At 47.2% G+C, this 337,566-nt stretch carries 314 protein-coding genes, 2 tRNA genes, 1 pseudogene and 1 riboswitch (1 of these 318 cut by a window edge); of the genes and pseudogenes, 187 read left to right on the top strand and 130 right to left on the bottom strand.

From position 1 onward, the window contains the following. The 20 genes from HPS53_RS01850 to HPS53_RS01755 all read right to left on the bottom strand — a co-directional run. Positions 1–323: hypothetical protein (locus HPS53_RS01850; RefSeq protein WP_172203981.1), on the bottom strand; the 323-nt coding region annotated here is incomplete at its 3' end. Between the two features lie 120 nt (positions 324–443). Further along, the gene (locus HPS53_RS12745) at positions 444–818 is read right to left on the bottom strand and encodes a hypothetical protein (protein ID WP_168355477.1); all 375 of its coding nucleotides are present in this window, start codon (positions 816–818) and stop codon (positions 444–446) included. A 64-nt stretch (positions 819–882) separates the two neighbouring features. Continuing rightward, on the bottom strand, positions 883–1,410 hold the full coding sequence (locus HPS53_RS01840; protein WP_004291526.1) for a glycoside hydrolase family protein: 528 nt from the start codon (positions 1,408–1,410) through the stop codon (positions 883–885). Further along, positions 1,407–1,910 carry a DUF3872 domain-containing protein gene (locus tag HPS53_RS01835; RefSeq protein ID WP_004291525.1) on the bottom strand — a complete coding sequence of 168 codons (504 nt, stop codon included), beginning with the start codon at positions 1,908–1,910 and terminating at the stop codon, positions 1,407–1,409. The genes HPS53_RS01840 and HPS53_RS01835 overlap by 4 nt, the downstream gene beginning before the upstream one ends. Further along, entirely contained in the window at positions 1,907–2,809 is a 903-nt protein-coding gene (locus HPS53_RS01830) for a toprim domain-containing protein (RefSeq protein ID WP_004291524.1), read from the bottom strand. Before HPS53_RS01830 ends, HPS53_RS01835 begins: the two co-directional genes overlap by 4 nt. 7 nt (positions 2,810–2,816) lie before the next feature. Further along, positions 2,817–3,392 (bottom strand): conjugal transfer protein TraO, encoded by a 576-nt coding sequence (locus HPS53_RS01825; protein WP_004291523.1) that lies wholly within the window; start codon positions 3,390–3,392, stop codon positions 2,817–2,819. A gap of 2 nt (positions 3,393–3,394) precedes the next feature. Continuing rightward, on the bottom strand, positions 3,395–4,381 hold the full coding sequence (gene traN, locus HPS53_RS01820; RefSeq protein ID WP_004291522.1) for a conjugative transposon protein TraN: 987 nt from the start codon (positions 4,379–4,381) through the stop codon (positions 3,395–3,397). Positions 4,382–4,415: 34 nt separating this feature from the next. Next, positions 4,416–5,768 (bottom strand): conjugative transposon protein TraM, encoded by a 1,353-nt coding sequence (traM, locus tag HPS53_RS01815; RefSeq protein ID WP_004291521.1) that lies wholly within the window; start codon positions 5,766–5,768, stop codon positions 4,416–4,418. Next, positions 5,749–6,057 carry a TraL conjugative transposon family protein gene (locus HPS53_RS01810; protein ID WP_004291520.1) on the bottom strand — a complete coding sequence of 103 codons (309 nt, stop codon included), beginning with the start codon at positions 6,055–6,057 and terminating at the stop codon, positions 5,749–5,751. Before HPS53_RS01810 ends, traM (HPS53_RS01815) begins: the two co-directional genes overlap by 20 nt. A gap of 6 nt (positions 6,058–6,063) precedes the next feature. Then, a complete protein-coding gene (traK, locus tag HPS53_RS01805) occupies positions 6,064–6,687 on the bottom strand; it encodes a conjugative transposon protein TraK (RefSeq protein WP_004291519.1) in 624 nt (207 codons plus the stop codon). 31 nt (positions 6,688–6,718) lie between these two features. Further along, positions 6,719–7,723 (bottom strand): conjugative transposon protein TraJ, encoded by a 1,005-nt coding sequence (gene traJ, locus HPS53_RS01800; RefSeq protein ID WP_004291518.1) that lies wholly within the window; start codon positions 7,721–7,723, stop codon positions 6,719–6,721. Between the two features lie 3 nt (positions 7,724–7,726). Next, entirely contained in the window at positions 7,727–8,356 is a 630-nt protein-coding gene (locus HPS53_RS01795) for a DUF4141 domain-containing protein (protein ID WP_004304283.1), read from the bottom strand. 23 nt (positions 8,357–8,379) lie between these two features. Then, a complete protein-coding gene (locus HPS53_RS01790) occupies positions 8,380–8,760 on the bottom strand; it encodes a DUF3876 domain-containing protein (RefSeq protein WP_004291516.1) in 381 nt (126 codons plus the stop codon). A gap of 40 nt (positions 8,761–8,800) precedes the next feature. Beyond that, positions 8,801–11,305 (bottom strand): TraG family conjugative transposon ATPase, encoded by a 2,505-nt coding sequence (locus HPS53_RS01785; protein ID WP_172203979.1) that lies wholly within the window; start codon positions 11,303–11,305, stop codon positions 8,801–8,803. Beyond that, positions 11,302–11,634 (bottom strand): DUF4133 domain-containing protein, encoded by a 333-nt coding sequence (locus HPS53_RS01780; RefSeq protein WP_004291514.1) that lies wholly within the window; start codon positions 11,632–11,634, stop codon positions 11,302–11,304. Before HPS53_RS01780 ends, HPS53_RS01785 begins: the two co-directional genes overlap by 4 nt. 10 nt (positions 11,635–11,644) lie before the next feature. Beyond that, positions 11,645–11,962 (bottom strand): DUF4134 domain-containing protein, encoded by a 318-nt coding sequence (locus HPS53_RS01775; RefSeq protein WP_002560983.1) that lies wholly within the window; start codon positions 11,960–11,962, stop codon positions 11,645–11,647. Positions 11,963–12,163: 201 nt separating this feature from the next. Beyond that, a complete protein-coding gene (locus tag HPS53_RS01770) occupies positions 12,164–12,892 on the bottom strand; it encodes a hypothetical protein (protein WP_004304280.1) in 729 nt (242 codons plus the stop codon). Between the two features lie 16 nt (positions 12,893–12,908). Continuing rightward, entirely contained in the window at positions 12,909–13,262 is a 354-nt protein-coding gene (locus HPS53_RS01765; RefSeq protein ID WP_004291505.1) for a DUF3408 domain-containing protein, read from the bottom strand. A 2-nt stretch (positions 13,263–13,264) separates the two neighbouring features. After that, a complete protein-coding gene (locus tag HPS53_RS01760; protein WP_004291503.1) occupies positions 13,265–13,705 on the bottom strand; it encodes a DUF3408 domain-containing protein in 441 nt (146 codons plus the stop codon). Positions 13,706–13,707: 2 nt separating this feature from the next. Then, entirely contained in the window at positions 13,708–14,757 is a 1,050-nt protein-coding gene (locus HPS53_RS01755) for a ParA family protein (RefSeq protein ID WP_004291492.1), read from the bottom strand. A gap of 421 nt (positions 14,758–15,178) precedes the next feature. Between HPS53_RS01755 and mobA the strand changes: the two genes are divergently transcribed. From mobA to mobC, 3 genes are read left to right on the top strand one after another with little or no spacing between them, the layout of a single operon-like run. Further along, entirely contained in the window at positions 15,179–15,607 is a 429-nt protein-coding gene (gene mobA / locus HPS53_RS01750) for a conjugal transfer protein MobA (protein ID WP_004291488.1), read from the top strand. Beyond that, positions 15,586–16,833 (top strand): conjugal transfer protein MobB, encoded by a 1,248-nt coding sequence (gene mobB / locus HPS53_RS01745; RefSeq protein WP_004291483.1) that lies wholly within the window; start codon positions 15,586–15,588, stop codon positions 16,831–16,833. The genes mobA and mobB overlap by 22 nt, the downstream gene beginning before the upstream one ends. 30 nt (positions 16,834–16,863) lie before the next feature. Next, a complete protein-coding gene (mobC, locus tag HPS53_RS01740) occupies positions 16,864–18,882 on the top strand; it encodes a conjugal transfer protein MobC (protein WP_004291482.1) in 2,019 nt (672 codons plus the stop codon). A 131-nt stretch (positions 18,883–19,013) separates the two neighbouring features. On the opposite strand, the gene HPS53_RS01735 is transcribed toward mobC, so the two are convergent. The 4 genes from HPS53_RS01735 to HPS53_RS01720 form a co-directional block, all read right to left on the bottom strand. Beyond that, positions 19,014–22,268, bottom strand: coding sequence for a P-loop NTPase fold protein (locus HPS53_RS01735; protein WP_004291481.1), 3,255 nt, complete (start codon positions 22,266–22,268; stop codon positions 19,014–19,016). A 16-nt stretch (positions 22,269–22,284) separates the two neighbouring features. Further along, on the bottom strand, positions 22,285–23,415 hold the full coding sequence (locus HPS53_RS01730) for an ATP-binding protein (protein ID WP_004291480.1): 1,131 nt from the start codon (positions 23,413–23,415) through the stop codon (positions 22,285–22,287). Positions 23,416–23,716: 301 nt separating this feature from the next. Continuing rightward, complete coding sequence (locus HPS53_RS01725; protein WP_004304269.1) at positions 23,717–24,322, bottom strand: RteC domain-containing protein; 606 nt, start codon at positions 24,320–24,322, stop codon at positions 23,717–23,719. A 238-nt stretch (positions 24,323–24,560) separates the two neighbouring features. Beyond that, a complete protein-coding gene (locus HPS53_RS01720; RefSeq protein ID WP_004291474.1) occupies positions 24,561–24,983 on the bottom strand; it encodes a dihydrofolate reductase family protein in 423 nt (140 codons plus the stop codon). A 382-nt stretch (positions 24,984–25,365) separates the two neighbouring features. Here HPS53_RS01720 and HPS53_RS01715 point away from each other — a divergent pair, with 382 nt between their 5' ends. The 47 genes from HPS53_RS01715 to HPS53_RS01490 all read left to right on the top strand — a co-directional run bounded on the left by HPS53_RS01715 (position 25,366) and on the right by HPS53_RS01490 (position 63,778). After that, positions 25,366–26,499, top strand: a complete 1,134-nt coding sequence (locus tag HPS53_RS01715; RefSeq protein WP_107031784.1) for a site-specific integrase — start codon at positions 25,366–25,368, stop codon at positions 26,497–26,499. 295 nt (positions 26,500–26,794) lie between these two features. Beyond that, entirely contained in the window at positions 26,795–27,166 is a 372-nt protein-coding gene (locus HPS53_RS01710) for a BlaI/MecI/CopY family transcriptional regulator (RefSeq protein ID WP_107031783.1), read from the top strand. A gap of 12 nt (positions 27,167–27,178) precedes the next feature. Beyond that, on the top strand, positions 27,179–27,847 hold the full coding sequence (locus tag HPS53_RS01705) for a phage head-tail adapter protein (protein WP_107031760.1): 669 nt from the start codon (positions 27,179–27,181) through the stop codon (positions 27,845–27,847). 10 nt (positions 27,848–27,857) lie between these two features. Further along, positions 27,858–28,127 (top strand): zinc ribbon domain-containing protein, encoded by a 270-nt coding sequence (locus tag HPS53_RS01700; RefSeq protein ID WP_107031782.1) that lies wholly within the window; start codon positions 27,858–27,860, stop codon positions 28,125–28,127. A gap of 2 nt (positions 28,128–28,129) precedes the next feature. Beyond that, positions 28,130–28,591, top strand: a complete 462-nt coding sequence (locus HPS53_RS01695; protein ID WP_107031759.1) for a VOC family protein — start codon at positions 28,130–28,132, stop codon at positions 28,589–28,591. An 11-nt stretch (positions 28,592–28,602) separates the two neighbouring features. Further along, positions 28,603–29,355: an inositol monophosphatase family protein gene (locus HPS53_RS01690; RefSeq protein ID WP_107031758.1), complete on the top strand. Its 753-nt coding sequence runs from the start codon at positions 28,603–28,605 to the stop codon at positions 29,353–29,355. A 23-nt stretch (positions 29,356–29,378) separates the two neighbouring features. Continuing rightward, positions 29,379–29,924, top strand: a complete 546-nt coding sequence (locus HPS53_RS01685) for a GNAT family N-acetyltransferase (RefSeq protein ID WP_216651860.1) — start codon at positions 29,379–29,381, stop codon at positions 29,922–29,924. Continuing rightward, the gene (dmpI, locus tag HPS53_RS01680) at positions 29,905–30,105 is read left to right on the top strand and encodes a 4-oxalocrotonate tautomerase DmpI (RefSeq protein ID WP_107031756.1); all 201 of its coding nucleotides are present in this window, start codon (positions 29,905–29,907) and stop codon (positions 30,103–30,105) included. Before HPS53_RS01685 ends, dmpI begins: the two co-directional genes overlap by 20 nt. Before the next feature lie 4 nt (positions 30,106–30,109). Continuing rightward, positions 30,110–30,706, top strand: coding sequence for a uracil-DNA glycosylase family protein (locus HPS53_RS01675; RefSeq protein WP_107031755.1), 597 nt, complete (start codon positions 30,110–30,112; stop codon positions 30,704–30,706). A 25-nt stretch (positions 30,707–30,731) separates the two neighbouring features. Beyond that, positions 30,732–31,412: a zinc ribbon domain-containing protein gene (locus HPS53_RS01670; RefSeq protein WP_107031754.1), complete on the top strand. Its 681-nt coding sequence runs from the start codon at positions 30,732–30,734 to the stop codon at positions 31,410–31,412. A gap of 67 nt (positions 31,413–31,479) precedes the next feature. Continuing rightward, complete coding sequence (locus HPS53_RS01665) at positions 31,480–32,280, top strand: helix-turn-helix domain-containing protein (RefSeq protein WP_107031753.1); 801 nt, start codon at positions 31,480–31,482, stop codon at positions 32,278–32,280. 81 nt (positions 32,281–32,361) lie between these two features. Further along, a complete protein-coding gene (locus HPS53_RS01660) occupies positions 32,362–32,964 on the top strand; it encodes a TetR/AcrR family transcriptional regulator (RefSeq protein ID WP_107031781.1) in 603 nt (200 codons plus the stop codon). Then, positions 32,961–33,590, top strand: a complete 630-nt coding sequence (locus tag HPS53_RS01655) for a hypothetical protein (protein ID WP_107031752.1) — start codon at positions 32,961–32,963, stop codon at positions 33,588–33,590. The genes HPS53_RS01660 and HPS53_RS01655 overlap by 4 nt, the downstream gene beginning before the upstream one ends. Beyond that, positions 33,587–34,393 (top strand): flavodoxin domain-containing protein, encoded by an 807-nt coding sequence (locus HPS53_RS01650; protein WP_107031751.1) that lies wholly within the window; start codon positions 33,587–33,589, stop codon positions 34,391–34,393. The genes HPS53_RS01655 and HPS53_RS01650 overlap by 4 nt, the downstream gene beginning before the upstream one ends. Before the next feature lie 92 nt (positions 34,394–34,485). Next, positions 34,486–34,851 carry a VOC family protein gene (locus tag HPS53_RS01645; RefSeq protein WP_107031750.1) on the top strand — a complete coding sequence of 122 codons (366 nt, stop codon included), beginning with the start codon at positions 34,486–34,488 and terminating at the stop codon, positions 34,849–34,851. A gap of 161 nt (positions 34,852–35,012) precedes the next feature. After that, positions 35,013–36,362, top strand: a complete 1,350-nt coding sequence (locus tag HPS53_RS01640) for an MATE family efflux transporter (protein WP_107031749.1) — start codon at positions 35,013–35,015, stop codon at positions 36,360–36,362. 28 nt (positions 36,363–36,390) lie between these two features. Next, on the top strand, positions 36,391–37,242 hold the full coding sequence (locus HPS53_RS01635) for a helix-turn-helix domain-containing protein (RefSeq protein WP_107031748.1): 852 nt from the start codon (positions 36,391–36,393) through the stop codon (positions 37,240–37,242). Beyond that, positions 37,226–37,801: a Crp/Fnr family transcriptional regulator gene (locus tag HPS53_RS01630; RefSeq protein WP_107031747.1), complete on the top strand. Its 576-nt coding sequence runs from the start codon at positions 37,226–37,228 to the stop codon at positions 37,799–37,801. Before HPS53_RS01635 ends, HPS53_RS01630 begins: the two co-directional genes overlap by 17 nt. A 135-nt stretch (positions 37,802–37,936) precedes the next feature. Further along, complete coding sequence (locus HPS53_RS01625; RefSeq protein WP_240597659.1) at positions 37,937–39,190, top strand: condensation domain-containing protein; 1,254 nt, start codon at positions 37,937–37,939, stop codon at positions 39,188–39,190. Positions 39,191–39,371: 181 nt separating this feature from the next. Beyond that, positions 39,372–39,737, top strand: a complete 366-nt coding sequence (locus tag HPS53_RS01620; RefSeq protein ID WP_107031780.1) for a BlaI/MecI/CopY family transcriptional regulator — start codon at positions 39,372–39,374, stop codon at positions 39,735–39,737. A gap of 2 nt (positions 39,738–39,739) precedes the next feature. Continuing rightward, positions 39,740–41,098, top strand: a complete 1,359-nt coding sequence (locus tag HPS53_RS01615) for a M56 family metallopeptidase (RefSeq protein ID WP_107031745.1) — start codon at positions 39,740–39,742, stop codon at positions 41,096–41,098. Between the two features lie 106 nt (positions 41,099–41,204). Beyond that, positions 41,205–41,537 (top strand): hypothetical protein, encoded by a 333-nt coding sequence (locus tag HPS53_RS01610; RefSeq protein ID WP_107031744.1) that lies wholly within the window; start codon positions 41,205–41,207, stop codon positions 41,535–41,537. Next, positions 41,534–41,878, top strand: a complete 345-nt coding sequence (locus HPS53_RS12555; RefSeq protein ID WP_107031743.1) for a DUF3795 domain-containing protein — start codon at positions 41,534–41,536, stop codon at positions 41,876–41,878. The genes HPS53_RS01610 and HPS53_RS12555 overlap by 4 nt, the downstream gene beginning before the upstream one ends. Before the next feature lies 1 nt (position 41,879). Beyond that, positions 41,880–42,299, top strand: coding sequence for an META domain-containing protein (locus tag HPS53_RS01605; RefSeq protein ID WP_107031742.1), 420 nt, complete (start codon positions 41,880–41,882; stop codon positions 42,297–42,299). 210 nt (positions 42,300–42,509) lie between these two features. Continuing rightward, a complete protein-coding gene (locus HPS53_RS01600) occupies positions 42,510–43,241 on the top strand; it encodes a hypothetical protein (RefSeq protein ID WP_107031741.1) in 732 nt (243 codons plus the stop codon). 150 nt (positions 43,242–43,391) lie between these two features. Continuing rightward, positions 43,392–43,787: a helix-turn-helix domain-containing protein gene (locus HPS53_RS01595; protein ID WP_107031740.1), complete on the top strand. Its 396-nt coding sequence runs from the start codon at positions 43,392–43,394 to the stop codon at positions 43,785–43,787. Beyond that, positions 43,765–44,865, top strand: a complete 1,101-nt coding sequence (locus tag HPS53_RS01590; RefSeq protein ID WP_107031739.1) for an AAA family ATPase — start codon at positions 43,765–43,767, stop codon at positions 44,863–44,865. Before HPS53_RS01595 ends, HPS53_RS01590 begins: the two co-directional genes overlap by 23 nt. A 39-nt stretch (positions 44,866–44,904) precedes the next feature. After that, positions 44,905–45,792: a toprim domain-containing protein gene (locus HPS53_RS01585; protein ID WP_107031738.1), complete on the top strand. Its 888-nt coding sequence runs from the start codon at positions 44,905–44,907 to the stop codon at positions 45,790–45,792. Positions 45,793–46,035: 243 nt separating this feature from the next. Next, positions 46,036–46,482, top strand: coding sequence for a hypothetical protein (locus HPS53_RS01580; RefSeq protein ID WP_107031737.1), 447 nt, complete (start codon positions 46,036–46,038; stop codon positions 46,480–46,482). A gap of 1 nt (position 46,483) precedes the next feature. After that, positions 46,484–46,810 carry a DUF4134 domain-containing protein gene (locus HPS53_RS01575; protein ID WP_107031736.1) on the top strand — a complete coding sequence of 109 codons (327 nt, stop codon included), beginning with the start codon at positions 46,484–46,486 and terminating at the stop codon, positions 46,808–46,810. Positions 46,811–46,864: 54 nt separating this feature from the next. Beyond that, positions 46,865–47,242 (top strand): DUF4134 domain-containing protein, encoded by a 378-nt coding sequence (locus HPS53_RS01570; RefSeq protein ID WP_008669756.1) that lies wholly within the window; start codon positions 46,865–46,867, stop codon positions 47,240–47,242. 15 nt (positions 47,243–47,257) lie between these two features. Beyond that, positions 47,258–47,554, top strand: coding sequence for a DUF4133 domain-containing protein (locus tag HPS53_RS01565; protein WP_004320446.1), 297 nt, complete (start codon positions 47,258–47,260; stop codon positions 47,552–47,554). A 111-nt stretch (positions 47,555–47,665) separates the two neighbouring features. Next, complete coding sequence (locus HPS53_RS01560) at positions 47,666–50,374, top strand: conjugal transfer protein TraG (RefSeq protein WP_107031735.1); 2,709 nt, start codon at positions 47,666–47,668, stop codon at positions 50,372–50,374. Positions 50,375–50,385: 11 nt separating this feature from the next. Continuing rightward, on the top strand, positions 50,386–52,932 hold the full coding sequence (locus tag HPS53_RS01555; RefSeq protein ID WP_107031734.1) for a hypothetical protein: 2,547 nt from the start codon (positions 50,386–50,388) through the stop codon (positions 52,930–52,932). Then, a complete protein-coding gene (locus HPS53_RS01550) occupies positions 52,929–53,654 on the top strand; it encodes a hypothetical protein (protein WP_107031733.1) in 726 nt (241 codons plus the stop codon). The genes HPS53_RS01555 and HPS53_RS01550 overlap by 4 nt, the downstream gene beginning before the upstream one ends. Before the next feature lie 18 nt (positions 53,655–53,672). Further along, a complete protein-coding gene (locus HPS53_RS01545; protein ID WP_107031732.1) occupies positions 53,673–54,440 on the top strand; it encodes a DUF5045 domain-containing protein in 768 nt (255 codons plus the stop codon). A gap of 12 nt (positions 54,441–54,452) precedes the next feature. Next, positions 54,453–55,586: a membrane protein gene (locus HPS53_RS01540; RefSeq protein WP_008645383.1), complete on the top strand. Its 1,134-nt coding sequence runs from the start codon at positions 54,453–54,455 to the stop codon at positions 55,584–55,586. A 41-nt stretch (positions 55,587–55,627) separates the two neighbouring features. Further along, entirely contained in the window at positions 55,628–56,023 is a 396-nt protein-coding gene (locus HPS53_RS01535) for a hypothetical protein (RefSeq protein WP_107031731.1), read from the top strand. Positions 56,024–56,026: 3 nt separating this feature from the next. Further along, on the top strand, positions 56,027–56,641 hold the full coding sequence (gene traK, locus HPS53_RS01530) for a conjugative transposon protein TraK (protein ID WP_107031730.1): 615 nt from the start codon (positions 56,027–56,029) through the stop codon (positions 56,639–56,641). A 12-nt stretch (positions 56,642–56,653) separates the two neighbouring features. Next, positions 56,654–57,034 (top strand): hypothetical protein, encoded by a 381-nt coding sequence (locus HPS53_RS01525; RefSeq protein ID WP_004301338.1) that lies wholly within the window; start codon positions 56,654–56,656, stop codon positions 57,032–57,034. 10 nt (positions 57,035–57,044) lie between these two features. Then, positions 57,045–57,527, top strand: a complete 483-nt coding sequence (locus HPS53_RS01520; protein WP_008669741.1) for a DNA N-6-adenine-methyltransferase — start codon at positions 57,045–57,047, stop codon at positions 57,525–57,527. A gap of 7 nt (positions 57,528–57,534) precedes the next feature. Next, complete coding sequence (traM, locus tag HPS53_RS01515) at positions 57,535–58,686, top strand: conjugative transposon protein TraM (protein ID WP_005680011.1); 1,152 nt, start codon at positions 57,535–57,537, stop codon at positions 58,684–58,686. Between the two features lie 11 nt (positions 58,687–58,697). After that, a complete protein-coding gene (locus tag HPS53_RS01510) occupies positions 58,698–59,483 on the top strand; it encodes a site-specific DNA-methyltransferase (protein ID WP_107031729.1) in 786 nt (261 codons plus the stop codon). A 37-nt stretch (positions 59,484–59,520) separates the two neighbouring features. After that, on the top strand, positions 59,521–60,372 hold the full coding sequence (traN, locus tag HPS53_RS01505; protein ID WP_107031728.1) for a conjugative transposon protein TraN: 852 nt from the start codon (positions 59,521–59,523) through the stop codon (positions 60,370–60,372). Next, positions 60,369–60,881, top strand: coding sequence for a hypothetical protein (locus HPS53_RS01500; RefSeq protein WP_107031727.1), 513 nt, complete (start codon positions 60,369–60,371; stop codon positions 60,879–60,881). Before traN (HPS53_RS01505) ends, HPS53_RS01500 begins: the two co-directional genes overlap by 4 nt. Positions 60,882–60,906: 25 nt before the next feature. Then, positions 60,907–61,563 (top strand): hypothetical protein, encoded by a 657-nt coding sequence (locus tag HPS53_RS01495; protein WP_004320488.1) that lies wholly within the window; start codon positions 60,907–60,909, stop codon positions 61,561–61,563. Positions 61,564–61,591: 28 nt separating this feature from the next. Then, positions 61,592–63,778, top strand: a complete 2,187-nt coding sequence (locus tag HPS53_RS01490; protein WP_107031726.1) for a type IV secretory system conjugative DNA transfer family protein — start codon at positions 61,592–61,594, stop codon at positions 63,776–63,778. A gap of 107 nt (positions 63,779–63,885) precedes the next feature. On the opposite strand, the gene HPS53_RS01485 is transcribed toward HPS53_RS01490, so the two are convergent. Further along, positions 63,886–65,100 (bottom strand): PDDEXK nuclease domain-containing protein, encoded by a 1,215-nt coding sequence (locus tag HPS53_RS01485; protein WP_107031779.1) that lies wholly within the window; start codon positions 65,098–65,100, stop codon positions 63,886–63,888. A 148-nt stretch (positions 65,101–65,248) separates the two neighbouring features. Between HPS53_RS01485 and HPS53_RS12485 the strand changes: the two genes are divergently transcribed. After that, positions 65,249–65,656 carry a Fic family protein gene (locus HPS53_RS12485; protein ID WP_244964576.1) on the top strand — a complete coding sequence of 136 codons (408 nt, stop codon included), beginning with the start codon at positions 65,249–65,251 and terminating at the stop codon, positions 65,654–65,656. 102 nt (positions 65,657–65,758) lie between these two features. On the opposite strand, the gene HPS53_RS01475 is transcribed toward HPS53_RS12485, so the two are convergent. The 10 genes from HPS53_RS01475 to HPS53_RS01425 all read right to left on the bottom strand — a co-directional run bounded on the left by HPS53_RS01475 (position 65,759) and on the right by HPS53_RS01425 (position 72,880). After that, a complete protein-coding gene (locus tag HPS53_RS01475) occupies positions 65,759–66,139 on the bottom strand; it encodes a hypothetical protein (RefSeq protein WP_004320499.1) in 381 nt (126 codons plus the stop codon). 33 nt (positions 66,140–66,172) lie between these two features. After that, a complete protein-coding gene (locus HPS53_RS01470) occupies positions 66,173–66,445 on the bottom strand; it encodes a hypothetical protein (RefSeq protein WP_107031725.1) in 273 nt (90 codons plus the stop codon). Between the two features lie 7 nt (positions 66,446–66,452). Then, positions 66,453–66,728: a hypothetical protein gene (locus HPS53_RS01465; RefSeq protein ID WP_005944231.1), complete on the bottom strand. Its 276-nt coding sequence runs from the start codon at positions 66,726–66,728 to the stop codon at positions 66,453–66,455. A 443-nt stretch (positions 66,729–67,171) separates the two neighbouring features. After that, positions 67,172–68,911 carry a ParB/RepB/Spo0J family partition protein gene (locus HPS53_RS01460; protein ID WP_162496190.1) on the bottom strand — a complete coding sequence of 580 codons (1,740 nt, stop codon included), beginning with the start codon at positions 68,909–68,911 and terminating at the stop codon, positions 67,172–67,174. A 417-nt stretch (positions 68,912–69,328) separates the two neighbouring features. Then, on the bottom strand, positions 69,329–69,583 hold the full coding sequence (locus HPS53_RS01455; protein ID WP_107031723.1) for a plasmid partition protein ParG: 255 nt from the start codon (positions 69,581–69,583) through the stop codon (positions 69,329–69,331). A 7-nt stretch (positions 69,584–69,590) separates the two neighbouring features. Further along, a complete protein-coding gene (locus HPS53_RS01450; RefSeq protein WP_004320508.1) occupies positions 69,591–70,346 on the bottom strand; it encodes a ParA family protein in 756 nt (251 codons plus the stop codon). A gap of 277 nt (positions 70,347–70,623) precedes the next feature. Beyond that, a complete protein-coding gene (locus HPS53_RS01445; protein WP_004320510.1) occupies positions 70,624–70,986 on the bottom strand; it encodes a hypothetical protein in 363 nt (120 codons plus the stop codon). 48 nt (positions 70,987–71,034) lie between these two features. After that, positions 71,035–71,367, bottom strand: a complete 333-nt coding sequence (locus HPS53_RS01440; RefSeq protein ID WP_107031778.1) for a hypothetical protein — start codon at positions 71,365–71,367, stop codon at positions 71,035–71,037. A 608-nt stretch (positions 71,368–71,975) separates the two neighbouring features. Continuing rightward, positions 71,976–72,608 carry a hypothetical protein gene (locus HPS53_RS01430; RefSeq protein ID WP_107031722.1) on the bottom strand — a complete coding sequence of 211 codons (633 nt, stop codon included), beginning with the start codon at positions 72,606–72,608 and terminating at the stop codon, positions 71,976–71,978. A 47-nt stretch (positions 72,609–72,655) separates the two neighbouring features. Further along, positions 72,656–72,880, bottom strand: a complete 225-nt coding sequence (locus HPS53_RS01425; RefSeq protein ID WP_004320520.1) for a hypothetical protein — start codon at positions 72,878–72,880, stop codon at positions 72,656–72,658. 284 nt (positions 72,881–73,164) lie between these two features. On the opposite strand from HPS53_RS01425, the gene HPS53_RS01420 reads away from it, so the two are divergent. After that, a complete protein-coding gene (locus HPS53_RS01420) occupies positions 73,165–74,439 on the top strand; it encodes an ATP-binding protein (protein ID WP_107031721.1) in 1,275 nt (424 codons plus the stop codon). Between the two features lie 5 nt (positions 74,440–74,444). Here the strand turns inward: HPS53_RS01420 and HPS53_RS01415 are convergent, their stop codons facing one another. Beyond that, positions 74,445–75,098 (bottom strand): M23 family metallopeptidase, encoded by a 654-nt coding sequence (locus HPS53_RS01415; protein ID WP_107031720.1) that lies wholly within the window; start codon positions 75,096–75,098, stop codon positions 74,445–74,447. 220 nt (positions 75,099–75,318) lie between these two features. Here HPS53_RS01415 and HPS53_RS01410 point away from each other — a divergent pair, with 220 nt between their 5' ends. The 16 genes from HPS53_RS01410 (at position 75,319) to HPS53_RS01335 (ending at position 91,254) form a co-directional block, all read left to right on the top strand. After that, a complete protein-coding gene (locus HPS53_RS01410; protein WP_107031719.1) occupies positions 75,319–76,077 on the top strand; it encodes a DUF4099 domain-containing protein in 759 nt (252 codons plus the stop codon). A gap of 20 nt (positions 76,078–76,097) precedes the next feature. Continuing rightward, on the top strand, positions 76,098–76,322 hold the full coding sequence (locus tag HPS53_RS01405) for a hypothetical protein (protein WP_107031718.1): 225 nt from the start codon (positions 76,098–76,100) through the stop codon (positions 76,320–76,322). A 16-nt stretch (positions 76,323–76,338) separates the two neighbouring features. Continuing rightward, the gene (locus HPS53_RS01400) at positions 76,339–77,916 is read left to right on the top strand and encodes a hypothetical protein (RefSeq protein ID WP_107031717.1); all 1,578 of its coding nucleotides are present in this window, start codon (positions 76,339–76,341) and stop codon (positions 77,914–77,916) included. 3 nt (positions 77,917–77,919) lie between these two features. Further along, positions 77,920–79,308: a toprim domain-containing protein gene (locus HPS53_RS01395; RefSeq protein ID WP_107031716.1), complete on the top strand. Its 1,389-nt coding sequence runs from the start codon at positions 77,920–77,922 to the stop codon at positions 79,306–79,308. Continuing rightward, a complete protein-coding gene (locus tag HPS53_RS01390; RefSeq protein ID WP_107031715.1) occupies positions 79,305–79,802 on the top strand; it encodes a PH domain-containing protein in 498 nt (165 codons plus the stop codon). The genes HPS53_RS01395 and HPS53_RS01390 overlap by 4 nt, the downstream gene beginning before the upstream one ends. After that, positions 79,783–80,472, top strand: a complete 690-nt coding sequence (locus HPS53_RS01385; RefSeq protein ID WP_107031714.1) for a hypothetical protein — start codon at positions 79,783–79,785, stop codon at positions 80,470–80,472. Before HPS53_RS01390 ends, HPS53_RS01385 begins: the two co-directional genes overlap by 20 nt. Positions 80,473–80,486: 14 nt before the next feature. Beyond that, positions 80,487–81,170: a hypothetical protein gene (locus tag HPS53_RS01380; protein WP_107031713.1), complete on the top strand. Its 684-nt coding sequence runs from the start codon at positions 80,487–80,489 to the stop codon at positions 81,168–81,170. A gap of 14 nt (positions 81,171–81,184) precedes the next feature. Beyond that, positions 81,185–81,850: a hypothetical protein gene (locus tag HPS53_RS01375; protein WP_107031712.1), complete on the top strand. Its 666-nt coding sequence runs from the start codon at positions 81,185–81,187 to the stop codon at positions 81,848–81,850. Between the two features lie 25 nt (positions 81,851–81,875). Continuing rightward, positions 81,876–82,700: a M23 family metallopeptidase gene (locus HPS53_RS01370; RefSeq protein ID WP_172203977.1), complete on the top strand. Its 825-nt coding sequence runs from the start codon at positions 81,876–81,878 to the stop codon at positions 82,698–82,700. 23 nt (positions 82,701–82,723) lie between these two features. Next, a complete protein-coding gene (locus tag HPS53_RS01365) occupies positions 82,724–83,005 on the top strand; it encodes a hypothetical protein (protein ID WP_004301295.1) in 282 nt (93 codons plus the stop codon). Between the two features lie 8 nt (positions 83,006–83,013). Next, positions 83,014–84,813 carry a hypothetical protein gene (locus HPS53_RS01360; protein ID WP_008782473.1) on the top strand — a complete coding sequence of 600 codons (1,800 nt, stop codon included), beginning with the start codon at positions 83,014–83,016 and terminating at the stop codon, positions 84,811–84,813. 27 nt (positions 84,814–84,840) lie between these two features. Beyond that, positions 84,841–87,111, top strand: a complete 2,271-nt coding sequence (locus tag HPS53_RS01355; protein ID WP_008782472.1) for a zincin-like metallopeptidase domain-containing protein — start codon at positions 84,841–84,843, stop codon at positions 87,109–87,111. 11 nt (positions 87,112–87,122) lie between these two features. Then, entirely contained in the window at positions 87,123–88,679 is a 1,557-nt protein-coding gene (locus HPS53_RS01350) for a glucosaminidase domain-containing protein (RefSeq protein WP_008782471.1), read from the top strand. 12 nt (positions 88,680–88,691) lie between these two features. After that, on the top strand, positions 88,692–88,868 hold the full coding sequence (locus HPS53_RS01345) for a hypothetical protein (RefSeq protein ID WP_016278614.1): 177 nt from the start codon (positions 88,692–88,694) through the stop codon (positions 88,866–88,868). 83 nt (positions 88,869–88,951) lie between these two features. Further along, positions 88,952–89,560 (top strand): hypothetical protein, encoded by a 609-nt coding sequence (locus tag HPS53_RS01340; RefSeq protein ID WP_016278615.1) that lies wholly within the window; start codon positions 88,952–88,954, stop codon positions 89,558–89,560. Between the two features lie 5 nt (positions 89,561–89,565). After that, positions 89,566–91,254: a zincin-like metallopeptidase domain-containing protein gene (locus tag HPS53_RS01335; protein ID WP_008782469.1), complete on the top strand. Its 1,689-nt coding sequence runs from the start codon at positions 89,566–89,568 to the stop codon at positions 91,252–91,254. Between the two features lie 59 nt (positions 91,255–91,313). On the opposite strand, the gene HPS53_RS01330 is transcribed toward HPS53_RS01335, so the two are convergent. From HPS53_RS01330 to HPS53_RS01315, 4 genes are all read right to left on the bottom strand, one after another. Next, the gene (locus tag HPS53_RS01330; protein WP_008782468.1) at positions 91,314–91,688 is read right to left on the bottom strand and encodes a hypothetical protein; all 375 of its coding nucleotides are present in this window, start codon (positions 91,686–91,688) and stop codon (positions 91,314–91,316) included. Between the two features lie 14 nt (positions 91,689–91,702). Beyond that, on the bottom strand, positions 91,703–91,957 hold the full coding sequence (locus HPS53_RS01325) for a hypothetical protein (RefSeq protein ID WP_008782467.1): 255 nt from the start codon (positions 91,955–91,957) through the stop codon (positions 91,703–91,705). Continuing rightward, complete coding sequence (locus tag HPS53_RS01320) at positions 91,954–92,421, bottom strand: hypothetical protein (protein ID WP_008782466.1); 468 nt, start codon at positions 92,419–92,421, stop codon at positions 91,954–91,956. The genes HPS53_RS01325 and HPS53_RS01320 overlap by 4 nt, the downstream gene beginning before the upstream one ends. 425 nt (positions 92,422–92,846) lie before the next feature. After that, positions 92,847–93,329, bottom strand: coding sequence for a hypothetical protein (locus HPS53_RS01315; protein ID WP_016278616.1), 483 nt, complete (start codon positions 93,327–93,329; stop codon positions 92,847–92,849). Positions 93,330–93,843: 514 nt separating this feature from the next. After that, positions 93,844–94,036, top strand: a riboswitch (cobalamin riboswitch). Positions 94,037–94,195: 159 nt separating this feature from the next. On the opposite strand from HPS53_RS01315, the gene HPS53_RS01310 reads away from it, so the two are divergent. From HPS53_RS01310 to HPS53_RS01255, 13 genes and pseudogenes are all read left to right on the top strand, one after another. Continuing rightward, positions 94,196–95,164, top strand: a complete 969-nt coding sequence (locus tag HPS53_RS01310; RefSeq protein ID WP_016278618.1) for a DUF4465 domain-containing protein — start codon at positions 94,196–94,198, stop codon at positions 95,162–95,164. A 127-nt stretch (positions 95,165–95,291) separates the two neighbouring features. Continuing rightward, the gene (locus HPS53_RS01305) at positions 95,292–97,067 is read left to right on the top strand and encodes a PKD-like domain-containing protein (protein WP_016278619.1); all 1,776 of its coding nucleotides are present in this window, start codon (positions 95,292–95,294) and stop codon (positions 97,065–97,067) included. Between the two features lie 8 nt (positions 97,068–97,075). Beyond that, the gene (locus tag HPS53_RS01300) at positions 97,076–99,130 is read left to right on the top strand and encodes a DUF4971 domain-containing protein (protein ID WP_016278620.1); all 2,055 of its coding nucleotides are present in this window, start codon (positions 97,076–97,078) and stop codon (positions 99,128–99,130) included. Positions 99,131–99,215: 85 nt separating this feature from the next. Then, the gene (locus HPS53_RS01295; RefSeq protein ID WP_004320571.1) at positions 99,216–100,295 is read left to right on the top strand and encodes a glutaminyl-peptide cyclotransferase; all 1,080 of its coding nucleotides are present in this window, start codon (positions 99,216–99,218) and stop codon (positions 100,293–100,295) included. A gap of 13 nt (positions 100,296–100,308) precedes the next feature. Then, a complete protein-coding gene (locus HPS53_RS01290) occupies positions 100,309–102,399 on the top strand; it encodes a TonB-dependent receptor (RefSeq protein ID WP_016278621.1) in 2,091 nt (696 codons plus the stop codon). Between the two features lie 4 nt (positions 102,400–102,403). After that, the gene (locus tag HPS53_RS01285) at positions 102,404–103,543 is read left to right on the top strand and encodes an ABC transporter substrate-binding protein (RefSeq protein ID WP_016278622.1); all 1,140 of its coding nucleotides are present in this window, start codon (positions 102,404–102,406) and stop codon (positions 103,541–103,543) included. Beyond that, on the top strand, positions 103,544–104,524 hold the full coding sequence (locus HPS53_RS01280) for an iron ABC transporter permease (protein WP_008782459.1): 981 nt from the start codon (positions 103,544–103,546) through the stop codon (positions 104,522–104,524). It abuts the gene before it with no gap. Then, on the top strand, positions 104,521–105,276 hold the full coding sequence (locus HPS53_RS01275; protein WP_008782458.1) for an ABC transporter ATP-binding protein: 756 nt from the start codon (positions 104,521–104,523) through the stop codon (positions 105,274–105,276). Before HPS53_RS01280 ends, HPS53_RS01275 begins: the two co-directional genes overlap by 4 nt. A gap of 14 nt (positions 105,277–105,290) precedes the next feature. Continuing rightward, complete coding sequence (locus HPS53_RS01270; RefSeq protein ID WP_016278623.1) at positions 105,291–106,058, top strand: threonine/serine exporter family protein; 768 nt, start codon at positions 105,291–105,293, stop codon at positions 106,056–106,058. Continuing rightward, positions 106,055–106,555 carry a threonine/serine exporter family protein gene (locus HPS53_RS01265; protein WP_008782454.1) on the top strand — a complete coding sequence of 167 codons (501 nt, stop codon included), beginning with the start codon at positions 106,055–106,057 and terminating at the stop codon, positions 106,553–106,555. The genes HPS53_RS01270 and HPS53_RS01265 overlap by 4 nt, the downstream gene beginning before the upstream one ends. A gap of 3 nt (positions 106,556–106,558) precedes the next feature. After that, the gene (locus HPS53_RS01260) at positions 106,559–107,296 is read left to right on the top strand and encodes a DUF6064 family protein (RefSeq protein WP_016278624.1); all 738 of its coding nucleotides are present in this window, start codon (positions 106,559–106,561) and stop codon (positions 107,294–107,296) included. Positions 107,297–107,412: 116 nt separating this feature from the next. After that, positions 107,413–107,511, top strand: a pseudogene (locus HPS53_RS12740) (ABC transporter ATP-binding protein); the annotation flags it as partial. After that, positions 107,508–108,104 carry a DUF2284 domain-containing protein gene (locus HPS53_RS01255; RefSeq protein ID WP_016278625.1) on the top strand — a complete coding sequence of 199 codons (597 nt, stop codon included), beginning with the start codon at positions 107,508–107,510 and terminating at the stop codon, positions 108,102–108,104. The pseudogene HPS53_RS12740 and the gene HPS53_RS01255, both read left to right, overlap by 4 nt. 100 nt (positions 108,105–108,204) lie before the next feature. On the opposite strand, the gene HPS53_RS01250 is transcribed toward HPS53_RS01255, so the two are convergent. From HPS53_RS01250 to HPS53_RS01220, 7 genes are all read right to left on the bottom strand, one after another. After that, positions 108,205–109,605 (bottom strand): OmpA family protein, encoded by a 1,401-nt coding sequence (locus tag HPS53_RS01250; RefSeq protein WP_016278626.1) that lies wholly within the window; start codon positions 109,603–109,605, stop codon positions 108,205–108,207. Positions 109,606–109,659: 54 nt separating this feature from the next. Further along, positions 109,660–111,117 (bottom strand): MobV family relaxase, encoded by a 1,458-nt coding sequence (gene mobV / locus HPS53_RS01245; RefSeq protein ID WP_016278627.1) that lies wholly within the window; start codon positions 111,115–111,117, stop codon positions 109,660–109,662. Between the two features lie 218 nt (positions 111,118–111,335). After that, on the bottom strand, positions 111,336–112,181 hold the full coding sequence (locus HPS53_RS01240) for a hypothetical protein (protein ID WP_016278628.1): 846 nt from the start codon (positions 112,179–112,181) through the stop codon (positions 111,336–111,338). Then, positions 112,171–112,761, bottom strand: coding sequence for a hypothetical protein (locus tag HPS53_RS01235; protein WP_008669452.1), 591 nt, complete (start codon positions 112,759–112,761; stop codon positions 112,171–112,173). Before HPS53_RS01235 ends, HPS53_RS01240 begins: the two co-directional genes overlap by 11 nt. Then, the gene (locus tag HPS53_RS01230; RefSeq protein ID WP_008669454.1) at positions 112,752–113,153 is read right to left on the bottom strand and encodes a hypothetical protein; all 402 of its coding nucleotides are present in this window, start codon (positions 113,151–113,153) and stop codon (positions 112,752–112,754) included. Before HPS53_RS01230 ends, HPS53_RS01235 begins: the two co-directional genes overlap by 10 nt. After that, positions 113,150–113,596 carry a hypothetical protein gene (locus HPS53_RS01225; protein WP_008669455.1) on the bottom strand — a complete coding sequence of 149 codons (447 nt, stop codon included), beginning with the start codon at positions 113,594–113,596 and terminating at the stop codon, positions 113,150–113,152. Before HPS53_RS01225 ends, HPS53_RS01230 begins: the two co-directional genes overlap by 4 nt. A 27-nt stretch (positions 113,597–113,623) precedes the next feature. Continuing rightward, on the bottom strand, positions 113,624–114,673 hold the full coding sequence (locus HPS53_RS01220) for a hypothetical protein (RefSeq protein WP_032939452.1): 1,050 nt from the start codon (positions 114,671–114,673) through the stop codon (positions 113,624–113,626). 239 nt (positions 114,674–114,912) lie between these two features. Here HPS53_RS01220 and HPS53_RS01215 point away from each other — a divergent pair, with 239 nt between their 5' ends. Together HPS53_RS01215 and HPS53_RS01210 are read left to right on the top strand one after the other, a co-directional pair. Beyond that, entirely contained in the window at positions 114,913–115,524 is a 612-nt protein-coding gene (locus tag HPS53_RS01215; RefSeq protein WP_008669457.1) for a recombinase family protein, read from the top strand. Between the two features lie 263 nt (positions 115,525–115,787). After that, positions 115,788–116,081 carry an HU family DNA-binding protein gene (locus HPS53_RS01210; RefSeq protein ID WP_257205083.1) on the top strand — a complete coding sequence of 98 codons (294 nt, stop codon included), beginning with the start codon at positions 115,788–115,790 and terminating at the stop codon, positions 116,079–116,081. An 86-nt stretch (positions 116,082–116,167) separates the two neighbouring features. On the opposite strand, the gene HPS53_RS01205 is transcribed toward HPS53_RS01210, so the two are convergent. The 5 genes from HPS53_RS01205 to HPS53_RS01185 all read right to left on the bottom strand — a co-directional run bounded on the left by HPS53_RS01205 (position 116,168) and on the right by HPS53_RS01185 (position 118,333). Then, positions 116,168–116,548 (bottom strand): single-stranded DNA-binding protein, encoded by a 381-nt coding sequence (locus HPS53_RS01205; RefSeq protein WP_005680031.1) that lies wholly within the window; start codon positions 116,546–116,548, stop codon positions 116,168–116,170. Positions 116,549–117,229: 681 nt separating this feature from the next. Next, positions 117,230–117,487: a hypothetical protein gene (locus HPS53_RS01200; RefSeq protein ID WP_005680032.1), complete on the bottom strand. Its 258-nt coding sequence runs from the start codon at positions 117,485–117,487 to the stop codon at positions 117,230–117,232. A 16-nt stretch (positions 117,488–117,503) separates the two neighbouring features. Further along, complete coding sequence (locus HPS53_RS01195) at positions 117,504–117,830, bottom strand: molybdenum ABC transporter ATP-binding protein (protein ID WP_008669459.1); 327 nt, start codon at positions 117,828–117,830, stop codon at positions 117,504–117,506. Positions 117,831–117,841: 11 nt separating this feature from the next. Next, positions 117,842–118,018 carry a hypothetical protein gene (locus HPS53_RS01190; protein ID WP_008669460.1) on the bottom strand — a complete coding sequence of 59 codons (177 nt, stop codon included), beginning with the start codon at positions 118,016–118,018 and terminating at the stop codon, positions 117,842–117,844. Between the two features lie 18 nt (positions 118,019–118,036). Beyond that, positions 118,037–118,333: a hypothetical protein gene (locus tag HPS53_RS01185; protein WP_008669461.1), complete on the bottom strand. Its 297-nt coding sequence runs from the start codon at positions 118,331–118,333 to the stop codon at positions 118,037–118,039. Between the two features lie 1,075 nt (positions 118,334–119,408). Between HPS53_RS01185 and HPS53_RS01180 the strand changes: the two genes are divergently transcribed. The 20 genes from HPS53_RS01180 (at position 119,409) to HPS53_RS01090 (ending at position 138,138) form a co-directional block, all read left to right on the top strand. After that, positions 119,409–120,644, top strand: a complete 1,236-nt coding sequence (locus HPS53_RS01180; RefSeq protein WP_172203975.1) for a Coenzyme F420 hydrogenase/dehydrogenase, beta subunit C-terminal domain — start codon at positions 119,409–119,411, stop codon at positions 120,642–120,644. Then, a complete protein-coding gene (locus HPS53_RS01175) occupies positions 120,637–121,749 on the top strand; it encodes a polysaccharide pyruvyl transferase family protein (RefSeq protein ID WP_172203973.1) in 1,113 nt (370 codons plus the stop codon). Before HPS53_RS01180 ends, HPS53_RS01175 begins: the two co-directional genes overlap by 8 nt. Positions 121,750–121,759: 10 nt before the next feature. After that, positions 121,760–123,070: a glycosyltransferase gene (locus HPS53_RS01170; protein ID WP_172203971.1), complete on the top strand. Its 1,311-nt coding sequence runs from the start codon at positions 121,760–121,762 to the stop codon at positions 123,068–123,070. A 6-nt stretch (positions 123,071–123,076) separates the two neighbouring features. Next, positions 123,077–124,255, top strand: coding sequence for a hypothetical protein (locus HPS53_RS01165; protein WP_172203969.1), 1,179 nt, complete (start codon positions 123,077–123,079; stop codon positions 124,253–124,255). Beyond that, complete coding sequence (locus tag HPS53_RS01160; RefSeq protein ID WP_172203967.1) at positions 124,212–125,081, top strand: glycosyltransferase; 870 nt, start codon at positions 124,212–124,214, stop codon at positions 125,079–125,081. Before HPS53_RS01165 ends, HPS53_RS01160 begins: the two co-directional genes overlap by 44 nt. After that, positions 125,078–125,524, top strand: coding sequence for an acyltransferase family protein (locus HPS53_RS01155; protein ID WP_172203965.1), 447 nt, complete (start codon positions 125,078–125,080; stop codon positions 125,522–125,524). The genes HPS53_RS01160 and HPS53_RS01155 overlap by 4 nt, the downstream gene beginning before the upstream one ends. 35 nt (positions 125,525–125,559) lie before the next feature. Continuing rightward, positions 125,560–126,036, top strand: coding sequence for a hypothetical protein (locus HPS53_RS12735; protein ID WP_371741728.1), 477 nt, complete (start codon positions 125,560–125,562; stop codon positions 126,034–126,036). Then, positions 126,033–126,653, top strand: coding sequence for a DapH/DapD/GlmU-related protein (locus HPS53_RS01150; protein WP_172203963.1), 621 nt, complete (start codon positions 126,033–126,035; stop codon positions 126,651–126,653). Before HPS53_RS12735 ends, HPS53_RS01150 begins: the two co-directional genes overlap by 4 nt. 137 nt (positions 126,654–126,790) lie before the next feature. Beyond that, positions 126,791–127,495, top strand: coding sequence for an alpha-1,2-fucosyltransferase (locus tag HPS53_RS01145; RefSeq protein WP_253942791.1), 705 nt, complete (start codon positions 126,791–126,793; stop codon positions 127,493–127,495). 18 nt (positions 127,496–127,513) lie between these two features. Further along, positions 127,514–128,014, top strand: coding sequence for a glycosyltransferase family A protein (locus HPS53_RS01140; protein WP_172203959.1), 501 nt, complete (start codon positions 127,514–127,516; stop codon positions 128,012–128,014). 188 nt (positions 128,015–128,202) lie between these two features. Then, positions 128,203–128,544, top strand: a complete 342-nt coding sequence (locus HPS53_RS01135) for a hypothetical protein (protein ID WP_172203957.1) — start codon at positions 128,203–128,205, stop codon at positions 128,542–128,544. Positions 128,545–128,553: 9 nt separating this feature from the next. Further along, positions 128,554–129,090: a DapH/DapD/GlmU-related protein gene (locus HPS53_RS01130; protein ID WP_172203955.1), complete on the top strand. Its 537-nt coding sequence runs from the start codon at positions 128,554–128,556 to the stop codon at positions 129,088–129,090. A 4-nt stretch (positions 129,091–129,094) separates the two neighbouring features. Further along, positions 129,095–130,285 (top strand): glycosyltransferase, encoded by a 1,191-nt coding sequence (locus tag HPS53_RS01125; RefSeq protein WP_172203953.1) that lies wholly within the window; start codon positions 129,095–129,097, stop codon positions 130,283–130,285. A 48-nt stretch (positions 130,286–130,333) separates the two neighbouring features. Continuing rightward, complete coding sequence (locus tag HPS53_RS12550) at positions 130,334–130,795, top strand: acyltransferase (protein WP_371741727.1); 462 nt, start codon at positions 130,334–130,336, stop codon at positions 130,793–130,795. A 511-nt stretch (positions 130,796–131,306) separates the two neighbouring features. Continuing rightward, complete coding sequence (locus HPS53_RS01115; RefSeq protein WP_172203951.1) at positions 131,307–132,065, top strand: WecB/TagA/CpsF family glycosyltransferase; 759 nt, start codon at positions 131,307–131,309, stop codon at positions 132,063–132,065. A 330-nt stretch (positions 132,066–132,395) separates the two neighbouring features. Further along, a complete protein-coding gene (locus HPS53_RS01110; protein WP_172203949.1) occupies positions 132,396–133,550 on the top strand; it encodes a nucleotidyltransferase family protein in 1,155 nt (384 codons plus the stop codon). A 131-nt stretch (positions 133,551–133,681) separates the two neighbouring features. Beyond that, positions 133,682–135,964, top strand: a complete 2,283-nt coding sequence (locus HPS53_RS01105; RefSeq protein WP_172203947.1) for a DEAD/DEAH box helicase — start codon at positions 133,682–133,684, stop codon at positions 135,962–135,964. A 358-nt stretch (positions 135,965–136,322) separates the two neighbouring features. After that, positions 136,323–136,787, top strand: coding sequence for a peroxiredoxin (locus HPS53_RS01100; protein ID WP_172203945.1), 465 nt, complete (start codon positions 136,323–136,325; stop codon positions 136,785–136,787). A gap of 118 nt (positions 136,788–136,905) precedes the next feature. Next, positions 136,906–137,664, top strand: a complete 759-nt coding sequence (locus HPS53_RS01095) for a ZIP family metal transporter (RefSeq protein ID WP_172203943.1) — start codon at positions 136,906–136,908, stop codon at positions 137,662–137,664. 69 nt (positions 137,665–137,733) lie between these two features. Then, a complete protein-coding gene (locus HPS53_RS01090; RefSeq protein WP_172203941.1) occupies positions 137,734–138,138 on the top strand; it encodes a C-GCAxxG-C-C family protein in 405 nt (134 codons plus the stop codon). Between the two features lie 63 nt (positions 138,139–138,201). Here HPS53_RS01090 and HPS53_RS01085 read toward each other — a convergent pair whose 3' ends face one another. After that, the gene (locus HPS53_RS01085; RefSeq protein ID WP_172203939.1) at positions 138,202–139,218 is read right to left on the bottom strand and encodes a hypothetical protein; all 1,017 of its coding nucleotides are present in this window, start codon (positions 139,216–139,218) and stop codon (positions 138,202–138,204) included. Between the two features lie 1,000 nt (positions 139,219–140,218). Between HPS53_RS01085 and HPS53_RS01080 the strand changes: the two genes are divergently transcribed. The 4 genes from HPS53_RS01080 (at position 140,219) to HPS53_RS01065 (ending at position 144,400) form a co-directional block, all read left to right on the top strand. Then, positions 140,219–141,088 (top strand): electron transfer flavoprotein subunit beta/FixA family protein, encoded by an 870-nt coding sequence (locus HPS53_RS01080; RefSeq protein ID WP_104369666.1) that lies wholly within the window; start codon positions 140,219–140,221, stop codon positions 141,086–141,088. A gap of 24 nt (positions 141,089–141,112) precedes the next feature. After that, positions 141,113–142,135, top strand: a complete 1,023-nt coding sequence (locus tag HPS53_RS01075) for an electron transfer flavoprotein subunit alpha/FixB family protein (protein WP_172203937.1) — start codon at positions 141,113–141,115, stop codon at positions 142,133–142,135. A gap of 82 nt (positions 142,136–142,217) precedes the next feature. Then, positions 142,218–142,604 (top strand): four helix bundle protein, encoded by a 387-nt coding sequence (locus HPS53_RS01070; RefSeq protein ID WP_104369667.1) that lies wholly within the window; start codon positions 142,218–142,220, stop codon positions 142,602–142,604. A gap of 68 nt (positions 142,605–142,672) precedes the next feature. Further along, positions 142,673–144,400, top strand: coding sequence for an acyl-CoA dehydrogenase family protein (locus HPS53_RS01065; RefSeq protein WP_104369668.1), 1,728 nt, complete (start codon positions 142,673–142,675; stop codon positions 144,398–144,400). Between the two features lie 125 nt (positions 144,401–144,525). Here the strand turns inward: HPS53_RS01065 and HPS53_RS01060 are convergent, their stop codons facing one another. Both HPS53_RS01060 and dacB read right to left on the bottom strand, forming a co-directional pair. After that, complete coding sequence (locus tag HPS53_RS01060) at positions 144,526–145,698, bottom strand: mechanosensitive ion channel family protein (RefSeq protein WP_172203935.1); 1,173 nt, start codon at positions 145,696–145,698, stop codon at positions 144,526–144,528. Between the two features lie 78 nt (positions 145,699–145,776). After that, positions 145,777–147,042, bottom strand: coding sequence for a D-alanyl-D-alanine carboxypeptidase/D-alanyl-D-alanine-endopeptidase (gene dacB, locus HPS53_RS01055; protein ID WP_172203933.1), 1,266 nt, complete (start codon positions 147,040–147,042; stop codon positions 145,777–145,779). Between the two features lie 423 nt (positions 147,043–147,465). Between dacB and nadB the strand changes: the two genes are divergently transcribed. Next, entirely contained in the window at positions 147,466–149,055 is a 1,590-nt protein-coding gene (gene nadB, locus HPS53_RS01050) for an L-aspartate oxidase (RefSeq protein WP_172203931.1), read from the top strand. Between the two features lie 105 nt (positions 149,056–149,160). On the opposite strand, the gene HPS53_RS01045 is transcribed toward nadB, so the two are convergent. Beyond that, positions 149,161–150,171 (bottom strand): hypothetical protein, encoded by a 1,011-nt coding sequence (locus HPS53_RS01045; protein WP_172203929.1) that lies wholly within the window; start codon positions 150,169–150,171, stop codon positions 149,161–149,163. Positions 150,172–151,094: 923 nt separating this feature from the next. Here HPS53_RS01045 and HPS53_RS01040 point away from each other — a divergent pair. The 5 genes from HPS53_RS01040 (at position 151,095) to cls (ending at position 157,424) form a co-directional block, all read left to right on the top strand. Further along, a complete protein-coding gene (locus HPS53_RS01040) occupies positions 151,095–152,714 on the top strand; it encodes a rhamnogalacturonan acetylesterase (protein WP_172203927.1) in 1,620 nt (539 codons plus the stop codon). Positions 152,715–152,791: 77 nt separating this feature from the next. Next, positions 152,792–154,768 carry a DNA primase gene (dnaG, locus tag HPS53_RS01035; protein WP_172203925.1) on the top strand — a complete coding sequence of 659 codons (1,977 nt, stop codon included), beginning with the start codon at positions 152,792–152,794 and terminating at the stop codon, positions 154,766–154,768. A gap of 113 nt (positions 154,769–154,881) precedes the next feature. Further along, positions 154,882–155,214: a 6-carboxytetrahydropterin synthase gene (locus tag HPS53_RS01030; RefSeq protein ID WP_104369708.1), complete on the top strand. Its 333-nt coding sequence runs from the start codon at positions 154,882–154,884 to the stop codon at positions 155,212–155,214. 62 nt (positions 155,215–155,276) lie between these two features. Further along, entirely contained in the window at positions 155,277–155,903 is a 627-nt protein-coding gene (locus HPS53_RS01025; RefSeq protein ID WP_172204004.1) for a radical SAM protein, read from the top strand. Positions 155,904–155,999: 96 nt separating this feature from the next. Next, on the top strand, positions 156,000–157,424 hold the full coding sequence (gene cls, locus HPS53_RS01020) for a cardiolipin synthase (protein WP_172203923.1): 1,425 nt from the start codon (positions 156,000–156,002) through the stop codon (positions 157,422–157,424). Here cls and rsmD read toward each other — a convergent pair. Genes rsmD through HPS53_RS01000 form a run of 4 tightly spaced genes read right to left on the bottom strand, consistent with a single transcriptional unit; the run spans position 157,396 to position 159,842 of the window. Then, the gene (rsmD, locus tag HPS53_RS01015) at positions 157,396–157,947 is read right to left on the bottom strand and encodes a 16S rRNA (guanine(966)-N(2))-methyltransferase RsmD (protein WP_172203921.1); all 552 of its coding nucleotides are present in this window, start codon (positions 157,945–157,947) and stop codon (positions 157,396–157,398) included. The two genes, cls and rsmD, sit on opposite strands and share 29 nt — an antisense overlap. A gap of 27 nt (positions 157,948–157,974) precedes the next feature. Continuing rightward, positions 157,975–158,796 (bottom strand): DUF3822 family protein, encoded by an 822-nt coding sequence (locus HPS53_RS01010; protein WP_104369679.1) that lies wholly within the window; start codon positions 158,794–158,796, stop codon positions 157,975–157,977. Positions 158,797–158,827: 31 nt separating this feature from the next. After that, positions 158,828–159,322, bottom strand: a complete 495-nt coding sequence (locus tag HPS53_RS01005; protein WP_172203919.1) for a hypothetical protein — start codon at positions 159,320–159,322, stop codon at positions 158,828–158,830. A gap of 37 nt (positions 159,323–159,359) precedes the next feature. Continuing rightward, complete coding sequence (locus tag HPS53_RS01000) at positions 159,360–159,842, bottom strand: hypothetical protein (protein ID WP_172203917.1); 483 nt, start codon at positions 159,840–159,842, stop codon at positions 159,360–159,362. 870 nt (positions 159,843–160,712) lie between these two features. On the opposite strand from HPS53_RS01000, the gene HPS53_RS00995 reads away from it, so the two are divergent. The 4 genes from HPS53_RS00995 to dinB all read left to right on the top strand — a co-directional run bounded on the left by HPS53_RS00995 (position 160,713) and on the right by dinB (position 165,523). Then, complete coding sequence (locus HPS53_RS00995) at positions 160,713–162,137, top strand: ATP-dependent RecD-like DNA helicase (RefSeq protein WP_172203915.1); 1,425 nt, start codon at positions 160,713–160,715, stop codon at positions 162,135–162,137. Positions 162,138–162,221: 84 nt separating this feature from the next. Then, positions 162,222–162,827, top strand: a complete 606-nt coding sequence (locus HPS53_RS00990; protein WP_172203913.1) for a 4'-phosphopantetheinyl transferase superfamily protein — start codon at positions 162,222–162,224, stop codon at positions 162,825–162,827. Between the two features lie 60 nt (positions 162,828–162,887). Further along, a complete protein-coding gene (gene rmuC / locus HPS53_RS00985) occupies positions 162,888–164,249 on the top strand; it encodes a DNA recombination protein RmuC (protein ID WP_253942790.1) in 1,362 nt (453 codons plus the stop codon). Between the two features lie 149 nt (positions 164,250–164,398). Then, positions 164,399–165,523: a DNA polymerase IV gene (gene dinB / locus HPS53_RS00980; protein WP_172204001.1), complete on the top strand. Its 1,125-nt coding sequence runs from the start codon at positions 164,399–164,401 to the stop codon at positions 165,521–165,523. Between the two features lie 308 nt (positions 165,524–165,831). On the opposite strand, the gene HPS53_RS00975 is transcribed toward dinB, so the two are convergent. From HPS53_RS00975 to HPS53_RS00915, 13 genes are all read right to left on the bottom strand, one after another. Continuing rightward, positions 165,832–166,323 (bottom strand): hypothetical protein, encoded by a 492-nt coding sequence (locus HPS53_RS00975; RefSeq protein ID WP_104369686.1) that lies wholly within the window; start codon positions 166,321–166,323, stop codon positions 165,832–165,834. A 391-nt stretch (positions 166,324–166,714) separates the two neighbouring features. Beyond that, positions 166,715–167,884 (bottom strand): ATP-binding protein, encoded by a 1,170-nt coding sequence (locus HPS53_RS00970; RefSeq protein WP_172203911.1) that lies wholly within the window; start codon positions 167,882–167,884, stop codon positions 166,715–166,717. Positions 167,885–168,090: 206 nt separating this feature from the next. Continuing rightward, positions 168,091–169,059 (bottom strand): hypothetical protein, encoded by a 969-nt coding sequence (locus tag HPS53_RS00965; RefSeq protein WP_104369688.1) that lies wholly within the window; start codon positions 169,057–169,059, stop codon positions 168,091–168,093. Positions 169,060–169,277: 218 nt separating this feature from the next. Continuing rightward, positions 169,278–169,802 carry a hypothetical protein gene (locus HPS53_RS00960; protein WP_146078696.1) on the bottom strand — a complete coding sequence of 175 codons (525 nt, stop codon included), beginning with the start codon at positions 169,800–169,802 and terminating at the stop codon, positions 169,278–169,280. Next, positions 169,789–170,148 (bottom strand): hypothetical protein, encoded by a 360-nt coding sequence (locus HPS53_RS00955; protein WP_104369690.1) that lies wholly within the window; start codon positions 170,146–170,148, stop codon positions 169,789–169,791. Before HPS53_RS00955 ends, HPS53_RS00960 begins: the two co-directional genes overlap by 14 nt. Before the next feature lie 42 nt (positions 170,149–170,190). Next, positions 170,191–171,411: a hypothetical protein gene (locus HPS53_RS00950; protein ID WP_172203909.1), complete on the bottom strand. Its 1,221-nt coding sequence runs from the start codon at positions 171,409–171,411 to the stop codon at positions 170,191–170,193. A 57-nt stretch (positions 171,412–171,468) separates the two neighbouring features. Further along, entirely contained in the window at positions 171,469–171,768 is a 300-nt protein-coding gene (locus HPS53_RS00945) for a DUF6804 family protein (protein WP_199181779.1), read from the bottom strand. A 1,065-nt stretch (positions 171,769–172,833) separates the two neighbouring features. Continuing rightward, positions 172,834–175,455: an alanine--tRNA ligase gene (gene alaS / locus HPS53_RS00940; protein WP_172203907.1), complete on the bottom strand. Its 2,622-nt coding sequence runs from the start codon at positions 175,453–175,455 to the stop codon at positions 172,834–172,836. A 424-nt stretch (positions 175,456–175,879) separates the two neighbouring features. Continuing rightward, entirely contained in the window at positions 175,880–177,061 is a 1,182-nt protein-coding gene (locus HPS53_RS00935) for a hypothetical protein (RefSeq protein WP_172203905.1), read from the bottom strand. Between the two features lie 68 nt (positions 177,062–177,129). After that, on the bottom strand, positions 177,130–177,339 hold the full coding sequence (locus HPS53_RS00930) for a hypothetical protein (RefSeq protein WP_104369694.1): 210 nt from the start codon (positions 177,337–177,339) through the stop codon (positions 177,130–177,132). A gap of 42 nt (positions 177,340–177,381) precedes the next feature. Beyond that, complete coding sequence (locus HPS53_RS00925; RefSeq protein ID WP_172203903.1) at positions 177,382–177,672, bottom strand: DUF6804 family protein; 291 nt, start codon at positions 177,670–177,672, stop codon at positions 177,382–177,384. Next, positions 177,669–178,103: a hypothetical protein gene (locus HPS53_RS00920; RefSeq protein ID WP_172203901.1), complete on the bottom strand. Its 435-nt coding sequence runs from the start codon at positions 178,101–178,103 to the stop codon at positions 177,669–177,671. The genes HPS53_RS00925 and HPS53_RS00920 overlap by 4 nt, the downstream gene beginning before the upstream one ends. 313 nt (positions 178,104–178,416) lie before the next feature. Then, positions 178,417–178,713, bottom strand: coding sequence for a hypothetical protein (locus tag HPS53_RS00915; protein WP_172203900.1), 297 nt, complete (start codon positions 178,711–178,713; stop codon positions 178,417–178,419). Positions 178,714–179,146: 433 nt separating this feature from the next. Here HPS53_RS00915 and HPS53_RS00910 point away from each other — a divergent pair, with 433 nt between their 5' ends. From HPS53_RS00910 to HPS53_RS00900, 3 genes are all read left to right on the top strand, one after another. After that, the gene (locus HPS53_RS00910; RefSeq protein ID WP_104369713.1) at positions 179,147–179,497 is read left to right on the top strand and encodes a MerR family transcriptional regulator; all 351 of its coding nucleotides are present in this window, start codon (positions 179,147–179,149) and stop codon (positions 179,495–179,497) included. Between the two features lie 42 nt (positions 179,498–179,539). Continuing rightward, the gene (locus HPS53_RS00905) at positions 179,540–180,484 is read left to right on the top strand and encodes a DMT family transporter (RefSeq protein WP_172203898.1); all 945 of its coding nucleotides are present in this window, start codon (positions 179,540–179,542) and stop codon (positions 180,482–180,484) included. 95 nt (positions 180,485–180,579) lie between these two features. Then, a complete protein-coding gene (locus HPS53_RS00900) occupies positions 180,580–182,820 on the top strand; it encodes a S9 family peptidase (protein WP_172203896.1) in 2,241 nt (746 codons plus the stop codon). Positions 182,821–182,972: 152 nt separating this feature from the next. Here the strand turns inward: HPS53_RS00900 and HPS53_RS00895 are convergent, their stop codons facing one another. The 6 genes from HPS53_RS00895 to HPS53_RS00870 form a co-directional block, all read right to left on the bottom strand. Beyond that, positions 182,973–183,953, bottom strand: a complete 981-nt coding sequence (locus HPS53_RS00895) for a pectinesterase family protein (RefSeq protein WP_172203894.1) — start codon at positions 183,951–183,953, stop codon at positions 182,973–182,975. A 202-nt stretch (positions 183,954–184,155) separates the two neighbouring features. Further along, a complete protein-coding gene (locus tag HPS53_RS00890; RefSeq protein ID WP_172203892.1) occupies positions 184,156–186,426 on the bottom strand; it encodes a bifunctional (p)ppGpp synthetase/guanosine-3',5'-bis(diphosphate) 3'-pyrophosphohydrolase in 2,271 nt (756 codons plus the stop codon). Positions 186,427–186,453: 27 nt separating this feature from the next. Beyond that, positions 186,454–187,818, bottom strand: coding sequence for a lytic transglycosylase domain-containing protein (locus tag HPS53_RS00885; protein WP_172203890.1), 1,365 nt, complete (start codon positions 187,816–187,818; stop codon positions 186,454–186,456). Positions 187,819–188,022: 204 nt separating this feature from the next. Continuing rightward, positions 188,023–188,787, bottom strand: coding sequence for a DUF5683 domain-containing protein (locus tag HPS53_RS00880; RefSeq protein ID WP_104369700.1), 765 nt, complete (start codon positions 188,785–188,787; stop codon positions 188,023–188,025). A gap of 16 nt (positions 188,788–188,803) precedes the next feature. Continuing rightward, complete coding sequence (locus HPS53_RS00875; RefSeq protein WP_104369701.1) at positions 188,804–189,733, bottom strand: ParB/RepB/Spo0J family partition protein; 930 nt, start codon at positions 189,731–189,733, stop codon at positions 188,804–188,806. A gap of 79 nt (positions 189,734–189,812) precedes the next feature. Beyond that, positions 189,813–190,577 (bottom strand): ParA family protein, encoded by a 765-nt coding sequence (locus tag HPS53_RS00870; protein WP_104369716.1) that lies wholly within the window; start codon positions 190,575–190,577, stop codon positions 189,813–189,815. Positions 190,578–190,699: 122 nt separating this feature from the next. Between HPS53_RS00870 and surE the strand changes: the two genes are divergently transcribed. The 5 genes from surE to HPS53_RS00845 all read left to right on the top strand — a co-directional run bounded on the left by surE (position 190,700) and on the right by HPS53_RS00845 (position 196,250). Further along, positions 190,700–191,473, top strand: coding sequence for a 5'/3'-nucleotidase SurE (gene surE / locus HPS53_RS00865; protein ID WP_172203888.1), 774 nt, complete (start codon positions 190,700–190,702; stop codon positions 191,471–191,473). Beyond that, a complete protein-coding gene (gene lpxB, locus HPS53_RS00860) occupies positions 191,470–192,597 on the top strand; it encodes a lipid-A-disaccharide synthase (RefSeq protein ID WP_172203886.1) in 1,128 nt (375 codons plus the stop codon). Before surE ends, lpxB begins: the two co-directional genes overlap by 4 nt. Before the next feature lie 1,246 nt (positions 192,598–193,843). After that, entirely contained in the window at positions 193,844–194,521 is a 678-nt protein-coding gene (locus HPS53_RS00855) for a hypothetical protein (protein ID WP_172203884.1), read from the top strand. Next, a complete protein-coding gene (locus HPS53_RS00850; protein ID WP_172203882.1) occupies positions 194,518–195,072 on the top strand; it encodes an outer membrane beta-barrel protein in 555 nt (184 codons plus the stop codon). The genes HPS53_RS00855 and HPS53_RS00850 overlap by 4 nt, the downstream gene beginning before the upstream one ends. Positions 195,073–195,239: 167 nt before the next feature. After that, complete coding sequence (locus tag HPS53_RS00845; protein WP_172203880.1) at positions 195,240–196,250, top strand: YitT family protein; 1,011 nt, start codon at positions 195,240–195,242, stop codon at positions 196,248–196,250. A gap of 191 nt (positions 196,251–196,441) precedes the next feature. Here HPS53_RS00845 and HPS53_RS00840 read toward each other — a convergent pair whose 3' ends face one another. From HPS53_RS00840 to rsfS, 3 genes are read right to left on the bottom strand one after another with little or no spacing between them, the layout of a single operon-like run. Beyond that, on the bottom strand, positions 196,442–197,293 hold the full coding sequence (locus tag HPS53_RS00840) for a phosphatidate cytidylyltransferase (protein WP_172203879.1): 852 nt from the start codon (positions 197,291–197,293) through the stop codon (positions 196,442–196,444). A gap of 29 nt (positions 197,294–197,322) precedes the next feature. After that, a complete protein-coding gene (ftsH, locus tag HPS53_RS00835; RefSeq protein WP_104368654.1) occupies positions 197,323–199,374 on the bottom strand; it encodes an ATP-dependent zinc metalloprotease FtsH in 2,052 nt (683 codons plus the stop codon). A gap of 23 nt (positions 199,375–199,397) precedes the next feature. Beyond that, a complete protein-coding gene (rsfS, locus tag HPS53_RS00830) occupies positions 199,398–199,757 on the bottom strand; it encodes a ribosome silencing factor (protein WP_104368653.1) in 360 nt (119 codons plus the stop codon). A 14-nt stretch (positions 199,758–199,771) separates the two neighbouring features. On the opposite strand from rsfS, the gene HPS53_RS00825 reads away from it, so the two are divergent. Further along, positions 199,772–199,942: a hypothetical protein gene (locus HPS53_RS00825; protein ID WP_172203877.1), complete on the top strand. Its 171-nt coding sequence runs from the start codon at positions 199,772–199,774 to the stop codon at positions 199,940–199,942. A 134-nt stretch (positions 199,943–200,076) separates the two neighbouring features. After that, a tRNA-Gln gene (locus HPS53_RS00820) sits at positions 200,077–200,147 on the top strand. Between the two features lie 416 nt (positions 200,148–200,563). Here HPS53_RS00820 and HPS53_RS00815 read toward each other — a convergent pair. Both HPS53_RS00815 and HPS53_RS00810 read right to left on the bottom strand, forming a co-directional pair. Beyond that, positions 200,564–202,366 (bottom strand): DUF349 domain-containing protein, encoded by a 1,803-nt coding sequence (locus HPS53_RS00815; protein WP_172203875.1) that lies wholly within the window; start codon positions 202,364–202,366, stop codon positions 200,564–200,566. Between the two features lie 143 nt (positions 202,367–202,509). Next, entirely contained in the window at positions 202,510–203,436 is a 927-nt protein-coding gene (locus HPS53_RS00810; RefSeq protein WP_104369362.1) for a magnesium transporter CorA family protein, read from the bottom strand. 1,107 nt (positions 203,437–204,543) lie between these two features. Here HPS53_RS00810 and HPS53_RS00805 point away from each other — a divergent pair. Next, positions 204,544–205,233: a DUF4468 domain-containing protein gene (locus HPS53_RS00805; protein ID WP_172203873.1), complete on the top strand. Its 690-nt coding sequence runs from the start codon at positions 204,544–204,546 to the stop codon at positions 205,231–205,233. A 111-nt stretch (positions 205,234–205,344) separates the two neighbouring features. On the opposite strand, the gene HPS53_RS00800 is transcribed toward HPS53_RS00805, so the two are convergent. Both HPS53_RS00800 and HPS53_RS00795 read right to left on the bottom strand, forming a co-directional pair. Next, entirely contained in the window at positions 205,345–206,802 is a 1,458-nt protein-coding gene (locus HPS53_RS00800) for an aminoacyl-histidine dipeptidase (protein ID WP_172203871.1), read from the bottom strand. Positions 206,803–207,219: 417 nt separating this feature from the next. Next, entirely contained in the window at positions 207,220–208,218 is a 999-nt protein-coding gene (locus tag HPS53_RS00795; RefSeq protein WP_172203869.1) for a lysylphosphatidylglycerol synthase transmembrane domain-containing protein, read from the bottom strand. A 143-nt stretch (positions 208,219–208,361) separates the two neighbouring features. Here HPS53_RS00795 and rsmA point away from each other — a divergent pair, with 143 nt between their 5' ends. From rsmA to HPS53_RS00730, 13 genes are all read left to right on the top strand, one after another. Then, positions 208,362–209,171: a 16S rRNA (adenine(1518)-N(6)/adenine(1519)-N(6))-dimethyltransferase RsmA gene (rsmA, locus tag HPS53_RS00790; protein ID WP_172203867.1), complete on the top strand. Its 810-nt coding sequence runs from the start codon at positions 208,362–208,364 to the stop codon at positions 209,169–209,171. A gap of 931 nt (positions 209,172–210,102) precedes the next feature. After that, positions 210,103–211,182 (top strand): transcriptional regulator, encoded by a 1,080-nt coding sequence (locus HPS53_RS00785; protein ID WP_253942789.1) that lies wholly within the window; start codon positions 210,103–210,105, stop codon positions 211,180–211,182. A 207-nt stretch (positions 211,183–211,389) separates the two neighbouring features. Beyond that, on the top strand, positions 211,390–212,754 hold the full coding sequence (locus HPS53_RS00780; RefSeq protein ID WP_104369358.1) for a lipopolysaccharide biosynthesis protein: 1,365 nt from the start codon (positions 211,390–211,392) through the stop codon (positions 212,752–212,754). A gap of 128 nt (positions 212,755–212,882) precedes the next feature. Next, complete coding sequence (locus HPS53_RS12720; RefSeq protein WP_275936841.1) at positions 212,883–213,440, top strand: CatB-related O-acetyltransferase; 558 nt, start codon at positions 212,883–212,885, stop codon at positions 213,438–213,440. Positions 213,441–213,487: 47 nt separating this feature from the next. Beyond that, entirely contained in the window at positions 213,488–214,768 is a 1,281-nt protein-coding gene (locus HPS53_RS00770; protein ID WP_172203865.1) for an O-antigen ligase family protein, read from the top strand. A gap of 148 nt (positions 214,769–214,916) precedes the next feature. Further along, a complete protein-coding gene (locus tag HPS53_RS00765) occupies positions 214,917–215,657 on the top strand; it encodes a glycosyltransferase family 2 protein (protein ID WP_104369356.1) in 741 nt (246 codons plus the stop codon). Continuing rightward, complete coding sequence (locus tag HPS53_RS00760) at positions 215,654–216,373, top strand: 2-C-methyl-D-erythritol 4-phosphate cytidylyltransferase (RefSeq protein WP_104369355.1); 720 nt, start codon at positions 215,654–215,656, stop codon at positions 216,371–216,373. Before HPS53_RS00765 ends, HPS53_RS00760 begins: the two co-directional genes overlap by 4 nt. Next, positions 216,373–217,422: an NAD(P)-dependent oxidoreductase gene (locus HPS53_RS00755; protein ID WP_172203863.1), complete on the top strand. Its 1,050-nt coding sequence runs from the start codon at positions 216,373–216,375 to the stop codon at positions 217,420–217,422. Before HPS53_RS00760 ends, HPS53_RS00755 begins: the two co-directional genes overlap by 1 nt. Position 217,423: 1 nt before the next feature. Then, positions 217,424–218,245 carry a phosphorylcholine transferase LicD gene (locus HPS53_RS00750; protein WP_172203861.1) on the top strand — a complete coding sequence of 274 codons (822 nt, stop codon included), beginning with the start codon at positions 217,424–217,426 and terminating at the stop codon, positions 218,243–218,245. 115 nt (positions 218,246–218,360) lie between these two features. Further along, entirely contained in the window at positions 218,361–219,572 is a 1,212-nt protein-coding gene (locus tag HPS53_RS00745) for a radical SAM protein (protein ID WP_172203859.1), read from the top strand. Positions 219,573–219,699: 127 nt separating this feature from the next. Continuing rightward, positions 219,700–220,764: an acyltransferase gene (locus tag HPS53_RS00740; protein ID WP_172203857.1), complete on the top strand. Its 1,065-nt coding sequence runs from the start codon at positions 219,700–219,702 to the stop codon at positions 220,762–220,764. Positions 220,765–220,942: 178 nt separating this feature from the next. Further along, on the top strand, positions 220,943–222,055 hold the full coding sequence (locus tag HPS53_RS00735) for a glycosyltransferase family 4 protein (protein ID WP_172203855.1): 1,113 nt from the start codon (positions 220,943–220,945) through the stop codon (positions 222,053–222,055). Between the two features lie 22 nt (positions 222,056–222,077). Further along, a complete protein-coding gene (locus HPS53_RS00730; protein WP_172203853.1) occupies positions 222,078–223,145 on the top strand; it encodes a nucleotidyltransferase family protein in 1,068 nt (355 codons plus the stop codon). On the opposite strand, the gene HPS53_RS00725 is transcribed toward HPS53_RS00730, so the two are convergent. The 5 genes from HPS53_RS00725 to HPS53_RS00705 form a co-directional block, all read right to left on the bottom strand. After that, complete coding sequence (locus tag HPS53_RS00725) at positions 223,142–224,497, bottom strand: MATE family efflux transporter (protein WP_172203997.1); 1,356 nt, start codon at positions 224,495–224,497, stop codon at positions 223,142–223,144. The genes HPS53_RS00730 and HPS53_RS00725 overlap by 4 nt on opposite strands. 408 nt (positions 224,498–224,905) lie before the next feature. Next, on the bottom strand, positions 224,906–226,207 hold the full coding sequence (locus HPS53_RS00720) for a hypothetical protein (RefSeq protein WP_172203851.1): 1,302 nt from the start codon (positions 226,205–226,207) through the stop codon (positions 224,906–224,908). Between the two features lie 565 nt (positions 226,208–226,772). Further along, on the bottom strand, positions 226,773–227,984 hold the full coding sequence (locus HPS53_RS00715) for a S9 family peptidase (RefSeq protein ID WP_172203849.1): 1,212 nt from the start codon (positions 227,982–227,984) through the stop codon (positions 226,773–226,775). Between the two features lie 46 nt (positions 227,985–228,030). After that, a complete protein-coding gene (locus HPS53_RS00710) occupies positions 228,031–228,240 on the bottom strand; it encodes an Arc family DNA-binding protein (protein ID WP_104369346.1) in 210 nt (69 codons plus the stop codon). Positions 228,241–228,338: 98 nt separating this feature from the next. After that, entirely contained in the window at positions 228,339–229,310 is a 972-nt protein-coding gene (locus tag HPS53_RS00705) for an SPFH domain-containing protein (protein WP_104369345.1), read from the bottom strand. 167 nt (positions 229,311–229,477) lie between these two features. Here HPS53_RS00705 and mnmA point away from each other — a divergent pair, with 167 nt between their 5' ends. Beyond that, entirely contained in the window at positions 229,478–230,548 is a 1,071-nt protein-coding gene (mnmA, locus tag HPS53_RS00700) for a tRNA 2-thiouridine(34) synthase MnmA (RefSeq protein WP_172203847.1), read from the top strand. 220 nt (positions 230,549–230,768) lie between these two features. Here the strand turns inward: mnmA and HPS53_RS00695 are convergent, their stop codons facing one another. Beyond that, positions 230,769–232,055, bottom strand: coding sequence for an acetylxylan esterase (locus HPS53_RS00695; protein WP_172203845.1), 1,287 nt, complete (start codon positions 232,053–232,055; stop codon positions 230,769–230,771). Positions 232,056–232,193: 138 nt separating this feature from the next. Then, positions 232,194–232,937 carry a hypothetical protein gene (locus HPS53_RS00690; protein ID WP_172203843.1) on the bottom strand — a complete coding sequence of 248 codons (744 nt, stop codon included), beginning with the start codon at positions 232,935–232,937 and terminating at the stop codon, positions 232,194–232,196. A 174-nt stretch (positions 232,938–233,111) separates the two neighbouring features. Between HPS53_RS00690 and HPS53_RS00685 the strand changes: the two genes are divergently transcribed. Beyond that, the gene (locus tag HPS53_RS00685) at positions 233,112–233,528 is read left to right on the top strand and encodes a Fur family transcriptional regulator (RefSeq protein WP_104369370.1); all 417 of its coding nucleotides are present in this window, start codon (positions 233,112–233,114) and stop codon (positions 233,526–233,528) included. Between the two features lie 197 nt (positions 233,529–233,725). On the opposite strand, the gene HPS53_RS00680 is transcribed toward HPS53_RS00685, so the two are convergent. From HPS53_RS00680 to HPS53_RS00655, 6 genes are all read right to left on the bottom strand, one after another. Beyond that, the gene (locus HPS53_RS00680) at positions 233,726–234,181 is read right to left on the bottom strand and encodes a hypothetical protein (protein WP_172203841.1); all 456 of its coding nucleotides are present in this window, start codon (positions 234,179–234,181) and stop codon (positions 233,726–233,728) included. A 584-nt stretch (positions 234,182–234,765) separates the two neighbouring features. Beyond that, complete coding sequence (locus HPS53_RS00675; protein ID WP_172203839.1) at positions 234,766–235,758, bottom strand: calcium/sodium antiporter; 993 nt, start codon at positions 235,756–235,758, stop codon at positions 234,766–234,768. A gap of 110 nt (positions 235,759–235,868) precedes the next feature. Then, positions 235,869–236,951 carry a BACON domain-containing protein gene (locus HPS53_RS00670; protein ID WP_146078676.1) on the bottom strand — a complete coding sequence of 361 codons (1,083 nt, stop codon included), beginning with the start codon at positions 236,949–236,951 and terminating at the stop codon, positions 235,869–235,871. Between the two features lie 71 nt (positions 236,952–237,022). Further along, complete coding sequence (locus HPS53_RS00665; RefSeq protein WP_172203837.1) at positions 237,023–237,487, bottom strand: RNA-binding S4 domain-containing protein; 465 nt, start codon at positions 237,485–237,487, stop codon at positions 237,023–237,025. Positions 237,488–237,552: 65 nt separating this feature from the next. Further along, positions 237,553–238,122 (bottom strand): aminoacyl-tRNA hydrolase, encoded by a 570-nt coding sequence (gene pth, locus HPS53_RS00660; RefSeq protein ID WP_104369338.1) that lies wholly within the window; start codon positions 238,120–238,122, stop codon positions 237,553–237,555. Next, positions 238,122–238,721: a 50S ribosomal protein L25/general stress protein Ctc gene (locus HPS53_RS00655; RefSeq protein ID WP_104369337.1), complete on the bottom strand. Its 600-nt coding sequence runs from the start codon at positions 238,719–238,721 to the stop codon at positions 238,122–238,124. Before HPS53_RS00655 ends, pth begins: the two co-directional genes overlap by 1 nt. A gap of 271 nt (positions 238,722–238,992) precedes the next feature. Here HPS53_RS00655 and nusB point away from each other — a divergent pair, with 271 nt between their 5' ends. The 6 genes from nusB (at position 238,993) to HPS53_RS00625 (ending at position 243,444) form a co-directional block, all read left to right on the top strand. Next, entirely contained in the window at positions 238,993–239,970 is a 978-nt protein-coding gene (gene nusB, locus HPS53_RS00650; protein WP_104369336.1) for a transcription antitermination factor NusB, read from the top strand. Positions 239,971–239,989: 19 nt separating this feature from the next. Further along, complete coding sequence (yajC, locus tag HPS53_RS00645; protein WP_104369335.1) at positions 239,990–240,316, top strand: preprotein translocase subunit YajC; 327 nt, start codon at positions 239,990–239,992, stop codon at positions 240,314–240,316. A gap of 147 nt (positions 240,317–240,463) precedes the next feature. Beyond that, entirely contained in the window at positions 240,464–241,294 is an 831-nt protein-coding gene (locus HPS53_RS00640; RefSeq protein ID WP_233210193.1) for a YbbR-like domain-containing protein, read from the top strand. Between the two features lie 106 nt (positions 241,295–241,400). Continuing rightward, complete coding sequence (coaE, locus tag HPS53_RS00635) at positions 241,401–241,955, top strand: dephospho-CoA kinase (protein WP_172203835.1); 555 nt, start codon at positions 241,401–241,403, stop codon at positions 241,953–241,955. A gap of 8 nt (positions 241,956–241,963) precedes the next feature. Further along, a complete protein-coding gene (locus HPS53_RS00630; protein WP_172203833.1) occupies positions 241,964–242,404 on the top strand; it encodes a DUF5606 domain-containing protein in 441 nt (146 codons plus the stop codon). 20 nt (positions 242,405–242,424) lie between these two features. After that, on the top strand, positions 242,425–243,444 hold the full coding sequence (locus HPS53_RS00625) for a LacI family DNA-binding transcriptional regulator (RefSeq protein ID WP_172203832.1): 1,020 nt from the start codon (positions 242,425–242,427) through the stop codon (positions 243,442–243,444). Between the two features lie 226 nt (positions 243,445–243,670). Here HPS53_RS00625 and HPS53_RS00620 read toward each other — a convergent pair whose 3' ends face one another. Continuing rightward, a complete protein-coding gene (locus HPS53_RS00620) occupies positions 243,671–246,616 on the bottom strand; it encodes an outer membrane beta-barrel protein (RefSeq protein ID WP_172203830.1) in 2,946 nt (981 codons plus the stop codon). A gap of 222 nt (positions 246,617–246,838) precedes the next feature. On the opposite strand from HPS53_RS00620, the gene HPS53_RS00615 reads away from it, so the two are divergent. Beyond that, positions 246,839–247,123 (top strand): hypothetical protein, encoded by a 285-nt coding sequence (locus HPS53_RS00615; RefSeq protein ID WP_172203828.1) that lies wholly within the window; start codon positions 246,839–246,841, stop codon positions 247,121–247,123. Here the strand turns inward: HPS53_RS00615 and HPS53_RS00610 are convergent. Continuing rightward, a complete protein-coding gene (locus tag HPS53_RS00610; RefSeq protein WP_172203826.1) occupies positions 247,089–247,829 on the bottom strand; it encodes an HNH endonuclease in 741 nt (246 codons plus the stop codon). The genes HPS53_RS00615 and HPS53_RS00610 overlap by 35 nt on opposite strands. A 1,066-nt stretch (positions 247,830–248,895) precedes the next feature. Between HPS53_RS00610 and HPS53_RS00605 the strand changes: the two genes are divergently transcribed. From HPS53_RS00605 to tsaA, 5 genes are all read left to right on the top strand, one after another. Next, a complete protein-coding gene (locus HPS53_RS00605) occupies positions 248,896–249,432 on the top strand; it encodes a Spi family protease inhibitor (protein ID WP_172203824.1) in 537 nt (178 codons plus the stop codon). Positions 249,433–249,608: 176 nt separating this feature from the next. Next, positions 249,609–250,352 carry a C10 family peptidase gene (locus HPS53_RS00600; protein WP_172203995.1) on the top strand — a complete coding sequence of 248 codons (744 nt, stop codon included), beginning with the start codon at positions 249,609–249,611 and terminating at the stop codon, positions 250,350–250,352. Then, positions 250,349–251,185, top strand: a complete 837-nt coding sequence (locus tag HPS53_RS00595) for a hypothetical protein (RefSeq protein WP_104369327.1) — start codon at positions 250,349–250,351, stop codon at positions 251,183–251,185. The genes HPS53_RS00600 and HPS53_RS00595 overlap by 4 nt, the downstream gene beginning before the upstream one ends. Before the next feature lie 181 nt (positions 251,186–251,366). Next, positions 251,367–252,425: a 3-dehydroquinate synthase gene (gene aroB / locus HPS53_RS00590; protein ID WP_172203822.1), complete on the top strand. Its 1,059-nt coding sequence runs from the start codon at positions 251,367–251,369 to the stop codon at positions 252,423–252,425. A gap of 66 nt (positions 252,426–252,491) precedes the next feature. Next, complete coding sequence (gene tsaA, locus HPS53_RS00585) at positions 252,492–253,169, top strand: tRNA (N6-threonylcarbamoyladenosine(37)-N6)-methyltransferase TrmO (RefSeq protein WP_104369325.1); 678 nt, start codon at positions 252,492–252,494, stop codon at positions 253,167–253,169. 20 nt (positions 253,170–253,189) lie between these two features. Here the strand turns inward: tsaA and HPS53_RS00580 are convergent, their stop codons facing one another. After that, positions 253,190–253,798, bottom strand: a complete 609-nt coding sequence (locus HPS53_RS00580; protein ID WP_158249567.1) for a DUF4230 domain-containing protein — start codon at positions 253,796–253,798, stop codon at positions 253,190–253,192. 26 nt (positions 253,799–253,824) lie between these two features. Further along, entirely contained in the window at positions 253,825–254,505 is a 681-nt protein-coding gene (locus tag HPS53_RS00575) for a DUF4230 domain-containing protein (RefSeq protein WP_104369323.1), read from the bottom strand. A gap of 185 nt (positions 254,506–254,690) precedes the next feature. Between HPS53_RS00575 and HPS53_RS00570 the strand changes: the two genes are divergently transcribed. Next, positions 254,691–255,149 (top strand): DUF4890 domain-containing protein, encoded by a 459-nt coding sequence (locus HPS53_RS00570; RefSeq protein WP_172203820.1) that lies wholly within the window; start codon positions 254,691–254,693, stop codon positions 255,147–255,149. A 335-nt stretch (positions 255,150–255,484) separates the two neighbouring features. Here the strand turns inward: HPS53_RS00570 and HPS53_RS00565 are convergent, their stop codons facing one another. The 8 genes from HPS53_RS00565 to HPS53_RS00530 form a co-directional block, all read right to left on the bottom strand. Further along, positions 255,485–256,096: a polysaccharide deacetylase family protein gene (locus HPS53_RS00565; protein ID WP_104369321.1), complete on the bottom strand. Its 612-nt coding sequence runs from the start codon at positions 256,094–256,096 to the stop codon at positions 255,485–255,487. A gap of 12 nt (positions 256,097–256,108) precedes the next feature. Further along, positions 256,109–259,492, bottom strand: a complete 3,384-nt coding sequence (locus HPS53_RS00560) for a DUF2723 domain-containing protein (RefSeq protein ID WP_172203993.1) — start codon at positions 259,490–259,492, stop codon at positions 256,109–256,111. Positions 259,493–259,773: 281 nt separating this feature from the next. Then, entirely contained in the window at positions 259,774–260,226 is a 453-nt protein-coding gene (locus tag HPS53_RS00555) for a YqaA family protein (protein WP_104369320.1), read from the bottom strand. Further along, a complete protein-coding gene (locus tag HPS53_RS00550; protein ID WP_216651856.1) occupies positions 260,202–261,140 on the bottom strand; it encodes a hypothetical protein in 939 nt (312 codons plus the stop codon). Before HPS53_RS00550 ends, HPS53_RS00555 begins: the two co-directional genes overlap by 25 nt. 13 nt (positions 261,141–261,153) lie before the next feature. Beyond that, the gene (gene purD, locus HPS53_RS00545) at positions 261,154–262,422 is read right to left on the bottom strand and encodes a phosphoribosylamine--glycine ligase (RefSeq protein ID WP_172203816.1); all 1,269 of its coding nucleotides are present in this window, start codon (positions 262,420–262,422) and stop codon (positions 261,154–261,156) included. A gap of 108 nt (positions 262,423–262,530) precedes the next feature. Then, positions 262,531–264,732, bottom strand: a complete 2,202-nt coding sequence (locus tag HPS53_RS00540) for a DPP IV N-terminal domain-containing protein (RefSeq protein WP_371741720.1) — start codon at positions 264,730–264,732, stop codon at positions 262,531–262,533. Beyond that, entirely contained in the window at positions 264,722–266,344 is a 1,623-nt protein-coding gene (locus HPS53_RS00535) for a THUMP domain-containing protein (RefSeq protein WP_172203814.1), read from the bottom strand. The genes HPS53_RS00540 and HPS53_RS00535 overlap by 11 nt, the downstream gene beginning before the upstream one ends. Before the next feature lie 155 nt (positions 266,345–266,499). Then, positions 266,500–267,390, bottom strand: coding sequence for a serine O-acetyltransferase (locus tag HPS53_RS00530; RefSeq protein WP_172203812.1), 891 nt, complete (start codon positions 267,388–267,390; stop codon positions 266,500–266,502). A gap of 941 nt (positions 267,391–268,331) precedes the next feature. Between HPS53_RS00530 and HPS53_RS00525 the strand changes: the two genes are divergently transcribed. From HPS53_RS00525 to HPS53_RS00485, 9 genes are all read left to right on the top strand, one after another. After that, positions 268,332–269,141, top strand: coding sequence for a hypothetical protein (locus tag HPS53_RS00525; RefSeq protein WP_253942787.1), 810 nt, complete (start codon positions 268,332–268,334; stop codon positions 269,139–269,141). A gap of 38 nt (positions 269,142–269,179) precedes the next feature. Continuing rightward, a complete protein-coding gene (locus tag HPS53_RS00520; protein WP_172203987.1) occupies positions 269,180–269,869 on the top strand; it encodes an HAD family hydrolase in 690 nt (229 codons plus the stop codon). A gap of 21 nt (positions 269,870–269,890) precedes the next feature. Next, the gene (locus HPS53_RS00515; RefSeq protein WP_172203810.1) at positions 269,891–271,219 is read left to right on the top strand and encodes an inositol-3-phosphate synthase; all 1,329 of its coding nucleotides are present in this window, start codon (positions 269,891–269,893) and stop codon (positions 271,217–271,219) included. A 443-nt stretch (positions 271,220–271,662) separates the two neighbouring features. Beyond that, positions 271,663–274,173: a DUF5686 family protein gene (locus HPS53_RS00510; protein ID WP_371741737.1), complete on the top strand. Its 2,511-nt coding sequence runs from the start codon at positions 271,663–271,665 to the stop codon at positions 274,171–274,173. A 130-nt stretch (positions 274,174–274,303) separates the two neighbouring features. Beyond that, a complete protein-coding gene (locus HPS53_RS00505; protein WP_172203808.1) occupies positions 274,304–275,116 on the top strand; it encodes a head GIN domain-containing protein in 813 nt (270 codons plus the stop codon). Between the two features lie 117 nt (positions 275,117–275,233). Further along, positions 275,234–275,956, top strand: a complete 723-nt coding sequence (locus HPS53_RS00500) for a sugar phosphate nucleotidyltransferase (RefSeq protein WP_104369311.1) — start codon at positions 275,234–275,236, stop codon at positions 275,954–275,956. 5 nt (positions 275,957–275,961) lie between these two features. Continuing rightward, complete coding sequence (locus HPS53_RS00495; protein WP_172203806.1) at positions 275,962–276,903, top strand: CDP-alcohol phosphatidyltransferase family protein; 942 nt, start codon at positions 275,962–275,964, stop codon at positions 276,901–276,903. Positions 276,904–276,997: 94 nt separating this feature from the next. Further along, complete coding sequence (locus HPS53_RS00490) at positions 276,998–279,379, top strand: DUF5686 family protein (RefSeq protein ID WP_172203804.1); 2,382 nt, start codon at positions 276,998–277,000, stop codon at positions 279,377–279,379. A 19-nt stretch (positions 279,380–279,398) separates the two neighbouring features. Then, the gene (locus HPS53_RS00485) at positions 279,399–279,884 is read left to right on the top strand and encodes a PaaI family thioesterase (RefSeq protein WP_172203802.1); all 486 of its coding nucleotides are present in this window, start codon (positions 279,399–279,401) and stop codon (positions 279,882–279,884) included. 3 nt (positions 279,885–279,887) lie between these two features. Here the strand turns inward: HPS53_RS00485 and HPS53_RS00480 are convergent, their stop codons facing one another. The 6 genes from HPS53_RS00480 to lysS all read right to left on the bottom strand — a co-directional run bounded on the left by HPS53_RS00480 (position 279,888) and on the right by lysS (position 287,861). Beyond that, a complete protein-coding gene (locus HPS53_RS00480; RefSeq protein ID WP_172203800.1) occupies positions 279,888–280,439 on the bottom strand; it encodes a DUF4738 domain-containing protein in 552 nt (183 codons plus the stop codon). An 853-nt stretch (positions 280,440–281,292) separates the two neighbouring features. After that, complete coding sequence (locus HPS53_RS00475) at positions 281,293–282,321, bottom strand: LacI family DNA-binding transcriptional regulator (protein ID WP_104369307.1); 1,029 nt, start codon at positions 282,319–282,321, stop codon at positions 281,293–281,295. Positions 282,322–282,772: 451 nt separating this feature from the next. Further along, on the bottom strand, positions 282,773–283,507 hold the full coding sequence (locus HPS53_RS00470) for an HAD family phosphatase (RefSeq protein ID WP_172203798.1): 735 nt from the start codon (positions 283,505–283,507) through the stop codon (positions 282,773–282,775). A 9-nt stretch (positions 283,508–283,516) separates the two neighbouring features. Beyond that, a complete protein-coding gene (locus HPS53_RS00465; protein WP_172203796.1) occupies positions 283,517–284,875 on the bottom strand; it encodes a glucose-6-phosphate isomerase in 1,359 nt (452 codons plus the stop codon). 267 nt (positions 284,876–285,142) lie between these two features. Continuing rightward, a complete protein-coding gene (locus HPS53_RS00460) occupies positions 285,143–286,138 on the bottom strand; it encodes an NAD(P)H-dependent glycerol-3-phosphate dehydrogenase (RefSeq protein ID WP_104368937.1) in 996 nt (331 codons plus the stop codon). Beyond that, the gene (gene lysS, locus HPS53_RS00455) at positions 286,131–287,861 is read right to left on the bottom strand and encodes a lysine--tRNA ligase (RefSeq protein ID WP_172203794.1); all 1,731 of its coding nucleotides are present in this window, start codon (positions 287,859–287,861) and stop codon (positions 286,131–286,133) included. Before lysS ends, HPS53_RS00460 begins: the two co-directional genes overlap by 8 nt. Positions 287,862–288,597: 736 nt before the next feature. Here lysS and HPS53_RS00450 point away from each other — a divergent pair. The 9 genes from HPS53_RS00450 (at position 288,598) to queF (ending at position 297,563) form a co-directional block, all read left to right on the top strand. Further along, on the top strand, positions 288,598–289,578 hold the full coding sequence (locus tag HPS53_RS00450) for an ROK family protein (RefSeq protein WP_172203792.1): 981 nt from the start codon (positions 288,598–288,600) through the stop codon (positions 289,576–289,578). An 89-nt stretch (positions 289,579–289,667) separates the two neighbouring features. Further along, the gene (locus tag HPS53_RS00445; protein ID WP_104368934.1) at positions 289,668–290,099 is read left to right on the top strand and encodes a PaaI family thioesterase; all 432 of its coding nucleotides are present in this window, start codon (positions 289,668–289,670) and stop codon (positions 290,097–290,099) included. 84 nt (positions 290,100–290,183) lie between these two features. Then, positions 290,184–291,251 carry a chorismate-binding protein gene (locus HPS53_RS00440; protein WP_172203790.1) on the top strand — a complete coding sequence of 356 codons (1,068 nt, stop codon included), beginning with the start codon at positions 290,184–290,186 and terminating at the stop codon, positions 291,249–291,251. Positions 291,252–291,366: 115 nt separating this feature from the next. Continuing rightward, on the top strand, positions 291,367–293,025 hold the full coding sequence (gene menD / locus HPS53_RS00435) for a 2-succinyl-5-enolpyruvyl-6-hydroxy-3-cyclohexene-1-carboxylic-acid synthase (RefSeq protein WP_172203788.1): 1,659 nt from the start codon (positions 291,367–291,369) through the stop codon (positions 293,023–293,025). A gap of 56 nt (positions 293,026–293,081) precedes the next feature. Further along, complete coding sequence (gene menB / locus HPS53_RS00430; protein ID WP_172203786.1) at positions 293,082–293,903, top strand: 1,4-dihydroxy-2-naphthoyl-CoA synthase; 822 nt, start codon at positions 293,082–293,084, stop codon at positions 293,901–293,903. Positions 293,904–294,189: 286 nt separating this feature from the next. Continuing rightward, on the top strand, positions 294,190–295,230 hold the full coding sequence (gene menC / locus HPS53_RS00425) for an o-succinylbenzoate synthase (protein WP_104368930.1): 1,041 nt from the start codon (positions 294,190–294,192) through the stop codon (positions 295,228–295,230). Continuing rightward, positions 295,209–296,156 (top strand): AMP-binding protein, encoded by a 948-nt coding sequence (locus HPS53_RS00420; protein ID WP_104368929.1) that lies wholly within the window; start codon positions 295,209–295,211, stop codon positions 296,154–296,156. Before menC ends, HPS53_RS00420 begins: the two co-directional genes overlap by 22 nt. A gap of 96 nt (positions 296,157–296,252) precedes the next feature. Further along, positions 296,253–296,933, top strand: coding sequence for a queuosine precursor transporter (locus HPS53_RS00415; RefSeq protein WP_104368928.1), 681 nt, complete (start codon positions 296,253–296,255; stop codon positions 296,931–296,933). 144 nt (positions 296,934–297,077) lie between these two features. Continuing rightward, positions 297,078–297,563 carry a preQ(1) synthase gene (queF, locus tag HPS53_RS00410; RefSeq protein WP_172203784.1) on the top strand — a complete coding sequence of 162 codons (486 nt, stop codon included), beginning with the start codon at positions 297,078–297,080 and terminating at the stop codon, positions 297,561–297,563. 171 nt (positions 297,564–297,734) lie between these two features. Here queF and HPS53_RS00405 read toward each other — a convergent pair whose 3' ends face one another. Beyond that, the gene (locus HPS53_RS00405; protein WP_172203782.1) at positions 297,735–298,283 is read right to left on the bottom strand and encodes an HD domain-containing protein; all 549 of its coding nucleotides are present in this window, start codon (positions 298,281–298,283) and stop codon (positions 297,735–297,737) included. Positions 298,284–298,619: 336 nt separating this feature from the next. Here HPS53_RS00405 and HPS53_RS00400 point away from each other — a divergent pair, with 336 nt between their 5' ends. After that, positions 298,620–299,720 carry a site-specific integrase gene (locus HPS53_RS00400; protein ID WP_172203781.1) on the top strand — a complete coding sequence of 367 codons (1,101 nt, stop codon included), beginning with the start codon at positions 298,620–298,622 and terminating at the stop codon, positions 299,718–299,720. A 63-nt stretch (positions 299,721–299,783) separates the two neighbouring features. Here HPS53_RS00400 and istB read toward each other — a convergent pair whose 3' ends face one another. The 4 genes from istB to HPS53_RS00380 form a co-directional block, all read right to left on the bottom strand. Further along, the gene (gene istB / locus HPS53_RS00395; protein ID WP_172203779.1) at positions 299,784–300,563 is read right to left on the bottom strand and encodes an IS21-like element helper ATPase IstB; all 780 of its coding nucleotides are present in this window, start codon (positions 300,561–300,563) and stop codon (positions 299,784–299,786) included. Then, complete coding sequence (istA, locus tag HPS53_RS00390; RefSeq protein WP_172203777.1) at positions 300,550–302,151, bottom strand: IS21 family transposase; 1,602 nt, start codon at positions 302,149–302,151, stop codon at positions 300,550–300,552. Before istA ends, istB begins: the two co-directional genes overlap by 14 nt. A gap of 503 nt (positions 302,152–302,654) precedes the next feature. Next, a complete protein-coding gene (locus HPS53_RS00385) occupies positions 302,655–303,503 on the bottom strand; it encodes a hypothetical protein (protein ID WP_172203775.1) in 849 nt (282 codons plus the stop codon). Between the two features lie 2 nt (positions 303,504–303,505). After that, positions 303,506–307,174 carry an N-6 DNA methylase gene (locus HPS53_RS00380; RefSeq protein WP_172203773.1) on the bottom strand — a complete coding sequence of 1,223 codons (3,669 nt, stop codon included), beginning with the start codon at positions 307,172–307,174 and terminating at the stop codon, positions 303,506–303,508. A 1,229-nt stretch (positions 307,175–308,403) separates the two neighbouring features. Between HPS53_RS00380 and HPS53_RS00375 the strand changes: the two genes are divergently transcribed. The 5 genes from HPS53_RS00375 to HPS53_RS00355 all read left to right on the top strand — a co-directional run bounded on the left by HPS53_RS00375 (position 308,404) and on the right by HPS53_RS00355 (position 315,738). Next, the gene (locus tag HPS53_RS00375; protein WP_172203771.1) at positions 308,404–309,396 is read left to right on the top strand and encodes a polysaccharide deacetylase family protein; all 993 of its coding nucleotides are present in this window, start codon (positions 308,404–308,406) and stop codon (positions 309,394–309,396) included. Positions 309,397–309,514: 118 nt separating this feature from the next. Then, on the top strand, positions 309,515–312,397 hold the full coding sequence (locus HPS53_RS00370) for a putative LPS assembly protein LptD (protein WP_216651861.1): 2,883 nt from the start codon (positions 309,515–309,517) through the stop codon (positions 312,395–312,397). Positions 312,398–312,480: 83 nt separating this feature from the next. Further along, positions 312,481–314,736: a cation:proton antiporter gene (locus HPS53_RS00365; protein ID WP_172203767.1), complete on the top strand. Its 2,256-nt coding sequence runs from the start codon at positions 312,481–312,483 to the stop codon at positions 314,734–314,736. A 35-nt stretch (positions 314,737–314,771) separates the two neighbouring features. After that, positions 314,772–315,179: a sigma factor gene (locus tag HPS53_RS00360; RefSeq protein WP_172203765.1), complete on the top strand. Its 408-nt coding sequence runs from the start codon at positions 314,772–314,774 to the stop codon at positions 315,177–315,179. Then, a complete protein-coding gene (locus tag HPS53_RS00355) occupies positions 315,151–315,738 on the top strand; it encodes a FecR domain-containing protein (RefSeq protein ID WP_216651854.1) in 588 nt (195 codons plus the stop codon). Before HPS53_RS00360 ends, HPS53_RS00355 begins: the two co-directional genes overlap by 29 nt. Before the next feature lie 452 nt (positions 315,739–316,190). Here HPS53_RS00355 and HPS53_RS00350 read toward each other — a convergent pair whose 3' ends face one another. The 6 genes from HPS53_RS00350 to HPS53_RS00325 form a co-directional block, all read right to left on the bottom strand. Then, the gene (locus tag HPS53_RS00350; protein WP_172203761.1) at positions 316,191–316,394 is read right to left on the bottom strand and encodes a hypothetical protein; all 204 of its coding nucleotides are present in this window, start codon (positions 316,392–316,394) and stop codon (positions 316,191–316,193) included. Positions 316,395–316,789: 395 nt separating this feature from the next. Continuing rightward, on the bottom strand, positions 316,790–318,013 hold the full coding sequence (gene pepT, locus HPS53_RS00345) for a peptidase T (protein ID WP_172203759.1): 1,224 nt from the start codon (positions 318,011–318,013) through the stop codon (positions 316,790–316,792). Between the two features lie 383 nt (positions 318,014–318,396). Beyond that, positions 318,397–318,471, bottom strand: a tRNA-Arg gene (locus HPS53_RS00340). A gap of 224 nt (positions 318,472–318,695) precedes the next feature. Further along, positions 318,696–320,114 carry an undecaprenyl-phosphate glucose phosphotransferase gene (locus HPS53_RS00335; protein WP_172203757.1) on the bottom strand — a complete coding sequence of 473 codons (1,419 nt, stop codon included), beginning with the start codon at positions 320,112–320,114 and terminating at the stop codon, positions 318,696–318,698. Between the two features lie 156 nt (positions 320,115–320,270). After that, positions 320,271–322,682, bottom strand: coding sequence for a glycoside hydrolase family 2 TIM barrel-domain containing protein (locus HPS53_RS00330; RefSeq protein WP_172203755.1), 2,412 nt, complete (start codon positions 322,680–322,682; stop codon positions 320,271–320,273). Positions 322,683–322,749: 67 nt separating this feature from the next. After that, positions 322,750–323,838 carry a UDP-N-acetyl glucosamine 2-epimerase gene (locus HPS53_RS00325; RefSeq protein ID WP_172203753.1) on the bottom strand — a complete coding sequence of 363 codons (1,089 nt, stop codon included), beginning with the start codon at positions 323,836–323,838 and terminating at the stop codon, positions 322,750–322,752. Between the two features lie 449 nt (positions 323,839–324,287). Between HPS53_RS00325 and HPS53_RS00315 the strand changes: the two genes are divergently transcribed. Further along, positions 324,288–324,971: an RNA polymerase sigma factor RpoD/SigA gene (locus HPS53_RS00315; RefSeq protein ID WP_172203749.1), complete on the top strand. Its 684-nt coding sequence runs from the start codon at positions 324,288–324,290 to the stop codon at positions 324,969–324,971. A gap of 257 nt (positions 324,972–325,228) precedes the next feature. Here the strand turns inward: HPS53_RS00315 and rpsA are convergent, their stop codons facing one another. Beyond that, positions 325,229–327,004: a 30S ribosomal protein S1 gene (rpsA, locus tag HPS53_RS00310; protein WP_104368913.1), complete on the bottom strand. Its 1,776-nt coding sequence runs from the start codon at positions 327,002–327,004 to the stop codon at positions 325,229–325,231. A 159-nt stretch (positions 327,005–327,163) separates the two neighbouring features. Next, positions 327,164–331,609: a translocation/assembly module TamB domain-containing protein gene (locus HPS53_RS12730; RefSeq protein WP_216651853.1), complete on the bottom strand. Its 4,446-nt coding sequence runs from the start codon at positions 331,607–331,609 to the stop codon at positions 327,164–327,166. A 195-nt stretch (positions 331,610–331,804) separates the two neighbouring features. On the opposite strand from HPS53_RS12730, the gene HPS53_RS00300 reads away from it, so the two are divergent. The 6 genes in view from HPS53_RS00300 to nqrF are tightly spaced (at most 18 nt apart) and all read left to right on the top strand, a layout consistent with a single transcriptional unit that may run on beyond the window. Next, on the top strand, positions 331,805–333,154 hold the full coding sequence (locus tag HPS53_RS00300) for a Na(+)-translocating NADH-quinone reductase subunit A (protein WP_172203745.1): 1,350 nt from the start codon (positions 331,805–331,807) through the stop codon (positions 333,152–333,154). A 13-nt stretch (positions 333,155–333,167) separates the two neighbouring features. Beyond that, the gene (locus tag HPS53_RS00295; protein ID WP_172203743.1) at positions 333,168–334,331 is read left to right on the top strand and encodes an NADH:ubiquinone reductase (Na(+)-transporting) subunit B; all 1,164 of its coding nucleotides are present in this window, start codon (positions 333,168–333,170) and stop codon (positions 334,329–334,331) included. A 6-nt stretch (positions 334,332–334,337) separates the two neighbouring features. After that, entirely contained in the window at positions 334,338–335,075 is a 738-nt protein-coding gene (gene nqrC, locus HPS53_RS00290; protein ID WP_104368910.1) for an NADH:ubiquinone reductase (Na(+)-transporting) subunit C, read from the top strand. Between the two features lie 18 nt (positions 335,076–335,093). Beyond that, positions 335,094–335,720: an NADH:ubiquinone reductase (Na(+)-transporting) subunit D gene (locus HPS53_RS00285; RefSeq protein ID WP_104368909.1), complete on the top strand. Its 627-nt coding sequence runs from the start codon at positions 335,094–335,096 to the stop codon at positions 335,718–335,720. A gap of 2 nt (positions 335,721–335,722) precedes the next feature. Then, a complete protein-coding gene (gene nqrE, locus HPS53_RS00280; protein WP_104368908.1) occupies positions 335,723–336,349 on the top strand; it encodes an NADH:ubiquinone reductase (Na(+)-transporting) subunit E in 627 nt (208 codons plus the stop codon). Between the two features lie 16 nt (positions 336,350–336,365). After that, positions 336,366–337,566, top strand: partial view of an NADH:ubiquinone reductase (Na(+)-transporting) subunit F gene (nqrF, locus tag HPS53_RS00275; RefSeq protein ID WP_172203741.1) — the 5' portion only. It continues 71 nt past the right edge of the window; 1,201 of the gene's 1,272 nt are visible here — the first part of the coding sequence; the start codon lies at positions 336,366–336,368; its stop codon lies beyond the right edge, outside the window.

Genomic DNA, 337,566 nt, shown 5'->3' with positions numbered 1-337,566 from the left:
GGGAAATTGTATGTCTTGAGTTTTTTTCGCTGTGCGGCATACGGCAAACCTTGAATGAACCTGTCTATAAGACTTAACGCACAAGAATACTCCCTTGATTTTCGCTGATTTGGAGAATTATCAGCTTTTGCTATCTTTTCTTGAAAAGCAGAACTGAAATTCAAATCGTAAGAATCAACACCCATATCCTCCATGTATTGGGATATGTATTCTATGTAACGTAAATACCTGTCGGTCATGTAGGTGGACAGTTTGAAACTCTCAAAGGCTCTTTTGCAGTAAATGAAGAACTCACTGCGTGGAATGGATTTGCAATTATTCATTGTGTATGATTTTTTGAGTTCGGCGATATTGCCATATAATCAAAATGAACAATATACAATAATATTATTAAAAGTCTGATTGATTTTCAGATAAATAAAATGTGTTCTTGTAATAATCATTTAGTTTTGATAAGTAGCAAAGAAACCTTTGTCCAATCTGCGATAACTAAAAAATCCGCAAGTAAAACTTGCGGAGGCTATATATTGGGTCGTTATTTTTTGGTGGAGGGGAATGATAATCTCGAACCGTTGAACTACACATTTCTGCTTCGTCTCCATTTCCCCCAACGATTTGATACGTTCAATCATTTTTGTTGTTCCTTTCTGAATTTTCCTAAATACTTTCTTCATAATTTCGCTATACTTTTTATGGTTAATAACTATGTTTTGTATTGCTCTCACAACACTTACAACTTGAAGTGTTATTTGGAAACCGATAGGCAAAAATGGCTCAACGATGTCAATTAACGAGAAAATCCTACGATAATCTATCAAGTGATAGAGCAAAAGACGTGCCAAGTTAAATATGGCACGTCTTTTGCCAGTTTTGTCAGTCCTTTTATGGGATATACAACAGCGCAAACTCCGCCTTTCTCCGTTTGAGCAGCATGGCGTGGCGTTTTCCTTTGTAGTTGCAGAAGGCTATATACTCACGGTAGATGTTCCTGTCACCAGCTTCCAGCTTCTTGATTAAGGTGCTTTTGGGGATTGTTTTGCTGCCTAACAGCTTCGCCGGTCCCACATTGTAAGCTAACGTGCCAAGCAAAATCGAATCAACCCCGAATTTACGGAACATGGCGACAAATTTGCGCAGGTCTTTCCGCAAAAGTTCATCCGCATCCCGTTTTGTCATGGTTCGTGCCGAATACTTCTCGTTTGGCAAAAGTTTGTGACCCCAACCGACGTATGGGTAGTGTTTTTCTGAGTGCCAGCCTTCAAAGTAGCGGCAGCATAAAAAAGCACGTTCCATAAGCGGCAGTCGGTAGATTGCCGCCTGCCCGTCCGTTCCCTCTTGGCGGCTGATCTGCGCGGACACAGAACAGACCGTCAGAAGTGAACAGAGCATTGTCATGAATACACGCATCATTTCAACAAGGGGCTGAAGTTGCCGATGGGAACGATGGTAAGATCGTCGTCCTTTACATTCCTGTTGTTGAAGTCAAATTCCAGTTCGTAGGAGTTGCTAAAGTTATCCTCCACCACCACGATGAAATTATGCGCCTCATCACCCGCCGCCGTGTAGTACAGGCGGAATTTTTCGTTCTCCAGCAGGTAGCGGTCGTTAGGCAGGAAGGTGATGCCGTTATCCATTTTGAGCGAGCCTTCCCCCTCGAACTGGAAATAGCGGATGGTATAGAGCGTACCCGAAAAGTCGCCCTCCTTTTTCAGTTCACAGCGGATTTCCACTGTCTGCCCCTTTACTACCTTGTTCGGCACGGGCATGACCTCCACCGTGAAGGGATAGGACTGCTGGATGTCCATGTCATCGTCACATGACACGAGGGTGAATGACATGGCGGCTATCAGGCATAACGCCACTGCCTTGAATATTGATGTTCTCTTGTTTCTGTTGTTCAGTATGTTCATTGTTCTTCGATTTTTAGATGGTTGTTTTTCTGTTTTTTCGTTGTCAGTTGCAGGTACTCGTTCAAGTCCTTGCAACCGTCATAGAGGGAGGAACGGTCGGTGACACGTTCCCCGTATCGCATGGTAAGTGCGGCAAGCGTCCGCCGTCCGGCTTCGTCACGGTCGAGGAAGCAGCCGATGCGCCCGTATCCGTCCAGCAATCCCGCCGCCTTCTCCACGTTGGCGACTGAGTTCAGCACAAGACAGTCAGCGTTACCGGTTACACCAAGCGTCACGGCAGAGAGAAAGTCCATGAAGCCCTCGAACACGAGGCACTCGTCAGCCGGGATGTCATTCGCCTTTACCAGTGATACAGACTTCGGAGGTATGCAACCCTTGAAATATCGGCTTCTGACTTCATAGCCACCTGCCATGTTCGGAAAGCCAACGGCAAAATACCGTTTCCCACGCACACCGTAGTTCAAGCGGCAGCAGTGACGGGATGCGATGGCGTAAGGGATGCCCCGTTCCTCTAAATACTCCGTCAGCAGTGAGCGGAGCAGCGGAGCGACCTCCACATCCTCAAAAACGGATTCGGTCGGCTTCGAGAGATAGACGGGCTTTTCCCATCCGGCAACCGTCATATTGGCGGCTTCCGCTATGAACTTCGCTTGCTTCATGAAGTCATCGCTTTGCAGAAACTCCCCGGCAAGCGTGAAGATGTCGCCGCCCTTGCCCAAACCGAAGTCGTACCAGAGCTGTTTCGCCACGTTCACACGGAAAGAGGATGTGCGCTCGCCCCTGTACGGGGCAAGATACCACAGCTCGTTACCGCTCCTTCTGACAGGCTCATGCCCCAGCCGTGCGAGAAAATCCGCAAGCGGCATCCTTCTGACAGCATCTATTTCCGTCCTTTCCATGCCCGTGTCAGTTGATGATGAACTTGATACCGACCCCGAACTGCGTGTGGAACTTCCGTGTGTCGCCACCCCAAAGGCAACGCTCCCGCAGGTTGGCAAGCAGGGCGATACGGTCTGCCACGTAACACTCCACATCGAGCGTCAGCGCACCGCCGTAGATGAAGGCGTCCCGGTCGTGCAGCGTGGAGCCGTCATGCAGCACCTTCTTCCCCCAATTTACCGCCTCATATCCGGCGAGAGCCGAAGCCCCGGCATAGACGAAAACAATCTTTCGGGCGTCCGACAGTATCTTGAAGTAATAGCCGCCCTCCGCCGTGAACTGCGCCACGGGTATCTTGGTGTCCTTGTAGGGATTGTTCTTCAACAGGTATTCGCCACCGAACACCCACTTGTTCCCCTTCTTCGTGTAGGTGGAGAGAGCCGCCCCGAAGCTGTACCCGCCGTCCTTGCCGCCGAGATTGAAGCCGTCCGCCATGTCCGCCCTCACCTCGATGCCCTGCATCTTCGGCAGACACCGCTGGGCGTGCGCCTGCCCTGTAAAAAGGGCAAGCGACGCGATGATTATTGCGATGTACTTTCTCATGGTCAGCGTACTTGAAGTTCGTTGATGGTACCCGCGCGTACCAAATCCTCGTTCTCAATCACGAAGGACTGGTGACGGCCGCCGTTCTTCTCGTTCAATTCCACCACGAGGCACTTGTCATCGGGGATGGTGAACTTCGCCATCGTGAAGACCGTGCGCTCGCTCTTTTTGCCCGGCACGAGGGTGGCGTAGTTCTGCGCGCGGAGCGGCAGAATAATCTGCTCCTGCACGGCAGTACGCTTCGCAACCTTCTTGTCCACGATTTTCCAAGTGATGTAGTCCACATCGAAAGGCACGTTGCTCTGGTTCTTTATCTCCGTGTGGAAATAAAGCAAGCCGTTGTGCGTGTAGATGCCTTTCAACAGGTATTGGATGCCGAAACGCTTGCAGCCGATATGCTTCACCTCGCGCTTGTTCTGTTTGTGGATGGACTTCATGATAAGGCGCACCAGCATCGGGCTTTCGCTGCCCAGCTCTTTCAGATAGATTTCCTGCGCGTTGTTCGGGCGGTTCACCGTGCTGCCGTCATGGATGAAGTCGCACATCTCCACGTTGAGCAACAGCGGTTCGGCGGCGTACTTCACGTTGAAGGTGTAGAAACTGCCGTCCTCCGTGATGACGGACATATTCGTTTCGTTGGGAAAATTCCTTACGGTAGCCTTCACACGGATGATGTTCTCCGCTCCGTCGGCTTTCCCGGCAATCAGGTCGGGCGAGCCTAAATCGACATAGCGCACCTCCGCCGGAAAAATGACGTGGACGGTCTTGTCGTAGGTCACTTCCAGACCGTGCGGCGGTATCATGCGGTCGAAGGTCAGCTTGCGTGACAGCCCGTGATATAGGTCGCCGTCCGCCTCCTTCTGCGGATAGACCTCCTTCGTCAAGGTCGGTTGTTCACTTCCGTTGGTCGTTTCAACGGTTACATTCTCCTGCGCGTTGGCAGTTATGATGCCCATAGCGAGGGCAAACATGATGATTACTTTTCTCATTACTTTTGGATTTTAGTGGTAATTTTTATTGTTTTCAATATTTTTCTTGGTAAAGCATGACCCTGTACCCGGCTTTCAGATGCACCTTGACGGTTCGCATCTTTTTGGCGATGTACTGGCTCGTGCCTTGTATCAGCCCCTTGCCCAAGTCGGAGGCGAGCTGCGCCCCGGCATTGGTGGAGATGTTGATGCTGCTTCCCAGCGAGCCGCCCATGTTGGCGGCGACCTCCCGGACGGCGTTCATCTCCATCGAGTTCGGGATGAAGATGCCGGGCTGTCCGTCCGTGTCATAGACCGCAAGCTCCACGGGGATAATCGTGCCGTCGTATTCCAGCGAGGTAATCTCGATGTCGAGCCGCTCACCCTGTATCTTGCCCGTGCCGACCACCACCGCACCCCGGGGTATTGTCCTGCCTGCCACCGCCATAGGCTCCAGCAGGCGCAGCCTTACCGTCTGCCCGTCCGTCACGCTCTGCGCCCCATGCACGCACGCCGGTATGGTGTTCCTGTCCAATACCTCCGCCGTGCCGACAGCCGTGTTGAAACCCCGGTTGCGTTCCTGCGATAAGGCGGCGACAAACTCCGCGTTACTCATAGGCTGTGAGAGTGAAGAAACTACTTGATGCTCCACCTGTCTGATAGGCATTGCCTTGTTCTTCTTCCCTTTCTGCACGGTAGTTGGCTCTGCCCTCTGTTCCGCCGATGGCTGTCCTCCGTTCTGACCGCCCATGTACTTTGCCGCCAGCTCGTAGGACTTCTCCATAAGAGCCACCTGCTCGTCCATAGAGGAAGCCTTGCCCCTCTCGCTTTCCAGTTCCGACTCCAGCGATGCGATGCGCTCCAACAATTCGTCCATCTCCGCATTGTCGTTTTTCGGCTGGTCGTAGAAGTTTCCGAGCGTGGCGTTCAGGTCACGGTAGGCGGCTGCGGAGGACTGGATGGTCTGCGGCGTGGCTGGCTTTGCCCTTTCTTCCTTGCCGCCCGGATTGGCGAGGTCGAAGTCCACTCCGTTCTCCGTTCCCGCTATCTCGCGGTCGAACATGTCGCCCAGCTGCCCGATGGCACGGTTGCGGCTCTCCTGACGCTCTTCCATCTCCCCATGCTCGTAGGCTTTCAGCTTGTCGCCGATAATCTGCCGGTTCGCCTTGTCAGCGTCGGGCATCTCGGTGTTGTATCCGTCCGTTCCCGGCGGTTGCTCCTTGCCGGAGGACGGGGCGAATATCAGCCACATCGCCCCGATGAACACCAACACCATAGCGGGCAGCACGATCATCTTCTGCCGTTTCAGCCGTTGCGCCTCTGTCAGCGGTTCGCGCTCCTTTTTCGGTTTCCCCGTTTCGGGAGCAGCTTTGTTCTCTTTCGTCGGTTCATTCTTTGTCTGTTCCATATAAATAAGGTGTTAAGTGATTGCCTGTTTCCGCCGGGGTCGGCAGTTCCACCCGTCCGGCGTGTCCCGTTTCCATATGTGAGCCGTCGTTCCTGCCGATGTCATAGACGGCTCTGCCGAAGGTGTAAAGGGCAAGCACCGCGAAGGCGGCGAACATCCCCAGCACGATGCGGCGGCGTGTTTCCGGCGGCAAGCCGTCCAGATACCCTTTGAGACTTGCCGCCAAGCGTTTCCGTTTGTCGTGGAGTTTCCAATACATGCCCCACATTGATTTTCTGATACTTTTCATGTCCTGTTACCGTTTGATAGTCTGTAAATCCTTGTTCTCAATGATGGTGAAACCCTCGATGGTAAAACCGTTCGGGTTGTCATCCGACCGCGATGCGTTCAGCAGGCGGCAGGTGGTCACGAGGCTGCGCTCGGTGACGTTGCTCTGCCGGATGATTTTCTGTGTGGCGTAGGTCACGGCACGGTAGGGATAGGCGTTGAAGTCGCACACCACGCTGTCCACCTTCAGCACTTGGTTGATGTTCCCGGCGATGATGCGGTTGTAGTACCCCTTCTCCGCGAAGTCCGAATAATAGTGGTACACGCTCTTGTCCGCCAGCAGCAAGGCACGTTTCACGTTGTGTTCAATCGCGCTTTTTTCAGGTGATAGCGTGAAGAACATCTCGTGGAAACGGCGCACATGTTCCCGTGCCTCCGCCGGGCGGTTCTGCGACAAATCCTGAGACAAGGCGAGCATCAGGCTCTTGCCGTTGTCCAGCACATAGATTTTCTCCCGTTGCTTCTCTGCGAAACGGTAGGAGTTCCACACGCTCCACACCGTCACCACGGCGCACAGCGAGAGGAAGACGATACCGAACAGGCGTATCTGCCTGAACGACGATTCGATGTTTCTAAGTGATTTGAATTCCATTTATATTTTCCAATTTATGATTGCACATTGATTATTTCAGCAATTTGCCGACACGTCCGACTGCGTTTCCTGCGGCTGCACCCGCCACGCTGCCCGCCATGCTTCCGGCTCGTCCCGCCATCTGGTTCACGTTGCGACCGTAACCGCCCATGCCTCCGGCTTGGATAATCCAGCCCGCAACGGTGGGAATGGTAAAGTAGCCGATGATGCCGATGCAGAGGAATACGATATACACCCCGTCGCTCGAATCCAGCGAGAAGTTCGGGTCTGCCTGCATCCGCTCGATGTCGTTTTGCAGCATCAGAACCTGTATCTTCGCCAGTATGGTGCTGAACATGTCCGATACCGGTAGCCACAGATAGACCTGTATATAGCGGCATATCCACTGCGTGAGCGTGTTTTGGAAACCGTCCCATACCGACAGGGCGAAGGCTATCGGACCGAGAATCGCCAGCACCACGAGAAAGAAGGTGCGGACGGTGTCTATCACGAGGGCGGCGGCTTGGAACAGCAGTTCGAGTATCTCGCGGAAGAAGTCGCGGATGCTCTTCTTCATGTTGTACATTCCCCGGTCGATATACATTCCCGCCATCGTCACCATGTCGGAGGGCGACCAGCCGAGTTCCTCCAGTTGCTTGTCAAATTCCTCGTTGGACACGAGGTAGGCGGTTTCGGGGTTGCGTACCATCGCCTCGTATTCCAGTTTGTCCTTCTGCTCCCGGTATCGGTTCATGTCCAGCGTTTCCGCCTCCAGCATCTTTGCCGTGCCCTGTACGACGGGTGAGAGGATGCTGTTTATCGTGCCCAGCACCACAGTCGGGAAGAACATGATGCACAGACCGATGGCAAAAGGACGGAGCATCGGGAATACGTCTATCGGTTCAGCTCTCGCCAGCGACTGCCATACCCGGTAGGCGACGTAGAACAGCGCACCCAGCCCGGCGATGCCTTTCGCCACACCAGCCATGTCCCCACACAGCGGCATCATCTGCTCATAAAGTGAACGTAAAATCTGATGAAGGTTGTCGAACTTCATAGGCTACCAGTATCTTTCGTTCATGTTCCCGTACAGCCCCATGATGCGGTCGAGGTCGTTCTTCTTTTTCGCACGCAGGTAACTCACGGAGATGTTCTTGTTCGTGTAGTAGCTCACGAGGTTGCGGTAACGCTTCATCTTCGAGTGGCAGCGTTCCACCACGTCCATGCGCTCCTTGTCGGTCATGGAGAGCGTGGTGATGTTCACCACGTTCCTGAGTTCCGTCAACACTTCGTTGCTTTCCTCCAGCAGTTTCGTGTAGCCGAAAGCGATTGCGGAAAGCTCTTCGGGTCTGAAATTCCCGTCACGGAGCATCCGTTGGAAACTGTTCACATAGATGTCTGTGATGTCGCCCACCATCAGGATGGTCTGCTGCACCTTGCGGGCGTCCTTGACCAGATTGTTCACCGATTTGAGGGCATCGTAATACTTCTTGCCCTGCTGATAGATTTTCACCGTCTCCTGAAAGTTGCTCACCATGTTCGTGGCGGTCTTGGAGGTATGGATGATGTTTTTGGAGGCATTGATGATGCCCTGCGCTAGATTGCCCGGATCGCTTACGACCCACTGTGCGCTTGCCCTGCCCGCGAAAAGCAGGCACAGGCAGATAATCATTGTTATTCTTGTTCTCATGTTACTTTGGATTTTAGTGGTTGTTATTCTTCGGTCGGATGTCCCGGCTGCGGCTTCACCCGCACATAGTCCCCGTTTGGCGAGAAAGTCAGCACATCCGTGGCCTCGTTGTAGGACACGTCGATGCGGAAGCCGGTGTTCATGAACAGGTTGCCGTTCTCCTCCTGCAAGAGATAGGTTTCCGGCTTGAGCTTGCGGCGCAGACCGCTACGACGGAACACCGTCACTTTGTAGGCTTCGCCCTCCTTGTAGATAAGCACGTCAGGTTTTCCCTCCACGCTCTCCCAGTTCCCGCACAGCATGTCGCGGCGGTTGTCGGCCACGTCGCAGGATTGCAGCATCATGACCGCCAATCCGATAAGGCACTTGCTGACTTGCAGCATTTTCACTTTTGGTAAATTCATACGCGTTTTTCTTTTTTGGTTGATACATTCTGTTTTTTAGTTATTCCTTGTTTCTCCGCCTTTCGGCAAGCTGCCGGATGGCGGCTTCGATGTCGTCGCCCAGCTTCTCCGCCAGACGGTAAACCTCCACTTTTTCCGTTTCCTCGGTGGTGTACGCCAGATACTCTTCCGCGCTGACCTCCGTGGCATAGACCGCCGACTGCGTGCCGCCCAAGCCTATCCACACCTCCTTGTAGAGCCGTGAAGGGTTGTTCGCCATGTTGATGGAGAGTATCTGCGACTTCTCCTTTTCCGTCAGTCCGAGCAACGCCTGTATCTGGTCGAACTTGTTCATATATTTCCTTTGGTCAAGCAGGATTTTACAATCCGAGTTGTTGATAATGCTCTCTTTGACCACCGGAGAACTGATAATGTCGTCCACCTCCTGCGTCACCACGATTGCCTCGCCGTAATATTTTCTGACCGTCTTATACATATAGCGCAGATATTCAGCCATGTTCGCCGATGAGAGGGCCTTCCAAGCCTCTTCCACGATAAGCTGTTTCCGCACGCCTTTCAGCCGCCGCATCTTGTTGATGAAGGCTTCCATGATGATGATGGTCACGACGGGGAACAGTTCGCGGTTTTCTTTAATCGAATCTATCTCGAAGACGATGAACCGCTTGCCGAGCAGGTCGATGTTCTCCGTGGAGTTGAGCAGGAAATCGTAACGCCCGCCCCGGTAATACTGCCGCATGGTGGTGAGCATGTTGTCGATGTTGAAGTCGGACTTCTCCACCTTGATGTCACGCTGTGCCAGTTCCTTGCGGTAGTCGTCACGCATATACTCGTAGAAGGTGTTGAACGACGGCACGATGCTACGGTCGGATTGGATGCGCTCAATATAGGCACTCACGGCACTGCCCAGCTCGCCGCTCTCCGTCTTTGTCACCTTGTCGTCCTCCGACTTCCAGAGCGTCAGCAACAGGGTCTTGATGCTGTCCTTCTTCTCCACGTCGAAGATGTAATCGTCGGTGTAGAACGGGTTGAAGCTGATGGGCTTATCTTCCGTGTAGGTGAAATACACACCGTCCGCTCCGCCTGTCTTGCGTCGGATCATGCCGCACAAGCCCTGATAGGAGTTTCCCGTGTCCACCAATACCACATGTGCGCCTTGCTCATAATATTGGCGCACGAGGTGGTTCATGAAGAAAGACTTGCCGCTGCCCGAAGGACCCAGCACGAACTTGTTGCGGTTGGTCGTGATACCTCGCTTCATGGGCAGGTCGGAGATGTCAAGGTGCAGCGGTTTTCCCGTGAGCCTGTCCACCATCTTGATGCCGAAGGGCGAGAGCGAGCTGCGGTAGTTGGTTTCCTCTGTGAACAGGCACACCGCCTGTTCGATGAAGGTGTGGAAACTCTCTTCCGCCGGGAAGTCCGCCGCATTGCCGGGCATCGCCGCCCAGTAGAGTGTCGGGCAGTCGATGGTGTTGTGGCGCGGCACGCATTCCATGCTTGCCAACTGGCTGCCCACGTCGTTCTTGATATGCTTCAGTTCCTCCGCATCGTCGCTCCACGCCATGACGTTGAAGTGTGCCCGTACCGAGGTCAGTCCGTAGGAATGGGCTTCGTTCAGGTATTGGTCTATCCACTCGCGGTTGATGCTGTTGCTCCTTGAATAGCGAGATAGCGACTGCATGTTACGGGCGGACTTCTCGAACTTCTGCAAGGTTTCCTCACTGTTGTCTATCAGCACATACTGGTTGTAGATATGGTTGCAGGAGAGCAGAAGCCCCACCGGGGAGGCGAATGACAGTCGGCAGTCACTCCGGTCGGTGGAGAGCTTCTCGTAACGGGTGTCGGTAGCCACCTTGCCCGGCAGGTCTTCCGCGTCGGAGAGGGTGTGCAGACACAGGCGGTTGTCGCCGATGCGCATCTCCCTTGCCGAAAGCTCGATGTCCTGCAAGGTGGTGTCACCTTCCGGCATGAGCGAGAAGTAGCGTTCAATAAGTCCCGTCTTTCCCTCAGTACCCACAATCTCATCGGTGGAGAGGCGGCGCAGCCTGACAAGCCCGCTGTCGTTCATGATGCGCTCGAACTGTTCGCAGGCTTCCAAGAACTTGGTCGTGGTTTCCCTGTCCAGCTCCTTCGGGATGATATGTCCCCGGCACAGCGTGCTGAAATTGCTCTGCATCCGGTTACGCTCCTTTGTTGTCTTGGTCAGGTAGAGGTAGCAGGTGTGTTTCAGGTACGGACGCTCGTTGAAGTGACGCTCGAAAGAGCGGCTTAAAAAGCTCATGTCGTCCTTCTGAAGCTCCGGTTTGTAGCGTTCCTTGATGAACCAGTCCTGTTTGTGGACGACGGAGTAGTCCGGCAGCACCTTGATAGCCTTGCACCAGCAACTGTGTATCGCCTCGTACTCCGCACCCGTCACGGTGTAAAGTTCCGGTAGTTCCACCTCGAAAGCCACCGTGATGTCGGCGTCCTTTGAGATGATGCAGCCATGCTCCACCGCTAAAAGTGGGAACCTGTTTTCCAGTGTTGTCATTTTCGATGTATTCCTCATTGTCTTTCTTCCTTTCGTTGTCGTTTGAACAGACGGGTTATCCGCCGCCGGTTGATAAGGTATCGGGGATGGCTCCGTGCCGCTCCTAATTTCATCAGCCCGTGTTCACCGTACCGGGCGTTCAGCGCGAAGGTCTGCCATACAAGGAGGGAGGACGATGCCGCGCCGAAGCCGATACATATCCACTGGTCGATACCGACCATGTAGAGGATGACGAACAGGACGAAGAGAGCCAGCAGACCTCCGCAGAAGATGAAGAGGTACTGTGCCTTCAAGCCCTTGAACTCTACCGGACGGCCGATACCCTTGTTGATTGGGTATTCAGCCATACATTATTTATTAAAGGAAGAATGAGCGCAGGATGGTGGCGGCAACAATCAGGAAGATGCACGCGCCGAACCACGAGGCGGCTGTCTTGCTGGTGTCGGGGTCGCCCGATGAAAACTTGCCGTACACTTTTACGCCCCCGATAAGCCCGACGACTGCACCGATGGCGTATATCAGTTTAGTTCCGGGGTCGAAATAAGAACTCACCATAGAGGTGGCTTCGTTGATGCCCGCGATGCCGTTTCCCTGCGCGAAAGCGGAGGCGGTTGCGGCGATGACAAGTGCCGCGGAGAGGATTGCTTTTCTGTTTTTCAAGATGTTCTTGTTCATAAACTGTTCTTGTTTTTTGCCGTCAAAAGGGTGGATGGTCCTTTGTCGGGCGGTTGATACTTTGTTTCTTTACTTTGGTTTTAGTGGATGCCCGTTTGTTTCCACGGACGTGGGCGTGTCCGTTGCGGATGGGGATGCGCCTTGCGTTTCCTCGCCGCGTGGGTTGATGTCATTCTTTCATGTTCATTTCTTTTATTGTTGTCATACATAGTTGCGAATGTCGAACTCCTCGATGTTGTCCGGCACGACGAACTCCTTTTCAGATTTCTTCAGCCGAATCTCGATAAGCCCCTTGATGCGGATGCCTATCTCCGAAGAGCCTTCCATCATTTTCTCGTACAACTCCGTGCCCTCCATGTCGGTGAACACCTTAGCCGCCTTTTCACGTTCCGCCTGTGTCGCGTCCGGGTTTTTGGCGGTCTTGCAGGCGTCGTCAATCTCGTCAAAGCTGCTGCCCGAAGCCCGTGGCGTGTCCGAGGCGTCCTCTTCCGGTTCGTCGTCCCCGTATCCCAGTTCCTCCGGCGGTATGCTCGTGAAGGTCTCATCGAGTTTTTCCTCCGGGACTTGTGCCGGGCGGGATGCGTTTCCCGTTTTTCCGTCGTCAAAAGTAGCCTCTTCCTCCGACAGCTCAATGCCTTTTTCAATAGTGGCGGCTTCTTGCGTCGGTATGGCAGCGGTTGTCCGGGTGGATGCCATCCTGAAACGGCTCTTGCCGATGATGTCCGCCTTTTCCGCAGGGACTTCCTCGTGTGCCGCTATGCGTTTAGCCTCATTCCCGTCCAGTGACCGCCATAATCCGACAATGCCCTTGAAGAAGCGGACAATCCGCGTGTCCATGATGCGCTCGTAAAGGAGCAGGAACAGGAACCAGAGGTTGCAGCCGACCGATACCGCCAGCAGAATGTCTGTCATGCTGATTGTGTAATTCATATCCTTCCGTTTTTGGTTAGAATACTGAATTGTAATTTCGGGCATAAAGGCTCTTTATCGCATCTTCGCACTGGTTGAAGTGGTGCGTCAGCACATGGTCGATGTAAGCGGACAGCGTAAGCCGGTCATGCCCGATTACACGGGTGATACGCATGATACGCTCGTGGTACTCCGGGCGCACATACGCCATCTTCCCCTCACGTGCCTTTACTTCCGGGTCGCGGATGAACAGGCGTTCATAGTCCTTCTCACTGCATTTGCCGCTTACCGGGACAGGCGACAGTATTTCCACACTCGCCTGCACTTGGGTAAACATACCTCCGCAGTCTTGCTGTGGTCTTTTTTCATTCGGTGTCATTTCTTTTTCCATTTTCAAATCAGATCTTCACGTTGTTTCTTGTACAGTTCGTTGATTCTCTCCTTGTGCTGTTCCAGATGCTGGCGCAGCACGGTATCCACATATCCGCCTACTGAGATTTCCCCTCCGGCGATGTCGTTCACGATTCTGAGGATCTTGCCGTGGACGTCACGGCTGATATAGACACATTGGCGGGTCTTTATCTCGTTGCGGCGCAGGAATAGCTCGTTGTAGTCCTCGTCCTGCCTTTTCCGGCGTCCACTTTCCCTCTGCGCTTTTTCCCGTGTTACGGGTTGCACAGGAGATGGTTCCGGTGCGGCGGTGTCCTCTTCGGTCGGTGCAGCTGCGGGTACTTCCTGTGCGGGGCGCAGTGTCCCGTCCTGTGTGCGCCGCCCGATGGAGGCTAACAGCAGTTCCTCGTCGATGCCTTCCGTGTTCACTTTCCTGCTGCCCATGCTCACTGCGGTCTGATGATGTCGCTTATCTCTTCGGAAAACTCCCGGATGCCACTCCCTTTCAGCAGTGCCGTGTCCATCGGGAAGATGGTGGAGCGGAAAACGCTCTTGCGCTCTTCCGAAAGGTCACGGCGGAACTTCTTGCTGTCGGGCAAGCGGGTGGAAAGTACCGGAAAGCCCATTTCGGCTATCACTTCCTCGTAGATGCCGTACAAGTCGTTCCTCTCCCTGCCGTCCACCATCGTCCAGAACAGATGCAGCCCCTTTGTTTTCGCCTGTCCGGTAGTCATCAGCCTGTCGCGGAACATCGTGACGAATTTCAGGGTACTCTCCACGACAAAGCGGTCGGCACTCAGCGGAGTGAAAATGTAGTCCATCTGCGAGAGCGTCTTTATCACGCCGTTGCTTCGGAGTGTGCCGGGCATGTCGAAGAACACCACGTCGGGTTTCACGTCCTCAGTGGCAATCATCCTCTCGGCATCGTCGAGGGCGTTCACCGCATTGCTTTTGACGATGGTGTAGGCGTTCTTTTTGATCCGGCGGAAATGGTCGCAAGCGAGAGCCTTGAAGTAGGTGCTGCTGTCGATAAGCCCCATTTCGTGTTCGCGCAGCCCGTGGATGCTGTGCTGCGGGTCGTCGCAGTCCACGACGGCGACATTGTAGCCTTTCACGTTGTGCAGGTAGCTGGCGGCAAGTGCCGTGACAGTGGATTTGCCGATGCCACCTTTCTGTGTTGCGAATGCAACGAAGATTTCCTTACTCATAGTTCCATTTATTTTAATTGTTGATGATTTGTTTTTCTGTTTCCATACGGATTTGGCTGTCGCACCATCCGCTTCCGTGACTACACACGCAGGCGGGTCGTCGCGTATCCGGTTCTGTGGTGAAGCGGTGCGTCGGACAAATGGTGATTGACGACATTGCGTCATGAAGTCATTGAATCCATACGTCACCGAATTGTCGGAGAACCGGGTTTCCGACGGTTCGGGTATCCGTTTCGGCAAGTATCCGAAGAAGCGGATTTCCGGGTATTTGAATGTTCCGTTTATCATATCTTCAAATCGTTCGTTTCTTGAATCATGCTGCAAATAAACAAGTATATTTTGGAACCTGTATCACTTCTCCGGCAAGTGGCGGCACGTTGCGCCGGTTGGCAGTCATTGACCGGGTCAAGCATCTGTCCGATACCGCTTTAAGGGCGTAACTTTGCACCCGGACAGCAGGGTTCGCCGATGACGCGCGGCCCGGAGTCCTGAAAGGTATTTTCCCAATCCGTCCCCTGACGGATTTTTATGTTCACCTGAACATAGCAAGATGTCTTTTCAGCCGCTCAAAATATTTTGAGCAGCCACGAAAAGCACTTGCCCTTGCAGGGGGCGGGCTTTCCCTCCGAAGTCGGGAAGCCTTTCAGAACTGCGGTGCTGTAATCCGAAGCGGCGGCTTATGCCGTCAATCCGCTAAATCCAAAGTAATATGAAAGAGAAAAGGAAAAGCAAATCAGGGAGAAATCCCAAACTTGATCCGGCGGTGTACCGGTACACCGTCCGTTTCAACGAGGAGGAACACAACCGTTTCCTCGCCATGTTCGGAAAATCGGGTGTCTATGCACGGTCTGTTTTCCTCAAAGCGCACTTCTTCGGGCAACCGTTCAAGGTGCTGAAGGTGGACAAGACGTTGGTGGACTATTACACCAAACTGTCGGATTTTCATGCACAATTCCGTGCCGTGGGTACGAATTACAACCAAGTCGTGAAGGAACTGAGGCTGCATTTTTCAGAGAAAAAGGCGATGGCGTTGCTCTACAAATTAGAGCAACACACCGTCGAACTCGTGAAACTGAGCCGCCGGATTGTGGAACTTTCAAGGGAAATGGAGGCAAAATGGTCGCAAAAATCAGTGTAGGAAGTTCGTTGTACGGCGCGATTGCCTACAACGGGGAGAAGATTAACGAGGCGCAGGGGCGGCTTCTCACCACCAACCGCATCTACAATGACGGTTCGGGAACGGTGGACATAGGCAAGGCGATGGAGGGTTTTCTCACCTTCCTGCCACCGCAGATGAAGATCGAGAAGCCGGTGGTGCATATCTCTCTCAACCCGCACCCGGAGGATGTGCTGACCGATATTGAGTTGCAGAATATCGCCCGCGAGTATCTGGAAAAACTCGGTTTCGGAAACCAGCCTTATCTTGTATTCAAGCACGAGGACATCGACCGCCACCACCTGCACATCGTGACGGTCAACGTGGACGAGAACGGGAAAAGGCTCAACCGGGATTTTCTCTACCGCCGCAGCGACCGTATCCGCAGGGAACTGGAACAGAAGTACGGATTGCATCCGGCAGAACGTAAAAATCAGAGATTGGATAATCCGTTGCGCAAGGTGGCCGCATCGGCAGGTGATGTGAAGAAGCAGGTAGGCAACACCGTGAAGGCTCTGAATGGGCAGTACCGTTTCCAGACGATGGGCGAATACCGTGCGCTCCTTTCCTTATATAATATGACGGTGGAGGAAGCGAGGGGCAACGTGCGCGGACGGGAGTATCACGGGCTGGTCTATTCCGTCACGGACGACAAGGGTAACAAGGTGGGCAACCCGTTCAAATCCTCGCTTTTCGGGAAGTCCGCAGGCTATGAAGCCGTACAGAAGAAGTTTGTCCGTTCCAAATCGGAAATCAAGGATAGGAAACTGGCAGACATGACGAAACGCACCGTCCTTTCCGTGCTGCAAGGCACTTATGACAAGGACAAATTTGTATCCCAACTCAAAGAGAAGGGCATCGACACCGTACTGCGCTACACAGAGGAAGGGCGCATCTATGGGGCTACCTTCATCGACCACCGCACGGGATGCGTGCTGAACGGTTCGCGCATGGGTAAGGAGCTTTCGGCGAATGCCTTGCAGGAACACTTCACCCTGCCATACGCCGGACAACCGCCGATACCGCTATCCATCCCTGTGGATGCTGCGGACAAGGCACACGGGCAGACCGCCTACGACAGTGAAGATATATCGGGCGGTATGGGCTTGCTCACTCCCGAAGGTCCGGCGGTAGATGCCGAGGAAGAGGCTTTCATCCGGGCGATGAAGCGCAAAAAGAAGAAAAAACGCAAGGGCTTGGGTATGTAATCAGAGTATCAACAATTAAAAAATCAATGTATGTCACAACAAGAAGACGATTTGAGGGCATTGGCGAAAATCATGGATTTTCTGCGTGCCGTGAGTATCATTTTAGTGGTCATGAACGTGTACTGGTTCTGCTACGAAGCCATCCGGCTGTGGGGCGTGAACATCGGCGTGGTGGACAAAATCCTTCTGAACTTCGACCGCACGGCGGGGCTGTTCCATTCCATTCTCTACACGAAGCTGTTTTCCGTCCTTTTGCTTGCCTTGTCCTGTCTGGGTACGAAGGGTGTCAAGGGTGAGAAAATCACTTGGGGGAGAATCTGGACAGCATTTGCCGTCGGGTTCGTGCTGTTTTTCCTGAACTGGTGGTTGCTGCCCCTGCCGCTGCCGCTTGAAGCGGTGACGGGACTGTATGTCCTTACCATTGGAACGGGCTATGTCTGCCTGTTGATGGGTGGTCTGTGGATGAGCCGCCTGTTGAAACACAATTTGATGGAGGATGTTTTCAACAACGAGAACGAGAGTTTCATGCAGGAAACGAGGCTTATCGAAAGCGAGTATTCGGTCAATCTGCCGACACGTTTCTATTACAGGAAACGCTGGAACAACGGTTGGATCAATGTAGTTAATCCCTTCCGTGCGTCCATCGTGTTGGGTACGCCGGGCAGCGGCAAGTCCTATGCCGTGGTAAACAATTTTATCAAGCAACAGATTGAAAAGGGCTTTAGTCAATACATCTACGATTTCAAGTATCCCGACCTATCTACTATTGCCTACAACCATTTGCTGAACCACCCGGACGGCTACAAGGTAAAGCCGAAGTTCTATGTGATCAACTTCGACGACCCGCGACGCTCTCATCGGTGCAATCCCATTCACCCGGATTTTATGGAAGATATTACGGATGCCTATGAGAGTGCCTACACAATAATGCTCAACCTCAATAAAACGTGGGTGCAAAAGCAGGGCGACTTCTTCGTGGAGTCACCTATCATTCTGTTTGCCAGTATTATCTGGTATCTCAAAATCTATCAGAACGGGAAGTTTTGCACGTTTCCCCATGCTATCGAGTTTCTGAACCGCCGTTACGAGGATATATTTCCGATACTGACCTCTTATCCGGAGCTGGAGAACTACCTTTCGCCGTTCATGGATGCGTGGCTTGGAGGGGCTGCGGAGCAGCTCATGGGTCAGATAGCGTCGGCAAAAATCCCGCTTTCGAGGATGATTTCACCGCAGCTCTACTGGGTGATGTCAGACAGCGAGTTTACGCTGGACATCAACAATCCCGAAGAGCCGAAAATCCTCTGCGTGGGTAACAATCCCGACCGTCAGAATATCTACGGTGCGGCACTCGGTCTGTATAATTCCCGTATCGTGAAGCTCATCAACAAGAAGGGGATGCTGAAGTCATCGGTCATCATCGACGAGTTGCCCACAATATACTTCAAAGGGTTGGACAATCTTATAGCTACCGCCCGAAGCAACAAGGTTGCCGTGTGTCTGGGCTTTCAGGATTTCAGCCAGTTAGTGCGTGACTACGGGGACAAAGAGGCGAAAGTGGTGATGAACACTGTCGGCAATATTTTCTCCGGTCAGGTGGTGGGGGAAACAGCCAAGACGCTCTCCGAGCGGTTCGGTAAGGTGTTGCAGAAACGGCAGTCCATCTCCATCAACCGGCAGGATGTTTCCACCTCCATCAACACGCAGATGGACGCGCTCATTCCACCGAGTAAGATTTCCGGGCTTACGCAGGGAATGTTTGTCGGTTCTGTATCCGACAACTTCAACGAGCGTATCGAGCAGAAGATTTTTCATTGCGAGATTGTGGTGGATGCCGAAAAGGTGAAACGGGAAGAAAGTGCCTACAAGAAAATTCCCGTCATTACAAACTTCACGGACGAGGACGGCAACGACCGCATGAAGGAAACGGTGCAGGCGAACTACCGGCGCATCAAGGAAGAGGTGAAGCAGATTGTGCAGGAGGAACTGGAGCGTATCAAAAACGATCCGGTGCTGTGTAAACTGCTACCAGATAATGAGACTGTCTAACAAGTCCCCAAAATTGAAAATTATCCCTATCGAAGTTTGAAGTGACCCCCAAAAGTTGGATACAATTTTTTTGGGGGGCACTTCAGTTCTGACGGGTAAAATCGTAAAATTCGGACTTGTTAGACAAATACTTACGCGGTTTCAACCTCAGGTACTGAATCTATCGAATTGACAAATTTAACCAATTGCGGATCTGAATCTTTTTGTATGAGGTTTCGGAGACTCTTTTTCAATTCATAAGCATCATCCCCTGCTGTATTTATTAAATCCATATAAAAATCTTTGTTTTGCAGAATCAATGAACGGCATGCCCCATCGGAAATTACAGGTTTCACTATTTTATCAATAACGTCTCCAGCTTGACTTTTCAAATTACCATGCGATCTAAGCCATGTTTCGAAAAATTGAAACTTTATTGCATTGATAGTCTTTTTACCGATGCAGAAATCATTTCTTATATCGGTAACTGTCGATTTAATTTTTCGTTTATCCAATCTTTCAACTATATTCTTGAAACAATTAGGGAAAGGATTCAAACTTTGAGTTCCAGAAGCAATATCCATCAGAATCTTTTTGCCAAATTCAGTCAAGTTATCTGGCAAGGATTTGATTTTAGCCAGTAAATGTTTTATTGCGACAAACCAATAATATGATGTATGTGCTGTTCTTTGGGCGTATAATGTATCAACACTTATTTCAGACAACGCTTCGAACGCTATTTTATTGATATGATCGGTCAGGACATTGCTTATTTTAGTGGTCAAATCGTAAAAAGATGCGTCAGGAATTACATCTTTAATATTGTTCTTAGTGATATACTTATCCAAATCGGTATTCCACTCTGCTAAATGCTCGATAAATACCTCATCCGTTACACCTATTCTGTTCTTAATATCTTCAAATTGGGGCAATATGTCTGAGAGCAATAATTTATAGCCAAGTTTATGATTTACCATGTATTGTAGTGTTTCATTTAATAGCGGTATATTCCATCCCACACTATTTACTAATAAGTCTCCATGATCCACATAATAGTCCATGAGTTCTGCAACATATTTTATATCTCCACCCTCTATTAAGGAAACGGAATGACCATGTGCCAATTGCATGGCGACTAAATCGTAATATCCAGACTCTTTAATGTTTCGGCCATCAGTTTCTAATTCAGAATGCAACTGATTTATGTAGGTTGAATCTAACGTTACAGGTAAAGGTCTTTCTTCGTCAGATGCCAATAAACGATAGGTTGTAAATATAGCCCCTATATTATCTTTATTTACATTCTGTTCATCAATGCAATTCGTGATCGCTTGCAAAAGCGTTGGAAACGTATAGGTAGAATTATCTTTTAACGTTTTTACAATATCTGCATGGTCGAAATTATCGGGTAGTAAGTTTGCCAAATAATTATCGAGCGCCTCCGAATTTGTTGCTACTTGATAATATTTATATGCTTTAGTTGTCGCGTTATCCCGATAGGCAGCATCTGTTGCATTTGCAGCTTGAATATAATCGATAAATGTATTTGGCTTGACTGTTTTTGCTTCAATCAATGACGTAAAATCGCACGCCAACTTATTTTGCGCAATAAACCTGTCTATTGCATCTAACGTTTTGAAATAGTCGCCGCCATTGAAGTCATTGAACCGAACTATCTTCTTATATAATTGAGCAATCACATGGTTTTGGCTTTCCGTGTCTAAATGCAACAGCAGTTCTTGGTATTCGACAGGGAACACCTGCTTCTCTATGGATTCTTTTAATTTCAATTGTGCTATTCTTTGCCATACACGCAGAATAACATCGCTCTTTCGAGTTAATTTATGCAAACAATGTATAATCTTATCGATAAGCGCATTGTCCATACATTGTATAACTTCTTCTAATACAGTGTCAAATTGTTTATTAGTCTCTGCATATTGATTTATGTCGTGGTCTTCTTCTCCGTTGATGCAGCCTTCAATATATTTTTTCAATGGAATTTGTCGAGCATCTTCAACATCGACACCATATACCAAAGCTGCAATTTCGCGTTGTGTTTGCAGATCATTGTTAATTATTGTTTGAATGCCATTCAGATAGTCGCCGGACAATATTTGTTCTACTGGATTTGCCAGAATATCCGTCTTCTTCAAACAGAACAATGCTATGTTTATCATCAAAATTTCGTTACACCACTCTTGTTTAAGAGCGACCATCTCATTGATATATGATATAATTTCCCTAACATTGGCATTAGGATTTACCAATCTGAATATCCGATTTATAGTTTCTTTCGCTTCATTTTCTGTTTCTCCAAATGCTTCAACAAACAGTTTGTTGAATATACTTCGATAGTCGGTAATAACAGGAGGAGCAACACGATAAACAATAGGGAAAGTTTTATTGATAAAATACTTGGTCAGTTGTTTCGTTTGTTCGTCGGTCTCATCTCCGAATGCACAAGCTAAATGTGTTTCATCGAAAGGAATAACAGCCCAAACATTTTCAAAACCGCTATCGGCGAAGAACGTATGGATAGAAGACCATAATTCTTTTACTTTTTCAGCGGGGAGACGATCCATGTTGTCAAAAACAAGGACTAATTTACGTTGTCCTTTTTCCTTGATAAAATCAGAAATGTCTTGCATCCATGTTTTGAACTCGTAAACCGTTGGTTCGTCTTCGCTCAAAGTCTCATAGCAAACGTCCTTTTCGACTTTATCTTGATAAATAGCTAACATATAACTCCATCCATATTTATGATCTTTGCTATATGCCCATTTCCAAACGCACAATGCAATAAGAACTGGCAGTGCAGCTATGATAATAGACAATAAAGAAAACCACCATGTTGTGGGTGTAGGTTTTACTGCATACGCAATAAATGTAAATATCGGAGTTAAAACTGCAACCAAAAATGCCGCAACCATACCATTACTGATAAGGGGATATTTTTCGGTTACGGTCTCCGTTTTACGGGCTAATAAATATTTCAGCTTTTCAGACCATGATACGGTTTTCGTACCTCCACCTTTGACTTTTATTGTTGCATTTCCAGATAGGATACCATCATCAATAAGTTTGCTTGTAAGCAATTCCAATATAGAGCGGCGTTGCAAGTCCTCTTGATGTCCCCATGCGTCATACTCAAAAAAGTAATAGTCGTCTGATAATTCACGTTCCAACATTTTAACCACGTTGGATTTTCCAGATCCCCAAATACCTTCGATGCCGATAATTCGAGGTAAAGTACATTCCTCATCCAATGAATCATTCTGACAAAAATGGCGAGCAATAGTTTTTGCCAACCTTTCTTGCGAACCTCCATCGAATTTGTCAATACCACACGGTTTATTTTGGATAAACCGCGGATATTGCTGTTTGGATTGTAGTTTTGTTTCCATATACGTAATTTATTGATTATACGAACTCCAAATAATTCTCCCGATTTACCACATGAAACTCGGCATAGGGATAGGCTTCTTGGAAGGCTTTCGGTGCGGCCGGCATTTTATTTCCCCACTTGAACTCCAAGGCGGTAAGACTGTCGGCACTCTCCTCAATCAGGTCGATTTCCTGTTTGTCGTAGGTGCGCCAGAAATAGAACTCCCTGTGCAGTCCCTCATTGAAGTTCGCTTTGCGCCGCTCTCCGATGATGTAGTTCTCCCACAGCGCACCGACATCCTGCCGAATGGCCAGCGGTGAGAAAGCCCCGATAATGGCATTGCGAATGCCGTTGTCGTAGAAGTACCACTTGCCAGCTTTTGTAACCTCCTTGCGTAGGTTACGCGAATAAGCCCCCAGACGATAGATAACGAAGACCTTTTCCAATAGGTCGAGGTATTTTTCAACGGTCGTCTTGCTCATGCCGAGTTGTTTACCTAACTCTTCGTAAGAAACTTCGCTGCCCAACTGAAAAGCTATCAATCGCAGTAGATCGCGCATCTTGCTCGAATTTTTTAAGCCGTCAATTGCTAAGATATCTTTAAGCAGGTATGCACCGACAATATCACGTAGGTAGTCTGTTTTACGTTCATAGTTCTCCATCATTACTACTTCGGGATAGGAACCGTAAATCAAGCGCGCTTCGAGGTTCTGGCGGGTTTCAAGTGCCGTTTCCGTCTGTGCGATTTCCCGTTGCGAGAATGGTGTAAGGAGAAATTGCGTACTGCGGCCGACCAACGGTTCACCAGTCTTATTCAGCAAATCGAATGACGAAGAACCACTTGCCAAGACACTTATTCCCGGTATTTCATCAACTATCAACTTCAGAATACTACCGATTTGTGGTATGTTCTGTGCCTCATCAATAGCCAGCAAATCAATACCATCCAATAAATGCCGATAATTGGCTATTGAGCGATTCTCCAATAGTGCTAATGTGTCGTAGTCTTCGCCGTTGAGCATCATCGTCCTACCTGAATAGTTGTCCACAATTTTACGCATCATTACCGTTTTACCAACACGGCGAGCACCAAAAATCAGTACTGCTTTATTGGGCGCGATTCGTGCTGTAATCTTCTCTTGAAGTATTCTATTTACTGTTTCCATACCTTATAAAATATAATGCAAAGATAATCATATTTTTTTAATTGGCGAATTTTACAAAAAAAACGGGCTATTAAATGGCGATTTTTACAACCACAATCTTATGGAAGTTGTTTCATTGTTTTTAGTAATGATATATGTTCATACTATGATGACTCAATAATTTACCAGACATACGTTTCTGAAATTTGTCCTTATAGGAATGAAAAACTCACATATATTGTGCTAATTAATATATAATTAAATGAAAATAAAAAGACAGGATACGAGTATTCCTGTCTTCTCATATGTAATGGATATTTTTTTATTTTCTCATCCGCTCCAACTCCTCATCACGCAACATTCTCTCGTTCAGTTTTTCCTGCATCCTGTCAATGAAATAGGTGCGGCTTTCGTTCTTCCGGCGTTTGATATCAGTGTAGAAGCGGTAGCAGTCTTTAGAATCAACCCCGAATATCTTATAGAGAAGTGGGGCGAGCTGTTTGAGCGGCATATTGCCGTTGTTGATGCAGCCCATCACGTCTATGCCGTAGATAAGTTCCACGAGGTCGATGGCATTGCCCGTCCATTGAAGAAGGCTGGCGGTGGTTTCTGTTGCGTTGTTGGCGGATATTAGTGGTGGCACTTGGGGCGTGGCAAGGAATTTCTGCATCTTTCTTACGAAAGACAGAGCCTTGCTGACGTAGGCGGCAATCTCTCTTTTTTCTTCTGACAGATTACGTACGGGATGGTGCTGCAACTCGATTTCGATGTAGGCAAGCGCGATGACGGTAAGGTTCATGTCCATGCCGCCGTTGCACAGTTCGATCACTTGGGTGGCGAAAGCCGTGTATGCCGTTTCCATATTGCAGTCGCCGGCTTCGTTTATCAGGCGGAAAAAGTCGGTTTCCGCCAGCAAGAAATAATTCATGGTTCTGTCAATTTTGAAAATTACACTTTGTTTTCTGCGTGCGCACATGAATATAATTGGCAAAAAACGCGGCAGAAAATAAAAAATCCAACACTCAATTTTACAAAGTGCTGGATTTCAGAGGTATAAAATTCAGTATTTTTTCACAAGGACAAATTATCTCCGACTTAAATTGTTTGTAATCGGAACATTTATTCTATTCCTGAAAATAGAAATGTATGCTTGCCGCACATTTTGGCTATCTTGCTTTTTTATCAAGGATATAGATAATGCGACATACACCGTTGGGATAGCTTTTCAAAGAGGAAAGCGTCCAGTGTTGCTCTGGCAGAGCCGACTTAAAAAAATGTCGTCCGCTTCCGGATATGAAAGGAACGGTGTATAGTATGATTTCATCCACAGCGTGCATCCGCAGCAGTCCGTTTATATAGTCTGCCGTGTCCGGTGTGGCTTCCGCGAGGTAACGGATGTTTGTGCAGTCTTTTCTCCATTCGTGCAGCATTGAAATGGAATAGTCCGGTGTCACACGGTAAAAGGCTTTCTTCCTGATTTCATCAAGACCGCAACGGTCAAGGCACAAATCCTGATGTGCTTTATCATATAACTCTGAAGAAAGACATCCGTCCATCGTCAGTACGGCGAGAATCTGAACTTTACCCATAATCGTTTCCTTTCGTTAGGCAAGGGTAAAAAAGTAGCGTGCAATTCACACTACCTTCAAGCGATGGCTCTGGTAAAGCCTTTACGGAGAGTACGTGAATGCACGCTATGCGTAAGCATAGCATAAGCATCACGCAATCGTCTCCGTAGTTCCAATTTACCAGATTTATAGAATACATATCTAAAATGAAAACAACAACCAAACAAATGAAAATAAATGTGCTGTTTTATAGCTATTTATAAGTGTGCATTTCTTTTCAGTTGCTTTCATTGTTTTCGGTTGTTTGGCTCTTATTCGGTACATTTTTGTTTCTTATTTGTTCCTTGTTTTGGATTATTATTTCTACCTTTGCAACAGAAATAACGAAAAAAAGGAATTGCTTATGCCACGAGTAAAGAAACCGACGAAGGTCAAAGAACCAATCCGTCTTCGGATGAAACCGCTGAGTGACGGAAGTAAGAGTCTGTATCTGGATATATACCGCGACGGAAAGCGAACATACGAGTACCTCAAAATGTATATCATCCCGGAAACTGATAATAATGCCCGGAAACGAAATCAGGTTACGATGGACGCAGCCAATGCCATCAAGTCGAAACGCATCATTGAATTGACGAATGGGGAAGCTGGCATCGAGAACAGGGAAAAGGTGTTCTTGCTCGATTGGATGAATACGTATAAAGAGAATCAGGCAAAACGTGGGAAGAAAGACGGAAACCAAATCTCAGTTACTATTCGCATCTTGAAAGATTATGCAGGAGAGCGGATGACAATGGATCGGATAGACAAGGCATTCTGTCAGGATTACCTCGATTATCTGATGACGGAATATCGTCCCAAAGGGAAGCGTGTATCGAACTTTACACTCCACACCTACTACCGCATCCTGAACGGAGCTTTGAATGCAGCCGTTCGTGCGGAGATTATCAAGGTCAATCCGTTTACCAAAATCAATAATTCGGATAAGATTCGCCTGCCGGAGAGTAAACGGTCATATATGACTATCGAGGAAGTGCGGGCATTGATTACCACTCCGATGAATAATGAGGCTGTAAAGTCCGCTTATTTGTTCTCCTGCTTCTGCGGATTGCGTGTGAGCGATATTGTCGGATTGAAGTGGAAAGACGTCTTCGTCGATAGAGGACAATATCGGTTGGCAGTGTCCATGCAGAAGACCAAAGAACCGATTTATCTACCGCTTTCTCCCGAAGCCTTGAAGTGGATGCCGGAACGAGGAGAAAAGACAGCAGACGACCATGTGTTCGATTTACCAAGCCCGTCAATGATGAACCTGCTTATCAAACCTTGGGCAAAAGCTGCGGGAATCGACAAGCGATTTACATTTCACACCGCCCGGCACACTTTTGCCACGATGATGCTGACCCTTGGAGCAGACCTCTATACAACCTCGAAATTGCTCGGCCATGCCGATGTGAAGATGACGCAGGTATACGCCAAAATCATCAATCAGAAGAAGGATGATGCGGTCAATCTGGTAAACGGATTGTTTGATTGACCCATGCAAATCGAAGTATAAAGTAGGATTGTTTTTACATCTACATATAATCGGATTGCAAATAGAATTAGGTTTACTTTAATCCGGGTGCCTATAAGGGAAAAACCAAAGTAAACTTGTCGTTGGAGGCATTTATTGCAAGAAATGCTAAACAGGGAAATTTAGCCCAACTGATAAATATCCACCAACGGCTTGAAATACGAGGTTGGAATAATATGTTATATAATTATTCTCAAAGTGCTTGGTTGACTAATTTATTTAGACTAACTTTGCATATACTAAATTTCATTTGATGATGGAACAACTTACTAAGCGTGAAGAAGAGGTGATGAACAAGTTTTGGGAGAAGGGCGAAGCTACCGTTAAGGAGATTATAGCCACTTATCCCGAACCTCGTCCAAGCCGGACAGCCATATCTACATTTGTGAAGTTTCTTGTCGAGAAAGGCTTTTTAGGGCATAAGCCGGCAGGGAACAACGGTTTCATATACTACCCACTCATAGAACGGGATGAGTATTGTGGCAACAACCTGAAGAATGTCGTACAGAGATATTTTAATAACTCTATTCGTGGTGTGATAAGCACTCTTGTAAGAGATAGGAAAATGTCGGATGATGAAGTTCGGGAGTTGATAAATCAGGTAATTGAAGGAAATCGCCAACAATAAGATTGAAAAGGTATGGGTAATAATTTATTAGAGCAATGCCATAAGATTAAGGAAGAAATTTCCAATGAAACCACATTTCATTTGGGAATTGAAAACTTATTGTCTTTGCGTACCCAGTTATTCGATATCTTAGTGCAGTTCAAAGTGGAATTATGCCGTGCTGATTTCAATGCTATCCCATTCATTGAAGAGGACGGTTTTCACAGCAAGACAATTGCCTATTCCATCTGGCATATATTCCGTATCGAGGATATTGTTATCCATACTTTAATCAACAAGGACGATCAGATATTCTTTTCAGGGGATTATAAAAGATCAATTGGCTCTCCAATTATCACGACTGGTAACGAGCTTGAAAAACAGGAAATATCAGATTTCTCTAAAACATTGAATTTAGATGCGCTATATGAATATGCTGAATCTGTAAAAGACAATACCAACCTATTGTTGAAAAAGCTTTCTTTTTGCGATTTGGAACGCAGAATGACTGATGAAGATAGGGAAAACCTCAAATCACTTCATGTTGTGAGCGACTCTGAAAATGCCCGGTGGTTGATAGATTACTGGTGTGGTGAAAATATCCGAGGTCTTATAATGATGCCGTTCTCCGAACATTGGTTGGCTCATATTTATGCGAGTTGGAAAATTAAATGCGCATTAAAAGGAATATCAAACAACTAAATATATGAATATGGAACAAAAATTTTGTCAAAGTTGCGGTATGCCATTAACTGACAACGATAAGGGAATAAATGCCGATGGCAGCCGCAATGATGATTACTGCAACTATTGTTACATGAATGGCCGGTTCACGCAGGACTTTACAATGGAGCAGATGATTGAGCATTGCGCCCGGTTCACTGATGATATAAACAAGTGGTCCGGAGAAAATATGACCGTGGAACAGGCTAAAGAGATGATGCGTCAATTCTATCCCAACCTCAAACGCTGGAAAAAATAAATATGAGATATTGTTGTACGGTTTTATCCGTGTCAGATATAAGCAAAGCCCGAAGTTTCTACGAAAGCATATTCGGGTTGGAAGTCTGTCAGGATTATGGACGAAATATCCTGTTCTCCTGCGGTCTGGCTTTACAGCAGGATTTCGATTGGCTTATTGGCGTACCAAAAGAAAAAGTCCATAAAAAGTCAAACAATGTTGAAATAGCCTTTGAGGAATATGATTTTGACGGCTTTTTGCAAAAGCTGAAAGGCAATCCGTCAATCGCATTCTTAGACGAAGTCGTTGAGCATGATTGGGGACAACGAGTAATCCGCTTTTACGATTTGGATGGACATCTCATAGAAGTCGGTGAGGAAATGAAAATGGTCATAGAGAGATTCATTTCTAATGGAATGACTTTGGAAGAAGTTTCCAAGAGAATGGATGTTTCTATCGATGACTTGCAAAAACTATTGAATTAAACCCTATAAAGATGGATATACAACGTATAATCAGCTTGGTTAAAGAGACTAAGGGAATAATCACAAACAGGGAAATGGCAGCCCATGTGAAAGAAAAAGGAGTAGCCGATTACGTTACTCAAGTGGATGTCGCCGTTCAGGATTTCTTGAAGAAGGCATTATATACACTTGCACCGGACATACAGTTTCTCGGAGAGGAAACCGGCTTACAGCGTATGGATACAGACAGCTACTGGATTCTTGACCCTGTTGATGGCACTACCAACCTCATGCACGACTATCAGCATAGTGTGGTGTCGTTAGCTCTTTGTAGTCAGAAAGAGATAGTAATGGGCATTGTCTATGATCCATTTCACGATGAACTTTTTTCTGCTGTCAAGGGAGAAGGAAGTTTCTTGAACGGCAAGCCCATACACGTTTCCTCTGCCACAAAACTATCGGAAACCATTATAGGCATCGGTACAGCGAAAAGAGAGTTGGCGATAGAAAACTTTGCCCGATTTCTGAAAGTTTACGAAAATTCCCAAGATGTCCGAAGACTTGGCTCTGCCGCTTTGGAGTTGGCATATACAGCCTGCGGCAGACAAGGCGGATATTTCGAGATATATTTGAATCCGTGGGATTATGCGGCAGGAATGCTTTTGATACAAGAGGCCGGAGGAAAAGTGACTGATTGGAACGGGAATGCGCTTGACCCGGCTCAGGGAAATTCTGTTATTGGAAGCAATGGACAAGTACATAAAGAATTATTCAATCTTTTATAAGGGAAATATAATCAAATTTAATTATGGTTGAAACAGAAAGATTGATACTGAGACCTTGGAGCGAAAGCGAAGCAGAAGAACTGTTCAAATATGCGAGTGACCCAGACATCGGACCGATTGCAGGTTGGAATCCTCATTCATCGGTTGATGAAAGCCTTGAGATTATAAGAACGGTGTTCACTGCTCCGGAAACTTACGCTGTGGTTTTGAAATCAACAGGTAAGCCTGTCGGCAGTTGTGGCATTATGTTTTCCAACGGATTGCATAGTGCGGAAATGGGTATGGAAGAGGGAGAAATAGGTTATTGGATTGGCAAACCTTTCTGGGGGCAAGGTCTCATCCCGGAAGCAGTCATGGCATTGCTTCACAGAAGTTTTGATGAGCTGAAACTTAATGCCGTTTGGTGCGGATATTATGAAGGGAATGACAAATCGAGGCGTGTATGTGAAAAATGCGGATTCATTTATCATCACACAAATCAAGATATTACGTCTCCGCTTGGAGATATACGAACTGAGCATTTCTATAAATTAACGAAAGAAAATTACAATGCCATACATATCCATTGAAAGCGGTAGATTGACCGCAGAGCAAAAGAAAGAGTTGATTGAACGGCTCACAGCAACAGCTTCCGAAATAACACATATTCCTGCTCAGTTCTTCACTGTCACAATCAAGGAGTTGTCTGATGAGAATTTCGGCATTGGCGGCAAATCAATCAATGAAATCAAGCAGAACTATAAAGGTTAGGATTATGAATATTCAAAAAGAACTGGAACACTTCTCTACGGGTAAAACTGATTTACGTTTTAATAACGTGGAGGTTATCCCCGAAGCGATACGTGCAATTATGATAAATGAGGTTGTCCCGTCACATTCGGAAGATGACTTCTATGGGAAGCAAGACGCTGCGTATATGTCAACGACAATACAGTTGTTCCGAAAAGCAGGGATAGAGGTAGATTCTGTGCAGGATATTCTCAACAAGGGGATTTATATTACCAATGCTGTTAAAATACCCAAAACCGAATATGCCGTTTCAAAGGAAAGTATAGAGGAGAGTCTGCCATATCTGGAAAGAGAGCTTGCATTGTTTCCCAACGTCAAGGTTATAATGCTGATGGGGGATGTGGCAAAGAAAGCCTTTAACTTGATTAGCAAGAAGGCGACCAAGAAGAACGCTGTTCCAAGCATTTCCACATACAAATTACGCAATACCGAGATTTCATATAACAGTATTCGCATCCTCCCCTCCTATATAATGACGGGGCAAAACATACTCATAGAGAAAACTAAGTTTGAAATGGCTTCTGAAGATATTTCCTTAATGTACCAGTTGATAATGAAGTAGTAAAAATGTTTTAATAAATTGATATATGGAACAAAAAATTTGTCAGAGTTGCGGGATGCCTCTTAATCCTGCTAACCCCGGAACTAATGCTGACTGCAACATAAGTGAGGATTATTGTGGCTATTGTTACAAGGATGGAGTATTTCTCCAAGACTTCAATATGAGCCAGATGATTGAATTTTGTGTGCAGTTTACTGACCAGATAAACAAAGAAACAGGTTGGGATCTCACTCCGGAACAGGCAAAGGCACAAATGCGTAAGATTTTCCCAACGCTTAAACGCTGGAAAGAAAAAGACAAAAGAAGCCTTGTAGAAAAAGCTGTCAACTTACTTGCGCAATGCAATGAGGTCACACTTGCCACTATAAATGAGGATGGTTTTCCACGCCCTGTACCAATTAAGAAAATTAAAACCAACGGGTGTAACGAGATTTGGATGGCAACTGATGCCGCATCCGTGAAAATAAATGACCTCAAGACTAATTCCAAAGCAGGAGTAAGCTATTATTTTTATGGTGATAGTGTCGCTCTGCGTGGCATAGCGGAAATTGTCAGCGATGATAAAATCCGAAAAGAGATGTGGCAGGAGTGGCTGATAAATCATTTCCCCGGAGGTGCTACCGATCCGAACTATACTCTAATCAAGTTTGTAGGCGAGGACGCAACCATATATATTGATGGCGATTTTGCGCACGAGAAAATATAAATATTCCGTAGGCTTTAATGTCCATTTTTTACTATCGGAATAAATAGCCCTGTTATAATTTTGCAGGATGCAAACATTCAAGATCATACATCCCTCTCCTGCGCTGAAACCGTTTGTGCGGTATTATTGGGTATTGCAGGATAGTTCACCCGGCATGGTGTCGCAGCGCACTTTGCCGACGGGGTGTATGTCGCTTGTATTTCATTGTGGTGAAAGACTGAAAGTTGTAAGTCAGAATGACTTACAGCCACGCTGTTTTATAAGCGGACAAGAAACCAGCTTTACAGATGTCATTTCCACGGGAAACATCGAAATGATAGTGACTGTGTTTCAACCACACACGGCAAAGATGTTTTTTCATATCCCCGTCAGTCTGTTTTGCAATAGGAACATTTCCATATATGATATGGAGGACATTGAGTTGCAGGATTTGGCAGGGAAAATGGGTGATGCCGACAATCTTGAAAAAGCCGTTACTTTAATTGAAAATTTCCTATTAAACCGCGCACTACTGGGGAATAGCTACAATATACCGAGGCTTTCCAACGTGGTGCGTCACATAAGCAATTCTGTCCAGACAAACATCAAGGGACTTGCTGACATAGCGTGCCTGAGTGAAAAGCAATTTTGCCGTGTCTTTTCAGAACATATCGGGACTACCCCAAAGGATTTCCTGCGCATCATCAGATTGCAACGCACCTTATCCATATTACAGCATAATCCGAAAATCGGTTTTGCCCAGCTATCATACGAATGTGGTTATACGGACCAATCACACATGATAAAGGAATTTAGGCTATTCACCGGTTACACCCCAAAGGAGTACATATCCCGTTGCGCTCCTGTTTCCGACTATTTTACGTTCTGAAAATTACACTGATATAGATTTCGATTTGGTTGTCACCGATTATTTTTATAATTTTGTCACCATTTAGTGACATTAACCAAAATAAAATTGAAAGAAACAGAGAAAAGGCTGCTTGATGCAGTGAGCCATATCATAGAGAATGACGGATTTACCAAAATCGGGGTAAACCGCATCGCCAGTCAAGCCGGATGCGATAAAGTTTTGATTTATCGCTATTTTGGCGGATTGGATGGTCTGCTCGTCGAATGGGCAAAACGGCACGACTATTATTCATTTGCCTATTCGGAGTTTATAGATTCCATCAAACAGTCCGAAAAGTGGGATATAAGGCAGATTGTCAAAGACGTGCTTTTCCGGCAACTTCATTATCTGAAAGAGAATGTTCTCATGCAGCAACTTCTGGTATGGGAATTATCCGGTCATTCATCGTTCAAGGGAATCCTCGAAGAAAGGGAACGCATCGGCTATAAATTGCAGGAAGAATTAAACAAAAGTCTGGATATAGGTAACGACAACGATATGTCCGTTGCCATAATCATATCCGCAATCAATTACATTGTACTTTTCACAAGACAGTACCCCAAACTGAACGGCATAGATTTCAGCCGGCCGGAAGCGTGGAGCAGAATGGAAGCAATGATTTCCAAGTATGTTGATTTCATCTTTGACGACAGCAAGCTATGAAGCATATAATCGTAATAGCACTGACGCTGTTTCTTGCAGTCTTTGTTATGGCGCAGGAAAGGAATTACATTTCTACTTGCGGCAAGACAAAAACGTCTGTCAAATGGTCGGAGGAACACAAAGACGGGAAGATATATCTGAATACAGTTCAAGGCAACGAAAGGCATGAGTATATTTTGGACAATGCGTATAAGACCGAAAGTTGGAAAATAATCAACCCTGTTTCAAATACTAACTTAACTGTCAGCTTAAAAAACGGCAAATATTCTATATCGGGTAAGTTCAACGGCAAACCAATCTCTAAGACAGTTAAAAGCAACGGCAAACCGTGGTATCAAAATATCGCATACAATGCGGGGCTGACCTTAAAAAATGGTAATTCGTTGGAATACGAGTGTTTTCGCCCTGACAACATCAAGCTCTACACCATGTCGGCTACCAAGAAGGGTGTTGAGAAATTAGACGGTAGGAACACCGTCAAAATCGAAGTCTGTCTAACCGGTTTCATGTCAGTTTTCTGGAGCTGTGACTATTATTTTGATACTACTACCTTGATGTTTGTTGGCTACAAGGGTGTGAATGGTGGTCCCGGAACCCCCGAAACAAAAATATCCATTTCAAGATGAGAACGATAATATTATATCGCTCGTCATACAAAGGCAATACGCTGAAGATTGCACAAAGTATGGCTGACGCACTGTCCGCCGAACTGGTATCAGTGGACAACACTCCGACAATAGACCTGTCGGGATACGATTTGATTGGCTTCGGCTCCGCAATAAACTTTGCAGCTCACGATATCCGGCTTCAAAGATTTGTTTCGCAGCAAAATCTTGATAGGAAAAATGTTTTCATATTTTCCACCCGCTGCCGTCCATTCTTGGGGGCATATCATAAACCCCTGAAGAAAATCATCGAAAGAAAAGGCGGAATTATAGCCGGTGAGTTTTCTTGCCGTGGTTTTGACCGTACAGGCCCTTGGGTGCTGATGAATGGATACAATAAAGCCAGACCGAATGAGCTGGATATGTTCAAGGCACGGCTGTTTGCAAAAGGACTCCACTGGAAACTGCACCCATTGGCTTCCGTTCACAGAAATCCGGTTATCGGGTATTCGGACGGCATCCCGATACGCCATAATGTGGCCGATTTGGTTTTCGGTGACAAGGTAGTGTTTCTCAATGCCTCCTCATGCGTGAATTGTGGAAAATGTGTCAAAGTATGCCCGATGCACATCTTCACAAAAACGGATAAAGTATTGCCAACGGATGAACTAAACTGTATCCAATGCCGGTTATGCGCTGACAAATGTCCGACTTCATCAATATACATCAACGAGTCTTTCCTGAACGGATTACGGATTGCATTCAGAGAATCTTTTAGTGACAAGTTGCAGAAAAGTTATAATTCAGACGATAAAGGGCATTAAAATGTACCCAAGGAATAGAATGTCCGGTTTTTACTATCATAGGCTGTCGTGTCGCTGTAACTTTGCAGCGTACTAATAAAATAACAATAAGTATGATTGCATTTTTTGAAATTCCCACCAATGACTTCGACAAGTCGGTGGCATTTTATCAGGCACTCTTTGGTGAGGAGCTGGAGGTGTCGCAATTCGGCGACGAGAGAATGGCGTGTCTAATGAAAGACGGAAAAAGCGTGTGTTCTATCTCATCCGCGCCTTCGTTCCCCGGTTTTGGACCGTCCGAAGGAGGCGTACTGGTATATCTCAAAGCAAAGGACTTGGATGCCGATGTGAAAACGGCGATTGACAACGACGCAACACTCGTCACTCCCAAGACCAAGATTCAAGTGGATGGCTGGGGCTATTTCGCCATCATTGCAGATCCTGTCGGCAACCGCATCGGACTTTACGGCGATAAGTAAGTCATTGTAAATCGGGTCATTTTAGTTGGGATCGCCATTGGGTTATCCCAACTATTGAAAAATGCTGTATTGTAAGATGTCATGTAAAAAGCAGCAATGTCGTTTTTATACAATTTAATATAGGTCAAGTGAAGTAACTTTGCCGGATAAATGAAGTTAGTATGAATATTTCCTATATATCAATTTATAAAACCAGCTTACCTGTATTTGTTAGTTTATTAATGGAATACTTGATAGGTTTTACTGATACAGCTTATTTAGGTAGGGTTGGAGAAACCGAATTGGCGGCATCGGCTATCGCCAGCACTTATTACCTGATTATATATATGATTGGATTTGGGTTCAGCATCGGAACTCAAATCTTGATAGCTCAATATAATGGAAACAGGCAGTATAAGGAAGCAGGGAAAATTCTTTCTCAAGGAACACTTTTTTTGTTAATGTTAGCGATAATGATAATATTGATTACTTCTATAATTTCGCCTATTATATTAAGGTCGATTATAGATTCTGAATCCGTATTCCAAACAGTTATGCTCTATCTTGACTGGAGAATCTATGGTTTCTTGTTTTCTTTTACAATTATCATGTTTAGAGCCTTTTATATCGGAATAATACACACATCTGCACTAATGCTCAATTCCATAACGATGGTAGCAGTCAATGTTATTCTAAATTATATCTTAATATTTGGAGCATTAGGTTTTCCAGCATTAGGAATTTCCGGAGCAGCCATTGCATCTGTCATTTCCGAAGCTGTCGCAGCAATTTATTTCATGATATATACCCAAAAGAATGCAAGCACGTGCAAATATAGAGTCAAATGGCGATTTGCCATAGATTGTAGAGTATTAAAAAAGATACTCTCTGTTTCTGTTTTGATGATGCTGCAAAATGGGTTAGTATTTGGCAGTTGGTTCGTTTTTTTTATCACAATAGAGCATTTCGGGGAAAGGTCACTGGCGATTACTAATGTTGTTAGAAACATTTCGTCTTTCCTTTTTCTTTTCGTACAAGCATCTGCATCTGTTGTCAGTTCATTAGTTGGGAATCTCATAGGAGAAGATAAAAGCAGCCCTTTCCTATATGTATGCAAAAAAGTAATGCTTTTATGTTACATGATTATTTTGCCAATAATAGTGCTGTTCGCTCTTTTCCCAGAATCTATTTTACGGATTTATAGTGACAATACTGCATTGGTGTTTGATGCGATACCTACATTAAAGGTTATGCTCACCTCTTACTTGATAGCTGTACCTACATTCGTATTTTTTAGTGCAGTCTCTGGAATAGGCCATGCTAAGGCATCTCTATTGATAGCATTTATGTCTTTATCTATATACATAGCGTATGTGGGAATAATTAGTCATTTTAGTTCAAGTGTTCCACTATTGTGGACATCGGAACATATTTACTTTTTGAGTGTGTTTATACTTTCTATCTATCATATTCATCATTGGTTTATCGGAATTAACAGTCAAGGCAAAAAAATAATCACTAATATTCCTTAGAATCATAGTTTATACCGACATTTGTAATATGTATAAAGAATATTCGCCATGTAGCTTATTAGCTCCTTTTATAGATCGCTATTGGGAATATAAAGGAGAAACAAGAAGTGGAATGAAATTCAACATTCCACCTCATGGTTGTTCCGACTTTGTTTTCAACGTGGGGAATGCCACAGACTGCACCAGTAGTGACCTGATAATGAGACCGTATCATTCCTATTTTTTCGGTCCAATGAATACATTTACGGAATTGGTCACTCAGAAAAACTTCATTCATATTATAGGGGTACGTTTTCAGCCGTGCGGACTTTCTCGATTCATAAAGATCCCACTTTCCCAATTTATGAATCAAGGATTAGACAGTCACGAGTTCCCTGCTCTGTTTAGTCAATCTTTTATATATCAACTCTCTGAAAATCAAAATCCGATTGGTTGTATTGAACATGAATTGGTTAGACAACTGTACAAAAACAGCATGGGCACAGAAAAGCAAATATCTCATGTTGTTTCCTTGATTCGCAGACAGAAAGGAATTGTTTCGATTAAGGAATTGGCAACAGAAGTATGCTTATGCCTAAGACAATTTGAGCGCAAGTTTAAGTTTTATACAGGTTATTCCCCAAAAGAATATAGTCGAATTGTTCAGTTTTGGAATGCTATACATCTTTTGAAACCTAATACTTCATTCAATAATCTTTTGTTTGTTGCTATCCAAGCGGGATATTATGATGCTTCTCATTTATATAGAGAGGTAAAAAGGTTTTCTGGTCATACTCCTAAGGCATTTCTTACACTCCCTATGAAGGAAAAAGTAGAAGTGCTACATTTTGAATGTATAGAAATAAACAGAAAAGATAAAGTATATGAACGGATTAATTAATCTTCTATGTAGTTTGAATATAAACAATGCAGATGTGCTCGAATACACCAAGCGTCTGAAAAACATCCAAATCAAGAAAGGTGAACATTTTCAGATGCAGGGCTGTCCGGTCAGATACATGGGATATGTAGATTCCGGGAAATTTAGATATTACAAAATAGACAAAGAAGGTAATGAACGTACCCTTTGGTTCAATAAATCTTTTCCGTTTATCGGAGATTACCATTCGTTCTTGAAAAGAACAAATGCTGAACTTTGTATTCAAGCAATGGAGGATTATGAGATTGTTTTGTTTAATTACGAACAGATGATGGAATTATTCGACACGAATATAGATACGCAAAAGTTAAGGACGACCATTGCGGAGCGTTCTATGTTTGGTTGGCGTAATATTGCTTTAGCACTGTATTTCGATACCGCTGAGGAAAGATACATTGAATTATTAAACGATTATCCAGACATAGAAAAAGAGATTCCCTTAAAACACATCGCATCCACTTTGGGCATTTCTCCCGAAACGCTAAGTAGAATAAGAAAAAAGTTAGATAAAAATCCATAGGATTGACATAAGTCAAGAATTGATAGTTTCGGTCTCTTTACCTTTGCAGGATTAATCAAGATAAAGAGCATGCAAACTAATATTCGAATATTTACGGAACGTCACCTTCTGCGTAATCCGTCACTTACGGTTCTGATGAAACTAAGCGTTGACGGTCACTTGGATGAATTACGTTTTAAAAATACATTGCTTAAATTAAGAAGCGTTCACTCGCTACTTTATTCATCCATTTGCATGAATAATGAGGGAGAGGCATTTTATCAGGAAAACACTGTTCATCAGCTCGAATTGCATTTTATTAAAAGTGAACATTCAAATCAATGGCTGGAAATTGCCGAGTCCGAGAATAAAAAGCCTTTTAATTGCGAAACAGGTCCACTCATACGTTTTTTTGTATTCTACACTGAGACTGGTTTTGATATTCTGGCTGTATGTCATCATCTATTAGGTGACGGTAACGCTATTGCAAGATTATTGAGGGATGTAGTGTTTGTTTATGCTGGAAATAATTTGCCCTTAAAAGAACAACAGCTCATCTCAAAACAAAGTGATTTTCCACAAAAAGCTAAACTTTCTTTTCCTGTAAAATTGCTTCTGCGTTCACTAAATTCAAAGTGGTCTAAAGGTCAGCAGCAACGTTTTGGTGAAGCGGAATACCGGGAGATGTTCAATAAGTACCATCAGTTAACAGATATTGCTTTGTCGTACTCAACCATAAACAAAGTTGATATGAACTCTTTGTACAATGCTTGTAAAATACACGGCATAACAATAAATGATGCAATTGTTACGGCATTTATTGGAGCTATGCAAGAAACATTCATCAATAACAAAAAAATGGTAGTCGGGATTCCGATAGATATACGGAAACAACTTTCGTTTTCAGCAGACAGCAGCTTAGGCAATTTTGCTTCGGCCATTACAATTGCATATAAGTATAATCCTAAAAAAGACTTTTGGCAAAATGCTATTCATATAAAGAAGAAAATCAAATCTAAAATGGATTCAACCAGAGCGCAATGGCTTATACTAAATGCCTATGCATCTATGAATCCTTTACTTATTGATGCGATGTATTTTGCTGCTTATGGGGAGTGTGATGATAAAGTCGCGAAAAAGGTTGCTTCAATGTTTTCAATTGACAATCCTTCATCTACGGCTGTATCTAACCTGGGACGATTGAACTTTGATACTCAGATAGGTTCTTATAGCATTCGTGATTTGGTATTCTTTGCGCCCAAAGCTCCGGGCAGTTACATTGTTCTTGGAGTTGCCACATTAAATGGCACTATGCAAATTGGATATAGTTATGACCGAAAAATAATATCTTCTGAAATTGTGAATGATCTAAAATCAAATATGTTGGCTCTACTTTTAAGGCCTAAATAAGACCTTGAGTCTAATATTGGTAGCTTGTTCATCAGTGACTTAATAGTCGCACGCAATTCGCTTTTTGGAAAAATCACAGCATTTTCGACTGAAATTATTTTGTTGTCTAAAATATTTAGACTATTTTTGCGTTATCAATACGTCTAATTTATTTAGACCACTAATAAAAATGAATATTGATATGAAACCATTAACAGAACGAGAGGAATATGTGATGAACTACTTCTGGGACAGAGGTGCACTTTCTGTCAGGGAGGTTGTTGAACTTCATGATGAGCCGCGTCCAAGTCGGACCACGGTTGCAACCTTTGTAAAGTTCCTTGAACAAAAGGGGTATCTTGAACATCGGGCTGAAAATAATGGATTTGTATATATTCCAATAATACAACGTAATGAGTATTGCGGTCACAATCTGCGCAATGTTATAAGGAGATATTTTGATAATTCTATACATAATGTTGTAAATTTCCTTATTAACAATGAATATTGCAGTGATGAAGACGCAAAGGAACTCATTGCACAAATTACTAATCGCAAAAATAAATAGCTATGACAGGCAGTTTATTGGCATATTCCCTTTTGGCAAGCACACTATTAACTGTGGTGTGGGTGGTATATAAATGTACTATTGCCAATGCGGGATGTTTTCGCTTCAACAGGATATTTCTCTTGTTGAGCATAATCATAGCCTTTATTTTGCCTCCTTTTATTCTTAAACCCGAACGCATAGTTGATATAGATTCTAAGAATATAGTATTAGATCTAAATACTACTGAAATTGTAAATGTAACTCAGACTGTAACGGAACATATAATGCCCGTCTGGAATTATATTGTCACGTTGTATTTGATTGGAATTGGTGCGATGATTATCTATTTCTTAGTATCGTTAGTGCGATTATTGCTTTTCATTATACAGGGAGAACATATCAAAAGTGATGGAAATCATATCGTATTGCATCGACATAATAGCGTTGCTCCTTTTGCGTGGGGCGGATACATAATGATGCCACGAAAAGACTGGTATGAATATGGTGCAATGATAGTTCGGCATGAGAAAGCACATGTGGAATGTCACCATTGGATTGATCTATTGATGATACAAGCTGCTATTATCATAACATGGTATTGTCCTGCAATATGGCTTTTACGCAATGAACTTCATACCCTCCACGAATATGAAGCTGACAGCCGTGTGCTCGCTTCAGGTATTAAACGAGAGGAATATCAAATGTTTTTAATAAAAAAGACAGTTGGAGCAAGGTTCGCAACTCTTTCCAACTGTCTGAATCACAGTTCACTTAAAAAACGTATAACTATGATGTTATCAAGCAAACCGACAGGCATAGCCCGTGTGCGTGCTTTTGTCATGGTGCCAGCATTGGCACTTGCAGTAGCAGGTCTGACAACCCCCGCGGTGTCAGCAGTGATTAACGATGCGTCTTCCGCTACACCGGTGGACAATATCCACTACAAAGTTACGGAAAAATCTGATGAATCAATCCAAATCACGGAAAGAAACTCAGATGTTGTGGTAACCGAAAAGGCTGATGCACCCGGAACCCTTCAGTTCATCAAGACTGAAACCGCGCCTAACTTTCCCGGCGGCAAGGACAAATTGAGAGCTTTCATCAACAAAAACATAAAATTCCCTGAAACTGCCTATAAAGACGGTGTTCTTAACATGGATGCAGTTGTGCAACTCACTATTGCTAAAGACGGAATGGTGAAAGATGCCAAAATAGTGAAAAGCTCCGGAAAGACACTTGATGGCGAAGCCCTTCGTGTGGCGCGTATGCTTCCACAATTCCACCCTGGACTCAATAAGGGTCTGCCCGCAGAATCGAGCTACACTTTGGAGTTTAATTACTATATCTGCAATGAATATTGGTCTTCCAACGGTAAATAAGTTCAAGGAAATAAATACCAATAGTACAATTGGATCTTAATCTGATGCAGGAGTATGTCGCATTACATAAAATGCGACATCTCCTGTATCATAAAATATAATAACAATGGAATTAGTATTTACAATCTTTGTCGGAGTAGTTATCGGAGCCGTTGATGCACTCCCGATGTTTCTCAAAAAAATGGATAAGGCAAACTGTTGGTCTGCTTTCGTCCAGTATGTGGTGGTAACTTTCATTATATTCAACACCACACTTCCACAGTTGAATGTCAGCAACTTTTTATCTGGTCCGATTGTATCAGTCTTAATGGCTCTGCCTATGGTGGTTATGATTGCCAAGAACGAAAAGAAAGCTGTTCCGATTGTGCTTGTCAATGCGGTTGTTTTAGGGTTGCTCATAGCGGTAATCAAGCATTTCAGTGCATCGTGGTTTGTATGAAACAGATAATAGCGACTTCTGATAGCATCGCTGCTTGTGGTTTATACTGTGGTGCTTGTCGCAAATTCTTGTCCGGAAAATGTCCCGGATGCAAGAATAACGAGAAAGCATCGTGGTGTAAAATCCGCCAATGTTGCATAAGCAAAGGTTATCATACCTGTGCCGAATGTGAGCGTGACGTAAGAGAATGTAAAATCTATTCCAACTTTATAAGCAAAGTGTTTGCGTTGCTCTTCAATTCTGACCGTCCGGCATGTATTAGCTATATAAGGGCACATGGAGAGATTGCGTATGCAAAAGAAATGAGCATAAGAAAATGTCAAACCATAAAACGCAAATAATATGAAATTAGTGTATTTGATAATTTTGTCATTATCTATAATGCTGTTCTCCTGCGATAAGCATTCCTGTTTTGAACTCTATGGCAAATGGCGGATTATAGAGTATAAATGTATCGCTACTTCTTGTCCAATAGGTCTTTCACAAGTCGCAGATGGGGGTGATTATTCACTTGAATTTGGTAATCAAGGAATCATAACCTGCAATACCGGCTGCAATTTGGGGTCCAGTAGATATACCGTTAATGGTAGTAAATTGACATTCTCGGAAACAACATTTACGGAAAAGGCTTGTGAAGATATACTTATGGAAGAAAGTGTGAAGCACATTCTTCCCGTAATAAAAGCTTTTGAGATCAAGAATGATTCTGTCTTGTTTCTGAAAGACGCAGACAGTCATATATTGATGAAACTTACAAAATAATTGATGTATCCTAATATAGCCATCAGTGTTGATACGTCGTCATTCGATTATACGACATGGTTTTATTTTCAATCGTAAAAATAATGGTTCACTACGCTTTTTTAATATAGTAATCATAAACAAGTAAATTAACATGAAAGAACAAAGTAAAAAGTCTTCTCTTTTTTTGAAGGGAAGCAACACCTAACCCACTTTGCTACTGAACAGGATGTGGCAGAAGAATTATTTGAGTTACTCTCCGAAGCGAGAGAACTCTATCTTCAGGATGTAATTGCAGATGGCAAGCGGTATAGCCGCTATGTGGATGACTTCATCAACAGCCACCGTTACATAAACTGCAATAGTGTGGTTTGCCGAAATTGCCACGAGATGAACATCCACATCGCCAAAGGGCTTCTGACCGAATGTGCTCATCTTATCCAGTCTCTTTTTGTTGCCGCCGACTTTTCCTTTGAGAAGTGCATGGAGCTGCGGTGGCACTATAATCGGTCGGAACCGTTGCCGCCACCAGTCAAGCATCGTGCCGATGGGGAGACAAAAGCCCCGCCGCTTTCTTTCGGCTGCAATTTCACCCAAGAACAGATGACAGGTATTGTGTCTTGTGCCAATACTTATCATCTGTTTTGCGTTTCAGAGGTTTGCATCGAGGATATGGAAGCTCTCTTTTCCTGTAAAGAAGGCTTTCATATCCGAGTGAACAACCTCCGTCATGTAGTTATCCTTTTCGATGCACTTCTCGAAAATTCCTTCATCCAATCCCGCTGGCAGTCTGTTCTGGACAAAGGGCGGTTCCTGCAATCCAAGGACGGCACACGGTTCATTACCGCTTCCAATCTTTCATCGGCACTCTCCGCTGTCAGAAACAACAAGACAGCGGTCATCTACAGTATCAGACGAGCCATCAGCCAGTTGAAAGAAAGTGTGAATAAATCCACCATGTGAAAGATAAAAGAGTGAGAGTTAGAATGATACTTGCATAGTATCACGCCGATAATTCTCACTCCTTTATCGGCATATCATACCTTTGTCCTCCGTTATCAGCACGTCGATAACGGAGGCACAATCCTATTGTCAAACTTTAATTAAAAACATATGCCGAACAGACTAACTTTCATGGAGCGGATGAGCGAACGGATCACCGCCCTTGAATCGGTTCTTAAAAAGCTGGAACCGGTTGAAAATATCTTGGAACGGATGGATTTGTTGGAGAAAAGCATTTATTCGACAAAACGGGTCTTTACGTTTCAGGATGCCTGTATGTATATCGGGGTTTCCGACAGTATGCTGTACAAACTCACGGCGAACAAAGAGATTCCGCATTACAAGCCGCGTGGCAAAATGATTTACTTTGCCAAGGAAGAACTGGATGAATGGCTTTTACAGAACCATGAACCGACTGCAGACGATGCCATACGCATGGCGACCGAAACTGCAACGACACAACCATTCTTAAAACAAAGACGCTATGGAAAACGAAAGAAGGACTGATTATAACACAGGTGCAGGACTTGAGGAACATAAGTTGCTGGATATTCTTGCCGCTTCCCAGATCAGGGCGACCGATACCTACGAAACGCCCCCGCAAATCATCTGGATAGACAATTCAACGATAGCCACGCTTGGCAATTTCAGTGCTTCGACCGGTAAGGCCAAGTCGAAAAAGACATTCAATGTCTCGGCACTTGTCGCCGCATCGTTGGCAGGGCGACAGGTATTGAATTACCGGGCGCATCTGCCCGAAGGAAAGCGCAGAATCTTGTACGTTGATACGGAACAAAGCCGTTTTCACTGTCATACGGTCTTGGAACGCATCTTACGACTGGCAGGACTGCCCACGAAAACCGATAACGAGAACCTCGACTTCATTTGTCTAAGAGAATATACTCCGGCGGTACGTATTGAAGTCATTGACTATGCCCTACGTCAGAACAAAGGCTACGGTCTGGTCATCATCGACGGCATCCGCGACCTGATGCTCGACATCAATAATGCCGGTGAATCGGTGGAAGTCATCAACAAGATGATGGAGTGGTCTTCCCTGTATGATCTGCATATCCATTGTGTGCTCCATCTTAACAAAGGGGACAACAATGTACGGGGGCATATCGGCACGGAGATGAGCAATAAGGCGGAAACCGTATTGGTCATCAGCAAAAGCAATGACAACCCAAACATCAGCGAGGTCCACGCATTGCATATCCGCGAAAAAGAGTTCAAGCCCTTTGCTTTTACCGTTGATGACAACGGATTGCCTGTCATGGCTGAAAACCATTCGTTCAACGGGGAAATCAAACATAAATCCCGGATGAGTTTCATGGACTTATCCATAGAGCAGCACCGGGAAGCCCTTGCCGCCGCTTTTGGAGACAAGCCCATCAAAGGATTCGAGAATGTATTGGAAGCTCTCATGGCTTCCTATGCCGCTATCGGGTTCAAACGGGGTCGAAGTGTCATGGTAAAGTTGCTGCAATACCTGACCGACAATCTTAAACTTATTATCAAGCGGGATAAGCTATTTTATAATGACATGACACCTACCGAGGTCATGCTTTTCGATGAAGAATGAGACTGCGGCAAATCTGTCTCGGATATAACTGAAAGAAAAATGACCATAGCAGAAGCAAAACAAGTGCGTATCGTGGATTTTCTGGCACAGCTCGGCCACCATGCACAGCATATAAAGTCGGAACAATACTGGTACTTCTCACCGTTACGGAACGAGCGTACCCCGTCGTTCAAGGTAAATGACCGAATCAATGAATGGTACGATTTCGGTGAGGCGACCGGCGGCGACCTGGTGGAACTGGTAAAATACATTTGCCGGACGGACAGCGTAAGCGAGGCATTGGCGTATATCGAGAGGCTTGTAAATGGCGCATCACTACCGAGAACCCGTATGCCGACCGCTCCTCCCCGACCGGTGGAGGCTGAAATGAAAGACGTGATTGTGATTCCACTCCGTCATCACGCCCTGTTCTCTTACCTCCAATCCCGGCTTATAGATTCGGACATCAGCCGTATGTATTGCAAGGAGGTGCATTACGAACTGCGAGGCCATCATTACTTTGCTCTCGCATTCGGCAATATCTCAGGCGGTTACGAGGTGCGCAACGCCTATTACAAGGGATGCCTGAACAACAAGGACATCTCATTGATAAGACATCTAACAGAAGAGACACAGGAAAACGTCTGTGTCTTCGAGGGATTCATGGATTTTCTTTCTTATATGACACTGAAACTGGCAGGCGACCGGACGGTCTGTCTTGCCATACCATGCGACTACCTCGTGATGAACTCGGTAAACAATTTGAAAAAGACGCTGGCACGTTTACAGGAGTATTCGGACATTCACTGTTATCTCGACAATGACCTTGCCGGGCAGAGAACCACAGAGACCATTGCCGGGATGTATGGCGGACGTGTCAGCGATGAATCCTGCCACTATGCGGAATACAAAGACCTGAACGACTACCTGCGCGGAAAGAAACGCTGATATTCAATGTTCTCTTTTGCCACCTAAAGCTCTCCACCACGAGGGCTTTTTTTATGCCCCGATTTCTCCATTTCCCTCCATGGAGACTGCAATATAGTACGATTTAATAGTTCGATTTTTGAAACTTACACAAATCTCATTAACGAAATAGATGTTTAATGCTCAATTATTTTATGGTTTTATATTTCGTGCGTTTCTTTGCAAAATCATACTAATACAAATTTTAATATTCATACTAAATACATGAACTCATATTTCATTTTTGCCATTGTCCTGACGGTTGCCTACATCATTTACTACGCCGTCATCATAGCGCATGATCTCTACGGGAAAAAGGGAACGGACAAACCGGACGAGGAGGTTTTCGACCTCGGCGCACCGGACGAGGAAGAGAGTGTGGCTGTCACGGAAAGCGAGACCGGCTTCAGTATCGGTAGCGAGAACTACGATACGGAAAGTACGGCTACCTCTTCCGAAACATCCCCTGAGGAGGACGTCAAGGACAAACAGGGAACGGCGCAGGAGAAGCTGGAACGCCTGAAGGCCGAGGCGGAGGAACAGATGGAAGATACCACGCCTTACCTGTCGGACGCACGCACGTCGGAGGAGATGTACAAGGCTATGATTTCCAAGGGACGGTTAGACAACCGACCGGAAATAAAGTGGAACCCAATTCAAGACCGGTTGTGAGATGTCGAAAGCTAAAAAGATTCTATGTGCGCTGTGCCTCCCGTTCCCCTACACGACTTTTGCCAAAAGCGGCAGCGTGAACTATAGCTGGGGAGCGGACGCGTTGGCCACGATGCACGACTTCGTGGTGACGATGATGCTCTATGTCCAGTATATCTGTTGCGCTATCGCCGGAGTTTACGTCATCGTGTCCGTCTGTCAGATATACATCAAGATGAACACGGGCGAGGACGGCATCACCAAGTCGATAATGACGCTTGTAGGTGCGTGCCTGTTCCTGATCGGGGCATTCTATGTTTTCCCGGCTTTCTTCGGCTACCGCATATAACCTTACTTGTATCAGGTCGCAGACAAATAAAGTATTCACTAAAAAAGTAAACGTATGTTTCAGAAAACCAAACAACTGTGCCGCAAGGCATTCGGATTCGTCAACAGAATCCCCACCAAAGTAATGATGTTCTCTTTCATGCTGCTGTCCGGCATGGTGGCGAAAGCGCAGAACTCCGCAGGCGACTATTCCGCCGGTACGAGCGCATTATCCACTGTCGCGGAGGAGATTGCCAAGTATGTGCCTATTATGGTGAAATTGTGCTACGCCATTGCCGGCGTTGTGGCCATCGTGGGTGCAATCTCGGTATATATCGCCATGAACAACGAGGAGCAGGACGTCAAGAAGAAGATCATGATGGTCGTGGGAGCCTGTATCTTCCTCATTGCGGCGGCCAAGGCGTTGCCTCTGTTCTTCGGTATTGCCGCTTAAACATCAAGGATAAGTATGAAAGGCAAGGACGAACGCTATCCGGACTACCCGCTGTTCAAGGGACTGCAACGGCCTCTTGAGTTTTTGGGCATCCAAGGCCGGTATATATATTGGGCGGCGGTGACGACGTGCGGAGCCATTGTCGGCTTTGTCGCCGCCTACTGCCTGCTCGGTTTCATTGCCGGGCTTGTCGTGCTGGCAGCCGTCGTATCGGCCGGTATCGTGCTCATCCTCCTCAAACAGCGGAAAGGACTGCATAGCAAGAAGGTCGTTCCGGGTGTGTATGTGTATGCCCACTCGCGCAAGATCTGACGAAAGAAAAACCATCACGGCAATGTGCATGGCTTTATTGATTGTTGAACGCGGGTGGGTTTGTCTTGAAGCAAGGCGAACCTGCCCCTATTTAATTACACGTATATCGAAATGACCCTATACATCATTTTATGTTTTGTCGCTTTGTGCGCGGGTATGGCCTTGTCGGTCTATGCGTTCGGTACGGGCGGCAAGCGCAAGCGAATCTTTCAGGACATCTATTTCTCGGCGGAGGAAACGGACGGTGTGGGTGTGCTGTACACCAAGACCGGCGAATATTCCGCCGTACTTAAGATAGAGAATCCGGTACAGAAATATTCGGCGGACATTGACAGTTACTACGACTTCACACACTTGTTCACCGCCCTTGCGCAGACGTTGGGCGAAGGGTACGCCATCCACAAGCAGGACATCTTCGTCAGGAAACAGTTTGCGAGCGAACCGACTGACGGTCAGGAGTTCCTGTCTTCATCCTATTTTCGTTATTTCAAGGGACGTCCTTACACGGACAGCCTTTGCTACCTGACCATCACGCAAGAGGCGAAGAAAAGCCGTCTGTTCTCGTTCGATAGCAAAAAGTGGCGCGACTTCCTTGTGAAAATCCGTAAAGTGCACGACCAGTTACGTGACGGCGGCGTACAGGCCAGATTCCTGAACAAAGCCGAAGCGAGCGAGTACGTCGATCGTTACTTCGCCATGAACTTCAAAGACCGCACCGTGTCGATGACGAACTTCAAGGCGGACGATGAAACCGTGTCGATGGGCGACAAACGCTGCAAGGTGTACAGCCTTGTGGATGTGGACTGCGCCGCACTGCCCTCGATGATACGTCCGTACACGAATATCGAGGTCAACAACACGGAAATGCCCGTCGATTTGGTGTCGGTGGTGGACAGCATCCCGAACGCCGAGACAGTGGTCTATAACCAAATCATCTTCCTGCCCAACCAGAAGCGTGAGCTGTCGCTGCTCGACAAAAAGAAGAACCGCCACGCGAGCATTCCCAATCCGAACAACCAGATGGCGGTCGAGGACATCAAGCGTGTGCAGGAAGTCATCGCCCGTGAGAGCAAGCAACTGGTATATACACACTTCAACATGGTGGTGGCCGTGTCTGCCGGTGCAGACCTGCAAAAGTGTACGAACCACTTGGAAAACGCTTTCGGGCGTATGGGTATCCATATCAGCAAGCGGGCATACAACCAACTGGAACTGTTCGTCGGTTCGTTTCCGGGCAACTGCTACACGCTCAATGAGGAATACGACCGTTTCCTGACCCTTTCCGATGCGGCGATGTGCCTGATGTACAAGGAGCGTGTGCTGCACAGCGAGGAAACGCCGCTGAAGATTTACTACACCGACCGTCAGGGCGTGCCGGTGGCTATCGACATCACGGGAAAAGAGGGAAAGAATAAACTGACTGATAATTCCAATTTTTTCTGTTTGGGGCCTTCGGGCAGCGGCAAGAGTTTTCATATGAACTCGGTCGTGCGCCAGCTCCATGAGCAGGGAACGGATGTGGTGATGGTCGATACGGGGAACTCATACGAGGGACTGTGCGAGTATCTGGGCGGCAAGTATATCTCCTATACCGAGGAACGGCCTATTACGATGAATCCGTTTCGCATCAACCGGGAGGAATACAATATCGAGAAGATAGACTTCCTCAAGAACCTTATCCTGATGATTTGGAAAGGGTCGGACAGCCAGATTCCCGAAATCGAGTTCCGCATTGTCGAGCAGATAATCATAGACTACTATGATGCCTATTTCAACGGATTTACAAGATACACCGACGAGCAACGGGAGGTACTGCTGAAAAACCTGTTTGCGGCGGCCAGCCGAAAGAACCCAAACAAACCACCCAGAGAGGTGGATGAGATGGTGCGCAAACAGATAGAGGTGCTTGAGGCACGGCGGGCGGCTCTCAAAGTGTCGGAACTGAACTTCAACTCATTCTTTGACTACTCATTCGACCGTCTGGAGCAGATCTGCACCGAAAATGACATCACGACAATCAGCTACTCGACCTATTCGACCATGCTGCAGCCGTTCTACAAGGGAGGCGCGTATGAGAAGATTCTCAATGAGAATGTGGATTCGGCACTGTTTGACGAGACATTCATCGTCTTTGAAGTGGATGCAATCAAGGAAAACAAGAAACTGTTTCCCATTGTCACACTGATTATCATGGACGTGTTCCTGCAGAAAATGCGCATCAAGAAGAACCGTAAAGTCCTTGTCATCGAAGAGGCGTGGAAGGCCATTGCCAGCCCGCTCATGGCGGAATACATCAAGTTCATGTACAAGACCGCCCGTAAGTTTTGGGCTTCTGTCGGCGTGGTGACGCAGGAGATACAGGACATCATCGGCAGCGAAATCGTGAAGGAGGCCATCATCAACAACTCGGACGTGGTGATGCTGCTTGACCAGAGCAAGTTCAAGGAACGCTTTGACGAAATCCGAAAGATTCTTGGTCTGACCGAGGTGGATTGCAAGAAGATATTTACCATCAACCGCTTGGAGAACAAGGATGGGCGCAGCTTCTTCCGCGAAGTGTTTATCCGTCGGGGGACGACCAGCGGCGTGTACGGCGTGGAAGAGCCGCACGAGTGCTACATGACCTACACGACCGAACGGGCGGAAAAGGAGGCACTGAAGCTTTACAAGAAGGAACTTCGGTGCAGCCATCAGGAAGCTATCGAGGCATATTGCCGGGACTGGGATGCCAGCGGTATCGGGAAGTCCCTGCCTTTTGCACAAAAAGTAAACGAGACGGGGCGTGTGCTCAACCTCCGTCCCGTGCATGAATCCAAATAAACATTGCAGCCATGAAACGACTACTCCTTATCCTGACCATCGCCTCGGTCACACTCTGCCAGACGGTTCACGCCCAGTATTACAGCGTGAACTACGACACCCGTACCGTTGCGGCGATGGTGGCCGCCTTCGGTACGGAAGCGGTCGCCGAAGGGTACTACCGGGAGCAGGTCGATGACGTCCTCAAGCACTACACGGCAGCGGAGGTCGCTACCGCCGGGATATTCGCGGCCAAGTTCTTGGAGCATAAAGCCCTGAGCGACCTCGGCATCTGGAACAGCCGTACGGAAAACTACTACTACCGGCGCATCTACCGGATGGTGGCGGAGAAAATCATGCCCAAGATATGGGTGGTGGCGAAGCAGATGCTCCATTCGCCGCAAACGGCTATCTATTGGGGCAGTTACCTGATGAAAGTCTGCGATGATACCAAAAGTCTGTGTATGCAGTTCGAGAGCGTGGTGACCAACAGCACGCTGACCTTTTCGGACATCGCCTTTCTCGAAATCAATCCGGAAATTGCCCCCTTGCTGAAACTCTCCGAAACGGGAAACATCGACTGGCAGCGGATGATGGACAACTTCGCCCGCATACCGGGCAACTTCACCCACGAGAACCTGAAAAGCGACCTCGACAACCTTTATAACATGGGGGTCGGCCTTGCAACGGCAGGCATTGCCAATCTTGGTGACGCCCTGTTGCAAAGCAGCTCGTTCCATGACCTGCTGGGTGGAAAGGTTGAAGAAATCGGCAACCTGTATGAACACTACGGGAGTCTATTCGAGCAGGCGGAACATGACATCGGCGGCTTGCTGATTGACATGGTGGGTGGTCCGGACAACGTGGCCGGTCTGTTCAACTTCAGCAACTACAACCTCACGGCATGGATGACCGACTACCTGGACGAAGCGATGGGGAACTATTACACGCAGCGGTGGTACATTGCCCGGCGTGACCAAGGGAGCGTATCGCTGTGCGACTACTATCCTCCGACGGACGACAACAGCATCCTGAACGGGGGCGCATGGGTGCGGTTCAACACGAGCGACCCGAATTTCTATCCTGATGCCTCGCAACGGGAACAGGTACTTGCCAACTCGGAAGGATATGCCGGTTGGTCAAGAAACCGCGTGCAGCAGTTGAACAACCAGAACGACGGGTTCAGCTACAGCATCAACTATTGGATGAGTGCCTATATCATCAGCAAGAAAAACAAGCAGACCAAAAAGGCATACGCATACGAAATCCATGTGAGCAAAAACTGGAACAAAGAAGAGGTCGTCTATGAGGAAGTCTTCGATTCCTACTCGATGGACTTGAACACGTTTCGGGCGCAACTGAATGTCCGGCTTGCGGAGTTCAACGAGAACGAGGACGGCTACACCTATTATATATCTTCCGGTGCGCGAAACTATTACCAAGCAACGGACGCAGCCAAATTGAAGGGATGCGAGAGCGTGACCATCAGCGTGACCTGTTCCGACGGGGTTACGCTCGGACAAGGCTCGACACAGTACAAGTGCCGCAAGTGCGGCAGCTCGTTGAATGCCCACACCAAGGAGTGCGCCATGCAGACCTCGGTGACGGAAAACGACCTCGACCTTTCGGAACTGGACGCGCTATTGAACGAGGCGAACAGCCAAGCGGCCAATATTGAAGCGCAAATCGGGGCATTGGAAAACGAGAACGCTGTCCTGCTGAAGAAAATCAGTACGGCGAGCATTGAGGATGCGACGACGTACCGGCAGCAGTACAACGCGAACAAGACACGGATAGACCGTCTGAAAGGCGAACTCGCGGAGTGGAAGAAGAAACAGTCCGACTATGCCCAAGCAAAGTCGGATGCCGCAGACGACAACAGCGTGGCGACGGATGACTATTACCGCATCCCTGCCATCATGCAGGACTGCAAGGCGGCATACGGTCTTACTTGGCAGGACGGCGGAGCATGGAACGGCTACTCGTATGTACGCAAGGCGACCATGCCGAATATCAACGGTATCATCACATTCAGGGCTACGGTCTCCATTGCCCGCAAGCCGAAATATTTTCTCGGCATAAAAATACACCGTACCATTATCCAAATCAAGTGGGAACTCACTTCGGAATATACGGACACACACGTCGCTGACGTGCTGACCCTTGATCCGGGACTTTCGGATGCGGAAAAGGCTAAACTGGTAAACGACCGGATAGCCGAAATCGCCCGTGAACATCCGTCCTGTAAAATCACGACGGAATACGCCCGCAGCGCACCGACGGAAGAAACACCATCAGGCGACGTGTACCATCTGCTGTGGTCAAGCGACCGCCTTGAGATAGCGCGAGAGGTGGACAGCAGAATCACCAAGATATATGCCGACTTGGTATCGCTGGAAAAGATGATGCACTACAAGCGGAGCATCCTTGACGTGATGAAGGATGTGCTGCCCGGACTGGACACGGACGAAGGCCGTAGGCTGACACTCGTGGAGGAATGCCATGACCGCTGGGTGGAGAATGCACGGACGCTTCGGAGCGGCAACAGCAGGAATAGCAGAAAGGAGGTACGGCCATGAAACGTACCATACAGATTGCCGTCGTGCTGTTCGCCCTGCTGCCCGGTATCGCCAAGGCGCAGTGGACTTTCGATATAGTCTCCGTCGAAGCCTACATCAACGACCACAAGAAGCAGCGCAGCCTGCTGTTGGCTCGTAGCACCTTGGAGTACAGCAACAAGCTGTTGCACGAGTACAGCTGTAAAGAAGTTGGGGACTATAAAGAGTTGAATATTGACCTTGACAAATACACCCGTGCGTTCGATGCCATCGACGTCATGTACCAGTCGTTGCGCACGGTGCTGAACGTCAAGAATACCTATACATCGGTCAGCGACCGTATCGGCGACTATAAATCGTTGTTGGAGGATTTCAATGCGAAGATCTTGAAACGTGGACGCATCGAATCCGCAGATACCCTGATTATCTCCATCAATGCGAGGGGGCTGAGGGCGATTGCCCGTGAGGGGGAACAGCTCTACAAGTCCGTGAGCGACCTCGTGCTGTATGCCACCGGAGCGGCCGCCTGCTCGACCTCCGACCTGCTGATGGTGTTGGAGGCCATCAACCGCTCATTGGACAACATCGAGCGGCATCTGAACCGGGCCTATTTCGAGACATGGCGGTACATTCAAGTGCGCATCGGCTATTGGAAAGCAAAGGTATATCGCTCCCGCACCATGCGGGAGATTCTCGATGACGCCTTCGGGCGTTGGCGCGGAGCCGGAAGACTGGATTATTAACGACAAAAAGAGAAGAATATGAACAGAAAACTATTACTCATGGCAGTGGCGGTCACCGTAACGACAGCCGTACACGCACAGTATGTAACGTACAACCATGATTCGCCGAAACAGAATCAGGTAACGGTCATGGAAACCGGTACGGGCGCACTCTCGCCCGACCTCTATTATTCCGTGCTGCACAACAAATACAAGAAGTCGGCGGCGGCCAAAAACAAGCTCTCGTTCCGCACACTTGCCGGTATCAATCTCTACAACCAGGTGGACGAAGCGGAAGCCATTGATTCGGCTTTGGTCAAGCGGGCGAAGGTCGAGGCGTTGAACGTTGCCGACCGGCAGGTGGACATCGCGTGGCTTGCCGAGGGCGATAAGGTCAGCAGACAGATGGAACGGTTCCGGCGCAACATCGACCGTATTCTCCTGTCCGGCGGTACTCCGGCCGACAAGGAACGGTGGACGGAATACTACCACGTCTATCAGTGCGCCATCAACGCCACGAAAGACGCCTATATGCCAAACGCCCAGCGAAAGAAGGAGTATCTGCGCATCTACGAGGATGTGGCACGGCAGAACGAGATTTTAGTGAGCTACCTCGCCAAGCGTCAGAACGCAACGGCAACAAGCACACTGCTGAACGCAACGGACAACCGTACCCTGCATAAGGGCGGCATTGTCCGCAATGCCATGAGCCGGTGGCAGGAATCACGCCTTGCGGTGTGTGGCTCGCAATCGGGCGGCAACGGAAACGGCGAAGATGACAACGAGAGTGTAAACAGAGGGAAATAAAAAGACAGGGCTATGGCAAACGGAGATATACTTTCGGATTTCGGCATCAACCTGTTGGAGGAGGAAATAGATGATGTCATCTTTCAGACCAACGAGTTTCTGACGGACGCGACTTTTACCGGTGCGCAGGGTCCTTTTTGGTGGATATTGCAGATGTGCATGGCACTCGCGGCACTGTTCTCCATCGTCATGGCGGCAGGTATCGCCTACAAGATGATGGTAAAGCACGAGCCGTTGGACGTTATGAAGCTGTTTAGGCCGCTTGCCGTGTCGATTATCATCTGCTGGTGGTATCCGCCTGCGGACACGGGTATGGCGGGGAGCCGGAACAACTGGTGTTTTCTGGACTTTCTGTCCTACATCCCGAATTGCATCGGGTCGTACACCCATGACTTGTACGAAGCTGAAGCTTCACAGATATCGGACAGGTTCGAGGAAGTTCAACAGCTCATCCATGTGCGTGACACGATGTACACGAACCTGCAGGCGCAGGCGGATGTCGCCCACACGGGCACATCCGATCCCAATCTGATAGAGGCGACAATGGAGCAGACCGGCGTGGACGAAGTGACGAGCATGGAAAAGGATGCGGCGAAGTTGTGGTTCACGTCTTTGACGGCAGGAGTCATCGTGGGGATAGACAAAATCATCATGTTGATTGCCCTCGTGGTGTTCCGAATCGGTTGGTGGGCAACGATTTACTGCCAACAAATCCTGTTGGGAATGCTGACGATTTTCGGACCGATACAGTGGGCGTTCAGCATCCTGCCGAAATGGGAAGGTGCTTGGGCGAAGTGGCTGACACGCTATCTGACGGTGCATTTCTACGGGGCGATGCTCTACTTCGTGGGCTTCTATGTGCTGCTGCTCTTTGACATTGTATTGTGCATCCAAATCGAGAACCTGACGGCGATAACCGCCAGCGAGCAGACGATGGCTGCCTACCTGCAAAACTCGTTCTTCTCGGCAGGCTACCTGATGGCGGCTTCGATTGTAGCCCTCAAGTGCCTGAACCTTGTTCCGGACTTGGCGGCATGGATGATACCGGAGGGCGACACGGCATTCTCTACCCGAAACTTCGGCGAGGGCGTGGCACAGCAGGCGAAGATGACGGCAACCGGAGGGTTGGGCGGCATCATGAGATAATCCGCAAAAGATAATATAAACCCAATAAAAATCATAATAACATGAAATTGCAAGAGAAAATCAAAAGTTGGTGCAAGGATGAGAAATTCATGTCCTTTGCGCAGGAACGAGCGAGAAAAGAGGTTTGCGAGGTGGCGGAAAACCACCGCATCGACCCGCAGTATGAAGAACTGGACGAAGCCTTCGAGTACGACGACCGGTACATCGCCCCCTTGGTGACGTACCTGACGTACAAGCTGCGTCTTGCCCTGCTGCAGCGGAACGCAGGTAAGCGCAAAAGAGGAATCTGGTGGGTGCTTGTCCACGTGGAGATGCAGGGCTATTACGTGGAGATATTCTCGGCGGAGTTCGAGAATCTTTTGACGGAACTTCTGGATGCGGTCATACCCATGCTGCACACGGAATATGTACAGATGTTGAACGGTAAAAGGGAATAACCGATGGTCATCAAGAATTTGGAAAACAAAATAAGACTGGTGGGCATCATCTGTACCGCTTTTCTCGTGGGATGTGTCATCATCAGCTTGTCAAGTATCTGGACAGCCCGGACGATGGTCTCGGATGCGCAGAAGAAGGTGTATGTGCTGGACGGCAACGTGCCTATCCTCGTGAACCGCACGACAATAGACGAAACGCTTGACGTGGAAGCCAAAAGCCATGTGGAAATGTTCCACCATTATTTTTTCACGTTACCGCCGGATGACAAATACATCCGCTATACGATGGAAAAAGCGATGTATCTGGTGGATGAGACGGGGTTGGCACAATACAACACGCTCAAGGAAAAGGGTTTCTACTCCAACATTTTGGGTACGAGTTCGGTGTTCTCCATCTATTGCGACAGCGTGGCTTTCAACAAGGAGAAGATGGAGTTCACTTACTACGGACGGCAACGCATTGAGCGGCGGAGCAACATCCTCATGCGGGAACTGGTCACGGCGGGGCAACTCAAGCGTGTGCCCCGAACAGAAAACAACCCGCACGGATTGCTTATCGTGAACTGGCGAACCCTGCTGAACAAGGACATCGAACAGAAAACGAAGATCAACTACTAAACAATGGAGTTTATGAATATCAAGGGATTCAGGCGGATGCTCTTCGGTGAAAAGATGCCGGACAAGAACGATCCGAAATACAAAGACCGTTACGAGCGGGAGGTGTCCGCCGGACGAAAGTTCGCCCAAGCGACACGCATTGACAAGGCTGCCGCCAAGGTGCAGGGATTCGCCAACGCACACCGGATACTTTTTCTGGTCATCGTCTTTGGTTTCGCTATCGGAGGGTTCACTTGGAACATCTATCGCATTACAATGGCATACCGCAACAGCCGGCCGACACGCACGGCGACGGAAATGCAGGATTCGGTGCTACGGGAAAGACACAAGAGGCTGCAAGGGGGTGAAATAAGGGAAAATCGGAACGAGAACAAGAAATATGAACCGCAATAAAGGAGTGCTTATGAATACACGATTTGAAAAATCAGTCCGCTCGTCGGACGAATGGTACACCCCGAAGGAGGTGTTGAAAGCGTTAGGCAGGTTCGACCTTGACCCTTGCGCCCCTGTCCGTCCGTTGTGGCCGACCGCCGAAGTCATGTATGACCGGAACATGGACGGATTGTCCCTGAAATGGGAAGGGCGTGTATGGCTCAATCCTCCGTACTCGCGTCCCCTTATCGAACAGTTTGTCCGAAAGCTGGCGGAACACGGCAACGGCATCGCGCTGTTGTTCAACCGTTGCGATTCCAAAATGTTTCAGGACGTCATTTTCGAGAAAGCGACGGGCATGAAATTCCTGCGCCACCGCATCCGGTTTTACCGCCCGGACGGAACACGCGGCGATTCTCCCGGTTGCGGCAGCATCCTGATCGCATTCGGAGTGGAAAACGCAGAAGTGCTGAAAAACTGCAGCATTGAAGGCAAGTATGTACAACTCAATTAAAAGATGTATGATGAAGATATTTGATAAAATCAATTTCAGGGAGCCGAAGTATATGCTTCCGGCTGTCCTGTATATCCCGCTTCTGGTTGCATCGTACTTCATCTTCGACCTGTTTCATACCGAAACGGCGGAGATTCCGGACAAGACGCTGCAGACAACGGAGTTTTTGAACCCCGATTTGCCGGATGCCCGGCTTAAAGGCGGTGACGGCATAGGCAGCAAGTACGAGAACATGGCCAAATCATGGGGTAAGATACAGGATTACTCCGCAGTGGATAACATAGAACGAGATGAACCCGATGACAACAAGGAAGAATATGAATCGCAATACACGGTGGACGACATCGCCTTGCTCGATGAGCAACAGCAGGAAAAGGCTGCGGCAGCGCAAATTGCCGATGCCAAGACACGCGAGCAAGAAGCTCTCGCGGAACTGGAGAAAGCCCTTGCCGAAGCAAGGTTGAGAGGACGCAATGAGGTATTACCAGCGACCGATACGGACAGTACCGCATCGGCGCAACCCCCGACGGCAACCATAGAGGTCAAGGGAAAAATAGAGGAAGAGAGCCGTTCGGTAAAAGCGCCGTCAGAGAACGAACCGCCCAGCGAAGTGGTACGCAAGGTAAAGACGGCTTCGGATTACTTCAATACGCTTGCGGTCAATGCCCGTGAACCGAAACTGATAAAGGCCATTATCGACGAGGACATCAAGGCGGTGGACGGCTCGCGTGTGCGGTTGCGTCTGCTCGACGACGTGGAGATCAACGAGTGCGTGGTCAAACGAGGGTCGTATCTGTATGCCACCATGAGCGGCTTCTCGTCGGGGCGTGTGAAGGGGAACATCACCAGCATTCTCATCGAGGACGAACTGGTGAAGGTCAGCCTGTCCCTTTACGACACGGACGGCATGGAAGGACTTTATGTACCGAACAGCCAGTTCCGGGAAACGAGCAAGGATGTGGCAAGCGGTGCGGTGTCGGGGAATCTGAACATGAATACCGGCAGTTACGGCAACAGTCTCTCGCAATGGGGAATGCAAGCCGCTACGAATGCCTATCAGAAAACGAGCAATGCCATCGGCAAAGCTATCAAAAAAAATAAGGTAAAGCTGAAATACGGCACTTTCGTCTATCTGGTGAACGGACGTGAGAAACAGTAAAAACGGAAGCCATGATAGAGATTGACAACATATATAATATGGACTGTATCGAGGGTATGAAGCTCATGGCGAACGGCAGTGTCGATGCCGTGATAGCGGATTTGCCTTACGGCGTGTTGAACCGTAGCAACAAGGCGGCACACTGGGACAGGCAGATACCGCTCGAAGCGTTGTGGAAACAGTACCGCAGGATCACCAAGCCGGGAAGCCCCGTTATCCTCTTTGCGCAGGGCATTTTCTCGGCGCAACTCATGCTCTCGCAACCCCGGATGTGGCGGTATAACCTCGTGTGGCGGAAAGACCGGGTAACGGGTCACCTGAATGCCAACCGGATGCCGCTACGCCAGCATGAGGACATCATCGTGTTCTACGACCGTCAGCCGGTATATCATCCTCAAATGACGCCGTGTCCACTGGAACGGAGGAATCATGGACGCCGCAAGACGGACGGTTTCACGAACCGCTGTTACGGTGAAATGAAACTGGCTCCGGTGCGTGTTGCCGAAGACAAGTACCCGACCTCTGTCATTTCCATACCCAAGGAACACAAGACAGGAGCATTCTATCATCCGACACAGAAGCCGGTAGCCTTGATAGAGTACCTGATACGTACCTATACCAACGAGGGCAATGTGGTGCTGGACAACTGCATCGGTTCGGGTACGACCGCCATTGCCGCCATCCGTACGGGGCGGCATTACATCGGATTCGAGATTGAACCGACGTATTGCGAAATTGCAGGACGACGGATTCGGGAGGAACTGGAACGTGGTCATGGATTAAAGAAAGCGAAATAAGGGAAATAAAGAAATAAACAATATCAACAGAAACGATATGAACAAGAAAATAATTGTAACTGCATTTCTTCTGGCGGCAGGACTTTTTGCCACACGTAACGCACAGGCTCAGCGTACATACGAAGAGATGGAACGGCTGACTGTCAATGAACAGGTAACGACCGTCATCACAGCCACGGAACCGGTCCGCTTCGTGGATATTTCCACAGACAAGGTGGCGGGCGACCAACCCATTGAGAACATCATCCGGTTGAAGCCCAAAGAGACGGGACACGAGGACGGTGAAGTGCTGGCCATCGTCACCATCGTAACGGAACGCTATCGCACGCAGTATGCACTCATCTACACCACGCGGATAAGCGAGGCGGTGGCAGACAAGGAAATTCAGCTACAGGAACGGGATGCCTACAACAATCCTACGGTCTCGATGTCCACAGCCGACATGGTGCGTTTTGCAAGACGGGTGTGGAACTCGCCCGCGAAAATCCGCAACGTGGCGACCAAGGCGCACCGAATGGAAATGCGCCTAAACAATATTTACTCGGTGGGCGACTATTTCTTCATCGACTTTTCCATCGAGAACAAAACGAACATCCGTTTCGACATTGACGAGATACGGGTGAAACTGTCGGACAAGAAACTTTCGAAGGCAACCAACGCGCAGACCATCGAACTGACGCCTGCCCTGGTATTGGAACACGGCAAGACGTTCAAGCACGGCTACCGGAACGTGATTGTCGTGAAAAAGATGACCTTTCCGAACGACAAGCTGCTGACCATCGAAATGACGGAACAACAAATCAGCGGGCGCAATATCAGCCTGAACATTGACTACGAGGATGTGCTGTCGGCCGATTCATTTAACACCGCTTTATTGGAGGAGGAATGACGATGAAAAAGACGATAATACTGATGCTTGCCTGCATGTGCGTCTTCATGAATGCAAGTGCGCAGCGCAACAGCGGCCGCCTCTCGCTTGGCGTGGGGTTGCTGTATGAGAACGGCATGGACGTAACGCTTGCTTACGAGCATGAAATGAACTACCGCCATGCGTGGGAGTTCTTTGCCAACGGCTACCTGAAATGGGCGGAATGCGGCTCGTGCGGCCATGTCTGCCCGGAATCCTTCTGGCGCAACTATCGCACTTACGGTTTCGGTGTGGCGTACAAACCTTGTGTGGTGCGTGGACGCAACCATTACGGCAACTTGCGTATCGGAGCTTCGGCAGGAAGCGACACGAACAAGTTTCTTGCCGGAATCCATGTGGGTTACGAACACAATTATGTGCTGCGGTCGGGATGCACACTGTTCTGGCAGGTAAAGAGTGACATGATGATAAAAGGGGCGGATTTGCTGCGGACAGGTATCGTGCTGGGGGTGAAACTGCCGATAAAATAAAGGAAAAACAAAAAACGAAAATAACATGATACGAAAGATTCAATGGTTTGCAATGGCAGTGACGGCGGTATTGTGCGCTGCCTGTGACGCCCATATCGACGTACCTGATACGGCGGTACGTCCGGGACATATTCTCTGCGAGGACGGTACGGCTTTATCCTACGTACAGTATGAACAGTCGGGAAAACGGGCAATAGCGGTTGTCTTCGATACCGAACACCGTGAAGGTACGGAAGGGAACGGCTATGCGGTTTACCTGTGGGACATTGCTCCGGCAGCTTTTGCCGACAGCCTCGGTGTCGCACAAGGGACGTCGGCCGACATCGAGGCTTTGGACGGGAACATGAACACCTTTGCACTGTACGACACACGGGAGACGGCTTCGCCTATGGCGGAAGCGGTCTTTGACCTGTGGCGGTACGGACAGAGTGCCTATATCCCGTCGGTGGCACAGATGCGGCTGCTGTATGCCGTCCGGGAAACCGTCAATCCTGTCATCGAACGGTGTGGCGGCCATCCGCTGCCGTTGGATGAAAACGACTGCTGGTACTGGACATCGACGGAGGTAACCGGACAGGAAACGGCGAAAGCGTGGCTTTACTCGACAGGAAGCGGTGCGATGCAGGAGACCCCGAAGACACAGGCGCACAAGGTGCGGCCGATTATCACACTGAACAGGTAGGAACGAAAAGAGGGAAAGGACAAAGACAATGGAAGAAAGCAAGGAACTACAAGGATTTTACAAGATATTCCGTGCAGTCATCTATATCTCCGTGCTGATGGAGTTCTTCGAGTATGCCATAGACCCTGCCATGCTCGACCACTGGGGCGGCATATTGATTGATATACACGGGCGCATCAAGCGATGGATGATCTATAACGACGGCAACCTCGTGTATAGTAAGATAGCGACCTTCCTACTCATCTGCATCACTTGTATCGGCACACGCAACAAAAAACACTTGGAGTTTGACGCACGCAGGCAAGTGTTATATCCACTTATCTGCGGATTGTTCTTGATTGTGTTCTCCGTGTGGCTGTACCATCATACGATGGAAACGAGGCTCTACACCTTGCCGCTGAACATCATCTTCTATATGGCGGCTACGCTGGTCGGTGTGATATTGGTGCATATCGCATTGGATAACATCTCGAAGTTCATCAAGGAGGGACTGGGTAAAGACCGGTTTAACTTCGAGAATGAAAGTTTCGAGCAGAGCGAAGAGAAGGTTGAGAACCAGTATAGCGTGAATATACCGATGCGGTACTATTACAAAGGTAAATTTCGCAAGGGATGGGTGTCGATAAGCAACTGTTTCAGAGGAACATGGGTGGTTGGAACTCCAGGTAGCGGTAAGACGTTCAGTATCATAGAACCGTTCATCCGCCAACATAGTGCCAAGGGCTTTGCGATGGTGGTCTATGACTACAAATTTCCGACACTTGCCACTAAACTTTACTATCATTACAAGAAAAACCAGAAGCTCGGCAAAGTGCCAAAAGGATGCAAGTTCAACATCATCAACTTCGTGGATGTGGAGTACAGCAAACGGGTGAACCCCATTCAGGCAAAGTACATCAATAATCTTGCGGCGGCGAGCGAAACGGCGGAAACCCTGTTGGAATCCCTGCAGAAAGGCAAGAAAGAGGGAGGCGGAGGCAGTGACCAGTTCTTTCAGACTTCTGCCGTGAACTTTCTTGCCGCCTGTATCTACTTTTTCGTGAACTACGAGCGGGAACCCTACGATGCAAACGGAAAGAAACTGTATGCGGAGAAACGGCAAGATCCGCAGACGAAGTTCTGGAAGCCGACGGGTGTCGTTCGTGACCGTGAGGGTGGCAGCATCGTGGAACCTGCCTATTGGCTTGGAAAATACTCGGATATGCCGCATATCCTTTCATTTCTCAATGAGAGCTACCAGACTATTTTTGAGGTACTTGAGACGGACAACGAGGTCGCGCCGTTGCTCGGCCCGTTCCAGACGGCCTTCAAAAACAAGGCGATGGAACAGTTGGAAGGTATGATAGGTACGCTGCGTGTCTATACCAGCCGTTTGGCTACAAAGGAATCTTACTGGATATTCCACAAGGATGGGGACGATTTCGACCTGAAAGTTAGTGACCCCAAGTCACCCAGTTATCTGCTGATAGCCAACGATCCGGAAATGGAAAGTATCATCGGAGCGTTGAACGCTCTGATATTGAACCGTCTCGTTACCCGTGTGAACACCGGGCAGGGGAAAAATATTCCGGTCAGCATCATCGTGGATGAGCTACCGACACTGTATTTCCACAAGATAGACCGACTGATAGGTACGGCGAGAAGCAACAAGGTAAGCGTAACGCTGGGTTTTCAGGAGTTGCCGCAGTTGGAGGCTGACTACGGAAAAGTGGGAATGCAAAAAATCATCACGACAGTGGGCAACGTGGTAAGCGGTTCAGCTCGCGCAAAAGAGACACTGGAATGGTTGTCGAATGACATTTTCGGCAAGGTGGTACAGGTCAAAAAGGGCGTGACGATCGACCGGGACAAAACGAGTATCAATCTCAATGAGAACATGGACAGTCTTGTACCCGCCTCGAAAATTTCGGATATGGCGACGGGATGGATTTGCGGACAGACGGCACGTGATTTCGTGAAGACGAAAACCGGTACGGGAGGCTCGATGAACATTCAGGAGTCGGAAGAGTTCAAGACTACAAAGTTCTTCTGCAAGACGGATTTCGATATGAGGGAGATAAAAGCGGAGGAAGCGGCCTATGTACCGCTACCGAAGTTCTACACTTTCAAGTCGAGGGAGGAACGGGAACGCATCTTGTATAAAAATTTCATACAAGTCGGACAGGATGTAAAAGACATGATAGCGGATGTACTGAACAAGCGTGGGGCGAAATAAGTCAAAATCCCTGCAATAACCACGAAATTATTGCAGGGATTTTTATATTCAATTTCAGTTACCCAAAATCTTGTGGGCATAAAGCCGGTTTTACGGACGTAAATGAATTATCTGATAGTTTCCGATTTGGAATCGTTTTCCGACAGCAGATTTTGTAATTTGTCGATGTCCGGTAGAGTCTTGCGCAAATTTTCCGGCATTTCTTGGGCTGTGCGGTATGTCGCCACGCCCATAGGCTTATCATAGTCGCGCACCATGATTTCGACAAACTGGCGGTTGGCATCCTGACATAGGACAATACCGATTGAAGGGTTCTCGTGCGGTTTCTTGTCGGTCATATCATATACAGTCAGATAACCGCTAAGCTGTCCGAGATAATTCGGGCGGAACTTGCCCCGTTTCAATTCCACGATTACGCTGGCATTCAGTTCTCTGTTGAAGAATACAAGGTCAGCAAACATTTCTTCTCCGGCAACTATCAGGCGATGCTGACTGTCGATAAAAGTGAAGTCGTTTCCAAAACGGAGAATGAACTGCTTGATATTGGTTACGATTTGGTTTTCGATGACCTTTTCGTTCCAGTCCTGTTCGCGTTCTCCCACATTCTCCAGATTAACCATTTCGAGCATATACTCATCCTTGAACGCCAATGTCGCTTTTACGGCATAAATGGCTTCGGGCAGCACTTGAAGGAAGTTGCTCGGCAAAGATCCGCGATTTGAATAGATGTCTTCTTTCAAGTAATTTTTGAGAGAGGATAGCGACCACGCATTTTGAGCGGCACAATGGATATAGAACAATCGTTCTGCGATGTCTTTTGAACGAGTCAGGATTTCAATATGATGTGAAAAGCTAATCTTGACAAAATCGTCCCAGGTAAATTCGGTATTGACCGGTTGCCCGATAAGTTGCAGCAGTAGATGCTCGTCAATATCCAATTCGCCCAACGCTGTTGGATGAATTAAAGCCGTACCCTTTTCCGACGAATGGTTTTCCAATTCGCCCAACACTGTTGGACGAATTAAAAACGTCCTCCATTCCTCATAGAATGAGCGCATCCGTTTCAACCCCGATTCAGAAAAGCCGTGCAGACCGGGCAACTCCCGTTGAAGGAGCTTTGATATGGTAGGCAATGCTTTAGTACCCCAACAGCCGATGCGGGAATTTTCAGACACGAATTTCCCCACTCCAAAATACAACGAGAGAGTTTCTTTGTTGACCGCAGCCGCACTTCTATACCGGCAGCGTTCGATGGCATGTTTGATTATCTCTACTGCCTCTGCATATTGTGTATAATCCGATGGGATAACTTGTTGTTCCATATACATACGTTTTTGTGCCGCAAAGGTACGAAAAATACGGGATATACAGGGCAGAATGCCAACATATTATAGTGCCGTGTGGGTCTTATTCGGTATTTTTAGCGTTCCGGTTTCCTGCACTCGCTTTGCTGCCAATCTACTCACTTAGATGTTCATGTGTCTGGGGCGTGCCGAGAAAGCCGGTAGCGGTGTGGATAAGATTGTGAGCGGTTGGCAGTCTTTGGGTTGGCCGCTTCCTACTGTAGCCGAGGAAACACGTCCGGACTATGTTGTGCTGACCTTGCAGTTAGGGATGAAAACCCGACAAGAAAACCCGACAAGAAAACCTCGCAAGCAGGATTTGAGAAAAGAGCAAATCTTGGAGTTCTGTGTTGAGCCGCAATCCCTATCTGATATTTTGCAACATTTAGGATTGAAAGATAGGGAAAATCTTATGGAGGTCTATATCAATCCGATGATTGGTGCAGGGGTATTGGAAATGACGGAGCCGGACAATCCCACAAGCCGTAACCAGATGTATGTAACGGTAAAAGTGGAACAAGAATTTCAAAAGTAAGTTTATAATAGGATATTGCGGCTTGGACGCATCCAACCTCATACAAATAACACTGCCCGCGTGAAAATGGGGGCAGTGTTATTTATATGGTAGTTCGCTTATTTAAGCTCGTGTACCGCTTAAAAGTTCGGCAAGTTGCCGGTCGCAGAATTTATCGTATTCCTCCTTGTCTGTACCGCTTTCGATAGCCCGGTCGATAACATCGCCCAGTTCGTCGAAGCAGACTTCTTCATTGACACACTTTGCATTGCTATCATCTTCTTTCAGTAGATAGACCTCGTAGTAATCAGAGCCGTTGAGAGCGATAACGACATATCCGGCGTGTAACCGTCCGTTTACTTTCAGCCGCAGTGCCGGTAATTCTTGGAATACCGTAGCGACAAATTCGCTGACTCCCCACGACATAAAGACGGGTATGGGGGTAAATGACAGTAATTGTTCTTTGATGGTCTGTGCGATGTGCATTACATACTCTTTATCCATAACTTTGATTTTTAATATGATTATTGATTTATGTTAGTTGAACCATTCGGGGTTATCCTCTTTTAATTCCGTGATGAGTTCGCCGTCCGGTAATTTGAGGGTCTTCGTATCGGCGAAAAAGAAAACCTCGTCATATATTTGTTCGGCTTCCTTACTTGCAAAGCCTTCGTTCTCGTCCTCGAAACTGCCCGGATGAAGTGCATCGAGCAGAGCGGTAGAACCGATAATGAGTTCTTCACCTTCGTTGGATTTCACGATACGGCAGATGTAGGTATTGCCGTCAAATTGTAATTCTTTCGTTTTCATACATCTGTTATCTTAATGGGATGTGTTTTCCGTGAGCCTTGAGGTATTCCATGATGCACTTCGCTTCCTCGTGCGATGCACGGTTGCGGTCGTCGTAGTTGCGTGTCTCGTCTGCCATGACCACGATACACTCCTTTACCAACCTGTAAAGGCTTTGCTGCAGCGTGGGGTGCATTTCGGGGATAGCGGCTGCAAACCGTTTGGGATTGAAGCCGTAATCGTTCACTGCTCTTTCCCAGTCTTTGGCGAGTTGGTACTCCTTGCTTTCCTTGATGTTGTCCATAATCTTAAATTTTAATGATTTGTTTTTATTTTCCCTTCGTTCGATTCCTTTCTGTCGGAACCGCTTTGGGATTTTATGGATGCGGTACACGGCTGTCGGTACAGCTTCATACGGAAGGCTTTTCCTGCCAATTACTCTTTCAGGGAAAGGAAGAATTTGCAGGAAATACATTTCAAGCCGCCGGATCAAGCGCGACGGCCGACCTTTGCATCTGATAAAACCAAACCGGGGCTGACAGGGAATGAAGCCGGGGAAACGCTATAAAAGGGAAGTTGAAAATGGTAAAAAAGAAATGGAACGGAAGCTATGAATGGAGAACGGGCGGGTGGTGACGGGTTCGTCAGAAAGTTAAAAGAGGTATTTGGGGCTTCTTTATCCGAGGGCATACAAAAATAAATAGAGGGCGGATTTCTCCGTCCCCCTATCCGTTATGATAACATTTGTCAAGCAGCTATTTCTTCCGTTTGCGGTTCGGTCTGTGTCTCCGCTTCGGGTTGCGGTTCTTCGGGCTGTTCCGCTTCCTCCTGTTTGGCTTGTTCCTGCACGAGCAAAACGGCTTTCTTTTCCTCAATACGATGGTGTCGCTTCTCGTAAATCTCGTTATATCCGTTTTGGATGTCTGCCAATCGGTCGGGCATATGTTTTTTGGCAAAATCAAGCAAAAGGGTGGCGATGGCGTTGCTACCAAATGCGTCCTTGAAGTTGGCTATCAAGAAGTCCCTGCGGATAACGGCTTTCTGCTTGGCGGTAAGGTTCTCGATGATGCGCATTTTGTCCTCGTTCGTAAGGTAGTAATAGGAGCCTTTATCCTCAATGCCTACCGCCTCGAAATGTTCTTTTCGGAGTGAGGACAGCATGAAGAAATAAATCATCTTATCCTCGTCCGCACCAAATTTGGTTTCCGTCATATCAACTTCCAGAATCTGCTTTTTGGTGTCTTCTACGGTCTTTTCAAGGGCAATCTCCTTGTTGCGCTTGTCCTGCTTCTCCAATTTCTCAATCGGGGAAACAACCGTTTCTTGGGTCTCTCCTGCCTCCGTTTGCATTTCGGTATTTTCTACATAACATAGCGATACATCGTTGCGCTCAATCGTCACATACAACGTGATTTCTCCTGCTTCGCCCCTGCGGTTCACTTCCTCGCATTCTTCGTTATAATCCGACAGCTCTTTTTCATACTCTTTATATGCTTCCGCATATTCCTCGGTATTTTCGTAATCCTCTACTTGGGGAGCTTCGGGTTCTTCGGGATAGTCGTTAGGACGCATTGATAGGTTTTCGACCTCAAAACCCGATGCGACAAGGCATTCAACTACTTTTTCATTGCTACCGTAAGATCCTCGGCAAAGTAAAGCGAGAGGTCGCTGTCCCATGATTTGTACGGCTTTCTCCATAAGATATGACGTTTGCATTTCATCAAGGCAGGAACGGTTGGCACAATTACCGCAACCTCCCTCGCAGAATAACATCATGTTATTGGTGTTGTGGGGACACGAAAGGCATAGGGTCTTGTCAAACGAATAACGATTGAGGTCAGTCGTATAGCTTCGTTCGATGTTTTTTGCTACCTCGGAGGCTTTCATTCCTCGCCAACTATTAAACGTCAAACCCTCTCTCAAATGCTTGTCGTAGATGTCGTGCTGTATATCTTCCCCATAACGGCAGATTTCCGTTGCCACACTGATTGTAAGCTCGTCCTGCTCCAACAACAAGGCGATTTCAGGTATTAAGGACACGAATTTGAGGCGTGTACGAATATATGCCTCGGTCTTGCCGAACTGCACGGTCAAGGATTGCACATCGTGGCGACCGCTGTCTATGAGCTTTTGATAAGCATTTGCTTCCTCAATGGGTGTAACATCCTTGCGTTGCAGGTTCTCGGTAATCGCCATTTCCTCGGCTGTCTCGTCTGAAATTTCCATGACGATAGCCGGAATTTCCGTCAATTCAGCCATGAGGGAGGCTCGGTATCTCCGTTCTCCAAATACAATCTCGAAGCGGTTGTCCTCAATGGGGCGCACTCCGATAGGCTGAAGCACTCCCTGCCGACGGATGCTCTCGGCAAGCTCCGCAAGGCTTGTCTCGTCAAAATTCTTACGAGGGTTGTAATTGCTCGGCTGAATGTCTGCCAATGCTACCGATGTGATGTTCTTCTCTACTGCTTGAACTGCTGTTGTTGCCATAATCATAAAATTTAATTGTCATTGAATTGATTTTCTTTTTTATCCCTCTTTTCGGTTCTTTTTTCTGCCTGAACCGCTTGGGATTTACAGATGCTTCAAGGGACTGACGAACAAGCTATTTTCAACGCTTTTTCCGGAAAATTACTCTTTCACGGAAAGGAAGAATTTTACGAGAAATGCACTTCAAAGCGGTGAAATCAAGCGCGGCAGTCCAAATTTGCGTCTGGAAAACCAACCGGCGATGGCAGGAATGAAGCCGGACGAGCGATAAGAGGAATCGATAGAATGGGGAAATGCAGCCTTGCAATAGAACAAGAGAACTGCAGGGGATATAAACGGGAAAACCGCTACCTTGTGGACGTGAGCCATAAGATAGCGGTATGGTATAAAAGTCGATTGGGAGGATTGCCGCCCCGGTTATTTCTCGTGCTTCTCCAGATATTCTTTCATCGCCTCGTTCACAATATTCCTGAGCGACATATTCTTCTCGATAGCGAGGTATTTCATCCGGATATGAATACTCTTGTCGATAACAAAATTGCAATGCACGGCAGGCTCTTTTCCCGTTTTGACCGGTGCAGGCTCTTTCTTTTGCGTGGACTTCCCGGTAGATGACAGCAAGCCGTCCAGTCCGCTTCTCATGCCGCTTTTCAATGAATCACTTTTGCCCATATCGTTTTTACTTTAATTTCAACACTTCCTTTGCCAACTCCATGTAGTCCTTTGCCCCGTTGCTGTTCTTGTTATACTCAAAGATATTCATGCCTTTTATCGGAGCTTCGGCCAATGATACATTGTCCCGGATGACGGTCTTGAATACCTTGTCGCAGAACGATTCGCTGATTAGTTCCGCCACACTTTTGTTGAGCGTCTTGCGCTTGTCAAACTGGGTGATGACAATGCCGCCGATATTTAGGTTTGGGTTCAAACGTTCCTTGACAATCCCGACCACATTTGTAATCTTTGCCATTCCGCGCATGGCGAGGAACTGCGCCTGTACCGGGATAATCAGGAAATCCGCCGATGTGAGGGCGTTGAGCGTCAGCAAACCCAGCGAGGGCGGACAGTCAATCAGGATATAGTCGAATTTACGGGTTTCAAGCAATTTTGCAATCAGCCCTTTTAGTATTAATTCCCGCCCCGGCTCGTTGATAAGCTCGGATTCTGTCGCCGACAAATCGAGGCAGGACGGTACAACGGAAAGACCGTTTTCCAACTCGAATACCGGTAAGGTATATTCGCCTTTCATCGCTCCGTACACCGTCCGTTCCTCTTCGATGGAGAGACCGCAGGATTCCGTGAGGTTTGCCTGACCGTCCATGTCGATGAGCAGTACACGCTTTTTCTTCTGCTGCAATGCGGCAGCAAGATTGATGGTGGTAGTTGTCTTTCCGACACCGCCCTTGTGGTTCAAAACTGCGATTATTTTTGTCATAATTTCGTGTCTTTATATCTGATACAAAGATAATACTATTTTTAGTATTTACTATTATTAGTGCATACTATTTTACTACTTTTGTATATTTTAGTATTATAGTATCTACTACTATACTAAAATACTGATTGACTAAATGTAGTGCATTCTATCATTTCTGATGGGATATTTCCTAATATCCTACTTTACTAACCTTAGTATATACTACATTTAGTATCGGTTGTATAACAGTAAAATAAGCTCCTTTTGGAATTAGTCTTATAAATCATCATGCGCATTAGATAAATTCTGTCTCAAGTGCTTCCAACAAGTCGTGTATTTGTTTTTCCGCTTCCTCCATATCCGATACAATGTCCTTGATGTGGTAAGGTGCGCCATTTTTACCGTGCCCATCATTTCCAATCCATAGATAGGCTTCGTAATCCGGGTCAAAACCCTCGAAATATTGTTCCATGTCAGCAATGAGGGTATCAATGTCCTCGCATTTCATTTCGGCACTGAAATTAAAATCCTGCCCATAGTTGGTATAGCGTTGGAAGTCGAACTGAATATTTGATTTATTTTTGTCATCCACACTTATGCTCCAGCCTTTGCTTTGGGATATTTCCGTTACTTTTTGTATCTTTTCTTGAGCGGTCATAGTTTTGAGTTTATAGTGGGGAGATTTCACACCTTCCCAACGATTGCTTTAATCCGTTATTTGAAAGTAATACTCCTGCTGCTCGTCTGGCCATTCGGCGGTCATTCCGTCTGCTTCTTTCCAAAGGCGGTCATAGAGCGTGGCTTTCTGGTTGTCCCGCTCGTGCCATTGCCAAATTTTGTGATTAAGCACAAGGCACAGCTCTGTCCAGTGCTTGTAGTTATCTTTCCATTCTGCCTTAACCCTTCTGTATGTGTCAGCTATGGCTTCATTCCCGAACTTGTCTGCTATAGAGAAGTCCTGCCAAAAGGTTGTCATCGGGTCATAGCCAGTAATTTCCGCTATATTCCACTTGGGAATTACGATTTTCAATATTTCCATACTTATTATTGTTTTTGTAATACTCATGAATCAAGATTCTTATTTCCCTTTGTTCGGTCTGTTTGCGACCGCCGGGAAGATTTTTCTGCTTTCAGAAGGTGGCAAGAGACAATTGGGCAAGGCTGATCCGAAAAAATACGCTCGACAGACGGAGAGGAAGATTTTTACGTGTCACTCGCGGCGGCACGCCGGCCTTGGCAAGATTGGAGCGGCCGGTTACCTTTGCGGAAAATTCTTTCCCGTAGGTCGCACGGCAGCGGACTTGGGTTTAATGGAAATCTTTTAGAAAAGGAAAGACTATGGATAAAAGGGCAATGCGGTCAGCCGGGACGGACTTCCCGATGGACGGTCTTGGAACTGCGGAGGGCAGGATTCATCCCGCCCCCTGTAATGCCAAGTCTGTCCGTGTCCGTCCTTTTGCAAAAGGGGCTTCACGCACTTTATGTAACGTGTCACACAAATGCGTGAAGCGGCTTATGGCAAACTGACCGCAGGATATAAGGCTATAAGAGGAAGAAAGGATTTTTATAAAAGGCCGTCAGTTGATCGGAACAACAAACCGTACCGAGACTTTGCCCGATACGGTCTGTCCTTACCCTGCATATAACTCAGTCTATGTCATAGCCTATCATGTATTCATCGTTGATAAGCAGATAATAGTAGCCGTTGCCGCAATTCCGGAACTCTTTGCTGAATCCAGCCGCCATATCGCCGTTTTCGCGTGGTTCGCACCATAACGTACCGTCATAGCCGCAAAAGTCGAAGCGTCCGGTGGAAAACTTTTCGCCTTGCTTCAGTGCCGTTCTGAAACGAGCCATATCCCAACTGCCGCAATACTTCTCGATGGTGGCAAGTCCGATACACTTGCCGTCGATGCGTGTGCCGGTCGTGATGCGGTTCTCGTAGAGGGATTTATCCAAATCGGCATTAGCGATTTTGCGAAGCCAATCATTCGTATGCGTGGCAAGTCGGGCAAGTTTCTGGTATTTCAAGACCTGTTTCTTTTCTATGTCCGCTGCATCTTCGGGAGAGGATGACGGATAGTATATCTTCTCAATGCTTACCCAATCCGTGAAGATGTACCCGCTTTTTCGTTTTCTTGGCGCAATAATGCCGATGACGTTTTCATTGCGGTTGATGAATAATCGCCTACGTTGTCCTTCAATCCTTACATATAAAGAGGTGGGATTCTGCTCGTTTCGGAGATAGGCTTCTGCCGGATGAATAGTTGTTGTTTCCATATTTGTATAAATTTTGATTTTTACTGTTCCTATTTTGGTTTACCTGTTCAAAGTTCCGGGATTGTGCCGTTCTTATATAGAACACCGTCCCGATAATGGGACACGATGCCCGGCTTAAGTCCCATTTCCTCAAAGGCTATATGCCTGATATAGTCCTTGTATTCTTTGCCAATGAAATTCTTTCCACAAAGGTTGTTGAAAATCATAGGGACGGAAAAACCGTCTTCGCTCGACAATATCACTTTGTCGTCTTGTCTAATTTCTTCTACCATACTTGTTTACTTTTAATTGGTTGAACTATCATGCTGATTTTTATTTTTCCCTGCTTTCGTTTGCCGTGCAGGTTTGTTTTCAGCTTTTTGAGGCAGCCAGAGGATGAAGTTGTGGCATCATAAGCCAAACCCGGATAGAAAACCGACCGTGCAACAGTCTGTTTTCGTCATCCGAATGCAATGCGGCTTGGCGATTATGCGCTTCGTCCTACATTCGCCGACGAAAAGAGTAAAGAATGACCTGCCGGTAAAAGCAAGGATTTCGTAAAAAAGAAGAGTCGTATATGATAAAAAAAACGGCTTGGGATGTGAGAAAATACCCTGAAAAATTTGCGGCGCATCGTATTTTATGTAATTTTGCAGTTGTATTTCAAAATTGCATAAACAGTATGGAGGCAAAATATATCCACAGGGAGCTATCCGCCGTGATAGAAGAGGCTTACCGCTATTTTTCGGTCATCACGATAACAGGACCTCGCCAGTCCGGAAAGACGACGCTGCTCCGCAACTTGTTCTCACACCTGCCGTATTACTCGTTGGAAAACCTCGATGTACGGAGTTTCGCCGAAAACGACCCGGTCGCTTTTCTGAACCAGCACACGGAGGGCATGATTCTCGACGAGGTACACAACGCCCCGAACCTGCTGTCGTATATTCAGGGTATGGTGGACGATGATGCCGACCGGCGGTTTATCCTTTCGGGCAGTTCGCAGTTTGCCATGCTGAAAAAGGTTACGCAGTCGTTGGCAGGACGTACCGCTGTTTTCGAGTTGCTCCCCCTGTCATACTCCGAAATACGGGAACAGGCTGCTGATACACCACTTGACAACCTGCTGTTTAACGGGTTTTACCCTGCCATTTATTCGGGTCGTAACATACCCAAATTTCTCTATCCGGCGTACATGAAAACATATTTGGACAAAGACGTGCGGGATCTGCTGCAAATTAAGGACATGATGCAGTTCCATACGTTTATCCGGCTTTGCGCCGGACGTATCGGTTCGCTGTTCAAAGCCTCTGAATTGGCCAACGAAATCGGTGTCAGTTCACATACCGTTACGGCATGGCTGTCCGTCTTACAGGCATCCTATATTGTCTTCCTGCTACCTCCCTATTTCGAGAACACACGCAAACGGCTGACTAAAACTCCCAAGCTCTATTTTACGGATACAGGGCTTGCCTGTCACCTGCTCGGCATCGAATCGCCGGAACAGCTCGCACGGGACAAGATGCGTGGGGCGTTGTTCGAGAACTTCATCGTAACGGAAGCCTTGAAGCGGCGGTATAACCAAGGCAAGGAAAGCAACCTCTATTTTTACAGGGATTCGAACCAGAACGAGGTCGATTTGCTGTTGAAAAAACATTCGGGGCTATACGGTATTGAAATCAAGTCGGCGATGACCTACCATGCGGACTTCGAGAAGGCGTTGAAACAGATGGACGGCTGGGTCAAAGAAACCATACTGGGTAAGGCGGTGGCCTATGCGGGTGCACTCGAAAATACTGCCGGAGAAATCAAACTTCTGAATTACAGTCACCTGGACGAGGTGTTGGCTTAACAGCCCTATAACAGTCCAGCTAATGCCGACACACACTCCTGCTGCATGGATTTGATGTAATCGAAGAGAACCGAGGGATTGATATTCTTGCCATTTAGCTTACAGGTGATATGCAGATGCTCGCCTGTACTTCGTCCGGTCGAGCCGGTAATACCGACGGCATCGCGGGGACGGACTACCGTACCCTTGGCGGTCAGCACCCGTGAAAGGTGGCAATAGCTGACGGTGTAATTTCCGTGCCGCAGGGTCACATACTTGCCGGACGTCTTGTCCTGTCCCACTTTGACGACTACCCCCTCCATCATGGCCAATACCTGCTCGCCTCGTGCGTGCAGGTCGATACCACCGTGAAACTTCCTCTTCCCGGTAAACGGGTCTTTCCGGTAGCCGTATGGCGATGTAATTCTGATGCGCTGCAATGGATAAGACACGCTGAGATAACGGTCAATCCACAACTTCTTACTTTCATCGGCAGGTTTTGTTGAAGCCTCCTGTGCAGGAGCCATGCTTTCGGGTGTCGGCTCCTGCTTTTTCATACCCTCCTGCAAGGCTTCTACCTTGTATCTTTCTGGTGTCTTGGCAATCGTGTTGAACTGCGCCTGAACGGGCATCGTGCAGAATGAAATACCCGATATTGCTATCAGTAAAATTTTTCTCATTCGGCAAAGTTATAACGGGAGTTTTCATGTCGGAAACAAACAGCCGTCATTTCTTGTATTGGTTTGATATTTTGCGTCTATTAGTACGATTTGAATTGAACAATCGTACTAATGAAGATAAAAACAGCATATTACAACCATTTATATAGCTGTATTTTTTGTCCGTCATAATAAGATGTCTCTATCTTTGTATAGTACAATTTTATAATATGAATATAGTATGAAAAAAGTTCAGATTGAATTTGATGAATTACCTTTTCCGGCACTGGAACGATTCGGTCTCACACGGGAGATGATCGAGGATTTGCCGATGCGTGTGTTGGACGACATCTGCAATGGTCGGCATTCTCCCGTGCTTCCCGTGCGTGTCACGGACGAGCATGGCGGGCAAATAGAGAGCCGTAGCCGCTTTGCCTTTATCCGCATGGACAACGGTCAGGTGGATGTGGTCTTCTATCCGGCACTGAAATCCTCTCCGCTGGAACGGTATGACGAAGTGCAACAGAAACAGTTGCTCGACGGCAAGACGATTGTCGCCGACGTGGAAATGGCGGACGGCCGGAGCAGCAAGGCTTTCGTGCAGATTGATGCCGAGACGAAACAGGTGATGTATGTCCCCACGCCCATCATCGCACGCAACCTGAAAGTGCTGGCCGAGGTCATGCGTCTCGGTGCGGTGGAGGTAAACGGGATGCAGCACGGCGAGCCGCTGACAGTCGTTGTGGACGGCGAGCCTGCCACGGTGGGCATAGACCTTCATGCCAAGACCGGCATCCGCATCTGTTCGGGCGACGCGCAGCAATGGCGCAACCAGCCCAAGCGCGAGTGGGACAAATACACCTTCGGGTGCTACGGTTGCTGGGTCATGGACGATGACGGCAACCTTGACTACGTTTCGGAAGAGGACTATACCGAAGAGTTGTGGAACGAACAGAAGAAGAGCGGCGAGCGCAACCGTGCGGCAGCCCTTCACAAGTAAAAACAATCAATCCGTAGATTATGGCACAAAACGAATATTATCCCGAAGAGGTGCTTGTCGGGAAGATGCAGAGCGGCGAATACGGCTGGCTCGATTACGTCAATCATTTCTCCGCCGACTGGCAGGAGGAATACGCCCGTTACTGCGAGGAAAAGGGGCTTGCTGTCGGCAACGAATCCGCTGCCGAGTTTGTCCGCTTCAAGGACGAAGAGTTAGAGGTGGCAATGGAACGCGGCGACGCATAACGAAAACAATCCGACTATGGCGATACGAACGAATACCAATCCCCGGCAGATGGACTTGCAGCCCGAAATGCGCAATATGCTGATGCGTAACGGCCTGCAAGCCCATATTGCGCTTGATGGTTCAGGGTATCGGCTGATTGTGCAGGGGCATGATTCTCCGCTGCTGGTCTATCCGATAAGCGAACGTCAGATGTTGGCACTCACGGACTGGGGAACCAATACGGCCAACAAGAAAGCCTACAACGTGCTCACGAGCATCGTGGGCAAAGACTTCTATATGCCCAAGAACTTCGTCCATGCCCGAAATGCCAACGGGCGTGTGGCTATGGGGCTGCATGGCTACCGCATCGGCATCGGCGAGTACGGTCGCATGGGACGGATGGGAATGCCCCCGCCGTTCCTCGGCTGGACGCCACGCAACCAGTGGGGCTTCCACCTGCGCAGGGTCGGCGGCCAACTGTTCTTTCCGGGGCCGTCCATCGTACCCGAACGTCCCGACGGGCGCATGAAGCCCGGCGAGTTGCAATCGGGCGGTTACGGATTCTATTACAAGGGGCATCAACAGGCGCAACCAGTACAGCAACGGGACGTTCTGCAGGACTTGCAGGCGGTCATCACGCCGATGGTCAGTCGTCCGCGCAGCGGGGAACCGGCACGGCCGTACAAGGAGCTTATAGCCTCTCCGGTCTATTTTTCCAACGAGAAATGGGCGGAGTGCCTTGCCTCGCACGGTCTTGTCGTGGACGCGGACAGGCGGACGCTGACCGTGCAGTCGGAAAGCGTCCAAGCCGATATGGTCTATGACCTGACGGAAGAGGAAGTGAGGACACTGGTTGCCGCACCCATCGAGGAACAACCCGTAGAAAAACGCCTGGAACTGCTGAACGGCATTATCGGAGCTGACTTTTCCGACAAAATGACGATGGAGGCTCTCAACAGCGATCAACGCATCGCTATCGGTCTGCATCCCGAAGTACAGCAGGATTTGGAACAACGCCAACGGCAGGAGCAGGAGGCTTTCATGCCGGTGGAAACCTCGCTGCAACAGCAAGAGGAATCCGTGCAGGGCTATGTCGGTGCGGCTGTTGACGGGCGTGACCTCCAGTTTCTGAATGAAAACAAGGGATGGTATCGGGAAGAGAAGCACGGGCGGGAAGTTGAAGTGAGCCAGATAGCCGTTCAACCGGCACAAACCGAGGGGAAATACAGGATGACCGCCGTTATCGACGGTCAGGCTATCAGCCATGAGATAACCCAACGGGACTACGACAAGTTCCTTGCTGTGGATGACTATCACCGGATGAAGCTCTTTTCCAAGATTTTCAGCGAAGTGGACATGAAGACACGCCCGGAAGCACAACGGGGGCTCGGTACGAAAATCTTTGCCGCCCTCACCGCAGGTACGGTAGTCGCGGCGGGTGTCGCGCACGGCATCCACCATCACTGCCAAGCCCCGGAGTTCTACGGCGAGCGTTTCGGCGGTCCGCCACGCCCGTACTTCAAGCCGGGTGTCGATACGCCGAGGGATGTGGCCATCCGTTGTTTCGAGGCAGAGATGAACCGTGAAATCAATGATATGAGAATGGGGAGGTAAACCATGAGAGAGGGCGAACTGACTTACGACGATTTTCTGCGCAGGCTGAACATTCAGGACGTGCTTATTGACGCGGGCTATCACCTGAACCGGCGCGACGGCCTGCGTTATCCCTCGTATGTCCGGTTGGACAGCGAGGGGCGGCGCATCCGCAACGACAAGTTCATTGTCACGCAGCAAGGGAAATGCTGTTTCAAACCGCAACAGCAGAAGTCGTATAACATCATTTCCTTTATCAAGGAGCATCCGCATTTTTTTGCGGAATACCGTGCAGGCGTGTCTCCCGACCGACTGGTAAACCTTGTCTGTAACCGGTTGCTGAACCATCCCGTCGCTGACCGGGACATCCGGATTATCCAGCCTAAACGGGATGTGAAGCCGTTTGACATGGCGGATTACGACATTCACCACTTCAATCCGCAGGATCGGGCGACACAAAAGAAGTTCTATCCGTTCTTCAAGCATCGGGGCATCGACCTTTACACGCAGTATGCCTTTCACCGGAACTTCTGTCTGGCGACGAAACACCGTGAGAACGGCATAAAATACACCAACCTCGCCTTTCCGCTGACCGTTCCGAAAGATACGGGACAGGTTGTCGGACTGGAAGAGCGAGGCCGCCCTCGCATGGATGGCAGCGGCAGTTATAAAGGGAAGGCGGAAGGGAGCAATTCGAGCCAAGGGCTATGGATTGCCAGCCCAGCCAAAACTACGCTTACCGAAGCCAGGCATATCTACTGGTTCGAGAGTGCCTACGACGCGATGGCCTATTACCAGCTTCATCAGGCAAACGACAAGGATTTGCGGAAAGCGGTCTTCATATCTACCGGCGGCAACCCGACGGTGGAACAGATGCGGGGTGTCCTTACGCTCACGCTTCCTGCCAAGCAACACATCTGTTTCGATACCGACCTTGCGGGAATCGAGTTTGCCAAGAACCTGCAACAGGAGATGTACCGGGCTGTCCGTTCCACCATCGAGGAGACACCGGAGCGGAAGCCTTATTTAGATTCCGTCTCTGATGGCAAAAACCTCGATGAAGGTGACATAGACCTGCTGCCCGACGCTTTGCGGTCGAGCTACGGGAAATATGAATCCGCGTGGGAAGAAGCCATGTCGATGCGTTCGAGCGGCCTGTGCCATCCGGACGACATACGGGAACAGACGGATATCATGAACGGACATTACAAGGAGTTCCGTGAAGGATTGCGGGAGTTCCTCGGTTTGGACAAGGCGAATGACGCCTCTTTTGTCCGTGAACAGCCTACCTATCCCAACAAGGACTGGAACGAACAGCTTTTGGCCGGGCAGAAACAGGAAGAGACGGTCGATGAGACACAGGCGAGAGAACAGTCACCGGAAGAGGAACAACAAACACACTTTCGCCGATGATGACCGATGCACCCACAGGACATTTCCAAAGTATCGTGCTGCGACCGCACGCCGGACAATTCGTTATCGACGAGTTGCCCGCAATCGTATTGTGCTGTGCGGCATGGGTGTACGGTGGCATGGAGGGACTGCCTCTGACAGCTCTTGCCGTACCGGTCGCCGCATTGCTTTCTTTGGCATTGCTGTACCGTTTCATCTATCTGCGCCGGACACGCTACCACATCGGCAGCGAGCAGCTTATCAGCAGGCATGGGGTGCTGTCCCGGAAGACGGACTACATGGAACAATACCGTATCGTGGACTTTGTGGAACACCAAAGCCTCATGCAGCAGCTTTGCGGATTGAAGACGGTACGCATCTTCTCGATGGACAGGAATACGCCCCGGCTTGATTTGGTAGGTATCAGACACAACTTCGATGTGGTAACGCTTATCCGGGAACGGGTCGAGTATAACAAACGAAAAAAGGGAATATATGAAATCACGAATCATTAGTCTGGTCATTTTTGCCGTCTGCCTGATGCCACACTGGGCGAAAGCACAAATCACGGCGTCCAATCCCTTGGAATGGATGGCGTTGGCCGAGGGCAACGAGGTCGTCAATGACCAGATAGAGAAACAGATAAACGGTCAGACGAAGACAGCGATGCTGCAGAACAGCATCGCCGCCGAGTTCAACCGCATTCACAAATGGGAGAAGCAATATAACAGCTATCTCAAGACGGCAAGCGGCTACGCTTCGTCGCTGAAAGCCTGCACCCACCTCTACAACGACGGCGTGAGAATCTTTCTCACGTTAGGGAAACTTGGCAACGCCATCAGGAACAACCCGCAGGGCATCATTGCCTCCATGAGCATGAACAACCTCTATATCGAGACGGCAACGGAACTGGTATCGGTCTTCACACTCCTGAATGACGCAGTGGCCAAGGGCGGAAAAGAGAATATGCTCACGGGAGCGGAACGCAGCAAGACCCTGTGGGCGTTGAACGACAAACTTTCGGCTTTCAGCCGGAAGCTGCACCTGCTCTACTTGAGCATGCGGTACTATACCCTCAATGATGTGTGGAACAATGTGACGGCCGGGATGCTCGACCGCAACAACGGGGAGGCGGCTCGGATGGCCATGACCCGTTGGCGCAGGGCTGCCGTCCTCGCACGATAAAAACGGAACTGACAATGAAACGGACGATTTGGATAGGCATCTTATTGTTGTGCATCGGTATCGGCAAGGCACAGGCACAAAACGACCCCGTACTGGCCGGAATGATCCTGCTCTATACCAACAAGGCGGAAAAGGAGCTGAAGAATCAGGAGAAAGTCATGCTGCTGCAGACCACCGGCCACCTGTGGACGAAAGAGGAAGTGAAAGCCACGACCGACCTGCAACGGGAGTTCAACAGCTATCTGGACTCTTTCCGGTCGATAGTCTGCTACGCGGCGCAGATATACGGTTTCTATCACGAAATATCGAAGCTGACGGATAACATGGGTGACTTTACCAGACAGGTGAGCCGGAACAGCTCCCATGCGTTGGCCGTCGCCCTCTCCACGCAACGGAACCGAATTTACAGGGAACTGATCATGAACAGCGTGGAGATTGTGAATGACATCCGCATGGCGTGCCTGTCGGACAACAAAATGACGGAAAAGGAGCGCATGGAAATCGTTTTCGGCATCCGTCCGAAACTCAAGATGATGAACAAGAAACTGCAACGGCTGACCAAGGCGGTGAAGTACACGACGATGGGCGACATCTGGCGTGAAATCGACGAGGGAGCACGTCCGGCGGCCGACAAACGTGACATAGTGGAAGCTGCCAAGCGACGCTGGCGGCAGATAGGAAAAAATGTAAGACCTTAAAAAACAGACAACGTATGGGCGTTTGGAGTACACTATTGAAATATGGCGGCAAGGCCGCAAAAGGTGTCGGTACGGCAACGGCGGCCACCGGCAAAAGTATGGGTAAGGCAGTGCTGCACCCTTCGCAGACCTTGCGTGGCGCGGGTCAGGCCGTCAAGACGGCGACCATCGGCGGCGCGGTCGGTTATGTGGGTTGGGAGAAGCTGACCACCGACAAAAGCGTGGTGCGTATCGTGAGCGATGCGGTCATCGGCGAACCGGCGACGAATACCCTCGCGGAGACAGCGGACGGGGTGCGTGAACTGACGGGCAAGGCCGGGGAAGCCGTCAGTTCGGTCAGCGGTGCGGTAACCGGCATTGACAACAAGCTGAACGGCGTGTCGAACTTTTTGCGCCAAGCCTCCGGTGGCGGAGGCCTTGATATGTTCGGCAACTTTTTCCGTAACCTCGGCAGCGGCAACGTGTCGGGGCTGAGTATTGCCGGGCTGGTTGCGGCGGCGTTCCTCATATTCGGACGCTTCGGCTGGCTGGGCAAGATTGCCGGCGCATTCCTCGGCATGATGCTCATTGGCAACAATGCGGGTGTCTTCCGAACGCCGGAGACAGAAAACGTGCAGCGCACCCGGACGCCCGAACTTCCGGCAGAGGAACAGACGCATGGCGGAGGGATGAGAAGATAGGAATATGAATCAATAGGTAAACAGCATGAAATATACAGAAGAAATGATCCTGCAATCCGATAGCGGTTATTGTATGCCTTTCGAGGAACAGCAGGGCAAAGACGTGGAGCTGTCGCTCGGCTACGGCGAACAGACCGACCCGGCGACGGGCGAGAAATTCTTTCATCACGGCATTGACTTCAACGTGCGGTGCTATATGCTTTCTGCCCTTGCCAGCGGCATCGTGTCGGGCGTGGGCAACGATAGCGGACACGGCATCTGCCAGACCATCCGCTACGGGGAGTATGAGGTGACCTACGGAAACCTGTCCAATGTGTTCGCCCAATTCGGCCAGCGTGTCAAGGCCGGGCAGACGGTAGCCCTGAGCGGCGACAAGCTGCATATCGCCGTCCGCTTCAAGGGAGAGGAACTGAACCCGCTGGAGTTCCTGACGATGCTGTACGGGAATATTCAGGCGATGCGTCAGGCTGGCGGACACGAGACTGACTATTTCTCCGGTCTGGAACTGAAAACCGATTACGAACACGACAAGAGGGAGATAGAGGAACTGATGCTGCGCTTCCTGCCGCATTACATGGAGGATTTGCGGCATGGGACATACACCTTGCCCCGAAATACGGAGCAGTCGCTACGCCACATCTTCACGGTGGGCGCGATGAAGGAGTATTTCTACGAGAATATGCCGAGCATGGCCAATCCGCTCGGACTGGGACACAAAGCCCTGCCGCTGGCCTGCAAGGTACAGAACCTCCTGATTGCGGATTTCCTGCATTACCTCGCCCTGCGGCATGACGTGTACCTCTCCACAGCGGACGGCGACGTAAAAAAAAACTCCATGACGAAGCCCTGACATATAACGGTGTCATCGACCCGTTGGCGGAACTGGACATCGACATCCAGAGCTTCGACATACCGAGGCTTGTCACGGTCTATCCCGACCGGGCGGGTGTGCGCTGGTGGACGAAGGCATGGTTCAACAACCGGGAAGAGGGCGAGACATCCGTCGAAATCGAACGGGAGCAGGCGATACGGTTCATGCAGGACAACATCGAGAAGGACGCATGGCTGGAAGAGTTCTTTCCCCGGCAGATGGAGGTTTACCACAACGCCATCGAGCAGACGAAAGAACAGTTATTGAAACAGATAAATATATAGTACACAATATGGATGGAATCAAACATAGCCGGCAATTCGCGGAAATGGAACGCCTCGTGAGCGACTATTTCCATTGCCACCTTGCGCCCGTCATGTCAAAAACGCAGGCTTACCTCACGAAGAAACAGGGCGAGGAAATGAGGGAATATTCCACCTCCTTGGGCGGCATACTCAGCGCGATGGCGTCTGCGGCACAACCGATGGGCGACCCATACCAGGTACTCAAGGTCACGGGCGAATGGAACTCGAAGACAACGGAGGACTATATCGGAATGTGCAAGGCGGAGATTACCGGCTCCAAGGAGATACAGCAAGACCTCGCATACATGGCCGGGCAGTGGCGTGATACCGTCGTGCAGGAAATCGGACGCAAGCGTTACGATGAACTGTCGGAACAATTAGGCGGTGACCTTGCCTATGCCTATATGGACTACCGGGTGGAGGAACTGATGATTGACCGGCTGGTCAAGGAGCGTATGCCGAAATCGTCAGCCGACTACATCATCCGCAAGGCCGCCGAATCGAGCCTGCTCGGACTCTCGCAGACCTTGAACCGCTCGCCGCTTGCCGAGGAAATCGAGGCACGGGGCGAAGCGGCCTACCGTCCGAAAGGATGGGAAAAAGGCGCGGGTCGGGTACTGGGCGCAACGGCAGATACCGTGATGATGGGCGGCGTGGGTTCGTGGGCAACACTGGCGAAGTTTGTCGGGGCAGATGTGGCTATCTCGGCAGTCGCCTCCCGTTTCGAGCCGAAAAAGCCTGATACGCTTTCTGTGGAACAGTGCATCAGCAAAGGGGTGTTCGGCAGCGAACGGAACGTGTTTGCGGACTTCCGCAAAGAGGCTGCAACGGTACAGACCGGCGAGAGTCCGCTTATCATGGCGGCCAACGAGCGATTGAAAAAGAAAATACCGGTGATGGACTTTAATTTTTTGAAGTGGATGCAGACGCCGAAGTTTACCCCTTTCCAAATGCCCGAACTGCCCGGACACCCTGAAAAGAAGAATGAACGTGCCGAACGGTACAAGGATGTGCCGCTGGTCGTCGCTCCCGGACAGGAAGAAGCCTATCTGAAGCATTTGGAGAAATATAAGAATGCAACGGCTGTAACTGCCAAAAAGGAGTCAGCGCAGCCGGAGACGGAACAGAGGGAAAAAGAAGAAAAAGAGGAACGGCAGGCGGTTGTTCCCCACAAGGAAGAAATGCAAGAGGAACAGGCCGTACAGAACAACACGAACGGTTGGAACGGATTGCTCGGTATGCTGGGGCTGGACGGTATGGGAGACGTCACGGGCAACCTCGGATATGTCATGGCCATGCTGCCCGACATCCTGCTGGGGGCGTTTACCGGCAAGACACAATCGTTGCGCCTGGGGGACAACCTGCTGCCGATAGCGAGTATCGTGGCCGGTCTGTTCGTGCGTAACCCGTTGCTGAAGATGCTCCTTGTCGGTCTGGGCGGCGCGAACCTGCTGAACAAGGCTGGACACGAGGCTTTGGGGCGACCCATGCCGTCCGCTGCCGAACAGACGGAGAAACAGTACCGCCGTTATCCCGACGAGCCGCTCAATCCCCGTATCGTGAACCCGGTACTGCAAGGCAGCACGCTCATCGCCACGATAGACCGTGTTCCCTGTACTATCCAGCTCACGCCGACTGTCGGAGAGGCTTACCGTGCAGGGGCATTGCCGCTGAACACGCTGGCGAACGCCGTGCTTGCCAAAAGCGACCAGTTGCGCCATATCGCCTCGCAGAATTACGACGACGGACAGCGGGAGACGGTCGTGCGCACACGGGGCATCCAATAATTCCATGAACAATAAAAGCATGATGATATGAAAGAAAAGTCGCAAATCGAAAAGAAAGCCGAAGCAAGGCAGGCGGAGCTGCTGTCTGCCGCACTGGGCGGGGCATCGAACGCCGGCGGCCATTGGCTCAACGTATCGGGCAAGGGATTTCCCCGGCTCTATCCGCAGGGTGTCTCGGCCAGTCCGTTCAATGCCCTCTTTATGGCCTTGCATTCGGACAATAACGGATGCAAGACCAACCTGTTCACGCTTTACAGCGAGACCAAGGCACGGGGTGCTGCGGTACGGGAGCATGAGCAGGGCGTACCGTTCCTGTTCTATAACTGGAACAAGTATGTCAACCGGAACAACCCGAATGAAACCATCGACCGCACCGCCTATCTCCAGTTGGACGAAGGGCAGAAGGCACAGTTCAAGGGTGTCCACAACCGGGAGATACGCACTATCTTCAACATCGACCAGACGACGCTGCCCTACGTGGACAAGCCGGCTTACGAGGATGCGGTAAGACAGGACGGCGGTGTTCAGGAGAAAGGATATACCGAAGCGGACAACCGCAAGTTGCGCACCCGGTTCAACGATTTCCTGCTGAAAATGCGGGACAACCTCGTCCCCGTGCGTTCGGACGGCTGCGGATTACCCCATTACGAGACGGACAAGGATGCGGTCTATATGCCGCGTCAAAAGGACTTTGAGCATTACCACGACTATGTGCAGGAAACCTTGCGGCAGATTGTGAGTGCCACAGGACACCAACAGCGGCTTGCCCGTGAGGGCATGGTCATGAAGAACGGCGTGGCCCCGTCGGAGGATGCGGTAAAATATGAACGGCTGATTGTGGAACTGGCTTCGGGAATCAAGATGCTGGAACTGGGGCTGCCTGCGCGTCTGTCCGATGAAAGTCTGAAGACGGTGGATTACTGGTGTCGGGAGTTCAAGGAGAATCCTTGCATGATGGATGCACTCGAAAGCGACGTGAACAATGCGCTTGACGTTATCCGCAAGGCGGAACGGGGCGAGAAAATAGAGTACGCCACCCTGCGCAACAGGCGGCAGACCACGACCATGCAGGAGCAGATGCCCAAGCATTACTTCGTGGCGAACGAAATCCGCCAACACCCGGACAAGGCGGCGAAAAGTATTGTCCTCGTTATTGACCGGGAAGCGAAATCGGCGGATGTCATTTTGCCGGCTGGGGCTTCGACCGAAGTGAACAACGAGATTCCCGGCATGAACAAGGGGCGTATCGAACGTGCCTTGAATAAGGAGGGCATCGAACAGGTACGCTTCTATAATACCGACGGTGCGCTGGGCTACAGACCTGACGACAGCTATTTCAACGAGAAACTGGTGACATTGGCCAGGCTAAGGAACTACACATTGGAAAGGCTTTCCACACTGGACGTGTCGGATGCGGTCAGGCGGGCGAACGAGGTCGGGTTCGATGCCGTACAGATGATTCAGGATGACAAGAACCGATGGGCACTCTATATCAAGCCGGAGAACAAGGAGGGGTACAGTGTCTATCCCGACAAGGAGGATGTGAACCGCTTTTTCTCCACGCTCAAGCAGGCGATGGACAACATCGACAAGGTACGCATGGAGCTGGCGCACAAATATTATACACTGGCGGAAGTCAAGCCTGACCTGAAAGTGGATTTGTTCAGCAGCGAGACGCCGGAGATTGACCTGAACCGTATTCAGCGTGTGTCTGTCTTCAAGACCAGGCAGGACGGCATTCAGTGCGTGGCGACCATCGACGGGCAAAAATTGCAGCCCCGGAGCGTCACGCCGCAACAATGGCAACGGATGTGGGTGGCGGAAGACCGTGAAGGCTACAAGCGGCATCTGGCGGCCACGCTGTTTGCCGATGTGCTGCAAAAGGGGCAATCCGTCGGGGAACAGAAGCAGGAAGAACAGGTGCGGCAACAGAACGAGGCGGTGGCAAAGAACCGGCCGGAAGCGAAAAATGATGAAAATGTTTCCCCACAACGGCAGTTTTGGGACAAGGTCAAGGAAAAGTACCCCGATGCCTTGCACCTGATCCGTACCGGAGAGGTGTATCGGCTCTATGACGAGGACGCCGTAAAGAGTGCGAAAATACTGGGTATCGGACTGAATGAGTATGCGGGGAACCGGGAACGGGGCTTCACATCTTATGCGGAGTTCCCGATGAATCAGCTTGACAGCTACCTGCCGAAACTTGTCCGTGCCGGTGAGCGGGTTGCTATCAGTGACATGGAGGCGCAAGAGAAGCAGCAGGCCGAACAGGAAACGCACAGTGGTATTCACAGATAAGGAGGAAGATTATGGGCAAGAATCAGGAATATGCACAACAGTACGCGGAGTATGCGATGGAACAGATGCGCAGGTATGGCATTCCGGCTTCCGTCACATTGGCGCAAGGCATACTGGAAAGCAGCAACGGACAAAGCCGTCTGGCAAGAAACGAGAACAACCATTTCGGTATCAAGGCAACCCCCTCGTGGATTGCCGGGGGCGGCAGGTACGGAACCTATACGGACGACAAGCCGAATGAAAAGTTCTGCAGCTATGACAGCGTGGGTGATTCATACGAGCATCACTCCCGCTTTTTGAAGGAGAACAGCCGCTATGCCAGTTGCTTCAAGCTCTCCCCGGACGATTACAAGGGCTGGGCACAAAGTATTGAGAAAGCCGGTTACGCCACAGGAGGCAAGTATGCCGAGAACCTGCAAAGAATCATCGAACAGAACGGCTTGCAGCAGTATGACAGGCAGGTGATGCAGGAGATGGCGGCACAGGGCAGGCAGTTCGGGGTGGAACACAATCCGCTCCAAACATCCGAGGGTGCGGAACATGGAACGGGGTATTCGTTTCCGGTGGAACGGGAGGAATTTCTATTCGTCACCTCGCCGTTCGGAACACGGCAAGACCCGATGGACGGCACAAAGCAGCAGATGCACAAGGGGGTGGATATCCGTTGTAAAGGCGACGCGGTACTGGCTACGGAAAACGGCGGCAAGGTCGTGGCGGTAAACCAAAACAGGAACACGCCCGGCGGCAGGTCGCTGACGGTGGAATATGCCCGGACGGACGGCAGCAAGGTACAATGTACCTATATGCACCTCAAGGAGATTTCCGTCAAGGTCGGCGATACGGTACAGGCCGGCGGACGGCTCGGCACATCGGGCAATACGGGGACACGGACGACCGGGGAGCATCTGCATTTCGGTGTGAAGAATATCTATGCCGACGGAACGATGCGGGACATAGACCCTGCGGCGTATCTGGCTGAAATCGCACAGAAAGGACATATCAAGCTGCAAATGCTGCACAACGGTAATGACCTGCTCGCCAAATACAAGGTGGCGGAAGAGACCGTGCCTGAAAAGAACCTTTCGCCTGACGGATGGATGAAGAAGCTCCTTTCGTCGGAGGACAGCGGTGTGGGAATGTCGGGTTGCAACGACCCGATTGTGGAGATGGCGATGACCGCTTTCGCCTCCCTGATGCTGCTGGCCACACAGATTGACAACCGGAACGAAGAGGAACAGAAGGCGGCCATATCTGCTATGATGGATCTTCGTGCCATTGACCTGAAGCCGTTGTTGCCGAATATGAAGAACTGCGACCTGACTATCGGCGAGAACGGCAAGGCTGTCTTGAATGCGGACAATGGCGAACTGCGTGTCTCACGGGAGCTGACCGCTTCCGAGCTGAGCCGGTTGTCTGCCACGTTGAACAACGGCACACTCACGGAAGAGGCCAAGCGGATGCGTGTAACCGGTATGCTGAATACGGTTATCCTGTCGGAAGCGGCCTCTCAGAATTTCGAGCAAGGGATGTCCCGGCAACAGGGACAGACGGAAAACCTGCGAAGATAAAAGCATGGCGATATGATAAAATGCGTGATGATACAGCTATGCAAGTGTCTGGCGGGAGTTTCCATCCTTGCTTTGCACGTCCGGTTCTGCTACCTGCTGTTGGGGTGGATCGGGACGTTCGTTGTCGTGGGCGTGCAATTAGTCATCGCCGGATGGATTGTCTGGGCGATGATACGCGCACCTGACTGACTGTACCCTCCAACAGTTCAACATCAATCAACCCATGTATCACTTGTCGGATGATCCATGTATCATTAAAGACAGAAAAACAAATGATTAAATGTAATGTTACGGTATGCGGCGTTATCGGCCGCGATGCGTCGGTTCGCAAGAACAAAGAAGATAAAGAGTTTCTGGCATTTCCACTCCGGGTACAGATTCCGGCGACTGGTGGCCAGCACACTATCGAGGTGGATGTCCGCAGGGAGGGCAACCAGGAAGAAGCCGCCGGTTATCGGAACGGCTCCCGTGTGGAAGTGAGGGGTACGATGTATCTCAAACGTCGGGGCGACAAGCTCTATTTCAACCTGTTCGCCGATGAAATCTGCCATGCCGCTACGGATAATGCGGATTCCGTCAAGGGCGAACTGGTGTTTCGTGGCAAGACCGGCCAGAACATCGAAGAAAAAAGGGATAAGAAAGACCAGCCGTACACGGTATTCTCGGCGTTCAGCGCGGAGAAGGTCGATGACGGCTTCGAGTACCAGTGGGTGCGCTTCTTCTGTTTCGGCAAGGAGCGCGATGAGTGGCTGCAGCCGGGTGTAAAGGTGGATGCCAGAGGTGAAATGAACCTGTCGGCGCACAACGGGAAGGTCAACCTCTCCTGCAAGGTGGAGGAACTGGCGCAATATGTGGCGGATTCGTCTAACTATAATCAGTAAGGGTTATGGCCGGTTACAGAAAAAGAAATGCCGACGGGCCGAACAGCGAGGACAAGGCACTCGACCTGTTCGCCGAAATGATGATCGAGAAAATCGAGGGCATCCACAAGGACTGGAAAAAGCCTTGGTTTACGGAGGGTGCGTTGCAGTGGCCCCGCAACCTTCACGGGCGCGAGTACAACGGGATGAATGCCTTTATGTTGCTCCTTCACTGTGAGAAAGAGGGGTACAAGATTCCCCGTTTCTGTACGTTCGACTGTGTGCAGCGGCTCAACAAGCCCGGCAAGGATGGGGAGGAACTGCCCCGTGTCTCCGTGCTTCGTGGCGAGAAGTCCTTTCCGGTCATGCTCACCACGTTCACTTGCATCCATAAGGAAACCAGGGAGAAAATCAAGTATGACGATTACAAGAAGTTGTCCGATGAAGAAAAGAATCAGTACAATGTCTATCCGAAGATGCAGGTGTTCCGTGTCTTCAATGTCGCGCAGACCAATTTGCAGGAAGCGAGGCCGGAGCTATGGGAAAAGCTGGAGCGGGAAAACTCGCGTCCGGCCATTGAGAACGGCGAGCATTTCAGTTTCGCACCTGTCGATACGATGATACGGGACAATCTGTGGATTTGCCCGATTACACCGCAATATCAGGATAAAGCCTACTATTCAATCTCGAACAATGAAATCATCGTGCCGGAAAAGGAACAATTCAAATCGGGAGAGTCGTTCTATGGGACGCTGTTCCACGAAATGACACACTCGACCGGTGCGGAGGGTGTTCTCGACCGATTCAAGCCGACTGCCTTCGGTTCCCCGGAGTATGCCCGTGAGGAACTGGTGGCGGAATTGGGCAGCGCATTGGTCGCACAGCGTTATGGCATGACCAAGCATATCAAGGAGGACAGTTGCGCGTATCTCAAAAGTTGGCTTGATGAGCTGAAGGAATCGCCGCAGTTCATTAAGACGACGCTTCTGGATGTAAAGAAAGCGACTTCAATGATTACCCAAAGGGTGGATAAGATAGCGCAGGAGTTGGAACAGAATGTCGGTGAGAAGCAGGAGAATGGAGTGGCGGCAAAGGAGAAGATTTATTATTCCTCTGTCGTTTATCTCCAGTCCTCGGATGATACGAGGCAGCTTGACGAACTTAGGGACAAAGGTGATTATGAGGGGTTGCTTACGCTTGCCAAGGAGTATTATGACGGCAACGGTATCAACGAGAAATATACTTATCCGTCGGCTACGAACAACAAGGGTGACAGCCTTATTGTCGATGACGGGAATTTTGCTGTCGTGTACAACGGGAGTGTCGGGGGAACCTACGAGGTGATGTTGAAATTCACGGAGCAGGAAATCCGAGACCATATCCGGCGTTACGGTGTCGATATTGCCGGAGAGACGATAAAAGAGGTTGCCAGGGAGATGGCGGTGGAACAGTTCTCCGCTTTGGCGCATCAAAAGATTCCGACCTTCGAGATGCCGAACGGCGACGTGCTGTATGTCGAATATAACAAGGAATCCGATACGCTTGATGTCGGGCAGCCCACCAATGCCGGGCTGGTCGCGCAGCATCGTTTCCCTTACGACCACAATATCGGGTTGGATGCTAACTTGCAAGCCGTGAACGAGAAGCTGAACGAACTGGAAGAGTATCGGGCAGAACTACAAGAGGCTGAATACGGTGGCGGTATGCGCCGGTAAGGAAAACAAGAAAAGATGCGGAACCGGTTGGCTCCGCATCTTTTCTTGTTTTCGTTTTTTTATTCTTTCAGTAAATCATCCATCATGGACTGCAAATTTGCCATGTCACAATATTGGTTATATCCTCCTCTGTAGTCTTTTGCGTGTTGGGCTGTCCGTATCAGAAACGAATCAAGTTCAACTCTTACGCCGCCGCCCATTCGGGCCAACGTGGAAGAGTGCCTGATGTAAACGAACTTGCCGTTGCGCTCGATGAAACATGAGGTATCATAATGTCCTTTTAAGTTGGATGCCACCTGTGCACCGACCGCCGTTGCATATTTGGAAATCTCACGTACCAATGCTGTCTGGAAACTGCGATACTCTTTTGAAACATAGCCTCCTGCATCTGCAAGGATAGCGTTCTGCCATTTGGTATAAAAATTCTGTGCCATATTGATATTTATTATTATTCGTTCCACAAATAACTTTTCCACTTCTCGCCGTCAATGGTCAGTTTGCCCATTTCCCAATCGTATTCCACTTCCGGTATATTGGTATAAGGGAAATTAACGGTATAGCCTATCTGTCCGTATGAGCAATGCAGAGGGGTAACACAAATCTCCCACCCGAAGTAAAGTTGTGGCGTGCAGTATTTTTGCCAGTTGAAACGACCTGCGGCAATATTGCCGCAAAGTCGTTTGAGTATGCCGGTTGTTGTCATTCCGCACCTCCTTTGCTTAGGATAGTAAGCTGTCCGGGACGGTCTGGAAACCAATAGGCATCACTGTCGATATATACGCATCTACCGCCATTCCACGGCTTTCTGAAAGCTAATACTTCTTTGGGGCCAAACACCACCCCATAGTCGTTTGTAAACGCCACCATATCGCCTACAGCCAAACCGCTGTCTGTTTCCATGACTTCGGACAACCGGCTGAAAAACTCCATGCCCTCGGCTTCACGCTCTTTCTTCCAGCGCAGAAATTCCTCTTTGTGGCTTCTCGATGAGCCAATGGGTGATAGCTCCGATGCCAAAACTTCAATCTCAGAAGAACCTGTTGCGACTAAAATAATACTGTCGCTATCCACTTTTTCGGGAGTTGAGATAATTCGACATTCTACATCGTTATCGGCAGTGTGCCGATAAAGGAGGTTGCCTTGCTTGATGAAATCGTACTTGTTCATTGTCTTTTGATTTAGTGATTTTTTTTATTTCCCTTTTCTTGAAGTCTTCTGACTTCGCCCAAAGAGGTTGTTTTCATGTGCGTTCCAAACGGGGGATACAAGAACGACGGACAAGGAACCTGCGATGAAATTTTATGAAATACCGTTATCTCCGATTACGGAAAGTTGTCGTCAAATTTTATTTCAGGTAGCGATAGCGGTACTTGAACCATGTTCGTCCACCGTACCTTTGCACACGAAAACAGATCTGCGGCGTATGTCGGGGCTGTGAAGGGATTATACCCTTAAAACAGGAATATACCGGCAGGGAAGCCGATGGCGGAAACTCGGCAGAGTATGTTATAAAAGTAATCGGGGAGCCTGTGCAAAAAAGAGAGCAACCACCCGCTTTTGAGGCGGGTGATTGCCAATGTTTCGGACAATCATCAGAAGTGATAATCAACAACTCCTCCGATGTAGAGTATCGTTCCCGGTTCAAGCCTACAAACAAACTCCATAAACGCAAAGGACTGTTCGGCAAAAGACTGGCAGCCGTCGCCATCCAAATAGAAATGATAGGCGACATCCAACGGATTTTCTACTGCCTGTTTGAGATAATAGGTCGAACCCCATTCCAACATATTATCTACCGTAAGAGCATCCGCTCTCTTTTTGATATTGGCGACATACTCCTCTTTCCATTGCTCTATTCCACCATTATAGCGCATGGTGTCATCGGATATAAGCTCGAACATTCCGTTGGGTAAGGCATGATTGACCAAATTGGCAATATCCTCTTTACGGTTTTCCTCGTCTATTTCTGAACAATAGTCATAGAAGCTCCCGTCTCCTTGCTGGAGTGTGTCCTCATTCAGATAGTTTTCTTTGTCTATCGGCTCTGTTGAAATTTGAAAAATCCTGCTGTGCATAATTGTAAATTTTAGATTGTCAAACATTTTCTTGTTTCCCTTTTCTTGAAGCTCTTCGGCTTCTCGTCGGGGAATGATTTTTATGCAGGACTGACAGCGGAAAAAGGACGGATAAGGCAAGTAAACAGTGTACGGGATGGAACGGAATACCCAACCGCCGAGTGCAAGGGCAAAACCCGGCTCGACCGGCTTTGTTCTGCAACGAGACGGGGGCTAAAAGCCCATCTTCGATTTGCGGAAGGCTGCCGTGAAGAATATCCGGGAACCGTTAGCGAAAGCGGTACTTGACGACCGGACGCACGCTGTACCTTTGCATAGAAAACCTCTCCGAAGAGAATTGCTGACGTGAGATGAGAAAAAGCCATAATTGAGAAATGTTATTATTCATAAAGGGGAAGGACTATTCATAGTTGTTATAAATGTTTAGTTGGCATGAAAATACAATTCGCACTATAAAATAATCTTTTCTTGAAATAAAAATTAGGGAAAAAGAAACGAGATTAAAAAATAACCATTAACTTTGCACCAGTCAAGTTTCCAATCGAAGCGTCGAATGGAATTAAAAGGGAATCCCGGTGAAAATCCGGAGCTGTACTCGCAGCTGTAAGTCCTATTAAAGTTTATCGCACTCTTTGCCACTGGTGAAAGCTGGGAAGGCGCGATAAGCGGGATGAGCCAGAAGACCTGCTTGATGAGATATGATTTAGTGACCACGGGATAATTGGCATTAGATTAAAATGAACAGAGGCTCGTCCAAAGACACCTAATATTCTTTTTGATAACCGATTTCTCATTCGTTGCAAATCTATCGCAAGGAAAACGAATGTGTAATTAAACTTTTTTGTTTAACTTTTAATAATTGAGTTATGAAAAAGAATCTTAAATTCTTGGCAATGGCTGTTGTAGCAATGGCCGCCGCAGTGTTCACAGGATGTTCGTCCGATGATGACTTCCTTGCTCCGTATGAGGAGAGTGCGATTCAAACCCGCGCGATAAGTTCTACCAATGCGCTTATCAATTTTGATAACGTACCTTCCAGCGTAATGGCTTCTGACCAGTATGGAAACAATCTCTATTCTGCCACGGCCAACGGCAAGCAGGTAACGACCGGCTACATCACTCAAATCGGGCAAACCGGTACGTACATTCAGTTCCCGATTAACTATTTGGAACAAGAATGGGTAAGCGGACAGCCTTGGGAATATGAGTTTTGGAATGGTGGTTTTGCCATCTCTAATTTCCATAATCTGACACAGGGGGATTATCAAAACCAATGTAGCGTGTACTGGCCCAACGGCGGTCATAGCGGTAAAAATTTTGCTGTAGCTTTCGGTTATAGCGATTCATACAATGATTCACAAGCAACCTATGACAAATGTGCGAAGATTTACCTGACCGATGCAACCGGCTACAGAGTCGTTACCACAAACACTCCTGTCAAGGGTACACCGAAATATGGCAAATTCAACAGTGTATGGGTCTGCAATACAACTTATACCTACTTGGTCATGAAGGATGGCAACTCGTTTACACAAGGCTCTTTGTCGGCACAAAAAGGATGGTTTAAGGTGGTATTTGTTGCGTTGGATGCGACGGGTAAACCTACAGGTAAGGAAGTAGAATACTATTTGGCAAACTTCGATTCCAGTAAGGATGCAGAATCAGGCTTGGCCAATCAAATCCGTACTGGTTGGAGCCAAGTGGACTTAAGCGGTTTAGGTGACAGCGTATGTACTGTAGCTATCAATTTTAAAGGAAGCGATTCAAGCGCATACGGATTGAACACTCCTGCTTACGTTGCCATAGACGATATTGATGTAACCGTAAACGAATAACATGAATTTGGGGCAAATGCTTTTTAACGACAAATGCTAAGTATTTGCCTCTTTTTATTATATCCCAATGGAGATTGAAATTAAATACTTTCTTCAAGGGAATTTCAGCGTTAAAATTATAAATATAATGAAGAAGTATTTGCTTTTATTCTCCTTGACGATATTTCTATTTGCATGCAACAAAGACGAAGAAATATCGCAGGACGTGACCGTGCCTCCTGTCATTGAATTGGACAGCGAAGACGGAATCTATGTTGTAAAGATAGGAAAAGAGGTCGTTATTGAGCCGACCTATCAGAATGTCGATTACGCCGTTTATTCATGGAAATGCAACGGTCGTATCATTTCCGATGAGCCTCAATTGAAATACATTTTCAACGAATGCGGTTCGTATTACGTTACCCTGCGTGTGGATACGAGGGATGCCAGCACAGAGGAAGAAATTCGTGTGGATGTCAATGAATTGGCTCCGCCCGTCATTTCATTGGTAACCCCCTCTATAGGGCTTAAAGTTGTCGCAGGACGTGAATATATCCTTACTCCCGACATTCAAAATGCAGAAGGAGCTACTTATTTGTGGACTCTTAACGGGAACGAAGTCGGAACTGAAAATACTTATACATTCAAGCAAGATGAGTTGGGAACTTATGAACTGACTTTAACTGTAGCGAATGAAGACGGACAATCAGAGAAGACAGTTTCTATTGAGGTTGTCGATAAACTTCCAATTGAAATCGTAGTTCCGTCATCTTTATATTTCACCGAGGATAATACCAAATACGTAGAATTAGGACGTACTTTGTTTGTCCGCCCCTTTGTATCAATAAGTGCCGAGCCTTCTTATCAATGGATTTTGGACGGGCAACCGATTGAGGGAGCCAATTCCTTGGTTTACGGTTTCAAACCCTCTAAAACCGGAGAACACACGCTTACTTTTACCGTGAAATACGATAATCAAATAACAAAAGCAACCCTCACTCGTAATATTGCTGTTTCCGGTGTCGATGAAGTCAGTGTCAATATTCCGGTGAAATGTTGTGAAGCGGCCGGAAAAAGACCTTTTGCTGCCGGAAATTCCATTTACAGCAATAAAGTATATGAATTTGTTCCGGCTCCGGGACAATTCGTAAACGAAACGAATACAGCAGGTTTCAATGGGGAAAGCACGCACGAAGCAGCCTGTGCTTACGCACAAAAACGTCTTGATAATGAACAATATGTTTCTCTTGGAGGTTGGGGAGGATATATCGTAGTAGGATTCGACCACAGTATCGAAAACAAAGGCGGTTATGATTTTTCCATCAAAGGAAATGCCTTTGATTCGTCAAATGAACCGGGCATTGTATGGGTAATGCAAGATGTCAATGGAGACGGCTTGCCCAACGATGAATGGTATGAACTGAAGGGTTCTGAATATGGAAAACCCGAAACCATTCAGGACTATGCCGTAACTTATTTCCGTCCCGGTCCCAACATGGATACTCAATGGCAGGACAACAAGGGAAATAAAGGAGCGATTGACCGTCTCGGCAACTATCACCCGCAAGAGTTTTATTATCCTTTGTGGATTGAAGCGGATTCCTATACGTTATACGGCACATGCCTGAAAGCACGTACCGAACAAAGCCCGTCGACAGGCATGTGGTCCAATAATCCGTTCGGATGGGGATATGCCGATAATATTGGTGATGATATGCCCAATAAAGACAATCCTAACGCGGGAGCACTTGGAAACTATTTTAAGATTTCCGATGCAGTCAATATCGACGGTACACCTGCAAACCTTTCCCATATCGACTTTATCAAGGTGCAGACCGGAGTCAATGTAAAAGCCGGATGGTTAGGGGAAAATTCCACGGAAGTTTTCAAGTTCTGTGATGAAAACAACAATAACGACAAATAAAATTCATTATGAACAAAATATATCATTTCATCCTATTCTGTTTCGCTACGCTCTGCCTTGCTGCATGTAGTGATGACGACCCTGAAGTAAGCGGAATAGACGGCAAGGATCACTTCATCTCCGAGTTTGCTCTAACTGTAGATGGCATTACCTATCAAGCCATGATAGTCGGGGACAAGATTACAGTTGAGATACCTTATAATACCAGTCTGAAAGGGGCTACCGTAGAGTATGCCCTTTGCGAGGGAGCCTCTATTAACCCGAATCCATCAACCATAGAGGATTGGGAAAATGAATGGAAATTCGTAGTCACCTCCAGAATGCAGGAGAGCAAAGTATATTCCTATACTTATCAATATGCAGACATCGAACAGAGCGGCAGCGTGGTACTTGCCACGCAATCCGAGGTGGATAATTTTGCCAAGACAGGAATAAACAAAATCGAAGGCAGCCTGACCATCGGAACGGCAGACGGAGAAGAAATCACCAATCTGGACGGACTTGCCAACCTGAAACAAATCAGTAACTCTCTTGTTATCAATCCGTCTTACAAAGGAGCGGATTTGACGGGGTTGGATAATCTGGAACAACTCGGAAGTTTCAAATTAGGATCGACAACTTCTACCAGTAAAAACATAACGCTCAAAACGGTTAATCTGCCCTCTTTGCTTGGAGTGACCGGCGATTTTGTCGTTAACAGTTCTGTCATTGAAAAAATATCCATACCCAAAGTCGAGTTCATTGGTGAGGATATGTATATAACCTCCGATGCTTTGCTTGATTTGGATGCAAATGCCGTTGAATCTGTCGGAGCTTCCTTAATTGTCAAAGGTTCGGTAGCACAAAAAGAATCAGCGACAACCGAAGCCATTGTTTTCTCAGCGCTCAAACGGGTCGGGAATGAACTTACAGTCCAATATTTTCCCAAACTGCAAGGAATTTATCTACCGGCATTGGAAAGTGTGGCCGGTACTGCCTCATTCTCCGATATGTCCTCCATCGGAAGTCTTGCAATGACCGAATTACATTCGGTTGGAGGACTGACTATAAAAAATTGCAAAGAGATTTCCATTGTTGAACTTCCCGGTCTTATTTCCTGCGGAGAGACCAGTGTGGATGCGAATAAAGTCAATAAGTTTAATATATCTTCTTTGAAAGATGTACTCGGTGATATGACTTTAAGTAATCTGCTCATAGAAGAACTGGATTTGTCCCAGATAAATTTTAACGGGAATACACTTACCCTACAATGTAAGCAACTAAATAAAATCGTAGGTTCGGAAACATTTAACGGTAGCCTTCTTCTGCTTCCTAAAAATTGTCGATTGACCGAATTGACTCTTGAGGGAATCTCAAATATAGAGGGCGACTTCCAATGCAAAGATTATTTTTATGTAAAAGAATTTGTTATGCCATTTATTCGTGTGGCAGGAAATATGACTATTGCATTGAATTCGGGAAGTGTTGATACGGGTGCGGAAATTGAATTTCCTAAATTGCAGGAAATAGGAGGTACTTTAACATTAGAAAATAATACGAATGCAAATAATATTACCTTCCCGTCATTGAAAAAAATTCTCGGTTCATGTTCGGTTACGACTGATTTTCTTAAGAATGATATTGAGTTTACCAGTTTGGAAAGCATTGGGACGGATGGAGCAAATACACAAATTGAGTTTAAGATTGATGTTACTAATATTTTATGTCCCAAATTAAAAACGATAAACGGACTGTTTAATATTGTAACATCTACTGTTGTATGGGGTATGACGGCTGATGAGGTGTCTTATCCTACCGTTGAATCAATATCCGAAAATCTTTCAATAACATGCCCGTATTCTGATTTTGGTTCTAATGGTATTTTGTCCATTGATTTTTCAGGTCTCAAATCAGTAAAAGGGATTAGTATAAGCGGGCAAGGAGATGTTAGCGATTTCAGTTCTTTCAAATACCTGTTTGAAAACAATGTTCTAACAGGAGAATCTCAATGGTCTGTCAGAGAATGTGCTTATAACCCCACATACCAAGATATGAAAGACGGGAAGTACAAGCCTGCCGAATAGATAACCAAACAATAAGTTTTCTGCCAATCCTCGGTATGCTTACCGTAAGGTAAGACTACCGGGGATTAACTATAAAAATAACGGTATGACCTATCACCAATTGAAATATCTGCTATGGAGCGTAGTTGTCGGAGTGACACTATCCTTGACATCCTGCATGAAGTGGGACTACGGCGATGCCGTAGAAGACTTCAATGCCACGGGAGCCGGACTGTTCATCACCAACGAGGGCAACTTCCAGTACGGCAATGCTACCTTGTCCTATTACGACCCTGCGACCAAACAGGTACAGAACGAAATCTTCTTCCGTGCCAACGGCATGAAACTCGGCGACGTGGCGCAGTCGATGACCATCTACGACAACAAGGGCTGGGTCGTGGTGAACAACTCCCACGTGATTTTCGCCATCGACCTGAACACCTTCAAGGAGGTGGGACGCATCGAGAACCTGACCTCGCCGCGCTACATTCATTTCCTAAGCGACGAAAAAGCCTACGTCACCCAACTGTGGGACAACCGCATCTTCATCATCAACCCGAAGAAATATGAAATTACCGGCTACATTCAAGTGCCGGACATGACGATGGAAAGCGGCTCGACGGAGCAGATGGTGCAGTACGGCAAATACGTCTATTGCAACTGCTGGTCGTATCAGAACCGCATCATCAAAATCGACACCGAAACCGACCAAGTGGTCGATGAACTGAAGGTCGGCATACAACCGACATCGCTGGTCATGGACAAGTACAACAAGATGTGGACGGTGACCGACGGCGGTTACGAAGGCAGCCCCTACGGTTACGAAGCCCCGTCGCTCTACCGCATCGACGCCGAGACATTCACGGTGGAGAAGCAGTTCAAGTTCAAGTTGGGCGACTGGCCCTCGGAGGTACAGCTCAATGGCGACAGGGACAAACTCTACTGGATCAACAAGGCCATTTGGAGCATGGACGTGACAGCCAGCCATGTGCCGGTGCGTCCGTTCCTCGAATACAGCGGCACGATTTATTACGGACTGACGGTAAACCCCGCCAACGGGGAAGTATACATCGCCGATGCCATCGACTACCAGCAGCAGGGCATGATTTACCGCTACTCGCCCGAAGGGAAATTGATAGATGAATTTTATGTCGGGATTATCCCCGGTGCATTTTGTTGGAAATAAGAAAGGAGGCAATATGAAAAGACTATATCTGTTCTTCGCTTTGGCAGCATGTCTCCCCACGACACTCTTCGCGCAGCAGACGGAAAGCAAAAAGCGGTCGGACTGGCATCTTACCATACCGGAAGTCACGGTCATCGGACATCGGCCGATGAAAGAAATCGGTGTGCAGAAGACGAAGTTCGATTCACTCGCACTGAAAGAGAACATCGCCCTCTCGATGGCCGACATCCTGACGTTCAACTCGTCCGTATTCGTCAAGAGCTACGGACGCGCCACGCTCTCGACCGTCGCGTTCCGAGGAACGTCGCCTTCACACACGCAAGTGACATGGAACGGCATGCGCATCAACAACCCCATGCTCGGCATGACAGACTTCTCCACCATTCCGTCCTACTTCATAGACAACGCATCGCTGCTGCACGGTACTTCATCGGTGAACGAGACTGGCGGTGGACTGGGCGGTCTGGTTAAGCTTGGTACCACCCCCACCGTTGCCGAAGGGTTCAACGCCCAGTACGTGCAGGGCATCGGATCGTTCCGGACATTCGACGAGTTCGCCCGCTTCACCTACGGAAGCGAGCGGTGGCACATCTCCACCCGTGCGGTCTATTCTTCCTCGCCCAACGATTACAAGTACACCAACCACGACAAGAAGATAAACATCTACGACGAGGACAAGAACATCATCGGGCAGTATCACCCTAAAGAGCGCAACCGCTCCGGGGCGTTCAAGGACCTGCACCTGCTTCAAGAGGTCTATTACAACACCCGCAAAGGCGACAAATTAGGCCTGAACGCATGGTATATCAACTCCAACCGGGAACTTCCGATGTTGACGACCGACTACGGAGATGCAACCGACTTCGAGAACCGCCAGCGGGAACAGACTTTCCGCAGTGTCCTTTCGTGGGATCATATCAAAAGCAACTGGAAACTCGGCGTGAAAGGCGGTTACATACACACATGGATGGCCTACGACTACAAGCGTGAGGTCGCACCTGATAACTGGGCGTCGATGACCCGTTCCCGTAGCAAGGTAAATACGTTCTACGGGCAGGCTGAAGGTGAATACAGTCCGACAAAACGTTGGTTTTTCACCGCTAACGTATCGGCTCACCAGCATTTGGTACGCAGTGAGGACAAGAATATCATCTTGCAGGACGGAGGCAAAGCCATCGTGGGCTATGACAAAGGACGCGTGGAACTTTCCGGCTCCGTATCTGCCAAGTGGCAACCGATAGACCGGCTTGGCATGTCGGTTGTGTTGCGAGAAGAAATGTACGGTTCCGAGTGGGCTCCGCTTATACCGGCTTTTTTTATTGACGGCATCATTTCTCCGAAAGGGAATGTGATGCTCAAAGCTTCTGTTTCACGCAATTACCGTTTCCCGACGCTGAATGACCTCTATTTTCTGCCCGGTGGCAATCCCAATCTGAGAAACGAGCATGGTTTCAGCTACGATGCAGGTGTAAGTTTCGAGGTCGGCAAAGAAAATGTCTATAAGTTGAGCGGCGGCGTGAACTGGTTCGATTCCTACATCGACGATTGGATTATCTGGCTGCCCACCACCAAAGGCTTCTTTTCGCCCCGCAACGTGAAGAAGGTACACGCCTACGGCATCGAGGTCAAGGCGAACCTGGCCGTGCAGCCGGCAAAGGATTGGCTCATTGACCTGAACGGTTCCTATTCGTGGACACCCTCTATCAACGAGGGCGAGAAAATGTCACCTGCTGACCAGTCGGTGGGCAAACAGTTACCCTACGTGCCGGAGCATTCCGCCTCGCTGACAGGACGGTTGTCGTGGCGGTCGTGGGCGTTCCTTTACAAGTGGGCGTTCTACTCGGAGCGTTTCACCATGTCGAGCAACGACTATACGCTGACAGGACACCTGCCCGAATATTTCATGAGCAACGTCTCCTTGGAGAAAAACCTCTTTTTCAAACCGGTGGACGTGCAGTTGAAATTCGCCGTCAACAACCTTTTCAATGAAGATTACCTCTCGGTACTCTCGCGCCCCATGCCCGGCATCAACTTCGAGCTGTTCATCGGTATCACCCCGAAGTTCGGGAAAAACAAGAAAAAGTCCGTAAACACAAATTTGTAACGATATGAAAGCATTGAAAAATCTGAGCCTGATATTGCTGCTTGTACTGACATTCACAGGCTGCCATGATAAGAGTTCCAAACTTGCCGATTTCAACCGAGCGGTCTATACACCCGAATACGCTTCGGGGTTTGACATAAAAGGTGCAGACGGCAAAAAGAGCGTATTGGTTACCATCACGAACCCTTGGCAGGGAGCTGACAGCATTACCACATACCTGTTCATCGCCCGTGACGGAGAAAGCGTACCCGAAGATTTCACCGGTCAGGTGCTCGGAAAAGATGCCGAGCGCATCATCTGCATGTCCTCTACCCATATCGCCATGCTCGACGCAATCGGTGAAACGGGACGCGTAGTCGGCGTGTCAGGCATCGACTACATCTCCAATCCCGACATTCAGGCACGGCGGGACAGCGTTGGAGATGTAGGCTACGAAGGGAATATCAACTACGAATTGCTGCTCTCGCTCGACCCTGACCTCGTGCTGCTCTACGGCGTGAACGGGGCAAGCTCGATGGAGGGCAAGCTCAAAGAACTGGATATTCCGTTCATGTACGTCGGCGATTACCTCGAAGAATCGCCGCTGGGCAAAGCCGAATGGCTGTTGGCACTTTCGGAGATCATCGGAAAACGGGCGGAGGGCGAAAAAGTATTCGCGGAAATCCCCGTCAGATACAATGTCCTGAGAAAGAAAGTAGCGGACAATGTTCTCGATGCCCCGTCGGTGATGCTCAACACCCCTTACGGCGACAGCTGGTTCATGCCCTCGACCGAAAGCTATGTCGCCCGAATGGTCAAAGATGCCGGAGGCGATTACATCTACAAAAAGAACACGGGCAATGCCTCGGTGCCCATAGACCTGGAGGAAGCCTACCTGCTGGCCTCGCAAGCCGATATGTGGCTGCATGTGGGTATGGCGAACACGCTCGACGAGCTGCGAGCCGCCTGCCCGAAGTTCATCGACACCCGCTGTTTCCGTGGTGGACAGGTCTATAACAACAACGCCCGCACCAATGCTGCTGGCGGCAACGACTACTATGAGTCTGCAGTCGTAAATCCCGACCTCGTGCTGCGAGACCTCGTGAAGATATTCCACCCCGAACTGGTCGAGGAAGATTTCGTCTATTACAAGCAACTGAAATAGATGCGCTCCCGTTCCGTCCTATTGTTTACCGCACTGGCTGCCCTCACCCTTTTCCTGTTTTTGCTGGATTTGGCGGTGGGGGCTGTCGCCGTACCGCTCGGTGATGTTTGGGCGGCCCTGACGGGCGGCGATTGTCCGCGAGCGACGGCGAAAATCATACTGAATATCCGACTGATTAAGGCGGTGGTCGCGTTGCTGGCCGGAGCCGCCCTGTCGGTCAGCGGACTCCAGATGCAAACCCTCTTCCGCAATCCGCTTGCCGGCCCCTACGTGCTCGGCATCAGTTCGGGCGCGAGCCTCGGCGTGGCACTCGTCGTACTCGCCGGTGTCGGCTCGTCGATAGGCATCGCTGGGGCGGCATGGCTCGGAGCGGCAATCGTGCTGGTCGTCATCGCCGCCGTCGGACACCGCATCAAGGATATCATGGTAATTCTGATTCTCGGCATGATGTTCTCGTCGGGAATCGGTGCGATTGTCCAAATATTGCAGTATGTTGCCAACGATGAATCCTTGAAAATGTTCGTCGTCTGGACGATGGGGTCGCTCGGCGATGTGACCTTCAACCAGCTTGCAGTGCTTATCCCGTCGATTGCCACCGGACTGTTGTTGGCGGTGGTGACGATCAAGCCGCTCAACCTGTTGCTGTTCGGCGAGGAGTATGCCGTGACGATGGGGCTGAACGTTCGTCGCTCACGCGGACTGCTGTTCCTCTCCACGACGTTGCTGGCCGGCACTGTGACCGCCTTTTGCGGTCCGATAGGTTTCATCGGGCTGGCCATGCCCCACGTCACGCGGATGCTGTTCCGCAACAGTGACCATCGGGTGCTCGTGCCGGGAACCGTTCTTTCGGGTGCTTCCGTGCTGCTGCTTTGCGACCTTGTTTCCAAACTGTTCACCCTGCCGATCAACGCCATCACCGCATTGCTGGGAATCCCCATTGTGGTGTGGGTGGTCTTGCGCAACAAATCCGTTACAGCATGATAGAGTTACACGATTTTTCCATAGGCTACGGCGAGCGAACTTTGCTCTGCGAGGTGGAAGCCACCATAGAAAAAGGCAAACTGACAGCCCTTATCGGGCGCAACGGCACGGGCAAATCGACGCTGCTCCGCGCCATCGCCGGACTGAACCGCCGTTATGCCGGTCGAATCCTGCTCGACGGGCATAACGCCGCCGATATGCGGGTTGCAGAGAGGGCAAGAACACTGGCATTCGTCACGACCGAGCGCACACGCATCGCCAACCTCAAATGCGAGGACGTCGTGGCTATCGGCCGCGCACCCTATACCAATTGGATAGGAAGGATGCAGAAGGCCGACACGGAGATCGTTATGCGGTCGCTCGCCTCGGTAGGCATGGAGGACTATGCGGAACGCACGATGGACAGGATGTCGGACGGCGAGTGCCAGCGCATCATGATTGCACGGGCATTGGCGCAGGATACGCCGATTATCCTACTTGACGAACCCACCTCGTTTCTCGATATGCCCAACCGCTACGAATTGTGTACGCTACTGGCACGGCTGGCGCATGAAGAAAACAAGTGCATCCTTTTTTCCACTCACGAGCTGGATATCGCCCTGTCGCTCACCGATGCGATAGCCCTTATCGACCCGCCCTGCCTGTCGTGCCTGCCGACCGAAGAGATGCGCCGGAGCGGTTGCATCGAACGGCTGTTCCGTAATAATTCCGTGACGTTCGATACCGCGACAGGTATGGTAAAAGCCCGATAAATAATGATCCGCATATGAAAACGCAGCAGGAACTTTGCGATATACTCGGTTTCATCGCCGAATATGCGACCTATCAACTCGGTTCGGGTGTGCACACCTCTCGGGTAATACGCAATGCGCAACGGATCGGCGAGGCGCTGGGTGTGGACGTTCAGTTATCGAGTTTCCAAAAGAGTACGATACTGACGGTGCTCGACACCGTAAGCGGCGAGTCCGCAACCCGTGTTGTGGCAATCCCGTCGCTCCCCATCAGTTTCGAGCGTAACTCCGATCTGAGTGCCCTGAGCTGGGACGCATTGGACGAGGGCCTCTCGCTCGACGAGATCCGCAGCCGTTACCGGACGCTGGTTGACAAACCGCGCATGGACCCAATCTTCACGCTCGTGGTCGTCGGGCTGGCCAACGCCTCATTCTGCAAGCTCTTCGGCGGCGACTGGACGGCCGTGGGCATCGTCTTCACGGCGACACTCGTGGGCTTCGCCGTCAAACAGCGCATGCAGGCCCACGCTGTCAATCACTTCCTCGTCTTCGCCTGCTCGGCTTTCGTCGCCTCGCTCTGCGCCACGGCAGCCTTGCGGTTCGACTGCACGGCCGAGATAGCGCTGGCAACAAGTCCGCTCTTCCTCGTGCCGGGCGTGCCGCTCATCAACGGGGTCATCGACATCATGGAAGGACACGTCCTCATGGGGGGCAGCCGGCTGGTTAACGCTCTGCTGCAGATTGTCTGCATCGCCGTCGGTTTGTCGGCCACTTTGTTAATGGTTAAAGATTCGCTGCTATGATCGTGACGGATATTCTGCTCGACGGCCTCTTCGCCGCTGTCGCCGCCATCGGATTCGGGGCCATCTCCGACCCGCCGATGCGGGCCTTTCCACGCATCGCCCTGCTTGCCGCCATAGGCCACGCCTTGCGTTTCACGCTGATACACTGTGCCGCACTGGATATCGCCACCGCATCGCTTTTCGCGGCCTTTGCAATCGGCATGGGCAGCCTGTGGCTCGGCCGCGGCGTCCGCTGCCCGATGACCTGCCTCTACATTCCGGCTCTGCTGCCGATGGTGCCGGGCATCTACGCCTACAAGACGGTCTTCTCGCTCATCATGTTCCTCCAGTCGCTCGATCGGGCCGACGAGGGTATGCGCTACATGCAACAGTTCTTTCTCAATGCCACCGTATCGCTGAGTGTCATTGCGCTGCTTGCCGCCGGTGCCACGCTGCCGATATTCATCTTCAAACGCCGGGCTTTCTCGATGACCCGACGCACACGAAAAAATAGTTAGGTTATGGAAATCTTTTGGAACACGATCGCGGCCTACAATGCCGCAACCTGGCCTGCGCAGATCGGTTTCACGCTCGTGGCGGCCATGCTGCTTGTGCTACTCTACCTCCGTCCGACGCCCGCAGTACGGATCGCCATGAAACTCTTCATGGCGTTTCTCAACTTCTGGATCGCCGGAGTCTATTACATGATCTATTGCCGTCCGCGCGAATATCACGGCATGCTGGCGCTTTTCTGGGCCATAATGGGTGGAATATGGATCTATGAGCTGCTGGTGAAGCACGCCTCGCTCGAACGCACCGGCCAGCACAACGCATTCGCTATCCTGCTCCTTGTCATGCCGTTGATATATCCACTCTGCTCGCTGGCGCTGGGCCACGAATTCCCCATAATGACCTCGCCCGTCATGCCCTGTTCGGTGGCGGTCTTCACCATCGGACTGATGCTCGCCTTCTCGGAGCGGGTCAATATCGTGCTGGCGATGTTCCTCTGCCACTGGGCACTCATCGGTCTGTCGAAAGTCTACTTCTTCGGCATCCCCGAAGACTACCTGCTGGCGTGCAGCACCATACCTGCACTCTACATCTTCTTTCGGGAGTATGTCCGAAGCAACGCCGACCGGCCGATGAAACCCTCGGCCCATGTGCTCGATGCGTTGCTCATTACGCTGTGCCTGGTCATCGGCATCTTCTTTACTTTCACGTTATTGCACCAGCTTGACCTATTCACTCGAATCATCTGATTTATATGCGCATGCTCAAACAAATATTTTACCGTTGCAATGGACTCGAGCCGATAAACCGGCACATCACTCGATATAGCCTTTATAGTCCTTTTCCCGGACAACCGGTTCTGTTGACCGAGGAGATGCGTCGGAGCGACTGCATTGAACGGCTCTTCCGAAATAATTGCGTGACGTTCGATATCATAACAGGTTTCATTAAAGTAAAGCAATGAAAAAAGGATATGTAACAGAGAATTTCACGGCAAATATAAGCGTGGACGAATACATTTCACGCTTCCGAGACGAAAAACGTTTTGTCGAATTTTGCAAACAATGCCCCAACTACGGTAATAGTTGGGGATGTCCGCCGTTCGATTTCGATACCGGAGAATTTCTGCGCCAATACAAGTATGCCTATCTTATAGCTACCAAAATTGTTCCTATCGAAAAAGGCATCCCGATAGACAAATCACAAGAGTTAATCAGGCCTGAACGAATCAGGGTAGAAAAAGAACTGTTGAAACTGGAACTCAGATTCGGAGGTCGGGCATTCGCCTATGTCGGCAAGTGTTTATATTGTCACGGTGCGGAATGTGCCCGCAAGTGCAACCGTCCTTGTCTGCATCCGGACAAAGTACGTCCCTCGCTTGAAGCATTCGGGTTCGATATAGCACGTACTCTCTCGGAACTTTTCGGGATAGAACTGCTCTGGGGAAAGAATGGAATTCTACCGGAATATCTTGTACTCGTAAGCGGATTTTTCCATAATTCGACAAAAAATATTATCAGTCATACGAATCGTAATCAGAATTCAGTAAACCTATAATCTTATTACTCTCATTGATAATGTCATGACAGCTATTTACCAGAAAGTCCCTGCAATCCGAATTATGGATTGAGGGACTTGATAACAATGAATGTAAGAACTAAAAGAACAGCTCTACTTTCGTATGCCTGTTGGCTTCGACCGGCACATGGTCGGCTATGCCCCCCCTGCTTACCTTGACGATGCGTTCGATTGGTATGCCACGCTTTTCTAATTCTGCAACGATATGATCCGCTCTCAATGTGCTTAATGAACCATTAAGCACGGGAGTTCCAGTCGAACTGTCGGCCGCACCAGTTACTTTCACGGATAATCCGTATTTCTTGGCCACGCGAGCCAGTTCATCAAGGTTAAGCATTTGGGAAGCATCCGTCAGGTGCGCCGTGTTGAGATTGAAAAAGAAATAGACAGGCGACCCGATGCAATTTCCGGCTTGTATGAGTTCCGTCCTTTCAGAGACGATTATGCCCCGTTTTTCGGAATCATCTCCGTTGTTGCCATATACAATACTTGCAGAATCAAGTGGCGATATTCCATCCCAATGCCGGTTTTTCAATCTTGCCCGAAGTGAGTTCAATCCGCTGTAATTATTTCTGGGATAACCTTGACGGCGGTCGGTCTCATCGTCATTAACCAGATGACCGTACTTGTCAAGCAAGCCTTCTATTTCCAGAATTTTCTGCAATTCTGCGAGCGTCCGTCGGTTGCGGTCGTACCAGTCTTTATAACGCTTGTTTTCTCCGGACAAGACATTGGCATAATCCACGAGCCACTCATTCTGACGAATGTAAGATGTCGCATCAACCGCGCGTTTCCAACCGACCTTTCCGAGATGAAACGTGAAACCGGCGGTCAGCGATACCATGTGGTCGCCGAGGCGGTTCGGGCGTCCGTAACCATCGAAGTCCTGAAAGGTGGTCGTGCCGGAGAGTTCCAATATGGCACTTACTCGTTTGGATATCCGATATTCTCCCTGTACGCCATACGAAACGGCAAAGGGATTATTCCCGTTAGAGGCGTTGTGCAGCAGGCCGACACCGGCAAAGGGAGCAAGATTCCAGCGTACCTGTTCTTGCCGGGCATATCTGCGGCCAAGGACATTCCACAGCAGATCCGCATGGATATGGTGGTAGTCCTGATTGGACAATGTGCCATCTTTGAACTGCACACCGCTGTAATTGATACGTGCGCCGACGGACGGAGTGAACCATTTTCCGACTGCGAAGCTGTACGAGGGTTTCAAGCGTCCGAAGAGGTCTTCGCAGCCGAGAGGTGTGCCGAGAAAGGCGGACGTACCCCCGGCAATGCTGACAAACCAGTTGCCAGTCCGGGATGCCGGAAGTACCACTCCATCAAGATAGACGGGCTGTATCGGTTGCAGTTTCTCCGAGACATCATAGTACGGTGTATGTTGTACAGTATCCACCTGTATGGGTCGTACACTTGCCTGTGCCTGCAACGTGCAAAGCACGGCCAATATAAAAAAGATTTGTTTCGTCATATTCCAATGATATTATTCGTTATACTTTTTGATTTGTAGTAAGGCGTATGCCACTTACCGTTTAGGTTTCTTGCCAATGGCCGGACGCATCATGCGGCTCGCCATCCTCATGCAGCGGAGTGCCCATGCACGGTTGTCCTCGTCCTCGTCGCGCCCCCATTTCAGGTCGCTGCCGCCACCTCCGCCGCCACGAGTTTCGGCAAAAGTGGTGGCATCATCGACCATACCGAGAAACAGCATCGTCGCGCAGTGCATCACGTCCGTACCTTGTTCCGCTATGGACTGGACGAGCGAGCCGTCGAACAGTTGCCGTTCCGCCACGTCCATCTGTGCCGATACGTTCTTATACTCGCCGACCACATTTTCCAGCAGGACATCCTTGAGCAACGTGTCCACTTTGGAATGTACATCATGGGAGTATTTGTAGGCTTCCTCCTTGAGTTCCCCGGTACGTTCCTCAATGGCATACATGTTCTCTTTCAGCTCGGCAAGCTGCCGGTCAGCCGTCTGCAATTTCTCCTGCTTGTCTGCCAGTTGCCAGTTGATTCCAGCCAGTTCTTTTTCCAGACTTTTCACTTGTGCGGCTAATTGTTCCGCATCGCCCTTGTTCGCTTTCAAATCCTGTTCGGCTGCCGATAGCAGGACCTCTTTTTCGGCTTTCGACTTCTCAAGGTTATCGACCATTGTCGTAAGCCCCTTGACCCTGCGCTCTGCCAGACGGATGTCCGATTGGAGGTCAGCCAAAATTTTTTGATGACGGCTGATATTTTCCTCGATGGTCGTACATTCTTCCGATAGCATACGGCGGTATTCTTCGGTAGTCCTGTGCCGTGCGCCTGTTTCGGATATGCTTGTTCCTCTCGACATTCCCCACCTTGTATTGACTTCGGTGAAAAAGTCGGTATGAAGCTGTTTCATCCTTGCGCTGTATTCAAACTTGTCCTTACCGGCGAATATTTCCTTGTACGCAAAACGGCCGTCTTTGATTGGCAACAAAGTACAATGCACATGAGGGTTCAATTCGTCAAGGTGTACGATGAATGCGGCGATGTTCTGCTCGCCATATTTGCCACTCACGAATGAATAGACGTCTTTCGCCCAGCGTTCAATATCGCTCATTCTTTTGATACGGGTATTGTCCGCACCTTCATCAAAATCCACGTTCTGCGTGCCGAACGCGAGTTCGTGCATCCGCTTACGGGAACCGCCGAAAATGAAGTTCACCACCGTGCGGTACTTCGGTTCTGCCAGTCCTTCGTTGGGGTCTTTAATCCCGCGCCTGTTCAATATGTCCGCCATCCGTTCGGGAATGTTGCGGCTCGTGTCGATGGGACGTACCTTGCCTCCGGGTGCAATCTCGAAGTTCAGGTGTTTGCGTGTGGGGTCGTAATTCCCCTTATCCATAGCGTACTTTTCCGCCCTTTCACTGCGATCGCGCAAATGTTCGTTGCTCTGGGCTGCGGTGATGCCTTTCGACACCTTCACATCAAGTACCTGTTTTTGATCTGCCATACTCTTTTCGTGTTGTTTCGGACAATCCGCCCTGTCCCAGCTTGCTGCTTGAACGGACAGCCTTCCGACGGTCGATAGACGGTCGGGGTATTAGGCTCCCCCTTCCCTTTGTTTCGTGGCAGACGGGCAAGCCCGTGTGCCTCTTATAACCGGCAGGATAACCGTTAAGGGATGGAGGTGGATTGTTCGCGTTATACAATCTGTTTTCGACTCCCGGTTCAATCCACCATCGCCTGTGCCTTCGCCAGAAGCGATAAAAAGGGTTTGCAAAGCGATTTGAAGCGTTCTTTGTCCTCGTCCATGTCGAAGTCCGTCACTGATGCCTCGGTGTCGAGAATCAGCCCGGCGAGGTCTTTGGCAGACTCGATGAAAGCAGCCCATTCTTCACCGAGGTCAAACCGGAAGAAATCCACAAGCGGCGAACTGTCATCGAATCTCGACTTGTGCAGGATTTTTTGCAGGGCGGCGTGGGCAATGCAGCACAAGGCTGTTTCACGATGTTCCGTGACCAAAGTGCCGGAATGTGCGGAGGTCGTGTTGGAATGGGTGTCCGAACAGAGTCCGGTGTCACGGTCGGCAGTTTCGGACATCGCCTGACTTACGAGTTGTCCACACGCTGTGCCGGTTTCGGCAGCGGTCGTTTTGCCGATTACCCAATCGGACAATACCTCACGGAGCTGTCCGGTAAAGTCCGGCTGCTCCTGTGCATTGCGGGGCTGTGCTGCCTGACCGGATTGTACGGTCATGGTAATGACCACGCTTTTGGGAAGCTGGATGCGGGTCAGCAAGCCGAATGCCTCCATTGCACTCAAAAAAGAACGGACAGTAGCCCTGTGCCAATGCCACTCCGATGCGAGGTCGGAAACGGTCAGGTGGCACTGGTTGGGTTGCAGCACGTAGTCCTTCTTTCTTAAAAACGGGGAGACGAAACCTACCAGTGATTTGTCCAACAGGTCACAGTACGCTTCGGTGCGTGTTTTGCGTTCATCCCCTTTCTCCTTGAGATATTCGAATACCTCCCTGTCTGCCAATATGGAAACAGGTATCTTTTGGTTATTTTTCATTTTCATTCGGTTTTAATGATTCATATTGTGCGGATATATCAGTGTTGCCGCTGTACGCTTCATGCGGCAGATTTGCGTGATGATTGTCGTGATAGGATTCTGACAACATTCCGGGATGCTTTGCCCATCCGGAAAGTGTGCCCGTATCCTTGCATTCGGACATGACCCGAACGGAGGGATAGAACAGGGCTGCCAGAAGAAGATAGGCAATGGTTATTGCCAAGGTGTACAGATGCGGCACAAAGCCGATGACCAGTGCGACCGACGCGAGTGTGACAAATGCACGGGGGCGGTCAAGCAACCTGCGTAACCAGTTGTCCGTCCGTCGGAACGAGAACATCGCGGCACAGACACCGGTAGAGAGTAGGATTCCAAACTCGCCCATGTGTCCACAGGCATATACATAATGGAAAAGAAGCAGGCATATCAGCCATACTTGCACATATAGTTTACGGGCGTTGCCGCTTCGTGCCATTGCCATGTAAAAGGTTGCCATGAACCGCTTGTTGTTCTTGTACAATGACATGGATACCCCGAAAGGTATCACGCAGAAAATGAGTAGCAGGATATTCAGTAACATAAGTAATAGGGCTTTTCGGGTATGGGAGCGGGACACACAATGAGTTCCAATTGGATAATGCCGTATGTTGCCAGCCGGATAAGGGTTTCGGCATCCTTGGGCGAAAAGTACATGGCCGCTTTCTTGATGCGCTGCTTGAATGTACTGTCTTGCTTTCGGTAGATGGCCAAAGCCTTGTCCAGTTCGTGTTCGGGAATAGTCCATGTCATACCCTCGGCGTGTATGCCGTTCGTCTTGAAGGCACGCAGTACCAATGTACGGGAAACGAGGTAGTCGGTGCGGTCGGTTCTTGAGATGATATGCTCCTTGTAGAGATTGTCATCGGCAACCTCTATCCACGTCCGGTAGGTGTTGATGCAATAGACCATCTGTCGGTATAAAGTTTCTCTCATATGAAATTCATCAGCACGTCGGACTTGTCTTTCTTGTATTTCAGGAACCCGCTTTTGGAGTGAAGTTCCAAATCGAGGCATAGGTCCCCGTACATCTGCTCCAAAGAATCATAGATGGTAACAAGGATGCTGTTTACATTGCCCTCGGCATCCGTCTTGGCGTTCATCTTGAACATCTGTCCGAAAGCGGGATTGGAGTATGCACAAGTGCTATGACCGAATTTTTCCGTCCGCATCGGGATATGGTGGTAAAGCGTGATCAACTCCATGTCGTCCTCAAACATATCCATTACTTCGTCCAGTTCGTAAGGGGTGCGCAACGGAAACGTAAGCAGCACATAGTCGCCGTAGAACTGCGGTTCTTCCATCGTCGTCACATCGAGCAACTGCGGAAGTTGCAGGGGGACGAATGCCATGAAGTCATTATAAAAATGTCGTAACATATTCATATATTTTTCTGTTGTTATATTTTACAGCGTGTGTATGAATGCTTCCATCAGCATTCCGGGCAGCTCGTCCAAGCGGTTGTCTCCGGGGTGCAGCATCCTGCCCAACTCCCTGAAAGCGTCGGGTGTCTGCGAGGCAAGCATATCGAGTTGCTCTCTTTCTTCGGCTGAAAGCAACGCCAGGCAGAAACCGTCCAACGACGAATAAGGCTGGAGAAGCATCCAGATGTAAGCTTGTGCCTGTGCCGGTGTCTTGACTTTTTTATTGCAGATGTCGTCGATACAGGTTCGGACATTCTGAATCAGCCTGCGGTTGGTGCGCATGGCCAAATAAATCATGGCATTGCGATAGGTGATGTCGTTCCGTTCGGCGGCAAGGAATACCTGTGCGCAGCATCGTTCCGTGTCATGCGTGATGTCGGAAAGATTCTCGCCGTCGAAATCAGGCAGACGTGAAAGGAATGCCCGGTACACAGCATCCTCCTTTTCGATAAAGGTCGTCAGGTCTGCCATACAATGAATACCGTAATCAATCGTTTCAGCAAGGGTAGTTCGATAAGTGGCAAGAATGTGTTGTCGGTTTCTCTGACTGACGGGCTGGTTATCCAATGAGGCAAAGAACGGCCGGATTGTTTCAGCCGCACGGTGCAACTCTTTGTCTTCAAGATGCGGCGAGATTTGTTCTTTTACCCACAGTATATCCTTATAAGTGCGTGTCTGAGACAGCACCATCCGTGAAAATTCCATGCGGATGGAATCATGTACCTGTTCACACTCTTCTCTTACAGTGGAATGAAGTCGGCCAAGCGTATCACATTCGAGATACAGGAATACGGAATCCCTCAATGTTTGCCATTGCTTGAGGTGTCCGGTCAATTCTTTAATGGAGAGTTTTTTCTGCCTGCGTATGTCGGACAGGTATTCCCTGTATGTTCCGGCAGGATCATTCTTGGCTTTCGCCAATCGTTTGCCATTGCCGTTGTCGCATGACGCGCATAGGAATATGGCAATCGAAACGGCAATTATTTTGGCAAAGATTATCGGCTGTTTTAAGTTCGATTTTGATGTTTTCATACTATATTGTTTCGTACTATTTAGTGCAAAACTATATATTATTTTTGATACTTCGTATCCAGAAAACCGTATTTTGTGCATTTTTTAATATCGTACTTAATGATATGATTACCAATGAAAACAAGTGAAGATAAAAACATGAAAAAATGTACGATTTTCGTTTTTTAATATAGTATGATTCATATACTCGAATAAAACTTGTATATTTGCACTTGTTATCATGAATATTGTATATTGATATGGCAAAAGTCGGTTATATATTCGAGGCGAATTCCTACGATGCGTTTGATGCGGATAAGGAATGGATGCGCCAGTACGGGTGTGTACAAGTGGTTGAAGAATCGGTCGGACACGAGACGCTCAGACCGAGATGGAAACAACTGATGTCGAATCTTGAAAGAGGCGACGAATTGGTGGTGTCAAAATTCAGCAATGCCGTGCGTGGTTTACGGGAACTATCGGCATTGATCGAGCTATGCCGCATCAAGGTCGTGCGTATTATCTCCATTCACGATAAAATTGACACCGGCAACAAATTGTTTCCGGACACGACACTGGCGGAAGTATTGGCCATGTTCGGGGCATTACCGGAGGAAGTGGCTGTTTTGCGGAAGTCGTCGGATAAGATTATACGCCTGCAGCAGAGTATCAGTATTCCGATTACCAAAAAAAGTATGAGTAAAACTGAACGGGACAAAAAAATCGTGGATATGTATAACAATGGGTATTCAATCCGTGATATTTGGAAAGAGAGCGGTGTCCGGAGTAAAAGCACCGTGTACAGCATTCTCAATAAATACAAGGTTCAGCTTAACCGGACACCGGGACGCGTGCCGGGCATCCGGAAATAGAACTTATAAATCAAATATGGATATTGAAAATCAGTAGTTTACTTGCGTAATTCATTATTTTTTCGTATCTTTAAGTTGAATATAACTATAAAAAATAAGACCTATGGGAGATATTATAATTTTATTGCTGGTGTTTTTGGTAGTGGGCAGGCTCTTGAGGGGCGTCTTCGGCGGATTCAGTAAAAGCAGCTTTCGGGATGACAAATAAGTTTGGATTGTTATAACAGGCGGATATTTGTTAATTTTGCACCGTATTCATTAAAATCAAGAACAATATGACAAAAGCGGAAATTGTCGCTCAGATCTCACGGCAGAGCGGAATAGAGAAAACGGTTGTGATGACTGTGGTGGAATCATTCATGGAAAATGTAAAAGAGTCGATGGTTGCGGGAAACGAGGTGTTCTTGCGTGGGTTCGGCAGCTTTATCATCAAACGGAGAGCTGAAAAGATGGCCCGGAACATTTCGAAGAATACGACAATTAAAATTCCCGCTCACAATATCCCTGCATTCAAACCTGCCAAAGCATTTCTGAATGCGGTAAAAGAGAACAAGTAGAGTATAAAATACAGATGGTGCAACAACACTGTAATGAGTAAAACAAAAGCGACCCGAAGGCCGCTTTTGTCGTGATAAGGCAAGGATTATTTCTTGCCTTTTTTCGCTGGTTTGGCCGGCTTTTCAGGAGTTTCCTCCTTCTCGACGGGCGGATAGAACTTGACGGCGACCATCACGATACGGTTGTGTTTCACGCCGCTTTGGTCGCTCCATTCTTCGGGCTTGAAATACCCCTCGACGGTCAGCATCGTACCCTTGGTCAGTTGGTCGAACGACCCGGTGTTCTCGTTTTTACGCCACGCCTCAAAATTCATAAAGGCGGAAACGCGTTTGGATTCCTCGCCATTATTCTCCAGTCGGCTTACTGCCAGAGGGAAACGTGCTACACTTGCGTTGGTGAACTGACGGATTTCTGCATCCTTTCCTACGAAACCGGTTACTACGAAATTGTTTTCAATCTTTTTCATAATGAATTGTTTTTAGAAGTTATTAAATCAATTTTACGCTGCCTCAAAAAGTAGGTGCAGTTAAGGGGATGCACCAAGGCCGGACGCATCAATACTCTTTATTTTTGTCCGTAGGCAAAACCGGAAGGCTCGATAAAGGAAGATTGTACGGCTGTGCCATTGGTCAAGACTTCCAAAGTCGTTCCCGTCTGCATACTATCTTTGCATCGGAAAATGATGATGACTTCGACGGAAAACTATTCTGAAAATGAGCGGGAAACCGTAGTTGCAGGGGAAGTGAAAGTGCAATCCATCCACCGGCACAATGGTGCGCGTTTCGGCTGTAAGTCCGCAGAATCGGCAGGGATTTTCGTGTAATTCGGTCGGACTGAATTGAGGTGGCTACAAACAGAACACTGAACTGACAACAGGTTGCGGTACCGCAGAAGGGAATATCAACGAAGTGGCGACAAAAGGCGGAACGGGGTATCGGGGTGCTGCCATGTTCCCGTCCGGCAGAAAGAAAAGGGGACAAAAGGGAAAAAGGAAAGAACCCGGCTTATCGGAAAAAGCGGACGGCAGCTTTTCACGAATGGCTGGTTTTTACAAAAGGATATGGCGCAGCCAAAAGAGAGAGATAAATGTAAAAAAGGGAATGCGGCATGGCAGGAATGGAAGATTATCCCGTTCCTGCCTGTATCATCAAAATTCTGCCATGATTACCCGATGCTCGAAAATCTTTTTTTGATTACTGGGACGTCTTTGGCAAACCCATAGATGATGCTTGCCATAGCCGAAGACGAAATAATCATCAAGGCGTGTTTTTTCTTGTAGGCGTTCCATGCCGGTACGCAGTTCCGCTTCATCGGTGGAGAAAAGAATCGTGTTGATGATACGGAAGTAGAGTTCTGTTACCTCGTCACAATAAGGACAAAAGCTATGCTCAATCGTTGCTTTCATGTTTCTTTGATTTTAATTATACTTCTACTATGTCTTCTATTCGACCATACAGGACAGAGCGCAACGCTGTTTTGTCAATGGCGTAATACTCGGCGATATGTCCGTGCTGTTTTACGAAATATCGTTTGAGAACATCGGAGAAATCAAAGAAGTAGCCCATCAATGCGATACCTCTTTTGAAATGGATGCACTCTTTCACGTTTCGGGTAATCCAGTTCTTGTCTTCACGGCTCAACTTGTCTCCGTTATCAAGTTGTTCCCGTAATTGGTAAACCCTGCTGTCTTTCAGCTTCTCTAATTCGGGTACGTCCCATTGGACGAATTTCATTGCTACCTGTTGCATCGCTCTTGTATTTAATCGTAAATAATCACTTCATCACGGTACTCGACCACCTCCTTGCCACTGTTCAGACGTACCACTATTTTATTGCCGAAGTCGCCGACAACTGTTCCCTCGGTATAGCCTTTATAGGGGGTAAGCAGGGTGCAGTGCGCACCGATAATTTCGCTATCTTCTTCGTATTCGTACATAGTCATGTCATTTTACAGTCATAACCTGATATGCCATTTGCCTTGTGAGTATGTCCGAAAGCTAACATATTCGCATCCCATTTCATATGTCAGAACTCGAATATAGATACTATCTTTAGTCTCTAAAGATGCTACCAATTCGTCTATCAATTCCTCTGGATAAGCCCAACGAGAAGAAAACTCGCCCTCCAAAGCGTCATCAGCACGTTCAAGATAACAGTCACCAAAATTGTCGTTCAAGAAAACCTCTATTTTATCAAGGTCTTGTTCATTCTCTGTAGTTGCGAAGAAAAGGTTTGTTGCGTAATTTGCCATAATCCTAAGTTTTAAGTTTTTTATTTTTCCCTCTTTTAGCATTTCAGCTACTTTCGGGCTTGATTGAAAATTATGTCGCCTCAAAAGGTGTTATGGCTCTTTATGCAGGGTTTCACGACCAAATACGACCTCTGCAAAGCGGAGCGTGGAGATTTTGTCGGGAACCGTCAGGCTGTGACCTTGAATACAAGAAAGCCATGACAAGTACCTTTGCGACACAATTCTCATCAGGCAGCCTGAAAGTCGATATGCAAGAATGTGGGAGTACACCTGCAATGGGTAATCTGTAAATGGGACTATGGAATAAAAGGGGATTGCAGCGAAAAGAGAAAATATCGGTGTGACTATCTTCTCTTTTGACTGCAAATATAAAAGTATGGGGAGGTCGTTTGGGAAAGGTTTAGTTTAGTCTATTAGCCTATATATATGCTAAACTAAAGTAAACTAAATATAGGCAGATATATTGGGCTGCCTGTATATGTGTTTCGAGGGAAATAGCTACCTTTGCAAAAAACAATGTTCCTTGAAAAAAAGATTAGCTCCTTTTTTCTTTTGGCTGCGATTTTTCGCTAATGAATACAGAAACAATAACTCTTCGCGAAAGAATGAAAATCGAGCAAAAAGGTTTGGAAAAATGCTCAAAGTACGAACAAGTGAAGAGAAAGAAAGGTAGTGCAAACAAAAAAACAGGAAAATGCGATAATTTGTGTTTCTGTTCCTAATTTGTTCCTTAATAAAAACATGTCGGAATATAAATCATTGGTTTACAAAATATTACAGTGTGGACTTTTGAGATATAACTAAATTTACCAGATGTGTAGTATTTAGAAGTCTTTTAGTAGCCATAGTTGCAATGCCAATTCCCCTTTTTCTCCATTTTTACCTTTCAGACCAAATTGATAAAAAACTACTAATTGTAATTATGACTATCTTATGTGCTGTGTTATCAAGTTTTTATATTGGACTTGACCGACATGAAAAAGATGTCGTCTTGCAGAAAATAAAGTACTTGTCGCATAAATTTAGAAGTAGATAACCAAACTGAAGACTGGAATAATTAAGATTTTTAAAAGAAATGGAGAATATAAGTATAGTTCCATTTGAGGAGTGTACGGGTTGTAATGCTTGTTTACAAATATGTTCCAAGCATTGCATTCAACATGAAAGAAAGGCCGGTTTTTGGTATCCTAAAGTTAATGAAGATGTTTGTATCGGTTGTGGTAAATGTATGAAGGTATGTCCGGTAATCAAACCTTTACCACAAAGAGTTCCTTTGGAATGTTTTGCTGGATACAATAAGAATGAAGATACGCGTTTAAAGAGTTCTTCAGGTGGAGTTTTTATGGTGTTGGCAGAATATGTTCTTAATCATGATGGTATTGTGTTTGGAGCTGTGTTTGATGAAAGTTGGAATGTGAAGCATGTTTATTCAATGACAGCAGAGGGAGTAAGGCCAATGTTGGGTAGTAAGTATCTTCAGAGTGACACTATAAATACTTTTATTCAATGCAAAAGTTTTTTGAAATCTAATAAATTGGTGCTATATTCCGGAACTCCTTGTCAAATTGAGGGATTACATAAGTTTTTAGGAAAGAACTATGACAATTTGTTGACAATGGATTTTATCTGTCACGGAGTGCCCAGTCCAGGTATATGGCAACAATATCTTAAAGAGACATTTGGATATGATGCCGCCGTAAAGGCGGCCGATGGGAAAAATACCGTTTTGAATTCATCTCTAAACACAACGTCCCCTATTGGGGACATTAGGTTTAGAGATAAAACTGATGGATGGGAAAAATACCGTTTTGTTGTCAGTAAAGAGTCCGCCTTTAAGGCGGACAAAAATTCCGTTTTGTTGTCAGATACATATAGTAATAATCCTTATATGAGAGGATTTTTGAATGATTTGTATTTACGAGAGTCATGTTATCATTGTCCAGCAAGATGTTTCTCTTCTCAAAGTGATATAACCATTGGAGATTTTTGGGGTGTTCACAAATTGAATATGGATGACATGAACGATCAAAAAGGATTGAGTGTGATTACATTAAATTCAGAGAAAGGAAAGGGCGTTTTCAATAAAGTTATTCAGAATTTTGTCCTACGTGAGTTGACTTTAGGGCAAGTTGTCGAGAGTAATTCCAATTTGGTGCATATAGCTAAAAAAGACATAGAAAAAGTCGAGAAATTCAATGAAAATGTAAAAACAATGACTTTGATAGATGCGATAGACAAAACTCTTCATGTTAGTTTAACAAAGAGAATAATACTAAAAATCAAATATAAATTAGGTTTTGTCAATGAATAGGATTATAGGATTACAAACACCGCATTATGCACCTAATTATGGTGCTAAGCTGCAAGCTTTTGCGGTAGCAGAAACCTTACGACACCTCGGTTTTGATATAGAATACATAAATCGTCGTCCCATAAAAGCAAGTATGTATGATAAGTTTATAAATAGATGGTTGGCTGGTATTGAAGAAAAAAGATTGGAGCAACTTATTCAATTTGAAAACAAATGGTTACAGCCTCAAACAAAGCCGATATTCAATAATGATGACTTTAAGGAACTTGATATAGATAAGTATTATGCTATTGTTGTGGGTAGTGACCAAATGTGGCGAGATGATTATTTCCATGCTGGTTTTGAACTGTCACCTTATTTATTTTATGTAAATAACCCTCAAATACTAAGGGTTGCTTATGCGGTATCATTTGGAAAGAATACTTGTGAGCATCCAGAAAGTAGAAGACGTGAGATTGAAAATCTAATACGTAAATTTAAAGTGGTTTCAGTGCGAGAAAAGTCTGGTATTGATATATTAAAAGAGAAATTTCATACAGAGGGAATATGGGTTTGTGACCCTACGTTGTTCCATAAAGCTGAAAAATATATCCAAAAGTTTAAACTTGATAAATCAATGAAAAAGGATCAAGTAATAACATCTTATATACTTGATCAATCAACTTGTTTCTTTGAAAAAAGTAAACAAATAGCTCAAAGATTGGGTTTACCGCTTTTTCCTTTGGTTGAAGAGAGAGCGATAGAGTTATTATATAAAAGGTACTTTAATCGTATACCTCGATTCTCAAAACTTCCTTCTGTTATTGACTGGCTAAATCAAATACGTAATTCAGAGTATATTGTTACCGATTCATATCATGGTCTTTTATTTTCGATTATTTTTAAGAAACAATTTGTAATTTATGATAGAGTAGCGGGAGGTTCTGAGAGATATAAGTCTATATTGGAATACCTTGGGTTAAGCGACCGTTTATTTCATAAGGAAGATAATATAGATGTCGTAGTCAATAAATTGAAAGAAAAAATAGATTACATATCTGTAGAGCAAAAGTTGGAAACTTTTAGAAGTTTATCTTTAGATTATCTCCGTTCTGCTTTATCTTAAACTGAAAAATATGCAGAAAGTAGCATTTTATCTTAATAACTCTTCTTTATCAGGAAGAGATTATACTTCTATCCTGGATGGAAATCCAGGAGTTGGCGGTTCTGAATATGAATTTATGCTTGTTCCGTTCCTTTTGCAGGATAGGAAAAACAATATTATTCCATATCTTATAACAAATTGTGAAGCAATTTTTCCTCATAAGAATACAGTTTTGATTAAGAACCTTTATGAGTGTTGTGATTATTGTGTTCACAATGGTATTGATGAAGTTGTAGTTGACATTAAGCATTTTGACAAAAATGTTTTAGACATATTTGCAGGTAAGTTGAACATTATTATATGGGCACATAACAATGTTCCATATTCACGTCTTAAACTATTTTGGAAACTTGACTATATAAAGAAAATAGTCAATTGTGGTCGTGAGGAATTGGAACTTTATCGTGATCATATTACTACATTGAAGTCAACATATATTTATAATATATTCCCATTTAAAAACAAGCAATATTATTCATCCCGAATTGATTGTGGAAACAATCATAATGTCGTATATATGGGAAGCCTTGTTGAAACAAAAGGCTTCCATGTGTTGGCAAAAGCTTGGAAAAATATTTTGCGGGTTGTTCCAGATGCACAGCTTTATGTTATTGGAAGTGGAAGATTATATAATCAAAAAGCAAAATTAGGAAAGTATGGCATAGCAGAGAAAAAATACGAAGACTTATTCATGCGTAATCTTTTGGATACAGATGGTAATATCTTAGAATCTGTTCATTTTTTAGGTCTTTTGGGTATTGAGAAATATGAAATCATGGGGAAATGTAAAGTTGCGGTTCCAAATCCAACAGGATTTTCAGAATGCTTACCTATAACATCTATAGAGATGCAATTGATGGGATGTAATATTGTAACAATAGAACATCCTGCGTACTTGGATACGGTTAAGAACAAAAAGTATCTTTACGAAAGAACTTCTATGTTGGCAGAATATGTGGCTTCCAGACTGACATCAGACCGGGATGATATAAATGAACTATATGATTTTGTATCCTCAAGGTTTGGAATAGAAAGCAATATTCAACGTTGGGAGCACTTAATTCTGAATATAAATGAACCATCTGTTGAAGTGATAAGTGAATTTGATTATCAGCATAAAAAAGTGAAAGATGCTTTGTTGAAATATAAGATTAATCACAGATGGAGCAATAATCTGCCATGTATTGAACAATGGTATTTATTGTTGCAGAAGATAAACGGTAAATTTCATCAGGTTTACGATTTGTTGATTAGACATTATTATAGTATATTCAAACGATAGGTTAAAATGCTTTACATTGTATTTTTATTTTTAATAATCAATACTTTTTTTGGAGCGGTTCCGATACCGAACAATGTTACAGTAATAATATTATTTATTTGTTGGGCAGTTGGACATAAAAAAACTTTTATATATAAGAAATCGTTTAATCTAATATTTATTGGACTTGTATGCTCTTCTATATCTTGCTGGTATTATAGAGGGCAAACACTACTGGAGTCATTTCAAGGACTGTTTTATTATTATGGCATTTTATTTTATTTCTTCTTAAAGTACAAGCATTTTAATTTAATTACTGTAGAAAAGGCATTGACAGTATTAATTTTTGCTTTTGATGTTTGCTATATTGTTCAGTTTCACTTGATTGATTATGGTATTAATTTTCTAAACATTCAAGATTGGATGCTTAATGATAAAGAAATAGAAGGAAACAGATTGCGCATTATGAGCTCGGGATTGTATAATCTTGGCATTTTCTTTGGACTCGTAAAGTTTAATAAAACAAAAAAAACACTTTATGCAATAATGATATTATTGGGTTTGTATGTGATGTTTCTTTCTGGTTTTAGGCAACTTTTGGCTTCAACAGCTATAGTTTTTGTATTTAATATATATAAAATGAGAATCAGATTTAAACCAAAGCAAATAGCTTTTATGGCTATCATTGGATTTGCTGTTTATTATATATATCAGTTGCCCGAGGTTCAAGCAAAGATAGAAGGAATGATTTACAGAAATGAGATTGGTGCGTCATTGAATAATAAAAGTTATGTACGTGTATTACAATTGAAATTTTATCTTAATGATTTTTTTCATGACCCTATCGAATGGTTTTTCGGTGGTGGATTGCCTTATTATAAATCTGCTTATGGTGCATGGGCAGATAGAAATTATCAGGTTGTTGATTGGGGGTTATTGGGACAATCTTGGGCTTTGGGAATCTTGACAGTAGTCGGTTTTTTAATGTTTTCAATAAAAGCCATTCGTTTAAAGGTTGCCAATGAATACATGTATATATCGTTATGGTATATATTTTTGTTGCTTTCATCTGTTACTAATTATGAATTTATGAGAAATGGAAATTTCTTAGTACATGGCATTGCTTTATATATAGTAGAACTTGCAGCAAAAGAATACAAAAATGAACGGAAGAATATTATTCTCAATAATCATCCCTCTTTATAATAAAGAGAAAACCGTCAAACGGACACTTCAATCAATATTGACTCAAAGTTATCGTGATTTTGAAGTGGTAGTGGTTGATGATGGTTCTAAAGATAAGAGTTATGAAGTAGTGAAATCCATCGCAGACAATCGTGTTAAGTTATTTTCAAAAACTAATGGAGGCGTATCTTCTGCTCGAAATTTTGGCCTTCAAAAGGCACAAGGAAAGTGGACAATGTTTTTTGATGCAGATGATGAAATGGAATCGATGGCCTTAGAGAATTTTTATAATGCGATAAAAAAATATACGAACATAAAAATTTTTGTTTCTAATTTTTATGTTGTGGATGACCAAATGCGAATAACGTCATACTCAAAGAAGAAAAAGCCTTACTTGATACAAAATCCAATAAAGGCAATATGGTATAGAGATATTTATATCCGACCGGGCAATACGATTTTTCATGCACATTTACTTGAATTGCAAGGTGGCTATGATGAAGATTTATCATATAATGAAGACTATGAATTCTCTTTGCGTATTTTGTCGTATAGAAAAGTGATGTATTTACCTTTCATTTCTATGCGATATATAAAAAATATTGATGGTGCCAGCAGTTTTGTACATCCGCTTATTAAAGATTTTATTAGTAAGGTAGATACATTGGCATTAGATTCTTTGTATAAGAAATTGATTGTTTTTGGATTGGTTAAGTTTGCTAAAAAACAGAGACCTCAAGAAGATGTAGTATTTTTGAACAGGTTGCTTCATTCTAATTTTTCTTCTTGGTTTTGGAACTGTTATTTATATAATTTAATTAAAAGGAAGATAAGGAGGTTCTTATGAATAGAATATCATGGTTAGATGATGCAAAATGTTTTGGTATTATATGCGTAATTTTGGGACATATTATTGGCTTCTTGAATGAAGATAGTGCATTGGGTTCTAAAATTGTTCAAGGAATAATAGTCTCGTTTAATATGCCTCTTTTCTTTATGTTGTCTGGATACACACTCAAAAAAAGGAAGTGGAAAAATGTTGCTTGCACCTTTGAATACTGTATAAAAATTACCATGCGACTTTTTCTTCCAGCATTGGTATGGGGAGTACTTTTATATATAGTTGGATTTGTATCTGATGTACTAAATACCTTTTGGTTTTTAAATATATTGTGGCGTTTATTGGTTTGTTATGCAGTGTCGTTGTGTTTAGGTCAATTGTTGTTCTCTAACTCGACACTGGCATTCTGGGGGGGGAAATCGTCTTTATTTTATTATGCCTTTTTTTAGGCAATAGAACCAGTGAGTTTTGTTGGTATTTTTTAGTGGGCGTATTAATTAACCAAAAAGAAGTTATTGGAAAAATTGGTAAGTTATACATCATTTTTTTTAGTCTTTATATAGTCTTGCTTTTTTTTACTATAACACATAATTTCTATGAAGAGAGTTTTCGTTATTTGATAAGTAATGGAATGTTGTATATGGTAATCTTACGATTGTTATGTGGTATTATGGCATGTCTTTTTTTGTTGGACTTATTCAAAAAAATAAGTAAGAAATATTCGCTTTTCAGTAAGGTTGGTACTATGACACTGGGTATTTACATCATACATAGTATATTTGTTATTTTTTTAGGTAAAAATGTGCTTGGCTTATCAATAATGACTGGTAACTCAATGTTTGATTGGTTATTGATGGTTATGTCCGCATTTTTTGTGTTGTTCATCTCCATATTTACGATTCGATTGATGCAAAAAAATAGAATCATTAAAATGCTATTTTTGGGAGAGTATAAAAAATGAGAAAAATATATAATATAACACGGAATATCCATTATTTATGGAAAAGGTTGACTAATCAGTATTATGCACTAATAAATAAAATGAAGTTTATACTGCTTGGTGTTAATTATGGTAGTCGATGTATCGTTCATGGTCACCTTTATTTAAAGATTGGTAAGAATGCTTTTATTGAAATTGGAGACAATCTATGTTTTTTGTGCGGAAGGGCTTTAAATCCCTTGTCTCGTAATTCTGGGGGGGTGATTTGTGTGAATGAAAATGGACTTCTGAAGATAGGCTGTGACGTTGGTATAAGTAGTGCGGTCATTTGGGTTCATGAATCTATAACTATTGGGAACAATGTGAATGTCGGTGCTAATTCCATATTGATGGATAGTGATGCCCATTCATTGGAATATCTTGATAGAAGAGTCCTTGCAAAAGATGTTATTGCAAAAAAAAATAAGCCAATAGTTATAGAAGATGATGTTCTTATCGGGGTAAACTGTATCATTTTGAAAGGTGTGACAATAGGGTCACATAGTGTTATCGGTGCAGGCTCTGTTGTGGTACATTCAATACCGCCAGATTGTATAGCCGCAGGTAACCCGGCAAAAGTTATTAAGTATTTAAAATAAATTCATCAAGATAAATCAAAATGCGAATATTAGTCTTTACTGGTGGATTAGGTAATCAGATATTTGAGTATGCTTTTTGCTGCCATCTGAGAACTTGTTTCCCTAATGAGAGGTTATATGGTCATTATGGCAGGAAATTGACAGAACATTATGGGTTGGAGATAGACCGATGGTTTGATGTGGATTTGCCACCCGAGAAATGGTGGACATTGCCAATGGTGGGCTTGTTTTATATCTACAAGCAGATGGTTCCAACCTCCAAGTGGCTCGACCTAAACCAGCATGAGTGGCGACACCGGGATGCCAAAGTTTTTTTCCCATTCAAGTTTAGCAAATGTTATTTTCCTGATGGAAAAGATTGGCTTAGATGGAAAGTGAACGAAGAAGAATTGTCTGATAAGAATATGGAAGTGTTGCAGGCTATTCGAGGCAATAATACTTGTTTTGTTCATGTAAGGCGTGCCGATTATCTCACTGATAAGTACAAGGCTATTTTTGAGGGATGTTGTACACTCGACTATTACAAGAATGCTATTACCTATATGCAAGATAAGCATCCAGACTTGAAATACTTTTGTTTCTCTGACGATTTGATATGGATGCGTGAGAATTTACCATTGGGTGACAATGTCACATATGTGGATTGGAATACCGGAAAAGATTCGCCATTGGATATGTATTTGATGTCACAATGCGAGAATGGTATCATAGCTAATAGCTCTTTCAGTTATTGGGGGGCTTTCCTTGGTCGAAAGAAAGAAACTGTGATATATCCACAGAGATGGTGGAATAGCAAAGTTGGTAGTCCTAAAATATTTCCAGACAATTGGATAGGAATATAAATAAGAAAAGAAAATTGTATGAATCCAAAGATAAGTGTTATAATTCCATGTTTTAATGTAGAGAAGCATTTGAAAAACATATTCGAAGATTTGTCTATGCAAACATTTACCGATGCAGAATTTATATTTATAAATGATGGTGGAAGTGAAACAATCGATAACATTACGGCAGATTTTGCTCGCATGGATTCGAGGGTTGTTTCTGTTCGTCAACGGAATGAAGGAGTTTCGTCTGCAAGAAATCATGGAATCGAGTTGGCAAAAGGAGAATGGATTGTATTTGTGGATCCAGATGATAGGTTGGAAAACTACTATTTGGAATCGCTTATATTATCAGTAGAGAATACAAGTATAAATATTGGTATTGGCGGATTCAAGCAAATTTTTGTAAGGAAAGGGAGTATGGTGGATTATACAATTAAGCAGCACTGCGGACCAATGTCATTGTCGGAAGCGTTAGCTGTTGCCCCCCCCCCCTACAAGTGCCATGGAATAAAATATACAGACTGTCATTTCTGAAAGATAACCATTTGGTTTTTCCTTTGGGAGTTACATATTTGGAAGATGAACATTTTAATCTGAGGCTTTATCAGAAAGTCAATTTTGTGAGTGTAGTACCAGATTGTGGGTATCGTTATATGATGTACGACGAGAATTCTGCATTGAGTAAATATCATGTAAACCTCAAAAAGAATATGTATATATCAATGGAATTAAGAAACTCTCTGTATAAATCTTTCGGTCTGTCTGAAAAAGAAATTCATCAAATGAAAGTGGAAAAAGTAACACTTAATATATACATTCTCATTATTAATTTATTTAAAATAGGTTCTCCACTTACTTTTAGTGAGATTATAAATTATATAAGATATGAAATATTTGGTGATAAAACATTGATGAGCCTGTTTAATGAACATCATTGGTCGGGGGATAAAGGGCTGGTAAAAATATGTAATGTTTTGGTTATGAGCAAAAGTCCATTGTTAATATCTACGGTATTTAAAATCATGTTTTTCATAAAGTATTATATGAGAAGGATTGAAAAATAGTAATTAAGAATGAGAAAAATAATTCTGTTGCAATGTAAATTTTTGTTAGTACAGTGGTTGAATTTTACATATCAACTGGTTCCTAACCCTTTGCGTAACGGATATTTACGTATGTTTGGTTTGAAATTTTCGGGGGTAATACACCGAGGTTGTAAATTTTTTCATTTGGGTAAATTTATAATTGGAAAAAACTCAGTAATTAATTTTGGATGTTATCTTGATAACAGACGTGGCATTATTATTGGTAGTAATGTGGGAATAGCTCATAATACAAAGATATACACCTTAGGTCACGACGTTAACGATCCTTATTTTAGAACCAAAGGTGCACCTGTAATAATAAAAGACAATGCTTTTATTTTTTCGAATGTGCTTATTATGCCGGGAGTGACCATTGGTGAGGGAGCAGTAGTGTTGTCTGGTAGCGTTGTGACAAAGGATGTTGAGTCTCGGACAATAGTGGGTGGCAATCCAGCAAGATTGATAAGGCGGCGTAGTTGTGATATAAATTATAAGTTAGCATATAAATATTGGTTTGCATTATAAAGGTATGAATATACTTTTTTTATTGAAAAGATATGAGGTCGGTGGCGTTGAGATAGTGACTTCTACTCTTGCAAGTTGTTTTATTCGACATGGGCACCATGTGGTGTTGGTTTCATTTCATGATCCGAATGTTATGGCTTTGACACGTGTAGATGAGAATGTCAAGATATATGCTTTGGGAAAGTATGAATATTCGACCAAGAATGTTGTGGCACTTCGTAAGATCCTGATAGACCACAATATAGACATTGTTATCAATCAATGGGGGTTGCCATATATACCTATTAAGACTCTCTGTAAAGCCAAGGTGGGGTTGAGTGTGAAAGTAATCTCGGTGCATCATAATCAAGTGAATACCAATGCCAGGTTGAAAGCTGTGGAACAAGCTGAAGAGCGTTGTAATAATCCTTTGATGAAAAGAGTGTTGAGACTGAAATATGCTGTATTTAAGTGGGTAACTAGCCGTTCTATGCGGTATGTTTATGCACATAGTGATGTTTATGAGGTGCTTTCCCCTAGTTTTATTGAGCTATTCAAGAAATTTACAGGAATCAAGAATCCTACAAAACTAATATCACAAACCAATCCTATTACCATTGAAAATCAACATGAAGAAAATGCACTGCAACTTTCTGATTTGAACAAGGAAAAAGAAATTATTTATGTAGGTAGATTGGATAACATACAAAAAAAAGTATATCGTGTAATAGATACATGGAGCCATCTTGAAGAGCATTATCCTGATTGGCGGTTGACAATAGTAGGAGATGGTGATGATAGGAAATCTCTGGAAGATAAGGTAAAAGAAATGGGATTGCGGCGTGTGGCGTTTGAAGGATTTCAAAATCCTTTGGAATATTACAAGCGTGCATCAATGCTATTGCTTACTTCTGATTTTGAGGGCTTTGGACTGGTTATAGTAGAGGGTATGTCATATGGTGTGGTACCATTTGTATATGGTACGTATCCTGCTATTTATGATATTGTAGAGGATGGCAAGGATGGAGTCATCCTGCCGATGAATAAGCATGGTTATGACAGTAAGGCTATGGCAGATAAGTTGGCTGTATATATGTCTGATTATGCAGAATGGAAACGAATGGCAAGGATGGCAATGGTTAAAAGCCGGAAGTTTACGCTCGAAAATATCTATCAGCAATGGTATAATGAGTTTATGAAACTTAATATGGAGTAATTTGCTTCCTATTATATTTGTGTATGGTCAAATTATATATAATATTTTATGCCCTCAAAACAGCTTGACATAGTGAATTTCCTTCGTGGATTTTCTATTACAACTATCGTGATAATGCACCTGTTACAGGGATTTGAATTATCCGACTTCATGATGAAAGCAACATCTTTTGGTGGTGCAGGCGTACATGTATTCATTCTTTGTTCCGGGTTTGGGCTGTATTTGTCATATCTTCATAAACCGTCGGGATATAAAGAATTCTTGAAGCGTAGGTTCGGACGTATTTATTGGCCAATGGCTATTATTTGTATTCTCACCGCATTTTGGATGACATTCCAAGGCAAGGATGTTATGATGCCATTGCTTGGTAATCTGTTACTATTTAAGATGTTTGTGCCTGAGCTTGAGAATTCTATGGGTTGCCAAATGTGGTTTGTATCCACAATCATTCAGTTTTATATGGCATGGCCGTTGATAATCAGGCTGGTACGAATTCGGGGGGTATTATAAGGCTCTTGTTATCAGCTTGTTATGGTCTTCTCTTGTTGGGGTTATGGGTTATGTTGACGAGCGGGTTTGGAATAGTTTCTTCTTACAATATTTGTGGGAGTTTTGTCTCGGCATGAAGTTGGCGGAAGTGTATGTCAATCGCGGTGCGGATTTAAGTATTCCTAAATACAAGTATTTGTTGCTTGCATGTATTGTGGGAATGGCTGTAACCGGTGTCATGGGGTGGATGGGATTTCCGTGGAAATTATACAATGACATTCCGTCATTGTTCGGCTATTGCTCATTTGCGCTGATAATATATAAAATAGGTATAAATTGGCTCAACAGTTTTTTGTGTTATACAAACAGGCTCTCATACGAATGGTATTTGGTGCATATCCTTGTTTTTCAGATAGTCATGTTTTTATTAAAGAGCATGATCCCTACCATAATTTTAATCATCATCTGCCTTACGATGTCATATTTTGTGGCGATGGGGTATGCCCGACTATGGAATAAGAAAAAATAAAAAATGGAACGAATTAAGATTCTTAATGCTGAGATACAGAACATAACCTCTTCCGAACTGCTTATGTCGTTAGAGCGCGGTGTACTTATAACACCGAATGTAGATCAATTGATAAAATTACAGAACGACAGAGCCTTTTACGATATAATCAAAAAAGCCGATTGGGTGGTTTGTGACAGCAAAATACTCTATCTCTTCTCCAAGATGTTGAAGCGTCCGTTGAGAGAGGCAATTCCTGGCAGCGGTTTCTTTCCTGATTTCTACATGTATCATAAGGATGATGAGAATTGCCGGATATTTCTGCTCGGGGCAATGGACGGTGTTGCCGTGAAGGCGATGGAGAATATAAATCGTAAGGCAGGCAGGGAGATTGTCGTAGGAGCATATTCTCCTACATACGGTTTCGAGAAGAAACAGGAAGAGAATGAAGCTATCCATAAGATGATAAATGATAGCGGAGCCAACGTCGTGTTGGTAGGTGTAGGATGTCCCAAGCAGGAGAAGTGGATATTCGGCCATAAGGACAATATGCCGAATGTCGACATTTGGATGGCTCTTGGCGCTACAATTGATTTTGAGGCAGGTAATGTTAAACGTGCTCCCATGATATTTCAGAAATTGGCTATGGAGTGGTTTTATCGTTTTCTTATGGAACCGAAAAGGATGTTCCGGCGTTATTTTGTTGACGATGTAAGGTTCTTTTGGTATTTCGGTAAGCAGTTACTCGGACTTTATAAAAATCCGTTTGAGGAAACTGTATAAAAGATTTAAGATTAGCAGGGGGATACTGACAAGTAATGTGAGTATCCATACAATGGCATTGATTGAAAGAAGTAAATATCCTTTGAGACGGTTCATGATGGCAAAGGTACATTTTTTTTAATGAAAGACACGAAAAACAACTGTTTTACTTTGTGATATTGAAGTGACAGCGCCATTTCTGGTAAAGGTAATAAAGATAGTTCCGTATCATTGATATTGTCGGATATCAATTTATTTTGTCGGTATCATTACGTATGGATATACAATGTGGTGTGGTAAAAATCATGATATATAGTACGTCTGATGCCAAAAACATCCGATCGGTGAAGTATGCCGGACAGTCGTTTCTTTGATTTTTTACAATTGGCGGTGGGTCAAACCGACATCTTCACGTACTCCCTCATAGAGGAAGATTGGCAAAATCTGTTTGATCTGTGTAGAAAGCATGCTTTAATCGGTATAGGCTTTTGTGCCGTTGAGAGACTGCATGGCCTCGGGGTTGAGTGTCCTTATGCGTTAAAGATACGGTGGATGTCGCTTGTGATACAGATCGAGCGAAAGAACGGATACATGAATGCCGCTTGCGGGAAAGTATCTGCGAGATTTGTCAGGGACGGTTTTGATTGCTGTGTGCTGAAAGGTCAGGGTAATCTGTTGAATTATCCTAAGTGTTTGGCATGCAGGAGGCAGGCCGGTGATATTGATTTATGGGTAATGCCACATTGCGGTCGTAATAGCGTAAAACCGGTAATATCCTATGTCCGTAAGTGTTCGAATCAATACCAAAGGGCGGTCTGGCATCATATAGACATGGCTTTTCCGGATATGGATATTGATTTGGAGATACATTATCGGCCGGGTTATCTCAGGTCTTTTATCCGTGACATGCGTATGCGGCGTTGGTTCCGTAAGAGATCGGATGAGTGTATGGGTAATAATACATCGTTGGGATTTGCCGTTCCTACTTCTTCTGTGAATGTTGTGTATCAAATGTCACATATCTTCTCCCATGTTTTTGAAGAGGGAGTAGGCCTGCGGCAACTCATGGACTATTACTTCGTCTTGCTGTCATGGGATAATGCGCGCAAGGAGAAATGTATTATGCTTCATGGTGACGGTGATGAGAACACAGACTGCCACATTCTCCCGGCAGATGAAATAATGCGTGTTGTAAGCAGCCTCGGCATGGCCAAATTCGCCGCTGCGGTGATGTATGTATTGCAACAAGTGTTTGCCATGCCCGACGACCGGCTCTTATGTGCTCCCGATGAGAAGAGGGGCAAGCATTTGCTTGACGAAATAATGCTTGCCGGCAATTTCGGACAATACGACCGTCGTGATGAGAAAATGAGATATGGCGGAACTGTCTCGCACGGAATGTGGAAGTTGAAACGGGTAATGCGGTTGTTGAAATACTATCCTGAAGAAGCTTTGTGTGAGCCGTTTTTCCGTGTGTGGCATTTGGGCTGGCGGTGTTTCCATTGACGGTATCGGCGCTTTCGCCGGCGGTATATAAAAGAATTTTGTAGATATATCCGGTCGTCGGCTTTTGATGACAAATGGGCGGCATGTAGCCTTTGTCTTAAGTCATATATAATTTCCCAAATACGATTGGTATGGCGGTTCCTGTTCGTCTGCACGACTATCAGAAAGATATTAAGTCGCGTCTTTTTGAGGCGTGGCGTGCTCATCGCAGCGTGATGATTCAGATGCCGACAGGCACGGGCAAGACGCATGTGCTGGCTGCCGTTGTGCGTGATTTTATCACAGCCGGTAATGGTACGGTATGGATTATAGCCCATCGCCGCGAGTTGGTGGCGCAAGCCGAGGAGACCATTGCGCGCTATGGGATAGATAAGACCGACGGCCGTGTGAGGGTGTTGGCAATCCAGTGGCTATCACGGCATTGGGATGATGAGATTTCACGGCCGTCGCTGGTGGTCATTGACGAGGCGCATCATGCGCGGGCGAAAACCTATCGTGTGCTTTGGGACAGATGCCCCGGAGCTAAGTTCCTCGGTCTTACGGCCACTCCATGCCGCATGGGCCGCGACGGGTTTACCGACCTGTTCGATACCTTAATCACGTCGTGGGGCATCGCCGGGTTTATAGGGAAAGGCTTCCTGTCTTCTTTCGATTACATATCCATACGTCAGGACAGTAGCGAACAGCTGTTGATTGACAGTCTGGAGAAACGCGGTGCCGACGGTGATTACCAGATAAAGGAGATGAACGATGTTCTCAACAGGCGTCCGAGTATAGAACGGCTTTATGCAAGCATACGGAAATTCGCCGCCAATAAGAAAGGCATAGTCTATGCCATAAGCATCGGCCATGCAAGGGCGATAGCCGAGTATTACGGCATGCAAGGGATGAATGCCGTGGCTATTGACAGTAAGACACCGATGGCCGTGCGTAAGCGGTTGGTTGAGGCTTTCAAGGCTGGTGAGATACAGGTCCTTGTGAATGTCGATGTGTTCAGCGAGGGATTCGACTGTCCTGATGTCGAGTTCGTTCAGATGGCTCGTCCCACGCTGTCTTTGTCCAAATATTTGCAGCAGGCGGGGCGTGGACTGCGGAAGTCGGAAGGCAAGAGCGCTTGCATTCTTATAGACAATGTCGGCCTTTACCGTGTGTTCGGTCTTCCTACCGTGTCGTGGGATTGGGAGTCGATGTTCCGCGGATATGAGACCGGCAGGGGGTACCGTGCAGGCCGTATTCAGGGCGAGGCGCGTTCTGTCGCTTCTTCATCGGAAATCACTGTGCGTGACAGCGATATGGAGGTGGTTGTGTCTCACGATAATCTCCTTTCCGCTCTTTCGGAGCAGAAAATATCGCAACCTCAACCTATGCACGCTTCGGTTAAAACCGAATTAAAGGCATGGCAGGATGTGGGCACCGGTCTTTGGGGGCTTAGGCGGGGGCGCCGACATATTACCGGGGCACAGTATATCACGGTGTTCGATATTCGTAATGATATGGCGGCTGTCAGGTTTGCGGATAACAGTTGCGGATTGATAGACGACAGCGGCGGGACAATCTGGAAGAGGAGACATTGTAAAGCGATGAAATTCGGCAGAAATCATTTTCTTACCGTTACATCCTCTACCGGACATGCTTCTTATCTGGATCTGCACAGTTTGCGGACGTATGACTGTAAGCCTGAGATTAAGCGCTTTGGAGATATCGAATTGTTGAAGTCCGGCAACGTTTATTACAGCCGGACAAGGGTGGTATATACAAACAACAGTAATATGACCGCGGATTGCATCTTCAATTGTAAGTCTTATATCGTGATTTTCGATTATCATGCCCATGCTCCTTTCTTCGGAGAAGCAACGGACATGCGTGACAGTACATCCGGATATGTCTGCATTCTCCGTGATGATTACGATAGTTTCTATCATATTTATAAACGACTTGCTGACAGAAGCCTCATAGTATATGATGGCGACAAGCGGTTTTACCATGTCGCGGAGGGATGTGGGAAAAGGTATATAGGCAGTCGCTCTACGGATTCCGATGCGTCCGATGTCGAAAATGAGATAGACCTGCTGGACCGGGACGCTTCGAGGCAATACTTGGTGTCTCAGGCGGAGGCGGAGCGGAAGAGGCAGTTGATGCTTGATGATTTCAGGAACGCCATGCCGTTCAAGGCCGGGCGGAAATGGGGACTGAAAAAAGGAGACCGCGTCACCATACCGCCGATATACAGAAACGTGATGCCTCCGGTCGGCAAATATTGTGCCGTTGAGAAAAATTACAGCCAGTGGGGAGTGTTTGCCGTTGACGGTACGGTGTTGGTGGAGCCTCTGTATCCTAATGTGGAGATTGGCGAGCACGGTGTGGTTACGGTCACAAAGGTTACCGGAAACAAGGAATACATGAAGTTGCCGTGACGTATTGCCGACAGCGTCGCACGGTCTCCTGTGCGGCTCGCAGTCAGAATAGCCGGTATGCAGGAACTTCTTTTTTAGATAAAAAAACGGGACATGTATGTTGAATCAACTGCATGTCCCGTTTTTTTGTATAGGCATTTGTGTCTTGTATATAGTTTAAAGGCTTTCGGGCGGTTTGTGTGTTTGTTATTTTCATATCAATATCCACTTAAACCGCGGCATCCTTCGCTATTTTTTCGTAAATGCGGCTAATAATCGTAAAAAAATATCCGATGAATATACATAAATAAGTAACTTTGTCTGCCGTAGGTAAAAAACGGAAAATAACTATAAACCGAATATAAAATAAATTACGATTATGACAGTAGGAGACAGAATTCCCGATGTTCTCGGCACAGACCAGAACGGTAATGAGATAAAGAGCGGCGACTATCGCGGTCGCAAACTGGTGCTTTACAGCTATCCGCGCGCCAATACTTCAGGATGCACGGCTGAGGCCTGTTCGTTGCAGGACCACAAGTCGGAACTTGAGGCGGCCGGCTACGCTGTTGTCGGAGTGAGCAAAGACAAGCAGGCGGCGCAGAAAAAGTTTGCCGACGCACATGGCCTCGACTTCCCGTTGATTGCCGATACAGAGACCACGTTGCAGCAGGCTCTCGGCTGCTGGGGCGAGAAGGTGGCCTGCGGGCGCCGTACCATAGGTACGCTCCGCACCACATATCTGGTTAACGAGGATGGTGTTATCGAAAAGATATTCGCTCCAAAAGAGATAAAGACCAAGATACATGCCGAGCAGATACTCGACTATATCAACGGTAAGTAAGGCTCATGCCGGGTGGCCGTGACGTAATGGTATTTAAAAGTGCGTGCTGTGTGGTATCGTAAAGCTAGTATCGGGGATACAGGCGGCTTGTAGACAACATTAAAATAAGGATAACGGGATGACACAAGTATGGATAAGTGCCGCCGGACTGTGCGGTGCGTCGATTTTCGGAGCCGTATTGGGCTTCTTGTTCAAGGAGCTGCCCCGCAGATGGAACGACACCGTGCTGGGCTATTGCGCAGGCGTGATGCTTGCCGCCTCCACGCTCGGGCTGATAGTGCCGGCGTTCGATATGTGCGGTGCGGGCAGTTGCTGGGTGGTGGTTGCCGGTGTCATGGGCGGGGCGTTGTTTCTCAACGTGCTCGACCTCGTCACCCCTCACATGCACCATATCACGGGGCTTTCGCCCGAGGAGCATACCAGCAACAAGCGGCTTAAAAACATATTGCTATTCGTAATGGCCATCGCCATACACAAGCTGCCCGAGGGAATAGCGGCGGGAGTGAGTCTCAGCGACATGTCAGACGGCACGTCGTGGACCGTGTCGTTCGGAATTGCCTTACAGAACGTGCCCGAGGGCATGGTCATCATAGCCCCGTTGCTCGTGGCCGGCGTTACCCGGTGGCGCACTTTCGCCATATCCGTTGCCATCGGTCTGCTCGAAGTGGCGGGTGTGTGGCTCGGGTTTGCTCTCGGTAGCGTGTCTGAGGTTTTTCTGCCGGTCATGCTCGGTTTTGCGGGTGGTGCCATGCTGTATGTCACTTCCGACGAGATGATACCGGAGGTACACGCCAACGGTTGCCAGAAGCAGGCCACATACGCTTTGCTTCTCGGTTTCATGACTATGATTGTGCTTGAAAAGATTTTCGATTTATAATCTCTTTAACGTTATGGTGACAGTTTTTTCCGGGCGGTATGCTCCCGGGAATTTTTTAATAAAAGACAGATGAAAACAAAGATAGGACAGGCCGTGGAGCGAAAGGCTTCCGGAAAGTACAATTGTGCGCAGGCTGTGGCCTGCACTTATTGTGGGGAGGCCGGCATGGATGAGGTTGTCATGCGGGATGTCACAAACGCTTTCGGCGTGGGTATGGGCAATATGGAAGGCACTTGCGGCGCTATTGTGGGTGCGGGTGTGGTTCTGGGGTTGAGATATGGCGATCGTGCGAAGTCGATGAAAGCCATGAAGCGGATCATGAACAGGTTTCAGCACCGTAACGGCTCTACCGTCTGCAAGATGTTGAAAGGAACGGAAAACAAGTGCGTGCTCCGTGAATGCAATGACTGCGTGGCTGATGCCGCTGAGTTTTTGGAGGAGGCTCTCGAAGCGAGTGAACGGCCGCAGGCCTGATGCCGGTGTGATAGACGGATCCGATGCCTTTATGGCTGTATGCCACCATGATGTCGGCCGGTGTCAGAAAGGTATGGAATAACCTATGCCTGCGTCAATACGTTTTTCCGTTTCGCATCCCGATAAGTGCCTCAGGCCGTATTCGGCCTTTATAGTCAGGTTGCTTATCGGCGATATGTTTATTCCGAATGTCCATTTTGCCATATCCGGTTCGGCGGTGTGGGCAGTCCTGTCGTGGCGCACAAACGGTATTGCCGATATCCGTTCCGCTGTCAGCCGGCTGCCGATGTCGTAACCTATTTCCGCTCCAAACGAGCGTCCGCCGTCAGCACTGCGGTATATCAGCGATCCGTCGGCCGTGATGCCGTTCTTTTCGTAGTCGGCAGACAGGGCGCAATAGAATGTCGCGCCGCTCTGCTGGTCGAAACAGTCGGCAAAGGCGTGTATCATGCCGTGGTGCGGTTTTCCCGCAAATCCTCCGATGCCTATGCGCAAACCGTCGGCCGGCCGTAAGTCAGCCGTGACGGCCGAACCTAACATTGTGGTGTTGCTCAACGTGAAGTCGGAGTATGCCAGCAGGGCCACCGACCATGACACGTTCTTATACTGTCCGTGTAGAGCCGCTCCTGCCTCATGCCATGTCATGGGCATTATCCTTGATTCGCTTTCCGGATCGTATATGGTCAGCGCCGGACCGCCGGCGTTCGTTATTCCTATTGGAATGTCCACTATTCCGAACTTGATGTTCAGCGCGTCGCTCCATCTCTTATTGACATACAGTTTGTTGGACGAGAAATTGTCTTTCAGGTCGTTGCACCATTCTCCGTCTTCATGGATGCGCTCGTATTCCAGCTCAACCTCAATGCTCCACCCGCGGCCAAACTCAGCCGTGGCCGCACCCACGATGTGCGGAAAGTCCCATATCGTGCGTTCGTTTCCGTAGTATCTGTGGCCGTGGTTCACCTCGGTATATATTTCTCCCGATAACCTTTTGCTGTCTGTGATGTCTTGTCCGGTCGCTGTTGTCGCGACGGCCATGTTCATGACGCAACTTGCAATGATGGATGCTATTCTTTTCATCTGTAACTGCCGAAATCTTGTTTGGGCATGCAAAGATAGTAAATTTATTTCTATTTCCATTTTATCCGGGTTCGTAGTCTGTCTGTCCAAGGGTATATGACAGTTTGCGGATGTATTTGATTTTGTAAATAAAACATCGGACATGTTTGTGCGCGGCAGGATGGTCGGTCGTGTGATTGTTTCCGGTCTTGCGGTGGTGAGAACTTTGAATTATGATACGTTTCGGGCCGGTTGGTTGTCTTTTATGCGTTTGTTCGTTCGCCTTGTCACAACGGGATACCCGTTGGGTTCCATTTAGCCGCTAAACGGAATGCGTTTAGCGGCTAAATGCAATGCGTTTAGTACCCCGTCGCATTGTAACGGGTAGCCTAATGTAGACGCAAAAAGGCTTCCGATTTTGGTTTCGGAAGCCTTTTTGCGAGTTCGTGGTATCAGGATGCGCCGGCTGTTTATGCAAACATCATGTACGGATGATTTGCAGTGCGTATGTCGTCACCGCTATTGGGTATGTGTAATGCCGGGAAATACTATACATGCCATATGGTGAAGTCTTGTTTTTTCGATGTGAATTTGATGATGGTTGCGGCATGTTGAATTTTTGAATATCAAAAAGTAATGTTTCTGGATGTCTTTTTTTCTTGTGCCGTGAGTGGCTTGTTGTATGGGGATTGTATGTCGTTTTGTAAAATATTATCATGGTGTTTATGCTCTGGTATGGTTTTGTCTTTCACAAAGTTATGTTTTAAACCGCCATGTCGCAAGCGTTACCGCGATACACTTTACTATATATCAGTCGATATTTACGGCATATAAACTCTTTTTAGTACCGGCGTTTGTGTTCTTTTGTATGCACATTAAATCAGGAAATGCGCAATTTTAATGCTTTTTTCTTTGTCATGAGCGAGAAAAAGATTACTTTTGCATATATTACTATGGTGTGCCCCGCCGCCCTGTGGTGACGGGGCACATTCTGACTGACTAACAATACAATATAATTTTTATGAGTTTGAAAATCGTAGTACTTGCAAAGCAAGTTCCTGACACACGAAATGTGGGCAAGGATGCGATGACAGCCGAAGGCACGGTCAATCGCGCTGCGCTGCCCGCAATCTTTAACCCCGAAGATCTGAACGCTCTCGAACAGGCGCTGCGCCTCAAAGAGCAAAATCCCGGCTCTACGGTCGGCATACTGACGATGGGCCCGCCCCGCGCGGCCGAAATCATACGGCAGGGTCTTTATCGAGGCGCCGACACCGGATGGCTGCTTACCGACCGCCTGTTTGCCGGAGCGGATACGCTGGCCACATCGTATGCGCTGGCTACGGCGATAAAGAAAATCGGTGATGTGGACGTGGTTATCGGAGGCCGTCAGGCCATCGACGGAGACACGGCCCAGGTGGGTCCCCAGGTGGCCCAAAAGCTCGGTCTCAACCAGGTGACATACGCCGAGGAGATATTGAAATGCGAAGACGGCAAGCTGACTATCCGCCGGCAGATAGACGGAGGAGTGGAGACAGTGGAGACACCGATGCCCGTAGTGGTGACGGTGAACGGAAGCGCGGCTCCATGCCGCCCGTGCAACGCCAAGCTTGTGATGAAATTCAAGCGCGCCACGGCTCCGATGGAACGTACCGACGACATGCCTTACAAGGAACTGTATGCCGAGCGTCCGTATCTGACGCTCAACCAGTGGTCGGTGGCCGATGTGGACGGCGACCCGCAGCAGTGCGGACTGAGCGGTTCGCCCACTAAGGTGAAGGCCGTGAAGAACATCGTGTTCCAGGCCAAGGAGTGCAAGACCCTCACGGGAGGCGACGCAGACATCGAGTGCATGATAAAAGAACTGCTCGACGAGAAGATTATCGGATAATTACGAATAATGACAGACTAAATTATGAATAATGTTTTTGTTTATATAGAAATAGAAGGCATGGAGGTGCAGGAAGTCTCTCAGGAGCTGCTCACCAAAGGCCGCAAGCTGGCTGACGAACTGGGTGTGGAGCTGCATGCCGTCGTTGCCGGAACAGGAATCAAGGGAGCTGTTGAGGAACAGATACTGCCGTATGGCGTGGACAAACTCTTTGTCTTCGACGCCGAGGGGCTGTTCCCGTACACATCCGCCCCGCATACGGATATTCTCGTAAACCTTTTCAAGGAGGAGAACCCGCAAATATGCCTCATGGGCGCCACGGTGATAGGCCGTGATCTCGGGCCACGCGTGTCGTCGTCGCTTACCAGCGGACTGACGGCCGACTGCACTGAGCTTGAAATAGGCTCGTATGAAGACAAGAAGAGCGGCAGGACATTCGAGAACCTGCTCTATCAGATACGTCCGGCGTTCGGTGGAAATATCGTCGCTACCATCGTGAATCCCGAGCACCGTCCGCAGATGGCAACGGTGCGCAGCGGCGTGATGCAGAAAGCCGTATATGAGGGCGACTGCCGCAAGGAGGTTGTATATCCCGAGGTCGGCAAGTATGTATCGCCGGAAGCTTTCGTCGTGAAAGTTCTCGACCGCCACGTGGAGGCGGCGAAGCACAATCTCAAAGGTGCTCCCATCGTGGTGGCCGGCGGTTATGGCGTTGGCAGCAAGGAAGGGTTCGACCTTCTCTTCAAGCTTGCCAAGGAACTGCATGGTGAGGTAGGCGCGAGCCGCGCCGCGGTGGATGCCGGTTGGGCGGATCATGACCGCCAGATAGGGCAGACCGGTGTCACCGTTCACCCGAAAGTGTACATCGCCTGCGGTATCAGCGGACAGATACAGCATATCGCCGGCATGCAGGACTCTGGCATCATCATCTCTGTGAACAGCGATCCGGAGGCACCAATCAACAAGATCGCCGACTATGTGATCACCGGTACGGTGGAAGAGGTGGTGCCGAAGCTGATAAAGTATTACAAGGCGAATAACAAGTGATTGTAGAACAGGAGTTGAGAATAAGAAACTTAGGAAGTTAAAGAAGTTAGGGGAAGTCAAGGAAGTTAAAGGACAATACCTCATGACATATAGCTTTGAGAATATTATAGCCTGGCAGAAAGCACATGCGTTTGTGTTGTCGGTATACAGAGTGACCCGTCATTTCCCGGAAGACGAGAAGTACGGACTGATATCACAGTTTCGCAGAGCGGCCGTTTCGATAGAAGCGAATATCGCTGAAGGCTATAAGCGATTGGGAAAAGTTGATAAATTGAGGTTCTTCAATATCTCACAGGGCAGTCTTGAAGAGTGCAGATCATATAATCTTCTTTCAAGAGACCTTGGACTTTTGCGTCCGGGAGAGTTCGAATTGCTGCACAGCAGCATAGAGGAAACAAGTAAATTCCTTAACTCATATTGCAGGGCGATAGTCAATGACAACGCCATGAGGGATGAAAAGAGTAAGTAAAGGTATTGTCCTTTAACTTCCTTAACTTCCCGTAACTTCTTTAACTTCCGTAAAAAATAAAGAATAAAATGGCAAATTATTATAGCGATCATCCGGAACTTGAGTTCCATCTTCATCATCCTTTGATGAAGCGTATAGTTGAATTGAAAGAGCGCGGCTATGCGGATAAAGATAAATTTGAAGACGCGCCGGTCGACTATGAGGATGCGATAGAGAACTACAAGCGCATTCTCGATATAACCGGTGATGTGGCGGCGAACATCCTCGAGCCTAATTCGGAGAGTGTGGACCTTGAAGGTCCTCATCTGGAAAACGGCCGTATGATTTACGCCTCGAAGACAGTTGAGAACATGGATGCCACCCGCAAGGCCGGGCTATGGGGCATAAGCATGCCCCGCAGGTATGGCGGACTGAACCTGCCGAACACCACATTCTCGATGCTCAGCGAGGTGATAGCCGCCGCTGACGCCGGTTTCCAGAATATATGGAGCCTCCAGTCATGCATAGACACGCTCTATGAGTTCGGCAGCGAAGAGCAGCGAGAAAAATACATACCCCGTATATGTGCGGGCGAGACCATGAGCATGGACCTCACCGAGCCTGATGCCGGTTCGGATTTGCAGCGTGTGATGCTCAAAGCCACATACTCGGAGAAAGACGGTTGCTGGCTTCTCAACGGAGTGAAGCGCTTTATAACAAACGGTGACAGCGACATACACCTTGTGCTGGCACGTTCCGAAGAGGGCACACACGACGGCCGCGGACTGTCGATGTTTATCTACGACAAGCGTCAGGGCGGTGTGGACGTGCGCCACATAGAGCACAAACTCGGCATACACGGCTCGCCGACATGTGAGCTTACGTACAAGAACGCCAAGGCGGAACTTTGCGGAAGTACCCGTATGGGACTTATAAAGTATGTCATGGCTCTTATGAACGGCGCCCGTCTGGGCATCGCCGCACAGAGTGTGGGTGTGGAGCAGGAAGCGTACAACGAGGCTCTGGCATACGCCAAGGACCGTGCCCAGTTCGGACAGAAGATCATCGACTTCCCGGCGGTATACGATATGCTCAGCCGCATGAAGGCCAAACTCGACGCGGGACGCTCGCTTCTCTATCAGACAGCACGCTATGTAGATATCTACAAGGCTCTCGAAGATATTGCCCGCGACCGTAAGCTCACTCCCGAGGAGCGTGCGGAGCTGAAGAAATACACGCGTCTGGCAGATGCCTTTACGCCGCTTGCAAAGGGTATGAACTCCGAATATGCCAACCAGAACGCATACGACGCAATCTCGGTGCATGGCGGTTCGGGCTTCATCATGGAGTACAAGTGCCAGCGTCTGTTCCGCGATGCCCGCATATTCTCTATATATGAGGGTACGACGCAGCTCCAGGTGGTGGCAGCTATCCGCTATATAACCAACGGTACGTGCCTTGCTATCATTAAGGAAATGCTCGAAAATGCCGTGGCTCCCGAGTTGCAGGCTCTCAAAGAGCGTGTCGTTCCGATGGTTGCGAAGCTCGAGGGGGCCATCGAGACCGTCAAGGCGGCCGACAACCAGTGTGTGCTCGACTTCCTTGCACGCCGTCTGTATGAGATGACGGCCGACATAATAATGTCTCTTCTCATACTCGATGACGCCACACGCGCTCCCGAACTCTTCACAAAGAGTGCCAACGTGTACGTGCGTCATGCCGAGGCCGAGGTCGAGGGACACTTCGGTTTCATTAAGAACTTCCGTCCGGAAGACATCGAGTACTACATCGCACAGCAGAAAGCGGCAGAGGAATAAGCCGCTGTTCGAGATACGACAAAAAAGAGGCAGACGCTCGTCAGCGAGCGTCTGCCTCTTTTTTGTCCCATTTTCTTGACGGTTATATCGTATTCGGCATTTCCTTGCGTTGCATTCGGGTATTGTCACTCCTCTCTGCCGATGTACTGCTGATATATTTTCAGGCCGAAATCAGGCGTTATGGCATATATGTATTCGAAAATGTCGTCACGGTTATGCTCGTAGTTCAGCCACTCCTTGTCGCTCAGGAAGAAATAGAACTCCACGGGAAGTCCCAACGATGCCGGCTCAAGCTGGTGCACCATTATGGTCATCGAGCTGTTGACCTCAGGATGTCCGGCAAGGTATCGTTCGGCATATCGGCGGAAAAGGGTCAGGTTCACGGTGTCGGGCGTAATCTCTCCGGCGTTGAAATAGCCTTTCTCCACAAGCCTGTCGCACAGTTCACGACCGGCCGGGTGTATGTGGTTGAAGTCGTAATATATCTTGCGGGCAACCCTGCGGCCGTCGCTGTTCTGCATGCCAATCCAGTTTTTGAACGAGTCGTCGACGAGGGTTTGCGGTGTCACGGTAACTATCGTGTTGTCGAAATTGCGCACCTTCACCGTTGTCAGCGTGATGTCTTCCACCGTACCGTCCGCTCCCGCCTTGGGCACCGTTATCCAGTCGCCTTTACGCATCATATTGTTGCTCGTAAGGCGGATGCCCGCCACGAGTCCTGATATTGTGTCTTTGAATACCAGCATCATGATTGCCGATGTGGCACCGAGTCCGGCAAACAGCTTTGTCGGGCTTTTGTCTATTATTATCGCCACCACGGCGATTACGGCAATGAATATCATTACGATTTTCAGTACGCCGCAAAACGAGTGGAAATACTGTTGGGTCGACGAGTTGATGTTGTTGCCCAACAGTTTCAATGAGTTGATGAACACTATCGCCAGGTTTACTGACATGACCGTGATATATACCGCCGTGGCTCGTTCGAGTATTTCATGCACGGTATCGAAGCGAGTGAAAATCATCGGGAGCAGGATCCATACCACTACTGCAGGCACGATGCGGCTTGCCGCTTTCAGTATGTCATCGCCAAGGAGAATGTCGTCCCATGTGACTTTGGTCCGTGCGGTGATATTCCGTACGATGGGAGTGACAATTTTCCTGAACAGTATTCCGGCTACGGATGCCAGTACCACGGCGACCAGTACGAGCAGGATGAAGCGTGCCACGGTGACCGACATGCCCGTAAGGCCGCACATCTGGATGATTTTGTCAACGTAATATTCGATTTTTATCATTGCATTTGATTTTTTATTGTTTTATGTTTTGATTTACTCTTTGGTGTCTTGCCGGATCGGATGTGTTGTTTATGAATGTCAAGGTCGGCACAACGAGATACACACCTTGTCTTGAAATGTCTTTCCGTTGTTGCCGTGCATCACTCCCTGGTTTATTATCGCGAAACAAAGCATGTGTCCGTTGGCTGCTGTGCAGTATCCCGCTAGCGAACGGATACCTGTCAGTGTTCCCGTCTTTGCGTGTACGTTGCCGTCGGCAGCGCTGCCTCTCATGCGGTTTCTCAGTGTGCCGTCTTCTCCGGCTACGGGCATGGAGTGGTATAGGTGGTTGAATATCTCGGCGTTCTTGTAGGCATATCGCAGCAGAGCCACTTCAAGCTCGGCCGATACATAGTTGTAGAGTGAGAGTCCGCTGCCGTCGGCAATCTTGTATACGGATGGCGTCAGGCCGCTTTTTCTTATCACATTGCGTATCGCCGTGCGTGCATGAGTTGCCTTTGCGGGCCTGCTTCCGCAGGCTGCCGCAATCTGGTAGAACATAGATTCGGCAAAAAGATTATCGCTGTCTTTCATCATACGCATCAGTATCTGGTCGATGGTGTGGAAGCGTGTGCAGACGGCGAAAGCCCCATCGGGCAACTTACCCTCGGTGTTGAAAGCCTCAACCGTCACTCCGGCTTCTCTAAGTTCCTCGATAAAGCGTTCGGTGAATATGTCTTTTCTCGATATCAGGAGCGGTGACAGGGTGGGGTTCTTGTCGTCCCAGCACCATCCTTCACCCAACCTGTCGCTGTCTTTCATGCTTTTATCTGCCACTATGCGGCCCCTGATGGTGTCTACGCTCATTTGCCTGATGCTCTCGACAAAGGCTTTCATGTCGTCGCTGTTGAACAGCGGGTCGAAACCTCCCACGCAGTATATGTCACCGGTAAGCGTGTTGTTGTTTATCTTGCCTGTATAGTAGAGTGAAGTGCGAAACTGATAAGATCCGCCGAGCCTGTCGAGAGCAGCCACTGCCGTTACCACCTTCATGGTGGATGCCGGACGCAACATCTGTTTCTCGTTGTGGCGGTAGATTATGCTGTCGGCCGTGAGGTCGTAGACCATCAGCCCCACTTGTGAGGTCTCGAACATGCTGCCTTCGAGCAACCTGTCTATCTCTGTCTGTGCACCCGTAGGCCACGGCAGTTCCGGAACAGCCGTGGCGATAGAGTCTGTTTCCGTGCCGTATGCCGCGGCTTCCGTTTCGTTGTCTCTTTCCCTTTCGTCTGGTTCCGTTTCAGTCTGCGACCAGGCATGTATAGACAGAAAGGAGATGATGATAAAAATATAAAACCTGTTCATTGAACTTACAAATAGACGCACAAAATTACTTTATTTCGCCGAGAATTCCAAGTGTTTACGGTTTGTTTTGCCTGTTTTTGCATAACGATGACCTGAGTGTGCCGGCATATATGGTGTTCTTCGGTCGCATATTGTGTATAATCCGGATGATGACAGAGACAGTGAGAAAGAAATGAAGGTGTTTTTAAGTGGTCCGCCATGAGTGCTTCGGCTTTCGTATTGCGGTAATATCTTTGCCGTGTTGTGCCGTCGGAGCTATCGGCAGGTAATGCGGCCGTTGCATGCCGATAATGTATTTTGCCCGGTGTCCGTATTGTGCATGGTACCATGATTAAGTGTCTGTAAAATCAAATTTTCGTCTGCTTGCTTGTTCATTGTAAATAAAAATAGTTACTTTTGCATCGTAATTAAAACAACGTTTTTATGGTTTTTAAATACGATTTTCTTGTGATCGGCTCGGGGGTGGCCGGTATGAGTTACGCCCTGAAAGTAGCGAGAGCGCATAAAGGCAGGGTCTGTGTCATCTGTAAGACATCGCTCGACGAGGCAAACACCTCGTTTGCTCAGGGCGGAGTGGCTTCGGTTACAAACCTTGCGACAGACAATTTCGAGAAACATATAGAAGATACGATGATAGCCGGCGACTATATCAGCGACCGGAAGGCTGTAGAGCAGGTTGTGCGCAACGCTCCTGAGCAGATAAAAGAACTCGTTGAGTGGGGCGTGAACTTCGACCGTCGTGATGACGGAGAGTTCGACCTGCACCGGGAGGGCGGACACTCGGAGTTCCGTATACTGCACCATGCCGACGATACAGGCGCAGAGATACAGCGCGGACTGATGGCCGCCGTGCGTGCCTGTCCCGATATAGACATAAAGGAAAACCACTTTGCGGTGGAGATTATCACCCAGCACCACCTCGGAGCGCGCGTCACGCGCCGCACGCCCTATATCCACTGTTACGGAGCATACGTGCTCAATCCCGACACCGAGAAGGTGGACACATACCTGAGCAAGGTCACCCTGATGTGCACGGGCGGTTGCGGAGCCGTGTATCAGGCCACCACAAACCCTGTAATTTCCACAGGCGACGGCGAGGCTATGGTATACAGGGCTAAGGGAACGGTGGCCGACATGGAGTTCGTGCAGTTTCACCCCACGGCACTTTATCACCCGGGCGAGACGCATCCCGCATTCCTCATAACTGAGGCCATGCGCGGATATGGCGGAATACTGCGTCTGCCGAACGGTGAGTCGTTCATGGAGAAATACGACGAGCGGCTGTCCCTCGCACCGCGTGACATTGTGGCGAGAGCCATTGACAAGGAAATGAAAATCCACGGGCTCGACCATGTGTGCCTCGATGTGACGCACAAGAATCCCGAGGAGACCCGCCGCCACTTTCCCAACATCTACCATAAGTGCAAGACGATGGGCATCGACATCACGCAAGACTATATCCCCGTGCGCCCGGCCGCCCACTACATGTGCGGAGGCATCAAGGTAGACCTCAACGGGCAGTCGTCCATCGAGCGGCTGTATGCCATCGGCGAGTGCGCCTGCACCGGACTGCACGGCGGAAACCGCCTGGCGAGCAACTCGCTGATAGAGGCTGTCGTATATGCGGATGCCGCAGCACGCCACTCGCTGGCCCATGTGGACGAGTACGACTTCAACGACAAGGTGCCGGAGTGGAACGACGAGGGCACGCTCACCAACGAAGAGAAGGTGCTCATCACTCAGAGCGTAAAGGAAGTGACGCAGATTATGAGCAACTACGTGGGCATAGTGCGCAGCGACCTGCGCCTGCACCGGGCGTGGGACCGTCTCGACATGCTCTACGAGGAGACCGAAAACCTGTTCAAGCGGGTGAAGGCGAGCAGGGATATATGCGAGCTTCGCAACATGATAAACGTGGCGTATCTCATCACCCGCTGGGCGATAGAGCGCAAGGAGTGCCGCGGACTGCACTACACCACCGACTACCCGCTGCATGCCTACGACAAGAACTGACCGGCCTGCGGCAGTAACCGGCGACTAAGAAAACGAAAATCCGTGCCACACGACCGAGAGTCATACGTGGCACGGATTTTCGTTGTATATAAATATAGGTGTGTTTTATTGTGCGAAAGAGAGCATCAGCGATACACCGACCGGCATGTTGTACATTGCGTCGAACATCACTATATACTGTCTGGCACAGTTTTCCATGAATTGCGCCGATGCGCCGTCGTTGTCATAACCGCCGTGGAAGTCGAGTACGGATGTTACTTTGTTGCCGTTCAGCGTGAAACCGTCTCCGTCGTTGTCGCCGTCTTCGCCGTACACGAATTCCCAGGCAAGGCGTTCCGTACGGAAAGTGAGCGTCTGGATGAGTTTGCTCACGCGGTTGCCGGCATCGCGCGTCACGTTAATTTCGGCCTTTGTGATACCGCCGAAATAGTAGACCGACGCGCCCGTGATGTCGCATTGATAGTTGAGGGTGCTTTCGTTCATGTTGCCGAACACCGGTTTGGCAGGCAGTTTGGCCACGTTGTAATATCCGGGTTCGCTGTTGCTGAGGTTCGGGTCGTATGTAAATCCGATGCGGTCTGTGGTGAAATAGAAATCCATCAGCTTTTTCATGTCCGACATTTTCTTGCCGATGACATACATTTGGGCAACGATAGTGTTGCCCTTTTTGCTCAAAGCACTTTCAATGCCCATCGGCCGGTCGGCTCTCGTGCTCCGCATTGTTTTGATCATCTTGCGTGTCTGCTTGTTTGCGGGAGCGTAGTCGGCATCGTCATCATCGCCATTTATCATGTAGTCGTACAGTGCGTCGGCAATCTCGCGGCTTCCGCATTCAAATCTTGCGTCGGCCTTTGTGCATACTCCGCCGGCCGCCTCGAACCGGCAGGCCACCGTAACGCCTGTTTCCTGGCCCGCAGACTGTTGCGGGCAGAAGTAGGATGTGCCGTTTTCCGTATCTCCCGACCAGCCTGTTTCTACCGGGTCGGGACCGTTTCCCGGGCCATATCCGCCGTTGTCTCCTTCGTTATCGTCGCTTGAACAGGCCGTGAACGACATCATTGCGCACAGCATCATCATGCCGGCAATCATCATTTTCGTTGATAAAAACTTTTTCATAAATGATTTTTTGTTTTTGTAAAGTTGGCAGGTCCTTTGTTTTTGTTTATTGTTTTTATGCGTGTTCCGAGTCTTGCCGCAAGGCGGACCCGTTGCCCCGGGGGTGACTTGAACATGATGCAAAGGTAATAAAAAAATCGTTACGCCGCATTGTATCGTTCAAAATATCGTGAAGTGTATCGCGATGATATTTGCGTTTCATCGGTTTTGGCGGTATTTTTGTTTGTCCCGAAAGCGATATAAAACGATAAAATTATGATAAATATTTACAAAAGAACCTATTGCAACAGTCGTGCCAAAGTGCCTTTACATGCTGTCCTGCGGCTATGAACGACTGCAATATTTGATAAATGCCGGTGGGGCGGCAGCGTGCGGTATTGCCGCTATATGATATGTGGTGGGCCGTGGTAGCCCGACAGGCATCCGGTTTGCCGGTAAACCGCTGCGGCGGGGTGCCCGATGTGTATTCATCGGACACCCCGCCGCTTTTTTGTTTGTACGTAAACGGCCTGAAACGGGGTGCTTGTTGCGCTGCATCCGGCAGCTCGTCACGGTACAACGGGTATCTTAATGCGCCGCATTCGGATGCCGAATGCGGCGCAACGGGTTGCCGAACGTGATGCAATGCCGCTCCGGACGCGCAAACACGGCACGGGCGTCGCTTGTCGTTCGTGTTTTTATCAAAAAACAAAGTAAAAACCATCGTCCAGCAATCGGTTTCCGCATGACTTTTTATCGCAGTCCGGACAAAGGATGGTTGATATTTTATTTACAGAACATGGGCGTTGAAGCGCATTCCGTTTGGTGCCGGCATGCCGCTTTTTGCGCCATTGTCAAATAAAGAGGTGAAGCGTTATCGTTTTTCGTCACTTATTTATTATCTTTGCATAGCTATTTACAACAACAATAATAACTACTGAAAAATGAAAAGACTGCTATCCGCCATTATCGTATTCGGAGCGTTGGCCGTGCCTGCGGCGGCTCAGAAACTGAAACCGGTTGAAGACGTAAACAAAGTGATAGACAACACCCCCGACAGCATCAACAAGGCTCTCATGGCCCGTCCCGCTCCGGGCACGACCCGGAAGGGCGGCAATCCGGTGCTATTTCTCATCGGCAACTCGACGATGCGCAACGGCACGCTGGGCAACGGCAACAACGGACAGTGGGGCTGGGGATATTTCGCCCACAGGTTTTTCGATGCCGGCAAGATAAGCGTCGAGAACCAGGCTCTCGGCGGAATGAGCACACGCACGTACTACAACAAGCTGTGGCCGGCGGTGCGCGAGGCCCTCAAACCCGGCGACTGGGTGATAATATCTATCGGGCACAACGACAACGGACCGTTCGACGAGGGCCGTGCGCGCGCCGTGATAAAGGGCACGGGACACGACTCGCTCGAAGTGACGATAAAGGAGACGGGCGAGAAAGAGACCGTCTACACATACGGCGGATACATGCGCAAGTATATAGCCGACTGCCGTGCCGCCGGGGCGCATCCTATACTGATGTCGCTAACGCCCCGCAACGCGTACGGCGAGGACGGGAAGATAGTGCGCAAGCCCCACGGGGCATGGCTCGAAGAAATCAGCCGCGAGCAGGGCGTGCCCTACGTAGACCTCAACGAAATATCGGGCGCAAAGCTCGACCGCTACGGCAAGTGGAAAGAGAGCTACCACTTCTATAAGGACAACATACACACGAGCCGCTTCGGGGCGGAGATGAACGCCCGTTCGGCCGCCGAGGGAATAGCCGCGAGCACCGACCCGGCACTGGCACCGCTGCAAGCGATGATGATAAACGTGGCTCCGGATACTGTGGCCGTGAGGCGTGAGAAAGGCAAGCCGGTGGTGTTCATCACCGGAGATTCTACAGTGAAAAACGAAGACAAGGACGAGAACGGCATGTGGGGCTGGGGATCGCAAGCCTATACAATCTTCGATGATAGGAAGATCACATGTGTTAATTGCGCCCATGCTGGCCGCTCTACCCGTACATATCTCAACGAGGGACGATGGGATCGTGTGTACAACAGTCTGCAACCGGGTGATTTTGTGCTAATACAGTTCGGACATAATGACATAGGACCAATCAACAAAGACCGTGCGCGCGGCACGATACCAGGTACGTCTGACTCAACCCGTGTATACAAGATGGAGAAAGGCGGAAACTATGAACTTGTGTATACGTTCGGCTGGTATCTTAAAAAGTTCATACAGGATGTGCGCGAGAAGGGCGCCACTCCGATACTTGTATCCCTAACCCCTCGAAACGAGTGGCCGAAAGGCAGGATTGAGCGTCGCAACGACAGCTATGGAAAGTGGTATCGTGAGGTTGTCGATGCGACCGGCGTCGAATTTGTGGATATGCACAACATTACCGCCGACTATCTCGACAAGAAGTGCGGAAGCAAAGAAAAGGCGATGAAATACTACAATCGGGACCACACTCACACCTCACTTCTCGGTGCCAGGACCAATGCTAAGAGTATGGCGAAAGGCTTGAAGGCCAACAGGAGCAAGCTGGCGGGATATTTGAAGTGAGATTTGTCTTTAACTCCAGCAGACGCAGTCCGCGATAATTCCCTTAACTCCTCTAACTCCTTGAAAGAATAAAAAAAATGATCGACCGCCCTACCGTAGAACGAATACTTGACGCCGCTGAGATTGTAGACGTCGTCTCAGACTTTGTCACCTTGCGCAAGCGTGGGGTAAACTATGTTGGTCTGTGCCCGTTTCATGACGACAAAACGCCATCGTTCTATGTATCGCCAGCCAAGGGGCTGTGCAAGTGTTTCTCATGTGGCAAGGGAGGAACACCCGTTCACTTTATCATGGAGCATGAGCAACTGTCTTATCCGGAGGCATTGAGGTGGCTTGCTAAGAAATACAGCATAGAGATAAAAGAGCGGGAACTGACCGACGATGAACGGCGCGAGGCCAACGAACGTGAGAGTATGTTCATAGTCAATGAATGGGCGAAAGACTATTTCATGGACATAATGCACAACAACGAAGACGGACAGGCCATCGGAAAGCAGTATTTCCGCAGTCGTGGAATACGAGACGACATCATGAGGAAGTTCCAGCTCGGCTATGCTCCTATGCGGCGCGATGCCATGTCGAAAGCGGCCATAGCCAAAGGATACAAGGAGGAGTTTCTCGTAAAGACCGGACTGTGCTATAAAAAGGAGAGCGGAGAACTGGTAGACCGATATTCGGGAAGGGTGATTTTCCCATGGTTCAATATCAGCGGAAAGGTAAACGCTTTCGGAGGACGGCTTCTCGATTCGCGAACCAAGGGCGTGCAGCAAAAGTATGTCAATTCGCCCGAGTCGGAGATATACCATAAGGATCACGAGCTTTACGGACTATATCAGGCCAAACGCGCGATAGTGAAAGAGGATTGTGTGTATATGGTGGAAGGATATACCGATGTGATAGCAATGCACCAGTGCGGTATAGAGAATGTGGTGGCCAACTCTGGAACGGCTCTCAGTGTGTATCAGATACGCATGTTGCACCGCTTTACTGCAAACGTAGTGCTGTTGTACGACGGTGATGATGCAGGCATTCATGCCGCCATGAGGGGAACAGACATGCTGCTTGCCGAGGGTATGAACATCAAGGTACTGCTTCTGCCCGACGGAGACGACCCCGACAGTTTCTCAAGGAAGCATAGCGCGGATGAGTTTGTGGCATATATAGACGGTCATCAGACCGATTTCATACAGTTCAAGACAGACCTTCTGCTTAAAGGTGTGACTGATCCGGTGAAGCGTTCGGAGGCGATAGGCAGCATAGTGCGCAGCGTCTCAGTCATTCCGAACCAGATAACACGCGATACTTATATCCACGAGTGCTCGCATAGGCTCGGCATGAGCGAGCGGACGCTTATCAACACTATGAACAGTTTTATCCGCGGTGACGTGGAAAACAAGGCCAAGGAGGCTGAGCGCGAGCAGAGAAGGCAACAGCAGGGCGATGTGGCAGACGGTCAACATGCTGGGGCCGTGTCCTCGCCGCAGCCCCGGATCGGGCTGCACACCGTGGCCGAACAGGCAAGTGAGGTGGAGCGTATGCTCATACAGAGCGTCATCAGGCATGGTGAGGAGATAATATTCGACGGGCTCGAAACGGAAGACGGACAGGCCGTGAGCCTCTCTGTGGCACAATATATTGACTACGACATGGCACAGGACGGTCTTGTGTTCAGCAACGAGCTTTACAACCGCATATTGGCTGAGGCCGTTGAGCACAACAATGACGAGGGCTTCCGCGCCGAGACATATTTCATGCATCATCCGGATGTGGAGATAAGCAGGCTTGCCGGACAGCTCGTCATAAACCGGTACCAGCTCAGCCGCAGTCTCGAAATGAAGCATAAGCCCGAGACATTGCGGCAGCGTGTGGTTCATCTGATACTCGATTTCCGGATGGACATAGTCAAACGGCGCCTTGCCGACATTCAACAGCAATTGCGGCAGGCGGGCAATGACATGGACCGTATAATGCGATTGATGCAGGAACACAAGGACACGCAGATGTTGCGGGATGCCCTTGCCCGACAGCTCGGTAGCGACATAATGGTGAATTGATACCTTACAGTGGCGCGTGTTAATAGTAAACGGTATTGCCAGGGAGATGATTGAAGTTGGAAAATAAGGATAATGACCGCAAGGCATGGTTAATCATAAAATCAAAAAACAGTATGTATTATATTCAAAAGACAATAGAAATATCGGCTTGTCACAGTCTTACGCTTGACTATGAGAGCAAATGTACGCACAGGCATGGACATAATTGGGTTATAACGGTATTCTGCAAGTCGAGGGAACTGAATGCAAACGGCATGGTATGTGACTTCACTGAGGTGAAAAACAAGATTAAAGGGTATCTCGATCATGGTGATTTGAATGAACTGTTGCCTTTCAATCCCACTGCGGAGAACATAGCAAAGTGGTGTACCGAGCAGATACCGCAATGCTATAAGGTCTCGGTTCAGGAGAGTGAGGGCAACATTGCGACTTACGAGGAAGACTGACGGTATGCCGAAATCGGCAGGATAAGGTTTAAGAAAAAAGAAAGAAATAGCGTATGAGAGGGATTAAAAAGGTTAACGAGATATTCTATTCACTGCAAGGCGAGGGGCACAATACAGGTCGTCCGGCTGTCTTCGTGCGCTTCTCGGGGTGCAACTTGAAGTGTCCTTTCTGCGATACGGAACACTCCGCGGCGTATGAGATGAGTGATGATGAGATACTTTCGGCTGTCAGCCGCTACCCGTCCCGCTTTGTAGTGCTCACCGGCGGCGAGCCGTCTTTGCAGGTCGACGATGCTTTTGTGGCGTTGTTGCATGATGCCGGCTTTGAGGTAGCCATGGAAACAAACGGTACCCGCCCCGTTCCCTCAACGATAGACTGGCTTACCGTATCCCCGAAAGAGGCTTTTCTCGGCAGTGCGGGTCGGCCTGCCATAACACGTTGCAATGAGCTGAAGTGCGTGTTTGGCGGCAAGGCGTTTGACAGTACCACCAGTGGCTTATCGTTGTCGCTGTCGTGCCGGGATGTATCCGATTATGGAATAGAAGCCGATTATTATTATCTGCAGCCCTGCGATACGGGTGACAGTGAGTCGAACGGCACGATAACAGCCGCTTGTATGGAGTATGTCAAAGAACATCCGAAATGGCGGATGTCGCTTCAAACCCATAAGCTGGTAGGTTTCAGATGAGTGACCGGGCAGCACCGGGCCTATGGCAACAACGGGTAAGTCGCGCTGCCGCTATAAACAAGCAACATCACTGAAACAAACAAATAACATACTGCGATGCACGAACTATACCTTACGCTCGTAATTCTCAATGACATAGTCGTCATTCTCGCCATTATACATGTGCTGATGGACAATCGTCTGCCGGCAAAGACAATGGCGTGGGCGCTCGTTATATACTTTGTGCCGGTGGCAGGCATTGTGCTTTATGTGTTCTTCGGTGTCAATACGCGCAGAGATAGGCTTGTGAGCGAGCGTAGCATGAACGAGATCACAAGGCGGTCGATGCTTGGTTTTGTCGGACAACAAGACCTGCGGTTGCCGGAAAACCACAAACAGACCATCGATTTGTTTGTAAATCAAAGCATGGCACTGCCTTTCAAGGATAATACCGTAGACATATATACCGACGGTTACGGATTCTTTCCGGCATTGCTGGCCGCCATTCGTAATGCTACGTCACACATACATATCGATATTTACATTTTTGCCGATGACGCTCTCGGCCGTCTTGTGTCCGACTCGCTTATCGACAAGGCTAGACAGGGAGTCGAAGTGCGTGTCATTTACGATGATGTGGGCTGCTGGAACGTGAGCCGCCATTTCTTTGAGCGTATGCGTGAAGAGGGTATCGAGGTTTGTCCTTTCCTGCCTGTGCGGTTTCCATCGTTCACCAGCAAGGTCAATTACCGCAACCACCGCAAGATAATCGTTGTAGACGGCAAGGTCGGATTTATCGGCGGAATGAACATAGCGCAGCGCTATGTGAAAGGTGTTGAAGGCAGGCCGTGGCGCGACACGATGACAAAGATAACCGGCAGTGCGGTCTATTCGCTGCAAAGAGAATTTCTTGTAGACTGGTATTTCGTGGATCGCACGCGTCTTTCAGACCGAAAGTACTATCCCCCTGTGGTATCGTCAGACTATGACGACTGTCTGATACAGATTGTGACGGGCGGTCCCGTGACCCCGTTTCCCGAGATTATGCAGGGATATATGCGCGTGATACTTGCCGCCCGTAGATATATATACATCGAGACGCCCTATTTCATACCTACCGAGCCGGTACTTTTCGCCTTGAAGACAGCCGCGCTTGGCGGCATAGACGTGCGTATTATAGTGCCCGAGCGCAGCGACGCACGTTTCGTGGAGTGGGCCGGCAGGTCATATCTGCGTGACATGACGGCCTCAGGTGTGAAAGTCTATCTGTATGAGAGCGGATTTCTGCACAGCAAAATCCTTGTCTGCGACGACTCTCTTGCCACGTGCGGATCAACAAATGTCGACTCGCGCAGTTTTGAAAACAATTTCGAGTCAAATGCTTTTTTCTATGACGAGACCGTCGCCCGCCGTTTCAGGCGTATCTTCCTTGAAGATCTCGGCCGTTCTGTTCCGTTGTCGGAAAAGCCCGGTCGCATGAATCCCGGCTTTTTTCCGCGTCTTTGGGAGAGTCTTACCCGGCTTCTTTCACCGCTTTTGTGAATAGCGAGAAGTTTACGCTTCCGTAGGCACGGTGCTCCACGAAATGCGTGTTTGTGCTGAAATCATATTCCTTTCCGTGTTCGAGTACGAACATGCCGCCGTCTGCCAGCAGTCCTTTCTCGAATATGATATCAGGTATTTCACCCAGATTTTTTAGTGAGTAGGGCGGGTCTGCGAATATGAAGTCAAACTGTTGCTTGCACGATTTGACAAACCTGAACACATCTCCGCGGACAGGCAGGCAGGTGTCTGTACCGAGTTTTTTGAGGCATTGCAATATAAAGGCGTGATGATCCCTGTCCTGTTCCACGCTCACCACCCGTTTGCACCCACGGGATACGAGTTCGAGCGAGATGCTTCCGGTGCCTGCGAACAGGTCAAGAGCCGTGCTTCCGTCGAAGTCGGTGTATGCGTTCAATACGTTAAAGATATTCTCTTTCGCGAAATCCGTCGTCGGTCTTGCCTTGAACGAACGCGGCACATCAAATCGTCTGCCTTTGTATATTCCTGTTATTATTCTCATTTTGCCGTATGTCCTTTTCTGCTTCGCTTATCTTCCTTTTACGTATAGCGTCATCAGGTCGTATGGAATGTTCTTTATCTGTGTCACCTGCGCACGGTTGAAATCGCCCGACGGGTTGATGATATATGTACGTCTGATGAATTTTTTCAGCTCTTCGGTTATCCAATCGCTGTCCGGAATGTTTCCCACGAGGTGTATCTCGTCCCGCTCCTGGTCGAGCATCAGTTGTTTCCATACGTAGAGCAGGAAGTATAGAGAGTCGTGCGCGTTTGTTGTGTCGAACGTGTTACAGTATTTGAAGCGGTGCTGTGTGAAGCTGAAAAGCTCCAGCTTCCCGTCGTGGAAGTAGCCGTACAGTTTGTTTCTGTTGCCCGTGAAACTGCGTTGGTGAAGATAACGCCACACGGGAGCCATGGCGCACATGAACGTGGGATGCTTGAAGTTATCCTCAATCACGAGTTTGAGATCTTTGTTTACCGAGAACAGGGCCACTGCGTTAAGGTCCGGCAGCACATTGTGCATCACGGTGTCGCTTCCGTTTGTCGTGTACGCGTGTCTGTACAGCATGTCTTTCTCGCCTTCACTGAACAGGTCGGTGGGTATCAGCATTACCGGAGATACGATTACCGCCGTCACTCTTTGAAATCCTTCGGCAGGCATGTCGGCCGTTTTCAGCGCTTCCCTGAGGTTTGCGGCCATTGATATCCCGCTTTTCACGGTATAGGGTTCGTATACGACGGAGTTTCCCTCGGCCGTGCTTCTCACGGTTGAGAACGAGAGTGTGTGGCTTCCGACCCTTATCGTCAGTCTCTTATTGTTGGTCGTAGGGGCTGTCCCGGTGGTATTCATGATTGGGTATTGCGATGTAATTGTGAATTGTTCATTTTCCTTTTTCCCAGTTTCCGGCATTGCCGTTGTTCTCTGTAAGGCTGCCTATGCGCAGTCCGGGGAACAGTCCGGCGCTGTTGGCCTCGTCTGTTATGGCGTTGATGGAGTTTTTGTCGAGGCCTTCGAGATAGTCGGCATACTCGGCTCCGCATTCCATCAACGGCACAATTTCGCCCGCCCGGGACATCGTGGTGCCGGTGGCGAGCCTGAACTCCTTGTTGGCGCTGTGCGGAATGTATCTCAGCGAGTCGGCCATCCAGCCGCCTCTTACGAGCGTTTCGAGCGACGGGCAGTAGTGGCCGTTGACCTTTCGGAAAGACTCTTCGGAGCGTCTGATTTTTACCAGCCGCCGTTTCACGTCTTTCTCGCGCTCCGTGCGCTTGCTGTCAAACCTCATCGGAGCCTGTATGCTGGCCACGCAAAGATATGCCAGCAGAGCCACAGCCCCTGCCAGGACGATGTTTATGGCGTTGCCTTTTATCTTCATCCGCTGTCAATGTCGTTGTTACAGACTGCAAAGATAATCAATAATTCTCAATAGCCTTGATTCTCTTCTTTGTTTTCTTGCGCTTTTTCCATGTGAAAAGGTCTACAACATCAAACGTTGCCGTTGCCGTTTGCCTCGGCGCCGAGAGTGCGGCGTCTTTTATCGGACCCATCACGAACTGTGAAATCTTTGGTCTCTTGCCTTTTATCACCACCTCGTTGAGCCTGTTCATGTTGGGCAGCAGTTCTATAGTGTCTTTCAGCTCGTGCCTGTCCATTATCCTGCCTTCGTATTTGGAGTGTTTGAATGTGAGTGTGCGGGCCGAGTCGGGACAAGTGAAAATACCTGTATATTCGGTTTTCGTCCGGCAAGAGTCGATATTGTTGAATATGATTGTGACATCCCTTATCGGTGTGCCTGTCTCCATGTCGGTCACCACATGGCTGGTCTGCGCCATGCCGTATGTGCAGCATAGTGTTACGGCCGTCAGTATGGCGTGTCTATGTGAAAGGGTTGTCATGATGTTTTTACCGTATTGTCATCGGTTGCTTGCTGTTTCAAAATTATTAATAAAAATTGATAAGTGCTGTTTATAAATACTTTTTTTACTGTTAGATAACCATGATTAACAGTTTTATTATCCTTTTCGGCTATATCCGTTTCGCCTGTTATATCGCGAAGTGTATCGTGAAAATTGTTGTTTCATGTCCGGTTTTGTGCTATCTTTGTGGCATACTAAATAATTTGACGATATGAATTGTATGATGTTTTTATTACAGGCGGATGCTCTTTCGCGTATGTTTATGCACAAAAGAAATACCATGAAATATGATATTTCCATGTCTCGGGCATTTTGATGTATCGAATATATATTAATTATTGTTTGGCTGTCTATGCCGGCATGTGTGTTTGCGGAACTTCACAATGGCGTGAAATTCCGCATTTTTTTATGCTTCGATATGTATATTTATGCAAATAAGCCTTCCCGCAGGCTTTCGGCGGGTATCCCGTTGCGTTGCGTTTAGCGGCTAAACACAACGCAACGGGTGTCTAAACGGAAGGTTACGGGTATCCGGATGCAGTGCAACGGGTATCCCGTTGCGGAATATCGGTAATTCGGGCACATGACAATGAAAAATATATCATTTCTTAAAGTCTTTATACTCGTATAATGCTTGATTTTGCATAAATATGCAGTCGGAGACGTAATACTGGTGGTATGAATAATATTTACAATATTGATGGTCTTATTCCGTTCCAGGCTTGTGCCTTTCATGCCTTCGCCCGCTGTATTGCTGCCGTTCGTCGGCATTGTCGTTCTTCATGTACACCTGTTTCCTTGTTGGTGAAAAATTTGTCCGTTCCGCCTTTTCTTCTTACCTTTGCGTTTATGATAGGCGAAGAACTTACATACAGGGTGCGCCTGGCGCTCGGCGTGGAGCCTACGGCCGAACAGGCCGCTGCCATAGACACGTTTGTCCGTTTCATGACGGATGCCGGCGAGCGGGTGGTCATGGCAATGCGTGGAGCGGCCGGTACGGGAAAGACCACCCTTGCGTCGGCCGTGGTGAAAGCCCTGACGGCGCTCGGATGGAAGATAAGGCTGCTCGCCCCGACCGGTAGGGCGGCGAAGGTTCTTTCGCTCTATTCCGGTGTTCGGGCCGGTACTATACACAGGCGGATATACCGACAGAAGGCGTTGTCGTCCGACATGTCGGGCTTCCAGCTTAGCGACAACCTGTATTCCGACACGCTGTTCATCGTAGACGAGGCATCGATGATAGCCGATGGTGGCGGTGGTTTCGGTACCGGGCGGCTTCTCGACGACCTTATGGAGTATGTATATGGCGGGCGTAACTGCCGGCTTATGTTTATCGGCGACCGTGCCCAGTTGCCGCCCGTCGGTGAGACGGAGAGTCCGGCACTTTCGGCCTCTGCACTTTCAACGTATGGTCTTAAGGTGTATGAGGCCGATTTGAGCGAGGTTCTCCGGCAGAGTGCCGAGTCGGGCATATTGTATAACGCCACCGTAATACGTCGGATGATGACCGATAGCGGCAATGTGTCCATGCCTCGGGTGAGATTTGCCGGATTTGCCGATATTGTTTCTGTGTCCGGCGAAGAACTGATAGAGACTCTTGCCACAAGCTATGGCGAGGTGGGAACAGACGAGACAATGGTAGTCACGAGGAGCAACAAGCGGGCGAACGTGTACAATAAAGGTATAAGATCGATGGTGCTCGGCCGTGAAGAGGAACTGGCGGCAGGCGACATGGTGATGATTGTGAAGAACAAATATCTCGGGGAGACCGAACGCAGGGAGCACGGTGACATAGAGTTCATAGCCAACGGCGATCGGGCGCGGGTCGGAAAGGTGCGCAATGTGCATGAGCAGCATGGTTTCCGATTTGCCGACGTGACTCTTGAATTTCCCGATTACGACGGAATGGAGCTTGTATGCACGGTGGTTCTCGACTCGTTGCACTCAGAGGCTCCGGCGCTTACGCTCGAGCAGAGCGGGCGGTTGTTCGATGCCGTGATGGCCGATTACGCCGATATACCACGAAAGGCCGACCGGTTGAAGAGTTTGAAGACAGATAAATACTATAATGCCATGCAGATAAAATATGCATACGCCGTGACGTGCCATAAGGCGCAGGGCGGGCAGTGGGCGCATATATATGTGGATCAGGGATATATGACAGACGAGATGCTCACTCCCGACTATATCCACTGGCTTTATACGGCGTTCACCCGGGCTACGGAAAAACTCTTTCTCGTCAATTGGCCGAAGGCTCAGACAGAGTATGTATGACATGCGGCAAATGTATGCAGGCACATGGACAAGTTTTTTTCTTTAATACATTAATCATATAAATAAAAAACAGAGGCGTAAACAATGCTTTATATCACAGAGGATATTCACTCGTTCGACCTGTTGCGGGCTATCGATGCCTTGCCGCCGCAACGGCGCCTGAAGGCCATGGCATTCAGGCACGAGACCGATCGCCGTGCGTGTATGGCGGCATATATGCTTCTGAGCAGGGCTTTATATCAGGAGTACGGCATCGACGAGCCGGTGGAACTCGGCTTACATGAGGGCGGCAAGCCGTTTATCGTAGGCCGTGAAGATATACATTTCAACCTTAGCCATTGCCGGTCTGCGGTGGCCTGCGCGGTTGACGGTAACAGGGTGGGGGTTGATATCGAGACCATCCGTGCGTTCAATGAAAATCTTGCGCGCAGGGTTCTCGGCGAGCGTGAATACTTGGATGTGATGGCGGCCCAACGGCAGGATATTGCCTTCATACGTTACTGGACAAAAAAAGAGAGCTACCTTAAAATGACAGGCGAGGGCATCCGCCGCGACCTGCGTTCCATACCGTTGGAAGAGGCGCGCTTCGATACGGTGGAGAGTGATGCCGGAGGATATGTATGCACGGTATGTGCCGACCTTTCGTCCGGCTCCCGTCCGCTGGCTGTAAACAGAATATCGCTCTTATAGGGCAGGGCGGAAGGGAAACCGGCAAATAATATAAAAACAATATACAGACAGAGCATAATCATGGCAATACTTATTGCAATCATTTCGGCCGTGACAGGCATTTGCGTCACATACGCATTAATGCGTCGCGGCATGTCAGAGAAAGACAAGGCTATTACCGCGCGTTCGATAGAAATGGAACGCACGGCCACCGAGTTGGGTATAAGAAACGAGCAACTGGCAAGGCTCGCCGAGCGTGCGACCGCCCTTGAAGCCGAAAACAAGACTCTCGGCGCACGGTCGCAATCGCAGGCACGTGAGATAGAGTTGTTGCGCAAGCATGCCGACGAGGAGGCCAGGGTGCGCAGCGAGCAGTTTGCCGAACAACTGCGCACGGCAAAAGAGCAGATAGCCAACATGGCTACACGGATAATGGAGCAGAACGCCGACAAGCTGAAAGAGCGCAATACGGAGAATATCGGCCATATCACCCAGCCGCTGAAAGACGCCATCAGTGAGATGCGCAAGGCCATAACGGACAACATCAAGGACTCAGCCGAGCACTCGGCGTCGTTCCGCGAGCAGATATGCCGCATGATAGAGAGCAACAGGGAGATAGGAGAGAAGGCCGAATCGCTGGCAAACGTGCTCCGGCGCGACAACAAGGCGGCGGGAAACATGGGCGAGATAATTCTCGGAGACCTGCTCGCAAGTCAGGGACTGACCGAGGGCATACACTATGAGGTGCAGGCACGACTGCGTGACGAGACGGGGCGTGCGCTGAAAAATGACGAAACCGACCGTGAGATGCAGCCCGATGTGATCCTGCATTATCCGCAAGGGCAGGACGCCATCATAGACTCAAAGGTGTCGCTCGTGGCGTATCAGCGTTATGTGAACGCGGAGACGGCAGAGGAACGTGACCGGCACTTGCAGGACCACATAAAGAGCGTGCGCCGACATGTGGGCGAACTGGCGAGAAAAGATTACAGCAAGTATATCCGTGCGCCCCGCGAGGCAGTGGATTTCGTTATAATGTTCGTGCCGTTCGAGTCGTCGTTGCAGCTTGCTCTTGCCAACGACCCGACGCTGTGGCGCGAGGCTTTCGAGCGTAAGGTGTTCATCACGGGCGAGCAAAACCTGCTCGGCATCCTGCACATGATACATATAGCGTGGGTGCAGAACCAGCAGGCGGAAAACCAGGAGAAGGTGTTCGGTACTGCCGAACAGCTCATAGACCGTCTCGGTGACTTCATAAAGCGTTACAACGACCTCGGCGACGCACTGGAAAAGAGCAGGAAAGCATACGATTTCGCAAACAACAAACTGGTGACGGGAGCGCAGAGTGTGGTCAAGAAAGGCAGGGAACTTGTGGATCTCGGCGCAAAGGAGAATCCGAACCGTCGCATACCGAAGCCCGATGATGTGCCCGGGATAGAGTGATGCGGATGTATAGGTGATATGTTTCGATACGTGGCATGGATTTGGTTTTATTATTATACGATGGAAACAAACGGTATCGACGGCGTGTTTTGAAGTTTAGTATGCGGTGAGATTGGTGTAGCGAAAAACGAAAGGATAACTGCCAGGTGATGGACAAACCAGTTGAAGACATTAATATATATGGCGAACGAAAGATAATACATGTTGACATGGACGCTTTTTTCGCCTCCGTCGAACAGCGTGATCATCCGGAGTTGCGCGGTGTTCCCGTGGCAGTGGGCCATGACGGGCCTCGCGGGGTGGTGTCGACGGCCAGCTATGAGGCTCGGCGGTTCGGTGTTCGCTCGGCAATGCCTATGGCAAAGGCCAGGCGCCTGTGCCCGGGGCTTGTCGTAGTGCGTGGAGATCATGCGTTATACAAAGCCGTTTCGAGACAAGTACACGGTATATTTGCCGAATATACCGATATAATCGAGCCTCTTTCGATTGACGAGGCCTTTCTCGACGTGACCGAAAACAAGCGCGGTATGCCACTCGCTGTCGACATCGCGAGGGAGATACGGAAACGTATACGTGCCGAACTGTGTCTGACGGCATCGGCGGGAGTGTCTTACAACAAGTTTTTGGCAAAGATAGCGTCGGAGATCCGTAAGCCTGACGGGCTTACTGTCATTCATCCTGACCGTGCTTCGGAATTTATATCGAGGCTTAAAATAGAAGATTTCTGGGGTGTGGGGCCTCGCACGGCCGACCGTATGCACTACATGGGAATATTCACCGGCGCCGATTTGCGCCGCTGTTCGCTTCGGCATCTGTGTGAAGTGTTCGGCAAGATGGGGCGTGTGTATTACGATTTTGCCCGTGGCATCGACATGAGGCCGGTCGAAACGGAATATGTCCGCAAGTCGCTTGGATGCGAACAGACTTTCGCCGAAGACATAAAAACATTGTCGGCGGCGCTTATCGAGTTGTATCATGTGGTGCTCGAGCTGGTGCGTCGCATTGAGAAAGGCCGTTTTGAGGGTCGCACTCTGACGCTGAAGGTAAAGTATTCCGACTTCAATCAGATAACGCGCAGCATCACGCAACACAAAATTTTACAGACAAAAGACGATATTCTGCCTCTTGCCAAGCGATTGTTGAAGGAGGCCGGTCACCCTGCCGAACGCCGGATACGCCTTATCGGCCTGTCCGTTTCAAACCCGTCGATAGACGCAGGCATGCACCGCGACGAGTGGTTTGAGGGCTATCTGGAGTTTGACGAGTGGGAATGAGTATAAGAATATAGTTTTATTGATATCTATTCACAGGCAGTGTAGGGACTTATTCTTGTATTTGTCCGCAGCCCGTAAGGGCTAAGACGCAATATAGAATATGTTTTGGACATATAATAATAAAGTAAAGGCGATAGTAATGACTTAGCCCTTGCGGGCTGCGGACAAATACAAGAATAAGTCCCTACTTGCTGGCTGATATTTTGTTATGCCAAACTGACGTTGTGAAAATGCTTATTTAGTGTTTGTTTTGATATAATAAATAATACAGGCGGGGTGATGCTGCCTGTATTATTTTGCATTAATTATCAAATGGTTATTGTTGTATTAGATGCTACTGTCGCATCAACCTCATATCCGACTTTCATTACTGCCTTGCCACCACAGGGGAAAGGAAGACAAGTTAAACAGAAAACAACAACCGATACAGGAGTTCTATTATTTCCTTTTATGTAAATGTCAGATGATGTGAAGTTTACAATATCCCCATTGGGAGTAATTAAATTGCGTATTTTTATTCCAAGACGGCCTCTTGTTCCAAAACATGTCGACCGCTTCGCTTCATATACAACACCTTTAGCTAATGAACCGGCGGGTATGGCAATTCTACCATCAACGATAATATCTCTTGTAACTTGAAAGTCTACAGGCTCTCCTTCATGCGCTTTTGCTCCTCTGACTTCTTTGATAGCTTCTAATGGAACGATTGTACCGGCTTTAATTGTGACTTGTTCTTTTTGTGCAAAGCACGACAAACTTGCAGACAGCAGAATTGTCAATGATAATAAAAAGTTTTTCATTTGTTTTATTAATTTGTGCCATAAATCCCCTGAAGCGGCTGTTTATATTTTAAAAGCGTGGGGACTATTGGATATTGTTTCTTCGAGGTTGTGGAAGGACCCGCATACAAACAATAAACAATAACTCACGCTATTAGATATAATATACCATTGGCATGGATATAATAATAATAATCATAAGCGTGAGCATTATTGCTATCACCCCTGTATGCTTGAAACTTCCACATTTCGAAGAGGGATAATATCTTTAACGCTCTGTTTACTAATCAATCCGTATATAATGTCATCCCTATGACATATCGGATATATGCTGTAAAGATAATAAAAAGTATATTACGAAGTGCAAAGAGTGCTATGAAATATGTTGATGTAGTTCAAATTTATATGCAAATCAGTAGTTTAATCCGAACATCCAGAGAGGTATTACGTTCCCATATCCATACTCTATGTCGTCTTTTACGATATAGGCATGTTCGAGACCGTCTATCTGTTTCTGTCCTTTCTTTCGCCCGCCGATTTCGAATGTGATGCCGTTTATCTCGAAATCGGATACCTTTGAGGCTATACCAGGATTGTTTACACGCATCTGGTTGTAGAAAAACGTCTCCCTTATATTACCTATATTGACATTGTCCCGCCCCAGATTATATGCTATATTGGTGTTGTCGAGATATACTTTTTCCGTTTTTCCCAGTCCTCTTATTCCTCCGGTAGTGTCTTTCACCTGTGCAATCATCCCCGCTCTTTCTATGTAATACAGGTAGTCGCTTAGGCTGTTCCTGCTTATTCCTATCATCTCCGCCAACTTGCTGGCATTCGGTTTGAATGGTACGCTTTCGGCAATGATGGCCAACAACTGTTTAAGTTTCTTTCCGGTAGACACGTTCATCTCGGCATAAGTGGGTATGTCGGTCTCCATTGTCTGGTTGATGACCTGCTGCAGCTCTATCTCAAAGGCTGCATCGAGGCCGAAAGGATAATATCCCCGACGTAGATAATCGTTGAAAAGGGGCAGGGGATGGTCGGTGCCCGGTATCCTTACTTCCCCTTTCAGTATGTCGTCGAGGGTGTAGGTGCTTGCTTCAATGTCGTGGAACAGGTGCAGATACTCTCTGAACGACAGTCCCTGCATCTCATATATAGGAGCTCTTCTGCTGAGGTCGGCCGCCCCTTTATATATGTCCAATACGGAGGAGCCGGTGAAACCGACGGTCAGTTCCGGCATGGTGTCGTATATTTGTTTAAGCTCTTGCGACCAGTTCTTGTATTTATGAACCTCGTCTATGAACAGGTTGCGGCCGTTCTGCTTTACAAATCTGTCGGCCAGCCCGATCAGACTATGGGTCGAGAAATACATATTGTCCGCCGAAACATATAGCGTTTCGGATATATTCAGATGCTCTTTGATGTATTGTAATATCATCGTTGTCTTGCCGACACCTCGCGGTCCCACAATCCCAAACATCCTTTTGTGCGCTCCTATCTCTTTGAACTTATACCTTTTGAAACTTAACGAGGTATAGTTCAGCAACACTTTCATTGTATTATATAACTGTTCCATTATCTTGTTCCTGTGATTGTCGATGCTGCAAAGATAATGAAAAAATGCACTATGAGAGTGCAAAAACAGCGAAAAAATGCACTTTTGGAGTGCAATTTTCGCAAAAATCGAGTGAAAATGATGATTTTTTTACTCTATTAACAAACTGTTATTTTTTGCTGGCTGGTTGACTTTTGACATCAAAACACCGGATTGCAACATGGAAATCACAGTTTCATAACATCGCGCCAATAGGTCTTTTTAACTTTGTGCGTTATTGTTTTACTATTTTCTTCAATATCTATTTCTGTCCTTCCATATTCGTCTTTGGCTCCATCAAAGTCCATGAAAGAGATGGATGAACCAAAATTATCTTTGTAATTGAATTCTCTCTCGTTGGCAGAACCGTCTGTTGTGATTGTGCCGAACAAGATCTTATCGGGTATGTCGGATGCTTTACCACCTTTCTTGTATTTTAATAGTCGTGAAGTGGTGGTACTGTGATACTCGTAGCTATTGTCTTCTTTAACGTCAATACGGATGATACTGTTGTCTGTTACATCGAACAGACAGGCATAAGGAACCCATTTTTCTGCTTGTAATGACCGATGCAAGCTTTTAATCTCTTCTTGCTGCAATGCTCCGAGCATTTGTTTCTCTCTGTCAGAGTAATAGTTTACGGCGGTTAATATATCGTAAACGCTAAGTTCGCTCAGTGTACCGCGGCGTTCTCCAAATCCATATCCTCGCCAACCGCAAGAATACCAATTGTCGATTGTTGCTCTTTTTATTCTTTCCCTGAACTTATTATCAAACATGATGTCGAAATATTTGATAAGTTGTTCGGAGTTTTGAATGTCGTAAAGCGGGTATTTGCGTTCCAAAGGGAAAAGACATAGTGAGGCTAATTTGCGCTTATTACCATTAGCAATGCTCGTCATTATTACGCTTAGGCTATCCTTGCTGCCGCTGATTTCGTTATAATCCGTACACTGATTAGTCGCTTTTTGTGCAGCATAATTACCGTCTTCGCCGGTACTTATGCCACTGTTATCAGTGTAGTTATTCATGTCCGGTTCATATTTTTCGTGTGGTTTGCCTGTTGGATTGTTATTGCAAGATACGGCCGTAATGCCTAAGTACAGCACGGCTTTTAATAATAGGCTGATGATTCTTTTGTGATTGATGATTCTCATATTCGTTTTAATCCGTTATCTTTGCGAAAGTTGGCGTAACGATAGTGTCTCTTATACCCAAACTAAGAGCATTTCCATTAGTGTCAAAATATTGATATGCATAATGAATAAGAACAATACCTTTTTTTCTTCCTCCGGTTCTGCAACTTCATAACCTGACATTCTAAAAGCAACAGGAGTATCAAGATAATCCGTAATTTCAACTGGCAAGTGCAAAATTAGTGTTTCTTTTTATGATATATTACCCACAAAAGGTCATCAAAATATTTATTTATATGTTCTTCATGTAAAACATGATTAGGGCATTTTTCCATTTGCAATAGACTTTCTTTTACAGAACTCATAATAAATACGCCATAAGGATATGCAATCTTTATTAAAAAATATATGTAAATACCATAGCATGGATATAGTATAATGTTTATAAACAATTCTATATCTTTCATGAAATCGTTAAAATAACCAATTGACCACCAAAAAAATATAAACTCAAAAATTCCAAATAACACACATGCTACATTTAGTCTATTGGAAAAGACTTTTTCTTTATATTCAATTCTTTCCCTTTCTTTTTCTATAATAGCTATATACGAATTGATGTCATTACGTGTGATACCATAATCAGAGTATTTCAGGGTGTCTTCTCCATTATCGTAGTATACAAAATCTAATGGAGTTTTATAGAAATCAAAACGGTGGTAATGATTTTTATTGTAGAGAACTTTACTATTATCTTCCATCATAATCAATGAATATAGGGTCAAACAATGCTGGAATACTTCCTGTTAATATACTTATTAGTATTACAAAAACAGGAAAAGGTAAAATCGTTGCTAATGTAAGCTTGAATATAACATTTTCAACATAGATGTAATTACAAAAGCTTTGGATTGCCCACAAAGTCATTATTCCTGCAAAAACAAACAATCCTGTGTAAAAGCAAATAAGAATTATCGCAGCAATTATGCTCCATCCGGAAGCAGATGAAATTGTATTTATGACCATGTTAATCCAAAAGAATATGAGTTCAATACCAGTCGGCCATATCCATACAAAAAAATTATCTTCTTTATTTTTATTTTCCTCCATATATATGATTATTTTAAAACAAACCTATTTCTTTGCCGTTGTTTACTCCCATATAATCAAATCCTTTGGTAGTGTGATTCGTTTGGGTTCTCCCTTTTTTCCTGTTATGAAGTATTCTTTGGCCAGTGTTTCTTGGAAACGGATTAAGAAAGCCTCTTTTATTCTAGTACACTTCTCATTAATGGAATTTTTAAGCGGGTCGGTCACATTAATAATACTATCATTATAAGTTTGAACGACTGTTTGCTGATTCGATGTTTTTATTCCTTTAATATCGTTGTATATATACGATAACTCTTGTCTGTAATCCACTAATTCCTTAAAGAGGATGCCCTCGGGATGACGCAAGAACAGTAAATACACTGCTTTTACCAACGGAGTCATTATTATTTCTATGTTATTATAGTCGGGGAGAACAATTCGATAGTCCTTACTTATGACTATACGGCTGAGCTTAACGTTCTGCTCTACCAACTGTTCTAGTATTATCTGGCTGATGCCTTTGCTTCTGAGAAAGTCAATTTTTGTCTTTACTTCATCAAGCAGGCACTGTGTTTCTTCATCAAAATTATCATCGGCATTATATAAAATTTTCTTTGTCGCATCATCGGAATACTCTTGTTTACGATTAATGGCTGGATAGTTGTTTCTTTCTAAGAAGTAGCTTTTTGTAGAATCAGCTATAAAATCTGCCATGTTATAAAAGAAATCTCCGGGAGATGTGATATTATCTATGTCAAGTTCATATAGGGAGTATGTAATATCTGATTTGGCACTTTTATATATTGAAATACCATTTATATATACACAATAGTGTATTGCAAAGCAAGGCTTAATATTGTCTCTTTCTTCTGGATGACTCATATAGTCGAGCAGGAAGCTGTTTTCCAGCCTTGTTAGGTTTGAATTAGATCCTTTATCGTAGTGAGGCATCCAATAACGGATTACTTTTTCCTGCTTTTCTATGTTTTTATTGAGAAATGGCAGATAGATAAAAGTCAAATCTCTTTTTGCAAAACATTTAACAATAGTATCAAGATTGTCAATAATAAACCTGTTAAATTTTTCGTCATACCCATTCTCCACAAAAATGACCTCGTCTTTTTGGGGTTCAAATGGCAGATGATTCAATGACAACAGTTTGGGACTTTCTTTATATGTATTTGGTTGTTCGGGCATATCGAAATCCGATGGAGGATAATGGCAGATAATATCTTCTCTATTAATTATTTGTTTGAATAATCTTTTTATAAATGACAACATAGGTTGAATGATTTTTTATGGGTATTAATCTGTGGCAGGATTGATTGTATTGTCTTGCTATATTGTTTCTTTTTTATCCTTTTCCATAAAGTAAAGAACTGTGATGAATATAGCGACAAGCACGTCGACGACATTCCATATAGTACGTCCTAGTGCAATCTTTATAAACGGTTGAAACAATATTGCTAATGCGCTGAACGTGATGGCAAGGTTTTCTTTCTCTTCTTTATAATAATTATATGCCATTATCGAAAAAACTACCACCGACACAAATCTTATTAATTCATAATAGCTATATGGCATTTTTGTGAGGCAGAGTAGGAGCATTAATGCTAAAATAAGTTTTAGATACTTCATAATTAATACTTTTGTTTTAAACATTTGTAATCTGATTTATATGAGATTACTTTATGCAGCTTTGGAGCTTGCTTTATTATTCTAATCATGTCTGCTTTTTTATGACGGATATGAACACGCTTATCTGTAATATCTGTTATTCCCTTTTTCACCAAATATAAATGATATAGTTAAAACAATAGTTGATAACCACCACCATATATTATACGCAGTAGTATAATATTCCGCTTTATAAAGAGTGTTACTGTGTAAACTTCTGAGGAAATTAGGAACGAAAAACATTCCATGCCATATCCCCGAATACCATGAATATGTCTCATTCGGGGTTATATCGCATAGCCAATAACTTATTAGCATCCAGAGTAGGAGCTGGATGATTAATCTATATCCAAAAATAATATATAGAATAAATAGAAGAATATAAAATATTGTTGTAAGCATATATAAAATCTTTTAGTTGTTAATACTGTTTGCAAATATAATAAGAAGTAAACTCAATTTACTATAAAATCTTTCTGCAAGACTTGCAGAATAATGAAATATTATTTTGTTTTTGCATTACTGTTTCTTTTTCATAGGCTTATTCTTTTGCGACTATAAATAGCAAAAAAAAGGTGTGATACCATCCTGTTGTTACTTTCCTGGTATCGCCAAACACCTGTACACATACAACAGCGACGCTCACACCATACGATGCAAGCATTCGCTTCTTACTGCTGATGTGTACTCTAAATTTGGCGATTTTGGAAAGTACATCAAGTAAAAGCAAACACTTTCTTTTCTCTCTATGTCTTTGTTAAATTTCTATATCATTCTCTCTATCTTTATTACGTCATTAATTTAGAAGCCGCTTTAAAATTATGCAAGGCTTGTATTTTTTGCAAATATACTTATTCTTTATGAAAATAAGCATCCTTTCTATATAAAAAAACCACTAAATTATATTTGCCTTCTATCTACTTATTATTATATAAAAATTTGGCGGATTACACGTGAAATGAAAAATATCTCTCGTATAATCCGCCAAATAAATAGTATATGCTTATATTTAAAGTCTTGACGTGCTTAGAGTTTCGCCAGTTCGATAACCTTGTCCACAGCGGCGCTCAGTCCGTCGGCGTTCTTTCCGCCTGCTGTCGCATAGTGGGGCTGTCCGCCTCCGCCTCCTTGGATTAGTTTTGCCGCTTCACGGACAATCTGGCCTGCGTTCAGTCCGTGGCCGCTCACCATGTCGTCGCTCAGCATCACGCTCAGCATCGGTTTGTCGGCGGCCACCGTTCCGATGACGCAGAGCAGGTTTTCAGGCACTGCCTGACGTATCTTGAACACCAAATCCTTGGCTGCCGTGGCCTCCATGGGCAGTACGGCTGTGATTACCGTTGTGCCGTTGATGTTGCGTGCCTTCTGCACGAGAGTCTCTTTGGCGCGCTCCACGGCCTGGGCTTGGAAGTGTTCGATTTCCTTTTTCATCGAGTCGTGCTCCTCGATATACTTTCCGATGACGCCGCGCAGGTCTTTGGCGTTGTTGAACAGCGCCTTGATAGACTTAATGATGTCTTCAAGATTGTACATCATCTCCTCGCATTCCTTGCCCGTCTTGGCCTCGATGCGGCGTATGCCGGCGGCCACGCTGCTTTCGCTTATGATCTTGAACATGCCTATGCGGCCTGTAGACGAGGCATGGATACCTCCGCAGAACTCGCAGCTGGGGCCGAAGCGCACCACGCGCACTTTGTCGCCATACTTCTCTCCGAAGAGGGCGATGGCTCCGAGCTTCTTGGCTTCCTCTATCGCGATGTCGCGATGCTCGTCTATGTGTATGTCCCGGCGTATCATGTCGTTCACCATCCGCTCCACTTTTCTTATGTCCTCGTCGCTTACTTTCTCAAAGTGCGAGAAGTCGAAGCGCAGCGTGTCGGCGCTTACGTAAGAGCCTTTCTGCTCCACATGGTCGCCGAGCACCTGTTTGAGGGCGTAGTCGAGCAGGTGGGTGGCAGTGTGGTTGGCTGCGCTTCCGTCGCGTTTGTCAGTGTCCACGCAAGCCATGAAGTCAGCCTCGATGTTCTTCGGCAGTTCTTTCACTATGTGTACGCTCTGGTTGTTCTCTCTCTTGGTGTCTATTACGGCCACGGTCTCGGTCTCGCTCACCAGCACTCCGCAGTCGCCTACTTGGCCGCCCATCTCACCGTAGAATGGCGTGTGGTCGAGCACCAACTCGTAATATGTGTTCTTCTTCTGTGTCACCTTGCGGTAGCGCAGTATCCTGCACTCGTGCTCAGTGTAGTCATAGCCCACGAATTTCTGTTCGCCGGGAGCCAGTTCCGTCCAGTCAGAGCTTTCCACCTGGGCGGCATTGCGTGCCCGCTCTTTCTGTTTGCGCATCTCCTCGTCAAACTGTTTTCCGTCTACCGTCACGCCGTTCTCTCGGCATATCAGCTCGGTGAGGTCGAGCGGAAATCCGTATGTGTCGAAAAGGCGGAAGGCCTGTGCGCCGTCAAGCTCGCTCTTGCCGGCCGCTTTCAGATTGTCCATGGCTCCGTTGAGCATGCTGATACCCTTGTCAAGGGTGCGGAGGAACGAGTCTTCCTCTTCCTTGATAACCTTGCCGATAAGCTCGCGCTGTGCTTCCAGTTCGGGATATGCCCTTCCCATCTCGCCGATGAACACCGGCAACAGGCGGAACATGAATGCTTCTTTCTGCCCGAGGAACGTATATGCGTAGCGCACGGCACGGCGCAGTATCCGGCGGATGACGTAACCGGCCTTGGCGTTGCCCGGCAGCTGACCGTCGGCGATGGAGAACGCCACGGCACGCAGGTGGTCGGCAATCACTCGCATGGCCACGTCGGTGTTCTCGTCCTTGCCGTATTCCATGCCCGAGAGGCGTGCAATCTCTTTTATTATCGGTTGGAACACGTCGGTATCGTAGTTGGAGTGCTTGCCTTGCAGGGCGCGCACCAGACGCTCGAAGCCCATACCGGTGTCTATCACGTTCATGCCGAGCTTTTCAAGAGAACCGTCAGCCTTGCGGTTGAACTGCATGAACACGAGGTTCCATATCTCTATCACCTGCGGATCGTCCATGTTCACCAGCTCGCGTCCCGGTGTCTTGGCTTTCTCCTCAGGTGTGCGCGAGTCGAGATGGATTTCCGAACAGGGACCGCAGGGGCCTGTGTCGCCCATCTCCCAGAAGTTGTCGTGCTTGTTTCCGTTGATGATATGGTCGGCCGGCACGTGCTTGGCCCATATCGCCGCAGCCTCGTCGTCACGGTCGAGACCCTCTTTTTCCGAGCCTTCGAAAACTGTGACATACAGGTCTTTCGGGTCGAGTTTGAGCACGTCCACGAGATATTCCCATGCCATGTCTATGGCGCCTTCCTTGAAGTAGTCGCCGAAGCTCCAGTTGCCGAGCATCTCGAACATCGTGTGGTGGTACGTATCGTGTCCCACCTCTTCGAGGTCGTTGTGCTTTCCGCTCACGCGCAGACACTTCTGAGAGTCTGCCCGGCGGCGCGGTTCCGGCTCGCGCGTGCCGAGGATGATATCTTTCCACTGGTTCATGCCGGCGTTTGTGAACATCAGCGTCGGGTCGTCTTTGATGACCATCGGTGCCGATGCCACGATGGCGTGTCCTTTCGACTCGAAAAACTTCTTGTATGAGTCGCGGATTTCGTTTGCTGTCATCATAATTATTTCGTGATTATAAAATTTATTCTTGTTCAAAACCGACTGCAAGGATTATGCAAATCGGATGCAAAGATAATGCAAGCCTGATGCGTCGGGAGCTTGTTCCCGATGCCGGGGCACCGCTTATCTTCTGCAAAGATACTCCGTTTTTGCAATATCTGCAAATCTTTTCTTTGTTTATTAATGTGAAACAGCTGCATTGCAGGCTATCTGCAATATATGTGTTGATGCAATTGTTTTTTTCTCACAGGCAGGTATAGTGAATATATAGCATAATGTATAAGATATAGTTCTGTGTGTTGTTGGTAATTGCCTGGATATGAGCTAAAGCATCATCAGTCTTGCACAACTATGCAAAACGTATTGTTATGGAAAATAATGATACTTAATTCATATTCAGATTGTAGATTGAATGGGAGTTGGGTCAGTCTTCCCATACTATCAGATTCTGCGGCAGTGCAATCTTTTTCGATTTGCCGCGCTCGCCTGTTATAAAATAGTTGCAGGCCTGTGACTCATGGATTTTCAGGAGAAAAGCCTCTTTTATCCTCGTGCACTTTTCGTTTATGGAATTGTTTAGAGGGTCGGTAACGTTGAGAATGTTGTCGCTATATTTCCTAATGCCCATTATTCTCTTTGACGAGCCGGCGCATCCTCTTATGCTGTCGTATATTACAGACAACTCTTTCCTGTGGTCGGGCAAGCTCTTAAAGCGTATCCCTTCCGGGTGTTTGAGGAACAGCAGGAACACAGCCTTTACGAGCGGAGTCATCGTTATTTCCGTATTGTTATATTCCGGTAGTGTTATCCTGTAGTCTTTGCTGATGATTATCCGGCTTAACTCAATGTCCGGCTTTACCAGTTCGCTCAGTATGACGTCGCTGATGCCTTTCCGTCGGAGCAGTGCGATCTTGTATCTCACGTCTTCAAGCAACTTCATGGTTTCGTTGTCGAAGGCGTCGTCGGCATCTTCATATTCTCTTTTGCCCCACGAACATAGGCCAGACCACCAGAACAGTTTTCCAGCGATGTGCTCGCTCAGGCATTCAAAGTAGTCTTTTACATCTTTTGCTTCGCTTATGTCGAATTCGAAAGTATCGAAAAAATCGGTCCATGATGTTTCTGCCTTGCCCCCGTAAAACTCCGTTTCATTGAAGGAATAGTTGTATCTTACAAAACAAGGCTTTATCTTTGTCCTGTTTTCAGGCCGCTTCATGAAGTCGAGAAGATAGTCGCTTTTTAGTGCCGGCAGTTCGCCTTTCTCTCCTGTTTCCCTGTCCGGATAGTGATAGCGCCATATACTTTTGTCCATAAGGTCTTTGCCGATGAGCGGCAGATATATGAACATGAAGTTTCTCTTGGCAAAGCATCTGCGTATCAGGTCTATATTGTCGCAAATGCACCTGTTGGCCGCTTCGTCATATTCGTTCTCAACGTATATCACTTCCTCGTGTACAGGCTCGAATTTCAGGTCGTGCACTCTGACGGCATTGTGCATTACTGTGTATTTGCATTTGGGCTCATCGTTCCTTGTCATGCTGTAGTCGAAGACTTCATTGTATGGCAATGGCTCGTATTTCTTGCGTCTGAATGGATTTTTAAACATTTATGTAATAGTTTCTGTTTGCTGATTATTATGAACGGTGTAGCTATGCGGATTGTTTCTCTTTCTGTTTAACCGAACAGGAAGCCGAATAGCGCTACAAATGCTGCTATGGAAAGGCCGATTAGAAGAACATGGAGTATCAGGTAGCCGCAGCCGAGAGCCCCTCCTAAGGCTCCTGCAAATGCACTTGAACCTCTTTCTCCCTCATTGCCGGAGAAGAAACCGATAATTCCGCCCAATACGGCAATTATCAAAACAATTATTAACCAGTTTGGCATATCCTTTTATTTTTATTGTTGTTAATAAGCATCCTGTTTATGTCAAGCCTTCTTCCGCTCTTTCATCCATATCATTATGAGCAGTATCGCTAAGGCAATGTCGACCGTATTCCATATAGCGCGGCCAAGCGCTATCTTGAAAAAAGGCTGGAACAGAAGGGCCAGGGCGCTGAATGTAATCATCAGATTGCCGTTCTCCGCTTTATTATACCGATACGCCATGACGCCGAAAGCCACCATGGCTGCGAAACGTACCAACTCGTAATACCAATAAGGCATCGGTGCGAGACAGACGACGAGCATTGATGCTAAAACCGGAAGTAGTGTCTTCATATTGTTGTATTATTCTTGTTTGATTCTTCTTTAGGCGCTTTGTTTATCCAGATCATTGCGGACAGGGTTATTACTAATAGTACAAAGAAATCTACTATGAGCGATAACATGAAATCATTGACGGCATAGAAGTAAATGGAGAGAATATAAAATATGAATAACAGTGGAATTGAAATGCAGGAAAGTACAGTTCTTTGCTTTCTTTCGCTCCATTCATTCTTCATTATACCACTTCTTTCCAATAGCGATAGCAGCAGTATCTCTTTGAAATCAAACTTTTTCTTGACTGATACATAATATCCGAATATAGTGATATAGATTAGAGCGAAGGGAAAGGAATAAATCCCTATCACTCCACGTTCACTACCCATAATACACACGTTTACAAGCGATATGCCAGCAATAAGAATCAACCAAAGAATCTTTTTCATTGTAATAATAAACTGTTTGTCGGTTATGAATTGACTGCAAATTTAATCATTAATACCGAAAGCCGCAAATTTTACCGTCTTGCAAGCCTTGCAGATGCCGGTATTGTTCTGCAAGTACAGCTGTATTGCCTGGCATTTAAAGATAGTAGTGCTGTTCGTATTTTATATATCTGCAAATCTTTTCTTTGTTTATTAATGTGAGATTTCCCTGTCACGGTGTGCAGTGGGCGGCCGTATATATGCCGAAGTATATCTTGATGATGCTTGTTTTCACCGGTTTTTCATTGTAAATTTGTTCTGTTTACAACCGTTTTTAATCGTCAAGACTATGATAAATATTTACAAAACACCCGCTCGCTTGTGTGCGGCAGACATCGGAAACCGTATATTTATGCACTTCGTGGCAACCGTGATATTTGATAAACCGCCGGCTCCCGGCCTCGCATGACATTATGTTATGTGACCGGCGGAGTACGCTTTGCGCTCCGCATGCGGCGTGTCGTGCATCCCGATGTGCGATGACTCCATGTCCGAGCGGCGTGCGCAGGCTCCCGACCATTGTGTCGGGAGCCTTTTTTGTTGCTCTGTCGGGCATGTTGCCGTGTTTCATCAGGATACCTGTTGTGTTTCATTCGGATACCGAATGTAGCGCAATGACTATCCAAACACACTGCAACGACTATCCCATTGCGCTGCAACGACTATCCCGCTGCGGAACATTGGGAAAATGGCAGTCCGGCGATGGAGCGTTTGTCAAAAAACGAAGTTAAACCGCCTGCTTTTTGTTCGGATATTGCATAAATCAGAGGCTGTATTGCATAAAAATACGAAAACAGACGCATCGCTTTTATATGACGTTTTGTTTACAGATTCATCGCCCGACGATGCTCTTCCGTGCATGCCGCGGAAGCAATAAATGGATGCCGCGCCTCAAAATCCTTTTGAAAGTCTTGCGTGTACACTCCGTTTTTTCTACCTTTGTAGAAAAGAATTTGCATCCCGGCAATTACTTTTATAATCATGTTTCATTAAAACGGCGAATTATGGCGCTTAATCTGAATAAAAACCTGAAATTGTACTATTCCATCAGCGAGGTGGCACGTATGTTTGAACTCAACGAGAGTACGTTGCGTTACTGGGAGCGTGAGTTCCCGTATCTGCGACCCAAGACCACGGGACCGAGCAATGTGCGCCAGTATACCGAGAAAGATATAGAGCAGATAAAGCTTATATATAATCTCGTGAAGGTTCGCGGCTTCAAACTCGCCGCCGCAAAGAAAATCATCAGCAACAACCGTTCGGGAGCCGACAAGACAGCTGAGGTACTCGAGCGCCTTGCCGGTATCAGGGAAGAGCTTCTCGCACTGAAGCGTCAGCTCGATTACCTTGAATAGTATTTCATTTGAATAGAATATTCTTTTTGTTTATATAGAGATATGAACACCAAAGTCATCGGATATTTGCTCGGCGCCTTGGCCGAGATCTCATACGGTACCAATCCTCTGTTTGCCTTGCCTCTCTATCAGGCTGGCATGGATCCGGATTCGGTTTTGTTTTTCAGATATCTTTTTGCCATACCCATTATAGGTGTGATGCTGAAAGTGCGCGGACGGGGTTTTGCCGTGCGGCGCGCTGAGTTGCCGCCTCTCGTCATGTTGGGGTTGCTTGTGGCCGTGTCTTCGCTCACTCTGTTTGAGAGTTATAACTATATGGACGTGGGAATAGCCTCGACATTGCTGTTCGTGTATCCTGTGATTGTGGCTTTGATAATGACGTTGATGTTCAAGGAGCGTCTTACCGTTCAGACTGTGGTCAGCATTGGCGGTGCGCTCGTGGGCATCGCTCTGCTCAGCATTGGTGAGGGTGGTATGGCACTCAGCGGTACCGGTACGGCACTTGTGTTCGGTTCGGCACTGTCTTATGCCATATATCTGGTGGCGGTGAACCGCAGTTCGATAGGCTCCATGCCCACATTGAAGGTCACTTTCTATATGCTTACGTTCGGTTTGAGTCTGTTTGTGGTGCGGCTATGTATCGGCGACGGTCTGCATGTGCCGCCGTTGGGAGGTTGGTATCTTTGGGCCAACTTAATAGCGCTGGCCGTTTTCCCCACAGCCATCTCTTTTTTATGCACCACAGCCGCCATCAAGCATATCGGCTCTACGCCTACTGCCATTCTCGGTGCTCTCGAACCGGCCACGGCAGTGTTTTTCGGTATGGTCGTATTCGGGCAGCAGATGCTCCCGCGGGAGTGGTGCGGTTTTGTGCTCATCATCCTGTCGGTGTCTGTCGTGGTGGCGGGCGGCGGAGTCACGCGCTATCTCTTGCGCATGAAGAGACTCTTTCCCAGAATAAGGCGCAAGCCCTGCCGGGACGAATGACGGACAGACTGTGCGTCAGGCTCATGGCGTGCATGTCGTGACGGGGATAGGGTTTATATATGAAAGAAACCGGTAATGATATAAAACTGTTTGTTATGAGAACGAGATTGACTGCTGTTATGCTTCTTGTCTGCTGTATGCTGGCAGCGCAAGGCACGGTTGAAGACTATAAGCGTGCTTATGCGCTACGTGGCAAGTACGGGCACGGAAAGGTGTTTTACTCTGATGTAAGGCCGCAGTGGATAGGCAGAAGTCATCGGTTTTGGTACGTGAGGGCAACCCCGGAGGGTAGGGCGTACGTGACGGTGGACGCCGCACGGAAACGGCGTGGCGAGTTGTTTGACCACAAGAGACTGGCGAAAGCGCTTGGGGAAAAGACCGGCAGGAGCGTTTCTTCCGGTGGCATGTATCTCGAACGGTTATCGGTGAGCGACAGGCTGGACACGCTACGGTTTGCTTTTGCCGGCCGCCGCTGGGTGTACGATACGAAGAGAGCCCGGCTTACAGACCGTGGCACGGTGAAGCCACCACAAGGACAGCGTCTGTGGAGTGAGCGTGACGACGAGAAATGGGCGGCACCTGCCGTTTCTCCCGACGGGAAATATACCGCCTATATCAAGGATAATAACATTTTCGTGCGTACTGTGGCGGGAGGAAAGGAGCGGCAGTTGAGCGTGGACGGCACAGAGGGTAATTACTATTCGGCATATATATACTGGTCGCCCGACAGCAGAAAGGTGGCGGCTTGCAAAATTCGAGATACCGAGAAACGGTATATTTATTACGTTGAGTCTTCTCCGGAAGACCGCCTTCAACCGAAACTTCATAAACAGGAATATGCAAAGCCAGGCGATGAACTGCCATTTAAAGTGCCGTGCGTGTTTGATGTGGAGAGCGGACAGGCTGTAATTCCGTCTACAGAGCTTTTCGACAGGCAGTACTACTTGTGGGGACTGCGCTGGGACACAGACGGCGGTGGACTTACTTTCGAGTATAACCAGCGCGGGCATCAGGTTTACAGGGTGCTCGGCATGTCGGCAGAGACTGGCAAGGTGAGCACCATTGTGGAAGAGACATCAGACAAGTATGTGAACTATTCACGCCGTTTCCGTCACGACCTGGGCGACGGTCAGCGGATGATATGGATGAGTGAGCGGGACAATTGGAACCATCTATATATGTTCGACCGTGCATCAGGAGAAGTCCTGCGGCAGATAACGAAAGGCGAATGGTATGTGAGACAAGTGGTGAGGGTTGACGAGGATAATGAGTTGATTTACTTTTCGGCCAATGGAATGCGTAAAGACGAGGACCCGTATCTGATACGTTATTACCGGATCGGTTTCGACGGCGGTGGGCTTACGTGCCTCACTCCGGATGAGGGGATGCACAGCGCATGGTTCTCGTACGACATGAAGTATCTGGTAGACGTGTATTCGAAAGTAGACAAGGCACCTGTGGCTGTGCTGCGCGATGCTGCCGACGGCTCGGTGGTGATGCCGTTGGAAACGGCAGACATAACGGCCCTGCTGGCAGAGGGCTGGAAAGCGCCAGAGGTATTCGCCGCGAAAGGGCGCGACGGCAAGACAGACATGTGGGGAATAATAGTACGCCCGTCAAATTTCGATCCGAAAAAGAAATATCCTGTTGTGGAATATATCTATCAAGGACCGGGCAACCACTATGTGCCCAAGACGTTCATGCCATACGATTATAATATGTCGGCTATGGCGGAGCTTGGTTTTATTGTGGTAATGGTCGACGGAATGGGAACTTCGTTCCGTTCGAGGGAGTTTGAAAACGTGTGTTATAAGAACCTGAAAGATGCCGGTCTGCCCGACCATATAGCGTGGATAAAGGCCGCAGCGGAGAAATATGCCTGCATGGACACGTCGAGAGTGGGCATCTTCGGATGTTCGGCCGGCGGGCAGGAGGCCATGGCCGCTGTGCTATATCATCCTGATTTCTATAAGGCGGCCTACTCGGCGTGCGGTTGTCATGATAACAGGATGGACAAGATTTGGTGGAACGAGCAGTGGATGGGCTATCCTGTGGGTGAGCAATATAAGGACTGCTCGAACGTGGAAAACGCTCATTTGCTTACCCGGCCTCTGATGCTCGTGGTGGGAGAGTTGGATGACAATGTGGATCCGGCTTCCACGATGCAGGTGGCCGATGCGCTGATAAAGGCCGGAAAGGACTTTGAACTGGTGGTTATCCCGGGTGCCCGCCATACCATGGGCGAGAGTTTCGGAGAGCGTAAGCGTTACGATTTCTTTGTGCGTAATCTGCTGAATGTGTGTCCTCCCAGATGGAGCGAGGTGCAAGCGAGGTGACACATATATATAATGCGTGGGTGCGGATATTACTTTCGGTAATTCTCCGCACCCACATGCTTTTATTTCTGTTTTCCGAATGATGTTCAGAGAGCCGACGATGCGGCATTGTTGATCATTTCATCTTTTTATTGCGGTTTTCCTAATGGCATTCAGTATTCCGGTTCCCATGAGTCATTTATGCCGAATACCTTGCTCATCGTGATTTTCGCCGCTTCTTTTTTTGTCAGTTGTCTGCTCCAACCGGCGCGTTTATCCGTTTTAGACCCTTCGCCTCTGTTGTTGTATTCCATATATCGTGCGGTGGTCTCGTTTTCCTTTTTCCTCCAGTTATGCCAACCCTCAGGCCGGATGTGGGTGCCCATGTCGCAGTTCATGAACAGAGTGTAAGCGTATGGTCGCCACGGTCGGCCGAGATAGACCTTGGTTATTCCGGCATCTGCCGTAAGGCGGCAGTTATTGAATATGTAGCCGTAGGGACGGTCTTTGGGTGTTGATGCGGCTGTGATGTATGAGTTGGACTTGCTGTGGATGGTGCAGTTTTCGAACCATGCGGTGGATGGGCCGAATATGAAATCGGTAGTACCTTCGATGTAGCAGTCTTTAAACAGCAGGCGAGTGCCGGCAATTCCTGTATAGACTGTGTCCTGATGACCGAGCAGCCGGCAGTTGACGAATATCAGTCTGTCGCCTTCCGTGTGTATGGCTACGGCCTGTCCGAGACGTGCCGAGTTGTTCTCGATGGTTATGTTTCTAAACGTAATGTCGCTCCCTTCCACTTTCACGGTGTATGTCCTGAATGTCCCTATTCCTTTGGGACGTTCCGCCGATTTTATGTTTGCGTGGTCGTCGTAGGTGATTACGGTGTTGTCTCTGTCCTCTCCGAGTATCTCTATGTTCGTGAGCCATTGCGGGACGATGAGCTTTTCTTTATATACGCCTTTTTTCACGTATATCACTTTGTGGTATTCCATAAAGGCGCGGCACACTTCGATGGCCTCGTCTATCGTGCGGAACTCACCTGTTCCGTCGCGGGCCACTACCAGCGTGTCGGGATTGTCATACTTGTTTGCGGCGCTTGAGCATAGCGTTGCGGCAGCTAAGGCCAGCATCAGGATTAGTTTTCTTCTCATTTCAGGTCTTTTTTGATTTGTTGTTTTTGATTGTTTATGCGTTTTGCCTGTTATCGCCATCAGGTAACAGTGAGGCAATATGGCAGTAGGTTTTTGCCCACCGTATTTTGCGGTGCATGGAAGTATGCCGGATGTTTTGCGGCGTAATTGTCTTCGGTTTGCGGCGGAGCGGAGTGTACCCGTTTGAGGGTGGGTGCGGAGATTACATTATCTGGTTGACCTTTTGCATGTTGTCTATTTTTTTTAGACTGTTGATAATCTCCATTACGTCATCCCTGTCGTGCACGCGCAGTTCTATGATGCCGTCGAATATCCCTTCGTCTGACGAGAGCGTTATTTTATGGATGTTGACGTTCATCTGTTCCGATATGACCTTTGTCACTTCGTTGAGCATTCCGATGCGGTCTATGCCTTTGAGGTGTATGGTGGCGTCGAAGTACAGTCGTTTGTGCATATCCCATTTGGCATCAAGTATCCGGTTGCCGAAGCTCGATTTCAGTTTCGTTGCCACGGGACAGGAACGCTTATGTATCTCGACTTGGCTTTTATTGTCAATAAATCCGAGAATGTCGTCTCCGGGAATAGGATGACAGCAGTGCATGAACTTATATTGTGTAATGTTGTCGTCCGTGATGAATATAGGCTTCTTGCGGTTGAATTTCTCAGGGACGATAAACAGGCTGAGTGGCTTTGAGACACCTTTGCCGTTCTTTCCGTAACTGAGGAAAGGCACGTATTTACGCCATCCCTTGCCGTTCTTAAGCTTTTTATGCTTGCCCTGCAGCTCGTCGATATCCTTTTCACCGAGAATGATTGTCTTTTCGGCCAGTGACAGGAAGAAAATCTCACGTTTTTGCGCTTCATGGAAAGCCGCGAGCTGATCGGCTATGGCGTTCGTGTATTTCATGTCGTGCTTGTCCAGGAACTCATTCAGAATCTCTTCGCCCTGCTTTTGCAGTTCCCTTCCGTCGCGTCGGAGTATCGCTTGTATCTTGGCTTTGGCCTTGGCGGTGGATACGAAGTTTATCCATGACTGCTGGACATGCTGGGATTTGGATGTGAGTATCTCCACTTGGTCGCCGCTTTGCAACTTGTGACTCAGTGGGACGAGCTTATGGTTGACCTTGGCGCCTATGCAATGGCTGCCGAGGAACGTGTGGATGGAGAACGCGAAGTCGAGAGCCGTGCATCCGGCGGGCATCGTCTTTATCTCACCTTTGGGTGTGAAGACGAATATTTCGGATGCGAACAGGTTCATTTTGATTGCGTCAAGGAAATCCATGGCATCGGGCTGCGGGTCGTCGAGTATCTCTTTGATGGTGTGCAGCCATTCGTTCAGTTCGCCTTCGTCTTCCGTAAACTCCACTTGGCCGTCTTCCTTGTACTTCCAGTGCGCGGCAAGTCCCTGCTCGGCAATCTCGTCCATGCGGTCGGAGCGTATCTGAACTTCAATCCAGCGGCCTTGCTTTGACATCAAAGTGACGTGTAATGCCTGATAACCGTTTGCCTTGGGGTGGTTCAGCCAGTCGCGCAGCCTGTCTGGATGAGACTGGTATATCTTGCTGATGGCAACGTAAATGTTGAAGCATTCGTTGATTTCCTCTTCACGGCTTTTGGGCTTGAAGATGATGCGTACCGCGAGGATATCATATATTTCGTCGAATGTGACGTGCTTGGTCTGCATCTTGTGCCAGATGGAATAAGGGCTTTTGATGCGCTCTTTGATGGAGTATTCGATGCCCATCTCCTTCAATGACGCTTCGATTGGAGTGGTAAAGCGGTCGAACAGTGTCTGGCGAGACTCTTGTGTGGATGCCAACTTCCTGCGGATAGAATCATATTGCTCAGGATGCTCGTACCGGAAACTTAGGTCTTCAAGCTCGGTTTTGATTTTATTAAGTCCTAACCTGTTGGCCAGTGGGGCGTAAATGTACAGTGTCTCTCCGGCTATTTTGTATTTCTTGTTTGCCGGTTGACTGTCAAGTGTGCGCATGTTGTGCAGGCGGTCGCATATCTTTATGAGTATGACACGTATGTCATCGCTCATGGTGAGAAGCAGTTTCTTGAAGTTCTCGGCCTGTGCCGAGGCCTGATCACCGAATATTCCGCCGCTGATTTTAGTCAGGCCGTCCACTATCTGGGCTATTTTGGCACCGAAGATATTTTCTATGTCCTCCGTCGTATAGTCCGTATCTTCCACCACATCATGCAGCAGTGCGGCACAAATACTTGTAGACCCCAGTCCGACTTCCTCGCAAGCTATTTGCGCTACGGCTATCGGGTGCATTATATATGGCTCTCCCGACAGCCTTCTAACTCCTTTATGGGCCTGTCTCGCAAAGTTGAATGCCTTTGTGATGATATCCACTTTCTTGCGGTGACGCGACGAAATGTAAGTGTCCAGCAAGTGTTGGAACGCGCCGTTGATTAGCTCAGTGTCTGCCGCTTCTCTCTTAATCTGTTCGTCTTCCATGATTATGCCCTTCGGAATGATTGTCGTTTATTTCACTCTGAGTTTCTTGCCGGCCCGGATGTTGGTGCCTTTTATGCCGTTGAGCTTTTTCAGTTTGCTTACCGTTGTGCCGTGCTTGCGCGCTATTTCAGACAGTGTCTGTCCGCTTTTTATTGTTATGCTCTTTCCTGCGCCACTGCTTCTTCTGGTCTTTCTGCTTCTCGATGAGGAGCGTGTGCTGCTTCTTGAAGTGGATCTGCTTCGGGATGAGTATGCAGGTGCGTCGTCGTTGACGGCCACTTCGGTGCGTTTGTTCATCAGTTCATCAGCTTTGTAGTTGCAGATCTCCTCTTGTTTGTCAATGAATTTTCCTATTTCGGTCTGCGGCAGCCTTATGTATGTCATCTCTGATGCTCCCGGCACAATGTCCCGGCGATACGCAGGGTTCAGTGTCCTGAGTTGTTCCATGTCTATTCCGCATACGGATGCGATCTGTTCGAGATGTATGTTCTTGTCAACCATGATCGTATCTGTCTTTGCCGGCAGTCTTGTTGTCATCGGGCAGATGTTATGTTCGCAGTAATACGTCATTATGTAGTTTGCCGCGATGAATGCGGGAACATATCCTCTTGTTTCTTTCGGCAGATAGGGGTATATCTGCCAGTAGTCTCTTGAGCCGTTTGAGCGGTGTATGGCCTTGTTGATCTGGTCGGGACCGCAGTTGTATGCGGCAATGACGAGATTCCAGTCACCGAATATTTTATACAGGTCGCTCAGGTAATGAGCCGCCGCGTATGATGATTTCACCGGGTCGCGGCGTTCGTCTACCAGCGAGTTTACCTTCAGTCCGTAGTGTTTTCCGGTTACGAGCATGAACTGCCAAAGTCCCGTCGCGCCCACTCTTGATACGGCCGTGGGGTTGAGTGCCGATTCTATTACCGGCAGATAGCGCAGCTCGAGCGGCAGATTATATGCTTCGAGGGCTTCTTCGAAGATGGGCATGTAGAAGTTGGACGCGCCGAGCATGTAGCTGACGGAGTGGCGCAACCTGCCGCTATATCTGTCGATAAATTTCTGTACCACGTCATTGTGCGGCATTTCTATCACCGACGGAATGCGGCTCAGCCTATCCACATACACCTCTTTGGCGAATACGGGATTGACATCTTTCATACGGCAGTCGTTGTCCTCGTCGAGATAGTTTTTCGACATATATAGATTCATCAGGCTGTCGATGTCCTGTTCCATTGCCTCGGGCACCTCGATAACCTCGTTTCGCCCTTCATTGTCTGTCACTGTTATCTCGTTATCCGTAGCCGTTGTCCCATTGTCGCCAATCGTATTTTGAGCTTGCATCACGCAGTTGCCTGCAAAGAAGACAGCGGCTGTCATCAGAAATGTTCTTTTATTCATTATTATATTGTAATGTTCGTTTTGTTATATAGTAATATTTGTTGTCTTGTCGTTGTGATTAGCCGTAGCGGAAATATTCTTTTTTTTCATGAGTCCCTCATATCCGTCATGTCGTGCCGGAAAGCGGATGCGGCCCCATCTCTTTACCTTGTCACTCCCACTTGAATGCCTGCCGTGCTATGTCTTGCGGTTTTTCCGCTCCTGTCAGAACCTTATGCTGCATTGCAGGCCGAGTGCGGCGTTTTCAAGCGAGTTGCTTCCGTTCTCAACCCTCATCACGGCAGGCTCAACCCTCAGGCTCAGGTCGCTTGAAATGTCAAACTCAGACAGTTCGGCATCCACGTAAGCGTCTATCACAGACAGGGCGTATACACCGAGAAGACAGAAGAAACTGAGGTCACGCCATCGGCGGTACTTGTCTTTTCTGCTTTTGAATATACGCTTGTATCGCTCCTCGTTCGACTTGTCTATCTGCATTCCGAGATGCAAAAACTTGTTGTAGCTCTGCGTGGTGGGGTCATCGTCCATGATGTCGAGATACGCTTGCGAGTAGTCTTTGTACATCATGTTGTTCCAGTTCATCGCATATATGCACCCCATCATGCCTCCGTAGAATATCGGCAGTTTCCAATATTTGCGGTTGTATATCTGTCCCGCTCCGGGAATTACCATTCCCAGCCACATCGCCCGTTGGGGATTCGGCCGCCATGCGTCCCAGTCTTTTGGTTCCTTGGCCGCTTTGCGGGCTTCTTTTTCTATTTTTTTCTGAGCCTTTTCGACATTTTTGTCGTCCGTAGCTATCGAGTCGATGGTAGCCAGAACCCTGTCAATGCTGTCGGCCGTGAACGTTGCGACGGTGCCCGTGTCGTGTCTGGTGCCGTCATGTGCGGCCGCGTCCAGGCTGCCAATCGACAGTATCAACGCGGTCACCGATACACGCAGTGCGGATATGATGTTGCTTCGTTTCACTTTCCGCCGCTTGTTTTTATCCGTTGTTCACGCTGTCGAGAGCGTTCATTATCCGTTCGAGTTCTTCCTCGTTGGCGAACGATATGCTTATTTTCCCTTTTCCCTTGGGCGAGCATGTCATTCTGACATCGGTCTTGAAAAATCCCGCCAGTCTGTCTCTGAGTGCTGTGAACTCTTCGGGCATCTGTGCTTTAGCCGCTATCCTTTTCTTTGCCGTCTGCACGTCTTGCCCGTTTTTGAGCATATTGACCATCTCCTCGACTTTCCTCACGGAGTATCCGTTCTTCTGTATCTCTTTGAATAACTTTATCTGCACGCTCGGACTGTCTATTGCCAGTAACGCTCTTGCGTGTCCCATGTCAATCTCTTTGTTCTTGAGAGCCATCTGAACCTGTGCCGGCAACTTCAGCAGCCGCATGTAGTTGGTCACCGCCGCACGGCTTTTTCCCACCCGCTCGGCGATTTTTTCCTGTGTCATGCCTGTTGTTTCCGACAGGTGCTCGTATGCGAGCGCTATCTCGATAGCGTTCAGGTCCTCACGTTGTATGTTCTCCACGAGAGCCATTTCCATCACGCTCTCGTCCTCCACTGTGCGGATATATGCCGGAATGGCTTTCAGCCCGGCCCTTTGGGATGCCCTCCAACGGCGTTCGCCGGCTATTATCTGATATTTCCCGTCAGCTGTCTGTCTCAGTGTGATAGGCTGTATGATGCCTATCTCGCTGATGCTGTGGGCCAGTTCGTTGAGTGCGTTCTCGTCAAATTCGCGTCTTGGTTGGTTGGGGTTCGGCTCTATCAGCTCCACGGCTATCTCGCTCAGGTTCGACGAACCTTGAGTGTGTACCTCTCCCGTGTCTATCAACGCGTCGAGTCCCCGTCCGTTTCCGATGTCGTCGAGTCCCCGTCCGAGTACGCTCTTATTGCTGTATTTCTTGTGTACTGCCATTGTTATTGTCGTCAGTTCACGGACTGCCCGCAGGCTGTGTCAGTCTGCCTGTCGTCCGCTCACGATATGATAATAGGGTTTACTTGTTCTTGTTGATAATCTCTTTTGCCAGCGCAAGGTGGTTCTTGCTGCCTGTCGAGTCTGCGTCGTAGAGGATGACCGGCAGTCCGTGGCTCGGGCTTTCGCTCAGTTTCACGTTTCGCTGTATCACCGTCTTGAACACAAGCTCCTGGAAATGCCGCTTCACCTCGTCGTATATCTGGTTGGCAAGCCTGAGGCGCGAGTCGTACATCGTCAGCAGGAAGCCTTCTATTTCGAGCCTTGTGTTCAGCTTGCTCTTGATTATCTTTATTGTGTTGAGCAGTTTGCTGATTCCTTCGAGCGCGAAATATTCGCATTGCACGGGTATTATCACCGAATCGGCCGCCGTCAGGGAGTTTACCGTGATGAGTCCGAGCGATGGGCTGCAATCTATCAGTATGTAGTCGTATTCGGCCCTGATAGGCTCGAGCAGTTTTTTTATCACTTTCTCCCTGTCTTCGAGATTGAGCATTTCTATCTCCGCTCCCACGAGGTCGATGTGGCTCGGTATGATGTCGAGTCCGTCAATGTCGGTGGTGTATATGGCATCGCGCACGTCTGCGTGAGAGATTATGCATTCATATAGCGAGCAGTCCACCTGCTTGATGTCGACTCCGAGTCCGCTCGATGCGTTGGCCTGCGGGTCTGCGTCAACCACTAACACGTTTTTCTCTAACGTGGCGAGCGATGCCGCCAGATTGATGGTGGTGGTCGTTTTGCCTACGCCGCCCTTTTGATTTGCTAATGCGATTATTTTTCCCATTTTACGTGTTGCCACATGGTGATGGCTTTTTGATTTGCTTGCAAAGTTACATATTTTATATGAGAAAATGCCATTTATGGTGCTTTTTTAGTAATTTTGCACAATAAACGATAATAAGATTTATGGAAAAAGAGAAACCTTTGATATTGATTTCAAACGACGACGGCTACCACTCCAAAGGGTTGCGCTGCCTTATAGACATGCTCAGCCCGATTGCCCGGCTGCTCGTGTGTGCTCCCGAGTCGGGGCGCAGCGGATTTTCGTGTGCTTTCTCTGCGGCCGAGCCGTTGCGGTTGAAGCTGCGCCGAAAGTGGGACGATGTTGAGGTGTGGTCGTGCAGCGGCACACCTGTCGACTGCGTGAAAATGGCTCTGAGCCAGCTTTGCGGCGGACGGCGTCCCGACATGGTTGTCGGGGGCATCAATCATGGCGACAACGCATCCGTGAACACGCATTACTCCGGCACTATGGGCGTTACGCTCGAAGGGTGCATGAAATATATCCCATCCGTGGCTTTCTCGCTGTGCGACCACAGTGATGACGCGGATTTCACGCCGATGTCGGATATTGTAAAAAAGATTACAAAACAGGTGCTTGCCGAAGGGTTGCCGACTGGTGTATGTCTGAACGTGAATTTCCCGCTTGGCGACTCTTACAAAGGTGTGAGAATATGTCGTATGGCACGGGGTACGTGGGGTAATGAGGTCGTGAAATGCCGTCATCCACGCGGATATGACTATTATTGGATGACCGGTGAATATACAAACGACGAGCCGGAAGCCGAAGATACGGACAACTATGCGCTCACCCATGGATATGTGGCCGTGACGCCGACGCGGATAGATGTCACTGCTTATGATTTTTTTGAACAAATAAAGGGCTGGAACATCCAATGAGATACTATCTGATAGCGGGCGAGGCGAGTGGCGACCTGCATGCCTCATGCCTCATGCATGCCCTGAAACGCCACGACCGGCAGGCTGAGTTCCGCTTTATCGGTGGCGACATTATGGCTGCCGAGGGCGGCACTTGCGTGCGCCATTACCGTGAATTGGCCTATATGGGTTTTGTTCCCGTGCTGAGACATCTTCCGACGATACTCGGAAACATGCGGATGTGCAAGCGCGATATTTCCGAGTGGCATCCCGATGCCGTCATTCTAATCGACTATCCGGGATTCAACCTCTCGGTCGCGAAGTTTGTTAAGGCTCATACCGACATACCCGTATACTATTATATTTCACCGAAAATATGGGCATGGAAGGAGTATCGTATCAAGAGCATCAGGCGGGATATAGACAGGATGTTCTGCATACTGCCGTTTGAGGTGGACTTTTATGAAGGCAAGCATAATTACCCGATAGACTACGTGGGCAATCCGACTGTTGCGGAGGTTGACTCGTTTCTCGCTTTTCACGACCCGGCCGATGCCCTTTCAGGCAAGCCTGTGATAGCGTTGCTGCCAGGTTCGCGCCGTCAGGAGATTAAGGATAATCTGCCCGCCATGCTCGAGGCGGCTTCTGCATACAGCGATCGTTATGCCGTGATGGTGGCCGGCGCCCCGGGCATAGAGCCTGGTTATTATCATCGGGTGATGGGAGGAGCAGGCCGTTCGGTGAGCATAGTCCACGGACAGACCTACCGGCTGCTGGCCTGTGCGGCGGCGGCCGTGGTCACCAGTGGCACGGCCACGCTCGAAACAGCCCTTTTCGGCGTGCCGCAGGTGGTGTGCTACAAGACCCCGTTGCCGCGGCTGGTGTCTTTCCTGCGCCGTCATCTGCTGAAAGTGAAATATGTGTCGCTCGTCAATCTGATATGCGACGGCGAGGTGGTGCGCGAGCTTGTGGCGTCGTCTTTCTCGGTGGCGAACATCCGCAGCGAGCTGGGCGGCATACTGCCGGGCGGGGCTGAGGCCGCACGGATGAAAGAAGACTATCGTGAGTTGCGCCGGCGTCTCGGCACAGGAGACGCGGCCGACAACGCCGCCCGGCTCATGGTGACTCGTCTGACCGGTAGATAATAGGGTCGTCAGGATGCGTTCGGATGTGTGCAGTAGTGTTTTTCAATGGTGTTTTTGTATATGTCCGAACGCATGTCCTTTGTCATGCCGTTCTTTGTCTTTTATCGTCATGCGGCTTTTGATTTGTAGTTTTGCCGCATTTTGTTTGTTGGTTTGCGTCTTGTGTTTTGTAAATAAATATACGGGTAAGTTAGGGGACGCTTGTCTCTGCCCGATTATGTGACAAACCACTGTCCGACGACCGTTTTTCCTTTGGTTTTTGATAAGTTTTCGGATGCGCCGTAGTTCAATACGTCTTATCCTGCGTTCGGCATGCTGTTATCTCACAATGGGATAGCGGTTGTGTAGCATTGGGATGCCCGTTGCTTGGTGTTCGGCATCCCGTTGCGCTGTGACGGCTATCCCGTTGCGGTGTGCAGCCGCCGGACCGTGCCTTGATGCACGCCGGATGCTGTGTGCGGCACGGTGTGCCGCGCAATAATATGTGTGTTATGCCTAATCGGGAGGCGGTTTGACAGCCGTGTTCTGCCGATTATCAAATATTATAGTCGTGTTTGGGTGCGCAGACATGCGTTTTTCGACTTTATTTATGTATCTCCCGGATACGGTTTTGTAAATATTTATCATGGTATTCATTGCCGTTTTTATCGTTATCGTGTCATAAAGGTAGCACAAAAAAATGCCGAAAGCAAGCCATAAGGCGATATACATCGCGCTATATGCGCCGTAACCTGCCGGTGCCGTTTCCTTTACCGGGGTATAAAATAAAGGCGATTATTTTTCTTGTTTTGCCGTTTTTATTTTATTTTTGCAAATGAATATGCCTGTTGCCGAAAGTGTCGCTTGTCGCGGTATGGAGGGCTTGTCGGGCAAATAGTTATTAACCGTTAAAATTACAATTAAGAAACAGACAGAAAGGAGAGAAGCGTGAGCATGGAATGCCGGCCAACGACTGTCGGTTGACGTTCCGGAGGGGTTTATAAACCGATTTATTAACCTGAAAAGCGTTTCCGTTCCGATGTGGATTTGAGTAGAGCACATATTTGATATTGAGCTTTGGGCTCTTGTTCTTTTTTTGTTGAATACCGCCAAACATTCACTGCATGGGAACAAGTAGACTGAGGGTTCACGCCGTCAAGGCGTGGACTGTTCTGTCGCTTGTATGCAGAAGGTCACTTGGCGGTAACCTAACAAAAAGCAGGCAAAGGAATGGTTTACGCCTTTTTCATTATTAAAAAACAAGCAAATGAAAAATTTTAGAATGTATTTCCGGACATGTCTGTCGGGCATGGCTGTATGGTGCGTTGCATGTATGCTGGGCGGTTGCCAGATTTACGGAGTGATAAAAGACGCGACCGATAAGGAGGAGGGACGCATCGTGATGAAAGACGGCACGGAATATGTGGGACGCGTGAAGATGCCGAAATGTAACACGAAGAATATCAGCATCAAGACGGCCGGCGGTGAGAAGCTGAAACTGAGAAACACTGACATAGCGGTGCTCGGGGTGTGGAAGAAAACGCACACGGACATGTGTCACTATCTTGTGTCTTATCCGTATGTGACGAATAAGATGTTCTCCACGAAGAAAGAAAAGACCGTGGCCCCGCAGTGGATGGCGGTGCAGGCGCAGGGAGATAATGTGGAGTTTTACTGTTGCAGCTATAAGTACAGCATACAGAGCAGCGGCACACTGACAATCACGAGCGTGCAGAATGGCAGCATAGTGTTCGTAGGCAGAAAGAAAGGCGAGGAGAAAGGACGGGTGATAGGCTATCAGGGCAGCGGCACGAAGCACTGGCGCACGTCGCTGATCAACTTCTTGTCAGACGACCCCGAACTGTGCCGTAAGTTGGAAAACAAGGAGATTGAGCCTGACAACCTGAAGCAGATAGCCGACCTCTATACACCGAAAGCAAAATGAGCAGGTTTCGTTTCTTTGTCCTTTCGCTGCTGTTCGGCTGTTCGGCAGCGTGTTTTCCGCAGGCCGGTTACCTGCATGTGGAGTTGCAGGGAGGCTACGAACTGTTTCATGACATGAGCGGTAAGTCGGGCTACGACATAAACATCGGTTGCCGCTATACGCTTGACAACCGGTTTTTCGCGGCGTGCATGCTGCACGGTGGTATCAACGACGGTACTTATGAGGGCATATATGCCGGCGAACCGACGCGGCTTGACCATACGATGCGCGAATATATGATAGGCGTAGGGCCGGGAGTGTATCTCTATAATGGCGGAAACAGGTGGATATTCGCCGATGTCATGGCCGGTTACGGTTTCGGGGAAGAGTTGAAATCGTCGTCGGAGAGCGAGACGACGTCTCTCGACGGGTTTGCCGCTTCCGCCCGGCTCGGGGCCGAGTATCAGATGAAAAACGGTTGGGTGGTCGGTGCCAATGTCGGGGGCTATCTCGTCGGGGGCACCGTGCGCCCGGCGGTGAACCTTAAATGGGGAATGTTTCTTAATCTGTGATTTTCTCTCAATATGCGCGAAGCAATCGGTTTGCTTTGCGCATATTGGTAAATCGCGGCGCTTGATATTTGTTCATATATATCGGTTTTTGTGTTATTTATGTGTGCCATAATTTCCGAATGACGTTATTTATTTGTATATTTGCTGCATAAAAATAACGTAAAACCATGAATAAGGCAATAGAGACAATAGGCAGACAGTGCCAATCGCTCACCCGGCTCGACTGGTGGTTGTCGTGGACGGGCATCTTTGTGGGGTGCGCCGTCATGGCGGCCGGGTTCGTGTATTTCATAAATCCGTATAGCATCGTGCCGGGCGGAGTGTACGGAGCGAGCATCGTGATGCACAACCTGTTCCCGAGCATACAGGTGGGTACGTTCGGATATATGTTCGACATACCGCTGCTCGTGCTCTCGATGATATTTCTCGGAGCCAAACTCGGTTCGCGGACGATTGTCGCCGCCCTGTCGACACCGTCGATAATGAACGTTATGTCGCGCCTGAGCTATCCCACGCAGGACGCTCTCGAACGGCTCGACCCGGCGTTGCTGCTCGGCGGAAGCGTGGACATGACAGACCATCTGATGCTCACGAGCATTGTGGGGGCCACGCTGATAGGTATCGGTTGCGGCATAGTGGTGCGCAGTCATGGTACTACGGGCGGCAGCGATATTGTGGCGATGATACTTCAAAAATACTGCCACATACGTTTCTCGACGGCCATACTGATGGTAGATGCCGTTGTGGTGCTCTTCGGGCTGGTGGTAATCGGATTCGGAGTCGGCAGCACGGACGACAGCGTGACGCCGTCGTGGCATCTGTCGTTCTACTCGCTGATAGCCATTTTCGTCACGTCCCGTGTGCTGGCATACGTCATCAACGGCGCGAAAGACGACAAACTGCTGTTCGTGATAAGCAAGAAGGAAATGGTGGAACTGCATCGTTTTATACTGAAAGACCTCGACCGCTCGGCCACTCTGATAAAGAGCAGCGGCCTCTATACGGGTGCCGACAAGGAGATGCTATTCCTTGTGGTGAGCCAGAAGGAAGTGACGGTGGTGAAAAGCAAGATTAAAGAGGTGGATCCCTGTGCCTTTGTGGTTGTCACCGACGTGTACGACACGTTTGGAGAAGGCTGGAAACAGCTTCCGTCGGCCGGGGAGTTGCAGCCGGAGTAGGTTCTTAAAGAAGGGTGCCTTTGTGGTCAAGGGAGCTGAATGAGTTATCGCCCGTTGCACTCGCGGGAGTTAAAGACATTTGCTTTAAGCGGTGATTTCGTATCACGTGGCAATGGTATTGTCTTTAACTCCCGCGAGTGCAACGGGCGATAACTCATTCAGCTCCCTTGATTCCTGATATATTAAACTCCTTAAACGAACAGCGTCAGCGTATAAAGATACACCACCGCCGCCGGAATTGCGAGCAGGGAGGAGTCGAAACGGTCGAGCATTCCGCCGTGACCGGGCAGTATGGAGCCGCTGTCTTTTATGCCGATGGTGCGCTTGAAGAGGCTCTCCACAAGGTCGCCCCATGTCCCGAATACAACGGCGATGAGTCCGAGCCCCATCCATTCAAGCATGCTCAGCTGCAAGTCATTCACTCCATATTTTTCGGTTAAGTGCCAAATGCCGGCAGCGGCGGCCATGACAACGATGGCACCGCCAACCGAGCCTTCCCAGCTTTTTCCCGGACTGACCCGCGGAAAAAGTTTGTGGCGGCCTAAGAGCGAACCGAAACAATATGCCCCGGTGTCGTTCAGCCATAGAAACACGAAAACGCTTAGCGGTATAAGGTATGTATATGCCACTCCGTCGGCCGTCGCCCTGAACGCAAGCACGTTGAGGAGCGAGAACGGCAGGGCGGTATACATCTGGCTCATCATAGTGTATGCCCAGTTGTTTATCGGGTCGGCGTTCTTGGCGTAAAGTTCTGCCACGAGCAGGTATATTATAGTGAGCAGATATGGGATAAATACGGTGGACGGTGTCAGGCCGCTGCAAAAGCCTGTCATGGCGAAAAATAGGTATACACCGGCTACCGTACAGATAAACCTGTTGGTGTCGACACCGTCACGTTCGTTTACAAGTCCGGTAAACTCCCATACGGTCAGTCCCGTGATTAAGGCGAAAAGGAGTGCCATCGCCGTGGGATTTATAAAGCATACCACGATTGCTGCCACGAATAATACACCGGTAATGGCGCGAACTATAAAGTTTTTCATTTGTTGTTCTGTTATTTGTTCGGTTGCTTTTATTTGCCGTTCTCTTTTTCGTCGCTGCTGTTTCCGGTTTCTGATTTAGCGGCCAGTCTGGCTTCCGCCTCTCTCGCCAGCTCCTCGGCACGGCGTTCAGCCATGGCCTCGGCCTCTGCTCTTTGTTGCGCTTCGAGCAGTTCCTCGGCACGGCTTGCCCACGGGCGCTTGCCGAAAATGTTCTCCACGTCTTCTGCAAATATCACTTCGCGGCTCATCAGTAGGTCGGCCAGTTTGGCGTGGCCGTCTTTGTGCTCTGTGAGTATTCTCTTCGCTCTGTCGTATTGCTCGTTGATCATTTTGAGAACCTCGTCGTCCATAATCTTCGCCGTAGTTTCGGAGTACGGCCGTTGCAGGCTGTATTCGTTATTGTTGTAATAGCATATGTTGGGCAGTTTGTCGCTCATTCCTGCGTATGCAATCATTCCGTAAGCACTCTTCGTCACCCTTTCGAGGTCGTTCATGGCTCCGGTCGATATAAGGCCTGTAAACAGTTCCTCGGCGGCGCGGCCTCCAAGGGTGGCACACATCTCGTCGAGCATCTCCTCCTTGGTGGTGATGGCGCGTTCCTCAGGCATATACCATGCAGCCCCGAGCGCTCTGCCACGCGGGACGATGCTTACTTTGACAAGCGGATTGGCGTGTTCTGTGAACCAGGATATAGTCGCGTGTCCGGCCTCGTGTATGGCGATGGTGCGTTTTTCTTTCTCGGTCATTATCTTGGTCTTCTTCTCCAATCCGCCGATAATGCGGTCTACAGCATCCAGGAAGTCTTGTTTGCCTACGGTCTTGCTGTTGTGGCGTGCAGCGATAAGGGCCGCTTCGTTGCATACATTGGCAATGTCTGCGCCAGAGAATCCCGGTGTCTGTCGTGCGAGATAGTCCACATCTACGCTTTCATCTATTTTCAAAGGTCTCAAATGAACCTTGAATATCTCCTTGCGCTCGCTCAGATCCGGTAAGTCTACGTGTATCTGACGGTCGAAACGGCCGGCTCTTAATAGGGCTGAGTCGAGCATGTCTGCACGGTTCGTGGCGGCAAGGATGATTACCCCGCTGTTCGTTCCGAAGCCATCCATTTCCGTGAGCAGGGCGTTCAGTGTGTTCTCGCGCTCGTCGTTGCCTCCCATTGCCGGGTTTTTGCTGCGCGCGCGTCCCACGGCGTCAATCTCGTCGATGAATATTATGCATGGCGATTTCTCTTTGGCCTTGCTGAAAAGGTCTCTTACACGGCTTGCGCCGACACCTACGAACATCTCTACAAAGTCTGAGCCGCTCATCGAGAAGAACGGTACTCCGGCCTCGCCGGCCACCGCTTTGGCAAGGAGGGTCTTTCCTGTACCGGGGGGGCCCACAAGCAAGGCACCCTTAGGTATCTTTCCTCCGAGTTCGGTATACTTCTGAGGGCTTTTCAGGAAGTCGACGATCTCCTGCACTTCCTGTTTGGCTCCGACCTGTCCGGCCACGTCTTTGAACGTGATATTCATCTCGCCGCCTTTCTCGTACATCTTCGCACGGCTTTTACCCACGTTGAAGACACCGCCCGGTCCGCCTCCAGAGCCTCCGCTCATGCGACGCATGACGAAGACCCATAGGAACACGAGGAATGCTATGGGCAGCAGGTTGAACAGCAAGGAGGTGAACAGGTCGCTCTTTTTCTTGTTGTCGTAGCTGAAGTCTCCCGTGAACTTTTTTTGTTTGCGAGCCTTTGCCACGAACTGTTCTATCTGATCCGTTGAGCCTATCTGCACCGTGACGGACGGCTCTTTGCCGGTCTGGTCGACACCCTGCTTGAACACGTCGCGTATATATTGCGGTTTGATGTACATGTCAAGGACATTCTGTTCTTTATTAACCACAATTTTAGAGGCATATCCTTTCATCACCATCACTTCAAACTGGTGATATGAGGTTTCGGTTTTGATGCTTGAATTGCTTCCTCCATTAGTGAGAAACATTACTCCGAGGACAATCAATGCAATGGCGTAAATCCAACCCATATTGAATTTAGGCATGTTCATCTTGGGGTTGTTCTGGTTGTTTTTATCCATAATGAATTTGGTGTTCTGTTGTGTCAGTCTATATCGGGGATGTTTGTTATGTCGGCATCTTCCCATAAATGTTCCAGGTCGTAATACTCGCGGACATCCGGCAGGAAAATATGTACGAGTACGTCGGCATAATCCATCGCCACCCATTGTGCGTTGTTTAGTCCGGCTACCTTTATCGGCTTCTCGCCGCTCTCTATTCTTGTCATTTCGCTTACGGAGTCGGCTATGGCCTCGACTTGAGCCGGCGACGAGCCTTGGCAAATTACGAAATACTTACAGATTGTACCGTCGATATTGCTTAGATCGGCAATTACGATGTTGCTTCCTTTCTTTTCCTGAATACCTTTTGTTATTGTCTGTACTAATTGCTTTGTCTGTTCCATCTATATAATAATGTATGATTATTTTATTGCCATATATGTGGATTCCGGTGGAAATCCGTATTAACCTGGCCGGACGCTGCTTGATTAAAGTTGCTGAGCCGCAGATTATTTTATGCAAAGGTAATGTAATTAGCTATGACGGCAAAATAAATTGGGATTTATTAGCAATTTTGCACCTTGTATAATTGTATGGATTTAAGAAAAAATTACCTGTTATTGGGTTTTTAAGGCAAAAAAACGTCGAAAAATTTTGTTGGTTTATGAAAAATTGCTACCTTTGCACACGCAAACGGATAAGCGATTCCGAAGCGAACAATATTGGGATATGGTGTAATGGTAACACTACAGATTCTGGTCCTGTCATTCTTGGTTCGAGTCCGAGTATCCCAACACGTTAAGAGGCAAATGAAGCATAAACCGCTCATTTGCCTTTTAACGTGTTTATAGGTTTGTCGTGAAAGAAGGGGGCGGACTGACCAGGAAGTGCCGGGCATTTTTTTGTAGCACGTTTGTTTGTCTTTTCTGTGTTTGTGGGCTTTATTTCGTATTATGGCAGTGCGCTTTAGAAATATAGGCCATGGATTTTCTTGTGAGTCATGACAGGCTTGATGTACGTTGAAAATATGTGATTCCGGAAAGATCATTCTGATAAATGGTGATGTACCAGAGGGGTATGAAAAAATAAATGCGCAAGTATCCGTAATGGGATTACTTGCGCATTTATGTCTTAAAAGACACAGCTTGTGTACCGTTTGCAAAGTGTCTTGGACACAATATTACGGTACATATCCGTTATTGCATATCTTTTATGCTCTGTTCTCGGCGTCAATGGCCTTGATTTTCTCTCGCACAAGATTCATGTCGTCTTTCAGTTTCTGGACCTTGCGGTTCATCTCGTCAATCAGGCTGTTGCCTTTCTTGCTGCTGGCGTTGAGGAAACCGAGATTGTTCTCGTATGTCTGAACCTCATTTTTGATTGCCTCATACTGGCGCATGAGTCTTGCTCGTTCGTTGTCAAGTGCGTTCTCGCCTTGCTCTGCCACGTTCTTTATTTTGTTTTTGAAGTTGGACAGGCGTCTGCGGGCACTGCTGATATTAAGCTCTTTGTACAGTTGGTCTACCACAGCGTGGAACTCATCGTACAGTTTGTCTTTCTCCTTATATGGTACATGACCTATCGAATTGTATTCCTCGATAAGTTTCTGCACCGCTTCCTGGGTGCGTTCCGCCCCTTCTTCGGTCAGGGCTTTGAGTCGCTCGATGACTCCGCGCTTTTTGTCAAGATTGTCGTGTTCCTCTTTATGCTGGCCGGATGTGGCGGCATTGCGCGCTTCGAAGAAATGGTTGCATGCCCCGAGAAATTCTTCCCATAGCTGATCGCTGATTTTCTTGGATACCATGCCGATGGTCTTCCATTCTTTTTGCATGGCGATGAACTTGTCGGTGGTCGACTTCCAGTCAGTGCTGTCTTTCAAGGCATTGGCCTTTTCGATGAGCGCGCGTTTCTTGTCGGCATTCTCTTTGAAAGTATCTTTCAGATTCTTGAAGTATTCTGCCTTGCGGCTGAAAAAGTCGTCGCATGCAGTGCGGAAACGTTCGAATATCTTGACGTTCATCTTCTGCGGAGCGAAACCTATCGTCTTCCATTCCGTCTGTATGTCGATGATCTCTTTCGTATGCTTGTCCCAGTCTGCCGAACCTTTGTTCTCTTCTGCGGCAATAGCCTCTACTTTCTCGCAAAGGGCCGTCTTGCGTGCGAGGTTGTCTTCCTCCTTGGCGCGCAAGTCCTCGAAGTGCTGCTGGTGGCGCTTGTTGATCACAGTGGACGCAGCTTTGAAGCGTGTCCATATCTCATCGCGCAACTCTTTTGCCACGGGGCCTGTCTCGCGGTATTCCTGATGCAGTTTCTGCAGTTGGTGGAACGCGCTGATGAGGTCTTCTTCGTCTGCCAGTTTCTCGGCGGCCTCGCACAGGCGTGTCTTTATTTCGAGATTTTTCTTGAAGTCGTATTCGCGCGCCTCGCTGTTCAGTTTCAACAGATCGTAGAATTGCTCCACATACAACTGGTAGCTGCGCCATACCTCATTGGCTTTTGCGGCTGGAATGCTTTTGATTTCTTTCCATTCCTGTTGCAGTGCCTTGAAATCCTGATATGATTTATTGGCCTCCTCGGGCGAGGTGGCCATTGTTTTGATTTTCTCTATTATGTCGAGCTTCTTTTGCAGGTTGGCTTCTTTCTCGGCCTCCTGCTCCTTGAATATGCGTGCGCGTTTTTCCTTGATTATGGTCATCTCGGCTTTATATGCCTCTTCATCCTCGTCAGGGGTTATCTGATAGCTCTCCGGGTCGCCTCCTCCGTCGATGTATGCTTTTAGTTTGGCTTCGCGTTCGGCGATGTGCAGTTTGTAGAACACTGTTTTCAGGTAGTCCACTTCGTCTTTCGACGGTGCTTCGTCACCGTGAGCCAGTTCCTTCACTCTGTCGAGCACTTCTTTTTTCGTGGCATACGTCTTCTTCTCTGCCGCCGGTTCGGCCGCAACGGGCTGTTCTGTTGCTATTGTTTCTTCTGTCTTACCCACTTCGAGGATTTTGTCTTGAGAGTCCATCATTTAAACTTGTTTTAGTTTATGATTCGGTTGTTTCTTGTTAAATCATTCCGGTTTGCGGCCGAAATGTTTATTATTTTCTGCGCAAACTTAATTAAAAATATTGTAAACTCAGAATTTTTCTGTCGCTTTTTTTGTTTTAACCGTCAAATGAGGCGTTTATGGCGGAAAATCCACCAGAATACGCCTGATATCGTGCAGGAGAGCACAATGGCTATCACAAATCCGTACTTGGTTGTCTCCATGCCGTTGAGCAGGTTCATTCCGAACAAGCTTGAGACCAGCGTGGGAACCATCAGGATGATAGACACCGAGGTAAGGGTACGCATCACGGTGTTCATGTTGTTGTTGATGATGCTCGAATAGGTGTCCATTGTCGATTCGAGGATGTTCGAATATATGTTGGTCGTTTCCCGTGCCTGTGCCATCTCGATGTTAACGTCTTCCATCAGGTCGGCATCCAGTTCGTCTATTTGCAGCTTGAATTTCAGTTTCGACAGCAGCGTCTCGTTGCCTCGGATGGAGGTGATGAAGTATGTCAGTGAGTCTTGCAGGCGGCTCAGGCCTATGAGCGACTCGTTGTTCACCTCGCGGTCAAGGTTGCGTTTGGCTTTCTCTATGAGGCTGCTTATCTGTTTCAACCTTTTCAGATACCACACGGCCGACGACAGGAACAGCCTGAATATCATGTCGACATGGTCTGTGAAGCCTTCGCCGCGTTTTTGCTGGAAACTGACGAAATCGATCATCATGTTGGTCTCGTAGTAGCATACCGTGATAGTCACATCCCGTTTATGGATTATGCCCAGCGGCACTGTCGTGTATGGCGTGCGCGAGCGTATCTCCTTTACGTATGGTATACGGAGGATTATGAGCATCCAGCCGTCGTCGTACTCATAGCGGGCACGCTCGTCAGTATCGCTGATGTCTGAAAAGAAGTAGTCGGGGATTTTAAATCTTTCTTCCAGTTCTTGTTGGTCGTCCTCGGTGGGACATGTCACTTGTATCCAGCAGTTGGGCTGCCATTCGTCAATGGTGCTCAGTCCATTGGTAGTGTTCCAGTATGTTTTCATTTTGCCAATCCTCCATGATTTGATTAACGAGCATGGGGATGGCCGTGATAAGCGATCCAGATGCTCTTACAAGTTTAAGTTTTCCGAGTGATAATCGTCCATATTTCCGTTAGAATTGATTTTATCGCTGCAAAATTAGTAAAAAATACCCGTAAACAGAAGCGGTGGGTATGTTTTTTATGTGCTTCGGCGCTTTTTTTGTTTATTCATAGTTTTAAGTGGAGTGCCATCAAGGTGGGGGATTGCTTTGGCAGTAATAAAGAAAGTCACGGATTTAACATTTTATTTTTCGTTGAATATAGAAAAGATAATGCGATACGCAAGGCTATAAACAGTACGATAAACCGCTTTTTGAGAAATGATGATTTTGCCAATATTTAGCAACGGGATACTGGATGGAAGGCAATAAGGTCTTTATTTATAAAAAACAGGTAGGTGAAGTTGCTTTGGTAGAGAGTAGGTTGTGTAAGCTAATAAAGTTGATAAACAGATAATCGTGTAAATTGCGAAATACTGTGATATTTTCGGTTACGGGATATTTAGTTTCAAAATAATCGACATATAAACACGCTTTTTTGATTGTGTCTTGTTTTTTACACATTGTCTGCTGTCTTGAAAGAAAGGTTCCATGCTTTCGTTGATGAATGGAAAATAATATGTTTTCTTGATGTTTTGTGATTGCTGTTTATTTGTGTTTTCAAATCAAATGCGTATCTTTGCAACCGATAAAACAATGTTTAACTTTAAAAAGAATAAATAAAAAAAAGAAACAAAAAGAAAGAAACGCTACTTTAACGGAAAATATTGATTCGGAAGAATTAATTTCCACAGAATTTAGTTTAGGTAAAAAACTGTTAATTAACTCAAAGGAGCGTGACTGTTCTTATACTTGACTTGATAATATAATAAATATTTGAGCTTTTTGCTCTTGTTCTTTCTCTTAAGAATACCGCCAAAATTATTCTACAACGAAGAACAAGCAGTTTGAAAGTTCACGCCGATTAGGCGTGAATTGTTCTTGCTTGTCAGTTGTATGGTCACTTGGCGGTAACCTTTAAGAGAGGCAGGTAATGAATGGTTGCACGCCTTTTCTTATTATTAAATATAATGAAAAAAGTATTATTTTCAATGGTTTTTACATGTCTGATAGGTATGACTGCGGATGCTCAGATACTTCGTTCAGATGAATTGGAAGAGTATGCAAAGGAAAAATATGGAAACAAATGGGTGGATGCAGCTACTAATTTAGGCTCTCAGATAACTCTTGATAAGAATAATGCAATTACTTATACCCAGATTATAGATGCTCAGGGGAAAAGTAAGGAACAGTTGTATGTTTTATTGAATTATTGGTTTACAGCAACATTTAATGATGCAAACTCGGTTATTAAATTGAATGACAAAGAACTCGGAACCATTATTGCTCAGGGGTTTGTAGACGATATAGCCCAGCACATGGGTGGTTCAAACAGTTACAAAGTAAGTTTCAGGCCGGTGATAAAGTGTGATATGAAAGAAGGCAAAGTGCGTGTGACTTACACAGTTCCGTTCTATTCTGTTGTTCGTTTGGCCGGTGGAGGCTGGATGGCTGCATTAGGAGGTAGCTCTGCTCCTCCCAAACGTATGGAAGAAAATTGGGTTTTGGATAAGTGTTTCCCATTTGCAGCAAAAGATTCTCACAAGAAAACATCTTCAAAGGCTCTTGTAATGGCTCATGCTTATTCAAATGTTGTGATGGATAAGATAGAGGAATGTATTAAAAATGGTCTGGTTGGGAATGAAGGTGACGACTGGTGATTATATTCAATAATGTTGATATAATTTTGTCATTCATTTAAATAAAAATCCCCTCATCTAATACTTCTTTAATGAAAAGAATGTATGGATGAGGGGTTGTGTTTTATATATTTACTTCACCGGAACTTCTTTCAATGCCTTTTTCAGCAGTTCATAGAACGGCTCCACTGTCTCTATCAGGGCACGCTCGCTTGTGGTGTGCGGAGAACGCATCGTCGGACCCATGGATACCACGTCGAGGTTTGGATACTTTCCGAGGATGATAGAGCATTCCAGTCCGGCATGGTCGACCTGTACTATTCCGTCTGTGCCGTTCAGCTCCTTGTAAGTGCGGAGAAGCAGGTTGAGTATCTCACTGTCGGGGTTCGGATCCCATCCACCGTAGCTTCCGGCTGTCTCCACCTTCATTCCTGCCATGTTGAAGCAGCTTTCCAGCATTGTGGTCACATAGTCTTTCATGTCTTCGCGGGCACTGCGCGGCAGTGCTTTGATGAGCGCTTTGCCGCCTTCGATATCTATTATGGCGAGGTTGCTCGATGTCTCCACCACGTCGGGATATGACGGTATCATGCGTATTACTCCGTCGTGGCAGGCATATATGGCGTTCACCAGGTTGTCTTGTATCTCTACCGGTACTTCGGTCTTCGGTGTCTCGACATCTTCTGCGTAGAACTCAATGCCGCTCTCGATACCCTTGTACTCGTCTGTGAAGTCTTCTTTCCAGTCTTCCACGAGCTCTTTCAATGCGTCAACATTTTCTTTGGGCAGTGTGAGCACGACCTCGGCCTTGAACGGGATGGCATTGCGCATGTTGCCGCCGTGCCATGAAGCCAGACGTGCCTCACACTCGGCGATGGCTTCACGCACGAAGCGCACCATCAGTTTGTTGGCGTTTCCGCGGCCTTCGTGTATTTCAAGTCCTGAGTGTCCGCCTTTCAGCCCTTTCAGGGTTATACGCACGGCGGCATCGTCGGTGTCTGTCTCGGTCTCTTTGTAGTCGAGTGTGGCGGTCACGTTGATGCCTCCGGCACTTCCGATGACAAACTTGCCCCATGTCTCTGAGTCGAGGTTTATGAGGATGTCACCGTTCAACTCACCTTCCGGCAGGTCGTTGGCGCCATACATTCCGGTCTCCTCATCGGCGGTGATGAGCGCCTCTATCGGCCCGTGTTCCAGCGTCTTGTCTTCCATAATGGCCATAATGGCCGCCACTCCGAGTCCGTTGTCGGCTCCGAGAGTCGTTCCTTTGGCTTTCACCCATCCGTCTTCTATGTATGTTTCAATGGGGTCTGTTTCGAAATTATGAGTGCTTTCCGGTGCTTTCTGCGGCACCATGTCCATGTGCGCCTGCAGTATGACACCCTTCCGGTCTTCCATTCCGGCGGTGGCGGCCTTGCGCATCACTATGTTCTGTGCCGGATCTTTGAATGCTTCCACTCCGGCCTGCTTGGCAAAGTCGAGCAGGAATTGTTGCACTTGTGCGAGATGTCCCGACGGGCGCGGCACTTTTGTCAGTGCGTCGAAGTTGCGCCATACGCATTCGGGTGCCAGGTTTTTGATTTCGTTCATGATGATTGTTCTTTTAAAGAGGATTTCGAGGCTCGATATTCGTGTAGTGGTAGTGGGGAGCCGGTAGTGTGACATCGTGTTGTCTTCATTCCGTATTTTATGTTTGTTCTCCCTTTTTCTCCTTTGTTATATGATCCTTTCGTCTCTCTTGGTTAATATTATAGTTTTGATATCTGCTCCGTAACGGTCTTTGGGGCTCGTCAATAACTGTTCATGTTATTATTTTTTTTCTTCGGCGTAATTCTTTTCTTTATCGGGAATGTATCATTTCATAGAGTCATTACCGTTGTTTTTTTTGCTTACGCTTGTGATGGCTGGCGGTCAGTTCTTGAATATGTTTGGAGACTGTGTGTCGTTCGGTTATTGCCATACAAAGACATATCCCCGTTCTCGCTCCCGCTTCTCACTTTCCGAAAATCATCTCTCGGTTTTCGATATGCGAGTAAATGCCAATGCCCCCCAGGCCCATACACCCAGCAATATAACCAGCATCGTCTGCACGGTGTGTACTATAAGCACGAAGTACAGTGCTTTTTCTTCCGCTACGCCGTAGAGTATAAGCATCGTCTTGACGGCAAAATGCCATGGTCCGGCACCGTTGGGAGTTGGAACCACGACGGCTATGCTGCCAACCACGAATGTCACCAGGGCGCAGGCCATGCCAAGGTTGGCGGTAAAGTCAAAGCAGAAGAAAGTCAGGTAGTAGTGCAGAAAATAGCTCGCCCATATCCCGATCGTGAGCAGGGCGAACAGCGGTACGTCGCGTACATGCCTCATCGACAGCACACCCTGCCATATTCCGCTGAGCGTTGTCTTCACCTTATTATATATCGAGAGCTTCCTCATCAGCACGTGCAGCAGCCAGCACGCGGCTATTCCGCATACAGCCGTCACGGCATAGCCCGCTGGCGAGAATCCGATGAGTACTGAGTCTATGCTCGTTCCCGTCTCGTCGAAAAAAGTGCTGAACACCCTCAACTGGAAAATAAGCGTCAGGCCGCAAACTCCCATCACCACGAGCGAGTCGATGGCACGTTCTGTCACTACCGTGCCCAGCGCCTTGGCAAACGACACTCCGTCGTATCTTTTGAGTACGCCGCAACGTGTGAACTCGCCGATGCGCGGCACAAGAAGGCTTGCGGCGTATGAAAGGAAAACCGAGTTGACACATGTGTCCATTCTCGGACGCTCTCCAAGAGGCTCAAGTGCCTGTCTCCACCGCCATCCGCGGAATGCCTGTGCCAGGATGCCGAAAGGGAAAGAGAGCAACATCCACGTCCAGTCCATCTCCTCAAGCATGAACAGGCCTATGCGCTTGAAGTCGAACCCGCGATACATCCAGTACAGTATGGCTCCACCGAGTACAAGCGGCAGCAATATCTTGACTGTGACATTCGTAATCTTCCTGATTTCCATATCATCTGCAAAAATACATTATTTTAACCGGAAAACAAAGAAAAAAACAGTCAAACACGGTGTAGCGGTGCCGCTCCTTAACTCCCTTTAACTCCCCGAAGCCGTGCTGTTCGGAAATTAAGCATTACCTTTGCCTGCGAATTATGAAGCAAGTAAGACCAAAGAAAAACCTCGGCCAGCACTTCCTGACCGACCTTAACATAGCCAGGCGCATAGCCGACACGGTAGACGCGTGTCCCGAAATTCCGGTGCTCGAAGTGGGGCCGGGCATGGGGGTGCTCACCCAATATCTGATGGAGAAACCAAGACCGGTGAAGGTTGTCGAGATAGACACGGAGTCGGTGGAGTATCTGCACGCCAACTTCCCACGCCTGAGAGACAATATCATAGGGGAGGATTTTCTGCGTATGGATCTCAACACACTCTTCGAAGGCCGACAGTTTGTGCTCACGGGTAATTATCCCTACGACATATCATCGCAGATATTCTTCAAGATGCTCGACAACAAAGACCTAATCCCTTGCTGCACGGGTATGATACAGCGTGAGGTGGCACTGCGCATGGCTTCTGCCCCGGGATGCAAGGCATACGGCATATTGAGCGTGTTGACGCAGGCATGGTATGACGTGGAGTACCTGTTCACGGTAGACGAGAACGTGTTCAACCCGCCGCCGAAAGTCAAGAGTGCCGTGATACGCATGACACGCAACAACGTCACCGATCTCGGGTGCGACGAGAGGCTGTTCAAGCGGGTGGTGAAGACCGTCTTCAACCAGCGCCGCAAGATGCTCCGGGTCAGTCTTCGGCAGATATTCCCCGCCGGAACTGTGGCTTCCGACTTTTTCGAGCACGAGATAATGACGCTACGCCCCGAGCAACTCTCGGTGGAACGGTTTGTCGAACTGACAAATTTGGTGGCCGGCCGGTTGGAAGAAAGGCATGTCACAGAATGATATCGGGGTGTCTGCCACTCTTCGTTGTATATGGAAGTGTATCGTGATGAGATTTGTATTTCGTGATTTTATTGTGTAAATTTGTTGCCGACAACAAAACATTCAAACATATAAATCATGATAAATATTTACAAATCTTCAGCCTGTTTAATCGGTGCGTACATGTTTTTGTGTATATTCATGTACTCATATGGTACTTTGATTTTTGACAAACCTCTTGCGGCTCATATCCCATAAGGGCGTTTGTTACATATTATATGTACTGTTCGGATGCTCTGACATACCCGTGCCTTACTCTCGGCATGTGATTTTTTCAGGATGTTTATTTGGAATTCATGCTCCCGGCGCTATGCGTCGGGAGTTTTTTTTGTGTTGCGTCGAGCCGCTCGTTGGGTTCCATTCGGTATCTAAACGCAGTGTAACGGGATACTCGTTGGATTGCAACGAGTATCCCGTTGCAGTCTGACGGGTATCCGAATGCGGAATAATGGTTCTTACGTTGTCACATGCTTGTGTTTCTGTCAAAAAACAAAGTGTTTTTCTGGAGATTGCATTGTGTTTTCCGTATAAATATGCTTAAATCGCAATCGAGGATATTTTGATATAATATTTACAAATTCCATATATTTGATTTATGATGGCCGGTGGCATACACCTGTCTTGATTTTAACTTATGGAATAAAGAGTAAAAATAAATACAAAATCTTTCATATATAAAATGTGTTTGTTTATATATTTTTTCGTATCTTTGCCACCGGTTGTCACGGTCTTTGCGAGACAGTGATGACGTGGTGGCTGATTGACAGCTTTTGATAAATAAAACAATCATGCCGCCGAATGACATGACGGACAGTATCGAAATTTTCGGCATTCGTCTACGTAATAAATCGTAACACGTTGTTTATCAGTACTTTACTTATTAAGTGCGGATATGGCGGAGGAGTATCCTCAAATCATGAAAACCTTTACTCATCATAATGTCAGACGTTGGTACGTACTCACGTTACCGGCATCTCACAGGGGCGGAGCGCGCAGTCTGCAGCAGGAACTCGAAAGCAGGATACGCAATAACGAGCCTTTGTTCGAGTATTTTGCGCCGACATACGTCACAGGCAGGAACGTTAATGGCCGTGACGTGGAAGTGTGCAGGCCCCTGCTGTTCAACTACGTGTTCGTTCGCATGTCGGAACAGGAAATCAGACAGTTCAAACGACGACTTCCGCAATATAATTTTCTGCCACGGATAACAGTCGGCGGCAGAGCTACTTACCCGTACGTACAAGACTCGGCGATGGAAAACTTCATGTGCGTCGCCTCGGCATACTCCAACAACATTCCAGCATACGCCCCCGACCCGCAATGGCTGGCCAAGGGAGATAAGGTGCGTATAAAGGGCGGTCCGTTCGACGGGGTTGAGGCGACGATTGTCTGTTCGCCCGGAGCAGGTATGCGTGAGATTGTCGTTTGCGTTGACGACTGGCTGTGGGTGCCGCTGATGCACATCGCTCCCGGTCAGTACGAAGTGATATCATTCGGCAGGCAAGGCAAGCGGGCGTATGCCGGTCTCGACAACGAGCGCATACACTCGGGGCTGCACGACGCGCTGTGCCGCCGTCGGCGTGGTGTCGCTGTCACGCGGCACGATAGGGATTTGGCCGAAGAGGCCGTCAGAAACTATGCCTCACTCACCCTCGACACCGACGTGATGCGTGTCAAGCAACAATCGCTCCTGCTCATGGCCCATACCATATTGGGACACACTGCCGACTGCCTGTGCATCATCGAGACGGCAAAATCATCACTCACGCAAATCAAGGCCGGCCAGTCGCGAGCCTTGCTCCTCGTCACCCTCTACGGCTGCACCGGCTCCCCTGTTTACCGAACACTTGCGCACACCATAATATCTCCGTGGCGCGAGGAACCGAACCCGAAAAAAAGCAAAGCCCGCCTCATCGCCAGGCTGGATGATTATGATGAGGTTCGGGGCGGAGTGATGGCTGATGAAATGTAGGGCATTGATATTGCGCTGTTTCAACCGGCATTGTTTGGCCGGATAATCAATAAATAGTAATTATTTGTTTGCTGATAATATCAGGTTATGGAAAAGCAAAGCCGCTTTTCTGTATATGTCTGTTGTTTTTTTATATTCAATCTGTTACATGATTTCTTGCTTTGCTCCGGTTGATAGTCATTCGGATTGTGAAAGTATTAATGGCTTATGAATTTTTGTATATTAAATAAAATCAGGAAAAGTTTAAGTAACGGTGATGTTAGAAGTATTGCCGTAAAGAAGAATATCGCAGGTTCATTGGTTTTGAAATGTGTCAGTATTTTAGTATCACTTCAAATCGTTCCGTTGACAATTGGTTATGTAAATCCAGCAAAATACGGTATTTGGTTGACATTAAGTTCCATCATTGCTTGGTTATCATATTTTGATTTAGGATTTGCGCATGGCTTCCGTAATCGCTTTGCAGAGGCGAAAGCAAAGGGAGATATAAAGTTGGCGAGAGAATATGTCAGTACTACATACGCAGTACTGTTTTTGCTGTTTTCTGTTATATTGACAATAACTTTAGTTGTTAATAGATATCTGGATTGGAGCAATATTTTGAACATAGATGGTATATACAATGATGAATTGCATATAGTATTTGGCTTGTTGGCTTGTTTTTTTTGCCTGAATATTGTGGGAAGTGTATTTACAACAATGTTAATGGCAGATCAGAAACCGGCATTGGCATCATTGATACAAACTGGAGGACAGGTATTGGCTTTGGGATGTATTTATATTTTGACAAAGATCACGTCAGGAAGTCTTGGAGCTCTTGCTTTTGCATTTTCAGGTATACCTTGTTTGTTGTTGATTTTGGTTTCCGTCATTCTGTTTAATGGGAAAAGGTATAAGGCGGTGTCGCCATTAATAAGTTATGTCCGTTTTTCATTGACTAAGAAGATACTAGGATTGGGCGGACAGTTTTTTGTAATAATGGTCTCTATGCTATTTATCTATCAGATTATTAATATCGTTTTGTCAAGAGTGGAAGGGCCTGAGGCCGTTACGCAGTATAATATTGCTTATAAGTATTTCAATGTATTGAATATGTTATTTACGATTATTCTTACTCCGTTTTGGTCTGCATTTACGGATGCATATACTAAACATGACTATAAATGGATGCGTAACATAGTAAAGAAGTTGGAAAAACTATGGCTTTTATGTATCCCCTCACTGATATTATTGGTATTGTGTTCTGATTTTTTGTATAAGTGGTGGATTGGCGATTCCATCGTAATTCCTTTTTCGTTATCTGTGTGTATGGCTATTTTTATTCTGTTTTATTCCAGTGCCAATCTTTATATGATTCTTATTAATGGAACAAGTAACGTTCGTCTGCAATTGATTATAAATGTATGTTTTGCTGTTATCTCAATACCTTCCATACATATATTTTGTCGTTTATGGGGAGTTCAAGGAGTTTTGTTTGTACCGACAATGACACTGATTGTATTGACATTAGTTGGTAAGATACAAATAATGAAAATCGTGAATAATACGGCAACGGGAATTTGGTTGCGATAGAAATTATTTATATGCTTTATAATTGGATAAAACATCTCATAAAGGTTCTGGTATTCAAATACAGGTGGAGAGGGAAATTGTTGTTTGATTACAGTTGTAAGATTTCTAATCGGTCTATATTTGAAGGAATGAATAAACTTTATGGAAATGTTGTGTTTGATGGGTATCTTGGAAAAGGGTCTTATATAGCAAGTAATTCCATGATTATAGGAAAAGTGGGGCGTTATACTTCGATAGCTTCTTGTTGTACGGTTATTTTGGGAATTCATCCTTATACATATCCTTATGTATCCACTTCACCCGTTTTTTTTTCTTTGTTGAAACAAAACGGGCATTCTTTTACAGAAAACCAGCTTTTTGTTGAGCATAACTATGCTGAAGGCAAGTATCCTGTGATTATAGGGAATGATTGTTGGATTGGCTATGGTGTCAAAATGGTAAGTGGGGTCAGAATAGGTGATGGGGCTGTTGTCTTGGCCGGATCTGTTGTTACGAAAGATATACCGCCTTATGCCATAGTAGGAGGCATACCGGCGAAAGTGATAAAGTATAGATATTCAGAGGAAGATGTTGCTTATTTATTGAATGTATGTTGGTGGAATAAAGATGTGGAATGGTTAAGAGAAAATACTCTTCTTTTTCTTGATATTGAAAAGTTGAAACAAAATTCTGATGTTGAATTGTAAATCATGAAAACTGAATTTGTTGAAAATTTATTTGTTATGTAACAATTATGGAATTGAAAAATTGTGACCAGAAAATAGATAATAGATTACTTGTTATTTTTATTATTATGATTATAGCTCTTGGAGGAGCTATAGAAGGATTTAACAGTCATTCTCTTAGGTTTAATAATTTATGGAATTTGATAATTCCAGTGATTTCAATCTATTATTTATATGTGGTAAGAATAAAGTTAGGTAGTATATTATCTTTGATTGTGGCTTTAGTTATTGTTCTTATATGGCAAATCGCTCTTTATTATAAATTTGATGGATATAATGTACTGGCAGGTCGAATATATGATGTGCTATTTGCTTTTATAATAATAAGAACATTAGGGATTAAAAAGTTCTTTTTTTATATTGAGACTTCTGTGGTTAAACTGACAAGGATAAGTTTGTTTTTATGGATTATAATTGTCATACTTCCGTCAATAAGGGATTTATTGTCCTTGTATAGTTTGCCTATATATTCAGTCAATACATGTGGTGGAACATGGGGATTTTGGGGGTTCGCAAGTAAACTGAGGGAAGGAGAGGGTGTCATAATACGTAATATTGGTTTTGCTTGGGAGCCGGGACGTTTTTCATCTATTCTTGTTATTACATTTTTGATACATCTATTTAGAAATAGATTTATGTTGTTCAAAAAAAACTTTTGGGTGTTGCTATTAGGTATATTGAGTACTCAGTCGACAACAGGATATTTGACTTTCGGTGTTTGTTTGTATGGTTTGTTTATGAACAATAATGGCAAGAGATATAAAAAGGCTTTAAGTTATGGTATCTTAGGAGGATTTATTGGGTTATTCTTATTGGCTCCATTTATGTTGGATAAGATAAAATATGTGTTCAGTGAAGAGTCTTTTATTCAACAAGGGGCTGCAAACTGGTTTATTGAACAAGGAAAGGTTTATGTCCCTCAACGGTGGGAGGGATTGTATTTGGAATTTATGAATATACAGGATTCTCCATGGATTGGTTATGGAGATGATAAATCTTATTCTTATGTTCGCAATGTTTTGTTTCCCAAATTGGATATAAGGCTTTCAAATGGTTTATTGCAGATTATAGCAATGATGGGGATACCGTTAGGATTATTGTTGTATTTTTGTTTATATAAATCTTCTATATATATATCGAATTTATATAATGTAAAAGGACGTCTTTTAATATTTATAGCTGTTTGTACTATAAATATATCATACAATTTCTTTTTAGAACCGATATTTGTGGCAATAACTCTTTACTGCTTGTTTAGACCAAAATCAGATAGAATATATACAAAGTAACATAATAAATAGTGGTAGGCGTTTTGAGTGTTAATAAGATTTATGCTTATGTGTATTTATGGGGATTATATGCATGAGTAATTGTTATAAGGTAAATAATTGGTGTATAATAGTTTTGTGAAAGTTATTCGAAAATAAAAAAATAAATATGTTACCTAAAATTACAATAGTAATTGCTACATATAATTCAGAAAAGACATTGGCTGTGGCAATGGAAAGTGTTCTTAATCAAACTTTTCAAGATTGGGAATGTTTGGTTGTAGATGGGGCTTCTACGGATAGTACCGTTAATATCGTGGAAGAATTTATTCGGGTAGATAAAAGATTTAGATTGATTTCGGAACCAGATAAGGGGATTTATGATGCATTCAATAAAGGTTGGCGTAACGCGGCGGGAGAATGGGTAATGTATCTTGGTAGTGATGATAAGTTGACTACTGATGGTACAAATGCTTTAATGTCCGTACAAACAAAAGATGAAGCTATAGTGAGCGGTTCTATTTTGTTGGTAAGACCAGATGGAAGTATCAAAAAATGGAAGTCAGAAGGGTACGATGGAAATCATCAGGCAAAGATGACAAGGCGTGCTTTACTTGAAAAATTCGGAGGTTATGATACTGATTATAGAATTTGTGCGGATACAGAATTCCATGTGAGGTTGAAGAATGCTGGCTGCAGGGTTTTAAATATTGATGATGATATTGCGTATTTTACGATGGACGGTGTTTCGTCAAAATTCAGTGGCCTTTTTATACAGTTTAAGGAGCGTTATAGTATTTATTCTAAAGATAAATACGTAAAAAATCCGTTGCTAAAAACATTTAGGATAATGACATTTAATATTTGTGCATTATTCTACAGAAGACTATTAAAGATAATGAAGAGATGAATATAGCCGTAATATTTGCAGGTGGTTCTGGCAACAGGATGAATACGAAATCCAGGCCTAAGCAGTTTTTGGAACTGAACGGTAAGCCAATTTTGATCTATACCATTGAATTGTTTGACAATCATCCGGATATAGATGGAATAATTGTTGTTTGTCTTGAATCTTGGATTCCTTTTTTGGAAAAGATGATTCGTAAATTTGAGATAAACAAGGTTGTAAGAGTTGTGCCGGGTGGGGAGTCGGGGCAAGATTCCATTTATAAAGGACTTTGTGCGGTAGAGGAATATGCCGCAGGTGACAATACGATTGTACTTATTCATGATGGTGTGAGGCCTTTGATAACAGAAGAAGTTATAACCGCTAATATACGGAAAGTAAAGGAAGTGGGAAGTTGTATTACTTGTGTTCCGGCTATTGAAACCGTTATTATGAGAAACAAAGAAAATCCGATGGATATTCCTAAGAGATCCGATACAATGATAGCCCGCGCTCCTCAGAGTTTTTATTTGAAAGATATATTGACAGCACATAGGAAATCACGTAAAGATGGTATTACAGATTTTATAGACAGCTGTTCTATGATGAGGCATTATGGATATGAACTGGGAATAGTGCAAGGCCCTATGGAGAACATAAAAATAACGACACCAACAGATTTCTTTGTTTTTAGGGCAATGGTTGAGGTACATGAAAATCAACAGATATTCGGATTTTGATGATGGATAGTACGATATTAAAGCAGGACATACATGATTTTGTGAGGTCTTTTGGTCTGTATGAGCGATTGAGAGGAACACATATATTAGTTACCGGTGGTACAGGTCTGATCGGATCCATATTGGTGAAATGTCTTATGGCATTGAATATGGAACATGATTTGGGTATAAGGATCACTTGTCCGGTTCGTGATAAAGAAAAGGCATATTCGGTTTATGATGATATTTTTAAGCATTTAAATGTTTATGTCGGGGATTTGATGGAGTTCATTGAAACAACAAATGAATCTTATGATTTTATTTTTCATTGTGCAAGTCCTACTGTAAGTAAATACTTTATAGATAACCCCGTTGAGACATTTGAACTGTCTTTGCTAAGTACGATAAAACTTCTGAAATATGCCAAACAGAGAAGTGTGAGAAGTTTTGTTTATGTTTCTTCATTGGAGTGCTACGGAAGTATATTAAATGAGAATGTGATAGATGAGAAAAATCAGGGGTATATCGATCCGTTGGATGTGAGAAGCTCATATTCGATGGGTAAGCGTGCTGCGGAAACAATATGTCATGCGTATTCAAAAGAATATGGTGTATCGGTAAAGATTGCACGTCTGACGCAAACATTTGGTCCGGGGGTATCTGCTAATGATAATCGTGTGTTTGCCCAGTTCGCTCGAAAAATAATAAATGGAGAAGATATAGTATTACATACATCGGGCGAATCTTCGAAACCATATTGTTATACGGTGGATTGTATTACGGCTTTGTTGTATATATTATTAAAAGGTGAGGATGGTGCGGCTTATAATGTGGCAAATGAGGATACTTATTGTTCAATAAAAGAATTGGCCTATTTTCTTTGTTCTAATTTTAATAAAGAAAGTAAAGTCGTTATGGAACTGAATGATAATTTGGGATATGCTCCGGTAACAAAGCTGCCTCTTTTATGTGATAAATTAAAGGAATTGGGATGGAGACCGAAATATGGTTTGTATGAAATGTTTGCTCGCTATATAAGTAGTATTTCTATTAAGACAAAAAATAAGTAAAATGAAAACAGATTTGTCACATTTGTCTTCGCTTCAATTGGCGGAGTTTGAAATCTTTAAGACTTTTATCAGTATTTGTGAGAAATATGGTATAGAATATCACATGACCGGAGGCTCTTTGATAGGTTTGGTGCGTCATAAAGGGTTCATACCATGGGATGATGATATAGATGTCTTGATGACTCGTAAGGAATATAATCGTTTCTTGGATGTAGCTGACAAGGAACTTCCGGACAGTATGTATTTAAGCCGATTTGAAACTCCAGGGCATATATGGCTTGTTCCTAGAATAATAGATAGGAATACTCGTTTTTATTTGAATAACGCTATGGAGAAAAAAGAAATTGGCGCGTGGATGGATATTCTTGTGTTTGACGGAGTTCCTGCTCCGGGGATTAAACGGAAGATATTCTCTTTCTTTTATTTGATGACAAGAATGTTGTATCAATTCTCGAATTTCAGTGTTGCCGTTAATATGAATAAAAAGCGTCCATGGCATGAAGCGATGGCGATAAAATTTGCCAAGATGACCCATATAGAGAAAATACTGAATCCGGTAAGGATGGGACATCTGTATAGAAAGGTTTGCAGCCATTATGATTTGGACAAAATGGAATATGGAGCATCTTTAAGTGGTTCAATGATGTTGAAAGAGTTTATCCCTAAAAAATGGATCGGTAAAGGAACTTTATTGCCTTTTGAGGATGTGATGGTGTATGGGATCGATGATAATGATGTTTATTTGAGATATTTTTATGGTGATTATATGCAGTTGCCTCCAATTGAAGAACGTAACAGGCATAATGTGACAAAAGTTGAATAAAATGGAAATGTAATAATTACATCAACGATATATCTAAAATTTTGAAAATGATAAAAGGACAACATTTAACCGGATGGGTGTTCTGAGATAGAAAATATAAATAATAATTATTATAATGGCAGAAAAAAAACTGAACGGTACGGTGATTGTTACTTACCGATGCAATGCGCGGTGTTCTATGTGCAATCGCTATAAGGCACCGTCAAAACCGGAGGAAGAGATTTCGATAGATACAATCAAGAAACTTCCGAAGATGTATTTTACCAATATTACTGGTGGTGAGCCTTTCATACGTACTGATTTGAAAGACGTGGTGAGAGAGCTTTATAGGAAGAGTGACCGTATCGTAATCTCGACAAACGGATTTTTTACAGACAGAATAATCGACCTGTGTAAGGAGTTTCCGCAGATAGGAATCCGTATCTCCATAGAGGGATTGGAGCAGACAAACAATGAGATACGCGGTCTTAACGACGGATTTAACCGTGGATACATCACTTTGAAAAAGCTGCGCGAGATGGGAATGAAGGATGTCGGTTTCGGAATGACCGTGCAGGATAAAAACGCTCCTGATCTCGTTCCTCTTTATAATCTAAGTAACGAGATGGGGATGGAGTTTGCCACGGCGTCGCTACACAACTCATTCTACTTTGTTGAGGCGAAGAACATCATCCACGACCGTCCCATGGTGGCAAAGAACTTTGAACATTTGGTTAATGAACTGTTGAAGTCCAATTCTCCGAAGAAATGGTTCCGTGCGTATTTCAATCACGGGCTGATTAATTATATTTATGGCCGGACACGTCTTTTGCCTTGCGATATGAGTTTCGACACGTTTTTCATCGATCCATATGGAGATGTGATGCCTTGTAACGGTACAAAGGACAAGGAGGTTATGGGGAATCTTAACCGTCAGACGTGGGATGAATTGTGGAACTCTTCCGAGGCGGAAGAAGTGCGGAAGAAGGTTAGGCATTGCAACCGCAACTGCTGGATGATAGGCTCCGTGAGTCCTGCGATGCATAAGTATATCCGTATTCCGCTACTTTGGGTTTTGAAGCATAAGTTGAAGTCTTTGTTAGGTGGCAAATACTCCATGTATGAAAACAAGGTGTGTTGCGACTATCGTGACGGAAAAGTGACCAAAGAGCAGCTTGATCGTTGCTCCACTTGCGATTTACATGCAGACATAAACAACGGACTTTCAGATGTGTCCAAAGAGGCTCTGCGTGGCAGGCGTGGCGAAGATATCGTCAATGACGACGTTGCCGGTCAGGGTTATGAGGCGACGAAGGCTGAGACTGACCGTGAGATTGAAATAAAGTAACATTCCTATTTCGTATGCAGCGTTTGGTGGCTTTTGATATGGCAAAAGCCATTGTTTGCATTGAAATAAGTTTTGTGTGACCATTATTGATTGTCACGCTGTTTTCTATAATAACAACAGAGTACTTGTGTTAAATAAATTTACCCCCCCCGAAAAGGCAGAGCGTCTTGAACGTTACGGTTCACTTGACGGTCTTAGAGCGTATGCGGCGATTGGAATAGTGATAATGCACGTATTGGCAAACATCTCTGTGAAGCCGTCTGAAAACTATTTTACTGTCACGTTGATACCGTGGTTTACCGATTTTACACTGTTATTCATGGTTGTAAGCGGTTTTTCGCTTTGCTGCGGATATTATGAGCGGATTAAAGCCGGTTTGATTACTCCCAATTCTTTTTATAAGAAAAGATATATAAGAATACTTCCGTTCTTTGCTTCTCTTTGTGTTCTTGATGTGATTATATCACCGAGTATGTATTCTTTATACGAGATGTTTGCGGATATGACATTGTGTTTTGGTCTGCTTCCTGACGTTAATATTTCAGTTATCGGAGTAGGGTGGTTCTTGGGGGTCGTGTTTGTTTTCTATATGTTGTTCCCTTTCTTTGTCTTTTTGATGGACAACAGGCGTAGAGGCTGGATTGTTCTTGTCGCGACATTGTTGTTGGTTTGGATGGCTACACGGTACTCTTTCAATGGAGAGAGTCCAGAGCCTGTTATTGGGCGAGGAAATATTGTTTATTGTATGCCATTGTTCATGGCCGGAGGGCTTGTGTTTCTTTATCGCAATCCTTTGTCTTTATTTGTGAATAGACACAATCGGATGGCCTGTTGCATTATGTTGGCGGGTGTTTTGACGTTTTTTGTGTTGTCTTTATGGGAGTATTCAAGTTTTGTCCTGTTACTTAGCGAACTTGTTCTTTTCACAATCGTGCTTATATATGCCATCGGTTCCGACAATATATTGTTCAACAACAGGGTCGTAAAATATGTCAGCGGACTGTCGATGGAAATATATCTTTGCCACATGGTAATGTTTCGTGTGGTCGAGCGACTTCATTTGGAGAATTTCATATCCGATACCGATTGTCTGTATATCGTTGTATCGGTGTCTGTAATGACCGGTACGATCGTTTTCTCACATGTCATGAAACATTATCTTTTGAAAGGAATTATTGCTAAATTTGGTTAGGATATTTACTTCTTTCTCTTCCCTTTGGCAAGCAGCCACAATGAGGAGAAGCATACCGTGACGAGTATGCCCGCATAAACGAGATGCTCCCATAATGCAGTGAGAAATCTTTTCATTAATTGTGATATTGCCTCTATGGGGCAAAAGTAATATAAAAATCCGAAAATCAAAATATATCATGAAGGTTTTTGTTACCGGTACGCGCGGCATTCCCAATATAATGGGTGGCGTGGAGACCCATTGCGAGGAACTGTTCCCAAGGATAGCGGCCATGGGTGTCGACGTTACAGTGGCCCGCCGGAAGAACTACGTGACCGAACGTGAGCCGCTTACCGAGTGGAACGGCGTGCATCTCGTAGACGTAGATACGCCGAAGAAGAAGTCGTTTGAGGCCATAATACATACGTTCAGGGCAATAAACGAGGCGAAAAGGTGTGGGGCAGACATTGTCCATATCCATGCCATAGGCCCGGCGTTGCTTGTTCCGTATGCCAAGATGAGAGGGTTGAAAGTCGTTTTCACTCATCACGGTCCCGATTATGACCGTGACAAGTGGGGTATAGTGGCTAAGGCCATGCTGAAACTCGGTGAGCGGATGGGCTGCATGTTTGCTGACGATGTCATCGTTATTTCCCGTGTGATAGAGCGGTTGATTGCCGATAAGTACGGCCGCACTCGTGGCGTGCATGTGATATCGAACGGTGTTCCCGCTCCCGAAAAGTGTTCCGCTCCAGATTATTTCCGTTCTCTTGGCATTGAGGAAAACAGATATATCCTTGGTATGTGCCGTTTCGTTCCCGAAAAGCGCCTTCATGACTTGGTCGAGGCATTTGCGATGTTGAAAGAACGGGGTGTCATAGACGGCAATACGCGTCTTGTACTGGCCGGTGACACCGACTTTGAAGACGATTACTCCCGTCGGCTTAAACGCATGGCTCTCGATAACGGCGTTGTGCTTACGGGCTTTGTCAAAGGCGTCAGGCTTCATTCACTGCTCACCAACGCCATGTGCTATGTACTGCCGTCTTCGCACGAGGGGCTGCCCATCGCTTTGCTTGAAGCCATGAGCTACGGCCTGCCCGTAGTAGTGAGCGATATTCCCGCCAATATGGAAGTCGGTCTTCCTGAACAATGCTATTTCCGTTTGGGAGACGTGCGTATGTTGGCCGACCGTTTGCGTGATGTCATGCTAAGCCCGGTGTTGCGTGTGGATTACGATATGGGTCTGTATGATTGGAATAATATCGCCGGTTCGGTGATGAGTGTCTATGATAAAACTGTCGGGCGATAAGTTGTTATCGCCTTTTTTATTGATGGATAAATTGTTCTTCGACATTCTTCAAGTTGCCGTCGGCCGTCGGAGGTGTCTTGATGCCGCTCCGTCCGTTTCCGAGTGGAACCATATTTACCGCATGGCCGTGAAGCATTCGCTGGCGGGAATATGTGCCTCGGCGGTAGATCTGCTTCCCGAGAGCCAGCGTCCGCCGAGACCTGTTGCCGTGAAATTGGCGGTCATGGCGGCCAAAATAGAACAAACCAATATTCTTGTGTCGCGCCGTGCATCGGACGTTTCGGGCTTGTTTGCCTCGGGTGGATTGCGGTCTTGCGTGCTGAAAGGGCAGGGCATGGCAGTGCTTTATCCCCGGCCGATGCGCCGTCAGAGCGGCGATATTGATTTGTGGGTCGAGGGAGGGTCCGAGAACGTTTGCGGTTTTGTGCACCGTTATTTTCCGGATGCAAAGGCACGCTATCACCATATCGACTTCCACGTGTTTGACGATGTTGCCGTAGAGGTGCATTTCCGTCCGTCGTGGATGTTCTCTCCTTTCTCAAACCGTATGCTGATGCGGTGGTTTGACGCTAATCACTCATGGGACAATGTGCCGTGTGCCGGCGGTTATAACGTCCCCGACATTCACTTCAACTCTGTGTATATCCCTATCCACATCTTCCGCCATTTGTTCGATGAAGGCATAGGGCTGCGTCAGGTCATGGATTACTACTACGTTGTGTCGTCGTTGCCCGGAGGCAGGATGAAAGAAGATAACATCCGCTTTCTGCGGCGTGTCGGATTATATCGTTTTGTCTGCGGGATGATGTATGTGCTTCATGAGGTTTTCGGGCTTACAGACAGCGAGATGCCGTTGCCTCAGGATGCCGTTGCGGGTCGTTTTCTGCTCGACGATATTGTTACGGCCGGCAATTTCGGACGTTTCGACCCTCGTGTGCCGGCTCATAAGTCGGCTTCTCCGCTCGCTGTTTTCATGCGCAAGCAGCGTCGCGCCCTGCGTATGTCGGCCTATTTCCCCGGCGAAGTGCTCTGGGGGCTTTACTTTCATGTCTATCAACGCTTCTGGCGCCTGAAGCGTGGGTATCTTTAATCCGGCGCGTTTCCCTTTTTTAACGGTTCTTCTTTCTTTGTTGTTTCCATCCATCCGCCTTTGAACAGTCGGATGAGGAATATGGCGCCACGGAATATCAGTTCTGTCGCCATGGCTACCCATACTCCGCGCAGGCCATAGTGCGGGGCGAGGATGGCGGCGGCCGACAACCTGACGGCCCACATGCTGGCAAGGTTCATGATGGCAGGTTTCAGCGTGTCGCCCGCTCCCACGAATACTCCGTAGCAGACGATGGCCGCCGCGAACATCGGTTCGGCGAACGCCTCGATGCGCAGTGCGGCGGTGCCGAGTGCGCGTATGTCTTCCACGGGAGTCATTATAGCCATCATCTCGGGGGCGAAGACGAACATGAGTACCGCCATGAGTGTCATCACCGTCATTCCAAGTGCCACCGACAGACGGGCGAAGCTGCGGGTGAGCATCCGGCGTCCGGCGCCCAGTCCCTGTCCCACGAGCGTGGTGGCGGCCTCGGCTATGCCGTAGCCCGGCATGTAGCAGATGCTCTCCACTGTGATTGCGAACGTGTTTGCCGCTATCGATATGTTGCCGAGCGGAGCCACGATGGCCGTGCTCACTATCTGTGCGCTGCCCATAAGTATCTGTTGCAGGCTCATGGGCGCTCCGATCTTGAAAGCCGCTTTCACGCAGTCGGCCGTTGGGCGGAACGATCCCGGGCGTCCTTTTAGCGACAGTTCGCCGGGGCGGAATATCATGAAATACATCATCATGCAGGCCGTCACGGTTATAGCCATCAGAGTGCCGACGGCGGCACCGGCAACACCCAGGCCTATGACGAATATGAATATGTAGTTGAACGCCACGTCGAGAGCGCACATCATGATGTTGAGCATGCTCGGGATGCGCATGTTACCGCTGCATTTGAGCATGCTGCCGGCAAGGCTCGACATCTGTAACATGGGCAGGGCAAGCGAGAATATTAGGAAATACATAGACGCGTCGGCTGCGATGTCGGCGCCGCCGCCCAGCCAGAACGGCAGTCGGGAATGGATGGCAACGGCCGTGAGCATGAGCGCGGTGCTGAAAATGAGGGTGCACACAATGCCCTGCCGCAACACACGGCGTGCCCGCTCGAAGTTGCCCGCCCCGAAGCAGTGGGCCACCTGGACCGAGAAACCCATGGAGGCGGCACCGAGCAGTCCGCCAAAGAGCCACGTGGTAGACTCCACCAGGCCGATGGATGCCGACTGCCGCGCTCCGAGACTGCCCACCATGGCGGCGTCTATGAAGAACATCAGCACCGATGACAGTTGAGCCAGCATCGACGGGATACTCATCTCGATGATGAGGCGCAGTTTTTCCCGTCTTGTCATTGCCCGTCCGTCGCGTATGTATGCCAGCAATTTCCCGCTCTTGTCTTTCCCTGATTTCAATTCCTTGTATTTTTAGTGTCGATACTTGTACGTGCCGGCATAAATCCACCGGCAGTCAGTGTTTCGGTCTGCAAAGTTACAAATAAACTGTCATTTACGGTGTTTCAGACATCTATTTCGGTCTGAAACCGTGTGTTTTGTCTTTCGGTGGAGAAGAAAACAACAGGAAACCGCTTTTTGGCATCGTATCGTTACGTGAATTGCGGTGGGTGAAAGAACCGGATTATGAACTGCTTTCTTTAATCGCAAAAGGCACGGAGGCGCATACGGCTATACCATATCATACTGGATTAGCCTGTGTGCCTCCGTGCCTTTTGCGATTAAAGAAAGCTCTGTATGCCTTTGTCCTTAGTGATGTTCGATCTTGAAAGCCTTGCCGTCTTTGGTGAATTTGACTATCGTTCCGTCGTTGTATATCCAGTCTGTGCGGCCGTTTTCCGCCGATGCGTGCTTGTCTGGTTCGCCCTTTGCCATTCTCACCTCGCGCTTTGTGAAGCCCACGGCCACACGACCCTCTTGAATCATCTTACGTTTCGCTTCCGACAGCCCTTTCAGTCCCTCGGGTATTCCTGCTCCGAACAGGTATCCATAGTAGTCTTCGCGCGCTCCGTCGATGTCGCCGGCGATGTCTTCATTCACGAATGTCACCTGTTTTACGAACGTCTCTCCGGTGTTGGTGCTTTTCAGCGTCATTCTCACATATCTTGTTCCGTTCTGTGTCTGTATCTTCTCTATCCTGAATGTCGACAGGCGGGCAATGCCGACCATCACTCCCGAGGCGTTTTCCATTTTCGTCGGATACTTGGTGTATACATTTCGCCCGATGTACTTGGAGTATTCGTTTGACGCCGCGATATTGGCGTCTGCCAGTTCGAACGATCCGGCGAAGAGAAACTTTGCCTTGTCCATTATGAACTCGTCGTCGCGCATGCCGCTGTTTGTCTTGCTCATGGCCACGCTCTGATAGAACTCGCGGCCTTTCTTGTCTTCCACGATAATCTTGACCGGGCAGCTGCGGCTGCCTGCGCCTACCGCCCTCACGGTCACTTCCTCGTTAAGCGGCACCGAAATCTCCTCAAATCCGTCGCCGTCCATCTCTGTGTCCACCCTGTAACGGGTTGCCTTGGTATACAGTTTCATGCCTATCAGTTTTTCCCGGGCTATGTCCACGTCGCCGAGATAGGCGAGGGTGGGCACTCCGAGCTTGCCGTAGCAGTAGTCTTCAAACGTGCCGTTAGGTATCCGGTAGTAGTAGTTCTTGTTGTCGTCCGTGCACAGGAAGTTTACAAGCGCAAATCCCTCGGGTGTCTCTGTGTGTCCCTTGTATATCATTATTTTGTGGCGCAGCCGTCCGCTGCTCACCTCCTTGCCCGTGGCAGCGTCGCAGAACGTGTTGACTATCAGATCGTATTTCTCGGGCATTACCATGAATTTCATGCCTTCCTGCCAGTCGCAGAGACTGTAAAACCTGAAGTTCTCGCCAATGAAGTCGCGGGCCTCCGGCTCGGCTTCGTCTTCGGCGGCCGTTGCCGTGCTTTTCGTTACGGCCGCTTTCTTTGCCCCACGTGTCTTCACTATATATGAGTTTTGTGCCGAGGCTGAAATCGTGGCCAGTGCCATCATCAAAATAAAAACTGTTTTCTTTTTCATATTCATCAGGCTTGTATCGGTGTTTTTGCTGTTTTTCCTAACTCTGCAAAGGTAAAATAAAAAAACGAGACACAAGCAAGAAACGATACATAATATGATAATGACACCGTAAAAAATGATGATGAATGTAGGAACGGCATCTTTCTGAATGCAGTGAATAATGTTTACAAAAGGTCTTTCATATTTCGGTCGCTTGAAAATTAAAATACGTCGGCCGCAAATATCGGCGTATTTTGCTGTTTTACGCAATATGGTGTATATCAGTGTTATACGAAAAATATATGTTGTTTATATTCTGGATATTCCGCTTTTGCAAATTTCTGGTTTGCGTTTAGTATACTGATTGTGTTGCGTTTAGTATCCCGTTGCTTTCCGTTTAGCGGCTAAACGGAAAGCAATCGGCAGCCGAACGGCTTCCATTCAGCCGCCCGTTGCGGGAAGTAAGGCGGATTTCCGTATTGCGATCAAGGCGCTATCGCATTGTGTATCGCAATGCGTAGCGCCTTGATTTTTCTGTTTCTACAAAAAACAAAGTGTTAAATCCGTGACTTTATTATTACGTTCTTCACTGTTCCGACACCCACTTGGCGATGTCTTCGAGCACTTCCGGTGCCATGGTCTCCTCTATTTCGGCATACTCTCCTATTTTGCCTGTCTCGCAGTGTTGGAACATGTGGTTCAGTCCCGTGTATTTCTTTATGTTCACGTTCTTGTTGCCGGCCAGGTGGCGGCGAATGGCTTCGAGGTTCATCGTAGCGTCTACCTGCAAGTCTTTATCTCCGTTTATTGCCATTACGGGGCATTCGGTACGTTCGATGTCCTCTCTCGGCGAGAAGTCTATGAAGTGGTTTGTCCATGCGTTGTTCTGCGCCTTGGCCATGTTCCTGATCTGTTCGAGTGTAAGTGTGTGTATGCCGGATATGGCTTTGGTCTGTTCGAGGAGCAGGCTGTCGCCCCTGACGGCGCACCCGGCCATGCTGACGATGAAGTCGGCCTTGCCGCGTGCGGCCAGCATGAAAGCTACCGTGCCGCCCTCGCTGTGTCCCAGAACTCCCGTTTTGCCGAATTTGCCGCTCGCCCGTAGAAAGTCGATGCCGGCCGCGGCGTCTTCCATGGCGTCCGCAGTGGTGGCATTGGCAATGTCGCCAGTCGATTTGCCGGTTCCACGGTCGTCATACCGCAGTGTGGCTATGCCGTTCCGCGCCATGTGGTCGGCGATTATGAGAAACGGTTTGTGGCCGAACAGCTCTTCGTCACGGTTCTGTTGTCCGCTGCCCGATACCATTATCATCACCGGTATATTGCCCTTGCCGTCATATCCGGCAGGGTAGGTGAGTGTGCCCGACAGCGTGGCGCCTCCTTTCGTATTGTCGAATGTCACTTCTTCCGTGGTGTATCCGAACGGCGGCCGTGGAGTCTGCGGTCTTTTCCGTTCTATCAGGGTCTTTTTGAGGTCTATAGGAAAGCTCATGCCCATCTGTACGAAAGCTCCTTTCAGTGTGTCGCCGTTCCGGTGTCCGGCAAGTGTACCTCCGATGGCGGGGATGGATATGTTGAGTGAGTCGGCCGACAGGTGGTTTACGGTTGTCTCTATGCCGAACGCTCCCTGGTCGGGACTGTCCATCGTGCACTTGCCGTCTTTTATGTTTATCACGACCGCCAGCGATGACGGTCCCACTTTCATGTCGCCTTTCCATGATCCGTCTATGGCTTGTGCACGTGCGTTGATGCTTGCGGCCACTATGCAAATCAGTGTGAGAATGTTTCTTTTTTTCATTATATCATGTTTGTTATTTTTTTTTCGTTTCTCAGTCTTCCAGGTATTATTGGGTGTCTTCCCGGGCTGTTTCTCGCTCTGTCCGGTTTCTCTTTTTGGGAGTTCTTCCGGCCTTGCGTAGCGCCTCGTTTATAATCCACTGTATCTGGCCGTTGGTAGAACGGAACTCATCGGCCGCCCATGCTTCGATGGCGTCCATCATCTCGCTGTCTATCCTGAGTATGAAATTCTTTGTCTTTGTCTCTTTTTTCGCCATGTCCGTTGGTTTTGAAGAGAGTTAGTGCGGTGCCGGCCATGATTGCGCAAGCCGTGTACTGTCGTCCGCTTGGATGTTTGTCATGTGTGAGCGGCGTATCAGTGGTTCAGTGTGCCTGTGTTCACCACCGGCTGTGCCGATTCGTCGCCGCAGAGCACCACGAGAAGATTGCTTACCATGGCGGCTTTCTTGTCGTCGTCGAGTTCCACTATGTCCTCGTCAGCGAGTTTGTCCAGTGCCATCTTGACCATCGACACCGCTCCCTCCACAATCTTTTCGCGGGCGGTGATGATGGCCGATGCCTGCTGGCGGCGCAGCATCACAGCCGCTATCTCGGGTGCGTAGGCCAGGTAGTTGATGCGTGCCTCGACCACTTCTATGCCCGCCATAGCCAGTCGCTCGTCGAGTTTCTCTTCGAGCTGTTTGTTTATCTCGTCACCTCCGCTACGCAGCGTCAGTTCTTCGATGTGGTTGTCGGTGTCGTCGTAAGCGTATTGTCCGGCCACCTGCCGCAGAGCGGCGTCGCTCTGTGTCTTCACGAAGTTTTCAAAGGCATTCATCATGCTTGTCACAGATGTGCCGATGTTCACTTCGTTCTTGCCTGCTGTTCCTGCCTGTGCCATGGTTTGCGAGTCGATTTCGAACATTGCCTTGTACGTGTCTTTCAGTTTCCATACCAGCACGAGACCTATCATCACCGGGTTTCCCGTCTTGTCGTTCACCTTTATCGGCTCGGCATCGAGGTTGCGGGCGCGTAGCGATAGCTTTTTCGTTGTCAGGAACGGATTTACCCAGAAGTATCCGGTATCGGTGAATGTGCCTTTGTACTTGCCGAAGAACACCATCACACGGGCCTCATTGGGTTCGAGCATCACGAAACCGCCCCAGATGAAGAACGTGGCTATGAGCGTCGTGACAGACGCGCCGATGAGAACTCCTCCTGGGGCGCTGTCCAATATGATACCGTATACTATGCCCGCTATGGCCAAAAAAGTCAAAATAAGATTGACAAAAAGCATAATGAAGCCGTTTACTTTCATTCCGTTGAATGCAAATTCTTTCTTTTCCATATTTCAAGTATATTTTAAAGTAATATCATTTTAATATCACAAAGATAAGCATTGATTTACTTTTTGACACTTGTCGTATCGTGAATTTTATATTATTTAACAAAAATGGATATCAAATCCCTCTGTCTCAGACTGCCGGTTGCCTTGTTTTTGATTAATTTTGCGCTATGGAAAAGTTAGACGACAAGAAGATCGCCGTGCTCCTCTCAGGCGGGGTAGACAGTTCGGTGGTGGTGCATGAGCTGGCAAGCCGCGGGCTGACGCCCGACTGTTTCTATATAAAGATAGGCCCGGAGGAACAGGAAGAGTGGGACTGCGCAAGCGAGGAAGACATGGAGATGGCTACGGTGGTGGCTGCCAGATACGGTTGTAAGTTGCAGGTGGTAGACTGTCACCGCGAGTATTGGGACGGAGTCACCCGCTATACGATGGACAAGGTGCGGGCGGGCTTCACCCCTAATCCCGACGTGATGTGCAACAGGCTTATCAAGTTTGGTGCGTTTCACGACAAGATAGGCCATGGCTACGACCTCATAGCTACGGGGCACTATGCCCGCACGGAAATTGAAGATGGTGACAAGTGGCTTGTCACAAGTCCCGACCCGGTGAAAGATCAGACCGATTTTCTCGCGCAGATTTACGACTGGCAGTTGCGTAAGGCATTGTTTCCCATAGGTCACTATATGAAAGGCGAGGTGCGGGAGATTGCCGAGCGCGAACATCTTGTCAACGCTAAGCGCAAGGACTCGCAGGGCATCTGCTTCTTGGGAAAGATAAACTATAACGAATATATCCGGAGGTATCTCGGTGAGAATCCGGGCGATGTGCTGGAACTGGAAACCGGAAAGAAGATAGGCCGGCACCGCGGACTTTGGTTTCATACAATTGGACAGCGGCACGGTCTGGGTTTCGGCGGAGGGCCGTGGTATGCGGTGAAAAAAGATGTGGCTGAAAACATACTTTACGTAAGCCACGGTTTCGAGCCGGTCACGGCATATAAGAGCACATTCCCCATCCGCGATTTCCATTTTCTTACCAGACGGGTGGAGATGGGCAGAGTGACGTTCAAGATACGGCATACGCCGGAGTATCATCCCGCTACGCTCGAACAGACTGGCGAAGGGGCGTATGTCGTTCATGCCGAACGGCCTATACAGGGAGTGGCGCCGGGGCAGTTCTGTGTTGTGTATGATGAGCGGCATCACCGATGCTTCGGTTCTGGCGAGATTACGCTTTGAAACGAATTAAGTAAAAAAAGAGACACGGAGCTCGAGGTGTAATATCTTTATGGCGATATACCTCTGTGGCTCCGTGTCCCTGTGTTCGGGTGATTACGGTCTTGCTGTTATTCTTGTTCTTGTTTTTCGGGGATTGTTTTTTATTTTCCGACCGTCATTCCTTTATCTCGCGGTTATTGTTTCTTTGCCTTGCCGTCACAACCTTCATTTCCTTGCGTTGTCACTTCTTTATTTTGCTTTTCATCCATTCCACTGACTCGTCGTTGGTCTCGGGAAATCTCCAGTGGCCGCTCGTCGGAGTTACACGTAATACTTTTTCTGTTGTAATCTCGTTGTAAGCGGCGAATGTTGATGTGGGCGAGCATGTCTCGTCGTTATACCCGAAAGAGTAGAACACCGGGCATTTGACACGTCTTGCGAAGTTCGCCACGTCATAGTACGCCAGTGTCTCTTCGGCTCCGGCCGGTTCGGTGGTGTTTCTGAAATACTTCGGCCAGCCGCCGGCACGGTCGTATTTGAAGCCGAGCACATCGCAAAGGGCGGGGTAAAACGGCGAGCAGAAAGTCACTTTCCGGTTCAATGCCGCCGTGACTATCGACAGCGCGCCGCCTTGACTGCCCCCTGTTACGCCAGCATTGACACCGTCCCATTCTGGAAGTGAGCACAGAAAGTCGATGCAGCGGGAGCATCCCGCATATACGTCACGGTAGTAGAACGTTTCCTTTGAGCCTATGCCGTTGCGGTTGTAGTCTTTCGCGATTTCTTCGGCCTTCTTGTACTCCTCGTCGTCCAGTTCAGGGTTGCATCCGTTGTGGATGTTGATGTTCAGGTATATGAATCCGAGCTCGCTGTAATATGTTGTCGGTGAGATCTTTTTCGAACCTGCGCCGGGCGGACAGAACAGTACCGGATAAGTGCCATTGCCTTTCGGTTTGGTGAGATAGCCGTACATGTTTCTGCCGTTCGGGCCTACCGTAAGTCTCACAAGACTTACTTCTACCTTGTCCGTGGAGTATTGCGGCAGCGGTGTTATCTCAGGTCTCAGTTTTGTTTTCCCTGCTTTTCTCATTGTATTCTGCCAGAATTTGTCGAAGTCTTCGGGCATGGGTGTCAGGCTTTTGATGTATTGCGGACTGTATGCCACTTTGACAAGGTCTTTGATTGTCTTGCCGTATACGGTGAAATTGAGATTGCACGAGCGGAAACCAGGCTCGCTGCGTGTGCCCATCGCGACGGTTGCCGTGCCGTTACGGAATGTGGCTGAGTCTTTTTTGTACGGCATCATCTCGTCTCCCGTGCTGTAATACACCTTCACTCCGTCTACCGGAATGCCGCCTTTGTAAGCCTCTATTTTTATTATAGCCTCTTCTCCTGTGTTGTAGTTGCGGTCTTTGTGGTCTGTCGTGATGATGTATTCCACGTAGTCCCGCTTCGCTTTCGAGAACTGTGCTGCCGCAGACAGCGAGCAGCACGTAAACAACAGCATGATGACACTCTTTTTATTCATGTGGATAAGTTTTTAGATGATTGATATTGTTTCTTTAAACAGTAGTTTGTATTTCTCCGATATGTGGATGTACGGTATTTCGGATATTGCGTGTCCGCATGAGGGATACTGTATGGCGGCCTTTATCCGGCTTTCGTTTCAGTTTGCCATGTCATCGTTTGATATGATGCCTTCGTTCTTGATGATGTTCTCGTATGTCACATTCATCTCGTCCATCATGGCATATATGTTCTCGTCTGTGCCGCATACATACCTTATATATTCGTCCATTGTATTTATCCTGTCTGTTTTTGCTGTGTCAAGCGGTTTGTCGTGCAATATCAGTGTCATGTTCTCCGTAAGCAGACCGATCAGCGTGGCCTGTCTTAATGTAGCCTTCCCGGTCTTTGCCTCGCGTATACCCATGGTGTAAGCCGTCATCACAGTCCTTACCAGCAGTCTTATGGCAAGTTCGTTGTCGACAGGATCTTCAGTGCCGTTTCGCGTGTAGTTCTTGAAGTGTTCCACCGCTTTTGTGAAGCGGCCTTCGAGTATAGCGGTGACATTACGCTTGTATTCGGTTGTCATGGCTTCGAACATCTCATCCGTGCGGCATGCCATTCTCATTAGTTCGAACAATGAGGTGTTGCCTGCGCCCATGGCCTTGAGTTGTTTCTCTATCTCGTCGAGGCTGTAATTGAGTTGTGAAATGATGAAGAACATTGTGTCGTTGAAGCCTCCCACCATGTTCTCATAGTGCTCCATGGCAAGTGTTTTCATTGTCAGCGGGGTTATTTTACCGTCATTCTGTTTGTTCATCGCATCGTATATACCGTTGATATATGCCGTGAAATATCCGCGTATTAGCGCTGCGAGTGTTTTATATTTGTCTGTCTGTGTCATATATATATATAAAGATAGTGCAAGTCGAATGTAATGAAACTTGTTTCAAATTACTGAGGCGAAGCCTATCTGTCCGCAAAGATACTCAAAAAAAGCATTAACAGGTCGATGTTGCCGGCGTTTTATTTTGCCATTTGCGGAATGATTGTTATTTTTGCGGGTAAAAAGCGGAATATGGGTGCAGACAAAAATACGGATATACTTATTGCCCACGGCATACGTCCGACAGCCAATCGCATATTGGTTGTGCGTGCGCTGCTTGCGGCCGACCGTCCTATGTCGCTTACAGAGCTTGAGCATAAGATATTGACACTTGATAAATCCGGCATATTCCGTGCCCTTACGATTTTTCGCGACAATCACCTCGTGCATGTCATAGAAGACGGCGGCGGCAGTGCACGCTACGAACTGTGCACGAGTGATGGCGAGGCGGACGATGATCTACATGTGCATTTCTACTGTGAGAGTTGCCACCGCACGTTCTGCATTGACAATGTGCCTGTGCCTGCCGTGTCGTTGCCCCGCGGTTACCGTCCCGAATCCGTAAACTACATGTTCAAGGGACAGTGCCCGGAGTGTTCCGGGAAATGAATAGGGAGCTTGCCGGCCGGCAGGATATACGTGATAAAAACAATGGGGGGACACGACATCGGTCGTGTCCCCCCATTGTTTATCTGATATTCTGATGATGAATATCTTTTGCCCTTTATCTCTTTTTCATTTCAAAAGTTGATTGTCTATGTGCAATGAAAAGAGTTCTTTTTTTGTGTATCACAAAGTATCTTTTATTATTTCACGAAGAACTTTCTTGTCTCTCCGTTGGAAGTCTTTATGATATTAAGACCTTTTACCGGAGCGGAAATCCTGCGGCCATCAACGGTGAAGTACTCTGCGTTTTTCTTCGTGTTATTTGTTATGTTGCTGATGCCGTCGGTGATGTTGCCTTTTGTATCGAGTACGTATGATTTCACTATGGCTGTCGGAATAATCTCTCCGTCAATCTCTTTCTCGGATAGAACGCTGCCGAATCCGGTGATGTATCTTCCGTCTCCCGTGATGCCTGTAACGGTATGGAAACCGTTGTCGTCATACTCTGCAAGCTCTTCGAGTGAGCCGTATACGTCTTTCAATAGTCTCGGCTGGTCTTCACCGGCTTTCAGTATGATAGCGTTACGCGGGTCAAACCATTGGCCGGTGGTATATCCCACCACGGTTCCGTCGTTGCTTACGGCGGTAGGAGTCACGCTTGTTCCCGCATCAATACCGTGGTTGCCGTCGATGGTGATTATTTTAAGCTCTTTATTCTCTATGTCATAGATGCCGATGCGGTCTTCTGTATTATCAATACACGTTTTTTAACATTTGGCATACGTGATAAGATTATTTTACTGCTTGATAGTTGTAATAAACGGGACATAGTAATGGTTTTTATGTTGATAAGTTATTGAGTGTCAGTTTGTTTTGCTTTATTATTCTTGTGCGGTAACTTCCTCTGTCAATGAGGTCGTTTGGTCGATGAACAGCCGGAATTAATATATAAAACGAAAAAGTGAGATTTGCAACGGACAACCGAGCGTCTTGTAACGGATTGACAGATTCATTTATAAAAATATAAGAAGGTGCCCTATTGTAAAAAGCGGACATGGAGATCATTCCATGTCCGCTTAAATGTTGTTGCGTATTATGTTTTTTATCGTATCGGTTCTCCGGTTTGAGAAAATAAAGCCGTTTTTCATGGCTTTATTGATCTGATAGGCAACCGGTATATTTTGTTGCCGTATGTTTATGCGTATGTGGGCGGCAATGCTTGGCTATGCGGCAATGTGTGTCAGACATTGAACAGCCGCCAAGCGGCATACCCTATGTAGCTTAAAGTGAGCAGTACTCCTTCCGTCCGGCTTACGGTATATCTCGTGAAAGAGAAAAGCCATACAGCCACCGCTCCGGCAATCATCACGCAAAGGTCTGTGATGGTGATGTCTGTGATGGTCAGCGGGCTGATGGCAGCCGTGATTCCGAGAATGGCAAGGATGTTGAACACGTTGCTGCCGATGACATTGCCAATGGCCATTGCCGACTGTCCTTTACGGGCGGCCACCACGCTTGTTGCCAGTTCGGGCAGCGATGTGCCTCCTGCCACGATGGTGATGCCGATGGTGGCATCGCTCATTCCGAGTATTGCGGCCACTTTTGTGGCATAGTCAGAGAAAAGGTCGCTGCCGATAATGAGGAACAATAGTCCGATAGAAATGAAAGCGATGCTTTTCCATACCGGCATGCCGGTATTGGAAGCATGTTCGTCTGTCGTTCCATTGCCTGTATTGGCGGCCGCGATTTCGTTTTTTTCTCGTTTCGCGGTATAGATGGTGAATGCCATGAATGTGGTGAAGAATACGAGCAGTATCATTCCGTCTGCCCGGTCGATCGTGTTACCCCTTATATTTATTCCGGAGAAATTGTCGAGACAGAGAATGATCAGCAGTACTGTCATGGCAACCGAGAGAGGGAGATCTTTCGACACGGTGGATCGTGAGATGGTGATCGGTGATACCATGGCTGCGCATCCCACGATGAGCAGAGTGTTGAGGATATTGCTGCCGATGACATTTCCAACGGCCATATCGGCGGAGCCTTTCAATGCCGATGTGAGGCTGACAAACAGCTCTGGCGCCGATGTGCCGGCGGCCACGATGGTCAGGCCGATAATCATTTCGGGAACCTGCATGCGACGGGCCAGTGCGGATGCTCCTTCGGTGAGCCGGTCGGCTCCACGTAGCACGAGAACAATACCTATTATGATATATACTATGTATAATGCCATTTCCGTATTATTTTCTTTTGTCTTGGGTCGATATTTTATGTCCTTGAAACAAGAATGCCGGGAGACGCATCGTTGGCCGATTTGCGCTCCCGGCATTCTTGTAGTATGTATTAGTATCCGAAGATATATTTTACGGTATTGCCTGTCTTGCCAGTGACGGTCATCGTGCTTATGCTCTTGTCCGGGTTAAGAACGGTAGACACTGTGAAACGGCCGTTTTTCGCTGTAGCCTCCGTTATCACGTAGCTGTTGCGCATGTTGCGGAAGAGTGAGAGCAGCATGAATGGGTTGCACTCGTCGGCACCGAGCAGTAATTGGTTGGCGTCTACCGATTGGTTACGGTTGCTAACCCTTGTTTTCTCATCACCGAAGTGCAGCTTCAAGTCTTCGCCGTAAACCGGTCTGCCGTCGGGATATATATGCCTGTATTTAAGGCTGTCGGCGATGTGCTCGTCGTCTGCTCCAAATCGCTGCCCGCCTGAAACGAGGTGGGACACTCCCGATCTTTCACCTCCGGCAAGAAGCCGTTCGACGCTCATTGATATCGAGTTGGCAACGATGCCGCTCTTGTATACCACGGTGTCGGTTTCAGAAGTGAGATTGTCCGGCTGGTAACCTTCGTCAAATCGGCCTTCCAACGTGTTTGACCCTGTGGTTACGTATAGTGTGGTGTCTTTATCGTTGTAGTTGAAACCGATGTTGTGTTTCGTGGCTCCGTTCCTGAGCATCTTGAATGTTGTGGGACGGCATTTATCGTCATACGTGATTGTGATATCTGTTCCATCGTCACCCTTTATCGTTTTTACGAGAGGTGCGTTTCCGAGTGAGCCGTCGCCTCTGGTGGCATACTGTGCGAGGTAGAATGTGCTGTAAGCATCGTGCTCATTGGCATCCTGTATAGTTATTCTCGCGGTGCGTTTAAGTCCGGTCTTGTTCTGTTCGAAATGAGTCGGGATTACATAGAAACTGTATCCGTTTCCGCGCATAAGGTCTATTTTGAGCCAATCTTTGCTCCCGTCCTGTACTATGTACCAGTTGCCTATCGAGGCGAACTGAATGTAGCCGTTGGCCGTGTTTGCATAGCCGCTTGTGCCGCCGGCTCCACTGAATCCTGAGTTGCCCCCATTGTCGTTGAGGCATGATGCCATCATGGGTATGATGGCTGCCATGATAAATAGTCTGATGATTTTCATAAGTGATATTAATTAATGATGTGAATATTGGGTATTGCCTTATGTTTGTTGTGGCAGTGCCTGATGACGACTTAATACTCGTTGTCTTCGTCCGTATCTTTTCCTTCGGTTGCGTCATAGTCGAAATCGCCATCATCGTATACGTCGAGTCCTTCGAGTGACGGGCCTATGAATGCGTCGAGTGAGCGACGGTCTTTTTTAGTGGGGCGACCGGTGCCTCTCGCCCTGTTGACAAAACCGCTTATGCGGTTCATTTCGAGCAGTTCGTACTGATCTGCCGTGGTCACATTCTCATAGATCTCCGGTATTAATTTCGCACCGACACGTTGTTCGATGGGTTTAAGAACCTTGAAAGAATATGTCACGGGAGGCTTGCGCACGCTTACCGTTTCTCCGGTCTTGACCGTATGCGACGGTTTGACGTTGGTGCCGCCTATTGTCACACGTCCGTTCTTGCAGGCATCGGCCGCTATCGAGCGTGTCTTGAATATGCGTGCGGCCCACAGCCATTTGTCTATTCTTGCCTCATTGGTCATTTTCCTATTGTATTATTTAAGCGTGGGTATGGTTATTGCGGTGTTATCCGAAAACCGCTTGTATATTATTTCTTTTTATTGAACGCATTCATGGTGATGTTGACACCCGAAAGCACGAAACTTTTGATTATCTCACCGGCCGTGTCAAACTTCGGTTCAAGTGCTTTCATCTCCTCTTCGTCATATCTGCCGAGAACCCATTCCACTTGCATGCCGCGAGGAAAATCGTTGCCGATGCCTACACGCAGACGGCTGTATTTGTCGGTACCGAGCACGGATTGTATATTTCCTAAGCCATTGTGTCCGCCGTTGCTTCCTGAAGGTTTCAGGCGCAGCGTGCCGAGAGGCAGGGAAAGGTCGTCGACTATGACGAGCAGTCGGTCGATATCGATGTTTTCTTTGTTCATCCAATATCTGACGGCATTGCCGCTGAGATTCATGAATGTGCTTGGTTTCAGTAAGATCACTTTTCGCCCTTTGATGCTCGTCTCTGCTACAAATCCGTAACGGCGGTCATCAAAAACAATATTGGATGCCTTGGCGAAGGCATCCAATATCATAAATCCTGTATTGTGGCGGGTATTGTCGTATTCGTTGCCGACATTTCCCAACCCTACAATCAAATATTTGTCCATTATTGAGCAGCAGCGGCTGCGGCAGCCGATTTGGATGCGCGTGTGGTTTTAACAGAACATACGATAACTTCTGCCGGAGTGGCGAGTTCGAGACCTTCGAAACTCAACTCACCTACCTTGATGCTCTTGCCGAGGCGAAGGTTGGTAACGTCGATGTCGAGGTGTTCCGGTATGGCCTGATAAGGAGCTGTAACATTAATCTTGCGGATAGAGAGGTTGATACGACCACCATCGCGCACACCCTGGGCAAGACCGTTGAGTTTTACGGGGATGCCGATTGTGATGGGTTTAACTTCGTTTATCTCATAGAAATCCACGTGCAACAGCGCGTCTGTCACCGGATGGAACTGCAATTCTTTGAGGACAGCCTTGTGCTCCTTGCCGTCTATGTTGAGGTTTACAACGTAGATGTGCGGAGTGTATACAATCTTGCGCAGTTCTGTCATTGACACTGCGAATGACATTGCTTCGGGAAGTCCGTTCTCGCCTTTTTTCTCTCCGTACATGTTGCAGGGAATGAGTCCCTCTTTACGCATTGACTTAGATGCCTTCTTGCCCAAGTCGGTGCGCATCTTGCCTGTTAAGCTGATTTCTTTCATAACTTGTGTTACTCTAAATTAAGTTTAAACAATTGATACTTGCTTAATTCACCATCACACTGATTTTAATCGATGTGCTTGAAAAAGCGATGCAAAGATAGTCGTTTAAATTCAATTACGCAAACAATGCACGGGGATTAATAATAAAAAGTGCAATATTTTCACTTATTTCTTGCATTATATTGGTTTTTTTGTCTAATTTTGCAAGCAAAAGACATTGTTGCGAAGGATAAGTGTATCTCAATAATAAAGTCAACCATATAAATTAAGTATGATAAACCGCGAAATTATAAGAATCAAGATAGTTCAGTTAACCTATGCGTACTATCAAAATGGAAACAAGAATATAGACTCTGCCGAGAAAGAATTGTTTTTCAGTCTTTCAAAAGCCTACGACTTGTATAATTATTTGTTGGCGCTCATGGTGGCGGTGACAAAAGAGGCTCGTAAACATGTGGAGGTGGCTCAGGCAAAAGCAAGACGTGAGGGAACGGAAGAGCCGTCCACGAAATTCATATATAATAAGTTCGCTCTTCAACTTGAAGAAAACAAGATGCTGAACGAATTTATGGAGAGCCAGAAGAAGACATGGGATGACGAGGCTGAGTTTGTCAGGAAGTTGTATTTGCAGATTACCGAAAGCAATATATATAAGGAATACATGGCAAGCGGTGATGATTCTTATGCTGCCGACCGTGAGCTTTGGCGGAAGATATACAGAACATTGATACAGGAGAACGAGGCACTCGATGATGTGCTCGAAGAACAGAGTCTGTACTGGAACGATGACAAGGAGGTGGTTGACACATTTGTACTTAAAACAATAAAGCGGTTTGACGAGAAGAACGGTCCGAAGCAGGAACTGCTTCCTGAATATAACAGTGATGACGACAGGGATTACGCCCGCAAACTGTTCCGTGCTACTATTCTGAATGCCGATGAATATCAGCGTTTCATGAGTGAGGCCTCGCGTAATTGGGACTTCGGACGTCTCGCATATATGGATGTAGTGATAATGCAGATAGCTATAGCTGAGATTATGACGTTCCCCACTATACCGATAAGTGTTTCTATCAACGAATATGTGGAAATGTCGAAACTGTACAGTACACCGCGAAGTGGCGGATATATCAACGGCATGCTTGACACAATCGCACGCCACTTGGTGGATACTGGGCGTCTGCTCAAAAGCATCGAGCCTCAACGGGTAAGCATGCCAAAGGGAGGTGAAAAGACTGAAAACGAATAAACACGAATAAACATCGAATATGACAACAACATTATTTTTATCGGCTCAGGCTGCCCAGGGTGGTGGAATGACAAGCATGCTTCTTATGATGGTGGCCTTGTTTGCCATCATGTGGTTCTTCATGATCAGACCTCAGCAGAAGAAGCAGAAAGAGATACAGAACTTCCAGAACTCTCTTGCCGTAGGAACATCTGTGGTGACCGGTGGCGGCATCTACGGAACGGTGAAGAAAATAGATCTTGCGGCAAACATCATTGAGGTGGAAATAGCCAAGGGAGTGGTGATACGTGTAGACAAAGGCTATGTCTTCAAGGATATGGCAAGCACACCTGTGCAGACAAAATAAATGGACTGGCGGTATCGCATAGCACATATAGTCAGGAAATCCTTATTCAAATTAGTGAATAAGGATTTCCTGATTTTTTTGTTTTTTCTTGCGCTTTCCGCTGTCTTCTGGTTGTTGATGACGCTTAATGAGACCTATGAAAAAGAAGTGAGAATACCTGTCAGCATAGTGAATGTGCCTGATAACGTGGTACTCATATCTCCGAGTACGGATACCATGAAAGTGGTGGTGAGGGATAAAGGACTCGTTTTGCTTGGATATGAATATAGAGACATCTTGCGTCCGCTGCGTATAAACTTCAAATCATATGTACGTGGCACGGAGAGTGCTTCGATAACGTCGGCCGAGTTGCAGCGTTTCATATATCAACAGTTGTCGGCTTCGACTAAAATCGTGAGTATAAAACCGGATAAGTCGGAGTTCTTTTTTAATTACGGACTGTGCAAGCGTGTGCCTGTCAGATGGCGCGGGCATGTGGTTCCGGAGCAACTTTATTTTATTTCTCACGTGGATTATCAGCCAGACAGTGTCGATGTGTATGCCGCAGAGGAGAAATTGGACAGTATAGACGTGGTATATACGGAGACGTTGAATTATGATAACTTCCGGGATACGCTCTCTATAACCTGCGGATTACAGAAAATACGAGGTGCGAAGTGCGTGCCGGATAGGATAAAGATGGCTTTTTATACCGATGTGCTCACGGAGGCAAACATGAGTGTGCCGGTGACGGGTGTCAATTTTCCTGACGGTAAGGTGCTGAGAACATTTCCATCGAAAGTCACCGTTCATTTTGTTACGGGTATAAGCCGGTTGAAAAAACTTCGACCGTCTGATTTTACGGTGGTTGCTGATTATGAAGAGATAATGCGGCATCCGTCGGATAAATGTGCGGTACATCTGAAAGGGATACCGCATGACGTAAGTAGGGCGAAGATAGATGTTGGTTCAGTGGATTATCTTATCGAGGAAGAATGACGGGATATACGATATCGGAGTTGTTGATATGCCCGAATGGGATATTAATGCCATTCGATGGAGTACGGCTCTGTCTGTTAATGGTTGAAATACGCGGCTGATAAGGATGAGAATAGGAATTACCGGAGGTATCGGCAGTGGAAAAAGCTATGTTTGTGCCAGACTTGAAGCTTTGGGGATAAAAGTCTATGACTGTGACAGTGCGGCCAAACGTATAATCAGTTCTTCTGATGAGATAAAAGAGCGGCTGACGGAACTCATTGGTCCGGACACATATAAAGACGGCAAACTCAATAAAGCGTCCGTTGCGAGTTTTCTTCTTGCTTCGGAAAGCAATGCGCAAGCTATAGACGCCATTGTGCATCCGGCTGTTGCCGTTGATTTTGAAAATAGCGGAATAGAGTGGATGGAGTGCGCCATTCTATATGAGTCGGGATTTGACCGGCTTGTAGATAAGGTAATAGCGGTGACTGCTCCCGATAGTGTAAGGGTGAAAAGGGTTATGGAACGTGACGGAATTACATGCGGGAAAGTACGTGAATGGATGGCACGGCAGTTGCCACAGGAAACCGTTATTGCGCGTGCTGATTATGAGATAATAAACGATGGTACACATGATGTGGACCGACAGATAAACGAATTAATAAACAAATTGAAGTAAACAAAGACATGTTACAGACAATCTTAGCAATCTCGGGAAAGCCCGGACTTTACAAATTGGTATCAAGGGCAAAGAACAGTCTTATAGTGGAGGTTCTCGACGATACGCACCGCCGTATGCCTGCGTTCGCCACCGACAGGATAACATCGCTCGCAGATATCGCAATGTATACAGAAACGGATGATGTCCCGTTGCACAAAGTGCTCACAGGTATGAAGAATCTTGAAGAAGGAAAGACCTCTGCTTTGGATTATAAAAAGGCAAGTGGTGACGAACTGCGTGAGTATTTCGCAAAAATACTGCCCGATTTCGATCGCGACCGTGTGCATAACAGTGATATAAAGAAACTTATCCAGTGGTACAACATACTTATAAGTAACGGTATTTCCGATTTCGATGAAGAGATGACACCTACGGAAGGTGATAATATCGATGACCGAAAAGAATAAGAAAGATACTGTCTGAGATAATGAAAGACGAAGGAAGACCGGCCAAACTGAAAGACATTGCCGAGAGACTTGGTATAAGTGTCGCCACGGTGAGCCGTGCTCTCCAAGCAAATCCCGCAATCAGTAGGCAGACGCGAGAACTCGTGATGCAGACCGCACGGGATATGAATTATACCAAAAATATCATTGCCGATAGCCTGCGCAGCGGTTCGCTGCCGGTTATCGGTGTTATTGTTCCCCACGGGGTGACCCACTTTTACTCATCTGTGCTTGATGGGATAGAGCACATTGCGGCATCAGCCGGATATGCCGTGGTGAACATGAACTCACATGAGAGATATGTAGAGGAATATGCCAATGTGCGAAATCTTGCCAATCTGCATGTTGCCGGAATAATAGCGAGCGTGACTCAGGAGACGGCCGATTTCTCACATTTCGGCTCTTTGATGGCCGGAGGTATACCGGTGGTTTTTGTCGCACGCGACATACCGATGCAGACATATTCTTCCGTGACGGCCGATGGAGCAGAGGCGGCTCGTCGCGCGACACATCATCTTATCAAACAAGGTTGCCGTAGGATTGCCATTCTGTGTGGTCCGAGCCGTTTGAAAATGGTGGCTGATCGCAAGCACGGATATATTGAGGCACTGCGTGAGTATGGTTTGCCTCTGCGCCCCTGTTATGTGGCATACAGTGATATCGATTCAGTGTCAGCTGTTGACGCCACCGATACGCTACTTGATCTCAACGAGTGTCCCGATGGCATTATAGCACTTAATGATACGCTACTTTTTTCAGCTATGAAGACAATAAAACGCCGCGGTCTTTCGATGCCGTCGGATATAGCCCTGATAGGTTTCAGTGATGCGGAATATGCCGCTGATGTATGTCCGACATTATCTACAATAGAAGATCGGAGCCGTCTGATGGGTGAGAGTGCGGCACAAATCCTTTTAAATCATATACGTGGAGATATGACTCCGGTGCGAAAGGTAATCTCCACGGTGCAGCGTATACGGCAAAGCAGTCGACGGAAATAATGGTCTTCCATATTATTTATAATTTTTGTTTTTTTCATAGGTATCTCAATTGGGTGAAAAGCAATTGCTTTTTATAAAACGTCCGCAAACCGGCTTTCTGGCAATGGTATGACAGGCAAATGAAAAGCATCCGCTTTTCTGGTCTTTATGACCATCCAAGCGGATGCTGTCTTTGTTTTCTGTTTTTAAGTGTCGGTATGTAATATATATAGTTGCAGTTTGTTTTTCAGAACATTCCAGGTCCGCCGAAACCGCCACCTCCGCGGTTGCCACCCATGCGCGGGCCGCGTCCGCCTCTCTGGCCTGGTCTGTCAGTCCTTCTGCCATCTCGCATACCTTCACGTGCGGCTTTTCCTCCGAATAAGTTCATGCGGTAAATGACGTGCAGCATGGCAAAGTTTGTAATGGCATTATACTCTGTGTCGTTGCGTTGCATGGCGTTGATGGTGCGGCTGATGGTCGACTGTTGGTGCAACAGGTCGTAGAACTGCAGCGACAGGGTGAGTTTTTTGTTTTTCAGGAAACTCTGGCTTATCTGCGCATTCCATATCAGTTCGTTGGTGTTCATCGACTCATCGTTGAATCCACGTCGGCTGTTCATGTTGAAGTCTGTGGATAGCCCCATTCCCCAAGGCAGTGTCATACTTGTATTGAATCCGTAAGAATATATCCATGTGTCGAGATTGCTGTTGGGTTGAAGAGCGTTTCTTGCGTGGTTGTATGTCACGGTTCCGTTCACTTCAAACTCAATCCACTCGTTGCGGTAGCTTCCGGCAAGTTTTTCACGTATGGATGTAGACTTTGTAACGTTCTTTTGTGAGTCTGAATTACGGTTTATGCTGATATAGCTCACGTAGTGTTCATATCCGAAATCGGTAGATGTGTTCACGTTGAAATAGCCTGTAGTGTCGATAGCCGTGTTGTAGAAGAACGATCCTTTAATGTTCCAGTTGCCGTTTATGTTCTCCGGTCGTGTGATACGTCCTCCAGTTTCGGGATTGTATGTCACGCGGCTGCTGAAGCTGTTGCTTGTCGTATTGAAACTCATGTTTGCTCCGAAAGCCTGCTGCCGGTGCTGTATGTAGTTGTTGTAGCGTATGAAGAAACTGTTGGTGAATGATGGCTTCAGTCCCGGGTTACCCATCGTGATGTTCAGCGGATTGCTGTCATCTGTGATGTCAAGCAGGTCTGTCATGCTCGGTTGGCTTGTCGATCCGCGGTAGTTGAACCTCAGTTGGCTCACTTTCGATATCTTCCAGCGGAAATCGAGGGTGGGGGTCACGTTTGTCACCGTGCGGACCGTGTCGGCGTGATGGCCCTGGTAGCGCTGCACGAAATGTGTTTTCTGCGGCATCACAGTCACTCCGACGTTGAAGTTATACGCCTGACGTATTATTCGCAGCATTAACTGTATGTCGTGTATGTAGTTCTTGTACTCCGAGAAGCGGCTCAGGTCATCGTCAAGATAGTCCTGATAGGGATTATCCAAACGGTTGAGGTATTCGTCCCACCCGCGGAATTGCGGCGTGATGCCGGCGAAGAAGTTTTCACCGAGGTTGCTGAAATCAAACGTTGAGCGTTCGCTCTTTGTGTATTTATACTGAAATTCATAGCTGAATTGCAGGAAAGTGGCCTTGAATATAGGCTCGCTGTATGTCGTTCTCACATTGTAATTATAGTTTTTCTGCGGTGTGAGGTTATATCTGTTTGTCTGATATGTGGAGTCGAGTCCGAGAATGTTTTTAATCTGATACAGATGCACGTTGGAAGTTGAGAGACTTTTGTTTTCCGACTCTCCATAGTTTGCGCCCATTCTCAGTGTTACGTTTCGTCCGGTGTTGTTCAGTTTGCGGTTGATTTGCAGCGAACCGCCGAAATTTTTCGACTCGCCGTAGCTTATAGAGTTGTTTTTCCGTGAGTTTACCATCACGTCATTTTCGGCCAGTTCTTCTATATCTTTCTCGTCCAGCGGGTCGAAGACGTATAGATACGGGTCGTCCTTGTAAGTTGCCGAGCGGCTCATCGATAAGCCGTCGTTTGTGGAATAGCTGAAATTCGGGCGGAACATGATGTTTGTCATCGTGTCGGGCATCCATTCCAGACGCATCTGCGCGTTCCAACTATTGCTGCGTGAGTAGTTTTGGTTCAGGCTATTTGAGAACGAGCCTACTGTGCTTACGAAATTTTCTGCTGCCGTTTTTGTACGTGTGTCGCCATCGCTGTGGTTCCAAAGTACACTTCCATCCAGTTTCAGTTTGTCTTTTTTCTCGTAATTGAAGTTGGCTCCGGCCATTTTATGAGCTGTGAGTCCGCTTCGTCCGCCACCGCCACGGCCTGAAAATCCACGGTCGTTGACGTTATTCGCATTCCCAAATCCCATTACTCTGAAATTGTCTTGCATCCTTGCTGCCATCACACGTGCCGCATATCGGTCTTTCGTACCGATTGCAAGGTCGTTGTTAGTGAAAAATCCCTTATTCATACCACGTTTGATGCCGAAGTCAAGCACTGTTTGTTCGTTGCCGTCATCTATTCCCGATATACGGGCGAGGTCGCTTTTCTCGTCATACGATTTCACCTTTTCTATAATAGAGGTGGGCAGGTTCTTCATTGCCGTCTTTGTGTCGCCCGTCATGAATTCCTTGCCGTCTATCAGTATCTTTTTCACTTCCTTGCCGTTGATGGTTATCTTGCCGTCGTCGTCTACCTGTGCGCCTGGCAGTCTCTTTACCAACTCTTCCACAACAGAGCCTTCCGGCGTGCGGTATGCGGCGGCGTTATATACGAAAGTGTCTTCTTTCAGTGTTACCTTGGCTGCATGTCCTTTCACGGTTGTGCCTTCCAGCATGATGGCGTCTGCGGTGAGGGCTATCGTTCCCAGTTGAACATCTTTTCCACCGGTCACGGTTATGTTGTTTGTATAGTCTTTATATCCCACACTTGTCACTTTCAGTATGTATTTGCCGTCGGCTGGTGCTGTTACGCTGAATGTGCCGTTTTCTGCCGTGAGCAGTCCTTTAACAAGCGTGCTGTCTGTCTTCATCAGTTTCACGGTTGTCATCATCATAGCTTCTTTCGATTCGTTTTCCACTATTTTTCCCGTGATAACACGTTGTCCCAGAGCGGGAATTGTCGCCGTTATAACGGCCATCCACAATAGAAGTCTTTTCATTATATAGTTACTTTTTTTATTCATTCACGTTTTTTATGACGGGATAATGATTAAAACGTTTAATGAATGGTGGCTGAAAAATGATAAATCTTAAAAAAACGGTGTGTCCGGATGTTTGAAACGATTGTCGGAAGCTATATTTTTAATTTTTACCAATTGCTTATCTGGAACTTTTAGAGTATATGGTTAAGTGTATTGAAACTTTAATGATTATTTGGTTAAATGGATATTATTTTGCCTATTGCCAAATATTTATCACGTAATTTACTTTTGTATAATAACAAAAAAGCTTATCTTCGCGCAAAAACGATGGATAGAGAAAAGCTAATGATTATATACTACGCACTTGATGAGGCAGAATATTTAATTTCGGAAGAGATACAGTGTTTGATGAGTGAAGATGTTTTGGAGGAATATCAAAATACTCTTGACAAAATAAAATGTGCTTTGCGTGTCGTAAGAGAATACGGTGCTAACCGATATAACAATTCTCTTGGTGATACATGAGATATTTTATGTGCATATCATCTACTTTGAGCAGATGCATATTGTTATCTATGCCTAATAAATTCCTGTCATTTAAGTCGAGTAAACGGCTACAAAGTATTTTCCCTTGTATATCGAATGTTATATAGCCTTGGTCAAAAAGTTTATCGAGATTAGGTTGCAATAACAGTCCGTTGTACATGTCTAATCGCTGTTCATTGTCACTGACGTACCATGGCTGGATATGAGAAGCTACCAGTACGGGTAAAAAAGAACATCCGCTTACGCTACAACCATTCCAGTATTGGACAAGTTTATTTCGAAATACCCCTTGTCCGATACGAGATTGTATTATCTGAGTTCTTTCTGTTGAAGTCAGTTGATGGTCATCTTCTATTTTGTGTATTTCGGAAAGGATGCTATCGTTAATTCTTTTGTTATAGCCTGATTTTACAAATGCGAGGAATTTTCTTAGTCCGGCTTGAAAATCGCCTAAGGCTTTAACAGTATTGTATCGGCTTCTTTGTGTATACACCTTTCTTTCCTCATTCATTATAAAGTTTACATATTCATCTGTAATATTCTCATCCAATATATAATACTGTGAAAGGAATCGCATTCTACTGATATAATCATGGCTTGTTTTCTTTGCAATTCCTCCATACTGAAGCATATAATGCAGAAAGTTAGACTCTAATTCTTGAAAAGCTAATGTGGATGCAATCATGTCCTTCTTTATTTATTGTGGTTTGGAAATCAACAATGAATTGTTGTTTATATAAATATTCTTAACTGTAAACATACAAAATATTCTAATATGTTCAATGTTGTATTTGCAAACTTTATAATATCATTCCTGTTTTTAATTCTATTTATACTATTGTTGTATCTCATTAAGTATTCAGCTCTAACCATACGAGATTATAAAGGTGGATGCCGTCTTTTCGAATATATATGCTATTTGTTAATATAGGTAGTGCTCCGAGATATTATTATGGTTGCTGGCTTAAAATGCTGGAAATGATTTTTAAAGAGAATGCAGAATTGTCGCAGGTAGATATTTATAAGTTGTTTGAAGATTAGTTTGTGGGGTGATTTGTTTTGTGGAATATTGATAATCTGATATTTATAATCGTTCCAATACCATGTAATGATTAAGAATAAGTCATATTTTTTATTTCCGCACTATAATGAATATTCCGAAAAAACAGTGCTTTTGAAATTCGTCGGAAAAGTCGTTTTGAGGTGTTCCGGCAATGATTTCGCTCTGTTTTTATACCTGTCTTTTTCCGTGCTTTTGGCTGTTGTGTCGCATTTGGATACTCATTGCAAGCTGTTTTGCTTCATTTTGCGCCGCATTTGGTTGCCCGGTGTCTTCCGACGGATTGCCGGGTGCTGCCTAACGGGATACCCAATGCGGGCCAACGGGCGTTTAAATGCAAAAAACGGCCGGTGGAGTATGTGGCCGTTTGTATGTGACTGACGGTCAGATAGTTCGGAAAATCACCGTAAAGAAAGTGTAATATATTTATAATCAGTGATTTGCGAAAACTGTATCAAAATCGGGTAAAATCACGACAAAACGGTTTGCGCTGCGTGTTTTCCTGTTTATGGCTGTGTCGTTGTAATGATAATTCATGATGTTTTGCCGCATATCGTAAATTATTTTGACGTGGTTTTATGTGCCGGTGTTATCGATTGATATTATTTTCGCAAATAAATTGCCAAACATTAAGTAAATCGTAAAATATTGTTTATATTTGCAACGACTATTAACCGTAAAATTTTTAAATATGAAAAGGAAATCTTTAATTTATGTTTTGTTATCGTTGTTCATTTGTTCATGTACGAACGATATTGACACTACTGTTGAAAATTGTAATGTCCCGAATAATCATGCCCCAAACACGGATGGCAAGTTTAAAATAGATGAAGTGAAAGCATTGAGTATTTCAAATAATTTCTTTAAGTCCTCGACAAGGGGTTCTTCTGATTTTGTGATGGATTATGTGAAGAGTTCTGAACCTAATTTAACAAGAGGCGGGGATTTTGTGTATGATACTCTTGCTTATATTTTGAACAGAGGAGATGGCGAAGGCTTCATTGTCGTATCTTCTGATAATCGTGTTTTCCCTGTTCTTGCTTATTCGGAAACCGGTACTTTCAGTTATAAAGAAAGTATGGAAGATCCTGTTTATGCTAATTTTATATCACGATTGGACGGTTATTTGAAGAGTGCAGAGAACAAAGATTCTGTTATAGAAGTGCCGGATGATTATCTATTAAGATGTGTCACTGCTGTCCCGTTAAAATCGCGAAGTATCATCTGAGCTCAAATTCTCGGAATACCGTTCTTGATATTCAGGCACTTATATAACATCTTATGCTAGTTGGGTTAAGTTTCGAAATCAAATCGGTTTACCTTAAAATTGTTTGTATTACTCAGATATATAGCTTGTTATGCGGCCGATTCACAATTTTAACGGGACACTAGTGAAGATGTGTTATACATAGAGAAGTTGTTGATTCTTCATGGCATCAACTATCACCGTATAATAAATATGTAGTAAAATATAATCCAAATTGTCCCGTAGGATGTGTCGCTATTGCTACGGCACAGGCAATGTTACATTGCAAAGATGAAGTAGTATATGGTGATAGAACTTATGATTTTAAGGAGATAAGAGAAGTTTTATCAGAAAACAGGTTGCCGGGTGAGTCGTCTTTAACAATGGATTATGATATGGCGATGGATAAAATAGCATATTTGTTATATCAAATAGGTATGAGTACGAAAATGATATATCACCCAATACACGGAAGTGGTACTACATTAGAAAAAGCAATGTCTTTGCTTGATAGTTTAAATTATAATGTACGAAATCAAAGAAAGATAGATTTTGTAGATTCTATTGTTGTGAATTATTTATTGAATGACGATATTATATGTATCGGTGGCACGGGAATTGTCAATGGTGGTGAAATTAAACATGCTTGGATTATAGATGGTTGTTCTTTTTGTTGGAAAGAAAACCGTCCCAAATCAGGGGTACAGTATATTTTCCTTCATTGTAACTGGGGATGGGGTGGAAAATCGAATGGTTATTATTCCCCTCTTATATATTTTGATCCGGAAGGATGTTTGTTTTATACATATCAATTGACTTATTTTTCTGTTGGTAAAAAAAGTATTTTAGAGAGCCTTATATGCGAAGACTTATGGGGAGGATTTACAGGACCCGGACAATGATAATTATTGCCGTTGCCACATTAATCGTTTCTTGCGGTTTGCGTAGATATGATAAAGTGGATGGAAGTAAGAATGCCAATGCTATTGTTCTTAATTATATAGATGATATTATCGGCCTGTCAAGGCATGTGCGGCATCTGAGAGATAATAGTGATACGACCGTTGTCACCACCCGATACGGCGGGTGGCAGATAGACAGTATCGCAGTGTATGAAGAGCGGTATTATCTGCCGCGCCCTAAAATTGTGAGATTTGTGCATAGTATTTCTAAGGCCGATAAGCGGAAGATGGCAAAAAACGGATCTTTTGAGAATCGGCACTTATGGCTCACAACCGAGGTGAAAGGGAACGAGCTGACTTTCATGGCTCCCACGACAGATATGCAAGACGACCGTGAGGCTATAATATATCTGAGCAAAGGAGACTATACCGACAGTATAAAGATTATACAGTCGGCTATGCTTCTGGGCAAAAATCCCAACGTATTTTCTCTTATTAGTATTTGGCCTCATTGGTTAAACGCACCTGTGAACGGGGCCAAGACGGAGGCGACGACCCGTGGAACGACATGGTGGATAGAGAAAATAGTTTTTTACCGGAGCGATTACGGATTGGAATCGGAAGAATGTATATTCTCCGATAGTGACAAGGAAAAGCGTCTGCGGACGCAGAGATGCGACACAACGGTGAGATATGTGACGATAAAGAGCGTGGGGAAAGACATTGATATTTCCGTACCGCCGAACAAGACAGGCCGTCGTCGAAGGTTCATGATAGTTTTGCGGTGCGATAACAGTTGTAGTTATTTTAATGGAGAACAGGCCGCCGAGTGACATGATTATCAGTGGAAAGGCCGGTGAAGGAATGTGACAATTTGTTCGTTTCTAAATTCCTTGGCTGGCCTTTTTGTTATTTTTGTGACATAAAATTGCTATCTTTGCAGGTGATAGGCTGCGTCTGAGCAATTGAAACGAGTATCATTGCGTTCGACCAATGCTGTTTTTTAGAAAGATTATGACTAAACAGGAGATTATAATATCGGATAATATAGGGCGGTCGCTGGCCGCCGCAGTAGAAATTTGCCCGCACGACCGCCTCTTTGTGCTTGCGGACGAGACCACCGAACGGCTCTGCCTGCCGCTCATCGCTGGACAGGACTGCATGCGCGAGGCACAAAAGATAGTCGTAGGAGCCACCGATGTAAACAAGACGCTTGACACCGTGGCGCACATATGGACGGAACTCGGACGCTTGGGGGCCACCCGCCACTCGCTGATGATAAATCTCGGCGGCGGCATGGTGACCGATCTCGGCGGCTTTGCCGCATCTACATTCAAGCGGGGCATAAGCTACATAAACATCCCTACGACGCTGCTCTCAATGGTGGATGCCTCTGTCGGTGGGAAAACGGGAATAAACTTCAACGGCCTTAAAAACGAGATAGGCGTGTTCAACAATGCCCGAAGCGTCATTCTCGACACCGGGTTTCTTAAAACAATGGACTCGGAGAACATACTGTCGGGCTATGCCGAGATGCTGAAACACGGACTGATAAGCGATGAGCGGATGTGGGCTGAGCTGATGTCGTTCGACCTTGACACTCCCGATCTCGACCGGCTGCGCACAATGGTGGCCGACTCAGTGAAAGTGAAAGAGCGCATCGTGGAGCAAGACCCAACGGAACGGGGACTGCGCAAGGCATTGAACTTCGGCCACACGGCGGGACACGCCTTCGAGTCTATTGCCATGCGGTGCGGCACACCGATTCTGCATGGTTACGCAGTGGCGGCCGGTATGATATGCGAGTTGTATTTGAGTGCTCTTAAAACTGGTTTCCCGACCAACAGGATGCGCCAGACAGTGGCTTTCATCGCGGAGAATTACGGCCGCATGCCTATCACATGCGATGACTATCCGGAACTGTTTGAGCTGATGACCCACGACAAAAAGAACGTTGCCGGCACAATAAACTTCACGCTGCTGGGCGGTATAGGCGACATAAGGATAGACCAAACGGCAACGAAAGAAGAAATATACGAGGCTCTCGACTTTTACAGGGAGGGATGTATTTGAGGAGGTTGTTTAAGTCTGACTCATAAAACAAAAAACACTCTTGACTCTTAAAAGATTACGTAAACAATGGAAATAAAACCGATAGCATATTTCAGTTCGCCGTTTACCTCTAAGTTTGGACTACCCAGACAAAGCGGACTGGTGCCCAAGCTGCGGGGAAAGATTGTTTTTACATGCGATTATTCAGATCCGGATTCTGTTCGGGGACTCGATGGTTTCGACTATCTGTGGATTATTTGGGGGTTTTCCGAGAACTTGTCAGCGCGCAAGCATGCTACGGTACGCCCTCCACGGCTTGGAGGAAACAAGCAGATGGGAGTTTTTGCGACCCGTTCTCCATTCAGACCCAATAACCTGGGACTATCAGCCGTGCGGATAGAGAGAATAGGGATGCAGGGTGGCAGACTGGCAATAGAAGTGTCCGGAGCAGACCTGATGGATGGAACGCCTGTATATGACATTAAGCCTTATGTGGTGCAGGCCGACTGTCACTCGGGAGTGAGAAGCGGGTTTACAGACACGGAGCAATGGAAAATGCTTGCGGTGGAGATGAAAGAAGAGCATGAGATACTGTTTGATGATGATGAGTTGGCCGCACTCAAACAGGCGCTTGCCCTCGACCCTCGGCCCCATTATCACTCAGATCCGCTGCGTGTATATGGTATGCCGTTTGCCGGTCGTGACGTGAGGTTTACAGTCGATGGTGAAGTGATGAGGGTTATAGATGTTGTAGACCGTGTGTAGTGAACCACGTTGCAATGAAGTCAAGGTCTTTCGTCAAACCTTATTATTATATGTTTAAATCCCATGGACTTCAGCATGTTTCGTATTTGTGTATCTGCGTTGTTGCGTGCACTGTTTATGTTGGCTTTTGTCATTCCTTGTCTTAGCATCCTGGTATGTGCCCGTTTGTACATTGCTTCACGGTCAGCATTGGTCCATCGGCCGCTTTCAAAGAAAGAACGTGTGCGGGCCTCGTCTATGAAATCTCTATCAAGTAGTGATATCGCAGGTAAAATCATGGTTATGGAATCACCGGATACTTTTATCCATTCTGATTTTACGTGGTGCATGTTAATTCCAAGCCGCATTGTCCCGTAATAAATGCGCACAAGGTGGTCGTCGGAGAACATCCCTCGACGCACCGTATCAATCATTTCCTCGTCTGACACGGAAAGAAACTCCCATTCACCGATGGCTTTTATCGACTCTATATGTTCGGGAGTGATGTCTATCCTCTTGTCGTTTTCCACCGTGATAGATGTCTCTTCGGCAATGTTCAGTAGCTTGTACACCACCACCGATAATGCAATCAGTGTCAGTGCAACAACTATAAACTTTATATTCGCTATGCTTGCGATCTTCTTTTTCATTTCTTTCATGCTATAGTGTTGTCATGTCATGGTATCTTTTCCACTGTTGTCGCATCGATAAGTGTTTTTAAGTCGCTCTCATCGAATTGCTTACGGAATGTCACTGTGATGTCTTTTCCCTCGTAACCCATCTGTTCTATCATTGGTATTATAATCTGGGCGGCATTTTCTTGTGCGGTCTCTATTATCCCGGTACGGGTGATTGACGATATGATAGCTTCACGTCCCTGATTTTCATAGTCGGTCATATCCTTGTCAGTGAAATGCGAACGGGTGATTGATACGAACTCTTTGATGTTCTTTCTGTCTATCTTACTGCTTGTAAGGGTCACTTTTGGATCGGGGAGAATAATGGTAATCTTATTTCCATCCCGTTCGATATTCTTTTCTGAGAATGTGGAAAAGTCGATATATGCTTTCAGTTTGGCACTCATCGGGATAGCTATCTTGCGGTCTCCGATTGGCATTTTCATATCGAATTGTTTGCCGAGAAATGTTCCTTTTAGGCGTTTTACGTCGTCGTGGGTCACTATTTTTTTTATTCTATACTCGGCAGTATATAGTCGTGAGTGTTTTCGTATCTGCATAACAAGCATAGGCAGGCTGTCTGTGTTTTCCGAATTATGTTCAGGCGCATTCTCTTTGTCTGCCGAGCATGAACACCCTGATATTATCATAATTGTCAAAAGCAAGTATATCAGTTTCATATCGTAGTTTCGTAATTATAGTTTTGGAGTGATTATTATTGTTGCAAAAATAAGAAAAAACATCCGTTTTGCATAAAAATGAAATTATTTTTGTCAATCATTTAAACTTTTAAAACATTACGGCATCATATAACCAGTCGCGACAGAATAAACGTATTAATAACAGCTATAAACAAGAAGCGATTATGAAAAAGACTATACTGGCATTGGCCGCAATGATGATAATCAGTGCCACAGCAATGGCTCAGAACGAAGACAGACGCGGACGTAATGGAATGGACCGAACGGAAATCGTGAAGAGACGCACGGAGGCCACAGTTAAGAAATATGATTTGAATGCGGAGCAGGCACAAAAGTTGCTTGAGCTTAACACGAAGTATCAAGGACAAATGTGGCGCGGAATGGGAAATCGTGCGGGAAGAAATACAAATGCAGGAAAGGAGAGAGCCGTAAGACGTGACACCTCTATGCGTAAGAGAACAGCTCCCGCTACCGGGAACAATGTACGCATAAGACCTGATATGAAAGAAATGCGTGAGAACATGAGGAAATATGATGAAGAATTGAAGACCATAATGACTTCTGAGCAGTATGCCAAATATCAGAAAGACATAGAAGCAAGAAGACAAGCAGGCAGGAAATAAAGAAATAAAATAAAGATAGTCATAATGATTTGGTGAACATAATAGTGATTTAGGTAAATGAAAAGCAAGGAAAGGCAAGTGTGCCTGGCTTCATGAGGTTTTAATTTTTTAAGTAAGAAGAAATTAAAGGGTAACGGGGCGTGTCAAAACTAAGGCGCGCCCTTTTTTGTTTTATAATCAATGGTCTTTAATTCTTTGTGTGCATAAATGAATATTAATAAAGTCCTTGTTGGTATTATCCGCTCTGATGATTTGAAAATACGATATTATAGAAAACTTGAAACGCCGGAAATATATTTCCGGCGTTTCAAGTTTATTGGTCGGGCATAATTGTTTTACTCGAAAGTCTTGAACTCATAACCCTCGTCTTTCAGCCATTTTATAGCCTCAGGCAGGGCTTTATGCAATTTGTCGATACTTTTTACAGAGTCGTGAAATGTTATTATCGAACCGTTGCGTGTGTACCGTTTCACGTTGTTGAGTACTCCCTCGGCTGTCATCCACTTGGAGTAGTCTCTGGTGACAAGATCCCACATCACTATACGGTATTTCCGGCCGAGCCAAATGTATTGATCCAAGCGCATCCAACCGTGCGGGGGGCGGAACAAATTGGTGTGTAACAGTTCGTCCGCTTTCTCCGCATTGTCGTAATACGCCTTTATCGAGTGACGGAATCCACCTATGTGATTATAGGTGTGGTTGCCGATTCGATGCCCTTCGGCCACTACTCTTCGGTATAGTTCAGGATATTTTCTTACGTTATCACCTACCATGAAGAATGTGGCGTGGACTCCGGCTTTGGCAAGAGTGTCAAGGATAAATGGAGTCGCTTCCGGTATAGGACCATCATCAAAAGTCAGATATATGGCTTTCTCATGTTTGTCCATTCTCCATGTTGCTCTGGGGTATAACCAGCGCAACCACATAGCCGGTTGCTCTATTATCATCTTGTTACTTTATTAGCCTTCTATTCCGAACTTACCGCCTTTGTTTTGATATCTTTCAGCGAATATTTCAAGTTCTTTCAACTTCTTTTCTGCCCATGTGGGATCGGTCTCATTGGCTATGATGGCGGCTTGCTGCATTATGTGCAGATTAATCATGCACTCTCGTTGTGCGCTCGTGAAGCGTATTCCTTCGAGTGACAGATACCAATTTAGGTATTGGCTTGATTTTTTCCACAGTTCTTTTATCAGATGATTTGCCGCGGCTTTGTTGCCAATCGCTGCATATACACGTGCTTCGTCGAGCGACCCGGAAGAGTAGTCGACAGGTACGTTGTATTCGGGGATATTCTTGTCAAGATATGCCAATACCTCTGCGGCTTTCTTGGTTTGTCCTTCTGCGGCAAGGTTCATTGCCAGTTGCACGAATACACGGCGGTTTGTATGGCACATGCGCATAACTGTTTCATCAATGTAAATACCTTTTTTGTCTATTCCGCCGAACTTGAACTTGTTCATCATCACGTCATAACTGCGCTTTGTGTCGAAGTTTTTCGCTCCCGCTGTATTAGTCGTGAACGGAGTGATGCGGTTTACAAGACCTTCCTGTATGAAGTTGTCTCCGAGGTTCATGTAGTTATCCTGGCCTACGGTGAGAGCTACGTATATCGGGCGTACCCAATTGCTTTGGGCTATCATTTCAAGCATCATGAGGTCACCTTTGTATAAAGCTCTCTTTCCAGCGAGTGAGATTACCATCTTATCAGGTATCGAATCGGTTGCCATCATCATTCCGCTTTTCTTCACCGCTTCTTTGTCGATGGTTACATATACTGTATCAGTCGGTATTACGTGAATGCTTCCGCGGTCTCCTCCGGTGAGGAGAGTCATCACTTCGCGCTGATTTTCGTCTACATCGTTGCGTACCCAGTATTTAAGTATGTTCTTCAATTCAAACGGTTCGTCTCCGAACATCTTCTTGGCTTCTTCCGGATAAGTCTTATAGAGTTCCTTGATGCTCTCTTTCATCATCGGATTCAGCTGCACATATTCGTTTGTTCCGGAGCAGTATTCAAGTCGGTTCCACGTTATCGGCACGGAAGGAGAGTCGTAAGCGGGGCGCCGCATCTGGTCGATGTACCAGTCTGTTTGCAGATAACTGAGGTTGCAGACACGTGCGTCTGTACGTACTCCCTCCACATCTTGATTATACCAGAGAGGGAACGTGTCATTATCTCCGTTTGTATAAATGATCGGATTGCCTTCTTTTTGAAGCGACATTAGATAATTCTGTCCGAAATCACGGCATGTGTAACGTCCGCTGCGGTCATGGTCGTCCCATGTCTGTGATGCCATTTGCACGGGGACAAGCAGGCAGGCGGCTCCCACTATTGCTGCCACCACTGTCTCATGGCCTTTTAGTTTGCGGTTGATTTCTTCAATTATGGCAGCGACTCCGAGTCCGCACCAGATTGCGAAAGCGTAGAACGAGCCTGCGTATGCATAATCGCGTTCGCGCGGTTGCATAGGTGTTTGGTTGAGGTAGATTACGATTGCTAGTCCGGTCATGAAGAAAAGGAAGAACACTACCCAGAACTGGCGGATGCCGTTAGGGCCTTTTCTCAGTGACTGCCAGAACAGGCCGATAAGTCCGAGTAGTAGCGGCAGGCAGTAGAACACATTGTGTCCTTTATTGTTTTTCAACTCGTCAGGCAGCAGATCCTGATTGCCCAGTCGCCAGTTGTCAAACCAAGAGAAGCCGGTTATCCAGTTACCGTGTTCCAGTTCGCCGTTACCTTGCAGGTCATTCTGGCGTCCTGCGAAGTTCCACATGAAATAACGCCAGTACATGAAGTTGCATTGGTAAGACAGGAAGAAGCGCAGATTTTCGAGTTGCGACGGCATTTTTATCATCATCGGCTCTCCGCAGCGGTCATAAGGAACCTGGCTGCCGCTCACTCCGCCCATCCAACTTTCATAGGCTCCGGCATGGGTATCACTGTACATGCGTGGGAACAGCATGTTCTGTGCATACTTGTATTCGTCTCTTGTGCGTACTACGAAGTATGAATCTTTCTCGTCGGCAGACGCTTTTTCCTTGCGTTGGTATACCGGTGCGCCCTTTTTCATTTGCGGGCGGCAGTACTCTCCGTCTTTATCGAGAGCCACTTGCGATGTATATGCCTGGCCGTAGAACAACGGTCTGTTGCCATATTGCTCTCGTCCGAGATATTCTCCGAGTGTGAAGATGTCTTCGGGAGAGTTCTGGTCCATCGGAGGATTGGCGGAAGAACGTATCACTATCATCGCATAGCTTGAATAACCGATCATCAGCATAAGCATGCAGAGCAATGATGTGTTCTTTACTCTCGAACTGATTAGCGGCATACCTTTCTTTGTATACTTCAATGCGAACCACAGTGCGGTCAGGACTATGATTCCGATTATTACGGAAGAAATGCCGTGTCCGTAGAACGGTATGCCGAGCATGCCCACCGAGGCGATGAAAGCAATGTCGCCTCGCTTTTGGCTTTTGTCGTTGTATGTCTCATATATAGCCCATATAATGCAGGCAATGAGTAGTATTATATATATTATCTCGCCTGTGTTGAACGGGCAGCCGAGGGTGTTTACGAAGAACAACTCAAACCATCCGCCTACACGCACGATGCCAGGCACCACTCCGTAGAGTACGGCTACGAGTATACCCACGGATATTGCCAGGGCAATCAGTGAGCCACGCAGATCGGCATTGGAGTTTTTGTGAGGGAATCGGCGGTAGTAGTATACCAACACAAGTGCCGGTACGCAAAGCAGGTTTAGCAGGTGCACACCGATGGACAGACCGGTCATATACATTATCAGTACCAACCAGCGGTCGCTGTGAGGCTCGTCGGCATGGTCTTCCCATTTCAATATCAGCCAGAACACAATTGCGGTGAATGCCGATGAATAGGCGTATACCTCGCCTTCGACAGCACTGAACCAAAAAGTGTCACTGAAAGTGTATATCAAAGCGCCTACAAGTCCTGAGGCTTCTATTGCGATTGCTTTTGGTAGTGTAAGCTCATTCCAGTCTTTTATGAGCAGTTTGCGCGCGAGATGCGATATTGACCAGAACAGGAACATTATGGTGATTGCCGAGAGCAAGGCGCTCATCATATTTACCATGTATGCCACTTGTGTCGGATCGCTTGCGAATTGTGAGAAGACATTTGCCGTCATGGCAAAGAAAGGTGCTCCTGGCGGGTGTCCTACTTCGAGTTTATATCCTGTTGTGATAAACTCCGGACAGTCCCAAAAACTTGCTGTCGGTTCAATAGTGGAGCAATACACAAAGGCTGCTATCAGGAAAGATAGCCACCCGAGCAGATTGTCCACTCGTCTGAATTGTTTCATCATTCCAAATGGTTATTATGTTATTCTATAATTTTGGTTATTCTGTCAATGCTCTTTTGACGATGATATAATCCGTGCAAAGGTAATATAAATAAGGTGAGATATTGAGCATTTTGTTTTTTTTAACTCGTATCCGGCTGTCGCTTGGTTCGTGTTTAATGTGTGTCCGGTTGATAAAAAAAACAAAACGTCATAAGCGTCTCTGACCCTTATGGCGTTTATATTCGTTTTTTAGTAGATATACGGTTTAACGGTGGAGGTATGTCTTGTTATGTTTTTGTTCATATCAGCATGCTTGCACCGTATATCAGTAATACGTATCTTAGGAATTTGCCTATCGTAATGCTTATGAACGATATTGTGATGTTCGCACGCATCAGTCCGAGCACTATCGTGATGGCACTGCCGAGAATGGGGACGAAGGCGAAGAAGCCCATCCATGCTCCGTGACCGGCCATGAATTTTTCTGCTCTGTCCAGATCTTTGCGTTTCACGTGTAGATATTGCTCTATCCATTCCATCTTGCCTTGCCGGCCGATGGCATAGTTGAACATTCCTCCCGCCACGTTGCCTATCGTGCCGTAGACGATGAGAAGCCACGGGTTCAGGCCTGCGGCGAGAAGCGCTATCATTACGGCCTCGCTGCTGAAAGGGAAGAAGCTGCCAGCTAAAAACGAGGCTACCAATATCCCGAAATATCCGTAGTCGGTCAGAAGAGCGGTGATGACATCCATAGATTAACTCCTGTTATTGCTATTATTGTAATCATGATAAGGCAGAATGCGATGTTTGTCACCCGTGTCCGTGTGAGTGAGATGAAGTGTCCTGCCAGCGGAGCGGTGTTTATTATGAGGATCCTCGTGAGGATATCATAATGTTGCGGGAATGCCACAGCCAGTGTCATTACAAACAGTGCCATGAGGATGAAACAGTTATATAGCATTCTTATTCTTATCTTGTCGTTGTAGGCCGTGCGTGCGAAGTGTATCATTCCGGTGACTGCGAGTATGGCTATGAATATGAATGTCGCAACCTGGTTTACAGACAGTATGGTGTAGTCCGGCGGATAGCTTATCTCCGATAGAGGCATGAAGTGGTCTAACGATGCCAATGGATTGTCGGAGTAGATATAATATAATGTGGCAAACCAGTATGGTGTCACCACTCCGATAACGGAAGCGAGAAATGTGCGCCGGCTCATCGACTGTATGTAGAAAATCATCATTATCCACATGGCCGGTATTAATATAAGTGTATGCACGTAGAACATGCTCGACAGGCCAATCATAATAAATCCGTAAAATGTCTTTCCCGTGGCTGTCTTATCCTGATAGCAGTGGAACAGCAGCAGGTATGCGGCTGTTATTAATGTTGCGGCGATGGCTTCATTCATGGCATCGAACATGAAACAGCACATTGAGGCTATCGCAATGAATGAGCACGATACCATCCTGCTGTAAATTCTGATAAGTGCGTTGCTGTTGTTCAGTTCGATCATCAGGTATGTAGATAAAACAAAGCAGGCGAACTGTATCCACCATTGCATGTGGTACAGTCCGTCCGCCAGCCATACAGCCACCCCGTACAGAGCGACCGCGGGCAGTGCCATTCTGCTTTCCGAAATCTTGTTTTGCAGTCGTTTGACCATTGTTTGGCTGAAATCAAAGGTCGCTTCCTATGTCGCTGCGGAAGTACTTGTCGGTGAATTGGATTTTCTTGGCTTCCTCAAACGATTTTGCCAGAGCCTCGGCCTTGTCTTTTCCGTAAGAACTTAAGGCTATGACGCGTCCGCCTGCCGTTACAACCTCTTCGTCTTTGAGTGCCGTTCCGGCATGGAATACCATGCTTCCTTCCACATTCTCTATTCCTGTTATGGGATACCCTTTCTTGTATTCCTGCGGATAGCCGCCGCTTACAAGCATCACGCAGACAGCAGCGCGCTCGTCAAACTCAATCAGGCGCTTGTCGAGGTCGCCTTTTGCCACACCGTCGAAGAGGTCTACTATATCGCTTTTCAGGCGTAGCATCACGCTCTCGGTCTCGGGGTCACCCATGCGGCAATTGTATTCTATCACCATCGGCTCGCCTTTGACGTTGATAAGGCCGAAGAATATAAATCCTTTATAGTCTATGCCTTCGGCAGCCAGCCCGTCTACCGTGGGGCGTATTATGCGGTCTTCCACCTTTTTCATCCATTCTTCCGTGGCAAACGGTACAGGGGTCACGCTGCCCATGCCGCCCGTGTTCAGGCCGGTGTCATGCTCTCCTATACGCTTGTAGTCTTTTGCCTCGGGCAATATCTTGTAGTTCTTGCCGTCTGTGAGCACGAATACGGAGCATTCTATACCGCTGAGGAACTCTTCAATGACCACCTGTGCCGAAGCGTTGCCGAACATGCCGCCGAGCATTTCGCGCAGTTCCTTCTTGGCTTCTTCGAGCGTGGGAAGTATCAGTACGCCTTTTCCGGCACATAGTCCGTCGGCTTTGAGCACATACGGGGCTTCCAGTGTTTCCAGAAAGGCGAGTCCTTCTTCGAGGGTGTTGCCGTCTATTGTCTTATACCTGGCCGTCGGGATGTTGTGGCGCTGCATGAATCCCTTTGCGAAATCCTTTGAGCCTTCAAGCACGGCTCCCGCTTTCGACGGTCCTATGACCGGTATGTTCTTGGTTCTTTCATCGTTCTTAAAATCATCGTATATGCCTTTTACCAGCGGATCTTCCGGTCCTACGACCACCATGTCCACTTTCTTGTCGGCAACAAACGCCTTGATGACCTCAAAGTCGTTGACGCCTATCGCCACGTTTTCTCCGCAGTTGCCTGTCCCGGCGTTACCCGGGGCGATGAACAGTTTGTCTACTTGCGGGCTTTGCGCTATTTTCCATGCCAGGGCGTGCTCTCTGCCGCCGCTTCCTAACAACAGTATCTTCATGTTATATTGTTTTTATTGTTTGCATTATTGATGTTTGTTTTCTCCGAATAGAAATTTGTTGTTGTCCGTTCTTATCTTTATCTTACGGATTCTCTTTTACCGGTGGCTTCATTTCAGGTAGTCTTCAAAATAGCGGGTTATCCGCTCATGCAGATGCACGCTTTTGTGGCCTGACATGTTGTGTCCTTCGCCCGGATATACGAAGAAGTCGGGTTGGGTGCCTGCTTCCGTACATGCGTTGATGAACTGCAATGCATGCTGCGGCACCACCGTCGGGTCGTTCATGCCGATGATTATCTGTAATCTGCCTTTCAAATCTTTCGCTTTATCTATCAGGGATGTGCGTTTGTAGCCTTCGGGATTGCTCTCGGGGGTGTCCATATACCGTTCTCCGTACATCACCTCGTACCATTTCCAGTCTGTCACGGGGCCTCCGGCGACACCGACTTTGAATACGTCCGGATAGTGGGTCATCAGCGATATGGTCATAAATCCGCCGAAGCTCCATCCGTGTACGCCCAGCCTGTCGGTGTCAACGTACGGAAGCGACCTTAGATATTCCACGCCCTTCATCTGGTCTTTCATCTCCTCTTGTCCGAGATTGCGGAATGTGGCCTGTTCGAATGCCAGTCCTCTGTTCTCGCTTCCACGGTTGTCGAGTATGAAAAGCAGGTATCCTTTCTGTGCCATGTATGTTTCCCATGAGCGGCTCATGTAGTGCCATCGTGCGTCTACGTTGTGTGCGTGTGGGCCTCCGTATACGTAAACCACGGTGGGATATTTCTTGGCCGGATCAAAATTGACAGGTTTCACCATTCTGTAGTACAGGTCAGTGATGCCGTCGGCGGCCTTGATGCTGCCGCAAGAGTATTCCGGTACATTGTATCCTGCCCATGGATCGGGTGCGCTGAAAATCATGTCGCGTTTTGCAGTGGCAGTGTTTGCAATCTCGATGTTGCGAGGCACGTCCGGTTCGCTGTATTTGTCATACATCAATGCCCCGCTTGCCGACAGCACACCGTGATGCACTCCGCGTCCGTTGTCAAGTGCGGTGCGTTTTCCAGTTGTCGTGTTCACGGCAAACAGGTTGCTCTGTATAGGGCTTTTCTCGTTTGACAGGATGATGATGCTTTTCTTCTTGGCATTAAATCCTACTGCTTCCTGCACTACGAAATTGCCGGATGTGAGCTGCTTTGTCTTATAATACTCCCTGTATGCCACGCCAAAATCGGTTCGGTGTGTATCAGGGTAAACCTTTGTATTCGTGTCTACGACATATAAATGGTTGTATCCGTCGCGCTGGCTCTGCATTATGAATTTGCCGTTGTCCCATGGCAGGAAGGTTATAGGATGCTGGGGTTCCACATATCTGTCGCTGCTTTCCTCGTATATCACATCCCTTTTGTTGCCTGTCTCGGCATCGTAGCTCACGAGACGCATCTTGTTCTGGTCCCGGTTCAGCTCTTGTATGTATATTGTCTTTGAGTCGGGACTCCATGCGATGTTCGTGAAGTAACGGTCTGTCGGGTCTCCTGCGTTCAGGTATATGGTCTTTCCTGTGTTCATGTCATGCACTCCCACTGTCACTTTATGACTTGTCATGCCAGCCATCGGATATTTGTCAGGCTCATGGCCGGCTATTCTTGCGAACGTGTTCACCTGCGGATAGTCTGTGACCATGCTTTGATCCATCCGGTAGAACGCCAGGCGGTTGCCGTCGTTGTTCCAGAATGTGCCGCTCATTATTCCGAACTCGTTGCGGTGCACGGCCTGGCCGTATACTATGTCACGGCTTCCGTCGGTCGTTATTTGTGTCGTTTTGCCGTCGGCGTCGGTCACGAACAACTGGTGTCCTTTCACGAACGCCACGGTTCTCGACTTGCTGTTCCAGTCCGCAAACGTCTCGCCTTCACAGTTTTGTCTCCATGCTACTGTCTTTTTCTGCCAGTCGTACAATATGCGCCGCTTGCCGTTACTCAACAAAGCAAGCGGTTCGTCAGGGTAGGGATACCGCACATTCATCATAGAACGCACCTTGTCTCCATCCGATGCCTTGTTGACTTCTTCGAGAGTGAACAGCATTTTCCTCTCGCCAGTCTTCATGTTAACCGTGCCTGTTTCCTCGGCGTCCTGATACATCAGCCTGTCGCCCCACCATGTTATGTACATGTTTTTGGGCGACATGTTGTAATAGTTGTTTCCTCCGAAGTTGAGATCTTCGAGAGTGAATTGTTTCAGTTGTGCGTGCATGGTCATGGCCGGTAACATGGACAATACTATTAGAGCATATCCGAATGTCTTAATTCTCATCGCCGTATCTGTTGTTTCTCTTGCCGTAGTCACGGCTCACTCTCGTTCTGTCGCTTTTTCCGTATCCGCCCTTGCCTGCGGGCTTGCCATAGTTTTTGCCGCTGCGGTCAAATCGTTCGTGTCCACCGCGGTTTCCGCCGTTGTCTTCGTACCCTCTGCGTTCGCGGTCATATCCTTTTCCGCCACGGTCGAAACTTCTTTTATCCCGGTCGAAACTCTTTCTTTCGCCGCCGAAACTTCTTCTTTCACCGTCGAAGTTCCTGCGTTCTCTGCCATGCGCTCTGCCGTCGATACCGTCACGGTTCTCAAACTTCACATGGCGGAACTTGAATGAGCGTATATCGTCCTCTTCGTTGTCTTCATTATCGGACGAAAGCCTTTTCTTGAATTCCCGCTCTTTCTTGAACCGGTGCTTCTCCGCCATCTGTTTTTTCTCCTCTTCCGTCTTCACTATGCCGCCGTCGCTTCTGAAATCCTTGAGTTTTCCGTCGAAAATCTGATATTTGCGGAATTCGCATTCCAGCGAGCCATTGTAAAGCGGTATCTTGATTGACGGTTTCAGGCCTATTTGGTCGAAACACTCCTCACGGTAGCTGAGCACCCATGCGTCGTTGTTCATGAACTGATGCTTGAACCGTTCGCCTATCATCTTGTATGTACCGAGCAGGTCGGGCGTGGAAATGCGCTCGCCGTAGGGAGGATTGGTCACGATGATGCTTTTGTTCTCAGGCTGCGTGAAATCCTTAAAGTCGCCTTCGTTGATGGTTATCATGTTTGTCAGTCCCGCTGCCTTTACGTTGAGGCGTGCGGTGTTCACTGCCTTGATGTCGATGTCGTAGCCGTATATGTGGTGTTTGAATTCCCGCTCTTGCGAGTCGTCGTTGTATATCCTGTCGAACAAGTCCTTGTCGAAGTCGGCCCATTTCTCAAAGGCAAACTCCTTGCGGAACAGTCCGGGCGCCATGTTGCAGGCTATGAGAGCGGCTTCGATGGGCAATGTTCCAGAGCCGCACATCGGGTCTATAAAGTCTGTCTCTCCCTCCCAGCCGGTCATCAGGATCATTCCGGCAGCCAGCACTTCGTTCAGCGGGGCCTCCACACTCTCCTGGCGGTAGCCGCGGCGGTGCAGGCTCTCGCCGCTCGAATCGAGCGACAGTGTGCAGCGGTCTTCGGCAATGTGCATGTTCAGGCGTATGTCGGGGTTTGCCACGCTGATGTTCGGACGCTTGCCCGTTTTTTCACGAAATTGGTCTACAATGGCATCTTTCACCTTATAGGAAACAAACTTCGAGTGGCGGAACTCTTCCGAGAAAACCACCGAGTCTACCGCGAAAGTCTTGTCGACAGACATATATGACGTCCAGTCTATTTTTTTCACTTCTTCATATACGTCGTCGGCCGACAGAGCCTTGAAGTGGCAGATGGGCTTTAAAATCCTGATGGCTGTGTGCAGCTGAAAGTTTGCTCTGTACATCAGTTCCTTATCACCGGTGAATGATACCATTCTGCGGCCTATCTGCACGTCATTCGCGCCGAGGCCGGTCAGTTCTTTCGCCAATACGGGCTCCAAGCCCATGAATGTTTTGGCGATTAACTCAAATTCCTGTTCCATTTATATATTTATTCGTTATTTCTTTATGTCAGATGTCAAATACCAGATTGGCGGATGTTAAGTGTAGGGTGGCGGATGCCTGATGTTAAATGGCGGCAATGGAGTATGCGGCTTTTGCGGGTAATACCCTCATCTCCTTAATCCTCATCTCCTTACTATACCTTTTTCACCACCTTGCTTTCGGGTTTCATGTCTTCCGTCACCCACAGGTTGGCACCAACCACCGAACCCCGGCCTATTGTGATGCGTCCCAGTATAGTGGCGTTGGAATATACGATAACGTTGTCTTCCAGTATGGGGTGGCGCGGTATGCCTTTGATGGGGTTGCCGTTGTTGTCGAGCGGGAAACTCTTTGCCCCAAGTGTTACTCCCTGATACAGTTTCACGTGGTTACCTATGATACATGTTGCTCCTATCACCACACCGGTGCCGTGGTCTATCGTGAAGTGGTGGCCGATACTTGCTCCGGGATGTATGTCGATGCCGGTTTCCGAGTGGGCCATTTCTGATATTATCCTTGGTATCAGCGGCACGCCGAGCAGCAGCAACTCATGTGCTATGCGATGGTTGGCAAGCGCCTTTATCGCCGGATAGCACGATATTACCTCCCCATGGCTTTCTGCCGCCGGGTCCCCGTTGTATGCAGCCTCCACATCGGTGGCGAGCGTCCGTCTTATTTCGGGTATTTTTTCTATCAGTCGCGCGGATATATCGCATGCCTTGTCACGGCATTCGTTTGGGTCGAAGTCCTCGCTGTCGTGGCACGAGAAGCACAGTCCGGCCATGATCTGGTCGGTAAGTAGCTTGTGCATCCGTTCGATGTTCACGCCGATGTGATATCTGATTGTTCGGGTATTGACAGATGATTTTCCGAAATATCCAGGGAAAAGAATGGATCGTGCCAACCCTATTATTTCTTTGAGTGCCTTTCCCGAGGGCAGCGGGGTGCCGTCCCGGTGCTGATGAAACAAACCTTCGAGCGACTTCGCTTCCGACAACTCGTCAACCGTACGGGTCAATATATGAGTGAAATCTGTATTGCTCATCTCGTTGTGTCAATATTTTTATGACTGCAAAGATACTGCAAACCTCGCAAATACACAAATTAAATAATACTTTTTTTACAGGTCTCGGAAATGTGGGAAAATGCCGGAAATTGATGCCGTGATGATTGTGGCGGTTCTTGACAGATGCGGCCGGAAAAAGTTTGTTATATGGTATTTTGTAAATAAAATATCATACAGAGCGGTGCGGGTATTTTTATCTTTATGATGCGTGTATGTAGTGCGTTCAGATGAAAAATACATTGATTTTTGATAAATTGTTTATTGTAGTAAGGCTTTATTCTTGATGTTTTATGTTCGGATACCCGTTACTTTCCATTCAGATACCCGTTACTTTCCATTTAGATACCCGTTGCATTGCGTTTAGATGCCCGTTGTGTGCCGGTTAATATCCCGTTGCAATCAAAAAAGAGGCTTCCGGACGGATGCCGGAAGCCTCTTTGTGTAAGTTCTCATACCTGTGTCACAACATGTGTACGGGCATGTTTTCGCAACCGTAGACTTGTTTGTAGCCTACTGTTGTCATATAATGGTATGGCTATGGCGGTATTGTCGCTTGCATGTCAAATATCAAGGTGTTGGTCGGTAGCGTTTTTGTTTTCTTGTTGTTGGTCACAATGTCGTTATTTGTGGATGTTTTGTAAATAAAAATCATGGCTTATGTGTGTGGAAATAGTTTTGTCGTCTTCAAAGTTACACTTAAATTGTTTTTATTGCAAGCGTTATTACGATACACTTTACGATACGCCGGACAGCGATCACCGGTCGACAAGCCGATTTTAAAATATATTAAAAAGTATTCTTAATTTCTTAAATAATGCCCGTTTTTTGCTCATTTGCCGAAAACGGAAAAATATTTGCCGTCAAAAAGTTTTCTATGTAAGAAATATTGTATAATTTTGCCGTTGGAGAAAAAAAGCGACGTGCTACGAAAGATTTACGCAATAAGCAGGGCAGAGCGTTTCTCGCCGAATTCGGTAGATAAAGACGCTGCCATTCTTGAGGGTGCGGCCGATGAGTTGCGGCGTGCCGGATATGAAGTGGAGATATTGGCCGAGACCGATTTTTCGGGTGCGGCCGATGCTTTGGCGTGTATATCCATGGGGCGCGAACCGTCTACCGTGGCGATGCTGAAACGAATGGAGTCGGCCGGCGTGCCGGTGGTAAACAGTGGAAGCGGTGTGGAGGCATGCTGTAATCGCAGGTTGATCAACGATATAATGAAACAGGTCGGTGTGCCGCTTCCTTCATCGCATGGTGACTGTGGCTATTGGCTCAAAAGGGCCGATGGAACGGCCGAAGGTCCGGGTGATATACGGTTTGCCTCAGACTGGCAGGAGGCTGAGGCGGAAATGGCTTTCATGAAAAGCGCTGGAATAAAAGACGTGATAGTACAGGCGCACGTGCAAGGAGACCTCGTGAAATTCTACGGGGTGAGCGGCACGGATTTTTTTCATGTCTGCTATCCCGGTGACGATGGAAATTGGAAATTTGGCGATGAGCGCCGTAACGGTGCCCCGTCTCATTATCAGTTCGACTTATCGTCGCTTCGTGCCATGGCCGGATGTGTAGCCGAAGCCGCCGATACGGTGGTGTATGGCGGCGACTGCATTGTAGACAGTGGCGGAGGCGTGACTATAATCGACTTCAACGACTGGCCCAGCTTCTCCCGATGCAGGGAAGAGGCGGCAAGTGCAATTGCGGAAATTGTGATTAAGCGCATCAAGCGGTAATAAATATAAAGAAAACTCAAATGACAGACAAGCATAAAATAACGGAAGGGTATATCTTCGACTATGGCGGGACGCTCGACACGGGCGGATGCCATTGGGGGCGGCGGATATGGCATGCCTACGAGCGTGCCGGCGTGCCGGTAGGCGAAGAACTGTTCCGCGAGGCATACGTATATGCCGAGCGTGAACTGGCGCGTAATCCCATCATACAGCCCGACTATACTTTTCGCAAGACACTCGCTGTGAAACTGCGGATAGAGATGGAGTATATATCCGATAGACAGCCAGGCTTCGACACCATGCGATGGCAGGAAGCTGTGCTCGACATACTCTATGGACAGACAAAGGAAGAGACCGCGAAAAGCAAGGCCGTGCTCGTGAAGTTGAAAGAGCGTTATCCGATGGCGCTGGTCAGCAATTTCTACGGCAATATATCTACGGTGCTCGGGGAGTTCGGGCTTGACGGGCTGTTCGACAGTATCGTGGAATCGGCCGTGGTAGGCGTTCGCAAGCCCGACCATCGCATATTCACTCTCGGTGTGGAGGCCCTCGGAATGGAGCCCGGTAAGGTTACTGTGGTGGGCGACAGCTATGACAAAGACATTGTTCCGGCAAAGAGAGCGGGCTGCCGCACGGTATGGATGCGAGGCGAGGGATGGACGGACACAACTGAAAGTGACACGTCGGCGGCCGACGCGGTGATAACGGAATTGAAGGAAATATTATAATACTTAAAAATATTCGAAGTAATGGAACAAACTAATGTGAAGCCGGCTGACGGCAAATTAGGAATTATGGTTGTGGGCAACGGTGCCGTTGCCACTACATTTATGACGGGTGTTCTTATGGCACGCCGCGGACTGACAAAGCCTGTTGGCTCTATGACACAGTATGACAAGATACGTGTGGGCAAGGGCGACGACAAGAAATACCTGAGCTACGGCGAGATTGTGCCGATGGCGAAACTCGATGATATAGTGTTCGGAACATGGGATGTATATCCGCAGAATGCTTATCAGGCTGCGATGTATGCCGAGGTATTGAAAGAGAAAGACATCAATCCGGTGAAATACGAGCTTGAGAAGATTGTGCCAATGAAGGCCGCTTTCGACAAGAATTACGCCAAACGTCTCGACGGTGACAATGTTAAGGAATGCAAGGACCGCTGGGACATGAAAGAACAGTTGCGCGAGGACATCCGCAAGTTTAAGGCTGATAACGGCTGTTCGCGTATAGTCGTGCTCTGGGCCGCCTCTACCGAGATTTACGTTCCGGTATGCAAGGAGGTGCATTACAAGCTCGACGATCTCGTGGCTGCGATGAAGGCCGACGACCGTGAGCACGTGGCTCCGTCTATGTGCTATGCCATGGCCGCGCTCGAAGAAGGCGCCCCGTTCATAATGGGAGCTCCCAACACAACAGTGGATATTCCCGCAATGTGGGAACTGGCTGAAAAGACAAACATGCCTATTGCCGGAAAGGACTTCAAGACAGGCCAGACACTGGTGAAGAGCGGTTTCGCTCCTATCATAGGCACACGCTGCCTGGGCCTTAACGGATGGTTCTCAACGAATATTTTGGGCAATCGTGACGGTCTGGTACTCGACGAGCCGGCAAACTTCCGCACAAAAGAAGTGTCAAAGCTCTCTACGCTTGAAACAATTCTGAAGCCCGAGGCTCAGCCAGATCTTTACGGACACGGTAACGACGAGGACACACAATACTACCACAAGGTGCGCATCAACTACTATCCGCCTCGCAATGACAATAAAGAAGGATGGGACAATATCGACATTTTCGGATGGATGGGTTATCCGATGCAGATTAAGATCAACTTCCTCTGCCGTGACTCAATCCTTGCGGCACCTCTGTGTCTCGACCTCTGCCTGCTTAGCGACCTTGCGGCACGTGCCGGACGTCATGGCACACAGCGTTTCCTTAGCTTCTTCCTCAAATCTCCTCAGCATGATTATACGAAGGGCGAGGAGCCGGTCAACCACCTGTATCAGCAGTATACCATGCTGAAAAACGCCATACGCGAGATGGGAGGGTATGAAGCTGATGAGGAAATAGATTGATATAATTAAGGAATAAAAGGGGAAAGGAGTTAACGGAGTTAAGATTTTTACAGCATATCGCTCCGGTCGTGAGCAAGAGACAGCGCTCATGATTGAGCGGGCGACGAGTGACGGTGATGTTTATTTAATGACCGATTGGAAATAAATGTCTTAACTCTTTTAACTCCTTTTACTTTCCAAAATATGCCAGTGGAAATTTATCCGTTCTCTGACTGCAATATACTTAATGCCCGGTCATGGATCAGCCGAAATTCCATTTCAACTTTCTGAAAACAGAATGAGGATTATCCGGTTCTTGGTGGCAGTATATCTTACTTCCGGTGAGCGTGGCCGAAGGTAATTCCATTTTAAACCTTTAACTCCTATATGGCAATTCCTTAACTCCAATATAAATCATAAATAAGTAAAGAGATTTGGATAAAAACAGGACAACGTATTCGATAATGCTGTTTCTGCTGATGCTGGCAATGCCGTTGCGTGCCCAGATATCAGGTTATATAATAGACGAAGAGACAGGTGACAGTATACCGTATGCCAGTGTTATTTACAAAGGGCATAACGTTGCGGTGGCGTCAAACATCAACGGCCGGTATACCATCGCGCGGCACGAAGGCCGGGCACTGACATTCAGTGCGGTGGGATATGTACCGAAGACGGTGACTATAGGCGCGAACACGAAAAACACACTCGACATAAGACTGAAACAGGATAACCGGAGACTGAAAGAAGTGACGGTGAAAACAAAGCGTCGCAAATACAGCAGGAAAAACAATCCGGCCGTGGAACTGATGAAAAAGGTGATAGAGCGGAAGAAAAAGACAGACTTGTCGAACCGTGATTACTATCAGTACAACAACTATCAGAAGATAACTCTTGCATTTAACGATATAACGAAAGAACGTCTTGAATCGCCGACGTTCAAGAAAAAGACTTGGCTCAAAGATCAGGTTGAACTGTGCCGGTACAACAATAAAATGATATTGCCGATATCGGTGGATGAGACTGTGACGCAGAAGATATACCGGAAGCATCCGCACAGTGAGAAAAGCATAGTGAAAGGACAGAACTCAACGGGAATAAACGACTTGTTCCAGACGGGAGACATACTCACCACGACACTTAAAGACGTGTTTACCGACGTGAATATTTATGATGATCAAGTGCGGTTGTTGCAGTATCCGTTTACATCCCCGATAGGAAAAGGAGCAATATCGTTTTACCGTTATTATATAGAAGATACCGTATATGTGGATCGTGACAAATGTATTCATCTGCATTTCCTGCCAAATAACCAGCAGGATTTCGGTTTCCGTGGCGATATTTACATCATGGACGACTCATCGTATCAGGTAAAACGGTGTGAACTGACAATTCCAAAGCGCAGTGACGTGAACTTCGTTGAGAACTTGAAAGTGGAACAGGAGTTTACCATGCTGCCCGACAGTACATGGGTTTTGACGGTGGATGACATGATTGCGGAACTGAAAGTGGCTAACTTCCTGCAAAAAGCAATTGTAATACGTACAACGCGACTGAGCGATTACGCTTTCGATGACCTGCCGAAACAGTTGTTCAAGGGCAAGGCCAGAGAGGTGAAAGAGGCCGATGCCATGATGCGTGACGACTCTTTCTGGGATAAATACCGCCAGGTGCATCTCACAAAGAGCGAAAGCAAGATGGATGCTTTCGTGCATAATCTCGAACAGATAAAAGGTTTTAAGTACATAATATTCGGTGCCAAGGCCTTTATAGAGAATTTTGTGGAAACCGGTAATCCGAGTAAAGTGGACATAGGACCAATAAACACCATGCTCACGAGTAATTTCGTGGACGGTTTCCGTACGAGGATTACTGCCCAGACAACGGCGAAGCTTCATAAACAACTGTTCCTCAGCGGTTATTATGCGTACGGATGGGGAAGCCATAAGAACTACTACAAGGGCGAGTTTGTGTATTCTTTCAATAAGAAAGAGTATCTTCCGAGAGAGTTTCCCAAGCGGACACTTACCTTGATGTCCACATACGACGTATGTTCGCCTTCCGATAAGTTCATGCACACCGATAAGGACAACGTCTTTACATCGTTCAAATGGGCGAAAGTAGACAAGATGATGTTCTATAACAGGCAGCAGGTGACTTTCGAGCGCGAGGAAGACTGGGGTTTTAAGACTACGGTAGGACTGAAAACGGAAGAGAACGTGCCGTGCGGAGAGCTGTATTTCCGCCCGCTGTCGACTCTTGAAAACACTAAGATAAGAACAACCGAACTGCGTGCCGAACTGCGTTTCGCTCCCGGCGAGACGTTCATAAACACCAAACAGCGCCGTTTGAAAATCAATCTCGATGCGCCGGTGTTTACTGTCAGTCACACATTGGGTCTTAAAGACGTGCTGGGAGGTGACTATCGCTATAACTATACCGAGGCAAGCATATATAAACGTTTCTGGATGAACAGTTGGGGAAAGATAGATTGCTATGTGCGCGGAGGCATACAGTGGGACAAAGTGCCGTTCCCTTTGCTGTGTATGCCGGAGACCAACCTTTCATATATTATACAGGACTTCACTTTCCAGTTGGTAAACAACATGGAATTTCTTAATGACAGGTTTGTAAGCGCCGATATCGGATGGGATTTTAACGGCAAATTGTTCAACCGCATACCGCTGATAAAGAAATTGAAGTGGCGTGAGTATATTGGCGTTAAGTGTCTGTGGGGCAGCCTAAGCGATAAGAATAATCCATATTTGCCGCAGAATGCGGGCGACGCTACGTTGATGGAATTTCCCGGTGGAGCGTATATTATGAACTCCAAGACACCGTATGTGGAGATGGCTTTCGGTATTCACAATATCTTCAAGATAATACATGTGGAGTATGCCCGTCGTCTCAACTATCTGGATCTGCCCACGGCAACCAAGCACGGAGTGAGGTTCATGTTCCGTATGACTTTCTAAAATGCTTTTGCCATATCTCTTGAAATAAGAAAAAGAATCCTTGCCGCAACTATTTCTGGTGCTGTTGCGTCTATTATAGTAGAGTAATGGCAATAGACTGGAAAAGAAATAAAATAAGGAATAGATTATTATGAAGAGATTTTTATTATTGGCATTGACGGTGTTTGCCGTCTTTTCGGGAGTGTATGCGGAAGAAAACGATTGTATGGTGACGGCCGGGCCGGATGGTAAAAATGTGAAGACGGTATACAGAAAGGTGTCGAACTTCACGAAGATAGCGGTCAACGGTTGTGTGACGGTGTATTACACTCAGGGGAGCAAGCGCTCGGTAAAAATTAAAGGGCCGTCTGAAAAGTTGAAGGATCTTGACTTGACTGTGAGCAACAACACACTGTCTGTCACTTTTAAAGGCAGGACTTCGATAAGAAATTCGTTCAATATATCGGATATATTCGGCTCGTTGTCCGGTCAGGATAGTGGTGGCGACGGAATATATGTATACGTCACGTCTCCTGATCTTGTGGGTGTCAAAGTGTTTGGCAGCGGTGATTTCATCTGTCAGGGTAGGCTGGATACCGATAATATGTACATAGAGCTGAAAGGGTCGGGGGATATTAAATTCAAGGATATTATCTGCGACGGGATATCGACAAACCTGATTGGCAGCGGTGACATAAGCATAAAAAAACTGGATGCGCTTAATTCCAAGGTCGCTCTTACCGGCAGCGGGGATATTGATATATCCCAGAAGAACACAAAGCATACCGATGTGTTGTTGAAAGGTAGCGGAGATATAAGCATTTCGTTTGCCAATTGTGGCCGGTTGGAGAGCTCTTTGAAAGGCAGTGGCGACATAACGTTCAGCGGAACAGTGGGATCCATGAATAAAAAATCGCTTGGCAGCGGCGATTATCATATACGAAATCTGCGTGTGGCAAAGTGAATGGACATTGATTATATAAGCGCCGGCTTTTTATCATTGCATAAAAAGCCGGCGCTTTATTTTCTCCTTTCATTTATAATTAGTAATTTTGCCATGTATTTATAATGTACAGACAGAATGAAATATGCTGTAATAGCCGCGGGCGAGGGTAGCCGGTTGGCTGCCGAGGGTATAGATGTGCCCAAACCGCTGGTAAAAGTTGGCGGTGAGCATCTGATAGACAGACTGATCCGTGTGTTCATTGAGAATGAAGCGGAAGAAATAGTGGTGATATGCAATGACATAACAGCTCAAGTGAGCCTGCATCTTGTGAAGTTACAGGCCGACGGACTTCAAGGACAGCCGGTTCCGTTGCGTTTCGTGGTGAAGAGCACGCCCAGTTCGATGCACAGTTTTTATGAGATAAGCCGATATCTCGGAGACGGCCCTTTCTGCCTCACAACGGTGGATACCATATTCCGTGAGGACGAGTTCAAAGACTATATATCTGTGTTCCGCAAGTCATTGGAGGGCGGTGAGGCCGACGGTATGATGGGAGTGACCGATTTTATAGACGATGAAAAGCCACTGTATGTGGATACCGACGGGCAGATGAATATCACCGGCTTTCTTGACAAGTCTGATACATGTCGCTATATTTCCGGCGGAATATACGGGCTCACTCCCAAAACGATAGATACACTCAACGGATGTATGGGGCGTGGCGAGAGCAGGATGCGTAATTTCCAGCGTGCTCTCATTGCCGATGGCCACCGTTTGAAAGCCTATCGTTTCTCGAAAGTGCTCGATATAGATCATGCGTCAGATATAATCAAAGCCGAACAGTTTATCACAGATTAAATATTATGAGTAAGAAATTCAGCGAATTGCTCCGTGAGTCGTTCAAGTCGGATGATACCGAGGAGTGGCTCGACATACACTTCACAAGACCGATAGGCCTCGCTTTCGCATTGCTTTGGAAGCGTCTGCATGTCCATCCCAATACGGTTACGGTAATGTCGATGTTTCTCGGCGCAGCGGCGGGATACATGTTTTATTTCAGCGACCTGTGGCACAATATTGCAGGAATAATCCTTCTTATGTTCGCTAATTTTTGCGACTCGACAGACGGGCAGCTTGCCAGGCTAACCGGGCAGCGCACTCTGATAGGGCGAATGCTCGACGGCTTTTCAAGCGATGTATGGTTCACGGCCATTTATTTTGCCATCGTGTTCCGTATCTATGACCGAGACATCCCTTTCACCGATGTGCATTGGGGACTTTGGGGCTTTCTGATGTGCCTGATAGCGGGTGTGGTCTGCCATACGAGGCAGTGCGCACTGGCAGACTATTATCGCCAGATACACCTTTATTTCCTTCTCGGAAAGAAAGGTAGCGAGCTTGACGATTCCAAGACACAGCAGGACATACTCGACAGTCTGCCAGAGAAAGGCGCTTTCTGGGATCGGGCGTTCTATTTCAATTATCGGAATTACTGCCGGGGGCAGGAAAAGCGCACTCCCGAGTTTCAGGCTTTCTATAAGCATATAAAGGCGAAATATCCCAATGCAGAGGATATGCCTCAGGAGTTGCGTGCCGATTTCAGGAAAGGATCGCTCCCGTTGATGAAATATACCAATATGCTTACGTTCAACACGCGCGGCATCACACTATACATATCGTGCCTTCTCGACGTGCCATACGTGTATCCGCTTTTCGAGATCGTGGTCCTCACTGCCATGTGCGTGTATATGCACCGTTCGCATGAGGCTATGTGCCGCAGGCTTGACACCAAGTATTTCTCCTGAACGGATATTTTTTCTGCCGGATAAGGAGTATGGAAAGAATACTTGATATGGTATGACACGGTATAATTATACCGGGATAATAAAAATGCAACGGATGATGTACGGTAAAATAAAGACACGGGCGCAATCTGACGGGTTGCGTTTCGTGTCTTTTTTTTATTGTCTTTTGTTCCTCTTGACATTCTCGTTGCCGTCTGCCGCCATGCCTGCCGACTCTTTGAAGTGGTATGAGCGTGTGCAGCAACTCGATGAGATAATGGTGCGTTCTGATAAAAAAAAGTATTCACGCAAGGCTAATCCGGCTGTAGAGCTGATGCGTAAGGTGATAGCAGCCCGCCGCGATACGAGACTGTCGGCTCACGACTACTATCATTACTGCAAGTACCGGAAGCTGACAATGGCGGTAAACGACATTTCGCATGATGACTTTGAGAAAGGGATGTTTGCCGGAATACCCGGTTTTTTCAGACAGGTGGAGCTATGCCCGCACAACAACAAGCTGATACTGCCGGTCGTGGTGACCGAGGCTTACACGCAGGAGACGTTCCGTAAGGATCCGCGTGACTCTAAGACAATAGTGCGCGGATACCGTTCCGAGGGCATAAACAAGGTATTCAGATCGGGCGGGCTGATAACGGCGGCTCTTGCCGATTTCTTTCCCGATATTGATATATACGACAACAGGATACGTCTGCTGCAACAATCGTTCACGTCTCCGATTGGCGATGATGCCTTGCGTTTTTATCGCTTTACCATTGTAGATACGCTGAGTGTGGGCACCGACCGTTGTGTCCGCCTGCGTTTCATGCCTGACAATATTCTGGATTTCGGATTTTGCGGTGACATTTATGTCATGGACGACTCTTCGTACAGAGTGCGCAGGTGCGAACTGTCGGTGCCTAAGCGTGGCGGCGTGAATTTTGTGGACGGGTTGCGCATACTCCAGGAGTTTGGTGCGGCACCAGGCGGAGAGTGGGTCATGACACTTGACGAGATGGTGGGAGAGTTTAAGATGTTCGACTTTCTGAAAAAGTGCATTGTCATACGCACCACACACATGGGCGGACACTATTTCGCTGCTCTTCCGGACAAGTTGTTCCGTGGCTTTGACAAAGAGCTGGTGGAGCGAGGGGCAGACCGTCGGGATGATAGTTTCTGGGACATGTATCGCCCGGTAGACCTCACTCACGGTGAGCGGAACCTGCCCGAGTTTATGCGCAACGTGAAGATGATGGGACGCAATAATATCTTGCTGACAGCCTTACGCTCTATTGTCGAGAACTATGTTGAGGTCGGGGCGGGCGGCCGCGAGGCTCTGGTCGATATCGGACCTGTAAATGCCATTATTTCAAACAATAGCGTGGACGGTTTCCGCACACGGATAGGAGGGAAGACAACCGCCAACCTCAACCGGCATCTTTTCTTCAACGGATATTATGCCCATGGGTGGAAGAGCCGGGCAGACTATTATAAGGCCGAGCTTACATATTCGTTTCGCCCTAAGATATATACGCCCGAGGAAAGGCCGAAACGCAGTATTACCCTGACATCTGTGTATGATATATGCTTTCCTGGTGACAGAGGGGTGGCAGACCCGGAACATAATATGTTTACAGCCCTGACGTGGGGCGATACCGAACGAATGATGACATACAACCGGCAGCGGCTGACATTCGAGCGTGAGGAGACCTGGGGACTTACTTCTTCACTGATGATTACGGCGGAGGAGAACATGCCACGGGGTAAGCTGATGTTCACGGCTGCCACACAGTCCATAAGAACGACCGAGTTGAGGGCCGGTCTGCGCTTTGCTCCCGGGGAGCGTTTTGTGGCCACCAAGCGCGGACGTCGCAGGATAAACCGCGATGTGCCGGTGCTTACGCTTACTCATGCCGTGGGTATCGACGGATTTTTGGGCGGCGGTTATGACTATAATATTACCGAACTGATGTTCAGCAACCGTTTTTGGATGAAGAGCTGGGGCAAGGTCGATGTAAGACTGCATGCCGCGGCGCAGTGGAACAGCGTGCCGTTTCCGTTGCTTGTAATCCCATCGGCCAACCAGTCGTATATGCTGCGCGACGGTATGTTCAACCTGATGGACAATATGGAGTTTCTTTCCGATCGTTGTCTGTCTGCGGATATAACGTGGGATATAGGCGGAAAGATTTTCAACCGCGTTCCGTTTGTCAGGGATTTGCGGTGGCGTGAGTGTCTTGGCGTGAAAGCAATGTGGAGCAGTCTGACATCAAAGAATAATCCGTATGAAGCCGGATGCGGTACAGATGGAGCCCTCATGCCTTTTCCGGATGATGTCCATGTGATGTCAGGCAGTACGCCTTATGTAGAGATAATGGCGGGAGTGCATAATGTGTTCCGCTTTTTCGACATCGAGTATGTGCGCCGTCTTACATATCTCGGTCACCCGACAGCCAAAAGACAGGGCGTACGTTTCAGGTTTAAGTTGCAGTTTTGACATATCAAATAATTATACTATGCGAAAAATAAAGAACCCTTGGTTGTCGAAGCCCGGTTATCACTGCTTCGGTTGTTGTCCTGAAAATCCTCACGGAGTGGGCATGGAGTTTTTTGAGGATGGCGAAGACATCGTTTGTTTCTGGCGGCCGAGCGCCCGATATCAAGGTTGGATTGACACGCTGCATGGCGGGATACAGGCCACGCTGATAGACGAGTGCGCGTCGTGGGTGGTGTTCCGCAAGTTGCAGACCACAGGAGTGACAAGTAATCTGAACGTGAAATATCGTCGTCCGGTAATGACAACCGAACCTCAGATAACCATCCGTGCCCGTCTGTGCGAGATGAAGCGAAACGTGGCCTTTATCGGCGTGACGATAGAAAACTCGCGTGGCGAGCTGTGTGCCGAGGGAGAGGCTGTGTATTTCACTGCCACTCCGGATAAAGCGGCCGGTATGGGTTTCACGGAATGTGTCACCGAGGGCGACGAGTTGTTGTCGATGTGACGGTCAGATCTCGTCTTCCTCTTGCGAACTGGTGTCTAACTGTGTGTCTCGCGAGATTGTGACGTCGCCCATTCTCGACACCTTCACGATCAACGGGATATACTCATCGGTCTGCGGCAGGCTGACACTGGCCGCAAACAGAAGGGACGAGCCTTCCACACGGTCGAACACGAGACCTTCGAGTATGCCAGACTTGCTGTATTCATCGCTGATGTGCTGTTCGAAAGAGGCTTTTGTGAAAGTCTTGTTGAAAAACGTGCTTCCGTCGGCTCTGTTTACGGTGAGTGATATGCTGTTGTCAACAAACTTCTGGCCGCTTTCGTCTTTCACCTTCGCCAGTTTGTCATCGGCCGTGCGTTTAATCTCGCATGTGTACACATTTCCCAGCCATTCCACGTCTTTCGATTGCGTGTAGTCCTGCATTCTCACCGGTTCGGCTGTGGTTCTGCTCTCTTTCTTCGTCGTTATTATGTTCTCGTTTTTACTCTCTCCGCCGCAACTCATCAGTCCTGCTGTCAGCATTCCGGCGGCAATGACGTTTAAAACTTTTTTCATCGCGTATGTCAATAGGTGTATTATTTTTTTTGTAAAGATGATGCGGATCGGGTGGAATAAAACTGGTTTCGATTTTCCTTGATACCGCATATCTTCTGCAAAGGTAATGAATTTTTTCCGATATTTCATGTTTTTTATCATGTCATCTGTATCTGGCAGAGACTCATGTAGTGGGCAATGTATATTAATGTGTATCGTTATGTTGCTTGCATTTTACGATGTTTTATAGTAAATTTGGTGTCGGAAATATTAAATTTAAATGTTGTTTTTATGATAAATGTTTACAATATATGCGGTTCGTCATCTACATTTGCAGGTCTGGAAATGTATATTTATGCATATTTGCGAACTATGATATTTGATAAATTCGGGACTGTCGTGGGTATATAATGATATATACGTGTTCCGGTTGAGGCACCATCATGCCTCATTGGAGTGCCGGAAGGCTCCCTGTCTATGGGCAGGGAGCCTTTTTTATGTCTTATTCGGCCATTTTTCGTCTTGCATTGGGATACTCGTTGGCTTGCGTTTAGCCGCTCGTTGCATTGCGTTTAGTATCCGAATGCATCCTGACGGGATACTTATTGCGGAATGACGGTATGCCGAACGCAAAACGACCGATGTGCAAACTGTACTCATCGGTCGTTTTGTCATTTTTCAAAGTCTTTTGTATCGCATTTCTCACTGATGTTGCATAAATATTCGGCGTCCGGCTAATTTATTGTCGTTATGATCTTTCTTTACGTTATCAAGCCTTTTCTTTACGTTATTATGTTTTCAGGCATATACGGACATATTGTTTTGTTGCCGGTGTGGTGTCTTTCGGGTTTGTTGTGTGGTCTTCCGGCATATTCTATGATATCGGTTTTTTGGCCGATGTCTCTCTTATGACTAATTTTTGGGGCACTTTCTCATGATATATTGTTTTATCTCCGGCTATGTTTCTCAGCAGCAGGCGGCATGCCGTCACTCCCATCTTGTGCGACCGGTCTTCTATTGCCGACATGCGGGGCGTGACGTATGCGGCATGCAGGTCATCGGTAAATCCTATCAGCGCCACGTCTTCAGGTATTCGCAGGCCGAGTTGTTTTATTGCGGTAAAGGCTGCGAAAGTTATTATGTCGTTGAAAGCGAGTATGGCATCTGGGCGGTCCGGTCGTTTCAGCAGTTCGATGGCCGATTGCAGGGCTATGTCGTAGTCAATCTTGTCGCATACCACCATGTTGCGGTCTATCGCTATTTTGCTTCCACGCAGTGCTTCGAGGTATCCGTGCTTGCGGCGTCGCACCATGTCAAGGTGGTTTGGTCCGCCGATAAACGCTATCCGCCGGCTGCCGGTGTCTATGAGATGTTGCGTGGCTTGTTGTGCGGCTTCGTCTCCGTTGGCCGTGACGGAAGAGAAACGATCTGTCAGGCATGTCCTGCCGAAGAACACGAGGGGTATTCTCATATCGGCGATTTCTTCGAAGTGGGAGTAGTCTGTGGTGCTCTGTGCCAGTCCGGCGATGATGCCTTCGACATGCAGTCCCACGAAATTGTCTATCACCCTCGCTTCTGTCTCGAAGTCTTCATGGCTGTTTGCGCTTATCACCGAATATCCTTTGCGTCGTGCCTCATCTTCAATCCCATCGAGCACCGCTGCATAGTAGTGTGTGACGAGATTGGGTACCACGACGCCAATGATTTTCGGAGCTTCCCGACGTAGGCTCTGGGCAAACGGATTGGGACGGTAGTTGAGTTCTTTGGCGAGGTTTTTAACTTTGTCCTGCATCTCTTTTCCTATTTCAGGGCAGTTTCTCAGCGCTCTGCTCACTGTGGCAATGCTCACTCCCAATTTTTTTGCCAGGTCTTTCTGCGATGTTCTACGCTTGTTGTCGGTCATAAAAACTTAAAGGTGAATAAGGGATATTCTTTATGCAAAGTTAAGCAAAATCAGAGTAATCCGCAAACGTTTACGTAGGATTTTTAGGTAAAAAAGATACAAATTTATTAAAATCTGCCTATCTTTGCATCAGAAATTCAGAATGAGTAATGAATAGTTGATAATAAGTTAGTTAGAAAACAGAGGATTAAGACTGTCGTGAGACACTCTTAATCCTTTTTTTATTTCATGGGGCTTATGCAGTCCATAGCCCGATATTTGGTCAGTCCGAAAACTCTGTGGGTATGTTAAATCTACCCTGTTGGTTTGCATAATCTAAAAATCGGTTTTTATAGTGAGGCACCGGTTTTCTTGGGATTTTGATGCCTGGCATTTGCAGATTTGACAGATATGGTTTTGTGTCATGTCTTTTGGTTGGAATAATTTTCCCCTTGCTGTGCCGATAGCGTTTTTATGCCTGAAATGATTTCAGCCCTATTTCCTTCCATGTGTTTTTGAAGTCTGCCATTGATCCGAATACCATGCTGGCACCTTCGTCTGCAAGTTGCTTGTCGGGCAGGGGGCCGGTATTGACGGCCACTGTCATTATCCGGGCGGCTACAGCCGCGCGCACGCCGAGCGGCGCGTTTTCCACGACAATGGCTTCCCACGGTTTGACACCGGCTTTTTCAAGTCCTTTGATATATGGCTCCGGATCGGGTTTTCCCCGGCTTACATCAAAGCTGGCGACAATCAGGCCTGTCGACACGAGGCCTTCGAACTCTTTCACGAGTTTGTCGAGCAGCGACCGTTGGCCGCTACCCGTCACAACGACGATTTTCAATCCGGCTGCTTTGATCTCCTTTTGCAGTTCCATGACGCTATCCATGATATTGGCCGCCGGACACAGTGAGAAAATGCGGCTTTTCTCGTCATACATCCGTTGCGACTCTTCATCGCTTATTTCACGCCCCCATTGCTTGCGTGCCAGCATTTTTATGGTCTCCACTCCGCGCATGCCCTCGTAGAGATACGCTTCTTCCTGTGTCATCTCGAGGCCGAAAGTTTTCATCGACTCGTGCCAACTGCGTGCGTGATTGGGCATTGAGTCATACAGCACGCCATCCATGTCAAAAAGAACGGCCTTGGGGCAGAAAGCCTCAAAGCCGTGTCTTTTCATGTATTTTTGTATTTCTTTTTCGTACATATCTTATGTTTAATCCTCTTTTGCGAGCCTTTCCTTGATGGCTTTGCTGTCTGCCTCATATCCTGGTTTGTCGAGCAGTGCGAACATATTCTTTTTGTATGCTTCCACACCGGGTTGGTTGAACGGGTTTACTTCGAGTAAGTTGCCGCTGATGCCGCAGGCTATCTCAAAGAAATATATCAACTGGCCGATGTAGTATTCGTTCAGTTCGGGCACGCTGATGCGCATGTTAGGCACTCCACCGTCAACGTGGGCAAGGCGTGTTCCGAGTTCAGCCATCTTGTTGACTTCGTCCACTCGCTTGCCGGCGAGGAAGTTCAGGCCGTCAAGGTTCTCATCATCCTCGGGGAAAAGCAGATGCCTGTTCGGTGTTTCTATACTGATGACAGTCTCGAAGATGGTGCGCTCGCCTTCCTGAATCCACTGTCCCATGGAATGCAAATCGGTGGTGAAGTCGCACGATGCAGGGAATATACCTTTTCCGTCCTTGCCTTCGCTCTCTCCGAATAGTTGTTTCCACCATTCGCTGATGAAATGAAGTTTGGGATGGTAGTTTACCATTATCTCTATTTTCTTGCCTGCCTGGGCGTACAGTCCGTTGCGGACAGCGGCGTATACGGCAGCCGGATTTTCCTCGAACGGTATGTCATTGCCGCAGGCTTTCTCCATATCCTGCGCTCCGCCGACAAGTTTTGTGATGTCGAAACCAGCGCAAGCGATGGGCAGCAATCCGACGGGTGTAAGTACAGAGAAGCGTCCGCCCACGTTGTCAGGTATCACAAATGTGGTGTATCCCTCCTTGTCCGCGCATGTTCTGGCAGCGCCTTTGACGGCATCAGTGACTGCCACTATCACTTTTCGGGCCTCTTCTTTTCCACGCTGTGCCTCGCATTGCTTCTTCAATAGGCGGAATGTGAGAGCGGTCTCGGTTGTAGTGCCTGATTTTGATATGTTGATCACACCGAATTTCTTGTCTTTCAGGTACTCGGTCATTTCCGCAAGGTAGTCTTCGCCTATGTTGTTGCCGGCAAACATGATGGTGGGATTGTTTTTGTCGTCAATCAGCCATGCGAAAGAGTTGCCCAAAGCTTCAATCACTGCGCGTGCTCCGAGGTAGCTTCCTCCGATGCCTGCCACTACGATTACTTCGCAATTGGCCCGCAATACGTCGGCGCAATCGTTTATTTCTTTGATGAATCCTGGTGTGATTGATGTCGGAAGATGAAGCCAACCGAGGAAATCGTTACCTGGGCATGTTCCGTTTTCAAGAGCTTCACGGGCTTTCTTTACTTGCGGTTCGAATGCTTTTACCGCGCCCGGTGCCAAGAACTGGGCGGCCTTGGAGATGTCTAAGCTGATATTTTTCATAATTATTTAAAATTGGTTTTATGTTTTGTCTTAAATAGGTTGATAGCCTGTCCGAGTATTATTTTCATGTTATTCATGGGTGCTTTGTTTTATTCCATGACATATTACATTATTGATTTTTCTTTATTTTGATTTTCATTGTTATATTATACGGTGGCTTATCATACTTTCTGTTGCCTTTTATATGGCTTCATTAGGCTGGTATCGTTTTTTTGCTTACAGTTTCTGTAATGTGTCAATTAGACCGTCACATTATCTTTTGCGGACTTATCTGAAACTGTCGGTAAGCAGTTTTATTTCCACTTGCGGACTTATCCGTTCATAGAGAATATTGTATACGGCATCGAGAATGGGCATGTTGACGTGCATGTGACGGTTGATTTCCTTCATGCATTTGGTTCCGAAATAGCCTTCGGCAATCATTTCCATTTCAATCTGTGCGCTTTTCACGCTGTATCCTTTACCTATCATGGTGCCGAATGTGCGGTTTCGCGAGAAATTGCTGTATCCTGTGACGAGCAGGTCTCCGAGATATACCGAGTCATAGACACTGCGTTCGATGGGGTGGGCGGCTTGCAGGAAGCGCGATGTCTCCTGGACGGCGTTGGCCATTAGCACGGCCTGAAAGTTGTCGCCGAATTTAAGACCGCTGCATATACCGGCCGCTATGGCATATACATTTTTCAATACCGAGGCATACTCTATCCCGATGACGTCATCATTGGTCTTGGTCTTTACGTAATCGCTTGTCAGTACATCGGCAAAAGCTTCCGCCTTTTCCTTGTCCGAGCAGGCTACAGTGAGATATGTGAGCCTTTCAAGTGCCACTTCCTCGGCGTGAGACGGTCCGCCGAGGCACGCGAGGTTCTCGTACGGCACGTCGTATACACGCCGAAAAAATTCCGAGCAGATAAGGTTCTCGTCCGGAACAATTCCTTTTATGGCCGTGACGATGAACTTGTCCTTAATCCTGCTCTTCAATTTTTTGAGGTGGTTCTTGATATATGGTGACGGGGTCACGAACACGAGGGTGTCGTAATTCTGTACAATCTTGTTGATGTCGCTCGAGAAGAACACCTCATCCATGTTGAAACGCACACTCATCAAGTATGCGGGATTGTGTCCCAGCCTGCGAAAATCCTCGATACGGTCGTCCCGCCGCATATACCATCCTATGTGGTGGGTATGTTCCACCACAATCTTGGCGATGGCTGTGGCCCAGCTGCCGCCTCCGATAATAGCTATTTTACCGCAGTTATACACCGGCTTTCTCTATCCATGCCTGGAACTCGTCTACCTTCGGGTTTTCAAGTCCGAGCTTATATTTCTTGTTTACTCCGCAGACTTCCATCTGTAATTTCTGCGGATTTATGTCCTTAATATCCTGTACGAGGTAATATCCGCACTTGTTGAACAGCGGAACCCACTCTTCTCCTACGCCTATGGCCGCCCATTCGGCGTTTGTGCTGCGCGGAGCCTTCTTCTCCGGTTTCATCTGCGGGAAGAAGAGCACCTCCTGTATGTATGTCTTGCCCGTCATTAGCATAACAAGTCGGTCTATGCCTATGCCTATGCCGCTTGTCGGCGGCATGCCGTATTGCAGTGCGCGGAGGAAGTCGCCGTCGATGATCATCGCCTCGTCATCGCCCTTGTCGGCCAGTTTCATCTGCTCCTTGAAGCGTTCTTCCTGATCTATCGGGTCGTTAAGCTCCGAGTATGCGTTGGCAAGTTCCTTGCCGTTTACCATCAGTTCGAAGCGCTCCGTAAGTCCGGGTTTTGAGCGGTGCATCTTTGTCAGCGGGCTCATCTCCACCGGATAGTCTGTTATGAAAGTTGGCTGTATGTATGTTCCTTCGCAGAACTCGCCGAAGATCTCGTCTATCAGCTTACCCTTGCCCATGGTGTCGTCTATCTCCATGTCGAGTTTCTTACACACTTCGCGTATCTCCTCCTCGCTCATTCCGTTGAGATCGTAGCCTGTCTTCTCTTTGATGGCATCGAGGATTGGCAACCGTCGGTATGGAGCCTTGAAACTGATAATCTGTCCGTCTATCTCGCGCTCAGGCTTGCCGTTCACGGCCGTGCATACTGTTTCGAGCAGTTTCTCGGTGAAGTCCATCATCCAGTTGTAATCCTTGTACTGCACGTACAGTTCCATGCATGTGAACTCGGGGTTGTGGTTGCGGTCCATACCCTCGTTGCGGAAGTTCTTTCCTATCTCGTATACGCCCTCGAAACCGCCGACGATGAGCCGTTTGAGATACAGTTCGGTGGCTATTCTCATGTACATATCAGTGCTCAGTGCGTTGAAGTGGGTGATGAACGGGCGTGCGCTCGCTCCACCGGCTATGGCTTGCAGCGTCGGGGTTTCCACTTCTGTGTATCCCGCCTCGTCGAGCACCCGGCGTATGGTACGTATCACCGTGGCACGGCTGAGGAAAGTGTCTTTCACTCCGTCGTTAACCACGAGATCCACGTATCTCTGTCGGTAGCGTAGCTCCGGGTCTTCGAATTTGTCGTATGCCACTCCATCCTTGTATTTCACTATCGGCAGCGGTTTCAGACTCTTCGACAACAGAGTCAGTTCGCGTGCGTGAACCGAAATCTCTCCCGTCTGTGTGCGGAATACGAAGCCTTTTACACCGATGAAGTCACCGATGTCAAGCAACCGTTTGAATACCTTATTATATAGTTCCTTGTCTTCTCCCGGGCAGATGTCATCGCGAGTGATGTATACCTGTATGCGTCCTTTCGAGTCTTGTATCTCCGCAAAACTGGCCTTGCCCATCACGCGTCGGCTCATCAACCGACCGGCGATGCACACTTCACGCTGTTCGCCCTCATCGGAAAACTCGTCTCTTATGTCTGTTGAAAAAGCGTTTGTGGGATATTCGGCAGCGGGATAGGGGTCAATACCCATGTCCCGAAGCTCTTGCAGGCTCTGGCGTCTGCCAAGTTCCTGTTCACTCAGTTCTAAAACGTTCATAGTCTTTATATCGAATATATATTCTTGTTATGGGTGCAAATTTACTAAATAACGTCGGAAAAAACGAATAAAATCAAAAGAAAGGACTATACATATATAAAAAAACGTTGAATGCGGATGCTTACGGTGGCGTGTTAAAATAACGTAACAAACTTCTGTCGTGAAATCTCTTCAACAGGCTGTTTGTATTGTAAAAAATCATACAAACGTTTGAGATGTTCGGCTTGGTATTGGATACTATGTCCGTATGTGGTGTTTTTATGCTTTTTAAATGTTTGATTTTATAGGTATCCGGTTGCTTGATGGTTATTGTTTCTTGTGAGATTCCCTAAAATTTTTTTTTTGTTATGATGTTTGTTTTCTGATGTATTCCTTGTTGTTTTCTGATGTTTTAGAGCCGTTTTTCTATGTTTGGAAATCTGTTTGTCGTGTTTTGTCCGATCCGTTGTCTCGCAACTATAAGTCAGGCATTTACCGGTGATTATTTATTGCGGAATATCGTGTCGGTAAATGTGCGGAGAAGACTCCATGGCGGCTTATATCTGTTTTCAGTTGTATTTTTGATTACTGTCGTAATTCAGAATTATCATTACATAATTGCTGATAATTGTGATTGTTGTTGTTAAAATATTATAAAAACACAATGTCTGTTTTGATGGTTGACGCTATTTTCATACATTTGTAAATTAAGACAAAAATAAAAAACATATAAAACCGTAATACCGGATAAATAGCGATGATAAGGACAGAGACAAAGAATATGGTTATCGGTATCGACATCAGTTTGGGAGAGACGACCTGCGCTGTTGTAGACATTCGCGGTAACATAATTGCCATGAGTAAATTTAATACCTGTGAATATTCGGATGTGAATAAATATGCGTCTGTTTTGTGCAATGAGATAATGAAACTCATAGACGGTTCATGCGGAATAGAGAATATTCGTTCGGTGGGAATATCGGCTCCAAGCGGCAATTTGCTTACCGGATGTATCGAGAACTCGCCTAACCTGCCTTGGAAAGGGTCTATCCCGTTGGCTGCCATGTTGCGCGACAGGCTCGGACTGGCCGTGGCTCTTGGCAACGATACGCATGCGGTGATTCTCGGTGAGTATACTTTCGGATGCGGTCACGGAATGAAGAACTTCGGGATAGTGGCCATAGGCAATGGGCTGGGAAACGCTTTGTTCACGAGAGGAAAACTGTATCATGGCAATAACGGTTTTGCCGGAGAATTGGGGCATATCTGTGCCGTAGACAACGGGCGGCAGTGCAATTGTGGCCGTAAAGGTTGTCTGGAACGGTATGTGGCCGGCCCAGGCATCGTCCTTACGGCACGTGAGGTGCTTGAAGAAAATGACGCGCCTTCACTCATGCGTGATTTGGATCAAATGACAGCCCAAGCGATAGCCGAGTGTTGCGACCTTGGAGATGAGTTGGCCATAGAGGTATATCGCCGTACAGGATATATCCTCGGCATCGCGCTTGCAAATTATGCGGCTATTGTAGACCCTGAGGCTCTGATATTGTCGGGAGGTGTGTCTCGTGCCGGCAAGTGGCTGCTCGAACCCACATTGAAATCGTTCGGAGAGCATGTGTTCCCAAACATTCACGGACGTGTGAAGTTGCTCATCTCGTCTATGAACCATCGTGAGCGTGATATCCTCGGTGCCAGTGTCATGGCCTGGGGGGTTAAGGAATACTCACTGTTCAAATAAATCCGTCGGCAGGTTGCGGGATGAGTGCCGTTGTTGTTTTTTATAAATGAGCGACAGCGTGCCGATAAACTGTTCAGATCGCAGTAATCATGAATATAGATAAGGAAAAAGACGATATTACAAGCATGCCGACGCTGGCAACGGCGCTCGGCATGCGCTTTTACTCAACGGAAGACCCTGATACATGCAGGGCAGAGATGGATGTTGACAGTCGTACACGGCAGCCGTTCGGAGTGATTAGCGGCGGGGCAACGCTTGCTCTAGCCGAGACATTGGCCGGGATAGGGTCTCTTGCCGCATGTCCTGGAAAAAGGTGTGCGGGCATAAGCGTTACAGGAAACCATGTCAAGGCCGTGCAGGAGGGCGACACCGTCACGGCGGTGGCACGCATAATACACAGAGGTCATAAGATCCACGTATGGAATGTGGATATCACAAATAGTTCGGGTGAGCTTGTCTCTTCCGTCAGCGTGACCAATTATATAACGAGTCTGCCCAATAATATTGTTAAGGAGCGGTAAGGGAAATAAATCGAAAAAAACCGTAAGAATAACACGAAACCGTATGTCTGTCAGGTATGATTTCGGTTTCAATTCATTATCAATATGCTGTCTTACGCATTTTACAGATTACCATATTCGGACAAATGTACCGCTGTCATACAGTCGGATGGTGCTCCCATTCATTTGGGTTCCTATTCCGACATGAACAGTCGTACAGGATTTGTAGTTGCTCCTTTTACCATAACTTCTGATGAACCGCTGCTGCTCATCCGTCCCGACAGGGTGGAACATTTTGCGCTTGACGATGTTTCCGGGCTTGCGTTGTTGCGCAGTGTCACGGCAAGCACTTCATTGTGCGGCGTGTCTGCCATGCCTGTTTCCGCTGTATCCCGGTCGGCCTATGCTTCGGCGTTTGCCGCCTGTCACGGAAAATTACTTTCAGGCGAGTTCGAAAAGATAGTCCTTTCCCGTCGGTCGGTGGTCACGATACCCGAAACGGCACCATTGCATGAATTGTTTTTGAGGGCGTGTGATATGTATCCCCGTGCGTTTGTGGTCTTAGTATCGTCGGCGGCATGCGGAACATGGCTTGCCGCTTCGCCGGAGATACTACTTTCCGGCGACGGGGAGAAATGGCGCACGGTGGCGCTTGCCGGCACGATGGGATATGACGACTATCTGGCTGAGGGCGAATGGAGCGTGAAGAACAGGATGGAGCAGCGTTGCGTGGCGGAATATATAGGTGATTGCCTGCGGTGTTTTGCCGATGATGTCACCGAAGGCGACCCATACACGGCGCGTGCCGGTGATGTCGTACATCTGCGCAGTGATTTCTCTTTCGGACTCTCTGACAGTGCGGGTATCGGCGATGTCGTTGCCGCTCTTCATCCAACACCTGCCGTATGCGGATTGCCAAAGAGCGCGACACGGCGTTTTCTTGAGGCCGTAGAGCCTGCTCCGCGCGGTTATTACAGCGGTTTCATGGGACCGTTGGCTGTCGGTGGTGATACACATCTCTACGTTTCGCTGCGTTGTATGCGCATGGCTTCCGGCTTCTGCGTTCTTTATGCCGGCGGCGGACTTCTTAAAGACAGTGTGGAAGAGATGGAATGGGACGAGACAGAGGCGAAAATGGACACAATGCGAAAGGTGGTTGACGGCAAACAATAGAATGAGTGGCAAGGCAAACAAACGCTGTTGATGATGTGGAGAATGCCTGTCGTGCGGCTATCGCATGTTTTTTGTCATAGTCTGATTGGAATAGTAATGATAGGATTGTTATATAATGTATAGCTCAAAAGAGAATATCAACATACTGACCTCATTGCTTTTGGCGCATGGTGTCAGTCGGGCGGTGGTGTGTCCCGGTTCACGCAATGCTCCGATAGTGCATAATCTGTACGAGGCGGGCATCGAGTGTCATGCGGTGACAGACGAACGCTCTGCCGGGTTTTATGCTATCGGTATGGCATTGCGTGTGTGTGCGCCGGTCGCAGTGTGCGTCACATCAGGCTCGGCACTGCTTAATCTCGCTCCGGCTGTTGCCGAAGCGCACTATCGCCACTTGCCGATCGTGGTTGTCTCTGCCGACCGTCCGTTGCAGTGGATTGGGCAACTCGACGGTCAGACACTTCCCCAAGATGGTGCTTTGGGCTGTTTCGTTCGCCGTTGTGTATGTATTCCGGAACCGGTCGATAATGAAAGCAGGTGGCATTGCGGCCGGTCGGTCAATGAAGCATTGCTTGCCATGCGTGGCGATACGGATGCTCCGGTACATATCAATGTGCCGATAAGCGAGCCGCTGTTTGATTTCACAGTGCCTGTGCTTCCCGATGTGCGTGTGGTGAGGCGTTTGCGGCCGGCATCTGTCAGCCCGGCGGTGCTTGATGATGTGGCTGTTCGTTTTATGTCAGCACATCGTCCGATGATCGTTGCCGGACAGTATGGATGCTGTGATGAATTAGGTAGGGCATTGAAGTCTTTGTCTAATCATGCCGTAGTGCTTCAAGAGCCGCTCTGTCCCGGTATCGGGTGTGTGCATTTCGATGAGGTGTTGTCTGCCGTTGATGAGGTGTCTGCCTACCGTCCGGATTTCATTCTGTATGTCGGTGGCACTTTGGTGAGCAAGCGTCTTAAGGCGTTTCTTCGCCGTGTGGCTGACACCGAGACGTGGGCTGTGAGCGAAGACGGTGACATTCACGACACGTTTTGCAGTCAGACCGTTGTCATTGAAGGGCGTGCCGCCGACGTATTGGCGCCTCTTGCCGCCATGTTAGAGAAGTCGGAATGCAGTGAATTCAAGTTTTTGTGGCAGTCGGCGCTGGACCGTGCCGCCGTGCGTGCCGCCGATTTTACTCCCCGTTACTCTCAGATGATGGTCGTAAAAATGTTCGAGTCTATGATAGAAGAGGCTGATTACGACTATGATGTGCACTATGCCAACAGCAGTGCGGTGCGGCTTGGATGCATGTTTTCCGGCCATTATATATACGTCAATCGTGGTGTCAACGGCATAGAAGGGTCGCTTTCTGCCGCGGCGGGTTTCTCGGCGGCCGGCGACAGCATCACATTCTGCGTAATAGGAGATCTCAGTTTCTTCTATGACAACAATGCGTTGTGGAATGGCGGGATAGGAGGCAACCTGCGTGTGCTGCTTCTTAACAACGCTTGTGGCGGCATATTCAGCACTCTTTGCGGTCTCGAAGCCGGTGCGGTCCGTGATGAGTATGTGGCCGGCGGGCATCGATCGAGTGCCCACGGGATATGTGACGCCCATGATATAGGCTATATTTCGGCTCGAAACGCTGATGACCTGGCAAAAAACATGAAAACTTTCCTTTACAGCGGAACACACCGTCCTCTTGTGTTTGAGGTGTTTACGGATGCGGAGGAAGACGCGGCAGCGGTGCGGGAATATTTTAGCGGCTGGAAATTAGAATGTTAAATAGGTAAGGAGTTGATGGTTAGTAACATATAATAAATTAAAAACATAATACGGATATGCAATCGAGAGAGTGGAAAAAGATACGTGATTTTGAGGAAATAATATTTGAGGAGTACAACGGAATAGCAAAGATAACGATCAATAGGCCGCGCTATCGTAATGCGTTTACGCCCAAGACAACATGGGAACTGTCGCAGGCTTTCGCCATTTGCCGTGAGATGCAGGATATAAGTGTGGTCATTCTCACAGGTGCGGGCGACAAGGCGTTCTGCTCCGGGGGAGATATGAACGTGAAAGGGCGTGGCGGGTATGTCGACGAGAGCGGTATCCCACGTCTCAGTGTGCTTGATGTGCAGATGCAGATAAGGCGCCTGCCGAAGCCGGTGATAGCCATGGTCAACGGTTATGCTATCGGCGGTGGGCACGTTCTGCATCTTGTGTGCGACCTTACGATAGCGAGTGATAATGCCGTTTTCGGTCAGACCGGTCCTAAGGTGGGATCGTTCGATGCCGGTTTCGGTGCTTCTTATCTTGCAAGAATAGTGGGACAGAAGAAAGCCAGGGAAATATGGTTCCTCTGTCGGCAGTATAACGCCGGGGAAGCGGAGCGCATGGGACTTGTCAACAAGGTTGTCCCTTTCGACCGATTGGAAGACGAATGTGTTGAATGGGCGGAGACAATGATGGAGCGCAGCCCTCTCGCTTTGCGCATGATAAAGGCCGGTCTTAATGCAGAGCTTGACGGACAGGCCGGTATCCAGGAGCTGGCCGGAGACGCTACGATGCTCTATTATTTCCTTGATGAGGCTCAGGAAGGCGGTCGCGCATTTCTCGAAAAGCGTAAACCCGATTTTACGAAATACCCGAAGATGCCGTAAATATAGTATTGTTGAATGCCTCACGTACCGTTCCCGGTATCCGGCATCCCTTTCTTCGGCATGGGAAAGAATGATTCCAATGTGGGAAATACGTTTCTTTTGATATGGGGTTTTAATTCTTTCGAATGGATAATCCTGTCTCTTTGAATTGAAAATAGATGCCTGTCGATTTTGAGTCATGTTCTTTATGCAAGGGAAATGGTTTCTTTCGAATGATGATTCTGTAGTTGTCAGTTTGCGAGCACGGTTTGAACAGGCATATTATTAATGAACGGACATAGATAAAATGAAATACAAGATAAATATTACCGAGCGTATATTGCGTTTTAAACAGCCGGCCGGAACATCGCGTGGAGTGTATGACACACGTAAATCGTGGTTTCTGGAACTGACTTCCTGTGATGCGGCAGATGGCGGAATAGGGGTAGGCGAGTGTGCCCCGCTGCCCGGTTTGAGCTGTGATGATATTCCAGAATACGCCAAGACACTGCGTGCCCTGTGTGATAAGTTCGAGCAGGAGGGTGTGATAGACTATGATCTCATGCGTCCGTATCCTTCCATGCTTTTCGGCCTTGAAACGGCTTTGGCACATTTCAATGCCGGAAGTACAAGGCTCTTTGACACTGCTTTCAGTCGTGGCGAGACGGGAATACCCATTAACGGACTTGTGTGGATGGGATCTTACGATGAGATGCTTGCCGGAATGGAAGAAAAGATAGACCAAGGGTTCCGCTGCGTGAAGTTGAAAATCGGTGCCATTGATTTTGAGCATGAACTTAGTCTGTTGCGCAGGATACGTGAACGGTTCTCTTCTCGTGAGATGACGATACGTCTTGATGCCAACGGTGCGTTTACTTTTGATGAGGCATTATATAAGCTCGAACTTCTGTCGCAGTATGCTGTACATTCCATTGAGCAGCCAATTGCCGCCAGGCAGTGGGGCAATATGGCCGAGCTTTGCCGGGAATCGCCTCTTCCCATTGCTCTCGATGAAGATCTGATAGGTGTGAACTTGCCTGAAATGAAAGCTCAGTTACTCAATATTGTCAAGCCGGCGTACATCGTTTTGAAACCATCTCTGCATGGGGGTATGCGAGGTGTGGAAGAGTGGGTGGGTGCCGCCAAGGCTCATGATACAGGCAGTTGGATAACGAGCGCACTCGAAAGCAATGTAGGTCTCAATGCCATTGCACAGCTTACTGCCGGTATTTATGGTGACAGGATAAGTGTTCCTCAAGGGCTTGGCACGGGACTACTGTTTGAGAACAACATAGACAGACCGATAGAGATACGTAAAGACGAGCTGTGGTACTGTCCGAATTCCTGAAAGAGTGGCTCAATGACTCGCCGACAGTTACCGTGAAGACGAGCGGTTCAACGGGTGTACCGAAGCTGATTGCGGTTGAGAAAAGCCGGATGGCCGCCTCGGCGCGTATCACCTGCGGTTTTCTCGGTCTTCGACAGGGAGACAGCGCTCTGCTCTGTATGCCTCTCGATTATATCGCCGGCAAGATGATGGTGGTGCGAAGTGAGGTTTGTGGCTTGCGGTTGATTTCCGTGGAGCCTTCCGGGCATCCTTTGCGAGGACTGGATGAAATACCCGATTTCGCTGCCATGACACCTATGCAGGTATATAACTCACTCCGTGAGCCTGCCGAATGTGCCGCGTTGATGCGTATCCGGCACCTGATAATAGGCGGAGGAGCCATAGATGACGATATGGCCGAACGGTTGCGGTCGTTTCCAAATGCTGTTTGGAGCACGTACGGAATGACCGAAACCCTTTCACACATAGCTCTGCGACGGCTTAGCGGAAAGGGTTCCGATAATATGTATACGCCTTTTGATACTGTGGGTGTATCCTTGAATGCCGATGGTTGTCTTGTTGTCGACGCGCCGTCGGTGTGCGACAGTCCGCTGGTCACACGCGATATAGCCGAGATAGCCCCCGACGGACGGCGTTTCCGCATACGGGGCAGGCTCGACAACGTGATTAACAGCGGCGGGATAAAGATACAGGCAGAAGAGGTGGAGAGACTGTTGAGACCGTATATAGCGTCTCCGTTTATGATAACGAAGCGTAGGGACGAGAAGTTTGGAGAAGCCGTAATGCTTGTGATACAAGACAGTGACACTGCCGAAGCGGAGCGGATATGCGGTCGGGTGTTGCCTAAGTACTGGCAACCGAGATATTACGAGACGGTGAAAGCCCTGCCGATGACAGAGACGGGGAAGGTGAAACGTCTGTTATAGTCAGGTGGGTTCAAGTATGTAATATAAAAATGAGATATTGATAATAATGTAAAACAACATGGAGTGCTTGTCCAACCTCCGTAAAAAAACAAGAAAATGAACAATAAAAAAACTCAGGTCAGTGTGCTGTTCATGCTTTTCGGCATACTGTTTTGCGTTTGCCTTATTACGGCAAACGTGCTCGAAACAAAGCAGATGATGTTCGGGCCGGTAAATATTACCGGCGGTCTGTTGGTTTTTCCGGTGTCTTATGTCATTAACGATTGTGTGTGCGAAGTGTGGGGATATGCCCGTGCCCGTCTGCTTATATGGACCGGTTTTGCCATGAATTTCCTTTTCGTGATGTTCGGAGCTATCGCCGATGCCATTCCCGGCGCTCCGTATTGGAGCGGCGACGCAGGTTTTCACGCTGTTTTCGGTCTCGCTCCCCGCATAGCGGCGGCCTCTTTTCTTGCTTTCCTCGTAGGGTCTTTCATCAATGCGTATGTCATGAGCCGAATGAAAGTGCGCTCGGCGGGCCGCAATTTCTCTGCCCGCGCGATTGTCAGCACCGTGTTCGGTGAGACGGCCGATTCCATTATATTCTTTCCTCTCGCTCTTCTTGGGGTCGTCCCGTTGTCCCAGATGCCATCGCTGATTATCTCGCAGGTGGTTCTGAAAACGCTGTACGAGATAATCGTACTGCCAGTCACCATCCGTGTGGTGCGTTTGACGAAACGGCATGAGGGAGAGGATGTGTATGATCGTGATACCGATTACAGGATATTTAAGTTCTGAGGATAAGTGAAAATTAAATGACCGATAAGTAAAGAAGACAAGGCATGTGAACATGCAAGGAAGCGGCAAGGTGCGTTTTTAGTTTCCGGCATGTACACATCTAAAGCTCCTTTTACTTATTTAAATCCATAAATAAAATAAGAAATGAACGAACAAAGAAAAGATGAGGGCTTGCAGGCCTTGGGTTCAAACACCGAATATTCTATGGACTATGCTCCGGAAGTGCTTGAAACCTTTGCCAACAAACATCCCGAGAATGATTACTGGGTGCAGTTCAACTGTCCGGAGTTCACGTCGCTGTGCCCGATTACAGGCCAGCCGGATTTCGCCGAGATTAAAATAATGTACATACCGGATGAGCGTATGGTGGAAAGCAAGAGCCTCAAACTGTACCTTTTCAGTTTCCGCAACCACGGAGACTTCCATGAAGACTGTGTAAACAAGATAATGAAAGACCTTGTGCGGCTGATGAGGCCAAAGTACATAGAGGTTGTAGGGCTGTTCACTCCGCGTGGGGGTATCAGCATCTATCCGTATGCAAACTACGGTAGACCCGGCACTAAATATGAACAAATGGCCGAACGCCGGCTTATGGACTATGGCGGCACATCGCAGTTATTGAACAGATAACGGTTTCTTGGATGGATACGGGCCGGTGTTTGCCAATGACGGGTGTGTACACCCATACAAAGACCGGCCTTTCATGCCTGTCGGTATGAAGAAATGATGCCGGTGCCAGTGTGGAAATTGTGACGCGGCGAATATGGGCGTAAATAGACAGGGTGTTCGGCCGATACATGACTAACAGCCATATTCGCCGAACATCCTTGCCCATTCCATGAAACGGGCCACGCTCTCTGTCCCGAACTTTTCGAGACTGCGTGCCGTCTGTTCCACCGTGCGCTCACGATCGGGATGAGACTTCGAGAAAAACTTGTCAGCATAGCACACAAGTATCTCCTCGGGTGTCTCGGGCGTGAAGTCTTGCGGCGGGAGTGGCAGTGCTCTCTCTTCGATGGCCTTGCTGGTAATTCCGGTGCCGGTGTGCCGTTCGCATACCCTCGCATGGCGTGGCAGGCCGTCTGCCCGCAGCAGTTCGGCACCGTTGATGCCGTGTCTTATATACGGGTCTTTACCGTTACAGTGTATTCCAGGAGCGTCTGTCGTGAATATCCCGATGTCGTGCAGCATTGCGGCCTCTTCCACGAAAGCCCTGTCGAGGGCTATCTGCGGGTTGCGGTCGGCTATGAGCAAGGCACGGTGTGCCACATCGTGGCTGTGGCGTATTAGCAGGCGTTTCAGCTCGTTGTCCTCCAGATAGTATTTGTCTATTATTTTTTGATAATCCATAGCGTGTTTGAATGATTTTTAATGTGCCGGATCTCACTTTTTCCCGACAGTGTTATTTCGGTGCAAAAATACTGAAAATCTCTGGAAAAGCCGAATAAAAAGGGACAAATGTCTTCGTTACGCCTGTCAATAAGGCGTTTGCGAAGCCAAATGAGGACAGGCGAGAAACCGGGGTAATGCAAAGGAAAGAGGATTTATGAAGCAGAACGGTCTCCAAATCGTTACCCGCCGGATGGTGATTTTTAACACACCGTGTTGTATCTGGCAGCTTGTGGCATAGGTTGGCATATCAAGGTCTAACTCGTTGAGTAATAACTTTGCAAACAAAAAACGAGTATGGCAAGAAGCACATTCAAGGTGCTGTTCTACGTGAACGGCAGCAAGGAGAAAAACGGTATTGTCCCCATTATGGGACGGGTTACAATCAACGGAACTGTGGCGCAGTTCAGTTGCAAGCAGAGCATCCCGAAATCGCTTTGGGACGTGAAAGGCAACAAGGCGAAAGGCAAGAGCCGCGAGGCACGGGACATCAATCTTGCGTTGGACAACATCAAGGCGCAAATCATCAAACATTACCAGCGCATATCAGACCGTGAGGCATTCGTCACGGCTGAAATGGTACGCAACGCCTATCAGGGAATCGGTAGTGAGTATGAAACCCTGCTCAAGGCTTTTGACCGTGAGAACGAGGTGTTCAAGAAGCGTGTGGGAAAAGATCGTACAATGGCTACCTACCGCTCACGTGTAGTGGCAAGGAACTATGTTGCGGCTTTCATCAAGTCATTTTATAAACGTACCGACATGGCTATGCCGGAACTTACTCCCGATTTCATAAAGGAGTTTGCCGCATATCTTTCAACGGAAGCCGGACTGCATAACGGAACGATATGGGAGAAATGTATGTGGCTGAAAGGCGTGGTGATGCGTGCGCACTTCAACGGACTGATACCACGCAACCCTTTCGCACAGTTCCACATCAGTCCCAATGTAAAGGAACGGGAATATCTGACGGAAGATGAACTGAAAGCGGTCATGACACATGAGTTTGCAGACAGCAAGCTCGCATATATTCGTGACATCTTCGTCTTTGCAAGTTTCACCGCCTTGTCTTTCGTGGACATTCAGGAACTGACGAATGACAACATAGTGGAGGTGAATGGCGAGAAGTGGATATTGTCCAAACGCCACAAGACAAAAGTCCCCTTTCAAGTGAAGCTGCTGGATATACCCTTGCAGATAATAGAACGCTACCGACCGATGCAGAAAGACAACCGCATATTCCCCGGCTTGAACTACTGGTCTGTCTGTAAACCTCTGAAACGGATGATAAAGGAATGTGGTATAACCAAGTCAATTTCATTTCATTGCAGTCGTCATTGGAAAAGGCGCGTGAGTTTGCCCCCTTCGGGCACGCGGGATTTGACCCCTCGGGCATAATAAGATTGACCCCTTAAAAGTCCTGGCGGCGGGGGTCAATTTTATTTTACCTCAGTTGTTGTTTCAGGCCTTTTTAGCCTTGAGTTTGTGCATGCTTTCGCCTGTAAGCTCGATTGAGTGCGTTGAGTGGACTATCCGGTCGAGGATTGCGTCGGCCACCGTCGGGTCTCCCACCATGTCGTACCAGCTGGATGGCGGATACTGTGAGGTGATTATGATGGATTTGCGCTCGTGACGGTCCTCGATGATGTCGAGCAGGATCGGTCGCTCCTTGGCGTCGAGCTGGACAAGGAACAGGTCGTCGAGTATAAGAAGCTGGCATCGTTCGATTTTCTTTAGCTCGGCCTCAAGACTGTTCTTGACCTTGGCCACTTTGAGCAGCCCGAGAAGCTTGGCTGCGTTGGCGTAGAGTGTGCGTATGCCTCTTTTGCAGGCCTCGTGTCCCAGGGCGCAGGCAAGGAAGCTTTTGCCTGTGCCGGCTGACCCGGTTATGAAGAGATTCTGTCCGTTGCGGATGAAGTCAAGGGTAGCCAGCCGTTCCATCTGGTTGCGGTCAAGACTGCGGCTGACCGTATAGTCAATTTCCTCGAGGTATGCCTTGTAACGGAACGATGCGTTTTTTGTCAGTCTTGTCACCGCTGCCTGAACGCGGTAGTCCCACTCTCGGCTGAGCAGCATGGACAGGAATGAGTCCGGGGTCATGGCCTGTGCCGTAGTTCCGGCCGGACTCTCGCGGAAGGCCTCGGCCATTCCGTGCATTTTCATGCGGTTCATCAGATCCAGCGATATGGCGTTCTGGTCCGGCTGCTGTCTCACCGGCGCTGTCTTGTCATTTGTTTTCATTGGAGTTGTCGTTTTTTACGTTTTCTTTGTGGTTGACGCTGTAGTATTCGCGCCCCCGGATGTTTTTGTGCACAGGCGCGGGGGATGATGATGCCGGGGTATGGACTGTTCCATCCTCGTCGGGAAGGAAGTCGGCGTCATCGCCCTGTTCAAGGACCTCACGCAGCGCCTGATATCCGTATTCAGATTTCTGCGAGGCGCATACACATGCCGCTATGAGCCGGTCTGTTCCATATTTCTTCTCGAGCGACAGTATCCCCCGACAGCTGCTGAAGGATTTTGGCGGGTACTGCATCCGTCTGTCTACTTCTCGCAGGTAATCCAGAACGATATTGTCTATCTCCGCCGCACGTTGGAAGAGTTCCTCGAGGTCCTTGTCGTAAGGGCCGTAATGACCGGGCAGGTTGTGCTCCTTCTTCCACGAGTATGTGTAAGGGATGTCGCATCTGTCGTGCGTCGCCACGAGGTTCAGACCGCAATATATCTCCACTGTGTCGGCATCGTAGAGGATGACCACACGCTTGCCCACATGTTCGCGGGGAACGCTGTAGTGGTGCTTGAACAGGGATACGTAGCAGTTCTTGCCGACTGTCATCAGTTTGCGTTCCTTCATGACAAACAGTTTCTCGGGCAGGGGGCGGAGAAAGTCCTTCTCCCCGCGAAGGAAGATGTCACGGCGCGACAGTTCACGGCCGGCCATCGGCTTCTCGTTGAAGTCTAGCAGCGATATGTGTATCGCCGTGTTCAACTCATCCAGAGAGGTGAAAACCATTCCCTCAATATCAAGATAGACTGAACGGTACAGGAGCTTAACCGCGTTCTCGACAAGTGCCTTGTCCTTTGGATGGCGTACACGCGCCGGGTATACGGCACATCCATAATGTTCGGCAAAGGCGGCAAACTCCTCGTTGATTACCGGTTCGTTACGGTCGCTGGTCTTCACCGCCGCCTTGAGATTGTCGGGAACGATGGCCGCCACAACACCCTCGAAGTACTGAAAGGCGTTCTGACAGGCCTTGATCAGGTCTTCCTTGCGCTGGGACCATACAGCCTCGCAGTAAGTATAATGACTGAACGGAAGTATGGCCACGAACACTTCGGCCTTCTTGACCTCGCCCGTCATCTCGTCGACAACCGCGAGTCTGTCGCCCGCGAAGTTGATGTACATCTGGTCGGCGGCATAGTGCTCGACATGACCGACGACAGTGGTGTGGAACCGGTATTGCCTGACGGCGCGTTTGAACACAGATTCCTGAAAGCCATCGGTATGACCTTCCCGATACTCATTGAAGAGCTTGCGCACGGTCGTTCCCTTGCGTGAAAGACGGGCGACATAATCCGGTATCAGCGCATCAAGTTCGAGCTGACGCTGCGAAGGCTCGCGATGACGGAACTCCGTGCATCCGAACATGTCACGGAGCTGCTCCTCCGTAAGTTCAAGCAGCTGATCTGTAGGCTTGCCGCTTGAAATGAACAGCCGGACATACTTGCGCACTGTGTTGCGGGAAATGTGAAACGTATTGGCCGTCTCTTTTATTCCCATTCCGACTGCGTAACATCTCTGGATGTTTTTTAATTTTGCAATCATATTTTGTAGTATTTGACATTGAACCCCGCCGTGCCAGGACAAGGATTCTCAAAACTACAAAAAAATTCCCCTGCCGTATCATCGACAGGGGGCATTTTTATTTTGCCCGAAGGGGTCAGTTCCGCGTGCCCGAAGGGGTCAAACTCACGCGCCTTTTCCAAACGCCACTGATGCAGAAGCTAATCAGGAGATGGCGGATATACTTCGTAGGAAGAAGAAATGTAAACGGGGAATGAGGTTGTAGCTGCTTCAGATATACAACCAGGGAAATATAAAAGGTTTACTCTATGGACATTATTGATCGAAGAGGGTGAACAAGATATGTTAGATAATGACTCTTGCACACCATTTGCAGCAATAGATTGGTACCCATTTATCGCAAATGATTTATTATGTTATCATCTATAACAATCAATTACCCCCCCCAAAAAAAAGTAGAATCATGAAACTTGAAGCGAGTAATGGCGACCACTTGATGCGGTCGCCATTACTGTTTAATTACTTTAAGCTGTTTCTGTTTTTTGTGGAGCATTGTTAACTTGTTGCTGATTCATCATTATCATACTTTGCACAACATTTGCCAAATTATGCTGCGCTTGAATATTTGTGAAAGACTCATAGTCGTAGAATAAATAATTATCCCAAAGGCCAATCTCGATTTCTCTAATCAAATCCTTAATCTTATTCGAATCTGCCCGTCCATTTTGAGAAAAATAGTCTGTGTTTGCTAATTGTGTTCTCAGTACTAATATGGTTTGAAGTTCTCCTGGTGTAAAATGTTTATACCAATCTACAGGATTCACAATTGTATTAGGCTTTTCTTTCTCCACCCAACTTTTTGCATGAACTTCTTCAACATATTTCTTGCCCACATTTCTAACAGCATTAAGTCTAAGATTTGTAGTGAAATATGATTCTATATCAGTAAAGAATAGTGTATCGCAATTACCTTTATCTATTTGTACGATCATTGCTACAATTTCATCCTTATCTATTGTAATATTTTGAAATCTTATACTTTTGATATCAAAAGTGTCTCTAGTTGGAGCCTCAAACGGAACTCCAAGTTTGTGCAATGCTACAACAACCGCTCTCTTTTCAGAGACATTAAGTCTTGTATTAAATTCATTAGCTGAATCAGCATAACTCTTCTTATGCTGAGCATATTCTTTGAAAATATCTAATGCTTTAACGGCCATTGAACGCACATTCTTGATCTTCTTTTCTTGCTTCCAATGTAAAAAATAAGAGCCTCCATAAGTGCCGATTAAAGCACCTATAGCTCCACTGATGAGTGGTAACAACCAACTCCATATATCATATGTTTCCTGTATAGCACCAACTGTTTCCATAATCACAAATATTTATCAAGTATAGCTTGTTTCTCACTCGCTGCATTTTCTGTCAAAGTGCGAGCTTTAGCAATCTCTAATTCTAACACTTCTATCTGGGCTACAATGCGTTTCTGTTCATCGATACAAGGCATCGGAATTTTATATTTCATTATATCTTCCTTATTGCCTCGTGGCATCTTGATACCCTTTTTACCTTCCATTACATATTCAAAGAATACATCTCTACGAAGCATATAGAAAATGTACTTTGGAAGATATTTATTTGTATCGGCTGACCTTAATACAAGAACATCTTTCGAACACCCACCGTCTTTATCCGCAAACCAAATTTTCTTTAGATATGGGCGAATATTAGAAATCAGTATATCATCTTTCTTATACTCCGTAATTGATGAAATATTCGCCTCTCCTTCAAATGACACAATTCCTAATTTGTTCTGAAGCATATTGTCGGTTGTGATATATGTTTCAGACTCTATTTCAAAGTACTTAATAGATTTAGTCGCAAAAGGGGCAATAGTTTTTAGACTATCATCCTCATATTGGATAGAAGATAAGAAATTTTCTATCTCATTTTCTTTCTGTTTTATCTGTTGTGTTAATAGTGCTTTGGCATTAACTACTTGTTCTATTTCTGTTACAATTTGTTGCTGTATATCAGTAGGAGGGTTCGGAATATATAATGCTTGCAAATACTTATTATGCCGTTCATATTTTGTCTTATCTAAAAATCTGTTTACAATATATTCAATAGCATAAAAGTAGTATTTAGGATTATATTCCTTCTTGGGTTTCAATAAAACCGTACCATCTGCACCTCTAAAAAAAGGCTGGTCGATGAACTTTACAGCACAAGAGTGGTCTCCAAATAAAACCATAGGCACATCAGTTATAGGATTGGTGTTATTTGAAAATCCAGCAGAATCATTCTGAATATCTTGAGTATAAACAGGATATTTACCAGCAATCAAAATTTCAGATTCTGGAATTTTGGTCATTGAACCATTGATTTTATCAATAGAGTTCGGAATGCGCACATGTTCCCATTTATCGCTGAATTTTACTTTTTTTTTTGCCGTAGTTGAAAGGAACTTTTCAAAAGTATCTCTCTCAAAAGATAGCATATCTACTAAAGACATACGACTAATATGTGATTGCATATTCTCTGCAATCGGTGAAACACAGTCGCCCTTGAAAGCTCGATATACATAAGTACTTGCCTTATCAGGATTATCCCAGCTACTGATATCGAAGAGCTGTGTACACTCATCAATGTTTTTGCCTTTTTGAATTGCATGAATACCCTCATTACCTCTACGGTTTGAGAACTCGTAGCCTAAAAAACGTTTTTCTACATCTTTCTCTCCGCTCCTAACAATAACAACCTTTTGAGGATAAGCCAAAATAAAATACAAAAGTTTTTCAGCTTCTATACTTAATACTGTTTCATGTAACTTTGCATCACTTTTGGCAGAGATTTTCTTTTTATACTCTGCATATATTTCGTGTGCCTTTACTTTATCATTTGGTGATTTCTGTAACAATGTAACATAATCTGTATAATCAAGTCCCTCCCAAACATGAGATACATATTTTGAGACAGGAGTTTCTATGCCATTAATAGTTACATCATTCAATGTACGGAAGAATGTATCAACAGCATTCTTTGTGTTGGCCGCAAAATAATTATCTCTACGACGAAGGAATAGAACAACAGTATTTGTGTTGGTAGCCATAAAGGTATTGCTACCCAATTCTGCTATTGCGACAATATCAAAGTATTGCAATATAATCTCACGAGCCTTCGTATAGATGCCAGAGTTGTTCAATATTGAACTTGGGAGAATAACTCCTGCTATACCGCCATCTTTAAGTAACTGCTTCGTACGCTCTACAAACAGGCACTCTATTTCAGAACTGTTGTCTGTTAGAGAATTATACAATTCAAAATCTTGCTCTGTATAGTAATCACGAGTAGTCTGTCGAAATGAAGATACAGAGTATGGAGGGTTACTCAAAACAATGTCAAACTGTTGGTTATCCTTTTGTTCATCATTTGCTTGCTTACGTAGTTTACCTTTATACTCTTTGTTGTTGCAGAAATTGGCAAGTCCATCACTTAGGATAACATTTGCCAAACCGTCACCGTGCAAATAACAACCCACCTTACCAACTTTCACAAGTCGATAATCCTTTTCTATGCCATATACATAATCTGTAGCCCAATCGAAATGGCAATTCTGCCAATTAATAAGATGTTTTCTTGTTTCTTCGATATATTTGGAAGTATCACACCCGTTTATGATGTCTTGTATTTCGTGCATAAACTCTGTGATAAAATGTCCGCTACCAGCAGCATAGTCAATCATATATGGCAAAATTTCACCATCCTTACGAGATAGCTTTTCTGTCATAATAGAATCTAGAGGAAGACTCTTTATGATAAATTGTGCGATAGGTACAGGTGTGAAATACTGTCCAGCCTCTTGTTTGAGACCAGTAGTAAGTAGTAGTTCGAAGAAGTCAGACAAATATTGCTGTCTCTTGTTGTATCGGATTCTATATCCCTGAATCAACTCTACAACCTCTTTTACAACCTTTGCATTTTCTTCAAATGAAGAATTGTCATACACCTCCTTGATTGCAAACTCATTATTCTTTTCAAGACGGAGTTTGTTTACCTCTCTTAAAAGATACCGTTTAGTATCTTCATTCAGGTTAGCACAACGCTTATCAAAGTCCTCATTGTTGAAATCGCTAACAGTCCTGTTTAAAAATTTTTTCATTCCTTTGCTATAAAGGTCTGTCAAGCGAAGTTGGAAATCAACGTGATTGTCTCGTCCTTCAAGCCATTGGAACTTTAATTCTTCACCCTTACCTGTAGTTGTTTCATCATAAACCTTACACAAGAAGAGCGTAAATATCTTATTGAAAGCATTTCCCTTATCAGATACCACATTGTGGCGCAGTATTTCAAGGAAACGGTTGAAGATAAAGCTTGAATCTTCTGCTTTAATCTCCTTTAATTGTTCCTTTGTTAAAGCCCTGCTTTGGAAATTATATGGTTGCACCCAAGAATCGAAGACACCGTTATCTTTGGTAAGCTTATTCCATTTTTCGTAAATATCCTTAACATCACCATTGCGATAATCATCTTCAATCTTGATAATCTCATTCACATATACAAACTTATTGCCTTTCAACTCTGATGCATATAACATTAGCACATCAGCCTTGCCTCCAGATAATTGGAAATACGTGAATAATTGTCCACCATCCTTACGGATTCTCACTAACTCCTTATTGTGCTCCTTGCCAAATGTCTTACATTCGATAAGCATATATGGTGTACCATCTTCGCGATTAACACAAATATCCAATCGTCCTGATGTACCATGTCCAGATGGCCAAGTCTTTTCTAAAATTATATTCTGAGGTTTATATCCTTTACAGAGTAATCTGTCAACACACTCAAGCACTACAAAATTTTCGGGCTGTGAGAAATTTTGTGTAGTCTTGCTTTCGGCAATAATATCACTGCCATAGTTAATGCTTTGTTTTTCAAAGTCAATTTCTATAGCATAATCAACATATATTTTATGATAAATGCCATTCGTTCCGTTTTGGGGGACAAATCCTAATGCTGTAATATGTTTCTTAATATCCATAGAATTCCTAATTTGTTTGCAAAGTTAAGAAATTAATTAGAGAACACCTCGTTTCTATTTGGATTTCTCAAAAAGAATAATATAGGAAAACTTTTGATGTGGTGAGCAAATAAGAAATCGTAAAGACATTACTTTATATTTTGTTGTACTTGAAATGTAAATGATGGCGAATTCTAAGGTTTAGTTTATCCTATTGGCTATACGGACTAAACTTGTTTTTTATGAGTCCGAAGACAAAGGAATCGCAAATCGAAGACTTATTTACGGATAAAAAATGTAAGCAACAAAACGCATTCGCAGATTTAGAAAAATATTACAGGTGTGTTTGATCCGTTTTCGATTTTTATTGCTACTTTTGCATCAAGACGAGTGACATTGATAGCAATTCACAGCAAAGCGCAGAAACAGACACGGTTGCCAATTCGTTACCCTCTTTTCAGTTCTTCTTTCAAACCTCTTAATACAAAGGAGGTTGCAAAAGACTTCCAAAATTACGAAAAAAATAAGAGAAAGATACCGGCAGGCTGAGCTTTTTTGTTTCGAAAGATTTCAGCCTGCCGGTGTTAATGTTTCTGTTTTGCAAAGTATGAAACACGTTGACTGATAATGTTATTTTGTTTGAATAATATTTACAAAAAGTCTTCCATAAATCGATTGTTTCAAAATTTAAATCAAGTGGCCGTAAATATCTCCGTATTTTTGGCTTTTGTGTAACTGTTTGAATATAAATATGATATGCGAAAAAGAAGTTTGCTTTCGCTTCAAACGATAACTTTCTGTGGAGGTTTGTCGGCCGTTTAGCGTCCCGTTGCTCTGCGTTTGGATACCCGTTGCGATCCAACGGGTATCCAAACGTCTTGCATTTACTTGCCAAACACGTTACAACGAGCGTCCCGTTGCAGGGAAAAAGCATTTTTTTATCATCATGCAATCATCCCGTCATCTTGTGTATCGCGGTATGTATCGTGTTCGTCGATGTAGAATGAGAAAAAGCAAAGTGCTTTTTTTATGATATAATTCTTACAAATAACAAACTGCCGGGATATGTTTGTTTCTATGCCATGACACCCGTTATTTGCTTTTTACAGGATAATTAGCTCTCACGTTGCATAATATATCATGTGTAAAGGTCGTTATATATCATGTATGTGGGTCTGCCGTGCCATTGCCGTTCGGTACGTGCGGAGTTGCGCCGGATGTTGTTGTTTGATGATGTTACAACGTGTTTTATGAAACCAAGATATCTACTTGTAAATATAATGTTTCCATGTGCCGCATGCTTGCAGGCGCAGACAGAGGTGGCGGTAGCAAAGTTTAAGGGAGACAGGCCGGCTGCTGTAAGCTATACGTTTGATGACGGACTGCTCGAACACTACACCGAACTGTATCCACGATTGAATGAATACGGTATTAAGGGGACGTTCTGTGTCAACGGAAAGATAACAGACCGTTACGAACAGTTGATTGCCGCCGGCGACACGTCGGATGTCCTCGTCAGGGAAAAGCCCCGCATGACGTGGAAAATGTTGCGTGAGATGAGCGATGCCGGGCATGAGATAACATCGCACGGGTGGGCGCATGTGAATGTGAACAGACTGGAAGGCGAGGCACTGCGCTATGAGGGGCAGCACAACGACACAGTGATATGGAAGCATACCGGCCGTTTTCCGAGAACATATTTCTATCCGGGCAACGCAAAAAGTCCGGAGAAAGTGAAGTATTGCGAGTTCGGGCGTGTCGGTTCGCGTGTTGAACAGGTGAGCATCGGTTCTAAACGGGACGAGGCCTGGCTTCGAAACTGGGTCGCACTGCTGATCAGAGACCGCAAGTGGGGCGTGGGAATGACGCATGGTATAAGTTATGGCTATGACCATTTCAGCGATCCGCGGATATTGTGGAACCACCTGGCGTATGTGGGCTCACTGCGGGACAGCGTTTGGGTAGGTACGTTTCACGATGTTTCAGCATACGTAAAAGAGCGTGACGCCGTCAGGCTGAAAGTGAGGGAGAGGGGTGATGAGATCACTGTTCGGCCGTCGCTTCCGTTAGACCGTGAGATATTCAGCGAGCCTTTGACGATGATAGTCGGCAGGGTTGTGGTATCGGCCCGGCAGGATGGCCGGAATCTCGATGTTATTGTTAGGGGTGACAGCAGTTTGATAGACTTCAACCCCGGTGGCGGGCCGGTTTGCATCAAGGTGTCCGGATCCGCCAATAAGTGAAAGCTTCGGCATCGTATTAAATTGAGCGGACCTAACGTTAAATATTTGAAAGCCGAGCGTTTTTAACTATTTTATACGTACTTTTGCACCCGTGAGAAAAAAGACGTTGACTTTTTTGATGTTTTTCGCTTTCATATTTGTGATGGCGGAGGCACCTTTAGTGCTTTTCAATGACGAGGTGAAGAGCACGGCCGTGTCTGATTCCATGATTGTGGAAGCCGGAAAAGCCGTGAAAGACAGCGTGATGGCAGTGGCGGCCGTTGACAGTACGGGCTTGGACACGCTGACGGCGGACACCGTTGTGACACCTTTGCATGACGGACCGGATACTACCACGATGGACTCGCTGCAACTTGCGATATATCATCACAATAGGGCTATAGACGATTCGCTGGCGCTTGACAGCGCTAACAGGGCGAGAAAGAACGGTATAGACTCTCCCGTGACGTACTCTGCGGAAGACTCTGTCGTATACGAGGCAGGTACAGGAATAGCCTACCTGTTCGGCGACTCTCACGTGCTTTATCAGGACATGGATTTAAAGAGCGACCGGATATACATGAACATGGACAGCAGCTTGGTGCATGCCACGGGAGCTAAAGACTCTACGGGAGCGGTGTTCGGTACCCCGGTGTTCTCGATGGGCAGTGACAAGTATGAGAGCGATACCATGGCTTTCAACTTCAAGACAAAGAAAGGATTGATAAGCGATGTGTATACTCAGCAGGAAGACGGATATCTGACAAGTGAGCTGTCGAAGCGTAACTCTGACGGCGAACTGTTCTTGCAGCATGGCCGGTATACCACATGCGACAAGCCGCATCCGGATTTTTACATAGCCATGTCGAGAGCAAAGGTGCGGCCGGGCAAGGATGCCACTTTCGGGCCTGCATATCTTGTTGTGGCCGATGTGCCGTTGCCCCTCGCCATACCTTATGGATTCTTCCCGTTTACCAAGAGTTATTCGAGCGGACTTATCATGCCGACTTACGGTGATGAGACCGAGCGTGGTTTTTATCTGCGCGACGGCGGTTATTACTTTGCCATCAACGACATGGTGGATTTAAAACTGATAGGTGAGATATACACCAAGGGCTCGTGGGGATTGTCGGCAGCGTCTAATTACAGGAAACGTTACAGGTATAGCGGAAGTTTCTTTGCCAGCTATCAGAACACGATAAACGGTGAGAAGAACATGCCCGACTATTCCAAGCAGACGAGTTTCAAGATACAGTGGAGCCACCGTCAGGACACGAAAGCCAATCCGTTCCGCACGCTTTCGGCAAGCGTGAACTTCGCCACGAGCAGTTATGAGCGCAACAACCTCACGAGCATGTACAACCCTCAGAGTTACACTCAGAGCACACGAACGTCATCCGTGAGCATGACCAACACTTTTTCGAGTATCGGCATGACGCTCAGTACGACGATGAACCTCAACCAGAACATGATAGACTCCACCATTGCGCTGACTCTTCCAGATGTAAACATATCCATAAGCCGTTTCTATCCATTTAAAAGGAAGAAGATGGCGGGCAAGCAGCGGTGGTATGAGAAGATTTCGTTGAGCTATACCGGACATCTGAGCAACTCGATAACAACGAAAGAAGACAAGCTGCTACACTCGAAACTGACACGCGACTGGCGTAACGGAATGCAGCACAACATACCGATCAGTGGTAACTTCACGCTCTTCAACTATCTGAACATCAACCCGTCGATAAACTTCACCGACCGAATGTATACCAACAAGATAATGCGTTCGTGGGACGAGACGAGGCAACGGGAGGTGACCGACACCATAGACGGTTTCTACAATATCTACGATTGGCGCATGAGTGTGAGCGCATCGACAAAGCTCTATGGTATGTTTGTGCCGTGGAAAAAGTTGTTCGGTGACAAAGTAATAGCCATCCGTCACGTCTTCACGCCGCAAGTGAGTTTCAACTATTCTCCCGATTTCAGCACCAAACGTTACGGATATTACGACACATACCAGAAAACGGATTCCGAGGGAAATGTGTCCATAGTCGAATATTCGCCATATTCAAACGGACTCTATGGTGTTCCCGGCAGAGGAAAGACCGGAAGCATATCGATGGACATCTCCAACAACATAGAGATGAAGATAAGAAGCGACAAGGATTCCACCGGAGTGAAGAAGATCAGCATCATCGATGAGCTAGGAGCAAGCATGTCATATAATATGGCTACCGACATAAGACCGTGGAGCGATCTGAGTACCCGTCTGCGGCTTAAACTGACAAAGAGCTATACTTTCAATATGAATGCCGTCTTCGCCACATACGCTTATGAACTGGACGATAAGGGGCGGCCCCGCGTCAGCAACCGTACCACGAGGTATAGTCAGGGAAAGTTCGGACGGTTTCAGGGCATGTCTCAGAATATATCGTACACGTTGGATAATAAGAAGGTGGCAAACTTCTTCAAATGGTTGCGTGGTGAGCGTGTGGACAAGAATGATGCGGGCAGCGATTATGACACCGATGATGAGGATGACTATTTCGACCGTGAGACCAACGAGGACAAGACACTGCAAAAGGCTCGTAACGGCGCACGGAAGGAGAACGCCGGAAAGGCCGAGACAGACGAAGACGGATATATGGATTTCAGCATGCCCTGGTCGTTGAGTTTCGGTTACGGAATATCCATGCGCGAAGATACGGGCGGAAAGTTCGACTATGACAGGATGCGGTATCCCTATTCGTTCATGCAGACGCTCAACTTCAGCGGTAATGTGCGGATAAGTGACGGGTGGAACATCAGTTTCTCGTCGGGTTATGACTTTGAGAACAAGAAGATTTCGATGACAACGGCGTCACTGAACCGTGATTTACACTGTTTCAACATGTCGTGTTCGGTGGTGCTTGCGCCATATACGAGTTACAACTTCTCGTTCCGCTGCAATGCCGCCACGCTTACTGATGCCTTGAAATACGACAAACGCAGCAGTTACAGTAATTCCGTGCGGTGGTATTAAAGACTGTATCCGTATGCGTTCCGGGCATCCAAGCATACTTGTTTTCCCTGTCGGGTGATCCATAAAATAATATAATACATTCCATGGCAGAGTTACCAGCGTTAGTAAAAGATCTCGCTCTTATTCTCATAGTGGCGGGAACAGTGACACTTATTTTCAAGAAATTACGGCAACCGTTGGTGCTTGGCTACATTGTGGCAGGCTTTCTGGTAAGTCCTCACATGCCGTATATCATGTCTGTGGTGGATAGTGCGGATGTAAAGACCTGGGCCGACATAGGTGTCATCTTTCTTTTATTCTCGCTCGGGCTTGATTTTTCCTTCAAGAAGATACTTAAAATGGGTGCAGCTCCCGTGATAGCGGCCTGCACCATCATCTTCTGTATGATGATGATGGGTATCACCGTGGGCAATCTTTTCGGATGGCGGCAGATGGATTGCATCTTTCTTGGCGGTATGCTGGCCATGAGTTCAACCACCATTATATACAAAGCGTTCGATGACCTCGGTCTGAGACAGCAGCATTTTGCCGGTCTTGTGATGAGTGTTCTCATACTTGAAGACGTGCTTGCAATCGTAATGATGGTCATGCTGGCGGCTGTTGCAGGCGGAAGCAGTCCCGACGGAGGTCAGATGCTACGCAGTGTGATAAGTATCGGTTTCTTCCTTATACTCTGGTTTGTGGTCGGGATTTTCCTTATTCCTATATTCCTGCGTCGTGTCCGTAAGCTTATAAATGATGAAACGCTGCTCATCGTGGCTCTCGGCTTGTGCTGTTTGATGGCAGTTGTCTCCACTCAGGTGGGTTTCAGCAGCGCTTTCGGAGCGTTTGTCATGGGCAGCATACTTGCCGAGACTGTTGAGGCAGACAAGATAATAAAACTTGTCGAGCCGGTGAAAAATCTCTTCGGAGCAGTCTTTTTCGTGTCGGTGGGAATGCTTGTGGAACCGAGAATACTTGTGGATTACGCCCTGCCGGTGGTTGCTATCGTGATGACGATACTTATAGGTCAGGCCGTTTTCGGATCGTTCGGTTATCTTCTCGGAGGACAGCCGCTAAAAACGGCAATCAAGTGCGGTTTCTCGATGGCTCAGATTGGTGAGTTCGCTTTCATAATAGCCTCTCTCGGTCTGTCGCTCGGAGTGATCAGCGACTTCCTTTATCCTGTGGTTGTGGCCGTATCGGTGATTACCACTTTCCTTACGCCATATATGATGCGTGCCGCCGGTCCGTGGTATTCGGTCATGGAGAGGCGGTTGCCGTCAAAGGTCATAGTGGCGCTGAACCACATAACGCTCAGTCACCCGTCGGCCTCGGCATCAAAGAACAAGTGGAAGTCGCTGTTGACTCAACTGACGGTGAACACCGTGATATATTCTATATTGTCTTTTGCGATGATATTCATCATGCTCACGTTGTTCCTGCCGTTCGTCCGACACATGTTTACCGACTGGCACCATACGGTTGATTTCGTTTGCGGCGCTCTCACCATCCTTGTCATATCACCGTTTCTGCGTGCCATGATAATGAAGAAGAACAGGAGCGGTGAGTTCAAGGCTCTGTGGAGCGACAGCAGGCTTAATCACCTGCCGCTCATATTCACTGTCATCGTGCGAATTGTGATAGCGTGCTCTTTTATTTTCTATGTGATAAACTACCTGAGCCGTTTCACCGGGGCATTGATTGTGAGCATAGCGGTGGCGCTTGTCATCGTGATGGTACTGTCGAGACGGTTGAAGCACAGCAGCATTAAGCTGGAACGCATGTTTGTGAATAACCTGCGTTCGCGCGACATAGAGGCTCAGGTGCACGGCCGTAAGCGTCCTTTGTACGAAGGTCATCTGCTCGACAGAGATATCCACATGGTAGACCTTGACGTGCCGGCCGACTCGCTGTGGGCAGGCAAGACCCTGAGTGAACTGGGATTGAGAAACAAATATGGTGTCCATGTCAGCAGCATACTGCGGGCCAACAGACGTTTGAACATCCCGGCGGGAGATGCTGTCATTTTTCCTGCCGACAGGATACGTGTCGTAGGTAGTGACGACCAGCTCACGAGCATGAACCGTGCGCTTCAAGACGAGGTATATGGAGATGACCTTGAATTTGAGAAACGTGAGATGAAGCTGCGCCAGATGGTGATAACCGGGAAAAGCCCGTTTGTAGGCAAGACCCTCGGGGAAAGCGGCATACGCGACAAGTATAACTGTATGGTAGTCGGATTGGAGGAAGGCGAGGAGACTCTCTCGCAGATAGAGCCGGGATATAGGTTTGGAAAGGGCGACATAATATGGGTTGTCGGTGAGGAGATATCGCTCAATGAGTTGACTGAAGCATAGGCGATGGACACACTGGGGCAAAGGAATTTGAGACGATGTTCCGTGAAGAGTATTTGCGGTGCTATTTCTTTGCGCGCCGGATGCTCGATGAAGACGATTTATGCCGCGACACGGTGAGCGATGGATTCGCTTCCGTATGGAGCAACCGCAGATGTATAGACGCATTGAAAGCCCGCTGCTATCTATATACTTGCGTGCGTAACAAGGCCTTGTCAGAACTCAGGCGCATTAAAACAGTCGGCAACACGGTGGCCGCCGGAGTCCTCGACACCTTGGAGTCTGATGACGGTGAGGAGTGGGGCAGTATGCATGCCGTGATGAGCGGTACGGGCGAAAAAGCGGCGTACGGGGCTGTCCTCATACTTTATATGGTCGGCGGTGGCCGTGGCGGCGTGTGTCCTTGCCTTTGTGTTGGTGCTCGGAAACCGCAACGATGGGCATAGGTATGCTGAGGTCATCAGGCACGAAGAGAATACCGGAAGCATGGAGCTGACAGATGCCGACGGCGATAAGTACGAGGTGAAAGGCAACAGCGTGTCGTTCATGAAAGCCTTGCCGTCTTCTGCAGACTATATGATGATGGCTATGAAGACCCCGCGTGGTGAGTGTGCGGATGTTACTCTGGCCGACGGCACCCGTGTGTGGCTCAATGGTGAGAGTGTCCTTGAATTTCCAAACCGCTTTATCGGCGCACGGCGCGAGGTGCGGCTCAGCTGTGAGGCCTATTTCGATGTGGCGAAAGACAGCTGTCATCCGTTCATCGTCACTACCGATTACTATTCCGTGTCCGTTCTCGGCACGTCATTCTCTGCATGTGCCTATTCACCGTCAGACGCCGCACTTGTGCTTGCCGAGTGGCGTGTACGCATGTCATCGGCTGCGCATGTCGGAAGTCTTGTGCTCACTCCCGGTGCCTGCAACGGATATATTGTCTCGAGTGTCGGGCCGATTGCCCAGCCTACGATCTTATGTGAGTACGCATCTGTAATCAACGACATGTAACATACACTCTCATCGGTCTCGACGTATGTTATATCACTGCCCCATATCTCGTTGGGACGTACAGGTACTATCTCCTTTATGGGATTGTCATACTTGCGGTAGTGATGGTTTGTGTCCGTGGCTTTATAATGACGACGACGTTTTATCTGCACCATGAGACCTTTCTTACGAAGCGGTTCGATGAATGCGTCACGTCCTGGCATACACCCCGTCGACCCAAACATCCGTCGGATAATCAGATACAGCTTTGCGCATCCAAGTCCGGGATTGTCTTGGCGGTAATCCTCAGCCTTCTCTACAATCAACGGCTCTATGGCGTTTTCCACAAATTCGTTGTCATCCATTCTGTTATAGAATGACTGTCTGCTGTAACGAAACAGTCCGCGTAGAGTCTTCAGCGCAGGCTCCGGAGACTCTTCACGGAGCAGACTTGCTGTTTGGCTCCAGATTTTTTATTTTCTTATGGTAATGTTGAAAGTCTCCTCGGCAAGATTGATCATCGTGTCGTAGGCATGGGCACGAAGTTTCTCAAGTTCGGCTTCCTTATGTGCCTGCTTGAGCTGTGCCTTGAGTTCCCGGATCTGGTCATCTTTGCTTTTCCCGGCCATATCTTCCTCGGTTTGTTCTTGCAACGATAACGTTTCTGTCTGAGTCATTACCCTTCCCATCCACGAATATAAGGTCATGACGCTACTGATGTGATATTTATCAACAATCGCCTGTGCATCACGGCACTCATGGAGAAAGTCATTTACGATGGAAATCTTTTCCTGATCATCGTGGCGATATGTAGTCTGCTCTATCTCTTGTCGTCCCCAGTGTCCCGTCTGGGGGGCTTCTATAGGAGACTAACTTCTTCTTTACATTGGTTTTCATTGGCTCTTCTGAGTTTTGCTCTCAAAAGTGTCAACTTTTTTCAGTTCAAGTCAAGATAAAAAACAACGGGCGTGTGGAAATGGTTTTCCGCACGCTCGTTTTAGTTCGGTGATATTAAGCCTGATGCGTAATCTGTCGTTATATTAAGTCAGAACTCACATGCTCGTGTACATAATCAGTCGTTATATCCGGCCGTAAGCTCGCATATTTTGACTATTACCTCCATGGCTTTTTCCATGGACTGTATGCTCACGAACTCGTAAGGACCGTGGAAGTTGACACCTCCGGCAAAGATGTTGGGGCATGGCAGACCTTTGAATGACAGCTGGGCACCGTCTGTTCCGCCCCTTATCGGTTCTACTTTCGGAGCCACTCCGCATTCCTGCATGGCTTTCAGTACAAGATCTATCACGTGCATGCTGGGATCTATCTTCTCCTTCATGTTGTAATACTGGTCTTTCACCTCAGCCGTTGCCGTGCCTTCGCCGTATTTTCCGTTGATTTTCTCCACGCATTCCATTATGAAATCCTTGCGGGCCTCGAATTTCCGGCGGTCGTGGTCACGTATGATATATGACATCGTGGCACTCTCAATGTTGCTCTTGATGCCCAGCAGATGATAGAATCCCTGGTAGCCCTCGGTTGTTTCAGGGGTCTCGTCGGCCGGAAGCATGGCCGCAAACTCTGCGGCGAGCATGTTGGCGTTTATCATTTTGCCCTTGGCGTAGCCGGGATGCACGCTTACGCCCTTTATGCTCACTTTTGCCGATGCGGCATTGAAATTTTCGAATTCGAGGTCTCCAATGTCTCCACCGTCCATGGTATATGCCCATTCACAGCCGAACTTCTCCACATCGAAATGGTGGGCACCCATGCCAATCTCCTCATCAGGATTGAATGCGACCCGGATGTCGCCGTGCTTTATTTCCTTGTGGTCTCTGAGATAGCACATGGCCTGTATAATCTCAGCCATACCGGCCTTGTCGTCAGCGCCGAGCAATGTGTGCCCGTCGGTCACGATAAGGTCTTCTCCAACGTGTGCGAGCAGTTCGGGAAATTTATTCGGCGATGAGATTATGCCTTCCGAGAGCATGATGTCGCCTCCGTCGTAGTCTTTGACTATTCTTGGTTTTATGTCTGCGCCGCTGCAATCGGGGCTTGTGTCGTAGTGGCTGATAAATCCTATTGTAGGCACTTTGCCCTTTATGTTTGATTTAAGGGTGGCATATATATAGCCTTTGTCGTCGAGTTCGACATCGTCAAGCCCTTCGTTTTCGAGTTCTTTTTTTAGATACTCGGCAAAAACAAGTTGTTTCGATGTACTTGGCACGCTCGTGCTGTCTTCTGCCGACTGCGTGTCGAACTTAGTGTAGTTTAAGAATCTTTCGGTAATGTCCATATTAATTATAAACAAATGTTTGCCACAAATTTACATATAAATAATGAGAAACAGGCTGTTTGTGCGTTAAAAACAATTTATGGCCTTGATAATCGTTCGTTGTGGTCTGTCCGATACGGTGATGTCGGCATGGTGATATGCGTGCTTTGGTCTCTTTTCTTTCTGTCAAACACAATTCTGTCATCGAATATTAAGTATGACGTTTCTTTTAGTATCACAAATTGGTATCACAAAAGTATCATATAATGATGTAAAACAGTGCAAAACGGGGTTTAAAATATCAGTCAGCAGTCAGAATGTTTAGGTGATACCATATAATTAATAATTCTATAACTATTTGATAGCCAAAAGAAAAAGAGACACAAAAACTGTGTCTCTTTCCGTGATTCCGTAGGGATTCGAACCCTAGACCCACGCCTTAGAAGGGCGTTGCTCTAATCCAACTGAGCTACGGAACCCTTAAATCGGGTGCAAAGGTATAAAATATTTATGAGATATCAAAATATATTCATTGTTATTTTGCATTAATCACTATCCCATGAAATAAATGAAGTTTCAACCTGGCAACATCCGATGAAATAAATAGTTGGATTTGATTACATATTTAATGACGGCCATCTGAATCCGTGTGTTTATGGAGACTGTATAGATATATGCACACGCTTTTCACCGAGATACGTACTTAATATGCCTTTTTGTCATGCACGATCATTTGTTTTGCTGTCTTCCATATTATTCGCAAATCAAGCCATATAGTCCAATTCTCAATGTACCATATATCACGCTTTACGCGACCTTTCATCTGCCAAAGTTCCTTTGTTTCGCCTCTGAAACCTGTTACTTGTGCCCATCCTGTGATGCCGGGCTTTACGAAATGGCGTATCATGTATGTGTCTATAAGCTCTCTGTATACCTTTGTGTGATGAAGCATGTGGGGGCGGGGGCCTACTATGCTCATATTACCGATAAGCACATTGAAAAACTGCGGCAGCTCGTCGATGTTGGATTTACGCATGAAATTTCCGAAAGCAAACTTTCTTGGATCATTTTCAGTAGCCTGGACAAGATCCGCGTCTTTGTTGACATGCATGGAGCGGAACTTGTAACAATTGAAGTTATGGCCGTTTAATCCTGTGCGTACCTGGCTGAAAAATACAGGTCCGGGACTTTGGATTTTTATTATCAGTGCAACAAATGGAATCAAAAGAGCCACAAAGAACAGGACAATCAACGACATTACAATGTCGAAAAGCCGTTTTATAAACTTGTTCATAGGCTTCATAAGTGGCTCGAGATGATTTGCGAAAACCATCGTCTCACCTACAGATTCTAATCTGAATGTACCTCCAAACACTTGCGAAATGACCGGAATATAATAGAAATGTGCCACGTTGCTATTGCAATAGCGCATCACTTTTCTTATCTTTTCATTGTCTTCGACAGGCAGGCAGCAATAAATGTCGTCTGCGATGGGTTTGGAGGTTTTTGATGTTATGATGGTGTCCAGATCTTTTGTGGTTCCTATATGATTTAGCCTGTCAGGACAATTCTCTATTGTTTTGTCCGAATAATATCCAACTATGCGGTAACCCATCGACGGGTCATCCACGAGATAGGAATATATAGACAATACGGATTCGTCGGATCCGATGAACAGCACTTTACGAATATTGCGCCCCGAGCGTCTGTAATGCTTTATCACCCACCTCTCGACATAACGGGACAATATTATTCCGCAGTACAGTATGAACGTGAAACGTATGATGAGCATGATGTTAGGTAACGTATATCCGTTATAGAGATATACAACTTCAGCAATGAAGTACTCAACGATACCTTGTGCAAGCACCAATAATGTGACCTGACGGAGAACCTGTTCGGGAGCAGAGCGTCTTAAATGCACAATGGTTGAGAAGAAATACTGGGCCACAGCCATTGCCATGTTGACAATGAATAACGATCTTATAGGGTCAATGTCGTTGTTGTATATACATCCGCCATACACATAATGGCAAATCAGGAATAGAATATTGAGAATGATAAAGTCACCCAATATTACAATATTCTTTATAAACTTGTTTGTTTTCGTATTTCGGCCCATTTTAAGGATTTAATTGTGTCGTTTGCAAAGTTATTATTTAAACATGAAATAACCAAATATGCTGACTTAAAATATGTTGGAATTATATTCAACAAAAAAGCGGAGTATGATATTATTGATATATTCACACTCCGCTTTTGTGGATTACTGTCGGTGTCAGTTGGTTTTCAATATCAATTTTACCGGTCTCAGTCCGTCGGCTGTAGCCGTCAGTGTCACTTTGCCTGCAGCTCCGGTCGAGCGTAATATGGCGGTCGCGGTTCCGTTGTACAGTCTTCTTGTGTTGCCTACGGTCAGTTCCTCGCTTGTTATGTCTCCGTTGATTACTCCTGCGAGCTCGGCCGGGCCGTCAACAGTGAATGTCACCTTGCTTGAGGCTCCTTTCACTCGGCGGCCTTTTTTGTCTACCGCTTCAATGCGGATGTGTTGGAGGTCCATTCCGTCGGCTTTCCATTCGGGATTGTCCGATGCTGCTTTCAGCGTTACGGCCTCTGAGGTTGTCTCTATTTTATGGCGTGCAACAACCTTACCTCCCGTTTTGGCTACAGCTTCTATGTTGCCGGCTTCGTATTTTACGTTATCCCATTTTATTTTGTTCCTGTTCTTTGGATTCTTTGTGTTCTGCTTTGTTCCGATACTCTTGCCGTTTACCAACAGTTCCACCTCGTCGGCATTGGTGTATGTATAAAGTGACATCGAGCTGCCGGCTTTCCTGTTCCAGTGGTCTGACATGCGTTGCGTACCAACCTTCACATCGTTCCACACTGTATTGTCGTCACTGTCTATTATGCCGATATGTACCACAGGTTCTTCCGGAACAAAGATACTCTTGAGGAAGTAGGCTATTGGTTTAGGTTCGAGCGATATGTCAAATATTCCCTGCGACCAGCCTTTTGCCGGCCATCCGTTGGACTCACCGAGATAGTCTATCATGCCCCAGTATGCCAGACCCACCACTTTGTCGAGATCCATCTCATAGTAGTTCGGACCCATCATGGCGGTGTTGGCTTCGCTTTGGTAGAAAATCAGGTTTGGAAAACGTCGCCCGTCGCCAGGGAAATACATGTATCTGTAATTGTATGATGCGATATCCGTCTCGTGCACAAGCGGTGCCGGCAGCGAGTCGGTCTTCTGGTTGCGTCCGCGTGGGTGCATGGCTACAGTGACTGGGCGTGTCTTGTCGTAGCGTCGTAACAGTTCGCGCTGCATGCGGAAGGGTGTCACTCCCCAGTCGGCAAACGGCAGCGACCAGTATGTCTGCAATTCGTTTCCGAGACTCCACATCACCACCGACGGATGGTTCCGGTCGCGGCGGATAAATTCAGGAATGTCGTGTTGCCACAGGTTGAGCCACTCCGTGCGGCCGCCTGCAAACTGTGTCAGCCACTTGTCGTATAGTTCGTCTACCACAAGCATTCCATATTTATCGCAAAGGTCTAGGAACGACTTGCTGTATGGATTGTGGGATGTGCGCACATGGTTGAAGCCGAACTGCTTTAACAGCCGTATTCTTTTCTCCATGGCTTTCGGGTATGCGGCGGCACCAAGTGCTCCGAGAGTGTGGTGATTGGCTATTCCCTTGAAAACCACTTTCTTTCCGTTCAGTTTAAAACCGAATGCCGGTGAATACTCGATTTTGCGTATACCGAAAGTTTCCGATGTTCTGTCAGCTACAGTGCCGTCAGGTCTGTATAATGTGAGTATGGCTTTGTATAGGTGCGGCGTCTCGCAACTCCATAGTTTCGGGTTTTCGAGTGTGACACTGTCTATCCTGTGCTCGTTGATTTTCTGGCCGCGGTTGAACGGTATGTCTTTTGTCTCATTATACACTATGTTATTGTCCTGGTCAATGATTTGGGTGTTTATCCGCAAATCCTTTGTTTTCAGATAGCAGGCAATCTCCGCCTGTATGTTTACCGAAGCTTCCGCTGAGCTTACTTCCGGTGTGGTGATATATAGGGAGTGGCGTGTGAAATACTGCTGCGGGTCGGTAATCACGAGTGTTACATCGCGATACAGTCCTCCTCCGGTATACCAGCGGGAGTTTTCCGGCTTGCGTGTGTCTGCCTTCACGGCGATCACATTCTCCTCACCGTATTTCAACAGTTTTGATATGTCGGCTTCAAATCCGAGATAACCGTATTCCGTGCCACCTATGCGTCGTCCGTTCAAATATACGTCTCCAACAAGCATAATGCCCTCGAAGTCTATCACTACACGTTTTCCGCGCCATGACGCGTCGGGAGTGACGGTCTTGCGATACCATCCGATGCCCATTTCCTTGAATCCGCGTGAACTCAGTCGGCTCTTGACGTTGCTTGCCGCATCGCTGTTGTCGGCTTTCTCGCCTTTTTCAGGAGCTATCCACGGTTGTGATATCTGGAAATCGTGAGGAACGTTCACTGTCTGCCATGCGCTGTCGTCAAACTTCACGTTTTCACCGTTTGTCACGTCTCCTGAATGGAATCGCCATCCGAAATTAAGACTTTGCACTATACGTGCTTTTTCTTGGGCCGCGGCAGGAATGATTGCCAGTACGACCAAAAGTAACGATGCTATTCTTTTCATATTCAGTAGTTAGTTATTTTGTAAACAGGGTAGTTATAATTCTTATTGCCGTAATGCCGGGTATATACTATAATGCTGCTATGATTCTTACGATTCGCTCTGCCGTTCGTCCGTCCCACCTGTCGGGGAGCGAGCATTTTTTCCATTTACCGGCAACCATGTCTGTCACGGCGTTTCCCAACTTATGGGCATCCTCTCCCACGAGCACGCTCGAACCGTATTTTACTGTCTCGATATGCTCCGTGTAGCTGTTCAGTGTAGCGCATGGCACGCCGTTGAAGGTGGCTTCTTCCGCAACATTTCCTGAGTCGGTGATGACTCCCATGGAGTGTGCTGCCAGATAGCCGAATTCAAGATATGGCAACGGTTCTGTTATCAGCAGGCCGTCTGTGTCTGAATATATAGCTGACACTGCATCCCGTGCGGCACCTCTAAGAGGAGCCACCACGGGCACTCCATTGGCGGCAACGAGCATTGCGTCGACCATGGCACGCATATTTTCTGTGTCGGCAAGCAATGCTCTGCGGTTGAGAGTGAACACTATATAGCGCTTGTCTTCCAGTCTAAAATCATCGAATATGGCCGGTCTGCGCAGTCTGTCGCGACTTGCCTTGAGGGTGTCCATAAGTATGTTGCCAACCATATATATATTCGATATGTCTGCTCCTTCGCGTGCCGCAATAGTGTTTGCTCCTTCGCCTGCCGTGAACAGTAGATCGCTCAGGGAGTCTATTACCAGACGATTTATTTCTTTCGGCATGTTTATGTCAAAAGAGCGTGTGCCGGCCACAAGGTGAGCAAGTCTTATTCCGCGTTTTTTGGTTACGATGGCGGCAGCCATAGTAGAGGCGAGGTCGTCGACAACGATAACCGCATCGGTGGTGTTTGAATCGAGATAACGCTCGAATTCACCCATGACACGTCCGGTAATCTCGTTCAGGTTAATGCTGTCTACACCTAAATAGACATCAGGACGGGCTATCTGCAAATCTTCAAAAAGAGATTGTTCGAGTGTGGCGTCGCTCTCTGTTCCGGCATATACGAGTGTATGGGCTATTCCGGCTTTTTCACTTTCCGCTTTTTTTATGGCTCTGATTATGGGAGCCACCTTTATGAAGTTCGGGCGTGCACCCGCGAAAATACAAATATTGAGCATGGATAATGTTTATATTTTTTGTAAAAGAACAAATCTAAATGCAAATATACTCAGTTTTGATGAATTGGCAAAGAAAATTGTTAGGGCATTTGGTTTGGGAACATTAAAAGTCGATTGGAATGACAGCTTGGTTTTGAGTGTCGGTAGCTGATATACAGCAAGTATCTTTCCGTTTTCCGATTGTTTTGGAAATAAAAAACCTCTGGCCGGATAATTTTCAGTTATATGGCGATCAGTGTAAGTTGTATTTTATATTGATGTTGTTTATATGAAGTTGAAACAATATCTTGAGATGTATTAATACTGTATGGACAGCTGTTTATGTGGTATGTCTGTGTTGTGTGCCAGATTTTTTTTCCTGTACCTTAATAAATTTGAAAGTGTTGTGTAATCGGATTATTATTTGTATTTTTGCGGATATATAAAATAACGTGTAAATAAGGAAAGCTATGTTGGATAAGTATTTGGAAGAAATAAAAAAGACCTCTGTATTGACAGAGGAACAAGAGGCCGCTTTGGCAGAAAGGATATGTGCCGGTGACAGCAAGGCTGTTGAGAAATTGGTGACGGCCAATTTGCGTTTTGTCGTGTCCATGGCATCGAAATATCAGGGAAGGGGAATCGACCTGTCAGATCTCGTGGCAGAGGGAAACATAGCCCTTATGCGTGCTGCCAAGAGGTTCGAGGCCGGGCGTGGAAGCAGATTCGTTTCTTATGCCTCTCCATTTGTGAGAAAGGCTATGGAGCAGGCCATTGCTTTGCAGACTGGCCTGTATAATGTTCCATCGGATGAGCGTACGCCTTTGGAACGGAAACGTAGCAGGGCCTTGTCTGCCGATGCCCCGCTTGGCGGAAGAGCCAATGTGAGCCTGCTCAGTGTTCTTGAAAATCCAGACTCACCGTCGGCAGACGGAATGCTCGGCGATCAATCTTTCAATGAGGCCGTGAGTGAGGCGATGAAAGAACTTAGTGATCGTGAACGGATGGTCGTAATGATGTTTTTCGGAATAGGCCGTGAGAAACTTACATTTGCCGAGATTGGAATGGAGATGGGGCTTAAGCGGGAGCGTGTGCGTCAGATCCGTGACAAGGCTTTGCGTAAGATCTCAAAGCATCGTAACATCTTGCGTTGATTTGTCCGGGACATTATCATCAATCATAATATGGCAATATCGGTATTTATATGATATTTGGCTGCAACAAATAAGCGGCATTCAGGTATATCAGGCACTGTTTTTTTGTAGACAAAAGAATAGTGCCTATATTTTTTGGGGACTGCCACTTTTTTCGGTAATGATATATTTGATGTCGAGTGCATAATAAAAAAATCGGATCCGGTAGGAATAACTACCGGATCCGATTTTTTTATTTATCATCTATAGAATGGTGATTATTCACCTTTTTCCATTTTCTCTTTCAACTGTGCGAGGATATCAATATCGCCGAGTGTTGTAGCTGCAGGCTGATTGTCAATCTTCACTGAGTCTTCTTTCTTTGCGCGCGGCTTCTTGGCTGCCTTGCGCTCCTCACGCTGTACATCCTCGAATGTGCGGCTGTGAGAAAGGATGATGCGCTTGCTGTCCTTATTGAACTCGATAACCTTGAACGGAAGTTCCTCGTTCAGAGCTGCCTGTGTGCCGTCTTCCTTAACGAGATGCTTCGGAGTGGCAAATCCTTCAACGCCTTTTTCGAGAGAGATAACGGCACCTTTCTCAAGGAGTTCGGTTATTTTGCCCTGATGTATGCTACCTACTGTATATTCAGCCTCAAATACGTTCCATGGATTCTCTTCGAGCTGCTTGTGGCCGAGGCTCAGACGGCGGTTGTCCTTGTCAATGTCAAGAACGACAACATCTATTGTTGTACCAACCTGTGTGAACTCTGACGGATGCTTAACCTTCTTGGTCCAAGACAGGTCGCTGATGTGGATAAGGCCGTCAACACCCTCTTCAAGCTCAACGAATACACCAAAGTTTGTGAAATTGCGAACTTTTGCTGTATGCTTGCTTTCAACAGGATATTTAACCTCGATTGCTTCCCACGGATCTTCTTTAAGCTGTTTGATGCCAAGGCTCATCTTGCGCTCGTCGCGGTCGAGTGTAAGGATTACAGCCTCAACCTCGTCTCCTACTTTGAGGAACTCCTGTGCAGAGCGCAGGTGCTGGCTCCAAGACATTTCAGAAACGTGGATCAGACCCTCAACACCGGGCTGTATTTCAACGAATGCACCGTAATCGGCGATTACCACAACCTTACCGTTGACGTGGTCACCGACTTTCAGTTCTGCGTCGAGAGCATCCCATGGGTGCGGAGTAAGTTGTTTCAGACCGAGAGCGATGCGTTTCTTCTCGTCATCGAAGTCGAGAATAACGACGTTGATCTTCTGGTCAAGCTCTACAACCTTGTGAGGATCGTCTACGCGGCCCCAAGACAGGTCAGTGATGTGGATGAGTCCGTCAACACCTCCGAGGTCAACGAATACACCGTAAGAAGTGATGTTCTTGACTGTTCCTTCAAGGATCTGGCCTTTTTCGAGCTTAGAGATGATTTCTTTCTTCTGTGCTTCCAACTCAGCCTCGATGAGAGCTTTGTGGGAAACGACAACATTGCGGAACTCCTGATTGATTTTAACAACCTTGAATTCCATTGTCTTGCCTACGAACTGGTCGTAGTCGCGTATAGGATGGACGTCAATCTGGCTGCCGGGCAAGAATGCCTCGATGCCGAATACGTCTACAATCATGCCACCTTTGGTACGGCACTTGATGTAACCTTGGATAATATCCTGATTGTCAAGCGCGGCGTTGACACGCTCCCAGCTCTTGCTGAGGCGGGCTTTCTTGTGAGAAAGGATCAGTTGACCTTTCTTGTCTTCCTGGTTCTCAACGTAAACTTCTACCTTGTCGCCGATTTTCAAATCGGGATTGTAGCGGAACTCGCTTGCCGGAATGATACCGTCACTCTTGTAACCGATGTTTACGATAACTTCTTTTTTGTCTGCGGAAATAACTGTTCCCTCGACAACCTGATGCTCACTTACCTTGTTCAAGGTCTCGTTGTAAGCCTTGTCAAGCTCTTCTTTGCTGACATTTACATGTGAGCCATTCTCAAACTCGTCCCAGTTGAAGTCTGATAACGGCTGAATGTTTTTGGTTAAATCTGACATAATAATTAATAAATGTTTGTTTAATTAATAAAGTTTGACTTTATGTTAATAATTAAAAATCGGCTGCAAAGGTACTTATTTTAATTATAGTAGTGCTTGTCGGATACTCAATTATTTTGCTTTTTATGAATATTTAACATCGGCACGGTCGCTCACATTTTATTCTTTATCAATCAATGGTTTATCCTTTTGACGTTTACTTTTCTTCTTTTTCTTCTTGTTAATGCCGAAAAGGTCTTTCAGGTTACTGAAATCTTTTTTCATGATAATGCCTATACCTTGTGTGTTGAGGCTTGACTTGGTGAAATATCTGTCGTTGGTCTTGTTGTATACATTTACGGAAAGGTTGCCGTTGGGGAAAAGAAGGTATCGGATATCGAAATCACCGATGAAACTGGTGTTTGCGGTGCTTGCGTTATCCCTGTAACCGAACTGTCCGTTGATGAGCAGGCGGTTATTCAGCAGTCTTCCGCTGAGTAGCCCTTCGTATTCGGCGTTGTCCCAACCGTCGTTTCCGGTGGAAATGTTTGCTCCGAAATTCCAGTTCTTGCTGTTTATCACTGTGTTTAAAACACTGTTGATATGGCTCGATATCGTTCCCGATAACAACCCCTGCATAGCCAGTGACGTGTTGCTTTTTTGGTTCTCTTTTTGTGAGCCGGCATTATTGTTCTCCTTTGGATAGAACCGTCCTACTCCGAGAAGATAAAGTACTTGCTGGCTCATTTCGTCTTCGCTGTTGATAACGCTTCGTATCATCTGTTTCTCATCTGTGCTTACTGTCGGAACGTCAAGGTCGAAACTGATTTGGGGCTCGCCAGGCGTTCCGCTTATATTCATAAGGCAGTTCACACGTACAGTGTTGTTTGAGAAGCTGTTTCCTATATTTAGATCGGATAAGGATACTCCGTTGACTGTGTGTATCGCTTGTAGATTGAGGCCGGCATCGAACGGGTTTCCTCCAAACTGTATTGTACCGCCGTCGTTAAAAACAAAACTTTTTTTGATAATGTCTTGTATCGTTATACCATATGTGCCGTTTGTCACACGGTATGTTCCGAACATATTGAAAGCACCCTTGTTATAATACGATGCTCTGAGTACTCCGTTGCCGTTCAGTGTTATATAGTCATTGGTCTTGCTGTCCATCAGCAGTTTTATTGTCGCGTCCGGCGTACAGTTTATAAGGAAGTTTATGTGCATGTCCGAACTTAATTTTCGTATGTCCTTTTCCTCGTCCTGTTTTCTTTCGGCTGCAATCGTGTCGTTGCCGGCTGTTGCGCTGCCCCATTGAATAAACTCCTGATTGACAATTGCATCGGGATTCGATACGTTGTATACGAATTGTGAGTTCTTTTGAGGTGTTATGTTGATGTTGATGAGTACCTCGCCGCTTCTTCCGTGTATGTCCACTTCGCCGGTACCGAAAACAGTCCCGTAAAAAGTTTCATTGCCGAAATCCTGGAAGTCGTAAGCCAACAGATTGTCGGCTTTTACGGACAGATCGTATGACAAGCGTGTGAGATGTTTGTGATGGATGCCTCCGGATATTTCCCCCCTGTTGCCATACTTGTCGAATATTGGTATATTTCGCAACTCTATCTCATCGGGTATGAGCGTGACCGTGTCTTCTTTGAGGTGGTATTTACAGTTTAGCGGGCTGATGGTCGCGTCTCCGTTCAGCACGAGCATGCCTGTAAGATTAATCGTGCTTAACGGCCCGTAAAGTCTTACGGCACCTCTCGCTTCTCCGTTGATGTCGCTGATAAAACTGCTTGTGAAAGATTTTATGAACTCTATGCGGGTGCCTATTGCCTGTATTTCAAGGTCTATATAATTTCGTTCCGGCGATACGTATCCGTTTATCAGAGTACTTTTTGTCGGTCCGTCATTGGCAACGGCTTTTATGTCTATCTGCTTTTCTTTCTTGTTCCAGTCCACATAGGCATTCAATATACCCATTCTGCCATGCTCAAAAAGGAAATTGTCCACTGTGATTTTTGCGTTTGCGGACATGTCGTTCAGTGCGGATGATATGTAAGCATGGCCTGTTGCCCGTCCGCTGAAATCGACAGAGTGGAAGTTTACAAGATCGAGTATATACTCAATGTCTATATCGTTCAGTTCTACTTTAATCGAGTCTGTCGCCGATCGTGATGCCGTACCGTCTATGATGATGTGTTGTTTGTTGTTTTGTATAGAGAAACGGTCAACTTCTATTTTGTTGTTTCTGTATGTTATGTTTGAAGATGGGATATTCCATATCGTATCATTGATATTCGCATGTGACGGTTTCACGGCAATATTGGCCGTCGGTTTGTTCTCATCATCGAGTGCAAACATGGTTATGGCATTTATTGTTCCGCTTTGCTTTCTTCTTGCGTTGTTGCTCCATGTCAGTGAGGTGGCAAGTCTGTCGTCGATGGCATCGGCCGTAACATCAAGGTCAAAAACATCGCCATTATCCATTATTTTAGCTATTCTGATATTTCCGTGCAGTGCTTCATCCGGAGAAGAAATGGAAACGGAAGCGTTTTTGTATTCTTTTCCGTTGTATGTAAAATGCGGAATACGGCAGTTAAGGAAAATATCGTGTGACAAGTCGTTTATGTCGCCATCCAGACTCATGGGTGCCAAGAGCCTGAAAGGTATGTAAAACAGTTTCTCGAGCCAGTCTGTGTTTTTTATGTCGGCTCTTAACAGAAAGTCATTGCTTGCCTTTTTATTAGTATTTCTTATGCCTGGAATGGATGGTAGTTTGCTTTTTATGAAATGCTTGAAACTGTCTCCCAATGTATTGTAATCGAATCTGCCGATGATCTCTGCTGTTCCGAAATCGCTGTTGACAGTAAGAAAGCGGTTGCTATTGTCGTAGCCATATTGCAAACGGATGCTGCCAATCGTGAATTGTTCGTCAGGCTTGGACATGATAAAATCATCAATACTGATTTTTCCTACCGCATCTTTTATGTCTATTCCCTTGAGTTGTGCGGTGATGTCGGCAGAAAAAGATGCGTCTCCCCATTTCCTTGTCAGTCTGACGGCTTGTGGAGAAAAGTTTCTGACAGATGCATTTAAGTTGACATCCGGTGTTTGGGATATGTTGTTGACAGCCCCCTCTATGTTCAGTGCAATGTTAGGGTCGTTTATATTTAACACTCCTTGTATTCCGTTATCGGCATATTGCCCGTCAATCGTGATGTTGCTGTATCTGTATCCTTTGTAGTCGAGTTCGGAAATGTTGCCTTTTGTGTTTACAAGAGTTGGTTTGTTGTCATTCATTATTCCGTCGAATACCGCGTCGGCAGTTATTATTCCGAACTCGTCGTTTTCAAATATCTCTTTGAGGTCAATGCCGTTTGCCTTGACGTCTCCGTTGAATAAACGGCCGTTTGCCAGACTGGCTGAAATATTCAAGCTGCCGGCCCCGGTTCCGATTTGGCATTGTGCTTTTCCGTTCTGTTTGTTTTGGGACTTTATGCGTCCGGACAAACTTATATCACCGAGTTTGGAGATAATTCTATTTATATCCTCATTTGTGTTTCGTGTGGAGTTTAATAATGACTGCAGGGCTTCCTGTGAGCAGCGAGACTCCTTTATATCTGCATACCATGCGACTCCTTCCGTGTTCTTTTTTATATATCCTCCGGCGGATAGGGCCAGGCTGTTGTCGTCGGAGTTTATGGTAAGTCTGGGAATGTCAATGCCGCAATCTCTTCCATTAAATAGGGATGATATGTGTAGCTTGTGGTTAAATGATTTTAATGCGGGCAGGAAGCATGCGAAGTCTGATGGGGAAACGGTTGATTTTTTAATTTCTCCGGCAAATTTGATTGTAGGCAGCCAGATGCTGTCTCCCTTGAACTCATAGCTCGCTTTAATGCTGTCGATTGTGAACTCGGTACCGGGTAATTTGAGGTTAAACTCTTTAAGTTTGCATTTTTTTCTGTTGCCTTCCATTTTAAGGGACAGCTTGTTGAGTTTAAATCCGGACTGTTCATTGAAGGCAAGTTTCTTTATAGCGATGTTTACAGAGTCTTCTTTCAATGCTTTCAAGGATATATGTGCGCTGATATTCCTTATGTCAAGATGGTTCGGGTTTATCATGCCACTCGTATGTGGCTTGTCATATCTGTCATACTTTATGTTGCCTCTTTGTATTATGAAAGTGTTTATCCTTAAATCCAAAGGGGTGTGCGATGTGGTGTCTTTCGATGCGAGTGCGTCTAATACGAATTGAAAGTTTGGTTTCGCATTTTCCGTTTCACGGTATAGGGAAAAATGCGAGCTGAATATCTGTGCCGACGATATTAATACTTTTCCCTCCGTTAGCGGTATAAGTTCTATCCTTGCGGAAATTCTTGCGGCTTTTATCATCTCTTTGCCTTTTCTGTCGTATATTATGACATCATCGATGATAAATCTGTTCAAAAATCCAAAATCCACTCTGCCGATGCTCACTTTTGCGTCAAGTTTGTGCGATATGGCAGAGGCGACCTGTGAGCCGAGATTTTTTTGTATGTAAGGTATGTGGAGCAATATGACCAAAAGCAGATACAGGCCGATTGCGGTCCATATAAAGATGCTGATTATATGCTTTAACACTTTCAATTCTTATGAAAATATTGTACGTTTATACCTGTTAAATCGTAAAATTGAGATTACAATTCATTCTAAAATCGTATTTTCAGGTACAAAATTACACTAAAAACTTGTCTTCATGGAATTTTAATAGTTTTTTTCTTTTATTCAATATGCTTTTTTGTATAATTTTGCAACAAAACCATTTGAAACCAGAATATGACAAATGTAATTAAATTACGCAAAGGCTTGAATATTAACCTTGCGGGCAAGGCGGAGAGGACGAAAATCCGTTTACGCTCTAATGGTAAATATTCGTTACAGCCGGATAGTTTTACAGGCGTGATTCCCAAAGTTATTGTTAAAGAAGGTGACAGGATTAAGGCCGGTGAGGCTTTGTTCTTTGATAAGAACCATCCATCAGTGAAGTTCTCCTCGCCGGTAAGCGGGATTGTCAGGCAAGTTGTCCGTGGAGACCGGCGTAAGGTGCTTGGCATTCGTGTAGATGCTGATGATGCTCAGGAGTATGTTTGTTTCGGAAAGAAAGATGTGGCAAATCTCAGCGGCCGGGATGTGAAGGATGCCTTGCTTGAGGCTGGACTGTTCGGTTATATCAACATGTTGCCTTATGCGGTATCGGCTGATCCTGATACAATGCCTAAGGCAATTTTCGTATCTGCGCTTAGGGATATGCCTTTGGCGGCCGATTTTGAGTTTGAGTTGCAAGGGCAGGAAGATGATTTTCAAACAGGTTTGACTGCCCTTTCCAAAATGGCCAAGACTTACCTCGGAATAGGAGTCGGCCAATCTGCCGATGCGTTGACAAAAGCGCGGAATGTCGAGATCAATGTTTTTGACGGTCCTTGTCCGGCCGGTAATGTGGGTGTACATGTCAATCATGTGGATCCGGTGAACAAAGGAGAGACCGTTTGGACGGTAGAACCTTCCGCCGTATTGTTTTTCGGGCGTCTGTTCAATACGGGAAAAGTGGATTTGCGTCGCACCATAGCTTTTGTGGGAAGCGAGGTAGAGAAGCCGGCTTATGTGGATATGCTTGTTGGTGAAGAACTGTCTACACTGCTCAGCAACAGCATTAAGACGGAAAAGAAAGTAAGGATAATAGACGGCAACGTCCTTACCGGTAAGCAGACATCCAAAGACGGCTTTCTCGGTGCTCATAGTTCGGAAATAACCGTGATACCGGAGGGGGATGATGCCGATGAGTTTGCCGGATGGATAATGCCGCGGCTAAACCAGTACTCGTCCAGTAGAAGCTATTTCTCATGGCTTTTTCGTGAAAGGAAATATGCGCCCGATGCCCGTATCAAGGGCGGTGAGCGTCATATCATAATGAGTGGGGAGTACGACCGTGTGCTGCCTATGGATATTTACGCCGAGTATTTGATAAAGGCCATAATAGCCGGAGATATAGATAAAATGGAACAACTCGGCATTTACGAGGTTTCTCCCGAAGATTTTGCCTTGGCGGAGTTTGTCGACAGTTCTAAGTTGGAATTGCAGCGAATAGTCCGTAGTGGCTTGGATATGTTGCGTAAGGAGAATGAATAAAATAAATGTTACTATGAGTATATTGAGAAATTATCTTGATAAGATAAGACCAAACTTTGAAGAAAGCGGCAGGTTACACGCTTTCAAAAGCATATATGACGGTATGGACACGTTCCTGTATGTGCCCAATGCCACGTCAAAGAGCGGGACCAATATTCATGACTCCATCGATTCAAAGCGTATAATGAGCATGGTTGTCATCGCCCTTGTTCCGGCGATGCTTTTCGGAATGTATAATGTTGGCTATCAGAACTACCTCGCGGCAGGCACATTATCTTCGGCAACTTTCGCCGAGGTGTTTTTGTTCGGTTTTCTTGCCGTATTGCCTAAGATAATCGTAAGCTATGCGGTAGGTCTTGGCATAGAGTTCGCTTGGGCGCAGTGGAAGGGTGAAGAGATACAGGAGGGCTTTCTCGTATCGGGAATACTGATACCGCTTATCGTTCCGGTGAACTGTCCTTTGTGGGCACTTGCCGTTGCGGTTGCTTTTGCCGTGGTGTTTGCCAAAGAGATTTTTGGCGGTACCGGCATGAATATCTTTAATGTGGCGTTGGTTGCCAGGGCCTTTCTCTTCTTCTCTTATCCTACGGAGATGAGTGGCGATACCGTGTGGGTGGCTAAAGACAGCATCTTCGGTTTCGGCAATCAGTTGCCCGATGCTTTCACTTGTGCCACACCGCTTGGTGCGATAGGCAGTGGCAGCGCCGCTCAATATTCACTGTGCGATATGGTTTTGGGATTTATTCCCGGCAGCATAGGCGAGACGAGCGTTATAGCAATAGCGGCGGGAGCGGTTGTGTTGCTATGGACAGGTATTGCCAGCTGGAAAACGATGCTGAGTGTGTTTGTTGGCGGCGGTCTTACCGCATTTTTGTTCAGCGCGTCAGGAATGACGCCGTTGCCATGGTATGAGCATCTTGTGCTTGGCGGTTTTGCTTTCGGAGCGGTGTTCATGGCGACGGATCCGGTGACTGGTGCGCGTACCGAGGCCGGCAAATGGGTATTCGGATTCATTATCGGCACGCTGGCTGTCATTATCCGCGTGATGAATCCCGGTTATCCGGAGGGAATGATGCTGGCCGTTCTTTTTGCCAATATGTTTGCTCCGTTGATAGATTATTGCGTCGTTGAGAGAAACATATCGAAGAGAATGAAACGTTTAAAGACTAAAAAATAACGCACGATGGCAGAACAGAATAGAAAGGGATTCAATAAAGAATCCAACATATACATTATATTATACAGTACCGTGATGGTTGTCATGGTGGCTTTTCTGCTGGCTTTTGTCTTTCAGACATTGAAGCCGGTACAGGATGTCAATGTGGCTCTTGATAAGAAAAGGCAGATACTCGCGGCTCTTAACATCGACAACATAAGCAATGATGACGTGTCTTCTGAATATTCCCGCATAGTACTTGCCGACAAGATAATAGACAAGGAAGGGCATACGACCGATGAAGGCAGTAGAGGTGGAGAGCAAGCCGCTTTCATGTTGAACAGTTCCGACTATAAGGCCGGGCGTCTCGGACTTTTTGTTTGCGACGTGAATGGCAAGACGAAATATGTCATTCCCGTATACGGTATGGGACTGTGGGGGCCTATATGGGGATATATCGCCATAGACAGTGACAAGTCGACCGTGTACGGAGCTTATTTCAATCATGAGAGTGAGACAGCGGGACTTGGTGCCGAGATAAAGGACAATAAGGCGTGGCGTGATAAGTTCCGTGGTAAGAAGCTCTTCGCTGACGCGGAAAATGACAGGCAGAGGATTGCGCTTGCGGTGAGAAAACCGTCGGATTTAAAGAACGCGGAGTCGGAAGTGGATGCCATTACCGGTGCCACCCTCACCTCAGACGGTGTCAGCAACATGTTTGCCGATTGTCTTGGAAAATATATGAAGTTTTTGAATGAAAGGTAAAACGAAGCAGAAAGAAATATGAGCAAGTTGTTTTCAAAGAAGAACAGAGAAGTTCTCGCAAACCCCTTAAATCCGGATAATCCCGTGCTGGTGCAGGTGTTGGGCATATGTTCCGCGTTGGCCGTGACCGCACAGTTGAAGCCTTCGATAGTCATGGGACTTGCCGTTACTGTGATTACGGCTTTTTCCAATGTCATAATATCACTGATACGCAATACTATTCCCACACGGATACGCATCATAGTGCAGCTTGTCGTGGTGGCGACACTTGTCACTGTTGTCAGTCAGGTTCTCAAAGCATATTCGTATGATATCAGCGTGCAGTTGTCCGTATATGTAGGTCTTATAATAACAAACTGTATTCTGATGGGGCGTCTTGAGGCCTTTGCGATGATGAACAAGCCTTGGCCCAGTTTTCTCGACGGCATAGGAAATGGTCTCGGATATGCCATGATTCTGATTATAGTGGGTGCATGCAGGGAGTTTTTCGGCCGAGGCAGCCTCGGGGGCATTCAGATTATACCACAATGCGCGTATGATGCCGGCTATATAAACAACGGTATGATGACAATGCCTGCCATGGCGCTCATACTTGTGGGATGCGTGATATGGATACACAGGGCTTATTTTTATAAGGAGAAATGAATATGGAACATTTGGTAAGTTTGTTTTTCAGGTCCATTTTCGTGGACAATATGATATTCGCGTTTTTCCTCGGCATGTGTTCTTACCTTGCCGTGTCAAAGAATGTGAAGACATCGTTGGGGCTTGGTTGTGCGGTTACGTTCGTGCTGCTCATCACCGTCCCTGTAAACTATCTCTTGCAGACACGTGTTCTCGGCCCCGACTGTCTTTTGCCGGGTGTGGATTTATCTTATCTCGGGTTCATTCTGTATATAGCGGTCATAGCGGGTATCGTGCAGTTGGTGGAGATGATGGTAGAGCGTTTTTCTCCGTCGCTTTATGCCTCGCTTGGAATTTTCCTGCCCTTGATAGCCGTAAACTGTGCCATAATGGGAGCGTCGCTGTTCATGCAGCAGCGCATCAATCTCGATCCGGCCTCTTCACAGTATATAGGCAGTGTGCTCGATTCGGTCGTTTACGCCGTAGGTAGCGGAATTGGCTGGACGATTGCCATCGTGTCTATGGGTGCCATACGTGAGAAGATGCAGTATAGCGATGTGCCTAAGCCGTTGCAAGGCCTTGGCATTACTTTTATAACAGTAGGCCTTATGGCTATGGCAATGATGTGTTTCTCGGGTCTGAACATTTAATAAAAGATAATTCTAAATGATACAATTCATATTATTAAGCATTGGAGCTCTTCTCGTCACCACTCTCCTTTTGGTGGCTCTGCTCCTTATTGCAAAAAAATATCTGTCACCGGGCGGTAATGTGACGATTACTGTGAATGGAGACAAGACAATAACGACCGGGCAGGGCGACAGTCTGATGTCCGTATTGAACAACAACGGGATATTCCTTTCGTCGGCCTGTGGAGGCAAGGCGTCTTGCGGACAGTGCAAGGTACAGGTTCTTGAAGGCGGCGGAGAGATACTCGACTCGGAGAAATCCCATTTCACAAGAAAGGAGATTAAAGACCACTGGAGGCTTGGATGCCAGTGCAAGGTCAAGGGAGACTTGAAGATTAAGGTACCGGAGAGCGTGATGGGTGTCAAAGAGTGGGAGTGTACCGTTATATCGAATAAGAATGTGTCCAGTTTCATCAAGGAGTTTATCGTGGCGCTTCCTCCGGGAGAGCACATGGATTTTGTGCCCGGTTCGTATGCCCAGATTAAAATTCCGGCTTACGACTGTATCGATTATGACAAGGATTTTGACAAAGCCGATATCGGAGACCAATATCTGCCGGCATGGGAGAATTTCAATATATTCTCATTGAAGGCTCATAACCCCGAAGATACCGTGCGGGCATATTCAATGGCCAACTATCCGGCAGAGGGTGATCGTATAATGCTTACCGTCCGCATCGCCACAACTCCATTCAAGCCACGCCCGCAGGTAGGCTTTCAGGATGTGCCCACGGGTATAGCGTCGTCATATATTTTCAGTCGCAAACCGGGAGACAAGGTTATAATGAGCGGTCCTTACGGTGATTTCCACCCGATATTCGACTCGAAGAAAGAGATGGTCTGGGTCGGCGGAGGAGCTGGAATGGCTCCGTTGCGTGCCCAGATAATGCACATGACCAAGACGCTGCATGTGCGCGACCGGGAGATGCATTATTTCTATGGCGCCCGTTCGCTGTGTGAAGTGTTCTATCTCAATGATTTCCTTGAACTGGAAAAAGAGTATTCCAATTTCCATTTCCACCTTGCTCTTGACCGTCCCGACCCTGTGGCCGACGAGGCCGGAGTGAAGTATACGGCCGGATTTGTGCATCAGGTGATGTATGATACGTATTTGAAAAATCATGATGCCCCGGAAGATATCGAGTACTACATGTGCGGTCCGTGTCCGATGTCAAATG

Origin of the sequence: Prevotella sp. PTAC (assembly GCF_013166535.1) — a bacterium.
Lineage (GTDB): Bacteria > Bacteroidota > Bacteroidia > Bacteroidales > Bacteroidaceae > Prevotella.
This window is presented reverse-complemented; position numbering and strand designations above follow the sequence as displayed.

Excerpts from the sequence above, each read along its gene's own strand:
- HPS53_RS01840 (WP_004291526.1), bottom strand. The coding sequence starts at position 1,410 with ATGATGCGTGTATTCATGACAATGCTCTGTTCACTTCTGACGGTCTGT.
- HPS53_RS01835 (WP_004291525.1), bottom strand. The coding sequence starts at position 1,910 with ATGAACATACTGAACAACAGAAACAAGAGAACATCAATATTCAAGGCA.
- HPS53_RS01830 (WP_004291524.1), bottom strand. The coding sequence starts at position 2,809 with ATGGAAAGGACGGAAATAGATGCTGTCAGAAGGATGCCGCTTGCGGAT.
- HPS53_RS01825 (WP_004291523.1), bottom strand. The coding sequence starts at position 3,392 with ATGAGAAAGTACATCGCAATAATCATCGCGTCGCTTGCCCTTTTTACA.
- traN (WP_004291522.1), bottom strand. The coding sequence starts at position 4,381 with ATGAGAAAAGTAATCATCATGTTTGCCCTCGCTATGGGCATCATAACT.
- traM (WP_004291521.1), bottom strand. The coding sequence starts at position 5,768 with ATGGAACAGACAAAGAATGAACCGACGAAAGAGAACAAAGCTGCTCCC.
- HPS53_RS01810 (WP_004291520.1), bottom strand. The coding sequence starts at position 6,057 with ATGAAAAGTATCAGAAAATCAATGTGGGGCATGTATTGGAAACTCCAC.
- traK (WP_004291519.1), bottom strand. The coding sequence starts at position 6,687 with ATGGAATTCAAATCACTTAGAAACATCGAATCGTCGTTCAGGCAGATA.
- traJ (WP_004291518.1), bottom strand. The coding sequence starts at position 7,723 with ATGAAGTTCGACAACCTTCATCAGATTTTACGTTCACTTTATGAGCAG.
- HPS53_RS01795 (WP_004304283.1), bottom strand. The coding sequence starts at position 8,356 with ATGAGAACAAGAATAACAATGATTATCTGCCTGTGCCTGCTTTTCGCG.
- HPS53_RS01790 (WP_004291516.1), bottom strand. The coding sequence starts at position 8,760 with ATGAATTTACCAAAAGTGAAAATGCTGCAAGTCAGCAAGTGCCTTATC.
- HPS53_RS01785 (WP_172203979.1), bottom strand. The coding sequence starts at position 11,305 with ATGAGGAATACATCGAAAATGACAACACTGGAAAACAGGTTCCCACTT.
- HPS53_RS01780 (WP_004291514.1), bottom strand. The coding sequence starts at position 11,634 with ATGGCTGAATACCCAATCAACAAGGGTATCGGCCGTCCGGTAGAGTTC.
- HPS53_RS01775 (WP_002560983.1), bottom strand. The coding sequence starts at position 11,962 with ATGAACAAGAACATCTTGAAAAACAGAAAAGCAATCCTCTCCGCGGCA.
- HPS53_RS01770 (WP_004304280.1), bottom strand. The coding sequence starts at position 12,892 with ATGAATTACACAATCAGCATGACAGACATTCTGCTGGCGGTATCGGTC.
- HPS53_RS01765 (WP_004291505.1), bottom strand. The coding sequence starts at position 13,262 with ATGGAAAAAGAAATGACACCGAATGAAAAAAGACCACAGCAAGACTGC.
- HPS53_RS01760 (WP_004291503.1), bottom strand. The coding sequence starts at position 13,705 with ATGGGCAGCAGGAAAGTGAACACGGAAGGCATCGACGAGGAACTGCTG.
- HPS53_RS01755 (WP_004291492.1), bottom strand. The coding sequence starts at position 14,757 with ATGATAAACGGAACATTCAAATACCCGGAAATCCGCTTCTTCGGATAC.
- mobA (WP_004291488.1), top strand. The coding sequence starts at position 15,179 with ATGAAAGAGAAAAGGAAAAGCAAATCAGGGAGAAATCCCAAACTTGAT.
- mobB (WP_004291483.1), top strand. The coding sequence starts at position 15,586 with ATGGTCGCAAAAATCAGTGTAGGAAGTTCGTTGTACGGCGCGATTGCC.
- mobC (WP_004291482.1), top strand. The coding sequence starts at position 16,864 with ATGTCACAACAAGAAGACGATTTGAGGGCATTGGCGAAAATCATGGAT.
- HPS53_RS01735 (WP_004291481.1), bottom strand. The coding sequence starts at position 22,268 with ATGGAAACAAAACTACAATCCAAACAGCAATATCCGCGGTTTATCCAA.
- HPS53_RS01730 (WP_004291480.1), bottom strand. The coding sequence starts at position 23,415 with ATGGAAACAGTAAATAGAATACTTCAAGAGAAGATTACAGCACGAATC.
- HPS53_RS01725 (WP_004304269.1), bottom strand. The coding sequence starts at position 24,322 with ATGAATTATTTCTTGCTGGCGGAAACCGACTTTTTCCGCCTGATAAAC.
- HPS53_RS01720 (WP_004291474.1), bottom strand. The coding sequence starts at position 24,983 with ATGGGTAAAGTTCAGATTCTCGCCGTACTGACGATGGACGGATGTCTT.
- HPS53_RS01715 (WP_107031784.1), top strand. The coding sequence starts at position 25,366 with ATGCCACGAGTAAAGAAACCGACGAAGGTCAAAGAACCAATCCGTCTT.
- HPS53_RS01710 (WP_107031783.1), top strand. The coding sequence starts at position 26,795 with ATGGAACAACTTACTAAGCGTGAAGAAGAGGTGATGAACAAGTTTTGG.
- HPS53_RS01705 (WP_107031760.1), top strand. The coding sequence starts at position 27,179 with ATGGGTAATAATTTATTAGAGCAATGCCATAAGATTAAGGAAGAAATT.
- HPS53_RS01700 (WP_107031782.1), top strand. The coding sequence starts at position 27,858 with ATGGAACAAAAATTTTGTCAAAGTTGCGGTATGCCATTAACTGACAAC.
- HPS53_RS01695 (WP_107031759.1), top strand. The coding sequence starts at position 28,130 with ATGAGATATTGTTGTACGGTTTTATCCGTGTCAGATATAAGCAAAGCC.
- HPS53_RS01690 (WP_107031758.1), top strand. The coding sequence starts at position 28,603 with ATGGATATACAACGTATAATCAGCTTGGTTAAAGAGACTAAGGGAATA.
- HPS53_RS01685 (WP_216651860.1), top strand. The coding sequence starts at position 29,379 with ATGGTTGAAACAGAAAGATTGATACTGAGACCTTGGAGCGAAAGCGAA.
- dmpI (WP_107031756.1), top strand. The coding sequence starts at position 29,905 with ATGCCATACATATCCATTGAAAGCGGTAGATTGACCGCAGAGCAAAAG.
- HPS53_RS01675 (WP_107031755.1), top strand. The coding sequence starts at position 30,110 with ATGAATATTCAAAAAGAACTGGAACACTTCTCTACGGGTAAAACTGAT.
- HPS53_RS01670 (WP_107031754.1), top strand. The coding sequence starts at position 30,732 with ATGGAACAAAAAATTTGTCAGAGTTGCGGGATGCCTCTTAATCCTGCT.
- HPS53_RS01665 (WP_107031753.1), top strand. The coding sequence starts at position 31,480 with ATGCAAACATTCAAGATCATACATCCCTCTCCTGCGCTGAAACCGTTT.
- HPS53_RS01655 (WP_107031752.1), top strand. The coding sequence starts at position 32,961 with ATGAAGCATATAATCGTAATAGCACTGACGCTGTTTCTTGCAGTCTTT.
- HPS53_RS01650 (WP_107031751.1), top strand. The coding sequence starts at position 33,587 with ATGAGAACGATAATATTATATCGCTCGTCATACAAAGGCAATACGCTG.
- HPS53_RS01645 (WP_107031750.1), top strand. The coding sequence starts at position 34,486 with ATGATTGCATTTTTTGAAATTCCCACCAATGACTTCGACAAGTCGGTG.
- HPS53_RS01640 (WP_107031749.1), top strand. The coding sequence starts at position 35,013 with ATGAATATTTCCTATATATCAATTTATAAAACCAGCTTACCTGTATTT.
- HPS53_RS01635 (WP_107031748.1), top strand. The coding sequence starts at position 36,391 with ATGTATAAAGAATATTCGCCATGTAGCTTATTAGCTCCTTTTATAGAT.
- HPS53_RS01630 (WP_107031747.1), top strand. The coding sequence starts at position 37,226 with ATGAACGGATTAATTAATCTTCTATGTAGTTTGAATATAAACAATGCA.
- HPS53_RS01625 (WP_240597659.1), top strand. The coding sequence starts at position 37,937 with ATGAAACTAAGCGTTGACGGTCACTTGGATGAATTACGTTTTAAAAAT.
- HPS53_RS01620 (WP_107031780.1), top strand. The coding sequence starts at position 39,372 with ATGAAACCATTAACAGAACGAGAGGAATATGTGATGAACTACTTCTGG.
- HPS53_RS01615 (WP_107031745.1), top strand. The coding sequence starts at position 39,740 with ATGACAGGCAGTTTATTGGCATATTCCCTTTTGGCAAGCACACTATTA.
- HPS53_RS01610 (WP_107031744.1), top strand. The coding sequence starts at position 41,205 with ATGGAATTAGTATTTACAATCTTTGTCGGAGTAGTTATCGGAGCCGTT.
- HPS53_RS12555 (WP_107031743.1), top strand. The coding sequence starts at position 41,534 with ATGAAACAGATAATAGCGACTTCTGATAGCATCGCTGCTTGTGGTTTA.
- HPS53_RS01605 (WP_107031742.1), top strand. The coding sequence starts at position 41,880 with ATGAAATTAGTGTATTTGATAATTTTGTCATTATCTATAATGCTGTTC.
- HPS53_RS01595 (WP_107031740.1), top strand. The coding sequence starts at position 43,392 with ATGCCGAACAGACTAACTTTCATGGAGCGGATGAGCGAACGGATCACC.
- HPS53_RS01590 (WP_107031739.1), top strand. The coding sequence starts at position 43,765 with ATGGAAAACGAAAGAAGGACTGATTATAACACAGGTGCAGGACTTGAG.
- HPS53_RS01585 (WP_107031738.1), top strand. The coding sequence starts at position 44,905 with ATGACCATAGCAGAAGCAAAACAAGTGCGTATCGTGGATTTTCTGGCA.
- HPS53_RS01580 (WP_107031737.1), top strand. The coding sequence starts at position 46,036 with ATGAACTCATATTTCATTTTTGCCATTGTCCTGACGGTTGCCTACATC.
- HPS53_RS01575 (WP_107031736.1), top strand. The coding sequence starts at position 46,484 with ATGTCGAAAGCTAAAAAGATTCTATGTGCGCTGTGCCTCCCGTTCCCC.
- HPS53_RS01570 (WP_008669756.1), top strand. The coding sequence starts at position 46,865 with ATGTTTCAGAAAACCAAACAACTGTGCCGCAAGGCATTCGGATTCGTC.
- HPS53_RS01565 (WP_004320446.1), top strand. The coding sequence starts at position 47,258 with ATGAAAGGCAAGGACGAACGCTATCCGGACTACCCGCTGTTCAAGGGA.
- HPS53_RS01560 (WP_107031735.1), top strand. The coding sequence starts at position 47,666 with ATGACCCTATACATCATTTTATGTTTTGTCGCTTTGTGCGCGGGTATG.
- HPS53_RS01555 (WP_107031734.1), top strand. The coding sequence starts at position 50,386 with ATGAAACGACTACTCCTTATCCTGACCATCGCCTCGGTCACACTCTGC.
- HPS53_RS01550 (WP_107031733.1), top strand. The coding sequence starts at position 52,929 with ATGAAACGTACCATACAGATTGCCGTCGTGCTGTTCGCCCTGCTGCCC.
- HPS53_RS01545 (WP_107031732.1), top strand. The coding sequence starts at position 53,673 with ATGAACAGAAAACTATTACTCATGGCAGTGGCGGTCACCGTAACGACA.
- HPS53_RS01540 (WP_008645383.1), top strand. The coding sequence starts at position 54,453 with ATGGCAAACGGAGATATACTTTCGGATTTCGGCATCAACCTGTTGGAG.
- HPS53_RS01535 (WP_107031731.1), top strand. The coding sequence starts at position 55,628 with ATGAAATTGCAAGAGAAAATCAAAAGTTGGTGCAAGGATGAGAAATTC.
- traK (WP_107031730.1), top strand. The coding sequence starts at position 56,027 with ATGGTCATCAAGAATTTGGAAAACAAAATAAGACTGGTGGGCATCATC.
- HPS53_RS01525 (WP_004301338.1), top strand. The coding sequence starts at position 56,654 with ATGAATATCAAGGGATTCAGGCGGATGCTCTTCGGTGAAAAGATGCCG.
- HPS53_RS01520 (WP_008669741.1), top strand. The coding sequence starts at position 57,045 with ATGAATACACGATTTGAAAAATCAGTCCGCTCGTCGGACGAATGGTAC.
- traM (WP_005680011.1), top strand. The coding sequence starts at position 57,535 with ATGATGAAGATATTTGATAAAATCAATTTCAGGGAGCCGAAGTATATG.
- HPS53_RS01510 (WP_107031729.1), top strand. The coding sequence starts at position 58,698 with ATGATAGAGATTGACAACATATATAATATGGACTGTATCGAGGGTATG.
- traN (WP_107031728.1), top strand. The coding sequence starts at position 59,521 with ATGAACAAGAAAATAATTGTAACTGCATTTCTTCTGGCGGCAGGACTT.
- HPS53_RS01500 (WP_107031727.1), top strand. The coding sequence starts at position 60,369 with ATGACGATGAAAAAGACGATAATACTGATGCTTGCCTGCATGTGCGTC.
- HPS53_RS01495 (WP_004320488.1), top strand. The coding sequence starts at position 60,907 with ATGATACGAAAGATTCAATGGTTTGCAATGGCAGTGACGGCGGTATTG.
- HPS53_RS01490 (WP_107031726.1), top strand. The coding sequence starts at position 61,592 with ATGGAAGAAAGCAAGGAACTACAAGGATTTTACAAGATATTCCGTGCA.
- HPS53_RS01485 (WP_107031779.1), bottom strand. The coding sequence starts at position 65,100 with ATGGAACAACAAGTTATCCCATCGGATTATACACAATATGCAGAGGCA.
- HPS53_RS12485 (WP_244964576.1), top strand. The coding sequence starts at position 65,249 with ATGTTCATGTGTCTGGGGCGTGCCGAGAAAGCCGGTAGCGGTGTGGAT.
- HPS53_RS01475 (WP_004320499.1), bottom strand. The coding sequence starts at position 66,139 with ATGGATAAAGAGTATGTAATGCACATCGCACAGACCATCAAAGAACAA.
- HPS53_RS01470 (WP_107031725.1), bottom strand. The coding sequence starts at position 66,445 with ATGAAAACGAAAGAATTACAATTTGACGGCAATACCTACATCTGCCGT.
- HPS53_RS01465 (WP_005944231.1), bottom strand. The coding sequence starts at position 66,728 with ATGGACAACATCAAGGAAAGCAAGGAGTACCAACTCGCCAAAGACTGG.
- HPS53_RS01460 (WP_162496190.1), bottom strand. The coding sequence starts at position 68,911 with ATGGCAACAACAGCAGTTCAAGCAGTAGAGAAGAACATCACATCGGTA.
- HPS53_RS01455 (WP_107031723.1), bottom strand. The coding sequence starts at position 69,583 with ATGGGCAAAAGTGATTCATTGAAAAGCGGCATGAGAAGCGGACTGGAC.
- HPS53_RS01450 (WP_004320508.1), bottom strand. The coding sequence starts at position 70,346 with ATGACAAAAATAATCGCAGTTTTGAACCACAAGGGCGGTGTCGGAAAG.
- HPS53_RS01445 (WP_004320510.1), bottom strand. The coding sequence starts at position 70,986 with ATGACCGCTCAAGAAAAGATACAAAAAGTAACGGAAATATCCCAAAGC.
- HPS53_RS01440 (WP_107031778.1), bottom strand. The coding sequence starts at position 71,367 with ATGGAAATATTGAAAATCGTAATTCCCAAGTGGAATATAGCGGAAATT.
- HPS53_RS01430 (WP_107031722.1), bottom strand. The coding sequence starts at position 72,608 with ATGGAAACAACAACTATTCATCCGGCAGAAGCCTATCTCCGAAACGAG.
- HPS53_RS01425 (WP_004320520.1), bottom strand. The coding sequence starts at position 72,880 with ATGGTAGAAGAAATTAGACAAGACGACAAAGTGATATTGTCGAGCGAA.
- HPS53_RS01420 (WP_107031721.1), top strand. The coding sequence starts at position 73,165 with ATGATAAAAAAAACGGCTTGGGATGTGAGAAAATACCCTGAAAAATTT.
- HPS53_RS01415 (WP_107031720.1), bottom strand. The coding sequence starts at position 75,098 with ATGAGAAAAATTTTACTGATAGCAATATCGGGTATTTCATTCTGCACG.
- HPS53_RS01410 (WP_107031719.1), top strand. The coding sequence starts at position 75,319 with ATGAAAAAAGTTCAGATTGAATTTGATGAATTACCTTTTCCGGCACTG.
- HPS53_RS01405 (WP_107031718.1), top strand. The coding sequence starts at position 76,098 with ATGGCACAAAACGAATATTATCCCGAAGAGGTGCTTGTCGGGAAGATG.
- HPS53_RS01400 (WP_107031717.1), top strand. The coding sequence starts at position 76,339 with ATGGCGATACGAACGAATACCAATCCCCGGCAGATGGACTTGCAGCCC.
- HPS53_RS01395 (WP_107031716.1), top strand. The coding sequence starts at position 77,920 with ATGAGAGAGGGCGAACTGACTTACGACGATTTTCTGCGCAGGCTGAAC.
- HPS53_RS01390 (WP_107031715.1), top strand. The coding sequence starts at position 79,305 with ATGATGACCGATGCACCCACAGGACATTTCCAAAGTATCGTGCTGCGA.
- HPS53_RS01385 (WP_107031714.1), top strand. The coding sequence starts at position 79,783 with ATGAAATCACGAATCATTAGTCTGGTCATTTTTGCCGTCTGCCTGATG.
- HPS53_RS01380 (WP_107031713.1), top strand. The coding sequence starts at position 80,487 with ATGAAACGGACGATTTGGATAGGCATCTTATTGTTGTGCATCGGTATC.
- HPS53_RS01375 (WP_107031712.1), top strand. The coding sequence starts at position 81,185 with ATGGGCGTTTGGAGTACACTATTGAAATATGGCGGCAAGGCCGCAAAA.
- HPS53_RS01370 (WP_172203977.1), top strand. The coding sequence starts at position 81,876 with ATGAAATATACAGAAGAAATGATCCTGCAATCCGATAGCGGTTATTGT.
- HPS53_RS01360 (WP_008782473.1), top strand. The coding sequence starts at position 83,014 with ATGGATGGAATCAAACATAGCCGGCAATTCGCGGAAATGGAACGCCTC.
- HPS53_RS01355 (WP_008782472.1), top strand. The coding sequence starts at position 84,841 with ATGAAAGAAAAGTCGCAAATCGAAAAGAAAGCCGAAGCAAGGCAGGCG.
- HPS53_RS01350 (WP_008782471.1), top strand. The coding sequence starts at position 87,123 with ATGGGCAAGAATCAGGAATATGCACAACAGTACGCGGAGTATGCGATG.
- HPS53_RS01345 (WP_016278614.1), top strand. The coding sequence starts at position 88,692 with ATGATAAAATGCGTGATGATACAGCTATGCAAGTGTCTGGCGGGAGTT.
- HPS53_RS01340 (WP_016278615.1), top strand. The coding sequence starts at position 88,952 with ATGATTAAATGTAATGTTACGGTATGCGGCGTTATCGGCCGCGATGCG.
- HPS53_RS01335 (WP_008782469.1), top strand. The coding sequence starts at position 89,566 with ATGGCCGGTTACAGAAAAAGAAATGCCGACGGGCCGAACAGCGAGGAC.
- HPS53_RS01330 (WP_008782468.1), bottom strand. The coding sequence starts at position 91,688 with ATGGCACAGAATTTTTATACCAAATGGCAGAACGCTATCCTTGCAGAT.
- HPS53_RS01325 (WP_008782467.1), bottom strand. The coding sequence starts at position 91,957 with ATGACAACAACCGGCATACTCAAACGACTTTGCGGCAATATTGCCGCA.
- HPS53_RS01320 (WP_008782466.1), bottom strand. The coding sequence starts at position 92,421 with ATGAACAAGTACGATTTCATCAAGCAAGGCAACCTCCTTTATCGGCAC.
- HPS53_RS01315 (WP_016278616.1), bottom strand. The coding sequence starts at position 93,329 with ATGCACAGCAGGATTTTTCAAATTTCAACAGAGCCGATAGACAAAGAA.
- HPS53_RS01310 (WP_016278618.1), top strand. The coding sequence starts at position 94,196 with ATGAAAAAGAATCTTAAATTCTTGGCAATGGCTGTTGTAGCAATGGCC.
- HPS53_RS01305 (WP_016278619.1), top strand. The coding sequence starts at position 95,292 with ATGAAGAAGTATTTGCTTTTATTCTCCTTGACGATATTTCTATTTGCA.
- HPS53_RS01300 (WP_016278620.1), top strand. The coding sequence starts at position 97,076 with ATGAACAAAATATATCATTTCATCCTATTCTGTTTCGCTACGCTCTGC.
- HPS53_RS01295 (WP_004320571.1), top strand. The coding sequence starts at position 99,216 with ATGACCTATCACCAATTGAAATATCTGCTATGGAGCGTAGTTGTCGGA.
- HPS53_RS01290 (WP_016278621.1), top strand. The coding sequence starts at position 100,309 with ATGAAAAGACTATATCTGTTCTTCGCTTTGGCAGCATGTCTCCCCACG.
- HPS53_RS01285 (WP_016278622.1), top strand. The coding sequence starts at position 102,404 with ATGAAAGCATTGAAAAATCTGAGCCTGATATTGCTGCTTGTACTGACA.
- HPS53_RS01280 (WP_008782459.1), top strand. The coding sequence starts at position 103,544 with ATGCGCTCCCGTTCCGTCCTATTGTTTACCGCACTGGCTGCCCTCACC.
- HPS53_RS01275 (WP_008782458.1), top strand. The coding sequence starts at position 104,521 with ATGATAGAGTTACACGATTTTTCCATAGGCTACGGCGAGCGAACTTTG.
- HPS53_RS01270 (WP_016278623.1), top strand. The coding sequence starts at position 105,291 with ATGAAAACGCAGCAGGAACTTTGCGATATACTCGGTTTCATCGCCGAA.
- HPS53_RS01265 (WP_008782454.1), top strand. The coding sequence starts at position 106,055 with ATGATCGTGACGGATATTCTGCTCGACGGCCTCTTCGCCGCTGTCGCC.
- HPS53_RS01260 (WP_016278624.1), top strand. The coding sequence starts at position 106,559 with ATGGAAATCTTTTGGAACACGATCGCGGCCTACAATGCCGCAACCTGG.
- HPS53_RS01255 (WP_016278625.1), top strand. The coding sequence starts at position 107,508 with ATGAAAAAAGGATATGTAACAGAGAATTTCACGGCAAATATAAGCGTG.
- HPS53_RS01250 (WP_016278626.1), bottom strand. The coding sequence starts at position 109,605 with ATGACGAAACAAATCTTTTTTATATTGGCCGTGCTTTGCACGTTGCAG.
- mobV (WP_016278627.1), bottom strand. The coding sequence starts at position 111,117 with ATGGCAGATCAAAAACAGGTACTTGATGTGAAGGTGTCGAAAGGCATC.
- HPS53_RS01240 (WP_016278628.1), bottom strand. The coding sequence starts at position 112,181 with ATGAAAAATAACCAAAAGATACCTGTTTCCATATTGGCAGACAGGGAG.
- HPS53_RS01235 (WP_008669452.1), bottom strand. The coding sequence starts at position 112,761 with ATGTTACTGAATATCCTGCTACTCATTTTCTGCGTGATACCTTTCGGG.
- HPS53_RS01230 (WP_008669454.1), bottom strand. The coding sequence starts at position 113,153 with ATGAGAGAAACTTTATACCGACAGATGGTCTATTGCATCAACACCTAC.
- HPS53_RS01225 (WP_008669455.1), bottom strand. The coding sequence starts at position 113,596 with ATGTTACGACATTTTTATAATGACTTCATGGCATTCGTCCCCCTGCAA.
- HPS53_RS01220 (WP_032939452.1), bottom strand. The coding sequence starts at position 114,673 with ATGAAAACATCAAAATCGAACTTAAAACAGCCGATAATCTTTGCCAAA.
- HPS53_RS01215 (WP_008669457.1), top strand. The coding sequence starts at position 114,913 with ATGGCAAAAGTCGGTTATATATTCGAGGCGAATTCCTACGATGCGTTT.
- HPS53_RS01205 (WP_005680031.1), bottom strand. The coding sequence starts at position 116,548 with ATGAAAAAGATTGAAAACAATTTCGTAGTAACCGGTTTCGTAGGAAAG.
- HPS53_RS01200 (WP_005680032.1), bottom strand. The coding sequence starts at position 117,487 with ATGAAAGCAACGATTGAGCATAGCTTTTGTCCTTATTGTGACGAGGTA.
- HPS53_RS01195 (WP_008669459.1), bottom strand. The coding sequence starts at position 117,830 with ATGCAACAGGTAGCAATGAAATTCGTCCAATGGGACGTACCCGAATTA.
- HPS53_RS01190 (WP_008669460.1), bottom strand. The coding sequence starts at position 118,018 with ATGTACGAATACGAAGAAGATAGCGAAATTATCGGTGCGCACTGCACC.
- HPS53_RS01185 (WP_008669461.1), bottom strand. The coding sequence starts at position 118,333 with ATGGCAAATTACGCAACAAACCTTTTCTTCGCAACTACAGAGAATGAA.
- HPS53_RS01180 (WP_172203975.1), top strand. The coding sequence starts at position 119,409 with ATGGAGAATATAAGTATAGTTCCATTTGAGGAGTGTACGGGTTGTAAT.
- HPS53_RS01175 (WP_172203973.1), top strand. The coding sequence starts at position 120,637 with ATGAATAGGATTATAGGATTACAAACACCGCATTATGCACCTAATTAT.
- HPS53_RS01170 (WP_172203971.1), top strand. The coding sequence starts at position 121,760 with ATGCAGAAAGTAGCATTTTATCTTAATAACTCTTCTTTATCAGGAAGA.
- HPS53_RS01165 (WP_172203969.1), top strand. The coding sequence starts at position 123,077 with ATGCTTTACATTGTATTTTTATTTTTAATAATCAATACTTTTTTTGGA.
- HPS53_RS01160 (WP_172203967.1), top strand. The coding sequence starts at position 124,212 with ATGAACGGAAGAATATTATTCTCAATAATCATCCCTCTTTATAATAAA.
- HPS53_RS01155 (WP_172203965.1), top strand. The coding sequence starts at position 125,078 with ATGAATAGAATATCATGGTTAGATGATGCAAAATGTTTTGGTATTATA.
- HPS53_RS01150 (WP_172203963.1), top strand. The coding sequence starts at position 126,033 with ATGAGAAAAATATATAATATAACACGGAATATCCATTATTTATGGAAA.
- HPS53_RS01140 (WP_172203959.1), top strand. The coding sequence starts at position 127,514 with ATGAATCCAAAGATAAGTGTTATAATTCCATGTTTTAATGTAGAGAAG.
- HPS53_RS01135 (WP_172203957.1), top strand. The coding sequence starts at position 128,203 with ATGGAATTAAGAAACTCTCTGTATAAATCTTTCGGTCTGTCTGAAAAA.
- HPS53_RS01130 (WP_172203955.1), top strand. The coding sequence starts at position 128,554 with ATGAGAAAAATAATTCTGTTGCAATGTAAATTTTTGTTAGTACAGTGG.
- HPS53_RS01125 (WP_172203953.1), top strand. The coding sequence starts at position 129,095 with ATGAATATACTTTTTTTATTGAAAAGATATGAGGTCGGTGGCGTTGAG.
- HPS53_RS12550 (WP_371741727.1), top strand. The coding sequence starts at position 130,334 with ATGCCCTCAAAACAGCTTGACATAGTGAATTTCCTTCGTGGATTTTCT.
- HPS53_RS01115 (WP_172203951.1), top strand. The coding sequence starts at position 131,307 with ATGGAACGAATTAAGATTCTTAATGCTGAGATACAGAACATAACCTCT.
- HPS53_RS01110 (WP_172203949.1), top strand. The coding sequence starts at position 132,396 with ATGCCGGACAGTCGTTTCTTTGATTTTTTACAATTGGCGGTGGGTCAA.
- HPS53_RS01105 (WP_172203947.1), top strand. The coding sequence starts at position 133,682 with ATGGCGGTTCCTGTTCGTCTGCACGACTATCAGAAAGATATTAAGTCG.
- HPS53_RS01100 (WP_172203945.1), top strand. The coding sequence starts at position 136,323 with ATGACAGTAGGAGACAGAATTCCCGATGTTCTCGGCACAGACCAGAAC.
- HPS53_RS01095 (WP_172203943.1), top strand. The coding sequence starts at position 136,906 with ATGACACAAGTATGGATAAGTGCCGCCGGACTGTGCGGTGCGTCGATT.
- HPS53_RS01090 (WP_172203941.1), top strand. The coding sequence starts at position 137,734 with ATGAAAACAAAGATAGGACAGGCCGTGGAGCGAAAGGCTTCCGGAAAG.
- HPS53_RS01085 (WP_172203939.1), bottom strand. The coding sequence starts at position 139,218 with ATGAAAAGAATAGCATCCATCATTGCAAGTTGCGTCATGAACATGGCC.
- HPS53_RS01080 (WP_104369666.1), top strand. The coding sequence starts at position 140,219 with ATGAGTTTGAAAATCGTAGTACTTGCAAAGCAAGTTCCTGACACACGA.
- HPS53_RS01075 (WP_172203937.1), top strand. The coding sequence starts at position 141,113 with ATGAATAATGTTTTTGTTTATATAGAAATAGAAGGCATGGAGGTGCAG.
- HPS53_RS01070 (WP_104369667.1), top strand. The coding sequence starts at position 142,218 with ATGACATATAGCTTTGAGAATATTATAGCCTGGCAGAAAGCACATGCG.
- HPS53_RS01065 (WP_104369668.1), top strand. The coding sequence starts at position 142,673 with ATGGCAAATTATTATAGCGATCATCCGGAACTTGAGTTCCATCTTCAT.
- HPS53_RS01060 (WP_172203935.1), bottom strand. The coding sequence starts at position 145,698 with ATGATAAAAATCGAATATTACGTTGACAAAATCATCCAGATGTGCGGC.
- dacB (WP_172203933.1), bottom strand. The coding sequence starts at position 147,042 with ATGAACAGGTTTTATATTTTTATCATCATCTCCTTTCTGTCTATACAT.
- nadB (WP_172203931.1), top strand. The coding sequence starts at position 147,466 with ATGGTTTTTAAATACGATTTTCTTGTGATCGGCTCGGGGGTGGCCGGT.
- HPS53_RS01045 (WP_172203929.1), bottom strand. The coding sequence starts at position 150,171 with ATGAAAAAGTTTTTATCAACGAAAATGATGATTGCCGGCATGATGATG.
- HPS53_RS01040 (WP_172203927.1), top strand. The coding sequence starts at position 151,095 with ATGAAAAGACTGCTATCCGCCATTATCGTATTCGGAGCGTTGGCCGTG.
- dnaG (WP_172203925.1), top strand. The coding sequence starts at position 152,792 with ATGATCGACCGCCCTACCGTAGAACGAATACTTGACGCCGCTGAGATT.
- HPS53_RS01030 (WP_104369708.1), top strand. The coding sequence starts at position 154,882 with ATGTATTATATTCAAAAGACAATAGAAATATCGGCTTGTCACAGTCTT.
- cls (WP_172203923.1), top strand. The coding sequence starts at position 156,000 with ATGCACGAACTATACCTTACGCTCGTAATTCTCAATGACATAGTCGTC.
- rsmD (WP_172203921.1), bottom strand. The coding sequence starts at position 157,947 with ATGAGAATAATAACAGGAATATACAAAGGCAGACGATTTGATGTGCCG.
- HPS53_RS01010 (WP_104369679.1), bottom strand. The coding sequence starts at position 158,796 with ATGAATACCACCGGGACAGCCCCTACGACCAACAATAAGAGACTGACG.
- HPS53_RS01005 (WP_172203919.1), bottom strand. The coding sequence starts at position 159,322 with ATGAAGATAAAAGGCAACGCCATAAACATCGTCCTGGCAGGGGCTGTG.
- HPS53_RS01000 (WP_172203917.1), bottom strand. The coding sequence starts at position 159,842 with ATGACAACCCTTTCACATAGACACGCCATACTGACGGCCGTAACACTA.
- HPS53_RS00995 (WP_172203915.1), top strand. The coding sequence starts at position 160,713 with ATGATAGGCGAAGAACTTACATACAGGGTGCGCCTGGCGCTCGGCGTG.
- HPS53_RS00990 (WP_172203913.1), top strand. The coding sequence starts at position 162,222 with ATGCTTTATATCACAGAGGATATTCACTCGTTCGACCTGTTGCGGGCT.
- rmuC (WP_253942790.1), top strand. The coding sequence starts at position 162,888 with ATGGCAATACTTATTGCAATCATTTCGGCCGTGACAGGCATTTGCGTC.
- dinB (WP_172204001.1), top strand. The coding sequence starts at position 164,399 with ATGGACAAACCAGTTGAAGACATTAATATATATGGCGAACGAAAGATA.
- HPS53_RS00975 (WP_104369686.1), bottom strand. The coding sequence starts at position 166,323 with ATGAAAAACTTTTTATTATCATTGACAATTCTGCTGTCTGCAAGTTTG.
- HPS53_RS00970 (WP_172203911.1), bottom strand. The coding sequence starts at position 167,884 with ATGGAACAGTTATATAATACAATGAAAGTGTTGCTGAACTATACCTCG.
- HPS53_RS00965 (WP_104369688.1), bottom strand. The coding sequence starts at position 169,059 with ATGAGAATCATCAATCACAAAAGAATCATCAGCCTATTATTAAAAGCC.
- HPS53_RS00960 (WP_146078696.1), bottom strand. The coding sequence starts at position 169,802 with ATGATGGAAGATAATAGTAAAGTTCTCTACAATAAAAATCATTACCAC.
- HPS53_RS00955 (WP_104369690.1), bottom strand. The coding sequence starts at position 170,148 with ATGGAGGAAAATAAAAATAAAGAAGATAATTTTTTTGTATGGATATGG.
- HPS53_RS00950 (WP_172203909.1), bottom strand. The coding sequence starts at position 171,411 with ATGTTGTCATTTATAAAAAGATTATTCAAACAAATAATTAATAGAGAA.
- HPS53_RS00945 (WP_199181779.1), bottom strand. The coding sequence starts at position 171,768 with ATGAAGTATCTAAAACTTATTTTAGCATTAATGCTCCTACTCTGCCTC.
- alaS (WP_172203907.1), bottom strand. The coding sequence starts at position 175,455 with ATGATGACAGCAAACGAAATCCGCGACTCATACAAGAAGTTTTTCGAG.
- HPS53_RS00935 (WP_172203905.1), bottom strand. The coding sequence starts at position 177,061 with ATGTTTAAAAATCCATTCAGACGCAAGAAATACGAGCCATTGCCATAC.
- HPS53_RS00930 (WP_104369694.1), bottom strand. The coding sequence starts at position 177,339 with ATGCCAAACTGGTTAATAATTGTTTTGATAATTGCCGTATTGGGCGGA.
- HPS53_RS00925 (WP_172203903.1), bottom strand. The coding sequence starts at position 177,672 with ATGAAGACACTACTTCCGGTTTTAGCATCAATGCTCGTCGTCTGTCTC.
- HPS53_RS00920 (WP_172203901.1), bottom strand. The coding sequence starts at position 178,103 with ATGAAAAAGATTCTTTGGTTGATTCTTATTGCTGGCATATCGCTTGTA.
- HPS53_RS00915 (WP_172203900.1), bottom strand. The coding sequence starts at position 178,713 with ATGAAACACGGCAACATGCCCGACAGAGCAACAAAAAAGGCTCCCGAC.
- HPS53_RS00910 (WP_104369713.1), top strand. The coding sequence starts at position 179,147 with ATGGCGCTTAATCTGAATAAAAACCTGAAATTGTACTATTCCATCAGC.
- HPS53_RS00905 (WP_172203898.1), top strand. The coding sequence starts at position 179,540 with ATGAACACCAAAGTCATCGGATATTTGCTCGGCGCCTTGGCCGAGATC.
- HPS53_RS00900 (WP_172203896.1), top strand. The coding sequence starts at position 180,580 with ATGAGAACGAGATTGACTGCTGTTATGCTTCTTGTCTGCTGTATGCTG.
- HPS53_RS00895 (WP_172203894.1), bottom strand. The coding sequence starts at position 183,953 with ATGAGAAGAAAACTAATCCTGATGCTGGCCTTAGCTGCCGCAACGCTA.
- HPS53_RS00890 (WP_172203892.1), bottom strand. The coding sequence starts at position 186,426 with ATGGAAGACGAACAGATTAAGAGAGAAGCGGCAGACACTGAGCTAATC.
- HPS53_RS00885 (WP_172203890.1), bottom strand. The coding sequence starts at position 187,818 with ATGAATAAAAGAACATTTCTGATGACAGCCGCTGTCTTCTTTGCAGGC.
- HPS53_RS00875 (WP_104369701.1), bottom strand. The coding sequence starts at position 189,733 with ATGGCAGTACACAAGAAATACAGCAATAAGAGCGTACTCGGACGGGGA.
- HPS53_RS00870 (WP_104369716.1), bottom strand. The coding sequence starts at position 190,577 with ATGGGAAAAATAATCGCATTAGCAAATCAAAAGGGCGGCGTAGGCAAA.
- surE (WP_172203888.1), top strand. The coding sequence starts at position 190,700 with ATGGAAAAAGAGAAACCTTTGATATTGATTTCAAACGACGACGGCTAC.
- lpxB (WP_172203886.1), top strand. The coding sequence starts at position 191,470 with ATGAGATACTATCTGATAGCGGGCGAGGCGAGTGGCGACCTGCATGCC.
- HPS53_RS00855 (WP_172203884.1), top strand. The coding sequence starts at position 193,844 with ATGAAAAATTTTAGAATGTATTTCCGGACATGTCTGTCGGGCATGGCT.
- HPS53_RS00850 (WP_172203882.1), top strand. The coding sequence starts at position 194,518 with ATGAGCAGGTTTCGTTTCTTTGTCCTTTCGCTGCTGTTCGGCTGTTCG.
- HPS53_RS00845 (WP_172203880.1), top strand. The coding sequence starts at position 195,240 with ATGAATAAGGCAATAGAGACAATAGGCAGACAGTGCCAATCGCTCACC.
- HPS53_RS00840 (WP_172203879.1), bottom strand. The coding sequence starts at position 197,293 with ATGAAAAACTTTATAGTTCGCGCCATTACCGGTGTATTATTCGTGGCA.
- ftsH (WP_104368654.1), bottom strand. The coding sequence starts at position 199,374 with ATGGATAAAAACAACCAGAACAACCCCAAGATGAACATGCCTAAATTC.
- rsfS (WP_104368653.1), bottom strand. The coding sequence starts at position 199,757 with ATGGAACAGACAAAGCAATTAGTACAGACAATAACAAAAGGTATTCAG.
- HPS53_RS00825 (WP_172203877.1), top strand. The coding sequence starts at position 199,772 with ATGATTATTTTATTGCCATATATGTGGATTCCGGTGGAAATCCGTATT.
- HPS53_RS00815 (WP_172203875.1), bottom strand. The coding sequence starts at position 202,366 with ATGATGGACTCTCAAGACAAAATCCTCGAAGTGGGTAAGACAGAAGAA.
- HPS53_RS00810 (WP_104369362.1), bottom strand. The coding sequence starts at position 203,436 with ATGAAAACATACTGGAACACTACCAATGGACTGAGCACCATTGACGAA.
- HPS53_RS00805 (WP_172203873.1), top strand. The coding sequence starts at position 204,544 with ATGAAAAAAGTATTATTTTCAATGGTTTTTACATGTCTGATAGGTATG.
- HPS53_RS00800 (WP_172203871.1), bottom strand. The coding sequence starts at position 206,802 with ATGAACGAAATCAAAAACCTGGCACCCGAATGCGTATGGCGCAACTTC.
- HPS53_RS00795 (WP_172203869.1), bottom strand. The coding sequence starts at position 208,218 with ATGGAAATCAGGAAGATTACGAATGTCACAGTCAAGATATTGCTGCCG.
- rsmA (WP_172203867.1), top strand. The coding sequence starts at position 208,362 with ATGAAGCAAGTAAGACCAAAGAAAAACCTCGGCCAGCACTTCCTGACC.
- HPS53_RS00785 (WP_253942789.1), top strand. The coding sequence starts at position 210,103 with ATGGCGGAGGAGTATCCTCAAATCATGAAAACCTTTACTCATCATAAT.
- HPS53_RS00780 (WP_104369358.1), top strand. The coding sequence starts at position 211,390 with ATGAATTTTTGTATATTAAATAAAATCAGGAAAAGTTTAAGTAACGGT.
- HPS53_RS12720 (WP_275936841.1), top strand. The coding sequence starts at position 212,883 with ATGAATAAACTTTATGGAAATGTTGTGTTTGATGGGTATCTTGGAAAA.
- HPS53_RS00770 (WP_172203865.1), top strand. The coding sequence starts at position 213,488 with ATGGAATTGAAAAATTGTGACCAGAAAATAGATAATAGATTACTTGTT.
- HPS53_RS00765 (WP_104369356.1), top strand. The coding sequence starts at position 214,917 with ATGTTACCTAAAATTACAATAGTAATTGCTACATATAATTCAGAAAAG.
- HPS53_RS00760 (WP_104369355.1), top strand. The coding sequence starts at position 215,654 with ATGAATATAGCCGTAATATTTGCAGGTGGTTCTGGCAACAGGATGAAT.
- HPS53_RS00755 (WP_172203863.1), top strand. The coding sequence starts at position 216,373 with ATGATGGATAGTACGATATTAAAGCAGGACATACATGATTTTGTGAGG.
- HPS53_RS00750 (WP_172203861.1), top strand. The coding sequence starts at position 217,424 with ATGAAAACAGATTTGTCACATTTGTCTTCGCTTCAATTGGCGGAGTTT.
- HPS53_RS00745 (WP_172203859.1), top strand. The coding sequence starts at position 218,361 with ATGGCAGAAAAAAAACTGAACGGTACGGTGATTGTTACTTACCGATGC.
- HPS53_RS00735 (WP_172203855.1), top strand. The coding sequence starts at position 220,943 with ATGAAGGTTTTTGTTACCGGTACGCGCGGCATTCCCAATATAATGGGT.
- HPS53_RS00730 (WP_172203853.1), top strand. The coding sequence starts at position 222,078 with ATGGATAAATTGTTCTTCGACATTCTTCAAGTTGCCGTCGGCCGTCGG.
- HPS53_RS00725 (WP_172203997.1), bottom strand. The coding sequence starts at position 224,497 with ATGACAAGACGGGAAAAACTGCGCCTCATCATCGAGATGAGTATCCCG.
- HPS53_RS00720 (WP_172203851.1), bottom strand. The coding sequence starts at position 226,207 with ATGAAAAAGAAAACAGTTTTTATTTTGATGATGGCACTGGCCACGATT.
- HPS53_RS00715 (WP_172203849.1), bottom strand. The coding sequence starts at position 227,984 with ATGAAAAAAAGAAACATTCTCACACTGATTTGCATAGTGGCCGCAAGC.
- HPS53_RS00710 (WP_104369346.1), bottom strand. The coding sequence starts at position 228,240 with ATGGCGAAAAAAGAGACAAAGACAAAGAATTTCATACTCAGGATAGAC.
- HPS53_RS00705 (WP_104369345.1), bottom strand. The coding sequence starts at position 229,310 with ATGGAAAAGAAAGAATTTGCATTCAACGGAATGAAAGTAAACGGCTTC.
- mnmA (WP_172203847.1), top strand. The coding sequence starts at position 229,478 with ATGGAAAAGTTAGACGACAAGAAGATCGCCGTGCTCCTCTCAGGCGGG.
- HPS53_RS00695 (WP_172203845.1), bottom strand. The coding sequence starts at position 232,055 with ATGAATAAAAAGAGTGTCATCATGCTGTTGTTTACGTGCTGCTCGCTG.
- HPS53_RS00690 (WP_172203843.1), bottom strand. The coding sequence starts at position 232,937 with ATGACACAGACAGACAAATATAAAACACTCGCAGCGCTAATACGCGGA.
- HPS53_RS00685 (WP_104369370.1), top strand. The coding sequence starts at position 233,112 with ATGGGTGCAGACAAAAATACGGATATACTTATTGCCCACGGCATACGT.
- HPS53_RS00675 (WP_172203839.1), bottom strand. The coding sequence starts at position 235,758 with ATGGCATTATACATAGTATATATCATAATAGGTATTGTTCTCGTGCTA.
- HPS53_RS00670 (WP_146078676.1), bottom strand. The coding sequence starts at position 236,951 with ATGAAAATCATCAGACTATTTATCATGGCAGCCATCATACCCATGATG.
- HPS53_RS00665 (WP_172203837.1), bottom strand. The coding sequence starts at position 237,487 with ATGACCAATGAGGCAAGAATAGACAAATGGCTGTGGGCCGCACGCATA.
- pth (WP_104369338.1), bottom strand. The coding sequence starts at position 238,122 with ATGGACAAATATTTGATTGTAGGGTTGGGAAATGTCGGCAACGAATAC.
- HPS53_RS00655 (WP_104369337.1), bottom strand. The coding sequence starts at position 238,721 with ATGAAAGAAATCAGCTTAACAGGCAAGATGCGCACCGACTTGGGCAAG.
- nusB (WP_104369336.1), top strand. The coding sequence starts at position 238,993 with ATGATAAACCGCGAAATTATAAGAATCAAGATAGTTCAGTTAACCTAT.
- yajC (WP_104369335.1), top strand. The coding sequence starts at position 239,990 with ATGACAACAACATTATTTTTATCGGCTCAGGCTGCCCAGGGTGGTGGA.
- coaE (WP_172203835.1), top strand. The coding sequence starts at position 241,401 with ATGAGAATAGGAATTACCGGAGGTATCGGCAGTGGAAAAAGCTATGTT.
- HPS53_RS00630 (WP_172203833.1), top strand. The coding sequence starts at position 241,964 with ATGTTACAGACAATCTTAGCAATCTCGGGAAAGCCCGGACTTTACAAA.
- HPS53_RS00625 (WP_172203832.1), top strand. The coding sequence starts at position 242,425 with ATGAAAGACGAAGGAAGACCGGCCAAACTGAAAGACATTGCCGAGAGA.
- HPS53_RS00620 (WP_172203830.1), bottom strand. The coding sequence starts at position 246,616 with ATGAAAAGACTTCTATTGTGGATGGCCGTTATAACGGCGACAATTCCC.
- HPS53_RS00615 (WP_172203828.1), top strand. The coding sequence starts at position 246,839 with ATGGATATTATTTTGCCTATTGCCAAATATTTATCACGTAATTTACTT.
- HPS53_RS00610 (WP_172203826.1), bottom strand. The coding sequence starts at position 247,829 with ATGATTGCATCCACATTAGCTTTTCAAGAATTAGAGTCTAACTTTCTG.
- HPS53_RS00605 (WP_172203824.1), top strand. The coding sequence starts at position 248,896 with ATGAAAAGGAAATCTTTAATTTATGTTTTGTTATCGTTGTTCATTTGT.
- HPS53_RS00595 (WP_104369327.1), top strand. The coding sequence starts at position 250,349 with ATGATAATTATTGCCGTTGCCACATTAATCGTTTCTTGCGGTTTGCGT.
- aroB (WP_172203822.1), top strand. The coding sequence starts at position 251,367 with ATGACTAAACAGGAGATTATAATATCGGATAATATAGGGCGGTCGCTG.
- tsaA (WP_104369325.1), top strand. The coding sequence starts at position 252,492 with ATGGAAATAAAACCGATAGCATATTTCAGTTCGCCGTTTACCTCTAAG.
- HPS53_RS00580 (WP_158249567.1), bottom strand. The coding sequence starts at position 253,798 with ATGAAAAAGAAGATCGCAAGCATAGCGAATATAAAGTTTATAGTTGTT.
- HPS53_RS00575 (WP_104369323.1), bottom strand. The coding sequence starts at position 254,505 with ATGAAACTGATATACTTGCTTTTGACAATTATGATAATATCAGGGTGT.
- HPS53_RS00570 (WP_172203820.1), top strand. The coding sequence starts at position 254,691 with ATGAAAAAGACTATACTGGCATTGGCCGCAATGATGATAATCAGTGCC.
- HPS53_RS00565 (WP_104369321.1), bottom strand. The coding sequence starts at position 256,096 with ATGATAATAGAGCAACCGGCTATGTGGTTGCGCTGGTTATACCCCAGA.
- HPS53_RS00560 (WP_172203993.1), bottom strand. The coding sequence starts at position 259,492 with ATGAAACAATTCAGACGAGTGGACAATCTGCTCGGGTGGCTATCTTTC.
- HPS53_RS00555 (WP_104369320.1), bottom strand. The coding sequence starts at position 260,226 with ATGGATGTCATCACCGCTCTTCTGACCGACTACGGATATTTCGGGATA.
- HPS53_RS00550 (WP_216651856.1), bottom strand. The coding sequence starts at position 261,140 with ATGGTCAAACGACTGCAAAACAAGATTTCGGAAAGCAGAATGGCACTG.
- purD (WP_172203816.1), bottom strand. The coding sequence starts at position 262,422 with ATGAAGATACTGTTGTTAGGAAGCGGCGGCAGAGAGCACGCCCTGGCA.
- HPS53_RS00540 (WP_371741720.1), bottom strand. The coding sequence starts at position 264,732 with ATGAGAATTAAGACATTCGGATATGCTCTAATAGTATTGTCCATGTTA.
- HPS53_RS00535 (WP_172203814.1), bottom strand. The coding sequence starts at position 266,344 with ATGGAACAGGAATTTGAGTTAATCGCCAAAACATTCATGGGCTTGGAG.
- HPS53_RS00530 (WP_172203812.1), bottom strand. The coding sequence starts at position 267,390 with ATGAGCAATACAGATTTCACTCATATATTGACCCGTACGGTTGACGAG.
- HPS53_RS00515 (WP_172203810.1), top strand. The coding sequence starts at position 269,891 with ATGGAACAAACTAATGTGAAGCCGGCTGACGGCAAATTAGGAATTATG.
- HPS53_RS00510 (WP_371741737.1), top strand. The coding sequence starts at position 271,663 with ATGCTGTTTCTGCTGATGCTGGCAATGCCGTTGCGTGCCCAGATATCA.
- HPS53_RS00505 (WP_172203808.1), top strand. The coding sequence starts at position 274,304 with ATGAAGAGATTTTTATTATTGGCATTGACGGTGTTTGCCGTCTTTTCG.
- HPS53_RS00500 (WP_104369311.1), top strand. The coding sequence starts at position 275,234 with ATGAAATATGCTGTAATAGCCGCGGGCGAGGGTAGCCGGTTGGCTGCC.
- HPS53_RS00495 (WP_172203806.1), top strand. The coding sequence starts at position 275,962 with ATGAGTAAGAAATTCAGCGAATTGCTCCGTGAGTCGTTCAAGTCGGAT.
- HPS53_RS00490 (WP_172203804.1), top strand. The coding sequence starts at position 276,998 with ATGATGTACGGTAAAATAAAGACACGGGCGCAATCTGACGGGTTGCGT.
- HPS53_RS00485 (WP_172203802.1), top strand. The coding sequence starts at position 279,399 with ATGCGAAAAATAAAGAACCCTTGGTTGTCGAAGCCCGGTTATCACTGC.
- HPS53_RS00480 (WP_172203800.1), bottom strand. The coding sequence starts at position 280,439 with ATGAAAAAAGTTTTAAACGTCATTGCCGCCGGAATGCTGACAGCAGGA.
- HPS53_RS00475 (WP_104369307.1), bottom strand. The coding sequence starts at position 282,321 with ATGACCGACAACAAGCGTAGAACATCGCAGAAAGACCTGGCAAAAAAA.
- HPS53_RS00470 (WP_172203798.1), bottom strand. The coding sequence starts at position 283,507 with ATGTACGAAAAAGAAATACAAAAATACATGAAAAGACACGGCTTTGAG.
- HPS53_RS00465 (WP_172203796.1), bottom strand. The coding sequence starts at position 284,875 with ATGAAAAATATCAGCTTAGACATCTCCAAGGCCGCCCAGTTCTTGGCA.
- lysS (WP_172203794.1), bottom strand. The coding sequence starts at position 287,861 with ATGAACGTTTTAGAACTGAGTGAACAGGAACTTGGCAGACGCCAGAGC.
- HPS53_RS00450 (WP_172203792.1), top strand. The coding sequence starts at position 288,598 with ATGATAAGGACAGAGACAAAGAATATGGTTATCGGTATCGACATCAGT.
- HPS53_RS00445 (WP_104368934.1), top strand. The coding sequence starts at position 289,668 with ATGAATATAGATAAGGAAAAAGACGATATTACAAGCATGCCGACGCTG.
- HPS53_RS00440 (WP_172203790.1), top strand. The coding sequence starts at position 290,184 with ATGCTGTCTTACGCATTTTACAGATTACCATATTCGGACAAATGTACC.
- menD (WP_172203788.1), top strand. The coding sequence starts at position 291,367 with ATGTATAGCTCAAAAGAGAATATCAACATACTGACCTCATTGCTTTTG.
- menB (WP_172203786.1), top strand. The coding sequence starts at position 293,082 with ATGCAATCGAGAGAGTGGAAAAAGATACGTGATTTTGAGGAAATAATA.
- menC (WP_104368930.1), top strand. The coding sequence starts at position 294,190 with ATGAAATACAAGATAAATATTACCGAGCGTATATTGCGTTTTAAACAG.
- HPS53_RS00415 (WP_104368928.1), top strand. The coding sequence starts at position 296,253 with ATGAACAATAAAAAAACTCAGGTCAGTGTGCTGTTCATGCTTTTCGGC.
- queF (WP_172203784.1), top strand. The coding sequence starts at position 297,078 with ATGAACGAACAAAGAAAAGATGAGGGCTTGCAGGCCTTGGGTTCAAAC.
- HPS53_RS00405 (WP_172203782.1), bottom strand. The coding sequence starts at position 298,283 with ATGGATTATCAAAAAATAATAGACAAATACTATCTGGAGGACAACGAG.
- HPS53_RS00400 (WP_172203781.1), top strand. The coding sequence starts at position 298,620 with ATGGCAAGAAGCACATTCAAGGTGCTGTTCTACGTGAACGGCAGCAAG.
- istB (WP_172203779.1), bottom strand. The coding sequence starts at position 300,563 with ATGAAAACAAATGACAAGACAGCGCCGGTGAGACAGCAGCCGGACCAG.
- istA (WP_172203777.1), bottom strand. The coding sequence starts at position 302,151 with ATGATTGCAAAATTAAAAAACATCCAGAGATGTTACGCAGTCGGAATG.
- HPS53_RS00385 (WP_172203775.1), bottom strand. The coding sequence starts at position 303,503 with ATGGAAACAGTTGGTGCTATACAGGAAACATATGATATATGGAGTTGG.
- HPS53_RS00380 (WP_172203773.1), bottom strand. The coding sequence starts at position 307,174 with ATGGATATTAAGAAACATATTACAGCATTAGGATTTGTCCCCCAAAAC.
- HPS53_RS00375 (WP_172203771.1), top strand. The coding sequence starts at position 308,404 with ATGAAACCAAGATATCTACTTGTAAATATAATGTTTCCATGTGCCGCA.
- HPS53_RS00370 (WP_216651861.1), top strand. The coding sequence starts at position 309,515 with ATGTTTTTCGCTTTCATATTTGTGATGGCGGAGGCACCTTTAGTGCTT.
- HPS53_RS00365 (WP_172203767.1), top strand. The coding sequence starts at position 312,481 with ATGGCAGAGTTACCAGCGTTAGTAAAAGATCTCGCTCTTATTCTCATA.
- HPS53_RS00360 (WP_172203765.1), top strand. The coding sequence starts at position 314,772 with ATGTTCCGTGAAGAGTATTTGCGGTGCTATTTCTTTGCGCGCCGGATG.
- HPS53_RS00350 (WP_172203761.1), bottom strand. The coding sequence starts at position 316,394 with ATGACTCAGACAGAAACGTTATCGTTGCAAGAACAAACCGAGGAAGAT.
- pepT (WP_172203759.1), bottom strand. The coding sequence starts at position 318,013 with ATGGACATTACCGAAAGATTCTTAAACTACACTAAGTTCGACACGCAG.
- HPS53_RS00335 (WP_172203757.1), bottom strand. The coding sequence starts at position 320,114 with ATGGGCCGAAATACGAAAACAAACAAGTTTATAAAGAATATTGTAATA.
- HPS53_RS00330 (WP_172203755.1), bottom strand. The coding sequence starts at position 322,682 with ATGAAAAGAATAGCATCGTTACTTTTGGTCGTACTGGCAATCATTCCT.
- HPS53_RS00325 (WP_172203753.1), bottom strand. The coding sequence starts at position 323,838 with ATGCTCAATATTTGTATTTTCGCGGGTGCACGCCCGAACTTCATAAAG.
- HPS53_RS00315 (WP_172203749.1), top strand. The coding sequence starts at position 324,288 with ATGTTGGATAAGTATTTGGAAGAAATAAAAAAGACCTCTGTATTGACA.
- rpsA (WP_104368913.1), bottom strand. The coding sequence starts at position 327,004 with ATGTCAGATTTAACCAAAAACATTCAGCCGTTATCAGACTTCAACTGG.
- HPS53_RS00300 (WP_172203745.1), top strand. The coding sequence starts at position 331,805 with ATGACAAATGTAATTAAATTACGCAAAGGCTTGAATATTAACCTTGCG.
- HPS53_RS00295 (WP_172203743.1), top strand. The coding sequence starts at position 333,168 with ATGAGTATATTGAGAAATTATCTTGATAAGATAAGACCAAACTTTGAA.
- nqrC (WP_104368910.1), top strand. The coding sequence starts at position 334,338 with ATGGCAGAACAGAATAGAAAGGGATTCAATAAAGAATCCAACATATAC.
- HPS53_RS00285 (WP_104368909.1), top strand. The coding sequence starts at position 335,094 with ATGAGCAAGTTGTTTTCAAAGAAGAACAGAGAAGTTCTCGCAAACCCC.
- nqrE (WP_104368908.1), top strand. The coding sequence starts at position 335,723 with ATGGAACATTTGGTAAGTTTGTTTTTCAGGTCCATTTTCGTGGACAAT.